This window comes from Streptomyces rishiriensis (assembly GCF_003112535.1).
Classification (GTDB): Bacteria; Actinomycetota; Actinomycetes; order Streptomycetales; family Streptomycetaceae; genus Streptomyces; species Streptomyces rishiriensis.
Window position 1 is genome coordinate 1 of the sequence record NZ_BEWA01000017.1, and the last position, 368152, is coordinate 368152.

The window sequence follows — 368152 nt, forward strand, 5'->3', positions numbered from 1 at the left end:
CCCGTCACCGTCAGTCCCGTGTTGCCCGTGGTCCGGGCGGTCGTGACGGTCACGTTCGCCGACGGCTGGGTCGAGAGCTTCAGCGAGTAGGTGCCCGTCTTGCCCTGCTGCACGGCCAGCTGGCTCGCGGAGGCGACCACGGCGGGTCCGGAGGCGACCGTGATGCCGACCGGGGTCGACGACGCCGACGCGCCCAGGCTGTCGTACGCCTTGGCGACCAGGGAGTGACTGCCCGCGGACAGGCCGGAGGCGGACAGGGAGTACGGCGCGCTCGTGTCCGTGCCGAGCAGGGTCGTGTCGTCGTAGAACTCGACCTTGGTGATCGTCGCGTTGTCGGCGGCCGCGGCGGTCGCCGCGAGCGGCACGGCGTCCCCCTGCGTGTAGACGGCGCCCGCGGTCGGGCTGGTCAGCACGGTGATCGGCGGCTGGTGCGCGCCGACGCAGGCGGTGCCGTTGACCGAGAAGCTCGCGGGAGCGGCGTTCGTGCCGCTGTAGGTGAACTGCGCGCCCGTGCTGACCGCCGCGCCCGCGGCGATCGTCCCGTTGTACGAGGCGTTGTTCACCGTGATCTGCTGACCGGACTGCGCCCAGCTGCCGTTCCAGCCGTTCGACAGCTTCTGGTTGCCCGTGTAGGCGTACGTCAGCGTCCAGCCGTTGATGGCGTCCGTGCCGCGGTTGGTGAGGGTCACGTCCGCGGTGAAGCCGGAGCCCCAGTCGTTCGTCTTGTAGTCCACGCTGCACTGAACTCCCGCTGCCTGTGCGGGGGTTGTGCTCGTACTCAGCATGGCGAAGGGGAGGGCGAGGGCCGCCACGGCGGCGGTCCACAGCCGCCGCGCCCCGCGGCGTCTGCGTGAGGGATCCATGTGCTGGTCCTCCTTGCGGCTCGGAAGAAGTGGGGGAGGAGCAACAAGCCTTGAACCAGTGGGAGCGCTCCCATAGTGGGGATGGGGGTGAACGCGGTCAAGATGCTTGAAGAGTCGAAAAGATTCGACACGTCAACTTGAGGGAAAGTCAGCGACGCCTCTGTTCTTTGCCAGCACTTGGCGCTAGCTTCGAGACACCAGTGGGAGCGATTCCATCAGTCGACGCGTCTGTCACGACGCGCCTGAGCTGCAAGGAGTCGCTCATGCGACACCCCCCGCGTTCAGCACTTCTCGCCGTGGCCGGCACGGTCGCCCTCGTTGCGGGCGCCCTGCTGCCGGTCGTCACGGCGCAGGGAGCGGCGCCTGCCTGCTCCGTGGAGTACTCCGTCACCGGTCAGTGGGACGCCGGCTTCCAGGCTGCCGTGAAAATCACCAACAACGCGGCGGCCATGAGCAGTTGGAGCCTGGCCTTCGACTTCGCGAACGGGCAGAAGGTCACCCAGGGCTGGAGCGCCAAGTGGTCCCAGTCCGGCACGGCGGTCACCGCCGCGAACGAGAGCTGGAACGCTTCCCTGGGCTCCGGTGAGAGCGTCAGCGCGGGGTTCGTCGCCTCCAGGTCGGGAGCGAACGCCGTACCGACGACGTTCAGGCTCAACGGAACGACCTGCAACGTGGACTCCACCCCCACGCCCACCCCCACGCCCACCGCACCGCCCTCGACCGATCCGCCGGGCACCGGTGACGGTCCGCCCGCGTTGCACGTCTCGGGGAACAGGCTCGTGGACGCCGCCGGCAGGAACCGCCGCCTGCTCGGCGTGAACCGCTCGGGCGGCGAGTTCATGTGCGTGCAGGGGCGCGGCATCTGGGACGGCCCGGTCGACGACGCGGCCGTCAAGGCGATCGCGGACTGGAGGGTGAACACCGTCCGGATCCCCCTCAACGAGGAGTGCTGGCTGGGCCTGTCGAACATCGACCCCGCGTACGGCGGCGCGAACTACGTCAACGCCGTGAAGCAACTGGTGGCCCGCGTCGAGGCGCACGGCATGACGCCGATCGTCGAACTGCACTGGACCTACGGCCAGTACACGGGCAACTCGGCCGGCTGCTCCGACGTGCACGCCACCTGCCAGAAGCCGATGCCCGACATGCAGTACTCGCCGTCGTTCTGGACCTCGGTGGCGAACACGTTCAAGAACGACACGGCCGTCGCGTTCGATCTGTTCAACGAGCCCTACCCGGACCGCGCCGCCTCCACGACCGCCCAGGCGTGGCAGTGCTGGCGGGACGGCGGCTCCTGCCCCGGCATCGGCTACCAGGTCGCCGGAATGCAGGATCTCGTCGACTCGGTACGGGCGGCCGGGGCCCGGAACGTGATCCTGGCCGGCGGGCTCGCCTACTCCAACGACCTCGGCCAGTGGCTGACGTACAAGCCCGACGACCCGACCGGCAATCTCGCCGCCGCCTACCACGTCTACAACTTCAACAGCTGCGCCGACGTGGGCTGCTGGAACTCGACGCTCGCCCCCGTGGCCGCCCGCGTGCCGCTCGTCGCCGGGGAGATCGGGGAGAACACCTGCTCGCACGGTTTCGTCGACCAGGTCATGAAGTGGTTCGACGACCACGGCCTGTCCTATCTGGGCTGGACGTGGAACACCTGGGACTGCTCCACGGGGCCGTCCCTGATCTCCGGCTACGACGGTACGCCCACGGCGTACGGCACCGGCTTGCGCGATCATCTGCGCGCACTCCAGGGATAGGCGCCACGAGCCGGCCCCGCGAACACGGGGCCGGTCGAGCGGACACGGGGCCGCCTGAACGGGATCCGCCGACACCGATCCGCCCGACACCGGATCTACCCGACCGGATCCACCCGGCGTCCGTACGTCGGCGGGTCCCAGGGCGGGAACCGCCGACGGACCCGCGGATCGGATGCCTCGCACCGCATACGCACACCGAACAGAAACACCGAAGGAACGGACAAACTCCCGCAACCCGCAACCAAGAAGGAAACCCGCACTCATGAGCCGTAGCAGAACAGCGGTACTCGCCGCGCTGGCGCTGGTCGCCGGCGCCTCCGGGACGGCGCTCGCGGTCGTCCCCGGCGATCCGGGCATCGCCGCCATCCCGTGCAGCGTCGACTACAAGGTGCAGAACGACTGGGGCAGCGGCTTCACCGCCGCCGTCACCGTGACCAACAACTCCGCCGCCAAGTCGAGTTGGGCGGTGAAGTGGACGTACGCCGGCAGTCAGAAGGTCACCAACGCGTGGAACGCGAAGGTCACCCAGTCCGGCACGGCCGTCACCGCCGCCAACGAGACCTACAACGGGACGCTGGCGACCGGCGGTTCGGTCAGCTTCGGGTTCCAGGGCACCTACAGCGGCACCAACGCGGTCCCGGCCACGTTCACCCTCGACGGCGTGACCTGCAACGTCGACGGCGGGACCGGCGGTCCCACCGACCCCGGCCCGACCGACCCCGGCCCGACCGGTCCCGGCACTCCGGGTACCAAGGTCGACAACCCCTACGCCGGCGCCAAGGTCTACGTGAACCCCGAATGGTCGGCGCACGCCGCCGCCGAGCCGGGCGGCAGCCGCGTCTCCAACCAGCCCACCGGCGTCTGGCTCGACCGCATCGCCGCCATCAACGGAGCCAACGGCGGCATGGGCCTGCGCGCCCACCTCGACGCGGCCCTCGCGCAGAAGGGCAGCGGTGAGGAAGTCGTGCAGCTGGTCGTCTACGACCTTCCCGGACGGGACTGCTCGGCCCTCGCCTCCAACGGCGAGCTCGGCCCGACGGAGATCGACAAGTACAAGACGCAGTTCATCGACCCCATCGCGGCCATTCTCGCCGACAGCAAGTACGCGGGCCTGCGGATCGTCACCGCCGTCGAGATCGACTCCCTGCCGAACCTCGTCACCAACACGGGCGGCAAGGCCACCGCCACCCCGGCCTGCGACACCATGAAGGCCAACGGCAACTACGTGAAGGGCGTCGGCTACGCGCTGAAGAAGCTCGGCGCGATCCCCAACGTCTACAACTACATCGACGCCGGTCACCACGGCTGGCTCGGCTGGGACGACAACTTCGTCCCCTCCGCCCAGATCATGTACCAGGCCGCCACCGCCGAAGGCGCGACCGTCGACGACGTGCACGGCTTCATCACCAACACGGCCAACTACAGCGCCCTGAAGGAGGACAACTTCACCATCAACGACACGGTGGCCGGCAAGTCGGTCCGTGAGTCCAAGTGGGTGGACTGGAACCGCTACGTCGACGAGCTGTCGTACGCCCAGGCCTTCCGCAACCAGCTGGTGACCACCGGCTTCAGGCCCGGCATCGGCATGCTGATCGACACCTCCCGCAACGGCTGGGGCGGCGCCGCCCGGCCCACCGGCCCGGGCGCCACGACCAGCGTGGACACCTACGTCAACGGCGGCCGTTACGACCGCCGGATCCACGTCGGCAACTGGTGCAACCAGTCCGGCGCGGGCCTCGGTGAGCGTCCCAAGGCGGCGCCGGCCGCCGGGATCGACGCCTACGTGTGGATGAAGCCGCCGGGCGAGTCGGACGGCGCCAGCTCGGCCATCGCCAACGATGAGGGCAAGGGCTTCGACCGGATGTGCGACCCGACCTACACCGGCAACCCGCGCAACGGCAACAGCATGTCCGGCGCCCTGCCGAACGCCCCGCTGTCCGGACACTGGTTCTCCGCCCAGTTCCAGCAGCTGATGCAGAACGCCTACCCGCCGCTGTAGGCCGCCGCTCCGCCCCTCGGGCGCGGTGCGCCGACGACGGTTCGCGTCCGGGTCCCTTGCCGGGCCGCGTCCGGACCGCGCCCGTCGGGACCACGTCCGAGGTGCGGCGACGGTGATCCGCCGGGGCGCTCAGCCCTCCCGGGCCAGCCCCCGGCGGATCGCGAACTCGACCGCGCAGTAGTCCCCGTCCGGCCGCTCCAGTTCGAAGGGAGCGGCCGGACGCAGCGGTGGCTGGGCCAGGAAGCGGGGGAGCTTCCCGTGGTGCGGCTGCGCCGCGTGCACCAGGAACGGGTGGCAGAGGTAGACGTCGCCGGGACGACCGGTCGCGTAGGCGACCGGACGGTGCGCGGTCGCCTGTTCGAGCCGCGGCGCGATCTCGAGGATCGAGACGCCCTGCTCGCCGTACGGTGCGAGCAGCGGCGGCACGTCCAGATGCGAGCCCACGCGCACCCGGGTCGGGGCGTCGGCCTCGCTCACCTCGCTGAACAGGAACAACATCAGCAGCGCGCGATCCCTGGAGCGCAGGTCGGCCCAGGGCCAGGTCGCGCCGTCCGGGTAGTAGCTGCCCTCGATGTGCCAACCGGCGTCGTCGGGCTCGGCCTCGTGCGGGAAGCGCAGCGGGAACGTGCCCAGCGAGTAGCGCGGCGCCCAGCGGCCCTCGCCCACCAGCAGATCGAACGCCTCGTGCAGCGCGGCGGCGTTGGCCGCGGCGGCGAACGGGCCCTGCGCCATGTCGCCGATCCGGACCACCGGCTCCTTCCAGGTGCCGGGGTCGTCCGGGTCGTACCCCGTCTCCCGCCAGAGCAGCCGGGCGCAGTCCTCGGCGACGCGCGGCGGGACGGCGCCCTCGAGCCGCACGAACCCGTCCTCCAGGAACCGCTCGACCTGTGCATCGTCCATCGGGTCATCCTCGGCGAACCGGCTTGCCGTCCGCATCCGGTTTTTTGCCGCCTCGGCAACAGGAGTGGCCCCGGTCCGGTGCGTCGGCGCACGCTGACGGCACACCGGACGAGAGGCTGACCACCATGGCGCACCCCCCGCACGCATCTCACGGCGACCCGCACACCCCTGACGCCCGGCGCACCCAGGGTCACACCCCCACCCATCACCACACCCACGGCCACGACACCGACATCGACTGGGCCGAGATGGCCCCGCACCTCGAAGCGCAGGCCGAGCTGTTCATGCCCCTGTACGAGCGGGCCCTGGCCTGGCTCGGAAAGGAGGTGACCGAGCCGGGGCTGATCGTGGACGCGGGCAGCGGCCCGGGGGTCGTCTCCTCGCTGTTCGCCGAGACGTTCCCCGGCGCGCGGGTGATGGCCGTCGACGCCTCCGCTCCACTGCTGGAACGGGCACGGCAGCGGGCCGAACGGCTCGGTCACGGCGACCGTTTCGGCACGCTCGCAGGCGAACTTCCCTCAGTACTCCAGGAGTTGGATTACCCGGCCGACCTGCTGTGGGCCGGCCGAAGCCTGCATCACCTCGGTGACCAGCGCGCCGCCCTGACCGCCTTCGCCGAACGGCTCGCTCCCGGCGGGACGTTGGCGATCATGGAGGGCGGCCTGCCGTCCCGGTTCCTGCCGCGCGACCCCGGCTTCGGACGGCCCGGACTGGAGGCGCGGCTCGACGCGCTGCAGGAGGAGTGGTTCGCGCAGATGCGGGCCGACCTGCCCGGTTCCGTGGACGAGGCCGAGGACTGGGCGGCGCTGCTCGGCGCGGCCGGCCTGCGGCACGCCCGCAGCCGGAGCTTCCTGCTGGATCTTCCCGCGCCCGCCTCCGAACGCGCCCGCTCCTACATCGCCGCCACCCTGTCCCGCCTGCGGGACGGCTTCGGCGACGCCCTCGACCCCGACGACCGCGCCGCACTGGACCGGCTGCTCGACCCGGGCGACGAGGCGGGCGTGCATCGCAGGGCGGACGTCTTCGTGCTCGCGGCGCACACGGTGCATACGGCGGTGAAGCCGGTGTAGGGCCGCCATGGGCGCATGTCATGAGCAACTCTTCCGGCCGATCGGCCAGCCCGACTGACGACCGGTGCGACGCGTCGAGGGCGCCCCCGGAGCGGGGGCGCCCTCGACGCGTGCGGGGGAGTTCACCCCCGTCGGTGCTCAGGCGACGTCGAACGTCCCCGGGTCGGGGCCGATGCGACGGTCCTCGTTCAGGGCGCTGATGGCCGCCAGGTCCTCGTCGTCCAGGCTGAAGTCGAACACGTCGATGTTCTCCTCGATCCGCGACGGCGTCACGGACTTGGGGATCACGACGTTGCCGAGCTGGAGGTGCCAGCGCAGCACGACCTGGGCCGCGGTGCGCTCGTGCTTGCGGGCGATCGCCACGATCGCGGGGACCTCCAGGAGGCCCTTGCCCTGTCCGAGCGGGGACCAGGCCTCGGTGGCGATGCCGCGCGCCGCGTGGAACTCGCGTGAGGCCTGCTGCTGCAGGTGCGGGTGCAGCTCGATCTGGTTGACCGCGGGGACGACCGAGGTCTCGCCGGTCAGTCGTTCCAGGTGCTCCGGCAGGAAGTTGGACACGCCGATGGCCCGCACGCGGCCGTCCGCGAGGAGCTTCTCGAACGCCTTGTACGTGTCGACGTACGCGTCACGGGCCGGGAGCGGCCAGTGGATGAGGTACAGGTCCACGTAGTCCAGGCCGAGCTTGGCCAGGGAGGTGTCGAACGCGCGGAGCGTCGAGTCGTACCCCTGGTCGCCGTTCCAGAGCTTGGTGGTGACGAAGATGTCCTTGCGGGGCACGCCGGAGGAGGTGATGGCCTTGCCGGTGCCCTCCTCGTTGCCGTAGATCGCCGCTGTGTCGATGCTGCGGTACCCGGCCTCCAGCGCGGTGGAGACCGCCTGCTCCGCCTCGTCGTCCGGCACCTGCCAGACACCGAAGCCCAGCTGGGGCATCTCCACGCCGTTGTTGAGGGTGATCTGGGGGACCTTGCTGCTCACGAGCTCTTGATCCTTCGGTTGTCCGTCAAAGTGGTACTCCCATCGTCAACGATCACGACGGTCGCCGAATTCCTGCCCCCACTGATCGGTTTCCTCGGGAGCCTGTCGCAGACCCGTCTCGTGCCCGTCGGTAACCCGTTTCACCTCCCTGGGCGAGATCATGTGCGATACAGGGCGTCGACTTCGTTTGCGTAAGCGTTTTCGATCGCCTTGCGCTTCAACTTCAGCGACGGGGTGAGCAGTCCGTGCTCCTCGGTGAAGGGCTGGGCGAGGATGCGGAAGGTGCGGATCGACTCGGCCTGCGACACCAGCGTGTTCGCCGCCACGACGGCCCGGCGCACCTCCGCCTCCAGGTCGGGGTCGCGCACCAGCTCGACGGGTGTCAGCCGCGGTTTGGCGCGCATCTGCAGCCAGTGCTCGACGGCCTCCTGGTCGAGGGTGACCAGCGCGGCCACGAACGGCCGGTCGTTGCCGACCACGATGCACTGGTTGACCAGCGGATGGTCGCGCACCCGCTCCTCCAGCAGCCCGGGCGAGACGCTCTTGCCGCCCGACGTGACGAGGATCTCCTTCTTGCGGCCGGTGATGGTGAGGTAACCGTCTTCGTCGAGCGAACCCAGGTCGCCGGTGGCCAGCCAGCCGTCGTGCAGGGTCTCGTCGGTGGCTTTGGGGTTGTTGAGGTAACCCTGGAAAACGTTCTCACCGCGCAGCCAGATCTCGCCGTCGTCCGCGATGTGCACGGTCATGCCGGGGATGGCCTGGCCGACGGTGCCGTAGCGGGTGCGCCCGGGCGGGTTGGCGGTCGCCGCCGCCGTCGTCTCGGTGAGGCCGTAGCCCTCGTAGATCAGCACGCCCGCGCCGGCGAAGAACAGGCCGAGTCTGCGGTCCATGGCCGAGCCGCCCGACATGGCGTGCCGCACGCGTCCGCCCATCGCCGCGCGCACCTTGGAGTAGACGAGCTTGTCGAACAGCTGGTGCTGCATGCGCAGACCCGCCGAGGGGCCGGGGCCGATGCCCCACGCCTTCGCCTCCAGGGCCTCGGCGTAGCTCACCGCCACGTCGACGGCCTTCTCGAACGGCCCGGACCTGCCCTCCCGCTCCGCCTTGCGGCGGGCCGCGTTGAAGACCTTCTCGAAGATGTACGGCACGGCCAGGAAAAACGTCGGCCGGAAGGAGGCCAGGTCCGGGAGGAGGGCGGCCGCGTGCAGCTGGGGCTGGTGGCCGAAGCGGACCCTGCCGCGGATCGCGGCGATCTGCACCATCCGGCCGAAGACGTGGGCGAGCGGCAGAAACAGCAGAGTCGCCGCCTCGTCGCCCTTTCTGGAGTGGAACACCGGCTCCCACCGCTCGATGACGGTGTCCGCCTCGAACATGAAGTTTCCGTGCGAGATGACACAGCCCTTGGGCCGCCCCGTGGTGCCGGAGGTGTAGATGACCGTCGCGGTGGAATCCGGGGTAACCGCTTCCCGGTGCCGGTGCACCACCTCGTCCTCGATGCCGGCGCCGGCGTCGTACAGCTCCTGCACACAGCCCGAGTCCAGCTGCCACAGCTGACGCAGCTGCGGAAGGCGGTCGATGACGGTGGCGATCGTCATCGCGTGGTCCTCGTGCTCGACGACCGCGGCCGTGCACTCGGCGTCGTAGAGCATCCAGAAGCACTGTTCGGCGGACGAGGTCGGGTAGACCGGCACCACCTGCGCGCCGACGGTCCACAGGGCGAAGTCGAACAGGGTCCACTCGTAGCGGGTGCGGGACATGATGGCGACGCGGTCGCCGAACCGGATGCCCTGGGCCAGCAGACCCTTGGCCAGGGCGAGGACCTCGTCGCGGAACTCACCGGCGGTGACGTCGCGCCATTCGCCCCGTTCGTCCTTGCGGCCGAGGGCGATGTACTGCGGGTCCTCCTGGGCGTGCTGGAAGACGACGTCGGCCAGGCCGCCCACCGGCGGCGCCAACGCCAACCGAGGGTTGGTGAACTCGCGCAAACGCACCCCGCTTCTCATGGCCCCACAGCGCCGTGAAAGCTACCCCAACCGGCGACGGGGCGGGAGAGGGGCGGAAAGCGAGCGATGCCCTCGTCTGCGCGGGTCGGGCGCGGAAAATGGGCGCACATGGGGAAGGGTCGGACACAAAGCTGACGGTTGAGTAAGTTTCGGTACCGTAATCTCCACCGAATCTGCCCGTACCGCTTACGCTGTCCGACCGCTTCCGGAGTCGGCGCCGCCCGCGGCTCGTGGCCAGCCGCCAGCCGCCAGCCGCCAGCCGCCTGCCGCCAGCCGCTCGCTGGCCGCCGCCCGGCGTGGGGAGTGTCTCCCCGGCCCCGGCCCCCTGCCCCGCCTCAGGGACGCCCACCGACCCGCTTCCCCGAGCCCCGCGCCCCGCGCCTCCGGTCAGCGGGCGTGGCCCGGGGCCCGCCGCCCGGCCCCGTGCCCGGCGTCGGGAGCGCCTCCCCGGCCCCGAGCCCGACCTACCTCGGGGGCGCCCACCGGCCCGGTGCCCCCGCGGTGCGGCGGGTCAGGAGCGGGACCGACGGGTGCCTCGCGTCAGGGGCGGGGGACCGCCCGCTCCTCCGACGGCACCGGGGCCGCGGGTCCCGTCGCCCGGGGGCCGGTCTCGCGCGGCGACCGGACCAGCAGGAGGACGAGCGCGGCCGCGGCGACGCCGGTGCAGCCCGCCACCACCAGCGCCGCGTCCAGTCCGGAAGCGAACGCGGACCGCAGCGCGTGTTCGGAGAACGTCCCGCGCAGCGCCTCGGCGCCGCCGCCCGCCAGCGTGTGGGCCGCCTCCTGCGGCAGGGCGCCGGTCATCCGTGAGGTCACCACGGTGCCGAAGACCGCCACCCCGAGGGCGTACCCGAGCTGCCGGACGGTGTTCACCGCGCCGCCCGCCATCCCGGCCCGCGCCGGCTCGACCGCGGCCAGCGCCGCGCCGGCCACGGTAGGCGCGACGAAACCGGTTCCTATCCCCACCAGCACGAATCCGGGCGCCAGCGCCGTCCAGTCCGAGCCCGCCCCGAGCACGGCCTGGCAGAAACAGCCCGCGCCGATGAGCAGCAGGCCGCCGCCCACGGTCAGCCGGGCGGAAACACCGTGGAACCGCTTGCCGACCACGAGGGCAGTGATCATGGCAGCCACCGTCATCGGCAACAGCGTGAGCCCGCCGCGGACCGGGCTCATCCCCAGCAAGGTCTGCATCCAGATCGAGAGGTAAGGCGTCACTCCGAAGGCGACCCCGTTGAAGGCCAGCGCGCCCACCATCACCCCCACGAACGACGGCCGCGCCAGCAGCGCCAGGTCGAGCAGCGGATGCGCCGCCCGCCGCTCCACCAGCACGAAGCACGCCAGCGCCAGCGCGGCGAGACCGAAGGCGACCAGCGTCGCCGTCGCCGTCCAGCCGTCGTCACCGGCACGCACCACGGCATACGTCGTGCCGCCCGCGAAGGCGGCGAAGGCCGCCGTGCCCGCCCAGTCGACGCGCATCCCGCGCGGCCCCCTCGACTCCGGCACCGCCTTCAGCGTCAGCCACACCGCGACCACGCTCACCGGCAGGTTCACATAGAAGATCCACCGCCAGCCGGGCCCCTCGGCCAGCAGTCCGCCCAGCACCGGCCCGACCGCCGCGGCCGCGCCGCTCACCGCGCCCCACACCCCGAGCGCCGCGGAGCGCTGCCGGCCCTGGTAGACCGACCCGAGCAGCGGGAGCGTGGTGGAGAGCATCGCGGCCGCGCCCACGCCCTGCACCGCGCGCGCCGCGACGAGCGTGTCCGGACCGCTCGCCAGCCCGCACAGCAACGACGCCGTCGCGAACAGCACCACTCCCGCCACGTGCACGCGGCGCCGGCCCAGGACGTCCGCGGCGGCCCCCGCGCCCAGCAGCAGCGCGGCCAGCGCCAGCGCGTATCCGTCCACCACCCACTGCAGATCGCTCAGCGAGGCGTGCAGCGCCCGTGTCATGTCCGGCAGCGCCACCACCACGATCGTCACGTCCAGCAACAACATGAACGTGCCCAGGCAAACCGCTGTCAGCGGCCCCCATGTGCGCATGTCCCACTCCTGGTGTTTCCGTGAATCGCCGTTCGATGGAGTCCCATCGCTCCGTACGATGAGGGAAACGCGGATGATCGCCATGGAAACGGGCCGTCTCGCGACGGAATCCGACGGGGAAGAGGGACGACCGGTGGAATTCCACACAGCGGACACGCTGGACATCAGGCTGCTCGCCGCGCTGGAGGTGGACGGCCGGGCCTCCTTCAGCAGGATCGCCGCGGTGCTCGGCGTCTCGGACCAGACCGTCGCGCGCCGCTACCGCAGGCTCCGCGACCGGGTCGGACTGCGAGCCGTCGCCGTCCGCAACGCCGAACGCCTCGGACAGGACCAGTGGATGCTGCGTCTGCGCTGCGCGCCCGCCGGCGCCGCTGTGATCGCCGACGCGCTCGCCAAGCGCCCCGACACGCAGTGGATCGGTCTCGGCTCCGGCGGCACCGAGATCGTCTGCATGACCAGGCCCCGTCACCCCGGCGACCATGACGACCTGCTGCTCGGCAAGCTGCCGCGCACCCCGAGCGTGGTGGAGATCCGTGCCCAGCAGCTTCTGCACCGCTTCTACGGAGGCCCCACCGGCTGGATACGCAAGTTGCGGGCGCTGGACGACGAGCAGATCGCCGCTCTGACCCCGGACCCGGACCCCGAGGCGAGCGCGGGGCCGCCCCGCCTCGAACCCGAGGACGAGCCGCTCCTGGCCGTGCTGGAGCGCGACGGCCGCGCCGCCTACCCCGAACTGCAGCGCGCCACGGGCCGCTCCGAGTCCGCCGTCAGACGCCGCCTCGCCGCCCTGCTCGCGTCCGGCGCCGTCTACATCGACGTCGAGTACCGGTCCGAGCTCCTCGGCCGCCCCGTCGCGGCCGTCCTGTGGATCACCACGGCGCCGTCCGCGCTGCACGCGGTCGGAGAGGCCCTCGCCGCCCACGACGAAGTCGCCTTCGCCTCGGCCACGGCCGGCCCGTCCCACATCGTGGTCACCGCCCTGTTCCGTGACACGGCGGCCCTCTACGCCTACCTCAGCGGGCCTCTGGGACGGCTGGAGGGAGTCCAGCACGTGGAGGCGACGCCGCTCCTGCGCAGCGTGAAGCAGCTGACCTACCGGCCCGGCGGGCGGTAGGAGCGCAGCGGATGTTCAGCCCCCGCCACCGGGACGCCGGTCGCCGTGGCGGGCGGGGCCGCGCGGCGGCCGCCGGTGCAGGCGGTCGCCGCCGGCGAGGATCGCAGCCGCCAGCGCGTCGGCCGCGCCCTGGGCGGAGGGCCGCCGGCGGCCGTGCACCAGCACGAAGTCGACGCGCCCCAGCTCCGGCAGCCCCGCCCGTTCCGGGATCCGCACCAGGCCCGGCGGGATCAGGCCCCGTGAGTGCGCCATCACGCCGAGCCCCGCCCGTGCCGCGGCGATGAGCCCGTTCAGGCTGCCGCTCGTGCAGACGATCCGCCAGGCGCGCCCCTGCCGCTCCAGCGACTCCAGGGCCAGTGCGCGGGTGATGCCGGGCGGCGGGAAGACGATCAGCGGAACCGGACGGTCGGCGTCCAGACGCAGCCGTTCGGCGCCGATCCACACCAGCCCGTCGTGCCACACCAGCTCGCCGCGCGGGTCATCGGGGCGCCGCTTGGCCAGGACCAGGTCCAGCTTTCCGGCGGTCAGCTGCTCGTGCAGGGTGCCCGACAGCTCCACCGTCAGCTCCAGGTCGACCTCGGGATGGTCGTGGCGGAAAGTCTCCAGGATCTCCGGCAACCGGGTCAGCACGAAGTCCTCCGAGGCGCCGAAGCGCAGCCGCCCGCGCAGCCGGGTGCCGGTGAAGAACGCGGTCGCCTGCTCGTGGACGTCCAGGATCCGGCGCGCGAATCCGAGCATCGCCTCGCCGTCCTCCGTCAGCTCCACGGAGTGCGTGTCGCGGGTGAAGAGGGTCCGCCCGGTCGCGTCCTCCAGCCGTCGCACGTGCTGGCTGACGGTGGACTGGCGCAGCCCCAGCCGCCGCGCGGCCTGCGTGAAGCTCAGCGTCTGGGCGACGGCCAGGAAGGTCCGCAGATGAGAGGGGTCGTACACACCTGCCACGGTACCTCCGTCATCGCGATGCGTGATGACAGTGAGAGCGGTATGGCGGATTCCCGATCACGGTGCCGGGGAGGACGATGGAGAAGGGCCTCCCGGGCCCGACGCACGCCCATCGAATCGCACGTGGAGCACCGTGAAACGCCTGCACTGGCCGAGTCGGATGCCGGTCGACCCCTACATCCTGCTGCTGCTCGGGACCGTCGGGCTCGCGGCGCTGTTCCCGGCGCGCGGCTCCGCCGCCGACGTGGCCTCCGGCGCCTCCACGGCCGCGATCGCCTTCCTGTTCTTCCTGTACGGGGCCCGCCTGTCCACCCGCGAGGCATGGGACGGGCTGAAGCACTGGCGGCTGCACGTGACCGTCCTGGTCTGCACGTTCGTGGTCTTCCCACTGCTGGGCCTGGCCGCGCGCGGCCTCGTCCCGGTCCTCCTCACCGACCCCCTCTACCAGGGGCTTCTCTTCCTCACCCTCGTCCCGTCGACGATCCAGTCGTCGATCGCGTTCACCTCCATCGCGCGCGGCAACGTGCCCGCCGCGATCTGTGCGGGATCCTTCTCCTCGCTGGTCGGCATCGTCGTCACCCCGCTGCTGGCCGCCGCCCTGCTCGGGGGCGGCGGCGGCTTCTCCGCGCACTCGGTCGTCGATATCGTGCTGCAACTGCTCGTGCCGTTCGTCGCGGGGCAACTGCTGCGCCGGTGGATCGGCGCGTTCGTCACCCGGCACAAGAAGGTGCTCGGCCTCGTCGACCGCGGTTCGATCCTGCTGGTCGTCTACACCGCGTTCAGCGAGGGCGTGAACCGGGGCATCTGGCACCAGGTCGGCGCCGCACGGCTGGGCGGCCTGCTCGTCGTCGAGGCGGTGCTGCTCGCCGTGATGCTCACCCTGACCTGGTACGGCGGGAAGGCGCTGCGGTTCGACCGCGGGGACCGCGTGGCCATCCAGTTCGCGGGCTCCAAGAAGTCCCTGGCCTCCGGACTGCCCATGGCGAGCGTCCTGTTCGGCGCCCACGCCTCTCTCGCGGTGCTGCCGCTGATGCTCTTCCACCAGATGCAGCTGATGGTCTGCGCGGTCATCGCCAAGCGCCGCGCACGCGACCCCTTGGACCCGGCGGGCGCACAGGCCGGCGACAGGGCTCCCGCGACGGCGTGAAGGGCCCGGGGCCGCAGGGCGGTTCGGCGGTCCGACGGCTCGGCGGCTCGGCGGTCCGACGGCTCGGCGGTCCGACGGCTCGGCGGTCTGTCGTCTCCACGGTCCAGGACCGTAGGGGTCAGGGCACCAGGACCACCTTTCCCAGGTTCCTGCGCGACTCGATCACCGCATGCGCCTCGGTGGCGTCCTCCAGGGCGAACTCGCCGTGCACGGACGGCTTCAGGGCGCCCTGTGCGAAGAGCCGCCACAGCTCCCGCCGCCTGAGCTCGCACAACTGCGGCTCCTCGCGCGCCACGAGGGCCATCTGGAATCCGATCACCGACTTGGCGCCCACCAGCAGGTCGTAGGCCTGGACGGTCCCGCCGCCCGAGCTGTACGCCACGAGCCGGCCACCCGGCGCGAGGGCCGCGACGGCGGGAGTCAGCAGGTCGCCGCCGACCGCGTCCAGGACGTAGTCGGCGGGGACGCCCCAGTCGTCCTGGTCGTAGGCGACGACGTCGTCGGCGCCCAGCGCCCTCACGAAGCCGGACTTCGCGCGGTCGGACACGGCCCCGACGACGCGGTCCGCGCCGCGGGCCCTGGCGAGCTGCACGGCGAGGTGGCCGACCCCGCTCGCCGCGGCGGTGACGAGGGCCGTCTCGCCGGGTTCGGGGCGCGCGGCGGCCAGCGCGCCCAGGGCGACCAGCCCGCTGCGGACGAGGGCGACGGCGTCGACCGCGCTCGCGTCGTCGGGGACGGGTGAGGCCATCGACCGGTGGACGAGTGCGAAGTCGGCGTAGCCGTGGCCGAAGCACAGGCCGGTGACGCGCTCGCCGACCCGGAAACCGTCGACCCCGCTCCCGACGGCCACGACCCGCCCGGCGACCTCGCCCCCGAGTGCGATCGGTTCCGCGGCCCCGGCGACCTTGCGGACGACGGGGAGGGTCACGCCGACCGCCTCGCACCGCAGGAGGAGCTCGCCGGGTCCGGGCCGGGGGACCGGCGCCTCCTCCAGGAACAGCGGGCCACCCGTGGACTCGTACCGGACGCGACGCATCGCACCTCCATGATTCGTTGGGAGTCCCAACGGTATCGCAGTTCGTTGGGAAGTCCAATGAATTTTGGTAGGGTGCGATCATGTCCGAAGCGCCCCTCGCCGCTATCCGCTCCCTGCCCAGCTGGCTCCTCGGCCGGGCGGCCGCGCGGGGCCGCTCACTGGTCGCCGACGCCCTCGCCGCCGAGGGCGTCAAGATGTGGTCCCACGTCGTGCTCTCCGCCGTGCGCGATCTCGCCCCCGTGGCCCAGGCGGACCTGGGACGCGCCGTCGGACTGGACCCGAAGGATCTGGTCGGCGTCCTCAACGACCTGCAGTCCGCGGGCCTGGTCGTGCGCGAGCCGGATCCGAACGACCGACGCAAGAACGCCGTCTCGCTCACCGCATCCGGTGAACGCCTCCTCGACCGCTGCGAGAAGGCCGCCCGGGAGGCGAACGACGCGCTGCTCGCCCCGCTCACGGCAGCCGAACAGGACCGGTTCACGGCCCTGTTGGTCAAGATCTCCGGCACGGAGCGCTGACGGTGGATAACGTTCCGCCATGACCGCACTGCCCGCGCTCGATCCCGCGCGCACCGCCCTCGTCCTCGTCGACCTGATGGACCGCATCGTCGCGCTGCCCCTTGAGCCCCGTAAGGGCTCCGAAGTGCTGGAAGCGGCCCATGGGTTGGCGGCGGCGTTCCGCTCGGCCGGCGCTCCCGTCGTCCTCGTCCGCGTCGAGCGTCCGGGCGTCGCCGAGCAGCCGCCCGGCAGCGGTCTCGTCCCGGGGCTCCACGCGCAGGGCGACTGGGAGATCGTCAAGCGGACCATCGGCGCCTTCCAGGGCACCGGCCTCGACGCCCGGCTGCGTGAACACGGCGTCGGCACGCTCGTGTTCGGCGGCATCGCCACCAACCTCGGAGTCGAGTCCACCGCCCGTGCGGCCGGCGATCTCGGCTACGACCTGGTCTTCGTCGAGGACGCGATGTCCGCCTTGACGGGCGCCGAGCACGAAGCGTCGGTGAGACTCGACTTCCCCCGGCTCGGGACCGTGGCGTGCGCGGCCGAGGTGCGATTCGCGCACGGGTGAGCAGCAGGGGGCGGCCCGGGCCGGCGGTCACGGCTCGGACCGACGGGCGGTTCAGGTGGACCGGTGGCCCTGATCGACGGGTGGTTCGGGTGGACAGGTGGCCCCGGGCGGCGGGTGGTTCGGGTGGATGGGCGGCTCCGGTCGACCGGGGGCTCGGGCCGACGGGCGGTCGTCTGGGCGGATGGTCGGCGGACGGCTCGGGGCGGGCCGGGGGGTGATGGCCCCGGCGGCGCGGGGGGCGCTCCCCGCCGTGCGCGGTCCCGCCGCCGTGCCGCGGGGCGACCGGGTCAGCCGTCGACGGCCGCGGCCCGCGGGGCGATGCGGCTCCCGCCCGCGTACACGTTCATGGAGGTGCCCCGCAGGAAGCCCACCAGCGTCAGTCCGGTCTCCGCCGCCAGGTCGACGGCCAGGGAGGAGGGGGCCGACACCGCCGCGAGCAGCGGGAGGCCCGCCATCACGGCCTTCTGCACCAGCTCGAACGAGGCGCGGCCCGAGACCAGGAGGATCGTCCGCGACAGGGGCAGGTCCGCGTTCTGCAGGGCGCGGCCGACCAGCTTGTCCACCGCGTTGTGCCGGCCCACGTCCTCACGCACGTCCAGCAGCTCGCCGTCCTCGGAGAACAGGGCCGCCGCGTGAAGTCCTCCGGTCCGGTCGAACACCTGCTGGGCCGCGCGGAGCCGGTCGGGCAGGCTCGCCAGCAGCTCGGGCGCTATCCGCAGGGGGGGAGCGTCGGCGATGGGCCAGCGGGCCGTCGTGCGGACCGCGTCCAGACTGGCCTTGCCGCACAGCCCGCAGGACGAGGTGGTGTAGACGTTGCGCTCAAGGGAGATGTCCGGGATCTTCACGCCGGGGGCGGTCCGCACGTCCACCACGTTGTAGGTGTTGACGCCGTCGGCCGTCGCTCCCGCGCAGTAGACGATGTTCAGCAGGTCGGACGCTTCGGCCAGCACGCCCTCGCTGACGAGGAAGCCGGCCGCGAGCGCGAAGTCGTCACCGGGCGTGCGCATGGTGATGGCGAGCGGCTTGCCGTTGAGCCGGATCTCCAGCGGTTCCTCGGCCACGAGGGTGTCCGGCCTGGTGGTGACCGCCCCGTCCCGGATGTGGATCACTTTGCGCCGTGCGGTGACTCGTCCCATGTCGTGATCAGCCCCGGTTCTGTGCGGGCCGGCAGTCGAACGGCCCTTGATGCGGAGATTGCCGTGGGTCACCGGATGGTGCGGTGAGGTGACCTTCACGGACTCATTGTCCTGTACAGGGAGGGCGAGGTCGCAGCCGCCCTCCGCGTCAGGCGCACACCGACGTACCCGGCGGGCGGTTGCGCAAAGCGGCCGGTCCGACCGTTCGGCGCAGCCCGCATACCGTTCACCGCATGCGGTCGACGCGCCGCCTTCTCAACGCCCGCGCGGGTTCCTACCGTTCAGGATTCATGAGTCCCCCCGTCGCCCCGCCCGACTGGAGCCGATGGCTCGTCCCGCCGGCCGCCCTCTCCGTCCATCTCTCCATCGGCCAGGCCTACGCGTGGTCCGTGTTCAAGCCGCCGCTGGAGTCCGCACTCGGCCTCAGCGGCACCCAGAGCGCGCTGCCGTTCCAGCTCGCCATCGTCATGCTCGGGCTCTCCGCGGCTTTCGGCGGCACCCTGGTGGAACGCAACGGGCCTCGGTGGGCGATGACCGTCGCCCTGGTCTGCTTCTCGTCCGGCTTCCTGATCTCCGCGCTCGGCGCCGCCGTCGAGCAGTACTGGCTGATCGTCCTCGGCTACGGCTTCGTCGGGGGAATCGGTCTCGGAATCGGTTACATCTCGCCCGTCTCGACACTGATCAAGTGGTTCCCGGACCGCCCCGGCATGGCGACCGGCATAGCCATCATGGGCTTCGGCGGGGGCGCGCTCATCGCCTCGCCCTGGTCGGCGCAGATGCTGGAGTCGTTCGGCTCCGACAGCTCCGGGATCGCGCTGGCGTTCCTCGTCCACGGGCTCTCGTACGCGGTGTTCATGACGCTCGGCGTGCTGCTGGTGCGGGTCCCGCGCGGTGAGCGGCCCGTCACGGGCGGGCCGAGCGCGGTGGAGGGGGTGCAGGTGTCGGCGCGCAGTGCGGTGCGCACCCCGCAGTTCTGGTGCCTGTGGGTCGTGCTCTGCATGAACGTCACGGCGGGGATCGGCATCCTGGAGAAGGCCGCCCCGATGATCAAGGACTTCTTCGCGGACACCTCCACCCCGGTCTCGGCGTCCGCGGCCGCCGGCTTCGTCGCCCTGCTGTCGGCGGCCAACATGGCCGGCCGGATCGGCTGGTCGTCGACCTCCGACCTGATCGGACGCAAGAACGTCTACCGCGTGTATCTGGGCGTCGGCGCCCTCATGTACGCCCTGATCGCCCTGATCGGCGACTCCTCGAAACCGCTCTTCGTCCTGTGCGCGCTGGTGATCCTCTCTTTCTACGGCGGCGGCTTCGCGACGATCCCCGCCTACCTCAAGGACCTCTTCGGCGCCTACCAGGTCGGCGCCATCCACGGCCGGCTGCTCACCGCCTGGTCCACGGCCGGCGTGCTCGGCCCGCTGATCGTGAACTGGATCGCCGACCGGCAGGAGGAGGCGGGCAGACACGGCTCGTCCCTGTACACCCTGTCCCTGTTCATCATGATCGGGCTGCTCGCCGTCGGCTTCGTCGCCAACGAACTCGTCCGCCCCGTCCACGCCCGACACCACATCCCCGCCCAGAGGGAGGCCGCCGATGCCGAACGACAGCAGCCCGAGTCCGCAGCCTGACCGGCGACCGCTGATCGCCTTCGCCTGGCTGTGGGTGGGGGCGCCGCTCGCCTACGGGCTGTACGAGCTCGTACAGAAGGCGACGCAGCTGTTCACCGGGTAGCGGACGCCGCGGGGCGCGTGTTCGCCGAGTGAGCGTGCGACGGCTGTGTGGACGTCCGAGGCCTATGGGGAAGCCGACAACCCGGGAACCGGTTTCCTGTCGCTTCACGCGCCCCCGTACCCGTGAGTCACTGATCAGACTGGAGGATCCCGCTACCCAAGGCAACGAGGGGGACCCCCCAATGAACGGCTCGCGCATCGCCGCCGTCGGCCACTACCAGCCCGCGAAGGTGCTCACCAACGAGGAACTGGCGGGTCTGGTCGACACGAGTGACGAGTGGATCAGGAGCCGGGTGGGCATCCGCACGCGCCACATCGCCGGCCCCGACGAGCCGGTGGACGAGCTGGCCGCGCACGCCGCCGCCAAGGCCCTCGCGTCGGCGGGCCTCACGCCGGACGACATCGACCTCGTGCTGGTCGCCACGTCCACGGCCGTCGACCGCTCGCCCAACATGGCCGCCCGGGTCGCCGCCCGCCTCGGCGTCCCGCGGCCGGCCGCGATGGACGTCAACGTCGTCTGCGCCGGGTTCACCCATGCGCTGGCCACCGCCGACCACACCGTCCGCGCGGGCGCCGCGACCCGCGCGCTGGTGATCGGCGCCGACAAGATGTCCGAGGTGACCGACTGGAGCGACCGCACCACCTGTGTGCTGGTCGGCGACGGAGCGGGCGCCGCCGTGGTCGAGGCCTGCCCCGACGGCGCCGTGCCCGGCATCGGCCCCGTGCTGTGGGGCTCGGTGCCCGAGATGGGGCACGCGGTGCGCATCGAGGGCCAGCCGGCACGGTTCGCGCAGGAGGGGCAGAGCGTCTACCGCTGGGCCACGACCCAGCTGCCGCCGCTCGCGCGCCAGGCCTGCGAGCGGGCGGGACTGGCTCCCGAGGACCTCGCGGCCGTCGTCCTGCACCAGGCGAACCTGCGGATCATCGAACCCCTCGCGCAGAAGATCGGCGCGGTGAACGCCGTGGTCGCGCGTGACGTCGTCGAGTCGGGCAACACCTCCGCCGCCAGCATCCCGCTCGCCTTCTCCAAGCTCGTCGAGCAGGGCGCCGTCTCCACGGGAGACCCGGTGCTGCTGTTCGGCTTCGGCGGCAATCTGTCCTACGCGGGACAGGTCGTGTACTGCCCGTGATCCGCGGCGGCCACCGCCCGTGATCCGGGGCGGCCCGGACCGGGGTGCGCTCGGGGCGCGGCCGGGGCGCGTCGGCGTGTGACGCGTTCCGCTGCGCCGAGCTCTGGCGCCGGTGGGCCGTGGACTGTAGACGAAGGACCATCGAAGTCCGAGGGGCTTTCGGGATGCAGCCGTCCGGCGCTGTCCAGGAGGGGGACCGACCGATGTCGTCGACAGGACTGCCGCAGGGCACGGCGCCCAAGCTCGACCGGCCCGGTCCGCTGCGCGACCGCGTCTACGAGGCGCTGCTCGAACTCATCACCACCCGCGCCCTGCGGCCCGGCCGGCACCTCGTCGAGAGCGAGCTCGCCGGCCGCCTCGGCGTCTCCCGGCAGCCGGTGCGCGAGGCCCTGCAGCGGCTGAACACCGAGGGGTGGGTGGACCTCAGGCCCGCCCAGGGCGCGTTCGTGCACGAGCCGACCGCGGAGGAGACTGACCAACTCCTCACCGTCCGGACGTTGTTGGAGGCCGAAGGCGCACGGCTCGCCGCCACGCGCGCGGACGAGGCGGGCATCCGGGCCCTGGAGGGGATCCTGGCGCAGGGCCTGCGGGCCGTGGCCGGTGACGACGTGGACGCAGCGGTCGCCCTGAACGCCCGCTTCCACGCGAAGATCATCGAGCTCGCCGGCAACGCGGTCCTCGCCGAACTGGCGGCGCAGGTCGGCCGCAAGGTGCGCTGGTATTACACGCCGGTCGCGCGGCGGCGCGGCCACCGGTCCTGGGCCGAGCACCGCGACCTCATCACCGCCATCGCCGGGCACGACGAGGAGTCGGCCACCCGGCTGATGCGTGAGCACACCGAACTCACCCGGCACTCGTACCACGCCCGCAACGAGTCCTGAGGCTCCCGGCGGGCGCGTCGGCGGTCCGGCCCCGATCGCCGCGCCGCCTCACGACGGCGCCGACGGGGCGGCGGGGTCGACCGCACTCGCCGGCCGGCCGCCGGAGGGAGCTCACCCCGACCGACCGACCGCCCCGACCGACCGCCCCGGCCCACCGCCCCGGCCCACCGCCCCGGCCCACCGGACCGGCCCACCGGACCGGGCCGCGGGCGGCTCGGAACGGCGTCGGTGATGCCGACGTCCCCTGGGAGGCCGGCCGATACCCTCGGGACATGTGCGTGACCGAGCGGCGCCGCCCGCGCCCACGGAGTACCGGCTCGGCTCTCTCCTTCTTCCGGCCCGGGCCAAGCCGGCCAGGGCGTCCGCCGAGGCGCTCGCCCCGTACGGGGTGGACGGCCGTGATCCGGCGGTGCGGGTCGTGCTCGCCGGGGGTGAGACGTCGTCGCAGGCCGAGGAGGCGGAGCCCGGGCGGGCCGGGACCGTCTGGACCAGGCGGACCGCGCGCGCAGGGCCGCCGAGCCTCGTTTTCCCGCCCCGCTGGACGAGTCGACGGCGACCGCGCTGGTGCGGGCCCTGCGGACGCTCGTCATGGAAGAGCCGGCGGCGAAGCGATCGGGCGGTCACCCGCCGTGAGACGGTCGCGGCGGCGGCTCCCGCACCGGCCCGGCCAGCGGATATGCAGGTGAGAGGCACTCCGAAAGCTTGGTATTGTTGTCCCTGTCGCCGCCGGGAACACTCCCCGCAGCGGCAGACACCTGGTCCGGGTGGCGGAATGGCAGACGCGCTAGCTTGAGGTGCTAGTGCCCTTTATCGGGCGTGGGGGTTCAAGTCCCCCCTCGGACACTCTTCACTCTCCGTATCGAGCGGGCTCCGCTCGGTGATTTCATGAATACCCGCATTCGGCGTCGCGCCGGGTGCGGTTTTTTGTTGTTTCCGTCTGCATTGTCGCCTGAATGTCGCGGAAGCCCGTTTATCGCTTGCCCTCTCGCGTCGCCCGCGGCCCCGGTCCCGGCGTCGCTCGCACGTCGCTCCGTGGACGCTCTCCAGTACGACTGACGAACCGTCAATGTTCACCTCTGTAACCAGATTGACGGTCTATGGCTGCTTCTTGTGATGATACGATCACGCTCGCTTGTAGAGCGGGCGGATGGGTGCAAGACGACATCTCCGACTACGGGGACAGTCCGGGCGGTCACCCGATGCGGGCGGTCCGCCGGTCCACCCGCAATTGACGGGAATTCAGCAACTGGCCGTCAGTCGCCTGAAGAGAGTCTTATGACTGATTACATACAGAACCCGGTACTCTGGGCTCTTCTCGTCGCCGTGCTCGTCGCCGTCGCCCTGATTGTTCGTCAGCGCAGGGCGGCGCGGACGTCACGGCAGGAGTTCGCAGATCTCCGGGCTCGTCACGCCGAGCTCGAGAACGGGTACGCGAAATCCGTCGAGGCAGCTCAGGAAAGAGCCGAAGAGGCTACGAAGACGGTCCTCAAGTCCGCCATGCGGACCCTTCAGGGCCTCGCCGCGGAACAGCAGTTGATCGTTTCCCGGCTGCAGAACAAGTACGGCGAGTCGGTGATTCTCCAGGACCTCCTGGAAATCGACCACACGAACTCCCAGTTCGGTCGCCGGGCCCAGTCCATCGCCGTCCTCTGTGACGGCTGGCTGGGACGTCAGCGTGATGTCGCGTCTGTTTACGACGTGGTCCGCAGCGCGCAGGGCAGGGTCCGTCACTACCGGCGGGTGGAGATTCTCTCGCAGGTCGATTTCGGCATCACCAGCCGTGCCGTCGAACCTGTCGCACTGGCCCTCGCGGAACTCCTCGACAACGCCACGAGCTATTCGAGCCCGGACACCGTCGTCGAAATCAACATCCGTACCGTGCCCAAGGGCATCTGCATCGTCGTGGACGACGCCGGTGTCGGCATGAACGACGAGGAACGCGCCCGCGCCGAGAAACTCCTGTCGAGCGAACGGGTATCGGGCGTCTCCGCGCTCGGCAACCCGCCGCAGTTCGGCTTCGCGGTGATCGGCGTGCTCAGCGAGCGCTTCGGCTTCGAGGTGTCCGTGGACTCCACCTCCCCGTACGGAGGCGTCCGGGCGGTCCTCCTCCTGCCGCACGACCTGCTCACCAACGCGCCCGAGCAGAAGGAGCCGGCTCCGGTCGCTCCCGCTGCCCAGGCCGCCCCCGCGGGCGGGGGCCCGGAGACCGGGCTGACCGCGACCACCACCTCCGACGGCCTGCCGAGGCGGCGCCGCAAGCGACCGATGGCCATCGTGCCCGGCAGCGCGTCGAACGCCCCCGGCTCCTCGCGTTCGGGCGCGGAGACGGCGGCGATCATGGGCGCGTTCCAGCGCGGCACCCGATCCGGCCGGGTCGCGCAGACGGACCCCGCGGAACAGTCGAGCAGCACCCGTGGTGCAAGCAGCGAAGGGCATGAGTTCTCGTGAACGACGACCTGTCATGGATGCTTGACAGCGCCCTGGAGATCCCCGGGGCCCTGCATGCCGTCCTGATCTCCGCCGACGGCCTGTTGATGGCACGGACGCAGGACTTCGGCAAGGACGACGCGGACCGCGTGGCCGCGGCGATGAGCGGCGTGCAGTCGCTCAGCCGCTCGCTCGCCTTCTTCTGCGAGGACGCCACCCAGAAGTGGCGGCAGACGCTCGTCGAGTTCGACGGGGGCTGGGTCTTCCTGATCTCCGCGGGCGAGGGCGCCTACCTCGGCGTGTCCGCCTCCCCCGAGGTCGACATGGCGGACATCACCTTCCGGATGCAGCAGCTCGTCGGCCAGCTGGGCAAGGCGCTGACCACGCCCCCGCGCGAGAACCTCGGTGTGCGGTCATGACCGGTTTCGACGAACTGGAGCCTCAGACGCCGGAGTTAGTGCGTCCCTACGTCATCACCAAGGGACGGGGACTGCCCGACGAGGAGCAGCTCTCCCTCATCACCCTGGTCACGGCGGCCGCCGACCACCAGCAGCGGCCCACCCGTCTGTCGCCCGAGGAACAGAACCTGCTGGAGCTGTGCGCGGCCGGATACCTCTCGGTCGCCGAGATCGCGGGGCACACCCAACTGCCTCTGGGCGTGGTGAAGATCCTCCTCGCCGCCCTCACCGAAGGCGGTTACCTCATCACTCGCCCACCGGTGCAGCGGGCGCCCCTCGCCGACCGGGACATCCTGGAGGAGGTGCTGAATGGTCTCAGGGCCAAGTTTGGATGAGCGGGCGTACGTCCGCGGCGGCGCGACGCAGACGGCTGTCAAGATCCTCGTCGTGGGCCACTTCGCGGTCGGCAAGACCACGTTCATCGGAGCGATCTCCGAGATCGAGCCGCTGTCCACCGAGGAGACGATGACCCGGGCGGCCGAGTCGGTCGACGACCTCAAGGGGGTCCAGGGCAAGACCACCACCACGGTCGCCATGGACTTCGGACGGCTGACGATCAGCGATCGCGTCGTGCTCTACCTGTTCGGAACGCCCGGCCAGCAGCGTTTCGTGCAGATGTGGGAGGACATGGCACGCGGAGCGCTCGGCGCGCTGGTGCTCGTCGACCCCGAGCGGCTCGCGGACTCCTTCGCCGTGATCGACCTGATCGAGCAGTACGGGCTCGACTACGCGATCGCCGTCAACCACTTCGACGGCTCTCCGCTGCGAGACGAGCTGGCCCTGCGCGAGGCGCTGGACCTGCTCGACGACACCCCCGTCGTCACGTGCGACGCACGGGACGAGAAGTCGTCGGCCGAGGCCCTCATCACGCTCGTCCGCCACTTGCAGGACCGTGCCCACTAGGGAGCAGAAATGGACCGACCCACCGCACCCGTGCCCCCGCCCGGGTGCCCGGCGCACCAGGCCGGCGGCAGAGTGCCGCTGCACGGACCGGATTTCGCGGCCGACCCCCAGGCCTACTACTCCTACCTGCGCCACTACGGGCCCACCGCGCCCGTGGAACTCGCTCCGGGAGTCGAGGCCACCCTCGTCACCGACTACGCGACCGCACTCCAACTCCTCCAGGACTCGGGCTCCTTCCGCAAGGACGCCCGCCGCTGGCGGGACCTCAACGAGGGCCGCGTGCCCCCGGACAGCCCGGTCGCTCCGCTGCTGGCGTACCGGCCCAACGCCATGTTCAGCGACGGCGCGGATCACCTGAGGCTGCGTCAGGCGATCACGGACAGCATGGCCCGCGTCGACTCGCGCAGGCTCAGCCGGAGCACCGCGCAGGTCTCCGACTACCTGATCTCGCAGTTCGGTTCGCGGGGATCGGCCGATCTGCTCGGCGACTACGCCAAGCAGCTGCCGCTGTTCGTGTTCAACGAGCTCTTCGGCTGCACCGCCGACATCGGCGACCGCGTCGTGTTCGGCATCACCGGCATGTTCGACGGCGTGAACGCCGAGCAGGCGGTCGGGGTGATGTTCGGGGCCATCGGCGAACTGGTGGCGCTCAAGCGCACGCGGCCCGGCGACGACGTCCCCTCGTGGCTGATGGAGCACCAGTCCAAGCTCACGGACGAGGAGTTGGTGCACCAGATCGCCCTGCTGCTGGTGGCCGGCAACGAGCCCCTGCGCAACCTGATCGGCAACACCCTGCACCGGCTGCTCACCCATGACGCGTACGCCCACCAGGGCGGTCTGATCGACGAGGCGATCGACGACACGCTGTGGGAGAACCCGCCCATGCAGAACCTGGCGCCGCACTACCCGACCTCCGACATGGAGTTCGCCGGGCAGAAGCTGCAGGCCGGCGACCTGGTGCTGGTCAGCTTCGCCGCGGCCAACACCGGGCCCGCGCTGACGGCGGCCCGTCAGGCGGGCAGCAACCGCGCACATCTCGCCTGGAGCGCGGGCCCGCACGCCTGCCCGTCCAAGGACCCCGCCCGGCAGATCACCGTGACGGCCATCGAGAACCTGCTCAACAAGCTTCCCGACGTCGAACTCGCGGTGCCGACCGAGAGCCTGACCTGGCGGCCCGGCCCCTTCAACCGCGGACTGACGGTCCTGCCCGCCAAGTTCACCCCGGTCCGGACCGCGCCCCGGCCCGCCCCCGAGACCCGCGCCGAGCCGTCCCCGAACCGGGAGCAGGGCCCGTCGCGTGGCAGGGGGGACCGCGGAGGTGTGTGGAGCCAGTTCCTCAACTGGCTCACGAGGTGATTCACACAACACTCACCAACTCCCCGCGGTTGCATGACATTTCAACCTCATGGGTAGTGAGGAACGCGGTATTCCGTGTTGCTCACGAGACAGAGGAGGTGTCGTGGATCACATATCCACCGGCGCCGTGTTCACGCAACGGCCCATCGTCCTACACCCCCTGATACCCGCCTCCCCAGGCGGGTATCTTCTTGTCGGCCCCCTCGCGCGGGGCGGGGTCAGATGACCGGGCCCCGAGTCGGCACGGCGGGCGCGTCGCAGACGGCCACACTCGGCGGGCTCGCCGCCCGCCAGTTGCTGCGGCTGGGCGAGAACGTGGGCCTGTCCGCCGCCGACCGCGAAAGCTACGCACGCACACTCGTCGAGGCGCTGGGCCCGGTCGCGGGGCGTCCCCTGGAACTGCCCCCGCCCAGCCGGAGTTTCCTCTCCGACGACCACACGCCGGTGGAGTTCTCCGTCTCCTGCGAACCGGGCGGGGCGCCGCGCCTGCGGGTCCTGCTCGAACCCGGCGCCGGCGAGCAGGACCTGACGCACAACGGCCGCACCGGACTGCGGGTGCTGCGGGAGATGGCGCAGCGCTGGGGCTTCACCACCGGCCCCCTCGACGAGCTCGAGGACCTCTTCTTCCCGCCGTCGCCCTGCGGGCCGCTGGCCCTGTGGTGCGCGCTGGAGCTGCGCGCCGGCGGGGTCCCCATGGTCAAGGCCTACCTCAATTCCGCGGCGTCGGGGCCGGGGCGTGCCGACGCAACCGTGCGCGAGGCGCTGAGACGACTCGGTCACCGTGAGGCGTTCGATTCGCTGCCTCAGTACGACCGGCACCTGTTCTTCGCCCTGGATCTGGGCGACTGGGCAGAACCCCGGGTCAAGGTCTACCTCGCGCACGACGAACTGTCGGCCGTGGAGGCCGGGACCCTGTGCCGTATGGACGACGGCCCCGACCCGGCGGAGATCGAGGAGTTCTTCCGTATAGCGGCCGGCCAGGACGGCGACGTCGCGGACGGCGACCTTAAGGACGGTGGGGGGAGCGCCCGGGCCGCGGAGACGGCATCGGGGTCACGGGCCGTCCGCCGGCCCGTCCAGACCTGCCACGCCTTCACGGACACCGGCACCGGCCTGCCGACCGGCTTCACCGTCTACGTTCCGGTGCGGGACTACGCCCGGCACGACGGCGAGGCGCTGGTCCGGGCGGCGACACTGCTCGGCCGCTACGGCGTCGACCCGGCCCCGGTGCTCCGTGCCCCGGCCGCGATCAGCGAGCGGCGGCCGGAGGACGGCGTGGGGCTCGTCGCCTATCTGGGCCTGGCCCACCAGCGGGGCCGTCCGCCGCGGGTGATGACCTACATCTCCTCGGAGGCGTACGAGGTCCGGCCGTCCGTCCCCGACTCCGCCCCGGTCGGGCAGGCCCGGCCCGCGGACCCCTTGGCCGTCGTCGCCCTGTCTCCGGCGCCGCCGCAGGCCGGCCCGTGACCGGACGGCCGCCGGCGGGAACGGCACGACGGCAGGCTCCGCGCCCCGCCGGCGCCTGCTGACACGTCACCGCTGCCGACCAGGGGGCGAGCACCCCCCCCGCACCCCGCGCACCACGGCGCGAGGGGACCGGTGCGCCGAGTGGCCGAACCGCTCCCGCGGTCCCGCTGGGACGCACGAGGACACACGAGGACGCAGAGGACACGAACGTGTGGCCGCCCCGACCGCCCGGGCGGCCTCATCGGCGCACGGCCGGGGCTCGCCGCCGTGCGCGAGGGCGTACGGCTGCCAGGAGGTCACTCCTGGCGCAGTTCCTCCAGATAGGGGGCCACGTCGACCTGGATCGACGCGCCCTGCGTCAGGCCGTACTGATCGGCGATGCCGGCCAGGTAGGCGGCTATCTCCTTGCGCATGACCTCCGGCTCCGGCAGCGTCGCCTTGCCCGCCGCGACCCGGGCCACCCAGCGCGCCTGGGCCTCCACGAGCCGGGTGACGGAACCGTGCGGGCGGACCAGGCCGATGAAGTGCAGCCCGGGATGGTCGGGCGCGACCACCCGCTTGTAGAGCTCGACCGAGCCCCGCGGACCGATCGGGCAGCCCGGCGGGAGGAACGGGTACGCCATGCGGTACCCGGTGCAGTGGACGATCGCGTCGGCGCGGACCGACGTGCCGTCGGTGAACACCACCCGGTCCTCGTCGAGGAAGTCGATCGCCGGTTTGGGCGTGACCCCGCCGTGGCGTATGCGGGTGAGGATCTCGTCCGAAATGGTGACGGCCGAGGCGAAGATCCGGTGGTCCGGCTCGGGCAGACCGTAGTCCGATAGCCTGCCGCGGGCGACGAGCAGGGCCTGCTCGATGAAGCGGCGCTGCTCCTCCAGGGACATGCGCGTCCACCAAGGGGCCTCGGCGACGTCGTCCAGCGGCGTGCCGAAGACCTGCTTGGGCAGGATGTGCAGACCCCGGCGCACCGAGAGGACCGTCCGGGCGGCGTGGCGGGACAGGTCGGACGCGATGTCGACCGCCGAGGCGCCGAGCCCCACGACGACGACGTGTCGTCCGGCGTAGTCACTGCCGTCGCGGTAGTCCAGTGCGTGGAGAATCGTTCCTTTGAAACGGTCGGCACCGGGTGCCGGAGCGGGCAGGACCGGCTCGGTGTTGTGCCCCGAGGCGACGATGACCTGGGTGAAGTCGCGTGCGGTGCGCGCGCCGTGGGCGTCCCGGCTGACCACCGTCCACGATCCGCCGGATGCCCGCCGTACGGACTCGACGGTCGTCCCCAGCTCGATGCGGTCCAGTACGCCGGCCCACTCGGCGAAGGAGCGCAGGTAGGCGGCGACGTCGCTGTGCCGGGGATAGACGGGGTACGAGGCAGGCATGGGGAAATCGGCGTATCCGGTGAGCCGCTTGTTGGTGTTGAGGTGGAGCGACAGATAGCCCGGACCGCGCTCGCCCGCCTGCGGCTGCCGCCAGAGACCGCCGACGTCGGACGCCTGCTCCAGGCACACGAAGTCGAGCCCTTCGGACGTCAGGGCGTGCGCCGCCGCCAGCCCCGACAGACCCGCGCCGATCACGCACCGGCTCACGCGTTTCCCCACAGAAACGACACCATCCTTTCGCATACGAGCAGTTGCATGCCCGATCGGCACTCGCCCCACTCTTCTCGCACCCGCGACAAGGATCACAGGCGTGAACACGGCCCGGAGGTGGCGGAAAAGGAGCGCCGGGGTAGGGGGAGGCGCGCCGAGCAGCCCGCCGTGGAGCGAGCGGCCCGCCCCGGAGCGAGCCGCCCGCCGCGGAACGGATCGTCTCCGCGGAGCGCCGTGGGGGGGGTGCCTCTATGTCTTTCGTCAAGCGAGGCGTGGGGTTCTGGGCTCGTAGAAGGTGCCGTCGCGGAGCATCGCGAACAGCACGTTGATCCGCTGGCGGGCCAGGCGGAGGAGTGCCTGGGTGTGGGTCTTCCCTCGGGCCCGGCAGCGGTCGTAGTAGGTGCGGGAGGCGGGATCGTGCAGGGCAGCGAACGCGGACAGGAACATCGCCCGCTTGAGCTGCCGGTTGCCGCCTCTGGGCGCATGTTCGCCATGGATCGAGGTCCCCGACGACTTCGTCGTCGGCGCCAAGCCGGCGTAGGAAGCCAGGTGGGCGGCGGTGGGGAAACTGGTGCCGTCGCCGACGGTGACCAGCAAAGTGGCGGCGGTCCTGACCGCGACCCCCGGAATCGAGGTCAGGACCGCGGAAAGAGGGTGAGCCTCCAGCAGCTGTCCGATCTGTGTTTCCAGAGCTCGTCGCTGTTCGTGGACGGCCGCGAGCGAGCGGGCCAGCGAGGGGATCACGACGTCGAGCGTGCCGGTCCCGGGGACGACGACAGTCTGCTCGTCGAGCGCGTCGAAGATCTCGTCGATCAGTCGCTGAGCCATGCGCGGGGCCTTGGGCCGGATGACTTCAACGAGCCTGCGACGACCGGCCTTTCGCAGGGCGGCCGGAGATCCGTGGCGTTCCAGCAGCCAGGTCACGGCCGGGTGGTCCAGACGCGGCCCGAGCACCCGTTCCAGGCTGGGGTGGAACTGGGTGAGCAGGCCGCGTATCCGGTTGGAGGTGCGGGTGGCCTCGGCCGCCAGGTCCTGGTCGAAGCCCACCAGCACGGTCAGCTCGGCGGTGATCTCGTCGGTCGGTTCCAGCGAGCGCAGGGTGTGCGGCATCGTCCTCGCGGCGTCAGCGATCACGGCCGCGTCGCGGGCGTCGGTCTTCGCCTCGCCCGGGTAGAGATCGGCGATCCGCCGCATCGAGAGTCCGGGCAGGTAGGCGACCTTGCAGCCGGCGACCCGGGCGACCGTCAGAGGCAGGGCTCCGATCGAGGCGGGCTGGTCCACGATCACCAGCACGGTGCCGAACTTCGCGGCCAGCCTGTCGAAGACGGCCCGCAGCTTCGGCTCGCTGTTGGGCAGCTGCTTGTCGAAGACCTTCTTCCCGGCCGGGGTCAGCCCGTGCCCGTGATGGGCGCTCTTGCCGACGTCCAGGCCGAGAAAGACGCCCACGTCGTCGATGTCGTCCAACCCATCCTCCCGAGCAGGGTTCGTGCGGTGCTGGCCAGGGCGTTGGCGTCGTTTGCGCGCATCCACGTTATGCAGACCTGCCGCCCGCGAGCGGCCGGGCATTGCGCCAGGCCAGGCGGTGGTCAGACCTCTCATCAGCGTCTCCAACGGCGCCTCTCGGGCCCGGTGACACCACCCCCCAGGTCATCTCTTCGACAGGGGGGAACAGTCATGCCGGGCCCGGAGGCCAGCGGTCCCCTTGCGGAACCGCGAAGAAGATAACGGGGGGGGGGGCGGCTACTCGTGAGCGGACGCCCACAGCCCCCGGACATGCCCCAGGTGCCGTGTCATGACCTCGCGCACGGCCCGCTCGTCACGGGCCGACAGGGCGTCCAGCAACTCCAGGTGCTCCTCGGCCGAGGCCAGCAGGCGGCCCGACGCGGAGAGCGCGGTGAGGCCGTACAGGCGGGCCCGGCCGCGCAGTTCGCGGACCACCTCGACGAGGTGCGCGTTCCCGGCCAGCGCGAGCAGGCCCAGGTGGAAGCGTGTGTCGGCCTCCACGTAGGCGATGAGGTCGCCCGCCACCGCGGCGGCGACGATCTCGCGCGCGGCCGGACGCAGGGCCTCCAGGGACACCGGGTCGGCACTCGTGGCCAGCGCCGCCACGGTGGGGATCTCGATGAGCGCGCGCACGTGGGTGTACTCGTCCAGCTGGCGGTCCGAGACGTCGGTGACCCGGAACCCCTTGTTGGGAACGGCGGCGACCACGCCCTCCTTCGCGAGGTCCAGCATCGCCTCGCGCACCGGGGTGGCGGAGACGCCGAAGCGGGCGGCCAGCGTCGGCGCCGAGTACACCTCGCCGGGCAGCAGTTCACCCGCTATCAGAGCCGCGCGCAGGGCGTCGGCGACCCGTTCACGGTAGCTGCTGCGCCTGCCCCCGAGCACGGGCAGCGCCGGCACGGCCGACGTCGCCGACGTGATCGGCGGTGTCGGCGGTGCCGGCGCCGCGGGTGTCTCGCTGCTGGTGCGCCGGGCGGCGGCCATGGTGGGTCTCCTCGTGACGAACGGTGCCGTGCCACTCTGAACCAGTGCACTGTGCCATGTCACGTAGCACTGGTTCACCGCCGGTGGGGTGCGTCCATCTCAGAGCACGAACCCGGCCGGGAACGGATCCGACGGATCCAGCAGGTACTGGGCCGTCCCCGTGATCCAGGCCCGTCCGGTGAAGCTGGGCAGCACCGCCGGGCGGCCGGCCACCTCCGTCGTGCCGAGGAGCCGGCCGGTGAACTCGGTGCCGATGAAGGACTCGTTCACGAACTCGGTGTGCAGGGGCAGTTCGCCGCGCGCGTGCAACTGGGCCATGCGCGCGCTCGTCCCCGTCCCGCAGGGCGAGCGGTCGAACCAGCCGGGGTGGATGGCCATGGCGTGCCGGGAACGTCGGGCCGTGGCGCCGGGCGCGTACAGGTGGACGTGATGGCATCCGCGGATGGACGGGTCCTCGGGATGAACCGGCTCCTCCTCGGCGTTGATCGCCTCCATGAGGGAGAGGCCCGCCCGCAGGATGTCGTCCTTGCGGGCGCGGTCGAAGGGCAGACCGAACTCCTCCAGCGGCAGGATGGCGTAGAAGTTGCCGCCGTACGCCAGGTCGTACGTCACCGTACGGCCGTCCGGCAGCGTCGCCTCGCGGTCCAGCCCGACCGTGAAGGAGGGCACGTTGCGCAGGGTCACCGCCCGGGCCGCGCCGTCCTCGACCGCCACCTCCGCGACGACGAGCCCGGCGGGCGTGTCCAGGCGGATGGTGGTGACCGGTTCGACGACCTCCACCATGCCCGTCTCGACGAGCACGGTGGCCACTCCGATCGTGCCGTGCCCGCACATCGGCAGATAACCGGAGACCTCGATGTAGACGACGCCCCAGTCGCAGTCGGGCCGGGTGGGCGGCTGGAGGATCGCGCCGCTCATGGCGGAGTGTCCGCGCGGCTCGTTCATCAGCAACTGATTCACGTCGTCCCGGTGTTCACGGAAGTACAGTCGCCGCTCGTTCATCGTCGCGCCCGGGACGGCGCCGATGCCGCCGGTGATCACGCGGGTGGGCATTCCCTCGGTGTGCGAGTCGACGGCGTGCAGGACGAGCTTGCTGCGCATGAAGTCCCCTCGTGCAGTGCTCCTGTGCGGTCCCCGGGCGGGTCGCGACGTCAGGCCAGTCCGGCGGCGACGGCCTTCTCGGTGGCCGCGCGGACCGCGGCCTCCTGGTCGGGCGGCAGCGGCGCCCGCGGCGGCCGGCAGCCGCCGCCGTGACGGCCCACGACGTCCATCGACAACTTGATCGCCTGGACGAACTCCACCCGGGAGTCCCAGCGCAGCAGCGGGTGGAGCTGCCGGTACAGGGGGAGCGCGGTCGTCAGATCACCGGCGACGGCCGCCCGGTACAGCTCGACCGACGCCTTCGGCAGCGCGTTGGGGTAGCCGGCCACCCATCCCTTGGCGCCCGCGACGGCCAGTTCCAGCGCGACGTCGTCCGCGCCGATCAACAGATCGAGTTCGGGGGCGAGTTCGGCGATACGGTAGGCGCGCCGGACGTCGCCGGAGAACTCCTTGACGGCCTGGACGAGTCCCTCGCCGTGCAGCCGGGCCAGCAGTTCGGGCACGAGGTCGACCTTGGTGTCGATCGGGTTGTTGTACGCCACGACCGGCAGACCCGCACCGGCGACCTCCGCGTAGTGGGCCGTCACGGCCCGCTCGTCGGCGCGGTAGGCGTTGGGCGGCAGCAGCATCACCGCCGAGCAGCCCGCCTCGGCCGCCTGCTCGGCCCAACGCCGGGCCTCCGCCGAGCCGTAGGCGGCGACTCCCGGCATCACCCGGTCCCCGCCGATCGCGGCGACCGCGGTCTCCACCACCCGGGCCCGCTCCTCGGGCGTGAGCACCTGGTACTCGCCCAGCGACCCGTTGGGGACGACGCCGTCGCAGCCGTTCGCCACCAGCCAGGCGCAGTGCTCGGCGTACCGGTCGTGGTCGACACGGAGACCGTCGTCGAGCGGGAGCGCGGCGGCGACGAGGACACCGTGCCAAGGACGGTGGACGGCTGCGGGAGGTGCGAGGCGGTCGGCGGGAGCTGCGGGGCGGTCGGCGGGGGCGGTGGGGCCGTCGGCGGGGGCTGGCATATGGAAGTCCCTTCGGTGTAGGGGATGTTCAGGTCACCGGGGAGTGGTGGGGTCGGTCGGGGCGGCGAGCACGCCGAGCGGCACGGGCCGTGCGAGCAGCCGTCGTGCGGGGGTGAGGGGGCATCCGGCGACGCCCGCCACCCCGGGTTCGCACATCCGGCCCTGACACCAGCCCATGCCGGCCCGGGTCAGCAGTTTCACGGTGCGCAGATCCCCGGCGCCGAGCGTGCCGACGGCCTCGCGGACGGCGCCGGCGGTGACCTCCTCGCAGCGGCACACGACCGTGTCGTCGCCGACCTGCTCCGGCCACCGTGCGGGCGGGTCGCCGTACGCGCGTTCCAGTGCCGCGAAGAACGCCCGCAGCCGGGTGCGGGCCCGGGCGGCCGGCGCCCACCCCCGCGGGTCGGGGGCCGTGCCGGCCAGCCTCGCGGCCGCCGACCGGCCGGCGATGTGCCCCTCGGCCAGGGACAGGGCCGCGCCGCCGATCCCCGTGGTCTCGCCCGCGGCCCAGACGCCCGGGACGTCGGTGCGCTGTTCGTCGTCGACCCGGACGCCCGTCCCGTCGAGGCGACAGCCGAGGCCCTCCGCGAGGTCGGTGTGCGGCAGCAGGCCGTGGCCGACGGCGAGCACGTCGCAGACGAGGCGCCGCTCGGAGCCGGGCGCCGGTCGGCCGTCGGCGTCCCGCGCGGCCACGGTGACGGACTCCACCCGTTCCTCACCGTGTGCCGCCACCACCATGTGACGGGTCATCACCGTGGTGCGGTTGCCCAGGAGTCGGGCGGCGTACGCGGCTCCCTCGGCGAGCTTCACGGGCACCGTCGCCCAGGTCCGGGCCTGCCGGGCGAAGGCCGCCGGAGCGGCCGTCTCTACCAGGGCGACGACCCGGGCTCCGGACGCCGCGAGCCCGGTCGACGGGCAGCAGCAGCGGGCCGGAGCCGGCGACCACCGCGGTGCTGCCGGGCAGCGAGAGCCCGGCCTTCGCCAGGGCCTGCGCGCCCCCCGCGGTGACCACGCCCGGCAGGGTCCAGCCCGGGAACGGCAGGACCTTCTCGTAGCCGCCGGTGGCCAGCAGCACCCCGTCGGCGTGGACCGTCGTGGACTCCTCCTGCTCCGGGCCGAGCAGCGCATGCACAAGGAAACCACCCGACTCCCGCTCCACACACCACACATGACGGCCCTTCAGGTAAGTGACGCGTCCGGCGGTGAGATGCGCGTCGAGCCCGGTGCGCAGCCGGTCCCAGGTGCGCCGCCGGTGGCGAAGCACCTGCGGCCGGCCTGCTCCTGGCCCCTGGGCCGCCTTCCGGTAGAACTGCCCGCCCATCGCCGAGGCGGAGTCGATCAGCACCACGCGCACGCCGCGGGACGCGGCCGCCAGGGCGGCGGCGAGGCCCGCGGGCCCGGCTCCGACCACCGCCAGCACAGGCCGCCGCTCAGTCATCGTGCCCCGTCCCCCGTTGCGTGCGGACGTCGGCGCCCTGCACGGCCGGCACCAGACAGGCGCGCTGGTTGGGCCGCCCGTCCACCGTCACCAGACAGTCGAAGCACACGCCGATCCCGCAGAACGCCCCGCGCACACCGCCCGCGCCCCGGGTGGTGCGCCAGGCCGTCACACCGGAGGACCACAGGGCGGCGGCGATGCTCTGCCCCGGCACCGCCTGGATCTCCCGGCCGTCGAACGTGACGGTGAACGGCACGCCGGGGCGGGCCCGGTCCGGCTTCAACGGGTCCACGGGGCGGCCTCCTCGGCGCGGCGGTCGGGGTGCTCGGGGTCGTCGAAGCGGTCGGGGCGCAGCGGCGCCAGGTCCAGCTCGGGGCTCCTGCCGGCGAGGGACTGCGCGATGAGAAGGCCCGTGCCGGGCGCGAGCCCGATGCCCGCGCCCTCGTGCCCGCAGGCGTGGAACAGCCCGGGCACTCGCGGGTCGGGGCCGACGGCCGGCAGGTGGTCCGGCAGGTAGGGGCGGAAGCCGAGATAGGTGCGCATCGCCCGGACGTGTTCCAGGAACGGGAACAGCCGGGTCGCGCCCGCCGCCAGGGCGCGCAGCGCCGGCAGGGAGAGGGACCGGTCGAAGCCGACCCGTTCACGGCTCGCGCCGATCAGCACCGGCCCGGCGGCGGTCCCCTCGACGACCGGCGAGGTCTGCAGCGCGGCGGAGTCGCTCGCCACGTCGGCCACGTAGTCGGCGGCGTACACCTTGTGCCGCACGCGGGGCGGCAGCGGCTCGGTGACCAGCACGAAGCCGCGTCGGGGCAGTACGGGCAGCCCGACACCCGCCAGCGCGGCGACGTCACCTCCCCAGGTGCCGGCCGCGTTCACCACGGCCGGCGCGAGGAGGTCGCCCCGGTCGGTGCGCACTCCCCGTACGGCGCCGTCCCGGCCGCGCAGGATGCGCGTCACCGTGCGGCCGCCCTCCAGGCGGGCGCCCGAAGCCCGCACCAGATGGGCGGCGGCGAGGGCGGGCATCACCTGGGCGTCCTGCGGATACAGCACCCCGCCGGCGAGCCCGGGAGCCAAGTGCGGTTCCAGGTCCCGCAGTCGGTGCGCGTCGACGGACACGGTGTCCACCCCGGCCGCGCGCTGCCCGGCGGCCAGGTCCGTCAGCGAGGCGAGGGCATCGGGGGTGGACGCCACGACCAGCCCGCCCTTGGCCTCGTACTCGATGGCCCCCGCAAGGCCTTCCCCCGCCAGCTCCCGCCACAACCGGGCGCTCAGCAGCGCCAGTTGAAGCTCGGGCCCGGGCTCCTTGTCGGAGACGAGGAGGTTGCCCTCGCCGGCGCCGGTCGTCCCGCCGGCCACCGGGCCTCGGTCGACCAGGATCACCTCCAGCCCGGCGCGGGCCGCGTACAGCGCGCAGGCGGCGCCGACCATGCCGGCGCCGACGACCACGACGTCACCGCTGGGTCGATGGGTCACGTCAGTAATATGTCACATGGCGCAGAGGGGAGGAAGAAGGCCGAACGAGCCCTCCCGCTCCGTCGAACCGGCTGGATTCCGGGGCCGGTGTGCGTCCTCCCGGGCATCCTTGAGCCGGGTGGTGCCGCGGCCGACCGCGTCGAACTGGTCGCACTTTGTCGGCAGGGACAACGGAGCGGCGGTCAGCCACGCGCCGGACAGGCCGGGCGCGCCGGACGCGACGGACGGGTCGGACCGGCCGGGCCCGACGGGCGGGGCGGGCTGGACGGACGGGACGACGGGCGAGCGGTGGTCACGGGTGCCTCCTGGGGACGGGGTCGGCTGCCCCTGCCTCCACGGCACCACCGGCCACGCCGCTCGACCAGCGCAAGGAGCCGTACGGGTGAGGCGGCGAGCGGGGCCCCGACCCGCCCCGCCGGTCGCCGCGCACCGGGCGGAGCCGGAAAATACGAGGTCGCGCGGACCGGCGGCGGGGCATCATGGCGGTCCCGGCACACGGCCACGCGGCCGGGAGACCATCGTCGGGGTACGACCGGGGGGCACCTGTGACCGTCACCAACATCCTGCTGTCCGGCATCGTCGGCTCGACCGCCTACGGGCTCGCCCACGAGGGCTCCGACGTCGACCGCCTCGGTATGTTCGCCACCCCCACCGAGGAACTGCACGGCCTGCACCGCCCCCCGGAGTCGCACGTCAGCACCGCGCCCGACCGCACCCTGCACGAGGCGGGCAAGTGGTGCCGGCTCGCTCTGTCCGGCAATCCGACCGTCATGGAACTCGTCTGGCTCCCTGACGAGTTGTACGAGGTCCGCACGCCGCTCGGCGACGAACTCATCGGGCTGCGGCAGACGTTGCTCAGCGCCCGGCGGATCCGCGACGCCTATCTGGGCTACGCCACCCAGCAGTTCCGCAAGCTGCAGAACCGTCAGAACGGCCCTCACACGGACGCCCTTCCCCAGCGGGCCGCCAAGCACGCCCGGCACCTCAAACGACTGTGCACCCAGGGCTACGAGCTCTACGCCACAGGGCGGCTGACGGTCCGCGTCGAGGACCCGGAGAGCTACCACCGCTTCGGCGAGCAGGTCGCCGCCGACCCCGAAGCGGCACAACCGCTGCTGCGCCGCTTCGAGGAGGCGTTCGCCGACACCCGCAGCGTGCTGCCCGAACAACCCGACGAAAGAGCCGCCGACGCCTGGCTGCGCCGGGTGCGCAGGGAGTTCTACGCGACGGCGCCGGTCACGTCCGTGTGAGCGGGGCCGGGCGCGCCTGCGGTGTCCGCTCACCGGTTCGGCCCACCGGTTTCCGTCCACCGGTTCTGTCCACCGGTTCCGCGCACGGGTTCTGTGCACGGGTTCCGCTCGTGGGCTCCGACCGAGTCGTTGACGGTGTCCCGTGCGGCCGTTGGCGTGCCGCGAGTTCGTGCGCGGGGGCACGAGGAGCGCTCCGCGCGCCCTGACGGGGGAGGGACGTATGAGGCAGCGCGTGCTCGCCGCCGCCGTGCTCATGTGCGCCGGGGCGCTGACGCTCGGAGGTTGCGGGGACGACGGTGACCCGGCCGGCGCCGACGCGACCGCCGGCGCGTCGCCCACGGCCACCGACTTCGGCTGCCTGAGCGCCGGGCAGACGGCGAAGTCGATCACCTTCAAGGACGCCGCGGGCAATGACGTCGCCGGTTACGAGACCGGTACCGGCAAGACCGGCGTGGTGCTCTCCCACCAGTCGAACAACAACGTCTGCTCGTGGGTCGCGGGCGCGGACGAACTCGCCGGGAACGGTTACCGGGTCCTTGCCGTCGACAGCAACGGTTCCGAGGTGCCGGAGATTCAGGGCGCCGCCGAGCGACTGCGGAAAGAGGGCGCGCAGAAAGTGTTGCTGATGGGCTCCTCCAAGGGCGGAACCGCCTCGCTGGCCGCCGCCGCGAAGGTGAAACCGCCCGTGGCCGCGGTCGTCTCGCTCTCCGGACCCGGCTTCTACGACGGCATGGACGCCGCCGGGGCGATCGCCGGGCTGACCATGCCGGTTCTCCTGGTGGCCGCGCAGGACGACGGCCAGTTCGCCTCCGACGCACACGAGTTGGACAAGCTGGCACGCAAGTCGAAGGACGAGAAGCTGGTGATCGTCTCCGGCGGTGCGCACGGCAACGACATCCTGCAGCAGCAACCGGCCGTGTGGGACCAGGTGAAGGCCTTCCTCGGGCGCTACCGCTGAGCGAGACGGCACCGCACACTCCGGCGGCCCCCGGCCGGCACGACCCCGACGGGGCCTCGGGGAGGAGGACGGGACCGGTAAATCGCGTGCTGGGCACGATCGTTCGGCCCTACACTCGGCGCACCGAGCGCAGCCCACGATCCGGGCGGCGCGTCGGCCGTGACGAACGAAGGGAGCCCGGCCATGCGTGATGACCGCACCGCTGCCGTCGCTCCCTGCTCCCGCTACGAGGTGATCCTCGTGTCTTCGTCCGACCGGTGCTCGCCGCGCGGCCGGCACCGGTGATCCTGACGGACGCCCGAAAGCGATGACACGTCGTCCCGGCCGCTGCGCCTGACGGCATGTCACGCAGGACCACGGGGCTCTGCCCCACGGGTCTCGTCGGGAAATCGCGCTGCCCGTTCCCGTAGGACCCCGAAAGGCCAAGGGCCATGCGCAACCACCACGACCGTCAGCTCCGCGCCGTGCGCAACCTGGGCATCCTCGCCCATGTGGACGCCGGCAAGACCACCGTCACCGAGCGGATCCTGTACGCCACCGGGACCACGCACAGGCGCGGCGAGGTCCACGACGGCACGACCGTCACCGACTTCGACCCGCAGGAGCGCGACCGCGGCATCACCATCTCCGCGGCGGCCGTCAGCTGCGACTGGGACGGCCATCGCGTCAACCTGATCGACACCCCCGGGCACGTCGACTTCGCCGACGAGGTGGAGCGGGCCCTTCGCGTCCTCGACGGGGCGGTGGCGGTGTTCGACGCCGTCGCGGGCGTGGAGCCGCAGAGCGAGTCCGTGTGGCGGCAGGCCGACCGGCACGGCGTCCCCCGGATCGCGTTCGTCAACAAGCTGGACCGGGCGGGCGCCGACCTGGACGCCGCGGTGGAGTCGATCCGCACCCGGCTGCACCCGGTCCCGCTGGCCGTGCAGCTGCCGATCGGCGCGCAGGACGGCTTCACCGGCGTCGTCGACCTGCTCCGCATGCGGGCGCTGACCTGGAGCGACGACGGCGACACGGCCGTCGAAGCAGACGTGCCGGAGGAACTCGGGGAGGAGGCGCTGCGTCGGCGCCGGCGGCTGGAGGAAGCCGTGGCGGAGCGGCATCCGGCCGCGCTGGAGGAGTTCTGCGACCGGGAGACGCTCTGCGCGCAGACCCTCTCCGAGGCCCTGCGCGACCTGACCCGCACGGGTGACGTGCTGGTCGTGCTGTGCGGTTCCGCCTACCGCAACCGGGGGATCGAGCCGCTGCTCGACGCCGTGGTCGCGTATCTGCCGTCGCCGCTCGACGTGCCGTCGGTGAGTGGTGTCCGTGGCGGCGCCGGAACGCACGACACGGACCACGGCGGGCAGGGGGCCGGCGACCGTGCGCGCGACGGGGCCGGCGAGCAACGCCCCGCCGACCCCGAGGCGCCGTTCGCGGCCCTCGCGTTCAAGGTTGGCGCCACCGCCACGGGGCGGCTCACCTACCTGCGGGTGTACTCGGGCACCATCGAGAAGGGAGACCTGGTGTGGGAGTCGGGCGCCCGGCGCACCGAGCGGATCGGCCGGATCCTGCGCGTGCAGGCGGACCGGCACACCCGGCTGGACCGGGCCGTCGCCGGGGACATCGTCGCTGTGGTCGGGCTGAAGTCGGCCCGGGCGGGCTCGACCCTGTGCGCGCCGGAGGCGCCCGTCGTCCTCGAACCGCCCGGGGTGCCCGACCCGGTCGTGTCGGTGGCGGTGGAACCCCGCACGACCGCCGACGCCGACCGGCTGGCCTCGGCGCTCGCCCGGCTCGCGGAGGAGGATCCGTCGCTGGCCGTCAGGACCGACGCCGAGACCGGGCAGACCCTGCTGTCGGGCATGGGCGAACTGCACCTGGAGGTGGCCGTGGAGAAGATCCGCCGCAGCCTCGGCCTGGAGGTCAACGTGGGGCGGCCGAGGGTGACCTACCGTGAGACGGTCGCCCGCGGGGTGTCTGGCCTGGTCTTCCGGCACGTCAAACAGGACGGCGGCGCAGGGCAGTTCGCGCACGTCGTACTCGACGTCGAACCGCTCGGCGCGGTCGGGTCCGTCGGAGCGGTCAGCGCCGCGACCGCGGTCGGCGATGCCGGCCTGGCCGGTGTGCGCGGCTTGGGCGGACGCGGCGGGGCGGACGGAGGCGCCGGCGCCGACGGTGACGTCGAAACCGGTTTCGAGTTCCGTTCCGCCGTCGTCGGGGGCCGGGTGCCGCAGGAGTACGTGCGCGCCGTCGAGGCGGGCTGCCGGGACGCCCTGGCGGAGGGGCCCCTCGGCGGGCACCCGGTCACCGGGGTGCGGGTCACCCTGGTCGACGGGGCGACCCACGTGAAGGACTCCTCCGAGACGGCCTTCCGCTCGGCGGGCCGGCTCGGGCTCCGGGAAGCCCTGCGCGGTTGCGCGATGGTCCTGCTGGAGCCGGTCGTCGAGGTCACGGTCACCGTGCCCGAGGACGCCGTCGGCGGGGTCCTCGGCGATCTCGCAGGCCGACGCGGGCGGATCACCGACTCGACCGTGCGCGGTGGTTCGGCGCTGGTCACGGCCACCGTGCCGCTGGCCGAGCTGTTCGGCTACGCGACCCGGCTGCGCAGCCGCACCCAGGGCCGCGGCGCCTTCACGGCCAGGCCGACCGGATACGCCCCGGCCCCGGCGTCGGTGTCGTCGGCGGCTGCCGTGCCTATGCGGTGACCGGCGTCGGCGAGGCGGGGGCGTAGGTCCACGGACCTCGGACCGTGGACCTACGCCCCGGCCGGGGTGGTAGGCCACAGGTCGCATTGTCGGTTCGTGCCACGTACGAATACCGTTCGTGGCACGAACTGACGGGGTGTCCGGGGACGCCCCTCCAACGGGGAGAGGGCGGGCCACGCCATGTCGTTCCACCGGTCGTCATCACATAAGTCGTCATCACATCAGTCGTCGGCGGATCCGTCGTCCTCGCACGGGTCGCCCCAGGGGCAGTCGTCGCCGCACCGGCCCCCGTCGCACGGGGCGGCACGGCGGGAGCCGCTGTTCGGCACCGGACTCAGCACCGCCGTCGGCGAGGTCGAGGAGACGCTCCGCCTCGCCGTCCAGGCCGACCGTCAGGGGCTGGACCTCGTCACCGTTTCCGATCACCCTTACTACGGCGGCCGGCTCGACGCGTACGCGATCCTCGGCGTCGTCCTCGGGCGGACCGAGCGCGTCTCCGGCCTGGTGTGCGTGACCAACCTGCCCAGCCGCCCGGCCCCGATGCTGGCCCGCACCGTCACCTCGCTGTCCGCGCTGACGGGGGGCCGGCTGGTGCTCGGCATGGGGGCGGGCGGGCTGTGGGACGACATCGCCCGCCTCGGGCTGCCCAGGCTCGGGCCGGGCGCCGCGGTGCGGGCGCTCGAAGAGGCGATCGTCCTCGTCCGTCTGCTGTGCGGCGGTGCCGGGCCGGTCACCTTCGAGGGGGAGTTCTACCAGGTCCATGACCTCGAACCGGCTCCGGTCGAAGCCCCGCCGGTGTGGACCGGCGCCGTCGGCCCGAAGTCCCTCGCGGTCACCGGACGGGTCGGGGACGGCTGGATCCCCGGACACGCGGCGGACTGGCTCAGCCCGCGTTTCAGGGACTCCCGTCCGGTCATCGACGAGGCCGCGCTGCAGGTGGGCCGCGACCCGGCGGACGTCGCCACCGTCTACAACCTGCCGGGCGTCATCACCTCCGCCCCGGCAGCCGCCCCGCGCGACCGCGAAGGTCGCTGGCGGGGCGGCTCGGTGAGCCAGTGGGTCGAGGAACTCACCGGTGCCGCACTGGAGTTCGGGGCGGCCGGGTTCGTGCACTTCCGCGTCGAGGACGGGACGTCCGCTGCCGTCACGCTCGGCCGGTGGTCCGAGGAGATCGCCCCGGCCGTGCGGGAGGCGGTCGCTGCGGACCGTACCTGACGGATGCTCAGGCGACGTTGCCGCAGAAGAGATTCAGCGGTGCGCGCTCACGGGTACGAGACCACGGTCGACGGCACCGTCGAGGTGCCGGAGGTCGGCGCCCCGGTGTCGTTGACGACGTGCTCGTACTGTCCGTTGCCGCCGAGGGAGACCACCAGCAGGTCGTGGAACTTCACGCCGGGCGTGTTCGGGGCGGCGAAACCGTGGTGCTGGACGATCGTCGGGTCGACGTTGTAATAGCAGTAACTGCCCAGACCCCAGCCCTCGTGCGCGGTGACCTCGTCGCCCACCTTGTAGGCGGCGTAGCCCCGCACCGGACCGTTCTGGATCGCGGCCTGGTTCGGGGCGTCGTACGCCTTCTCGTTCTGGAAGAAGATCGTGCGTCCGCGCTGGCCGTACCACTGCACGTCGTACTTGTTGAAGTGCTCCACGAACAGGCCGGTGGCCAGGACGTCGTGGCCGTTGACGACCACGCCGTAGTCGGCCCGGTTGGTCTCCCAGCCGACGCCCTCGCCGTGGTCCGCGCGCCAGACCCAGGTGTGGTCGACGATCGTGTGCCGGTTGTTGATCACCATGCTGGTCGTGGCCCTGCCGGCGCCGGCGCCCCCGATGCGCACGAACACGTCCTGGACGGTGGTCGGGTTGGCTGAGTGGTCGCGCGAGGCTCCGGGCGGGCCGACTTCCAGCAGGGTCGGGGAGTTGACCGGCCCGGCGTCGATGAGGAAGCCGGCCAGCCGCACCCCGTCCACGTCGGCGACCTTGAGCGCGGTGACGCCGTTGTCCGGGATGAGCGTGGCGTACCCCAGGCCCAGCACCACGGTGTCGGCGCGGGTCACCCTGATCGGCTGGTCGAGGTGGTAGACACCCGGCGTCAGCAGCAGGTCGAGGCCCTGTGCGAGGGCCTGGTTGAGGGTGGCCGCCGAGACGTCGGGCTTGGCGACGTAGAACCGTGACAGGGGCAGCGAGGAGCCGCGCGGCGTGCCGTTGCCCCAGCTGATCCCGCGCGCGTTCGTCCGCTTCGCGGGCAGGAAGACGCGGAAGCCGCCGCCGTCGACGTACAGGAACGGCTTCTCCCGTGAGACGGGCGTGGTGTCGAGCGTGGTGTACGGCGGGGCGGGGAAGCTCTGGGCGGGCGCCCCCTCGACGCCGGAGAACACCATGTTCCACACGCCGTTGAGCCAGCCGCCGATCGCGCTGTCCCGGGTGTACCACTGCTGCTGCGAGTAGGGGCCGATCCCGCCCTCGATGCGGCTGTCGGCGATGTACCCGCCGCTGGCCCAACCGTAGCCGGACGGGGCCAGGTCGAGGCCGCCGTGCACGTGCATCCGGCGGAAGGGGGCGGCCTGGGCGACCGCCCAGCGGTTGGTCCCGCTGACCGGGACGAGCGCGAGGTTCTCCGCCGAACGCCAGAAGTTCTGGGTGGCGTTGCCGCCGAACCAGCCGGCGTCGACCGTCACGTCCCCGTTGATCGTGGTGTCGTCGGGGGAGAGGCCGAGGCCCGCGACGGAGGTGTAGAAGCCGAGTTGGGCGTTGAGGCCGTGGTACACGCCGGGCTTGAACAGCAGCGCGTAGCGCCCGGCGCCGAACTGGGCCGACTCCTGCTGCCGGAACACCTCGTCGAGACGGGCCTGGATGTCCGGCGTCGACGGATCGAAGACGAGGACGTTCGGCCCCAGGTCGCCGCCGCCCCGCAGCGCGCGCGGACGGCTCCCCGGTGCGGCAGCGGCAGGTGCGGCCACGGGGGCGGCGGGGGGCGTCGCGGCGGCAGGCGCGGCGGTCAGCGCGGTGACGGCGGGTGCGGCCGCGGCGGTCGCGGCGGCGGCGAGGACCGATCGGCGGCGGACGGCGGGCGTGTCCGACGGCGGGGTGTGGGGCATGGGCGGCTCTCCTCGGTGCAGGCCGCTCGAAGTGAACGGCTGAGTTGGGGAAGTGAAGGAGGACGTGCCTGAGAGCGCTCTCTCGACGTGAATGCTTCAACTGCCCGAACGTGCGCGTCAAGTGGTGGAGACGGAGTTCCGCGGAGTGTGCCGGGACTCTTGACGCGCACCGCTCACAGGGTTTAACTCACGTCCTAAATTAAGCCCTGATGACACCGGGAGCCCACCCATGCGCACCATCCGAGCCGCGGCCACAGGAGCCGTCGTCATGTCCCTCGCCCTGGCGGCCACGGCGTGCGGCGGAGGGAGCTCGACCGACGGCGAGGGCTCCAACGACTCGCCGAAGACCCTGACCTACTGGGCCTCCAACCAGGGCGCGAGCATCGAGGTGGACAAGAAGGTCCTCCAGCCGGAGCTCGACAAGTTCGAGAAGAAGACCGGGATCAAGGTGAAGCTGGAGGTCGTCCCCTGGTCGGACCTGCTCAACCGGATCCTCACCGCGACCGCCTCCGGCCAGGGCCCCGACGTCCTCAACATCGGCAACACCTGGTCGGCCTCGCTCCAGGCCACCGGCGCGCTGCTGCCCTGGAACGACGTGAACCTCGCGAAGATCGGCGGAAAGGGCCGCTTCGTCGCCTCCGCGCTCGGCTCGACGGGCGCCCAGGGCAAGGACCCGGCCGCGGTGCCGCTCTACTCCATGGCCTACGCCCTGTACTACAACAAGCAGATCTTCGCCGACGCAGGCATCGCACAACCCCCCGCGACCTGGGCGGAGTTGACGGCTGACGGCAAGAAGATCCAGGCCAGGGGCAATCAGGTGCTGGGCGCCGAGGGCGCCAACGTCTCGGAGAACGTCCACCACGTCTTCGTCTTCGCCAAGCAGCACGACGCCGACTTCTTCACCCCCGACGGCAAGCCCGACTTCACCTCCGACGGCGTGGTCACGGCCGTGCAGCAGTACGTCGACCTGATGGCGAAGGACAAGGTCATTCCGCAGGGCAACGCCGAGTACGCCCAGAACCAGTCCGTCAGCGACTTCGCCAAGGGGAAGACGGCGATGCTGCTGTGGCAGTCCGCCTCCGCCAACCTCGCGTCCCAGGGCATGAGCGAGGACCGGTACGGCGTCGCCCCCGTGCCCGTGCAGTCCGGAGCTCCGGGCGCCGGCGCCCAGGTCGACTCGATGGTCGCGGGCATCAACCTGGCCGTCTTCAAGAACACCGACAACCTCGACGGCGCCACCGAGTTCGTGAAGTTCATGACCGGTGACGAGGAGCAGAAAATTCTCAACAAGGCTTACAGCACCATTCCACCGGTTGCGTCGGCGCAGGCCGACCCGGCCTTCGGCACCCCGGCGAACGCGATCCTGAAGGACACCCTCGCCAAGAGCGCCGCCGCCCTCCCGCAGGTCGCCGACGAGTCGCAGTTCGAGACGACGGTCGGCACGGCCGTCAAGGCACTGTTCGCCGAGGCGGCCGCAGGCCACCCGGTGACGACCGAGTCCGTGCGGGCCGAACTCGCCAAGGCCCAGCAGCAGATGCCGGCGAAGTGAGCCGGATGACCATCACGGTCGAGGCCGGGAAGCCTCAAGTCGCCGGCGGCGAGCCGGCCCCGCGATCGCGGCCCGGGCGGCGGAGCCACCGCGTCGGACTGCCCTACCTGCTGCTCCTGCCCGCCCTGATCCTCGAACTCCTGGTGCATCTGGTGCCGATGGTGATCGGCGTCCTGATGAGCCTCAAGGCGCTCACCCAGTTCTCCATCCGCGACTGGGGCGCCGCCCCCTGGTCCGGGCTCGACAACTACCGCGTGTCGGTGCACTTCGACGCCCCCGTCGGTCAGGCGCTCCTGCGCTCCTTCCTCGTCACGGTCGGCTTCACCCTGCTGTCGGTCGGCCGGTGCTGGCTCATCGGCACCGCCGCGGCGATCTTCATGCAGGACGCCTTCCGCGGCCGCGGACTGCTCCGGGCGCTGTTCCTGGTGCCGTACGCGCTGCCCGTGTACGCCGCCGCGATCACCTGGGTCTTCATGTTCCAGCACGACAACGGCCTGGTGAACCACGTTCTGCACGACCAGTTGCACCTCACCGACAAGCCGTCCTTCTGGCTCATCGGCGACAACAGTTTCTACGCGTTGCTCACTGTTTCCGTATGGAAGGGCTGGCCGTTCGCGTTCCTCATCGTCATGGCCGGCCTGCAGAACATCCCGCGCGAGCTGTACGAGGCGGCCGCGCTGGACGGAGCCGGGGTGTGGCAGCAGATCCGCCGCATCACCCTGCCCTCCCTGGCCCCGGTCAACCAGGTCCTGGTCCTGGTGCTGTTCCTGTGGACGTTCAACGACTTCAACACGCCGTTCGTCCTCTTCGGCCGGGCCGCGCCGGAGGCCGCGGACCTGATCTCGGTCCACATCTACCAAGCGTCCTTCGTCACCTGGAACTTCGGCGCCGGATCGGCGATGTCGGTCCTGCTGCTGCTCTTCCTGCTCGCCGTGACGGGCGTCTACCTGGCCCTCACCACCCGGGGAAGGAGGCCCTCCCGTGCGCGATGACTCACCCATGGCGCCGCCGGGTTCGTTCCTGTGGTCCCGGCGGATCTTCCTCGCCCTGCTCACCGGTTTCGTCCTGGTGCCGGTCTACGTGATGGTCTCCAGTTCCCTGAAGCCCCTCGCGGACGTCACCGGCCGGTTCCGCTGGCTGCCCAGCGGACTGACGATCCGCCCCTACATCGACATCTGGTCGACGGTCCCGCTCGCCAGGTACTTCGTGAACTCGCTGATCGTGGCCGGCGCGGCGACGGTCTGCTCGGTGGTGATCGCCGTGTTCAGCGCATACGCAGTAAGGCGTTACGACTTCCGCGGCAAACGCACCTTCACGGTCACCGTGCTGTCGACCCAGATGTTTCCGGGCATCCTCTTCCTCCTCCCGCTGTTCCTGCTCTACGTCAACATCGGCCACGCCACCGGCATCGCGCTGTTCGGCTCGCGCGGCGGTCTGATCCTGACGTACCTCACGTTCTCGCTGCCCTTCTCCATCTGGATGCTGATCGGATACTTCGACTCGGTGCCGCGCGATCTGGACGAGGCCGCACTGGTCGACGGCTGCGGACCGCTCGGCGCGCTCCTGCGGATCGTGGTGCCGGCCGCGGTCCCCGGCATCGTGGCGGTCGCCGTGTACGCCTTCATGACCGCCTGGGGCGAGGTCCTCTTCGCCTCCGTCATGACCAACGACACCACCCGCACGCTCGCCGTCGGACTCCAGGGCTACTCCACCCTCAACGACGTCTACTGGAACCAGATCATGGCCGCCTCGCTCGTCGTCAGCGTGCCCGTGGTGGCCGGCTTCCTGCTGCTCCAGCGCTACCTCGTCGCCGGCCTGACAGCCGGAGCCGTGAAGTGAACCCGAGCCGTGAAGTGAACCCGAGCCGTGAAGTGAACCCGAGCCGTGAAGTGAACCCGAGCCGTGAAGTGAACCCGAGCCGGGACGCGAACCGCAGCCGTGCGGTGACCCGACACCCCGTTCCCGAAAGGACCTCAGTGACCATCGACCTCGCCGCCCTGCCCCGCGACTTCCTGTGGGGAACCGCCACCTCGGCGTACCAGATCGAGGGAGCCGTGGCGGAGGACGGCCGATCGCCGTCGATCTGGGACACGTTCTCGCACACCCCCGGAAAGATCGCGGGCGGCGACCACGGCGACGTGGCCTGCGACCACTACCACCGCTGGCGCGAGGACATCGGCCTGATGAACCGGCTGGGAGTGAACGCCTACCGGATGTCGGTCGCCTGGCCGCGCGTCGTGCCCGGCGGCGACGGCCCGGTGAACCCCAAGGGCCTGGACTTCTACGATCAGTTGGTCGACGGGCTGCTGGAATCGGGCATCACCCCGTCCGTCACTCTCTACCACTGGGACCTGCCCCAGGCTCTCCAGGACCGCGGCGGCTGGCCCGAGCGAGAGACCGCCGAGCACTTCGCCGGCTACGCCTCGGCCGTCGCCGAACGGCTCGGCGACCGCGTCACGCACTGGGCCACCCTCAACGAGCCCCTGTGCTCCGCCTGGATCGGCCATCTCGAAGGGGCGATGGCCCCCGGCCTCACCGATCTGACCGCGGCCGTCCGCGCCTCCTACCACCTCCTCCTCGGCCATGGACTCGCCGTCCGGGCCATCCGCGCGGCGGCGCCCCGCGCGAAGATCGGCATCGTCAACAACCTCTCCACCGTCCGCCCCGCCACCGACCACCCCGAGGACGTCGCCGCCGCCCGCCGCATGGACGGGCACACCAACCGCTGGTGGCTCGACCCGGTGCACGGCCGCGGCTTCCCGGCGGACATGCGGGAGGTGTACGGCGTCGAACTCCCGGAGAAGCACGACGACTCGGCGACGATCGCCGCGCCGCTGGACTGGCTGGGCCTGAACTACTACTTCCCGGCGACGGTGGCCGACGACCCGGACGGACCGGTCCCGCACGCCCGTTCCGTCCGCCGGGACGGCGTCCAGCGCACCGCCATGGACTGGGAGGTCGACCCGAGCGGCATCGAAACGCTGTTGCTGCGCCTGACCGACGAGTACGGCGCCCGCCGGCTGTACGTCACGGAGAACGGTTCCGCCTACCCGGACGTGGTGCGCCCCGACGGCTCCGTCGACGACCCCGAGCGCCAGGCCTACCTGACCGGCCACCTCGCCGCCTGCGCCTCCGCCGCCCGCCAGGGCGCCCCCCTGGCCGGCTACTTCGCCTGGTCGCTGCTGGACAACTTCGAGTGGGCGTACGGCTACGACAAGCGGTTCGGCCTCGTCCACGTCGACTACCGCACCCAGGCCCGCACGATCAAGGGCGCCGGACGCCACTACGCGGAGATCGTCCGCAGGCACCGGGAGGGGGTGGCGCGGGCCGCCTGAGCCGGAGCGGCCCACGGGCCGGGCGGGGGCAGCGGGCTCGGGGCGGGGAGCCGCGGGGCGCGGTCCGCGGCGTGAGGGCTGCGGTCCGCGGTCTGCGGTCTGCGGTCGTCCGCAGCAACGCGGACCGATGGGCACGACAGCGGGTGCGCGCGCCGGGGAACGGCGAGAGCCGGAGACCGGCGGGCACTGGAGACCGGTGGGCGCGGGTGCGGGAGCCCGCGCCCGCCACCCCGTGCGGAAGGCGAGGACCGCGCCGCTCACCGGCCGCTCACGGGCTGCCGGACGAAGGACCGTTGACGCGGTCCCGTATTCGCGACGCATGCCGCACCGCCCGGTCCGCCGGGCACCGTCCGATGGTCCCGAATCGTCCTCGTGCGTTTTCCATCACATGATCTGTCCAGCACCCAACCTCGTCACGTGAAACGCCCTCCTAATGCTCGGCAGAGGAAGGGGTGTTGACTTCATGGACGAAGAGACCGGGGTGTCCCGGCGGTCGGTCTTTCGCACGGCGGCAGCTGCTGTCGGGCTCGGTGCGAGTGCCGCGCCGGCAGCCGCGTTGATGTCCGCCGCGACGAGTCACCAGCAGGCGCACGACACGGGATCCGCGGGCACGGTGCACCCCGCGGCTTCGTTCCCCCCTGCCGATCCCGTGTCCCCGACCGGCCGTCCGTTCATCTGGTTCGAGCCCCACCAGGACGACGGACTGCTGTGGGCGTGGAAGATCCTGACGCATCACGCGCTCACCGGGCGGGACGTGCACGTCGTCCTCGCCACGGACGGATCCGCCTCGAGGATCCGGCGCGTGCTGAACGGCGAGACCTCCAACCGGTACTGGGGCCGTCACTATCCGGACCGCGAGGGCTACGGCCATCTCACCCCCATGAGTCCGAAGGCCTTCGCCAAAGCCCGGGACAGGGAACTGAAGGCGGCCTGCGGGCCCCTCGGCATCGTCCCGGAGAACCTGCACCTGGAACTGGACTGGCGGCAGCCGAAGATCGACGTCCCCCGAGCGCGGGAACTGATCACCCGGTACGCCGATCTGTACCCGGACGCCGGGCTGTGCACCATGTGGTGGAAGGACACGGATCCGTGCCATTCCGCTCTCGGCACGGCGCTGCGGCAGCTCCACCTCGACGATCCGGTCCGGTTCCGCGACTGCCGATGGGTGGTGCGCCGCAAACAGGGCCCCACGGCGCCCGGGGCCGTTCCGTACCGGATCCCTCCGCAGCTCGCGGCGACCGCACACCAGATGGCGAAGAACGCGAGCCTCGCCTACAGCTCCTGGGCGCCGGGCAGGACGGAGGACGACGGCATGTACGCGATCGGGCTCCATTCGGTCGGCTCCGACCTCGCGGCGGTCAGACGCGGCGAACCCAACTGGATCGTGGACAAGGCATGACCCGGCTCGGCGAGACCCCGGCGCGCACCGCACGCGGGAACCGACCGGGTTGTCCCTCGCTGAGCCTCCTGTGAGGATCTCCCCATGCCGATCTTCACCGTCGCCGACGGAACCCGCCTCGCCCACCACGCGGCGGGGGACGGCCCACCCCTGATCTGCCTGCCCGGCGGCCCCATGCAGTCCGCCGCCTATCTCGGCGACCTCGGCGGGCTGACGTCCCACCGGCGGCTCATCGGGCTGGACCCCCGGGGCACCGGCGGGTCGGAGGCCCCCGCGGACACCGCCTCGTACCGCTGCGACCGCCAGGTCGACGACGTCGAGGCGCTGCGCGTGCACCTCGGGCTCGAACGGATCGACGTGCTCGCGCACTCCGCCGGGGCCAACCTGGCACTCCTGTACGCCGCCCGCCACCCGGACCGCGTGGACCGTCTGCTGCTGATCACCCCGAGCGTGTACGCGGCAGGCCTGGAGATCACGGCCGAGGACCGGTTGGCGACCGCACGACTGCGTCGCGAAGAGCCGTGGTTCGCCACCGCCTACGCCGCCCTGGAGGCGATCACCTCCGGCCGGGCCACGGCCGGCTCCTGGCAGCTCGTCGCCCCCTTCTTCCACGCACGGTGGGACGAGGACGCCCGAGCCTTCGACGCGGCCGGCGAGAAGGAGAAGAACCAGGAGGCGGCGGCCGCGTACGCCGCGGACGGCGCCTTCACCCCGGCCGCCACCCGCCGGTCCCTCGCCGACCTTTCGTCACCGGTCCTCCTCCTCGCGGGCGAGGGCGACCTGGGCGCGCCGCCGCGCGTGATGCGGGAGTTCGCCGGGCTCTTCCCGAAGGCCGAGTTCGTCGTGCAGCCCGGCGCGGGGCACTTTCCGTGGCGGGACGATCCCGAGCGCTTCGTGTCGGCGGTGACGGAGTTCCTGGACGGCGGGCGGTGAGCACGGGATTCGTTCACGCGATCGGGTGATGTGCCGGCGAGCGGGCACGGGCCGATCCGGCGGACCGTTGTGCGGGTGACGGGATCTTCCCGCTCACGACGACCACGGGGGAGCCATGAGCCTGCACATCCAGCGCAACGCCGACGGCACGATCACCGGGCACAACACCGAGACCGGCTTCATGGTCACCTCGGCCGACGAGGAAGAGGTGCGGCGGCTGGTGCACGAGGACGCCGGCTGGGAGTACACGCCGCCGCCTCCGCCGACGCCTGCGGGATTCCACCGGTTCGTGCTGGTCCACGACGAGTTCGGCGACGGCGGCTTCGGCGACGAACGGTACGAGCGCCTGCGCACCCATCCGCCCAGCGGCTGTGAACCGGTCGACCGGGGCTGCTTCGCCCTCACCTGTGAGCGTCCCGGAGCCACCCTGCTGGGAGCCGTGTCCGACACGGTCGCGGAGATCCGCCGCGAGCACGGCCTGGTGATGAGCAGCCTCGGCATCGACAAGCCGGACGAATGGTCCGCGGACGACCGGGACGGCTACGGAGCGCAGACCGTCGCGCAGCTGATGCTGACGGCCGCCCATCGAGCCGCACTCCTGGGCTACGGGCGGAAGGACCTGGTGCGTCTCCTCGATGCGAGCGGGCTGAGGTGAGCACAGGGCGGGCGGCCTCGGGTGAGCGCAGCGGGCCGTCGCGCCCGCCCCGCACCGGCAGTCCGTAGCGGGGGTCTTTCGGCGGCATCGTCGACGACCCCGCCCGGCCGCGGCTCGCGGCTGCTGCGCCTGCTGGGCGACGATGGCGACCCCGGGTCCAGGGCCTGTGACGAGTGCTGGTCGATGTCGCCGTCCACGGCCGGCACTTGGCGACGGACCGCGCCGAGTGCCGTGCGAACAGGTCCGACAGGCTCGTCTTGCCGCTGCCGCTGCCGCTGCCGCTGCCGCTGCCGCCCTTCCCCGCGAATGCGACGCGCATCACCGCAGCACCTTGTTGAAAATGAATGTCATGTGGCTAGATTGAGGGGTCCCTCGTGATCTCTGTCAACTCCGGGAGTGGTGATCCAGTGATCGACTTGTCCAGCTTGCTGCATATGATTCGCAAGTGCGTCACTACTGCATCAGGCCTGCGGGCCCCGAGGACCTGGACGGCGCCCGAGCCGTCATGCTCGACACCGTCTACCGCGATTTCGGCAGCGGTTATGTGCCCCGCTGGCACGGCGACATCATCGATCCCTTCGCCGCCTACCTCGCCCCGGAACGCCACACCCTGCTCGTCGCGCTCGACGGAGCGACCTCCGGTGCCGGTGGGAACCCCGGCACCGGAGGGAGCGGCGAGGTCGTCGCCACCGCCGCCCTCGACTCCCGCGGTCCCGCGTACCCGCCGAACCCGCGTCACGTCGCCGAGCGCTATCCCTCCGGGACGACCGCCCAGTTGCGCCGCGTCTACGTCCGGCGCGAACACCGGCGGCGCGGCCTCGCCCGGCGGCTGGTCGCCGAACTCCTCGCCTTCGCGGCCGCGGACGGCGGCTACCGCTCCGTCTATCTGCACACCGACCCGGCCGTCGAGGGCGCCGAGCGGTTCTGGCGGTCGCTCGGCACCGTCGTGCACGACGAACGGGAGGAGGCCGACGGCGGCCAGGGCGTCGTGCACTTCGACGTCCCCCTCGACGCTTTTGGCCCCGCCGCTGCCCCCGCCGTCGCCCCCGCCGACCTCCCCTGCGGGGGTCTCCTCCCCGCTTCTTCTCCCGCCCTCCACCCCCCTCGCACAGGCCGGTAACTCCATGCACGTCCCGCTTGGTCCGCGTAGTCCGCACAGTCTCCGGAGCCCGCGTGGTCTCCGTCGTCCCCGCCGCCTCCCTCGTTCCCGGCTCCTCGCCCTGTTCTGCCTCACACCGCTGCTCGCCGGCTGCTTCGCCTCCTCCGGCTCCGGCGGCGGCCACGGCCAAGGCAGAGATGCCGGGGGCAGCGGTTCGCGGTTGCGGGTCGCGCTCGCCTTCCCGCCCGCCGAGAACCTCTCCCCGTACGGAGCCGACGCGACGATCCTCAGTCGTCTCGGCGTCACCGAAGGGCTGACCGCGCTCGACGGCAACGGCTCCGCCGTTCCCGCGCTGGCCGCGTCCTGGCGGCGTGAGGACGACCGCACCTGGCTGTTCACGCTGCGCGAGGCCGTCTTCCACGACGGCACGGACGTCACGCCCGCCGCCGTCGCCGCCTCCCTCGCCCGGGCCGGCGAGGCCAGGCCCGCCCCGGCCGCCCTGGCCGGTGTCGCCTTCACGGCGAAGGCCGCGGGCGGCGCCGCCGTACGCGTCACCACCGCCGCCCCGGACCCCGTGCTGCCGTTGCGCCTGTCCAGTCCGAGTCTCGCGGTCCTCTCGCCGAAGGCGTACGGGAAGGGGAAGAAGGACGCCGTCGACCCGGTCGGCACCGCCACCGGCCCCTTCGAGATCACCCGGGTGACCGGGGCGAGCGCCGCCGCCCTCGACCGCTTCGACGGCTACTGGGGCGGCCGCGCCCAGTCCTCCGGTGTCGACGTGCGCTTCGTCGCCGACGGCGCCGCCCGCGCCAACGCCCTGCGCACCGGCCAGGTGGACCTCGCCGAGGCGATACCCGTCGCCCAGGCCGCCACCCTCGACCCCGGCACCCGCCGTGAGACCGCCACGACCCGCACCACGAGCCTCCACCTCAACGCGCGGTCGGGCGTCTTCAAGGACCCGGCGCTGCGTGCCGCCGCCCGTGCCGCCGTCGACGCCTCGGTCCTCGCCGAGGGTGTGTACGAGGGACACGCCGACGCGGGCGCCGGGATCTACGGCCCGGCCGTCACCTGGGCGCAGGGCAAGCGCGTCCGGCCGGCCGGACGAGCGAAGGCGGTCGCCCCCGGCGGCGCCTCCCTCACCCTGGCCACCTACGACAACCGGCCCGAACTCCCCGAAGTCGCGCAGGTGTTGAAGCAGCAGTTGGAGAAGGCCGGCTTCAAGGTGACGCTGGAGGTGCGTGAGTACTCACGGCTGGAGAGCGACGCCCTCGCCGGGAGGTTCGACGCGTTCGTCGGCGCCCGCAACAGCCTTCTGGACACCGGTGACCCGGTCTCCGTCCTCGCCGGCGACTTCACCTGCGAGGGCGGCTACAACCTCGCCCGGCTCTGCGACCCGGACGTCGACCGTGCCGTCGGGAAGGCGCAGGCGGCGGCGGACGCCGACGAGCGGCAGGACGCCGCGATGGCCGCCGAGGCCGTGATCCTCGGCACCGACGCCGTGGTCCCGCTGGTCCACCAGCGCATCATCACGGGCGTCGCGGCGAGGGTCGGCGGCGTGACGCCCGACCCCTACGAGCGCACCCTCGTCGGCGCCGGGACCAGGCGCTGACGCATGAGGAGCAGGATGGGCGCGCTGCTGTGGCGGGTGGTGCTGGGCGCGTTGCTGGTGTGCGGGATCGGGCTGCTGCCCTGGCTCTCGCGGACCGACCCGGCGCTCACCGTGCTGAAGGCGCGGTCCGCCGACCGCGACCCCTCCCCGGAGGTGCTCGCCGACATCCGCGACCGGCTCGGCCTGGACGACGGTCCGGCGCGTCTGTTGGGGCGGTGGCTCGCGGGGTTGCCGCGCGGGGACGCCGGGCGGTCCTGGATCTCCGGCGCCGACGTCCTGCCCGGCGTGCTGGACGCGCTGGGCGTGTCCCTGCTGCTGACGGCGGCGGCGCTGGCGGTCGCCGTGGTCGTCGCGGCCGGTGTGTGCGCCCGCACCCTGTTCCTCGGCGCGCGGCGGCGCCTGCAGGGCCGGCCGGCCGGCGGCTCGGGCTCCGCCGTGCTCGCCGCGCTGCCGGAGTTCCTCCTCGCGTCCGTCCTCGCGACGGTGGTGGGCGTGCAGTGGGGGTGGCTGCCCGCCCTCGGCTGGTACGGCCCGCAGTGGACGGTGCTGCCCGCGCTGGCCCTCGGCCTGCCGGCCGGTGCGGTCCTCGGGCGGCTCCTGGACGACCGGTTGCCCTCGGCGTTCGCCGAGCCCTGGGCGTCGGCCGCCGCCGCGCGCGGACTTCCCGGCCGCAGCATCGCCCGTCAGGCGTTGCGCCGTTGCGTGCCCGGACTGCTGCCCAACGTGGGGCTGTTCGCGGTGGGGCTGACCGGGGGGTCGGTCGCCGTGGAGCAGATCTTCGACATCCCCGGCCTCGGCCGGACCGCCCTGCAGGCGGCGATCGCCCAGGACCTGCCCGTTTTGCAGGCCGGAGCCCTCGTGCTCGTCGCCCTCGCGGCCGTCACCACCGGCGTGGCGCGGCTCGCCGCCCGGCTGCTCGTCGGCCCCGCCCTGCGCGACGGGGCCCTGCACACCCTGGACCGGCCGGCGCCGGCCGCCCGCAGGGCGCCGCCGCTCGTCCACGGCGTCCTGCTGCTCGGCGTCGTGGGTCTCGGTCTGCCTCGCGACCCGCTCGCCCTGGACACCGGCGACCGTCTCCGATCCCCTTCCGCGGCGCACCCGTTCGGCACGGACGCGCTCGGCCGGGACGTCCTCGCCCGGGTCGCGCACGGCGCCGTCGACACCCTGCTCCTCGCGTTCACCGTCAGCGCGCTCGCCCTGACCGCCGGGGTGCTGCTCGGACTGCTGCCCCGGCTGTCCGGTCCGCTCGTCGACACCGTCAACGCCGTACCGCCCGTGCTCGCCGCGCTCCTGGTCGCCGCGGTCCGGGGCAACGGCCCGACGACGCCCGCCCTGGCCGTGGCGGTGGTGGCGTGGGCGCCCCTCGCCGCGCACACCTCGGCGCTGCTGCGGCAGGAAGGGGCCACCGTCCACCTCGCCGCCACCCGGGCTCTCGGCGCGGGCCGCTGGTACCTGCTGAGGAGCCGGCTCCTGCCGGCCGTCCTGCCGCCGGTCGTGCGCCACGCGCTGCTTCGGCTGCCCGGGATCGCCCTGGCCCTCGCCTCCCTCGGCTTCCTCGGCCTCGGCGCCCAGCCGCCGTCCCCCGAGTGGGGCCTGCTCCTGGCGGAGAACCAGCCCTATGCCGAACGCGCCCCCTGGGCGGTCCTCGCTCCGGCCGCCGTGGTCGCTCTGCTCGGGGCCCTGGCGGTGACGGCGCCCGGCCTGCTGCGACCGCCGGGGCGCACACCGCGATCACGAGGATCCGTACGCCCTCGACGGCGTGGTGCGGCGGAGCAGCCGACCGCTGAACAGCTCGCGGCCCGAGCCGAGTCGGCGGGGCCGGGACGACCGAGAGGGGGGTCCGTGCCGCCTCCGCGAGCGGGATCCGTGTCACCTCCGCGCCGGGCGTGAACGGCCGAAGGGCCCGGTTCGCCGACGAACCGGGCCCTTTCGATCGGACGACCGACCGCCTGAGCGATCGGCTCCCTGCGCGAGGACGACTACACGAGCTCCAGTACGGCTTCCGTCGGGAGTTCGGTCACCGTCCGCGAGGTCCGCCACAGCCACAGCACGTCCCGGCCGAACGACCACACCAGCGAGCCGAGCGCCAGCAGCACCACGGCGAACGTGGCGGCGTAGGGCAGCAGTTCGGAGCCCGCCAGCAGCAGCAGGACGCCCTGCAGCGCGGCGACCGTCTTGCGGGCGGTGCTCGGCGGGAGCGGGGCGTTGAGCCAGGGGGCGACGCGGGCCGCGGCGACGAAGGCGTAGCGCATGCCGCCGATCAGCAGGACCCAGGGGCCCAGCGCCATCGAGACGTACACGCTGAGCACCAGGATCAGGAACGCGTCGACCTCCATGTCGAAGCGCGCGCCCAGCGCCGTCGAGGTGTTGGTGCGGCGGGCGACCTTGCCGTCGACGCCGTCCAGGATCAGGGCCACGGCCGTCAGACCGACCAGCAGCGTGACCGGGGGTGTGCTCTCGAAGGAGTCCGCGACCAGTGCGGTCACTCCGCCGACCAGCGTCGCGCGGCCGAGGGTGACCCGGTTGGCCGGGCCGAACGTGCGCAGGCTGGAGCGGTGCAGCGCCCGGGAGAGCACCGCCCAGGTGGCGACGGCGAAGACGAGACCGGTCACCCAGCCCGCCGGCCCCATGCCGATCGCCGTGCCGAGCAGGGCCAGCAACAGGATCTGAACGCCCGCTCCCACAGCGGTCTCCTGCTGGACCAGCCTCGCGTCGTAAGTGTTGTTCAGGGCCACCGCACGTTCCTCCGGCCAGATGACAGAGATGATCAGTGCCGCGTACTGTGCGCGGACTGTGCACACCTCGGTACGTGAACAGGTTCCCGATCGTTCAGGAGGATGTGGATGTCGATCGCCGCGCGTGCGTTCTGGGTTGCCTCTCCCGGTGAAGGAGAGATCCGCGAAGTCGTCGTCGCGGACCCGGCCGAGGGCGAGGTCCTGGTGCGTTCGCTGTGGTCCGGCGTCAGCCGCGGCACGGAGACCCTCGTCTTTCGCGGCGGGGTGCCCGCGAGCCAGCACGCGGCCATGCGGGCGCCGTTCCAGGAGGGCGACTTCCCGGCGCCGGTGAAGTACGGCTACCTCAACGTCGGCGTGGTGGAGCGGGGACCGGCGGAGCTGCTCGGCCGCACGGTCTTCTGCCTCTATCCGCACCAGACGCGGTACGTCGTCCCGGCGACGGCGGTGACGGTCGTGCCGGACTCCGTGCCCGCGCGCCGGGCCGTCCTCGCGGGTACCGTGGAGACGGCCGTCAACGCGCTCTGGGACGCCGCGCCGCTGGTCGGCGACCGGATCGCGGTGGTCGGAGGTGGCATGGTCGGCTGCTCGGTGGCCGCGCTGCTGGCCCGTTTTCCCGGAGTCCGCGTGCAGTTGGTGGACGCCGACCCCACGAGGCAGAAGGTCGCCGAGGCGCTCGGCGTGGACTTCGCATCGCCCGCGGACGCTCTCGGCGGCTGCGACCTCGTCGTGCACGCCAGCGCCACCGAGCAGGGCCTGACACGCTCGCTGGAGCTGCTCGCCGACGAGGGGACCGTCCTCGAACTGAGCTGGTACGGCGACCGGAAGGTCTCCCTCCCGCTCGGCGAAGACTTCCATTCCCGGCGGCTGGTCGTGCGCAGCAGTCAGGTGGGCACGGTCTCCCCGGCCCGCCGTTCCAGCCGCACTTACGCCGACCGGCTCGCCCTGGCCCTGGAGCTGCTGGCCGATCCGGCGCTCGATGCCCTCGTCACGGGAGACAGCGCTTTCGACGAGCTGCCGCAGGTGCTGCCGAAGCTCGCGTCGGGCGAGATCCCGGCGCTGTGTCACGGCATCAGGTACGACCAGGAGCGCCTGACCTGAGAAAAGAGTGAGATCAGGGTGAACAGGGGGAACCCAAGAGCCGTACTACACGGCATCCCCCGGCGGTCAACGGCCGGGGGAGCAGAGGCGCCGCACCTGGAGGGTCGTCCGTTGTTCAGTGTCACCGTCCGCGATCACATCATGATCGCCCACAGCTTCAGCGGCGAGGTCTTCGGACCCGCGCAGCGCCTGCACGGAGCGACGTTCCTCGTGGACGCCACCTTCCGCCGCGAGCAGTTGGACGACGACAACATCGTCGTCGACATCGGACTGGCCACGCAGGAGCTGGGAGCGGTGGTCAGCGAGCTGAACTACCGCAACCTCGACAACGAGCCGGACTTCGCGGGGGTCAACACCTCGACGGAGTTCCTGGCCAAGGTCGTGGCGGACCGGCTCGCGGAGCGCATCCACAAGGGCGCCCTCGGCGAGGGCGCGCGGGGCATCGCCGCCGTCGCCGTCACCCTGCACGAGTCGCACGTCGCCTGGGCGAGTTACGAGCGTGCGCTGTGACCGACGTGACGGTGGAGAAGGCCGCCGTGCAGACCGCGCCGGCCGGCAAGCAGGCCCCGCTCGCGTACGTGCCCGTGCAGGCGCCGCTTCCCAAGATCGGTGGGATCATCCCCATGTCCCTGCGCTCCGTGCACTTCGTGATGCCGGGCGGCGTCGACGACGCGGCGAACCCGAGCGGCGGCAACGCCTACGACCGGCGTCTGTGTCTGGACCTGCCCGGTTTCGGCTGGCAGGTCCACAAGCACCTGCTGTCCGGATCCTGGCCCCGCCCGGAGGCGGACGCCCGCGCGGATCTGGCGCGCACGCTGCGGGAGTTCCCCGACGGCACGGTCGTCCTCCTCGACGGGCTGGTCGCCTGCGGGGTCCCGGAGATCATCGCCCCCGAGGCGGAGCGCCTGCGGCTCGTCGTCCTCGTCCATCTGCCGCTGGGCGACGAGCGCGGCCTCGCGCCCGAGGTGGCCGCCGAGCTCGACGCCAAGGAGCGGGCGGTGCTGCGGGCCGTGCCCGCGGTCGTCGCCACCAGCGACTGGGCGGTGCGCCGACTCGTCTCCCATCACGGCCTCGCCCCCGAACGGGTGCACGTCGCCGCCCCCGGCGCCGACATCGCCCCTCTGGCGTCCGGCACCGATGGCGTCTCCCGGCTGCTGTGCGTGGCCTCCGTCACTCCGCGCAAGGGCCAGCACCGGCTGGTGGAGGCGCTGGCCGCGGCCAAGGACCTGCCGTGGAGCTGCGTGTGCGTGGGGGGTCTCGGGCAGGACCCGGAGTACGTCGCCCATCTGCGCGAGCTGATCGGCAGGCACGGTCTGCAGGACAGGCTGGAGCTGGCAGGCCCGAAGGCCGGCGCCGAGCTCGACGCCGCCTACGCCTCGGCCGACCTGATGGTCCTCACCTCGTACGCGGAGACGTACGGCATGGCCGTCACCGAGGCGCTGGCCCGCGGCATCCCGGTCCTGGCGACGGACGTCGGCGGGCTGCCCGAAGCGGTCGGCCGCGCCCCCGACGGCGGGGTCCCCGGCATTCTCGTCCCGCCGGAGGACCCGGCCGCCCTCGCCGCCGAACTGCGCGGCTGGTTCGGCGAGCCGGACGTGCGACGGCGGCTGAAGGCGGCGGCGCGCAGCCGCCGGGCCGCCCTGAACGGCTGGGCGTCCACCGCCCAGAGCCTGGCCGGCGTTCTGGGCAGGCTTCCCAGCGAACCCCGGAGGGTGGCATGAGGAAGACGACGGCGACCCCGGCCGACGTGTCACGACGCGTGGTCGGCGTCCCGGCCCAGCCCGGCCGCATGGAGTCCGTCTCCCTGGCGGAGGGCGCGCTGCCCGCGCCGGGCCCGACCGCGTCGCATCCCGGGCCGGACGCGGACCCCGCGCCGCAGGCGTCGGCTCCCGGCGCCGCGCCCATGGCGCACGCCGAGGGCCCGGGCGCCGAGGCCGACCCGCAGTCCGTCATCGCCGGCGCCGGGCCGGTCGGCCGCTCCGGCGAGCGGCCCACCGTGCGGCTGCGCGACGCCGGGCCGGACGAGCAGCCCCGCTACGCCCCCGAGTGGCTGGAGCTGCGCGAGCCCGCCGACGCCGCCGCCCGGTCGATGGAGCTGCTGGACCCGCTGCGGATCCGGCTCGCCAACCTGCCCGGACGCAGCGGTCTGGCCATCCACGACCTGGGCTGCGGCACCGGCTCCATGGGCCGCTGGCTGGCCCCCCGGCTGGACGGCGCCCAGCACTGGGTCCTGCACGACCGCGACCCCTACCTGCTGCACTTCGCGGCCGTCGCCTCCCCGCGGGCGGCCGCCGACGGCAGCCGGGTCACCGTCGAGACGCGCCGCGGCGACGTCGCCCGCCTCACCCCGGACGCCCTGCTCGGCGCCTCGCTGGTCACCGCCTCCGCGCTGCTGGACGTCCTCACCCGCGAGGAGGTCGAGACGCTCGCCGCGGCCTGCGCCGGCGCGGGCTGCCCCGCGCTGCTGACCCTGTCGGTCGCCGGCCGGGTCGAACTCAGCGCCCCCGACCCGCTGGACGACGAGATAGCCGCCGCCTTCAACGACCACCAGCGGCGCGGCGGTCTCCTCGGCCCCGACGCCGTCTCCGTGGCCTGCGAGGCGTTCGCCGACCAGGGCGCGACCGTCAAGGTGCACCCGAGCGCATGGCAGCTCGGCCCCGAGAACGTGGGCCTGACGGCGCAGTGGCTGCGCGGCTGGGTCGGCGCGGCCGTGGAGGAGCGCCCCGAGCTGGCCGAGCGCGCCGAGCCCTACCTGGCGGCCCGGCTCGCGGCCTGCGCCGCCGGCGAACTGCGCGCCACCGTGCACCACAGCGACCTGCTGGCGCTGGCCCGGCCGACGGGCGGAGCCGGATGAGCGCGGAGACGGTCGGCCCCCGGGTGACCAGCGCGGCGCCCGTGCTGTGGGCCGAGACGGGCTCGCCCGTCGTGCGCCGGCCCCCGCGGGCGGCGGCCGGCGGCGCCGCCGTCTCGGCGGCCCGCATCGGCGTCGTCGTGGCCGAGCCGCACGCGAAGCGGCCTTCCCCGCTGCGCGCCCTGCTCGGCAACCGCGCCCTGCGCACCCATGTCGGGACCGTCGCCGGAGTCGTCATCCTCACCGTGCTGCTGTGGCGGCTGGGCACCGGAGTCTTCCTCGACGGGCTGCGGCGGATCGACGCGCCGACCCTGCTCGCCGCGCTCGCGATCGGCGCGCTCACCACCGTGTTCAGCGCCTGGCGGTGGGCGCTGGTGGCCCGCGGGCTGCGGATCCGGCTGCCGCTCGGCCCGGCCGTCGCCGACTACTACCGTGCCCTGTTCCTCAACGCGGCGCTGCCCGGCGGCGTCCTCGGCGACGTGCACCGCGCGGTGCGGCACGGGCAGAGCGCGGGCGACGTCGGACGCGGTGTGCGGGCCGTGGTCCTGGAGCGCACCGCGGGACAGCTCGTGCTGACCGTGGCGGGCGTGACGATCCTGCTGACCCTGCCGTCCCCGGTCATGCAGGACGTCCGGCAGATCACGCCGCTGGTCCTGCTGGCCGGCGCGGGAGCCTTCGCCGTCGCCCTCGCCGTGCGGATGAGCTCCTCGGGGCCGCGGCGCGCCGGGCGGCTGCGGGCGACGCTGGCGGAGGCCCGCGAGAGCCTGCTGTCGCGGCGCAACGCGCCGGGCGTCGCCGTGTCCTCCGCGATCGTGCTGAGCGGACACCTCGGCATGTTCGTCGTGGCCGCGCGGGTCGCCGGTTCCGGCGCCTCCGTGCTCGCGCTGCTGCCGATCGCCGTCCTCGCGCTGCTCGCCATGGGCCTGCCGCTGAACATCGGCGGCTGGGGCCCGCGCGAGGGCGTCACCGCGTGGGCGTTCGGCGCCGCGGGGCTCGGCGCGAGCACCGGGCTGACGGTCGCCGTCGTCTACGGGGTGCTCAGCTTCGTGGCCGCGCTGCCCGGGGCGGTCGTGCTGGTGGTGCGCTGGTCCGCGGGACTGCGCACCCGGGCCGCCGGCCCGGACCTCGACGAGCGGGGCGAGGACGAGCGGCGCTACGAGGAGGCCTCGTCACCGGCCCCGGTCGCCGAAGCCTCCGAAGCCGCGGAGGTGAGCAAGGCGAAATACGCGCCGAAGGAATCCGCCAGGCTCGCCAGGAGTTCCTTTCCCTTTTCCGCCGAACCCAGGGAAGGACGGCCGATGACGCCCGAATCGGTATAGGCGGACATTCCCAGCGTGAGCAGATGACGGCGGTCGTCCGCGACGAAATCGGCCGACTCATAACCGGGCCGGACGACGTCGGGGTGGGCGTGCAGCAGGATCGAGGTCTCGATCTCCCCGGCGTGCATGTCGGTGAGCAGCGAGGTCGACACCCCGGACCGCTCCAGCGCCGCCTCCCAGTCCTCCGGGGCCGGGAAGAGCGCCATCCGCTCGCCTGCGGCGGAGGACTCCTGGACGACGTTGCCCAGGACGTAGTTCCCGCCGTGTCCGTTGACCAGCACCAGGGCTTCGACGCCCGAGCGGCGCAGCGACGCCGCGATGTCCCGTACCACCGCGTGAAGGGTCACGGAGGAAATGCTGACGGTTCCCGGCCAGGCCGCGTGCTCGTGCGAGCAGGCGATGGTCACCGGCGGGAGGAGGTGCACCGGGTACGCCCCGGCGATCTCCCGCGCGACGGCGCAGGCCACCAGCGTGTCGGTGGCCAGCGGCAGGTACGCGCCGTGCTGTTCGAAGCTGCCGACGGGCAGGACCGCCACCTGCGTCGCGACTCCGGCTCCCCGGGCCCGCACGTCCTCGGTGGTGTCCGTCGGCATCATTCCGTACGCCGCCGACCGTATGTCCGAACCACTCATTTCTTCCCGGCCCTTCGTCTCTGCTTAGGAACCAGATCATGACAGAAAACATTGGCGTACTCGGCACGAAGACCCCGCAGCGCACCGGTGTGGAACGCGTGGTGAATGCCCCCCTGCCCACCGTGTACGGGAAATTCCAGGCGATCGGCTATATGGACCACGACCGCGGTGACGAACAAGTCGCCCTGGTCTACGGCGAGATCGGCGCGGAGGACGTGCTGACCCGGCTGCACTCGGAATGCCTGACCGGCGACGCGTTCGGCTCCCAGCACTGCGAGTGCGGCGATCAGCTGGAGTCCGCGCTGCGGGCGGTGGTCGCGGAGGGCCGTGGCGTCGTCGTCTATCTGCGCGGGCACGAGGGCCGCGGCATCGGACTCCTGGGCAAGCTGCGGGCGATGGCGTTGCAGGCGGAGGGCCTGGACACCGTCGAGGCCAACGTGGCGCTCGGTTTCCCGGTGGACGCCCGCGACTACAAGGTGGCCGCCGACATCCTGCGCGACCTGGGCGTGCGCTCGGTCCGCCTGATGTCGAACAACCCGCGCAAGCGCGAGGCGCTGGTGGACAACGGCATCAGGGTCGCCGAAGAGGTGCCGCTGCTGATCGAACCGTGCGAGAACAACATCACCTACCTGCGCACCAAGCGGGAGCGCCTGGACCACCGGCTGCCCCACCTGGACGCGGTGGCGCACTGGTCCTGAGCGCGCCGCACGCCGCCGCCCCCGCGCGCGGGGACCACGGCACGACGCACGACGGCCCCGGCGCACGACAGGCCTGGTGCACGACAGCCCCGGCCTCGGCAGCGGGCCGGGGCCGTCGCCGGAAGGAGCACCCGCGTGAACACGCATGCCTCGGTCGTGATCATCGGCGGCGGGGTGATGGGCGCCGCCATCGCCTACCACCTGGCCGCCGCCGGCGTCCGCGACGTCCTGCTGCTGGAACGGGACGAGCTCGCCGCGGGATCCACCTCGAAGGCCGCCGGAGGGGTCCGCGCCCAGTTCTCCGACGAGCTGAACATCCAGCTCGGGGCGCGCAGCCTGGAGGCGTTCGGGCGGTTCGGGGAGGAGATCGGTCACGACATCGGGCTGCACCGCGTCGGCTACCTCTTCCTGCTGTCCACCCCGCAGGAGGTCGCCTCCTTCGAGGCCGGCGTGCGGCTGCAGAACGCGCTCGGCGTGCCCAGCCGGATGATCAGCCCGGCCGAGGCCCGCCGTCTCTCCCCGCTGATCCGCACCGACGGGTTACTGGCGGCCGCGTTCTCGCCGGACGACGGTCACTGCACCCCGGAAGCCGTCGTCCACGGGTACGCGGCCGCCGCCCGCCGGTGCGGGGCGCGCGTTCTGCGCCACACCGAGGTCACCGGCATCGAACGGCAGGGCTCCGCGATCACCGGAGTGCGGACCACCCTCGGCCCGATCGCCACGGACACGGTGATCTGCGCGGCCGGCGCCTGGTCCAGGGCCGTCGGCGCGATGGCCGGCGTGGACCTGCCGGTGCAGCCGCTGCGCCGGCAGATCGCGGTCACCGAACCGGTCCCCGGCCTCCCGCCGGACCTCCCCATGACCATCGACTTCACCAGCAGCCTCTACTTCCACGCCGAGGGCCCCGGCCTCCTGGTGGGCATGTCCGACCCGGACGAGCGTCCCGGCTTCGCCACCGACACCCACGACCGGTGGATCCCCCGCCTCGCCGCCGCCATGGAGCGCCGCGCCCCCGCCCTCCTCGACCTGCGCCGCACGGGCGGCTGGGCGGGCCTGTACGAGGTCACCCCGGACCACAACGCCCTGATCGGCGAGGCCTCGACGGTGTCGCGCTTCCTGTACGCGACGGGGTTCTCCGGGCACGGCTTCCTCCAGGGGCCGGCCGTCGGCGAGGTCGTCCGCGACCTGTATCTGGGCCGCGTACCCTTCGTGGACGTCGCCCCCCTGAGCGCCGACCGTTTCGCGGCCGACGCCCCGCGTCCGGAGGTCAACCGCGTATGACCGCACTCCACCTGTGGCTGCGCCACGAGGTCCGCGCCACCGAACGGCGCACCCCGGTCGTCCCCGACGACGCCCGCCGCCTCGTCGAGGCCGGCGTGCGCCTGAGCGTCGAGGACTCCCCGCAGCGCGTCTTCCCGATCCGGGAGTACGAGGCCGTCGGCGCGCGGATCGCCCCCGCCGGCTCATGGACCTCGGCGCCGGCCGACGCCGTCGTCCTCGGCCTCAAGGAACTCCCATACCAGCCAGGTGAACTGACGCACCGGCATGTGTTCTTCGGGCACGCCTACAAGCGGCAGCCCGGGGCCGCCGCCCTGTTGCGCCGGTTCGCCGCGGGAGGCGGCGCGCTGCTCGACCTGGAGTACCTGGTCGACGACGACGGCCGTCGTCTCGCCGCCTTCGGCTACTGGGCGGGCTACCTCGGCGCGGCCCTCGCCGTCCTCCAGCACCGGGGCACGCTGACCGCTCCGCTTCGGCCCACCGGCAAGGACGAGCTGGACGCGACGCTGCGTCAGGCGCCGGACCACGACGAGGAGTTCACCGCCCTCGTCGTCGGGGCCCTCGGGCGCAGCGGCCGGGGCGCGCGGGCCGCGTTCGCCACGGCCGGCGTGGACCCCTCGTGCTGGGACCTGGCGCAGACCCGCGACCTGGACCGGCCCGCCCTGCTCGCGCACGACGTGATGGTCAACTGCGTCCTGGCCACGACCCCCGTGCCGCCGTTCGTCCGCGAACAGGACCTCGACGACCCGGACCGTCGGCTGCGCACCCTGTCCGACGTCACCTGTGACGTGGGCTCGCCGCTCAACGTCCTGCCGGTGTACGACCGCACCACCGAGTGGGCCGACCCCGTGCGCCGTCTGCGCAAGGAGCCCCCGCTGGACCTGATCGCCATCGACAACCTGCCCTCCCTGCTGCCGCGCGAGTCCAGCGTCGATTTCTCGGCGGCCCTCACGCCCCAGCTGCTCGACTTCGGCGCCGGCGGAGCATGGGGCCGCTGCCTGGCCCGGTTCCACGAGGCGAGCCGTGAACACGGCCTGGAGCCCGGGCGGTTCGGGGCGGAAGGGGAGTCCCGCCGTGTCTGACGCCGTGCCCGCCACCGGCGCCGTCCACTGGGTCGGCGCCGGCCTCTCCACGGGCAGCGGCCTGGCCGCCCTGTGTGAGCACAGCGACCGCATACGCCTGTGGCACCGCACGGCGGAACGGGCGGCCGGGGCGCTCGACCGCCTGGGCCTGACCGGACGCGCCGAGCCGCGCGCCTACACCCTGGCCGCGCTCGCCGCCGAGCTGTCCCCGGGGGACGTCGTGGTGTCGATGCTGCCCGCGACCGAGCACGCCCCGCTGCTGGCGGCGTGCGTGGCCGGGCGGGCCCACTTCGCGTGCTCCAGCTATGTCTCCGACTCGGTGCGCGAACAGGCGTCCGCGGCCGCCGCGGCCGGGATCGTCGTCCTCACCGAGGCGGGACTCGACCCGGGCGTGGACCACCTCTTCGCGCACAGTCTCGTCGACCGCGCCCGCAGGGCGGTCGGGGACGACACTCCGGCCTCGTACCGCCTCACGTCGTACTGCGGAGGCGTCCCCGCCGTCCCCGACGACTTCAGGTACCGCTTCAGCTGGGCCCCGCTCGGCGTCCTCAACGCCCTGCGCACGCCCGCGCGTTACGTCGAGGACGGCGTCGAGACCGTCGTCGAACGCCCCTGGGAGGCCACCCGCGGGCACCTCGTCGGCGGCGAGAGGTTCGAGGCGTACCCCAACCGCGACAGCGTCCCCTTCATCGAGCAGTACGCCCTGCCCCGGGCCTGGCGGCCGACCGACTTCGTGCGCGGGACGCTGCGCCTGGACGGCTGGCTGCGGGCCTGGGACGCCGTGTTCGAGGAGCTGAGGACCGGCGACGACGCCCGGATCGCCGCGCTGGCCGGGGAGCTGGCGGCCGCCCACCCGACGACGGCCGCCGATCGCGACCGCGTGGTCCTCGCCGTGTCCCTGGAGGTGCGCGCGGACCGGGGCGGCGACGTCGGCGACGGCGGCTCGTGGTCCGGCCGTTACCTGCTGGACGTGGAGGGCGACGCGGACGAGAGCGCGATGGCCCGCTGCGTCTCCCGCCCGCTGGCGCTCGGCGTCCGGCACATCCTGAACGGCTCCCTGCCGCCGGGGCTGTGCAGGGCGGCCGGGACGGCGGGCCGCTCCGAACGGTGGCTGGACGAACTGCGCGCCGACGGACTGGACTTCGCGGTACGCGTCGGGGACTGACGGAGCACGCGAGGTCCGGCGGCGGCCGGCGGGGCGGCTGCCGCCGGACTCCGGGCGCGGGGACGTCCCGTGCGGGCGGCGCCGCTGCGGCGGTCCCGGGGCGTCAGCCCGTGACCGCCTCGTGGACCAGTCGCTTGAGGTCGGGGTAGAGCTTCAGCGACTTCCGCGGTCGCAGCTGGGTCAGGAACTGGACGGACACGTCATGGGCCGGGTCGACCCAGAAGGTCGTGGTGGCGACGCCGCTCCAGCCGTAGGTGCCGAGCCCGGAAGGGGCCTGGGTGCGGTTCGGGTCGACGACCACGGAGACCCCGAGCCCGAAGCCGACGCCGTCGTTGCCCGGCTCGTCGTGGGCCGGACGGCTGCCGAAGGCCCGCAGGTCGGCGCCGCCGGGGAGGTGGTTGCGGGTCATCAGGTCGACCGTCGCGGGCGCGAGCAGGCGCACGCCGTCGAGCTCGCCGCGCCGCCGCAGCAGCTCGCTGAACCGGTGGACGTCGTAGGCGGTCGCCACCATGCCGCCGCTGCCCGACAGGAACCTGGGGCGGCCGGACAGGGGCAGACCCGGGATCGGCTCGATGCCGCCGCCGTCGGCGTCCCCGTACAACTCCGCCAGGCGGCCCGCCTGTTCGGCGGTGACCTGGAAACCGGCGTCGGGCATCCCCAGCGGGCGGAAGATCCGCTCGGCGAGGAACTCGTCCAGCGGCCGCCCGGAGACCACCTCGATGACCCGGCCCAGGACGTTCGTGGCCACCGAGTAGTTCCACTGGGTGCCCGGCTCGAACTGCAGCGGCAGCCGCGCGTAGGCCTCCACGGTGGCCGCGAGGTCCGAGCCCGGCAGCACCGCCGAGTCCAGTCCGGCCTCGCGGTAGAGGGCGTCGACCGGGTGACAGTGGTAGAACGCGAAGGTCAGGCCCGCGGTGTGGGTCATCAGATGCCGCACCAGCAGGGGCTGCTCGACGGGGCGGGTGGACAGGCCGGAGCCCGAACCGCCGGTGTACACGCGCTGGTCGGCGAAGGCCGGCAGATGGTCGGCGACGGGGTCGTCGAGCCCCAGCCGGCCTTCCTCCATCAGTATCAGCGCGGCGACCGAGGTCACCGGCTTGGTCATGGAGTAGATCCGGTACAGGGTGTCGGCCTCGACGGGCAGCCCGGCGGCGATGTCGCGGTGACCGTGCGTGGCGAGGTGCGCGACCCGGCCGCCGCGCGAGACGGCCAAGAGGAACCCGGGCAGACGCCCTTCGTCGACACGGTGGGCGAGGTGCTGGTCGAGGCGGTCCAGCGCCTTCGCGTCCAGCCCGGCCTCGCTCGGGTCGACCTCTTGTCGCAGCAGTGCCATCGTTCTCCTCCGGTGCGTTCGTTCAAGGCGCGGTCCCGGCCTACCCGCCGGGACGGCCTCCGACCTCATCGTCGCGCAGGGAACGCGCGTGCGGACCCCTTTCGGCACCGTGATCCTTGTGCGTTGCGTCGCTTCCCTCAGCCGGGTGACCAGCGGGGCAGCCGGTCGGGCGGGGGAGGGGGCGCTCGGTGGGAGCGGGGCGTGAACGGCTCGGCAGCGCCCGGCAGAGCGCCGGAGCGGCCGCGGTCGCGCACGCCAGCGCCAGCAAGGGGGAGCGCGGTGCGCCGAGGTCCATGAGCACGGTCGCCGTCGCGACGCCGAGCGCCGGTCCGACGTTCATCGCCGTCTGCTGCAGCCCGCCCGCCACCCCGGCCGACTCTGCGGTCGCCTCGCGTACGACGACATGGGTCGCCGCCACCATCGTGGCCCCGAATCCGCCGCCCACCAGGGCGAATCCGGCGCAGAAGACGGCCGGAGCGGAAGCGCCGGCGAGGACGAGGAGGCCGACGGCCAGGGCGGTCGTCGCCCCCGTGAGCGTGGCGCGCGCGCCGGCCCGGCGCAGCAGGACCGCGGCGGCGGGGGCGGCCCCCACCAGGAACACGGCCAGCGGAAGGCTGAGCAGGGCGCTGTGCAGCGGGGTGAGGCCCAGGCCGTCCTGCAGGAGGTAGACACAGGCGAAGACGGCGCCGTTCAGGGCCGCCGACGCGATGACGAGCACCCCGAGGGCCGCGCCGGCCGCGCGCGAGCCGGCGTTCCCCCGGCCGGAGCGCCCGAGCGCCGTCGGCGGCAGCAGGGGCGCCGGGCTGCGTCGCTCGTGCCGGACGAAGGCGGCGCCGGCGAGCAGCGCGACCGGCGCCGACCACGTCAAGCCGGGGAGGGTGACCAGGGTGTGGACCAGACAGGCGAGCGCCACCGCGAGGAGCAGGGCGCCGGGCAGGTCCAGCGGTCCGTCGGCGGACGGCCGGGTCTCCTCCCGGGAGGCGAGAGCGAGCGCCCCCAACAGCAGTGCGGGCGCGACGGCGACCAGGAACACCGAACGCCAGCCGAACTGCGTGGTCAGCGCCCCGCCGACCACGGGTCCGACGGCCGCCGCGACCCCGATGGCGGCCGTGCGCACGGCGATCGGCGTGCGCAGCCGGTCCGGCGGGAACGAGGCCCGCAGCATGCCCAGCGTGGCCGGCTGCGACAGCGCCCCGAACACGCCCTGCACGACCCGCAGCCCGATCACCCAGCCCACGCCCGGCGCCACGGCGAGGGCCGCCGAGACGACCCCGAAACCGAGCATGCCGACGGCGAAGACGCGGCGGTGTCCGTGCCGGTCGCCGAGCCGCCCGGCGAACACCAGCAGACTCGCGACCGCGACCAGATAGCCGGTGCCGGTCCACTGGGCCTGGGCCAGCGAGGCGTGCAGATCGCGTTGCAGAGCGGGCCGGGCGACGGTGAGCACGGTGCCGTCCAGGGCGACGATCACCGCGCCGGCCACGCTGCTCGCCAGCGTCAGGGAACGGTTCACCGGCCCGCCTCGGGACCCAGGTGCGCGTCCAGAGCCGTGCGCAGAAGCGGTGCGAAGTCGTCGGTCCCGGTGGCGAGTTGGAGGCTGCCCCAGCGCCACAGCTGCGCGATGCCGTGCAGGTTCGCCCACAGCGCGGCCGCGACGGCACGGGCGTCGGCGTCCGGGCGGACGCGGCCGACGAGCTCCACCAGGACGCCGAACAGCGGCAGGCTGGTGTCGCGCAGTCGCAGGTGACCGCTCTCCAGCAGGTCGTGGCGGAACATCAACTCGTACATCCCGGGGTTCTCCAGCGCGAACTGCAGGTAGCCGCCGCTGAGTTCGGCGAGCCGCCCGCGTGGGTCCGCGTCCTCGTCGCCCGGGGCCGGTCTCACGCGCGCGGCGAGGTCGGTGAAGCCGCGGTGCGCGATGGCCGACAGCAGGTCCAGGTGGGTGGGGAAGTAGCGGCGGGGCGCTCCGTGAGAGACGCCCGCCCGCCGCGCGATCTCGCGCAGGGTCAGCGCGCCGGCGCCCTCCCGGGACACCAGGTCCACGCCGACGTCGACCAGTCGGGTGCGCAGACCGGCGTCGGAGGCGGTGCGGCCGGACGCCTCGGGCGTCGGCTCGGGATCGGGCGTGGGCGCCTTCATGGACCCTGTCTACCAGGGTGCGGTAGACAGTGTCTACCTCTCCGGTCGTCGAGCGGCGGAGCGCTGCGGCGGCAAGGCGTCCCGGCGGACCGGGGCGCCTTCGGCACGAGTTCTGCGGCGTTCCCGATGGCGTGCGCGAGGGCCGTCGGGTCCTGCGCCCCCGGTCGCACGAGGGTGGGTCCGCGGGCGCGGGGCCGACGGCCGATGCCACGACGGGCTCCCGCTGTCTAGGCTGCGGGAGCAGTCCGCCGTCCCTGTGAGGAGAAGTCGCCATGCCCGTCAACGGCCGTAGTCACATCCGGGTCGCCCGGCCCTCGCGCGACCTGGCCGCGGCGGAACGGTTCTGGAGGGAGGGCCTCGGGCTGAGCGTGCTGTGGCGGGCGGAGGGGGGCACACGGCCCGGTGAGCACGATCTGCTGATGCTCGGCTGGCCGGACGCCGACTGGCACCTGGAACTCGTCCATGAGCCGAGCCGTCCCGTGGAGCCCCGCCCGACGGAGGAGGACCTCTTGGTGATCTACGTCGACGGCCCGGTCCCCGACGACCTGGTGGCCCGGCTGGAGCGCGGCGGGGGCGTACGGGTGGCGTCGCCCAATCCCTACTGGAACGAGTGGGGCGTGACCGTCGAGGATCCGGACGGATACCGGCTGGTGCTGTGCCGGCGCGGCTGGTCGAACGCCTGACGTAACGCCTGACGCCCCTGGATGACGCGCGGTCCGGCGGGCCCGGGTCTCCCGCACCGCCGTCGGGCACGCCCTGCGGCGGATGCGCCGGGATCCCGGAGCCGCAAGGGCGTCCGGGATCCCGGACGAGGGCGGGCCCGAAGGCCCGCGCGGGCCGGGAGGCTCGCTCGGGCCCGGGGTCCGCGCCTCGGTCGTGCGCTCAGGCCGTCACCGCCTCCGGCCGGGCGGTCTCCCGCAGGTCGCGCTCGCCGAGCTGCTCCGTGGGGATCCTGGCCGTCTCCCGGGCCGACAGGGCCGCGATCACCGGAGGCACGCACAGCGCCGCCGTGAAGAAGGCCACCGAGGACCAGTCGTCGCCGTTTGGGCCCGCGAGCTGTGCGGCGAAGGTGACCGCGAACCCGGCCACCGCGAAGCCGACCTGGGTGCCGATCGCCATGCCGGACAGCCGGACGCGGGTGGCGAACATCTCGCCGTAGAAGGAAGGCCACACGCCGTTGGCGGCGCTGTAGACCACGCCGAAGGCGAGGACGCCCAGGACCAGGATCAGCGGGTAGGAGCCGGTGGAGATCGCCCACAGGTAGGCGAACATCATGACCGCGCTGCCGGCCGCCCCGACCAGGTACACCGGACGGCGGCCGATGCGGTCGGAGAGCGTGGCCCACGCCGGGATGGCCGCCAGCGCGACCAGGTTGGCCAGCGCGCCCACCCAGAGCATGGAGGAGCGGCTCATCCCGACCGAGTCGCCGGTGGCGTAGGCCAGCGCCCACACGGTGAAGATGGTGCTGACCGAGGCGACGAGCGCGCCCGCGATCACCCGCAGCACGTCCGCCCAGTGTTCCCGCAGCAGCACCGCCAGGGGCAGCCTGAGGACCTCGCCGCCGGCCTGCTGTGCCGTGAAGGCGGGGGTCTCCTCCAGTTTGCGGCGGATGACGTAGCCGGCGACGGCGACCGCGATGCTCAGCCAGAAGGGCACCCGCCAGCCCCAGGACAGCAGTTGCTTCTCGGGAAGGGCCGCGATGGGGATGAAGACGAGCGTGGCGAGGAGCTGGCCGCCCTGGGTGCCGCTGAGCGTGAAACTGCTGAAGAACCCGCGCCGGTCGGACGGCGCGTGTTCGAGGGTCATGGAGTTGGCGCTGGCCTGCTCGCCGGCCGCGGAGACTCCCTGCAGGACACGGCACAGCACCAGCAGCACGGGGGCGAGCGAGCCGACCTGGGCGCGGCTGGGCAGGCAGCCGATGAGGAACGTCGACAGGCCCATCAGCAGGAGCGTGAAGACCATGATCTTCTTGCGGCCGACGCGGTCGCCGAAGTGCCCGAGGAAGAGAGCGCCCACGGGACGGGCGGCGTAGGCGACGCCGAACGTCGCCAGGGAGAGCAGCGTCGCGGTGGCCGGGTCGGACTCGTCGAAGAAGACCTTCGGGAAGATCAGGGCCGCGGCGCTGCCGTAGATGAAGAAGTCGTAGTACTCGAGGGCACTGCCGATCCAGGCCGCAGTGGCGGCTTTCTTCGGCTGGCCGGGGGGTGCGGCGGGGACGGACACGGCGTGCTCCTTCGAGGGGACTCCAACGTAGGTGGAGTGGGGCAAGGGGAGAAGGGCCGGTTCCCTGGGGTGCGGGGCGGCTGCGCCGGGTGCGTGCCCGGCTAATTAACCCACTGGGTAGTTAGTAGCGGATGGCTAGGGATGTTGCGCTGATGTTTCTCCGCTGTCAATAGGTCCTGCGGATTCCCACGGGCGCATCCGGGAACCGCCCGCGGCCGGACCGCCGGACAGTCGATCCGCCGGCGGGCGCCGGGCGAGGGGCCGGTCCGCGGACCGGACCGGCCCGGCCCGGAGGGTCAGTCCGTCGCGCGCTCCGCCGTCAGATAGGCGATGACCATGTCGCCGAGCATGGCGCGGTAGCGCTCGCGTTGGGCGGGATCGACCAGGTCGCGGCCGAACAGGGCGCCGAAGGTGTGCCGGTTGGCCACCCGGAAGAAGCAGAACGAGCTGATCATCGCGTGCAGGTCGACGGCGTCCACCTCGGCCGTGAACAGGCCGGACTCCTGCCCGGACGCCAGGATGCGGCGGATCACGTCGAGCGCGGGGGACCCGATCCGCCCGAGCTTCTCCGAGGCGGCGATGTGCTCGGCCTCGTGGATGTTCTCGATGCTCACCAGGCGGATGAAGTCCGGGTGCTGCTCGTGGTGGTCGAAGGTCAGCTCCGCCAGCCGGCGGATGGCCGCGACCGGGTCGAGGTGCTCGACGTCGAGCTGCTGCTCCGCGTCGCGGATCACGCCGTAGGCCCGCTCCAGCACGGCGGTGAACAGCTGGTCCTTGCCGCCGAAGTAGTAGTAGATCATCCGCTTCGTGGTGCTGGTGCGGGCGGCGATGTCGTCCACCCTGGCCCCGGCGTAACCGGCCCGGGCGAACTCCTGGGTCGCCACGTCGAGGATCTCGGCCCTGGTCCGGGCCGCGTCGCGGGTGCGCCCGTTGCCGTGGGGTCGTGCCGGTTCGTCGACGCTGGTCATCGGGTTCCTTCGGGCGGCGCGGGTGCTGTGCCGAGATTCTAGAAGCCCGCCCGGGGCCCCCGGGGTGAGAGGGCTTCCCCTGAGCCGCTCCCCGGTGTTATGACTAACTCACCAGTTCGTACATTAGTCGGTCGATCAGGAGGTCCCTCGTGGCCGTCGTCTCGCAGGACTCGTATCTCGTCGCGCTGATCGGTTCCGGCATCGGCCCGTCGCTCAGCCCGGCCCTGCACGAGCGGGAGGCCGACCGCCAGGGGCTGCGCTGCCTGTACCGCCTCATCGACATCGACGTGCTCGGCGTCGGTCCGCAGTCCGTGGGCGATCTGGTGCGCGCCGCTCGTGACCTCGGCTTCGACGGACTCAACATCACGCACCCCTGCAAGCAGCTGGTCGTCGAGCACCTCGACGCGCTGTCTCCGCAGGCCGAGGCGCTCGGCGCGGTCAACACCGTCGTCTTCGAGGACGGCCGGGCCGTCGGCCACAACACGGACGTGACCGGATTCGCCGCGTCCTTCGCCCGCGGCCTGCCGGACGTCCCGTCGGAGCAGGTGGTGCAGCTGGGCGCGGGCGGCGCCGGGGCGGCCGTCGCGCACGCCATGCTCACCCTGGGCGCCGGGCGGGTCACGGTCGTGGACGCGCTGCCCGAGCGCGCCGCGGAGCTCGCCGGCTCCCTCAACCGCCACTTCGGACCCGGCCGGGCCGCGGCCGCCGCCCCGGACCGACTGGCCGCCCTGCTCGCGTCGGCCGACGGCGTGGTCCACGCCACCCCCACGGGTATGGCCGCCCACCCCGGCCTGCCCTTCCCCGCCGGACTGCTGCGCCCCGGCCTGTGGGTCGCCGAGGTGGTCTACCGTCCCCTGGAGACCGAACTGGTGCGCACCGCCCGCGCGGTGGGCTGTGCCACTCTGGACGGCGGCGGCATGGCCGTCTTCCAGGCCGTGGACGCCTTCCGTCTGTTCACCGGCCGTGAGCCCGACAGCGCCGCCATGCTGGCCGACTTCGCGGAGCTGGCCCGTGGCGCGGAGACGGCCCGTGGCGCGGAGCGCTCGGCGGGCCACGCCGTATGACCGTCGCGGGCCGTACACGGCCGGCCGCGTGCGGGCGGCGCGCCCGCACGATGCCACGCCCCGCGCCCCGCACGGGACGCGGCACAGCCCCCGAAGGAGCATGACCGTGCGTACGTCCATAGCCACCGTCTCGCTCAGCGGAACCCTCACCGAGAAGCTCACGGCCGCCGCCCGGGCCGGTTTCGACGGCGTCGAGATCTTCGAGAACGACCTGCTCGCGAGCCCTCTCGAACCGGCGGAGATCCGCGCGCGCTGCGCCGACCTCGGCCTCACCGTCGACCTGTACCAGCCGATGCGCGACGTCGAGGCCGTGCCCGCGGAGGAGTTCGCCCGGACCCTGCGCCGCGCCCGGCACAAGTTCGCGCTGATGGAGGGACTCGGCGCCGACACCGTCCTCGTCTGCTCCAGCGTCTCCCCCCTCGCCCGCGACGACGACGAGCTCGCCGCCGCGCAGCTGAGCCGGCTGGCCGACCTGGCGCAGGACTTCGGCGTCCGCGTCGCCTACGAGGCGCTCGCCTGGGGACGGCATGTCAGCACCTACGACCATGCCTGGCGCATCGTCGAGACGGCGGCTCACCCCGCGCTCGGCACCTGCCTGGACAGCTTCCACATCCTGTCCCGGACCTCCGGTCCGAAGGACCTCGACGGCATCGGGGACATCCCCGGCGAGAAGATCTTCTTCCTCCAGCTGGCCGACGCCCCGCTGCTCGGCATGGACGTGCTGCAGTGGAGCCGCCACCACCGTTGCTTCCCCGGGCAGGGCGGGTTCGACGTCGCCGGCCTGGTCGGACGCGTGCTGCGCACCGGGTACGACGGCCCGCTCTCCCTGGAGGTCTTCAACGACGTCTTCCGGCAGGCCGAGGCCGGCCCGACCGCCGTGGACGCCCGTCGCTCCCTGCTGCTCCTCCAGGAGGAGGTCGGCGTCGAGGTCCTGCCCCCGCCCGTGACCCCCTCCGCGGTGGCCTTCGCCGAGCTGGTCACCCAGGACGCCGACCCCGTCGCCGCCCTGCTCGGCGCCCTGGGCTTCGCCCGCACCGCCCGCCATCGGGGCAAACCGGTCGACCTGTGGGAGCAGGGCCGGGCCCGGATCCTGGTCAACACCGGTGCGGCCGCCCTCCCGCACTCCCGGCTCCACTCGCGCGGCGGGAGCCCCGCCGACGGCACGGCTCTCGCCGCGATCGGCCTGGAGTCACCGGACCCGGCCGCTGCCGCCCGACGCGCGGAGGCGCTGCTCGCCCCGGTCCTGCCGCGCCGCCGCGCCGAAGGGGACGCCCCGCTGGACGCCGTCGCCGCCCCCGACGGCACGGAACTCTTCCTGTGCGCGACGCGGCGCCCCGGGCTGCCCGACTGGCGGGCCGACTTCGAGGACGCGCCGCACGCGCCCGCCGCGGCCGGCGACTTCCGCATCGACCACGTGGCCCTGACCCAGCCCTGGCACCAGTTCGACGAGGCCGTCCTCTTCCATCGAGGCGTCCTCGGCCTCGACGCCCAGGAGAGCGTCGACGTGGCCGACCCCTACGGGCTGCTGCGCAGCCGCGCCGTCGCCAACGCCGACGGCAGCGTCCGGTTCCCGCTCACCGTCGGAGCAGCCCCCGGCGACGACACCGCGCACGCCCGGCACATAGCGCTGGCCACCGACGACGTGGTCGCCGCGGTCCGCCGTCTCGTCGCGGCCGGCGGCCGCCCGCTGCCCATCCCCGCGAACTACTACGACGACCTCGCCGCCCGCTTCGAGTTCGCCGACGGCGAGCTGGAGACCTACCGCGAGCTGGGCATCCTGTACGACCGGGACGCCCACGGCGTCTTCCGGCACTGCTACACGCGCACCGTCGGCCGCGTCTTCTTCGAACTGGTCCAGCGCGACGGCGGTTACCAGGGCTACGGCGCGGCGAACGCCCCGGTGCGGCTGGCGGCCCAGCACGCCGTCCGCCGTCCTACTGGCGGCTGACCGTCCTGGTGACGCCGGCGACGACCGTGGAGGCCAGGATCCAGCCGGTGACGATGAGGACGTACGACAGGGTCTGGTACCAGCCGGTCGGCGCGAACGCGCTCTCCTGCCCGAAGGAGATCACCGGCAGCAGCAGGTCGAGGGTGTAGAAGACGGGGCTGAAGTGGGGGGCCTCGCCCGCCTTCAACGGCGGCGGGTGGTGCCCTGCGTAGGCGATCGACCCGGCGGCCAGCAGGGACAGCAGCCAGCCGGCCGCGCGCAGCGGGCGGAACCCGTAGCCCACGGCCGCGTCCTGAAGGTGGCCCCACAGCCGCCCGTACCAGGGGAGCGTCCCGCGGTGACGGCGCTGTTTGGCGAGCTGCACCAGCCGGGCGGCCCGGTCGTCGCCGGTGGTGCGATAGGCGGCGGTGAGCTGTTCGTAGGCGTGCGGGTCGAACGCGCCGTCGTCGCGCTCCAGCATCGGCAGCCGGCGCTCGGCGGGCTCGTGCGGGGTGAGGAAGGTGTAGGTGAGATCCAGCAGCCGCACCTGGTCGGGCAGCTTCTCGGGCGCCAGGTGGAGCTGGCCCACCTCGGCGCGCCGCAGATTGAGCCGGCCCTCGATCGGCGGGCCCTCGCGCAGCCAGAGCTCGCCCACGACGCAGCTGCTCAACCGCAGGGCGGTGCCACCCGGGTTGGACAGGGAGGTGTGCAGCAGATCCACCCGGCCGGGGACGCGTGAGCCGCGCAGGTCGATGCGGCCCTCGGCGCGCATCCGCCGGGCCAGCAGATTGGCGCCGACGTCGAGGGCCTCCGCCTGCAGGACGAAGCCGCCGGGGTTGCTCAGTTCGGCGTCGTCCAGATCGATCGAGCCGGCCACGCAGGCGCCGTCGAGCCGGATCGGTCCGCGGGTGCGCAGACCTCGCGCGCACACGTCGTCGTCGACGGAGAGCTGGTGGAGCGCGAGCACCGGCTGTGCGGGGTCGTCAGCGGTGATCTCGGCCCGGTCCACGAACAGGGCTCCGGAGATCTGGGCGCCGCCGAGCTGCACCGGGCCGTCGATCCGGCAGCGCGTCAGCCGCAGGCTGCCGTCGATCCGGCTGCGCGCCGCCGCGAGGCCGGGCAGGGCGCAGTCGCGCAGGTTCAGGTAGTTCAGGTGGGCGCCGGCCAGTCGCGGCACGGCGTCGAAGCGGCAGTGGTTGAGGCGGACGACGCTGCCGACGACCGCGTACCGCAGATCCAACTGCCCGGTGATCCGGGCCCCCATGACCTTGAGGGCCGCCACCTCGCCCGGTTCGCGCGGTCCGTTGAGGAGCAGCGCACGCAACACGGCGGCCCGCACGGCCGGTTCGGGCCCGCGGTCGGGGCCCGGCGTGCCTTCGGAGCCGTCGCGGAAGTCCACGGACGTTCCCGTGGCGAAGGCCCGCCAGACTCGTCGTTCGGCCGGTGTCAGATCGTCGATCTCCATCAGCCGCGACTCTGGCGGGCCTCTCCGAGCGGTGTCAACAGGCTAGGCCCGTACGTTCCATTCGGCGATCACGGGCCGCTCGTGCTCCGTCGACAGCCGGCTGACCGTGCCGGTGGCCAGTTGGAACAACCGGCCCTCGGCGGGGGGCAGTCCGAGCCGACGGGCCGTCAGCACCCGGAGGAAGTGCGAGTGGGCGACGAGGACGACGTCGCCCTCGTCGAGCGCCGGGGCCACCCGGGCCAGCACCCGGTCGGCGCGCCGGCCGATCTGTTCGGGCGACTCGCCGGGACGGCCCTGCGGGCCCGGCGGCACACCGTGTGTCCACAGGTCCCAGTCGGGACGGGTGCGGTGGATGTCGACGGTGGTGACGCCCTCGTAGCCGCCGTAGTCCCACTCGTGCAGGTCGGGTTCGACGGAGATCCCGGCGACGCCGGCGAGTTCGGCGGTGCGTATCGCCCGGTGCAGCGGGCTGGTCAGGGCGAGTGCGAAGGTCCGGCCCGAGAGGAGCGCGGCGAGGGACTTGGCCTGTTCCTCGCCGTGAGCGGTGAGGGGCAGGTCGGTGAAGCTGGTGTGCTGTCCCGACCTGCTCCACTCCGTCTCCCCGTGGCGGACCAGCAGAAGATCCCCCACGGCCGGCGCCTACTTCTTCGCCGATTCGACGGCGTGGCCGCCGAACTGGTTGCGCAGCGCCGCGATCATCTTCATCTGCGGCGAGTCGTCCTGGCGGGAGGCGAACCGCGCGAAGAGGGACGCGGTGATGGCCGGCAGCGGCACGGCGTTGTCGATGGCCGCCTCCACCGTCCACCGTCCCTCGCCGGAGTCCTCGGCGTAGCCGCGCAGCTTGTCCAGGTGGGTGTCCTCGTCGAGGGCGTTGACCGCGAGGTCCAGCAGCCAGGACCGGATGACGGTGCCCTCCTGCCAGGACCGGAAGACCTCGCGGACGTTGTCCACGGAGTCGATCTTCTCCAGCAGCTCCCAGCCCTCGGCGTACGCCTGCATCATGGCGTACTCGATGCCGTTGTGGACCATCTTGGAGAAGTGCCCGGCGCCGACCTTGCCGGCGTGGACGTAGCCGTAGGGGCCCTCCGGCTTGAGCGCGTCGAAGATCGGCTGCAGCCGGTCGACGTGCTCCTTCTCGCCGCCGACCATCAGCGCGTAGCCGTTCTTGAGGCCCCACACGCCGCCGGAGACGCCGGCGTCGACGAAGCCGATTCCCTTGGCGCCCAGTTCCGCGGCGTGCTTCTCGTCGTCCGTCCAGCGGGAGTTGCCGCCGTCCACCACCGTGTCGCCGGCCTCCAGCAGACCGCCGAGCTCGTCGACGACGGACTGCGTCGCCGCGCCGGCGGGGACCATCACCCAGACGGTGCGGGGCGCCTGGAGCTGCTCGACCAGTTCGGCGAGGTCCTTGACGTCGGAGAGTTCGGGGTTGCGGTCGTAGCCGACGACGGTGTGGCCGGCGCGGCGGATGCGCTCGCGCATGTTGCCGCCCATCTTGCCGAGACCGATCAGACCCAGCTGCATCGATGTCATGTCAGTTCACTACTTCCTGAGTTCACGGTAGGCGGCGACGAGTGCGGCGGTGGAGGGATCGAGGCCGGGCACCTCGGCGCCCTCGGCGAGCGCCGGCTCGACGCGCTTGGCGAGGACCTTGCCGAGCTCCACGCCCCACTGGTCGAAGGAGTCGATGTTCCACACCGCGCCCTGCACGAACACCTTGTGCTCGTAGAGGGCGATGAGCTGGCCGAGGACCGAGGGGGTCAGTTCGCGGGCCAGGATCGTGGTGGTGGGGCGGTTGCCCAGGAAGGTACGGTGCGGCACCTGCTCCTCGGGCACGCCTTCCGCGCGCACCTCCTCGGCGGTCTTGCCGAAGGCCAGCGCCTGGCCCTGCGCGAAGAGATTGGCCATCAACAGGTCGTGCTGGGAAGCCAGTTCACCGCTCAGCTCGGCCGCCGGGCGCGCGAACCCGATCAGGTCGGCAGGGATCAGCCGGGTGCCCTGGTGGATCAACTGGTAGTAGGCGTGCTGCCCGTTGGTGCCGGGCGTGCCCCACACCACCGGTCCGGTCGACCACTGGACACGGTCGCCGGCGCGGTCCACCGACTTGCCGTTGGACTCCATGTCCAGCTGCTGCAGGTAAGCGGTGAACTTCGACAGATAGTGGCTGTACGGCAGCACCGCATGCGTCTCGGCGCCGAAGAAGTTGCTGTACCAGATGCCCAGCAGGCCCAGGATCAGCGGGGCGTTGTCCTCGGCCGGGGCGGTGCGGAAGTGCTCGTCGACGACACGGAAGCCGTCGAGCAGCTCCCGGAAGCGGTCCGGGCCGATGGCGATCATCAGGGAGAGGCCGATGGCCGAGTCGAAGGAGTAGCGGCCGCCGACCCAGTCCCAGAACCCGAACATGTTGTCCGGGTCGATGCCGAACTCCTCCACCTTGCCGGCGTTCGTGGACAGCGCCACGAAGTGCCGGGCGACCGCCTTCGCCTCGCCGCCGAGCCCGGCCAGCAGCCAGGAGCGCGCGGAGGTCGCGTTGGTGATGGTCTCGACCGTGGTGAAGGTCTTGGACGCGACGATGAACAGCGTCTCGGCGGGGTCCAGGTCACGCAGGGCCTCGTGCAGATCGGCGCCGTCCACGTTCGACACGAAGCGCAGCGTCAACTCCCGCGCCGCGAAGGTGCGCAGGGCCTCGTACGCCATCGCGGGGCCGAGGTCGGAGCCGCCGATGCCGATGTTGACGACGTTGCGGATGCGCCTGCCGGTGTGGCCGGTCCATTCGCCGGAGCGGACCCGGTCCGCGAAGTCGCTCATCCGGTCCAGCACCGCGTGCACCTCGGGCACGACGTTCTCGCCGTCGACCTCGATCACCGCGTCGCGCGGCGCGCGCAGGGCGGTGTGCAGCACGGCCCGGTCCTCGGTGACGTTGATCTTCTCGCCGCGGAACATGGCGTCGCGCAGCCCGAACACGTCCGTGGCGGAGGCGAGTTCGCGCAGCAGGGCGAGGGTCTCGTCGGTGATCAGGTGCTTGGAGTAGTCGATGCGCAGGTCGCCGACCCGCACGACGTACCGCTCGGCGCGGGAGGGGTCCGCGGCGAACAGCTCACGCAGCTGGGGGCGCTGGAGAGGCGGCGCGGCGCGGTGCTCCTCCAGGGCCGTCCACTCGGGCCGGGCGGTGAGCTTGGGGGTGTCAGACATGAGAGGGGGTCTCCTTGGTGGCCTCGCCCCGCAGGGCGACGGCGTACATCTCGTCCGCGTCGAGGCGCCTGAGCTCCTCGGCGATGAGTTCGGAGGTGGTGCGGACCTTCAGCGCGAGGGTGCGCGGGGGCTGGCCCGGCAGGGAGAGCGTGGCCAGCGGTCCCTCGGGGCGGTCGATGACGATGTCGCCGTCCGCGGTGCCCAGGCGCACGGCCGTGACGACCGGCCCGTCGGTGACGACGCGGTCGATCGTGACCTTCAGCCGCGCCTCCAGCCAGCGGGCCAGCAGCTCGGCGGCGGGGTTGTCGGCCTCGGCCTCCACCGCGCCCGAGACGATCGGCACCCGGGCCTGGTCCAGCGCCGCCGCCAGCATCGAGCGCCACGGGGTCAGCCGGGTCCAGGCGAGGTCGGTGTCGCCGGGGGCGTAGGTGCGGATCCGGGCGTCCAGGGTCGCCAGCGGGTTCTCGACCGCGTACAGGTCGGTGATCCTGCGCTGCGCGAGCGCGCCCAGCGGGTCCTTGGCGGGGTTGGCCGGCGCGTCCACCGGCCACCACACGACGACGGGCGCGTCCGGCAGCAGCAGCGGCAGGACGACGGAGTCGGCGTGGTCGGACACCTCGCCGTACGTCCGCAGGACGACCGTCTCGCCGGTGCCCGCGTCGGCGCCCACCCGCACCTCCGCGTCGAGGTGGGAGTTGGTGCGGTCGCGCGGGCTGCGGGCATGCCGCTTGATGACGACCAGGGTGCGCGAGGGGTGCTCGTGCGAGGCCTCCTCGGCCGCCTTGATCGAGTCGTAGGCGTTCTCCTCGTCCGTGACGATGACCATCGTCAGAACCATGCCCACGGCCGGTGTGCCGATCGCGCGGCGACCCTTCACCAGCGCCTTGTTGATCTTGCTTGCAGTGGTGTCGGTCAGGTCGATCTTCATGGCCTGCGCCAGCTCCGTCCGTCTCGTGCGAGCATCTCGTCGGCTTCCTCGGGTCCCCAGCTGCCCGAGGGGTACTGCGCGGGCCTGCCGTGCCGTGCCCAGTACTCCTCGATCGGGTCGAGGATCCTCCAGGACTCTTCCACTTCCTGGTGGCGCGGGAACAGGTTGGCGTCGCCGAGCAGCACGTCCAGGATGAGCCGCTCGTACGCCTCCGGGCTGGACTCGGTGAAGGACTCGCCGTAGGCGAAGTCCATCGTGACGTCCCGGATCTCCATCGACGTGCCGGGGACCTTGGAGCCGAAGCGGACCGTGATGCCCTCGTCCGGCTGGACGCGGATGACGATCGCGTTGGCGCCGAGCTCCTCGGTGGCGGTGGAGTCGAAGGGGGAGTGCGGCGCCCGCTGGAAGACCACCGCGATCTCGGTGACCCGGCGGCCGAGCCGCTTGCCGGTGCGCAGGTAGAACGGGACGCCCGCCCAGCGGCGGTTGTCCACGCCCAGCTTGACGGCGGCGAACGTGTCCGTCGTGGAGGCCGGGTCGATGCCGTCCTCCTCCAGGTAGCCGCGCACCTTCTCGCCGCCCTGCCAGGCGGCCGCGTACTGGGCCCGCACGGTGTGCCGGCCCAGGTCCTCCGGCAGCTTGACCGCCTTGAGCACCTTGAGCTTCTCGGTGAGCAGCGAGGCCGCGTCGAAGGAGGCGGGCTCCTCCATCGCGGTGAGCGCCATCAGCTGCAGCAGGTGGTTCTGGATGACGTCACGGGCCGAGCCGATGCCGTCGTAGTAGCCGGCCCGCCCGCCGATGCCGATGTCCTCGGCCATCGTGATCTGGATGTGGTCGACGTACGACCGGTTCCAGATCGGTTCGAACATGGTGTTGGCGAAGCGCAGCGCCAGGATGTTCTGGACGGTCTCCTTGCCGAGGTAGTGGTCGATGCGGAAGACCTGGTCCGGTTCGAACACGTCGTGCACGACGGCGTTCAGCTTCTGGGCGCTGGCCAGGTCGTGGCCGAAGGGCTTCTCGATGACCGCCCGCCGCCAGGAACCCTTGCGCGCCTTCGCCAGCCCGTGCTTCTTGAGCTGCTCGACCACCTTGGGGAAGAACTTCGGCGGCACGGACAGGTAGAAGGCGAAGTTGCCGCCCGTGCCGCGGGAGGAGTCCAGCTCCTCCACGGCGGTCTTGAGCTGCTTGAACGCGGTGTCGTCGTCGAAGTCGCCGGGGACGAACCGCATGCCCTCGGCGAGCTGCTGCCAGACCTCCTCGCGGAACGGGGTCCGGGAGTGCTCGCGGACCGCGTCATGGACGACCTGGGCGAAGTCCTGGTCCTCCCAGTCACGGCGGGCGAATCCGACGAGCGAGAAGCCCGGCGGGAGCAGACCGCGGTTGGCCAGGTCGTAGATCGCCGGCATCAGCTTCTTGCGGGACAGGTCGCCCGTCACTCCGAAGATCACGAGGCCCGAGGGGCCCGCGATGCGGGGCAGGCGCCGGTCGCGTGGGTCCCGCAGGGGGTTCTCCCAGGCCGCGCCGAGACTGCTGGTGCTCATTCCGCGTCAACTCCCTTGCTCGTCAGCGACTTCGTGACCGCGTCCAGAAGGTCCTGCCACGCCGCCGCGAACTTGGCGACACCCTCGTCCTCCAACCGGGTGACGACCTCGTCGTAGGAGACGCCGAGCGCCTCCACCGCGGCCAGGTCGGCACGCGCCGCGGCGTAACCGCCGGTGACGGTGTCGCCGGTGACGTCCCCGTGGTCGGCGGCGGCCTCCAGCGTGGCCTCGGGCATGGTGTTGACCGTGCCCGGCGCGACCAGCTCGTCCACGTACAGCGTGTCCTTGTAGGCAGGATCCTTCACACCGGTGGACGCCCACAGCGGACGCTGCCGGTTGGCCCCCGCCCCGGCCAGCGCCGTCCAGCGGGCCCCGGCGCGCTCCGGGGCGCCGACCGGGCCGAAGACCTCCTCGTACGCCTGGTAGGCCAGCCGGGCGTTGGCGAGCGCCGCCCGGCCCTTCAGCGCGAGCGCCGCGTCGGTGCCGAGAGCCGTCAGCCGCTTGTCGGTCTCCGCGTCGACGCGGGAGACGAAGAAGGACGCCACGGACCGGATCAGCGTCAGGTCCAGCCCCCTGGCCTGCGCCTTCTCCAGGCCGGCCAGATAGGCGTCCATGACCTCCCGGTAGCGCTCCAGGGAGAAGATCAGCGTGACGTTGACACTGATGCCGAGCCCGACGACCTCGGTGATCGCCGGCAGACCCGCCTTCGTCGCCGGAATCTTGATCATGACGTTGGGGCGGTCGACCAGCCAGGCGAGCTGCTTGGCCTCGGCGACGGTGGCGGCCGTGTCGTGGGCCAGCCGGGGGTCCACCTCGATGGAGACCCGGCCGTCGAGGCCGTCCGTGGCCGCGAACACGGGACGCAGGACGTCGGCCGCGGCCCGCACGTCGGCGGTCGTCAGCATCCGCACGGCCTCGTCGACCGTGACGCCCCGCACGGCCAGGTCGGCGAGCTGCTCCTCGTAGCCCGCGCCGGAGCCGATGGCCGCCTGGAAGATGGACGGGTTGGTGGTCACGCCGACGACGTTGCGCGTCTCGACGAGCCGGGCGAGGTCGCCGGAGCGGATCCGCTCGCGTGACAGGTCGTCCAGCCAGATGGAGACGCCTTCGTCGGACAGGCGCTTGAGGGCTCCCGCGGTCGCGGTCGCTTCGGTCACTTCGATCATCTTCTTTCCTGCGGTCGGATCAACCGCGCGCGGCGGCCAGCGATTCCCTGGCTGCGGCGGCGACGTTCTCGGCGGTGAAGCCGTAGGCGGCGAACAGCGTCCCGGCGTCGGCGGAGGCGCCGAAGTGCTCCAGGGAGACGATGCGTCCGGCGTCGCCCACGAAGCGGTGCCAGGTCAGGCCGATGCCCGCCTCGACCGCCACCCGGGCCTTCACCGACGGCGGCAGCACGCTCTCGCGGTACTCCCGCGGCTGCTCCTCGAACCACTCCACACACGGCATGGACACCACGCGTGTGCCGACGCCCTCGGCTTCGAGCGCCTCCCGCGCCGCCACCGCGAGCTGCACCTCGGAGCCGGTGGCGACGATCACGACGTCGGGCGTCCCGGACGAGGAGTCCCGCAGGACGTATCCGCCCTTCGCCGCGTCGGGGTCGGGCGCGTAGGTCGGCACTCCCTGCCGGGTGAGGACGAGTCCGTGCGGGGCCGGCCGGGTCGCGTGGCGCTCGAGGATCTCGCGCCAGGCGATGGCGGTCTCGTTGGCGTCGGCCGGGCGGACCACGTTCAGGCCCGGGACGGCGCGCAGCGACGCGAGGTGCTCGACCGGCTGGTGGGTCGGGCCGTCCTCGCCGAGACCGATGGAGTCGTGGGTCCACACGTAGGTCACCGGCAGCTGCATCAGCGCCGACATGCGCACGGCGTTGCGCATGTAGTCGGAGAACACCAGGAACGTGCCGCCGTAGATGCGGGTGTTGCCGTGCAGGGCGATGCCGTTCATCTCGGCGGCCATCGAGAACTCGCGGATGCCGAAGTGCACGGTCCGCCCGTACGGGCTCGCCTCGGGCAGCGGGTTGCCCTCGGGCAGGAACGACGACGTCTTGTCGATCGTCGTGTTGTTGGAGCCCGCCAGGTCGGCGGAGCCGCCCCACAGCTCGGGCAGGACGTCGCCCAGCGCCTGGAGCACCTTGCCGGACGCGGCACGGGTGGCGACGGACTTGCCGGGCTCGAACACCGGGAGCTTCTCCTGCCAGCCCTCGGGCAGCTGACCGGCCACCACCCGGTCGAAGAGCTCGGCGCGCTCGGGGTCCGTGCCGCGCCATGCGTCGAGCCGCTTGTCCCAGGCGGCGTGCGCCTCCGCGCCCCGGTCCAGGGCCGCGCGGGTGTGGGCGAGGACGTCGTCGGAGACCTGGAAGGTGCGCTCCGGGTCGAACCCGAGGACGCGCTTGGTGGCGGCGACCTCGTCCTCGCCGAGGGCGGCGCCGTGCGCGGCCCCGGTGCCCTGCGCGTTGGGCGCGGGCCAGGCGATGATCGTGCGCAGCGAGATGATCGAGGGCCGTCCGGTCTCGGCCTGCGCCGCCGTCAGGGCCGCGTACAGGGCCGGGACGTCGACGTCGCCGTCCTCGGCCGGCTCGACGCGCTGGGTGTGCCAGCCGTAGGCCGCGTAGCGCCCCAGCACGTCCTCGGAGAACGCGGTGGCGGTGTCGCCCTCGATGGAGATGCGGTTGTCGTCGTAGACGAGGACCAGGTTGCCCAGCTTCTGATGGCCCGCCAGGGAGGAGGCCTCCGCGGAGACGCCCTCCTGGAGGTCGCCGTCGGAGACGATCCCCCAGACGGTGTGGTCGAACGGCGACTCGCCGGCGGGGGAGTCCGGGTCGAACAGGCCGCGCTCGAAGCGGGCCGCCATCGCCATGCCCACGGCGTTGGCGACGCCCTGGCCCAGCGGGCCGGTGGTCGTCTCGACGCCGGCGGTGTGCCCGTACTCGGGGTGTCCGGGCGTCTTCGAGCCATGGGTGCGGAAACGCTTGAGGTCGTCGAGCTCCAGCTCGTAGCCGGAGAGGTACAGCTGCGTGTAGAGCGTCAGCGAGGTGTGGCCGGGGGACAGGACGAAACGGTCGCGGCCGGTCCACTCGGGGTCCGCGGGGTCATGCCGCATCACCTTCTGAAAGATCGTGTAGGCGACCGGCGCCAGACTCATCGCCGTCCCGGGGTGGCCGTTGCCCACCTGCTGCACGGCATCCGCAGCCAGAAGACGCGCCGTGTCGACGGCGCGCCGGTCGATGTCGGTCCACTCGAAGCTGTTCGGTGTCTGCGTGCTCATCTTCAAGAAATCCTCGATCGGAGCGGGTCAGCTGCTCTGGTGTGTTCAAACTTAAAAGTCTGACTTTTACGGTGGAAGGTCTCTCTGTGTCAGCCTGTGGTGAAAGTGGGACACCGCCGCACGCCCTACGAGCGGGGGCGGCGGCAAGCGGGCGACACGAGACGGACATGGTGGACACAAGTACCCAGGACGGCGCCGGTGAGGGCATCAGGACCTTTCCTTTCCCCGTCGAGCACAGCGTCGGCGGCGTGGGCATGCAGATCGGGCCGATGGGCGTCGGGCGCACCTGGCACACGGATGCCCCGCTGGACCGGGTCCACCGCATCGACTTCCACGTGGTGATGCTCTTCGACGACGGTCCGGTCCGCCACATGATCGATTTCGCCGAGCACGAGGCCGCGGCCGGGGATCTGCTGTGGATCCGCCCGGGTCAGGTCCACCGCTTCTCGACGACGAGCCAGTACCGCGGAACCGTCCTGACCATGCAGCCCGGCTTCCTGCCCCGCGCCACCGTCGAGGCCGCCGGCCTGTACCGCTACGACCTGCCGCCGCGCCTGCGTCCCGACGCGGCGCAGCTCGCGGGTCTGCGCGCGGCTCTGGCCTACCTGCGCGGGGAGTACGACGACGCGGCGCTGCCCCCGGGCCTGCACACGGCGGTGCTGCGGCACGCCCTGAGCGCGTTCCTGCTGCGGCTGGCGCACCTCGCGGCCAGCGGCGAGGAGGCGGCGCGCAGGCAGGCCGACACCACCTTCACGCTCTTCCGGGACGCCGTGGAGCGGGACTTCGCCGCCAACCACAGCGTCAGCGCCTACGCCGACGCCCTCGGCTACTCCCGCCGCACCCTCGTGCGCGCGGTCCGCGCGGCCACCGGCGAGACGCCGAAGGGGTTCATCGACAAGCGGGTCGTCCTGGAGGCGAAGCGGCTGCTGGCCCACACGGACCTGCCGATCGGCCGGGTCGGCGCCGCGGTGGGCTTCCCCGACGCGGCGAACTTCTCCAAGTTCTTCCACCTGCACACGGGACACACCCCGGTGGCCTTCCGCGCGGAACTGCGCTGAGGCCGGCCGGGGTGCGTCCCGTGTCCGTGTGCGGGAACACGGACGTGTGCGGGTGCGTGTGCGTGGACACGGACGGCGACGTCGAGGCCGACGTCAGGACGGTGCGTTCCGTGCCCTGGTGACGTCCTTCGCCGGGGACCGGTCAGTGTCCGAAGGAGAACCAGTTGACGTTGACGAAGTCCGCGGGCTGTCCGCTGGTGAAGGTCAGATACACGTCGTGGGTGCCGGTGACGGCGCTGATGTTGGCCGGGATGGTCCGCCAGGACTGCCAGCCGCCGGTGTTGCCCACGGCGAAGCTGCCGATCGGCGCGGCGGTACGGCTGTCGAGGCGCACCTCGACCAGTCCGCTGACCCCGCCCGCCGCTCCGCCGGCGACCCGTGCGCTGAACTGGGTGGCGGCCGAGGAGCCGAAGACGACGCCCTTGTAGAGCGCCCAGTCGCCGTTAGCCAGGGCGCCGATGTTCTGGCCTCCGCCGGTGTCGGTCGTCGCCTCGGTGATCGTCCCCGACTGGCTGTCGTAGGACTCCGCCTGGATCGTGCCGTAGGCGTCGCGGCTGCCGGACGGCGGGGGAGTGGTACCGCTCCCGCCGCCCGCGGCCTGGAGCACCTGCACGTAGTCGACCACCATCGGATGGCCGGGCTGGGTGTCGCCGTCCAGGCCGCCGCCGAAGGCGTCCGGGAACCCGCCGCCCATCGCGACGTTCAGGATGACGAAGTAGCCGTGGTTCGTCGCGTTGTTCCACGTCGTCGCGTCGACCTGGTTCGCGGTGACGGTGTGGTAGTTGACGCCGTCGACGTAGAAGCGGATCGCCTCCGGGGACACCGAGCGGTCCCACTCCGTCGCGTAGGTGTGGAAGCCGGACTGGCAGGTGGTGTTCGGGCACGCCACGGAGTTGCCGATGCCGGTGGTCTCGTTGCACGGACCGCCCGGACTGGTGCCGCAGTGCATCGTGGCCCACACCTTGTTCAGGCCCTGGACGTTCTCCATGATGTCCAGCTCGCCGACGCCGGGCCAGTTCTGGTAGTTGCCCCGGTAGGGCGCGCCGAGCGCCCAGAACGCGGGCCAGTAGCCCTCGGCTGCGGTGCCGGTCACGTTCGGCATCTGCAGCCGCGCCTCGACGCGCAGCTTGCCGCCGGCCGGGGGCCGGAAGTCGGTGCGCCTGGTCTCGATGCGGCCCGAGGTCCAGCGGCCGGCGGAGTCGCGCAGCGGCGTGATGCGCAGGTTGCCGTTGCCGTCGAGCGAGACGTTTCCGGTGCTGTCGGTCATCGTCTCGACCTCGCCGGTGCCCCAGTTGGCCGGTCCGCCCGGATACGAAGTCCCGGTGCTGTACTGCCAGTTCGTGGTGTTGACGCCGGTGCCGGCCGGGCCGGTGAAGTCGTCGAGGAAGACCTGCGACCAGCCGGTCGGCGGGGTGGGAGCGGAGGCGTTCGCGGGCAGGGTGACGGCGGCCGCCGCGGCGGCGGCGAGCCCGAGCGTGCTGAGGACGGCGATCAGCGCGCGTCGCCTTCTGGGGATGCCGGAGGTTGCACTCATGGGGGGCCTCTCGGGTACGGGGTGGGGTGCGCGGGTGACTTCGCGAGCACTCTGAGAGCGCTCTCAAAGTGGGCCCAATGTGCTCCCCGTCACTGGGGCCGTCAAGACTTAAAGCAAGGAAAGTGCTTTCGGGGCACGGAAGTTCACGGCTTGAACCGCCCGAACGTGCTGAAGCGGCGGCCTCTTGTGCGCGTGCGTCGCACCTCGGCCGCCCGGGGCGGCGCCGGGAGCCGGTGGCCTGCGGCGCGGTTCCGCATCGGCCCCGGGGGCGGCGTACGGTGCGGGGGCCGGATACGGCTCAGGGGGCCGCATACGGCCCGGGGGCCGCATACGGTTCAAGGGGTCGCATACGGCCCGGGGTGCGCCCCCGCCCCGGGGTGCGTTCCCGCCCCGGGGTGCACCCCCGCCCCGGGGTGCGTTCCCGCCCCCTATCCCAGCGGGTAGTCGTAGCGGACGAACCCGTTGAAGGCCGCCACCCTGTCGTACAGGGCACGGGCGGTGACGTTGTCCTCCCGGGTGGTCCAGTACAGCCGGGCCGCCCCCCGCTCGCGCGCCGCCCCGGCGACCCGTTCGATCAGCGCCCGGGCCGCTCCCCGGCCGCGCGCGGCCTCGTCGACGTAGAGGTCCTGGAGGTAACAGCTGTCGCCCGTCCAGCCCGTGGCGTGGAAGAGGTAGTGCGCGATGCCCACCAGTTCCCCGTCCACCCGGGCTCCCACGGCGTGCACGTCACGGCCCTCGCTCAGACGTCGCCACATCTGCTCGTATCCCTCATCGGGCACGTCCGTGCGGTAGAACCTCTTGTAGCCGCGTGCCAGCACTTCCCAGGCGGCGCGGTCCTGCGGGCTGAGCGAACCGGTCTCGATCATGGTTGCGCATTCTCGCCCGGAGCGCTCCGGGCCGCCGGCCCCGGCCGGGTCATTCTTCCCGGCTCTGCGGTCGCCAGCCCAGCGCCCGTGAGATGCCCCGGGCGGCGAGCCGCACCGCCGGCGTCAGCGTCGGGACCTGTGCGTCGGCGTGCGGGACGACGACCGACACGGCGGCGGCCACCGCGCCGTCGGGTCCGCGCACCGGAGCCGCCACCGACAGGGCGTCGTCGGTGACCTGACGGCTGCTCACCGCCACCCCGCTGCGCCGCACTTCGGCCAGCGCCCGGCGCAGTCGCGCCGGATCGGTGATGGTGTGGGAGGTGTAGGCGGTCAACGGCTGTGCGCAGTAGGCCGCTTGCAGCTCCGGTCCGCAGTGCGCCAGCAGTGCCAGCCCCACGCCGGTGACGTGCAGGGGCCAGCGAGCGCCCACCCGGATGTGCACCCCGACGGCCGAACGCCCGGACAGCCACTCGGTGTAGACGACCTCGGACCCGTCCCGCACCGCCAACTGCACGTTCTCGTGGGTGGCTTCGTACAGGTCCTCCAGGAAGGGCAGCGCCACCTGCCGCAGTGCGAGGCCGCGCGGCGCCAGCGCCGCGACCTCCCACAGCCGCAGCCCGACGTGGTACACGCCGGACGCGTCCCGCTCCAGCGCGCCCCACTCGGTCAGCGCGCCCACCAGACGGTGCGCGGTGGTGAGGGTGAGCCCGGCGCGCCGGCTGATGTCGCTCAGGGACAGCGCGGCATGCGTGTGGTCGAACGCGGCGAGCACCGACAGCAGCCGCTCGGGCGCGGAGCGGGAGGGAGCGGCGAGGACGTCCCGGTCCATCAAGGTCTCCTCACGGCGTCAGGCCATCGTGTCCCCGGCGATGCGCAGCAGCAGCGCGTGCAGCGTCTCGCGGTCGCCGGCGTCGAGGGGGTCCAGCAGCTCGTTCGTCACCCGCAGGCCCGCCTCGTCGGTGCCGCGCAGGAAGGCGCGGCCCTGCTCGGTGAGGGCGACGATCCGGCTGCGCCGGTCGTCCGGGGCGGGCCGGCGTTCGGCGAAGCCCAGCTTCTCCAGGTCGTCGACCAGGCCGACGATCGCGCTGGGGTCGTAGCCGAGCCGCGCGCTGAGCTCGCGCTGGAGGGCGCCCTCGGAGGTGGCCAGGAACCGCAGCACCGCGTAGTGGCGCAGCCGCAGCCCCGACTCCTGGAGGAACGCGTTGAACAGCTGACCCGAGCGCAGTCCCAGGCGGTAGAGCAGATAGCCCGTGTCCGCGTGCAGCCCGCGCATCCACGGCTCGTCCACGTCGATCGGGGCGGCGTTCACTGCGTTGTCCTGGCGGGCGATGGCGGGCTCCCTGGGCTCGGTCCCCTGTCGGGGGCGGTTCTCCGTACAGATTGCAGCATGGCGCACCAGAAGGTCGACAACAACTATTGACGACAACAATTATTGCTCATAGCTTCGATCTCGAAGTCGCGCTCCGAGCGACGTGGAGTCGCACCCGTGCGACAGCCGTGCGACAGCCATGCGCCACCCATGTGAAGGGACACCGTCGTGCCCAGCATCGATCTCACCGGCAAGGTCGCCGTCGTCACCGGCAGCGGCCGGGGCCTCGGCCTCGCCTACGCCCATGCCCTGGCCGCCCGCGGCGCCGCCGTGGTCGTCAACGACGTCGACGAGGCGGTCGCCGAGCAGGCCGTGAAGTCCCTGGTCGAGGCCGGCGGCCGGGCCGTCGCCGAGGTGGTCCCGGTCGGCACGACCGAGGCCGCCGAGCGGCTGGTGAACCGTGCCGTGCAGGAGTTCGGCCGGCTCGACGTCCTGGTCACCAACGCGGGCATCCTGCGGGACAAGGTGCTGTGGAAGATGACCGACGACGACTTCGACGCGGTGATCGCCACCCACCTCAAGGGCACCTTCACCTGCGCCCGCGCCGCCGCCGTGCGGATGCGCGAGCAGGGCGAGGGCGGCACGCTGATCCTCGTCGGCTCACCCGCCGGCCAGCGCGGCAACTTCGGCCAGACGAACTACGCGGCCGCCAAGGCCGGCATCGCCGCCTTCGCCCGCACCTGGTCCATGGAGCTGGGCCGCGCGGGCATCACCGTCAACGCGATCGTCCCCGTGGCCGCCACCGCCATGACCGAGACGATCCCCGCGTTCGCCCCGTACGTCGAGGCGCTGAAGAACGGCGAGCCGTTCCCGGACTTCCTGCGCAAGGGCGAGGGCTTCGGCACCCCCGAGGACTGCGCGGCCCTGGTGCCCTTCCTGGCCTCCGAGGCCGCCCGGGGCATCACCGGCCAGGCCATCGGCATCGGCGGCGACAAGGTGGCACTCTGGTCGCATCCGCAGGAGATCCGCGCGGCCTACGCCGACGGCGGCTGGACGCCGGAGAGCCTGGCCGACGCCTTCCCCACCTCGGTCGGCGCCGAGCTCCAGACGGTCGGCATCCCGGCCCCCAAGTTCCCGGAGGCGTGATGGACCCCGCCACCAACCCCGCCGGCGCCCCTTCCGCGAGTTCCCCGATGAACGTCGCCGAACTGGTCGCGATCGACGTCCACACCCACGCGGAGGTGTCCTCCAAGGGCCACTCCTCGCTCGACGACGACCTGCACGACGCCTCCTCCGCCTACTTCAAGGTCGAGGGAAAACGCAAGCCCACCCTGGAGGAGACGGCCCGGTACTACCGGGAGCGGAGGATGGCCGCCGTGATCTTCACGGTGGACGCCGAATCCGCGACCGGCACCGCGCCGGTCCCCAACGAGGAGGTCGCCGAGGCGGCGGCCGCCAACGCCGACGTCCTCATCCCCTTCGCCTCCGTCGACCCCTTCCGGGGGAAGGCGGGCGTGAAGCAGGCCCGCCGCCTGGTCGAGGAGTACGGGGTGAAGGGCTTCAAGTTCCACCCCAGCATCCAGGGCTTCTTCCCCAACGACCGGTCGGTCGCGTACGGCCTGTACGAGGTGATCGAGGAGACGGGCGCCATCGCCCTGTTCCACACCGGTCAGACCGGCATCGGCGCGGGCGTCCCGGGCGGCGGCGGGATCAGGCTCAAGTACTCCAACCCGCTGCACGTGGACGACGTGGCGGTCGACTTCCCGCACCTCAAGATCATCCTGGCGCATCCGTCGTTCCCCTGGCAGGACGAGGCCCTCGCCGTCGCCACGCACAAGCCGGGCGTGCACATCGACCTGTCCGGCTGGTCGCCGAAGTACTTCCCGCCGCAGCTCGTGCAGTACGCGAACACGCTGCTCAAGGACAAGGTGCTCTTCGGCTCCGACTTCCCCGTCCTCACCCCCGACCGCTGGCTCGCCGACTTCGACAAGCTGACGATCAAGGACGAGGTGAAGCCGAAGATCCTCAAGGAGAACGCCGCCCGGCTGCTCGGGCTGACCACACCGTAAGGGGCGTGGAAGATGCGCAACGAGGGACTGGGGTCCTGGCCCGCACGCCGGGCCCGCAAGACCCCGCACCGCACGGCCCTGGTCCACGGTGAGCAGTCCACGGACTACCGCACGCTGCACACCCGCACCACGCGCCTGGCGCACGCGCTGCGCGACCGGGGCGTACGGCGCGGCGACCGCATCGCCTATCTGGGCCCCAACCACCCCGCCTACCTGGAGACCCTGTTCGCCGCCGGCACGCTCGGCGCGGTGTTCGTCCCCCTCAACACCCGCCTCGCCGGCCCCGAGATCGCCTACCAGCTGGCCGACTCCGGAGCCAAGGCGCTCGTCTACGGCCCCTCCCACGCGGGCCTGGTCGCCGGACTCCCCGGGAGCACCGACGTGCGCACGTACGTCGAGGTCGGCGCCGAGTACGAGGCGGCGCTCGGCGCGGCCTCCGACGAGCCGATCGACACCCCGGTCACTCCGGACGACACCTGCATCATCATGTACACCTCGGGAACGACCGGCCGCCCCAAGGGCGCCATGCTCACGCACGGCAACCTCACCTGGAACGCGGTCAACGTCCTCGTCGACACCGACCTGGTCGCCGACGAGCGCGCCCTGGTCTCCGCGCCGTTGTTCCACACGGCCGGCCTGAACATGCTGACGCTGCCGGTGCTCCTCAAGGGCGGTTGCTGCGTCCTGGTCGAGGCCTTCGACCCGGCGGCCACGCTCGACCTGATCGAACGGCACCGGATCACCTTCATGTTCGGGGTGCCGACGATGTTCGAGCAGGTGGCCCGCCACCCGCGCTGGCCGGACGCGGACCTGTCCTCGCTGCGGATCCTGACCTGCGGCGGCTCCCCGGTGTCGACGCCGCTGATCACCGCCTACCAGGAACGCGGACTCACCTTCCTGCAGGGCTACGGCATGACCGAGGCGTCGCCCGGCACGCTGTTCCTGGACGCCGAGCACGCGGTCAGCAAGGCCGGCTCGGCCGGCGTCCCGCACTTCTTCAGCGACGTACGCGTCCTGCGCCCCGATCTCACCCCGGTCGACGTGGGCGAGACCGGCGAGGTCGTCGTCCGCGGACCGCACGTCATGCCCGGCTACTGGGGGCTGCCCGAGGAGACGGCCGCCTCCTTCGCCGACGGCTGGTTCCGCAGCGGCGACGCGGCCCGGGTCGACGAGGACGGATACGTGCACATCGTCGACCGCATCAAGGACATGATCATCTCCGGTGGGGAGAACATCTACCCCGCCGAGATCGAGGACCTGCTCCTCACCCACCCCGACGTCGTGGAGTGCGCGGTCATCGGCGTGTCCGACGACAAGTGGGGCGAGGTGCCGCGCGCCGTGATCGTGCCCCGCGAGGGCGCTTCGCTGGATCCCGACGAGGTGCTCGCGTCTCTGGCGGGCCGCCTCGCCAAGTACAAGATCCCCAAGTCGGTGGTGGTGGCGGAGGAACTTCCGCGCACGGCCTCCGGAAAGCTCCTGAAGTCCCGGGTGCGTTCCCGGTTCGGCACCACATCCTGACCAACTCCCCTGTGAGGAACGGCATATGAGCATCACCGTCAACGGCGTCGACGAGCTGAAGAAGCTGGCCGGCAGCGACCTGGGCACCAGCGAGTGGATCGAGGTCACCCAGGAGCGCATCGACACGTTCGCCGATGCGACCGGGGACCACCAGTGGATCCACGTCGACCCCGAGCGGGCTGCCGCCGGGCCCTTCGGGGCGCCGATCGCCCACGGTTACCTGACTCTCTCCCTGTTCATCCCGCTCTTCACCGAGCTGCTGGACGTCGAGGGCGTCACGACGAAGGTCAACTACGGGCTGAACAAGGTCCGTTTTCCCTCGCCGGTCAAGGTCGGCTCGCGGATCCGGCTGGTCGGCAAGCTGACCGAGGTCGAGGACGTGCCCGGCGGGGTGCAGATCACCGTCGACGGCGCGATCGAGATCGAGGGCGGCGCGAAGCCTGCGGCGGTGCTGCAGAGCCTGTCGCGCTTCTACGCGTGAGGCTGCGCCGCTTGAGCCGTTCGGCGCCGTAGGGGCTTGTGCCGTGGGGAACTGCGGGGCTGTTCGATGTCGGTCGCGCCCATGCGGCGGAGCCGCACATCGATACAGCCCCGGGCCCCTTTCGGAGCCGCGTCAGCCGGCCACGTCCACGAAGACCGGGTTGGAGTAGAACCAGGTGTCCGCCCACGGGTCGCCGTTGCCCGGCTCGTGCGGGATCGGGGCGTGCGGGTCGACGGACGCGCCCAGGTAACCGGTTCCGTTCCGGTTGCCGTCGCTGCCGCGCAGCCGGACGTAGAAGGACTCGTCTCCCACGGTGACCGGGACGCGCAGGGTGTACGTCCCCTTGCGGCCGCTCACGTCGGTCGTGCGCACGACCCGTGTGTCGGGAGCCCGCCAGGCGTCGCGGTCGGACACCGCACCGCGCACCGCGCCCCGGATCACGTCCACGTGTGCCAACTGCGGCAGGATTCCCTGGGGGTTGGGTCGGGAGGCGCTGGTGACGGTGATCTCCAGGGTGAGCTTCTCGCCCTTGCGCACCCGCAGCCGGCCGCCGAGGGTGACCCCGCGCCCGCCGCCGTGCTCGCGCCGCAGCCGGACCTCCAGGCCGTCGAGCAGATGCCCGTGGTCCAGCCAGACCCGCCCCTCGCGCAGACCCGTCATCACCGCGCGGTAGCCGTAGCGGGTCACGCCGACGTGGGTGCGGCTGAACTGGCCCGGCCAGAAGTCGCTGCCCGGCTGCGGGGTGTCGGTGTTCACCGGGTCGGGCAGCCTGCCGTTGGTGTCGAAGTTCTGCCCGGCCGGCCAGTCGCCGTTCTTCCAGGTGTCGAAGACCGTCCGGTGGTTGTCGGAGTTGGTCGTGATCGAGAACAGCCGTCCCTCGGCCAGCATCGAGTCCCACAGTCCGCCCACGGTCGCGGTCGCCCAGTCGAAGCCGCCGTACGTGAGGTAGGCGTCCGCCGGGTACCCCGCCCAGGACTGGGCCGACGGCTTGTTCTCGTACTCGCCGCGGATGGACGCGGCGCCGCGCCAACCGGGGAGCGCCGCGCCCTGGGCGCCGGGAGCGCCCTCCATGCCGATCATGATCTCGGGGGCCGCGTCGCGCCAGGCGCGCATCTCGTGCGGCGAGTCGATGCCCAGGCGGAGGGGGTGGTTGGCCAGGACGAGGACGTCGTCGACGAAGCCGGTGCGGCGCTGCTCGGCCAGCCACATGATCGCCTTGACGGCGTGCGCCTCGTTGCGGGCGGTGTCGGCCGCGCCGGCGGCGCCCTCGGTGTAGCCGAGCAGCTTTCCGTCGTAGGCGAGTTCGAACTTCGTCAGCAGATCGGCCTCGTGCGGACCGGGGGCGGCGAACACGGTGCAGTGCTCGGCGGCCGGGATGTACCACTCCAGCCCCTGGAAGATCAGCTGACGCGGGTTCTCGGCCCGGGCCTTCAGGATCTCCTCGTGCTCGAGCGCGGCGCCGAAGGAGGCGTGCCCGAAGTTGGCGTGCTCGTTGAACACCATCCAGTCCAGTCCGTACCGGGCGGCGGCCCGGGCCTGCTGGGAGAACGTGTACTTCGCGTCGTGGCTGTACACGGAGTGCACATGGTGGTCGCCGACGAGGTAGGCCAGACGCGGGTCCTCGCCGCCGTGGCCCCGGCCGGTGGCGGCGGCGGCCGGGGCGGCCGCGCCGCCCAGCGCGAACGCCGCGCCGAACAGGCCCGCCCGGCGCATGAGGTGACGTCTCGACACGCCCTGGGCGTCGAGGGCGGCGGGGGAGACCGCCGGATCGGCCCAGACGGGCAGTTGCTGCTCGGGCATGATGATCTCCGTGGCGCGGGTCAGTGGTTCATGAAGGACGTCACGGGCAGCGCCCGTCCGACGATGCGCACGTCGCCGAGGCGGCCGTGCAGGATCTGGTCGATCCGGCCGCCGTACTCGTAGCCGCCGAGCAGCCACGGAAGCCCCACGGAGGCGATGCCGACGGCCGCCGCCTTCGGGTTGCGCACGACCGGGCAGCCCTCGACGTACAGCGTGGTGTGCCGGCCGTCGTTGACGACCGCGAGGTGCCGCCAGGTCTCCAGCGGGGTCTCCTGACCCCAGTTGGTGGCGATGCCCTCCTGGTTCAGCGGGCGCATCGCCCACTGCGGTTCGCGGTCGTCGGACAGGGAGAGGGTGGCGAGCGGTTCGTCCGGGTCGTCGCCGGTCTTGCCCGCGGCGCCGCCCGTGCCGGTCCGGCCGACCAGTGCGGACCAGGCGTGGTGCGCGGGGTCCCAGTCGGCGGGCAGACGGTAGAACGCCTCGATGGTGTAACCGCTGCCGAACGTGGCCGAGTTGAGCGGGGCCTTGTCGACCGTGCGCAGGTACGCGCCCTTCAGCGGGGACTTGTAGCCCCGGAACTCCAGGCTGCCGTGTCCGGGCTGGTCGGGGTGGTGGTCGGACGACCAGCTCAGGGCCCCGCCGCCCACGGCGACGACCGTGAGGTCGTTGCCGCGTCCGGACAGGTCCCGTACGGTGCCGCCGACCGCCGTGCCGTCGCCGTGGCCGTCGAAGCGCCAGTAGGCGACCGTGTCGCGCACCAGGACCTTCGCCACGGGCCGCGGGGCACGCGCGGGGACCGGGTCGAAGCCGGCGAAGCGTGCGGCGAAGTCGACGCCGACCGTGAACCGGTCGGCGTCGCCGCTCAGTTCGATCTCCTGCCGCTCCAGCTCGTTGAGCCCCTGGGCGGCCCGGCCGAGGATCCACGGGGAGACCGTCTCCACGTCGATGACGTTGCGGTCGAGGTCGAAACGGTAGAGGCGGATCATCGCGGCGCCGCCGAAGTAGCGGTTCTGGTAGTTCGTCAGATGCAGATGGACGGCGTGCCCGGCCGCGTTCTTTCGCGTGGCCCGCCCCGCGGGCCAGTAGTGGCCGTTGAGGGTGAGGAAGATCTGGTCGTGGCCGGCGATCAGCCGGTCCCACAGCTGCTGTCCGTACGCCGAGAGGGAGTCGTCCTCGACGACCAGCTCGTGCGTGGTCAGGACGACGGGGGTCCTCGGGTGCCGGGCGAGGACGTCGGCGGCCCACGCGTACCCCTGGTCCGACAGCCGCCAGTCCAGCGCCAGCACCATCCATTCCCGCCCGGCCGCCCGGAACAGGTGAAAGGTGTTGTAGCCGTCGGGGGAGGCCCCGCCGAACGTGGGCTTCCCCCGGAAGCGCCGCGGGCCGAACACGTCCAGGTAGGGGGTCGTGCCCCGCTGGTCGGTCGTCGAGGACTTCACGTCGTGGTTGCCGGCCAGGACGCTGTAGCCGACCCCGCGCCGGTCGAGCAGCGCGAACGCCTCGCCGACGGCGCCGACTTCCTCCTTCGCCCCGTTCTGGGTGAGGTCGCCCAGGTGGGCCAGGAAGACGATGTTCTCGTCCCTGCCGTGCTCCAGCAGGTAGCGCAGGGACGCCTCCACGGGCGCCTTGTCGATGCTCGGCCCGTCGAAGAGGTACTGCGTGTCGGGCATGACGGCGAGCGTGAAGCGGCGGCTGTCGGGGTCGGGGCGCCACGAGGCGTGGGCCGGACCGGAGGCCGCCTCGGCGCCGGCCGGCAACGCGAGGCCGGCCGTGGCGGCGGCTCCGAGCAGGGCGGTGGCCCGCAGGAAACCGCGTCGTCCGGCGCCGGCCTGCGCGGCCTCGCCCTGATCGTGGGCATGCGAAGTACACACGTGTTGCTCCGTTGCGAAGTCCGTTGCCGGAGAAGGAGGTTCAGAGAACGCGCAGGGTCCAGCTCCAGCGGTGGACGCCCGGTGCGACGAGGTAGGAGGGGAAGGTGTCGGGGCCGCACGACGCGGTGCCGAGGCCGCGGTGCGCCGCGTCCAGGTGCACCACGCAGCCGGCGCGCGGGACGAGCTCGTCATGGTGGGCGGCGGCGGTCAGGTCCTCGGCGCGGAACCGTGTGACGGAGACCTGGCGCGGCTCGTCCAGGGTGACGGACAGCCCCGTGGCGTCCGGCGCCGAAAGCGTGAAGCGCCGCACGCCGTGCCGGCCGCCGCTCTCCTGCGGACGCAGGTAGGGGGTGAACAACTCGTCGACGGGGACGCGGTGGTGGCCCACCGGAGCGCCGCCGCTGCGGTCCGGATAGCACTCCCAGGGGCCCTGCCCGAACCACTCCAGCAGATCCAGTCCCGCGACCGTCTCGAAGGCCGTGCCGACGCGTGCGACGTCGTCGAACTCCTCGGGCAGCTCGGCCTGTTCGTCGACGCGCACCCCGCCCTCGACCGGGGTGAACACCTGCCGGTGGCGGACCACGCCCGTCGCGCCGGCGTACTCGGAGAGCACGGTCACCCCGTCGCCCTCCTGGCGGACGGAGAGCAGCTTGCGCACGAGGGCGTCCAGGCCCCATGTGCGCCAGCGCAGCGCCATGCCGCCCAGCTCGTCGTTGTCGGTGGGCGCCCGCCACAGCGACAGCGTGGGCGAGACGGTCAGCAGGGGATGGACGAGGAGGCCCTCGGCGTCGATCTCGACGCGGCCGGCGACCGCCGGGGCCTCGGCCGGCTCGGCCGCCCGCAGACGCACCTGCGGCGCGCACACCTGCGTCCCGCGCGGCGCCCACGGCAGGTCCTGCGCCGTCGTCACCCGCAGCGTCAGCCAGGCCTCGCCGCCGTCCGCCGGCAGCTCGAACGGCAGCGGCACCACGGCCGTCTCGCCCGGCCGCAGGTCGGGCAGGTCGGCGGCCGCGGTGAGCGTCCCGCCGTGGGCGAGCGACAGCTCCCACTCGCCCGCGAGCCATTCCAGGCCGCGGAAGTGCTGGTGGTTGGAGAGGACCAGCCCCTCGTGCCGGAAGCCCTGCAGGCGCAGCGGCGCGGCGAGTTCGCGGTGCTCGTACATCACCGGCTTCGCGGTGCGGTCCGGCAGGACCACGCCGTCCGCGATGAACGCGCCGTCGTGGTCCTTCTCGCCGAAGTCGCCGCCGTAGGCCCAGCGGTAGCCGGGCGCGGCGACACCGTTGTCATAGAGTCCGGCGCCCCCACGCCCGACCGGTCTTCCGTCGTTCACGGACTGAAGGATTCCGTGGTCCCAGAACTCCCAGATGAACCCGCCCTGAAGACCCGGGGTGGCCTCGATGGCGGCCCAGTGGTCGGCCAGCGTGCCGTTGCTGTTGCCCATCGCGTGCGAGTACTCGCACTGGATGAGCGGCTTGGTCTGCCGCCCGGACAGCGCGTGCGCCACGCAGTCCTCCAGGGGCGCGTACATCGGACAGGCGATGTCGGAGGCGACGCCCGGATCCGCCCAGCCGCGCTTGGCCGCGCCCTCGTACTGCAGCGGCCGGGTCGGATCGTGCCGGCGCACCCAGCCCGCGGCGGCGTCGTGGTTGGCGCCGTAGTCGGACTCGTTGCCCAGCGACCAGACGATGACCGACGGGTGGTTCTTGTCCCGCAGCACCATCCGCGAGACGCGGTCGACGAAGGCGTTCAGATAGCGCGGGTCGTCGGCGATCTCATGGGCGTGGTCGTGGGACTCGATGTCCGCCTCGTCGACCACGTAGAAACCGATCTCGTCGGCGAGGTCGTACAGAGCGGGGTCGTTGGGGTAGTGCGCGGTGCGGATCGCGTTGAAGCCGAAACGCTTCAGCAGCACCAGGTCGGCCCGCATGTCCTCGCGCGACACGGTCCGGCCGGTCAGCGGGTGGAAGTCGTGCCGGTTGACCCCCCGGATGAAGATCCGCTCACCGTTGAGCAACAGGTCCCGGCCGACGATCGTCACGTCGCGGAAGCCGATCCGGTGCCGGGAGGTGTCGGCGACGGAGCCGTCGGCGCGGTGCAGGCGCACCGTCAGCCCGTACAGCTCCGGCGTCTCCGCCGTCCAGGTGCGCACGTCGGGCACCCGCGCGTGCAGGCGCGCCTCGCCCAGGAAGGCGGAGACGCGTTCGTCCTCGGCGTTGGCCAGGTCGAACGCGGCGTCCTGCGCCGGCGCCGGTGCGTCCGGCTCGTCCAGCTCACCGGTGACGTACCACCCCTCGGGCAGCGCCCCGCGCGCGTCCCGCACCCGGCAGTCGACCCGCAGCTCGCCCTGCGCCGACGCCCGCACGCTCACGTCGGCCAGGTGCAGCGGGTCGGTCGCGTACAGCAGCACCGAGCGGGTGATCCCGCCGTGCCACCAGTGGTCCTGGTCCTCGATGTGCGAGGCGTCCGACCACTTGACGACCGTCAGCCGCACGACGGAGCGCCGTCCGGGGCGCACGGCGTCGGAGAGGTCGAACTCGGCCGCCAGGTGGGAGTCCTTGGAGACGCCGACGGGCCGCCCGTCGACGTGCACCAGCAGCACGCTCTCGGCGGCCCCCACCTGGAGCACGATCCGGCGTCCGGCCCAGTCGGCGGGGACGTCGACCTCCCGCTCGTACACGCCGGTGGGATCGGCGTCGGGCGACAGCGGCGGGAACTCCGGGAACGGCATGCGGATGTTGAGGTACTGCGGCAGGTCGGCAGTGCCCTGCATGGTCCAGACGCCGGGCACCGCGGCCGAGGACCAGGCACCGCCGACCGGCGCGTCCGGAGCGGGCAGCAACTGAAAACGCCAGTCGCCGTCCAGGGAGTGTGCTCCGGTGCGCCGGTCGACGGCGTTCATGGGCAGCCGGCCCCAGGAGGTCACCTCGGGGGCCTTCCAGGGGCTCAGCGCCAGCAGCGGGTCGCTCACTTGATCGCTCCCTTGGCGAGGTCGCCGATGATCTGGCGGGCGCCGATCGCGAACACGATCAGCAGCGGGACGAGGGCGAGCAGTGCGCCGGTCATGACCATTCCGTAGTCGGTGGTGCCGTGGGTGCCGTTGAGCTGGGACAGGGCGACCTGGAGGGTCACGTTGTCCGGGTTGGTGAGGGCGATGAGGGGCCAGGCGTAGTCGTTCCACTGGCCCATGAAGGTGAAAATGCCGAGGAAGGCCAGGCCCGGCCGGACGACGGGCAGCGCCACGTGCCAGTACTGGCGCAGGAAGTGCGCGCCGTCGATGCGGGAGGCGTCCAGCAGCTCGTCGTGGATCGCGCCCTTCATGTACTGGCGCATCCAGAAGATGCCGAACGCGTTGGCGGCCGCCGGCACGATCAGCGCCGTCATCGAGCCGATCCAGCCGAGCTTCGCCATGATGACGAACTGGGGGATCGCCTGCAGCTGCGCCGGGACCATGAAGATGAACATGAGCACCACGAACAGCAACCGCTTGCCCGGAAATTCGAACTTGGCGAAGACGAAGGCCGCCAGCGAGTCGAAGAACAGGACCAGGAAGGTCACCGAACCCGCCACCAGCAGCGAGTTGACCATCGAGCCGAAGAAGTCGACGGTGTCGAAGAGGCTGCGCACGTTCTCCAGGAAGTGCGTGCCCGGCAGCAGCTTGGGCGGGTAGGAGAAGATCTCCGACGTCGTGTGCGTCGACATGATGACGGCCCAGTAGAACGGGAAGGCCGAGAGCAGGACGCCGAGCAGGAGAACCGCGTGCAGCGCGATCCCTCTTCGGCGCGAACCCTCGATCCCCCGGCTACGCCGAATCCGTGTTCCTTGGATGGATGCCATGGTGTGCGGGCCTCCCTAGTCTTCGCCCCGGCGCTGCACCAGACGCCAGTTGATGATCGAGAAGAGGACGACGACGAGGAAGATGCCCCACGCCACGGCGGCGCCGTAGCCGAAGTCGTTGTTGTCGAAGGTCTGCTGGAAGAAGTAGAGGACCATCGTCCGGCCGGCATGGCCCGGACCGCCCGAGAACGTCGAGTCGTTCGAGGTGTTCTGCAGCAGCACCTGGGGTTCGGAGAAGCTCTGCAGTCCGGTGATCGTCGACACGACGAGCACGAACAGCAGCACCGGACGCATCATCGGCAACGTGATCCGGAAGAAGGTCTGCACCGGGCCCGCGCCGTCCATCCGGGCCGCCTCGTACAGCTCGCTCGGGACGGTCTGCAGCCCCGCCAGGAAGATGATCGCGTTGTAACCGGTCCACTGCCAGGTCATCAGGGCAGCGATGGCGATCTTGATTCCCCACGGCGTGTTCAGCCAGGCGATCTGGTCGAAGCCGATCGCCTGCAGGAAGGCGTTCACGAGACCGAAGTTGGTGGAGAAGACCGAGCCGAAGATGATCGCGACGGCCACGACCGACGTGACGTTCGGCAGGAAGTAGGCGAAGCGGTAGAAGTTCCTGAAGCGGACCGCCGAGTTGAGCATCACGGCCGTCACCATCGCCAGGACGATCATGGGGAAGGTGGCCAGCGCCCAGATGACGATCGTGGTCCCGATCGAGCTCCAGAACGCGGCGTCGCCGAGCAGGTACCGGTACTGCGACAGCCCCGCCCACTCCATCGGGCCGAGGCCGTCCCAGCGGTGGAAGGAGAGGTAGAGGGAGAACCCGACGGGGATCAGTCCGAAGCAGAGGAAGAGCAGATAGAAGGGGGAGATCGCGGCATACAGATGCCAGTGCTTGCGGAAACCCTTTCTGGGACGTGCGACGGGTGTTTCCGTCACGAGCGCCGTGGGCTTCTCCAGAGCGGGGAGCGTGGCCATCAGTAGCTCACCCCCAGGTGCTTCGCGATGCGCCGGCATGTGCTCATGGCGTCACTCCAGGCGTGCTTCGGGTCCTTGCCGAGGACGCCGACGTTCTTGATCTCGTCCTTGACGGGCTGCCCGAGCGCCACGTCGAAGGGGCTGTTGTAGGCGACCACGATCTTCTGCGCGGCGGGCCCGAAGACGTCCATGGTGACCTGGCCGCCGAAGAAGGGGTCGGGTTCACGGACCTGCTTGAGGCCGTACGAGGCCGGGGTGGAGGGGAAGAGCCCCGCGTCGACGAAGCCCTGCGCCTGGTTGTCCGCGTCGAGCATCCAGCTGATGATCCGGAAGGCCTGCTCGGGCTCCCGGCACTCCTTGGTGATCGACAGGAACGAGCCGCCGTTGTTGGCGGGCCGCACCGGCATGTCGGCCACCCGCCAGCGGCCCTTGGTCTTCGGCACGCCGTTCTTGATGTCGCTGGTGGCCCAGGAGGCGTTCAGCTGGCTCGGCAGCCTGCCGTCCTCGACGGCCGAGAGCTGGTCCGGGGTCCCGCTGACCAGGTTCGAGACGATCCCGCGCTGCTTGGCCTCGACGGCGAGCGCCCAGGCGTGGCGCACATGCTCCTGGTCGCCGATGAAGTGGCGGTCCTTGTCGACGTAGCGCTTGCCGCCCTGCTGCACCACGTTCTCGAAGACGCTGTTGATGTCCGTCAGCAGCGAGGCCCCCGGGATCCGCTGTCTGAGCTGCTCGCCCGCGGCGAAGAACTTCTCCCAGGTGTCGAGCTCCCTGGAGACGTCGGCGGGCTCGTAGGGCAGGCCGGCCTTCTGGAAGACGGGGTACTGGTAGAAGTGCGCGACGGGTCCGCAGTCGATCGGGAAGCCGACCATCGTCCCGTCGTCGGCGATGCCCTGGTCCCACTTCCACGGCAGGTAACCGCTCCTGTACCGGTCCGCGCCCAGGGTGCGAAGGTCCACGAACTGGTTGGCGTTGGGCAGATAGGACGCCATGTCCTCGCCCTTGAGTCCCGCGATGTCGGGCACATGGGCGCGGCCCGCCATGGTGGTGATCAGCTTGGAACGGTAGTAACCGCCGATCTTGATGGCCTGCAGGTCGACCGAGCCGTCGTACCGGGCCTTGGCGTTCTTGACGACGGTGTCGCCGAGGCCGCCGTCCCAGTACCACAGGACCATGTTCCGGCCGGTGGAGCCGGCCGGGACGGCACAGCCGGTCGCCAGGCCGCCGAGCGCCGTGGCGGCCGTGCCGGCCAGGCCCGCGCGCAGCAGGCCTCTTCGTGAGAGCCGCACAGCTCCCACCGCCTTTCGGGTCTGTTCGCGTCTTCGCAGACGGTGTGCACTTCGAGGGGCATGCAGGGGTGTCGTCGTGTCGGAGGAGGGGCGGTCAGGACCGCGGGGCGGGCGGGGTGACCGGGGCGTACCGCACGGGCGGCCCCACGTCGGCGGGAAGGCGGTCGGCCAGGAAGCCGTAGGCCCGCCTGAGCCCGGGGTCGCTCAGCGACCCCCACCAGCGCGCGACGCCGTACCAGCCGGGGGCCGCGAGAGCGCCGCCGTGGTGGCCGACCGAGAGCCCGGCGGCGAGGACGGCGAACCGCAGCCGTTCTGCCAGCGGCCACCCGCCGAGCGAGGCCGCGACGAAGCTCGCGCCGAACACGTCGCCGGCACCCGTCGCGTCCAGGACGTCCACGGGGAGCGCCGGGACCTCCGCGTACTCCCCGGTCGTCTGGTCGACGGCGATCGCGCCGTCGGCCCCCCGGGTGACCACGGCCACCGGCACCAGTTCCGCGAGGGTGCCCAGCGCGGCGATCGCGGTGTCGGTGCGGGTGTACGCCATCGCCTCGGTCTCGTTGGGGAGGAAGGCGTGGCACAGGGAGAGCTGTTCCAGCAGGCCGGCGGACCACTCCTGGGTGGGGTCCCAGCCGACGTCGGCGTAGATCCGCGTGCCGTTCGCGGCCGCCTTGGCGAGCCAGCCGGGCGGTTCGGCCTCCAGGTGCGCGAGGGCGGTGAGCGCCTCGGGCGGGTCGCCCATCAGCACGTCCTGGGAGTACGGGGGCGCCTGGCCGTGGGTGACGAGGGCCCGGTCGTCGGCCGGGGTCCCCCCGTTTTCCGAGCCGGGGTGGGGGAGGGCGAGGGCGACGGTGACCGGAGTGGGCCAGCCCGGCGCCGTGCGGGAGAGGGAGAGGTCCACGCCCTCCTGGCCGGCGAGGACCTCGTGGCAGTGGGCGCCGTAGAAGTCGTCGCCGAAGACCGTGGCCAGACTGGTGCGCAGGCCGAAGCGGGAGGCCGCCACCGCGAGGTTGGCGATGCCGCCGGGGCCGCAGCCCATGCCCGAGGTCCAGATCTCCTCGCCGGGCGTCGGCGGCCTGCCGAGCCCCGTGAGGACGAGGTCGTAGAAGAGCAGCCCGGTGAGCAGCACCTCGGGCCGGTCGTCGTCCACCGCGCATCCTCTCGTCGGAAAGAATCGACGGAGCCCGTCACGTCGGAGGAGCTCGTCAAAACTCTTCAATTCGTGACCGGAATCGTGCGCCCCTCGGCGAGTTTGGTCAATACCTCATCAGAAGTGAGCATGGATTTGATTGAAGATGACGAGTAGTGTTCATGGCGTGCTGGCAGAACGACGACATCAACTCATCCTGCGGGCCCTGCGCTCCGGTGGCCCCGCGGCCGTGACCGATCTCTCCGAGCAGCTGGGTGTGAGCCCCGCCACGGTCAGGCGTGACCTGCTCAAACTCGAGGAGGACGGCCTGCTCACCCGGGTGCACGGCGGAGCCGTCGCGGAGGAGGGCGACCAGCCCTTCGCCGAGGTCGCCGAGGTGCGCGTGGCCGAGAAGGACGCGATAGCCGCCCGGGCCGCGGCGATGGTCGCCGACGGCCAGTCGGTGCTCCTCGACATCGGCACCACCGCCTACCGTCTGGCCCGGCAGCTGCACGGCCGCCGGCTCACCGTGATCACCAGCAACCTGGTGGTCTACGAGGAGCTCGCCGACGACGAGGGCATCGAGCTGGTCCTGCTCGGCGGGATGGTCCGCCGCGAGTACCGCTCCCTGGTCGGCTTCCTCACCGAGGACAACCTGCGCCAGCTGCACGCCGACTGGCTCTTCCTCGGCACCAGCGGAGTCCGGCCGGGCGGTCAGGTGATGGACACGACCGTCGTCGAGGTGCCGGTGAAACGGGCCATGATCAAGGCCGGTGACAAGGTCGTCCTGCTCGCCGACTCGGCGAAGTTCCCCGGTACGGGAATGGCGAAGGTCTGCGGTCCCGAGGACCTGGACGTGGTGGTGACGGACACGCCGGTCGACCCGGCGACCCGGTCCTCCTTCGAGGAGGCGGGCGTCGAGGTGGTCGTGGCAGGAAAGGTGCAGGCGTGAAACTGACGATTCTCGGCGGCGGCGGATTCCGGGTGCCGCTCGTGTACGGGGCGCTCCTGGCGGACCGCGGCGAGGGCCGGGTCACCCGGGTCGTCCTGCACGACCTGGACGACAGCCGGCTGAACGCGGTCGCCCGCGTGCTGGACGAGCAGGCGGCCGCCGTCCCCGACGCGCCCGAGGTCACGGCGACCACCGATCTCGACGAGGCCCTGCGCGGCGCCGACTTCGTCTTCTCCGCGATCCGGGTCGGCGGCCTCGAAGGCCGTGCGAACGACGAGCGGGTGGCCCTCGCCGAGGGCGTCCTCGGCCAGGAGACGGTCGGCGCAGGCGGTATCGCCTACGGCCTGCGGACCGTGCCCGTCGCCGTCGACATCGCCCGGCGGGTGGCCCGGCTGGCCCCCGACGCCTGGGTCATCAACTTCACCAACCCGGCCGGTCTCGTCACCGAGGCCATGTCCCGCCACCTGGGCGACCGTGTCATCGGCATCTGCGACTCGCCGGTCGGCCTCGGCCGTCGCATCGCCCGCGTGCTCGGCGCGGACCCGAAGCAGGCGTGGATCGACTACGTCGGCCTCAACCACCTCGGCTGGGTGCGCGGCCTGCGGGTCGCCGGCCGCGACGAGCTGCCGAGGCTGCTCGCCGACCCCGACCTGCTCGGCTCCTTCGAGGAGGGCAAGCTCTTCGGCGTGGACTGGCTGCAGTCCCTCGGCGCGATCCCCAACGAGTACCTGCACTACTACTACTTCAACCGGGAGACCGTACGGGCCTACCAGCAGGTCGAGAAGACCCGCGGCGCCTTCCTGGCCGACCAGCAGGCCCGCTTCTACGAGGAGATGAAGCGCCCCGGCGCGGCGGCCCTGACCGCCTGGGACCGCACCCGCGCCGAACGCGAGGCCACCTACATGGCCGAGAACCGGGAGAGCGCCGGCGCGGGAGAGCGCGACGCCGACGACCTCTCCGGCGGCTACGAGAAGGTCGCCCTCGCCCTGATGCGGGCCGTCGCCCGCGACGAGCGCACGACGCTGATCCTCAACGTGCGCAACCAGGGCACCCTGTCGGTGCTCGACACGGACGCCGTCATCGAGGTGCCCTGCCTGGTGGACGCCAACGGCGCGCATCCGGTCTCCGTCTCCCCGCTGCCCGAGCACGCCACGGGGCTGGTCTGCGCGGTCAAGGGCGTCGAGCGCGAGGTGCTCGCCGCCGCCGAGTCCGGCTCGCGCACGACGGCCGTGAAGGCGTTCGCGCTGCATCCCCTCGTCGACTCGGTGAACGTGGCCCGCAGGCTGGTCGAGGGCTACGCCGCCGTCCATCCCGGGCTGGCGTACCTTAGGTAGACACCGGGAGGGAAAGCGCTTTCCCTCCCGGTCCGCCAGGCACCCGGCCCCGGTCCGCCAGGCACCCGGCCCCCGGGCCTCCCCGCACCTCGTGGTCCCTCACTGGAGATTCCCCATGCATGACGAACGCCGCCGCATCGAGGAGCGCGTCGAGCGCGTCCACCACCAGCGCGTCAAGCCCGCGATCTACGCGGCCACCGTCCCCTTCGAGGTGGAGGCCTGGCAGGCGCCGGGGGAGCCCGTGCCGTTCGCGGAGGCCGCGGCCGCCGCCTACGAACCCTTCGCGATGAACACCCCGTGGGGCCCGCCCTGGGGCACCACCTGGTTCCGGATGCGCGGACAGGTGCCCGCCGAGTGGGCCGGCCGGCGCGTCGAGGCCGTCATCGACCTCGGCTTCGTGGGCGACTGGCCCGGCAACCAGGCCGAGGCCCTCGTCCACCTCACCGACGGGACACCGCTCAAGGCGGTCAACCCGCTCAACCAGTACGTGCCGATCGGCAACCCGGCCAAGGGCGGGGAGAGCATCGACTACCTCGTCGAGGCCGCCTCCAACCCGGACATCCTGGCAGGCGACTTCGCGGCGCCGACCCTGCTGGGCGACGTCCTGACCGCGGGCGACCGTCCGCTCTACACGTTCCGCCGCGCCGACGTCGCCGTCCTCGACGAGGAGGTCTGGCACCTCGATCTCGACCTTCAGGTGCTGCGCGAGCTGATGGTCCACCTCGGCGAGCACGAGCCGCGCCGCCACGAGATCATGCACGCCCTGGACCGGGCCATGGACGCCCTCGACCTGGACGACGTCTCCGGCAGCGCCGCCGCCGTGCGCGAGGTGCTCGCCCCCGTCCTGGCCCGCCCCGCCCACGCCAGCGCCCACACCATCTCCGGCGTCGGCCACGCGCACATCGACTCCGCCTGGCTGTGGCCGATCCGCGAGACCAAGCGCAAGACCTCCCGCACCTTCTCCAACGTCACCGCGCTCGCCGAGGAGTACGACGACTTCATCTTCGCCTGCTCGCAGGCCCAGCAGTACGAGTGGGTGCGCGACAACTACCCGCAGGTGTGGGCGCGGATCCAGGAGTCGGTGAAGAAGGGGCAGTGGGCGCCGGTCGGCGGCATGTGGGTCGAGTCCGACGGCAACCTGCCCGGCGGCGAGGCCATCGCCCGCCAACTGGTGCACGGCAAGAGGTTCTTCATCGAGCACTTCGGCATCGAGACCAAGGGCGTCTGGCTGCCGGACTCCTTCGGCTACAACGCCGCCTACCCGCAGCTCGCCAAGCTCGCCGGCAACGAGTGGTTCCTCACCCAGAAGATCTCCTGGAACCAGACCAACAAGTTCCCCCACCACACGTTCTGGTGGGAGGGCATCGACGGCACCCGCATCTTCACGCACTTCCCGCCCATCGACACCTACAACGCCCGCTTCAGCGGCGAGGAGATGGACCGCGCGGTGCGCAACTACTCGGAGAAGGGCGGCGGCACCCGGTCGCTGGCCCCCTTCGGCTGGGGCGACGGCGGCGGCGGCCCCACCCGCGAGATCATGGAACGGGCGCGCCGGCTGGCCGACCTGGAAGGGTCGCCGAAGGTCGTCGTCGAGCACCCCGACGCGTTCTTCGCCAAGGCCCGCGCCGAGTACCCGGACGCGCCCGTCTGGGTCGGCGAGCTCTATCTGGAGCTGCACCGCGCCACCTACACCACCCAGGCCCGCACCAAGCAGGGCAACCGGCGCAGTGAACACAAGCTGCGCGAGGCCGAGTTGTGGGCGACGACGGCCGCGCTGCACGCGCCGGACTACGCCTACCCGTACGAGAAGCTGGACCGGCTGTGGAAGACGGTGCTGCTGCACCAGTTCCACGACATCCTGCCCGGCTCCTCCATCGCCTGGGTGCACCGCGAGGCCGAGGCCGAATACGCCCGGGTCGCCGAGGAACTGGAGACGCTGACGGCGCAGGCGCTCGCCGCGCTGGGCGCGGGCGGGCCGGGCGAGCGGCGGCCGGACGCGTCGCTGCGGGTGTTCAACACCAGCCCGTACGCCCGTGCCGAGGTGGTCCGCACGCCGCAGGGCCGCCCGGTGTACGTCGAGACGCCCGCGAACGGCAGCGCGCCGCTGACCGGAGCGCAGCCGCCGCAGCCGGTGACGGTCACCGGCCGGGTGCTCGACAACGGGCTGGTCCGGGTGCAGGTCGCCGACGACGGCACCCTGTCCTCCGTGTACGACCTGCGCGCGGACCGCGAGGTCCTCGCCGACGCGGGCAACCTGCTGCGCCTGCACACCGACCTCCCGAACTACTGGGACGCCTGGGACATCGACAAGCACTACCAGAACCGCTACACCGACCTGCTGGAGCCGGACGCGGTGACGGTCGTCGAGGAGGACCCGCTGGTCGGGGCGATCCGGGTCACGCGCTCCTTCGGCAAGGGCTCGACGCTCACCCAGACCATCACCCTGCGGGCGGGCAGCCCGCGCGTCGACTTCGAGACCGACATCGACTGGCACGAGGCGGAGAAGATCCTCAAGGCGGCCTTCCCGGTGGACATCCGGGCGCCGCACTCCTCCGCCGAGATCCAGTTCGGGCACGTCCAGCGCCCCACCCACACCAACACCAGCTGGGAGGCGGCCCGGTTCGAGGTCTCCGGCCACCGCTGGGTGCACATCGGCGAGCCCGGCTACGGCGTCGCCGTCGTCAACGACTCCACCTACGGACACGACGTCTCCCGCACCGTCCGCGAGGACGGCGGCACCACCACCACCGTCCGCCTCAGCCTCGTCCGGGCCCCGCGCATCCCGGACCCCGAGGCCGACCAGGGCCGGCACCGCTTCGCCTACGCGCTGCTGCCCGGCGCGAGCATCGAGGACGCGGTCGCCGAGGGCTACGCCCTCAACCTCCCGCTGCGCGTGGCGGACGCGGCCGACGCACCCGGACCGGTCGTCTCCGTGGAGGGCGACGGCATCACCGTGGAGGCGGTCAAGCTCGCCGACGACACGTCCGGCGACGTCGTCGTACGGCTCTACGAGTCCAGCGGCGGCCGGGCCACGGGCGTCCTGCGCACGGGCTTCCCGCTCGCGGGGGCTCAGATCACCGATCTGCTGGAGCGGCCGCTGGAGCCGGCCACCGTCGCACAGGACGGCGCCGTCGCCGTCCGCCTGCGTCCCTTCCAGATCCTGACGCTCCGTCTGGAACGCGCCGTGGCCGGCCGCTGACGCGGCGCGCGGCGGGGCGGGCGCGACTCGACGTCCCGCCCGCCCCGGATCCGCCCGGCCTTCGCGGCGGCGGGCGGCACGCGCTCGGGCCGGCCGGCCGCCCCCCGTGACAGCGGCCGACCGACCCGATCCCCCGTTCCCCCGGGAACCCCCCGTCGATTCCCGTTCTTCCCCCGTGGATCCCCGTGCTTCCCCCGAGACCCCGGTGTTCCCCCGGCTCCCCCCGCGGGGTCCTGCACTCTTAGGAGCGGGCGCCCCGGCCCCTGATACACCTTTCGCGGAAAAAAATCCCCCGGACCGCGGTCCGGGGGATTCTGGCGGTGCCCGACGGCGTCCGGGGGGGTCAGCCGGTGAAGCCCGCCGTGATGGAGGTGAACTGCCAGGTGCTCTGGCTGATGCCGGAGCAGTTGCTCACCACGCCGCCGCCGGGGCAGGGCCGGTCGCGGTTGACGGCCCAGTAGGCGAGCCGGGCGATGTGGTGGGAGTTGGCCCAGTCGCGGATGGACGTCCAGATCGCCGGGGTGGTGTTCTCCTGCTGGTCGGAGAGGCCGTTCATGCCGGAGATGCCGATGTGGGCGTAGGCGGTGGCGTCGTCCCAGCCGAAGGTGGACTTCAGCTTGTTCTTCAGCCCCTCCGTGGCGTTCACGGTGTTGCCGTACATGTCGGAGCCGCCGCCGAAGTCGAACGGCATGATGGTGAAGACGTCGACGTCGGCGCCGAGCGACTTGGCCTGCTCGATCAGCCGGTTGCCGTAGTAGGTCGGCCCGGTCGTCGACGTCCCGAAGGTGACGATGGTCCTCAGGCCGGGGTTGTTCGCCTTGACGGTCTTCAGCGCGGTGAGGATCCGCGCCTGCACGGCCTCGTTCTCGAACTCGTCCGAGTTCTCGATGTCCATGTCGACCGCCTTGAGCCCGTAGGCGTCGATCACTTTCTGCAGGGCGCCCGCGAGCGCGCTCGCCGAGGAGCAGTTGGCGCCGAGCTTGCTGCCCTGCCAGCCGCCGAAGGAGGGCACGACGTCCCCGCCCGCCGAGCGGACCTGGTTGACGACGCTCTGGTCGACCCCGCCGGTCAGCGGCCGGTTGCCGTCCCACATCGGGTTGCAGCCGCCGCCGTCGAGCACGAACGCCATCGTGAACCACTTGACGCCGGTCGCGTTCATCACCGTGGTCACGTTCGGGGGATCGCCCCAGCCCTCGAAGAGATAGGGAGCGGCCTGCTTGAACCCGGTCCCGCCTCCGCCGCCCGCGCTGGTCGTGACGCTCACGGCGTTCGAGGCCCCGGAGGTGTTCCCGGCGGCGTCGCGCGCCCTCACGGTGAAGGAGTAGGCCGTGCTCGCGGACAGCCCGCCGACCGTGGCGGAGGTCCCGGAGACCGTGAGCACCCTCGTCGACCCGCTGTAGACGTCGTAGGCCGTCACGCCGACGTCGTCGGTCGAGGCGTTCCAGGACAGCGACACGCTGGAGGACGTCTTGCCGGTCGAGGTCAGCCCGCCGGGCGCGGTCGGCGCCTGCGTGTCGGAGCCGCCCCCGCCGCCCGGTCCGTCCAGGCTGATGTCGTCGGCCTGGTAGGCGCCCTGGGCGTACCAGCCGTGGACGTAGATCGTGGCGCTGGTCTGCGAGGCCCCGGTGGTGAACGAGACCGAGAGCCGGCTGTACGCCGACGGCGACGTCGTCCAGGTGGAGGCCCCGCCGTCGACGCCGAGGTAGACGTAGGAACCGCGTACCCAGCCGGTCAGCGCGTACGTGGTGTTCGGCTGGACGGAGACGGTCTGGCTGCACTGGGCGATGTCACTCGAACTCACCGCCCCGGTGAGGGCCTTGGAGCCGCTGTGGACGGGCGAGGAGACGACGGAGCCGAGGTTGCCGGTGCAGGACCAGGGCGCGACGGCGCCCGACTCGAACCCGGGGTTGGTGAGGACGTTGGCCGCCTGAGCCGTGCCCGGCAGGGCCACGGCTCCGGCCAGGGCGAGGCCGGCGGTTCCGGCCAGGGCGAGGAAACGACGCCATGGGCGTCCGAGGGGTGGGGTGCGCACGCGATCTCCCTGGAGGAATGGGGGTGTTCGGGAGTGCAGGGGGAGTGCAGAGCTGTGCAGGGGGTGCGCAACAAAGTTGGTATGGACCAATCCGCCTGTCAAGCAGAGCGACGGAATTGGTCCATACCGGTGAGGTGATTTTCTGTTGTCCACGGGTCGTGGGCCGCGGGCCGTGAGTCGGGCGCTGCGGCCGCGGCCGGGCTACAGCGGCAGCGCCTCCGCCGCGTCGGCGGGCGTCACCGCGACAGACTCGGCCGACGCGACCGACTCGGCGGAGCCGGCGGGCGCCGGCATGGCCGGCAGCAACGGCTCCGGCTCCTCCGGCCGCTGGTGCGGCAGCGCGACCGCGCGCAGCGGCCGGGGGCCGGAGACGACCGTGTAGTCCTGCCCCAGGAACGGCGGCACGATCTCGCCCGGGTCCTCGCCGAGCGCCAACTGCACCGCCGCCCAGGGGGCGTTGACGCCGCACAGTGCCAGCTGGTGCAGGCCGCCGGCCGGACGGGTGTTGACGTCCATCAGGACCGGCCGGTCGCCGAACATCCGGAACTGGATGTTGGACAGGTAGTGCAGCCCGAAGCCCTCGGCGATGAGACGCGCGGGCTCCAGCCACTGCTCGTGCAGGGTGAAGCCGCGGCGGCGGCCGTTCTTGGTCCGGCCGATGGCCATGCGCAGGACGTTGTCGGGGCCGGTGAGGCAGTCCACCGACACCTCCGGCTGCTCGAGGCGCGGCATGACCAGCCAGTCGACCTGGTCCTCGCCCTGCTCCTCGGCCTGCCGCAACGCCTCGACCACCATGTCGAGTTGCACGTACGGGCTGGGGAAGCCGGTGAGGTGCGTGAGCGAGAAGGGCTTGCGGGTGATCACCCGGAAGCCCACCCCGCCGGCGCCGGACGCCGGCTTGAAGCAGGCCCGGTGCCCCGCCTCCTCCAACTCCTCGACGGCGGCGACGAGTTCGCCCGCCGAGCGGACCCGGTACCACGGCGGCACCGGCACCCCGATCGCCTGCACGGCCTCGTACGCGATCACCTTGTCGTGGAAGACGGCGACCGCCTCCGGCGGCGGCGCCAGCAGCGCCGTGCCGACCGCCTCGAAGTCGGCGCGGTGCGCCACGACGGCCGCCTGGTGCAGCCGCGGCACGAACACGTCGATGCCGCGGCGTCGGCACTGGGCGAGCGCGTACTCGACGTAAGCGGCCGGTGACAGGCCTTCCGGCTCCAGCTCGGCGGTGTCGGCGGCGGCCAGTACGGGGGAGTCGGCGTCACCGTGCGTGGCGTGGATCTCGACGGCCCGGTCGCTGGGATTTCGTCGCAGCTGATCCGTGAAGAACACGTTCTCCGCGTACGTGCGGTTGAGCCAGACGCGTACGCGAGAGACCATGCGAGGCCGCCTTTCACGGTGTGCGGGCAGGGCGAAGCAGGCCCGGCCCGGGCAGGGGGAATGGTGGGTCACCAAACCGCCCTGCGTGAAGGGACGTCCATGGCGGTGGTGTTGGGGCGATCATACGGGTTCCCGGGGGTGCCGCGTGCAACACGCGTGTTACGGATTTTCCGATCTTGTTCCCGTACGGGGCCCGGTCCGGTAGGGGAGCGCTGCGTCGCAGGTGGGGGCGGTGCTCAGTCGCAGGTGGCCGGATTCGGCCTTGTTCCGCGAGCTCGGATGTGTTCTCGTGGAAGGGACGTGTGTGTGTTCGCGGGAACGCGGAGCGTGGTCTAGTGAGCGGGAGCTTCGGGTGACGATGACGGCCGGTGGCACCGGACGACTGCTGGCCATCAGTGATCTGCACATCGGCTATCCGGAGAACCGGGCCCTGGTCGAGGCGATGGCCCCGGAGACGGACGAGGACTGGCTGCTGGTCGCGGGCGACGTGTCGGAGAACGTGGCCGACATCCGCTGGGTCCTGAAAACCCTCGCGAGCCGCTTCCGCAAGGTCGTGTGGGCGCCCGGGAACCACGAGCTGTGGTCCCATCCCGGCGACCCGGTCCCGCTGCGCGGGGTCGCCCGCTACGAGCACCTCGTCGAGGTCTGCCGCGACCTGGGCGTGACGACGCCCGAGGACCCCTACCCGGTCTGGGAGGGCCCCGGCGGCCCGGTGGTCGTCGCGCCGCTGTTCCTGCTGTACGACTACTCGTTCCTCCCGGCCGGCTGCACGACCAAGGCGGAGGGGCTGGCCTACGCGGAGAGCACCGGGATCGTCTGCAACGACGAGTACCTGCTGCACCCCGACCCGTATCCGTCCCGCGAGGCCTGGTGCCGGGCCCGGGTCGCCGAGACCGAACGCCGGCTCGCCGAGATCCCGGACGACCTGCCCGTCGTCCCCGTCAACCACTATCCGCTGCACCGGCACCCCATGGACGTGCTGTGGCACCCCGAGTTCGCCATGTGGTGCGGCACCACGCTGACCGCGGACTGGCACCGCCGCTTCCGCGTCGCCGCCATGGTCTACGGCCACCTGCACATCCCACGGACCACCTGGCAGGACGGCGTCCGCTTCGAGGAGGTGTCGGTGGGCTACCCCCGCGAATGGCGCAGACGTTCCCAGCCGCCGGGCCGGCTGCGACGCATCCTGCCCACGGACCCCGGGAAGTCCGGGGAGCACGGCGAGAAGACGGAGACCCGGTGATCGAGGACCTGCTGCCCGGGACGGTGGTGGCGGTGGAGGCCTTCGGCGAGGAGGGCGTGCGCGAGTTCGGGGACGCGCCGCTGTACCCGCAGGAGGAGGCGCTGCTGACGCGGGCGGTGGACAAACGCCGCCGCGAGTTCACCGTCGTACGCGCCTGCGCCCGGCGGGCCATGGAGAAGCTCGGCGTGCCCCCGCAGCCCGTGCTGCCCGGTGAGCGCGGCGCGCCGCAGTGGCCCGACGGCCTGACGGGCAGCATGACCCACTGCGAGGGCTACTGCGCCGCCGCGCTGGTCCGGGCCGACGACCTGGCCTCCCTCGGCATCGACGCCGAACCGCACGCCCCCCTTCCCGAAGGCGTGCTGGCCGCCGTCGCGCTGCCCGCCGAGGCGGCCCGGCACGAACGCCTGGCCGCGGAGCGTCCCGAGGTGCACTGGGACCGGCTGCTGTTCAGCGCCAAGGAATCCGTCTACAAGGCGTGGTTCCCCCTCACCCGTAAGTGGCTGGACTTCAGCGAGGCCGACATCGACCTCACGGCCGCGGCCACCGGCCCCGACGCGGGCTCGCACGGGACCTTCCGGGCCCGGCTGCTCGTGCCCGGGCCGTTGGTGGGAGGCCGGCGGCTCGGGCACTTCGAGGGCCGCTGGACCGTCCGCCGGGGCCTGGTGGCGACGGCCGTGACGGTCCGGCACGACTGAGGCCGCCGGCCCGGCGGTCACCGGCCGGGGCACCAGCTGTGCAGCAGCCGGAAGAACTCCTCCTCGTTGCCCGTGAGCCCGGCGTCGGCCAGCGCGCGCTCCGCCTCGGCCAGCACCCCCGGCGGGACCACGGGAGGCAGCCGGTCGTGGGACCGGCCGGAGCAGCGGGCGCCCTCACCGCCTCCCTCGTCGCCGAAGGCGGCTCTCACCGTGTGCAGCAGCCTCAGGTAGGCCTGCACGGCGGTGCGCTCGCGGTCGGTCAGTACGGCTGTGGGCATCGGTCGGCTCTCCCCGTGTCGGCGTCGTCTCCCACGCGCCCCGACGGCGCGTACGCCTCCGTACGGCGGCGCACTCCCCAGCTTGCCGCCCACCACTGACAATCCGGCCGTGCACCGCCTCGGTTCGCCCGCTTAGCCGAGGCGAAACCCCGGCGAAATCTCCTGCGGGAATCGGGTCCTACGCTGGTGTGAAGGGCTTTCGGCCCCAGCGCCGGCGTACGGCGGGAACAGGAGGCGAGCGGGTGATCGACGTCCCCCGGCGGCGCGCGGCGCGCACCGCCGCGTCGCGTCCGGCGGCCGACGGCGAACCGGAGTTGCGCCACCGGGTCGTGCACGGGCACCGGCGGGCCTTCCGCATGGCCGGCGCGGGGCCGGCGCTGGTCCTCGTCCACGGCATCGGCGACTCCTCGGCGACCTGGGCCGGGCTGATCCCCGCCCTCGCCCGCACCCACACCGTCATCGCCCCCGACCTCCTCGGCCACGGTGACTCCGACAAGCCCCGCGCTGACTACTCGGTGGCCGCCTACGCCAACGGGCTGCGCGATCTGCTCAGCGCCCTCGGCGTCGAGTCGGCGACGCTGGTCGGGCACTCGCTCGGCGGGGGAGTGGCGATGCAGTTCGCCTACCAGTTCCCCGAGCGCACCGAACGGCTGATCCTCGTGAGCTCGGGCGGGGTCGGCCGGGAGGTCAACCCCGCGCTGCGGCTCGCGTCGCTGCCGGGCGCCCAACTGGCGCTGTCCGCCCTGCGCTTGCCCGGCGCCCGTCTCCAGGTCGGCCTCGCCGTACGCCTGCTGCGGTTTCTGGACACCGACCTCGGGCAGGACGCCCCCGAACTGCTCCAGCTCGTCGACGCCCTGCCGGACGCCACCTCGCGCAGCGCCTTCGTCCGCACGCTGCGCGCGGTCGTCGACTGGCGCGGCCAGGTCGTGACCATGCTGGACCGCTGCTATCTGACGGCGGGGATGCCCACCATGCTGCTGTGGGGCGACCGGGACAGCGTCGTCCCCGTACGGCACGCGTACGGCGCCCACGAGGCGATGCCGGGCAGCCGGCTGGAGATCTTCGAGGGCGCCGGGCACTTCCCGTTCCACAGCGATCCGGACCGGTTCCGCACCCTGGTCGAGGAGTTCACCCGGACCACCGCCCCGGCCGACTGGAGCCGGGACCGCTGGCGGGCACTCCTGCGCGCGGGCCGTCCCCGCACCCTCGCCACGGGCCTGGCGGACGCCACGGCGCAGGACCTGCGCGAGGCGAGCGAACGCAGCGGCGCCTGAACGCCTCGCGCCGGGACGCGGTCGGTCAGTTCTGCGGTCCGAGGTATCCGAGCGACGCCTCGATCCGGCCCGCCAGGTGGTCCCGCTGCCCGCGGCCGCGTGGCGCCGACCCCGGCAGCCAGGCACGGCACTTGCTGGCCAGCAGCAGGCCGAACGTCTCGGCCTGCCGTTCGTCGGCGAGATCGAAACGCGTGCGCGCGGCGACGCTGCGCACGGTCGCCTGGAGATCGGCCCCGTCGGTGAGTAAACGGGCCGCGACCGCGGCGCCCTCGACGTGATGGCTGCAGTGGCCCGCCTTCATGTGCCACAGCTCGTGCCCCAGGATCACCAACTGGTGATCGGGGGCGGTGCGTTCCTCGATGACGACCAGGTCCTGGTCGGCCATGTCGAGCCACAGCCCGCTCGCGGTGTCGGCGGGGAAGGAAGCCATGCGGAAGTGGACCGGACGGCCACGTCGTCTGCTCATCCCGTCGCACAGGGCGGTGTAGAGGGCGGCCGGCGCCGAGGGGGCCGGGAGGGTCAGCTCCGAGACCAGCTCGCCGCTGAGGCGGCGCATTTCCTTGGCGATGTTCACGCTTCTCCCCCGGATCACGACTCGGGCCGCTTCACGCTCTCCAGGAGCATGTCCAGCCACTCGGCGACCTTGTCGCGGTGCTGGTCGGTGGGCAGCTGGGCCGCCCGCCACGCGATCCCGCGTACGCCGTGGTCCTGCAGCAGCCGCTCCAGCGGGTCCTCGGCGGCCGCGGCCGCCTCGCGCGCGGCGAGCTTCTGCAGCAGCTCCTGCTCGATGTGCTGCAGGGCGCCCGCGAGCGCCTCCGGGTCCTCGGCCGTGAGGAACCCGGCGTGCACGCGGAAGAACCGCTGGAGGGCGTCGCAGTGCTCCATCGTGGGGCGCCGGTCGCCGTTGATGAGGGCGCCCGCCTGCTGGCGCGACATGCCGGCGCCGTCGGCGATCTCCTGCTGGGTGTACTTGCGGCCGTTGGGCTTGAGCCGCGTACGGCGCAACAGGTCCAGGCGCTGCAGGAAACGGGCCTGGACGTCGGGCTCTCCGGCGGGCCGGCCGCTCAGCAGGGCCTTGACCACGGACTCCGGTACCCCGGAGGCGACGGACAGCCGCCCCGTGGCGAAGACCTGCGCGTGCGGCACGCCCAGCCGGTCGGCGAGCGCGGCGACCCGGGCGACGACGGCCGACAGCAGCACTGTCGCCGCGGCGCCCGCAACCTCGAAGCCATCCTCCGACACCGACAGGTCTCCTAGGTCTCTCACGTCCCTCTCACAGGCACACGATCACCGGCACGGACGGTCGCCGTGAACTTCCCGGAGCGTAGCGGGTCTTTCGAACTCACATCCAGGTCTCGCCACAACTGTGGCCAATTTCAGCCGTCAACGACCATGGAATGCCACGATAGTTGACATGCCTCGCGTCCGGGCAGCAGGATCGGAACGCCGCGTGAAGGCCGCATAGGCAAGAGGGGTGACCTCCCGATGGCATATCAGGCAGGAGGGCAGCGGTCCGTACCGCGGCCCGTCCCCGAGAGTCCCGAGGCCCAGGCGTATCTGCTGGACTACGGCGCGTACCTGGAGGCCGTCCCCTTCCCGTCCGTCGTTCTCGACCACCGCTGGGACGTGGTGCTGTCCAACGCCGCCTTCGCGTCACTCTTCCGCGACGTGAGTCCGCATCCGACGGCTCTGCCGAGCGACAACTTCCTGCGGTTCGTCCTGTTCCATCCCGACGCGCCCTCGGTCCTCGGCGACCACGAGACGGGCTGGTGCCTGCCGATGCTCGCCGGCTTCGCCGCGGCCGTGGAACGTCACGGGCACGACCACGCGCTGCAGGCGATCCGCCGCGAGATCGCCCAGGATCCCATCATGGAGGCCGCCTACCGGCACGGGCTGCCGCACTGGATCCGCGCGGTCGGCGAGGGCGCCGTCGAGCACGACGGGGCGGTCCGCCCGCTCCTGCACCCCGACCCGCGCTGGGGCGCCACGGAGTGCCGCATCATCGGTGAGACCCCCACGACGCTGCGGGACATGGGGTACACGCGGCTGACCATGGTGCTGCGCGAGGCGCGTCCGGCGGCCGCCTCCCGCCGAGCGCGCGGTGCTCGCCGCGGCGCGAGCCACCTCAGCGTGGTCCCGACCCCGGAGGGCTGATCGCCGTCGCGGCCCGTCCCGCCGAGGGCTCCCGTCCCCGCTCCCGGCCGTCGATGCGCCCGCCCTGCGCCCGCCGGAACGTCAGCCGCCGGATGGACAGCCGCAGGACGACCGCCGCCTGAACCGACCGGCGGGAGACGGTCGGTTCGGTAGGACGTCGGTTCGGTAGGAGGTCGGTTCGGGAGGACGTTCTCCAGCCGTCCGTGAGCAAGGCGGCCCTTCCCGGCCGGGCACCGTCGGCGTTCAGGTCGCCGACGGCGCCCTGGTCGGGGCGCAGGTACCGGCCGGGCGGTCCGGGGCGCCCGCCCCCGGGTCACAGATCCAGCACGAGCTTCTTCCCCCGGCACCGCGACACACAGATCATCATCGTCTCCCCGGCCTCCCGCTCCTCGGCGCTGAGCACGGAGTCCCGGTGCTCCGGGGTGCCGTCCAGCACGTCGGTCTCACAGGTGCCGCAGGTCCCCTCGGTGCAGGAGTAGAGCACCTCGACGCCCGCGGCGCGCACGGCGTCCAGCACGGACACGCCCGGTGCGACCGTGAGGGTACGGCCGCTCTGCGCCAGCTCGACCTCGAACGCCCCGTCCCGGGCGGCCGGTTGCTCCTTCGCCTGGAACCGCTCGACCCGGAGCGCGCCGGCCGGGCAGCGCTTCTCCACGGCGTCCAGCAGCGGGCCGGGGCCGCAGCAGTAGACGAGGGCGTCCTCGGGCAGCGCGTCGAGCACCGAACCGAGGTCGAGCAGTCCGGCCTCGTCCTGCGGGGCGACGGTGACGCGGTCGCCGTAGGCCGCCAGTTCGCCGGTGAAGGCCATGGACGCGCGGGTGCGGCCGCCGTAGAGCAGGCTCCAGTCGGCGCCCGCCGCCTCGGCCGCCGCCAGCATCGGCAGGACGGGGGTGATCCCGATGCCGCCCGCGATGAAGCGGTAACGCGGCGCCGGGTGCAGCGCGAAGTGGTTGCGCGGACCGCGCACCCCGATCTTGTCCCCCTGCCTCACCCGCTCGTGCACATGGGCGGATCCGCCCCGCCCGTCCGCCTCGCGCAGCACGGCGATCCGCCAGGCGGCACGGTCGGCCGGATCGCCGCACAGCGAGTACTGCCGTTCCAGGCCGGGTCCGAGGACGACGTCGACATGGGCGCCGGGCTCCCAGGCGGGCAGCGGCTCGCCCAGGGGGTGGCGCAGGGTGAGGGCGAGCACCCCGTCGGCGGCGAACTCGCGTCGCTCGACGACGAGTTCGGCTTGGTACACGTCGCTCATGAGGTGCTTCCCCGTGTCCGGTGTCCGTCGGGGTGGCCGAGCATCCACTCCCACATCTCGATCGGGTCCTGCGCGGCGTGCTCGGCTCCGCAGTGGCAGGTGCCGTGCAGGACGTCCGTGCCCGGCAGCCAGTCGACGCGGTAGATCTCGCCGGTGTCTCCGGTGTCTCCGGTGTCCCCGGTGCTCACGAGACGTTCTCCACCGGCTTGTCGCCCTCCTCCACCAGCCGGGCGAGGATGCGGCGGGCGGCCAGACCACCGGTGTCGATGTTGATGCTCAGCTCCTGGTAGCCGGAACGCTCCGAACCGAGGGTGCGCTGAAGGAGGTTGAGCGCGTCGACGTCCTGCATGACCACCGTGTGGTTGTTGCCCCGCAGGAACTCGGTGACCTCCTCGTCGTCCGTCGCCCAGTCCCGCGAGACCATCCAGAAGTCGTACACCCTGCCGTCGGCGGACGGCGTGATGGCGTAGGTGATCTCGGTGTGGAAGCCGTTCGGGTCGCTGCCGTCGGCCTCGGGCACGACGCCCACGGGCGCGATGCGGCTGTGCAGCAGATACAGGCAGGGGGCGTGGTACTCGATGTCCTGCCAGCGGGTGATCCGCCCCTCGATGCCGGTGGAGCGGGCGTAGAACGGCGGGCACTCGGCGTCGTCCATGTGCCGGCTGACCCGCACGATCCCCGCGCCCTCGTCGACCTCCGTGGTGATCGGCGTCTCGGCGACCTCGGGGGTGCCTATGTACCCGCCGTGCAGATACGTCTCGTGGGAGAGGTCGAGGAGGTTGTCGACGAGCAGCCCGTAGTCGGCGTCGATGGGCTCCATCCCGCGCACGGTCGTCCAGCCCGGGGAGTCGAGGTGCCGGGCCCGCGGGAGGGTCCGCGGATCGGCGAGGGCCGGGTCGCCGATCCACACCCACACCAGGGAGTCCTGCTCCACGACCGGGTAGGCGGTCACCCGCGCGGTGCGGGGGATGCGTTTCTGGCCCGGCACGTACACGCAGGCGCCGGTCGTGTCGTACGTGAAGCCGTGGTATCCGCACACGATGCGGTCGCCGTCGAGCCGGCTCTCGGAGAGCGGGAACCTGCGGTGCACACAGCGGTCGTGCAGCGCTACGGGCGTGCCGTCCTCCTCCGTGCGGTAGAAGACGAGCGGCTCGCCGAGGATCGTCCGGCCGAGCAACTCCTCGCGCCCGACCTCGTGGCTGTAGGCGGCGACGTACCACTGGTTCCTGGCGAAGGCGGTGGTGTGAGGCATGGGGGTTCCCGTCCCTGTCGGCGGGGCTTCGTCGCCCCGCGCCGTGGTGGGAACAGGTTCCTGACGGCTGTGCTCGCCGCGCAAGGCGGCTTCTGCCAGGCGGAAGCATCGCTGCGGAAGCGCCGGTCGCCTCGGTGCGTGGCGGGGGCGGAGCGTTGCCGGCCGGGGCCCGGCGACCGGCGGACGGGGGCCTTTCGGCGATTCCTTGGCCCGTCGCACATCCCGCGTACCGGCGACTTTCACGTGGGCGTCATCCGACCCTTCCCTGACGTTCGGTGCCCTTGCGAAACTCCTTGCGCGCGCATCCCGTCACGAACCGGCCGGCAGAACCCTTCTGTACGAGAGGTGCCTCACCCATGTCCGAAGTCAACCGGCGTCGCTTTCTCCAGCTCGCGGGCGCCACGACGGCGTTCACAGCGCTGTCCGGCAGCGTGGAACGCGCCGCGGCGCTGCCCGCGAACCACCGCACGGGGTCGATCGAGGACGTCGAGCACATCGTCGTCCTGATGCAGGAGAACCGCTCCTTCGACCACTACTTCGGCAAGCTGAGAGGCGTCAGAGGCTTCGGAGACCCGCGCCCGGTCACCCTCGCGAACGGCAGGTCGGTCTGGCACCAGCCGGACGCCGCGGGCAAGGACGTCCTTCCCTTCCGCCCCGACGCCGACGACCTGGGCCTCGCGTTCATCCAGGACCTGCCGCACGGCTGGAACGACGGGCATGCCGCCTTCAACGGCGGCAAGTACGACAAGTGGGTGCCCGCCAAGAGCGCCACGACGATGGCGTACCTGAACCGCGAGGACATCCCCTTCCACTACGCGCTGGCCGACGCCTTCACCGTCTGCGACGCCTACCACTGCTCGTTCATCGGCTCCACCGACCCCAACCGCTACTACCTGTGGACGGGGTACACCGGCAACGACGGCAAGGGCGGCGGGCCGGTCCTCGGCAACGACGAGGCCGGCTACAGCTGGACCACCTACCCCGAACGCCTGGAGCAGGCCGGGGTCTCGTGGAAGGTCTACCAGGACGTCGGCGACGGCCTGGACGCGAAGGGCGGCTGGGGCTGGATCCAGGACGCCTATCGCGGCAACTACGGCGACAACTCGCTCCTCTACTTCAAGCAGTACCAGAACGCCGCGCCCGGCGACCCGCTCTACGACAAGGCCCGCACCGGCACCGACGCCCGCACGGGCGAGGGCTACTTCGACCAGCTGAAGCGGGACGTCAAGGGCGGGAAGCTGCCGCAGGTCTCCTGGATCGTCGCACCCGAGGCCTTCACCGAGCACCCCAACTGGCCCGCCAACTACGGTGCCTGGTACGTCTCGCAGGTCCTGGACGCGCTCACCGCCGACCCCGCGGTGTGGGCGAAGACGGCCCTGTTCGTCACCTACGACGAGAACGACGGCTTCTTCGACCACCTGGTTCCGCCGTTCCCGCCCGCCTCGGCCGCGCAGGGCCGTTCGACCGTCGACGTCGGGCCGGACCTCTTCAAGGGCGACGGCAGCCACCCCGCCGGCCCCTACGGGCTGGGGCAGCGGGTGCCCATGCTGGTCATCTCCCCCTGGAGCAAGGGCGGTTACGTCTGCTCCGAGACGCTCGACCACACCTCCGTCATCCGGTTCATGGAGCGCCGCTTCGGCGTGCACGAGCCGAACATCTCGCCGTGGCGGCGCGCCGTCTGCGGCGACCTGACCTCCGCGTTCGACTTCTCCTGCACGGACGCCCGACCGGTCGCCCTGCCCGGCACGGACGGCTACCGGCCCCCGGACCGGGTGCGCCACCCCGACTACGTGCCCACCCCGCCGGCCAACCCGGTCCTGCCCGGGCAGGAGCGCGGCTCGCGTCCCACCCGGCCGCTCAAGTACGCGCCCCAGGTGGACGGTTCGGTGGATGCGACGGCCGGGACCTTGACCCTCACCTTCGCCTCGGGAGCCCAGGCCGGCGCCGCCTTCCTGGTGACCTCGGGCAACCGCGGCGACGGCCCGTGGAGCTACACCACCGGGGCGGGCGCGACCGTCTCCGACACCTGGAACTCGGCGTACTCGGCCGGTTCGCACGACCTGACCGTGCACGGCCCGAACGGCTTCCTGCGCGTCTTCAAGGGGGCGGGGAAGGCGACGGGCCCCGAGGTGGTCGCACGGCACGTCGGCGACGCCGTCGAGCTGATCTTCACCCACCGGGGCAAGGGGACGGTGGAGTTGGCGGTGGCCGACGGCTACGGCGGCCGGACCACCACCGTGCGGCTGCGGCCCGGCGCCGTGCTCAAGCGCACCGTGGACCTGCACGCGAGCCGGCGCTGGTACGACCTCACGGTCACCTCGGCCGCCGACCGGGCGTTCCTCAGGCGGTTCGCCGGACACGTCGAGAACGGGCGGCCGGGCCTCAGCGACCCGGCCATCGTCACGGAGTGACCGGCACGGGCCGTCCGGACGGTAAATGCCCCGTCGACACGCGGGGTTGGGGGCTGGTCAGCTCCCGGTGGCCTCGGGATAGTGTGCCCCGGTGACCACGCAATCGAACACACCTGCAGGCTGGTACCCGGATCCGCACGGGGCGTCCCGGACCATGCGCTACTGGGACGGCGTCCAGTGGACCGAGCAGACCCGGGCCGACGGCACGGGGCAGGACGCGCCGCAGGTGCCGCAGCAGCCGGGGCCGGACCAGCGGGTCCGGCGCCAGGTGCAGGAGCAGGCCGGGGTCGCGCCGAGCGGCCCCGGCGGCGGCACGCTGTTCAGCGAGCCGGTGCTGGTGGTGAACCAGAAGGCCAAGCTCATCGAGCTGACCAACGAGTACAAGGTCATGGACCAGCAGGGCAACCAGCTCGGCTCGGTGGTCCAGGTCGGCCAGGGTGCGCTCAGGAAGGTCGTGCGCTTCCTCTCCGACTTCGACCAGTACCTCAGTCACAAGCTGGAGATCCGCGACGCCCAGGGGCAGCCGGTGCTGCTGCTGACCCGACCGGCGAAGATCTTCAAGTCCAGGGTGGTCGTCACCCGCCCCGACGGCCAGCCGGTCGGCGAGCTCGTCCAGCAGAACGTCTTCGGCAAGATCAACTTCGCGATCAACGCGGACGGCCGGCAGGTCGGCGCGATCAAGGCGGAGAACTGGCGCGCCTGGAACTTCGCGATCGTCGACCACGCGGACAACGAGGTCGCCCGGATCACCAAGACCTGGGAAGGCCTCGCCAAGACGGTGTTCACCACCGCGGACAACTATGTGCTGCAGATCCACTACCAGCTGCCCGAGCCGCTGCTGAGCCTGGTCGTCGCGACGGCCCTGACCGTGGACACCGCGCTCAAGCAGGACGCGCGCGGTCTGGGCTGACGCGCCGCCGCCGCACCCGTACGGCGCAGGGGCCGCCTTCCTCCGGGAAGACGGCCCCCGCGTGCGCGGCTCTACAGCGGCGTCAGATGCTCCGGTCCGTTCGCCGGCCGCGGCAGCAGCGCGGGTTCGGCCGAGGCGGTCTCCGGCCTCAGCGCCAGCACCGCCGCCACCGGGTGGTCCTCGTCGTCGACGAACGGACGGTCCTCGTCGTCGACGGCCGCCGGGTGCGGAGCGGCCCGCGACAGCAGCACCACGCCCCGGCCCGCCAGTCCGGCCCCCGCCAGCGCGAGGAGCACGCCCGCGGGCCCGCCCTGCAGCCGTTCGCCCAGCAGCGCGAGGCCGATCGCCGCGGCGGCCAGCGGGTTGGCCAGGGTCACCATCGCCAGCGGGGCGCCGAGGCCGTCCCGGTAGGCGGTCTGGGACAGCAGCAGTCCGCCCGTCGCGAAGGCCGCGACCAGCAGGGCCACCCCGATCACCTGCATGCTCAGCAGCGAGCCCGAGCGGTCCGTGGCGGCCACCGTCACCGTCTGGGTGAGCGCCGAGGCGACGCCCGAGGCGAGACCGGACGCGGTCGCGTGCCGCAGCCCGGGCCGGGCGCCGCGCCGGGCCAGGAGCCCGATCAGCGCCGCCGTCGCCCCCGCCACCGCGACCGCCTCCGGCAGGCTCAGGACGTTCTCGGGGGCCGGCCCCGACGCCGTGACCAGGATCGCCGCCAGGCCGGCCAGGGTGAGGGCAGTGCCCCGCCACTCGGCGGCGCTGACCCGGCGCCCGGCGACCCGGGCGCCCATCGGCACCGCCGCGACCAGGGTGAGCGCGCCGAGCGGCTGCACCACCGTGAGCGGGCCGTACTTGAGGGCGACGACGTGCAGCAGCGCGGCGGCGGCGTTCAGCCCCACCGACCACCACCAGGCCCCGTTGCCGATCAGCCGCAGCAGGCCGGCGCCGGGATGCCGGGAGGCCAGCCGCTCCTGGGCGACGGCGGCGGCCGCGTAGGCGACGGCCGAGAAGAGGGAGAGGACTACGGCTACCAGGTCGGCGTTCATCGGCCCGCTCCCGCCAGGACCGGCGGTTCCCCGGCCGGGACCAGGGCGTGCGTTCGGCGTGCGGCGGCGGTGGCCGTGCGCCGGGGGGCGTGGACCAGCGTGAGCGCGAGGCCGAGCAGGAGGCCCGCAACGATCGCGTCGAGCCAGTAGTGGTTCGCGGTGCCCACGATCACCAGGAGGGTCAGCAGCGGATGCAGCAGCCACAGCCAGCGCCATCGTGAGCGGGTGGCGGCGATCAGTCCGATCGCGACCATCAGGGCCCAGCCGAAGTGCAGCGAGGGCATCGCGGCGAACTGGTTGGACAGATGGTCCGTCTGCGGCGGGCCGTACACCGACGGCCCGTAGACCCGCGCGGTGTCGACCAGTCCGGTCGCCGCCAGCATCCGCGGCGGAGCCAGCGGGAACGCCAGATGCAGCACCAGGGCGGCGGCGGTGACCGCGGCCAGCGCCCGGCGCGCCCAGACGTAGTGCGCCGGCCGGCGCAGGTACAGCCAGACCAGGAACGCCAGGGTGGCGGGGAAGTGCACGGTCGCGTAGTACGTGTTCGCCACCTCGGCGAGGCCGTCGCCGTGCAGCAGCAGGGACTGCACCGTGCCTTCGCCGGGCAGCCCCAGCCACCGTTCGAGGCGCCACACGTCATGGGCGTCGCGGAAGGCCTCGCCCGTGTGGCCGGCGACCAGCTGCCGGCCGAACTTGTAGACGAGGAAGAGCCCTGCGACGAGCAGGAGCTCACGGACTATGGGCGGCCTCGCCGGTGTGGCCGGCTCCGCTTCTGCAGGCTCGGTGCGGGCATTCATCCCCCGGCCCCTTCGCTGACGGTGGTGCGGTGAAAGTGGTGCTGCCGTGCTCGTAACTCGTGCATACACCATCGATACGATGTCGTACCGATACGCCAGTGTACCGATACGGATGCGTACCGGTACACTGGCGTATCGATTGATGTGCGCCACACTGGAGACCGGGCCCGCCCGGGCCCCTCGGCGCACAGGCCGGAGCGGAAGCGGACCAGGGAGGAAGAGCAGATGACGTCGCAGGCCGCGGACGGACCCGAGTCGGTCGCCGCCACGCGCCGCTCCAAGCTCACGCCCGAGCGTGAGCAGGAATTCTTCGACGCCGTCCTGAACCAGGTCCGTGAGTGCGGTTACGAGGCCGTCACCATGGAGGGCGTCGCCGCCAGCACCCGCTGCAGCAAGTCCACGCTCTACCGCCAGTGGAAGACCAAGCCCCAGTTCGTGGTCGCCGCCCTGCGCTCACGCCGCCGGGCCCGGCTGTCCGGCATCGACACCGGATCGCTCGCCGAGGACCTGCGCGAGGCCGCGCGGGCCACCGGCCGCTGGTCGACCAACGACTCCAAGCTGCTGCAGGCGCTCGGCCACGCCGTCACGGGCGACGAGGAGCTCGCGAAGGCGCTGCGGGAGGCCCTCATCGACCCCGAGATCGCCGCGCTGCGCGAGATCCTGCGGCGCGGTGTCGAACGCGGCGAGGTCGCCCGGGACCATCCGGCGCTGGAGTACGTCCCGGCGCAGATGTTCGGCGTCATCCGGGCGCGTCCCGTCGTGGACGGGGAGTACGCGGACCAGGAGTACCTGGTGCGCTTCGTGGAGGCCGCCGTGCTGCCGGCGCTCGGCCTCACCTAGGGCTCGACGCGGGCCCGACACAAGGCTCAGGCCGCCGTCCACGGGATGACCGGACGGCGACCTGTCTCGCGCCGCACCGTGGGGACGGGGGCGGCGCGCACCCCCGGCCGGGTGGGGCCCCCTTGAGCGGAGGGGGCCCCACCCGGCCGATCGTGTCACCCGCACCGGGCCCGGCTCAGACGTGCTGTCCGGCGCCGCCGCCCGTGAACACCTTGATGCCCTGGGTGATGGTGTCGATGACGGACGCGCTCTGGTCGGCGTCGAGGCCGAAGCGCAGCACCACCAGACGCTTGGCGTCGGCGGGCGCCGGGAAGGCCAGCGACTCCACGTAGCCGTCCGCGCCCTTGCTGGTGACCGCCTTCCAGCGCACCAGGTAGCCCTTCTGCCCGGCCACCGTCACCGCCTTCGAGGCGAGCACCTGGTGCGAGGTGATCGCGCCGTACGTCGTGCCGCCGTAGGACTCCTCGGCGTTGGCCGCGACGTCCGCCTTCGCGACCTCCTCGGCGGTGGCGCCCTTCGTCTTCAGCACCTCGGCGGGCGCCGAGTACACGCCCCCCTTCGTGCAGGTCTTGGAGGTGTCGCCCGGGCACTTGTAGGAGGAGTCGGAGGTCACCTGTGCGCCCACGTTCATCTCCTGGCCGGCCCAGCCGGCCGGGATGGGGATGCTGATGCCGTTGAGCGCGTCGTTCACCGACCCGCTTCGGATCTTCGGCGCCTCGGACTCCCCGGGCGAGGGAGAGCCTCCCCCCGAGCCGCCGGACCCGCCCGGTCCGCCGAACGGGCCGCCGTTCTGGCCGCCCGCACCGCCGGGCCCGCCCTGGCCGCCCGGCCCCTGGGCGGTGCCGCCGCCGCCCGAGCCGTCGTCCCGGGCCAGCGCGTACACGCCCACCCCGATGCTGGTCAGGACCGCGACGGCCGCGGCCACGGCTATACCCGTGCGCAGCCCGCGCCGCCCGCCCGAGCCCGGCGACGTCGCGGGCTGCCCCGGGTAGCCCATCTGCCCCGGGTAGCCGGGCTGCCCCGGATATCCGGGATACGCCGGATAGCCGGGTGGGGTCGAGTAGGCCGGTTGGCCCGGATGGGCCGGATTCGTTCCGTCGGTCGGGCTCTGCGCCGGCGGACCCCACGCGGTGGCCGAGCCCGCGGGGCGGGTCTGGTCCGTCCACGCCTTGCCGTCCCACCAGCGTTCGGCGGCTGGACCGTCATTCGTCTGCCCCGGGTCGGGGTACCACCCGGGAGGAGTCACCTGCGTCATGCCCCCACCGTATGAGGCATCGGTGAAAGCCGGATGAGAGGGCGGCCCCCGCGTCCGGATCCGCCCGGGGCGTCCTGTCGCCGGGCTGGCGTGATTTCGACGTCAATTCGGCGCGCGTCACACGCGGTTGACGCCCCGGGGCTCTCGTGCAGGCCCGCCTGTGCGCCCCGGGCCGTCGCCCGTCACCCGTCGAGCGTGACCTGCGCGGACCACCCTCCACGCGGACCCGCGGAGGGCTACGCTCGACGTCTGTACGTCGTTCGGGCGACTTGGGGAGGTAGCGGGATGACGGAGGTCAGGCCGACGGCGGCCGCCTCGGCTCCCCTGTGGGAGCGCGACGAGGAAGTCGCCGCCATCGCGCAGGCGGTGGAGAGGCTCTGCGCCGACCGATCCTCCTCGGGCCACCTTCTGGTGCTCCGCGGCGAGGCCGGATTCGGCAAAACCACGTTGCTGGCCGAGACACGTCGCATCGCCGAGGCCCGCGGCTGCTCGGTGTGGTCGGCCCGCGGCGGCGAGACGCTGCGGTCCGTACCCTTCAACGTCGTACGCCAGTTGATGCAGCCCGCGCTGCTGTCGCTGCATCCGGAGGAGGCCCGCGAGTACCTCGGCGACTGGTACGACATCGCCGGCCCCGCCCTCGGCATCGCGGAGCCCGGCGAGGGCAATGCCGACCCGCAGGGCGTGTGCGACGGTCTCGTCGCCGCCGTGACCAGGCTGGCCCGCCGGGACTACCCGCTCGTGCTGCTGATCGACGACGCGCACTGGGTCGACCAGGAGAGCCTGCGCTGGCTCGCCGCGTTCGTCGAACGGCTCCACGAGCTCTGCGTCCTGGTCGTCGTGGCCCGCAGGCCCGGCGAGGTCAAGGGCGACGCCTCCCGCCACCTCGACGCCATCGGCGAGGCCGCGGGCCGCGCCGTCACCAGCCTCAGCGCCCTGACCCCGGCCGCGGTCGCCGGCCTCACCCGCGCCACCCTCGGCGCGCACGCCGACGCCGCGTTCTGCCGCGAGGTGTGGGCGGTCACCGACGGCAACCCGTACGAGACCGTCGAACTCCTCGCCAAGGTCCGCGACAGCGAACTGGCTCCCAGCGAGGCATCGGCGACCGAACTGCGCCCCCTCAACCGCGCGGCCCGCGGCGGCGGGCTCGTCGACCGTCTGGAGAAACTCGGCGTCGACGCCACCAAGTTCGCCATGGCGGCCGCGATCCTCGGCGCCGACATCTCCGTCGCCCAGGCCGCCCGGCTCGCCGGCCTCGGCCGCGACGAAGCGGTGCGCTGCGCCGAACTGCTGCGCAACGCCCGCATCCTCACCGAGCCCGACCCCGGGGCCGTCCCGGCCGACGACGGCGACCTGGAGTTCGTCCACCCGCTGATCGCCACCGCCGTCTACGACTCGATCCCCGGCGGTCTGCGCACCGCGATGCACGGCATCGCCGCCCAGGTCGTCGCCGACGCCGGCAAGGGGCTCGCGGCCGCCTCCCGGCATCTGCTCCAGGTGCACGCGGAGGGCGACGAGGAACTCGTCGAGCAACTGCGCGAAGCCGCCCGCGAACACCTGGCCGTCGGCGCCCCCGACGCGGCCCGCCGCTGCCTGGAACGGGCCCTGCGGGAACCGCCGGTCCCCGACGTCCACGCGCGCGTGCTCTACGAACTGGGCTGCGCCACCCTTCTCACCGCGCCCGCCAAGACCATCGAGCACCTGCGCACGGCCCTGTCCCTGCAGGGCCTCCACGGGGACGAGCGCGTCGACGCCGTCTACCGCCTCTCCCAGGCGCTGCTGCACAACGACCAGCTGGAGGAGGCCGTCCGCACGGTCGAGGCGGAGGCCGCCCGCCTCGCGCCGGGTCCCGCGCGGATGCGGCTCCAGGCCGTGCAGTTCATGTGGGAGGGCGTCAACGCCGGCGAGCCGACCTCGCCGCACGGCTCGGAGAAGCTCGCCGCGCTCGCCGCGACCTGCACCGGCCGGGACAACGCCGAGCGCGCCCTACTCATCCTGCGCGGCTTCGACGCCATGACCCACGGCGAGAACGCCGAGGAGGTCGTCGAGTTCTGCGACCGCGCCCTGGTCAACGGCCGTCTCGCCCCCGGGCTCGGCTGGACCGACCAGGAGTGGGGCATCGAACTGCTGATGATGCTGGCCAGCTCCTACGCCTACACCGACCGGCTCGACCGCGCCGACGCCCTCTTCAACGAGGCCCTGCGCGCCTACGTCTCCGCCGGCTGGAGCGGCGGCCACCTCGCCCTGGCCCACGCCTACCTCGGGCTGGGGCTGCGCCGCCGTGGCCGTCTGAAGGAGGCGGAGGAGTCCCTCCGGGAGTCCCTGCGACTCGCCGAACGCGTCGGCCGCGGCCTGCCCCTGTACTGGTCGGCGATCTGCAACCTGGTCGACACGCTGCTCGTCCGGGGCCATGTCGGACAGGCCTGGGAGGTCGCCGAGCAGTACGGCTTCGCCCCGCCCTACCCGTCGACGATCGTGCTGCCCGACCCCCGCTCGGTGCGCGGCCGGCTGCTGCTCGCCGTGGGCCGCGTCAAGGACGGCGTCAACGAACTGGAGCAGGCCGAGAAGGCGGCCGCCGCGCGCGGCCACCTCAACCCGGTGATGGTCCCGTGGGCCGTCGACCTCGCCCGCGCCCTGGCCGTCGAGGACCCGGCCCGCGCGGCCCGGCTCGCCACCGAGGCGCGCCGACAGGCCGAGCGCTTCGGCACCGACACCGCGATCGGCGAGGCCCTGCGCTGCGCCGCCGCCCTGGAGACGGGCCAGCGCGCGGTCCGGCTCGCCCAGCAGGCGGTCACCTATCTGGAGTCCTCGCCCTGCCAGTACGAACACGCGGCCGCCCGCGTCGAATACGGCATTCTCTCGCGCTCGGTCTCCGAGCTCAGCCGGGGTCTGACGCTGGCGCGTTCCTGCGGCGCGGACGCGCTGACCGACAAGGCGCAGCAGGCCCTGCGGAGCCTGGGCGCACCCCAGGTGGGCCTGGTGCCCGGACAGACCCGGCGGTAGCGCGAAGGCGCCGGGGCGGGCGGCCCCGCGGCGGGGCCGCCCGCCCCCGCGTGTCTCAGCCGGCCGCGTCTCGTTCGGCTGCGTCCGGTCGTGTCTCGTCCGGTCGTGTCTCGTCCGGTCGTGTCTCGGCCGGTCCGGGGCCGTGGCCGTGGCCGTGGCCGCCCTCTCCGGCTCGGCCGGCGCGGTCCCGGGCGGCTTCCGGGGCGGCTTCCGGGGTGTCGGGGCCGGCTTCCTCGGCCAGCACCCGCTGGGCTGTGGCGAACGCCGAGTTCGCGGCCGGGACTCCGCAGTAGACGGCCGTCTGGAGGAGGACGGCGCCGATCTCGTCCGGGGTCAGCCCGTTGCGCCGGGCCGCCCGGACGTGCATGGCCAGTTCCTCGTAGTGGCCGCGCGCCACCAGCGCGGTCAGGGTGACCATGCTGCGCTCCCGGCGGCTGAGCGTCGGGTCGGTCCAGATCTCGCCCCAGGCGTAGCGGGAGATGAAGTCCTGGTAGCGCGCGGTGAACGCCGTCTGCCGCGCCTGGGCCCGGTCCACGTGCGCGTCCCCGAGAACCTCGCGCCGGACCTCCATGCCCCGCTTGGCCCCACCGTCGAGATGGGCCCGCAGCACGGTCAGCACGGCCTCGGGGCACTCGGCGGGCGCGAGATGCGAGGCGCCCGCGAGCTCGACCAGCGTGGCGTCCGGCACCCCGTCCGCGATCTCCCGCAGATGCGCGGGCGGCGTCGCCGGATCCTGCCGGCCGGCGATCAGCAGGGTCCGTACGGCGATCTCCGGGAGCCGCTCGCGCAGATCGAACGCGGCGAGCGCGTCACAGCACGCGGCGTACGCCTCCGGATCGGCGTCGCGATGGTCGGCGATCAGCTCCGGCACGGTGAACCCGGGCGTGAACCAGCGGGCGTTCGCGTTGCGGGCGAGCTCCGCCAGTCCCTCGCGGCGGACCAGCGCGGCCCTCTCCTCCCACGGGCCCGGCCCGTTGAAATGGGCGGACGAGCAGATCACGGCCAGCGACGACACCCGCTCGCGGTGGTGCAGCGCGAGATACAGCCCCACCGCGCCGCCCAGGGAGACGCCCGCATAGGCGAACCTCTCCAGGCCGAGGGAGTCGGCCAGCGCCAGCACCAGCCCGGCCAGATCGCCGACGGTCGCGCCGGGACCGATCAGGTCGGCGGCCGAACCGCCGTGTCCCGGCAGGTCCCAGCGGATCACCCGGTGGGTGAGGGACAGTTCGGGCGCGACCTTGTCCCACAGGGCGTACGAGGCGCCCAGCGAGGGACCGAGCAGCAGCGGGGGCGCGGAAGCCGGCCCTTCGGCACGGTGGTTGAGCAGCTTCTCGGTCAACGTCGCTCCAGCGCACGGTCGGTGAGGGCTCCGGCGGAGCCGGTGTAACGGGCCGGGTCGGTGAGTTCGCCGAGGTCGACGTCCTTCAAGTCGGGCTCCTGGGAGAGGAGTTCGACGAGGGGGCGGTGCTCGGCATAGGCCCGCCGGGCCAGCCCGGTGAGGAGTTCCCGGGCGCGGGCGCGGCCCAGCAGACCCGACAGCTCGGCGGACAGCCGCTCGGAGACGACCAGCCCGTGGGTGAGGCCGAGGTGGGAGCGCATCGCGTCCGCGTTCACCCGCAGGCCCCCGGTCAGCTCCGCCGCGTCCCGCGCGGCCCCGCCGACCAGCCGCAGCAGATCCCTGAGCGGCTCCCATTCGGCGTGCCAGGCCCCGGCCGGGCGCTCGTCCTCCGCGACCAGCGAGCCGTACAGCGTGGCCGCGAGCTGCGGGGCCCGCCGCGCGGCCGCCGCGATCAGCGTCGAGCGCACCGGGTTCGCCTTGTGCGGCATGGCCGAGGAGCCGCCTCCGCCGCCCTCGGCGACCTCGGCGATCTCGGTGCGGGCCAGGACGAGGACGTCCGTGGCGAGCTTGCCCAGCGCCCCCGCCGTGAACGCCAGACACCCGGCGAGGTCGGCGACCGGCGTGCGCAGCGTGTGCCACGGCAACAGCGGTGCGGCCAGGCCGACTTCGCGGGCGTACGCGGCCGTGAGCGCGGTCGTGTCCCGGGCGCCGTACGCCGTGAAGGCGGCCGCCGTCCCGGCCGCGCCGCCGAGCTGGGCGGGCAGCGAGTCCCGTACGGCCGTGATCCGGTCGCGGGCGTCCAGCACCAGGGACCGCCAACCGGCGGCCTTCAGCCCGAAGGTGGTCGGCACGGCGTGCTGGGTGAGGGTCCGTCCGGGCATCGCCGTGTCCCGGTGTCCGGCGGCGAGCCGGGCCAGCGCCGCCTGAGTGCGGTCGAGGTCGGCCAGCACCGGGTGGAGTGCTCGCGCCGCGACCAGCATCGTCGCCGTGTCCATGATGTCCTGGCTGGTCGCGCCCCGGTGCACGTACGGTCCGAACTCGGGGCCGGCCGCCTCGGTGAGGTCGGCGACCAGCGGGATCACCGGGTTGCCGCCGCCGCGGGCGCGCTCGGCGAGGGAGCGCACGTCGAAGTCGCCGCACGCGGCCGCGGTGACCGCCGCTCCCGCGCCCTCCGGGGCCGCGCCCAGCGCCTCCTGGGCGCGGGTCAGCGCGGCCTCCGCGTCCAGCAGCGCCCGCAGGTAGGCGTCGTCGTCCGTCGCACGGGCGGCGGGGGAGCCGGTCCACCCCGGTGCGAGCAGAGCGGACTCGGGTCGGGCAGCTGTCACTGGAACTCCAGGAAGACCGTCTCGCCTTCGCCCTGAAGGCGGATGTCGAAACGGTAGGCTCCCGACCGGTCGCGCGTCGCGATCAGCGTGTCGCGCCGCGCCGGGTCCACCTGCCGCAGCAGGGGGTCGGCGGCGAGCGCCGCCTCGTCGCCGGGCAGGTAGATCCGGGTGAACAGGTGGACCAGCAGCCCGCGCGCGAACACGCAGACGCTCACATAGGGGGCGTTCCGGCCGCGCGCGCCGGGCCGCAGGGTCCGCGCGGACCAGTGCCCGTCGGCGTCGGTCTGGACCCGGCCCCAGCCGGTGAACTCCACACCGTTGCGGCCGAGGAACCCGCCGGACGCCGGGTCGCGTCGCATCGAGCCGTCGGCCTGCGCCAGCTCCCCCTCGGGGTCCGCGCCCCACAGCTCCAGGAACGCGTCCGGCAGCGGGGCGCCCTCGCCGTCGTACACGTACCCCTGAAGGGTTATGGCGTCCGGGTGGCCGAGCGGGGCGATGTCGCCGCCGCCGGGGAACGGCAGCGCATGGCCGTAGAAGGGGCCGACGGTGTGCGACGGGGTGGGGAGCACGGTCTGCGGACGGCTCGTGTCGATCTTCGTCATGGCGGCTCAGCGTCCTTCTTCGATCCAGGTGGCCCGTGGCCCGTCGAGCACGATGTCCCAGTGGTAGCCCATCGAGAACTCGGGCACGGACAGGCTGTGGTCGTAGGTGGCGACCAGCCGCTGCCGGGCCGCGTCGTCCGTCACCGACTGGATGATCGGGTCGTAGGGGAAGAGCGGGTCGCTCGGGAAGTACATCTGCGTCACGAGCCGTTGGGTGAAGGCCGTGCCGAACAGCGAGAAGTGGATGTGGGCCGGCCGCCAGGCGTTGAGGTGCTGACGCCACGGGTAGGGGCCCGGCTGGACGGTGGTGAAGCGGTAGAAGCCGCTGTCGTCGGTCAGGGTGCGGCCGACCCCGGTGAAGTTCGGGTCCAGCGGCGCGTCGTGCTGTTCGCGCCGGTGGGCGTAGCGGCCGGCCGAGTTGGCCTGCCAGATCTCGACCAGCTGACCGCGCACCGGACGCCCGTCGCGGTCCAGGACCCGGCCGGAGACGGTGATCCGTTCGCCGATCGGCTCGCCGTGGTGCTGCCGGGTGAGGTCGTTGTCGATCTCGGTGACGTCCCGCTCGCCGAAGGCGGGGGAGGCCAGCTCCACCAGCTCCGGATCCTTGCTGACGTCGATGGTGACCGGCGGCTGCTTCGGATGGCGCAGGACGGACGAGCGGTACGGCGCGTAGTCGCGGCGCGGCTGGTGCTCGACGGGGGCGCCGTCGGCGCGCCGCTTCTCGTAGGCGGCGTGTTCGGCCGCGATCTCCCGGTCGATGTCGGCTTGCGTGAGAGTCATGGGAGTTCCCGGGGTTCCTATCGTTCGAGGACGAGGGCGAGGCCCTGGCCCACGCCGATGCAGAGGGTGGCGACCCCGACGCCGCCGCCCCGGCGGGCGAGCTGATGGGCGACGCTGCCGGCGAGGCGGGCGCCCGAGGCGCCGAGCGGGTGACCGAGGGCGATCGCGCCGCCCTGCGGGTTGAGGACCGCCGGGTCGAACTCGGGCCACTCGGCGACGCAGCCCAGCACCTGCGCCGCGAACGCCTCGTTGAGTTCGAGCACCGACAGGTCGTCGAAGCCGCGGCCGGCCTTGGCGAGCGCGCGGTGGACGGCCTCGACGGGGGCGAGGCCGAAGTACTGCGGGTCGATCGCGGACACCCCGGTCGCGCAGACCCGGGCGAGCGGCTCGCGACCGGTCGCCCGCAGCCCCTCCTCGTCCACCAGGAGCAGGGCCGCGGCCCCGTCGTTCAGCGGCGACGCGTTGCCCGCCGTCACCGTGCCGTCCTGAACGCGGAACGACGGCTTCAGCCTGCCCATCACCTCCAGCGAGGCGTCCGGCCGTACGCATTCGTCGGCGTCGAACACGACCGGGTCGCCCTTGCGGCGCGGGACCGGCACGGGTGCGAGCTCGGCGTCGAACAGACCCGCCGCCTGGGCCGCGGCGGCCTTGCGGTGGCTGGCGAGGGCGAACTCGTCCTGCTGCTCGCGGCCGATCGCGTGCTTGTCGGCGATCAGTTCGGCGGACTCGCCGAGCGGGATCGTCCACTGCGGCGCCATCCGCGGGTTGACCATCCGCCAGCCCAGGGTGGTCGAGTACAGCTCGGCGTGTCCGGCGGGGAAGGCCCGGTCCGACTTCGGCAGCACGTACGGCGCGCGGGTCATCGACTCCACACCGCCCGCGACGGCGACATGGGCGTCCCCCGTCGCGATCGCGCGGGCCGCCTGGATCACGGCCTCCAGGCCCGAGGCGCACAGCCGGTTGACCGTGACGCCCGGCACCGAGGTGGGCAGGCCCGCCAGGAGCGCGCCCATGCGGCCGACGTTGCGGTTCTCCTCGCCGGCGCCGTTGGCGTTGCCGAAGTAGACGTCCTCGACGCGTGCGGGGTCCAACGCGGGGGTGCGGGCGAGGAGTTCACGGATGGCGTGGGCGGCCAGGTCGTCCGGGCGCACCGAGGCCAGGGCGCCGTCGTAACGGCCGATCGGGGTGCGGACGGCGTCGGCGATGTAGACGGTCCTGAGGCCGGCGCTCATGACGGCACCTCCGTCTCAAGGGCGGTGCGGACCTTCGCGGCGGTCTTCGCCGCGATCTCCTCGACGGTGACCCCCGGCGCGGTCTCCACCAGCAGCAGGCCCTCCTCGGTGACGTCGAGGACGCCGAGGTCGGTGATGATCCGGTCGACGCAGCGCTTCCCGGTCAGCGGCAGCGCGCACTCGGCAAGGATCTTGGGGCTGCCGTCCTTGGCGGTGTGGCTCATGACGACGATGACCGTGCGGGCCCCGTGCACCAGGTCCATCGCCCCGCCGATGCCCGTGACCAGCTTGCCCGGGACGGCCCAGTTCGCCAGGTCGCCGTGTTCGGAGACCTGCATCGCGCCGAGCACGGCGACGTCGATGTGACCGCCGCGGATCATGCCGAAGGACAGCGCCGAGTCGAAGAAGGACGCGCCCGGCAGCACCGTCACGGTCTCCTTGCCCGCGTTGATCAGGTCAGGGTCGACCGCGTCCTCGGCGGGGTAGGGGCCGGTGCCGAGGATGCCGTTCTCGCTCTCCAGCACCACCTCGACGTCCGCGGGGAGGTGGTTGGGGATCAGCGTCGGCAGGCCGATGCCGAGGTTGACGTACTGGCCGTCCCTCAGTTCGCGCGCGGCGCGGGCGGCCATCTGCTCGCGGGTCCAGGCCATCAGCTGCTCACCGTCCGCTGCTCGATCTTCTTGTCGGCGGCCTGCTCCGGGGTCAGGGCGACCACGCGCTGCACGAAGACGCCCGGCAGGTGCACCGCGTCCGGGTCGATCTCGCCGGGCTCCACGAGCTGTTCGACCTCCGCGATCGTGACGCGTCCGGCCATCGCGGCCAGCGGGTTGAAGTTGCGGGCGGACTTGTTGAAGACCAGGTTGCCGTGGCGGTCGCCCCTGGCGGCCCGCACCAGCGCGAAGTCGGTGCGGATGCCGTGCTCCAGCACGTACTCCACCCCGTCGAACTCCCTGACCTCCTTCGGCGGCGAGGCCAGGGCGACGCCGCCCGCGCCGTCGTAACGCCAGGGCAGTCCGCCCTCGGCGACCTGTGTGCCCACCCCGGCAGGCGTGTAGAAGGCGGGGATGCCGGCGCCGCCCGACCGCAGCCGCTCGGCCAGCGTGCCCTGCGGGATCAGCTCGACCTCCAGCTCCCCGGCCAGGTACTGACGGGCGAACTCCTTGTTCGCGCCGATGTAGGAGCCGGTCACGCGGGCGATGCGCCCGGCGGCCAGCAGGACCGCGAGGCCCGACTCCATCGCCCCGCAGTTGTTGGAGACGACCGACAACCCGGTGACGCCCCGCTCGTACAGGGCCGCGATGAGGACGCCGGGCACGCCGCTCAGGCCGAAACCGCCCACTGCCAGCGACGCGCCGTCGGGCACGTCGGCCACCGCCTCCAGGGCTGTGGCGACCACCTTGTCCATCCGTGAAGCCCCATCTCTCGTGTGCGTCCCTGCCCCGTCGCCCGGGACACCGGTGAAGAGGCCCAGATAGTCAGGGCACTGAGCATCTCTTCGAGATCTCCCACACGCTGCCACCGGAGGGAAGGTCAGTCAAGACCCCAGGCGGGAGCGCTGGTGTGCATCACGGGGAGGCGAGACGCGCTCGGCATCAAGCGGTATCGTTCAGTGCACCGATCAATTCCAGCGGAGGAGCGCACATGGCCGCGGTGGACCTCACCAGCCACCCCGGGCACCTGGCCCGGCGGCTGCAGCAGGCGCACTACCTGCTGTGGAACACGATGGTCTCCGAGGAGATCACCTCACCGCAGTTCGCCGTCCTCAACGCGCTCGTCGCCGAGCCGGGCCTCGACCAGCGCACGGTGGGGGAGCGGGTCGGCCTCGATCGCTCCACCGTCGCCGAGGTGATCAGCCGGCTCACCCGCCGGGCCCTTCTCGACAAGGTGCGCGACCCGCAGGACGGGCGCCGTTTCCTGCTGCGGCTCACCGAGGACGGACTGCGCACCCACCGCAGGCTGACCGTGCGCACGGCCCGGATGAACCAGGTCTTCCTGTCCCCGCTGTCGGCCGAGGAGCAGTCCCTGTTCCTCGAACTGATCCAGCGTGTCTCGGACGCCGCCGAGGGACTGCGCAATCCGGCCGAACCCCTGGTCGGCCAGGGCTGACCCAGGCCAGGGCCGACCGAGGCCCCGGCCGCCAGCGCCCGACGGTCGCCCGCCCGGCGCCGGCCGCCTTGACGGCGGACCGGCTCACGGCGCCTTCGCGAACACCACCCACACCTGCCCCTCGGCGAAAGCGACCGGCTCGCCGTCGGCCGTGGAGAACTCCGTGCCGTCCTCGGCCTTCGCCCGCTTCCAGTTCACGTCGTAGGCCCGCCCGCCGCGCAGTACCTCGGCCTTCCCCGAGCCCACCGTCTGGGTGTACGGCGTGTTGTTGCCGAGGAAGTCGTGGAACCCCGAAGCGCGCACCCGCACGTACTGCACGACCACCGTGGCCGGGGCCAGCCGCTGCCCGTCGGTCGCCACGGTCGGCCTGCCGTCCGTCGAGACCAGCCAGCGGCCCCTGCTCGCGGACCAGGTGAAGGTGAAGCCGGCCGCCGGGTAGCGCACGGTCCGCGAGGTCTCGGCCCTCCCTCCCGAAGGTGCGGGGCCGAAGCGGAAGCCCGTGGTCAGCGCGTCCTTGCCCGGCGCGGCGGGCAGCAGACGGCTCGGGCGCAGATACAGATTGTGCGGCGCCGGCCGCTCCCCGCCGCGGACGTAGGCGTCGGACTTCTTCTCGGGCGTCACGGCGTCCAGCGGCGCCCGGTCGATCAGCGGGAGCAGCTTGCCCTGCGCCCCGGAGAACGCCAGCACCGGCCGCTCGAACTGGCGCAGCAGCTCCAGGTCGGACTCGCGGGCGCTGCGCACCGGCCCCACGGCCTTCGGCAGCCTGCTCGCGTACACCGCCATCAGGCGGCTCAGGCCGCCCTCGACCTGCTCGGCGTACACGACGTCCGCCGAGTCGAGGCCCGTCTGCGGACGGGCCTCCGGCGCGTTGTCGATCTTCACGGCGAGCACCGGCCCGACGGCGGCGCCCGTACCGGTGCCGGTCGGGCTGGGGCTGTGCGACGCGCTGCGGCCGTCGTCGGGCGGGGAGGACCCGCCGGACGAGGTGCAGCCCGCGGCCGAGAGCGAGACCGCCAGTGCGGCGGCGGCCGCCGCTACCGCCGTCGCCGCGGTGGGCCGACGCCGGGCGCGCCCTGTGCGCGCCCCGCGTCCCGAACGACTCGTGTCCGTCATGGGCACCCCCGTTCCGTGACTCGATTGTGCGCTCGCCCGTTCGAAAGTGGCCATCTGTGGCCATCGTGGCCGTCAGCGGCCCAGGTCAGCGGCCCAGGTCAGCGGCCCAGGTCAGCGGCCCACGTCAGCGGCTCGGATCGCCGGACCGGGCCGGCGGCCATGCCCGGCGGCGCGGCGGTTCGGGGCGGGGCGCTCGGGTACCCGGGGCGCAGCCACGATCCGGGCCCCCCGGACCTGCCGGGGGACCGCCCGGACGGTGGAAGGAGCGCGGCACGATGAAGGCAGTGACCTGGCAGGGCAAGCGCGACGTGCGGGTGGACACCGTGCCCGATCCGACGATCCAGGAACCGACGGACGCCGTCATCCGCGTCACCTCCAGCGGATTGTGCGGCTCGGACCTGCACCTCTACGAGGTGCTCACCCCGTTCATGACCCCTGGCGACATCCTCGGCCACGAGCCGATGGGCATCGTCGAGGAGGTCGGCGCCGGCGTGCCCGACCTGCGGGCCGGCGACCGGGTGGTGGTGCCGTTCCAGATCGCCTGCGGCAGCTGCTGGATGTGCCTGAACGGGCTGCCCACCCAGTGCGAGACCACCCAGGTCACGAGCGAGGGAATGGGCGCCGCCCTGTTCGGCTACACCCGTCTGTACGGTGCCGTGCCGGGGGCGCAGGCCGAGTACCTGCGGGTGCCCCAGGCCCAGTTCGGCCCCATCAAGGTGCCCGAGGGGCCGCCCGACGACCGGTTCGTCTACCTCTCCGACGTCCTTCCCACCGCTTGGCAGGCGGTCGCCTACGCGGACGTCCCCGAGGGCGGCAGCGTGGCCGTGCTGGGCCTCGGCCCCATCGGCGACATGGCCTGCCGGGTCGCCCAGGTGCGCGGCGCGGGCCGGGTCTTCGGCGTGGACCTCGTGGGCGACCGGCTGCGCAGGGCCCGCGCGCGGGGCGTGGAGGCGTTCGACCTGCGCAACTTCGACAGCGAGAAGGAGCTCGTCGAGGCGATCCGCGACGAGACCGACGGCCGCGGTCCCGACGCCGTGATCGACGCCGTCGGCACCGAGGCGCACGGCAGCGCCGCCGCCCGCATGATCCAGAACGCCTCGGCCCTGCTGCCGCGGGCCATCAGCGGCCCGCTCGCGGAACGGTTCAGCGTCGACCGTCTCGCCGCTCTGCACACCGCCATCGAACTGGTGCGCCGCGGCGGCACCCTCTCGCTGGTCGGCGTCTACGGCGGCATGGCCGACCCGCTGCCGATGCTCACGATGTTCGACAAGCAGATCCAGATCCGCATGGGGCAGGCCAACGTGCGCCGCTGGACCGACGAGATCCTGCCCTACCTCACCGACGAGGACCGCCTCGGCGTCGACGATTTCGCCACGCACCGCGTGCCGCTCTCGGACGCCCCGCACGCGTACGAGATGTTCCAGCGCAAACAGGACGGCGCGGTCAAGGTCCTGATGACCCCCTGAGCCGCCGGACCATCGGGCCGCCGGACCATCGGACCGCCGGACCCCCTGAGCCGCCGGACCATCGGACGGCCGGAGCCCCTGAGCCGCCGGACCGCCGCTCGGTCGCGGCCCCGCCACACCGGGGTCGGACCGCCGCTCCGCCCCCGGCCCGTGAGCCGGCCGCTTCCGCCCGCAGACCGGCCGGCGGGAGTCCGGCCCGCGGCTCGACCCGCGTGCGGCGCGCCGGGTTCAGCCCGCGGGCGGTGCGCCCAGGATCTCCGCCAGGTCGTAGCGGACCGGCTCCTCCAGCTGCGCGTACGTGCAGCTGAGAGGGGTGCGGTCCGGGCGCCAGCGGCGGAAGCGGGCCGTGTGCCGAAAGCGCGCCCCGTTCTCCATGTGGTCGTATGCCACCTCGGCGACGCGCTCGGGCCGCAGCGGCACCCAGGACAGGTCCTTCTTGCCCGACCAGCGGCTCGGCGCGCCCGGCAGCCGTGCCGTCTCATGGGCGGCCTCCTGCGACCAGGCCGCCCACGGGTGTCCGGCCGCGTCCGCCAGACGCAGCGGCTCCAGCTCCTCGACCAGCTCCGCCCGCCGCTTCATCGTGAACGCGGCGGACACGCCGACGTGCTGCAGCACGCCCCGGTCGTCGTACAGGCCCAGCAGCAGCGAGCCCACCACCGGCCCGCTCTTGTGGAGGCGGTACCCGGCGACGACGACGTCGGCGGTGCGCTCGTGCTTCACCTTGAACATGGCGCGCTCGTCCTGGAGGTAGTGCAGGGTGAGCGGTTTGGCGATCACCCCGTCGAGGCCCGCGCCCTCGTACTCCTCGAACCACTGCCGGGCCACCTCCACATCGGTCGTCGCCGGCGCCAGATGCACGGGCGGCGTCACCCCGGCCAGCGCCCGGTTCAGCAGCTCGCGCCGGTCGGTCAGCGGCACGTCCAGCAGGGACGTGTCGGTCAGCGCCAGGATGTCGAAGGCCACGAACGAGGCCGGCGTCCGCTCGGCGAGCGTGCGCACCCGGGAGGCCGCCGGATGGATGCGCTCCGTGAGGGCGTCGAAGTCGAGCCGCCCCTCACGGGCGATCACGATCTCCCCGTCCAGCACGCACCGCACCGGCACCCGCTCCCGCAGCGCCTCCACCAGCTCGGGGAAGTATCTGGTCAGCGGCTTTCCGGTGCGGCTGCCCAGTTCGATCTCGTCCCCGTCGCGGAAGACGATCGCCCGGAAGCCGTCCCACTTCGCCTCGTACTGCATGCCCGGCGGGATGGCCGCCACCGACTTGGCGAGCATCGGCTTCACGGGCGGCATCACCGGCAGATCCATGCTCCGATTCTGCGCGAGGATCGCAGGAATCGCCCGGTATGCGAGGTGATGCGTGCTAATACGTGCTGATGTGAGGTGATGCGAGGTGTCGGCGGTATGTCTACCGTGGCTCGCATGGGCGATGCGGTGGAACTGGAAGTGGCCGGCCGGACGGTACGGCTGTCCAGCCCGGACAAGGTCTTCTTCCCGGAGCGCGGCTTCACCAAGCTGGACCTCGCCCGTTACTACCAGGCGGTCGCCCCGGGCATCCTGCGCGCGCTGCGCGACCGCCCCACCACCCTGGAGCGCTACCCCGACGGAGTGACCGGCGAGTCCTTCTTCCAGAAGCGGGCGCCGAAGAACATGCCCGACTGGATCCCGACCGCGCACATCACCTTCCCCAGCGGACGCAGCGCCGACGAGATGTGCCCGACGGAGGAGGCGGCCGTCCTGTGGGCCGCCCAGTACGGCACCCTCACCTTCCATCCCTGGCCGGTGCGGCGCACCGACGTCGACCGCCCCGACGAACTGCGCATCGACCTCGACCCGCAGCCCGGCACCGACTTCGACGACGCGGTCCGCGCTGCGCACGAACTGCGCGCCGTCCTCGACGAGTTCGGTGGCCTGCGAGGCTGGCCCAAGACCTCCGGCGGCCGCGGCCTGCACGTCTTCGTGCCGATCGAGCCCCGCTGGACCTTCACCCAGGTCCGGCGCGCCGCCATCGCCGTCGGCCGGGAGATGGAGCGCCGGATGCCGCAGCAGGTGACGATCAAGTGGTGGAAGGAGGAGCGTGGCGAGCGCATCTTCCTCGACTACAACCAGACCGCCCGCGACCGCACCATCGCCTCCGCCTACTCCGTGCGCCCCCGCCCGCACGCCCCCGTCTCGGCGCCGCTGCGCTGGGAGGAGGTCGGCGAGGCCCGGCCCCGTGACTTCGACATCGCGACCATGCCGGCCCGGTACGCCGAACTCGGCGACGTGCACGCCGACATGGACGACCACGCCTTCTCCCTCGACGCCCTTCTCGACCTCGCCCGGCGCGACGAACACGAGCACGGTCTGGGCGACCTGCCGTATCCGCCGGAGTACCCGAAGATGCCCGGGGAGCCCAAGCGGGTGCAGCCGAGCCGGGCACGGCACGAGGACGCCCCGGACGGACCCGGGGCGTCCTAGGGGACCCGGGGCGTCCTGAGGAAGCGAGCCCCCTCAGAGCGCGGCGGCGGGAAACCGGTGGGCAACCGGCAGCGCACCGGCGGCCGTCCGTACCCGGCTCGTCCGTACCCGGGCCGTCCGTACCCGGGCCGTCCGTGCCCGGCCGTATGTGCCTGGCTCGTCCGTGCGGGGACGGCGGACTCCTGGTCGCCTGACGGACGGGGCTCCCGCGCCCACGAAGCCGCCCGCCCCCCGAGCGCCTACGGCCGGTCGAGCCCCCGACGCCGCCCGAGCCCCCCGGACGTCGCACCCGTCGCGTGTCCGCCGAGGAGGGCGGTGGCCCCTCGGCGGACGGCGAGAGCGCTCTCATGTGACCCTCACGCGGAGCTATTCTGATCCGCAGCCGGCCAGGAGGAGCCCCGAAGTGAGCGAGACAGCGCCGCGTCCCACGCTGGAGGCCGTGGCAGCCCGGGCCGGAGTCTCCCGGGCGACCGTGTCGCGGGTCGTCAACGGCGGGGACGGCGTCCGGGAACCGCTCGTCGAACGGGTCCGGCAGGCCGTGGACGAGCTCGGATACGTGCCCAACCAGGCCGCGCGCAGCCTCGTCACCAGGCGGCACGACGCGGTCGCCGTCATCATCGCCGAACCCGAGACCCGGGTCTTCGCCGACCCCTTCTTCGCTCTCCAACTGCGCGGCATCAGCAAGGAACTGACGGCTCACGACAACCAGTTGGTGCTGCTGCTCACCGAGGGCCGCGACGACCACGCCCGGGTCGCCCGCTACCTCGCCGGCGGCCATGTCGACGGTGCGCTGGTCTTCTCGCTGCACCTCGACGACCCGCTGCCCGGCCTGATCCAGGGCGCCGGCGTGCCGACCGTGTTCGGCGGCCGTCCCGGCTGGAGCGACGGCACGCCGGACGTCGTCTACGTCGACAGCGACAACCGCGGCGGCGCCCGCGAGGCCGTGCGCCTCCTGGCAGGCCTCGGCCGCACCCGCATCGCCCACATCAGCGGGCCCCTCGACCAGACCTCGGCGGCGGACCGGCTCGACGGATACCGGCAGGTGGTGGGCGACACCGGCCCGCTCCTCGTCGTCGAGAGCGACTTCACCCCCGGCGGCGGCGAGCGAGCCATGCGTGAACTCCTGGACCGCTGCCCCGACGTGGACGCGGTGTTCGCCGCCAACGACCTCACCGCCTCCGGCGTCCTGCGCGTGCTGCGCGAACGCGGGCGGCGCGTGCCCGAGGACGTCGCCGTGGTCGGCTTCGACGACATGCTGCCCGTCGCCGAACAGACCGACCCGCCGCTGACGACGGTCCGTCAGGACATCGAGGAGATGGGCCGGATCATGGCCCGTCTCCTGCTGCGCCGCCTCGACCGGCGCGGCGACGACGGGGAACCGGGCGGCGGGGTCGTGCTGCCCACCACGCTGGTGCGCCGGGCGTCGGCGTAGACCCCGCCCGCCCCGACCGGCCCCAAACCGACCGGCCCCAAACCGACCGGCCCCACGCCGACCGGCAGGGTTCGGGCCCGAGCCGGCTCACTGCTCCCGGGGCGCGCTCTTGATCACGGCGAACCGGGCGCCGTAGGGGTCGGTGAGTCGGGCGATGCGGCCGACGCCCTCGACGTCCGTGGCGGGCATGTGCACGCCGCCGCCCCGTTCCTCGGCTCTGGCGACCACCGCGTCCACGTCGGCGGCCTCGAAGTAGGGCAGCCAGTGCGCCGGCGACCCGGCCCCGGCGGGGTCGTCGGACAGCGGGACGATGCCGCCGAACATCGCGTCCTCGCCGGCGCCGGCCGGATTGACGCACGTGTACGTGCCGCCGGGGAAGGGGACCGCGTAGGTCTCCAGGCCCAGCGTCGCGTGGTAGAAGGCGGCCGCCGCGGCGACGTCCGGCGTGTAGAGCTCGACCCAGCACAGCGAGCCCGGCTCGTTCGCCACGTCGACGCCCTTGGTCCGGCCCGGCTGCCAGAGGCCGAACGGAACGCCCGCCTGGTCGGCGAGGACCGCCATGGTGCCCTCGCCCATCACGTCCATCGGCGCGAGGGGCACTGTGCCGTGCGCCTGCTCGGCGGCCTTGGCGGTGGCCCGGGCGTCCGCGGTCGCGAAGTACACCGTCCATGACGGCGGGCCCTGTTCGGGCGTGGTCTGCATGCCGCCCGCCACGGTCTTCCCGTCCAGCTGGAAGAAGCCGTAGCCGCCGGCGTCGGGTCCCGCCGACCGGAAGGTCCAGCCGAAGAGGGCGCCGTAGAACGCGGTGGCGCCGTCGATGTCGGACGTCCCGACGTCGATCCAGTTCGGAGCGCCGTCGACGAAACGGGTGGTGAGCATGATCGCCCTCCTCGCAGGGGTCTCGTCCTGTGCACTGCCGAGTCTGGCACCGACCACTGACAATCGCTGCCGGAGCGCGACCGCGGGCGGCTGCACGAACACACGAACTGTTCGGCGCGGGCGCGGGCGCGGGCGCCACAGGCTGCGCGCGCCGCCGTGCGTCGCGACGGCCGTCCGGGCCATGATCGGGCGGCGGAGCTTTCCGACAGGGGCGCGTCGGGGCTCCGGGGCTCCGGGCCTCGGCGCGCGAGGCAGCAGGCAGGCGGAAGGACCAGGTCCGGGCCCGCCGGGACGCGCGTATATCCGGCGTTGATCGAACGTTTTGCGCCGCCGGTCACGATTCTCGCCATGTACACCGACACGATTCCCACACCCGACCTCACCTGGCAGCGGGAAGCGCTGTGCGCACAGACGGGGGCGGAGTTCTTCTTCCCCGAGCCCGGCAGCTCGGTGCGGGAGGCCAAGCGCATCTGCGGCATGTGCGAGATGCGCTCCGCCTGTCTGGACTACGCCCTGACCCATGACGAACGCTTCGGCGTCTGGGGCGGTCTCTCCGAGAAGGAGCGTCTGGACATCAGGCGCACGGCGCTCTGACCCGCACGGCGGCGGGCCAGGGGCGGTCGTGCCGCTCCCGCATGCGAACGACCGCGTCGCGGGGGTGCGGTCGAGATCCGGGGGCGCGTTCGGGCGTAGCGCAGCCGCAGCAGCACGGACGCCGGCACGGCGGGCCGCGTCCGGGCGCGGTTCATCGCGCGCTGGACCGTGCTCGGGTCCGTGGGCCGGTGCGGGCGCAGACCGGTGCGGGCCCGCACCGGCCCGGCGGTGTCCTCGCCGGTCAGACCGAGCAGAAGCCGAGGCCCTGCCGGACCGGGTCGCTGTAGTGCACGGCGGCAAGATGCCGTAGACGGCGAACGGCCCGCACCGGGAAATCGGTTCCCTGTGTGAGCCGTCGCGGCGCGGGTCGTGCGGTCAGCCCGCGGCGCGGGCCGCCAGGCGGGCCTTGCGGGCGGCCAGCTTCTCGTCGAACTTCAGCGCCTCGGCGTCCAGCCCGCCCATGTACAGGCCGATCTCCTCCTGCGCCTTCTGGCCCTCCGGGCCGAGGCCGTCGATCTCCATGATCTTCAGGAAGCGCAGCACCGGCTGGATGACGTCGTCGTGGTGGATGCGCAGGTTGTAGACCTCGCCGATGGCCATCTGCGCGGCGAACCGCTCGAAGCCGGGCATGCCGTGGCCGGGCATGCGGAAGTTGACCAGCACGTCGCGCACGGCCTGCATGGTCATGTCGGGGGCGAGATCGAACGCGGCCTTCAGGAGGTTGCGGTAGAAGACCATGTGCAGGTTCTCGTCGGTCGCGATGCGCGCCAGCATGCGGTCGCAGACCGGGTCGCCGGACTGGTGGCCGGTGTTGCGGTGCGAGACGCGGGTGGCCAGCTCCTGGAAGGCGACGTAGGCGACCGAGTGGAGCATCGAGTGCCGGTTGTCGGACTCGAAGCCCTCGCTCATGTGGGACATGCGGAACTGCTCCAGCTTGTCCGGGTCCACCGCGCGCGAGGCGAGCAGGTAGTCACGCATGACGATGCCGTGCCGGCCCTCCTCGGCCGTCCAGCGGTGCACCCAGGTGCCCCAGGCGCCGTCCCGGCCGAAGAGCGAGGCGATCTCGTGGTGGTAGCTGGGCAGGTTGTCCTCGGTGAGGAGGTTCACGACCAGCGCGATCCGGCCGATCTCGGTGACCTTGGACTGCTCCTTGTCCCAGGCCTCGCCGTCCTCGAAGAAGCCGGGGAAGTTGCGGCCGTCGCTCCACGGCACGTACTCGTGCGGCATCCAGTCCTTGGTGACCTTGAGATGCCGGTTGAGTTCCGCCTCGACCACTTCCTCCAGCGCGTACAGCAGCTTGGCGTCGGTCCAGACGGCGGGGCTGCCGAGGTGAGGGGAGGCGATCGTCACGAGAACTCCAGGGGGACGTGAAGCGGAGCGGAACACTCCGGCGAGCGAGGCCGGAACTTACGGAATCGTAGGCTACGTATCCGTAGGTTACGAAGCCGTAGGCTAAGAACTGCGTAAACGTCGCTGATCAGCAGCGTTGCGCCGGGCATTTCGGGCCCGCTTCGTCCACCCCGAACAGCTGCCGGAACCGCAGGTCCCAGGGCCGGCAGGGGGGAGCGGATCACCCGGTCAGGCGTAGAGATCACGCAAACGCACCGAGAGGCACGTCACACATCCCTCCAGCTTCTCGAACTCGCTGATGTCGACCACGACGGGCTCGTGACCGAGATCGGCGAGCAGCTCGGCCGTCTTCGGCGCGCTCGCCGCCATGAGCAGCTTGGGGCCGCCGAGGAGCACCACGTGCGAGCCGGACTCCTCGGGCACCGACAGGAAGCGGGGAAACAGCGACGGGCGGTCCACCTTGGGGATGTGGCCGATCACCGTGCCGTCCGGCAGCGCGGTGACCGCCGACTTCAGGTGCAGCACCTTGCTCACCGGTACGGCCACGACGCGCGCCCCGAGCGGTTCGAAGGCGGCGCGCACCTGCTGGACGCCGGCCGCGTCGGTCCGCCCGCCCCGGCCGACGTAGATCGTGTCGCCCACCTTGAGGACGTCGCCGCCGTCCAGCGTGCCCGGCTCCCAGATCCAGTTCACCGAGCAGCCCAGCCGTGCCACGGCCTCCTCGACCCCGGCGGTCTCGTCGCGCCGGGACTCGGCCCCGGAGCGCGCGATCAGGGCGACGTTCTTGTACATCACCACCGTGTCCTCGACGAACACGGAGTCCGGGCAGTCGTCGGCGGGCTCGACCTCGACGGTCTCCCAGCCGTGCGTGCGCAGCGCCTCGGCGTAGGCCTCCCACTGCTCCCGGGCGAGCTCCACGTCGACCTTCGCCCGCTCGACGTGCGTGACCAGGCCTTCGGCGAGGCGTGGGCTGGGGCGGCGGATGAGGGCCTTCTTGCTGGGCACGTCCGGGTCTCCGAATCGGGTGGCACGACCGGCGCCTCGGGCGCGGCGCCGGTCAGCCATCATGCAGCGCGGGACCACCAGGACAAAACCCCGCGGTAACAATGTGCTTCTCCTGAGATCCCCGCGCGGGGCGCGGCGGCCTACACCGGGCCCGCCACCTCCTCGGCCGTCGTCTCGCGCAGCTCCCCGTCCAGCAGCAGCCAGCGGGTGATGCCGATGGACTCCAGGAACGGCAGGTCGTGACTGGCCACGATCAACGCCCCCTCGTAGGACTCCAGGGCCGTGGTGAGCTGACGCACGCTGGCCATGTCGAGGTTGTTGGTCGGCTCGTCCAGCATCAGCAGCTGCGGCGCGGGCTCGGCCAGCATCAGAGCCGCCAGCGTCGCCCGGAAGCGCTCCCCGCCGGACAGGGTCGCCGCCTTCTGGTCGGCGCGGGCGCCACGGAACAGGAAGCGGGCCAGCCGGGCCCGCACCCGGTTGTTGGTGGCTCCCGGCGCGAACCGGGCCACGTTCTCGGCGACGGTGAGCTCGCCGTCGAGGACGTCGAGACGCTGGGGCAGGAAACGCAGCGGCACGCGCGTGTGCGCCTCGCCCGCCTCCGGCGCCAGTTCTCCGGCGATCGTGCGCAGCAGCGTCGTCTTGCCCGCGCCGTTGCGCCCGACCAGCGCGACCCGCTCGGGACCGCGCAGGTCGAAACCGCCCTCCACGCGCGCGCCGTACGCGAGCCGCAGGTCCATCAGGGTGAGGACCTCGCGCCCCGGCGGCACGGCCGTGTGGGGCAGGTCGACGCGGATCTCGTCGTCGTCGCGCACGGCCTCGGCCGCGTCGTCGAGCCGCTCCTTCGCCTCGGCGAGCTTCTCCTCGTGCATGATGCGGTGCTTGCCCGCGGACTCCTGGGCCGCGCGCTTGCGGGCCCCCATGACGATCTTCGGCTCGCGTTTCTGTTCGTACATCTTCTGTCCGTACCGCCTGCGGCGGGCCAGCTTGACCTGGGCGTCGGCCAGTTCGCGCTTCTGCTTGCGCAGGTCGGCCTCCGCGACGCGCACCATGCGCTCGGCGGCGTCCTGCTCGGTGGCGAGGGCCTCCTCGTACGCCGAGAAGTTGCCGCCGTACCAGCTGACCTCCCCCGAGCGCAGGTCGGCGATCTGGTCGACGAGGTCGAGCAGCTCGCGGTCGTGGCTGACCACGACCAGCACGCCCGGCCAGGCCGAGACGGCCGCGTACAGCCGCCGTCTCGCGTACAGGTCGAGGTTGTTGGTCGGCTCGTCCAGCAGCAGGACGTCCGGCCGGCGCAGCAGCAGGGCGGCCAGCCGCAGCAGGACGGACTCGCCGCCGGACACCTCGCCGATGGTGCGGTCGAGGTCGACGTGGCCGAGCCCGAGCTCGCCGAGGGTGGCCAGGGCACGTTCCTCGACGTCCCAGTCGTCGCCGACGGCCTCGAAGTGCTCCTCGGACACGTCACCGGCCTCGATGGCGTGCAGGGCGGCGCGCTGTGCGGCGATGCCGAGCGCGGCGTCCACCTTCAGGGCGGTGTCCAGGGTGACGTTCTGCGGGAGATGTCCGACCTCGCCCGCGACGCGCACGGTGCCGTCGGCGGGGGCGAGTTCTCCGGCGATCAGCTTCAACAGGGTCGACTTGCCGGAGCCGTTGACGCCGACCAGGCCGGTACGGCCGGGGCCGAAGGCGACGTCGAGCCCCTCGAAGACGGGGGTGCCGTCCGGCCAGGAGAAGGCGAGGGAGGTACAGGTGATGGAATGAGTCAAAGCGGGCCTCGCGGTTGCGTGTGCGGTCAGGGCAACGCGTGTCGAGACACCGGAAAGCGGCGACCACCGCCGGGGCGGGGGAGCGCGGAGACAGCAGAAAGGTCCCGCTCCGCAGGGACGGCTCGCAGGCCGAGGTCGCACGCGGCGCTCACACCCAAGAGGTGCGGCGCGGTGTCTCAGGACCTCAGACGAGCAACGTCCTTCTCCGATCGGCGGCAACAGAACCGTTTACACCGTAAGAGGGCTCGCGAGAGCTGTCAAAGGATTAAAAAAGGGGGGTCAGCAGGCGTCCCGCATCAGCTCCGCCAGGTCGTGGTCGAGGTCGAGCTGGCGGTACTCGGTGCCGGCGGGCACCAGTTCGCCCGCCGCCTGAAGGAAGCGCCGGATGTCGGCCGAGTGCACGTGCACGACGGCGGTGCCCTCGGGCGCGTGGAACTCCAGCACCGTGCGGTCGTACCCGTAGGGGCGCACCCGGACGTCGCCGTGGCCCTCGGCGTCGTGCAGGCCGGCCGAGAGGAGTTCGCGGGCGAAGGTCCAGCAGACCTCGACGCCCTCCAGGGTGGCCGGTGCGGGGAACGTCATCCGGACGGCGAAGGGATCCTGGCGGTCGTAGTGCAAGGTGGCGGGGATGGTCTGCATGCGTGGCGCGGCGGCGACCAGGCGGGCCTCGACGGGCTGCTCGATGACGGTGGACAACGCCTTGCTCCCTCGTGACGGCGGGACGAACTTCCGGGCGGTGCGTCCGGACACTGGAAGAGACGCCGGAACCGGCCGATCCGTGCACACGCATTCCTAGTGACCTCGGTCACCGCCTTCATGCACGGGAGTGACACAGCACTCCTCCCGTGCCCTGCGGGGCGGCTGAGGCGATCACGGCATCTGGACGACGGTGAAAGCCGTGGGCTAGCTTCGCCCGCCATGAGGCGCTTGGGGAAGACGCGACGCACGATTCGGACGGCACGGACGAGCGCGCGGGCGGCGGCCGCGGCCTGTGGGGCGGTGCTCGCGGTCCTGACCGCGCCGCCGGCCCAGGCGCACACCCTGGCCCCCACGCCGCCGCACTGGGTCCTCAAGGACACCGGTGCCGCCGCCGTGCGCTTTCGCGGACTCGCGGCCGTGGACCGCGACACCGCGTGGGCGGCCGGCACCCGGGGCACGGTGCTGCGCACCGTCGACGGCGGCCGGAGCTGGCGCGACGTCTCGCCGCCCGGCGCGGGCGACCTGCAGTTCCGCGACGTCGAGGCGTCCGACGCGCGCCACGCGGTGGTGCTGGCCATCGGCGAGGGCGAGGCCTCGCGCATCTACCGCACCGAGGACGGCGGGACGACCTGGACGGAGTCCTTCCGCAACACCGACGCCCGCGCGTTCTACGACTGCATGACCTTTTTCGACCGCCGCCACGGTCTCGCCGTCAGCGACCCGGTGGACGGGCGGTTCCGCATCCTGTCGACGAGCGACGGCGGCAGTTCCTGGAAGGTGCTGCCCGACCGCGGGATGCCGGCCGCCCAGGACGGCGAGGCGGGTTTCGCGGCGAGCGGCCAGTGTCTGACCGCCTCCGGGCCGAAGGACGTCTGGCTGGCGACCGGCGGCGCCGCCCGCGCGCGGGTGCTGCACTCCTCCGACCGCGGACTGACCTGGAAGGCCGCCGACGCGCCGATCCCGGCGGGAGACCCCGCGCGCGGGGTCTTCGCCGTCGCCTTCCGCGACCGTGCCCACGGCCTCGCCGTCGGCGGCGACTACCGTCCCGACCAGCCGTCCCCGCAGGCCGCGGCCACGACCGGGGACGGCGGCCGCGGGTGGCGGCCCGCCGTGTCGCCCCCGCCGGCCTACCGCTCCGGCGTCGCCTGGATCCCGCGCAGCCGCTCCGCCGCCCTCGCGGTCGGCCCCACCGGCACCGACCTGACCACCGACGCGGGCCGCACCTGGCGCACCGTCGACACCGGCTCGTACGACACCGTGGACTGCGCCTCCGACCGCGGCTGCTGGGCGGCGGGCGAACAGGGACGCGTGGCACGTCTGGAGAGGTGAGCCGTTTCCCGGGTACCCGGAGGGCGCGAACGCGAAAGGAGTGAGCGTCCATGCCACGCGGTTCCAGCCCCAAGCGGGAGCGCCAGTACGAGCACATCAAGGAGAGCGCGCAGGACCGGGGCGAGAGCGCCGGCCGCGCCGAGGAGATCGCCGCCCGGACGGTCAACAAGGAGCGCGCCCGCTCCGGCGAGTCGAAGACCGCCTCGCGCACCTCCACGCAGGACATGTCGTCCGGCAGGCGCGGCGGCCAGCGGTCCGGCAAGGGCTCCCAGGGGCCCACGTACGACCAGCTGTACGAGGAGGCCAAGCGACGAGGGGTCAAGGGCCGCTCGGACATGAACAAGGGCCAGCTGCAGCGGGCGCTCGACAGCAAGAGCTGACACCCGCCTGGGGGACGGGGCCGGGCGCCCCGCACCGGGAAGGCGATCGCGAGCCCGTCCGCGGGAGCCGTACGCTCGTCACCACCATGACGACCGTAAGCATTCCCGCGGGCTGGCCCGCGACCGAGGAGGAGGCCCGCGCCGTCCAGGACGAGTTGCGGGCCCGAGTGGTGCTCGACCAGCCGGGACCGCCCCCGGGGACGGGACACGTGACGGGGGTCGACGTCGCCTACGACGACGAGCGGGACGTCGTCGCGGCGGCCGCCGTCGTCCTGGACGCCGCGAGCCTCGACGTCGTCGCGGAGGCGACCGCCGTCGGAAGGATCTCCTTCCCGTACGTTCCCGGACTGCTCGCGTTCCGCGAGATCCCCACCGTGCTCGCCGCGCTGGAGGCCCTGCCCTGCCCGCCCGGCCTGGTCGTCTGCGACGGGTACGGGCTCGCCCACCCGCGCCGCTTCGGGCTCGCGAGCCACCTCGGGGTCCTCACCGGACTGCCCACCATCGGCGTCGCCAAGAACCCCTTCGTCTTCACCTACGACGATCCGGGCATGCCGCGCGGATCGGCGTCCCCGCTGCTGGCCGGCGAGGAAGAGGTGGGGCGCGCGCTGCGCACCCGGGAGGGCGTGAAGCCGGTCTTCGTGTCCGTGGGCCACCGCGTCGACCTGGACGCCGCCTGCGCCCACACGCTCGCCCTCACCCCGCGGTTCCGCCTTCCGGAGACGACCCGCAGGGCGGACTCACTGTGCCGCGAGGCGCTTCAGGAGGCGACGATCCGCCAGCGGCCCACCTCGGCGTAGGCGGAGTCGTACACGGCCGAGCCGTCCCCGGCCTCCAGGGCGTAGTGCTTCAGGTTGCCGCCCCAGTACCGGAGGATGCGCCCCAGCTCGCCCACCGGGTCCTGGGCCAACGCGCCCTCGTCGACGGTGACTTCGAGAACGAACTTCATACTGCTCCCCTTCTCGTCCGATCGCTGCGGTCTGCTCCTTCAATCGTTTCATTGAACTGCTTGTTGGCACTTCGGAGCACGGTCGCCGGGCAGCGGAGGGAAGAAGTCTCAAACGGGGGCGAGGGGACGCGGGCGCGGTCCGTTCGTTGCGTCCGTCCGCCGTCCGCCGTCCGCCGTCCGCCGTCCGCCGTCCGCCGTCCGCCGTCCGCCGTCCGCCGTCCGCCGTGTGCAGGCGCGGTGCGAGTGCCGCCTGTGCGTACGGCGACGGCGTCTGAGTACGGCGTCTGAGTACGCGTACGGATGTCCGCAAGCCTGTGCGATCGGCAGGCTGGGCCCATGACCACCCACCGTGCTCCGAAGCCCCTCGCCGACCCGGACCGCCCCGTCGAGCGTGCCGTGAACGCCGCGCTGGTCCTCGCCGTCCTGGCCGGGCTCGGCTGGATCGCCGGCATGATCTACACGCTCGTGCAGTGGCAGGTCTGAGGCCGGCGCACAGCGGGCGACGAGGGGAGCGCGGGCGGCTCAGCGGCGCGCCGCGACGCGGAACCGGATGCCCGCCCGGGTCAGCCGTTCGGTCAGCGCGTCCCCCATCGCCACCGCGGTGGTGACCTGCCCCGCCGTCGGCGGGAGGGCGTCGCAGACGAGGGCCAGCGCGGCCTCGGCGAACATCTTCGCCGTCTCGTCGTAGCCGGGGTCGCCGCCCGCCACCTCGGTGTACACCCGGCGGCCGCCGCCCTCGCCGACGAACCGGACCGAGAACCAGCTGCGCGCCCGCTTATGCGCGCTCGGCCCCTCGCCCGGCTTGAGCCGGCCGGACAGCCAGCGCCGGGCCGGCGGCACCTGGGCCGCCGCGGCCAGCGCGCCGACCGCCGCCACGCCGCCCACGGCGACCGGCAGCCGTCGTACCGCCGCGTAGTGCCGGTAGCGGAAGTCGGGTCCGTAGCGCTGCAGCGCCCGCGCCGACCGGAGCACGATCTGCGCGTCGACGGTCGGCAGCGGCAGGGCCCAGGCGCCCACCTCCGGGGCGAACCGGGGCGCGCCCACCGGCGCGGTGGCGCGCCGGCCCATCAGCCGCGGTTCGTGCCGTCCCCGCTCCCGCGCGGCGGCCGCCATCTGCCGGCCGCGCGCGAACTGGCCGAGCGCGGAGGCGAAGGTGCCGCCCGAGAAGGAGGCGTCGGCGGTCACGAAGCCGTCCACGGTCAGCGGCACGCCCTCGGGAAGCTGCCGGACGGTGAAGTACGCGCCCAGGTCGTGCGGGACCGAGTCGAAGCCGCACGCGTGGAGCAGCCGGGACCCCGTCTCCCGCGCGCGTGCGTCGTGCCGCACGTACATCAGGTCCACGAACTCCGGCTCGCCGGTGAGGTCGAGGTAGTCGGCGCCGGTGTCCGCGCAGGCGGCCACGAGCTCCTCGCCGTAGCGCACATACGGGCCCACCGTCGTGGCCACCACGCGCGCGTGTTCCGCGAGGGCGCGCAGCGACGCCGGGTCCGAGACGTCGGCCGACAGCACCCCGACGTCCACGCCGAGCCGTTCGCGCAGCCGTCGCAGTCTCGTCCCGTCGCGTCCGGCGATCGCCCAGCGGACGTCGGCGGGCGCGTGCGCGGCGAGGTACTCCGCGGTGAGCGTCCCGACGAAGCCGGTGGCCCCGAAGAGCACGATGTCGTACGGACGGTCCGACCTTTTCAGCCTGCTCATGACACCCCTTTGCCGTGCAGCCCGCGCCGCTGTCGGTGGCTGAGGCTAGCGTGAGGAGTGCGGAGCCCGACGGCAGGTGTCCCTAAAGTGTCTAAGCGCTTGCTCGTTCAGCTCTTGTGTCCGCTCCACCACGTTCATAGCATCACTGGTGTTACATCGGTTGTGTCACAGCAAGGGGGCTGGATGACGACGGGACGGACGGCCGGGCAGGGCCCGCTGGCAGGCGTGCGGGTGGTGGAGCTCGCCGGGATCGGCCCCGGGCCCTTCGCCGGCATGCTGCTGGCCGACCTCGGGGCCGACGTCGTCCGCGTGGACCGCCCCGGCGGATCCTCCCTCGCCGTCGACCCCTCCTGCGACGTCACCAACCGCAACAAACGCTCGGTGATCGTCGACCTGAAGGCGCCGGACGGACCCGCGCGCGTCCTGGACCTCGCCTCCCGCGCCGACGTCCTCATCGAGGGCAACCGGCCGGGCGTGGCCGAGCGTCTCGGCGTCGGCCCCGCGGACTGCCATGCCCGCAACCCCCGGCTGGTCTACGGCCGGATGACCGGCTGGGGCCAGCAGGGACCCCTCGCCCATCGCGCGGGCCACGACGTGGCCTACATCGCCCTCACCGGCGCCCTCGGCATGATCGGCGCCCCCGACCGGCCGCCGCCGGCCCCCGCCAACCTGCTCGGCGACTACGCGGGCGGCTCCCTGTACCTCGTGGTCGGCGTCCTCGCGGCGCTGCACCACGCGCGCGAGAGCGGCGTCGGCCAGGTCGTCGACGCGGCCATCGTCGACGGTGTCGCCCACCTCTCCGCGATGATCCACGGCATGCTCGCGGCCGGCGGCTGGCAGGACCGGCGCGGCGCCAACCTCCTCGACGGGGGCTGCCCGTACTACGGGACGTACGAGACCGCCGACGGCGGCCACATGGCGGTCGGCGCGCTGGAGCCGCAGTTCTACGACGAGTTCGTGGACCTGCTGGGCCTCGGCGACTTCCGCGACGCCCGCCGGGACTGGGCGCGCTGGGGAGAGCTGCGGGAGGCCGTCGCCGCCCGCTTCAAGGCCCGCACGCGCACCGAGTGGACGGCCGTCTTCGACGGCTCCGACGCCTGCGTCGCGCCCGTGCTGTCGCTGTGCGAGGCCCCGCACCACCCGCACCTCGCAGCCCGGGGCACCTTCACCGACCACGGCGGCATCACCCAGCCGGCCCCCGCGCCCCGGTTCTCCGCGACGCCCACGGCCGTCCGCACCGGGCCGGCCCTGCCCGGCGCCCATCGCCGCGAGGTGGCCCGTGACTGGGACATACCCGAGCTCGCGACGGACCCCGAGCAGCCCTCCCCGAGCACTTCGTCCCGGGGCGCCTGACCCCGCCCGGCCCGGCCCACCCTCCCGAAAGGCTTACCAGTGAGCACCGAAGCGTACGTGTACGACGCGATCCGCACCCCGCGCGGACGCGGCAAGGCGAACGGCGCCCTGCACGGCACGAAGCCCATCGACCTCGTCGTCGGCCTCATCCACGAGCTCCGCGACCGCTTCCCCGGCCTCGACCCGGCCGCCGTCGACGACATCGTGCTCGGCGTGGTCGGCCCGGTCGGCGACCAGGGCTCCGACATCGCGCGCATCGCCGCCCTCGCGGCCGGTCTGCCGGACACCGTGGCGGGCGTACAGGAGAACCGCTTCTGCGCCTCGGGTCTCGAGGCGGTCAACCTGGCCGCCATGAAGGTCCGTTCCGGCTGGGAGGACCTGGTCCTCGCGGGCGGCGTCGAGTCGATGTCCCGGGTGCCGATGGCCTCGGACGGCGGCGCCTGGTTCAACGACCCGATGACCAACCTGGCCGTGAACTTCGTGCCCCAGGGCATCGGCGCCGACCTCATCGCGACCATCGAGGGCTTCTCCCGGCGGGACGTCGACGAGTACGCCGCCCTCTCGCAGGAGCGGGCGGCGACGGCCTGGAAGGAAGGGCGCTTCGACCGCTCGGTCGTCCCGGTGAGGGACCGCGCGGGCCTGGTCGTCCTCGACCACGACGAGCACCCGCGCCCCGGCACCACCGCCGACTCGCTCGGCAGGCTCAAGCCCTCCTTCGCCGACATCGGCGAGCTGGGCGGCTTCGACGCGGTCGCCCTGCAGAAGTACCACTGGGTGGAGAAGATCGACCACGTCCACCACGCGGGCAACTCCTCCGGCATCGTCGACGGCGCCTCCCTGGTCGCGATCGGCACCAAGGAGGTCGGCGAGCGCCACGGACTCACCCCCCGCGCGCGGATCGTCTCCGCGGCCGTCTCCGGCTCCGAGCCGACGATCATGCTCACCGGTCCCGCGCCCGCCACCCGCAAGGCCCTGGCGAAGGCCGGCCTGACCATCGACGACATCGACCTGGTCGAGATCAACGAGGCCTTCGCGGCCGTCGTCCTGCGCTTCGTCAGGGACATGGGCCTGTCCCTGGACAAGGTGAACGTCAACGGCGGCGCGATCGCGCTGGGCCATCCCCTCGGCGCCACCGGAGCGATGATCCTCGGCACGCTCGTCGACGAGCTGGAACGCCAGGACAAGCGCTACGGCCTGGCCACGCTGTGCGTCGGCGGCGGCATGGGCATCGCCACGATCGTCGAGCGCGTCTGACCACCCCAGCGGAACCCAAGACTTCTACGGAGATCCCGTCATGACACAGAGCACCGCCATCCGCTGGGAACAGGACCGCACCGGCCTCGTCACCCTCGTCCTCGACGACCCCGAGCAGTCCGCGAACACCATGAACGCGGCCTTCCGCGCCTCGCTCGCCGCGGTCACCGACCGGCTGGAGGCCGAGAAGGACTCCATCCGGGGCATCGTCTTCACCTCCGCCAAGAAGACCTTCTTCGCCGGCGGCGACCTGCGCGACCTGATCCGCGTCACCCCCGACACGGCCCGTGAGCTCTTCGAGGGCGGGCTGGAGATCAAGCGCAACCTCCGCCGCATCGAGACCCTCGGCAAGCCCGTCGTCGCGGCCCTGAACGGCGCGGCCCTCGGCGGCGGCTTCGAGCTCGCCCTCGCCTGCCACCACCGTGTCGCCCTAGACGCGCCCGGCTCGAAGATCGGCTGCCCCGAGGTCACCCTGGGCCTCCTCCCCGGAGGCGGCGGCGTCGTGCGCACCGTACGCCTGCTGGGCATCACCGACGCCCTGCTCAAGGTCCTCCTCAAGGGCAACCAGTACAGCCCCCGCCAGGCTCTGGAGAACGGCCTCATCCACGAGGTCGCCGCCACTCCCGAGGAACTCCGCGCCAAGGCGCGCGCCTTCGTCGACGCCCACCCCGAGTCCCGGCAGCCCTGGGACGAGCCGGGCCACCGCATCCCCGGCGGCACCCCGTCGAACCCCCGGTTCGCCGCCAACCTGCCCGCCTTCCCGGCCAGCCTGCGCAAGGAGACCAACGGCGCCCCCTACCCGGCGCCGCGCGCGATCCTCGCCGCGGCCGTCGAGGGCGCCCAGGTCGACTTCGAGACCGCCCAGGTCATCGAGGCGCGCTACTTCGTCGAGCTGGCCGCCGGACAGACGTCGAAGAACATGATCCAGGCGTTCTTCTTCGACCTCCAGGCCGTCAACTCCGGCGTCAGCCGCCCCAAGGGCGTCGAGCCCCGCACGGTGCGCAGGGCCGCCGTCCTGGGCGCCGGGATGATGGGCGCGGGCATCGCCTACGCGTGCGCCCGCGCGGGCATCGACGTCGTCCTGAAGGACGTCTCCCTGGAGGCCGCCGTCAAGGGCAAGGGCTACTCCGAGAAGCTCTGCGCCAAGGCCGTCGCCCGGGGCCGCACCACCCAGGAGAAGGCGGACGCGCTGCTGGCCCGCATCACGCCCACCGCGGACCCCGCCGACCTGGCCGGCTGCGACGCCGTTATCGAGGCCGTCTTCGAGGACACCGCCCTCAAGCACAAGGTCTTCCAGGAGATCGAGCACATCGTGGCCCCCGACGCCCTGCTGTGCTCCAACACCTCCACCCTGCCCATCACCGCGCTCGCCGAAGGCGTCGAGCGCCAGGGCGACTTCGTCGGACTGCACTTCTTCTCGCCCGTCGACAAGATGCCCCTCGTCGAGATCATCAAGGGAGGCCGCACGGGCGACGAGGCGCTCGCGCGCGCCTTCGACCTGGTGCGGCAGATCAAGAAGACCCCGATCGTCGTCAACGACTCGCGCGGCTTCTTCACCTCCCGGGTGATCGGCCACTTCATCAACGAGGGCGTCGCCATGGTCGGCGAGGGCATCGAGCCCGCCTCCGTGGAGCAGGCGGCCGCGCAGGCCGGCTACCCGGCCAAGGTGCTCTCCCTGATGGACGAGCTGACCCTCACCCTTCCGCAGAAGATCCGCCGGGAGTCGAGGCGAGCCGTCGAGGAGGCCGGCGGAACCTGGACCGCGCACCCCGCGGAGGCGGTCGTCGACCGCATGGTCGACGAGTTCGGGCGCACCGGGCGCAGCGGGGGAGCGGGCTTCTACGAGTACGCCGAGGACGGCAAGCGGGCCGGACTGTGGCCGGGGCTGCGCGAGCACTTCACGCGCGCGGAGGCCACGATCCCGTTCGAGGACATGCAGGAACGCATGCTGTTCTCCGAGGCCCTCGACACCGTCAGGCTCCTGGAGGAAGGCGTCCTGACCTCGGTCGCCGACGCCAACATCGGCTCCCTCTTCGGCATCGGCTTCCCCGGCTGGACCGGCGGGGTGCTGCAGTACGTCAACGGTTACGAGGGCGGCCTCCCCGGCTTCGTGGCACGCGCGCGTGAACTCGCCGAGCGCTACGGCGACCGCTTCACGCCGCCCGCGCTGCTGGTGGCGAAGGCGGAGAACGGGGAGACCTTCACGGACGCGCGCTGAGCCACCGGGCCTGTCAGGGGGAGCCGTCGGAGGGCGGCTCCCCGAGCCACTCCCGCAGCTCCTCGGTGAGGGAGCGCTGGAAGGCCGTCAGCAGCGCCTGCACGACCAGGGGCTGCATGTGCGCCGACAGCGAGCGCACCGCCCGCGCGTCGCGCTCCGGCACCTCCTCGCGCAGCAGCCGAGACAGCTCGTGGGCCGCGGCGCGCGCGTGGTCGAGGAGGACGGCGCGCGCGGCGCGGATCGACTCCTGCGACAGCGGCACGTCCAGGAGCCGCACGCCGAGGCGCAGCAGGCCGGGGTCGACCCCGTACCCGTCCTGCTCGCGCCGTACGACGCTCATCGCGACGAGCCGGTCCACGTCCTCCTCGCCGAGCGGCCGCCCGGCCCTGCGCCACAGCTCCTCGCGCGTCACCGTCTCCACCGCGTCCGGCGCCCAGGAGGCCACCACGGCCCGGTGCACGGCGAGGTCATGGGCGTCGAGCCCGGGCGGCAGCCGGTCCAGGTACCGCTCGATCGCCGCCAGCGTCAGGCCCTGCTCGCGCAGCTCCTCGATCAGCGCGAGACGGGCGAGATGCCCGGGGCCGTAGTGGCCCACCCGGCGCGGACCGATGACCGGCGGCGGCAGCAGCCCCTTGGTGGAGTAGAAGCGCACGGTGCGCACCGTGACCCCCGCCCGGGCCGCCAGCTCGTCGACCGTGAGGGCCGGCTCCTCGGTCTCGATCGTCATGTGCAGCAGTATCGCTGTGACACCGGTGCTGTGAAACCCGGACGGCGGAGTGCGGAGCCGCGGTGAGGATCGTGTGAGAAGCGACGCCGTGTGACGTCGGCCATCGCATGGTCACGCTGCGCTCTGGGAAGGTGCTGCCTTGGTCTGTGCCCCTACCCGGGAGCCGCGGGCCACGACCGTACGGACACCCGGGCGCATGAGGCCCGGGCGCACCAGAGAGTGGAACCACCCGTGAGCAAGGACAGCGTGCGCACGGCCGAAGTCGCCGCCCACCCCCAGGCGACCGCGACACCCGCGGACGCGGGCGACGCCGGCTACAGCAAGGACCTCAAGCACCGCCACGTCAACATGATCGCCATCGGCGGCGCCATCGGCACCGGCCTCTTCCTGGGCGCGGGAGGACGCCTGCACACCGCGGGCCCGGCTCTCGCGCTCGCCTACCTGGTCTGCGGCGTCTTCGCCTTCTTCGTGGTCCGCGCCCTCGGGGAGCTGGTCCTGTACCGGCCCTCCTCCGGCTCCTTCGTGTCGTACGCGCGCGAGTTCCTCGGCGAGAAGGGCGCCTATGTCGCCGGCTGGATGTACTTCCTGAACTGGTCCACGACCGGCATCGCCGACATCACCGCGATCGCGCTGTACACGCACTACTGGAGCATGTTCACGAGCATCCCCCAGTGGGTGCTCGCGCTCGTCGCCCTCACGGTGGTGCTGGCGGTGAACCTGATCTCGGTGAAGATCTTCGGCGAGATGGAGTTCTGGTTCGCGATCGTCAAGGTCGCCACCCTCGTCGCCTTCATGTGCATCGGCATCTTCCTGCTCGCCACCCGGCACGAGGTGGGCGGCCAGACGCCCGGCCCGAGTGTGATCACGGACCACGGCGGCCTCCTCCCGCACGGCGCCATGCCCGTGGTCCTCGTCATGCAGGGCGTGATCTTCGCCTACGCGGCCCTGGAACTGGTCGGCGTCGCCGCGGGCGAGACCGCGGACCCCGAGAAGATCGTCCCGCGCGCGGTGAACTCCATCATGTGGCGCGTCGGCCTGTTCTACGTGGGCTCGGTCGTCCTGCTCGCCCTGCTGCTGCCCGGCTCGCTGTACTCGGCCGACGAGAGCCCCTTCGTCACCGTCCTGTCGAAGATCGGCGTCTCGGGCGCCGGCGACGTGATGAACCTGGTCGTCCTGACGGCCGCCATGTCCTCCCTGAACTCCGGCCTGTACTCCACCGGCCGCATCCTGCGCTCCATGGCCATGGCGGGCTCGGCTCCGAAGTTCACCGCCCGCATGAACCGCAGCCAGGTCCCCTACGGCGGCATCCTGCTGACCTGCGCGGTGTGCGTCCTCGGCGTCGGCCTGAACTTCCTCATGCCCAGCCAGGCCTTCGAGATCGTGCTGAACATCGCCTCCCTCGGCATCATCAGCACCTGGGTGATCATCATGGTGTGTCACCTGGTCTTCGTCCGCCGCGCCCGGGCGGGGCTCGTGCAGCGGCCCTCCTTCCGGCTGCCGGGCAGCCCGGCCACGGAGATCGTCACGATCGTCTTCCTGATCGCGGTCCTCGGTCTGATGTGGAACGACCCCGAGGTCGGCCGCAAGACGCTCCTGCTGATCCCGGTGGTGGCGGCCGCCCTCGTCGGCGGCTGGTTCGCGGTCCGCGACCGGGTGTCCAGGGCGGCGGACTCGGAGCTCTCACAGCTCACGGAATAACACCACCGGAGCCACTGTCAGTGGCACCGCCTACCGTGGCGTCATGTCGGAGATCGGGTATGTCCGGGGTGACGCCACCGTTCGGGCCCTGGAACCCGGCGCGTCGGTGCACATGCCGCGGATAGGCTGCGGGCCGGCCGGGGTAAGTGGTCCCGTGTCGAGCCGCTCGTCGGGGAGCGGCTGGTGGCGCGGGGCGTCGCGGTGACGGTGTACGACCAGGGGGAGGGATGACGCGTATGCGCGCGCAGATCGACGGGCACGTCGCAAGGGACATCGAAAGGGACGTCGAAAGAGACATCGACGTCCTGGTCCTGGGCGGGGCCGGCGTGGACACGATCGTGTACGTGCCGGAACTGCCGCTCCCGTACGCCGACAGCTACATGATCGACAGCGGCATCCGCGCCCGCGCCGGGCAGACCGGCGACTTCGTCGCGCTGGGCCTCGCCGCCCTCGGCCTGCGCACCCACCACCTGGACTTCCTCGGCGACGACCCCGAGGGCGACCTCGTGCGCGCCCTGCACCGGGACCGGGGCATCGCCCTCACCGAGCTCCCGCAGCCTGCCGGCACCAAGCGCGCGGTCAACATGGTGAGCCCCGACGGGCGACGGCTCTCGCTCTACGACAACAGCCGCAGCCGCCCGGACGACCGTTTCCCGGAGGACACGCTGCGCGCCCTGGCCGCGGCGAGCCGCCACGCGCACGTGTCCATCACCCACCCCTGCGCCGAGGCCCTCCCCGTGCTCCGCGAGGCGGGCGTGGGCATCTCCACCGACCTGCACAACTGGGACGGAGAGAACCCCTACCACGAGGCCTTCGCCTACGAGGCGGACGTCGTGTTCGTCTCCGTCACCGCGCTGCGCGACCCGCACGCGACCATGCGCCGGATCGCCGAGCGCGGCCGCGCCGAGGCGGTCGTCGCCACGGCCGGCGCGGAGGGGGCGTATCTGCTGGCGGACGGCGAGCTGACGCACGTGCCCGCCGTCGCCCCGCCCGCGACGGCGGTCGACTCCAACGGCGCGGGCGACGCCTTCGCGTCCGCCTTCCTCTTCGGCCGCCTCAGCGGCGAACCGCCCCGCCGGTGCGCCGAGTACGGCGCGCTGGCGGGGGCGTACGCCTGCACGGTGCCGGCCACGGAGAGCGCCGCCCTGTCGCGAGCCGGACTGCTCGCCGCGGCGGCCGCCCCCGCCGCGGCACCGGCGGCCGCCGCTCCCGACAGCGGCGCCTGACCCGCGGCGCCCGGCCCACGTCGGCGGCCCGTGACGGCGGCCCCGTGACGGCGGTACCGCCGATCCCTTCCGCGAGGGGACCGGCATCCGCCGCGGGGCCCGCCGGCGTCCGACGTCAGTTCTGCTTGCGTCTGGCCACGGTGAGCCCCACCACCCCGACCAGGGCGACGACCGCGCCCAGCAGCGTCAGCAGCGGCACCCCGCCGATCAGGCCGACGGTCAGGACCACCGCCCCGACGAGCGGCAGCACCCGCCACACACCCAGACCCTCGTTGCCGTTCCGCGCAGTCGCCATGGACCTCTCCCCGTTCTCTTCGCTGTCCGCCTGCACGGCTTGATACCCAGAACCACCGGGAATCAGACAGGAGTTCGCAGAGTTCCGGCCGTGCCAGGGCCGGACGGGGGAGCGCTCGGGCTCAGTGTTCGTGGACGTCGTTCGTCGCGGCGATCTTCTTCCACGACCTCGGCGCCACGGGCGCGGCCGCCGGCCTCGCGATCGACGCGCTGCGCGCCGCGGGGGCCCCGGGCTTGGCCGGCTGGAACAGCCAGGTGTCGAACAGCGCGTCCAGCCGCTTGCCGGAGACCTGCTCGGCGTACTGCCGGAAGTCGGCGACGGCCGCGTTGCCGTACGCGTGCTGCCGGGGCCAGCCCTTGAGAACGGTGAAGAAGGCGTCGTCGCCGATCTCGTTGCGCAGCGCCTGCACGGCCAGCGCGCCCCGGTCGTAGACGGCGATGTCGAACTGGTTCTCCGGGCCCGGGTCGCCCGGCTTCACCGTCCAGAACGCGTCGTCGGCCGGGTGCGAGGCGTACACGTAGTCCGCGAGCTCCTGGGCCGTGCCCTCGTCCTCGTGCTCGGACCACAGCCACTGTGCGTACCGCGCGAAGCCCTCGTTCAGCCAGATGTCCTTCCAGCCGGCCACGGACACGAAGTCGCCGTACCACTGGTGGGCCAGTTCGTGCACCACCACGGAGGTGTTGGAGCCGCCCGCGAACTGCCGCGGGCTGTAGTACGGCCGGGTCTGCGTCTCCAGCGCGTACCCCGTGGTCGTGTTCGGCACGTACCCGCCGAGCGCGTCGAAGGGGTACGGCCCGAAGTAGCCGCTCAGCCAGTCGGCGATCTCCCCGGTCCGCTCGATGCTCGCCCGCGCCGCACCGGCGTTGTCGCCGAGGTCCCGGCTGTAGGCGTTGACGACCGGGATGCCGCTCTCGGTCGTGCCGGTCGTGATGTCGAACCTGCCGACCGCGAGGGTGGCGAGATACGTCGCCTGCGGCTTGTTCGACCGCCAGTTGTAGCGGGTCCAGCCGGCCCGTGAACTCGTGGACTGCAGCGTGCCGTTGGAAAGGGCCTGAGTGCCGTCCGGCACCTGGACCGACACGTCGTAGGTGGCCTTGTCGAGCGGGTGGTCGTTGCTGGGGAACCACCACCAGGCCGACTCGGGCTCGTTCGCGCCGACCCCGCCGTCCGGGGTGCGGTGCCAACTGGTGAAACCGTACGCCTGCTTCGACGACGGGACCCCTCGGTAGCGCACCACGACGGTGATCGCCGCGCCCTTGGGCAGGGCCTTCTTCGGCGTGATCTGCAGCTCGTGCTCGCCCGAGGCGGCGAACGCCGCCTTCACGCCGTCGACCCGCACCTCGCTGACGTCGAGCAGGAAGTCCAGGTCGAAGCGCGACAGATCCTGTGTGGTCGTCGCGAGGATGGTCGCCGTCCCCTCCAGCTCGTCCGTGGCGGGCTGGTACTTCAGCCGCAGGTCGTAGTGGGAGACGTCGTATCCGCCGTTGCCGTAGGCCGGGTAGTAGGGGTCGCCGATGCCCGGGGCGCCGGGGGAGAAGCTCGCGGCCGATGCCGGGATCGCCAGCAGGACGGACGCGGCGGCCAGTGCGCCGGGCGCGAGGATTCTGCGCTGCACGAAAGCTCCAAGTCGTAGAGGCACGAAGTCTGTTGGGAGCCTATTGACTCCCAGTGCCCCAGGACCTGCCCACCGCCACCCCCGTCACACGATCGCCATTCGGCCGTCATGAGCGAACCGCCCGCACGGTCGTGTTCCGGCCACCGCCTTCCCCGCCCCCGGCGGGCACCATGTGCCCTCTTCTGCACGGGAGTTGACGGGAGTACCGTCCCGCGCATGCCGACACGCACGCGCTTCACGACCTGGAGACCGCTCGCGGCCGCCGTCATCACCCTCCTGGTGGCCGCCTTCCTCACCCCGGCAGCGGCCCACGGCGCCCCACGCGAGAGCCGACCCGTGTACTCCTACGCAGACGCCGTCCGCGAAGCCGTCTGGGTCGACACCGGGCTCGACGCCGACGGCGACGGCCGGACGGACCGGGTCGCCGCCGACGTCGTCCGCCCCCGTGAACCCGCCGCGCAGGGCCGCAAGGTGCCCGTCATCATGGACGCGAGCCCTTACTACTCCTGCTGCGGGCGAGGCAACGAGGGGCAGCTCAAGACGTACGACGCGGCCGGGAACGTCGTCCAGATGCCGCTGTTCTACGACAACTACTTCGTTCCGCGCGGCTATGCCGTCGTCGGCGTCGACCTGGCCGGCACCGGCCGCTCCGACGGCTGCGAGGACGTGGGGGGCCGCTTCGAGGTGCAGTCCGCCAAGGCCGTCGTCGACTGGCTGAACGGCCGCGCCAAGGCCTACACCACCCGTACGGGGAGCACGACCACCAGGGCGAGCTGGACCGACGGCACGACCGGCATGATCGGCAAGAGCTGGGACGGCACCATAGCCAACGCCGTCGCCGCCACCGGCGTCCGGGGCCTGAGGACGATCGTGCCGATCAGCGCCATCTCCTCCTGGTACGACTACTACTTCGCCCAGGGCGCGCCCCTGTACGACTCCGGCCCCGACGCCCTCGCCGACTACGTCACCTCCCCCGACGCGCGCGCCCGGTGCGCCGCCGTCCAGCGCCGGCTCGTCGACGACGCCCCGCGCACCGGCGACCGGACACCGCTGTGGACCGAGCGCGACTACGTCAAGGACGCGCGCAAGGTGAGGGCCAGCGTCTTCCTCGTCCACGGCCTGCAGGACCTCAACGTCCGCACCAAGCACCTCGGACAGTGGTGGGACGCCCTCGCGAAGAACGGCGTCGAGCGCAAGATCTGGCTCTCCCAGACCGGTCACGTCGACCCCTTCGACTTCCGGCGCGCCCACTGGGTCGACACCCTGCACCGCTGGTTCGACCACGAACTCCTCGGCTACGACAACGGCATCGACCGCGAGCCCATGGCCGACGTCGAACGCCACCCCGACCAGTGGGTCACCTCGAAGGTCTGGCCGCCGCACGGCACCCGGACCGCGACCCTGCGCCCGACCGCCGGCGACCGGCCCGGCGTCGGCTCCCTCGGCCTGCGCAAGAGCAAGGGCAGCGCGACCTTCACCGACGACCCGCGGCTCGACGAGACCGACTGGGCCGCGCGGATCGACACGCCGACCCCCGACAAGGCCGGCTTCGTCACCGAAGCCCTCACCCGCGACCTGCGGCTGGCCGGGTCCTCGAAGGTCACCGTCACCGCCACGCCCACCACGGCGACGGCCCACCTGAGCGCCGTCCTCGTCGACCTCGGCCCCGACACCGTCCGGGACTACGCGGCCGCAGGCGAGGGCGTCACCACCCTCGCCGACCGCACCTGCTGGGGCGAGAGCACCGCGGGCGACAGCGCCTGCTTCAAGGAGACCAGGGCCAGGACGGTCGACGTCGGCGCCACCGTCGTCAGCCGGGGCTGGGCCGACCTCGGCACCTACGCCGACCCCGGCAAGGGCGTGCCGCTCACCCCGGGCAGGGCGTACACGATCACCCTCGACCTCGCGGCGACCGACCACGTCGTCCCGGCCGGTCACCGCCTCGCGCTGATCGTGGCGGGCACCGACAAGGACCTCATCGACCCGCCCGCCGACACCCCGACGCTCACCGTGGACCTGTCCCGCACCTCGGTCCGGGTCCCCTTCGTGGGAGGGGCGAAGGCGTTCGCCGCCGCGACGACCGGGTCACGACCGCCCGCCACCGCCTCGCAGGCCGCCCCGCCCGCCGGCGCGGGCGCGCCGAGGGGCGACCTCCGGATCCCCTGACCGGTCGCCGGGGCGCCGTGTCACCGGGTCGCCGGGTCGGCCGAGGCCGACCGGGAAACGCACACCGGCTCTCCGGCCGGCGGGGGAACGCACACCGGCTCTCCGGCCGACCGGGAAACGCACACCGGTTCCGTGACCGGTCAGGAGGAGGCGGCCAGCGCGGCCGCCTCCTCCGCGCATCCCCAGGCCACGGTCACCCCGGCTCCGCCGTGCCCGTAGTGGTGGACGACCGCGCGTCCGTCGGGCAGCGCCTGCCGCTCCAGCCGTACGGCCGGCCGGGCCGGTCGCAGGCCCACCCGGTGTTCCAGGATCCGTGCCCCGGCCACCTCCGGCCGCAGGGCGGCGCACCGCCGCACGATCGCCTCCGCCCGGGCCGGGTCCGGTTCCAGCGACTCGACGCCGTCCTCCGACGTGCCGCCCAGCAGCAGCCGTCCCGGCTGCGGGAAGAAATAGGTCAGCTCCCCGGCCGCGGTGGTGGAGACGAGCCAGGTGTCCACGCCGGGGTTCTCCACCACGACCAGCTGCCCGCGCACCGGCCGCACGGAGGCGTCGCCGACCAGGTCACGGGCGCCCAGACCGGTGCAGTTGACCACGACCGGCGCGTTCACCGCCGAAAGGTCGGACACGGTGCGCTCCTCGACCGTGCCGCCGGCCCGCAGCAGCCGCGCCCGCAGCCACGGCAGATGAACGGCCATGTCGATCAGCGGCAGCCGCGCCCACACCGCGCTCCGCGCCGGGTGCTCCCGCGCGGTGGCCCGGCGCAGCCCGGGCAGCCGGCCCGCCGCCCAGCCCTCGACGTCCGCCGGGTCCATCTCCCCCATAGCCCCCTCGACCAGCCGCACCCCGGTCTCGCCGGGCCGCTCGGCCAGCTCCCGGTACACCTCCAGCGACCGCAGCGCCCACGCGCGCGCCGACGCCTTCGGCTCGATGTGGTACGGCCACCACAGCGCGCCCGCCACGGCGGACGTGGTCCGCTCCGCGGCGTCCCGCGTCCACACCCGTACCCGCAGGCCGCGCTCGGCGAGGACGACGGCCGTCGCCAGCCCGACGACCCCGCTCCCGACCACGACGATTCCGCCGTTTCCCTGTATGTCCACGCCGGGACGGTAACCCACCCGGCCCACGGCGTCGGAGCGAAACCCCGGCGACGAGGGGCGGCGCACGCCCACTAGGATCTACCGTCTGATGACTGCCACCCTCGTCGCCAAGAACCTCGCCGCCGGGCACGGCGACCGCTCCCTCTTCTCCGGGCTCGACCTCGTCGTCGCCCCCGGGGACGTGATCGGGCTGGTCGGAGCCAACGGCGCGGGCAAGTCCACCCTGCTCAGGCTGCTCGCCGGGCTGATCGCGCCCGAGCAGGGCGAGCTGCGGCTCTCCCCGCCGACCGCGACCGTCGGCCATCTGCCTCAGGAGCCGGAGCGCCGGCCCGGCGAGAGCGTGCGGGAGTTCCTCGCCCGCCGCACCGGCGTCGCCGAGGCGCAGCGCACGATGGACGAGGCCACCCAGGCGCTGGTCGACGGGGCGCCGGGCGCGGACGACGCCTACGCGACGAGCCTGGAGCGCTGGCTCGGCCTCGGAGGCGCCGACCTCGACGAGCGTGCCGAGGAAGCCGCCGACTCGCTCGGGCTCGGAGTCGACCTCGACCAGCCGATGACCTCGCTGTCCGGCGGCCAGGCCGCCCGCGCGGGCCTCGCCTCCCTCCTGCTCTCCCGCTACGACGTCTTCCTCCTGGACGAGCCGACCAACGACCTCGACCTCGACGGTCTGGAGCGGCTCGAACGCTTCGTGACCGGCCTGCGCGCCGGCACGGTCGTCGTCAGCCACGACCGCGAGTTCCTCGCCCGCACGGTCACCAAGGTCCTCGAACTCGACCTCGCCCAGCAGCAGATCAACCTCTACGGCGGTGGCTACGACGCCTACCTGGAGGAGCGGGACGTGGCCCGCCGGCACGCCCGCGAGGACTACGAGGAGTACGCCGACAAGAAGACCGCCCTGCAGGACCGCGCGCAGACCCAGCGCTCCTGGATGGACAAGGGCGTCAAGAACGCGCGCCGCAAGGCGGCCAACGACAACGACAAGATCGGCCGCAAGTTCCGCAGCGAGGCCAGCGAGAAGCAGGCCGCGAAGGCCCGGCAGACGCAGCGCATGATCGAGCGCCTGGAGGTCGTCGACGAGCCGCGCAAGGAGTGGGAGCTGCGCATGGAGATCGCGGCCGCCCCGCGCTCCGGCGCGGTCGTGGCGTCCCTGCGCGACGCCGAGGTGCGGCGCGGCGACTTCCGTCTCGGGCCGGTGACGCTGCAGATCGACTGGGCCGACCGGGTCGCGCTGACCGGCGCGAACGGCGCGGGCAAGTCGACCCTGCTCGGCGCGCTCCTCGGCCGGATTCCGCTGGACGCCGGACACGCTGCCGTGGGCTCGGGCGTCCTGGTCGGCGAGGTCGACCAGGCGCGGCAGCTGTTCCACGGGGCGCAGTCGCTGCTGGACGCGTTCCGGGCGGCCGTCCCCGACACCGAACCCGCCGAGGTGCGCACCCTGCTGGCCAAGTTCGGCCTGAAGTCGGAGCACGTCATGCGCCCGGCGGTCACGCTGTCGCCCGGCGAACGCACCCGCGCCGCCCTCGCGCTGCTGCAGGGCCGGGGCGTCAACCTCCTCGTCCTCGACGAGCCGACGAACCACCTCGACCTGCCGGCCATCGAACAGCTGGAGTCCGCACTCGACGCCTACGAGGGCACGCTGCTGCTGGTCACCCACGACCGGCGGATGCTGGACGCCGTCCACGTCACGCGGCGGCTGGAGGTCGCGGCCGGCAAGCTGACGGAGCGTTAGGACCTTTCCCCCGGGTTCCGGGGGACGAGCCGGGTGGCGAGTCCGGGGTAGTCGAGGACGTAACCGTCCGGGTCGAAGGCGACGTCGCTGCGGAAGCTCCCCGAGGCGTAGCGGACCACCGCGCCGCCCTGCGGACGCGCGCCGAGATGCGTGTACGTCTGCCAGGACGGCCGCACGGTCAGCGCCGGCACCGACACCCACGCCATCAGGAACCGGCGCTCGCCCGGCCGCCGGTGCAGCCCGTGGCGCAGCACCGGCATGGTGTTGGTGAGCGGGCACAGGCCGAGATCGCAGTCGAGGGCCTCCTCGAAGCCGGGAAGGCGCTCCCCGTCGGCCGTCCAGCCGCCCCGTCCGTCGTGTCGCAGGTCCAGGGAGCGGGTGCGCTCGGCCGTCTCGACGGTGACCCGCAGCCGGCGCGTCACGAAGCCGTCGGCGGTGTCGAGTTCGTAGGACACCCAGTACGGCTGCGGCGTCGTGCCGACCGCCCGCCCCCGGGCCCGCAGCACGCCGTCGTCCGCCTCGGCCCACGCGGTCTCGTAGCCGCCGCTCGCCGACACGCTCCAGGTGAGGACCCGCGAAGCACGCATACGGTCACTGTACGAGCGGCCCGGGCCCACGGCGCGTGCGCCGCGGGCCCGGACGGTCCCGTCACCGTGTGCTCAGCCGCGGCCCTTCTTCGGGTCGAGCAGGCCCGCCTTGCGCAGCGCGTCGGCCATCGCGCTGTTCGCCGGGGGCGCCGCCGCCTGCCGCGGGCCGCCGCCCTGCTGCCCACCGCCCTGCTGCCCGCCGCCCTGCTGCTGCCGCTGGCGCTGCTGGGGCGGACGGCCCCCGCCGCCGCCCCGCTGCTGCCGCCCGCCGCCGGAGGACCGGCCCTGCTCGCCGGGCGCGGCCGCCTCGTCGTCCAGCCGCAGCGTCAGGGAGATCCGTTTGCGCGGGATGTCCACGTCGAGGACCTTCACCTTGACGATGTCACCCGGCTTGACGACCTCCCGCGGGTCCTTGACGAACGTCTTCGACAGCGCGGAGACGTGCGCCAGACCGTCCTGGTGGACGCCGACGTCGATGAACGCCCCGAAGGCCGCCACGTTGGTGACGACGCCCTCCAGGACCATCCCGGGGGCCAGGTCGGAGATCTTCTCCACGCCGTCCTTGAAGACGGCCGTCTTGAAGGCGGGCCGCGGGTCGCGCCCGGGCTTCTCCAGCTCCTTCAGGATGTCGGTGACGGTCGGCAGGCCGAACGTCTCGTCCACGAAGTCCGTCGGCCGCAGCGAACGCAGCACCGCCGTGTTGCCCACCAGCGAGGCCACCGCCTGCCCGGAGGTCTTCACCATGCGCCGCACCACCGGGTAGGCCTCCGGGTGCACGCTGGAGGCGTCCAGCGGGTCGGAGCCGCCGCGGATCCGCAGGAAGCCCGCGCACTGCTCGTAGGCCTTGGGGCCGAGCCGCGACACCTTCTTCAGCTCCGTGCGGGACGTGAACGGCCCGTTGGCGTCCCGGTGCGCCACGATGTTCTCCGCCAGGCCGGAGGTGATGCCGGAGACCCGGGCGAGCAACGGCGCGGAGGCGGTGTTGACGTCGACGCCCACGCCGTTCACACAGTCCTCCACCACCGCGTCCAGCGACCGCGACAGCTTCACCTCGGACAGGTCGTGCTGGTACTGGCCGACGCCGATCGACTTGGGGTCGATCTTCACCAGCTCGGCGAGCGGGTCCTGCAGCCGGCGCGCGATCGAGACGGCGCCGCGCAGCGAGACGTCCATGTCCGGCAGCTCCTGCGAGGCGAACGCGGAGGCCGAGTACACGGAGGCGCCGGCCTCGGACACCATCACCTTGGTGAGCTGCAGCTCCGGGTGCTTGGCGATCAGCTCGGCGGCGAGCCGGTCGGTCTCGCGGGACGCGGTGCCGTTGCCGATGGCGATCAGGTCGACCGCGTGCTCCGCGGACAGCCGCGCCAGCTTGGCGATCGCCTCGTCCCACTTGTTCGCCGGGACGTGCGGGTAGATCACGTCCGTGGCGACGACCTTGCCGGTCGCGTCGACGACGGCGACCTTCACGCCCGTGCGGAAGCCCGGGTCGAGGCCCAGCGTCGCGCGCGTGCCGGCCGGGGCGGCGAGCAGCAGGTCGCGCAGGTTGGCGGCGAAGACGTTCACGGCCTCGTCCTCGGCGGCCGTCCGCAGGCGCAGCCGCAGGTCGATGCCCAGGTGCACGAGGATGCGGGTGCGCCAGGCCCAGCGGACCGTGTCGGTCAGCCACTTGTCGGCCGGGCGGCCGCGGTCGGCGATGCCGAACCGGGCGGCGACGATGCCCTCGTACGAGGAGGGGCCTGGCTGCTCGGAGGGCTCCTCCGGCTCCAGGACGAGGTCGAGGACCTCCTCCTTCTCGCCGCGCAGCATGGCCAGGATCCGGTGCGAGGGCAGCGCCGTGAACGGCTCGGCGAAGTCGAAGTAGTCGGCGAACTTCGCGCCCGCCTCCTCCTTGCCCTCGCGCACCTTCGCGGCAAGCCGGCCGCGTGTCCACATGCGCTCGCGCAGCTCGCCGATCAGGTCGGCGTCCTCCGAGAACCGCTCGGTCAGGATCGCCCGCGCGCCGTCCAGCGCCGCCTGTGGGTCGGCGACGCCCTTGTCGGCGTCGACGAAGGCGGCGGCCGCCGCGAGCGGATCGGACGAGGGATCGCCGAGCAGCCCCTGCGCGAGCGGTTCGAGGCCCGCCTCGCGCGCGATCTGCGCCTTGGTGCGCCGCTTGGGCTTGTACGGCAGGTAGACGTCCTCCAGGCGCGCCTTGGTCTCGGCGCCCCGGATCTGCGCCTCCAGCGCGTCGGTGAGCTTGCCCTGCTCGCGCACCGACTCCAGGATCGCCGTCCGCCGCTCCTCCAGCTCCCGCAGATAGCGCAGCCGCTCCTCGAGCGTGCGCAGCTGCGCGTCGTCGAGCATCTCGGTCGCTTCCTTGCGGTAACGGGCGATGAAGGGCACCGTCGAGCCGCCGTCGAGCAGCTCCACGGCGGCCTTGACCTGCCGTTCCCGTACGCCGAGTTCTTCGGCGATCCTGCCTTCGATGGATCCTGCTTCGATGGACCCGGGTGTCGTCACGATCCCGTACCGCCTTCTCCACTGAGGTTGCGCGGCAATTGTGGCAGGTGGCGCCGACAAGCGGGGATCAGGGCGCGGTCGCCGTGCCGGGGTCCCGCCGCGCGGCGGCCGTCCGCCGTCGCCGGCGGTTCACCCGGACGCGGACCAGGAGAAGCGCGGCTCCCTGCGCTCCAGGAACGCCGCGACGCCCTCCGCCGTGTCGCCGTTGCCCCGGGCCACGGCGCTCCAGTGGGCGTCCCGGTCCGTGCGTCCGTCGGCGAACTCCTTGGCGGCGGCCTGCGTCAGCTGCGAGCGGGACACCAGCACACGCGTGAACTCCCCGACGCGGTCGTCGAGTTCCTCGGCGGGCAGCACCTCGTCGATCAGTCCGGTGCGCAGCGCCCGCTCGGCGCCGATCAACTCACCGGAGAACAAAAGGTACTTGGCGGTGGCCGGCCCCACCAGGGACACCAGCCGCCGGGTGGCGGAGGACGGGTAGACGATCCCGAGCTTCGCCGGCGTCACCCCGAACAGCGCGCCCTCCTCGGCGAACCGCAGGTCGCACGCGGCGGCGAGCTGGGCGCCGCCGCCCACGCAGTGCCCCCGGACCGCCGCCAGCGTCGGCTTGGGGAACGCCGCCAGGGCGTCCTCGGCGCGTACCGCCAGCGTCTGGGCCTCCTGCGGCGACCCCTGGAGCGTGGAGATGTCGGCCCCGGCGCAGAAGGTGCCGCCCGCGCCGGTCAGCACCAGCGCCCGCACGCCGGGATCGGCGGCCAGGGTCTCCAGCAGCGGGGGCAGCGCCGCCCACATCGCCGCCGTCATGGCGTTGCGCTTCGCGGGATGGTGCAGGACGACGGTGGCGACCTGGTCGGTGACGCCGTGCAGCAGTTCGGGCTCCATGCCCGGATGCTAACCATCCGGCTTCCGGCGGCGGCGAGGCGGGGGCGCGAGGAGGGCGGCGCGGGCCGGGCGGCGCGGGCGGCGAAGGCGCCGAAGGGGAGGAGCCGCAGCGTCTAACCCGTACAACCCGAAGAGTGCGCGAAGGCGGCGCAGACACGACAGAAACGGTCCTGCGCTCGACGGTGTCCTCCTGATGGGGTCGGAAACGCTCATTAACCGCTGACTTCTGTTCAGCCATCCGGAAGGGGGTGTCCCGTTCCCACACTTCGACATGTGGTGACAATCGAGCGCGAGGGCGGCGACCGGACGATGGACGATCACGGGCGGGGGCCCGACCCGCGCCCAGCGGGCGGGCCGGCCGCACCTTCCGAACCCCTTGCGGAGGCCGAACCCTTCGCGGAGGCCGAACCCCTTACGCAGGCCGAACCCTTTGCGGAGGCCGAACCGCGACCGCTGCCCTACGAAGGCGTGTGGCGTTTCACCGCGGCCGCCGTGGACGCCTCGGTCCCGCAGGCGCGGCACGCCGTGCGGGACCTGCTGTACCGCCAGGGCGTGCCCATCCCGGACGACCTGGCCCAGGGGCTCCTGCTGATCGTCTCCGAACTGGTGACCAACGCCGTCCGGCACGCGGCGGTGCTGTCGCCCACGCTCGCGGTGGAGATCGCCGTCGGCGCCGAGTGGGTGCGGGTCTCCGTCGAGGACAGCCACCCCTACCGTCCGACCGCCCTGGAGACCGACCACGGCCGCACGGGCGGCCGCGGACTGCTCCTGGTACGGGAGATCACCAGGGAGGCGGGCGGGGCGTGCGACGTCGAGCACACCGCGAGCGGCGGCAAGGTGATCTGGGCCGTCCTGCCGCTCAAGCCGGTGCGGCTGCCCTGAACGTCACCAGCCGGCCGAAGCGCCCGTCAGCTCCCTGACCGCCGGCCGCGCGGCGTCCAGCACCGTCATGAACCAGGAGGAGAACGGGGCCTCGGCATGCCGCTCGGCCAGCTCGGCGGCCGTCACGTAGGCCGTGTCGCCGACCTCCTGCGCGTCCGGCCGCAGCGGCGCCTGGACCAGCCCGACGAAGAGGTGGTTGTACTCCTGCTCCACCAGGCCGGAGTCCGGGTCCGGGTGGTTGTAGCGGACCGTGCCGGCCTCGGCGAGCAGCGACGGGGAGACGCCCAGCTCCTCGAACGTGCGCCGCGCCGCCGCCGCGAACGGCGCCTCGCCGGGATAGGGGTGACCGCAGCAGGTGTTGGACCACACGCCGGGGGAGTGGTACTTGCCGAGCGCCCGCTGCTGCAGGAGCAGCCTGCCTCGCTCGTCGAAGAGGAACACCGAGAACGCGCGGTGCAGCTGCCCCGGCGGCTGATGGGCGGCGAGCTTCTCCGCGGTGCCGATCGTGACGCCGTTCTCGTCGACCAGCTCCAGCAAGATCGCGTCAGCGGTGCAGTTCGACGAGTTGTGTGTCGCGGTGGCAGGTGTGATCGGCATACCCATCCTTAAGCATCGGTCCTCGCGTCCCCAGTCTGCCGTACGTGTCCGGCACTCCCGGCACTTCGCGCGAATGCGCGCATGTCCCGCGCGCGGCAGGAGACCCGGTAACTGATCTTGCCCGGCGCGGCGGGCGGGGAACCGCCCGGAACGTCTGTGCGGTTACCCCGCACGGCGGCACGCGCACGCTCAGTGACAGAGCCGCGCCTCGTGTTCCGCGTGCCCGACGGGCTCCAGCTGGAAGGTGCAGTGCTCCACGTCGAAGTGGTCGCCCAGGCAGCCCTGGAGCTCGTGCAGCATCTTCTCGTGGCCGATCGCGTTGAGCGCGTCCGAGGCCACCACGACATGCGCCGACAGCACCGGCATCCCCGAGGTGATCGTCCAGGCGTGCAGGTCGTGGACGTCCTGCACCCCGTCCAGGGCCAGGATGTGGGACCGCACCTCCGCCATGTCGACGTCCTTGGGGGCCGACTCCAGCAGCACGTCGAGCGTCTCGCGCAGCAGCTTCACGGTCCGCGGCACGATCATCAGGCCGATGACGAGCGACGCGACGGGGTCCGCGGTCTGCCAGCCGGTGGTCAGGATCACCACCGCCGAGACGATCACCGCCACCGAGCCGAGCGCGTCGGCGGCCACCTCCAGGAACGCCCCGCGCACGTTCAGGCTCTCCGCCTGGCCCCGCATCAGCAGGGTGAGCGAGATCATGTTCGCGACCAGACCGATCGCGCCGAACCAGATCATCAGCCCGGCCTCGGTGGGGGCCGGCGTGAGGAACCGCTGGACCGCCTCGTACAGGACGTAGCCGCCCACTCCGAGCAGCAGCAGGCAGTTGGCGAGGGCGGCCAGGATCTCCGCGCGGGCCAGCCCGAAGGTGCGGTGGGCGCTCGGCGGCCGGTTGGCGAAGTGGATCGCGAGCAGCGCCATGCCCAGGCCCAGCGCGTCCGTCGCCATGTGCGCGGCGTCCGCGATCAGCGCGAGGGAGTCGGCGAGCAGTCCGCCGACGATCTCGACCACCATGACGCCGAGCGTGATCGACAGTGCGACCCGCAGCCTGCCGCGGTACACCGCCGCGGCCGTGCCGGTGGTCGGCGCGTGCGCGTGGGTGTGGCCGTGGTCGTGCCCAGCCCCCATGGAAGCCGCCCCTTCGTGATCGGTCGTGTCCCGCCCGGGATCACAGTCAACTACGGGTGGGGGGTATCGGGCAACGCGGCACTGAACACCGTTGTCATGTGCCCTGACCTGCGGAAACGAAGTGCAGGTCAGGACACCCTCACCCTTGGCTTCGACGGTGGTTCAGCTGCCAGCCCCGCCAGGCCGAGTCCACCATCTCGCGCATGCCCCGTCGAGCCGTCCACCCCAGTTCCCGGGCCGCGAGCTCCGCCGAGGCCACCGCGCGCGGCGCGTCGCCGGGCCTGCGGCCCTCGACCACGGCGGGCCGGGTGTCGCCGGTGACCTCGCCGATGAGCGTGACCAGTTCGCGCACGGACACGCCCTGGCTCCGGCCGATGTTCACCGTGAGATCGCCCACCGTGTCCGGCGCCGACAGCCGCCCGGCCGCCGCCAAGTGCGCCTCCGCCAGATCGGCGACGTGGATGTAGTCCCGGACGCAGGTGCCGTCCGGTGTGTCGTAGTCCGCGCCGAAGATCCGCGGGGCCTCGTCCCGGGTGAGCCGGTCGAAGACCATCGGGACGATGTTGAAGACGCCGGTGTCGGCGAGCTCGGGCGCCATGGCCCCGGCCACGTTGAAGTAGCGCAGGCACGTCGTCGCGATGCCGTGCGCCTGCCCGGCCGCCCGCACCAGCCACTCGCCGGCGAGCTTGGTCTCTCCGTACGGGTTCACCGGCGCGCACGGGGTGTCCTCCGTGATGAGGTCCACGTCCGGGTTGCCGTAGACGGCCGCCGAGGAGGAGAACAGGAACCGCCGGACGCCGGCCGCGGCGACCGCGTCGAGCAGGGCCGCCAGACCGCCGACGTTGTCCCGGTAGTAGCGGGTGGGCCGCGCCACCGACTCACCGACCTGCTTGTGCGCGGCCAGGTGCACCACGCCCGTGACGGAGTGCTCGGCGAGAACCCGCTCGACCAGGCCGGCGTCGAGGGCCGAGCCCCGCACGAACGAGACGTCCGCACCGAGCCGCGCGCTCGAGCCCGTGGAGAGATCGTCCAGCACGACGACGCGCTCCCCGGCCCCGGTCATGGCCCGTGCCACATGCGCCCCTATGTATCCGGCTCCGCCGGTGATCAGCCACGTCATGCCTGAGACCCTATGCCGACATGTGGGGAACCCGACGCGGCGGGCGATGTCTGCGATGTCGGCTTTGCGTGGCACGGTTTGTCGGCCGGGCCGCCGATCACCGATGATGATCTCGGCAAAGGCCGGTTCAAGCCGGGTTCGAGCCGGGCCGTTCGGACCGCGTCGACCGGGCCCGAACGGGTGGTGAACACGGCCCTGTCGGCATCCGATAGCCTCTGCCGACATGCCGCCCGCCCGGCGCGGCCACCGGTGAGACCTCCGGTGCGGCCAGGGGGCGCCCCCCATTGTGTACATGACCGGCGTGCCATGCGCCGGACCAGGGAGTGAGTTCGGTTGTCGACCGCCATCCTCACCGGCTCGCCGGTCCCCGGATCGTCGATCGAGGGCGATCTGCGGTCCCTCGGCTTCGACGTCCGGGCCGCCTCCGACGCCGGTGACGCCGAGACCCTCCTCGCCGCCGTCCCCGGCGACGAGCGCGTCGCCGTCGTGGACGCCCGCTTCGTGGGCCACGAGCACGCGCTGCGCCTCGGTCTCACCGACCCCCGGTTCGCGCTCGCCGCCATCCCGGGCGCGGTGACCGCGCAGCCGGCCGGCCGGCAGGCGCTGACCCGCGCGATGGCCCGGGAGAACTCCGCCTCCGGCGGCGGCGCCCCGGCCGGCGCCTCCGCGCGAGCCGCGTCGAGCGTCGAGGACGTCGACAGCCTCGCCGACCGCATCGTCGCCTCGCTCGACGCCGACGGCGCCGACGTGCACCGCCCCGAGCTGGGCAGTCTGGTCGCCGAGGTCCCCGCCGACCCGCAGGCCCGCAACGAGGCACGGCAGGCCGTCGCCGCCGTGGACGACGAGGCCGTCCGCCTGAAGTCGGCCGTCAAGGCACGCGACGGCTTCTTCACCACCCACTTCATCAGCCCGTACTCGCGCTACCTCGCCCGCTGGTGCGCCCGCCGCGGCCTCACCCCGAACCAGGTCACCACCGCCTCGCTGATCACCGCGCTGATCGCGGCGGCCTGCGCGGCCACCGGCACCCGGCCCGGGTTCGTCGCGGCCGGCGTCCTGCTCATCGCGTCCTTCGTGCTGGACTGCACCGACGGCCAGCTCGCCCGCTACTCCCTGCAGTACTCCACGCTCGGCGCCTGGCTCGACGCCACCTTCGACCGGGCCAAGGAGTACGCCTACTACGCCGGCCTCGCGCTCGGCGCGTCCCGCGGCGGCGGCAGCGACGACGTATGGGCGCTCGCCCTGGGCGCGATGATCCTGCAGACCTGCCGGCACGTCGTGGACTTCTCCTTCACCGAGGCCAACCACGACGCCACCGCGAACACCAGCCCCACCGCCGCCCTCTCCGACAAGCTCGACAGCGTCGGCTGGACGGTCTGGGTGCGGCGGATGATAGTGCTGCCCATCGGCGAACGATGGGCCATGATCGCCGTGCTCACCGCCGCGACGACCCCGCGCATCACCTTCTACGCGCTGCTGGTCGGCTGCGCCTTCGCGGCGACGTACACCACCGCCGGGCGGGTGCTGCGCTCGCTGACCCGCAGGGCCCGGCGCACCGACCGGGCGGCGCAGGCGCTGGCCGACCTCGCGGACACCGGCCCGCTGGCCGAACCGCTGATCCGCCTCGCGCCGGGCAGGCCCCGTCGGACCGCTCCCCTCTCCGCCGCCGTCGGCGCCGTCCTGATGACCGGCGGCGCCTGGGCGTGGGGAGCGAGCTGGTGGCTCGTCCTGGCGGCGCTGGTCTACGTCGCGCTGTCCGCCGAGGCCCTCTCCCACCCCCTCAAGGGCGCCCTCGACTGGCTGATCCCGCCGTTCTTCCGGGCCGCCGAATACTGCACGGTCCTCATCCTCGCGGCGAAGAGCGGGGGCGGTGCGGCGCTTCCCGCGGCTTTCGGCCTGGTGGCCGCCGTCGCCTACCATCACTACGACACGGTGTACCGCATCCGCGGCAACGCCGGAGCGCCGCCGGCCTGGCTGGTGCGCGCAGTCGGGGGGCAGGAAGGGCGGACGCTGCTCGTGGCCGTGCTGGCCGCGCTGCTCACCGCTTCGCAGTTCGAGGTCGCGCTCACGGTGCTCGCCGTGGCCGTCGCCCTGGTGGTGCTCGTCGAGAGCATCCGCTTCTGGGTGTCCGCAGGGGCCCCCGCCGTACACGATGAAGGAGAACCCGCATGATCGGCCTCGTGCTGGCGGCCGGCGCCGGACGGCGTCTGCGCCCCTACACCGACAGCCTGCCCAAGGCGCTGGTGCCGGTGGGGCCTGCGGGCATAGAGGGCGAGCCCACGGTCCTGGACCTGACGCTCGGCAACTTCGCCGAGATCGGTCTGACCGAGGTCGCGGTGATCGTCGGCTACCGCAAGGAGGCCGTGTACGAGCGCAAGGCGGCGCTGGAGGCCAAGTACGGCCTCAAGCTCACCCTCATCGACAACGACAAGGCCGAGGAGTGGAACAACGCCTACTCCCTGTGGTGCGGCCGTGACGCCCTCAAGGACGGCGTGATCCTCGCCAACGGCGACACCGTCCACCCCGTCTCCGTGGAGAAGACGCTGCTCGCCGCGCGCGGCGAGGGCAAGAGGATCATCCTCGCGCTCGACACCGTGAAGTCCCTCGCGGACGAGGAGATGAAGGTCGTCGTCGACCCCGGGAAGGGCATGACGAGGATCACCAAGCTGATGGACCCGGCCGAGGCCACCGGCGAGTACATCGGCGTCACCCTCATCGAGGGCGACGCCGCCCCCGAACTGGCCGACGCGCTCAAGACCGTGTGGGAGAGCGACCCGCAGCAGTTCTACGAGCACGGGTACCAGGAACTGGTGAACCGCGGCTTCCGTATCGACGTGGCGCCGATCGGCGACGTCGCGTGGGTCGAGATCGACAACCACGACGACCTCGCCCGCGGACGGGAGATCGCGTGCCAGTACTGACCCGGCTGATCCCCTCACCGGTCGTCGTCGACATCCGCCCGGGTGCCCTCGACGATCTGGTCGGGGTGCTCGCCGACGAGCGCATCTCGCACTCGGGCAAGCTCGCGATCGCCGTCAGCGGCGGCTCGGGCGCCCGGCTGCGCGAACGCCTCACCCCGGCCCTGCCCGGCGCCACCTGGTACGAGGTCGGCGGCGGCACCCTCGACGACGCCGTCCAGCTGGCCGGCGACATAAAGGCCGGCCGCTACGACGCCGTCGTGGGCCTGGGCGGCGGCAAGATCATCGACTGCGCCAAGTTCGCCGCGGCACGGGTGGGCCTCCCGCTGGTCGCCGTGCCGACCAACCTCGCGCACGACGGACTGTGCTCGCCCGTCGCCACGCTCGACAACGACGCGGGGCGCGGCTCCTACGGTGTGCCGAACCCGATCGCCGTCGTGATCGACTTGGACGTCATCCGCGAGGCCCCGGTCCGGTACGTGCGGGCCGGCATCGGCGACGCCGTCTCCAACATCTCCGCCATCGCGGACTGGGAACTCGCCAACCGGATCAAGGGCGAGAAGATCGACGGCCTCGCCGCCGCGATCGCCCGCCAGGCCGGCGAGGCGGTGCTCAGGCACCCGGGCGGCATCCAGGACACCGACTTCCTCCAGGTCCTGGCCGAGGCGCTGGTGCTCAGCGGCATCGCCATGTCGGTGTCGGGCGACTCCCGCCCGTCCTCCGGCGCCTGCCACGAGATCAACCACGCCTTCGACCTGCTCTTCCCCAAGCGGGCCGCCGCCCACGGCGAGCAGTGCGGCCTCGGCGCGACCTTCGCGATGTACCTGCGCGGAGCCCACGAGGAGTCGGCCTACATGGCGCAGGTGCTGCGCCGGCACGGGCTGCCGGTCCTGCCCGAGGACATCGGCTTCACGGTGGACGAGTTCGTCCGGGCCGTGGAGTTCGCCCCCGAGACCCGGCCCGGCCGCTACACGATCCTCGAACACCTCGACCTCAAGACCGAACAGATCAAGGACGTCTACGCCGACTATGTCAAGGCCATCGGTAGCTGAACTCAGACCGGTCGTCCACCCTCCGGGGGTGAAGGACCGGCGCAGCGGTGAGCACTGGATGGGACGCCTCTACATGCGAGAGGTGTCCCTGCGGGTGGACCGCTACCTGGTCGACACCAGGGTCACGCCCAACCAGCTCACGTACCTGATGACCGTCTTCGGCGTGCTCGCGGCCCCGGCCCTGCTGGTGCCGGGGATCACGGGCGCCGTGCTCGGCGTGGTGTGCGTCCAGATGTACCTGCTGCTGGACTGCGTCGACGGCGAGATCGCGCGCTGGAAGAAGCAGTACTCCCTCGCCGGGGTCTACCTGGACCGGGTCGGCGCGTATCTCACCGACGCCGCCGTGCTCGTCGGCTTCGGCCTGCGCGCGGCCGACCTGTGGGGCAGCGGACGGATCGACTGGCTGTGGGCCTTCCTCGGCACGCTGGCCGCGCTCGGCGCGATCCTGATCAAGGCCGAGACCGACCTCGTCGGCGTCGCCCGTCACCAGGGCGGCATGCCGCCGGTCAAGGAGGCGGCGTCCGAGCCGCGTTCCTCCGGCATGGCGCTGGCCCGCCGCGCCGCCTCGGCGCTCAAGTTCCACCGCCTGATCCTCGGCATCGAGGCGTCCCTGCTGATCCTGGTGCTGGCCGTCCTCGACCAGCTGCACGGCGACCTGTTCTACTCCCGGCTCGGCGTCGCCGTGCTCGCCGGCATCGCGCTGCTGCAGACCCTGCTGCACCTGGTGTCCATCCTCGTGTCGAGCAGGCTGAAGTGAGCGCCGGTCTCAAGGTCGGCGCGGTCGTCATCACCATGGGCGACCGCCCCGACGAGCTGCGCGCCCTGCTCGACTCGATAGCCAAGCAGGACGGCGACCACGTCGAGGTGGTGGTCGTCGGGAACGGCTCGCCCGTCCCGGTCGTCCCCGAGGGCGTCCGCACCGTCGAACTGCCCGAGAACCTCGGCATCCCCGGCGGCCGCAACGTGGGCATCGAGGCCTTCGGCCCGAGCGGCCGCGACGTGGACGTCCTGCTGTTCCTGGACGACGACGGCCTCCTCGCCCACCACGACACGGCCGAACTGTGCCGCCGGGCCTTCGACGCCGATCCGGAGCTGGGCATCGTCAGCTTCCGCATCGCCGACCCGGACACCGGCGTCACCCAGCGTCGCCACGTGCCCCGGCTGCGCGCCTCCGACCCGATGCGCTCCTCCCGGGTCACCACGTTCCTCGGCGGCGCCAACGCCGTCCGCACGAAGGTCTTCGCGGAGGTCGGCGGACTCCCGGACGAGTTCTTCTACGCACACGAGGAGACCGACCTGGCCTGGCGGGCCCTCGACGCGGGCTGGATGATCGACTACCGGCCGGACATGGTCCTCCACCACCCGACGACCGCGCCCTCGCGGCACGCGGTCTACCACCGCATGGTGGCCCGCAACCGGGTCTGGCTGGCCCGCCGCAACCTTCCCGCCCCCCTGGTCCCCGTCTATCTCGGGGTCTGGCTGCTGCTCACCCTGGCCCGCCGGCCCTCCGGGGCCGCGCTCAGGGCGTGGTTCGGCGGCTTCCGGGAGGGATGGACCACCGCGTGCGGCCCTCGCCGGCCCATGAAGTGGCGTACGGTCTGGCGGCTCACGCGACTGGGCCGCCCTCCGGTGATCTGACAGGCTCGTCCCCGAGGGCGCCACGGGCCGCAGCGCGGAACCCCGGCTCGTGCCGGCCCCGTCAAGGGTGCGCACCCCGAAGACGTGGTGGTGATCGGCACGGGCAACTACCCGGACCTGTCCCGGGCGCTGATCGTGCCGGTGCTCGCCCTGGCGGGCGGAGGAGAGGTACGGCCGTGGCTGATCCGCTCCCGTCGCGGCCTCCGGGCCCGTGGACGCCGACCGTCGTCGCCGAACAGGACCGCGTCGTCTCGCGCGTCGACGGCTCCGGCCCGATACGCGCCCGGCGCCCGACCGGCATGCAGGCGGTCCCGAACTTCACGGGCGGGGCGGGCGTTTCGGCCAGAGCCCGGCGGAACTGCCCGGCGGGTTTCGGCGTCTGCAAAGGAAGCGTCAACTCGGCGTGCGCTGAGGAATCTTGACGCCAATCGGTGTGTTGTTGTGATGTGCCGGACACCCCCGAGATCCTCACCACGTTGTACAACGTAAGCTGGACCGGTCCCGAAACGCGGCAAGTGGGGCGATACCGCGCAGCGCCCCTGGTGGGGGCCGCCGCGCGGACGGCCGGGCGGCGTGTCCGAAATAGTGCGTATTGGGTCGGCAGTGTAGAACGGGAGATGTGACGGCAATGGCTACGGAAACTCCCCAGCTCGACGCAGGCCGCGCCGTCCCGGCCCCGGGCGGACGACGATGACGGCGCCCGCGGCGCCACGGACCGGCGACCCGGAGCGGAGCACCCTCGGCAAAGCGGCGCACGAGAACTTCCCCGTCGCCCCCTTCTTCCTGCCCAGGGCCTGGCGCGAGGACCTCATGGCCGTGTACGGCTACGCCCGGCTCGTCGACGACATCGGCGACGGCGACCTGGCGCCGGGCGGCGCGGACGCCCGCCTGCTCGGCGTGTCGGCCACCGAGGCCGAGGACCGTCTCGTGCTGCTGGACGCCTTCGAGGCCGACCTGCGCCGCGTCTTCGGCGGGTCCGACGGCCCGCCCCGCCATCCTCTGCTGCGCCGCCTTCAGCCGACCGTGCGCCGGCGCTCGCTCACCCCGGAGCCCTTCCTCGGGCTGATCGCGGCCAACCGCCAGGACCAGCTCGTCGCCCGCTACGAGACGTACGACGACCTCCTCGCCTACTGCGAACTGTCCGCCAACCCCGTCGGCCGTCTCGTCCTCGCCGTCACCGGCGCCGCGACCCCCGAGCGGATCCGCCGGTCCGACGCCGTCTGCACCGCACTGCAGATCGTCGAACACCTGCAGGACGTGGCCGAGGACCTCGGCCGCGACCGCGTCTACCTGCCCACCGCGGACATGAAGCGCTTCCACGTCCAGGAGGCGGACCTCGCCGCGCGGACCTCGGGCGCCTCGGTGCGCGCGCTGGTCGCGTTCGAAGCGCAACGCGCCCAGGATCTCCTGAATGAAGGCGTCCCCCTGGTGGGTAGCGTCCACGGCAGGCTGAGACTGCTGCTCGCGGGGTTCGTGGCGGGGGGAAGGGCGGCGATCCGAGCGATCGCCGCCGCCGAATACGACGTACTTCCCGGCCCGCCCAAGCCCGGCAAGCTCCAGTTGCTGCGCGAGGCGGGCGTGACTCTGCGAGGAGAGGGGTGATCCGGACCGTGGAGTCGTCACCGCACGCGTCCGCACCGGTACTCGCCGCCTACAGCTACTGCGAGACCGTCACCGGGCAGCAGGCCCGGAACTTCGCGTACGGCATCAGGCTGCTGCCCACACCGAAGCGCCGCGCGATGTCCGCGCTGTACGCGTTCTCGCGCCGCGTCGACGACATCGGCGACGGCGCGCTGGACGACGACGTCAAGACCGCCAGGCTGGAGGACACCCGGACGCTGCTGACCCGGGTCCGGGCCGGCGAGGTCGACGAGGACGACACGGATCCCGTCGCCGTCGCCCTCGCGCACACGGCGCGGGCCTTCCCGGTCCCGCTGGGCGGCCTGGACGAGCTGATCGACGGCGTCCTCATGGACGTGCGCGGCGAGACCTACGAGACCTGGGACGACCTGAAGACGTACTGCCGCTGCGTGGCGGGCGCCATCGGGCGGCTCTCGCTCGGCGTGTTCGGCACCGAACCGGGGGCGCGCGGCGCCGAGCGCGCACCGGAGTACGCGGACACCCTGGGGCTCGCGCTCCAGCTCACCAACATCCTCAGAGACGTCCGCGAGGACGCGGAGGGCGGCCGCACCTATCTGCCCGCCGACGACCTCGCCAAGTTCGGCTGCTCGGCCGGGTTCGACGGCCCGAAGCCGCCGGAGGGCTCCGACTTCGCGGGTCTCGTGCACTTCGAGGTGCGCCGGGCCCGCACCCTGTTCGCCGAGGGCTACCGGCTGCTGCCCCTGCTCGACCGGCGCAGCGGCGCCTGCGTCGCCGCCATGGCCGGGATCTACCGTCGCCTCCTGGACCGCATCGAGCGCGACCCCGAGGCCGTGCTGCGCGGCCGTGTCTCCCTGCCCGGCCGGGAGAAGGCCTATGTCGCCGTGCGCGGACTGTCGGGCCTGGACGCCCGGCACGTGTCGCGGCGGACCGTCAGGAGGCACACCTGATGGACGCGGCGGGCGACGAACTGGGCGGAGGCGACACCGCCGGAGAAAAGCGGCGCGCAACCCTCCGATGCGGCGCGGCGTCCCTGACTGCGACGGCCTGCGGTGCAGAGTTCAAGCACCATGGCCGGCCCGCACGGGAGGGTGCACGATGAACGACGAGCAGCTGGCGGACGCCGGGGAGGCGGCCGCTTCCCCGGGGCGCACCGCCGTCGTCGTCGGCGGCGGGCTCGCCGGTGTCACCGCCGCCCTCGCGCTCGCCGACGCGGGCGTGCGCGTCACCCTGCTCGAAGGCCGGCCGCGGCTCGGCGGCCTCGCCTTCTCCTTCCGGCGCGGCGAGTTGACCGTCGACAACGGACAGCACGTGTTCCTGCGCTGCTGCACCGCCTACCGCTGGTTCCTCGACCGCATCGGCGGCAGCGCGCTGGCGCCACTGCAGGAACGTCTCGACGTGCCCGTCGTCGACATCGCCGAGCCCGAGGGACGGCGGCTCGGCAGACTGCGCCGTGACGCGCTGCCCGTGCCCCTGCATCTGGGGCGCAGCCTCGCCGCGTATCCCCATCTCTCCCTCGCCGAACGCCTGCGGGTGGGCCGCGCCGCGCTCGCCCTCAAAGGGCTCGACCTCGCCGATCCCGCCCTGGACGCACAGGACTTCGGCAGCTGGCTGACCGCGCACGGCCAGTCGCGGCGCGCCGTCGAAGCCCTGTGGGACCTGGTCGGCGTCGCCACCCTCAACGCGGTCGCCGGCGACTGTTCGCTCGGGCTCGCCGCGATGGTCTTCAAGACCGGCCTGCTGTCCGACCCGGGCGCGGCCGACATCGGCTGGGCGCACGTGCCGCTGGGCGAACTGCACGACGGGCTCGCCCGCAGGGCGCTCGACTCCGCGGGGGTGCGCACCGAGGTCCGGACCCGCGTCAGCTCCCTCTCCCGTGCGGGGAACGGGACGTGGACCGTCCAGGTTCCGGGCGGGACGCTCCGCGCGGACACGGTCGTCCTCGCCGTCCCCCAGCGCGAGGCGCACCACCTGCTGCCCGAGGGGGCGCTCGACGACGCCGGGCGGCTGCTGGAGATCGGCACCGCGCCGATCCTCAACGTCCATGTCGTCTACGACCGCAAGGTGCTCGACGCGCCCTTCCTCGCGGCGCTCGGCACCCCCGTGCAGTGGGTCTTCGACCGCACCCACGCCTCGGGGCTGCGCAGCGGCCAGTACCTCGCCCTGTCCCAGTCCGCCGCGCAGGACGAGATCGACGAACCCGTCGCCGCCCTGCGCGAGCGCTACCTGCCCGAACTGCGCAGGCTGCTGCCGGGCGCGCGCCGGGCCGAGGTGCGGGACTTCTTCGTGACCCGGGAGCGCACGGCGACGTTCGCCCCCACCCCCGGCGTCGGGCGTCTGCGGCCCGGCGCCCGCACCGAAGCCCCCGGCCTGTACCTGGCCGGAGCGTGGACCGCCACCGGGTGGCCCGCGACCATGGAGAGTGCGGTCCGCAGCGGCGTGAACGCGGCGGACGCCGCGCTGAGCGCCCTCGGCCGGCCCCGACCCCGCCGTCGCTTCGAGTCCGAGGAGACGGCCTACTGCATCGTCGCGGGGGACACCCCCCGAACCTCCGGCCGAGAACCGGAGGGAACCGGCGTTCCCCTGCGAGGGGGAACCCGGTGAAGTTCGATCAGCACGGCTCGGCACACCCCCGCACCCCCTCCGGTACCGCGACAAGAGGAGAAAATGTGCCCACTGTGCCCCAGGCCTCACCGGCCGCTCGGCGGACCGCGGTGGACGTGACCGCGCTCCTGGAGCGCGGCCGCACCCTGGCCACGCCGGTGCTGCGGGCGGCCGTCGACCGGCTCGCCCCGCCCATGGACACGGTCGCCGCCTACCACTTCGGCTGGATCGACGCCCAGGGCAAACCCACCGACGGCGACGGCGGCAAGGCCGTGCGCCCGGCACTCGCGGTGCTCTCCGCCGAGGTCGCGGGGGCCGGCCCCGAGGTCGGCGTCCCCGGCGCGGTCGCCGTGGAACTGGTCCACAACTTCTCCCTCCTGCACGACGACCTGATGGACGGCGACGAGCAGCGCCGCCACCGCGACACCGTCTGGAAGGTGCACGGCCCCGCCCAGGCCATCCTGGTCGGCGACGCGCTGTTCGCCCTCGCCAACGAGGTCCTCCTCGAACTCGGCACGGTGGAGGCCGGACGTGCCACCCGTCGTCTGACGACGGCCAGCCGCGCCCTCATCGACGGCCAGGCCCAGGACATCTCCTACGAGCACCGCGACCGCGTCAGCGTCGAGGAGTGCCTGGAGATGGAGGGCAACAAGACCGGCGCGCTGCTGGCCTGCGCCTCCTCCATCGGCGCGGTGCTCGGCGGCGCGGACGACCGCACCGCCGACACGCTGGAGAAGTACGGATACCACCTCGGCCTGGCCTTCCAGGCCGTCGACGACCTCCTCGGCATCTGGGGCGACCCGGAGGCCACCGGCAAGCAGACCTGGAGCGACCTGCGCCAGCGCAAGAAGTCCCTGCCGGTGGTGGCCGCCCTCGCGGCCGGCGGCGCGGCCTCCGAGCGGCTCGGCGAGATGCTCGCCGCCGACGCCAAGAGCAACGACTTCGAGAACTTCTCCGAGGAGGAGTTCGCGGCTCGCGCGGCCCTGATCGAGGAGGCGGGGGGCCGTGACTGGACCGCCGAGGAGGCACGCCGTCAGCACACCGTCGCCATCGAGGCCCTGAACGCCGTCGACATGCCCGAGCAGGTTCGGGACCGGTTCACGGCGCTCGCGGACTTCGTCGTCGTACGAAAGAGATGATCACTATCGGTCGAATAGCCCTCGCGTAGTCGCCGGCCGGTGTGCGAGGAGAGGACACCGGCCGACGGCGGACCCACAGCAGACGCAACGACATGCACACTGCACGAAGGGGAAGCCATGACAGCGACGACCGACGGAAGCACCGGGGCCCTGCCGCCCCGCGCTGCCGCGGCCAGCGAAACCGACATCAGCATCCCCGTGGCGGCCGGGGTACAAGAAGCCGCCGCACGCGCGATGCAGCGCGCCACCGACTTCCTGCTCGCCCGGCAGGACGCCGAGGGCTGGTGGAAGGGCGACCTGGAGACGAACGTCACCATGGACGCCGAGGACCTGCTGCTCCGCCAGTTCCTGGGCATCCGTGACGAGCCGACCACCCGCGCCGCCGCCCTCTTCGTGCGCGGCGAGCAGCGCGAGGACGGCACCTGGGCCACCTTCTACGGCGGCCCGCCCGACCTGTCCGCCACCGTCGAGGCGTACGTCGCGCTGCGGCTGGCCGGCGACGCCCCCGACGCCCCGCACATGGCCCGGGCCTCCGCCTGGGTCCGCGACCAGGGAGGCATCGCCGCCGCCCGGGTCTTCACCCGGATCTGGCTGGCCCTGTTCGGCTGGTGGAAGTGGGAGGACCTGCCCGAACTCCCGCCCGAGCTCTTGTTCTTCCCTAAATGGTTCCCGCTGAGCATCTACAACTTCGGCTGCTGGGCCCGGCAGACGATCGTGCCCTTGACCGTCGTCTCGGCGAAGCGTCCGGTGCGTCCCGCGCCGTTCCCGCTCGACGAGCTGCACACCGACCCCGCGAACCCCAACCCGCCCAAGCCCCTCGCGCCCGTGAACAGTTGGGACGGACTCTTCCAGCGGCTCGACAAGGTGGTGCGCGGCTACCGTTCGGTGGCGGTGCGCAGGCTGCGCAGGGCGGCCCTGAACTCCGCCGCCCGCTGGATCATCGAACGTCAGGAGAACGACGGCTGCTGGGGCGGGATCCAGCCGCCCGCCGTGTACTCGGTCATCGCCCTGTACCTGCTCGGCTACGACCTCGAACACCCGGTGATGCGGGCCGGGTTGGAGTCCTTCGACCGGTACGCCGTGTGGCGCGAGGACGGCGCCCGGATGATCGAGGCCTGCCAGTCGCCGGTATGGGACACCTGCCTGGCCACCATCGCCCTCGCCGACGCCGGGCTGCCCGCCGATCATCCCCAACTGGTCAAGGCCGCCGACTGGATGCTCGGCGAACAGGTGGTGCGCCCCGGCGACTGGTCGGTCCGCAGACCCCAACTGCCGCCCGGCGGCTGGGCGTTCGAGTTCCACAACGACAACTACCCCGACATCGACGACACCGCCGAGGTCGTTCTCGCACTGCGCAGGGTCCGCCACCACGACCCGGAGCGCATGGACCGGGCCATCGCGCGCGGGGTGCGCTGGAACCTCGGAATGCAGTCCCGCAACGGCGCCTGGGGCGCCTTCGACGTGGACAACACCAGCCCCTTCCCCAACCGGCTGCCGTTCTGCGACTTCGGCGAGGTCATCGACCCGCCGTCCGCGGACGTCACGGCGCACGTCGTCGAGATGCTGGCGATCGAGGGCCTCGCGCACGACCCGCGCACCCGGCGCGGCATCGAGTGGCTGCTCGCCGAACAGGAGCCGGACGGCTCGTGGTTCGGACGCTGGGGCGTCAACTACGTCTACGGCACCGGCTCGGTGGTGCCGGCGCTCACCGCAGCGGGCCTGCCCGCCCGGCACCCGGCGATCCGGGCGGCGGTCGGCTGGCTGGAGCGGGTGCAGAACGACGACGGCGGCTGGGGCGAGGACCTGCGCTCCTACCAGGACCCCGCGCGATGGAGCGCCCGAGGCGCCTCGACGGCCTCCCAGACGGCATGGGCGCTGATGGCCCTGCTGGCGGCGGGCGAGAAGGACTCCAAGGCCGTCGAACGGGGCGTCGCGTGGCTGGCCCGGACCCAGCGGGAGGACGGCTCCTGGGACGAGCCCTACTTCACCGGCACCGGCTTCCCCTGGGACTTCTCGATCAACTACCACCTCTACCGGCAGGTCTTCCCGCTGACCGCGCTCGGCCGTTACGTCCACGGAGAGCCGTTCAGCAAGCAGCCCGCCCCGCACGCGGCGTCCGCCGAGGGCAAGGGGGGCTGATGAGCGCACAGCCCGTCCCGGCGCCGCTGCTGATCGCCTGCGCGCTCGGCATCGAGCACCTCGCCCTGCGCATGGGCGACCGCGGCGGCGCCGACGGGCCGGTCACCGTCCTGCGGACGGGCATGGGCCCGAGGGCGGCCGAGCGTTCCGTCACCCGGGTCCTTACCGACCCGGTGCTGGACGGGGCGGCCGTACTGGCCACGGGCTTCTGCGCCGGGCTCGCCCCCGGCATGCACCCCGGCGACCTGGTCGTCGCCGAGGAGACCCGCGACCCGCGCGGCCGCGTCCCCTGCGTCGGCACCGAACTGCTCGTCAAGGAACTGGTGCGCACCCTGCCCGGACGGACGGTCCACACCGGCCCGCTCACCGGCTCCGACCACGTGGTACGCGGTCACGAGCGGGCCGATCTGCTCGCCACCGGCGCGATCGCGGTCGACATGGAATCGGCGGCCACGCTCCTGAGCGCCGTGCGCGCCGAACCGCGCCCGGTTGCGGCCGTCCGGGTGGTCGTGGACGCTCCAGAACATGAACTCGTCCGGATCGGCACGGTGCGCGGTGGAATATCGGCTTTCCGCGTACTTCGCTCCGTCCTGCCTGCTTTTTTCGAATGGCACCGTAATGTTCTGCTCCCCCGGAGGTGAGCCACATGGCCATGCCGCTGCGCCAGTCCATCAAGGTCGCTACATATCTGGTTGAACAGAAGCTTCGCAAGCGGGACAAGTTCCCGCTCATCGTGGAACTGGAGCCGCTCTTCGCCTGCAACCTCAAGTGCGAGGGCTGCGGCAAGATCCAGCATCCGGCGGGAGTGCTCAAGCAGCGCATGCCGGTCGCCCAGGCCGTGGGCGCCGTGCTGGAGTCCGGTGCGCCGATGGTGTCCATCGCCGGCGGCGAACCCCTGATGCACCCGCAGATCGACGAGATCGTGCGGCAGTTGGTGGCGAAACGGAAGTACGTCTTCCTGTGCACCAACGCCATGCTGCTGCGCAAGAAGATCGACAAGTTCACCCCCTCGCCCTACTTCGCCTTCGCCGTGCACATCGACGGACTGCGCGAGCGCCACGACGAGTCCGTGGCGAAGGAGGGGGTGTTCGACGAGGCCGTGGCAGCCATCAAGGAGGCCAAGCGGCGCGGCTTCCGGGTGACCACCAACTCGACCTTCTTCAACACCGACACCCCGCAGACCGTCGTCGAGGTGCTCAACTACCTCAACGACGACCTCAAGGTCGACGAGATGATGATCTCGCCCGCCTACGCCTACGAGAAGGCCCCCGACCAGGAGCACTTCCTGGGCGTCGAGCAGACCCGCGAGCTGTTCAAGAAGGCCTTCTCGGGCGGCAACCGGCGCCGCTGGCGGCTCAACCACTCGCCCCTCTTCCTGGACTTCCTGGAGGGCAAGGCCGACTTCCCGTGCACGGCGTGGGCGATCCCGAACTACTCGCTCTTCGGCTGGCAGCGCCCCTGCTACCTGATGAGCGACGGGTACGTGCCGACCTACCGCGAGCTGATCGAGGACACCGACTGGGACAAGTACGGCCGGGGCAAGGACCCGCGCTGCGCCAACTGCATGGCGCACTGCGGCTACGAGCCCACCGCCGTCCTCGCGACCATGGGCTCGCTGAAGGAGTCCCTGCGCGCCATGCGGGAGACCGTCAACGGAAACCGGGAGTGACGGCGTGACCGCTGTGTCCCTGGGCGTTCCCGAGATGCCGGTCCGGCCGGTGGCGCCGCGACGCGAGTCGCGGCGGATCCAGGTCGGCCCGGTGGCGGTGGGGGGCGGGGCCCCGGTGTCGGTGCAGTCGATGACGACGACGCGTACGTCGGACGTCGGTGCGACGTTGCAGCAGATCGCGGAGCTGACGGCGTCGGGCTGTCAGATCGTGCGGGTGGCGTGTCCGACGCAGGACGACGCGGACGCGTTGGCGACGATCGCGCGCAAGTCGCAGATCCCGGTGATCGCGGACATCCACTTCCAGCCGAAGTACGTGTTCGCCGCGATCGAGGCGGGCTGTGCGGCGGTGCGGGTGAACCCGGGCAACATCAAGCAGTTCGACGACAAGGTCCGCGAGATCGCCAAGGCGGCGAAGGAGCACGGCACGCCGATCCGTATCGGCGTCAACGCGGGTTCGCTGGATCGCCGGCTGCTGCAGAAGTACGGCAGGGCGACGCCCGAGGCGCTGGTGGAGTCGGCGCTGTGGGAGGCGTCCCTCTTCGAGGAGCACGACTTCCGTGACATCAAGATCTCGGTCAAGCACAACGACCCGGTCGTGATGATCGAGGCCTACCGGCAGCTCGCCGCGCAGTGCGACTACCCGCTGCACCTGGGCGTCACGGAGGCCGGGCCCGCCTTCCAGGGCACGATCAAGTCGGCGGTGGCCTTCGGCGCGCTGCTGTCGGAGGGCATCGGCGACACCATCCGCGTGTCGCTGTCGGCCCCTCCGGTGGAGGAGGTCAAGGTCGGCAACCAGATCCTGGAGTCGCTGAACCTGAGGCAGCGCGGGCTGGAGATCGTCTCGTGCCCGTCCTGCGGCCGTGCCCAGGTCGACGTGTACAAGCTGGCCGAAGAGGTCACCGCCGGTCTCACCGGCATGGAGGTCCCGCTGCGGGTGGCCGTCATGGGCTGCGTCGTCAACGGTCCCGGCGAGGCCCGCGAGGCCGACCTCGGGGTCGCCTCCGGCAACGGCAAGGGCCAGATCTTCGTCAAGGGCGAGGTCATCAAGACCGTCCCCGAGTCGAAGATCGTGGAGACCCTCATCGAGGAAGCCATGAAGCTGGCCGAGCAGATGGAGCGGGAAGGCGCCGCCTCCGGCGCCCCCGCCGTCACGGGGAAACCGGCCGTGACGGTGAGTTGAGGCAAGGCACGGACCGAGAGGGGGCCCGACGTGACGATCCTGGAGACCATCCGGCAACCACGCGACCTGAAGGCGCTGTCCGAGGCGGAACTCGGTGAACTGTCCGAAGAGATCAGGGAGTTCCTGGTGCACGCGGTGGCCAGGACCGGCGGGCACCTCGGTCCCAATCTGGGCGTGGTGGAGCTGACCGTCGCCCTGCACCGGGTCTTCGAGTCGCCGGCCGACCGCATCCTGTGGGACACCGGGCACCAGAGCTATGTGCACAAGCTTCTGACCGGGCGTCAGGACTTCTCCAAGCTGCGCGGCAAGGGCGGCCTGTCCGGCTACCCGTCCCGCGAGGAGTCCGAGCACGACGTCATCGAGAACAGCCACGCCTCCACCGCGCTCGGCTGGGCCGACGGCCTCGCCAAGGCCCGCCAGGTGCGGGGCGAGAAGGGGCACGTGGTCGCGGTCATCGGCGACGGCGCGCTCACCGGCGGCATGGCCTGGGAGGCCCTCAACAACATCGCGGCGGCCAAGGACCGGCCGCTGATCATCGTCGTCAACGACAACGAGCGCTCCTACGCGCCGACCATCGGCGGCCTCGCCAACCACCTGGCGACCCTGCGCACGACCGACGGCTACGAGAAGGTGCTGGCCTGGGGGAAGGACGTCCTGCTGCGCACCCCGCTCGTCGGGAACACGGTCTACGAGTCGCTGCACGGCGCGAAGAAGGGCTTCAAGGACGCCTTCGCCCCGCAGGGCATGTTCGAGGACCTCGGCCTGAAGTACGTCGGCCCGATCGACGGACACGACCTGGGGGCCGTCGAGTCCGCGTTGCGGCGGGCCAAGCGCTTCCACGGTCCGGTGCTGGTGCACTGTCTGACCGAGAAGGGGCGCGGTTACGAGCCGGCCCTGGCGCACGAGGAGGACCGCTTCCACACCGTCGGCGCGATGGACCCCCTCACCTGCGCACCGCTCGCGCCGGCCGGCGGGCCCTCGTGGACGTCCGTCTTCGGCGACGAGATCGTGGCGATCGGCGAGGAGCGCGACGACGTCGTGGCGATCACGGCGGCGATGCTGCACCCGGTGGGCCTCGGCAAGTTCGCCGAACGCTTCCCCGGCCGGGTGTGGGACGTCGGCATAGCCGAGCAGCACGCGGCCGTCAGCGCGGCGGGCCTGGCGACGGGTGGTCTGCACCCGGTCGTCGCCGTCTACGCCACCTTCCTCAACCGGGCCTTCGACCAGCTGCTGATGGATGTGGCCCTGCACCGCTGCGGGGTCACGTTCGTGCTGGACCGGGCCGGGGTCACCGGCGTCGACGGGGCGTCCCACAACGGCATGTGGGACATGTCCGTGCTCCAGGTCGTGCCGGGGCTGCGCATCGCGGCTCCCCGTGACGCCGGTCAACTGCGCGCACAGCTGCGGGAGGCGGTCGCGGTGGACGACGCCCCGACGCTCGTCCGCTTCCCCAAGGAGTCGGTGGGACCGGACGTGCCGGCCGTCGACCGGGTGGGCGGCATGGACGTGCTGCGCCGGGGCGAGCGGCCGGACGTGCTGCTGGTGGCCGTCGGCGTGATGGCGCCGGTGTGTCTGCAGGCCGCCGAGCTGCTCGCGGCGCGGGGCGTCGGCTGCACGGTGGTGGACCCCCGGTGGGTCAAGCCCGTCGACCCGGCCCTGCCCGGCCTCGCCGCCGGGCACCGGCTGGTGGCCGTCGTCGAGGACAACAGCCGGGCCGCCGGCGTCGGATCGGCGGTGGCGCTGGCCCTGGGCGATGCCGACGTCGACGTGCCCGTCCGCAGGTTCGGCATCCCGGAGCGGTTCCTCGCCCACGCCAAGCGGGGCGAGGTGCTCGCCGACATCGGGCTCACGCCCGTCGAGATCGCCGGCCGGATCGGCGCGAGCCTGGCGGTCAAGGACGCCGGGTCCGTCGCCGGCGCGGCGGCCGGCCCGGTCGAGGAGCCAGTCAAGGAGAAGGCTGAATGACCACGGAGTTCGACCTCGGCGCCCTGTTGGCCGAGCGCGGCGCGGAGCGCTACGAGCTGCACGGCAGGTACCTCAACCACCAACTGCCGCGCATGCTGCACACCATCGGCTTCGACAAGGTCTACGAGCGCGGCGAGGGCGCGTACTTCTGGGACGCGGACGGCAACGACTACCTGGACATGCTCGCCGGGTTCGGGGTGATGGGCCTCGGCCGCCACCACCCCGTCGTCCGCAAGGCACTGCACGACGTCCTGGACGCCCAGCTCGCCGACCTCACCCGCTTCGACTGCCAGCCGCTGCCCGGCCTGCTGGCCGAGCGGCTGCTCGCGCACAGCCCGCACCTGGACCGCGTGTTCTTCGGCAACAGCGGCACCGAGGCGGTGGAGACCGCGCTGAAGTTCGCCCGGTACGCGACGGGCCGGCCGAGGGTCCTGTACTGCGACCACGCCTTCCACGGGCTCACCACGGGCTCGCTGTCGGTGAACGGCGAGTCGGGCTTCCGGGACGGGTTCGCGCCCCTGCTGCCCGACACGCCCGTCCCGCTCGGCGATCTCGACGCGCTGGCCGCGGAGCTGGCGAAGGGGGACGTCGCCGCCCTGATCGTCGAGCCGATCCAGGGCAAGGGGGTGCACGAGGCGCCGCCCGGCTATCTGCGTGCCGCCCAGGAACTGCTGCACCGGCACAAGGCGCTGCTGGTCGTGGACGAGGTGCAGACCGGCCTCGGCCGGACCGGCGACTTCTACGCCTACCAGCACGAGGACGGCGTCGAGCCTGACCTGGTGTGCGTGGCCAAGGCGCTGTCGGGCGGGTACGTCCCGGTGGGCGCGACGCTCGGCAAGGACTGGATCTTCAAGAAGGTCTACTCGTCGATGGACCGGGTGCTGGTGCACTCGGCGAGCTTCGGCTCCAACGCGCAGGCGATGGCGGCGGGGCTCGCCGTGCTGGCCGTCATGGAGAGCGAGCAGATCGTCGCGAACGCCCGGCTGACGGGCGAGCTCCTGAAGTCCCGGCTCGCGGCGCTGACGGACAAGTACGAGCTGCTGGCCGACGTCCGCGGCCGGGGGCTGATGATCGGCATCGAGTTCGGCAGGCCCCGTTCGCTGAAGCTGCGCAGCCGCTGGACCATGCTCCAGGCGGCGCGCAAGGGGCTGTTCGCGCAGATGGTGGTCGTGCCACTGCTGCAGCGGCACCGGATCCTCACCCAGGTCTCCGGCGATCACCTGGAGGTGATCAAGCTGATCCCGCCGCTGATCGTCGGCGAGGCGGAGGTGGACCGGTTCGTCGAGGCCTTCACCGCCGTGATGGACGACGCGCACAGCGGCGGCGGGCTGATGTGGGACTTCGGCAAGACGCTGGTGAAGCAGGCGGTGGCCAACCGCTGACCGCCGGGACGGCCGCGAGCGCGGCGGCCGAGCGGTTTGCCTCTGAGGCAAGGAATTTGCCGCAGAGGCAAATCCGGCGTGCAATGGAGACATGCACTCGCCCGAGTCAGAGCCCTCGCCGCCGCAGGCCGAGGCCCTTCCCGCCGTGGCCCCCCAGCTGCGCGCCCTGCGCCGCCGGGCCGCCCTCACCCTGGAGGCCGCGGCCCGCGCCGCCGGACTGTCGTCCGCCCATCTCTCCCGTCTGGAGACCGGACAGCGCCAGCCTTCGCTGCCGATGCTGCTCACGCTCGCGCGCGTCTATGGTACGACCGTCTCGGATCTGCTCGGGGAGACGGTCGCCGACCGCGACGCCGTGGTCCGCGCCGCCGGCATGGAGCCGACCCGCGCGGGCGGCTGGACGTACTGGCAGGCCGGCGCCTCCGGGCGCGGGATGCAGGCGCTGCGCGTCCACGTCCCGCACGGCTCCCAGGGCGACATCGTGCGCGTCCACCCGGGGGAGGAGTGGCTGCACGTCCTGCGGGGCCGGCTGCGGCTGCGCCTCGGGGACACCACGGACCTGCTGGGCCCGGGTGACAGCGCGCACTTCGACTCGCTGACCCCGCACCGCATCGCCGCCCAGGATCCCGACGGCGTCGAGCTCCTTTTCGTCCACACCCTGTTGCAGAGCCCCACCGCCACGCTGTGCCTGGGGCCGAACCCCTCAGAGAGCCGAGTGACGCCATGAGCGACTACGAGGAGAAGTTCCCCCGCACCCTGTGGATCCGGCTGCTCATCTACATCGCCGTCGGGCACCTCTTCGCGGGGTTCCTGTGGCTGCTGTTCGAGGTGGGGGCCAGCCAGTAGGCGCCCGCGCGCACGCCGGCCGGGCGGCGTCAGTCGAGCAGGCGCTCGCGCAGCCGCTCGCGGGTCTCGGGGGAGAGCCCGAGGCCCTGCTCCAGATAGGCGTCGACCCCGCCCCAGGTCTCCTCCACGGTCTCGAAGGCCGCCTCCAGGTACTCCGCGCGGGCGTCGAAGAGGGGGCTCAGCAATTCCATGATCTCGGGGGAGTAGGCCTCACCCGCGGTGGAGCTGCGGTGCACCTTGTAGCGGCGGTGCCGGGCGTTGGACTCCAGGTAGTCGGCGAGGATCGCGTCCCGCTCCACGCCCACGGCCAGCAGCGTCACCGCGACGGACAGACCCGCGCGGTCCTTGCCCGCCGCACAGTGCATCAGCGCCGGAAGGCTGTCCTGCGCGAGCGAGTGCAGCACCCGCCCGTGCTCGGCCGTCCGCTCCTTGACGATCGTGCGGTACGAGGCGATCATCCGGCCCGCGGCCTTGCCGTCGCCGAGAATCCCGCGCAGCTGGTCGACATGGCCGTCGCGGACCATCTTCCAGAACTCGGCGCCGTCCGCCGGGTCCGACAGGGGCAGGTTGACGTTGCGCACGCCCGGCAGCTCGACGTCCGGCCCCTCCAGCCGCTGGTCGGCCGCGTTGCGGAAGTCGAAGATCGTGTGCAGGCCGAGGCCGGACAGGAACGCGGCGTCCTCGTCGGTCGCGTGCGCGAGGTGACCGCTGCGGAACAGCACGCCGGCCCGCACGCGCCGGCCGTCCACGGTCGGCAGACCGCCGACGTCCCGGAAGTTGCGCACGCCGGCCAGCTGGGGCTCGGTCGACGGGATCTGCTGCGTCACTGGGGCTCCCTCCCTGTCGGTCTCCGTCGGCGCGGCTCGTGGTGGCCGACGGGACATCTCCCCGACGATACGACATGGGTTCCCCGGGCAACGGGTTGTCCACAGGGCGTCCGCCCAGGTGAGAGTCCTGTCGCCAGAGAGTTGCCCAGCGGGCCGACCGCACTCGATGATGTTGGCGTTTGATCGCACCTGTTCGAATCAGTGGGGGTTTGATGCCCGAGATCGCCGACAACGGCCGTACGTGGCTCCTTTCGGGGCCGACGAGCAGCTATGCCCTCCATCTCACCGAGGCCGCCGAGCTGCTCCATCTGCACTGGGGCCCGCGCATCGCGCTCGCGGACGCCGAGGCCCTCGCCGCGCTCGCGCCGCCGCAGCGCGGCGCCTCCTTCGAGGCCCCGCTCGACGGGCACGAGGAGTACCCGGTCGAGGGCGGTCCCCGCTTCGTGCGGCCCGCCCTGTCCGTGCGCACCGACGAGCGGCGCGGCACCGAGTGGACCTTCGAGGAGCACGAGGGCGACGGCGACGAGCTCCGGCTGCGTTTCCGCGACGGCGGGCTCGCGCTCACCCTGCACTACCGGATGCGCGGCGACGTCGTCGAGCGGTGGACCACCCTGCGCAACGACGGCGAGCAGCCCCTGGAGCTGCTCCGCGCGGACTCGGCCACCTGGACCCTGCCCCTGCGCGACGAGTGGCGGCTGTCGCAGCTGCACGGCCGCTGGGCCGCCGAGTCGCGGCTGACGCGGTCCCCGCTCACCTATGGCGAGAAGGTCATCGGCAGCCGTCGCGGGCACACCGGACACCAGCACCTGCCCTGGGTCGCCCTCGACACCGACGCGACCGAGGAGCGCGGCGAGGTCTACGGCTGCGCCCTGGGCTGGTCCGGCTCCTGGCGGATCGCCGTCGCCCAACTTCCCGACGCGCGCGTGCAGATCACCGGCGGTGCGGGCTACGACGACTCGGGCCTGCTGCTTCTCACGGCGGGCGAGGAGTTCACCACCCCCGTCTTCGCCGGCCTGTGGAGCGACGCCGGCTTCGGCGGTGCGAGCCGCGCCTGGCACGCCTACCAGCGCGCCCACGTCGTCCCGGACGCCGGACAGGACCGGCCGGTGCTGTTCAACTCCTGGGAGGCCACCTACTTCGACATCTCCGAGGAGCAGCAGGCGACCCTCGCCCGCCGGGCCGCGGCGATCGGCGTCGAGCTCTTCGTCGTCGACGACGGCTGGTTCGGCGCGCGCACCGGCGACCACGCCGGACTGGGGGACTGGCAGCCCAACCCCGACCGCTTCCCCAACGGGCTGAAGCCCCTCGCGGACTACGTGCACGCCCTCGGCATGCAGTTCGGCATCTGGGTCGAGCCCGAGATGGTCAACCCGGACAGCGACCTGTACCGGGCGCATCCCGACTGGGTGCAGTTCCAGCCGGGACGAAAGCGGACGGAGTTCCGCAATCAGCTCATGCTGAACCTGGCGCGCGAGGACGTCCAGGAGTACCTCTGGGGGCAGCTCCACGGGCTGCTGTCCAGTGCGCCGATCGACTACGTCAAGTGGGACTTCAACCGCTGCTTCACCGACGCCGGCTGGCCGGACGACCCCTACCCGCAGCGCCTCTGGGTCGACCACGTGCGGGCTCTGTACCGCCTTCTGGACCGGCTGCGGGCGGCCCACCCGGGCGTCGCCTTCGAGTCCTGCTCGGGCGGCGGCGGACGCATCGACCTCGGCATCATGAGCCGCACCGACCAGGTGTGGACCTCCGACAACACCGACCCCCTCGACCGGCTGGACATCCAGCACGGCTTCAGTCAGATCCACCCCGCGCGGGTCATGGCCGCGTGGGTCACCGACAGCCCCAACGAGCAGCTCAACGGCCGTGTGAGCTCTCTGCGCTTCCGTTTCGTCAGCGCCATGGCAGGGGTGCTCGGTGTGGGAGGCGACCTCTCGGAATGGAGCGAGGAGGAGCTCGCCGAGGCGCGTCGATGGGTGGATCTCTACAAGGACATCCGGCCGCTCGTGCAGCACGGCGACCTGTACCGGCTGCGCCCTCCGGCGGGCGGGCTGAGCGCAGTGCAGTACGTGCGCGGCGATGAGGCCGTCGTCCTCGCCTGGCTCCAGGCCCAGCGGTTCGGCGAGCCCGTCCCCGCGCTGCGGCTGCGCGGGCTCGACCCCACGGCGTCGTACGAATGCCGTGAAACGGGCGAAGTGCACCGGGGTGCGGTATTGCTGCACCACGGATTGCGCGTCGGACTGCGGGGCGACCTCGATGCGACGGTTATCCGCCTGCGTCGTATCTGAGGTATCTGTCCGAATTGAATCCTTCGTTCCAACTCGCCAGGAAATAAAGGGACCTGGAGAGCCGTCACGTGAGCAGCGTCATATTCGTGACCCTGAGTGGCCCGTCATGTTCACGTAATTCGCATGCCTCCACAGGGTGTTCGGCGGTAAAAGAGCCCGCGTTTCACGCAGGGTGACGGGGTATTCCCACCGGGGATCAAGACAAACGCGTGACCAGTGCAACCTCTGCTTGTCTCCGTGCGTCCGCGTCGCTTACGTTCCACCCCAATCCGGACGGACGCCTAATCCTGCCACCGCCCGGATCCCGCACACTCACCCGTGCATGGCAGGAGCGGGGGACCCACAGGCACAACCGCCTGTTCCGGTCTCCGGAACAGGCTCGGGGTCAAGTCGCGTCTCGGCGCGGCCGGGCATCTCCAGCCCGCACCCGACAGCTCACCTCGCAGGCGCCGGAGAGGAATTCGTCATGCCCGCGAAGGGTAAGCACCGCCGTCCCAAGGCCCAGCGTTTCACCCGTTCCATAGCCGTCGCCGGAACGGGCGGCGCCGCACTCGCCCTTCCGCTGATGGGCGCTTCCGGCGCTCACGCGGCCACCCCCGACTCGGTTTCGCAGATTTCCGCACAGTCGGTCGCGAAGACGGTTTCGGAAAAGGCCGCCCAGCCCGCCGGGGCGACCCACAAGGCCGCCGGTGGAAAGACCTACACCGTGCGGTCCGGCGACTACCTCTCGAAGATCGCGGACGAGCAGAACGTCAGCGGCGGCTGGCAGCGGCTCTACCAGGACAACCGGACGGCCATCGGCGACGACCCGTCGCTGATCCACCCCGGCCTCAAGCTGTCGATCGGGAAGAAGGCCGCGTCCGGCGCCCACAAGCCGTCCGACGCGTCCTCGGCCCGTAAGTCCTCGTCCTCCACGGGCTCGTCGAAGGCCTCGGAGTCCAAGGCGTCCGTGAAGTCGTCCGCCGCGAAGGCGACCCAGGCCGCCGAGAGCACCTCCAGCGGATTCGTCCTGCCGGTGGACGGCGCCACCATCGGCACCCCGTACCACCAGGCGGGCAGCATGTGGTCCAGCGGGTACCACACCGGTGTGGACTTCGTCGTCCCGACCGGCACCACGCTGAAGGCCGTGGGCGCGGGCACCGTCGTGTCCGCGGGCTGGGGCGGCGCGTACGGCAACCAGGTCGTCATCAGGCTCGCCGACGGCTACTACGCCCAGTACGCCCACCTCTCCCAGTTGTCCGTCTCGGCCGGTCAGACCGTGACCGCGGGCCAGCAGATCGGCCTGTCCGGCGCGACCGGCAACGTGACCGGCCCGCACCTGCACTTCGAGATCCGCACCACCCCGGACTACGGCTCGGACGTGGACCCGATCGCCTACCTGCGCTCGCACGGCGTCGCCGTCGGCTGACCCCCCGACCGCCTCCGCCTGACACGCCGTCGAAGGCCGGACCCCGATCGAGAGATCCGGGCCCGGCCTTCGACGTGTCCCGGGTCCCACCGGAGCCGACCGCCGGGATCTCCCGGCCTCCCGTCGCTTCGTTGCGGTCCTGTGGCGCCCCGCGCCGTCCCATCGACACGGGGCGCGAGTGCGGCCACAGTGATCTCCGTCAGGGCAAGCGCTTTCTCGCGCTTCGACCTCCCACCGAAGGAGCCGCATCCCCGTGACGACCACGCGCAGAGCGTTCGCAACCCTCACCGCCGGCGCGGCCCTGGGGGCCCTCGCGCCCGCGACCGACGCCGGCGCCGCACCGCGCCGCCGTCCCCGGCTGATCGCCCACGACGACTTCCGCCACGGTCTGCGCCAGTGGGCCGTGGAACTGGAGCAGGGCGGGACGGTCACGGCCTCCCGCGGCGTGCTGGAGGTCGACGTGCCCGCCGGGGCCACGATCTGGTTCAGGCGGCCGTTCCAGGGTCCGTACGTCCTCGAGTACGTCGCCACGCCCGTCGGCGCCGGAGGGGTCAACGACCGGGTGTCCGACCTCAACAACTTCTGGAACGCCGTCGACGTCCGCTCCCCGGACGACCTCTTCGCCACCCGGCGCGACGGCGCCCTCGCCGAGTACGACCAGCTCAAGACCTACTACGTGGGCTACGGTGCGAACGGCAACACGACGACCCGGCTGCGCCGTTACGTAGGCCGGGCGGGGGAACGGCCACTGATCCGCGACTACACCGAGCCGCTGCTCGTGGCCAACGCCCCGCACCACGTCAGGATCGTCTCCGACGGCCCGACCGTGCGGTGGTGGAACAACGGGCGGCTCGTCTTCGACTGGACCGACCCCGAGCCGTACACGGGCGGCCATTTCGCGTTCCGCACCACCTGGAGTCATTTCCGGATCAACGACTTCCGGGCGTGGTCTCTTATTCCCTGATTGGCCAACTCTTTAGGAGTGGCTTATCTCACCGTCCGTCAATCCCTGCCTACGGTCGCGTAAGTCACATTCGAAGGTGAATCATGAACTGCTGTGGCAGACGATTCGAAGAGTGACAACAGATCAGTGATCGGGTCGTACGTGGCGGTGGGGGACAGCTTCACCGAGGGCGTCGGCGACCCCGGCCCGGACGGGGCCTTCGTCGGCTGGGCGGACCGGTTCGCGGTGCTCCTCGCGGACCGGCGGCCCGAAGGCGACTTCGACTACACCAACCTCGCGGTCCGCGGAAAACTGCTCGACCAGATCATGGAGGACCAGCTCCCCAGGGCCGTGGAACTCGCCCCGGACCTGGTCTCCTTCTGCGCGGGCGGCAACGACATCCTCCGTCCCGGCACCGACCCGGACGAGGTCGCCGAGCGCTTCGAGCGCGCGATCTCGGCCCTGACCGCCGCAGCCGGCACCGTCATGGTGACGACCGGCTTCGACACCCGTGGCATTCCCGTGCTCAAGCATCTGCGCGGCAAGATCGCCACCTACAACGGACACGTACGCGCCGTCGCCGACCGCTACGGCTGTCCGGTGCTCGACCTGTGGTCCCTGAAGTCCGTGCAGGACCGCAGGGCCTGGGACGGCGACCGGCTCCATCTCTCCCCGGAGGGGCACACGCGCGTGGCGCTGCGCGCCGGACAGGTCCTCGGCCTGGAGGTGCCGGCCGACCCCGAGCAGCCCTGGCCGCTGCTCCCGCCGCGCGGCACCCTCGAGGTGCGGCGCGACGACGTCCACTGGGCGCGCGAGTACCTGGTGCCGTGGATCGGCCGCCGGCTGCGCGGGGAGTCCTCCGGCGACCATGTGGTCGCCAAGGGCACGCTGTCGCCGGACGACATCAGGATGCGGATCTCCGCCGTCGCCTGAGCGCGCACCGTCGCCTGAGCGCGCACCGTCGCCTGAGCGCGCGCCGACTGATGAGCGGACGCGGACCGATCGGACGCGGCCGGCCGTCGACTTCGGACGGCCGGCCGCTCCACCAGTGAGGTGATCGGACGGGAGTGGCGTCCCGGCACGCGTGGAGGCGGGTGCTGGGATGACCGCACCCGCCCACCGCTGACGTCCGACACCTCCGAGGACCGGTCCCGCATGCACCTTTCCCGTAGGCCCGTGGCCGCGGCCGTCGTCTCCCTGCTCGCACTCGGGGTTCCGGCGCTCGCCGCGGCGCCGGCGCTCGCGCGGCCCGTCCGCCCGGCGCCCCTGGCCCGTCCCGCGCCGACCGCCCCCGCTCCCGCCTCCGACCGGTCTTCTCCTCCGGCTCCGGCTCCGGCCCCGTCTCCGGCCCTGGCTCAGGCTCCGGCCACCGTGACGGTGACCGGTGAGGGCAGCGCTAGCGCACCGCCCGACGTCGCGGTGGTCGACGCAGGTGTCGAGACCTCCGCCAAGACCTCGCAGTCCGCGCTGGACGCGCAGAACCGGGCGGCCGCCGCGTTGCTGGCCGCCGCCCGCGCCCAGGGCGTCGCCGAGCGGGACATCCACACGCGGGGCGTCACCCTCACCCCTCTCCATGACTACACGGGCGGGGCCCCACGGCTGACGGGATATCAGGCCGCCCAGTCGTTCACGGTGAAGGTGCGCGAGGTGGCGAGGACCGGCGCGGTCCTGCAGGCGGTCACCGACGCCGCCGGCGATGCGGCCCGCGTCGACTCGGTCGTCTTCGACGTCTCCGACCCCGCTCCGCTGCAGGCCCGCGCCCGTGAGGCCGCGCACGCCGACGCCCGTGCCAAGGCGGAGCAGTACGCCCGCCTCAGCGGCCGCCGCCTGGGTGCGCTGGTCTCCCTGAGCGAGGACGCCTCCACCTACCCGCGCCCCGCGTCACCGGCCGGGGAGACATCCGGCGCCGGCGCCACGCCCGTCGCCCCTGGCGAGATCCGGGCGGGGGCGACGGTGACGGCGGTCTACGAACTCGATTGACCGGCGGTTCGACCACTCGGCGGTTCGATCACGCGGAGGCTCGATCGCGATCGATCGATCGACAGACCGACCGGCCGACTCGGGGCTTCCCGGCCCTTCAGCGCGCCGAGGCGTCCGGCGTTCCCGGCGCCGGGCCCAGTTCCCGGTCGAGCGCCTCGTCGGCCCACTCCTGCGCCCGGGTCCGGGACACCGCGCCCTCGTAGGACGTCAGCTGTACGGCGAGCCCGTCCAGCAGGGCCGTCAGGCGCAGGGCCGTACCGGCCGGGTCCGGGCAGGCGAACTCGCCCGCCGCCACGCCCTCCGTGATCACCTCGACGAGCGCGGCCTTCCACTCCTGGTCGAGACCCCGGGCCACCTCCCGCAGCGCGGGTTCGCGCAGCGACACGGCCCAGCCCTCGATCCACAGCCGCCAGCCCTTGGCCTGCCCCGTGGGCGCGTACCAGCGCACGGCCGCGCGCAGCCGGCGCAGCGCCGTCGTGCGACGGTCGACCAGCTTGCGCAGGTGCGCCAGGTCGTCCTGGGCGGCACGGGCGAACGCCTCGGCGACCAGCCGCTCCTTGGTCGAGAAGTGGTAGAGCACCAGGGCGTTGCTCACCCCGAGGGCCGCGGCGACGTCGGCGATCCTGACCGCCGCCACGCCCCGCGCCTCGATCTGCTCGATGGCCGCCCGCAGCAGCTCCTCGCGCCGCTCGGCCACACTCAACCGGACCCTCGCCACCCGATCACCCTAATCCGTGGCCCTCGACGACGGGGCGGGAGCCTTGAGGGAGCGCGACGCCGAACGCCGAACGCCGACGCCGATCCCGGGGGCCGGAACCCGGACCGGGTCACGGGCCCTCGCGAAACACGGAACTCGGGACACGGAACATGGAACGCGCAACGCGCAACGTGCAACACGGAACACGGAACACGGGACCGTCTCAGGCCCGGCGGTGCGTGCCGAAACGGTGCGTGATCACCGGCAGGCGTTGTTCGGCGATCGCGTGGGCGGCGGCCCGTGGCGTCGTCCCGTCCGCCTCCGCGCGGGTCAGCACCAGCTCCACCAGGGCGCGCATCGAGCGGCGGGTGTGCGCGAAGGCGTTCTCCGCGTCCGCGCCGATGTCGCCGAACAGCGTCCACCACCACCAGGCGTTGGTGCCGGAGTTGACGACGACGTCCGGCAGGACGCTCACCCCGCGCGCGTGCAGCAGCGCCTCCGCCTCCGGCAGGACGGGCATGTTGGCCGCCTCGGCGATCCATCGGGCGCCGATCCGCCCCTGCTCCTCGACCCCGATCGCGTACGACACGGCGGCCGGGACGAGCACCTCCGCCTCCGTCGACAGCCAGGCGTCGCCCGGCAGCTCGCGGTCGCCGGGGCGCAGCACGGCCCGGTCCACGGTGCCGTGGGCGTCCCGTGCGGCGAGCAGGGCCTCCACGTCGAGCCCGGCCGGGTTGGCGACGGTGCCCTTGACGTCGGCGACGGCCACCACCGTCAGCCCCGCGCGCGTGAGGAAGCGCGCGGTGGCCCCACCCATGGTGCCGAAGCCCTGGAGCGCGACGCGGGTCCCCTGGTGCGCCACCCCGGCCCGGTCCAGGGCCGCCAGCACGGACTCGGCGACCCCGCAGCCGCCGACCAGCTCGTCCAAGCCGATGCCGTCGACCTCGACGGCGAACGCGGCCGCGAGCCGGGCCCGGGCGGCCTCCTCGTCGTCGAGCAGCGGGTGCACCGCCTGTACGGACGACACCAGCCCCACCTCGGCGACCGCCCGGTCCACCAGGTCCTGGGACAGCCCCAGGTCCTCGCCGGTGGTCCAGCAGCTCTCCACGTACGGCCGCATCGCCCGCAGGTAGCGCACCAGCAGCCCGTAGGCGTCCGGGTCCCGGGGATCGCAGTCGATGCCGCCCTTGGCGCCGCCCAGCGGGACGTAGCGGGCCTCGGGGTCGTAGTGCAGCGCCTCCTTGAGGCTCATGCCGCGCGCGAGGCCGGTCACCTCGTCCAGGGTGCAGCCCGCCCGCATGCGCAGGCCGCCGCTGCACACGCCGCGCACCAGCCGGTCGACGACCAGGAAACCCCGGCGGCCGGTGAGGTGGTCGGTCCAGGTGAGCGACAGGAAAGGGGAGGTCACACGGGCTCCTCGACCAGGACGGTTACTGAACAGTGGGTCAGTATCGGGACCCGGGGCGAGGCCTGTCAACGCGTTGTCGGAGGGGGCGACCATAATGGAACGCCTCAGCGACTCCACCTGGAGGTACCGTGTCCGGTTTCCGTTCCCTGAGCTCCGGGCTCCGCGCTCTGCAGCCCGAGGCCTTCGGTGCGGATCCCAGTGGTGAGCGCCTCGCGCGCATCCGCAGATCGCCCCATTACAAGGACGGGGTGTTCGTGAACCCCGGCGGTCCGGCGCGGACCCGCCCCTCGGGCTCGGCGCTCGACTTCGCCAAGGTCTTCTTCGACAAGGAGCAGCGCCCCCGCCGCTCCCCGGCGGGCACCGTGCCGGTGCACGCCACCACCCTCGCCGACCTCGCCAAGCCGCCGGCCACCGGGCTCAGGGTGACCTGGATGGGGCACTCGAGCGTGCTCGCGGAGATCGACGGGCAGCGCGTCCTGTTCGACCCCGTCTGGGGCGAGCGCTGCTCTCCGTTCCCCTTCGCCGGTCCCAAGCGGCTGCACCCGGTCCCGTTGCCGCTGGCCGCGCTGGGCCCGGTCGACGTCGTCGTCATCTCGCACGACCACTACGACCATCTGGACCTGCCCACGATCAAGGCGCTGGCCGGCACGGACACCCTGTTCGCCGTGCCGCTCGGCGTCGGCGCCCACCTGGAGCACTGGGGCGTGTCCGCCGACCGGCTGCGCGAGCTGGACTGGCACGAGGAGACGAAGGTCGGCGGTCTCACCCTGACCGCCACCCCGGCCCGCCATTTCTGCGGCCGCGGCCTGCGCAACACCCAGCACACCCTGTGGGCGTCCTGGGTCGTCGCGGGCGAGCAGCACCGGATCTTCCACAGCGGCGACACCGGTTACTTCGACGGCTTCAAGGAGATCGGGGCCGCCCACGGCCCGTTCGACGCGACGATGATCCAGATCGGGGCGTACTCCGACTTCTGGCCCGATATTCACATGACCCCCGAAGAGGGCGTGCGGGCGCATCTGGACCTCCAGGCCGGCCCCGGCGGGGTGATCCTGCCCATCCACTGGGCCACCTTCAACCTCGCCACGCACGCGTGGACCGACCCGGGCGAGGGCACGCTCGCCGCCGGCCGGGCGGTGGGAGCGCGGGTCGCCCTGCCGCGCCCGGGTGAGCCCTTCGAGCCCGGTGCCGAGACCGTTCCGGGGGAGCCGTGGTGGCGTGGCGCGGCACGCGCCCCCAGTGGTGGGTGGCAGCCTCTGGGCGACACCGCAACCAAGGCCAAAGCCGATACCGAGAGTGACATTCCGAAGGGTGCCGCCGAGGGCGGCGAAGCGCCGGAGGTCGTCCCGGCAGGCTGATCGGGGCAGGCGGACGTTCGGCGGTGCGGACCGTGCGGGCCGGGGAGCGACAGGCTCCCGGCCCGCACGGTCGTTTTATGACCGCCCTTGAGCAGCCACGATCGAACTCTTTCCTCGCTGCGCCTGGGATCGCGTGGGCTTATCGATCTGCCGTACGAAGCCTCATACCAGAGCGGGACGCTGTGTGCGGGACTTTGTCAACTGCCCATCGCACATGATGGGTTGCCGACTACTGTGAGTGGCCGTTGGGCGACACCGGGCCGAATTCCCCGGCTCTCGCGACCGACGGCTCTTCCGACCGACGACCCGGCTCGACGGACCAGTACGAGGACACCGATGTCTCACCTCCGCGCACCCGCCGCACGCGCAGACCGCCGTGAGGGCGGGCGGCACGGGCGGCCGGCCCCCCGCCCCGCACCGGCGCCGGCCGAGACACCCATACGGCCCCAGCTGCTGCGGCTCGCCGTGCTGCCCCCGACCGCGGTCGCCCTCAGCGCCTGCGCGGTCGTCCTGTTCACCGTGCGCTCCTCCGGCGTCCGGCCCGGACCGACCCTGTGGGCGGTCCTGGCCGGCGCGGTCGCGGTGACCGGCGTCGGCCTCGTGATCGCCGCCGTGGCAGCGGACCGCGCCGCCCGCTCCGTCAGCGACCGCGTGGCGGCCCTGCGCCGCAGCAGCGCGCGCGGCGAGGCCGAACTGCTCGGCGTCATCGAGGCGCTGCGCCGTGGCGAGGCCCCGCCGCCGCGCCGGACGCGCGGCGGCCCGCCCGGCGACGCCGACGACTTCGAGCTGCTCGCCGCCGACCTGGCCCGCGCCCACGACGGGGCCGTCACCGCTGTCGTGCGGGCCGCACAGCTGTCCAGTCAGACCGGCAGCGAACAGAAACTGGAGGTGTTCGTCAACCTGGCGCGGCGCCTTCAGTCCCTGGTGCACCGCGAGATCTCGATCCTCGACGAGCTGGAGAACGAGATCGAGGACCCCGATCTGCTCAAGGGCCTCTTCCACGTCGACCATCTCGCCACCCGCATCCGCCGCCACGCGGAGAACCTCGCCGTCCTCGGCGGCGCCGTCTCGCGGCGGCAGTGGAGCAACCCGGTGTCCATGACCGAGGTGCTGCGCTCCGCGATCGCCGAGGTCGAGCAGTACTCGCGGGTCAAGCTCGTGCCGCCCGTGGACGGCGAACTGCGCGGCCATGCCGTCGCCGACGTCATCCATCTGCTCGCCGAACTGGTCGAGAACGCCACGGTGTTCTCCGCCCCGCACACCCAGGTGCTGCTGCGGGCCAACCTCGTCACCTCGGGACTCGCCGTGGAGGTCGAGGACCGCGGCCTCGGCATGCCCGCCGAGGAGACGGGCCGGATGAACGCGCTGCTCGCCGACCCCGACCAGGTCAACGTGGGCCGCCTGCTCGCCGACGGCCGGATCGGCCTGTTCGTCGTCTCCCAGCTGGCCCGGCGGCACGGCATCCGGGTCCGGCTGCAGAGCAACATCTACGGCGGCGTCCAGGCCGTCCTCGTCGTCCCGCAGGCGCTGCTGGGCTCCGCGCCCGGCCTTCCCGGGGCCGCGACCCCGGGATCGGACACCGACGGCGGCGGCCTGCCCCTCGTGCCCGCCCCGAGTGCCCTCGCCGCGCCCCCGGGCCGGCCCACCCTGCCGCCGGCCTCTCGCCCCCCGACGACCGGCGCCGGGTCCCACGCCACGATGGAGAGCGGCCGCACCCCCGACCCCGCCCGTCCCCACCTTCCGCAGCACGGCGGCACGGGCCGCAACCCGGTCCCGGCGCACCGGTACCCGGGCGACCTGCCCGCACCGGCCGGCGGGCAGGAGGCCGGGGACACCGACGGAGCGGGCCTTCCCCCGGCAGCGGCCACCGGCGAGGCGGTGCCGGTGCACGCGCGGGACGGCAGCCACAGCGCCGGTCGCCCGTTCGGCGCCGCGCACGTGCCGCAGACCCCGCCGCCCGGTCCGTCCGGCGGACCACCGCGCGCCTGGAACGCCGCCGACGCGTCGCCTTCGCCCTCGCCCTCGCCCTCTCCCTCGTCCTCTGCCTCGTCCTCTGCCTCGTCCTCGCCCTCCTCCGTCCCCTGGTCCTCTCCCTCGGCCGTTCCCTCGCAGTCGCGCAGCGCACCTGCCGCGGAAGCGCCGCCGCCCCCCTCGCGGACACAGGGCGCTGCGGTCCCTGTCCAGCCCGGCCCGCAGCCGGCGGACGAACCGCGCGCGAACGGCCGCCGACCCGCGCCGCTGCCCGTCCGCGGCGCGCGCGAGACACGGCCCAACCCGGCCGAGGCCGTCCCCGGCATCCGGCAGGGCGACCGGCCCGTCGTCGAGGAGCACGCGGGCCTCGCGCCCACCCCGCGCGTCGGTCCGGTGCGCGGCACCATGGGCAAGCCGCAACTGCCCCGCCGCCGGGCCCAGGAGCACATCGTGCCCCAGCTGCGCGGCGGTCCGGCCCCGCGCCAGGACACCGAACAGCCCGCCGGTCACGACCCCGGCCTGATGGCGGCGTTCCAGCGGGGCATCGGCCTCGCCGAGGCCCAGCAGAGCCTGGAGGCGGACGTCTGGGAACCGTCCGCGCCTCTCCTGCCCGGCGACCCGCAGGGCCCCCCGCACTCGCAGCCCCCTTCGTTCCCGACCCCGACCCCGACTCCGACGTCGATTTCGCCGTCGCCGTCACCGTCGTCCTCGTGGTCCCTGGACCCGGCCTCGTTCTACCCGTCGGCTCCGTCGGACCAGCCCGGCCTTGCGGCACCGGTCGCGCACCCGGAGGCGGCCGCCCCGCAGCGCGGTCTCCCGGGCGGGGACGACGACGCCGCGCACGTCCCGGAAGGCGTACGGCTCCTGCCGCCCCTGTCGTCCCCCGCCGACGCCGGGCCGCCGCACCGGACCGGGATATCCGCCCCGCGTCCCGCGCACGTGGCCGCGCCGCCCGAGGTGTACGGCGCCCGTGAGGGACTGGACCAGCCCGGCCCCGACCGGACCACCGCCCGGCACGACGGGAGCGCACCGGCCGGATGACCACCAGCCCCATCTCCACCCCCACCCCCACCCCCACCCTCAGCGCTCCCTCAGACCTTCGTACCCCAAGGAGTCGATCCACCATGGCGAGCGATGCGCCGACCGGCCATGTATCCGATCTCGACTGGCTGATGAGCGGCCTCGTGCAGCGCGTACCGCACACCACGAGCGCGGTGCTGCTCTCCTGCGACGGGCTCGTGAAATCGGTCCACGGCCTGGACCCCGACAGCGCCGACCACATGGCCGCGCTGGCCTCCGGCCTGTACTCCCTCGGCCGCAGCGCCGGCGTCCGGTTCGGCGACGGCGGGGACGTTCGGCAGGTCGTCGTCGAACTCGACTCGACGCTGCTGTTCGTCACCACCGCCGGATCCGGCACGTGTCTCGCGGTTCTCGCCGGGCGCGAGGCCGACGCGGCCGTGCTCGGGTACGAGATGTCGATGCTGGTCAAGAGCGTCCGGCCGTATCTGATGACCGCGCCCCGGCAGCACGCCGAACCGTCGGTGATGGGGCCTTGAACGTGGCGGCGGCCGGTGACGGGCCCTGGCTCGACGACGCGGCCGGACGGCTGGTGCGCCCCTTCACGGTCAGCAACGGCCGGACCAGGCCCAGCGTCGCCCTCGATCTCATGTCGCAGGTGAGGGCCACCGGGGCGACCCCTCTCGGCTATCTCGGCCCTGAGCACGCGCAGGCGCTGGTCCTGACCCGCGCCCCCGTGTCGGTCGCCGAGATCGCGGCCCATCTGAAGCTGCCGGCGGCGGTCACCAAGGTGCTGCTGTCCGACCTCCTCGACTGCGGGGCGCTGACCACCAAGCCCCCCGAGTTCCACCACACCCCCACCGACCGGGCCCTACTGGAGGCAGTGCTCGATGGACTACGACGACAGCTCTGACCGCGACACATACGACAGGTACGGCGACAGCCGCGCCTATGGAGGACACGACGACCCAGGCCCGGATCCCTTTCCCACCGCCCTGAAGATCCTGGTCGCGGGCGGGTTCGGGGTCGGCAAGACGACCTTCGTCGGCGCCGTGAGCGAGATCGCGCCGCTCAGCACGGAGGAGCTGCTCACCACCGTCAGCGCCGCCACCGACAACCTCGACGGCATCGAGAACAAGGTCGAGACGACCGTCGCCATGGACTTCGGCCGCATCACCCTCGACCCCCGGCACGTGCTCTACCTGTTCGGAACCCCTGGCCAGGAGCGGTTCTGGTTCATGTGGGACGAGCTGTCCGAGGGGGCTCTCGGCGCGGTCATCCTCGCCGACACCCGCCGGCTGGAGGAGTGCTTCGCCGCCGTCGACTTCTTCGAGGAGCGCGGACTCGCCTTCATCATCGCCGTCAACGAGTTCGACGGATCCCACCGCTACGACCCCGAGGAGGTGCGCGCCGCCATCGACCTGGACCCGTCCGTCCCCGTCGTGCGCTGCGACGCGCGGATCTCCGCCTCCGGCGTCCAGACCCTGCTCACCCTCGTCAAGCACCTCATCGCCCATGCGCCGACCGCACCCCAGCCGAGCCGCGGCGCCCACATGTGACGCCCGCACCCGACGCCCCCCGGAGCCGCAAATGACGTACGTCCACAGCGACGGAGCCCGGCCATGAGCTACGACCCGCCGCGTCCGGCCGGTCGTCTGCTGCTCACGCCGGAGGACAAGGAGGCTCCCGCCCGGGCGCGCAGGCTGCGCCGACTCGGCCTCGGGGAATGGCCGGAGGCCGCCCTGGACGCCTTCGCGGACCGCCTCGCCGAGGTGACCGCGGCACCGTACGCCATGGTCAACTTCCTCGACGAGGTACAGCAGTTCTTCGCCGGGCTGCACACCCCGCAGGGCGGTCGGGCCGCCCGGGGAGGCAAGCCCGAGCTGGGCCGCCGGCTGTCCCGCGAGTACGGCTACTGCCCGCACGTGGTGGTGCGGCGCAAGGCGCTGGTGCTGGAGGACGTGGCCGACTACCCGCGCTTCGCGGGCAACCCGGTCGTCGACGAGTACGGCATCCGCAGCTACCTCGGCGCGCCGCTCATCGACTCGACCGGCATGGTGCTGGGCACGGTGTGCGTCGCCGATCTGACGCCCCGGCTCTGGGGCAGGGCCGGTCTGGAGACCATCAAGGCGACGGCCGCCGATCTCGCCGGACAGCTGCAGCGCCGGGAGCGCGAGGGGGCGGCGCCGTGAGCGGGGGAGGCCGCGCCCGGACTGCGGGCGGCCGGACCGGGCCGCGTCAGAGGGCCTGCCACATGTTGTCGAAGCCCGCGTCCTCGATGGACCGTCGTTGCCGCACGGCCTGCAGTTCGGCCAGCGCGTCGCCGGTCGACGCCAGCACCGTCACGACCGCCTCGTCCAGCGGCCCGGGGAACCCCTCGGCCGGCTCCTCGCGCAGACCGAGGGCCGTGGCCAGCGTGGCGAGGACCGGCTCGTCCGACGCCCAGCGCGCGGTGGCGCGCTGACGCGCCGGGGAGTCGACGGGCATCGGCGCGGACCGGGCGGCGAGCAGCCGGCCGCGCGGCCGGGCGACCAGCCCGTCCGCCGCCATCCGGGCGGCGTAGGCGGCCGCCAGCTCGCGGCCCCGGCGCCACAGCCAGTCCTCGACCGACTCGTACGGCTCCGTCCGCACGAACGAGGACTCGGCCGCGGCCAGGAGCGGATCCTGCGGCGTCGTCGGCGGGCCGGGCACGATGAGGTCGCCGTCCAGGACGAACGCCCCCGCCCTGACCAGATCGACCGCCTCCGCGCCCGCGAGGGCGAGCGACAGATCCCCCTGCCCGACATCGCGCAGGGGCGGCACCTCCAACGCGACGATCATCAGATCCCGTGCTGTCGTCATCGGAGGCTCCCCATCGGTCGGTCGCGGCGGCGCCGCTCCGGTGGACCGGCCGGTCAGCCGGTCGGCCCGGTGCGGGTTGCGATCCAGGGTGGCACGCCCCACCGTGGTGTGCGAGAAGCCCGCACCGGGAGCGAAGCCACTCGTGTGAAGCAGAGCTGTGGCGGCGCTTAAGAAAAGCTCGATGGACCCGGCGGGGGCGAGTGCGGCAGATTGCTCGGCGGAATCCACACCTCTTCCCGGATGCGGGGCCCTTCGGCCTGCTCGCGCCCGGGCCCTCACCACAGGAGCCGTTGCGTTGAAGGCGCTGGTCAAGGAGAAGGCGGAACCCGGGCTGTGGCTCGCGGACGTCCCGGAGCCCGCCGTCGGCCCCGGCGATGTGCTGATCAAGGTGCTGCGCACCGGCATCTGCGGCACCGACCTGCACATCCGGTCCTGGGACGGCTGGGCACGGCAGACGATCAGCACGCCCCTGGTGCTGGGGCACGAGTTCGTCGGCGAGGTCGTCGGCACCGGCCGGGACGTGGCCGACATCGTCGTGGGGGACCGGGTGAGCGGCGAGGGACACCTCGTGTGCGGCAAGTGCCGCAACTGTCTCGCCGGGCGCCGCCATCTGTGCCGGGCCACCGTCGGCCTCGGCGTCGGCCGCGACGGGGCCTTCGCGGAGTACGTCGCCCTGCCCGCGTCCAACGTGTGGGTGCACCGGGTCCCGGTGGACCTCGACGTCGCGGCGATCTTCGACCCGTTCGGCAACGCCGTGCACACCGCGCTGTCCTTCCCGCTCGTCGGCGAGGACGTCCTGATCACCGGCGCCGGGCCGATCGGACTGATGGCCGCCGCCGTGGCCCGGCACGCCGGGGCCCGCAACGTCATGGTCACCGACGTCAGCGAGGAGCGGCTGGAGCTGGCCCGCAAGATCGGCGCGACGCTCGCGCTCGACGTGTCGCAGGCATCCATCGGCGACGGGCAGCGGGAGTTGGGGCTGCGCGAGGGCTTCGACATCGGCCTGGAGATGTCCGGCCGGCCGGAGGCGATGCGCGACATGATCGCCAACATGACGCACGGCGGCCGGATCGCCATGCTGGGCCTGCCCGCCGAGGAGTTCCCCGTCGACTGGTCCCGGATCGTCACCTCGATGATCACGATCAAGGGCATCTACGGCCGGGAGATGTTCGAGACCTGGTACGCGATGTCGGTGCTGCTGGAGGGCGGCCTCGACCTCGCCCCCGTGATCACCGGCCGGTACGGCTACCGCGACTTCGAGGCCGCCTTCGCCGACGCGGCGAGCGGCCGCGGCGGCAAGGTCATCCTCGACTGGACCGCGTAAGACACCTCCGGTTCTCGCGTTTCCCGCATTTCTTAGGAGCCTCCTGATGTTCGACTCCGTGCGCGACGATCTGCGCGCCACCCTCGACGAGATCCGCGCCGCCGGTCTGCACAAGCCCGAGCGCGTGATCGGCAGCCCGCAGTCGGCCACCGTCGCCGTCACCGCCGGCGGCCGGCCGGGCGAGGTCCTCAACTTCTGCGCCAACAACTACCTCGGCCTCGCCGACCACCCCGAGGTGATCGCCGCGGCCCACGAGGCCCTGGACCGCTGGGGCTACGGCATGGCGTCGGTGCGCTTCATCTGCGGGACGCAGGAGGTGCACAAGGAGCTGGAGGCGCGGCTGTCGGCCTTCCTCGGCCAGGAGGACACGATCCTGTACTCCTCCTGCTTCGACGCCAACGGAGGGGTCTTCGAGACGCTCCTCGGCCCCGAGGACGCGGTCATCTCCGACGCCCTCAACCACGCCTCCATCATCGACGGCATCCGGCTGTCCAAGGCCCGCCGCTTCCGCTACGCCAACCGCGATCTGGCCGACCTGGAACGGCAGTTGAAGGACGCGTCCGACGCGCGTCGCCGGCTGGTCGTCACCGACGGCGTGTTCTCCATGGACGGCTACGTGGCACCCCTCGCCGAGATCTGCGACCTCGCCGAGCGCTACGACGCGATGGTCATGGTCGACGACTCGCACGCGGTCGGCTTCGTCGGTCCCGGCGGCCGGGGCACGCCCGAACTGCACGGCGTGATGGACCGCGTCGACATCATCACCGGCACCCTGGGCAAGGCGCTCGGCGGCGCGTCCGGCGGCTATGTCGCCGCACGCGCGGAGATCGTCGCCCTGCTGCGCCAGCGCTCGCGCCCGTACCTGTTCTCCAACACCCTCGCCCCGGTCATCGCGGCGGCCTCGCTCAAGGTCATCGACCTGCTGGAGTCCGCCGACGACCTGCGCGTACGGCTCGCCGAGAACACCGCCCTGTTCCGTCGCCGCATGACGGACGAGGGCTTCGACGTCCTGCCCGGCGACCACGCCATCGCCCCCGTGATGATCGGCGACGCGGCGAAGGCGGGCCGGATGGCCGAGCTGCTGCTGGAGCGCGGGGTGTACGTGATCGGGTTCTCGTACCCGGTGGTCCCGCAGGGGCAGGCCCGCATCCGCGTCCAGCTGTCCGCCGCGCACTCCACGGACGACGTGAACCGGGCCGTGGACGCCTTCGTCGCGGCGCGCTCGGTGCTGGGGGAGCCGGAGCCGGCGGCGGTCTGAACCGGCGGCGGTCCGAGCAGCCCGGACATATTGCGATAATCAGTCGCATGATCGAAGCGCGGCGGCTCCACATCCTGCGTGCGGTGGCCGACCACCGCACCGTGACGGCGGCTGCCGCCGCGCTGTACCTCACCCCGTCCGCGGTCTCCCAGCAGCTGACGGCCCTGGAGCAGGAGACCGGCCACCGGCTCGTCGAGCGCGGCGCCAAGGGCGTACGGCTCACCCCGGCCGGCGAGATCCTGCTCGCGCACACCCACGCCGTCCTCGCCCAGCTGGAGCGGGCCGAGGCCGAGCTGGCCGCCTACGGCTCCGGCGCGGCCGGCACGGTCACGGTGGCCGCCTTCGCGACCGGGATCGCGCTGGTCGTGGCCCCCGCGGTCGCCCGGCTCGCCCGCACCGCCCCGGGGATAAGGATCCGCGTCCAGGACGCCGAGGGCGACGCCAGCCTGCCGATGGTGCTCGACCGCCAGGTCGACGCCGCCGTCGCCGTCGAGTACCGCGGCGCCCCGGCCGCCGACGACCCGCGCCTGGTGCACGTGCCGCTCTACGCCGAGCCCTTCGACGCGGTGGTGCCCGTCACGCACCGGCTCGCCGACTCCCCCGAAGTCCCCCTCGCCGAGCTGGCCAAGGACTGCTGGATCGGCCCCTACCCCGGCAACCCCTGTCATGACGTGGTCGTCCTGGCCTGCGAGAGCGCCGGCTTCCAGCCCCGGCTGGAGCACTCCTCGGACGACTTCCGCGCGGTCGTCGCCCTCGCCTCGGCGGACGCGGGCGTGGCGCTCGTGCCGCGCTCGGCGCTGCGCGGCATGGACCTCACGGGCGTGGTCGTGCGCCCTGTCGACGGCGTGGCGCCGACCCGGCGCGTCTTCGCCGCCGTGCGCCGGGGCGCCGAGGGACACCCGCTGATCCGGCCGGTACTCCAGGCGCTGCGCGAGGCGGCCGCGGTGTGAGGCTTCCGTAATCCTCCCGTCTCATATCCGGGATAGCCTCCCGGATATGAGACACGAAGCGGAGTCGGCCGAGCCGCCGGACGACGTCGACGCGCGGCTGGCCGCCCGCCTGGCCGACCTGCGGACCGAACACGGCTGGTCGCTCGGGGAGTTGGCGCAGCGCACCGGGATCAGCCGGTCCACCCTGTCGCGCGCCGAGCGGGCGGAGATCAGTCCGACGGCCTCCCTCCTGAACCGGCTGTGCCACGCCTACGGGCGGACCATGTCCCGGCTGCTCGGCGAGGTCGAGGCGGAGCCCGCGCCGCTGGTGCGCGCCGGCGAGCAGCCCGTCTGGCAGGACCGGGCCTCCGGGTTCGTCCGCCGCTCCGTGTCGCCTCCGCACCCCGCGCTGCGCGGCGAACTGGTCGAGGGACGGCTCGCCGTGGGCGCCGACATCGCCTACGACCGGCCGCCCGTGGCGGGCCTGGAACAGCACATCTGGGTGTTGGAGGGCGCCCTCGACGTGACGGCGGAGAAGGCCGAGCGGCGCCTCGAGGCCGGGGACTGCCTGCGGCTGCGGGTGTGGGGGCCGACCCGCTTCCGGTGCTCGGGCGACGCGCCGACGCGGTACGTGCTGGCGGTGGTGCTGCCATGACGACGGTCCGTCTGGATGCCCCTGGACTCCTCGCGTGCGTCGAGGGGTTGGCCGACCTGCTGCTCGACACGGTGCACGGCGGAGCCTCGGTCGGCTTCCTCGCCTCCCTCGACCGGGCCGGGGCCGTCGACTGGTGGCACGGCCGCGCCGCCGGGGTGGCCGCGGGGCGGCTCGCCGTCTGGGCGGCCCGGGACGGCGACCGGGTCGTGGGAAGCGTCGGCCTGGCCTTCCCCGACAAGCCCAACAGCCGCCATCGCGCCGAACTCGTCAAGCTGATGGTCCACCGGGACGCCCGCGGGCGGGGTCTCGGCCGGGCCCTGCTCACCACGGCCGAGCGGGCCGCCGCGGCCGCGGGCGTCACCCTGCTGCACCTGGACACCGAGACCGACAGCCCCGCCGAACACCTCTACCGCACCGCCGGCTGGACCCGGGCCGGCGTGATCCCCGACTACGCGGCCGACCCCGCCGGGACGCTCCGCCCGACCACCCTGTACTACCGGCGCATCGCCGCCGGGTGACTGTCAGTGGCAGCCGCTACCGTGCGAAGCATGCCGGACGCCGAAGACGTACGCCGTATCGCCCTGTCCCTGCCGGACACCACGGAGAAGACCGCCTGGAGCATGCCCACCTTCCGGGTCGCGGGGAAGATGTTCGCCACCCTGCCAGAGGAGGAGACCTCCCTGGCCGTGCGCTGCCCCAAGGAAGAACGCGACGAGCTGGCGCTCGCCGAGCCCGGCAAGTTCTGGATCGCCGTCCACGAGGCCCCGTTCGCCTGGGTGCGGGCCCGGCTGTCCGCCCTGGAGGACGAGGACGAACTGCGGGACATCCTCGCCGACTCCTGGCGGCAGGCGGCCCCGCCCCACCTGCTGGAGGCGCATCCGGACCTGGGGCGGCCCCCGGGGGAGTGACGGCGTCCCGGCAGCCCGGAGCGGCGAGAAACGGGTGCGCGACCATCGACCCGAGTGCGGTATTGTTTCCCTGCGTGCTCGGCCAGGGGAAACCCCAGGTCAGACAGGCACCGGGACGTGGCGCAGCTTGGTAGCGCACTTGACTGGGGGTCAAGGGGTCGCAGGTTCAAATCCTGTCGTCCCGACCAGCTTCATCGCAGGTCGGAGGGCCGTTTCCACAGTAATGGGGAAACGGCCTTCGTCGTGTTCGCGTCGCCGAGGAGCCGAGCGACGACATGTCGACGAGTCGATGATGCGACGAGCCGTCCGGCAGGCAGTCGCCGCGGTGCGTCGGCCTACCGACCCGGGCGTCCGTCCGAGCGCGGATCCAGCGGGTCGGTCAGCGCAGCCTGCGCAGCTCGCGCAGCTCTTCCACCTTCGTCAGCCGTGCCACGGCGAGGTAGACCAGGCAGAGGGTGAGGACGCCCGCGGCGAGGGAGGCGGAGTCCGGGAGGGTGCCGCCGCCGAGCCGGGCCGCGCAGGCCCGGTCGGCCGCCCATCCCGCGGCCCCGGCCAGGCCCGCCGCGCCGAGCAGCTTGGTGTAGGTGCGGCGCAACGCGCCGTCGTCCAGCCGGCCTCCGGTCCGTCGGCGCAGCACCCGGGCGGTCAGGGCGAGGCCCGCCAGATAGGAGACGGTGTAGGCCCCGGCCATGCCCGTCACCGACCAGCGGTCGGGCAGCAGCAGATGGCACGCGGTGGCCAGGGCGATGTTCACCGCCGCGATCCAGACCGCCATGAAGAACGGGGTGCGGGTGTCCTCGAACGCGTAGAAGCCGCGCAACAGGAGGTATTGCGCGGAGAACGGGATCAGGCCGAGGCCGAACGCCTGGAGCATGTGCCCGAGCGGCTGCGCCGAGGCCGCGTCGGCCGCGCCGTGCGCGAAGAGCAGGGCGGAGATGCGCGGGCCGAGGGCGAGGAAGAGGAACGCGGCCGGGACGATGACGGCCCCGCTCACCCGCAGCCCGCGCGACAGGTCGGCCCGCACGTCCGCGATCCGCCCCTGTGCCACGGCGCGGCTCATTCGGGGCAGCAGCGCGGTCACCAGGGACACGGTGACCACCGACTGCGGCAGCATCCAGATGGTCTGCGCATACGTGTACGCCGTGTAGCCCGCGCCGGCGTCCGGCAGCTTCTGGTCGACCGCGTTGGCGTAGTTGGTGACCACCGTGAGCGAGACGAGGTTGGTCAGCACCAGCAGCAGCGTCCACTTGGCCGCGTGGACGCCGGACCCCAGGCCGGAGCCGCGCCAGTCGAACCGCGGCCGCAGCCGGAACCCGGAGGCCCGCGCGAACGGGACCAGCGCGAGGGCCTGCACCGCGATGCCGGCCGTCGTGCCGACGCCCAGCAGCCGGACCTGGGCGGCGGTGATGTCCTCCACCCGCTCCGGCACGGTCATCAGACCCAGATAGACGCCGAACATGCCCAGCAGGACGGCGTTGTTGAGGACCGGCGTCCACATCATCGCGCCGAACCGCTCACGGGCGTTGAGGACCTGGCCGTAGATGTTGAACAGGCCGTAGAAGAAGATCTGCGGGAGCAGGAACCGGGCGAAGACCACGGTGAGCCGGTACGCCTCGTGGGTCTGCGGGGTGTCGCGCATGTACAGCGAGACGATCAGCGGGGCCGCCCACACCGCCAGCGCGGTCCCGACCGCGAGGACGGACACGACGAGGGTCACGAGCCGCTGCTCGTACGCCCGGCCGCCGTCGGGGTGCGTGGCCCTCGCCCGCACCAACTGCGGTACCAGCACGGCGTTGAGCGCACCGCCGATCAGCAGGGTGTACAGACTGGTGGGCACGGTGTTGGCCGTGTTGTAGGTGGTGGCCAGCAGGCCGGTGCCCAGGGCGGCGGCCTGGAGCACCTGACGGATCAGCCCGGTCGCCCGGGACGCGACCGTGCCCAGCGCCATCAGCGCCGAGGAACGGACCGCCCCGCCCTTGCGTGCCGTGCGTTCCTCGATCTGCGGTCGTGTCGTGGCCCCCATCGGGCCAACCTATGCCATCAAGATCGGATCTTCGAACTCTGCTGCCAGCAACGCTTGTTGGCCGTCGGAGTCGCTCACCGAACCGCATGGGCGTCACCGCCGCGCAGGCGGGCGTCGTCACCGGCGGCGGACGCGGCCCTCTCGGGGCGGGCTGATGAACTGCAGTTCCAGCGTGGCCGGCGGGGCCGCGAGGCCCGGGCCGCCCGCCGTCGCCCAGGCCACGATCTCCTGAGTGCAGTCGTCGTCCATGGCGAAGCCGACCCAGGTGGGCCGGCCGCCGGCCCGGCGTCCTTCGGCGGAGGGCTGCACGACCACCACGTTCGCCTGGTCGCAGGGGCCGAGGCAGTCCGTCGTACGGACCTGGAAGCCGCCGCCCGACGCCGCCGCGGCCGCGCGCAGCCGCTCCAGCTGCCAGGCGTGGTCGAAGCCGGGGTGCTTGCGTGCGACGCCGCAGCAGCAGCCCCGGCACACGACCAGGGTGCAGGGCCGTCGGGCGGCCGCGCCGATCGCCGCCCGCCCGACGGCCGTGCGCTGCGACGGCAACGCGACGCGTTCGCCCCGCCGGCCGGTCTGCCGGTCGCCCATGCCGTTCAGGAGGCCGAGAGGCCCACGTGGGCCAGGGCCTGGCGCAGCAGGAAGCCGTGCCCGCCGGGCATCTCGCTCTGCACCGCGAGCGACGCGGCCTCCTGCGGGCTGAACCACACCAGGTCCAGCGCGTCCTGCCGGGGCCGGCAGTCGCCGGTCACCGGCACGATGTAGGCCAGCGACACCGCGTGCTGGCGGGGATCGTGGTACGGCGTGATGCCCTGCGTGGGGAAGTACTCGGCCACCGTGAACGGCTGGAGCGAGGTCGGCACTCGGGGCAACGCCACCGGTCCGAGGTCCTTCTCCAGGTGGCGCAGCAGGGCGTCCCGGACGCGTTCGTGGTGCAGGACGCGGCCGGAGACGAGGGTCCGGTTGACGTTGCCGTCCGGCCCGATCCGCAACAGCAGGCCGACGCTGGTGACTTCGCCGCTGTCGTCGACGCGCACCGGCACGGCCTCGACGTAGAGGATCGGCATACGGGCGCGCGCCATCTCGAGCTCGTCGGCGCTCAGCCAACCCGGAGTGGTTTCGGTCAAGTCAGACATTGTTCGATCATACTTTCAGTGTCCGTCGGGAAGCCGGTAGACCCGGCGGGCGTTGTCGGCTGCGGCCCAGCTGGCCAGGCGCAGCGCGTCGGGCAGGCTCAGCTCGTCGGCGTCCACCCGGTCCTGGAGCAGCTCGCCCAGTCCCCTGCGGAACGCCAGTGCGCCGAGCCCGTAGAACTCGGCCAGACCATAGGCGTCGGAGCTGTACAGCAGTTTGCGGAACGGTGTGATCTCCAGCGCCTCCTCCAGGACCGCCCGCGCGCGCACGGGACCGACGTGGTGCAGGGTGAGCCCCACGTCCAGATACACCTGCTCGAACACCGCGGCCAGGAAACCGGCCTGCCGTTGGTAGGGCCAGCAGTGCAGGAGCAGCACCGGGATCGTGCCCGCCGTGAGGTGCAGCCAGTCCGTGAGATGCGTGGGGTCCACCCGGTGCAGGCGGATGTCGTGGTCGCCGAAGCCGGTGTGCAGCTGCAGCGGCAGCCCGAGGTCGACGGCGGTCCACAGCAGGTGCCGCACCAGCACCGGCTCGTCCAGCCGTCCGCCGCGCGCCAGCCAGCGCCGTGCGGCCCGGGCGACCTCCTGGTCCGCGGGCCGGGCCGGGTCGAGCTGGAATCCCGTGCGGTACGCGGCCACCGACTTCACCGCGATCACCCCGGGCCGCCGGACCGCGTCCAGCGCGGCCGCCCGGAACGCGTCGGCGTATCCGCCGGCGTCGACGCCCCGCGCGGCGACGGCCTCGGCGACCGACTCCAGCCGGACGACCTCGTGGCCGACCGCCGTGCCCGCGGTCCCGGCGAGCTCCGCCACGGTCGTGACGCGGTGCGGGGCGAACCCGGTGTCGACGCAGAACACCCCGGTGCGGGCGGCCGTGAGGAACCGCCGGTTCACCTCCGCGGGGCCCAGCTCGGCGCGCCGGGCGAGATAGACGTCGGCGGGGGCGTGCCGTTCCAGGTCCAGCAGGGGCGCGCAGTGCCGGCGCACGGCCACACCCACCGGGGTGTCGAAGGTCGACACGCCGGGCCAGGAGTCGCCCTCGGTGAGCAGGGCCTCGAACCCGGGCCGGTCCAGGGGATCGACGACGACGCCGTGGCAGTGGTGGTCCACCAGCTCCAGCCCGGCCAGCGCCTCGTGGACCGATCCGCCGGCCATGTCAGTACTTCCAGCGGTAGGCCGCCGCCACCTGCTCGTCGTCGAGGCCGTCGACGGCGTCGATCTCGCCCTGCCGCACGGCGGTCACCGCGTCGGCGAGGACCGGCCCGAGCGCGGCCCGCAGCACCTCGTCCCCGCGGAAGGCGGCGACCGCCTCGGCCAGGGAGGCCGGCAGCCGCCGCACGCTCCGGGCGGCGGCCTCCTCGGCGTCCAGCCGCACCGGGTCCCCCCGCGTCTCCTCCGGCAGGGCGGCGCCCGACGTCAGGCCGGCCAGCCCCGCGGCGATCAGACAGCCGAGGGCGAGATAGGGGTTGGCGGCCAGGTCGACCGGCTTGACCTCCAGGTTCGCCTGCTCCGTGCGCCGGCCCGCGGTGCCCCGCACCAGACGCAGCGCGCACTCGCGGGTCTCCAGGCCCCAGGCGGTGAACACCCCCGCCCACTGGGAGGGCTTGAGGCGCAGATAGCTCGCCGGGCTGGGCGCGGTGACCGCGGTGAGAGCCGGCAGCCGGGCCAGGACGCCCGCCGCGAAGGCCTCCGCGTCGGCGGTCATGCCGTGCCGTCGCTCGCCGCCCGTGTGCAGGTTCACGCCCTCGCGCCAGGCGGACAGATGGACGTGCCCGCCGTTGCCGACGCCTCGGGCGAGGACCGCGGGGGAGAAGGAGACCCGCAGGCCGTGCCGCAGGGCCACCGCGCGGATCGTCTGGCGGACGAGCACGCTGCGGTCGGCCGCCGCCACCGGGTCGAGGGCGCCCACCGAGATCTCGAACTGGCCGGGCGCGTACTCGGGATGGATCTGCTCGACGCCGACGCCCTGTGCCGCGCACGCGGCCAGCAGCTCGGCGGTGTACTCGCTCAGCTCGATCTGCCGGGCCGCGCCGTACGCCGGGCCCGTGGTGGCCGGGACGAACTCCCCGCCGGGCGCGGAGTCCAGGCCGACCGCCCACTCGATCTCGAAGGCCGCCTTGAAGCGCAGCCCGTGCGCGCGGGCCGCGTCCGCGACGACGTGCCGCAGGAAGGTGCGGGAGCATCCGGGATGCCGTCCGCCGTCCTGGGTGACGCGGTCGACCGGAGCCCAGGCCCAGCCCGGCTGGCCCGCCAGGACCGTCAGCCGGTCCAGGTCGGGGTAGAGGCGCAGGTCGCCGTCGGGGGAGCCCAGCACGTCCGTGGCGACGACGGCGTCGTTCGCGAGGAACGTGTCGAACACCGGCGACATGCCGACGCCCCAGGCCGCCGCCGAGGCCAGGGCGGACGTGGGGACCGTCTTCACCCTGCCGATGCCCGCGGTGTCGACGTAGGCCAGGACGACTCCGTGGACGCCTCTCCCGGTCAGCTCCCCGGACAGCGCGCCCGCCCGCTCGACGTCTCCGGGACGCCCGCCCGGGACGGGATCGGCGAGGGTGGTCATACGTCCTCCACAGCGGTGCGATCAGAGCGCCCCGGAACCCGGCGGGGCCGGGCGGGCGGGAGCGCGTGCCGGACGTGTGTCAGGGTTTCACGGCCACCGCGCCGTACTGCGGCACCACCGCGAGGGAGTCGGCCTCCCCGCGCCAGCGTGAGCACGACACCAGGCCCGGCTCCAGCAGCTCCAGGCCGTCGAAGAACGCGGCGATCTCCGCGCCGCTGCGGGCGGTGATCGGCGGTTTGGCGTTCTCGTTCCAGAACTTCATCGCCGGGATCTGGCCCTCGCCGCCCACCTCACCGTCGTGGGTGGGATGCGTCAGGACCAGGAAGCTCCCGGAGGGGACGTCGGCCATGACCTTGCGGACGATGTCCCGCGCCGCCTCCACGTCCAGGACGAAGTTCAGGATGCCCAGCATCATCACCGCGACCGGGCGGGTGAAGTCCAGGGTGCTGGCGGCGCGTTCGAGGATCGCGGCCGGGTCGTGCACATCGGCGTCGATGTAGTCGGTGACGCCCTCGGGCGTGCCGGTCAGCAGGGTGCGCGCGTGCGCCAGCACGATGGGATCGTTGTCGACGTAGACGATCCGCGCGTCGGGCGCGACGCGCTGCGCGATCTCGTGGGTGTTGTCGGCCGTCGGCAGGCCGGTGCCGATGTCGAGGAACTGCCGCACCCCGCGCTCCTCGGCGAGGTGGCGGACCGCCTGCCCGAGGAACCAGCGGTCCGCGCGGGCGATGTCCCGGATGAGCGGGAACATCCCCGCGACGTGTTCGCCGACCCCGCGGTCGACCTCGTAGTTGTCCTTGCCGCCGATCCAGTAGTTCCACACCCGCGCGTTGTGCGCCACGCTGGTGTCCAGCCGTGCCGGCCCGCTCACGTGACCGCCCCTTCCCACGTCCCGGCCCCTGTCGCGGGCCCCAGGCCGTCATTGTGCCGCCGGATGATCACCGCTGTCCCCGGTAGGGTGAAAAACCGCTGATCCCGTACAGGAAGCACGACATGCCCTACACCCACGTCCCCGGTCCGACCGCTCCCGAGCCGCCGGCCGCCGCCGCCGACATACGCCTGGTCGTCACCGACATGGACGGCACCCTGCTCGACGACGACAAGCGGATCCCGGCGGGGCTGTGGGAGGTGCTGGAGCGGCTGCGCGAGCGCGGCGTGCTGTTCAGCCCGGCGAGCGGACGCCAGTACGCGTCCCTGGCCCGGGAGTTCGCCGAGGTGGCCGAGGGCATGGTGTTCATCGCGGAGAACGGCGCCTACGTGGTGCGCGACGGCGAGGAGCTGAGCTCCGACCCGCTGGACCCGGACGTCGTCGCGCGGGTGGTGGCGCAGGCGCGGCGGCTCACGGCCGACGGCGTCGACATGGGCGTCGTCGTCTGCGGCAAGCGGTCGGCGTACGTCGAGCGGTCCGACGAGCCCTTCCTGGCCGAGGTGGCCAGGTACTACGTCCGCCACCAGGTCGTCGGGGACGTCGCCGCCGTCGACGACGAGATCGTCAAGGTCGCCCTGTTCGACTTCGGGTCCGCCGAGGAGCGCACCGCCCCGGCGCTGGCGTCCTTCGCGCACACCCACCAGGTCGTGGTCTCCGGCGAGCACTGGGTCGACGTCATGAACCGCACCGCCCACAAGGGCGCGGCCCTGCGCCGGCTCCAGCGGGAGCTGGGCATCACGCCCGCGCAGACCATGGTCTTCGGCGACTACCTCAACGACCTGGAGATGCTGGACGCCGCCGAGTGGTCCTTCGCCATGACGGGCGCCCACCCGGAGGTCGTCCGCCGGGCCCGTCATCTGGCCCCGTCCAACAACGACAACGGCGTGCTGCGCACCGTCGTCCGCCTGCTCGGCCTGCCGGTGGCCGGGCTCTGACCCGGACGGCCGCAGACCGCGCCCCGCGCCCCGCACCCCGCCACACCGTCCGTCCGGCCGTCCGGCCCTAGGCTTCAGGCAGTGCAGGAGAGGGGAGCGCCATGCGTCGAGCGGCCGTCGTCGCCCGTCTGACCCGGGAGATCACCCCGGGGCTCGACCCCGGGGAACCGCCCGGTGACCTGGCGGACTTCTACCAGGACCTGCACCGCCATCCGGAGCTGTCCTTCCGGGAGCACCGCACCGCCGCGAAGCTCGCCGGGCGGCTGCGCGCGGCCGGGTACGAGGTGACCGACGGCGTGGCGCGAACGGGCGTCGTCGGGGTCCTCGTGAACGGGGAGGGGCCGGTGGTGTGGCTGCGCGGCGACATGGACGCGCTGCCGGTGCGCGAGGCGACCGGCCTGTCCTACGCCTCGGGCGTCGACGGCGTGATGCACGCCTGCGGCCACGATCTGCACGTGACGTGGCTGGCGGCCGCCGCGGAGGCGCTCGCCGCCGCCCGCGAGACGTGGTCGGGGACGCTCGTCGTGGTCGGCCAGCCCGCCGAGGAGGCCGGGGGCGGCGCGGCGGCGATGGTGGCGGACGGGATCCACGACCGTTTCCCCCGTCCCGACGTGCTGTTCGGCCAGCATGTGGCGCCGGGGCTCGCCGGGTTCTACCCGCACACTCCCGGACTGACCCTGTCCGCCTCGGACGACGTCGACGTCGTCGTGCACGGCGTGGGCGGGCACGGTTCGCGGCCCGAGTCGACCGTCGATCCGGTCGTGACGGCCGCGTACATCGTGACCCGGCTGCAGACCGTCGTCTCGCGCGAGGTCGCGGCGAACGAGGCCGTGGTGCTCACCGTGGGGCGCTTCCACGCCGGCACGACGTCCAACATCATCCCCGCCGAGGCGCGGCTCGGGCTCAACGTGCGCACCCAGGACGTCCGGGTGCGCGAGCGCGTCTTCGCCGCGATCCGGCGGGTGGTGGAGGCGGAGTGCGCGGCCGCCGGCTGTCCGCTGCCGCCGGACGTGACCGTGCTCCCCGGCTGTCCGAACACCGTCAACGACGCTTCGCTGGACGGTGAGATCGCCGCCGTCCACGGTGAACTCTTCGGCCCGGGAACGGTGTTCGACTTCGGCCAGGCGGTGGGCAGCGAGGACTTCTCCCTCCTGGCCCCGCGGGGTGTGCCGTACGACTACTGGTATGTGACCTCGACCCCGGCGGCCGTCTGGGAGACGGCGCCGGGGGAGGATCTGAAGGAGAAGGTGGCCGCGGTGCCGGGAAACCACAGCCCGTTGTTCGCACCGGACCTGTCGGTGCTGGGCCCGGGCGTGCGCACACTGGTGTCGGCGGCGCTGTCCCGGCTCGCCGGCTGAGGCGCCGCGGGGCGGCGCCGGCGGCGGAACCCGGGCCCCGGCCCGGGCGACCACGCCCGAGCGGCGACCGGGCCCGCGGCCCGAGAGGCCGGGACGGACGGCCCGAGCGACCGGGGCTACGGCCTGAGCGGATCGTGCCCGATCGTCATCAGGCGGTGGCGGCGGCGCGTCTCCTGCGCCTCGGGCTCGTTCTCCGTGGCCGCCTGCTCGGCGACGGTGTCCACGACCCGGTACATGACCTGGACGTCCTCGTCGGTCAGGTCGGTGCGCCGCTTCTGCAGGATCGCGAGGACATGCTGCCCGGTCGGGCTGCCCGCCTGCTCGGGCAGCGGCTCCGCGTTCTCGTCGGCGTCGCGCACCCGCAGCCAGGCGGCCAGCTCCTGCGAGGTCATGTTCACGGCGCGGTGGAAGTCCTCCCACAGCGCGTCCAGTTCCAGGGCGTCGGTCATGCAGGCCTCTCTCCCGTTCGGTCCGGGCGCCTCACTTCTCCTGCGGCCAGTTCTCCGCCTCGAACATCCAGCGCTGCTTCTCCAGCTCGGCGGTGATGGCGATCAGCAGGTCCTGGGTGACCGGGTCGGCCTCGTCGGTCGCCGAGATGCGCTCGCGCAGCCGGGAGATGGCCGCCCCCAGGGTCTCCGCGATCACCCGGACGACGTCCTCGTCGCGCAGCCAGCCGTCCTTGGGGGAGGGCAGGGTGAAGGCCGAGGCGATCGTCTCGGGGCGGCCGTCCGGCGGCAGCCCCAGCGCCGCGGCGCGCTCGGCGACCGTGTCCGCGAAGCCACGGGCCGTGGTGACGACCTCGTCCAGCTGGAGGTGGATCGAGCGGAAGCGCGGGCCCACGATGTTCCAGTGCGCCTGCTTCCCGATCAGGGAGAGGCCCAGAAGGTCCACGAGGGTGGTCTGCAACGCGTCGAAGGTGACCTGGCGGGCGGGTTCGGGCAGCGGGCTCTTCACGACAGTCATACGGGACTCCTCCTCTTCGCGTCATGCCTGGCGGCACGGAGCAGTTCCGCGCGATCGTCCTCGCCGGTGCCGCCCCACACCCCCGACGTCTGTGCGGTGTCCAGGGCATAGGACAGACAGGCGGCGCTGACCCGGCACCGGGCGCACACGCGTTTGGCCTCGGCGGCCTCCCGCAGCGCCGGCCCGGTCGTGCCCACGGGGAAGAACATCTCGGGGTCCTCGCCCACGCAGGCGGCAGCGCGCAACCACTCCATGAGGGCGCGGGTGCCCCGGGCGAACCGCTGCAAACAGGGGGTTTGCCCTTTCCGTCTCAGGACGGGACGACACCGTCCAGGAACCGCGTCACGTCCGCGAACACCTCGGCCCTGTTCGTCTCCTGGAAGACCTCGTGCCGGGCGCCCGGGTAGATCCGCTCGGTGTGGGCGCCCGCGGCCAGTCGCTCCACGCCGAGGCGGCTGCCGGCCGGCGGGACCAGTCGGTCGTCCTCGCCGTGCAGCCACAGCACGGGCAGCGGGCCGACGTCCCCCTCCTCGGCGACGGTCGCCAGGGTCCGCACGAAGGCCTCCAGCGTCGGCCGCTTCATCGGCCCGTGCCAGACCAGCGGATCCGCCGCGTAGGCCGCCCCGACCGCCGGGTCGCGGGAGAGGGCGGCCGGGCTGACGGGAACGTCCGGGATCTCCTCGTGCGCGAGCAGCCTGCCGGGCAGCTCCCAGAGGCCGATCACCGGTCCGGACAGCACGAGTGCGGCGAGCCGGTCGCCGTGGCGCTGGGCGTACCGGGCCGCGATCAGGCCGCCCATCGAGTGCCCGATCACGACCAGGGGGAGGCCGGGGCGGGCGGAGCGGGCCAGTTCGGCCGCGCGGTGCACGTCGTCGACCACGTCCTCGAAGTCCTCGACCACCACGCGCTCGCCGGCCGATCTGCCGTGCCCCGCGTGGTCGGGCGCGTACACGGCCGCGCCGTGCCCGGCGAGGACGCCGGCGAGTTCGGCGTAGCGGCCGGAGTGCTCGCCGTAGCCGTGCACCAGGAGGGCGAGGTAGCGCGGGCGCGGGCCGGACCGCTCCAGCACGGCGATCGCGCCGCGGGTCCCGGTGAGGACGTGTCGGGGCATCGCGCCTCCAGCTGGGTCGGCGAACTCTCCGAGGATCTTCCCAGGGGGTCGGGCCGGGGTCTATAGTCCAAAACTAGCAGTGCTAATCAAGGAGTCCGCTCGTGCGTCCCGTCCACTTCGCGGCCGCCCGCCGCACCCCCGTCGGAAGACTGCGCGGAGCCCTGTCCTCCGTCCGGCCCGACGACCTCGCCGCGACCGTCATCCGGGGTCTGGTCGCCGACGTGCCCGCGCTCGACCCGGCCCGCATCGACGACGTCTACTGGGGCGCCGCCAACCAGGCCGGCGAGGACAACCGCAACGTCGCCCGCATGGCCGCCCTCCTCGCGGGCCTGCCCGAGACCGTGCCCGGCGCCACCGTGAACCGGCTGTGCGCCTCCGGACTGGAGGCCGTCACGACCGCGGCCCGCACCATCGCCGCGGGCGAGGCCGACATCGTGCTCGCGGGCGGCTCCGAGTCGATGAGCCGTGCCCCCTTCGTGCTGGCCCGCCCCGACGAGGCCCTCCCGCACCGCGTGGAGACCGTCGACACCCGGCTCGGCTGGCGGCTGGTCAACCCCGCGATGAAGGACCTGCACGGCCTGCTCGCGATGGGGGAGACGGCCGAGGAGGTCGCCGCACGCTACGGCATCGCGCGCGAACGCCAGGACGCGTTCGCCCTGCGCAGTCACCGGCTGGCCGCGCTCGCCCGCAAGGACGGCCACTTCGACGACGAACTGCTGCCCGTGCGGCGTCCCGACGGCGTGGTCGTCGACGCCGACGAGGGCATCCGCGAGGACACCTCCTACGAGAAGCTGGCGGGGCTCAAACCCGTCTTCCGGGAGGGCGGCACGGTCACCGCGGGCAACGCCTCCCCGATGAACGACGGCGCCGCGGGCCTGCTTCTCGTCAGCGAGGAGGCGCTCAACGAGCTGGGACTGGAGTCCCTGGGCCGCTACGTCGCGGGCGCCTCCGCCGGCGTCCACCCCGACGTGATGGGCATCGGGCCGGTTCCCGCCACCCGCAAGGTGCTGGCCCGCGCCGAGTGGAGCGTCGACGACGTCCAGGAGGCCGAGTTCAACGAGGCGTTCGCCGCGCAGGTGCTCGCCTGCGTCGACCAGCTCGGCATCGACCCCGACCGGATCAACCCCAGCGGCGGTGCGATCGCCCTGGGCCATCCGCTGGGCTGCTCGGGCGCCCGCATCCTCACCACCCTGCTGCACCGCATGCGCCGCACCGGAGCGGAACGCGGCCTGGCCACGATGTGCGTGGGCGTCGGCCAGGGCAGCGCCCTCCTGGTCGAACGCCACTGACGGGACCGGCTCCGCCCGGCCGGACACCGACGCCGGCCCGGCCAGGTCATCAGGCGAGACGGGTCTGGGGGCGGCGAGCGGATGTGCGTAGCATCTACCTCCGCATGAACATGATGACGTTGTGGCACATCACCGGCTGGGGGTTCGCCGCGCTCGCCCTCGCGGCCCTGCTGGTCGGCTTCTCCAAGACGGCCGTCAGCGGCGCCAACACGGTCAGCCTCGCGATCTTCGCGGCGGTGCTGCCCGCCAGGGCCTCCACGGGCGTCCTGCTGCCGCTCCTGATCGCGGGCGACGTCCTGGCCGTCCTCACCTACCGGCGGCACGCCCACTGGCCCACGCTGTGGCGGCTGTTCCCGGCGGTCGCGGCCGGCGTGGTCCTCGGCACGGTGTTCCTGGTGTGGGCCGACGACGGCGTCGTGCGCACGTCCATCGGCGCGATCCTGCTGCTCATGGCGGGTGTCACGGTGTGGCGGCGCCGCACCGCCGAAGCGACGGACGAACCGGACGCCGTGGCCACCCGGTCGGGCCGGATCAAGGCCCGCTCCTACGGCGTCCTCGGCGGCTTCACCACGATGGTCGCCAACGCGGGCGGTCCGGTCATGTCGCTGTATCTGCTCTCGGCCGGCTTCCGCAAACTCGGCTTCCTCGGCACCTCCGCCTTCTTCTTCCTGATCGTCAACGTGGCCAAGGTGCCGTTCAGCGCGGGCCTCGGCCTGATCGACGGCCACTCGCTGCTCCTGGACCTCGCACTCGTCGCGTTCGTCGTCCCCGGCGCCCTGCTGGGCAAGTGGGCCGTGCACCGCATCAACCAGCGGCTATTCGAGCAGTTGGTGATCGCGGCGACGGTGGTGGGCGGCCTGCAACTCCTGCTGCGCTGAGGAGCCAAAGACCAGGCGGCTGCTGCTGCGGCGGTATGCGGCGCGAGGTGCGGCCGCCGGCCCGCCGTTCCCGCACGTGACGCGGCCCGCTCGGGTGCTACTCCCGGTCCGGGTGGCGGCGCAGCAGATAGGTGTCCATGATCCAGCCCTTGCGCTCACGGGCCTCGGCGCGCAGCCGCTCGATACGGGGTCCGGCCTCGGCGATCGGACCCGAGACGAGGATCTCGTCCGGGGTGCCGATGTAGGCGCCCCAGTAGATGTCGACGTCGTCCTCGGCGTACTGCCGGAAGGTCTGCTGGGCGTCGAGCATCACCACGACGTCGTCGACCCCCTCCGGGAACCCCTCGGCGAGCCGTCGGCCGGTCGTGATCTGCACCGGCCGCGCGACCCGGTTCAGACCCGTGCGATGCCGGGCGACGAGCGCCGAGACACTGCTGATGCCCGGGACCACGTCGTACTCGAAGGCCACCGCGCCCCGGGCCAGCACCTCCTGGAGGATGCCCAGCGTGCTGTCGTACAGCGCGGGGTCGCCCCACACCAGGAACGCGCCGCGCTGGTCCTCGCCGAGCTCCTCGGCGATCAGGCGTTCGTAGATGTCGGCGCGGGCGCTGCGCCAGTCGCCGACGGCGGGGGAGTAGGCCGCGCCCCCGGCCCGGCGGTCGCGCTCCGGATCCCGTGCCTCGACCACCCGGTAGCCGCCCTGGGGCAGGTGCGTGTCCAGCATGTCGTGGCGCAGTCGCGTCAGGTCGCTCTTCACCTCGCCCTTGTCCAGGACGAAGAACACGTCCGTGTCGCGCAGCGCCCGCACCGCCTGCAGGGTCAGCTGGTCGGGGTCGCCCGCGCCGATACCGATGACATGAATCCTTCGCACCCCACGAGTCTGCCGTACCCCGCTCTCGACGGCGGGGCCGGGTCAGCGCAGCCGCGGCGCCACGGCCCTCGCGTCCACGGCCGTGCCGGTGCGCTCCACCGAATCCGCCAGCTCCCGCGCCCAGCGCGCCAGCCCGGCGAGATCCAGCCCGTACGGCCGGTCCTCGCCGTTTGCCGCGGCCCACTCCCGCACGGCCGCGGCGCCGCGCCGCAGCAGCCGCGCCCCGCCCGCGAGGTTGCCCCGGGCCGCGTGCGTGAGGCCCACCGCGAGCTGGGCGAGCCCGCGCCACAGGGCGCGCTCGCCGTCGGGGCCCGACTTCCAGGCGTCCTCGAAGACCTCGTGCGCGTGGAACGGCTTCCCGGCGTCCAGCAGGGCCTGCGCCTCGGCGACCGTGTCCTGCGGGGTGCGCACGACGCCCTCCGGCTGCCGCTCCACCCCGTCCGCGCCGTACGGCAGGGGCCGTCCGAGCCCGTCCCGCGGCCGGGCGTTGCGCGCCCGCCCCTCGCCGTCGCGGTCCCGCCCGGCGGCGCTCCGGCCGCCGTTCGTGCCTCCTGTGCTGCCCCAACGGTCCATACGGCGATTGTCCCGCGCCCGGGCCGCTTTCGGCGCAGCGCCCGGCGTGGGGTAAAGTGCTGTTCGCGCGATCACACGGCGAACAGCCGTGGACAGCGCACCGGGACGTGGCGCAGCTTGGTAGCGCACTTGACTGGGGGTCAAGGGGTCGCAGGTTCAAATCCTGTCGTCCCGACTGGAGACAGTCGTAGGTCAGGGCCGGTTTCGGAGGCATCCGAAACCGGCCCTGACCCGTTCTCGGGGACCGGTTCAGTAGCTGCGCAGCCGGGGCGTCGGCGGCGAGATCGTCGTCGCGACCAAGCTCGGCGCCCGGCCGCTCGCGCCCGGCACCGACTACGTCGACAACCCCGAGGGTCTGTCCGCGAAGGTGATCCAGGAGGCCGCCGAACGGAGCCGGGAGCGGCTCGGCGTGGAGAGGCTGGATCTGCTCTACGCGCACATCGACGACCACACCGTCCCGCAGCGGGAGACCGTCGAGGCCTTCGCCGAGCTGGTCGCCGAGGGCACGGTCGGGCTGCTCGGGGTGAGCAACCAGGCCGTCTGGCGGGTGGAGCGGGCCCGCGCCCTGGCCGCCGCGGCCGGCCTGCCCGGGTACGAGGTGCTCCAGTACCAGCACAGTCATCTGCGTCCGCGCACCGACATCCCCGACGGACTCTTCCCCGACGGCAGCCTCGGCCATGCCGGCCCGGAGCTGCGCGGCTATCTGCGGGCGGAGCCCGGCCTGACCCTCGTCGCGTACTCGCCGTTGCTCAAAGGCGCGTACGTCCGCACGGACCGGCCGCTGCCGCCGGACTACGACCACCCGGGCACCCCGGCCCGGCTCGCCGTGCTGCGCGAGGTCGCCCGCGAGGCGGGCGCGAGCGTCAACCAGGTCGTGCTGGCCTGGCAGTTGGGCGGGCAGCTGCCGATCGTGCCGCTGGCCGGGGCGTCCTCGGTGGCACAGCTGGAGGAGAACTGGCCGCCGCCGACCTGGAGCTGACCGGGGAACAGCGCGCCCGGCTGGACGCCGCGCACTGAGTCCGGCGGGGTGACCGGGCGGTAACCGGGGAGGCTAGGCTGGGATCATGCCGTCCCCCCGCCGTACCGCCCGACAGTCCGAGCTGCTGGAACGACTTGTCGCGCTGCTGACGGCGGAGGGGTTCTCGGACTTCACGCTGGACGACCTCGCGGAGCGGCTGCGCTGCTCGAAGACGACCCTCTACCAGCTGGCCCGCAGCAAGCAGGGGCTGGTGGTGGAGGCCGTCAAGCACTACTTCCGCGGAGCGACCGAGGCCGTCGAGAAGCGGGTGGGGCAGACCGTCGACCCCTCCGACCGGGTGCGCGTGTACCTGAGCGCCGTCGCCGAGCAGCTGCGCCCGCTCTCGCGCCGGTTCCTGCAGGACGTCGCGGACTTCCCGCCCGCCCGCGAGGTGTACGAGGCGAACACGCGGATGGCCGCCGAGCGGGTGCGCCGGCTGATCGCCGAGGGCGTCTCCGACGGCGCCTTCCGCGAGGTGCACACCGCGTTCGTCGGCGAGGTGGCCGCCGCGACCATGCGCCAGATCCAGCAGGGCGAGCTCAAGGCGCGCACCGGGCTCACCGACGCGGAGGCGTACGAGCAGCTCGCCTCGCTGATCGTGCACGCCGTCTCGTCCTGACGCCGGGCGGCTCGTCCGCCGCGTTTCCCGCGTTTCCCGCGTTTTTCCGTGTTCCCTGAGTTTCCCGCGTCCCCCGCGCGCCCCCCGCGTTTCCCGCCGCGCGGGGTGCCGCGCAGCGCCCTGGTGGCGTACTGTTGATGATACGTTCGTACACACGCCAGTATCATTCTCGGTACTGTCAGCACTTCTACGTGGAGGTCACCATGCCTGCCACTCGCGCCCTGCCGACCGAGGAAGCCGTCGAGCTCATCCAGCTCACGCGCACCCTCGCCGCCAAGGAACTCGCACCCCGGGTCGCCGACGCGGAGGCGGACGGGGCGTTCCCCCGGGACGTCTTCCGCACCCTCGGGCGCAGCGGCCTGCTCGGGCTGCCCTTCGCCGAGGAGTTCGGCGGCGCGGACCAGCCCTACGAGGTCTACCTCCAGGTGCTGGAGGAGGTGGCCGCCGTCTGGTCGAGCGTCGCCGTGGGCATCTCCGTGCACGCCCTGTCCTGCTTCCCGCTGGCCCGCTTCGGCACCGACGAGCAGCGGCGCAACTGGCTGCCGGACATGCTCGGCGGGGAACTTCTCGGCGCGTACTGTCTGTCCGAGCCGCACGCCGGCTCCGATCCGGCGGCCATGCTCACCCGCGCGGTCCGCGACGGCGACTCCTACGTCCTCAACGGCTCCAAGGCCTGGACGACCCACGGCGGTTACGCCGACTTCTACACCGTGATGGCCCGCACCTCCGACGACCGCACCCACGGCATCTCCTGCTTCCTGATCCCGGCGGACGCCCCCGGGCTGAGCGCCGACCCGCCGGAGCGCAAGATGGGCCTGACGGGCTCGGCGACCGCGACCATGCGCCTCGACGACGTCCGGGTGCCCGTGGAGCGCCGGATCGGGGAGGAGGGGCAGGGCCTGAAGATCGCGCTCGCCTCCCTCGACTGCGGCCGGCTCGGCATCTCGGCCGTCGCCACGGGGCTCGCCCAGGGCGCGCTGGACCACGCGGTGCGCTACGCCCGCGAGCGGGAGACGTTCGGCAAGCCGATCATCGAGCACCAGGGCCTGGCGTTCGTGCTCGCCGACATGAGCGCCGCGATCGAGTCGGCGCGGGCCGCCGCGCTGTCCGCCGCCCGCCTGAAGGACATCGGCGTGCCCTTCACACGGGAGGCGTCCATCGCCAAACTCGTGGCCACGGACAACGCCATGAAGGTGACCACGGACGCCGTGCAGGTCCTCGGGGGGTACGGGTACACCCGTGACTTCCCGGTGGAGCGTTACATGCGCGAGGCCAAGGTCATGCAGATCTTCGAAGGAACCAACCAGATCCAGCGCATGATCATCTCCCGTGCGCTGGACCGCGACGAGGGCGGTGTGCTCACCGTCCTCGGCAAGGAGTGATGATGCAGCTCGAGAACACCGCCGCCCTCGTCACCGGCGGTGCGTCCGGCCTCGGCGCGGCCACCGCCGAGGCCCTCGCCGGGCGTGGCGCCCGGGTCTTCGCCCTCGACCTCAAGGACGGCGTCGACAAGGCGCCCGAGGTAGACGGCGTCACCTACGTCCCCGCCGACGTCACCGACCCCGAGCAGGTGCGCGCCGCCGTCGCGACGGCGGCCGGCTCCGGCGTCCCGCTGCGGACGGTGGTCAACTGCGCGGGCATCGGCCCGTCGGCGCGGATCCTCGGCAAGAAGGGCGTCCACGACCTGGGCCTGTACGCCAAGGTCATCCAGATCAACCTGATCGGCACCTTCAACGTGCTCGCCCTGGCCTCCGAGGTCATCGCCGGGACCGAGGCCGACGCGGACGGCCAGCGGGGCGTCATCGTCAACACCGCGTCCATCGCCGCGTACGACGGTCAGATCGGCCAGGCGGCCTACGCGTCCTCCAAGGGCGGGGTCGTCGGGCTGACGCTGCCCGCCGCGCGCGACCTCGCGCAGTACGGCATCCGGGTGTGCACCATCGCCCCGGGCATCGTGGAGACGCCGATGCTGGCCACCGTGTCGGAGGAGTTCCGGGCCGGGCTCGCGGCCGGCGTGCCCTTCCCGCGCCGGCTGGCCCGCCCCGAGGAGTACGCGCAGCTCGTGCTGTCGATCGTCGACCACGACTACCTCAACGGCGAGACCATCAGGATGGACGGCGCGCTGCGGATGGCCCCCAGGTAGTTCCCCGGGGGCGGCCCGTGCCGGCCCCTCGGGCCCCGGGCGGGCCGCCTAGGGTCTGACCAGCAGCTGGAAGTCGAAGGCGTACCGGGACGCGCGGTAGATGTGCGTCCCGTACTCCACCGGCCGTCCGGTGTCGTCGTACGCCGTGCGCTGCATGGTCAGCAGGGCCGCCCCCTCCTTCTCCCTGAGCAGGGCGGCCTCCCCGGCGGTGGCCGAGCGGGCCCCCACGGTCTGGCGGGCGCTGTGCAGGGTGATGCCCGCCGAGCGCAGCAGCCGGTACAGGCCGGTCGACTCCAGGCGTGCGGTGTCGAGGTCCAGCAGGGCGGGGGGAAGGTAGTTGCACAGGAACGCCACCGGCTGCCCGTGCGTGGCGCGCAGCCGCTCCAGCAGGGTGACCTCGCTGCCCTCCGGGATGCCCAGCGCGGCCGCGACGTCCGCGGTCGCCGGCACGCGTTCGTTGCGGACGACGTCCGTGGTGGGCCCCTGCCCGGCCGTCTCCAGATCGTCGTAGAGACTGCTCAGCTCCAGCGGCCGCTTCACCTGGCTGTGCACCACCTGCGTGCCCACTCCGCGGCGGCGCACCAGCAGGCCCTTGTCGACGAGCGACTGGATCGCCTGGCGGACGGTCGGACGGGACAGGCCGAGGCGGGTCGACAGATCGATCTCGTTGCCCAGCAGGTTGCCGGGGGTGAGGGCCCCGTGCTCGATCGCCGCCTCCAGCTGCTGCGCGAGCTGGTAGTAGAGCGGTACCGGGCTGGTGCGGTCCAGCGCGAAGTGCAGCGCGTCGAGCGCCGAGCCGGGCGTCGCACGGGCGCGGTCGCCGGTCTTCGCCATCGGGGCGCCTCCTCGGTTCGGTGGGGTGCGGGCCGGTGGTCGCGTCAGGAGGGCGCGGCGCCGATGGCGGCGGCGGACCGGCCGGGGAACTGTCCGTGCGTGCGCGTTCGCGCGAGGGGTACGTCCCCTCGCAGGGGGTAGAGATCGATCTTGATGCGCCCCCTCGTGATCGAACGCCGTGGCTGGACCGGCTCGGCCATGCGCCACGCTCCTCACGGTGGTCGGGGGGTCCGGCGTCTCCCAGGTGTAGATCCGCGGAGCCTCCGGTGTCAATACTTTGTTCTAACATTCGGACCTGATCGTGAAATGATGTCTTAACAAAGTATTGACAGGCGGCCCGGCACGGGATTGGATCCCGTCCCAGCAGCGCACGAGCCGGGTCCGGGACATCTGAACAGTCGCGGACCCGGCCCCGTGGCCCCAATCTGAGGAGAACGGGGCCCCGGATCCTCGCGATCGCCCTCTCCCTTCCCCCGTCGTTCTCCCGGTAGCACAGTGAGGTGCAGGAAAGATGGACAGCTCTTCTCCCTCCCGCTCGCGCAGAATCGCCCCGGTCGTGGCCATGGCCGCGGCGGTGGCCCTGACCCTCGCAGGCTGCTCCAGCAGCTCCGGCGGAAAGAAGTCCGAGGAGAGCGCGGACGGCGCTTCCGCGGGCAAGGCGAGCACCCCGCAGATGACGGTCGCCCTGGTGACCCATCAGTCGCCCGGCGACACCTTCTGGGACATCGTCCGCAAGGGGGCCCAGGCCGCCGCGGACAAGGACAACGTCAAGCTGGTGTACTCCGCCGACCCGAGCGCGGGCGGCCAGGCCAACCTGATCCAGAACGCGATCGACCAGAAGGTCGACGGCATCGCGGTCACCCTCGCCAAGCCCGACGCCCTCAAGGCCGTCACCGCCAAGGCGACGGCCGCGAAGATACCCGTGGTGGGCCTCAACTCCGGTGTGAGCGAGTGGAAGAAGCTCGGCCTGCTGGAGTTCTTCGGCCAGGACGAGACGGTGGCCGGCGAGGCCCTCGGCAACAAGCTGAACTCGCTGGGCTCGAAGAACGTCGTCTGCGTCATCCAGGAGCAGGGCAACATCGGCCTGACCCAGCGCTGCGACGGCGTGAAGAAGACGTTCTCCGGCTCCGTCGAGAACCTCTACGTCAACGGCACCGACATGCCGTCCGTGAAGTCGACGATCACCGCCAAGCTCAGCCAGGACAAGGCCATCGACCACGTCGTCACGCTCGGCGCCCCCATCGCGCTGACCGCCGCGCAGTCGGTCACCGACGCCGGCAGCAAGGCCAAGATCGCCACCTTCGACCTCAACAAGGACCTGACCGGCGCCATCAGCAAGGGCACCGTCGAGCTGGCGGTCGACCAGCAGCCCTACCTGCAGGGCTACCTGGCGATCGACTCGCTGTGGCTCTACAAGAACAACGGCAACTACATGGGCGGCGGGGAACAGCCGGTGCTGACCGGTCCCGCCTTCGTGGACAAGTCCAACGTCGACGCGGTGGCCGCGTACGCCGCGAAGGGCACCCGGTGATGAGCATGACTCGGCACGCCGAGCCGGCGGTGGGGACACCGCCGGCCCCCGGCCGCAAGGAGAGTGACGGCCGGACCACGCAACGCCCCCTGGCCCTGCGCCTGTTGGCCCGCCCCGAGGTGGGCGTCTTCCTCGGTGCGGTCGCGGTGTACGTCTTCTTCCTGATCTCTGCGCCGCCGGTGCGCGAGGGCAGCGCGATGGCGAACATCCTCTACCAGTCGTCGACCATCGGGATCATGGCGCTGCCCGTCGCGCTGCTGATGATCGGCGGCGAGTTCGACCTGTCCGCCGGTGTCGCGGTGATCGCCTCGGCGCTCACCGCGAGCATGCTCAGCTACCAGCTCACCATGAACGTCTGGGTGGGCGTGGTCGTGGCGCTCCTGGTCTCCCTGGGGATCGGGTTCTTCAACGGGTGGATGGTGGTCAGGACCGGGCTCCCCAGCTTCCTGATCACGCTGGGCACCTTCCTGATCCTGCAGGGCGTGAACCTGGCGGTCACCAAGCTGGTCACCACCAACGTGGCCACCGACGACATCAGCAACATGGACGGCTTCGGCCAGGCGAAGAAGATCTTCGCCTCGTCCTTCGAGGTCGGCGGCGTCCAGGTGAAGATCACGATCGTGTACTGGCTGGTGTTCGCGGCCCTGGCCACCTGGGTGCTGCTGCGCACCAGGTACGGCAACTGGATCTTCGCGGTCGGCGGCAACAAGGAGTCCGCGCGGGCGGTCGGCGTGCCGGTGACCTTCACGAAGATCTCGCTGTTCATGCTGGTCGGCTTCGGCGCCTGGTTCGTCGGCATGCACCAGCTGTTCACCTTCAACACCGTGCAGTCCGGCGAAGGCGTCGGCCAGGAGCTGATCTACATCTCCGCGGCCGTGATCGGCGGCTGTCTGCTGACCGGCGGCGCCGGCTCGGCGATCGGCCCGGTCTTCGGCGCGTTCATGTTCGGCATGGTGCAGCAGGGCATCGTCTACGCGGGCTGGAACCCCGACTGGTTCAAGGCCTTCCTCGGCGTGATGCTCCTCGGCGCCGTTCTGATCAATCTGTGGGTCAGCCGCACGGCGACCCGGAGGTGACCCCCATGACTTCGAGCAACCACAGCGGCGCCCACGGGGCCGTCATCGCGGACACCGTCGCCGAGGGCGCGGACGACGGGGCGATCGTCGAACTGCGAGGCGCGGGCAAGTCCTACGGCAACATCCGTGCCCTGCACGGCGTCAGCCTGACCGTCCGCCCGGGCCGGGTGACCTGCGTCCTGGGCGACAACGGCGCCGGCAAGTCCACCCTCATCAAGATCGTCTCCGGGCTGCACCAGCACACCGAGGGAGAGTTCCTCGTCGACGGCCTGCCGGTGCGCTTCTCCACCCCGCGCGAGGCCCTCGACAAGGGGATCGCCACGGTCTACCAGGACCTGGCCACCGTCCCGCTGATGCCGGTATGGCGGAACTTCTTCCTCGGCTCGGAGATGACCAAGGGCTCCGGGCCGCTGCGCCGCCTCGACATCGGCAGGATGAAGAAGACCGCCGACGAGGAACTGCGCAACATGGGCATCGTCCTCGACGACCTGGAACAGCCCATCGGCACCCTCTCCGGCGGCCAGCGCCAGTGCGTCGCGATCGCCCGCGCCGTCTACTTCGGCGCCCGCGTCCTCATCCTCGACGAGCCCACCGCCGCCCTCGGCGTCAAACAGTCGGGCGTCGTGCTGAAGTACATCGCCGCCGCCCGCGACCGGGGCCTGGGCGTCATCTTCATCACCCACAACCCGCACCACGCCTACATGGTCGGCGACCATTTCAGCGTGCTGCGCCTCGGCACGATGGAGCTCACCGCCTCCCGCGACCGCGTCAGCCTGGAAGAACTCACCAACCACATGGCCGGCGGCGCCGAACTCGCCGCTCTGAAGCACGAGTTGTCCCAGGTCCGCGGGGTGGACGTGGATCTGCTGCCGGAGGAGAAGGACCTCACCGCTCCAGTGGCCGCCCCGGGCGAGGGGAAGTCCTGAGATGGCCGGTGCGCTGGAACGCATCCGGGTGGGATCCGCCCCCGACTCCTGGGGCGTGTGGTTCCCCGACGACCCCCGGCAGGTGCCCTGGGAACGCTTCCTGGACGAGGTCGCCGAAGCCGGCTACTCCTGGATCGAACTCGGCCCCTACGGCTACCTGCCGACCGACCCGGCCCGTCTCGCCGACGAGGTGGACCGGCGGAACCTGAAGGTCTCGGCGGGCACCGTCTTCACCGGGCTGCACCGCGGGCCCTCCGTCTGGGAGGCCACCTGGGCGCATGTGAGTCAAGTGGCCGCGCTCACCCGGGCGATGGGCGCCGGGCACCTCGTCGTCATCCCGTCCTTCTGGCGCGACGACAAGACGGCCGAGATCCTGGAGCCGCCGGAGCTGACCGGCGAGCAGTGGGCGCACCTCACCAAGGGCATGATGGGGGTCCCCCCGGCTCGAGCGAAGCCGAGGGCTGGGGGAGACTCGGACACGAGGTGAAGGAGGCCTACGGACTAAACCTGGTCGTCCACCCGCACGCCGACACCCATCTCGACACCGAGGACCACGTCGAACGGTTCCTGGACTCCACCGACGGCGAACTGGTCGACCTCTGCCTCGACACCGGTCACTACGCCTACTGCGGCGGCGACAGCGTCGAGTTGATCGAGACCTACGGCGAGCGCATCGGCTATCTGCACCTCAAGCAGGTCGACCCGGAGATCCTCGCCGAGGTGGTGCGCGACCAACTGCCGTTCGGCCCCGCCGTGCGACGCGGGGTGATGTGCGAACCGCCCTCCGGGACACCGGAGCTGGAGCCGGTCCTCGTCGCCGCCCAGCGGCTCGGCGTCGAGCTGTTCGCGATCGTCGAGCAGGACATGTACCCGTGCGAGCCGGACGAGCCGCTGCCCATCGCGGTGCGCACCCGCAAGTTCCTGCGTTCCTGCGGGGCATGAGCGGCCGCTGCCCGAAGGCGCGGCGCGCCGTCGCCGACAGGCGGCGGCGCGTTCCCGCTCGTATGGTGGGGGTGATGGGCCGCATGCGGCCCGTGCCCCCTGGTGCGGCTGTGGCCTGCGGCGCGAGAACCTCCTCACGCGGGAGTAAGCCCATGACACACCCGTACACGCGACTGCGCAGCGGCGTCCTCGTCGCCGCCGCGGTGGGCGCACTGGTGGTGCCGACCGCGGCCGGCGCGACGCCGCTGCCCTCCTCGGTCGCCACCGTCGCGGCCGCCGCCGAGCCCCCCTCGCCCACCCCGTCAGGTGACGGCGTCGTCGCCCTCACCCCCGCCGTGCGGCAACAGGTCGACGACGCCGTCCAGCGGGTCATGAAGCAGGCGAACGTGCCCGGCGTGAGCGTCGGCATCTGGACGCCCGGCAACGGCCAGTACGTGAAGTCCTTCGGCGTCCGCGACAAGAGCACCGGTCAGGCCATGGCCCCCGACCTGTTCATGCGGATCGGCAGCGAGACCAAGACGTTCACCGTCACCGCGCTCCTGCAACTCGTCGACCAGGGCAAGGTCGGCCTGAACGACACCATCGGCAGATACATCGACGGCGTGCCGAACGGTGACCGCATCACCCTGCGCCAGCTGGCCGACATGCGCAGCGGACTGTTCAACTACTCCGCCGACGAGGACTTCTTCAAGGCGCTGACCTCCGACCCGAACCGGCCCTTCACCCCGCAGGAACTGCTCGACTACTCCTTCAAGCACCCGGTGCTCTTCCCGCCGGGCAAGGAGTTCTACTACTGCAACACCAACCTGATCCTGCTCGGTCTGGTCGTCGAGAAGATGAGCGGTCAGCATCTCAACGAGTACATCCACGACCACATCCTGAACCCCGCCGGACTCGCCGACACCCTGTTCCCGACCGGCAACGAGTTCCCCACGCCGCACTCCCAGGGCTACACGAACCAGACCGCGACCGGGAAGGTCGAGGACTCGGCCGACTGGGACCCCTCCTGGGGCTGGGCCGCCGGCGCGATGATCTCCACTCTGGACGACCTGCGGATCTGGGCACGCACCGTGGCCACGGGCGTGCTGCCCGACGGCGACCGGATGATCAGCCCCGCCACCCAGAGACAGCGGCTGATCACACCGGCCACGCCCATCCCGGGCGCTGGGTACGGCCTCGGCATCTTCAACGTGCAGGGCTGGATCGGTCACAACGGCTCGCTGCCCGGTTACGAGTCGCTGACCATCTATCTGCCGTCCGCGCAGGCCACCCTCGTCGTCGTGCTGAACACCGACATCAACTACAAGAACCAGGAGCCCAGCACCCTGTTCGGCGACGCGATCACGTCGATCATCTCCCCGGACCACATCTTCAACCTGCCGGCGGAACCCGCGGCGCGGTGAGGACGTTCGACAAGACACAGGGCGAGTGAAGTCATGCACGGGGAGGGTGAGATGCAGGAGACGGAGCAGGCCGGCGTCGCGCAGGAGCGGCGCCGGGCCCGGTTCGGCGCGTTGCCCGAGCGGGTGCGCCCGCAGGACATGGTGGAGGAGCGGCCGGCCACGCCGAGAGACCCGGCGCGGGACGCCTACGACCCGGACGAGTTCGCGGTGCGCTACGGCCTCTGAGCCGATGAGCGCGGCCGGGGAGCACGTTCCCCGGCCGCGGTCGTGGCGGGTCCGCCGGCTCAGGCGCCCCGCACCTCGGCGATCGTCACCGGCCGGTGCTCGTGCAGGGACAGCGTGCACGCCTCCGCGATCCAGCCCGCCTCCAGAGCGTCCTCGATCGTGCAGGGCGAGGGGCGGGAGCCCGCCACGACCTCGGTGAACGCGGTGAGTTCGGCGCGGTAGGCGGCGGTGAAGCGGTCCATGAAGAAGTCGTGCGGGACGCCGGCCGGGAAGGTGACGCCGGGCTCCACCGAGCGCAGCGGCAGCTTGTCCTCCAGGCCCACGGCGATCGAGTCCGTGAAGCCGTGCAGCTCCATGCGGACGTCGTAACCCCGGGCGTTGTGACGGGAGTTGGAGACCACCGCGATCGTGCCGTCGTCGAGGGTGAGCACCGCCCCCGTGGTGTCGGCGTCGCCCGCCTCCCTGATGTAGTCGGCGCCCCGGTTGCCGCCGACCGCGTACACCTCGGTCACCTCGCGGCCCGTCACCCAGCGGATGATGTCGAAGTCGTGCACCGAACAGTCCCGGAAGATGCCGCCGGACGCGGCGACGTACGCCGCCGGCGGCGGGGCCGGGTCCAGCGTGGTGGAGCGGACGGTGTGCAGCTTGCCCAGCTCGCCCGCCCGCACGGCCGCCCGCGCGGCGACGAAACCCGCGTCGAAGCGGCGGTTGTAGCCGATCTGGATGGGCACGCTGCTGCCCTGGACGGCCTTCAGCACCGCGACGCCCTCGGTCATCGTCCTGGCGACGGGCTTCTCGCAGAACACGGGGACGCCCGCCTCGACGGCGGCGAGGATCAGACCCGGGTGGGCATCGGTGGCCGCCGCGATCACGACACCGTCCACCCCGGCGGCCAGCACGGCCTCGGGGGAGTCCGCGACGTCCGCGCCGAACCGCTCGGCGGCGGTCTTGGCGGCCTCCGCGAACGGGTCGGCCACGACGAGCGACTCGACGGCGTCGAGTCCGAAGAGGGTCTCGGCGTGGAAAGCGCCGATGCGGCCGAGGCCGAGGATTCCGATGCGCATGGGACGTGCAGCTCCTTGAGGGTTTTACGGGACGGGGACGGGGGGGACGGGAACACGGACGGGCGGGGGAAGAGGACGAGGGGAAGGGGAAGGGTGACGGTGGGGCCGGTGGGCTCGGCGGGCGCGGGGAGTGCGACGGCATCGACGATCCTGCCGGGCTCCTCGCCTCCCGGCATGTCGGCGACCGCCGCCCGCGGCACGCACAACGGCGTCCGCAGGCGGGAGAGCCGCGCCCCCAGGACCCAGGACGCCTTTCTGCGGGACCTGCCCGGGTTCCCCCGGGCCGGGCCGCACGTCCGTCGCCTCGCCGCCCGTGACGGCCCGCCCGGTCACCGGGGCCTCGTCCGGCTCCGGCCGCCGTCCGGCGGCGACGGCCGCGCCGACGCCCTGGCTGCCGCGGCCGGCACGGACGGCCTCGCCGTCGTGAAGTCGCATGTGCGCGCGGCCCCGTCAGCTGGTGCGGCGCTGGGCGGCCGCCCGCAGCGCGTCCCGCAGCGTCCGTGGGGTCCACTCCTCGTGCAGCGCCCGGCGTACGAGGTCGGCCTGCGAGGGCGGTGCGAGACCGTCGACCGGCGGGTCGGCGTCGAGGTTGGTGGGAAAGGGGTAGCCCTCGGCGCTCGCGGCGATCACCCGCTCCAGCCAGTCCTCGTCCGCACCCTGCGCCCGGCGTCGCCGCAGGACGGGGAAGACCGCGCCCGCCACCGCCTCCCGGTCCACCGTCTCCATCGCCCGTCCGAAGGCCGAGGACACCTGGAGCAGGTTGGCCGTGCGGCGCACGTCGGCGGTGCGGTTGTGGCCCGCCGCGTGCAGCACGGCCGGATTGAAGAAGACCGCGTCGCCCTTGGCCAGCGGGAGCTGCACGTGGTGCGCGCCGAAGTACGCCTGGAACTCCGGCAGCCGCCAGGCCAGATAGCCGGGCTCGTACGTCTGCGAGTACGGCAGGTACAGCGTGGGGCCGGTCTCCACCGGCATGTCGCAGTGCGCGACCGCGCCCTGCAAGGTGAGCACGGGGGAGAGCCGGTGGACGTGCGCCGGGTACCCGGCGGCGGTCTGCGCGGAGAGGAACCCGAGGTGGTAGTCGCGGTGCGGGCGTTGGGCGGCTCCGCCCGGGTTGACCACGTTGACCTGGGCGGTCACCTGGTAGCCGGGGCCCAGCCAGGCCCGCGAGGCGAGGGCGAGGACGTCGTTGGCGTAGTAGTCCGCGAACGTCTCCGGGTCGTACAGGGCGGTCTTCTCCAGGGCGTTCCAGACGCGGTCGTTGGCGCCGGGGGCGGCGAAGTGGTCGCCGGCGGCGGCGCCCGAGGCGCGCTGCTCGGCGATCAGCGACTCGAAGACGGCGGTGGCGCGGTCGACGACCGCCGGGTCGGGGAAGGCGCCCCGGAAGACCACGACGCCGGGGCCGTCGGCGAAGGCCCGCACCAGCTCGGTCCGCAGCGCCCGGTCCGCCAGCGCGCCCGTCGCCCGCAGCCGCTCGCTGTCGTAGACGAGGACGGCGCCCTCGACGGCCGCGGCGTGCGGATAGCCGGCGAGGTCGGTGCCGCGCTCGACGAGGGCGCGCAGCTCGTCGATGTCGCAGAGCTGCTCGGTCGGCCAGGCACGGTCTCGGGTGGAGGTGAAGGACATCGTCGTCCCTTCGGTGACAGCAGCGGCTCGGTGCTGTCATTCTTGTCAGTACAAACCCGTCGAACAACCAGCAGGCGGCCGTCAAAAACCCCTCAAGCCGACCTCTCAGGAGCCTCCGTGGGCCACCCCTTCCCGCTGCGTGAGATCGCACGTCAGGCCGGTCTGAGCGAGGCCACCGTGGACCGGGTGCTCAATGGCAGGGGCGGGGTCCGGGACTCCACCGCGCAGGAGGTGCGGCGGGCCATCGCCGATCTGGACCGGCAGCGCACCCAGGTCAGGCTGGTCGGCCGTACCTTCATGATCGACATCGTGATGCAGGCGCCGGAACGGTTCACCACGGCCGTCCGGTCCGCCCTGGAGGCGGAACTGCCGTCCCTGCACCCGGCGGTGCTGCGCTCCCGCTTCCACTTCCGCGAGACCGGTCCGGTGCGGGAACTGGTCGCGACCCTGGACCGGACCGTCCGGCGCGGCTCGCAGGGCGTGATCCTCAAGGCGCCGGACGTCCCCGAGGTCACCGCGGCCGTGGGCCGCCTGGTGGCCGCCGGCATCCCGGTCGTCACCCTGGTCACGGACCTGCCCGCGAGCGCCCGCCTCGCCTACGTCGGCATCGACGACCGGGCCGCCGGGGCCACCGCCGCCTATCTGATGGGCCAGTGGCTCGGCGATCGCCCCGGGAACGTGCTCACCAGCCTGAGCAGCGGCTTCTTCCGCAACGAGGAGGAGCGCGAGATGGGCTTCCGCAGCCTGATGCGCGCCCGCCATCCGGAGCGCGCGCTCGTCGAGATCGCCGAGGGGCAGGGGCTGGACGCCACGCAGTACGACCTCGTCCGGGCCGCGCTGGAACGCGACCCGGCGATCCGCGCCGTGTACTCCATCGGCGGCGGCAACATCGCCACCCTGCGCGCCTTCGCCGACCTCGGCCGCGACTGCGACGTGTTCGTGGCGCACGACCTCGACCACGACAACACCGGGCTGCTGCGCGAGCACCGACTGTCCGCCGTCCTGCATCACGACCTGCGGCACGACGTGCGCGAGGCCTGCCACACGGTGATGCGGGCGCACGGCGCGCTGCCCCCGGCCGGGCCCCGGCCGCCGTCGGCGATCCAGGTGGTCACCCCGTACAACATGCCGCCCCAGGGGGCGGCCGGCTGACGCGGCCGCCCCTGGGGCATGTGCTCTCGGTGCGGCGTCCCGTCCCGTTGCCGCGTGCCCGCCCGACCGCCTCAGCGGTGCAGCGCCGGCCGCCTCAGCGGTGCAGCGCTGGCCGCCTCAGCGGTGCAGCGCCGGCCGCCTCAGCGGTGCAGCGCCGGCCGCCTCAGCGGTGCAGCGCCGGCCGCCTCAGCGGTGCAGCGCCGGCCGCCTCAGCGGTGCAGCGCCGGCCCGCCTCAGCGGCGCCGCGCCGGCCGCCTCAGCGGTGCAGCGCGGGTGACGCGTCCGCCGGGGCGACCCGGGCCGCGCTGCGGTACAGGGTGATGCCCAGGGCCAGCAGCCAGTAGCTGAGGACGGCCCCCATCAACGCCGTCGTGCCCCAGCCGTTCGCCGCGTAGAAGAACGCGGGGTCGTTGCCGAAGAAGAGCGACGGCACGAACAGGAGGCCGACGCCGGCCAGGACGTACGCGGAACGGCCGGTCCAGCGGGGCAGCACGCCGCTGCGCGTGACCGCGTGGCCGAACGCCGCCAGGGACAGCCCCAGCATGAGCCGCGAGATCGACCCGTACAGGATGTAGGTGCCGCTGACGTCGATCGTCGGGTCGATCGGGTGGTCCACGGCGATGACCGCGCCGGCCTCCAGGCCCATCGAGACCAGGGTGACGGTGGCGTAGACGAGCCCGGTGGAGAAGGCGATCGAGCCGAGCCACCCGTGTTCGGGGGCGACCCGGGCGACGAGTTCGCGGAAGGCCGTGAAGAACACGACCAGACAGGCCAGGGCGACGATCCCGAGCAGCAGCCGGGACAGGACGTTCGCGTCCGGCGGCGGGCCTGAGTAGACGAAGTACAGCGGCACCTCGACGATGAGGGCGATCGCGGCGACGAGGGCCGCGAGGCCGGTCGTGCGGCGGGCGACGGCTTCGGACATGGGGTTCCCCCGAGTTCTCGGTGTGGTGGTCCGGGCGCCGGCGTCCTTGCGTTCGCCGACCCCTGAAGCGTGCCGCCCCACAGGGCCCGCCGTCGCTGGGCCTGGGTACCGGACCCGCGGTGTTGCCACCGCCACCCCTAGTAGGGGTGCACATCCGCCCAGACGCCGCCGCGCGCGGACCGCGTCATCGCGTCCAGCACGCTCGCGCTGTGCACCGCGTCGGCGAGCGTGGCCCCGTGCGGGACGCCCTCGGCGACCGAGCGCAGGAAGCGGTACGCCTCGACGACCTTGAGGTCGTCGTAGCCCATGGCGTTCGCGGCGCCCGGCTGGAAGGCCCCGAACTCGCCGTCGCCCGGGCCGACGTACACCGTGCTCACGGGCTGGTCCTGGTAGGCCGTGCCACGGCTGACGCCCAACTCGTTCATGCGCCTGAAGTCCCAGAACACCGCGCCCTTCGCGCCGTGCACCTCGAAGCCGTAGTTGTTCTGCTCGCCGACCGAGACCCGGCACGCCTCCAGCACCCCGCGGGCGCCGGACGCGAAGCGCAGCAGACAGCTGACGTAGTCCTCGTTCTCGACCGGGCCGAGCGCGCCGCCGGCGGCGCGGGCGTGGCCCGCCGTCGCGCCCGTGGGCCGGGCCCGCTCGGGCACGAACACCGCCGTGTCGGCCGTCAGCGCGGTGATCTCGCCGAGCAGGAAGCGGGCCAGGTCGGCGCCGTGCGACGCCAGGTCGCCCAGCACGCCGCTGCCGCCGCGCTCCCGCTCGTACCGCCAGGTCAGGGCGCCGTCCGGGTGGGCCGCGTAGTCGCTGAAGAGCCGGATGCGGACATGGGTGATCGCCCCCAGCTCGCCGGACGCGATCAGGTCGCGGGCCGCCTCGACGGCCGGGGCGTTGCGGTAGTTGAAGCCGACCGTGCCCTGCACGCCCGCCGCGGCCACCGCGTCGGCCACCGCGCGGGCGTCCTCGACCGTGAGGCCCACGGGCTTCTCGATCCAGATGTGCTTGCCGGCCTCGGCCATCGCGACGCCGATCTCGCGGTGCAGGAAGTTCGGCGCGGTGATGCTGACGGCTCCCACGCGCGGGTCGGCGGCCACCTCCCGCCAGTTGCGGGTGGTGGCGGTGAAGCCGAACCGCTCGGCGGCCTCCTCGGCGCGGCCGGGGACCTCCTCGGCGACGACGACCAGCTCCGGACGCAGGGCGAGCTCCGGGTAGTGGTGCCGGACCCGGGCGTAGGCCTGGGTGTGCACCCTGCCCATCCAGCCGAACCCGACGACGGCGACTCCGAGCGCGTCCACCATGACGGCTCCTCTCAGCCCTGCGCGGCCTCTTTAGACCGGTCCATGTCCTGTCCAGGCCACCCTGAGGGCGCTCCGAACAGGGTGTCAAGGCCCGTACGCCCGTTTGACAACCGGTCGGCCACATGGAACGGTCCAAGTCATGAGACCACCGACCATCCGCGACGTCGCCGACCGCGCGGGCGTGTCCAAATCGCTGGTCTCCCTCGTGCTGCGGGGCTCCGGGCAGGTGCGCGCGGAGAAGCGGGACGCCGTGCTGCGCGCCGTGCGCGAACTCGGCTACCGGCCCAACGCGGCGGCGCGCAGCCTCAGCGAGGCACGCGCGCTGCCCTCCGCCCGGCCGCGCTCCGGCGGGGGGACGCCCCTGGTCGGCGTCCTGCTGCACGACCTGCGCAACCCCTGGTACGTCGACCTCGTGGACGGCCTCAACTCCCTGCTGCACGCGAGCGGCATGCACATGCTGCTCGCCGACGCCCGGCTGAACCGCCGTGTCGGCCAGGACCCGGCCGACTCCTTCCTGGACCTGGGGGCGGACGGACTGGTGGTCGTCGGCACCCTGCCCGACCCGGCGGCGCTGGACGCGGTCGCCGAGCGGATCCCGGTCGTCGTCGCGGGCGCCCGCGAACCCGTCCCGCCGGGCGTCGACGTGGTCGCGGGCGACGACGAACAGGGCGCGCGCCTGGCCACCGAGCACCTTCTCGCGCTCGGCCACCGGCGCGTCGCGCACATCGCGGGCTACGGCGCGGTCGGCGAGCTGCGCCGGCGCAGCTTCGAGGCGGTGATGCGGGCGCACGGGGCGCAGGGGGCCGTGGTCGAGCCCTGCGACATGACCGAGGAGGGCGGACACCGCGCCGCCGTACGGCTGCTGGCCCGCCGGGACCGGCCCACCGCCGTGTTCGCCGTGAACGACATGGCCTGTGTGGGCGCGCTGTCGGCGGCGGAGGAGCTGGGCCTGCGCGTGCCCGGCGACCTCTCCGTGGTGGGCTACGACAACACCAGCACGTCGCGGCTGCGCCACCTGTGGCTGACCACCGTGGACAACGCCGGCCACGAGGTCGGCCGCCGGGCGGCCCGCTGCCTCCTCGACCGGATCGAGGGGCGCGGGGGAGCGGGGCGGGTGCAGCTGGCCCCGCCGCTGCTGGAGATCCGGGGGACGACGGCTCCGGCGGCCGCCCCGCTCACCGGTTGATCGCGTAGGCCTTCCGCAGCGTCTCGTGGACCGTCCACGTCGTGCGGTCGCCCTCGTGCAGCACGGCCATGTCGCCGGGTCCCACGGTCAGGACGGGGCCGCCCTCGACCTCGATCGTCGCCGAACCGCTGATCACCACGAACAGCTCGTCCGCCTCGGTGTCGGTGACCACGCCCGGCGTGATCTGCCAGATCCCCCGGACCTGGCGGCCGTCGGCGGACTCCCAGACCACCTTGCCGGCGGCCTCGGGAGCGCCGGAGACGATCTGGGCCGGATCCAGCGGGTCGGGTTCGAGGTCGACCTCGGGGACGTGCAGAGCGAAGCTGTGAGTCATGCGGCGACCCTAGCGGCGCGGTCCCGCCGTGCGGTGTGGACAGGGTGTGTGCCGCGGGCGGGGGAGGGGCGGCAGTTCGTCGCGGCGGAGGGGCGGAGGGGCATAGGGGCGGAGGGGCATAGGGGCAAATGGGCGGCCCGGTCCGCTCCGGGTGCGGCCGGGCGGGTACCGCGGCACGCTCGAAGCATGGGTGAACGCTGGGAGGTCCGCCGGGCGGGCGCGGCGGACGCCCCGCACCGGGTGCTGATGATCCCGGGCGGGATGTGCACGACGGAGTTCTACGCCGATGTCATGGCCGAGCCCACGGTGGCCGGACTCGGCATGGTCGCGGTCACGCAGCCGGGGTTCGGCCGTACCGAGGCGCCCGCGGACGTGTCCATGGAGCACTACGCGCGGCTGATGGCGGACTTCGCCGCACAGGCCGGCTGCGACACCGTCGTCGGGCACAGCCTGGGCGCGAACGTGGCGCTCGAGATGGCCGCGCTGGGCGTGTTCACCGGACCCCTCGTGCTCCTGTCGCCGACGTTCTCGCGGGGCGACGAGGCGAGGTTCCTGACCGTGCTGAACGCCGTCGGCCGGGTGCCCGTGCTCGGCGCCGCGGCCTGGGCGGCCATGATCAAGCTTGTGCCGCGCGCGGTGAGACGCGAGCTGCCGCCGCACCGCGCCGAGACCCTGGCGGCGGTCATGGGCGGCAACGACCCGGCGACCTGCCGTCGCGTGGTGCGCGCCTACTACGCCTACCTGGACCGGTATCCCTCCCTGGTCCCCAGGCTGTGCGCGGCGACCGTCCCCGCGTGGGCGGTACGCGGCGACCGCGACGAGATCGGCCTGACGGACGGCGAGCGGCGCGGTCTGGAGGCCTGCCCGCACGTGCGCACGGTCACCGTGCCCGACGCGGGCCACCTCCTCCTGGTCGAGCAGCCGGCCGCCGTCGCCCGGATCGTCGCGGAGGCGGCCGCTGCGGCGGTGCGCTGAACGCGGCGTCCGCCGCCGGGCGGTGTGCGGCGGCCGGGCTCGCCTCCGCGGAGGGGGTCGTGCCGTTCAGGACGCGGCCGGCGGCTGCGCGCCGGTGGCCCGTCTGATGTGCCGGGCGATCAGCGCGTAGACGAGGCGTGCCTTCTCGTCGTCCTTGACGTCGTAGCCGTGGTCGGCGCCGGCGACGTCATGGTGCTCGACGAGGGCCCCGGCCGCGTCCAGCCGTTCGGCGTAGCGGATGGCCTCGTTCCTGAGCAGGTCGTGCCCGGCCGTGATCACCAGCGCGGGGGCGATGCCCGTCAGGTCGGCGGTGTCCGCCGCGCCGGCGGGGGAGACGAGGCGGTGGGCGCGCTCGCGGACGTCCGGCACATAGGACGCGTCGAAGATCTCGCCCATCCAGGGGCGCAGCACGGGCTTGGCGACGGCGGCCTGCTTGTCCCTGCCGGGGGTCGCGAGGTCCAGCGGGGGATAGTGCAGCACCTGCAGCGCGATCGGCGGGCCGGACTGTTCATGGGCCTGGCGGGCCACGGCCGCGGCGAGGCCGCCGCCCGCGCTCTGCCCGCCCACCGTGAGCCGCCCGCCGTCCCAGCCGTGCTCGGCGCCGTGCCCGGCGACCCAGCGCACGACGTCGTACGCCTGGGTGGGCGCGGCCGGGAACGGGTGCTGAGGCGCGACGACGTACCTGACGTTGACGACGACCACCCCCGCCTCGACCGCGAGGAACCGGCAGAGCGCGTCGTCGATCTCCGGCATCGACATGACATAGCCGCCGCCGTGGAAGTTGACGTGCACGGGGGGCCGGGTCGCCGTCCCGGTGGGCGGCGCGTACACCGTGACCGGGGCGGGGGCGACGGACGTGGGGACGGTCGCCTCCGTGACGGCGTGCGGGTATTCGGGGAACCTGGCCTGCCAGGCAGCGGTCGAGCCGGGGCCGGCCGCGCGGCGGCTCGCCAGCCGGGTGACGCTCTGCATCGTCTTGGCGGCGAGGGTGGCCACCGCCGGTCTGGCCAGGATGGACATGCGGGTTCCGTTCGTCGGGCTGCACCGTCAATCGCCAGGATTCCTGTCGATGGGACGGGCGAAAGCTAGCACGGCGACACCCGCGTGCGCACCTGTCCGTCAGCCGCGCCGGGCCACGATCCGGTACGCGTTCGACACTCCCAGCCGCCGGGACAGCGGCCGCACCGCGAACCGGTCGAGCAGGGTGCCCGCCACCAGCGCCGGGATCCCGGCGACCAGCAGCGCCGCGCGCAGCGCGCGACGCGGCCGGCTCGGCGGCCCGGGCAGCCAGGGCGCGTCGTCGCGCGGGGCGGCGTGGTCCAGCGCCAGCCAGACGGCGGCCAGCAGGTCCACCGGGTCGTGCGGCTCGGCGTGCTGCTCGGCCACCACGGTGAAGCCCAGGTCCCGCAGCCGTGCGCGCAGGTTGGCCACCGGCACGAAGTGCAGATGCTGCGGCTGCAGCCACGGCAGCCACCAGCGGCCCAGCAGCCTTGCGTAACGGCTCTCGGGGTCCGGCACCTCGATGAGGAGATGCCCGCCGGGTCGTACCGTCTCGCGCGCGGCCCGCAGTTCGCGGTCGGGATCGGTGCTGTGCTCCAGGTAGTGGAACATGCTCACCACGTCGTAGCGGCCGGCCAGTTCGGGCGCGAGCCCGGGGAAGTCGCCCCGGTAGCCGCGCTCCACCCGGCCCTCGCGCTCGGCGAGTTCGACGCCGTCGGTGAAGTCGAGCCCGTCGAACGCGGTGTGGGGCAGCACCTCGCGCGCGGCCGCGCAGAAGTGGCCGTGTCCGGTGCCGACGTCCAGCCAGGTCTTCGGCGCGGGGTCGTGCGGGAGCATCGACTCCGCCCGCCCCCGGTACATCTTCGTCCGGCTCCCGAAGGTCTCGCCGAGCTTCTTCTCGCCCAGCCCGTCGTAGAAGTCCCGGTAGTAGAACTCCAGGCCCTGCTCGCTCAGCCGCGGGTTCTGGAAGGTGTGTCCACAGCCCTCGCAGCGGTCGAGGACGAACCGGCCCGGCTTGTGCTGGAGCAGGTCGGTGGTGCGCAGCCGGGTGGCCAGCTCCGGCGAGCCGCACCAGGGGCAACTGGTCCGCCGAGGCTCGAAGAAGCGGTCCAGGCCGGCGGCGATGTCGGCCTGGTAGACGGGTCGCAGCGCGGCGATCCGCTCGGCGGGCTCGGTCTTGTCGCTCATCGGGACTCCCTGGCCAGTTCGTCGAGTCGGGCCGCGGCGGCCGGGGCGCCGCCCGCGGCGCGGAACGCCGTGCCGATCCGGCCGGCCGCGGCGCGGTGTCCGGGGTCGTCGAGGACGGAGTCGACCGCCTCGCCGAGCTGACGGGCGGTGACCCGGCCGAAGCGCACCCGCACCCCGGCCCCCGCGGCCACGACCTGGCCGGCCACGACCGGCTGGTCGTCCCGGATGGGGGCCACCACCAGCGGCGTCGCGTGCCACAGGGCCTCGCACACGCTGTTGTGCCCGGCGTGGCAGACCACCGCGTCGACTCCCCTCTCCAGCAGGGCGAGTTGGGGGACGGACGGCACGATCAGCACGTCCTTGTCCTCGCCGTGCGCCGGCAGCGTGCCGCCGGGGTCGACGATCACCGCCTGTACCCGGTCGGCCCGCTCCCGCAGCGCGTTCCGGCACACGTCGAGGAACCGGCCGCCGACGTCGGCGTTCGCGGTGCCCAGAGTGACCAGGACGGCGCCGCGGGCGGGGTCGAGCCACTCCCAGGGGAAGCCGGCCGCGGACGGCCGGGACGTGACCGACGGCCCCACCCAGCAGACGCCGTCGTGCCCGGGGCCCGCCAACTCCGGTGTGCTGAAGGCCAGGACGAGATGCGGGGAGAAGCGGGGATCGGCGGTTCCGGTCGGGTCCCCGACGGCCTCGCGCAGTGCGGCCAGCCGCCGCCGCAGCCACTCGGCGACCTTGGGCAGCCCGGCGAGCGGGTCGGTGAACTCCGCCGACGTGGTCGCCGAGGTCGCCCACGGCAGGCCCAGCCGCTCCGCGACCAGCGCGCCCGCGAAGGCCTGCTGGTCGGCGACGACGACGTCCGGCCGGAACGCCTCGACCGCGGCCCGGACGCCCGGGGCCATCGCCTCGGCCAGCGGCAGCAGGTACCACTCCCACAGGAACTTCAGCGCCTCCGGACCGCGCAGCTCGGCCGGCCGCTCGCCCTGCGGCGCCCCGGCGCAGGCCAGGACCGGTCCGGCCGCGGGGCCCGCCAGCCGGGCCACCAGCGCCGGATCGGAACAGGCCCACGCCACCCGGTGGCCGCGTGCGATGAGTTCGGCGGCGACGCCGACGACCGGGTTGATGTGCCCCGTCAACGGCGGTACCACGAACAGGAACCGGCTCACCCGGCCGCCTCCGCCGCCACCCGTCCGGCCGTGCGCTCGACCTCTTCGACGAGCCCGAGAACATGCCCGCCGACCGTTGCGGACGCCTCCACCAGGACCGAGTGCTCATGGCCCGGGACCACTACGGTCCGGCAGTCCGGCAGCGCCGACTCCAGCCGGGGCGCGAGCTCGGCGAGGTCGGAGTCGCCTCCGTACAGGGCGAGCACCGGACAGCGCACCGCCGCGATCTCGGCGTCCGTCAGCACACGGCTGGCGGGGATGTCCCGGCCGAGGGTGGTGTCACGGGCCAGCCGGGCCGCGCCCTTGGCCAGGCGCGCGGTGTTGTGCCCGCGATGGGCCGAGATCCAGCGGATCGCGTCGGGCTCGTTGTGGGCGAGCTCGGTGACGACGCGGTCGAGGATCCCGCCGAGCTTCACCGCCCAGGCCGCGGTCGCCGGTTCGGACTCGACGAGGCTGACGCTCGCCGCCCGCTCGGGGTGCCGGGCCGCGAAACCGAACGCGATCGTGCCGCCGTAGGAGTTGCCGACCAGATGCACGGGACCGGTCACCGCGAGCCGGTCGAGCAGCGCCTCCAGGTCGTCGATGTTGTGGTCGAGCGTGTACCCCTGCGCGGGGCGTTCGCTGCGGCCGTGCCCGCGCAGGTCGTACATGACCACGTCGAGCCCGGCGGCCGCGAACGCGGGCGCGACGGTGAAGTAGTAGCTCGCCAGGCTGTCGGTGAGCAGACCGTGCACCAGCACCACGGTGGCGGTCGCCGGACGGCCCGCCCGGGGGCCGATCCGCTGGACGTGCAACCGGACGGCGCCGGTGTCGACCATCGCCATGACTCAGCTCGCCTCCGTGACCTTCAGGCTGGTCACGACGTACTCGACCAGCCGCCCGACGGTCAGCTCGATGATCTCGTCGAACTCCATGTCCGCCAGGAACTCGGCGAAGTTGACCCGCTCGCCGTAGCGCTCCTGGAGCAGTCCGGCCAGGGTGACCAGGTCGATGCTCTCCAGCTCCAGGTCGCGGTTGAAGGTCGTCGCCATGCCGATCTCGACGTCGTCGAGTCCGTACTCGTCCTCCAGGAGCCGCGCCAGCAGGGCGGTGAGGTCGGCGAGGACGGCCGCCTCGTCGGCGGTGACGGGGGTGCGGGGGGTGGGGGATGTCATGGGGCGTCGTACTCCTCAGCGGTCGGTTGTCCCGTCGTCCATGCCACGGCGTAGGCGCGCTCCGGGAGCCGGGGCGGGTTGGCGGCCGGTGCGCAGTGCACGGTGTAGGCGCGTTCCAGGCGGCCCGCGACGGTCAGCCGGTCACCGGCCGGTGTCGCGTCGAGTACGGCGAAGTCCCGCGGCCGGCCGCCGAAACCGGTGCCCTCCGCCTTGGCGACGGCCTCCTTCGCCGCCCAGAAACGGGTGAACCACAGGGCCTCGCCGTCGCCCGTCCGCGCCGACAGGCGGTGCAGCAGCCGCAGTTCGTCCGCGCCGAGGGCGGCGGCCATCGCCTGCGGGGCGCGGTCGACGACCTCCTCGACGTCGATCCCCGGCCCGGGTCCCGGCCGGTGCGGCCGTACGATCGCCACGGCCGCCTCCGCGCAGTGGGCCAGCGAGACGTCCAGCGGAGGCAGGACCCGGCCGTGCACCCCGGTGACGTACGGGCGACCGGCGTCGTCGTTGTGCACCCGCAGCTCCGCCGGGAAGACCGGGCCCTCGCCCCGCTCCCACAGCCACTGCCGCACCGCGTCCTTGACGGCGATCCGGCCCAGCAGCCACTGCCGGCGCCCGCGCGGCGCGTGCCGCGCGTACTCGGCACGCTCCGCGCCGCCCAGGGAGTTGCGCATGATCAGCTCCCGGGACGCCAGGTCCGGCCACCGCTCGTGCAGCAGCAGCCAGCCGCCCGGCCGCGCCTCGGACAGGGTGTGGCGCTCCGGGAAGCGCTCGACGGGCCGGGTCTGCGGATCGTTGTCGAAGCGGCGGTCCTGCCAGCCGTACAGCTCCGCCCACACCGTCCCGCCCACCGTCAGCTGGACGTCGGCCTCCAGGACCGCGTCGGTGAGCGAGGTGACCCGCACCAGACAGCCCACCTCCGTGCCCGGCGCCGGATGCGGCCCGTAGAAGCGCATCTCCCGCATGCCCACCGGGAACACCACGGTCCGCTCGGCACGGGTCGCCATGATCCAGTAGCCGAGGACCTGGCCGACGTTGTCCAGCAGGGCGCCGGGCGCGGCAGGTGTGGTGAGACGTCCGCGCACATGGCGTTCGCCGATCGCGGTGAGCTCGCTGACCCCCTGGAACGCCGGGCCGTGGAACATCCAGCGTTCGGTGTAGAGCTGGGCGGCGGTGTGGTCCGGGGTGCGCTCGGCGCCCGGGTCGACGGTCCAGGGGGCGGGCGGCGGCGCGGGATGGGCCGCGGCGAGCTGCACGGTGGCGCGGGCGCGCGGGCCGAAGGAGACGGCCAGGCGGCCCGGTTCCTCCTGCGTCACGGTCACGGGCACGTCCACGGCTGGGGTGGCGGTCAGCCACTCCTCGAAGCGCGCGCCGTGCACGGCGACCGGCACCGTGGCGGGGGCCGTCTCCAGTGCCGCGTCCACGATGTGCTGCACGATCGTCGTCGCCGGCACGACCGGCCAGCGGTCGGCCGCCTCGGGCCAGCCGGGCCGCTGGGGGAAGAAGCAGTGGTCCAGCAGGTACGGCATCGTGTCGGGGGAGACGCGGACGGTCGTGCGCCACGGCCCGACCGGCGGGGCCGGGGCCGGGGCGTGGGCGGGAGCCGGTGCGGTCGTCGGCGCGGGCGTCGACGTCCTCGCCGGGGTCGTCGTCCGCGCGGACATGAGAGCGGCGGCCGTGTCCGCGGTCTCGCGCAGCAGGGCGCTCAGTTCGGCGGCCATGGGGGAGCCGTCGACGAGCGCGTCCAGGGGTGAGGGGCCGGCCGGGCCCGGCGCACGGGCGGGCGCACCCGACTCCCCGCGCGGACCGCCCCGCAGCACGGCCCCGAGATCGGCCCGCAGCTCGGTGAGCCGGCCGGGGGCCAGGGACACCAGGGAGCCGCCCAGGTCCAGTCGCACCGGCGGGCGCCGGTCCGGGGCCGCCTCCGCGACGGGGCGCAGGGAGGGCGCCACCGCCGAACCCGCCGTCCACAGGGCGGTGGCCACCCGGCGCAACTGGGCGAGGCCGCTGCGGTGGGGCGAGTTCGCGGCGACCACCAGGTGGTCGTGAGCGCCCAGCGTGTCCCCCACGAGGGAGCCGAGCTGACCCGGGCCGACCTGGACGAACACCCGGTGGCCCGCCGTGTGCAGGGCCTCGGTCAGCTGCCGGAACCGCACGGGCTCCAGCAGGTGCCGGACGAAGAGGGCACGGATCCCCGCCTCGTCGTCGGGAAACGGCGCGGCGGTCGTGCCCGACCAGAGCGGAGTGTGCGGCGGATGCAGCCGGAACCGGCGGGCGGCCTCCTCGATCGGCGCGAGATGGGGGCGCAGCATCGGCGTGTGGAAGCCCGACCGGAACGGCAGGACCTGGCTGAGGACGCCCTGGGCGCGTCGCGCCCGCACGAAGTCCTCCACCGCAGCCTGCGGACCGCACACCATCGACTGACCCGGCGCGTTGTCGTGGGACAGGACCAGACCGGCCCGGTCCCCGCCCTCGTCGCGCAGGGCGGCCAGGACGCTCTCGGCCGACGCGCCGACCGCGCCGAAGGCCAGACCGGGGACCGTGACCGAGTCCGGGTCGAAGGTGGTCATGAACGCGTCGACCTCGTCCCCGGAGTACAGTCCGGCCGCGGCCATCGCCGTCCACTCGCCCACGCTGTGCCCGGCGACCGCGTCCGGCACGATCCCGCTGCGGCGCAGCGCCGCGTCCAGGAGGCGTCCGACGGCGACCACGCCGAAGCCGTGCCGGCCCACGTCACCCGTGCGGGAGTCGTCGACCGGGACGGCGGGCAGCCCGAAGCGGGCGGCCACGTCGTCGACCTGCGGGGCGAAGTCGCCCTCCAGGCCGGGGAAGAGGAACGCCAGCCTGCCGTGGCCGGGGCCCAGCAGGGGGCCGGGCCGGAACCAGACGTCGCTGCGGCCGTTCCAGGGCCGCTCCCGGACGACCGCGCGGCGGGCCAGGGCGAGCCGCTTGGCGGTCGGGTCGACGACGCCGAGGCGGGCGGGCCCCGCCTCCGGGTGCGGACGGTCCGGGTCGAGACCGGCGGCCCGCACGGCGGCGTCGTCGGCGTCGAGGAGGGCGGCCAGGCGGGCCGGGGAGCCGGCGGCGAGCAGCAGCACCTGCTCGGGCTCGGTGATCTGCAGGACCGGGCGGGCCGGGGCGCCCGCGCGGCTCGCGCGGGAGCCCACCGCCTCCTCCAGCACCACGTGCGCGTTGATCCCGCCGAACCCGAACGCGTTCACGGCGGCGCGGCGCACGGGCCGGCGCTCGGTGGTCTCCCAGTCGGCCGCCTTCTCCAGAGTGCGGAACCGGGTGCGGGCCAGGGCGGGGTGCGGGTCGTCGCAGTGCAGGGTCGGAAGGAGCGTGCCGTGGTGGACGGCGAGCGCGGCCTTGACCAGACCGGCGACCCCGGCGGCCGGCATGGCGTGCCCGATCATCGACTTGACCGACCCCAGCACGGCCGCGCCGTCACCGGGGCCGAACACCTCGGCCAGCGTGGTCAGTTCGGCTCCGTCGCCGGCCGGGGTCGCGGTGCCGTGCGCCTCCAGCAGGCCGATCGAGTCCGGTTCGGCGGGGTCGAGCCCGGCCGCCCGCCACGCCTGCCGCACCGCCTGCGCCTGGCCGCCCGGATCGGGGTTCACGAGTCCGGCCGCCCGGCCGTCGCTGGCCACTCCGGTGCCCCGGATCACGGCGTAGATCCGGTCGCCCGCGCGCTCGGCGTCGGCCAGCCTCTTGAGGACGACGACGCCCGTCCCCTCGCCGATCAGGATGCCGTCGGCGTCCCGGTGGAAGGGGCGGATGCGCTGGCTGGGGGAGAGGGCGCGCAGCTGGGAGAAGACGCTCCACAGCGTGATGTCGTGGCAGTGGTGGACGCCCCCCGCGAGCATCATGTCGCAGCGCCCGGAGGCGAGTTCGCCCACCGCCTGGTCCACGGCGACCAGCGACGAGGCGCAGGCGGCGTCCACCGTGTACGCGGGCCCGCGCAGGTCGAGCCGGTTGGCGACCCGGGAGGCGGCGAGGTTGGGCACCAGGCCGATCGCCGACTCGGGGCTGTCCGGACCGAGCCGTTCGGTGAACGCCGTGCGCACCCGGTCGAGTTGGTCGCCCGTCAGGTCGGGCAGCAACTCGCCGAGGGTGCGCACCAGTTGACCGGCGGTCCGGACCCGCTGATCGAGCCGGACGAGGCCGGGCGTGAGATAGCCGCCCCGGCCCAGGACGACGCCGACCCGCCCCCGGTCGGGGAGGCGGTCCGCGCCGCCCGCGTCGTCGAGGGCCGCGGAGGCCACGTGCAGGGCGATCAGCTGGTCGGGCTCGGTGCCGGCCACCGAGTTCGGCATGATCCCGAACCGGGTGACCTCCACCTGCGCGAGCCCGTCCACGAACCCGCCCCGGCGGGCGTAGACCCGGTCCGCGGCGGCCGGGCCGGACGCGGTGCCCGGCCGGTAGAACTCGGCGTCCCAGCGCCCGTCGGGCGCCTCGCCGATCGCGTCCACGCCGTCGCGCAGGTTGCGCCAGTAGGCGTCCAGGTCCGGGGCGCCCGGCAGCAGCACCGCCATCCCGACGATGGCGACCGGCACTTGACGTGCCGTCGTGTTCTCGGTGCCGTCCTGGTGTCGGGGTGATCGCACCGCGCCCGTCACCAGCCCGAGGCGGTGTAGACGACGGCGGTGGCGGACTCCTCGCCCCAGGCGAGTTCCCGCAGCAGCGCGGCCGTCCCCTCCTCGGGGTCGATCAGCCGGATGCCGCGCCGGGCGTACTCGCGGGCGAGTTCCGCCCCGACCATGCCCGCGTGCTCGGCCGAGGGCGCCCAGGGACCCCAGTGCACGGTCACCGCACGCCGGCCCGTGCGGGCGGCGAAGGCCGCGCCGAGGGTCTCCAGGGCGTCGTTGGCGGCCGCGTAGTCGACCTGGCCCCGGTTGCCGACGACGGCCGAGACCGAACCGAACAGCACGGTGAACGCGGGCGGCGTCGGCAGCTCCTCCAACGCGGTGAGCAGGGCGTGGGCCCCCGTCGCCTTCGTGCCGTACACCCGCCCGAACGACTCCGCGCTCTTCTCGGCGATGAGCCGGTCCTCGATCACGCCGGCCGCGTGCACCACGCCGTCGAGCCGCCCGTGCTCGGCATGGATCTCCTTGACCGCCTGAAGCACCGCGTCCGGCTCGCGGAAGTCGACCGAGCGGTAGCGGGCCCGGCTGCCGAGCGCGGTGAGCTCGGCGAGGGTGGCCGCGATCTCCCGCTGGGCCAGCAGCAGTTCGGCGGCGCGGTTGATCTCGGCCGGCCGCAGACCGCCGCGGGCGGCGAGCGCGGCCCGCAGCGCGGCCGGGGTGCGGGCGGACACGGTGTCCGCCGCCTCCGGACCGTCCGGGGCCGGGGTGCGGCCGAGCAGTTCCAGACGGCAGCGGGCGGCGCGGGCGAGCGCGGCGGCGAACTGCGCGGTGATGCCGCGTGCCCCGCCCGCGAGCAGCACCACCGAGTCCCGGTCCAGGCCGAGCGCGGCCGCCTCCGCGGCGCCCTCCCCGGCCGGTCCCGCCCCGGTGTCGCCGAGTGTGCCGAGCGGCGCCGCGACCAGTTCGAACCCGTGCCGGCCGGCCGCCGTCCGCAGCACGACGGGCGTCCGGTCCGGCGCCACGGCCTCGGCGACCACGGCGTCCGCGACGGCGGACGGCGAGGCGTCGGCGAGTTCGACGACCCGGGCCACCGTCTGCGGATACTCGTGCGCCACCGTCCGGAACAGTCCGCGCAGACCCGCGGTGCGGGGGTCGGGCGCTTCGCCGTCGGCGCGCCTGACGGCCAGCAGCGAGCGCGGGCCGTGCGCCAGGGCGGCCTTCAGCACGGGGAACGCGTCGGGCAGCACGGGGGCGTCGTCGGCGGCGTCCGCGAGGGCCCCGAGCCACAGCACGCCGTCCACCGGCCCGTCCGACTCCGTCAGGACGTGATCACGGGCGCGTACGGCGACGTCGGCGCCGTGGGACGCCAGCCGGGCGGCGGTCTCGGGAGCGTCGCCGAGGACGATCCAGCGGGCGCCGGCGAGCGCGGCCGACGGGTCGAGGGGGGCGCCGGGCCGCTCGTCGAGGAGGACGGGGCGCAGGAGGCGCCGTCCGGGGGCCTCGCCGGTGACGGCGTCCGGCCCCGGGCCGGGCTCCGGGACCGGGGGCGCGGGCGGTTCCGTCGGGGCGGCGGCCTGCTCGGCGGGTCCGCCCAGCCGGGCGGTCAGCCAGTCGGTCACCGCGGCTGCCGTCCGCGCCTTCGCCAGCTCCTCCAGCGCGTCGTCGTCCAGGGCCGCGAGGTCGGCGTCCGCCCCCGCGCCCAGGCGGCGGGCCAGTTCCCCGGCGATCTCGGCCCGCTTGATGGAGTCGATGCTGAGATCCGCCTCCAGATCGAGGTCGGGCTCGATCATGTCGACGGGGTAGCCGGTGCGCTCGCTGATGATCTCCAGGACGACCTGCTGGACGTCGACCGCCCCCGAGGGCTCCACGGCGGGTTCCACGGCGTCGGGTCCCCCTGCGGGGGCCGCCGGGGCCGCCGCCTGGGCCGAGGCCGTCGACTCCGTTGATCCGGCGGGGAGTTGACGGACTTCCTGGATCAGCTGGGGGGCCGGGGGCGGGGCGAGCCGCGCGCCCGGGTCGGCGCCGAAGTAGGTGAGCAGGACGTCCCGTTGGGCGGCGATCATCTCCCGGCTGGTGCGCAGGAATTCGGAGATGAGCGCGTCCCGGTCGGACGGGACGCCGTGCGGGGGGTTCGTGGTCACAGCCGTCGCTGTCCTCTCGGTGGGTTCCACGACACGTCGGGCCGGTGCGAGCGCACCGGGGAGGAGGGCGCCGTCGGCGGTGCGCACCAGCTGGCCGTCGACCGTCCAGCCGGGCCGTCGCGGCGCCGGCGCGCGGAGCGCGTCCACCGCTTCGCGCCCGCGCAGCAGCCACCCGGCGCGCACCGGCAGCCCCGCGACGGCGAGTTCGGCCAGGGCGTCGAGCCAGCCGCGCAGACCGCTGTCGGGCCGGGGCTCGCAGGCCACCGCGCGGTGCGGGCGGTCGCCGAGTATCTGGCCCGTCAGCCGGGTCAGCACCGAGCCCGGGCCGGCCTCGACGAAGACGCGCGCCCCGGCGTCGTACATGGCCTCGATCTGCTCCACGAAGGCGACCGGGGCGCCGATCTGGGCGGCCAGCCCGGCCCGTACCGCGTCGCCGTCGGCGGGGTAGGGGGCGGCCGTGCGGTTGGACCACACCGGGAACTCGGGCGCGTGCACCGGCCGCGCCGCGAGCGCCTCGGCGAACTCGTCCGCGGCGCCGGCGACCAGGGGGCTGTGGAACGCGCACGCGACGGGGATGCGCTGGGCGCCGTGGCCCGCCGCCCGCAGCAGCCGGACGGCCTCGGCGACGGCGTCCGTGGGACCGGAGATCACCGTCTGCCCCGGCGCGTTGCGATTGGCGACGACGACGCTGTCCGGAGCGCCCGACGCCCGGAGCGCGCGCGCCACCTCCTCGGCTCCGGCCGACACCGCGGCCATGGTCCCGGGGTCGGCCCCGCCGCTCCCGTCGCCCCGGGCGGCCCCGGCGGACTCCGCCGCCCGCAGGATCGCCGCCGCCCGCTCCGCGCTCAGTTCCAGCAGCGTCTCGGGGGCGAGCGCGCCGGCCGCGCACAGGGCCACCAGCTCGCCGTAGCTGTGTCCCGCGGCCATGTCCGGCTGCACTCCGGCTGCGGTGAGCACGGCGTGCGCGGCGAGTCCCGCGACGCCGAGGGCGGGCTGCGCCACACGGGTGTCGGTCAGCGCGGCCCGCTGCCTCTCCCGCCCGGCGTCGTCGAAGGCGGCCGGCGGATACAGGGCGTCGGCGTGCGCGCGGCCGAGCTCCAGATAGGGGCGTAGCTCGGGGAAGGCGACGAACAGGTCGGCGAGCATGCCGGTGCGCTGGCTGCCCTGACCGGGGAAGAGAAAGGCGACCTTGGCGTCGTGCGCACCGCCGCCGTCGCCCGCGCCGCCGGGACCGGCCCGGTGGATCCCGCGCACCGGACCGCGTCCGGCGGTCCCGGTGTGCTCGGCGTGTCCGGCGGGATCGGCCAGGGCCTGGAGCAGCTTGTCCACCAGGTCGTCCACGTCCGTCGCCACGAGAGCGACCCGGGCCGGGTCCGTGCTCGCGTCCGACCGCCGGGCCGCGCCCAGCGCGAGGTCCCGAAGCCGCCACGGGCGGCCCGGCGCCCGAGCGGCCTTCAGCAGTTCCTCCATCGCCCGGCGGGCCGAGGCCTCGTCCCGCCCGCGGAAGACGAACAGCTCGGCCGGCCAGACGTCGAGTCCTCGCACCGGCGGCACGCCGTCCGCGTAAGCGGCCAGCACCACGTGGAAGTTGGTGCCGCCGAACCCGAACGCGCTGACGCCGGCGATCCGTTCGCGCGCGGGCGCCGCCCAGGGGCGGGCCTCGGCGTGGAAGGCGAAGGGGCTGGTGTCCGCCTCCCAGGCCGGGTTGGGCGACTCGACGTGCAGGGTGGGCGGCCGGACTCCGGTGTGCAGGGCCAGCAGCGTCTTGATGAGCCCGGCGAGACCCGCGGCGCACTTGGTGTGCCCGATCTGCGACTTCACGGAACCGAGCGCACAGCCGCCCGGCCCGGCCCCGGCCTCGGTGAACACCTCGCTGAGGATGCGCAGTTCGGTGCGGTCGCCGACCACCGTCCCGGTGCCGTGCGCCTCGACCAGCCCGACGTCGGCCGGGGAGACGCCCGCGTTGCGGTAGGCGCGCTCCAGGGCCGCGCGCTGGCCCTCGGGCCTGGGCGCGGTCAGTCCGAGGGAGCGGCCGTCGCTGGAGGCGCCCAGGCCCTTGATGACGCCGTAGACACGGTCGCCGTCGCGCTCGGCGTCCGCGAGCCGCTTCAGCACGACGCAGGCGACGCCCTCGCCGAGCGCGATGCCGTCCGCCGAGCCGTCGAAGGCGCGGGAGCGGCCGGTCGGGGACAGCGCGTGCACCGAGGAGAACAGGACGTAGTCGTTGATGCCGTTGTGCAGGTCGGCGCCGCCGCACAGGACCACGTCGGAGGTGCCGCCGACCAGTTCCTTGCAGGCGACGTCCACCGCGGCCAGCGACGAGGCGCAGGCCGCGTCGACGGTGTAGTTGGCGCCGCCGAGGTCGAGCCGGTTGGCGATCCGGCCCGAGATGACGTTCGCGAGCATGCCGGGGAAGGAGTCCTCGGTGAGCCGCGGGAGCTGGCCGTCCAGCCCCTCCGGGACGCGGCCGTAGTAGGAGGGCAGGACCGCACGCAGGGTGGCCGCGTTCGACAGGTCGCTGCCCGCCTCCGCGCCGAACACCACGGAGGTGCGGGAGCGGTCGAACTCCCGCCCCCCGTCGCCGTATCCGGCGTCCTCCAGGGCGCGCCGGGCGGCCTCCAGGGACAGCAGCTGCACCGGTTCGACGTGGCCGAGCGAGGCCGGCGGGATGCCGTAGCGCAGCGGGTCGAAGGGGATGCGGGGAAGGAACCCGCCCCACTTGGAGGTGGTGGACCCGCCGTGGTGGACGGCCGGGTCCCAGCGCTCGGCCGGGACCTCGCCCACCGCGTCCACGCCGCCGACGACGTTCGCCCAGAAGGCGGGCAGATCGGGGGCCTGCGGGAACATGCACGCCATGCCGACGACGGCGACGTCGAGCGGGGCCGGGGCGACCGGCTCCGCGGGCTCCCTCACCGGGGCGGTCTGCGCCGCTCGTCGGGCGAGATGCTCGACGGCGCCCGTGGTCACGGACTCGTGCAGGTCCGCGAGGGTGGTGGCGGCCGAGCGCAGCACGGCCACCTCGCCGGCCATGAACATCCCCTCGGCGAGCTGCCGTGCCTCGTCGACAGGTATGAGGACGCCGTCGCCGTCGCCGTCCCGGGTCACGCCCTTGCTGGCCAGGCGCAGCCGGCCGACGTTGAGCCGCTCCAGCTCCTCCCAGATCCGCCGCTCCGGCACGCCCTCGGCGCGCAGCCGGGCCTCCTGGTCGCGGAAACCCGCGGCGAACGGGCTGGGCACGCACCGGGTCGCGTGCCCCGGCGCCGACTCCAGCAGTGTGGTGGCCTGGGCGTCCATGACCTGTCGCCGGAACAGCGGCCGGATCGCCCCGCAGGCCACGGCCTCGTCGGTGAACAGGTACGCGGTGCCCATCAGCAGACCGACGGCCGCTCCGCGCGCGGTCAGCGGCGCGGCGAGCGCGGCGACCATCGCCGCCGACCGCTCGTCGTGCACTCCGCCGGCGAAGAACACCTCGACGTCGTCGGCCGCTCGGCCCTCGAAGAAGTCCTCCAGGACGCCGAGTTGGGCCTCCCAGAGCGCGAAGCTGCCGCGCGGTCCGACGTGCCCGCCGCACTCCGAGCCCTCGAACACGAACCGGCGTGCCCCGGCGTCGAGGAACTGTCGCAGCAACCCCGGGGAGGGCACGTGCAAAAAGGTGCGGATGCCGTCCTGTTCCAGTGCCCGCGCCTGGGACGGCCGTCCGCCCGCGATGATCGCGTGCGTCGGCCGCATCTGCCGTACGGCCTCCAGCTGGGCCGCGCGCACGTCCTCCGGCGCGAAGCCGAGGACGCCCACGCCCCACGGCCGGCCGGCGGCCGCGTCCCGCGTCCCGGCCAGCATGGTCCGGGTGCGCGCGCCGTTCGCCAGCGCCAGGGCGAGGAAGGGCAGCGCCCCGTCCGCCGCCACCGCCGCGGCGAACGCGGCGCTGTCGCTCACCCTGGTCATCGGCCCCTGGGCGACGGGGAGCCGGGTGCCGAGCGCCAGGCTCATCGGCGAGCCGGGCCTCAGCGCCCGTGCGGCCGAGTCGTCGTGGACGGCGTTCAGCACCGCGTCCCGCAGCGCGCGAACCGTGCGCCGTACGTCGCCCCAGCGCGTCGCGAACCGGGCGGCGAGGAAGCCGTCCTGGCCCACCGGGAGCACCTGGGTGCGCGGGTCCCGCGCGCCGAGCATCGCCGCCACCTCCCGCGGCCCGGCGTCCTCGGCGAGCGCCGGGGCGTCCGGGCCCCGCCGCAGCAGGACACGGTGACCGGCCAGCACGACGGTCTCCGAGCCGTCGAGGGTGCGCAGCGCGGCGGCGGCCGGTTCGGGCAGCGCCGACTCGGCGAGCAACGCGAGCTGGGCGTCCAGGACGACCCCGGCCGCGCCGCCGGCCACCGCTGCGGCGGCCGTGCGGGGGCCGATGCCGCCGCAGGCCCACACCGGCGTCGTCAGCTCGGGCGCGGCGAGGAGCTGCTGGAGCAGGACGAAGGTGTTCAGCGCGCCGATGCGGCCGCCGCACTCGGCGCCGCGGGCGATCAGGCCGTGCGCTCCGGCGCGTGACGCTTCCCGCGCGCCCGCCAGGTCGGTGACCTCGACCAGCACCCGGAAGCGGGCCGCGAGCTCGGGGATCCGCCAGACGGCTCCGGCCGTGCCGGCTGCTCCGGTCGCCGCGTCGACGGCGAGGACCACGGTGTGGGGACCGTCCGGATCCAGGTCGGCGGGGGTGAGCCGGCAGTGCGCGTCGACGCGGACGCCGAACCCGCCCGGCGAGGCGTGCCGCAGCCGCGAGAGGGCCTCGCGCGATCTTCGGTCGCCGGGGCCGAGGTCCAGCACGCCGAGACCGCCGGCCCGTGCGACCGCCAGGGCGAGCCCGGCGTCGGGCTCGCCGAACGGAGTGATGCCGATGATCATGTCCTCGGAACGCACAGCGGACGTCATGATTCTCCGAATCAAGGGTGAGACTGCACGGTGGGGGTTCGGGACAGCAATGGCGGCTCACCGGATTCCGGCGGGGAGAGGTCCACCGCGGAACGCCGTTCTGTAGCGCGTGCTCGAAACGCGTTGAAAGGTAGTGGCCTTGTTACTCACTGGTCAACGTTCGAACGATCGGCCGGTGACCAGCCGTATCGATTCGGTCAGTCGCGTGCGGAGGGTCAGGGGGGAGGAAAACGGATCAATTCCGGTTCCCCGAGGTCGCGTTCACCTCCGACTCACCTCCCGGAAACGTGAATGACCGTCAGAAATGCGTTCCTTTGGACCGCATGTCCCCGAACGAACGCCTGTTCCCGGCGTCGATCCCGTGGCCGGGAAAATTCTGTGTGTCGTCCCCGGAGTGACCGGAAGGGCCCCTGCTCGCTCCGGCGTGCGCCGCTCACCCACCGGGACGGGTCTTGACGGGGGCCGGGCGGCCGCCAAGACTGCGATGACTGCGCGGTCAGGCCGGTCCTCGGGAGGTCGTCGACCGGTTTGACCGCGCGGCCGCGGGCGGCACTCCTCCGTACGGGTTCTGTCCGGTCCCGGGGCGCCGGTGTCCGAGTGTCAGCGCCCGGACCGTTGTGACGATCAGCCCATAGTGCGCGTATGACGCGTACTCGTACGGCGCTGCTGTGCGCCGCCGCTCTCCTCGCCTCGACCCTCCAGACGGCGGTCGCGGCCGCCGGCCCCGACCACCGCGACCCGGCCTGCGCCGCCACCCGCAGCCCCGACGCCCAGGCGCGCAAGGTCCTCGGCATCGTCCGCCGGGCCAAGAAGGAGCTGGACCTCAAGGCCGCCCTCGTCAAGGTCACGGTGGGCGGCCGCGAGCTCGTGACGGGAGCCGTCGGCGAGTCCATGACGGACGTCCCCGCGACCCCCGCCATGCACTTCCGGACCGGCTCGGTCGGCATCGCCTTCATGGGCACCGTGCTGCTCCAGCTCGTCGAGGAGCGCAAGGTCGACCTCGACGCCCCGGTCTCGCGCTGGCTGCCCGACCTGCCGCACGGCGACGAGATCACCCTGCGCATGCTCGGCGACTCCACCTCGGGCCTGCACGACTACGTCACGGACCCGGTCTTCCTGAAGAAGCTGTACGCGGACCCGTGGCAGCACTGGACCCCGAAGGAGCTCGTCGGAATCTCCCTCAGCCACCCCCTCTGGTACAAGCCGGGGACGAACTGGAGCTACTCGCACGCCAACTTCGTCCTGCTCGGCCGTGTCCTGGAGAAGATCTCCGGGACACCGCTCGCGCACCTCCTGCGGCAGCGCGTCCTGCGCCCCCTCGATCTGCGCAACACCCGCAGCAACGACACCGCGGAGATCCCGCAGCCGGTGCTGCACGCCTACGACGAGGAACGCGGCACCTACGAGGAGTCCACGTACTTCAATCCCTCCTGGACCACCGCCCCGGGGGCCGTCATCACCCAGGACATCTGCGACCTGGCCCGTTCCGGCCAGGGCATCGGCTCGGGTGAACTGCTCTCGAAGAGCTCCTTCCGCACCCAGCTGAACCCGGGAACGGTCGGTCTCGGCCACGCCACCGCCACCTGTCCCGCGTCCGTGTGCCTGCCCATGACGCAGAACTTCCACTTCGGCGTGGGCGTCCTCGTCAAGAACGGCTGGGTGCTGCAGAACCCGTCCTTCTTCGGCTACGCGGCCGTGATGGCGTACGAGCCGCACAAGAAGCTGTCCATCGCCGTGTCCACGACGGTGGGCCCGAACGCGCCCGGCGGCAACACCTCGCAGGTGATCACCGAGCGGATCGCCAAGCTGCTGGACCCGCAGCACCCCCTCGTCGGCTGACCGCGGCCGCTCGGTCGGCGCCCGGCGCGCACCCCGTCCAGGGCGATGGCCAGGACGCGGTCGCGCCGGGCGTCGTGCGTGAAAGAGGTCGCCGTGACCCCGGCGACCAGGCGCAGCGGATCGCCGAAGTCCATGTCGTGACTCCGGCAACTCCTCTGCAGGCAGCCACAGTTCGAGGATCGTGCGGCCGCCCGCCTACCGCTGCTCGTACCGTGCGACGACCTCGGTGAGGTACCCGCGCAGCATCGCTTTGGCCTCGTCGAGGAGGTCGTCGTCGCCCTGCGGGGTGCGGCGGAAAGCCTCCTGGGCGAGTGCGTCGGCGGCGAGGATCGCGGCATGGCAGGCCCTCGCGAGCCGCTCGTCGTCGCGGGCCACGCCCAGGGCGAGCAGCACCCGCCGGACGCCGTCGGCCATCCGTCGCTTGTGCTCGCGGTCCGCGGCCCGGGTCCGCTCGGTCAGTCCGCTGCCGAACCACAGGGCTCGAAAGCCGTGTTCGGCACGGTAGACGCCGGCACAGGTGTCGACGAGGACGCCCACCGGATCGTCCCACCGCTCGTCGGCCGCGGCCCGGGTCAGGTCGTCCATGACGCCTTCGAGGCGGGCGAAGTATCCCGAGGCCAGGGCGTCGATGATCGCGCCCCGGTCGGGGAGGTACTGGTACAGGGACCCGACCGACACCTTCGCCTCGGCCGCGACCCGTGTCGTGGTGAGCGCCTCCACGCCCTCGTCGACCAGGATGCGCTCGGCCGCCCGGAGCAGCAGGGCCAGCCGCGCCTTGCTGCGGGCCTGCCGGGGGGTGCGGCGCAGGGGGGCGCCGCCGTCGGGACCCGTGGTCGGCTGGACCAAGGGACTGCCTCCAAACCTGAACGTGACTTTGTTTCATGTTTACGCTACCTTCGCGCCCATGACCGCCTCAAGCTCGACGCTGAGTCAGGAGCGGGCCGCCGTGGCGGACGCCTGCCGGCGTCTGGGGGCCGAAGGCCTCCTCATCGGCACGGCCGGGAACGTGAGCGTACGCGTCGACGACCGGGTCGCGATCACCGCGACCGGAGCGGTCCTCGCACGGCTCACCCCGGACCAGGTGACCGTCGTCGACCTCGACGGGAACGTCGTCTCCGGAGGTCTGCGGCCGACCTCGGAGCTGGAACTGCACCTCGGCGTCTACCGTCGCTACGGCGTCGGCGCGGTCGTCCACACCCATGCCCCGATGGCCACCGCCGTCTCCTGCGTGCTCGACGAACTCCCCTGCATCCACTACCAGTTGCTGGCGCTCGGCGGCACGGTGCGCGTCGCGCCGTACGCCACCTTCGGCACCCCCGAGCTGGCCGGGTCGGTGCTCGCCGCGCTCGACGGCCGCAGCGCCGCCCTGATGGCCAACCACGGCGCGGTCACCCACGGCGCGACCCTCGACGGCGCCGTCGAGAACGCGCTGCTCCTCGAATGGGCCTGTGGCGTCTACCGCGACGCGGCCGCCATGGGCCGGCCGCGCGTCCTCGACGAACAGCAGCGACTCGCCGTCATCGAGGCCGCCGTGGCCCGCGGGTACGGCGTCACCCACCCCGTTCCGCCCGCACCGCCCGCACCACTCGCACAGCAGCAGGAGCCGACGAAGGGGGAGAGCCGATGAAGGTCTTCACGATGGGCGTGCACGTGCTGGACGTACTGGTGCGGCCGGTGCAGGAGATACCCGAGGGCCAGGGGGCGACGCTGGTCGAGGACATCCGGATGACCGCCGCCGGGACCGCCGGCGGCACGGCCCTCACCCTCGCCAAGCTGGGCGCCCGGGTGCGCAGCGCGGGCGCCGTCGGATCGGACCCGACCGGGGACATGCTGGTGCGGTTGCTCGAACAGGCGGGCGTCGAAACCGAGTTCCTCGTGCGCCGCACCGACACCGCCACCTCCGCGAGCGTCCTGCCGATCCGGCCCAACGGCGACCGGCCCTCGCTGCACCTGCTCGGCGCCAACATCACCTACGGCCTCGACGACGTCCCCTGGGACGCCCTCGCCGAGGCCACCCATCTGCACCTCGGCGGACCGGAGTTGATCGGCGTCGACGTCGCCGCCCGCATCCTGTCCTTCGCCAAGGAGCACGGGGTGGTCACCTCCGTGGACCTGCTCGCCCCCGGCGTCCTCGGCGGCTTCGAGCAGATCGAGGCGGCCCTGCCCCACATCGACCATCTGCTGCCCAACGAGGACCAGGTCCTCGGCTTCACCGGCGAGAGCGACCTGCTGACGGCGGCGCGCAAGCTCCTCGCCGCGGGTGCGGGCGTCGTCGCCGTCACCCGCGGCGGGGACGGGGCGCTCGTGGTCACCGCGGACGGCGCGGAACCGGTGCCCGCCTTCGTCGTGGACGTCGTCGACACCACCGGTTGCGGCGACGCCTTCTCGGCGGGCTATCTGCGGGGCGTGAGCCTCGGCCGGACGCCGGGCGACGCCGCGGTCCTCGGCAGCGCCGCCGCCGCGCTCGTCGCGCAGGGGCTCGGCAGCGACCACGGCGACTTCGACCTCGCGGCCGCCGACGAGTTCGCGGCGGCCCACAGGCCCCGCCAGTGAGCCGACGTCCCCTGTCGAGGGGCGGCCCGCCGCAGACTCGCGACAGACCGTCGACGCCCTGAGGCGGGCCGCCTTCGGCCTGGTGCGGGGCGCCGTCGGCCTGGTGCGGGGCACCTTCGGCCTGGGGTGGGCCGCCTTCGGCCTGGGCGGGTGGTCGGCGGCCTGGGGTTGGGCGCCTCCTTCGGCCGGGCGACGCACCGGCCCTCCGCTCGCCCCGGCGCGCACGCGCGGAGCGTGGTCTGCCCCTCGTCTGCCCGTACTCACCTGGTGGACGCCCCCTTGACGGGCGCGGGGCGCGGATCGACACTCGATCCGGGAATCCTAGTGAACGGGTAGGGAAGCGCATGGGGCGACTGGAGCCGGTCATCGGCCGAGCGAGCCGCACGGCGTGCTCGTCGCCCCTTCTCACCTCGCGCCGTCACATCGACCTGCAGCGCGTCTGCAGCGCGATCGGGTCCCAGGACTGAGCCGGGCCTCCTCCCCGCGCCCAGCCGTGACCGCGCTGTACCGCGGGCACGGGCGATCCCGGCGCGCGTGACCAGGTCCGCCCCTTCGACGTCGCATCCGCCGCGCGCACAGGTTTCCTCAGCGCGCCCCGCCCAGGGGAGAGTCATGTCCGTCACACCCGTGGCCGCCGCCCATCCGTCCGCCCGTCCCGCTCCCGCCTTCCGGGGCCGGATCGGCCGGGACGCGCGCAGCGGCCACTACGCCGTGCCGCGCCGCTACCGCCTGCACCTGGCGGCGGCCGACCCCGACTGTCTGCGCATCGCCGTCACCCACAGCCTGCTCGGCCTGGACGCGGTCTGCCCGGTCACCTTCCTGCCGGCCGTCCCCGACTGCCCCGACGGCGGTCACTCCGCACTGCGCCCTCTGTACGACGCCAGCGCGCACCGCTACACCGGCCCCGCCCTCGCCCCGGTGCTCAGCGACGACTGGTCGGGGCGCATCGTCAGCAGCCACGGGCCCGACATCGCCCGCGACCTCGCCCGGAGGTTCGGCGGCGGCCGGCCCGCGCTGTACCCGTGCGGCGCGGAGTCGCAGATCGAGGCCGTCGAGCGGATGTGCGCGCAGGGCATCGAGGCGGCCGCCCAGCGGGCCGGAGCGGCCGACGTCGAGGAGGCCGGGCGCGCAGCAGCCCTCGACACGCTGCTCGCCACGCTCGGCGTGCTGGAGCGAGGGCTGGGCGCCCACCTCAACCTGATCAGCGATCAGATCACGGCGGCAGACGTCGAGTTGTGGGTCGCGCTGGTCCAACTCGACACCGTCCACCGCTATCACCTCGACGCGGACGCCGTGCACCGCATCGCCGACCACCCCGCCCTGTGGGCCTACGCCCGCCGGCTGGCCGCCCACCCCGCCTTCGGCGCACACCTCGACCTGGACGCCATCGCCCGCCGTCACCACGCCCGTTGTCAGGGCCTGGAGGCCGCCGGCGCGGCTGTCCAGATCCTGGACTGGGCCGCCCACTCGGCGGACGGTGCATAGGGCCTGCCGTTTGGATCACCCCGCAGACGCGGGGACCGGCACGCACGTCTGCGGCGTTGTCGCCGGTTGCCGACGCTCCGCGTCGACGCCCTCCTCCGCCGTGCAGCTGCACGCGCCAGCCCCCGCTCACCGGCATCGACAGGCCCCGCCGATGCCCTGCGACCTGATCCGAAAGACAGACCCTGGCCCCGACCGCAGACCGACCGGCCCTGAGACGCCCCGGCCCGACCGGACCGGTTCGCCCCGGCCGGCGTGCACCGGCGGGTTCGGCAGGAAACCGGTGCGGCCGGGGCCGTCGCCGCGGGGTCTGAAGGACACTGTCCCCCGAAGGCGACGGCCCCGGCGCTTCCCCCGGCGCCGGACCGTGGTCTGCACCCGGCCGTACGGCTCACCAGCACATGACCGCCGTCTCGCCCGAACCCCAGCCGCAGTACTGGCGTACGCGGACGAAGTAGCGGCGGCCGCGGACGAGCCGGGCCCTGATCGTCGCGTTGTGCGGGGCGCCCCCGTCGTCCTGGCCGGCGACGAAGCGGGGTGCGCCGTCCCGCTCCTCGAACACCACGGCCACCGAGTCGCTCTCGCCGAAGACGCCGAAGGCGTACTCCCGTGTCTCACGCGGTTCGACGGTGAAGTCGGCCTGTTCGCCCGGCCCGAGCGTCAGCCGCGCCGAACGGAACGGCACCAGGGCGGGCGGCCGCGACGCCTGTGGGGGCGGGTACCAGCCGAGCGCGAACTCCTTGTCCAGCGGCGACAGCGTCCCGGGCGGATGCACACCCCCGCGGAACTGCTCCGGTTCGAGGATCAGCCCCGCCGCGAACGGATACTGCATCACGGACTGCGCGTCCCACACCGGGCCGTTGGCCTCGGCCGGATCCAGCTTGCGCAGGACGTTGAAGCGGATCCGGTCCCGGCTCCAGTGGTGGGGCGGGCCCGACAGTTCGGCGTACACCGCCTCGTCGTCGAAGTGGAGGCCCGCGAAGGGACTCTGGTGCTCGTGCTGCATGCCGAGGGCGTGCCCGATCTCGTGCAGGGCGATCGCGCGTTCCCCGGGCGCGGTCAGGTCCCAGCCGAGATTCATGGTGCGCTGGTTGAGACCGGCCGACAGCGCGTCGCGGCCCACCGCCGACCAGGAGCCGTCGCCCGCCTGGAAACCGATGCGCAGCTCCGCCTCGCAGCGGTCGGCGACCTCGGCGAACGTCACCCCGATCCCCAGGTCCCGCCACTCGCGAAAGCAGTCCCGCACGACCTCCCGCTGCTCCTCGCCGCCGACCCACGACACCCACCGGGTCCCCCCGGACCCCGGCAGCGCGATGACCGACCCGTCGTCCTCGCGGTCGAAGAAGCAGTAGTGCAGCACCGTGCCGTTGACCCACATCCGCCGCCCGCCCCTCAGCGCGCCCAGCCGTTCGACGGCCAGCCCCGGGGCGAACGCGGGGGCCGACTGCTGAGCGAGCGAGCAGTAGCGGGCGGTCATGGGTGTCAGGCTGCCGTGCGGACCCGGCCGGCCGCCTGAGTCGGGGGCTACTCAAGTCGCCCTGTATCAGGCGTGAGTACCCCGGCTCCCATAGACGTGACGAGCATCGAACCCCGGGCCGGGACCCTGCGACCGCCGTGGCCGTTCACGGGCCGCGACGAGGAGCTGGAGCTCGTCCGCCACTGCCTGGCGGCGGGCCGGCCCGGCATCGTGGTCACCGGACCGGCGGGCTGCGGTCGCAGCCGGCTGGCCCTGGAGGCGGTGGGCGGCGCCGAATGCGCCCGGGTGGCCGGCGCGCCCGGCCCCGCCGGAGTGCGCGACCTGCCCTTCGCCGCCTTCGCCCACCTGCTCCCCGAAGACGTCACCCTGCACCGCGCCGTCCGGCTCCTCTCCGCCGTGCGGCTCCTGGTGGTCGACGACGCCCACCTGCTGGACGACGCCTCCGCCGCCCTGCTCCACCAGCTGGCCGTGCAGGGGCGCACCCGGCTGCTGGTCCTCGTCACGGACGGAGCGCCCACGCCCGCGGCCGTGTCCCGGCTGTGGACCGGCGAACTGCTGCCCCGCCTCGCCCTGCGACCCCTGCCCCGGGAGGAGACCGCCCAGCTCCTCACGGGCGGCGCGGGCGGCCCCGTCGAGCCCCTCGCCGCCCACCGGCTGCACCGTCTGTGCCGGGGCGACCTGCGCCTGCTGCGGGACCTGCTGGACGCGGTCCGCGAGCGGCGGCTGCCGGGCCGGGACGCGAACGGCGACGCCTGGGAGTGGCGCGGCCCGCTTCCGCTGACGCCCGCCCTGCGGGAACGCGCGGCGGCCGTCCTCGCCCGTCCCTGCCCCGACGAACGCGACACCCTCGAACGCCTCGCCTTCGCCGAACCCCTGCCGCTGCCGACGGACTCCCTCGACCTGCGGATCCTCGAACGCCTGGAGGCGGACGGCCTCCTCGACGTCGTCGACGGCACCGCCGTCCGTCTGGCGCACCCGCTGCACGGTCCCGCTCTGCGGGCCGCGGCCGGCCCGCTGCGCGCGAGGAGGCTCTCCGGCGCCCGGCCGCCCACCGCCCCCGCCCTCGCGGCCGAGGCGGCCGGGCTGGCCCGCCGCATCGACCGGGTCGACGTGCGCGCGACGCCCACGCCCGTGGGGGAGTGGCTCCTCGCGGAGGGGGAGCCGGTTCCGCCGTGGTACGCCGCCGTCCGCGCGCGCTTCTCACGGCTGCGGGGAGAACTGCGCGAGGCGGCGGCCTGGGCTCGGGAGGGCCTGGCCGCCGACCCGCACGACCCTGCCTGCCGTATCGAACGGGCCCTGGCGGCAGCCCAGTCGGGGGAGACGGGCGAACTGATCGATCCGCTCGCCGCCCACCCCGGCACGGCCCCCTGGCCTCCCGCGGCCCGCGGAGACCTCGGCACCGCCCAGAAAGCGCTGCCGCTGCCCGACGCCCCGACCGCGGCCGTTCCCGATGCCGGGCGGGCGGGTCCTCGGACTGTCCCGAAGGCGCTCGGGTCGCCGGACGCCCCGGCCGCCGCCGCTTCCGTTCCCGGGCGGGCGTGCCCGGACACCGTCTCCGAGGCGGTGGCGTCGGCCGGGGCACGGGCCGGCGCCGCTTCCGCGCGTGGGCACGCGAGCGCGGACACCGCCTCGAAGGCCCGGGAGCCGGTTCACCTTCACTTCACCACCCCTTCCCTGCCCTCGCGTCCGGGTCCCGGCACGGCTCCGCCCCGCGCCGTCCGTCCCGCCGCCGAGGGCGGTGGCCCGCATTCCGCCGGTACCTGCGCCCCGGACGACCCCTACACCGTCTACGACGCCGTGCGCCTCGGCGTGCCCGAGCGGGCCGCACGGGTCCTCCCGCCCGGCGGCGTGCTCGCCCGCCACGCCCATGCGCTCGCGCGGGCCGACGGGCCCGCCCTGGACGCGGTCGCCGCCGAGCTGGAGGAGCGCGGGCTGCTCCTCTTCGCGGCCGAGGCGCACGCGCAGGCCGCCCGCGTCCACCGGGACGCGGGCGCGGCACGCACCGCCCGCACCCGGGCCGCCGCCCTCGCCCGACGCTGCCAGGGGGCCCGCACCCCGGCGCTGGCGGGGCTGGTCCTGGGCGAACTCACCGCCCGTCAGCGGCAGATCGTCACCCTCGCCGCGGCAGGCCTCAGCAACCGGCAGATCGCCGAGCGCCTCACGCTGTCCGTGCGCACGGTCGGCAACCACCTCTACGGCGCCTACACCCGTCTCGGAGCCGGCGACCGCGGTTCCCTCCCGTGGCTGGTCGAGCTGCCGGACGGGCAACCGGCCTGAGCGGGCGGTCCGTTCAGGCCGCGCCGAACGCCGTGAACGCCCAGCCCGTGGCCTGGTGGACGGCGTCCCCCGGAAGCGCGGCCCGCGCGTCGCGCAGCGCCTCGGCCAGGGACAGGCCCGCGCTGACGCCCTTGTGCAGGGCCAGCATCAGCGGAACGACCGCGGCGTCGTTGACGGGCGCGCTGCTGGCCACCACGCCCGCCGTGCCCAGCGGCAGCAACGCCGTGACCAGGCCGAGGAGTTCGTCCGCGCCGACCGACGCGAGCCGGGCCGTGTCGCAGCTGGAGAGGATGATCCGGTACGGACTGCGGGCCAGCCGCTCGAAGTCGTGCACGATCAGCGGCCCGTCCGCCATGCGCAGCGACGAGAACATCGGGCTGTCCGCGCGGAACGCGCCGTGCGCGGCGATGTGCGCCAGCGCGGCCCCGTCCAGCTCCCGCAGCACGCGCGGGACACGGGCCTCCTCCTGCTCCAGCACGACGGGCCTGCCGTAGCGGCCGGCCACCTCCGGCACCTCCGCCCCGCCGGTGTCCAGCCCCGGTCCGCGCACCAGGACCTGGCGGCCGCCCGGCGGCGCCTCCGTGTCCCGCGCCCGCAGCCAGCCGCTCGCCGACGGCGACACGCTCAGCACCCGCTCGCGCAGCGACGGCAGCAGCGCCCACGGCACCCGGTGCAGCCGGGCCGGCGGCACCACCACGACGGGGCCGGAGCCCAGATGCGCGGCCGCCTCGCCCAGCAGCAGCTCCTCCAGCCGCCGGCCCGCCGCCTCCACGACCGGCAGCCGGCCCTCCGCGCCGGGATGCGCCAGCCGGCGCAGCCCCGCCTGGACGTGCTCGGCCTCCCTCTCCGCCTCGGCGAGCAGTCCGCCCGCGAACCGGCGCACCCGCCCGCCCCCGCACACCAGCACCTGGACCCGCCCGGCCAGCACCGCCAGTTCGACGAGGCGCCCCTCGCCGAGCCGCTCCAGCAGCCGGCCCGCGTCGAACCGGTCCCCGCCGAACCGTTCGCCGCCCCGGCCCGGGCCCCCGCGGCTGTGGAGGGTCCTGGAGCGGATCTCCCGTTCCAGACGCCGCTGTTCACGCTCCAGGGCGGGCACCGGCCGCCCTTCCATGCGGGCGGCCTCGGCGCGGGCGGCGATCACCCGGAAGGCGGTCAGCCCGCTCAGCAGCGCGGGATCGGTGGGCGGCCGGGTGGGCGGCGTGGACAGCGCCGTGGCCCGCCAGCGTTCGCTCCACGCCAGCAACCGCCGCGGCCCGCCCCGCTCCAGGCTCACCTCCTGTGCCAGCGCGGCGAGTTCGGCTCCCTGGGCGGTGGCCCGGGCGCGCAGCTCGGAGGCGCCCAGCGTCATGCGGTGGGCGTCGAGGACGTCGAGTCCGCGCCGGCAGGCCTCCAGCACGCCACGGTCCGAGCCCGTCGCCCGCGCCCACAGTGCCTGCGCCGCCCAGCCCGTCATCCGGGCCAGCGGCGGACCGCTGCGCCGGCTGCGCGCGGCGATCTGCAGATACCGTTCGGCGTCCGTGCTCCAGTTCAGGCCCAGCGCGATCCGGCCCGCCAGCAGCCAGGCCTCGGGCGCGGCCGGCGCCTGGAAGGCGGCCAGCCGCTCCGCCAGCCGTGCGGCGTCCGCGACCAGCCGGCCGGAGCCGCGGCCGGTGGCGACGCGCGCCTCGATCAGCACGAGCCGCGCGTGCGCCTCCCACCAGGTGCGCCGCTGGCCCGCGAAGAGCCGCTCGGCCACGGCGGCGCGCGCGATCGCCGTACCGGGGTCGCCCGCCAGCCGTGCCGCCTTCGCGGCGGCCAGCATCAGCTCCGCCTTGCGGGTGGACTGCCCGCCGATGCCGTCGAGGACGCCGATGGCCGCGTCCGCCTCGGCCAGCGCCTCGGGAGCCAGACCGGCCGCCATCAGGACCTCACAGCGCCGGATGTCGAGCATGAAGGTGGGCGTGCCGAGCTTGGCGTACCGCTCCTCCGCCTCGTCGAGGAGCCGCAGCGCGGCCGGGACGTCCCCGGAGCGGAACGCGGCCAGGCCCCGGCTCTCCACCGCGTCGGCCTTGTCGTGCTCCTGGCCGGTGGTGTCCCACAGCGCCTCGGCCGCGGTGAAGTCGGCCTCCGCGCGGTCCACCGCCCCGAGCGCGAGATGCACGGTGGCGCGCAGGGTGAGGGCGCGCGCCGTCCAGATGACGTCGTCCACCTGACGCAGTACGGGGATCGCCCGGCGCACGTCCTCCAGCGCCTCGCGGTGGTGGCCGAGCACCCACTGGGAGTAGGCCCGCCGGTAGAGCACCCGCGCGCGGGTGTGGCCGGAGCCGCGCTCGACGCCCCGCTCGAAAGCCTCCAGCCCCTCCCGGGTGCGGCCCGCGTGCACCAGCGCCACCCCCAGCGTGCCGAGGACGTCCGCCTCCCGCTCGGGCGAGTCCGCGCGCGCCGCGAGATCCCGGGCACGGCGCAGATGGTCCAGGGCGAGACGCATGTCGCCCCAGTCCCGGTGCCAGATGCCGATCACCTGGTGGGCGACCGAGGCGTGCAACGGCGTCGGATCGGTGCCCAGCACTCCTTCCGCCCGCGACAACGCGTCGCCCGGGGCGGCGAACACCATCGGCAGCAGTTCGAGAACCGAGTCGTTTCCCGCGGTCACTCCACGGATGGTAGTGCTCCGCTCTGCGGGCGACACCGGTTGGGAGCCGTATCCACCAGTAACAATCGGACGTCGCGTCAACGGTTTCGGTGAGACGAAGGGGCGCGAAGAGGCGGGAGGGGGCGGGAAGGGGCGTGCAGCGCAACCGCGACGCCCTCATCCGCCGTCGCACCACCTGTATCAGACGGCCGTCCAGCGGGTCTTGCTGACGACCACTGGCCGCAGGGGGAGGACACGCCATGGCACCACAGCGATTCCACGAGCAGTTCGACCAGATCCAACGTTCGCTGCCCGACGTCCCGTTGGCGATGGGACCGGACGACTCCGCCGAGTTCATCTACGAGAAGGGCGTCGTCCTCGCCCGCGACGGCGAGGAGGCCCAGGTAGTCGAGGACGCCGTCCGCTCGCACTTCACCGCGACCGAGGGCCTGGTCCCCGACCACGTGCGCCGCGCGGGACCGCACACCAACCGCTCGGGCATCACCCGCATCCGCGTCGGCGACCCGGGGGAGGGCGGCCGGGCCGGCGACCGCGCCGTGGCGGGGGCACTGCGCGCGCTGCGCGAGACGGAGGGGCGCACCGGCCGCCGACTGGTCAGCCGCAACCACGTGGTGTCCATCGCCGTCAACGCCTGCCCCGGCGACGAGCCGGTGCCCGTCGCGCGCGCCGAACAGCCCAACCCCGCCCCGGCGCGGACGGGCGGCGACCCCGGCGACCGCGTCGGCGTGCTCGTCATCGACACCGGCCTGACCCACGACTACCGCTCCTACCCGCTGCTGGCCCGCACCGAGGGCGACGTCCAGGTCAGGGAGACCGACGACGAGGGCGTCCTCCAGCAGTACGTCGGTCACGGCACGTTCATCGCGGGACTCGTCGCGGCCGTCGCGCCGCACACCGACGTCACCGTGCGCGGCACCCTCAACGACGCCGGCGCGATCCTGGAGTCCGAGTTCGGCGACCGGCTCTTCGACGCCGTCGAGGACGGCTGGCCCGACATCATCAGCCTCTCCGCCGGCACCTCCAACGGCCGGCTGGACGGCCTGCTCGGCGTGGCCGCGTTCATGGAGGAACTCCGCGTCCGCGACACCCTGTTGGTCGCCGCCGCCGGCAACAACGCCAGCGCCGCGCCCTTCTGGCCCGCGGCCTACGCCTCGTCGCCCGATCACGCCGACGCCGTGCTGTCGGTGGGCGCGCTGCGCGGGGACGGCGAGTTCGGCGCCTGTTTCAGCAACCACGGCTCCTGGGTGAAGGTGTTCGCGCCCGGCGAGCGGCTCGTCAGCGCCCTCACCGGCTTCGACACCCCCGTTCCCTACGTCTACCAGCACTCCACCTACGAGACCTGCCGCTACGGCTTCACCTACTCCTGCACCTGCCGGTCGCCGCGTCACACCGGGGTGTTGAGCGAGGCGCAGCAGACCCCGCCGGGCAAGCCCGACCAGGTGATGTTCGAGGGGCTGGCGTCCTGGAGCGGGACGTCCTTCGCGACTCCGGTGGCGGCCGGGCTCGTCGCCGCCCACATGACAGAGAACCGGGTGGGCGACCCACGTGCCGCCGCGCGCGAACTGCTCGCCGTCCACGCCGACTTCGCCGAGGTGCGGGGAGCGCATGTGCCGGCCCTGCTTCCGCCCACCTGGCGTCCGGTCCCGGTGGGCCCGTCGTGAGGCCCGCATGAGGTCCGGGACGAGCCCCGCCACGGCGTACGATGACAGGCCGTACACGAGGGGTGGGACCGTGGACCGTAGTGATGTCGGCGCGCTCGTCCGGTCCGCCGTCGACGGTGACACGGCGGCCTGGAAAGCGCTGGTGGACGGGTTGAGCCCGCTGGTGTGGTCGGTGGTGCGCGCACACCGGCTCTCGGACGCCGACGGGCACGAGGTGTACCAGACCGTCTGGTTCCGGTTCGCCCAGCACCTGGGGCGCATCCGCGAACCGCACAAGGCCGGCTCGTGGCTCGCGAGCACCGCGCGCAACGAGTGCCTGAAAGTGATCAAGGGCCTGAAGCGGTTGACGCCGACCGACGATCCCCAGCTGCTCGACCGGGCCAGCGAGGACCGCACGCCGGAGCAGTCGGTGCTGGACTCGGAGGAGGCGGCCGCGCAGAGCGAGCTCGTCCGCTTCCTCTGGCAGGAGTTCGAGGCGCTCGGCGACCGCTGCCGGCAGTTGCTGCGGGTGCTCATCGCCTCGCCGCCGCCCAGCTATCAGGAGGTGTCGGCCGCCCTGGGCATCGCCGTCGGCAGCATCGGACCGATGCGCCAGCGATGTCTGCGCCGGCTGCGCGCCCGACTCGACGCACGGGGAGCACTGTGACCGACATGAACGACATGAACGACATGAACGGGATCAACGGCGCGAACGGCGGGCACGACGGCGGTCAGGACGACGTCTTCGGTGAAGCGCCCTTCGTCGACGAGGAGTTGGATCACGACCGGCTGGAGGAGGAACTCCGCGAGGCCACCGCCATCCTGGACCCGGTACCGGCCGAGCTGCGGCGCATCGCCATCGAGGCCTACGCGTTGCACGACCTCGACGCGCGCATCGCCGAGCTGACGTTCGACTCGCTGGTGGACGCCATCCCGGTGCGGGGCGCGGTGGACGTGCCGCGGATGCTGACCTTCCACTCCGGCGGGCTGACGGTGGACGTCGAGGTGACCGGGGACGGTCTGCTGGGGCAGCTGCTGCCGCCTCAGTCGGCGGCGATCGAGGTGCTGCACGGTCCACGGGCGACCGCCGTGCTCACCGCCGACGACATGGGCCGCTTCTCCAGCACCGCGCCGCCCACCGGCCCGTTCGCCCTGCGGCTGCGCACGGGCGGCGAGGTGGTCGTCACGGAGTGGCTTCGCGCCTGAGCGCGCGGGCTCGCGCTGCTCCGTGAGCCGTGCTCCAGGAGCCGGCGCCCGCCAGCCGCCCGCCCGCCAGCCGCCCGCCAGCCGCCCCTCGCCCGGCCGCACCGCTCGTGCCCGGGCCGACGGTGATCACCGCACTCGCCGGAGCCCCGCGCGGGAACGGCCGCGGCTGCCGGACCGGGCCCGGCCCGACCGTCCCGCCCTGCGGGCCCGACCGACCGCGCGCCCGTTCGCGACCGGGAGGGTCCTTGCACAGGGGCCCGGGGCGGGGAGGCGGTCAGGCGGTGGCCGCCGTCACCAGGGCCGCCAGTGCCGAGGCGAGCCGGGGGAGACCCGGTCCGGCCGGACCGCCCGGCTCGGTCATGTAGGTGTCCCGGCGGATCTCCACCATCAGCGCGCTCACCCTGGAGTCCCTGCCGTAGTACTCCAGGGGGACGTACGTCCCGGCGAACGGGCTGTCGAGCCCGGTCTCCCCGAGCTCCGCGAAGGCCTCGCGCGCGGCGGCGAGGAGCTCCGGCGGGGTGTGGAAGGCGTCGGTGCCCAGGCACACCGGCGGCCGCGGCCCCTCGCCGTGCAGCTCGTAGGGCAGCGGCGCGGCCGGGTAGGAGTGCACGTCGATGACCACGGCCCGGCCGACGGCCGCCAGCCGCTCGGCGACCGCGTCGGTCATGGCCTGCGCGTACGGCCGGAAGTAGCGGGCGACGAGCGGCCCGGGATCGGTGTCGTCCGCCCGCAGCGGCTCGCGGTGCGTGGTCCGCGTGTAGACGGCGCCCATCCCGACGGCCCGCATCTCCTCCCGTTCGTCCGGGAACCGCTCCGGGTCGACGACCAGCCGCGACAGCCGGTTGACGAACGTCCAGGGCGTCAGCGGCGCCGTCCGCGCGGCCTCCTGGGCGATCCGGGCCGTGTGCGAGTCGGTGATGTGGTCGAGCTCCCGCTCCAGCGCCTCGTCGTCCAGGAGGATGCCCGACCGCACCTCGGCCGGTATCTCCCGCGCCGAGTGCGGCACATGAAGGATCACGGGCGAGCGGGCCGCGCCCGGCAGGAACACGAAGGACGGCGCGTCAGCGGCAGGGGTCATCGGGCGGGCTCCCGGGGCGTTGTCAGTGGTGTGGTGCATGATCGGACACGCCATCACAGCACGACGGGCGACAGGGCGGGGGAGCGGCATGGCGGTGACGAACGGGCAGGTGACAGGACACGTGTTCCTGAAGGCGCTGTACCGGGACGACTATTACCCGGATCATCTGGTGGACCGGGGCAAGGAGATCCTGCTGCGCCTGTGCGAGCGGGTGGAGGCCGAGCGGCCCGACGGCCTCGACGCGCTGTACGTCCTCACACAGGCCGCCACCGAGGAGTTCAACGCCCTGCAGGACGCCTTCTGGGAGGCCGACAGCGACATCGAGACCGTGGCCCGGGAGGAGATGGCCGAGGACTTCCACTTCGTCGCCCGGGCCTACGGCTTCGAGGACGCCGACGTGGAGGAGCTCATCGGCACCCGGGACTGGTGAGCATCCGGCCGGGCGGGCGGGCAGCGCCGTGACACGGGCCGCGTCCCGGCCGGGCGATGCCGGTCGGGGCGCGGTCGGGACGGGGCGCGGCCCGTGGGCCGCTCGCGTCAGCTCAGCGAGGCCAGGACCTCGTTCCAGGTGGCCGAGGGACGCATGACCGCCGCCGCCTTGGCCGGGTCGGGCTGGTAGTAGCCGCCGATGTCGGCCGGCTTGCCCTGCGCGGCGATCAGCTCGTCGACGATGGTCTGCTCGTTCGCGGCGAGCGTCCCGGCGATCTGGGTGAAGGCCTTCGCCAGCTCGGCGTCGTCGGTCTGCCGGGCCAGCTCCTGCGCCCAGTACAGGGACAGGTAGAAGTGGCTGCCGCGGTTGTCGATGCCGCCGACGCGACGGGTCGGGGACTTGTCCTCGTCGAGGAAGGTCGCCGTGGCGCGGTCGAGGGTGTCGGCGAGGACCTTGGCGCGGGTGTTGCCGGTGGCCTCGGCGTACTGCTCGAAGGACGGCACCAGGGCGAAGAACTCGCCCAGGGAGTCCCAGCGCAGGTAGTTCTCCTTGACCAGCTGCTGGACGTGCTTGGGGGCGGAGCCGCCGGCGCCCGTCTCGAACAGGCCGCCGCCCGCCATCAGCGGGACGACCGACAGCATCTTGGCGCTGGTGCCCAGCTCCAGGATGGGGAACAGGTCCGTGAGGTAGTCGCGCAGGACGTTGCCCGTCACCGAGATGGTGTTCTCGCCGCGGCGGATGCGCTCCACCGACAGCTTGGTGGCCTCGACCGGGGCGAGGATGCGGATGTCCAGGCCCTCGGTGTCGTGCTCCGGCAGGTAGGCGTTGACCTTGGTGATCAGCTGCGCGTCGTGCGCGCGCGTCCCGTCCAGCCAGAACACGGCCGGGTCGCCGGTGGCGCGGGCGCGGGTGACGGCCAGCTTGACCCAGTCGCGGATGGGCGCGTCCTTGGTCTGGCAGGCGCGGAAGATGTCGCCCTCGGCGACCTCCTGCTCGATGACCACGTTGCCGGCCCCGTCGACCAGACGGACCGTGCCGGCGGTCTTGATCTCGAAGGTCTTGTCGTGCGAGCCGTACTCCTCGGCCTTCTGCGCCATCAGACCGACGTTCGGGACGGAGCCCATCGTCGAGGGGTCGTAGGCGCCGTTGGCGCGGCAGTCGTCGACCACGGCCTGGTAGACGCCGGAGTAGGAGGAGTCCGGCAGGACCGCGAGGGTGTCGGCCTCCTCGCCGTCCGGGCCCCACATGTGGCCGGAGGTGCGGATCATGGCCGGCATCGAGGCGTCGACGATGACGTCGGACGGCACGTGCAGGTTGGTGATGCCCTTGTCGGAGTCGACCATCGCCAGGGCCGGGCCCTCGGCGAGCTCCGCGTCGAAGGACGCCTTGATCGCGTCGCCCTCGGGCAGGCTCTCCAGGCCCTTGAAGATGCCCCCGAGACCGTCGTTGGGGGACAGGCCGGCCGCGGCCAGCGTCGCGCCGTACTGCTCGAAGGTCTTCGGGAAGAACGCGCGGAGCACGTGGCCGAAGATGATCGGGTCGGAGACCTTCATCATCGTCGCCTTGAGGTGCACCGAGAACAGCACGCCCTCGGCCTTGGCGCGGGCGATCTGCGCGGTGAGGAACTGCCGCAGCGCCGCGACGTGCAGCACGGAGGCGTCGACGACCTCGTCCTTCTGGACCGGTACGGACTCACGCAGGACGGTCGTGGAGCCGTCGGCGGCGACCAGCTCGATGCGCAGCGAGCCCGCCTCGGAGATCACGGCGGACTTCTCGGTGGAGCGGAAGTCGTTCTCGCCCATGGTGGCGACGTTCGTCTTGGAGTCCGACGACCAGGCGCCCATGCGGTGCGGGTGGGTCTTGGCGTAGTTCTTGACCGACGCGGGGGCGCGGCGGTCGGAGTTGCCCTCGCGCAGGACCGGGTTGACGGCGGAGCCCTTGATCTTGTCGTAGCGGGCCTGGATCTCCCGCTCCTCGTCGGTCTTCGGGTCGTCCGGGTAGGCCGGCAGCGCGTATCCCTGGGCCTGCAGCTCGGCGACCGCGGCCTTGAGCTGCGGGATCGACGCCGAGATGTTCGGCAGCTTGATGATGTTGGCCTCGGGCGTCTTGGCCAGCTCGCCCAGCTCGGTCAGCGCGTCCGGGATCCGCTGGTCCTCGGTCAGGTACTCCGGGAAGACGGCGATGATGCGTCCGGCCAGCGAGATGTCCCGCGTCTCCACGGCGACACCCGCCTGCGAGGCGTACGCCTGGACCACCGGCAGGAAGGAATACGTTGCCAGGGCCGGGGCCTCGTCAGTGTGCGTATAGATGATGGTCGAGTCAGTCACCGGGTGCTCCGCTCCACGTCTGCAACATTGCTCGACATCAAGATATCTCGTGCCCGGGGCCGGCTCGACAGGGGTCTCCTCACAGCCGCGGCGACCGGGGGGTCCGCCGGATGCAACCGAAGCGGCCGTTTCCGCGGTCAACCAGGTACAGCCTCGACCTGATCCGGCCGGACCGACCACCCGGCCGCCCAAGCGGAAGCGGACCATGAGATATCGCACCAGAGTGACGGCCCCGGCGGCCGCCCTGATCGGCACGGCAGCAGTACTGGCGGGGGGAAACACGGCCTACGCGGACGGGAAGACCGACGACGCGCCGGCGCCCGAGACGCTCGGCGACCCCGTCTTCCCGAACCTGGGCAACGCGGGCTACCGCGTCGCCGCCTACCACCTCGACCTCTCCTACGACGCGACGACCGCGCTCGTCGACGCCACGGCGACGCTGGAACTGCACACCACGCAGGCCCTCACCCGGCTCTCCCTCGACTCCCTCGGACTCGACATACGCACGGTCCGTGTCGACGGGCGCGACGCCGCCTTCGAGCAGGCGGACGAGAAGCTGCGGATCACGCCCGCCCGGGCGCTGTGCGCACGGGAGCGCGTCACGGTGTGCGTGACGTACTCGGCCGACCCGCGGCGCGCCCTCGCGCACACCGCGTGGGTACCCACCCCGGACGGGTTCGCGATATGCCCCCAGCCGGACTCGGCGCACACCGTGTTCCCCTGCAACGACCACCCCTCGGACAAGGCGCGCTTCACCTTCCGCCTCACCGTCCCCGCCGCCCTGCGCGCCGTCGCGAACGGCTCGCTGGTGTGCACCGAGAACCTGGCCGGCGACCGCACCGCGTACACCTACCGCTCCCGCTCGCCGATGGCCACCGAACTCGTGCAGATCACGGTCGGCGACTACGTCGTGAAGGAGCGCCGGGGGCCGCACGGGCTGCCCCTGCGCGACGTCGTCCCCACCGCGCGGGCCGAGGCCCTGGAGCCCGCGCTCGCCCTCACCCCGGGCCTGGTCGAGTGGCTCGAGGCCCGGCTGGGCGCCTACCCGTTCGAGACGTACGGACTGCTGCCCTGCAACTCCGACGACCCGCACGCCTTCGACTTCACCGGCCTGGAGACCCAGACCCTCACCCTGTACAAGCCGAACTTCCTGCTCCAGGCGGAGCCGAAGATCGGCTCGCACATGATGCACGAGCTGGTCCACTCCTACTTCGGCAACAGCGTCAGCCCCGCCACCTGGGCCGACCTGTGGCTCAACGAGGGCCACGCCGACTTCTACGGGCTGCTCTACCGCTACGAGCGCGGCTGGGCGGACTCCCTGGGCCTGACCACCTTCGAGGCCCGGATGAAGGACACCTACGCGCGCGGCGACCAGTGGCGCAGCACCTCCGGCCCGGTCGCCGCGCCGAACGCGGTCAACCTCTTCGACAGCCAGCGCTACCTGGGCGGCGTCCTCGTCCTGTACGCCCTGCGCCAGCTCATCGGCGAGGACGCCTTCCACACCGTCGAGCGGACCTTCCTGGACCGGTACCGCAACTCCTCGGCCTCCACCGAGGACTACATCGCCGTGGCCTCGAAGGCCGGCGGGCAGGACGTCTCCGGCTTCCTGCGCGACTGGCTGTACGGCACGACGACGCCGAGGATGCCCGGCCATCCGGACTGGACGGTCACCCCGGCGCCCCCGTCCCTCACCGCCCCGCGCCGCCGCACCGACGTCCGCCGGCACGAGAACTCGGCCACTCTCTGACCCCGGGCGCCGCCGTCAGTCGTGCAGGGCGGACCTGTCGCCCTGCACGACCCCGTCCCCGGTGCGCTGCTGCGGGATCACCACCGCGCCCTGCTGCAGCGCCACGGTGCGGGCCGGCGCCGGGATCCGGATGCCCTCCTCGCGGTAACGGCGGTGCAGGCGCTTGATGAACTCGTGCTTGATCCGGTACTGGTCGCTGAACTCGCCGACCCCGAGGATGACGGTGAAGCCGATCCGCGAGTCGCCGAACGTGTGGAAGCGGATGGCCGGTTCGTGGTCCGGCACGGCGCCCTCCACGTCCGCCATGACCTCCGCGATCACCTCCGACGTCACCCGCTCCACCTGCTCCAGATCGCTGTCGTAGGCCACGCCCACCTGCACCAGGACCGTCAACTGCTGCTGGGGACGCATGTAGTTGGTCATGTTCGACTTCGCGAGCTGGCCGTTGGGGATGACGACCAGGTTGTTGGAGAGCGCGCGCACGGTCGTCTGACGCCAGTTGATGTCCTCGACATAGCCCTCCTCGCCGCTGCTCAGCTTGATGTAGTCGCCGGGCTGGACGGTCTTGGAGGCGAGGATGTGGATGCCCGCGAAGAGGTTGGCCAGGGTGTCCTGCAACGCCAGCGCGACGGCCAGACCGCCGACGCCCAGGGCGGTGAGCAGCGGGGCTATGGAGATGCCCAGCGTCTGCAGGACGACCAGGAAGCCGATGGCCAGGACCAGGATCCGGGTGATGTTCACGAAGATCGTGGCCGAGCCGGCGACACCGGAGCGCGAGGTGGTCACCGACTGCACGAGCCCGGCCACGACCCGCGCCGCCGACACCGTCACCACGAAGATCAGCAGCACGGTGAGGGACTGGTTGACGGTGTGCTGCACGGCCTTCGTCAGCGGCAGCACCGCGGCCGCCGCCGCCGCACCGCCGGCGATCGCCGCCCACGGCACCACGGTGCGCAGCGCGTCCACCATGACGTCGTCGCCGCTCCACCTGGTGCGCTTGGCGTGCTTGGCCAGCCAGCGCAGCAGCGTGCGGGAGAGGAAGGCGGCCAACAGGCCCGCGGCCAGGGCGATTCCGGCGATGACGCTGTCGTCCAGGGTGAGGGCGCGGTTCACCGGTCGCCTCCGGGAAGTCGGTGCGCGGCCGCGGGGGCCGTCGACGGCCGGATGGGGAGTCTCGTCACGATGTCACCTGCTCGGTTCCGGGATGTGCGGTCGCCCGTCCCGCTCGCTCGCGGACAGGCGCGACCGCTCATCCTGCCGTATCCGGCACGGGAGTTCGTACCCGGGGAACCGGCCACGAGGGCGCAATCACGCAGCTCAGCCGCGGACTTCGGCCATGGCGCGCGACCGGTTCCGGCCCGCCGGGGCCGGTGCACGGGCCTCCGGGAACGTGCCCGTGCGGGGGGCTTCGCAGCGCGAGCCCGGGGGCGCGGGGCGCGGGGAAACGTTCTCGAGTGGATCCCGGCGCCCGGGCGCACCGGCGACGGGCCGGCTCAGATGACCTTCATCCGTACCAGCGCCCCCAGCGTCAGAGCGCCCGGCACCAGCGGCAGCCACACGGTGATGATGCGGTAGCCGAGGACCACGGCCGTGGCGGCGGCCGCCGGGCCGCCGGCCGCCACCAGCGCCACCACCAGCGCGGCCTCCACCGAACCGATCCCGCCGGGCGTCGGCACCAGCGCGACCGCCGCGGTGGCCGCGAGATACGCGACCGCCATGTACGCCGCCGGCACCGGCAGCCCCAGGGCCCGCCCCACCGCCGCCAGTCCGGCCGCCTGCAGCACCGGGAACGCCAGGGAGCCGCCCCACAGCGCCAGCACCCGGGCCGGACGGCAGTGCACCGAGCGCGCCTCGCCCAGCGCGGTGCGCAGGAAGGAGCACACCGCCGACCGCAGCCGCCGTACCAGGGCGAGCGCGCCCGCCGCGGCCAGCGCGACCGCGCCGAGCGCGGCCAGCAGCGGGCCGAGCGTCCCGTCCGGCAGCAGCGAGCCGAGCCGCAGCGCGTCGGGGAAGACCAGCAGCAGCACCGCCAGCAGACCCACCCGCGCCACGCCCTCCGCCAGCATGTACAGCGCCAGCGCCGCCGAGGAGCGGGCCAGCGGCACCCCGCACACCGTCATGAACCGCAGGTTGACCGCGCTCGCGCCCAGCCCCGTGGGCAGCAGATGGTTGGCCGCGCCCGCCGCGAACTGCGTCGCCAGCAGCCGCCGCCCGGGCAGCCGCTCCACGACCGCGCCCTGCCGCGTCACCGCCGCCGCCACCCAGGTGAGACAGGTCGCCCCGACGGCGGCCAGCAGCCACGGCCACTCGGCCCGCCGCAACTGCGCGACCCCTTCGACGAGGACGGACCGGTGCCGCACCGCCACCACGGTGACGAGCACCAGGGGCAGCAGACACAGGGCCTGGCGCACCGGCAGTCGCCGGGCCGGCCTGAGCGGGGGGAGCGAAACCGTCGTCACACTCGGAGAGGTTCTCCGCGCGCCGCCAACTACGGGTTGCGGAAGCGGGGACGGAACATTACGTACTGTCATCGGGTCCTTCGTGTTCGAGACCTTCGGGTACGGGACCTTCGTGGACGAGGCTTTCGGGTACGGGGCCGCGGTGTCCAAATTCACCGTGTTCGGGGCCCTTGGGGGCAGGGGCGTGGGGAAAACCTTGACCTCAAGGAAGCTGGAGGTTCTACGGTCGCTTCCATGAGCATGGACGCCACGGCCATGACGCAGTTGTACAGCGTCATGCACGCCCAGCAGGAACGCCGCCCCTTCGACCGAGCGACACTTCGCCGCATCGGCGCCTTCGCGCGCCCGCACCGCCGCCGCATCGCGCTGTTCGTGGTGCTGGGGATGCTGACCGCGCTGCTCGCCGTCGCCACTCCCGTCCTCGCGGGACGGGTCGTCGACGCGATCGTGTCGCACGGCGACGCGGACACCGTCGTCCGGCTGGCGCTGCTCATCGCGGGCATCGCGGTGCTGGAGGCGGCGCTCGGCATCCTCGGCAGGAGGCTCTCGTCGACGCTCGGGGAAGGGCTCATCCTCGATCTGCGCACGGCCGTGTTCGATCATGTGCAGCGGATGCCGGTCGCGTTCTTCACACGTACCCGTACGGGAGCGCTGGTCTCCCGACTCAACAACGACGTGATCGGCGCCCAGCGCGCCTTCAGCAACACGCTTTCCGGAGTGGTCTCCAACCTGGTCACCCTGGTCCTCACCCTCGCCGTCATGCTCACCCTGTCCTGGCAGGTCACGCTGCTCGCGCTCGTCCTGCTGCCGGTGTTCGTGATCCCGGCGCGCCGCATGGGCAGCCGGATGGCCGGCATGCAGCGGGAGGCGGCCGCGCTCAACGCGGCGATGGGCACCCGCATGACCGAGCGGTTCTCCGCGCCCGGCGCCACCCTGGTCAAGCTGTTCGGCCGACCCGAGGAGGAGTCGGCCGAGTTCGCGGCCCGCGCGGCCCGCGTCCGCGACATCGGCGTCCGCACGGCCACCGCCCAGTCGGTCTTCATCACCGCCCTGACCCTGGTCTCCGCCCTGGCCCTCGCCCTCGTCTACGGACTCGGCGGCCGCCTCGCCCTGAGCGGCTCCCTGGAACCCGGCGCCGTCGTCGCCCTCGCGCTGCTCCTGACCCGCCTGTACGCCCCGCTCACCGCCCTCGCCGGGGCCCGCGTGGAGGTCATGAGCGCCCTGGTCAGCTTCGAGCGGGTCTTCGAGGTGCTCGATCTGAAGCCGCTCATCGAGGAGAAGCCGGACGCCCGCGAGGCGCCCGAGGGCCCGGTCTCCGTCGAGTTCGACGACGTCCGCTTCGGCTACCCCTCCGCCGACAAGGTCTCGCTCGCCTCCCTGGAGGAGGTCGCCGCCCTGGACACCCGCGGGGGCGACGAGGTCCTGCACGGCGTCTCCTTCCGCGCCGATCCCGGGCAGACCGTCGCCCTCGTCGGCTCCTCCGGCGCCGGCAAGTCGACCATCGCCCAGCTCCTGCCCCGGCTGTACGACGTCGACGAGGGCGCCGTCCGCATCGGCGGCGTCGACGTCCGGGAGCTCAGCGCGGCCTCCCTGCGGGCCACCCTCGGCATGGTGACCCAGGACGGCCATCTCTTCCACGACACCGTCCGCGCCAACCTCCTGCTCGCCCGGCCCGGGGCCGACGACGACGCGCTCTGGGACGCCCTGCGCCGCTCCCGCCTCGACGACCTCGTCCGTTCCCTGCCCGACGGCCTGGACACCGTGGTCGGCGAGCGCGGCTACCGGCTCTCCGGCGGCGAACGCCAGCGCATGACCATCGCCCGGCTGCTGCTGGCCGGTCAGCGCGTCGTCATCCTCGACGAGGCCACCGCGCACCTGGACAACACCTCCGAGGCCGCCGTCCAGGAAGCCCTCGCCGAGGCCCTCGCGGACCGCACCGCGCTCGTCATCGCCCACCGTCTGTCCACCGTGCGCGCCGCCGACCTCATCCTGGTCGTCGAGTCCGGGCGCATCGTGGAACGCGGCACGCACGAGGAACTCCTGGCGGCCGGCGGACGGTACGCGGAGCTGTACCGCACCCAGTTCGAGCAGCCGGAGCCGACCGAGGCGGCCGACGAGACGGAGCCGACCGAGGCGGCGCAGGTGAGCGAAGCGGCCGCCCTCTGAGGCGTTCCGAGCGCCCGTCCGGCATCCGGCGAGGGGTGTCCCGTACAGGAGCCTCACCGCGGGCCGTGGTCCGTACCCGACGCCGCCCTCCGGCACGGCGCCGACGGCGGCCGAGGCCATCAGCTCGGCAGGTCCGCCCGTCCATGCCGTCCGGCCGGGCGGGCCAGCGCGTCGACGCCCGCGCGGAACAGCCACGGCAGCCCCTGCGCCAGAGGCACCAGCGCCGCGCGGGCCGGCGGCGCCCGCGTCGCGCCCAGCAGCGCGAGGGTCAGCCAGCGGTAGCGCCGGGTGAGCCGCCGCCACTCCCGCTCGTAGCCCGCGGGGTCGCCGCCCCTGACCGCCCGGACGGCCGCCTGCGCCTGCGCCAGGGCCAGCGCGATGCCCTCGCCGGTCAGCGCGTCGACATAGCCCGCGGCGTCGCCGACGAGCAGCACCCGGCCGGCGGTGCGCGCACCGGCGTCCTGACGGAGCGGGCCCGCCCCGCGCACCGGCCCGGCGGGCACCGCCCCGGCCAGCCGTTCCCGCAGCTCGGGGAAGGCGGCCAGGTGGTCGTCGAACGCTCCGCGGGCGGCGGTGAGCACCGCGACGCCCACGAGGCCGTCGGCCACCGGGGTCACATAGGCCTCCGCACGGCGGGCCCAGTGCACCTCGACGTGGTCGCTCCAGGGGGCGGTCAGATAGTGGCGCCGCAGCCCGTGCCGCGGGGCGCCCCCGCGCGGCCGGTCCAGTCCCAGGGCCCGGCGGATCGGCGAGTGCAGCCCGTCGGCGGCGACGAGGTGACCGGCGCGCGTCCCGTCGACCCGCACACCGCCCTCGTCCTGCTCGACCCGGCGCGCGGTGCGCCGCTCGACCCGTACGCCCGCGGCCGCCACCGCCTCGCGCAGCGCCGCGTGCAGGGTCGTACGCCGCACCCCGCGGCCCGGGCCCGCGCGGAAGTCGGCGTCGACATGGCGTGCTCCGGCCACGTAACGGATGCCGTGCAGGTCGCGCCCCGGCGGGCGCACGCCGAGCGCCGCCAGTGCGGCCACCGCGCCCGGCATCAGCCCCTCGCCGCAGGCCTTGTCGACGACGCCGGCGCGCTGCTCCCACACGGCGACGTCGAGCCCGGCCCGCGCCGCGTGCAGGGCCGTCGCCAGGCCCGCGGGGCCCGCGCCGACGATGAGCAGGTCCATGTGCGCCCCTTCAGGCCAGCCGTGTCAGAGCCGCGTCCTCGGTCCGGATGCGGGTGGCGAGCAGGAACCCGTTCAGCGTGGTGAAGACGACGGCCGTGATCCACGCCGAGTGCACCAGCGGGAGCGCGACCCCCTCCACCACCACGGCGACGTAGTTGGGATGCGGGAGCAGCCGGTAGGGGCCGCCCGTCACGCGCGCGGCGCCCGGCACGACGATCACGCGGGTGTTCCACTGCGGTCCCAGGGTGGCGATGCACCACCAGCGCAGCGCCTGCGCGGCCACGACGAGCGCGAACATGGCCCAGGCGAGGACGGCCGAGGTGTCCGGCCGGCGCGTCCACACCTCCACGAGCGCGCCGAGGAGCAGTCCCGCGTGCAGGGCCACCATGAACGGGTAGTGCCCCCGCCCGCACTCCTCACCGCCCCGCGCCAGGCTGACGGCGGCGTTGCGGCGGGACACGGCCAGTTCGGCCACCCGCTCCAGACCGACCGCCACGACCAGGACGGTGAACGCGGCCACGCTGTTCACCGCTCACCGTCGGGAGCGCGCAGGAGCACCAGCTCGGAACAGAACCCCGGCCCCATGGCGAGCATGAGGCCGTGGGAGCCGGGCGGGGGCGGACGGTCGGCGAGCGTGTCCGCCATGACGTGCAGGACCGAGGCGGAGGAGAGGTTGCCGATCCGGCGCAGCGAGTCCCAGGTCAGGCCCAGGGCGTCCCGATCGACCTCCAGGGCGTCCTGCAGCGCTTCGAGGACCTTGGGGCCGCCGGGGTGCGCCACGTACCAGCGGACGTCGTCACGGGCCAGCCCGTGGTCGGCGAGGAAGCCGCGGACGTCGTCGCCGACGTGACGGCGCACCAGGTCGGGGACCGAGGCGTCGAGCACGATCCGCAGCCCGCCGGAGCCGACGTCCCAGCCCATCATGCGCTCCGAGTCGGGGTAGAGACGGCTGCGCGACGCGAGCACCTCGGGCCGGGCCGGGTCGTCGGACCGCGCGAGCGGATGCCCGGAGCCGACGGCGACGACCGCTGCGGCGCCGTCCCCGAACAGTCCGCTGGCCACGAGGTTGGCGACCGAGGCGTCGTCGCGCTGCAGGGTGAGCGAGCACAGCTCGACCGACATCAGCACCGCGACCCCGTCCGGTCTGCCGCGCAGCAGGTCGTGCAGGCGGGCGACGCCGGCCGCCCCCGCCACACACCCCAGGCCGACGAGCGGCAGGCGCACCACGTCGGGCCGCAGCCCGATCTCCGCCGCGACGCGCGCCTCCAGCGAGGGCACCGCCAGGCCCGTCACCGTGCAGGACACGATGTAGTCGACGTCGGCCGGCGTGAGCCCGACGTCCTTGAGCGCGTCGACGACCGCGCGGGCGCCGAGCTCGACGCCGGCCCGGATGAAGACGTCGTTCGACCGGCCGAAGTCGCCGAGTCGGGCGTACTCGCGCAGCGGAAGCACGGTGTGCCGGGTCTCGACGCACACATTGCGGTGGAACCGCTCCAGGACGGAGCGGTCGGCCCTGGCCAGCGTGGCGGCCAGGTACTCGGTGATCTCCTCCTGACGGTGTCGGTGCTCGGGCAGGGCGCCGCGGACGCTGAGGACGCGCATGGTCATGCTGGCTCCTGTGGTCGGCTGTTCGGCGGGCCGATGGGACCGGGGGCAGGCGAAGGGACGGCTCGCCGCGCCGCCGGGTCGGCCGATGGGGGGCGGGCCGGTGCGCAGACCGGCGCCGTCAGGCCGGTGCGGCGGACCGCGGGAGCCGTCACCGGACCGCCACGAGCAGCGCGACGTCGACCAGGGCGATGGCCACCGCGGCCCGGAAGGGAGCACGGCCGCGGGTCACCAGCGTGAGCACCGCGAGGACGATCACCAGGGCGAGGGCCGCCCACGCCCAGGCCGGGGGCCTTCCTTCCGGGCCGAGCACGGTGAGCAGCGAGGCGGCGGGCAGCAGCACGGCGGCGAGGACGCGGGAGCCACGCGCGCCGATCCGGTGCGGCAGACCGCGGACGCCGGTGCGTTCGTCGTCGGCGAGGTCGGGCAGCGTGTTGAGCAGATGTGCCCCCACGCCGAGCGCGGCGCCGGCGCCGGTCATCCACAGGGGCGCCCACGCCCGGTCGGGTCCGGCGAGGGTGAGGACCGAGGGCAGCGTCCCGAAGGCGCAGGCGTACGGCGCCCAGGACCACACGGTCGCCTTGAGCCCGAGGTTGTAGGCATGTCCCGCGCCGGTGGCCAGGGTGGCGTTGACCAGCGCGGTGCGCCAGCCGGCGAGCGCGGACAGCACGAGGCAGGCGACCGCGGCGACGGCCAGGGCTCGCGCCGCCCGGCCGACCGGGAGGCTGCCGACGGCCAACGGCTTGTCCGTGCGACCGACGGCGCGGTCGCGGCGCAGGTCCAGCAGGTCGTTGCCCCAGCCGACGGTGAGCTGGCCGGCGAGGACCGCCGCGGTGACGACGACGGCGTCGAGCGGACGCAGCCCGCCGCGGACCGCGAGCAGACCGGCGACGACGGTGACCGCGAGGGCCGGCCCGCCGTGAGCGGCGGCGAGCAGCGCGGGCACGGGAGGCGGTCCGGGCAGGCCCGGGCGCGTGCGGGTCGTCACGGGCACGGGTGCTCCACCTCGCCCCGCGCGTGACGGATCGCGGGGCCGAACGCGCCGCACACCGTGCGCGAGCGCGCCGCGTCCGGGGGGACGGCAGGTGCGGCACACGGGCCTCGTCCGGCAGAGCCGCTGCTTCCTGTCGCGCCGGTGACCATGAGGGGCATGCTGCCACGCCGCCCGCCCGCTCACACGAGGCGCTCCGGCATCCGGTGGACGCGAGCCGCGTCGCCACCCGCTGAAGACGGTGCGCGGTGGCGGGGTGCGGTGGCGGGGTGCGGCTGGGGTCCGGTGGTTGGAGGCGCAGGTTCCGCTGCATCACCGGGCCCCAGCTATGAACCCTCGTGCCCGGGAAGGTGGTTGTTACACCATTTGCCGGAGAGATGTCCTGGTGCGGAACACGGCTGTGGGCCCCGGGTGTTCCCGGGGCCCACAGGACGGCGATCGTGCGGTGGATCTACCAGCGGTACCAGCGGCCCCGCCGGCCGCCGGTGTCCGCGCTGCGCATGACGAAGCCCAGCAGCCAGACGACCAGCACGACGACGGCGATCCACCACAGTGCCTTCAGCGCGAAGCCCGCGCCGAACAGGATCAGGGCCAGAAGCAGAACGAGAAGCAGGGGAACCATAGTTATCGACCTCCGTCGGTCCTGGTGCCCGGCGAATCGAGGAACATACGGCCGAATCACCTGGTTTCTTCACGGTTCCTGCGGGAAGTGCCGTGCCTGCGCCCGGGTGGTCGCCCGTGCCCGTGACCGTGCCATACCGGTGCCGGTGCGTGGAACTACGTATATCGCTACCGAGGTTCGCCTCCCTGCGTGCGGCGAGGCCGGTGGGGTGGTTACCGTGCCGGTCATGTCTGAAGATCTCCGAAGCGATGGTCCGGCCCGCGAGGTCGCGGCGCCGGGCGGCCGGCCGGCCGATCCGGAGTGGCTGGTGCACGGCGACCCGGAGCAGGTCCTGGCGGCGCTGGACGGCGCTGCCGGGCGACGGGAGGCCTCTGCCGCTGCCGTGTACCGGGCGTCGGGGCATGTGCACCGTGACGCCGGCGCGCAGGTGCGGCGGCAGGTGCTGGCGCTGGACGCCGCCCGGTACGGAGACCGGGAGCTGGCGAGGGACATCGCCGAGGTGCCGGTCGGCCGGGAGACCGAGGGCCCGTGGGTCGTGCGGTGGGCGACCGGCAGCGGCCTGGACTCCCGGCTGCGGTACGCGCTGCCCGCGCCGGACGAGGTGGGCGCGGTGGCGACCGCGGTCGTGGAGGACCGTGGACTGGCGGTCGCCGGCTGCAAGGACGGCACGCTGCACTGGTGGGATCTGACCACCGGCCGCGATCTCGGCAAGGCCGTGACCGGACACACCGGCGCGGTGCGTGCGCTGACCACGGTGGTGCTGGACGGCCGTCCCCTCGCTGCGACCAGCGGTTACGAAGGGACGGTCCGGGTGTGGGACCTCGACGAGGGAGAACTCGCCGGTTCGTTCCGGGTCGGCGACGACGAGTGGGTCACCCTGCTCGCGGCCCAATCGGTCGAGGGCCGTCCCGTCGTGGTCGGCGCCGGCACCGACGGTGTGGTGCGGGTGTGGGATCCGGCCGCCCTCACCCGCGGCGACGAGCTCCTGACCATCCGCACGGGCACCGTCTCCGCCCTGGCGACGGCCACACGGCGCGGCCGTCCGATCGCTCTCACCGGCCACTCCGAGGGAGTCGTCCGGACGTGGGACCTGATCACGGGACAGGAGCTCGGCGCCCGGAGCGATCACGCCGAGGAGCCTCCCGCGGTCACGGACGGGGAGATGCGCCTCTGCGTCACCCTGGAGCTCAACGCCACGACGCACGTCCTGGCGACGGACCCGGCGTCCGAGTGCGCGCTGGCCCTGAGCGCCGACTCCTACGAGGTGCGCATCGCGGACCTGGCCACGGGCGAGGAGGTCGGAGAGCCCGTGCCGGCCGGGTCCGTGGAGACGGCGGCCGTGAGAGTGCTCCACGGCCGCCCCGCCGCGCTCGTCGGATACGCCGGCCGTATGCCCGTCCAGGTGTGGGATCTGTCCACCCTCAGGCATCTGTGCCTGCCGCTGGTCGGCCACGAAGCGACCGTGCGAGGAGTGGCGACAGCGGTGGTGAAGGGGCGGTGCCTCGCCGTCACCGGCGGCGACGACGGATCGGTGCGCGTCTGGGACCTGGACGGCGAGAGGGGGACGGGCGACCTGCCGGCCGGCCGGGCACGGCCCGTGCAGAAGTTCGCCGTCGCCGTCGTGGACGGCCGTTCCGTCGTCGTCACCGCGGACCCGGACGGCCTGCGGATCCTGGACCTCGACGACGGGGGACAGATCGGTGAGCCCCTGACGGGGCAGACCGGCGCCGTGGATCTGCTGAGCGTGGGCACGGTGCAGGGACGGCCCACCCTGATCATGCGGGACCGGGCCGAGACGGTGCGCATGTGGGACCTGGCCACCCGGGAACAGCTGCACGGACGGTCGACGACGGAGTACGCCAGCTCGTCCATCCAGTTCTTCGCGGCACGGGAGGACCGTTTCGTCGCGGTGACCCACACAGGACGCGTGTGGGACCTGACCACGAGCGCATGGATCGGCCTGGAGCCGCGGCAGAACGGCGTCCGGGCCCTGGCGTTGGAAACGCTCGCAGGCCGCGACGTCATCGTGACCGGCGACGGATCGCACCACGTCCACCTGTGTGACCTGGCAACGGGCGAACCACTGGGGCCGCCCTTGACGGGACACACCGGCGACGTGCGGGCAGGGGCGGCGGCCGTGCTGGACGGCCGCGTCGTGGTCGCCACCGGAGGCGACGACGCAACCGTGCGGGTGTGGGACGCGACCACGGGACAGCAGACCGGCGCGTACGTCTTCCCGGCCGGGGTCAAGGCGGTGGCGGTGGCGCCGGACGGGCGGCTCGTGGTCGGTTTCGGGTCGGACATCGCGGTCCTGGCCCACCGCTGACCGCCCGGTCCCGCACCCCTCGGCATCGTCACCGGGCCGTCGGAAGACCGCCGAGGAACGAGGTGAGCCGGTCGGCGATGAGACGGTCGTCGTGGGCCGAGTAGTGCCAGTGGCAGCCCAGGAAGTCAAGCCCCGAGTCGTCGAGGAGCCAGTACCGCACCCGGCTGTCGCCAGCGTCGGCGCGTGCCTTGACCACCTGCTGGACATGCCCGGCGAACGCGCCGGCGCCGACGGCCACGATGGTCGTCGCGGCCCCGTAGCGCGTCCGCAGCTTCTTGAGGAACTCGCCGTATGCCGTCCGGTATGCGGCCGCGAGGCTGTCGGGCGTCCACGGCTCACCGGGGTTGAGGGCGGTCGAGAAGTCGTTGGTGCCGAGGTGGACCACCACGATCTGCGGGCGCCAGGTGCCGGGGTTCCGCCAGACGTCGCCGGGCACGTTCAGCAGGGCGCGGTCGTAGAAGGTCCGGTACGTGACGTCCGGCGAGCCTCCGTTGTAGTTGCGCACCATGCCGAGGCCCGAATAGGCGTTGAGCTGGTAGTCGGCGCCCAGCCGCCGGGCGGTGAGAGCCCCGTAGCTCACGTCGGCGTCGGTGTTCCGGCTGACCTGCTCCGAGGTGCAGTCGCGGGAGGTGGAGAGGTTGCCGTAGCCCACGGTGAGGGAGTCGCCGATGAACTCGATCTGGCGGCTGCGGGCGGCCGGCCTGCTCAGCACCGCACCGCCCGGAGCGGCGACGAAGCCTCCGAACGTGCTGGTGGCCCAGGGGCTGTCGTTGCGCTTGACGAGCCGGACGGTGTGCGTGCTGTTCCGCAGGCCGTTGATCCAGTGCGTGGTCCGGCCGGGCGTGACGAGCGTGGCGACCGTGACGCCGTCGACCTGGACGTCGTAGTCGGCGGCCGAGTCGTCGAGCACGACGCCCACGCCGGTGCCCCTGACACGGCCCTCGAAGTAGACGCCGGGCCAGCTGTACCGCACCGTGCTTCCGGCGTCCTCGACCCGCCCCGCGGTGTGCACCTGCGCCAGCACCCCCTTCGCGCGGACCGGTTGCGGCTGGGGGGCCGCGGGCGCCGCCTGCGCCGTGCCGGCGGCGCCCGCGCCGCTCAGGAGCGCGGTCAGAAGGGCGGCCAGAAGGGCGGCCGGCGCGGTGAACACCGGCGCCCGCCTGTGGTGCGTCCGTAAGCTTCCGCGGGCCGTGCGCATCCCGGTCATCCGTGGTGTCTCCTTCGCTGGGTTCGGTCGTTCGTCCGTCGGAGCGGATCAGAGCGGATCAGAGCAGCGCGGTGGGGCGATGGAGCGATGGGCCATGGAGCGATGGGGCGGTGGGACCGACGGCCCGCTGCTGAGCCGCCGCGTCGAGAGGCGGCGATCCCCGTCGTGCGAAATGCCGGACGGCGATCGGCGGGCGGGGGATCCGTGGCGCACGGTAATCACGTGCACCGTGACCGTCAACGGGGCGGGGAGGAACTCACCACGGGGACGCGCCCGTCACCGCCGGGCGACGCCACGCCCGCCGGGCTCGCCCGGCAGTCCTCAGGCGTCCTCGCCGGCTGCTCCCGGACTCCCGGCCGCACGCACGTCACGCGGGCTCGCGCCCAGCTCGCGGCGGCAGGCCTTGTTGAAGGCCTGGAGATCGGCGATGCCCACGGCCGCGGCGACGGCCGTGATGGACAGGGTGGAGGACGACAGAAGGTGCCGGGCGCGTTGCAGGCGGCGACGCCGGATGTACGACACGACCGTGAGGCCGGTCTCGGCACGGAACAGCCGCGTCAGGTGCGTGTGGGAGATTCCGACGGCGCGAGCGATCTCCGGCACGGACAGCGGACCGGCCAGATGTTCCTCGACGTGCGCCTGCGCGGCGGACACATAGGGATGGCGGCGCCCGTCCCCCTCGCCGCTCGGCAGCTCGGCGACGCGCCACAGAGCGGCCCACACCTCGGCGGCGGCTCGCGGGGGAGAGGTCGGCATGGCCGTCACGGCGTGGCGGAGCAGGTCGGCCAGGCGCGTGCTCTCGTCCGCGGCGTCCTGCATCACCGGGACCACCCGCGCGGATCCGCACTCCCGCAGCCGCAGATGGACGTAGAAATGCTCCGACCTGCCCCGGTAGTGGAAGTGCACCTCCGTGTCCGGCGGCACCAGGCTGACGTGGCCGGGGCGAATGGGGTGGACGGACTGCCCGAGGGACAGCGCGCCCTCGTAGTGGTACAGGTGCAGCTGCCACAGGTCGGGCAGGCGGAAGACGTCGTGCGCGGTGGAGACGCCGTGCACCCCGATGCCGGCGCCGACCACCGTGGGCGCCTCGTCGAGCCAGAGCGTGGTGGACTTCACGAGGGTGGAAAAATACCAGCAGTGGACGAATTCGGCCCACGACCCAGGCGTACCGGGCCCGTACGTTCGTCGCATGCCAACCAGCAAGCACCTCCTGACATCGGTTCAGGTGGCACGCTTCGTCGCGCAGGGTTCTCTGCGCCTGGACGGGGTGGTGCCGCGAGAGATCAACGAACGGGCCGTCGCGACCCTGGACGGGGGCCTGCCGCAGGTGTCCTACGGCACTCCGCTGAGCGCGGCCTTCGCACGGGACACCTTCGTCCACGAACTGCTCGCCCTCCCGCTCGTCGCCGGCGCCGTGGAGAGCCTGGTCGGCCCCGAGCCGACCGTCGACCACCACGCCGTGCACATCCGCGAGCCGCATGAGGGACACGCGCAGGACCTCCACGCGGACGCGATCATCGACGTACGGCCGGACGCCTTCGACATCCAGCTCATGTACTACCCGCACGAGGTGACCACCGCGATGGGCGGCACGCTGAGCGTGCCCGGAAGCCACCTGCGCAGGATCAACGAGACGGACGTCGGACGTGTGCAGAACCTCAGGGGGCAGACCCGCCTGACCTGCCCGGCGGGCACGGTCGTCCTCCTGCACCACGGCATCTGGCACAGCGGCCGCCGCAACGACACCGACCGCCGCCGCCACATGTACAAACTCCGCCTCAACCCCACGGTGCCGCAGGTGCGCCTCTGGGACACCTCCGACCTGCACGACCCGGCCGTCGCCGCGGAGCTCGGCGCCGGCTTCCCCTGGTACGAGCAGGCCACCGCCCGACTGGAGATCCACAACCGGGTCCTGCTGTGGCGGGCCCTGACCGGCGACGACACGTTCGACGTCGAGTACTGGGTCACCCGTGTCACCAACAGGCCGACGCAGAGGAGCCAGGCATGAGGCAGCAGGTTCTGGTCCTCTATCTCTCCTCGTCGGCGCTCGACTCCCACGTCGTCGGCTGGTCCCGGTACGACGGGACCGGCCGCACCCGCCCGACGACCGGCGACGGCGACGAGCCGCCCTACGCCACCGGGCTGGCCGCGCTGCACGACGGGTGGCGCCTGTTCCAGGCCTCCCAGCTGCTGCCTCCCCAGCCCGGCCACGAATACGACGTCTCCTTCCTCAAACACGAGTTCTTCTTCGAGAAGGTGGAGGAGGACCCCCGTCCCGGCACGTGAGAGGTCCCCCGTCCCGGCCGGGGGGACGGCCCCCTCCGTCCCGGCGTGCGAGGGGACCGCGTCCCATGACGTGACCGGACCGCGTCTCACGACGTGAGGGGGACGGCGTCCAGCGGCCGGCCGCAGGGGGCCGCCGGGCTCAACGGCCGAACGTCAGGCGGGGCGCCGCGTTGCGCGCCAGTGAGTGGGCCTGGTCGGGCCACCAGGTCCCGGCGGGCGGGTCGACGACGCCGTACTCGGGGTCGATCGTGCCGCCGGTGTTGCGCGTGCAGCTGCCGTCGGACTCGCCGGGGATCTTGATCCACAGATAGGCGTCGACGAGGGGAACGCCCGTGTCGGCGGTCGGGCGCGGGCCGAGACCGCGGCCGGGCGCGTTGCACCAGATCTCGGGGTCCCCGCTGTACTTGCCCGGCTCCGGGGCCCAGGCGCCCAGACCGTTCCGGCTGGTGTCGATCACGAAGTGCCGCAGCCGGCCGGCCGGCGGGTCGCCCACGTTCTGGTCGAACCAGGCGTCGGTCCACCGCCAGGTGGCGGGGTCGGCGGAGTCGACGGCGTCGCCGGGGAGGCCGTCGTTGGGGGCCGCCGACGAGTAGTACTGACTGGCGCACCAGTCGGTGTGGCCGTGCGCCTGCTCGGGTCCCTCGGTGGCGAACCACATGCACTTGGACACCCAGGCGCCGTACCTGGCGTTGTGGGCGGTGGGATGGGTGTTGGACACGTTCAGGGAGAAGCCGTCGCCGTAGCGGACCCCGGCGTCCAGCAAGCGCTGGGCCATGTCGCCGACCGACCGCCACAGGACGTTCCCCGCGTCCAGGTACACCGCGGTACGCGGCCGGGCCTTGAGCGTCTTCACGGCGTATTCGAGGTCGGCGATGCGGGCGGCCGTCAGTGCGCCGGTCGGGTCGGCGGAGGGTCCGCACTCCTTGGGGAGGAGCGCCAGACCGTCGGGCTCGACGACGACCGCCGCCTTGCCGCCGCCGATGCCGGCGGCGAAGGCGTCGATCCACTGCCGGTAGGCGGCCGAGGACGCCGCTCCGCCGCTGGAGTACTGCGTGCAGTCCCGGCCCGGCACGTTGTAGGCGACCAGGACGGGCGTCCGGTCCACGGCCCGGGCCCGGCCGACGAGCTTGCTCACCTTGACGCGCACCTCGTCGGGCGTGCCCTCGGTGAACCATTCGGCCTGGGGCCAGCTCGCGAGCCTGGCCATGTTCGCCGCGTTCTCGAAGTCGCCGTGCCGGAGGTCCACGAGGGCCTGCCGCGCGGCTTTGCCGTGCGGGTCCACGTAGAACCTCGTGGCCGGGGTGATCACGTCCCGCGTCGGTGCCGCCTGCGCCTGCGCCTGCGTCGCGGTGAGAGCGGCGCAGGCGGTGAGCGCCGCGATGACGGCCGCCACGCGGCGCCGTGGGCGGGGTGTTTTCATGGCTGCTCCTGGTCGATGGAGGAGGGGAGGAACGCCCGTCGCCCCGCCTTCCTGCCGCCCTCCCGCCCCTCCCGTCCGCCGTCCGGCGGGCCGCTGAGCGCCCCGCGCCCGCGGACCGGGGTCGGGGCGTGGGGCGTGGGCGCGGCGGCGCGGAGGCGTGAAGTGCGGGAGGCGGGGCCTCGGGCGGGGGGAAGTGGCTGCGAGGCCCCGGATCAGTAGCCGTAGATCATCTTGTAGGCGACCTCGGGGAGGAACTGTCCGGCCGAGGATCCGGCCCCGACACCGCAGTTGCCGTCGGATTCGCCCGGCGTCTTGATCCACAGGAGCATCTCGGCGCCGCCGCCTGTCTGGGTGGGAGTGCCGATACGGCGGCCCGCGGGGTTGCACCACTGGCCGTTGGCGCCGTTGCCGTTACGGCTGCTGTCCACGACGAACGGCTTGGTGTAGCCGTAGCGAGCGCTGAGTTCCCGGTTGACGGCGTTCCCGTACGCGGTGTTCTCGGCGGTGGTGAAGTAGTTGGAGATGTTCAGAGAGAAGCCGTGGGCCTGTCGCAGGCCGGCGTCGTTGAGGCGCTGGGCCATGGTCGCCGCTCCGGCCCAGCCGGGGTTGCCCGCGTCCAGGTAGACCCAGGTGTTGGGGGCCTGGCGGTTGAACTGGGTCAGGGCCCCGCTGAGCATGCCGCGCCGTTCGGTGATCTGAGCCTGCGTCATGCAGCCGTAGTCCCCGAGGGAGTCCGGTTCCAGGAGCACGACGGCCGGACGGTTGGCGATCCCGCCGGCGAACTGTCCGATCCAGTTCGCGTAGGCGGACGCCGAGGACGCTCCGCCCGCGGAGTGCCCGCCGCAGTAGTCGCGGTTGTAGATGTTGTACGCGACGAGGATGGGCAGCTTGTCCCGGCTGTCCGCGGCGCCCGCGTACGCGCCCGTGGCGGTGCCGATCGCGCCGCTCCAGGAGCCGAACCAGCGAGCCGCCGGGGTGTTGGCCAGGGAGGCGTTGATCGCGGAGGCACGGCCGTCGCCGGGGTTGGCGGCGACCCAGCGTTTGGCACTGGAGTCGGGGTCCACGTAGAACCCGCTGGTCATGGTGGTCGGGTCGGCGGCGTGTGCCGACGGCGCGGCGGCGAGCGCCAGCGGCAGAGCGAAGAACGCTGTCACGAGGGCGCGGAGTCTGCGGCGCATGACTGAACCTCGGTTTCCTGGCGTGGATGCGTCGCACGCGCTCGTCCCGAGCGTGCGACGCGCTGAGGAGGTGCGGTGGTGCGACGCCCCCGGGATCCGGCGGCTTCCGGCAGGGGCGGCACATCCGAAGGACCGGCAGCGACTGCTGGGAGCGCTCCCACTGGAAGCGGTCCCAACAGCACGGAGGGCCTTGGGGTGTGGTCGGTATCGTGTGGCGGGGCGTCGGAACTGTCAAGCGTCCATGCGAAATCCGCTGTTCCGGCCTTCTCTGGACCGGCGTGAATCGCCTCCGCGGGCCGGCCTCGCCAGGCCTTCACAGGGCGAGGACGAGGCTCTACAGTTCCTGAACTGGAAGCGCTTCCAGTATTTCGTACCCTTCTGGTCGCGACGGAAAGGCTCATGGTCCATGGCAGAAGCCGCGCCTCGTCGGCAGCCGACGCTCGACGAGGTGGCCGAACTCGCCGGCGTCTCCCGTTCCGTGGCCTCTCGCGCCCTGAACAACGCTCCGCACGTCAGCCGCGTGAAACGCGAGGCGGTCGAACGGGCCGTCCGGCAGCTCGCCTACGTGCCCAATCCGAGCGCCCGTGCCCTGGCCACCCGTCAGACGGGAGCGGCGGCCCTGGTGATCTCGGGCGAGGACCCGTCGATCTTCGCGGATCCGTTCTTCGCCCAGGTGATCGTGGGGGCGTCGGCAGCTCTGGAGGAGGCCGACCTGCACCTCATGCTGTGCCTGGCCGCTTCCGACCGGGGGCGCAAGCGGGTGGAGGAGCTCTTCCGGTCCAAGGGCGCCGACGGCGTCATGCTGATGGCGCTGCGCGAGGACGATCCGCTGGCCCGGATGGCCCAGGAGGCGGAGATACCCGTCGTGTTCGGCGGGCGCCCGGTCGGTCCGGCCCCGCGGTGGTACGTGGACGTCGACAACGTCGGCGGCGCGCGCGAGGCGACCGAGTACCTGCTCTCACGCGGCCGGACGCGGGTCGCCGCGATCTGCGGACGCATGGACACCGAGGCCGGGCGCGCACGGTACCGCGGCTACCGTGACGCCGTGCTGGCGGCCGGCCTCGATCCGTTCCCGCCGCTGGAGGGGGACTTCACCGAGCCCAGCGGAGCCGCCGTCATGACCGCACTGCTGGCGAACCACCCTGATGTGGACGGGGTGTGCGCCGCCAACGACAACATGGCGGCGGGGGCGCTGCGCACCTTGCGCGAGACCGGCCGGCCCGTGCCCGCCGAGGTCGCCGTGGTGGGCTTCGACGACCTGGCGATCGCCCGGATCGCCGATCCGCCGCTCACCACCGTCCATCAGCCCATCACGGAGTTCGGGCGGGAGATGGCGCGCATGCTGGTCGCACTCGTCAACGGGCAGGATCCCACCCCGCTGATCCTTCCCACCAGGCTGGTCACCCGCGCCAGCGCCTGACCTGGGCGGGCCCGCCTACCCGAACAGTCGCCGCTGGATCTCCCGTCGGTAGTCCTCCAGCGTCCTGTCGAGATGGTCCGCCGTGGCCTTGGCCGCCTCCTCGGGGCGGCCGTCACGGATGGCCCGGTAGATCGCCTCGTGCTCCTCGACCGCGGCCGCGGTGCCCTCGCTGAGCACGTCGTGGATCCCGATGGCGCTGGACTGCCGCTGGAGTCGTCGAGCATCGCGGACGGTGCTCACGAGGAAGGTGTTGTGCGAGGCCACGGCGACGCCCACGTGGAAGTCCTCGTCCGCCTGGTTGAAGACGTCGACCTGGCCCTGGGCGAACCCGTGCCGGCAGTTCTGCATGGCCACCTCGATGGTCCGCAGCTCGGCGGGCGTGGCCCGGGTGGCGGCCAGGCTGCTGGCGGCCATCTCCTGGACCCTGCGGAACTCGAACAGCATCAGCACGTGGTCGAGGTCGACGGGGCGGAAGAAGCCTCCCCAGCGACTGGTGGTGAGCATGCCTTCGTCGTCCGCGACGAACAGGCCCCTGCCCTTGTGGGCCCGTACACGGCCGAGCGCCGAGAGGATCTTCACGGCCTCCCGCACCACCGCCCTGCTGGTGTCCAGCCTCTGGGCCAGGTCGATCTCCGTGGGCAGCCGGTCACCCGCAGCCAGCCGGGACTCGGCGATGTATTCGAGGATCCGCTCCGCCACGATCTCGTAACCGGGCCGGTAGTCACGCCGCTCCTCGTCGGGGCCGTTCACCGCTGCGGCCGCGGAGGGGGCTGCGGCCGCGGAGGGGGAGGCATGCTCCGGCGAGGCTGCTTCTGTCGCGGGCGTGTGGTTCATCTGTCCTGCCTCCGGGGTGGCTGCGACGAGAGCGACTGATCGCTGTGGAGCGCGGTTCATCGTACCCCAGTCCGCGATGAGTCGTACTTATATGGCGCCTTCAGGAACCGAGGATCCTGATCTCACACAGCCACATGTCCAGATACGCCCATCCGGGAGCTGCCCTGCCTCGCTCGCTCTCCGGATCGTCGCCGCCGAGTCGTCCGAATGGAGTCGCGCGCACCCCTGGCCGGGCTTTGGATAGGGCGGCTAATCCCTACCGCGAGGAGTTCCTCGGAGCGGGGATGTCCGGGAAGCGGCTCGCTCCACGGCTTCTCGGGGAGCTCGACCGCATGGTGGTAGGGCAGCGGCACATGGATGGTCGCCCGCAACGGGCCCTACGGGAACGCCGCGAACATCGCCTCGTAATCCTCGTTGTCCGAGGAGTTCCAGGCGTTCCTGTCCCGTTCCGTCACGGCCGTGCCGACGGGGACGTGTATCACGCTTCCCAGCGTCTCGTCGTAGTCGGCGGTCTCGGGGAAGGCGAAGAGCAACAGGTGGCCGGCGGGAGGCAGGGGCAGGTCCGTCGCGTCGGCGGGCAGAGCCGCGAGGTCGATGGAGGCGACGAAGGGGTGGGCGGGATCCGGGGTGTCGGGCGGGAGCAGGAGCGGGCCACCGAATCGTCCGACGACGGGCCTGCCCCCGCCGCCACCCCTGTCCTCGTCCCCGCCACCGTCCTGCGTCAGCATCGAACAGGGGCGGGCGGTGGCCATCCATCGCTCCACGTCGTCGGCTGGTAGGCCGCGCGCGATCGCCTTGTCGTGGAAGGGGCTTAACCGGTCCCGCAGCTCAGGAGTCATGGGCAAACCGTAGGGGGAGGGACTGACACGGCGGATTCGACGCCGTGGCGGATCATCTGTTTCCGCGAGCCGACGAAGCCGACGGGACAGTGCGGCGGCCCGCAACGTGCGCATACCCGTACGCAAGTTGCGGTCATGGTGGGGGTTGGCATGCTCGCCTGCGGGAGTGGCACGGCTCTGCGTTGGCTCGGTGGGCCGGTGGTGCCGCCTCAAGGGCATTCCGGCCAGGGCGCGCGAAATGCCTTGCCGCCCATGTGCCCGGTGGACCCATCGAGGGACTTGACCGCCTTGACCGGCATGACTGCCTTGACCGGCGGCGTTCCTTCCATCGAGCCTTCGAAATGTTTCGACATCGATCACGAATATTGCGAGAGGTATTGACGCCGCCGACTGGCCTCCTATCATCCAGTTTGCTCGACACTTCGCCCCTTGTTCGATATCACGTACGCGGGTCGGAACCGCTCCCTTTGTGGAGTGGGGCACGTCCGGGTCACCCCCACTGAAACGGCCGAGTCGCAAGGAGCCCGCCCCGCATGTATGTGTCATGGCCCCATCACCCCCGTCGTCGGGGTCCTGCCCCGGCGGCGGCAATCGGCCGCATCCATGCCTCCGCGGAGCACGTGGGGCTCGCGAGGCGGTGGGCTCGCACCAGGGCGGTCAACGCCCGAGGCGGGCCGGTGCGTTGCGCGGCTGCCCGAAGGTGCCGGTCGCCACCGGGGCGTCAGAAGACGCGTGCGGGAACGGGGAGCCGCAAGGGGCGGGTTCGCCCGCTGCTTCAGAACCGCTGCGAACCGCAGCACACCGACAGTCCGGACCGCCTGTGACGGGGCCGGCCGGGACCGCTCACTCGAGAATCAAGAGGTCGTCATGCGCAGTGGAAGTTTCAGCCGCAAACGTCTGTCTGTGGTGCTCGCCGCCGGGGTCGCGACCCTGGTCTCGTTGGCGGCGTCGCTCGTCGCGAACCCGGCACAGGCGGCCGCCACCAGGGCGTGTTCTCTTCCGTCGTCGTACCGGTGGACGTCGACGGGCGCGTTGGCGCAGCCGGCGAACGGGTGGGTCGCCCTGAAGGACTTCACCAACGTGGTCTACAACGGCAAGCACCTGGTCTACGCGTCGAACGTGTCCGGCTCGTCCTACGGGTCGATGAGGTTCAGTCCCTTCACGAACTGGTCGGACATGGCCTCGGCCGGCCAGGCCGGCATGAGTCAGTCCGCGGTGGCGCCCACGCTGTTCTACTTCGCGCCCAAGAACATCTGGGTGCTTGCGTACCAGTGGGGTGCGTGGCCGTTCATCTACCGCACGTCCAGTGACCCCACCAACCCCAACGGCTGGTCCGCGCCGCAGCCGCTGTTCACCGGCGGCATCCCGGGCGCCGCCCCGATCGACCAGACCCTGATCGCCGACGGCCAGAACATGTACCTGTTCTTCGCCGGCGACAACGGCAAGATCTACCGGGCGAGCATGCCGATCGGGAACTTCCCCGGCAACTTCGGCTCCTCGTACACGACCGTCATGAGCGACTCGGTGAAGAACCTGTTCGAGGCGCCGCAGGTCTACAAGGTCCAGGGCCAGAACCAGTACCTCATGATCGTCGAGGCCCGGGGCGTGAACGAGCAGCGCTACTTCCGCTCGTTCACGGCCTCCAGCCTGAACGGCTCGTGGACCCCGCAGGCCGCCAGCGAGAACAACCCCTTCGCGGGCAAGGCGAACAGCGGCGCCAACTGGACCAACGACATCAGCCACGGTGACCTGGTCCGCAACAACCCCGACCAGACCATGACCATCGACCCCTGCAACCTGCAGTTCCTGTACCAGGGCAAGTCCCCCTCCGCGAGCGGTCCTTACGACCGACTGCCCTGGCGACCGGGTGTCCTGACCCTGCAGCGCTGACCTGCCTGATCCACGATAATCGCGCCCGCGCGGTCGACGGGCGCGGCGATGAGTGGTCTTCGGTGCGGGTGACAGGCGCCCGCTGACCGACACGCGCGGCATCGAGGAATCCCAGCCGCCGGCTGGGATTCCTCTCGTGCGAAGCCGGCGCACGCGGTGACGTGGCCTGCCTTCGGCGTTCGGGACTCACGGCACTCACGGCACTCACGGCGCTCTTGCAAGTGCTTGCGGCACTTGGCTGGATCATCCCCCCCGCGCCGACCGTGTCGTCCCGCGTGGGGACCGGCCGTCAGGCCCGCGAAGTCTTCGGCGGACACACGCCGGACCACCGCGAACGCACCTGTACGGCGGCAGCTGAAGAAACCAGGTTCATCCGGCGCTCACCCCGCCCCCTCGGAAATTCCGTTGGCCTGAACGTCCCTGCCGACTCAAGCCATGGCCCACTAGACTCGGAACGAATGATCACGGGGAGGCCGCAGTTGTTGCATGTCGCTTTAGTGAACATGCCATTCGCCGACTGGAATCGTCCGTCATTCGCCCTGGGACAGTTGTCGACTCTCGTTCACCGGGAGTTCGACGACCGGGCGCGAGCGCGTGTGTGCTATCTCAACCAGGACATGGCCGAGTTCTTCGGGACACGTCTGTACGAGGCCCTCTCCGTGAGCCACGATCACGTGGACACGGGGATCGGGGACTGGCTGTTCCGGCACATCGCCTTTCCCGGTGAAGCCGACACCGCCACGGAATACTTCCAGCGCTACTACCGGGGCGCCCGGTGGGCCGACTTCCGCGAGCAGATCCTGTCGGCGCGGGACGGACTGCGCGAGTTCTGCGAGGAGCTGATCGACCGCTATCGGCTCGACGAGGCCCATGTCGTGGGGTTCAGCTCGATGTTCGCCCAGCATGTGCCGAGTATCGCCCTGGCGCGGCTGATCAAGGAGCGCAGCCCGCGGACGCTCGTCGTGCTCGGCGGGGCGAACTGCGAGGCGCCCATGGGCTCGGTGATCGCCGAGCATGTGCCGGCCGTCGACTTCGTCTTCTCCGGGCCCGCGCTGAACACCTTCGGTGAGTTCCTGCGGTGCGTCCTCGACGGGAACCCGGAGGGCGCCGACGCCGTTCCGGGAATCCTCTCCGAGCGGAACTGCCGGGACCCGCGCTTCCGCAAGGCCATCGGCGCGGAACGCGATATCGACGACTTCTTCCTGCCCGACTACGACAGTTTCTTCAAGGCGTTGGACGGGCATCCGGAACTGCGGCGCACGGGGACCAGCAAACCCATGCTGTTCTTCGAGACGTCCCGCGGCTGCTGGTGGGGGCAGCGTTCGCACTGCACCTTCTGCGGGCTGAACGGCGAAAGCATGGCGTTCCGGTCCATGTCTCCGGACCTGGCCGTCCAGCAGTTCGAGTGGCTATTCGGCTTCGCGCCCGCCTATACCTCGCTCTTCTGCACGGACAATGTCATGCCCCGCAATTACTCGCGCGAGGTCTTCCCTCGCCTCGAGCCGCCGCCGGGGGCCGAGATCTTCTACGAGGTCAAGCTTCCGCTGAGCCGCCAGGACCTGCGCGCCATGACGGACGCCGGCGTCACCGTCGTCCAGCCCGGCATCGAGGCGCTGTCCTCCTCGACGCTCAAACTGATGGGCAAGGGCACGACCGCGTTCCAGAACCTGCAGTTCCTCAAGAACTGCGAGGAGTTCGGGATCAAGCCCGAGTGGAACCTGCTGATCGGCTTCCCCGGCGAGAACCCGACGGTCTACCGCAAGTACGCCGAGGAACTGCGCGACTTCGTCCACCTGGTTCCGCCGCACGGCGTCTACATGGTGCGCTTCGACCGCTTCAGCCCCTACTTCAAGCGGAGCGACGAGTACGGGCTCGTCCTGAAGCCCGTGGACTACTACTCCCTGACGTACCCCTTCGACGAGCCGGCGCTGGCCGATCTCGCGTACTTCTTCGCCGACCAGAACCTGGCCCCGTACATGCTCGACGCGGTCGAGTGGCACGACGAGTTGAGCACTCTGGTCACCCAGTGGCGTACGGCCTGGTACGGGGTGGACGGGGTGGACGGGGCGGACGGGGCGGCCCGTCGCGAGCTGCGAATGGTCGCCGACGACGACGGCCGGCTCACGGTCCGAGACTCCCGGTCCGGGGCCCTTCGGACACACCCGGTCGACGCGGCGACCGGCCGGCTGCTGCGCCGGCTGTCCTCGCCGGCCAAGCCCGAGCAGTTGGCCCGGGACTGGCCGGAAGGACCGGACGACCTGCGGCAACGCCTGGACATGCTCACCGGACACCGGTTCCTCTTCACGGAGAACGGCCGGGTGATGAGCCTGGTGCTGACCGGAGCGGACGGCGAGATCGAGGAACCCGCCCGGGAGGAACCCGCCCGGGACGAGCCCGCCGCCGTCGGCGCCCGGCGGCTGCTGCCGCTCGTGTCGGAGGCGCCGCGATGACGGTCGAGACCACCCCGACGCTCCCGCTGGTCGTCGAGGGCCACGGCGAGTCGGCCGTCGAACGGCTGCGCGCCCGGCGGGAGGACCTGCGGGCGGCGCTGCGCGAACGCGGCGCGCTGCTGCTGCGCGGCTTCGACGTCGGGGGCGCCGACGGCTTCGCGGACATCGTCCGCGCGCTCTCCGGCGAGCCGCTGCCGTACACCGAGCGTTCCTCCCCCCGGAGCGTGATCAAGGGGAACGTCTACACGTCCACCGACTACCCGCCCGGTGAAGAGATCTTCCTGCACAACGAGAACTCCTATCAGGCGAGTTGGCCGCTGACCCTGTACTTCCACTGTGTGTGCCCGCCGCTGACCCGGGGCGCCACCCCGCTTGCCGACACCCGGCGGGTGCTGGCCGCCGTCGACGACGAGGTGCGCCGGGAGTTCACCCGGCGCGGCTGGTCGGTCGTACGCAACTACGGCGAACTGGTCGGTCTGTCGTGGCAGGAGGCGTTCGCCACCGAGGACGGCGCGGAGGTCGAGCGGTACTGCCGGGAGCGGGACATCGAGGCACAGTGGCTGCCCGGCGGAGGGCTGCGCACCCGGGCGGTACGGGAGGTGGTGCACCGCCATCCGTCGACCGGCGAACCGGTGTGGTTCAACCACGCGACGGTCTTCCACGCCACCACGCTGCCGGAGTCGGTCCGGCTCGGGTTGCTGGAGATGCTGGGGGAGGAGAATCTCCCCAGCCAGACCTACTACGGAGACGGCGGAGCGATCCCGGACGACGTCATGGACCATCTCCGGGCCTGCTACCGATCCGCGACGACCCGCTTCGACTACCGTGCGGACGACGTCCTGGTGATCGACAACATGCTGGTCGCGCACGGCCGTGAGCCGTTCACCGGCCCCCGTCGGATCGCGGTCGCCATGGCGGAGCAGTACACCCCCCACCGCTAGCCCCAGGACGGAAGACCCTCGCATGTTCGCGCGTTCGCTCCGGTCCAACCGGGACTTCTCCGTATTCTGGGCGGTCCAGGCCCTGTCCGAGGTCGGCAACGCCTTCTCTCTGGTCGCACTGCCGCTGCTGGTGCTGCACACCACCGGGTCGGCGGCGCAGATGGGGTTGCTCACGGCCGTCGCGGGCGCCACCGCGCTGCTCACCGGTCTGGTGGGCGGCTCCTGGGCCGACCGCTTCGACCGGCGGCGTCTGCTGATGCTCTGCGACGGCGCCCGGCTGGTGCTGTACGGCGCGATCCCGGTCTGCTGGGCCCTGAACCCGCAGATCTGGCTGCTGTACGTGGTCATGGCGCTGGCCTCGGTCTTCGAGACGTTGTTCCGGATCACCTATGTCACCGCCGTGGCGAACCTCGTCGACAAGGAGCAGATCGTCGCGGCGAACGGCCGGCTGGAGGCGACGAACGCGATCGCGTACATCGCCGGCCCTGCCCTGGCCGGAGTGGTGGCCGGATTCTTCGGTCCGACGGCAGCCGTCGCCATCAACGCGGGCAGCTTCGGGATCTCCCTGGTGGGCCTGGCGTTCATCAGGCTCAGGCCCACCGCGCCGCCGCCGGCGGCGGACGAGGCCGGGAGCGGGGCAGCCCGGGCACACGACCCGCGCTCCGGCTTCCGGGTCGGCGCCGCCTTCCTGTGGCACACGCCGGTGCTGCGGGCGCTCACCGTGCTGCTGACCGTCACCACCTTCCTCAGCCTGGGCATGACCGACGTGTTCATCTACCACCTGCGGAACGGTCTGGGGCAGGACGAACGCACCGTGGGCTACGTCCTCGCACTGGCCGGGTTCGGCACCTGCGTCGCCGCCGCCGCGACCGCCAGGCTGCGCCGCTCCTGGGGCTTCGGCCGCTGTTGGCTCGGCGCGATGAGTCTGTGCTCGGTGTCGGTGCTCGTGCTGGGCGGCACCGGACACGTGTCCGTGGCGGCCGTGACCATCTGTCTGTACTCCTTCGGCATGGCACTGGCGGGCGTCTGCTCGATGTCCCTGCGGCAGCAGGTCACGCCGGACCATCTGCTCGGCCGGGTCACCTCCGCGTTCTGGACGATCCACGGCAGCCTCGCGCCCCTCGGCGCGGCCCTGCTCACCGCCCTGGTCGGCCGGCTGGGGACGCGCGGGCCGCTGACCGCGGTGGCCGTCGTCTTCCTGGTCGTGGTCGTGGCCGCCGCCTTCACTTCCATTCGACAGCGCCACCCGGAGCAGACCGCCGGACGGCTCCCGCAGACGCGGCCCACCGACGCGCCGCCACCACGAGAGGAGAGTCACGGGGATGACGCCGAAGCCCGACGATGACGACCGGCTGTACAAAGTCGTGGTCAACCACGAGGAGCAGTACTCCGTCTGGCCCGCCGACCGGGACAACCCGGCCGGATGGTCGGACGCGGGCAAGTCCGGCCCGAAGTCCGACTGCCTCGCTCATATCGAGGACGTGTGGACCGACATGCGTCCGCTCAGCCTCCGCCGCCGCCTGCGGGCGGGCGAACGGGACTCTCAGGACTCACGGGATTCACAGGACTCACGGGACTTACAGGACGGCTGGGGCGGACCGGTGGCCGAGAGCGCCGACCGGGCGGGCTGACTCCCGGTCCGTCACCCACCCGCCGCACCGCGAACCAGGGAAGGCCATCGTGCACGACGACCTGGAAACACGACCGACGGCCCGCTCGGCGGGAGCCCCCCGGCTGCGGCTCTCCGACGGCCAGGAAAGACTCTGGTACCTGGAGCAGATCGCCGTCGCCGCCCCGGTCCACCACGTGTCCGCCGCCACTCTCGTCGAGGGCCCGCTGGACGCCGGTCGGCTGACGTCCGCACTGCGGGCCTGTGTCGCCCGCCACGACCTGCTCCGCAGTACCTTCGAGGATCGCGGGAACGGACCGCGTCGTACCGTCCGCGCCACGGCCGACGTTCCGCTGCGGCGTCTGGACGTCGACGGCGGATCCGCCCCGGGGACGGACGCCGGGGACGGATCCGTGGCCGAGGCGGAACTGCGCCGTGTGCTCGCGGAGGAGAGCGCCCGGCCCTTCGCTCTCGACCGGGCGCCGGCGCTGCGTGCCACCCTGGTGCGCAGCGGCGCGGAGCGGCACGTGCTGCTGCTCACGGCGCACCGCATCGTCGCCGACCGGGCCTCTCTCACCGTGCTCGAGCGTGAACTGGCCTGCGAGTACGCGGCATCGGGCGAGGACCTGGCCCGGATGCCCCCCTCGACCGCGCACCGGCCCGCCTCGGACCCGCTCGCCTCGGACCCGCTCGCCTCGGAGCCGCTCGCCTCGGAGCCGGCAGCCCCGGACGAGGGGCTGCTGTACTGGAAGCGGCGGCTGGCGGGTCTTCCGCCGCTCGACCTGCCGTTCGACCGGACCCGGCCGAGGACACCGACCCACCGGGCGACGGGCCGTGAGCTGCTCCTCGACGACCGACACGCCGAGGCCCTGAAGAGACTCGCCCGCGAGGAGGGCGTACCGGCGTGGACGGTGCCGGCGGTCGCCTTCACCATGCTGCTGGCGCGCTGGACGGGTCGGTACGACGTGGTGTCAGGCATCCCTGTGGACCGTCGTCCGCCGGCCGTCGCGCGGACGGCGTTCGGGCCGTACGAGGATCTGCTCCTGCTGCGGGTCGACCTGACGGGCCGTCCCTCCCTGCGCGAAGCGGTCCGGCGCTTCGCACACGCCCGGGACGAGGCGGAGCGGCACGCCGACGTCCCCTTCGGCCGGCTCGTTCGACTCATGGGCCAGGAGCGGGACTTGAGCCGCCACCCGCTCTGTCAGGCGGTCTTCGCCGTGGCGGGGGCGCGGCGTACCGGCTTCACCGCGGCGGGGCTCAGCACGTCCGCGCTCACCCTCGACGACGCGACCGTCCCCTATGACCTCCAGTGCACGGTGACCGAGGACGATGGGCGCGGCGGCCTCGGGGCCGAGCTGCGCCTCGCGTCCGACCTGTGGCTGCCGGAGTCGGCCGACCGTATGGCGACCGCCTTGCGCGCGCTGCTCATCGCCCTCGCCGAGACCCCCGACCGGCGGATCGCGGAGATTCCGGTGCTGTCGCCCGAGGACCGGGCCCGGATCGACGCCTGGAACGCCACCGACCGTCCCCTGCCCGAACCGGCCACCGTGGACGGCCTGTTCCTCGCATGGGCGGACCGCGTCCCGCAAGCCGTCGCCCTCACCGACCGCACCGGAACCTGGACGTACGCGCGGCTGCGGGTGCGGGCCGAGCGGGTCGGACGGGCCCTGATCGCGGCGGGCGTCACGCCGGACTCCGTCGTCGCCCTGCCCATGCGACGCTCCGCCGACCTGGTCACGGGCATGCTCGGCGTGCTTCTGGCCGGTGGCGCACCCCTCGTCCTCGACCCCGGCCACCCCGTGGAACGACTGCGGTTCATGGCCGAGGACGTCGAGATCTCGGCCGTCCTCGGCAACGCCGAACCCCCCGCCTGGCTGCACGGCCTGGGCGTACCCGTGCTGCGGCTCACCGACGCGGAGCACGACGGCACCGGCGCGGGCGACCCGCAGCGCCAGGAGCCGGCGTCGGCCGACCGGGAACCCGGCACGCGTCCGGCGTCGGCCGACCGGGGAGCCGGCACGCCTGCCGCACCCGAGCCCGCGCTCGCGCCGGCCGTCGCCACCGGCCCGGAGCGGCAGGGGCCCCCGGCAGCGGGTCCCGCACATGACAGGCCTGCGGCGGCCGGCCCGGCGCACGTCGCGCGTTGCCCCGTCGGTCCCCTTCCGTGGTCCCGCTCCCACCCCGTCGGGCTGGCGGCCGTGGTGTACACCTCCGGGTCGACCGGGCGGCCCAAAGCCGTCGGCATACCCCATCGGGCCGTCGTGCGGCTGACCACCGCGACCGACTACGTGTCCGTCGGCCCCGGCGACGTCCTGCTGCACCTCGGCGACCCGGCCTTCGACATCACCGCCTTCGAGGTGTGGGGGGCGCTGTGCAACGGCGCCCGGGTGGACGTGCTGCCCGGCGACGAACCCCTCGGGCCCGACGAGGTGCTGGCCGCGCTGCGTGAGCTGCGGCCGACGATCGTCGCTCTCACCGGCACCCTCTTCAACCGGGTGACCGACATCGACCCGAGGGCCTTCGGCGGACTGCGCCACCTCTTCGTCGTCGGAGAGGTGATGGACCCCCGGCGCACGCGCGCGGTGCTGCGCGGAGGCGCGCCGCCCGGTCACCTGCACAACGGGTACGGCCCGAGCGAGAACGCGACGTTTTCCACGACCCACCGGGTGGACCGGCTGCCCGAGGACGCCCCGAGCGTGCCCATCGGCTCCGCCCTCACCAACACCACGCTGCACGTGCTGGACCAGGAGCTGGGGCCCGTGCCGATCGGGGTGACCGGCGAGTTGTACGTCGGCGGGCTGGGGCTCGCCCGGGGTTATCTGGGCCGCCCGGGCCGCACCGCGGAGCGCTTCCTGCCGGATCCGTTCGCCCCCGGGCCGGGGGCGCTGATGTACCGCACCGGCGACCTGGTGCGAAGGCTCCCGGACGGGGCGCTGGACTTCCTCGGCCGGGCCGATCAGCAGGTGAAGATCCGCGGCTACCGCATCGAGCCGGGGGAGATCGAGGCGGCGCTGCTGGCCCGCGACGACGTGCGCGAATGCGTCGTGCGGGCGGTCGACGTCGCCGGGGACCGGCGGCTGGTCGCCTACGTCGTCCCCGGGCCGGGGCATCGGCCGTCCCCGCCGGAGCTGCTGGGCGGGCTGCGGGACCGGCTCCCCTCGCACATGGTGCCCGGGCACGTCCTCCTGCTCGACGAGCTGCCCACGACGCCCAGCGGCAAGATCGACGGACGGGCGCTGCCCGGCATCGCCGAGGACGCGGCCGGCCCGCCCGACGCCGGAACCGTGCCGCCGAGGACGGCGACGGAGCGGGCGCTGTGGGAGATCTGGGCGGATGCCCTGCGCGTGCGGTCCTTCGGGGTGCACGACAGCTTCTTCCTCGTCGGCGGTCACTCGCTGCTGGCCTCGGTGGTGCGCACCGCGGTCCGCGAACGGCTCGGGGTGGCCCTGCCGTTGCGCACCCTGTTCGACGTGCCGACCCTGGCCGGCCTCGCCGTCGAGGTCGAGGGGGCCGCCGGCGAGGCGGCGGCCGTACCGGCGACCGCGAGAACGGACGACGACCCGGAACAACTCGACGGCCTGGTCGCCGAACTGGAGCGGCTCGCCGAGTCCCGGCGCGCCGAGGGACGAGCGGGGGGAACCGCATGACGCACACCACGAAGACGGCCGACGCGACAGAAGCGGAACTGCGCGCCAGGATCGAACGCCTCCCCGCCGGGCAGCGGGCCCTGCTGCGCCAGCGTCTGTGGGAGAAGGGCGTGCCGACCGGGCTGCCCGCCCTGGACGACGACGGGGAGGCCCCCGCGTCCTTCACCCAGCGCCGGATGGCGTTCCTGTCCGGGCTGGATCCGGACAGCCCGGCCTACCACAGCCCCGTCGTGCACCGTCTCACCGGACCGCTGGACGACACCGCCCTCGAAGCCGCGCTCAACGACCTGCTGCGCCACCATGCCGTCCTGCGCACCGTCCTTCCGGTCCGGGACGGCCGTACCGTGCAGCGGGTCCTGCCGCACCGGCATCGCGCGCTGCCCGTCGTCGACCTGACCGCGCTGCCGGGGCACGACCGGCAGGCGGAGGCCGAGCGACTCGCGCGGGCGGACGCCGAGGAGCGGTTCGACCTGGCCGCGGGACCGCTGGTGCGGTTCCGGCTGCTCCGCCTCGCCGCCGACGACGCGGTCCTGGTGCTCACCTTCCACCACGCGGTCGTCGACGGCTGGTCGCTGGGCGTCCTGCTGAGCGATCTGGGCACCGCGTACGGGGCGCGCCTGGACGGACGGACGCCCGAACCGCCCGACCACACGGTGCAGTACGCCGAGTACGCCCGCTGGCAGCACGAGTGGGCCGAAGGCGCCGAGGCCGCCGGCCAGTTGGACTACTGGGAACGCAGGCTGGCCGGCGCCCCGGACCCGATGCCGCTGCCCGCCGACCGCCCCCGCCCCGAACACCCCGAGGGGCGCGCCGAGTCCACGGTCTTCACCGTTCCCGCGCCCGTGACCGACGCGTTGCGGAAGGTCTCGGCGCGCACCGGCAGCACCCTGTTCATGGTGCTGCTCGCGGCGTTCCAGATCGTCCTCGCCCGGTACGGCGGCCACGACGACGTCGTCGTCGGCACCCCTGTCGCCAACCGGCGCTATCGCGGCTTCCACGATCTGGTCGGCTTCTTCGCCAACTCGGTCCCGCTGCGCTCGCGGGTCGCACCGCAGGCGTCCTTCGAGGACTTCCTCGCCGAGGTCCGCACGACGTGCCTGGAGGCGTACGAGAACCAGGACGTTCCCCTCGACCTGATCGCCCGGCGACTGCACCCGGAGCGCAGCCCCGGCCGGAACCCGGTCTACCAGGTCAACTTCACCCTGCACAACACGCCGCCGCGTCCGGTTCGCGCCCTGCCGGGCGGGATCGGTCTGATTCCCCTGGACCACCTGGACCACGGCGCCGCCCGCTTCGACCTCGACCTGAACGTCTGGGAGACCGACGCCGGACTGGAGGTCCGGCTCATCCACGCCACGGACCTGTTCGACACGGCGACCGGTGAGCGGCTCGCGGGCTCGCTGGGCGTCCTGCTCGACGCCGTGGCCGCCGCCCCCGGCACACGGATCGGTGAACTGCCGCTGCTGACGGCCGTGGAGAGCGAGCGGGTCCTGCGCGAGGGGCACGGCGCAGCCGCCGAACGCCCCGAGGACGCGCGCGTGGACCGGCTCTTCGCCGAGCGGACGCGCATCGCGCCCGACGCGGTGGCCGTGTCGGCGCCGGGCCGCGCCGACCTGACCTTCGGGGAACTCGACCGCCGCGCCAACGGCTTCGCCCACCGGCTGCGCGGCCTCGGCGCCGGTCCCGGCCGCGTGGTCGCGGTGCTGCTGCCCCGCACGCCCGAGGCGCTGGTCGCGCTGCTCGCCGTACTGAAGAGCGGCGCCGCGTACGTCGCGCTCGACCCGGCCTATCCGAAGGCTCGGCGCGACTTCATGCTGCACGACAGCGGGGCCGTGCTGCTGGTCACCGGCGCACGACCGGGGGACCCGGGGGCCCCGGCCGTGTCGGCCGTCCCGGCCGTCCCGGACATTCCGACCGCCGTGGACATCGTGACCGTCGTGGCGGACCCCGACCGGGTGGCCGAGGAGGCGACCGGGGCCCCGCCGGAGAGCGACGGCGGGCCCGACGACCTGATGTACCTGATGTACACCTCCGGCTCCACCGGTGGGCCCAAGGGGGCCATGCTCTCCCACCGCCAGGTCGCCAACTACCTGCTGTGGGCGGTGGAGACGTACCTGCCGCCGGGGGCGGACGGAGCCGTCCCCGTGCACTCCTCGCTCTCCTTCGACCTGACCGTGACGAGCCTCTTCGCCCCCCTGCTGGCCGGCCGGCGCCTGCTGCTCGCCGACGACTCCGGCACACCCGGCGAGGCTCTGCGCGCCTCGGCCGAGGCGGACTCCGGTCTCGCCTTCGTCAAGCTCACCCCCTCGCACCTGAAGATGCTGGAGGGCTCCCCGGCCCCCGCGCGCGCCGGGGCGTGGACCCGCACCCTGGTCGTCGGCGGCGAGGAACTGCACGAGGAGCGGCTCGCGGTCTGGCGCACGGGGGCCGGAGCGCCCCGGATCGTCAACGAGTACGGTCCGACGGAGACCGCCGTGGCCTGCGCCGCCTACGACAGCGCGCGCCCGGTCGGCGGCTTCGGCCGGGTGCCGATCGGCAGGCCCGTGCACCACGTGCGGCTGTACGTGCTCGACGAGGCGATGAACCCGGTGCCGCCGGGCGCGCCCGGAGAGCTGTACGTCGGCGGGGCGGGCGTCTGCCACGGCTACTGGAACCGCTCCGCCCTGACGGCGGAGCGCTTCGTTCCCGACCCCTTCGGCCGCGAGCCGGGCGGACGCCTGTACCGGACCGGTGACCGGGTGCGCCGGACGGCCGGCGGGGACCTCGAATACCTGGGCCGCCTCGACGACCAGGTGAAGATCCGTGGTCACCGGGTAGAGCCGCAGGAGGTGGCCGCCACGCTGGCCCGGGATCCGGCGGTCCGGGAGGCCGCCGTGATCGCGCACGGCCCCACCCCCGAGTCCCGGCGGCTGGTCGCCTTCGTCAGCCCCGACCCCGACGCCGGCGCACCGTCGGACGCAGCGGCCGAGACGGACTGGGTGAGCCGCTGGCGCACGCTGTACGAGGACACTTACGGCCGCGCGGAGCGCCCCGCCGACCCGTCGTTCGACCTGGCCGGCTGGAACAGCAGCTACACCGGCGAGCCGATCGAGGCCGAAGCGATGCGCGAGTGGCTCGACGCCACGGTCGGCCGCATACGCGCGCTGCGGCCGAACAGAGCCCTGGAGATCGGCTGCGGCACCGGCCTGATCCTCGCCCGAGTCGCCCCCGACTGCGACTTCTACCAGGGCGTCGACCTGTCCGAGCAGGTCGTCGAACGCCTGCGGCGTGACATCGGCGGCGCGGACGCCCCCGCCCGGATCGGACTGCGGGCCGGCCCCGCGCATCTCGCGATCCGGCCGGGCGAGACGTACGACACCGTGATCCTGAACTCCGTGATCCAGTACTTCCCGTCCGTGGACTACCTGTTGGCGGTCCTGGAGCGGGCGATCGACGCGCTGCCCGCCGGCGGTCACGTGTTCCTCGGCGACGTACGCAACCTCGCCCTCCTGGAAGCCTTCCACGCCTCCGTCGCCGCCCACCGGGCGAAGCCGGGCACGCCCGACGCCGTCCTGCGCGCCGAGACCGCCTGGCGCGTGGAGACCGAGAACGAACTCTGCCTCGATCCCCGCTTCTTCGGCGCACTGGCCGCACGATGGCCGCGGGTCGGCTCGGCAAGGGTCCTGCCGAAACGGGGAACGGCCGACAACGAACTGACCCGGTACCGCTACGACGTCGTCCTCACCGTCACCGGCGAGCGCACGGCGGACGACGGCGCGGGGACAGGGGCGGGCGGGGCGCCGCCGGAGCGGGACTGGCAGGCGGAGGGCCTGGACTCCGACGGCCTGGACGAGCTGCTCGGCGCACAACGCCCCGACCGGCTCGTGCTGCGCGGCATCCCCGACGCCCGGTTGGCGGGGGACCTGCGGCTGCTGGCCCGGCTCTCCGGCGCGGCGCCGGACGCCGTACGGCCGGGCGTCGCCCCGGACGAGCTGTGCCGCCTGGCCGGACGCCACGGGTACGAAGCCGAACCGAGCTGGGCCGAGGGACGGCCCGACGGCTCCTACGACCTGCTGCTGCACCGCCGGGGAACGCCGCCGGCGGCGCTCCCGCCGGTCGTCACCGCCACGGAGCCGCACCATCTCGCCACCGCACCGCTGTGGCGCCCCGCGGCTCTCGCCGCGCTGCCCGGCATCGAGTCCCGGCTCGCCGAACGCCTGCCCGGCCCCCTTCTGCCGGCCCGCTACGTCGTGCTGCGCCGGATCCCGCTCAACGCCAACGGCAAGGTCGACCGTGCCGCGCTCACGGACCTGTCGCTGACGACCGAGAACGAGGACGGCGAGGACCGCGAGGCGCGGCCGGAGGCCGAACTCACCGCCACGCAACGGCGGATGGCCGCCATCTGGAGCGAACTGCTCGGCCGCGACGGCATCCGTGCCGAGGACGACTTCTTCGACCTCGGCGGGCACTCCCTGCTCACCTTCCGGCTCGTGTTCCGGCTGCGGGAGGAGTTCGAGGTGGAGGTGCCGATCCGCGGCCCGTTCGACGCCTCGACACTCGGCGCGCTGGCCGACCTCGTCGACGGCCTGGTCGCCGCGAAGAACCGGCCCGTGCTGCCCGCGCTGGCCCCCGCCGAACGGGACGCGACGGTGCCGGCCTCCTTCGCCCAGGAACGGCTGTGGTTCCTCCACCAGATGGATTCGGGCACCGCCCAGTACAACTTCCCGGTCCTCGTCCGGCTGACGGGCGAACTCGACGTGGACCTGCTGCGCCGGGCGGTGGGGGAGATCGTACGGCGGCACGAGGTGCTCAGGACCGTGATCACCGCCCGGGAGGGGCAGCCGTTCCAGACCGTACTGCCGGCAGGGCCGCCCGCGCTCCCGCTCACCGACCTGACCTCCCACCCGCCGGAGCAACGGGAAGCGCAGGCGCGGCGGCTGGCCAGGGAGCAGTACGCCGAGCCCTTCGACCTGGCCACCGGGCCCGTACTGCGGGCCGGGCTGCTCCGGCTGGACACGGCGGACCACGTGCTGCTGTTGGCGGCCCATCATGTGACGGTGGACGGCTGGTCGGCCGCCGTCCTGCTGGACGAACTGGCCGAGCTGTACACGGCGGGCCGCGAGCACCGGCCGCCCCGCCTGCCCGAACTGCCGGTGCAGTACGCGGACTACGCGCTCTGGCAGCGGCGGCTCGCCGAGGCCGGCCACTTCGACCGCCTGGTGGAGCACTGGACGGCGCGCCTGAGGGGCATCCTCGACCTGCCCGGGCTGCCCCTGGACCGGCCGCGCCCGGCACACCCAGAGAACCGGGGCGAAAGCCTGCGCTTCCGGATCCCGGCCCCGACGGCGGACGGGATCCGCGCGCTGTGCCGGGTGGAGGACGGCACCCTGTTCATGGCGCTGCTCGCCGCCCTGTACGCGGTGGTGAACCGGAGGACCGGAGAGACCGATCTCGTGGTGGGCTCGGACGTCGCCGGCCGCTCCGACAGCAGGACCGAACCGCTGATCGGCTTCTTCGTCAACCAGATCGTGCTGCGCGCCGACCTCACCGGCGCCCCCACCTGGCGCGAACTGCTGGGCCGCACCAAGGACGTGGCACTGGACGCCTATGCCCACCAGGACCTGCCGTTCGAGGAGGTCGTCAAGGCCCTCAGCCCGCCCCGCACCCGCAACCAGAGCCCGCTGTTCCAGATCAAGCTCGTGCTCAACAGCAACCGGCGGGCGGCCGACGCCATGGCCGGCCTGCGACTGAGCCCGTTCACGGTGGACCTCATCGACACCAGCCGTTTCGACGTCACCCTCGTCCTGGAGGAGGACGACGACGGGGTCGCCGGGTTCCTCAACTACGACCCCGACCTCTTCGACGCGTCGACCATGGCGGAACTGCGCGAGCAGTACCTCGCGCTGGTCGCGGACATGGCCGCCCGGCCGGACGCCTCGATCGCCGAGGCGCCCCTGCCCACGACGGCTCCCACGGCCCGTTCCTCCGGGCCGGGGCGGGCCCGGCGGCGCGGCCCCGGCGCCCTGCGCGGGATCAAGCCCACCAAGGTCACCGTGGCCTCGGACGACGTGGTCGTACGCGAGCCGCTGCGGGAGGGCGCCGACCTGCCGCTCGTGCTGCGCCCGGCAAGCGCCGACGTCGACCTGGTGGCCTGGGCCCGCGAGCACCGTGCCCGGCTCGACACGGAGTTGGAACGGCACGGGGCCCTGCTGTTCCGGGGCTTCGCCGTCACGGACCCGGACGCCCTGGAACGCTTCGCCTCCGTCTTCGTCGACGACCTCTTCGGTGAGAACGGCGAGCACCCGCGCGCCGCACTCGGCGGCAACGTCTACACGCCGGTGTTCTTCCCGCCGGAGGAGAAACTGCTCTGGCACAACGAGAACTCCTTCAACGACGAGGGGCCGACCCGCATCTGGTTCGCCTGCGCCCGCCCGGCCGACTCCGGCGGCGAGACACCCGTGGTCGACAGCCGCGCCGTCCACCGAAGGATGGACCCGGCGCTGCGAGAGGAGTTCACCGCCAAGGGAGTCATGTACGTCCGCAACTACGGCACCGGGCTCGGCCTCGACTGGCGGGACGTCTTCCGGACCGGGGACCGGGCCGAGGCCGAGGCCCGCTGCGCCCGACAAGGGCTGCGCCACGAGTGGCACGGCGACCGGCTGCGCACCACCGCCGTACGGCCCGCCGTGCTGCGCCATCCGCGCACCGGCGAGTGGTCCTGGTTCAACCAGGCACAGCACTGGCACACCGCCTGCCTCTCCGCGGAGGTGCGGGAGTCGCTGCTGTCCACCATGGCCGCGGAGGAACTCCCGCGCAGCTGCCGGTTCGGCGACGGCACCGAGATACCCGACGAGGCGATGCACGAGATCCTGCGGGTCTACCAGGAGCTGGAGGTGTCCTTCCCCTGGGAGCGCGGTGACGTGATGCTGCTGGACAACATCCTCGCCGCGCACGCCCGCAACCCCTTCCGCGGCGAGCGCGAACTCCTCGTCGCCATGGGCGACATGGTGAGGTACCAGTGACGGCGGAGGCGGAGCAGGCGCGGCAGGTGGAGGGGTTCCGGCTGTCGTTCCGGCAGCGACGGCTCTGGGAGCTCGCCGCACGCGGGCCCTCCTGGGCTCAGGTGCTCGTCACACTCGACGGCGAACTGGACACGGACCGGCTCAGGGCCGCGTTGCACGACACGGTGGCCCGGCACGAGATTCTCCGCTCGGCCTACCGGCAGGTGCCGGGCGCCCGCACCGCCCTCCTCGTCGTCCACGACGCGGACGGTCCGGGCCCACGCTGGTCCCAGGAGGAGCTGGGGCATCTCGACGAGACGGCGCGCCGCCGCAGGATCGACGAGGAGGTTCGCGCCCGGCGGCAGCTGCCGCACGGCGGCCCGGACGACCCGGTGCTGCGGGCCGCCCTCTTCGCCCTCGGCCCCGGCCGGCACGCCCTGCTGCTCACCACCACCGCCCTGGCCGCGGACGGCCGCACGCTGCGGCTGCTCGTCGACGAGCTGGCCGAGCGGTACGCGGGCACACCGCCCACCGACGAGGTGCTGCAGTACAGCCAGTTCACCGAGTGGCAGCACCAGGAGTACGGCGAGGAACCACCGCATCCGGCGCCGGGCGGCCCCGCTCCACGGCTGTCCCTGCCGCTGCGCCGGCCTGCGGGCTCCGGCCGGCCGGAGCGCCGTACCGTCACCGCGCCCCTGCCGGACGCCGTCACGCGGGCCGTCCTCGACTACGCGCGGCGGCGGCGCGTGCGGCCGGGCGCTGTGCTGCTCGCCTGCTGGCAGACGCTCCTGTCCAGGATCGGCGGACAGCGTGACATCACCGTCGACGCGCTGATCGGTGGCCGGTATTTCGAGGAGACGGCCACCGCCGTCGGCCACTTCGCCCAGTGGGCGCCGATCACCGCGCGGATCGACGCCGGTCTGGTCCTCGACGCCCTCGCCGCCCGCGCGGAACGCGCCCTGTCCGACGCCGAGGAGGCCCAGCAGGACGACCCGTCCTGCGGCCCCCCGGAGCAGGCGGGCCGCGACATCGGTTTCGTCTGCGTGGACGCCCCGGCCCCGCGGCGCGCTGGCGGCGTCACCTTCGCCGTGGCCTGGGACGACGTCGAGACCGAGTCCCACGCCCTGCGGCTGACCTGCGCCCTGGGCACGACGGAAGGCCGCACGACCTGGCACTACGACGGCCGACAGTTCGACGACGCCTACGTCCGGGCGCTGGCCGACCAGTACGCCGTTCTGCTCGCCGCCCTGCCGGCCGCTCCCGCCACCCCCGTGCGCGAGGCGCGCCTGCCTTCCGCGGCGGGCGCCGGCCAACTGCGGGGCCGCCTCCAGGAACCGGCGGACGGCCGGTGTCTGCACGGCCTCGTCGAGCGGCAGGCCCGACGGTCCCCGGACGCCCTCGCCGTCGTGGCCGGAACCGAACGGCTGACCTTCCGGGAACTCGACACGCAGGCGGACCGGTGGAGCGGCGTGCTGCGCGCCCGGGGCGTCCGCGTCGAAACCCCGGTGGCGGTGCGGGCGGCCCCCTCGGCCGCGCTGGTCGTGGCCCTGCTGGCCGTGCTCAAGGCCGGAGGGACGTATGTGCCGCTCGATCCGCTGCTCCCGCCCCTGCGGACCCGGGAACTGCTGGAGCGGGCCGGATGCCGCACCCTGCTCACCGACCGTCCGGACGAGGCGGTCGCGGCCGAGGGAGTCGCCTGCCTCGACCTGCGCGAACAGCCCCCCGCCGACACGGACCCGGACGCCGGACCCGGAGGGCCGTGCGAGGCGGGCCCGGACCACCTCGCGTACATCATGTTCACCTCCGGCTCCTCCGGGACGCCGAAGGGGGTGATGCTGCCCCACCGGGCCGTGTGCGACTACCTGCTGTGGAGCGCGCGGACCTACGTCGCTTCAGATGACGTTCGCGACGGCGCAGAAGACCGCGACCAGGGCTACGGCGCGGACGGCCGGGGCCGCGACGAGGGCGGCCGGGGCGGCATGGGCGGGGCGATGGCGCATTCCTCGATCGGCTTCGACCTCACCGTGACGAGTCTGTTCCTGCCGCTCGTCACCGGTCGCCCGGTGTTCCTCGACCCCGCCTGGCGGGACGCCCTCGCCCTGTCCGCGGACCTGGCCGACCGGACCGGCCTCGACCTGCTCAAGCTGACCCCGTCGCACCTGAAGGTGGTCAACCGGTGCCTGGAACCAGACGACTTCACCGGGATCACCGGTTCCCTCGTCCTCGGCGGGGAGGCCCTGGACAGGAGCGCGGTCGACCTCTGGACGGCACATGCCCCGGAGACGAGGATCTTCAACGAGTACGGGCCGACCGAGACCGCCGTCGGCGTGTGCGTGCACGAGGTGGGCGCCCACGACGGCCCCGGCCCCGTCCCCATCGGACGGCCCATGGACCACGCCGAGGTCCTCGTCCTGGACGACGACCTCACCCCCGTTCCGGTGGGCGTGCCGGGTGAGATCTACATAGGCGGCACGAGCCTCGCCCGCGGATATCTGGGCGCGCCGGCCGCCACCGCCGAACGGTTCGTACCGCACCCCTTCTCACCGGAGCCCGGCCGGCGTCTCTACCGCTCCGGCGACCTCGCCTGCGTCGGTCCGGACGGCCTGGTCCGATACCTGGGGCGGGTGGACGATCAGATCAAGGTCAACGGGGTACGGGCGGAGCCCGAGGAGATCCGGGCCGCGCTGCTGCGGCACCCCGGTGTGCGGGACGCCGCCGTCGTCCTGGTCGCCGACGCGGAATCCGGCGACCAGCTGGCCGCCTGTGTCGTCGCCGACGACGTCCGCACCACGACGGCGCAGGCCCTGCGCGCCCATCTGGCCGAGCGGCTGCCGGCCCAGCTGGTGCCGACCACGTATGCGAGGACCGAGGCGATACCCCTCACATCGAACGGCAAGGTGGACCAGGCCGCGGTGCGCTCCCTCGCCACGGCCGGCGGATCCGGGTCGCCGCTCCCGTCGGCGGGCGGGGCCGCGACACCGCCGGCCGACCTGGTGGAAGCCGCCGTGGCCCGGGTCTTCGAGAAGCTGCTCGGCGTGGCCCCCGTCGGCGCGGACGACGACTTCTTCGCACTCGGCGGCCATTCCCTGCTCGCCGTACGGCTGATCGCACGCCTCAACGCGGAGTTCCACGCCGAGCTCCCGGTGCCCGTGCTTTTCTCGGAACCGGAGGCGGGGCCGGGTCCAGATGCGGATCATGAGGTGGGGCGGACCGGAAGGGCGGCCACGCCGAAGCACCTGGCCCGCCTGCTCAAGGCGCGCAACGCCGGCCCGCACGCCCTTCCGGACGACATCGTGGCACTGAGGCCCCGGGGCGAGGGCGCCCCGCTGTTCTGCGTCCACCCGGCAGGGGGTGAGGCCACCGGCTTCCGCCATCTCGCTGCCTGCCCCGAGCTGCGCGGCCCGCTGTACGCGCTCCAGACACCGGCGGACGGCGCCGACCACGAGGACCGGCAGGAGGACCTGAGCGTCGAGGCGCTGGCCGCCCGCTATCTGGCGGCCGTACGCGCGGTGGCCCCGACCGGCCCGTACCTGCTGCTCGGCTGGTCCATGGGCGGCCTGGTCGCCTTCGAAATGGCCCGGCTGCTCGAACTGCGGGGTGAGCGCGCGGAGATGGTCTTTCTCGTCGAAAGCTACCTCACCGCGCAGCACCCGGAGTCCGACGGGGACGACGACGACCGGGACGCGGCGGGAACCGCAGCGGCGGCGCAGGACCTGAGCGCCGCCGAGTCGCTCCGGCTGGACCTCCGGCGGCGCACCAACCGCGCCCATCTGCGGGCCGCCCGGGCCTACCGCCCGTCGCGGTACGCCGGCCCGGTCGCCCTCGTTCAGGCCGACGAACAGGACGGGGACCTCCGGCGCGCCGCGATCCGCCGCTGGTCCCGTGTCTGTGCTCCCGCCCGGCTGACCCACCACGTCCTGGAAGGAGACCACCTCACCCTGTTCGAGCCACCGTACGTCTCCGAACTCGCCCGACTGATCGACCGGACGACTCAGCCCACCGGTGGCGGTGGGCGTCGACGAGGACGGGGGCGGGGGTGAAGGTCACGGCAGGTTCCCGGTCGGTTTGTCTGCCGCGGGCCGATTCAGGCGGTGGCGTCTTCGCCGGGCGGGTCCAGGCGCCAGATCTCGCTGAGTTCCGTCCACTGGCGGGATTCGCCCCGGTCGGGCCACGGCTCCTGGCAGGGGTCGGTGAGTTTCCACCACTTCCGGGTCTCGGGGTCGGCTGAGAGCGCCGCCATGTCGGCCTCGAAATCGTCGCCGTGGTACTCGGAGTAGGCGAACAGGACATCGCCGTGGAGGAAGATGCTGTAGTTGCGGATGTTCGCCCGGCGCAGGGCGGCCTGGACGCCGGGCCAGACGGCGGAGTGGAGTTCGAGGTACTCCTCGCGGCGTTCGGGCCGGAGCCTGATGGTCTGGGCGATGCGCTTCATGGGGTCTCTCCCTCGGTGACCGGCGAGAACGTCTCGGCCGGGGCGTCGAACGGCGTGCGGTAGCTGGGTGCGTTGGCGCGCAGCTGGAGGCGCAGGGTGAGCCGGATCCGGGTGGAGGCGGGCAGCAGAACCGTCAGGAAGGCGCTGTCGCAGGGCTGCTCCGCCTCGGTGACGACGGGTTCGGTGTGGCCGTAGTCGTACAGGTCGCCGGTCCAGGTGTCGTCCTGGCAGGTGGTGTGGCGGACGGCGGTGATGGTGTGCTCGGCGAAGGCGCCGGCCTGCACGATCACCGTGCGCTGGGCGTCGGGGGAGAGGTTGACCAGTTCGACGGTCGTCGCTTCGGGAGCGATGGAGGTGACCAGTGCGGCCACGTCCGGCGGCAGGCCGGCGCGGCGCGCGTCGGCGTCGTGGTAGCGCAGCCGGGCCTGTTGGAGGCCGCCCTGGTAGAGCACCTGGGGGCCGCCCCACGTCAGTTGGACGAGGGCCTCGGTGGCCACGGGGTTGCACTGCTGCCACACGTGGATGTCGGCCTCGGGCACGTCGAGGTCGCGGTAGCGCTCGATGCGGCGCAGGCGGTGGCGGACCTGGGCCTGGGCGGTGGCGAGGATCCGCTCGGGATAACCGGTGTCGTCGCCGGCGAGGAAGGCGAACCACGCCTTCTCGTGTCCGGACTCCTCCTTGGCGCGGAAGGGCCGCACGGTGCGCCAGTCGATGCCGTCGACCTCGCGCAGCCGCTCCAGCCGGACGCGGTCCGTGTCGGCGGCGGTGTGATGCCACAGGGCCACCGGCACGGGCGGGGTGACCGGGTTGTAGTCGAACCAGCCCGCGTCGTTGTGGCGGAACGGCAGGTGCGGGGTGGGCGTGTGGATGTCGGGGCCGAGTTCGGCCGCCCACTTGGAGGGGAGGCTGGAGTCCGCCTCGGAGTGGGGCATCAGCTTGCTGTGGCCGATGAGGGTGTCGAGTGAGGTCGCGACCATGGAGAGGTAGTCGTCGTCCCCGGTGACCGTGGCCGCCGCCACCGCCGCCACACAGGCCGCGTGGCCCACGCTGTGCCAGCCGTGCGGCCAGGACCAGCCGTAGTGGCCGCCGTACCAGCGGTCCTCCAGCAGGCTGCCGACGACGCCGTCCGGGCCGGCGTTGTCGGGGAGGAGGCCGCCGTTGGCCTCGGTGCGCTCCCGCCACGCGCCGACGTACTCCACGATCCAGTCGCGGTAGCGGTCCTCGCCGGACAGGATGAAGGCGTTGAGGACCAGTCCCGCCGCGGCGAGATTGACGGCGGTGTCGCCGACGCCCATCCGGTCCCGCATCTGCGCGCCGAGACGCGGGTCCGCCGAAAGCGGGTACGGGCCGCCGCCGGCCTCGGGGATCCAGTCGAGCGGGAAGCCGTATGTCTCGGCTTCCTTCGGCAGCCAGGGGTAGACGTCGCCGTCGAACAGGCCCGTGCGGCCGGGGTCGCTGCCGTTGTGGGGGCGGGTGATGACGCGGCGCTCGGGGTCGTAGTTGCCCTTGTCCCGGTCGACGTACAACTCGGCGAAGCGCAGGGCGCGTCCGGACCAGCGCTCGGGCGCGGCCATGCACAGGAAGTAGAGCAGGAGCAGGCTCTCGCCCTGGTGGAACCAGTCGTAGCCCCGCTCGAACTCGTCGTGCAGCATGCCCAGTTCGGTGAGCTGGCGGGTCACGCCCTCCCAGTGTCGCTCGCTCGCGGGCAGCAGATCGTCCGCGCCGCCGAGGAGATACAGCTGCGGCCAGTTGAAGAACACCTCGTAGAAGTCGTCCACGCCGTCACGGGTCGTGAGCGGGCCGGAGTAGTTCAGCCGTCCGTCCGGGCCCGTGAAGTCGCGGGCGAAGCGGCGCCAGGCGTGGTCGAGCAGGTCGAACAGCGCGCGCTGGGCCACGGCCCAGCCGGGTGGTTCGAGCAGCGGCACCCCGGCCCGGACGCCGGGTGAGGAGGCGGGGGCGTCGCCGCCCGGGGCGCGGCCGGTGGATCTGGCGGTCATGGGAAGGCACTCCGTTCAGGGGGTGACGTCATTCCTTGGTGGCGCCGGCGAGCATCCCGCTGACCAGGAAGCGCTGGGCGAAGAGGAAGACGATCAGCACGGGCGTGATGGCCACGAGCGTCGCGAGAGCCAGCTGCGGGCGCTGGATCGCCAGGTCGCCGACGGTCGGGTTGAAGGACGGCACGCTGCTGAGCAGGGTTCCGACCCCCACCTGGACGGGCATCTGGCTGCTCTCGGGGAGCATGACGTACGGCAGGAAGTAGTTGGTCCAGTCGGCGACGAAGCCGAAGAAGCCCACGAGCGCGATGACCGGGGTCGCCAGCGGCAGCGCGATGTGCCGGAAGACGCGGAACTCCGAGCAGCCGTCCATGCGTGCCGCCGCCAGCAGGTCCTTCGGCACGGCGGTGGTGAAGTAGATGTACGTCAGGTACACGCCGAACGGGTAGAACGAGTACGGCAGGATGATCGACCACATCGTGCCGATCAGGTGCACCGCGTTGATCTCCAGGAACAGCGGCACCACCAGGGTGGCGTTCGGCATGAGCATCACGACCAGCGTCGCGACCAGCAGGGTGTGCCTGCCCCGGAACTCGGTCATGGCCAGGGCGTAGCCCGCGGGAACGGCGACACCGAGTGTGATCACCAGCGAGATCACCGAGTAGAGCGCCGAGTTGCCGAGCCACTGCAGGACGGCGTCGTCCTGGAACGCCGTGAGCGCGTCCCAGTTGGCCTTCAGGGCGTGGAAGGAGCCGAAGGACAGCGGGTTGTCGTGGACCAGCTGCTGGTCGGTCTTGGTCGCCGCGAGGACGAGCCACAGCACCGGCAGCACGAAGAACACGACGAACACGGCCAGCACGGAACCGGTCAGCAGCCGTGACGCCACGCGCCGCCGGGGACGCGGACGCCGCCGCTCCGGAGTCCGCTGCCGCGGCCGGCTCATGGCGCCCGGTTCCCCTTCCGCATGCGGGGTGGCCGCGGCCGGGACGGCGAAGGACTTATTCGGCATCGAAGAACCCCGACCGTGCGACGAAGACTGCGGCGGCCGACACACTGACCACCAGGAGCTCCACCGAGACCGCGGCGGCGCCGTTGACGTTGTTCATCTGAAAGGCGAAGTCGTACGTCAGCTGGTTGAGCGAGTAGTCGCGTCCGGCGACGCCCACGCTGGCGAGGGACAGCAACTGCGGCTCGACGAACAGCTGGGCGCCGCCCGCGAACGCCAGGATCACCATGTACACGATCCACTTGCGCAACATCGGGATCTGCACGTGCCAGGCGGTCTGCCAGGCGCCCGCGCCGTCGATGCGCGCGGCTTCCATCACGTCCGTCGGGATGTTGTCGAGCGCTCCGTACATGACGACGATCCAGCCGCCCGCGCCGGTCCAGAACGCGATGACCGTGAACAGCACGGGTAGGTTGCCGGGCGCGATCACCTCGCCGAAGGTGTGGAACCCCAGCGCGCCCAGCAGCGAACTGACCGGACTCACCGTCGGGTCGAGCATGAACAGCCACACCAGCACACTCGCGGCGCCGGCGAGCGCTCCGGGGATGTAGTAGAGGAAGCGCAGCGCCTTGCCCGCGGAACCCGAGCCCAGGCGGTGCAGCAGCAGCGCCAGGGCCACCACGAACACCACCAGGGACAGCAGCCAGAAGACGAGGTAGACGGCGACATGGCTGACGGCGTCCAGGAAGCGGAAGTCCTGCCCCGCGGTCACGAAGTTGGCGAAGCCGGTGACCTTGCCCCCGGCGTCGGTGAAGGCGAAGTAGACCGCGTAAGCGGTGGGAAGCACGCCGAAGGCCACCAGCAGGACCGCGTAGGCGGCGACGAAGGCCATGCCGGCCCGGCTCTGCCGGGCGGTGCCGCGACGGCGCCGGGTGGCAGAGCCGGCCGGGGAGTGGGTGAGGGTCACTGCGAGACCTTGTATCCGTTGGACTCGGCGTACTTGACGATGGAGTCCTGCCAGGCCGGCAGCATCGACACGACGCTCTTGCCCTGCGTCAGCCCCGGCTTGACGGTGGCCGCCCAGATCGCCTCCTGGCTGAACCGGCCCGAGCCCCAGCCGGGCCATACCTGGGAGGAGGCGGCCTTGAGGGCGCTCAGGTCGCCGGCGAAGTAGCCGGAGGCGTCCTGTCCCTTCAGCCACGTCTCGGCCGCCGGGGCGTACGCGGGGAAGCCCGGCGCCTTCGCGCCCTGGTAGGCGTCGTCGGTGGTGACCCACTTCAGGAAGTCGGTCGCGGCCTTGATGTGCGTCGAGTGCTGTGACAGCAGCCAGGTGCCGCCGCCGACGTTGCCGGTGGACGGCGAGGTCTCCCCCTGCCACTGCGGGACGGGCGCGGCGGCGATCTGCTTGGCAGGCGCCTTGAAGGTGCCCTTGAACAGCGCGCCGCCGTACCAGGCGGGACCGGGCATGAGCAGGACCTTGTCGGCCTCGTTCTTGCCGAAGTCGGTGCTGAAGACACCGCTGGTGGACATGGACTTGTTCTCGATCAGCGCGTCCATGAGCTTGGCCATCCTGGTGCAGGACTCACCGGTGGTGTTCACCGACACGGCCTTCGGGCCGGTGATGTGGTTGGCGCCGCACTTGCTCGCCCACAGGTAGATCTCGGGGGTGAAGGAGTCGCCGGCGTCGCCCACGAGATAACCCGGGTGCTCCTTGGCCACCTTCTCGCCCAGCGCCTGGAACTCCTCCCATGTCGTGGGCACCGTGTAGCCGAACCTCTTCAGCAGCGGAGCGTTGTACCAGAGCACTGCCTGGGAGAGGTCGTTGCGCAGGCAGTAGAGCGTGCCCTTGACCGTGCAGACGTCGTTGGCGCCGCGGGCGAACTGCCCCAGCGTCGACCGGGCGACCAGGCCCTTGTCGAGCGGGGCGGCGAAGCCCGCGTCGACGGCCCAGGAGGCCTCGTTGTTCTGCGAGCTGAACACGACGTCCGGCCAGCCCTTGTGGGTGCGGTTGAACAGCTGGACCTTGGTCTGGAGGTAGTTCGAGCCGTTGGCGTCGCCGTCGTAGCTGACGATGTCCAGCTTCACGTCCGGGTGCTGCCGCTGGTACAGCTTCGCGGCGTCCATGCGGGTCGCGTCCACCCAGACGGTCAACGCGCCGTCCTTCTGCGGCGCCTGGGCGAAGCCGTCCTTGGCGGTCGTACCCGCGGTGCCGCCGCCGCAGGCCGTCATGGTCAGCAACACCGTCGCCGCGCACCCGGCCAGCGACGCCGCACGCTTCTTGCCGAGCGCTCTCTTCGGGCTTGACGCAGGCTTGTTGACGGTCATGAGTGACTCCACTGGGTTCGCAGGTGCCCCGAGCGGTTCCGGGGGGAGGACCGGCGTGGGGCGACGTCGGGCCGTCCCTGGCGGGCGTCGGACATCGAAGGCGGCTCTTCGGTGGTCGACCTGAAAGAAATTAGCCGCCTTAATCAGGGGCCCGTCAAGAGGTGTGTACGGCCTTCCCTCGGTGGATCGAGGGCGGAGAGGCGGTGATCGCCCGTACTTTTGGCCGTTGATCGGCATTTATGTTCTCAGAGGCCAGAGGGCGCACCGTGGATCTTGGCCAAAATGAGTACTACTCATAATCTGTCCGCGTTACGATGCCGTCGGCTCCACAGGGTCAGTCGCGTGGGCCGCGGTCGTCACCCAGGAGGCGGCGCGGATGGGCAACACGCCGGCGATCGGAGCGGCCTTGCCGGCTCACGTGCCTCCACCTGTGCCCGCTGCGCTGAACGGCCCGGACGAGGAGCGGCGTGACTACCGGCCCGGTTACGAGATCGTGGCGGAGCGGATCCTCGAATACATCGCCGAGTCCCGGCTGGCTGCGGGTGACCGGCTGCCCACGGAGATCGACCTGGCCCAGAGGCTGGACACCGGCAGGGCGGTGGTGCGGGAGGCCGTGAAGATCCTCTCGGCGCTCGGCCGTGTACGGGCCCACAAGGGCAGGGGCCTGTTCGTCGCGGACGACGAAGGCATGCTCACCACCAGTCGCTGGGGAGGCTTCTTCCGCCCCGTCGACCTCGACCACGTGCTGATGCTGTTCCAGTTCCGCAGGGTCCAGGAGATGGCCGCCGGCAGCCTGGCGGCAACCCGCGCCACTCCTTCGCAGCTGCGCACCATCGAGTTGGCCATGGAGCAGTGCCGGCACGGGTTCGTCGACGGCCGGGTCGACGTCTTCAACCAGGCGGACGAGGACTTCCACCTGGCCGTGTCCGCGGCCTCGCACAACACCTTCCTCGTCAGCGCCGTGCGGGACGCGCGACGTCTGCAGCGCCGGTCCAGCGCCATCGGCATCCATGACTCGCTCGGCGAGAACACCGAGGCGGCCGTCGAGGAGCACGAGGCGATCTCCCGGGCCATCCGTGACGGCCGCCCCGAGGAGGCGGCCAAGGCCATGGCAGCCCATCTCGACAGGACGCTGGAGGACTACCGGCGCGAGATCCAGCGGCGCCTGTTCAGGCCCACGGGCTCGCACAGGGCGCGCTGACGGGCTGCGCACTCCGTCGAGGTTCCGGTTGCCGGACCGCGTCACGTGGGGAAGTCGGCCGCCCCGTTCGTGGCTCTTCGCCGAAGGCGATCTCTCGTGCCCGGCGGGGACCCATCAGAAGCGCGGCGGGTTCGCGGCGTCAAGGACCGCGATCGGCTTTGTTGATTCTTGACTGATTGGCGCGGGAGCCAAGCTCGGTAGGTGAGAGGGAAAGGAACGCATATCAGCGGGAATTCCGGTCAGGACAAGGAAGTTCGGAGCGGCGATCTCCTCGTCGAGTGGAGCGGCCATGAGCTGCAGCAGCCAGAATCTGTTACTTGCTGGTTGGGTTTGTTCGTGGGTGTGAGTCCACACCGAGACGTGGCGGTGCGCCGCGCCTGCGTCCGCATCGCCGAGAGGCTCGGCCCGCGGCGGATCCCCGGGCCCCCGCGAGCCGCCGTAAGGGTCCCGTCAAAGGCGCGGTGACCGCCGTCAGGGAGTCGTCAACGGCCGGCCGATTCCGGTCAGGTGCGCGTTTCCTCTAACTGTCCGCTTCTCTTCAGCACCTCTTTTCCCGTCCTAGGAGCTCGCGATGGCCGATCTGGCCTTCGTCGTCATCACGATCGCGGTGTTCGCGTCGGTGGCCCTCGTCGCCAAGGGGGTGACCAAGCTGTGACCGCCGAGAACATCGTCGGCCTGCTGGTGGCCGTCGCCCTGCTGGGCTATCTCGTCCTCGCCCTGATCTTCCCGGAGAGGTTCTGAGCGGCATGGATCCCGTCCTCGCCGGCGTGCTCCAGCTGCTCGCGCTCATAGCGGCCCTGGCGCTCGCCCACGTCCCCCTCGGCGCCTGCATGGCCAGGGTCTACTCCTCCGACAAGCACTGGCGCGTCGAGAAGTGGATCTACCGGGGAATCGGCGTCGACCCGGACACCGAGATGCGCTGGCCCGCGTACCTGCGCGGCGTCCTCGCCTTCTCGGCCGTCTCGGTCTTCTTCCTCTACCTGCTCCAGCGGTTCCAGGGCCACCTGCCCGGCTCACTCGGCTTCAAGTCCATCGACCCGGACCAGGCGTTCAACACCGCCGCGTCCTTCGTCACCAACACCAACTGGCAGTCCTACTACGGCGAGCAGACCATGGGCCACGTCGTGCAGACCGCCGGGCTGGCGGTGCAGAACTTCGTGTCGGCCGCGGTCGGTATCGCCGTGGCGGTCGCGCTGGTGCGCGGATTCGCCCGCTCCCGCACGGGCGAGCTGGGCAACTTCTGGTCGGACCTGGTCCGCGGGACCGTCCGTGTCCTGCTGCCGCTTTCCGTCGTCGCCGCGATCGTGCTCGTCGCGTGCGGCGTCATCCAGAACTTCTCCGGCATCCACGAGGTCGGCCGGTTCATGGGCGGGCAGCAGCAGTGGAACGGCGGTGCGGTGGCCTCGCAGGAGGCCATCAAGGAGATCGGGACCAACGGCGGCGGCTACTTCAACGCCAACAGCGCCCACCCCTTCGAGAACCCGACCCCGTTCACGAACCTCTTCGAGATCTTCCTGCTGCTGGTCATCCCGTTCTCGCTGACCCGCACCTTCGGCATCATGGTCGGCTCCCGCAAGCAGGGCTACGCGATCCTCGCGACCATGGTCACCATCTGGGTCGGCTTCATCGCGCTGATGATGTGGACCGAGTTCGCGCACCACGGCCCGGCGCCGCAGATCGCCGGGGGAGCGATGGAGGGCAAGGAGACGCGCATCGGGGTCGGCGCCTCGTCGATCTTCGCGGTGTCGACGACGCTCACCTCGACCGGCGCCGTCGACTCCTTCCACTCCTCCTTCACCGGTCTGGGCGGCGGGATCACCATGCTGGGCATGCAGCTGGGCGAGATCGCGCCCGGCGGCACCGGCTCCGGTCTCTACGGCATGCTGATCATGGCGGTCATCGCCGTGTTCATCGCGGGCCTGATGGTCGGCCGCACGCCCGAGTACCTGGGCAAGAAGATCGGCACCCGCGAGATCAAGTTCGCCGCCTGCTACATCCTCATCACCCCGGCGCTGGTGCTCGTCTTCACCGCCGCCGCGATGGCCCTGCCCACCCCGGCGCACTCCATGACCAACACCGGTGCGCACGGCTTCTCCGAGATCCTCTACGCCTACACCTCGGCCGGTAACAACAACGGCTCCGCCTTCGCCGGGCTGAACGCCGACACCCAGTGGTTCAACAGCACGCTGGGGCTCGCCATGGTGCTGGGCCGCTTCCTGCCGATGGTGTTCGTGCTGGCGCTGGCCGGCTCGCTCGCCGAGCAGAAGCCGGTCCCGGCCACCGCGGGCACCCTGCGCACCGAGAAGCCGCTGTTCACGGGCCTGCTGGTCGGCGCGATCCTCATCATCACCGGGCTCACCTACTTCCCGGCCCTCGCGCTGGGCCCGCTGGCCGAGGGGCTGGCGTCATGACCACGCGCACAGAGAGGCACGAGGACTCGATGCCCACAGCCACCCCCACCCGGGCGCCGCACGTCGACGTACGCACGGGGCACAAGCCCGCCGAGGGCCGCGTGGGAGCGGGCCTCTTCGATCCCAAGCAACTGCTCAAGTCCCTGCCGGACGCGTTCCGCAAGCTCGATCCGCGGGTGATGGTCAAGTCGCCCGTGATGTTCGTGGTGTGGATCGGCTCCCTGCTCACCACCGTCTTCTCCTTCAAGGACCCGGGCGACTGGTTCGGCTGGACCATCAGCGCCTGGCTGTGGCTGACCGTGGTCTTCGCCAACCTGGCCGAGGCGGTAGCCGAGGGCCGCGGCAAGGCACAGGCCGACACCCTGCGCAAGGCCAAGACCGACACCGTGGCGCGCCGGCTCGTGGGGGAGACCGAAGAGCGGGTGCCCGGTACGGAGTTGAGGATCGGCGACCTGGTCGTCTGCGAGGCCGGCGACGTCATCGCGGGCGACGGTGATGTCGTGGAGGGAGTCGCGTCGGTCGACGAGTCGGCGATCACCGGTGAGTCGGCGCCCGTCATCCGTGAGTCCGGCGGCGACCGCAGCGCGGTCACCGGCGGCACGAAGGTTCTCTCCGACCGGATCGTCATCAGGATCACGACGAAGCCGGGCGAGACCTTCATCGATCGGATGATCAATTTGGTCGAGGGCGCGGCCCGGCAGAAGACGCCGAACGAGATCGCGCTGAACATCCTGCTCGCCTCGCTGACGATCGTCTTCCTGCTGGCCGTCGCCACGCTGCCGCCGTTCGCCGACTACGCCGGCACGCATCTGACGACGGTCGTGCTGGTGGCGCTGCTGGTCTGCCTCATCCCGACCACCATCGGCGCCCTCCTCTCGGCGATCGGCATCGCCGGCATGGACCGCCTGGTGCAGCGCAACGTGCTGGCCATGTCCGGCCGGGCCGTCGAGGCCGCCGGTGACGTCTCGACCCTGCTGCTCGACAAGACGGGCACCATCACGCTCGGCAACCGGCAGGCGTCGGAGTTCGTGCCGGTGAGCGGCGCCACCGAAGCCGAACTCGCCGACGCGGCCCAGCTGTCGTCCCTGGCCGACGAGACGCCCGAAGGCCGCTCCGTCGTCGTACTGGCGAAGGAGAAGTACGCCCTGCGCGAGCGCGGCCAGGGTGAGCTCACCGGTGCCGAGTGGATCGCCTTCACCGCCCAGACCCGGATGTCGGGCGTCGACGTCGACGGCCGCAGGATCCGCAAGGGCGCGGCGGGATCGGTGGTCGCCTGGGTCCGCGAGCAGGGCGGCGAGGTGTCCGAGGACGCCGGCGCCCTCACGGACCGGATCTCCGGGGCGGGCGGCACGCCGTTGCTCGTGGCCGTCGAAGACACGGACGGAGCAAGGGTGTTGGGCGTCATCCACCTCAAGGACGTCGTCAAGGACGGCATGCGCGAGCGGTTCGACGAGCTGCGCCGCATGGGCATCAAGACCGTCATGATCACCGGTGACAACCCGCTGACCGCGAAAGCCATCGCGGAAGAGGCGGGCGTCGACGACTTCCTCGCGGAGGCCACCCCCGAGGACAAGATGGCGCTCATCAAACGGGAACAGGCGGGCGGCAAGCTCGTCGCGATGACCGGCGACGGCACCAACGACGCACCCGCGCTCGCCCAGGCGGACGTCGGCGTGGCGATGAACACGGGCACGTCGGCCGCGAAGGAGGCCGGCAACATGGTCGACCTCGACTCCAACCCGACCAAGCTGATCGAGATCGTCGAGATCGGCAAGCAACTCCTCATCACCCGGGGCGCGCTCACGACGTTCTCCATCGCCAACGACGTCGCGAAGTACTTCGCGATCATCCCGGCGCTGTTCGCGGCCGTCTACCCGGGCCTGGACAAGCTCAACGTCATGCGACTGTCCTCACCGGACTCCGCGATCCTGTCCGCCGTCATCTTCAACGCCCTGATCATCATCGCGCTGGTCCCGCTCTCCCTGCGGGGCGTGCAGTACCGGCCGGTGAGTGCGGACAGGATGCTGCGGCGCAACCTGACGATCTACGGCATCGGCGGCCTGATCGCCCCCTTCGTCGGCCTCAAACTCATCGACCTGCTCATCTCTCTCATCCCCGGGATCGGCTGAAGGCCATGAACAACTCCGTGACCAGCACCGTCCGGTTGCTCGGAGCGGGCCTGCGCGCCCTGCTCGTGCTGACCTTGGTGACCGGTGTCATCTACCCGCTGGTCGTCACCGGCATCGCCCAAGCGCTGTTCAGTGACCAGGCGAACGGCTCCGAGATCAAGGCGGACGGCAAGGTCGTCGGCTCGTCCCTGATCGGGCAGTCGTACAACCTGCCGCTCAAGAAGGGCCAGGAGACCCCGGAGCCGGATCTGAGATGGTTCCAGGGCCGCCCGCAGAACGGCCTCGGCTCCAACACCGTCAACACCCGGTACAAGCTGATCCTGTCCGGCGCCACCAACCGGTCCGCCGACAACAAGGACCTCATCGACTGGGTGAGCGCCGCCAAGGCCGCCGTCGTCAAGGACAACTCGACACCCGGCTACAAGGTCAACCCCTCGGACGTGCCCGCCGACGCCGTCACCTCATCGGGCTCCGGGCTGGACCCGGACATCTCCCCCCGGTACGCGGACATCCAGGTCCACCGGATCGCCGAACGGAACGGGCTCTCCGTCGTACAGGTCCAGAAGCTGGTCGACGAACACACCGACGGCCGCACCCTGGGCTTCGTCGGCGAGCCCCGGGTGAACGTCCTGGCGCTCAACATCGCGCTCAAGGACCTTCTGGCGAAGAGCTGACGGCGCCGGGCGAGATCCGCCGCGGGCTCGGACATCGACATGACCGGCGCCGGGGGGGGGTGACGTGTCGTACGGCCGAGGCGCAGCGGTCGTCAGGAGGGAACTCCCTGCGACGAACCACGTCCCGGACGGACGCGAGCATCAGGACCCGCTCGGCGGCACCCCATTACCGCCTGCGGCCGCGTCCTGCCACGCCCGCATGCCCGCCCGGGACGCCTCCTTGGCCTGCCGCCACTTTTCGGCCGCCTGGTCGGTGGGGGGCACTTCCATGCGATGGATTCTCCGCCGGCCGGCGGAGAACACGGCGAAGCCCGCGAGCGCCATGCCCGAACATGCCAGCGCCACGCCGACCGCGGTGAGCGCCGCTCCCGCTCTGACGAGCCGGGTGTCCAGGTCATCCAACAGCTGGGACTGGTGAGGGTGATGGCTCATGAACCCATCATGGGACGTCGCAGGGAGACCCGCCTCCTGGCGGGGACCGAACGTGGTGTCCTGTGCGCCGCTCGTGGTGCGACGGGACCACTGACCACGGGAGGCCGTGATCCGTGGAGCCGAGCCCCGACGGCCAGTGGCTACGGCTTTGGCCCGCCAGGCTGGGTCTTCGGGATCCGTGAGGTGAAGAACAGGGCGACAAGAGCGGCGAGTGCGAGGGCGGCCAGTGAGGCGCGCAGGCCGTCGAGCCGCGCTTCGGTGTTCGTGTCCAGCACTGCCTGGGACGCCTTTTCGCTCACGTGGGCGTCATCGAGGGCTGCTTCGAGCTGAGCGTCCGACAGGAAGGGCGCGCCGCTCTGAAGTTCGACGTTGGCCTGGCTCTTGACCTGGTCCGGGACGTCCGGATTCTCCTCGACGCTGGTGAGGAACGAAGTCGTCAGCGCGGCGATCATGATGGAGCCCGCGAGTGCCGTGCCGATCGAGGCGCCGAGGTTGGTGACGGCGTTCTGGACTCCGCCGACTTCCGCGCTCTGCGCTTCCGGCACCGCGGACACGGTGACCGAACCGAGCTGGGAGGCCAGTGCGCCCATGCCGAGACCGATCAGCAGGAGGGGGATGGTGACGATCTCCCCGCCCGCGTCGGTGTCGAGGGCGGCCATCAGGACCACCGCGCCGGCGAGCAGCGCGAGGACCCCGAGCCGCACCACCCGGCGCGGCGAGGCGTCCGAGCGCAGGCGGGGGATCAGGATCGCGGCGGCCAGCAGGGTCAGCGAGAGGGGCAGGATGCGGACACCGGTCTTGAGGGCGGACAGGCCGAGGGCGACCGACAGATAGAGCGGTACGACGAAGAACACGCCCATCTGTACCAGGTACTGGAAGAAGAACATCGTGAGGCCGCCGGTGAGCTGCTTGTTCTGCAGCAGGGCGGGGTCGACGAGCGGGTCTCTGCGCTGCTTCACCACGCGGGCCTCCCAGTGGAGGAAGAGCCAGATCAGCAGCAGGCCGGCCAGCATCAGCCACACGACCAGCGAGACCCCGAGCCACGAGGGCGCGTCGGGCTTCGGCTGGAACCACCCCCACTCGTCCGAGCGCAGCACCCCGTAGACGAAGGTGCCGAGTCCGGCTGCGGAGAGCACGGTGCCGACGAGATCGACGCGTGCGCGTTCGCCGATCGGCGCGTCGGCGATGCGGCGGGCGAGCAGCAGGATGCCGAGGACCATGACGACCTCGCCGGCGAAGACCCAGCGCCAGGAGAAGTAGGTGGTCGCGAGTCCCCCGATGAGCGGCCCCAGCGCGATCGCCACGGCCCCCGCGGCGGCGACGAGTCCGTAGGCGGCGGGACGGCGTTCGACGGTGAAGTTGCTCGCCACGAGCGTCACGATCGCGGGCAGGATGAGCGAGGCCCCGATCCCTTCGAGGAAGGACCAGCCGATCAGCAGGACGGTCAGGTTCGGTGCGAGTGCCGTGGTCAGGGAACCGCAGCCGTAGATGACGCAGCCGATCATGAACGCGCGCCTGCGGCCGATCAGGGTGCCCACCTTGCCGCCGGGGATCATGAACATCGCCATCACCAGGGTGTAGGCGGTGATGGCTCCCTGGATCCCGGTCACCGTCGTGTCCACGTCCTCGGCCACGGTCGCGATCGACACGTTCATGACCGAGCTGTCGAGGGCCATCAGGAACTGACCTGCCGCGAGGGTCAGCAGGACGAGACGGGCTGTCGCCGACTTTGCCGCAGTGTCTGTAGTTGGTCCCATAGGTGAATAGTGGCGATTGATTCGATATCGACCCTGCGACCCGCCACGCGTGTCAGCCGCCTGGCAGTGACGCGGTGAGGATGGGCGATGGAGCAGCCGCGGCTGCTCGGTCAGCCCGCCCGGCGCCGCTCGAGGACTCCTGCGGCGGATGCCGGTGGGCAGCAGGCCGGCACGGCGCCGATCACGACGGCGTCAGTCACGGCGCCGATGACTGCGTCAGGCCGATCATGACTGCGTCAGTCTCTCCGCCGTCCGCCCCCTGGCGCATGCCGCTGCCACCCGCTCCGGATCGCCGCCGGCCACCCACCGCAGACGGGCCACCAGCATTTCCTCGTCGAGGAGCTCACGCACATACCCGTCGACGACCCCCAGCTCGCCGGGACGCTCACGCAGCACAACGGGCTCCGGAGCGTCCTCCTGCCCGATGCGCACCTGGTCCTCCAGGCCCGGACGCCCGGAGAACCGGTGTACCCAATGCCCCATCACGCACCTCCTGCCGAATCAACGATCTCCTCACTGATCAGGTGCGAGGCAGGAAACAGTCACTTCATCGGACGCCGACGCGGAGCGCCGAGGCCCTGTCCCCGGGCACCCGGCTCCCACCCCCTGCCTCCACCCTCTGACGCCCACCCCCTACCTGTCGCTGTTCTGCTTGCGGCGCAGACCGGTCTGGACCGCGCCGGCCACCACCTTGGCGGCCACGCCGACGAGCAGGATGTTGCCGGTGATCTGGACCATCGTGAGGATGCGTGCCGTCTGCGTGTCGGCGGTGATGTCGCCGAATCCGACCGTGCTGAACACGGTGAGGGTGAAGTACAGGGAGTCGGTCCTCGTGAGGGGCTCGCTGAAGCTGCCGTGCGTGCTGCGCTCGAGCAGGTAGTAGGCCGCCGCGAAGAGCAGCAGGAAGAGCGGGAGAGTGGCGGCGAGGCTCTCGACGGCCCGCAGACGCGGGGAGGGGGAGCGGGTGATCGTGCGGACCTGCCAGGCGAAGAGCGCCAGCATGGCCATCAGGCCCAGGACGATGCCGGCCGCCGAGCCACCTGAGAAGCCCTCGTCCATGGGCAGCAGGTAGTACCCGAAGACGAGCCCGGTCGCGGTCACGACCGTTCGCAGCATCGCGAGCACCGTCTGGCGGCGGGCCGGTCCGGACATCCGCTCCGTCCGGCTTGCCGGGTCGTCGCTGTGGGGAGGATCCGGATCGGTCATGTGCTTCTCCTCGGCTCGCGGGAAGCTGCTGCGCGTCGGCCCGGGCCGGCGGGCGGCGGAGGGAGTGCGAAGCCGCGGCTCGCTCTCGTTCCCGCACGTGGGGGGGCAGCCCCCCTCGCATCGGGGGGTCAGCCGTGGTGATGCCCCACAGCGGTCCGTCCCATCGTCCGTGCCAGCTGTCCCACCCGGCGCCAGTTCATGGGAGGTCGGGCACGGGTGACACCGGGACGGTGGCGGGGCACGCGTACGCGCAGGGCGCGCGGCTCGATCCGGCAGTGGACCGGGGTCGGCAGGACGAGGGCCTCGCCGTCGACGCCCACGGGCACGCTGGGTGCGTCGGCGTCCACGACGACGTCCTGGGCGGTGAGCGAGGCGAGGCCGGGTGAGTGTTTGCCCCGGAGCATCCCCGCTGCCTGTGCGGCATTGTCGACCTTGATGCCGAGTACCCCGAGGACGCCGGAGTCCAGCCGCTCGCGACGGCCCAGCCCCGCCGGGTCGTCCGTCCCGTAGGGGTTGTTGCTCACCAGTACCGCCTGCGGCGCCTCGATGACCGTCGCCGTGCCCCGCGCGCGGACGGTGAGGCGCGGGCCGCTGTGGTGGGTCAGCAGGTCCGGGAGGAGCTGAAGGGCGGTGCGGGCCTTGTCGTCGCGGTACGCGGGACTCTGGACGATGGTCGCGTAGGCGCCGAAGGAGGCGTTGTTGACGAAGATGCGGTCACCGATGCAGCCCAGGTCGATGCGGAGTTCGACGCCGTCGGTGAGCGCGTCCAGGCAGCGGGAGGGGTCGTCGCGGTCCAGGCCGAGGTCGAGGGCGAAGTGGTTGCGGGTGCCGGCGGAGATCACCAGGAAGGGAAGGCCGCGCTCCGCCGCCACTCCCGCGACCAGGGCCTGGGTGCCGTCGCCGCCGGCGACGCCGAGCAGGTCTGCGCCCTCGTCGGCGGCCCGCCGGGCGAGCGCGGCGACGTCCTGGCGATGGTCCGGGTCCAGGACGACGACCTGCGCGCCGAGGGCCTTCGCCTTCTCCTCCAGGTGGAACGCGCCGACCTTCCCGCCGCCCGAGCGCGGGTTCATGATGAGGAACGGCCGCCGGGGAGCGGCGACCGAGCGTTCCCGGGCGGTCGCCGGTCCGCGGACGCCGGCGAGCGCGGCTCTACCGCACGTGACGGCCAGCATCCAGAGAGCGAGCGAGCCGAGCGCGACCCACAGCAGCCCGGCCACCGCGTAAAGGACGACGACAGCGATCGGCGCGGCACAGGCAAGGAGGACGGCCAGCGCCCTGGCCGGGCCGGTGCGCGCCAGCGCCCACCACACGCCCGCAGCCGCGATCACCAGCCCGGCCAGCGCCACCGCCACGAGCAGAAGGCTCCGGAGCCCGGCGAACAACAGCAGAACCGCCACCGCCGCCGCTCCCACGACGAGGGCCAGGCGCGCGGCCCAGCGCGGAGCCAGGCCTCTCCTCGCGCGCGCCGCCGCGTTCGTCATCATGCGACCTCCCATGTGCGGACGTTCCTGCCTCATCGCACCGCAGCCCGCGCGAACCGGCATCACCCGAAACGGGCGATTTACGGGTGACACGGAGAGGGCGACCGATTCCGGATCCCGGAACCCAGGGGCGTTTCCTCCTCGGGCTCGACCCCTCCGGGCCGCAGGTGATCGAAGGACTGCACGGCGTACCGTTCGCCCGGCCGCTGTCCCGGATGCGCGAGACCGTCGAGATCGTGCGACAGGCCGCCTCGGGGGAGAAGGTCTCCCACCTGGGCCGGGAGTTCCAGATCCCGCTGCCCGGGGAGGCGAAGCCGATGCGCCTGTCGATGCGTGCCGAGCACGACATCCCCGTCTACCCGGCGACCCTCTCGCCGAAGATGCTCCAGTTGACCGGGGAGATCGCCGACGGCTGGTGGGGCACCAGCTTCGTGCCCGAGGGCGCCGAGGAGGCGTACTTCGATCACCTGGACGCGGGGCTCGCCGCGGCCGGTCGAAGGCGTGCGGACCTCGACATCTGCCAGGGCGCCGAGGTCGCCTTCGTCGACGACGAGGACGAGCTGCGCGCGGTGGTGGCCGGACGCAAGAAGGAGCTGGCCTTCAGTCTGGGCGGCATGGGCTCCGCGACCACGGACTACTACAACAGCGCCTACGGCCGCCAGGGTTGGGCCGACGTGGCGGCCGAGGTGCGGACACGCTGGCAGGCCGGGGACCGGGACGGCGCGGCCGGTCTGGTCACCGACGAGATGGTGCTGGCGACCACGCTGATCGGAACCGAGGACATGGTGGGCGAGCGGTTGCGCGTGTGGCGCGATGCCGGCGTCGACACCGTTCGCTTCTATCCCGCCGGGGAGACCCTCGATGCCCGGGTCGCCACGCTGGGCCGGGCCGTCCAACCGGTCCGCGACATCGAGGACGAGGCGGCGGCGCGTTGGCGACACGGCAGTCCGCGGAGGAGGGCTGCCACGAGGCGGCGCCACCCACGGGGCCCCGGGTTCAGGCCGGCCGGGGGCGCCGATGCTGTCGGCCGCCCGGCCCGACAACCGCAGGGTGATCGCCCGGAACGTACGGCTCGGCGCGTCCTCTCGATATGCCGCTGCGGCGATGCTCCGGTCGGGCACGCCGCACGGATTCTTCTGCCGGAACAGCCAGGAGCCGCTCGAAGGGCGGCTGAGCGACGGCGTCGTCAGATCTCACTGGGCCGGTTTCACGCGGAACCCGGGGCCGGGGATGCTTTCGACGTCGTCGGCCTGGACGGGGCGGCCTTCCGAGCAGCGGATCTGGGCGTGGACGTGGGCGCCGCATCCGCGGTGTCGTGTCAGCGTGGCCGGTCCTTCCGGGTCCGCACGGTAGCGGTCGCCCCACTGCAGGAGCCCCATCACGGCGGGCACCAGGTCCATGCCCTTGGGTGTGATCACGTACTTGGGCAGCGTCATCACGGCGCACCAACCTCGCCGCGCACCGAACACGGGCGCGACCCCCTCGCAAGGAGCGCCACCATGGCTGGAGAAGTCGCTGACCGTGCTGAAGCCCGGCGGCCTGGCCGTCAGCGTCGTCGGTCCGCCGGACGCCGGGTTCGCCAAGCAGCTCGGCGCCCCTTCGTTCATGGGTCTGATCATGAACACCCTCAGCCGCAAGGTCCGCAAGCAGGCCAAGTCGCTGGGCGTCCGCTACGAGTTCTTCTTCATGCAGGCCAACGGCTCACAGCTGCGCAAGCTCGCCGCCCTCTACGACAGCGGGGAGCTCCGCCCCGTCATTGACCGGACCTTCCCGTTCGACCGGACGCTCGAGGCGATGGCGTACGTCGAGCAGGGCCGCACCAAGGCGGGCAAGGTCGTGGTCTCGATGGCGCCCGACAACGCGTGAGAGCGCCGAGCCGGCCGCTCCCCGGACGGCGACCGAACCGCCTCCTGGTGGTGCGCGTCCGCAGGCGAGCGTGCACACCCCTGTGGTGGCAGCCGGGGTCTTCCCGCTCCAGGCCGAGGGCGTATGTGAAGCCGATGCGGCAGCGCACCGCGACGTCACCGGCTCCCGGCGGTCGAGGCCGCCCGCGCCGGTCCGTCATTTACATAAGCTATGAATATAAAAGTGTTATGCTTTGAGCATGAGTCGTCACGACGCCGCTCCTGGCGCGTCCGCCGCCATCGGGGCAGCCCTCTACGGCCTGGCCACCAGGGCGGCGAGACGCCTGCCCCGGGACATGAGCCTGACGTCCGCCGCCACCCTGGCCACCCTGGACCGGACCGGCCCGCGGCGCATCACCGATCTGGCCGCGGTCGAGGGCGTCACCCAGCCCGCGATGACCGCCCTGGTCCGGGTGATGGAGGGATCCGGCCTGGTCGAGCGGCGGGGCGACGCGTCCGACAAGCGGGTCACGCTGGTGTGCCTGACCGAGGCCGGCGCCTCCTATGTCCGGACGCGGCGCCAGGCGGGCGTCCACGCGTTCGAGCGGTTGATCGGCGAGCTCACCGGCGACGAGGTCGAGGCGCTGGTGGCGGCCCTTCCGGCGCTGAAGCATCTGGCAGAGCTCGAAAGCCAGGAGCGCGAAGGGCCTGAGCGGTGACCGGGCAGCCGGTCGGCGGGGCCGCGGTGAAGGCGTTCCCGGCGGCGCGTTCCGAGGCGCGGCTGCTGGTCCCCGCCCTGATGTTCATCGCTCTGGTCGTGGCGGCGGTCGCCAGCCTCGGCACGCCGCTCATCACCAGCGTGGCGACCTCGTTCCACGTCTCGCTCGGCAGCGCGCAGTGGACGCTGACCGTCGCGCTGCTCAGCGGTGCCGTCGCCACGCCGGTCCTTGGCCGGCTCGGAGCCGGCCCGCACCGGCGGGCCACGATCCTCGCCACGCTGGCGGTCGTCGTCGCCGGCAGCGCGCTCACCGTGCTGCCGCTGCCGCTGCCGTTCGCGTGGCTGCTGGCCGGGAGGGCGGCCCAGGGCGTCGGGCTCGGGCTGACGGCGCTGATGATGGGCGTGGCCCGGGACCACCTCCCCGAGGAGCGCAGCGCGGCCGTGATCGCCCTGATCTCGGTGGTCTCGATCATCGGGGCCGGCGTCGGCTACCCGCTGGCCGCACTGCTCGCCGAGCTCGGCGGGGTACGGGCCGCCTACGGCCTCGGCCTGGTCGTCACCGCCGCCGCCCTCCTGACCGCGTGGCGCTCCATGCCCGAAGCCCCCGAAGGCCGCTCCGCCCACGTGGACGTGGCAGGCGCGGCCGTCCTGGCCGCCGCGCTGCTCCTGGTGCTGTTCCTCGCCGGCGAACGGGATCTGTGGAGCCGGCACCTCGCCGTGGCGGCGGGCCTCGCCGTCGTCGCGGTGCTGCTGCTCTGCGGCTGGGCCGTCATCGAGCTGCGCAGCACGGCGCCCCTGGTCGATGTGCGGGCGGTGCGGCACCCGGCGGTCGCCGGGGCGAACCTCGCCATGTTCGTCGGCGGGATCGGCATGTACCTCCTGCTCACGCTCCTCACCCGGTACGCGCAGACGCCGCACGGCGCCGGCTACGGCTTCGGGCTGACGACCTTCGTCGCCGGGCTGGTCCTCATCCCGTTCTCGGTGCTGGGGTTCGCCGCCGGCAAGCTCACGCCGCGGGTCCGGACGCGGATCGCGAACCCCCTGCTCCTGGCCGGCAGCGCCGTCGTGGTCGGCGGCGGGTTCGCCCTGTTCGCGGGGGCCCGGTCGGACCTGGCGGAGCTGTTCGCCGCGATGGGCGTGCTCGGCTTCGGCGTCGGCGGCTTCTCGGCCGCGATGCCCGGCGTCATCCTGGCCGTCACCCCCAAGAGCGAGACGTCGAGCGCCATGAGCTTCAACTACGTCGTCCGCAGCGTCGGGTACTCCCTGGGCAGCGCCCTCGGCGGCCTGATCCTCGCCGCGGGCACCGGCCCCGGCCACCTCTTCCCCGACGACAGCGCCTACACCACCGCGGCGCTGGTCGGCATCGGCGCCATGGCGATCACGACGCTGACAAGCCTCGCTCTCGCCCGCCGACGCTCGTCCGACACCAACCCGTAAGTCAGATGCACTCATCCCACACTGGAGGTTCCATGCCCAAGGGCTACTGGGTCAGCGTCTACCGCACCATTTCCGACCCTGAGAAGCTGGCTGCTTACAACAAGCTGGCCCCTGCGGCCGTCAAGGCCGGGGGCGGTCGGGTCCTCTCCCGTGGCAGCCGGGTCGTGGCGTATGACGCCGGCATCGCCGAGCGCACCGTCCTGATCGAGTTCGACAGCTTTGAACAGGCCGTCGCGGCGCGCGAGAGTGCGGCCTACCAGGAGGCGCTCGACGCCCTCTCCGACGGCGTCGAGCGCGACTTCCGCATCGTCGAAGGCATCGACTGACCGAGGTCCAGTCGCATCTTCACTGAAGCTCGGAGCCCGGCCGTACCAGCCTTCGGGTCGAGTTCGGCTCGCGGTGATACGGGAGTTGACCCGCCTCGGTCCCCCGTTCGCCACATGGGGTGGGGCGAGGCCGCGTTGGAGGTCAGGACGACGCCGTGAAACCGGCGGCGAGGCAGCGGGCGACGACGAACCCCAGTCCGACCGCCTCGTACAGCGCGCCGAGGACACCGTGGACGCAGACGCACACGCAGACGCACACGCAGACGCACACGCAGACGCAGACACAGACGCAAGGAGCGGCGCTTCGTGAGGAATTCTCCCAGCTCATCGAGGGGAAGGTTGGCGGTCATGCTTCCCAGGATGACACCGACAGCACCTGCGTAAGGAGCAAGGATTTCCTCCCTGGATGTTTCCCTCCCAGGATACTTTTCTCCGCTTTTCGCGCCTGTCCTCGTCGTCGCGTCGCCGCATCTCATCGAGACACCTCCGACTTCAGCCGTGCCGCCACATCTGCCCACCTGAAGGGGTGACACCACGTGAATCCCACGTACGACTTCACCGGCCGGGTCGCTCTCGTCACCGGTGCCGGGGCCGGTATGGGTCTGGCGACCGCCCGCGCGTTCGCCGCGTCCGGGGCCGCCGTCGCCCTCACCGACATCGACGAAGCGGCCCTGAACGCGGCCGCGGGGGAACTCACCGACGCGGGCCGCCAGGTCCTCGCCTCACGTGTGACGTCAGTGACGAGAACCAGGTCGCTGCCACCGTCGACCGCACGGTGGAGACCTTCGGCCGCCTGGACATGGCCTACAACAACGCCGGCATCCAGATCCCGCCCAGTGACGCCGCCGACGAGCCCGCCGAACGGTTCGACCGCGTCAACGCCGTCAACCTCCGCGGCGTGTGGGCCTGCATGAAGCACGAACTGCGGCACATGCGCGCCCAGGGCGGCGGAGCCATCGTCGACTGCTCCTCCCTCTGCGGCCTCGTCGGCCTCCCCGGCCGCGCCTCCTACCACGCCTCCAAACACGGCGTCATCGGCCTGACCACCAGTGCCGCCCTCGAGTACGCCCCGCGCGGCATCCGCGTCAACGCCATCTGCTCCGGCACCATCGACACCCCCATGGTCAGGGACATGATCGCCAAGGGCGAGCTCGACCGCGCCGAGGCCGAGGCCGGCCAGCCCGTCAACCGGCTCGGCACCGCTGAGGAAATCGCCCAGGCCGTCCTGTGGCTGTGCAGCCCGGGGGCGGGCTTCGTCATCGGCGTCGCCCTCCCCGTGGACGGCGGCTACGTCGCCCGCTGAAGACAGCCCAGGCATGAAGGAGAACGGAGAGACACCATGGAATTCATCGAGCAGCAGCCCAGCAGCAAGGCCCCGGCGGACTGGTTCACCGGCGATGTCTGGTGGGACGTCATCGTGGCCGGCCAGGAGCCGTCCCGCATGCGCGCCAACCTGGTCCGCTTCTCGCCGGGCGCCCGCACCAACTGGCATTCCCACGCCGTGGGCCAGACCCTGCACGTCGTTTCCGGCATCGCCCTGATCGGCACCCGGGACGGCACCGTCTTCGAGGCCCACCCCGGTGAGACCGTCGTGTGTCCGCCGGACGAGGAACACTGGCACGGCGCCGCTCCCGACCGGTTCATGGAGCACATCGCCCTGTGGGAGGGCACAGGCGAAGGAACCTCCGAGACCACTTGGGCCGAGCCGGTCACCGACCAGCAGTACAACGGCCACCGCACCCGCAGCCAGTAGCCCGGCCCACCGGTCGAGCGTCCGGGGCTCACTCAGGACGTCACAGCCGTCCGGGGCTCACTCGGGACGTCACGACGTCCTGGGGAGGGCCGTGTCGCCGACTGCTCGGACCAGAGATCGGACCGCCACGGCCGCCGACGTGGTGAGCGACGCGGGCGGCACCTCCTCGGCGACTGGCCCCATCGCTACCTGGAGCGCACGAGCGTGGACGAGCGCACCGCCATCCGCGTCCTCACGCACGACGCCAAGTTCGACATCCCCCTGCTGCGTGGCACTCGACCTGCCCGTCGCCTACGTGGGGGCCATGGACTCCCGCCGCACCCACGACGAGCGCCTTCGCCTCCTGCGCGACGCGGGTGTCAGCCGGAAGCGTTGAGGATGACCCGCGCCCTGCGCTCGACCAGCACGGGGACGAATTCGCGGACAGGTCTATCCGTGAAGGATGAATGGACCCTGGAGACGACTTCTCGGACCTCGGCCGGACTGTGGGTCGTGCTGAAAGAGGTCGTCAGGCGTTCAACGATTCCGCGGATGGCGTCGTCTTCGCGCGCCGTGTCAGCCACTGTGCCACCTGCCTGGAAGGGTGCTTCTCAGATTCAGATTCCGCTGCCCTCGCGCGGATCCGCCGCGCTCTGATGATCATTGCAGGGGGCGGGCGGGCATCACCGGGAACCGGCCACGCTTGATGGGTCTGGAGAGCGAGGCTGACCAGGGTGATCAGCAGGTCGACGTCCGCCGTGGCGTCGATGCGCAGCGTCACCGACTGACCGCACGACCGGTACCGCAGCTCGGCTCGACCCCGGCGAGGTCGGGCCAAGTCCCCATTTGTGTGGGGGGCACGCGCGGCCAACGCCATGTGCCCGTCATACCCCGCTCACCACACGGCCACCAGAAAGCGGCGAGTACATAACCGATCCGCAGCGTGCGATTGTCCGGATGCGGACACGGGGGGTTACGGGGTGAGTGCGGGTACGCAGGTCTCCACGGGCGACCGGACGGCGGTGGGCGGCGGCCCGCACCCTGGCCATGGCACGGCGCTCGCGCCCTTCACCAAGGCCGTGGCACGCGTTCGATCGCCACCATGGCGGCGTCGTCGCCCAGATGGCCGCCGACGTGACGCAGCAGGTCCTTGCGCAGGTGGGCCAGGAGAGCGGCGGGCCCTTTGGCGGCCTTGCCGATCACCCGTTCCGCAAGCGGATAGAACGTACCGCCCTGGTCGCGGGCTTCGATGACACCGTCCGTGTAGAGAAGGGCGATGTCACCGGGCTCGAAGGCGAAGGTCTCTGCGGAGAGGTCTGTTTCCACGAATTCGGTGAGGCCCAGAGGCGGTGCCGGGTGGCGCGTTTCGAGCAGACCGGCGTGGCCGCCGCGCAGCAGCAGGGGCGGGGGGTGACCGCAGTTGATCAGGTGAAGGACCGGCTCGTCGTCCGGGATATCCATCACGGCGGCGGTGATGAACGCCTCGCCGCGATCCTCGGTCTCGATCTCGGGGGCCGCGGGGTCGTCCAGGTCCGAGGAGACGGTTCCCTCCAGGAACGTGACCAGTGCGGGCAGGTCGGCCTGCCGGTGCGCGGCTCCCCGGAACGCGCCGAGAAGCAGAGCGGCGTCCCCGACCGCTTCCAGGCCCTTTCCCCTGACGTCGCCGATGATGATCCGGGTGCCTCGCTCCGTGCGGGCGGCCGCATACAGGTCGCCGCCGATCTGCGCCTCGGATTGGGCGGCCAGGTAGATCGAGGCGATGCGTAACGGACCGATCCGCTGGGGAAGCGGCTTGAGCACCACCTCTTGAGCGGCCGTCGCCACCGAGCGCAGAGCGGTCAGCTGCCTTTCATGACGTTCCCGCCGTGCGGCGAAGGCGGTCGCGAACGCCGACATCAGGATCAGGGTGATCACCTGGAAGGAGTGGTTCAGGTCGACGAGGCTGGTGCGCACCGCCGCGACCACGACCTGGGCCAGGACGGCGAGCGCGCCGACGCATGCGGTCAGCCGGGGGCCTGCGAACGACGCTGTGACAGCGGGCGCGGCGACCAGGAACGGCCCGAGGTGGACACTGGCCGGAGCCAGGATGTCGACCGCCGTGACCAGCGCGATCAGAGCGATCGGCACCGCCAGCAGCACAAGACGTGGCTCCCGCGACCAACGATGAGCGGTGAGGCGTCCAGGACCCATAGGTTCTGGATACACCCCATCGCGGCTCAGCGCTCCTGCTGAGCCGCCCTGGGCCGCATCCGTATGCGCATGATCATCCCGATCCGCGTGATCCGGCGCACGACCTGCCGGCCGCGGCCACATCTTGAGGGTGGGCGCGCGAAGAGGGCCCTTCGAGCCATGACCACACGGAGGCCCTGGCCAGGCGGGCCCGACCGCGACGCCTCGTACCCCTCCTTGAGACCCCACCTGGCACCCTATGGCGTCACGTGACGTCGGATGGTGCCGCTCGGTGCCGTCCGGTGCCACCAGGCGCCATTCTGCGGCTTACGAAGCGCATGCGTGCGCGCAGCACCATGATCACCCAGGTGGACGCCATGAGGTCCTCCCGGTTCGAGTGTCTTGCTGTGAGCGGTCGGGCCTGGGTTTGGCGCCAGTGGTGCCAGGCGGCTTGTGTAGTGAGTCATAATGGTGCCATTATGGCGTCATGGACCTGACTCCGTACGTCGATACCCTCCGCCGCGAACTTGCGGTGGCTGCCGAAGCCGGCGGTGACGAAGCCCGCGAGCTGGCCGAGAGGCTCACCGCTCCCCTGGAGTCGGCGACCCGGCTGACCATGCTCAACGTGCTCTCCGCCGCGATGGACGAGATCACGCGTGAACTCGCCCCCGGTTCGGTCGACGTACGGCTGCGCGGGCTCGACCCCGACTTCGTGGTCACGCCGCCTCCCACCTATGGCGGCGCCCCCGCGGAGCCGACCGCGCCCGTCGAACCGCTCAACGCCCCGGCCCCACCCGAGGTCGACGAAGGCGGCACCGCCCGCGTCAACCTGCGCCTGCCGGCCCACCTCAAGGCCCGCGCCGAGGAGGCCGCGAGCCGCGAGGGCCTGTCGGTCAACGCGTGGCTGGTGCGCGCCGTGTCGGCCGCGGTCGACGGCGGCACCCGGCCGCGTACGACGGAGAAGGCGCAGAGCGTCGGACAGAGCTTCACTGGCTGGGTGCGCTAGCCGCGTCCCGGCCCGCACCCCGAAAGAGATCAAGCACAGCGCCCACACCACGTCCCACCAGCGGGGACGGCCCGAAGACCCAAGAGAACGGGACAGCCATGCCTTCTTTCGAGACTCCCGAACCGATCTCGGTCACCGCCTACGTGTACGCCGGCTCCATCCAGTTCACCGCGGGCGACCGCCTCGACACCGTCGTCGAGGTGCGGCCCCGCGACCCGAAGAAGGACCTGGACGTACGGACGGCCGACCAGACCGAGGTCGCCTATGCGGGCGGCACCCTGACCCTGACCACTCCCAAGGCCAATCTGCTCGGGCGTGGCGGCACCGTCGACGTGACGGTGGAGCTGCCCACGGGCTCGCACATCGACGTGACCGGCGCCGGGGCCAGGGTGCTCGGCGAGGGCCGGCTCGGCGAGGTCCGGGTGACGACCTCGGCCGGCGACGTCCGCCTCGACGCCACCGGACCGCTGCAGCTGAAGGCGTCGCACGGCTCGACCGTCGTCGACCGGGTCGAAGGCAGGGCCGAGATCACCAGCAGCACCGGCGATGTGCGCGTCGGCCTCGTCGACGGTCCCGCCGTCCTGAAGAACTCGCACGGCACCATGACCGTGGGCGCCGTGACCGGCGAGCTGCGGTTGAGGGGTGCCAACGGCGCCATCGACATCAGGCGCGCCGAGGCGTCGGTCACCGGCACCACCACCAACGGCCTCCTTCGCGTCGCCGAAGTCGCCCGCGGCAGCGTCCAGTTGGAAACCTCCAACGGCTCCATCGAGGTAGGCATCCGCGAGGGCGCGGCCGCCTGGCTCGACGTCAGCTCCAACCGCGGGCAGGTACGCAACGCGCTCGCCGCGTCCGAGGCGCCGGAGCAGACCGGAGACGCCGTCAAGGTCCACGCCAGGACCAACTGGGGCAATATCGACATCGTCCGGGCCAAGGCCTGACCGTCGACGGACCCCACCCCCGCACCACCCCACCTCGCGTCCCCCGCCACTTGGCCTTCTCGCAGGAGGGCCACATGACTTCATATGTCATGCCCACATCCAGAAAAATGACGGTCGTGCATCAGCACATTCCGGCCGGGTCGGTGTTCGCGCTGCTCGGGCCCAACGGCGCCGGCAAGACCACTGTCGTGAAGTCCTTTCCACGCTCATCACCGCCGACGGCGGGCAGGCCCGGGTCGCGGACCACGACGTCGCCGCGTCACCGGACGGCGTGCGCGCCGCGGTCGGCGTCACCGGGCAGTTCTCCGCCGTCGACGGGCTGATCACCTGCGAGCTGCTCGAGCATTTCGACTTGACCGAGGCCGCGACGAAGCCCGCCTCCACCTATTCCGGCGGCATGAAGAGCCGCCTCGACATCGCCATGACGCTGGTCGGCGGCCTGCGGATCATCTTAAACCGAAGATCGCCTGGAACGACGAGCAGGCCCGCGCCGAGCTGGTCGACGCGCTGGTCGGTGACGCGCTGCGGCTGCTGGGCCACCTGCCCGACCAGCAACTCGGCGAGAAAGCCGCGAACGCGGTGGGCATCCTGGCCCTGGTCGCAGGACAAGACGTCGAGCCCGCCGAGGACTCCGACGGCCGTGACGGACGCTGGCGTATCACCCGGGGCACCGCCCCGGGCCGCATGGTCTCCACCGTCGATCCGGAAGCCCGGCACGTCCACAAGACCCGCAGCCACCAGCAGGACGGGTTCAAGGCCCATCTGGCCATCGAGCCCGAGACCGGGTTATACACCGCCGTCGCCCTGCGGCCCGGCGCCGGGCCCGAGCACCATGAGGCCGCAGTGGGTCTTGAGCTGCTCGCCGAGGAGGACACCCCGGTGGACGCCTTCGGTGACACCGCCTACTCCACCGGTGACGCCCGCCGGGCCCTGGACCGGGCCGGACACCGGCTGTTCCTCAAGCCCGCACCGCTGCGGCCCGCCGTCCCCGGCGGCTTCACCCTCGACGACTTCGCCATCGACACCACCACCGCGACCGTGACCTGCCCGGCCGGACACACCGTGGCACTGTCCGACCCCGGCGGGCAGCACCACCAACGCAAAGCCTCTTTCGGGGATTCATGCGCCGGATGCCACCTGCGCGAGCGGTGCACCAAAGCCAGGGCCGGACGCATCCTGACCATCCGCCCCCACCACGACCTCCAAGCAGCCGCCCGCCACCAGGCCGCCACCGATCCCGGCTGGCAGGCCGACTACCGCCGCTGGCGACCACCGGTCGAACGCGCCGTCGCCTGGCTCGTCCACCACGGCAACCGGCGCCTGCGCTACCGCGGCACCATCAAGAACGACACCTGGCTCCACACCCGAGCCGCCGGCCTCAACCTCCGCCGACTGATCAACCTCGGACTCACCCACACCAGCGGCACCTGGCACCTCGCACCCGCCGGCACATGACCGAAGGGGCTGCCCGGCCTGACGGCTGGACAGTCCCTCACCAAGATCTTCATCGGCCTTCTAGTAGGACTCCGTTAGGTCTTTCTGTCGGTGGTGTTCGGCGGCATGGTGGGTGTGTGGACGCACATGAAGTGAACCGTGCTCGGGCGAAGTTGGCGTTGTTCGTGGCTGATGTGTTCGCCTCGGTGCCGCGCAAGGACCAGCGGGCCAAGGGCAACTGCTATCTGCGGGGACTGATGACGGACGGTCGCCGCAAGTCCATCCAGGCCATGGCTGCGCGGCTGCCGGACGGCAACGAGCAGAACCTGCAGCAGTTCGTGAACCAGTCCACCTGGGATCCGGTGCCGGTGCGGCGGCGGATCGCGGAACGGATGGTGCCGCTGATCGGCCCGGATGCCTGGGCCATCGACGACGTATCGTTCCCCAAGGACGGGAAGATGTCGGTCGCCGTCGCTCACCAGTACTGCGGTGCACTGGGCAAACAGGCCAACTGCCAGGTGGCGGTGAGCGTGCACGCGGTCACCGACGCCGCGTCCGTCCCGCTGCAGTGGCGGCTGTTCGTGCCCCAGGAGTGGGCGGACGATCCCGTACGCCGGCGCAAGACGGGGATCCCCGAAGAGACCGGGCATCGCGAGAAGTGGCGCCTGGCCCTGGACACCCTCGACGAACTGGCCGGGTGGGGTCTGGTGCCGCCGGTGGTGGTGGCCGACGCCGGCTACGGGCAGAACGCCGACTTCCGCGACGGCCTGACCGGCCGAGGCATCGGCTACGTCGTGGCAGTGCGTTCGGATGTCACCGTCCACTGCTGCGACGCCGAGCCGGTCACGCCGCCGTGGTCGGGCAACGGCCGCAAGCCACAGCCCCGCTACCGGGACAAGCCGTGCTCGGTGGCCGAACTGGCCGCTGGCCAAGGGCGGCCGGCCTTCACCGAGGTGACCTGGCGGGAAGGCTCCCGCGGGCCGATGCACTCACGCTTTCTGGCACTGCGGGTGCGGCCGGCCGGGGTCCGGGCCCGCCGTCTGGCCCAGGCCGCCGCCACCGCGCAGGACGGCTTGTGGAACGGTGTCCTGCCCGAGGTCACGCTGTTGGTCGAATGGCCCGAAGGCGCCGAAACACCCACCGACTACTGGCTGTCGAACCTGCCCGCCGGCACCCCGGTGGCCGAACTGGTCCGCCTGGCGAAGATCCGCTGGCGCATCGAGCACGACTACCGGGAACTCAAACACGGCCTCGGCCTGGACCACTTCGAAGGGCGTTCCTGGGCGGGGTGGCACCACCACGTCACCCTGGTCACCGCCGC

304 protein-coding genes, 3 tRNA genes, 12 pseudogenes and 1 riboswitch are annotated in these 368152 nt (G+C 72.7%); of the genes and pseudogenes, 174 read left to right on the forward strand and 145 right to left on the reverse strand.

What is annotated here, in order from left to right:
• Positions 1–863: cellulose binding domain-containing protein (locus Sri02f_RS27910; RefSeq protein ID WP_174855717.1), on the reverse strand; the 863-nt coding region annotated here is incomplete at its 3' end.
• A 263-nt stretch (positions 864–1126) separates the two neighbouring features.
• Here Sri02f_RS27910 and Sri02f_RS27915 point away from each other — a divergent pair.
• The gene (locus Sri02f_RS27915) at positions 1127–2620 is read left to right on the forward strand and encodes a cellulase family glycosylhydrolase (protein WP_109004094.1); all 1494 of its coding nucleotides are present in this window, start codon (positions 1127–1129) and stop codon (positions 2618–2620) included.
• A 262-nt stretch (positions 2621–2882) separates the two neighbouring features.
• Positions 2883–4619, forward strand: coding sequence for a glycoside hydrolase family 6 protein (locus Sri02f_RS27920; RefSeq protein WP_109004095.1), 1737 nt, complete (start codon positions 2883–2885; stop codon positions 4617–4619).
• A 129-nt stretch (positions 4620–4748) separates the two neighbouring features.
• On the opposite strand, the gene Sri02f_RS27925 is transcribed toward Sri02f_RS27920, so the two are convergent.
• Entirely contained in the window at positions 4749–5519 is a 771-nt protein-coding gene (locus Sri02f_RS27925) for a phytanoyl-CoA dioxygenase family protein (protein WP_109004096.1), read from the reverse strand.
• Between the two features lie 125 nt (positions 5520–5644).
• On the opposite strand from Sri02f_RS27925, the gene Sri02f_RS27930 reads away from it, so the two are divergent.
• The gene (locus Sri02f_RS27930) at positions 5645–6589 is read left to right on the forward strand and encodes a class I SAM-dependent methyltransferase (RefSeq protein ID WP_109004097.1); all 945 of its coding nucleotides are present in this window, start codon (positions 5645–5647) and stop codon (positions 6587–6589) included.
• Between the two features lie 138 nt (positions 6590–6727).
• Here the strand turns inward: Sri02f_RS27930 and Sri02f_RS27935 are convergent, their stop codons facing one another.
• The 3 genes from Sri02f_RS27935 to Sri02f_RS27945 form a co-directional block, all read right to left on the reverse strand.
• On the reverse strand, positions 6728–7564 hold the full coding sequence (locus Sri02f_RS27935; RefSeq protein WP_109004098.1) for an aldo/keto reductase: 837 nt from the start codon (positions 7562–7564) through the stop codon (positions 6728–6730).
• Positions 7565–7722: 158 nt separating this feature from the next.
• Entirely contained in the window at positions 7723–9549 is a 1827-nt protein-coding gene (locus Sri02f_RS27940) for an AMP-dependent synthetase/ligase (RefSeq protein ID WP_109004355.1), read from the reverse strand.
• A gap of 558 nt (positions 9550–10107) precedes the next feature.
• Positions 10108–11607, reverse strand: coding sequence for an MFS transporter (locus Sri02f_RS27945; protein WP_109004099.1), 1500 nt, complete (start codon positions 11605–11607; stop codon positions 10108–10110).
• 133 nt (positions 11608–11740) lie between these two features.
• Here Sri02f_RS27945 and Sri02f_RS27950 point away from each other — a divergent pair, with 133 nt between their 5' ends.
• On the forward strand, positions 11741–12721 hold the full coding sequence (locus Sri02f_RS27950) for an Lrp/AsnC family transcriptional regulator (RefSeq protein WP_245970844.1): 981 nt from the start codon (positions 11741–11743) through the stop codon (positions 12719–12721).
• Positions 12722–12736: 15 nt separating this feature from the next.
• On the opposite strand, the gene Sri02f_RS27955 is transcribed toward Sri02f_RS27950, so the two are convergent.
• Positions 12737–13651, reverse strand: coding sequence for a LysR substrate-binding domain-containing protein (locus Sri02f_RS27955; RefSeq protein ID WP_109004100.1), 915 nt, complete (start codon positions 13649–13651; stop codon positions 12737–12739).
• A 142-nt stretch (positions 13652–13793) separates the two neighbouring features.
• On the opposite strand from Sri02f_RS27955, the gene Sri02f_RS27960 reads away from it, so the two are divergent.
• Complete coding sequence (locus Sri02f_RS27960; protein ID WP_109004101.1) at positions 13794–14807, forward strand: bile acid:sodium symporter family protein; 1014 nt, start codon at positions 13794–13796, stop codon at positions 14805–14807.
• 118 nt (positions 14808–14925) lie between these two features.
• On the opposite strand, the gene Sri02f_RS27965 is transcribed toward Sri02f_RS27960, so the two are convergent.
• Entirely contained in the window at positions 14926–15843 is a 918-nt protein-coding gene (locus tag Sri02f_RS27965) for a quinone oxidoreductase family protein (RefSeq protein WP_109004102.1), read from the reverse strand.
• A gap of 80 nt (positions 15844–15923) precedes the next feature.
• Here Sri02f_RS27965 and Sri02f_RS27970 point away from each other — a divergent pair, with 80 nt between their 5' ends.
• Positions 15924–16361 carry a MarR family winged helix-turn-helix transcriptional regulator gene (locus tag Sri02f_RS27970; protein WP_109004103.1) on the forward strand — a complete coding sequence of 146 codons (438 nt, stop codon included), beginning with the start codon at positions 15924–15926 and terminating at the stop codon, positions 16359–16361.
• A 19-nt stretch (positions 16362–16380) separates the two neighbouring features.
• Positions 16381–16908: an isochorismatase family protein gene (locus Sri02f_RS27975; protein WP_109004104.1), complete on the forward strand. Its 528-nt coding sequence runs from the start codon at positions 16381–16383 to the stop codon at positions 16906–16908.
• A gap of 287 nt (positions 16909–17195) precedes the next feature.
• On the opposite strand, the gene fdhD is transcribed toward Sri02f_RS27975, so the two are convergent.
• The gene (gene fdhD, locus Sri02f_RS27980) at positions 17196–18044 is read right to left on the reverse strand and encodes a formate dehydrogenase accessory sulfurtransferase FdhD (RefSeq protein ID WP_109004357.1); all 849 of its coding nucleotides are present in this window, start codon (positions 18042–18044) and stop codon (positions 17196–17198) included.
• A gap of 290 nt (positions 18045–18334) precedes the next feature.
• Between fdhD and Sri02f_RS27985 the strand changes: the two genes are divergently transcribed.
• From Sri02f_RS27985 to Sri02f_RS28035, 11 genes are all read left to right on the forward strand, one after another.
• Positions 18335–19669, forward strand: coding sequence for an OFA family MFS transporter (locus Sri02f_RS27985; RefSeq protein ID WP_109004105.1), 1335 nt, complete (start codon positions 18335–18337; stop codon positions 19667–19669).
• Positions 19635–19772: an MFS transporter small subunit gene (locus Sri02f_RS41845; RefSeq protein WP_167467634.1), complete on the forward strand. Its 138-nt coding sequence runs from the start codon at positions 19635–19637 to the stop codon at positions 19770–19772. Before Sri02f_RS27985 ends, Sri02f_RS41845 begins: the two co-directional genes overlap by 35 nt.
• Positions 19773–19953: 181 nt before the next feature.
• The gene (locus Sri02f_RS27990) at positions 19954–20901 is read left to right on the forward strand and encodes a beta-ketoacyl-ACP synthase III (RefSeq protein ID WP_109004106.1); all 948 of its coding nucleotides are present in this window, start codon (positions 19954–19956) and stop codon (positions 20899–20901) included.
• 203 nt (positions 20902–21104) lie between these two features.
• A complete protein-coding gene (locus Sri02f_RS27995; RefSeq protein WP_109004107.1) occupies positions 21105–21782 on the forward strand; it encodes a GntR family transcriptional regulator in 678 nt (225 codons plus the stop codon).
• 758 nt (positions 21783–22540) lie between these two features.
• Positions 22541–22625 (forward strand) — tRNA-Leu (locus tag Sri02f_RS28005).
• Positions 22626–23057: 432 nt separating this feature from the next.
• Positions 23058–24230, forward strand: a complete 1173-nt coding sequence (locus tag Sri02f_RS28010) for an ATP-binding protein (RefSeq protein WP_109004108.1) — start codon at positions 23058–23060, stop codon at positions 24228–24230.
• Positions 24227–24628, forward strand: coding sequence for a roadblock/LC7 domain-containing protein (locus tag Sri02f_RS28015; RefSeq protein ID WP_069772890.1), 402 nt, complete (start codon positions 24227–24229; stop codon positions 24626–24628). The genes Sri02f_RS28010 and Sri02f_RS28015 overlap by 4 nt, the downstream gene beginning before the upstream one ends.
• A complete protein-coding gene (locus tag Sri02f_RS28020; RefSeq protein ID WP_069772889.1) occupies positions 24625–25002 on the forward strand; it encodes a DUF742 domain-containing protein in 378 nt (125 codons plus the stop codon). The genes Sri02f_RS28015 and Sri02f_RS28020 overlap by 4 nt, the downstream gene beginning before the upstream one ends.
• Complete coding sequence (locus Sri02f_RS28025) at positions 24977–25570, forward strand: GTP-binding protein (protein WP_109004109.1); 594 nt, start codon at positions 24977–24979, stop codon at positions 25568–25570. Before Sri02f_RS28020 ends, Sri02f_RS28025 begins: the two co-directional genes overlap by 26 nt.
• Positions 25571–25579: 9 nt before the next feature.
• Positions 25580–26926, forward strand: coding sequence for a cytochrome P450 (locus Sri02f_RS28030; RefSeq protein WP_109004110.1), 1347 nt, complete (start codon positions 25580–25582; stop codon positions 26924–26926).
• A 222-nt stretch (positions 26927–27148) separates the two neighbouring features.
• On the forward strand, positions 27149–28393 hold the full coding sequence (locus Sri02f_RS28035) for a tryptophan dimethylallyltransferase family protein (RefSeq protein WP_109004111.1): 1245 nt from the start codon (positions 27149–27151) through the stop codon (positions 28391–28393).
• A 296-nt stretch (positions 28394–28689) separates the two neighbouring features.
• On the opposite strand, the gene Sri02f_RS28040 is transcribed toward Sri02f_RS28035, so the two are convergent.
• From Sri02f_RS28040 to Sri02f_RS28075, 8 genes and pseudogenes are all read right to left on the reverse strand, one after another.
• Positions 28690–29976, reverse strand: a complete 1287-nt coding sequence (locus Sri02f_RS28040; RefSeq protein WP_109004112.1) for a flavin-containing monooxygenase — start codon at positions 29974–29976, stop codon at positions 28690–28692.
• A gap of 264 nt (positions 29977–30240) precedes the next feature.
• Positions 30241–31443, reverse strand: a complete 1203-nt coding sequence (locus Sri02f_RS28045; protein WP_109004113.1) for an IS110 family RNA-guided transposase — start codon at positions 31441–31443, stop codon at positions 30241–30243.
• Positions 31444–31719: 276 nt separating this feature from the next.
• Positions 31720–32466 (reverse strand): GntR family transcriptional regulator, encoded by a 747-nt coding sequence (locus Sri02f_RS28050; protein WP_109004114.1) that lies wholly within the window; start codon positions 32464–32466, stop codon positions 31720–31722.
• Between the two features lie 99 nt (positions 32467–32565).
• Positions 32566–33567, reverse strand: a complete 1002-nt coding sequence (locus Sri02f_RS28055) for a proline racemase family protein (RefSeq protein ID WP_109004115.1) — start codon at positions 33565–33567, stop codon at positions 32566–32568.
• A gap of 50 nt (positions 33568–33617) precedes the next feature.
• Positions 33618–34583 carry a dihydrodipicolinate synthase family protein gene (locus Sri02f_RS28060; RefSeq protein ID WP_109004116.1) on the reverse strand — a complete coding sequence of 322 codons (966 nt, stop codon included), beginning with the start codon at positions 34581–34583 and terminating at the stop codon, positions 33618–33620.
• Between the two features lie 33 nt (positions 34584–34616).
• Positions 34617–36021 (reverse strand): annotated as a pseudogene (locus Sri02f_RS43110) (FAD-dependent oxidoreductase).
• Positions 36014–36313 carry a (2Fe-2S)-binding protein gene (locus Sri02f_RS28070; RefSeq protein ID WP_109004117.1) on the reverse strand — a complete coding sequence of 100 codons (300 nt, stop codon included), beginning with the start codon at positions 36311–36313 and terminating at the stop codon, positions 36014–36016. The pseudogene Sri02f_RS43110 and the gene Sri02f_RS28070 overlap by 8 nt, the downstream one beginning before the upstream one ends.
• Positions 36301–37494 (reverse strand): NAD(P)/FAD-dependent oxidoreductase, encoded by a 1194-nt coding sequence (locus tag Sri02f_RS28075; RefSeq protein ID WP_109004118.1) that lies wholly within the window; start codon positions 37492–37494, stop codon positions 36301–36303. The genes Sri02f_RS28070 and Sri02f_RS28075 overlap by 13 nt, the downstream gene beginning before the upstream one ends.
• A 545-nt stretch (positions 37495–38039) precedes the next feature.
• On the opposite strand from Sri02f_RS28075, the gene Sri02f_RS28085 reads away from it, so the two are divergent.
• From Sri02f_RS28085 to Sri02f_RS28100, 4 genes are all read left to right on the forward strand, one after another.
• Positions 38040–38744: a nucleotidyltransferase domain-containing protein gene (locus tag Sri02f_RS28085; RefSeq protein WP_109004120.1), complete on the forward strand. Its 705-nt coding sequence runs from the start codon at positions 38040–38042 to the stop codon at positions 38742–38744.
• A 220-nt stretch (positions 38745–38964) separates the two neighbouring features.
• On the forward strand, positions 38965–39702 hold the full coding sequence (locus Sri02f_RS28090) for an alpha/beta hydrolase (protein WP_109004121.1): 738 nt from the start codon (positions 38965–38967) through the stop codon (positions 39700–39702).
• A 431-nt stretch (positions 39703–40133) separates the two neighbouring features.
• The gene (locus tag Sri02f_RS28095) at positions 40134–42383 is read left to right on the forward strand and encodes an elongation factor G (protein WP_109004122.1); all 2250 of its coding nucleotides are present in this window, start codon (positions 40134–40136) and stop codon (positions 42381–42383) included.
• Between the two features lie 180 nt (positions 42384–42563).
• Positions 42564–43598 (forward strand): LLM class flavin-dependent oxidoreductase, encoded by a 1035-nt coding sequence (locus Sri02f_RS28100; RefSeq protein WP_109004123.1) that lies wholly within the window; start codon positions 42564–42566, stop codon positions 43596–43598.
• A 47-nt stretch (positions 43599–43645) separates the two neighbouring features.
• On the opposite strand, the gene Sri02f_RS28105 is transcribed toward Sri02f_RS28100, so the two are convergent.
• On the reverse strand, positions 43646–45475 hold the full coding sequence (locus Sri02f_RS28105; protein WP_174855718.1) for a pectate lyase-like domain-containing protein: 1830 nt from the start codon (positions 45473–45475) through the stop codon (positions 43646–43648).
• A gap of 229 nt (positions 45476–45704) precedes the next feature.
• Between Sri02f_RS28105 and Sri02f_RS28115 the strand changes: the two genes are divergently transcribed.
• From Sri02f_RS28115 to Sri02f_RS28160, 10 genes are all read left to right on the forward strand, one after another.
• Entirely contained in the window at positions 45705–47024 is a 1320-nt protein-coding gene (locus Sri02f_RS28115) for an ABC transporter substrate-binding protein (RefSeq protein WP_109004125.1), read from the forward strand.
• 5 nt (positions 47025–47029) lie between these two features.
• Positions 47030–48016, forward strand: a complete 987-nt coding sequence (locus Sri02f_RS28120; RefSeq protein ID WP_109004126.1) for a carbohydrate ABC transporter permease — start codon at positions 47030–47032, stop codon at positions 48014–48016.
• A gap of 7 nt (positions 48017–48023) precedes the next feature.
• Positions 48024–48863 carry a carbohydrate ABC transporter permease gene (locus Sri02f_RS28125; RefSeq protein WP_109004127.1) on the forward strand — a complete coding sequence of 280 codons (840 nt, stop codon included), beginning with the start codon at positions 48024–48026 and terminating at the stop codon, positions 48861–48863.
• Between the two features lie 137 nt (positions 48864–49000).
• Positions 49001–50359, forward strand: a complete 1359-nt coding sequence (locus Sri02f_RS28130) for a GH1 family beta-glucosidase (RefSeq protein WP_109004128.1) — start codon at positions 49001–49003, stop codon at positions 50357–50359.
• 463 nt (positions 50360–50822) lie between these two features.
• Entirely contained in the window at positions 50823–51758 is a 936-nt protein-coding gene (locus Sri02f_RS28135; protein ID WP_159106792.1) for a PIG-L family deacetylase, read from the forward strand.
• An 84-nt stretch (positions 51759–51842) separates the two neighbouring features.
• Positions 51843–52691, forward strand: a complete 849-nt coding sequence (locus Sri02f_RS28140; RefSeq protein WP_109004130.1) for an alpha/beta fold hydrolase — start codon at positions 51843–51845, stop codon at positions 52689–52691.
• Positions 52692–52806: 115 nt separating this feature from the next.
• The gene (locus Sri02f_RS28145) at positions 52807–53346 is read left to right on the forward strand and encodes a hypothetical protein (RefSeq protein WP_109004131.1); all 540 of its coding nucleotides are present in this window, start codon (positions 52807–52809) and stop codon (positions 53344–53346) included.
• 445 nt (positions 53347–53791) lie between these two features.
• Positions 53792–54466, forward strand: a complete 675-nt coding sequence (locus Sri02f_RS28150) for a GNAT family N-acetyltransferase (RefSeq protein ID WP_109004132.1) — start codon at positions 53792–53794, stop codon at positions 54464–54466.
• A gap of 4 nt (positions 54467–54470) precedes the next feature.
• The gene (locus Sri02f_RS28155; protein WP_109004133.1) at positions 54471–56051 is read left to right on the forward strand and encodes an ABC transporter substrate-binding protein; all 1581 of its coding nucleotides are present in this window, start codon (positions 54471–54473) and stop codon (positions 56049–56051) included.
• Positions 56052–56054: 3 nt separating this feature from the next.
• Positions 56055–57941: an ABC transporter permease subunit gene (locus tag Sri02f_RS28160; RefSeq protein ID WP_109004134.1), complete on the forward strand. Its 1887-nt coding sequence runs from the start codon at positions 56055–56057 to the stop codon at positions 57939–57941.
• Positions 57942–58030: 89 nt separating this feature from the next.
• Here the strand turns inward: Sri02f_RS28160 and Sri02f_RS28165 are convergent, their stop codons facing one another.
• On the reverse strand, positions 58031–58786 hold the full coding sequence (locus Sri02f_RS28165) for a CDP-alcohol phosphatidyltransferase family protein (RefSeq protein WP_109004358.1): 756 nt from the start codon (positions 58784–58786) through the stop codon (positions 58031–58033).
• Positions 58787–58894: 108 nt separating this feature from the next.
• Between Sri02f_RS28165 and Sri02f_RS28170 the strand changes: the two genes are divergently transcribed.
• The 5 genes and pseudogenes from Sri02f_RS28170 to Sri02f_RS43115 all read left to right on the forward strand — a co-directional run.
• Positions 58895–59884: a zinc-dependent alcohol dehydrogenase gene (locus Sri02f_RS28170; RefSeq protein ID WP_109004135.1), complete on the forward strand. Its 990-nt coding sequence runs from the start codon at positions 58895–58897 to the stop codon at positions 59882–59884.
• A gap of 111 nt (positions 59885–59995) precedes the next feature.
• A complete protein-coding gene (locus tag Sri02f_RS28175; RefSeq protein ID WP_069772866.1) occupies positions 59996–60394 on the forward strand; it encodes a 6-pyruvoyl trahydropterin synthase family protein in 399 nt (132 codons plus the stop codon).
• On the forward strand, positions 60391–61605 hold the full coding sequence (locus Sri02f_RS28180) for a glycosyltransferase family 4 protein (protein WP_109004136.1): 1215 nt from the start codon (positions 60391–60393) through the stop codon (positions 61603–61605). Before Sri02f_RS28175 ends, Sri02f_RS28180 begins: the two co-directional genes overlap by 4 nt.
• A gap of 182 nt (positions 61606–61787) precedes the next feature.
• On the forward strand, positions 61788–62738 hold the full coding sequence (locus tag Sri02f_RS28185; protein WP_245970859.1) for an SAM-dependent methyltransferase: 951 nt from the start codon (positions 61788–61790) through the stop codon (positions 62736–62738).
• Positions 62735–63736: pseudogene (locus tag Sri02f_RS43115) on the forward strand (lysylphosphatidylglycerol synthase transmembrane domain-containing protein); the annotation flags it as partial. The gene Sri02f_RS28185 and the pseudogene Sri02f_RS43115, both read left to right, overlap by 4 nt.
• Before the next feature lie 152 nt (positions 63737–63888).
• Here the strand turns inward: Sri02f_RS43115 and Sri02f_RS28195 are convergent.
• Entirely contained in the window at positions 63889–64686 is a 798-nt protein-coding gene (locus tag Sri02f_RS28195) for a creatininase family protein (RefSeq protein WP_109004138.1), read from the reverse strand.
• 38 nt (positions 64687–64724) lie between these two features.
• On the opposite strand from Sri02f_RS28195, the gene ribA reads away from it, so the two are divergent.
• From ribA to Sri02f_RS28215, 4 genes are all read left to right on the forward strand, one after another.
• Positions 64725–65384 (forward strand): GTP cyclohydrolase II, encoded by a 660-nt coding sequence (gene ribA, locus Sri02f_RS28200; protein ID WP_109004139.1) that lies wholly within the window; start codon positions 64725–64727, stop codon positions 65382–65384.
• 135 nt (positions 65385–65519) lie between these two features.
• On the forward strand, positions 65520–66665 hold the full coding sequence (locus tag Sri02f_RS28205) for an NAD(P)/FAD-dependent oxidoreductase (RefSeq protein WP_109004140.1): 1146 nt from the start codon (positions 65520–65522) through the stop codon (positions 66663–66665).
• A complete protein-coding gene (locus Sri02f_RS28210) occupies positions 66662–67744 on the forward strand; it encodes a saccharopine dehydrogenase (protein WP_109004141.1) in 1083 nt (360 codons plus the stop codon). Before Sri02f_RS28205 ends, Sri02f_RS28210 begins: the two co-directional genes overlap by 4 nt.
• A complete protein-coding gene (locus Sri02f_RS28215; protein ID WP_109004359.1) occupies positions 67737–68909 on the forward strand; it encodes a saccharopine dehydrogenase family protein in 1173 nt (390 codons plus the stop codon). The genes Sri02f_RS28210 and Sri02f_RS28215 overlap by 8 nt, the downstream gene beginning before the upstream one ends.
• A 103-nt stretch (positions 68910–69012) precedes the next feature.
• Here Sri02f_RS28215 and Sri02f_RS28220 read toward each other — a convergent pair whose 3' ends face one another.
• The 3 genes from Sri02f_RS28220 to Sri02f_RS28230 are packed head-to-tail and all read right to left on the reverse strand — an operon-like array spanning position 69013 to position 72381.
• Positions 69013–70242, reverse strand: coding sequence for a serine hydrolase domain-containing protein (locus Sri02f_RS28220; protein WP_109004142.1), 1230 nt, complete (start codon positions 70240–70242; stop codon positions 69013–69015).
• Positions 70243–70282: 40 nt separating this feature from the next.
• A complete protein-coding gene (locus Sri02f_RS28225; RefSeq protein ID WP_109004143.1) occupies positions 70283–71755 on the reverse strand; it encodes an MFS transporter in 1473 nt (490 codons plus the stop codon).
• Positions 71752–72381, reverse strand: coding sequence for a TetR/AcrR family transcriptional regulator (locus tag Sri02f_RS28230; protein WP_109004144.1), 630 nt, complete (start codon positions 72379–72381; stop codon positions 71752–71754). The genes Sri02f_RS28225 and Sri02f_RS28230 overlap by 4 nt, the downstream gene beginning before the upstream one ends.
• 272 nt (positions 72382–72653) lie before the next feature.
• On the opposite strand from Sri02f_RS28230, the gene Sri02f_RS28235 reads away from it, so the two are divergent.
• Positions 72654–73064, forward strand: coding sequence for a VOC family protein (locus Sri02f_RS28235; protein ID WP_109004145.1), 411 nt, complete (start codon positions 72654–72656; stop codon positions 73062–73064).
• 199 nt (positions 73065–73263) lie between these two features.
• Here the strand turns inward: Sri02f_RS28235 and Sri02f_RS28240 are convergent, their stop codons facing one another.
• Complete coding sequence (locus Sri02f_RS28240) at positions 73264–74604, reverse strand: MFS transporter (RefSeq protein WP_109004146.1); 1341 nt, start codon at positions 74602–74604, stop codon at positions 73264–73266.
• Between the two features lie 296 nt (positions 74605–74900).
• Complete coding sequence (locus tag Sri02f_RS28245) at positions 74901–75572, reverse strand: TetR/AcrR family transcriptional regulator (protein WP_109004147.1); 672 nt, start codon at positions 75570–75572, stop codon at positions 74901–74903.
• Positions 75573–75721: 149 nt separating this feature from the next.
• Between Sri02f_RS28245 and Sri02f_RS28250 the strand changes: the two genes are divergently transcribed.
• The gene (locus Sri02f_RS28250) at positions 75722–76636 is read left to right on the forward strand and encodes a shikimate dehydrogenase (protein ID WP_109004148.1); all 915 of its coding nucleotides are present in this window, start codon (positions 75722–75724) and stop codon (positions 76634–76636) included.
• 106 nt (positions 76637–76742) lie between these two features.
• Entirely contained in the window at positions 76743–78584 is a 1842-nt protein-coding gene (locus Sri02f_RS28255; RefSeq protein WP_109004360.1) for a bifunctional sugar phosphate isomerase/epimerase/4-hydroxyphenylpyruvate dioxygenase family protein, read from the forward strand.
• Here Sri02f_RS28255 and Sri02f_RS28260 read toward each other — a convergent pair.
• Genes Sri02f_RS28260 through tkt form a run of 8 tightly spaced genes read right to left on the reverse strand, consistent with a single transcriptional unit; the run spans position 78571 to position 88947 of the window.
• On the reverse strand, positions 78571–80028 hold the full coding sequence (locus Sri02f_RS28260) for a membrane-associated oxidoreductase (RefSeq protein WP_109004149.1): 1458 nt from the start codon (positions 80026–80028) through the stop codon (positions 78571–78573). The two genes, Sri02f_RS28255 and Sri02f_RS28260, sit on opposite strands and share 14 nt — an antisense overlap.
• A 42-nt stretch (positions 80029–80070) precedes the next feature.
• Positions 80071–80658 (reverse strand): histidine phosphatase family protein, encoded by a 588-nt coding sequence (locus Sri02f_RS28265; protein ID WP_109004150.1) that lies wholly within the window; start codon positions 80656–80658, stop codon positions 80071–80073.
• Positions 80659–80667: 9 nt separating this feature from the next.
• A complete protein-coding gene (gene gnd, locus Sri02f_RS28270) occupies positions 80668–81549 on the reverse strand; it encodes a phosphogluconate dehydrogenase (NAD(+)-dependent, decarboxylating) (RefSeq protein WP_109004151.1) in 882 nt (293 codons plus the stop codon).
• Between the two features lie 18 nt (positions 81550–81567).
• The gene (gene pgi / locus Sri02f_RS28275; RefSeq protein ID WP_109004152.1) at positions 81568–83217 is read right to left on the reverse strand and encodes a glucose-6-phosphate isomerase; all 1650 of its coding nucleotides are present in this window, start codon (positions 83215–83217) and stop codon (positions 81568–81570) included.
• Entirely contained in the window at positions 83210–84145 is a 936-nt protein-coding gene (gene opcA / locus Sri02f_RS28280; protein WP_109004153.1) for a glucose-6-phosphate dehydrogenase assembly protein OpcA, read from the reverse strand. Before opcA ends, pgi begins: the two co-directional genes overlap by 8 nt.
• Entirely contained in the window at positions 84142–85686 is a 1545-nt protein-coding gene (gene zwf, locus Sri02f_RS28285; protein WP_109004154.1) for a glucose-6-phosphate dehydrogenase, read from the reverse strand. The genes opcA and zwf overlap by 4 nt, the downstream gene beginning before the upstream one ends.
• Positions 85683–86852 (reverse strand): transaldolase, encoded by a 1170-nt coding sequence (tal, locus tag Sri02f_RS28290; RefSeq protein WP_109004155.1) that lies wholly within the window; start codon positions 86850–86852, stop codon positions 85683–85685. Before tal ends, zwf begins: the two co-directional genes overlap by 4 nt.
• 19 nt (positions 86853–86871) lie before the next feature.
• Positions 86872–88947 carry a transketolase gene (gene tkt, locus Sri02f_RS28295; protein WP_109004156.1) on the reverse strand — a complete coding sequence of 692 codons (2076 nt, stop codon included), beginning with the start codon at positions 88945–88947 and terminating at the stop codon, positions 86872–86874.
• A 167-nt stretch (positions 88948–89114) separates the two neighbouring features.
• Between tkt and Sri02f_RS28300 the strand changes: the two genes are divergently transcribed.
• Positions 89115–90005, forward strand: coding sequence for a helix-turn-helix domain-containing protein (locus Sri02f_RS28300; protein WP_109004157.1), 891 nt, complete (start codon positions 89115–89117; stop codon positions 90003–90005).
• A gap of 142 nt (positions 90006–90147) precedes the next feature.
• Here the strand turns inward: Sri02f_RS28300 and Sri02f_RS28305 are convergent, their stop codons facing one another.
• The 4 genes from Sri02f_RS28305 to Sri02f_RS28325 form a co-directional block, all read right to left on the reverse strand.
• A complete protein-coding gene (locus Sri02f_RS28305) occupies positions 90148–91539 on the reverse strand; it encodes a glycoside hydrolase family 16 protein (protein WP_109004158.1) in 1392 nt (463 codons plus the stop codon).
• A gap of 428 nt (positions 91540–91967) precedes the next feature.
• On the reverse strand, positions 91968–92405 hold the full coding sequence (locus tag Sri02f_RS28315) for a GNAT family N-acetyltransferase (protein WP_109004159.1): 438 nt from the start codon (positions 92403–92405) through the stop codon (positions 91968–91970).
• A gap of 49 nt (positions 92406–92454) precedes the next feature.
• Positions 92455–93234, reverse strand: coding sequence for an IclR family transcriptional regulator (locus tag Sri02f_RS28320; protein WP_109004160.1), 780 nt, complete (start codon positions 93232–93234; stop codon positions 92455–92457).
• Positions 93235–93252: 18 nt separating this feature from the next.
• The gene (locus Sri02f_RS28325; protein WP_109004361.1) at positions 93253–93678 is read right to left on the reverse strand and encodes a MarR family winged helix-turn-helix transcriptional regulator; all 426 of its coding nucleotides are present in this window, start codon (positions 93676–93678) and stop codon (positions 93253–93255) included.
• Positions 93679–93942: 264 nt separating this feature from the next.
• On the opposite strand from Sri02f_RS28325, the gene Sri02f_RS28330 reads away from it, so the two are divergent.
• From Sri02f_RS28330 to Sri02f_RS28345, 4 genes are read left to right on the forward strand one after another with little or no spacing between them, the layout of a single operon-like run.
• The gene (locus tag Sri02f_RS28330; protein ID WP_109004161.1) at positions 93943–94860 is read left to right on the forward strand and encodes an SDR family NAD(P)-dependent oxidoreductase; all 918 of its coding nucleotides are present in this window, start codon (positions 93943–93945) and stop codon (positions 94858–94860) included.
• A gap of 47 nt (positions 94861–94907) precedes the next feature.
• Positions 94908–95783 (forward strand): amidohydrolase family protein, encoded by an 876-nt coding sequence (locus Sri02f_RS28335; protein WP_109004362.1) that lies wholly within the window; start codon positions 94908–94910, stop codon positions 95781–95783.
• Positions 95784–95795: 12 nt separating this feature from the next.
• Entirely contained in the window at positions 95796–97301 is a 1506-nt protein-coding gene (locus Sri02f_RS28340; protein ID WP_109004162.1) for an acyl-CoA synthetase, read from the forward strand.
• Positions 97302–97326: 25 nt separating this feature from the next.
• Entirely contained in the window at positions 97327–97782 is a 456-nt protein-coding gene (locus Sri02f_RS28345) for a MaoC family dehydratase (RefSeq protein ID WP_109004163.1), read from the forward strand.
• A gap of 132 nt (positions 97783–97914) precedes the next feature.
• Here the strand turns inward: Sri02f_RS28345 and Sri02f_RS28350 are convergent, their stop codons facing one another.
• The 7 genes from Sri02f_RS28350 to Sri02f_RS28380 all read right to left on the reverse strand — a co-directional run bounded on the left by Sri02f_RS28350 (position 97915) and on the right by Sri02f_RS28380 (position 108698).
• Entirely contained in the window at positions 97915–99582 is a 1668-nt protein-coding gene (locus Sri02f_RS28350; protein ID WP_109004164.1) for a PHP domain-containing protein, read from the reverse strand.
• A 20-nt stretch (positions 99583–99602) separates the two neighbouring features.
• Positions 99603–101453, reverse strand: a complete 1851-nt coding sequence (locus tag Sri02f_RS28355; protein WP_109004165.1) for a LamG-like jellyroll fold domain-containing protein — start codon at positions 101451–101453, stop codon at positions 99603–99605.
• Between the two features lie 40 nt (positions 101454–101493).
• Positions 101494–104421, reverse strand: coding sequence for a glycoside hydrolase family 2 TIM barrel-domain containing protein (locus Sri02f_RS28360; RefSeq protein ID WP_109004166.1), 2928 nt, complete (start codon positions 104419–104421; stop codon positions 101494–101496).
• Complete coding sequence (locus Sri02f_RS28365; RefSeq protein WP_109004167.1) at positions 104418–105287, reverse strand: carbohydrate ABC transporter permease; 870 nt, start codon at positions 105285–105287, stop codon at positions 104418–104420. The genes Sri02f_RS28360 and Sri02f_RS28365 overlap by 4 nt, the downstream gene beginning before the upstream one ends.
• Before the next feature lie 15 nt (positions 105288–105302).
• Positions 105303–106265 (reverse strand): carbohydrate ABC transporter permease, encoded by a 963-nt coding sequence (locus Sri02f_RS28370; protein ID WP_109004168.1) that lies wholly within the window; start codon positions 106263–106265, stop codon positions 105303–105305.
• Entirely contained in the window at positions 106265–107551 is a 1287-nt protein-coding gene (locus Sri02f_RS28375) for an ABC transporter substrate-binding protein (protein WP_109004169.1), read from the reverse strand. The genes Sri02f_RS28370 and Sri02f_RS28375 overlap by 1 nt, the downstream gene beginning before the upstream one ends.
• 94 nt (positions 107552–107645) lie before the next feature.
• Complete coding sequence (locus Sri02f_RS28380; RefSeq protein WP_109004170.1) at positions 107646–108698, reverse strand: carbohydrate kinase family protein; 1053 nt, start codon at positions 108696–108698, stop codon at positions 107646–107648.
• A 166-nt stretch (positions 108699–108864) separates the two neighbouring features.
• On the opposite strand from Sri02f_RS28380, the gene Sri02f_RS28385 reads away from it, so the two are divergent.
• From Sri02f_RS28385 to Sri02f_RS28395, 3 genes are all read left to right on the forward strand, one after another.
• Positions 108865–109629, forward strand: coding sequence for a DeoR/GlpR family DNA-binding transcription regulator (locus Sri02f_RS28385; RefSeq protein WP_109004171.1), 765 nt, complete (start codon positions 108865–108867; stop codon positions 109627–109629).
• Complete coding sequence (locus tag Sri02f_RS28390) at positions 109626–110963, forward strand: 6-phospho-beta-glucosidase (protein WP_109004172.1); 1338 nt, start codon at positions 109626–109628, stop codon at positions 110961–110963. Before Sri02f_RS28385 ends, Sri02f_RS28390 begins: the two co-directional genes overlap by 4 nt.
• A gap of 115 nt (positions 110964–111078) precedes the next feature.
• Positions 111079–114162, forward strand: coding sequence for an alpha-mannosidase (locus tag Sri02f_RS28395; RefSeq protein WP_109004173.1), 3084 nt, complete (start codon positions 111079–111081; stop codon positions 114160–114162).
• Between the two features lie 343 nt (positions 114163–114505).
• Here Sri02f_RS28395 and Sri02f_RS28400 read toward each other — a convergent pair whose 3' ends face one another.
• Together Sri02f_RS28400 and Sri02f_RS28405 are read right to left on the reverse strand one after the other, a co-directional pair.
• Positions 114506–116194 carry a carbohydrate binding domain-containing protein gene (locus tag Sri02f_RS28400; RefSeq protein WP_109004174.1) on the reverse strand — a complete coding sequence of 563 codons (1689 nt, stop codon included), beginning with the start codon at positions 116192–116194 and terminating at the stop codon, positions 114506–114508.
• Between the two features lie 201 nt (positions 116195–116395).
• A complete protein-coding gene (locus tag Sri02f_RS28405) occupies positions 116396–117571 on the reverse strand; it encodes an ATP-grasp domain-containing protein (protein ID WP_109004175.1) in 1176 nt (391 codons plus the stop codon).
• 352 nt (positions 117572–117923) lie between these two features.
• On the opposite strand from Sri02f_RS28405, the gene Sri02f_RS28410 reads away from it, so the two are divergent.
• Both Sri02f_RS28410 and Sri02f_RS28415 read left to right on the forward strand, forming a co-directional pair.
• Entirely contained in the window at positions 117924–118814 is an 891-nt protein-coding gene (locus tag Sri02f_RS28410; RefSeq protein ID WP_109004176.1) for a metallophosphoesterase family protein, read from the forward strand.
• Entirely contained in the window at positions 118811–119509 is a 699-nt protein-coding gene (locus Sri02f_RS28415) for a 4'-phosphopantetheinyl transferase family protein (protein ID WP_109004177.1), read from the forward strand. The genes Sri02f_RS28410 and Sri02f_RS28415 overlap by 4 nt, the downstream gene beginning before the upstream one ends.
• Positions 119510–119526: 17 nt before the next feature.
• On the opposite strand, the gene Sri02f_RS28420 is transcribed toward Sri02f_RS28415, so the two are convergent.
• Positions 119527–119787, reverse strand: coding sequence for a hypothetical protein (locus Sri02f_RS28420; protein ID WP_109004178.1), 261 nt, complete (start codon positions 119785–119787; stop codon positions 119527–119529).
• A gap of 242 nt (positions 119788–120029) precedes the next feature.
• Between Sri02f_RS28420 and Sri02f_RS28425 the strand changes: the two genes are divergently transcribed.
• A complete protein-coding gene (locus Sri02f_RS28425; protein WP_109004179.1) occupies positions 120030–121061 on the forward strand; it encodes an alpha/beta fold hydrolase in 1032 nt (343 codons plus the stop codon).
• Positions 121062–121086: 25 nt separating this feature from the next.
• On the opposite strand, the gene Sri02f_RS28430 is transcribed toward Sri02f_RS28425, so the two are convergent.
• Both Sri02f_RS28430 and Sri02f_RS28435 read right to left on the reverse strand, forming a co-directional pair.
• Entirely contained in the window at positions 121087–121617 is a 531-nt protein-coding gene (locus Sri02f_RS28430; protein WP_109004363.1) for a toxin-antitoxin system, toxin component, read from the reverse strand.
• A gap of 32 nt (positions 121618–121649) precedes the next feature.
• Entirely contained in the window at positions 121650–122303 is a 654-nt protein-coding gene (locus Sri02f_RS28435; RefSeq protein WP_109004180.1) for a helix-turn-helix domain-containing protein, read from the reverse strand.
• A 243-nt stretch (positions 122304–122546) separates the two neighbouring features.
• Between Sri02f_RS28435 and Sri02f_RS28440 the strand changes: the two genes are divergently transcribed.
• Positions 122547–123215 (forward strand): MmyB family transcriptional regulator, encoded by a 669-nt coding sequence (locus Sri02f_RS28440; protein ID WP_109004181.1) that lies wholly within the window; start codon positions 122547–122549, stop codon positions 123213–123215.
• 313 nt (positions 123216–123528) lie between these two features.
• Here the strand turns inward: Sri02f_RS28440 and Sri02f_RS28445 are convergent, their stop codons facing one another.
• From Sri02f_RS28445 to Sri02f_RS28455, 3 genes are read right to left on the reverse strand one after another with little or no spacing between them, the layout of a single operon-like run.
• Positions 123529–124467, reverse strand: a complete 939-nt coding sequence (locus Sri02f_RS28445; RefSeq protein WP_109004182.1) for a PDR/VanB family oxidoreductase — start codon at positions 124465–124467, stop codon at positions 123529–123531.
• Complete coding sequence (locus Sri02f_RS28450; RefSeq protein WP_109004183.1) at positions 124464–124655, reverse strand: hypothetical protein; 192 nt, start codon at positions 124653–124655, stop codon at positions 124464–124466. The genes Sri02f_RS28445 and Sri02f_RS28450 overlap by 4 nt, the downstream gene beginning before the upstream one ends.
• Positions 124652–125719 (reverse strand): aromatic ring-hydroxylating dioxygenase subunit alpha, encoded by a 1068-nt coding sequence (locus Sri02f_RS28455; protein WP_109004184.1) that lies wholly within the window; start codon positions 125717–125719, stop codon positions 124652–124654. The genes Sri02f_RS28450 and Sri02f_RS28455 overlap by 4 nt, the downstream gene beginning before the upstream one ends.
• Before the next feature lie 356 nt (positions 125720–126075).
• On the opposite strand from Sri02f_RS28455, the gene Sri02f_RS28460 reads away from it, so the two are divergent.
• Positions 126076–128130, forward strand: a complete 2055-nt coding sequence (locus tag Sri02f_RS28460; protein ID WP_109004185.1) for a phosphocholine-specific phospholipase C — start codon at positions 126076–126078, stop codon at positions 128128–128130.
• 91 nt (positions 128131–128221) lie between these two features.
• Positions 128222–129040 carry an LURP-one-related family protein gene (locus Sri02f_RS28465; RefSeq protein WP_109004186.1) on the forward strand — a complete coding sequence of 273 codons (819 nt, stop codon included), beginning with the start codon at positions 128222–128224 and terminating at the stop codon, positions 129038–129040.
• A 71-nt stretch (positions 129041–129111) separates the two neighbouring features.
• Here the strand turns inward: Sri02f_RS28465 and Sri02f_RS28470 are convergent, their stop codons facing one another.
• Positions 129112–130083, reverse strand: a complete 972-nt coding sequence (locus tag Sri02f_RS28470) for a DMT family protein (protein ID WP_109004187.1) — start codon at positions 130081–130083, stop codon at positions 129112–129114.
• Entirely contained in the window at positions 130080–130880 is an 801-nt protein-coding gene (locus Sri02f_RS28475) for a phosphatase PAP2 family protein (RefSeq protein WP_109004188.1), read from the reverse strand. The genes Sri02f_RS28470 and Sri02f_RS28475 overlap by 4 nt, the downstream gene beginning before the upstream one ends.
• 225 nt (positions 130881–131105) lie before the next feature.
• Here Sri02f_RS28475 and Sri02f_RS28480 point away from each other — a divergent pair, with 225 nt between their 5' ends.
• Positions 131106–131720, forward strand: a complete 615-nt coding sequence (locus Sri02f_RS28480) for a TetR-like C-terminal domain-containing protein (protein ID WP_109004189.1) — start codon at positions 131106–131108, stop codon at positions 131718–131720.
• A gap of 175 nt (positions 131721–131895) precedes the next feature.
• Here the strand turns inward: Sri02f_RS28480 and Sri02f_RS28485 are convergent, their stop codons facing one another.
• A complete protein-coding gene (locus tag Sri02f_RS28485) occupies positions 131896–132975 on the reverse strand; it encodes a DUF2510 domain-containing protein (protein WP_109004190.1) in 1080 nt (359 codons plus the stop codon).
• A gap of 285 nt (positions 132976–133260) precedes the next feature.
• Here Sri02f_RS28485 and Sri02f_RS28490 point away from each other — a divergent pair, with 285 nt between their 5' ends.
• Positions 133261–135975, forward strand: coding sequence for an ATP-binding protein (locus Sri02f_RS28490; RefSeq protein ID WP_109004191.1), 2715 nt, complete (start codon positions 133261–133263; stop codon positions 135973–135975).
• A 55-nt stretch (positions 135976–136030) separates the two neighbouring features.
• Here the strand turns inward: Sri02f_RS28490 and pcaDC are convergent, their stop codons facing one another.
• The 7 genes from pcaDC to Sri02f_RS28525 are packed head-to-tail and all read right to left on the reverse strand — an operon-like array spanning position 136031 to position 142658.
• Complete coding sequence (gene pcaDC, locus Sri02f_RS28495) at positions 136031–137314, reverse strand: bifunctional 3-oxoadipate enol-lactonase/4-carboxymuconolactone decarboxylase PcaDC (protein ID WP_245970845.1); 1284 nt, start codon at positions 137312–137314, stop codon at positions 136031–136033.
• Entirely contained in the window at positions 137311–138639 is a 1329-nt protein-coding gene (gene pcaB / locus Sri02f_RS28500) for a 3-carboxy-cis,cis-muconate cycloisomerase (RefSeq protein WP_109004192.1), read from the reverse strand. Before pcaB ends, pcaDC begins: the two co-directional genes overlap by 4 nt.
• Positions 138636–139241, reverse strand: a complete 606-nt coding sequence (pcaG, locus tag Sri02f_RS28505) for a protocatechuate 3,4-dioxygenase subunit alpha (protein WP_109004193.1) — start codon at positions 139239–139241, stop codon at positions 138636–138638. Before pcaG ends, pcaB begins: the two co-directional genes overlap by 4 nt.
• A 6-nt stretch (positions 139242–139247) precedes the next feature.
• Positions 139248–140021, reverse strand: a complete 774-nt coding sequence (gene pcaH, locus Sri02f_RS28510; protein WP_109004194.1) for a protocatechuate 3,4-dioxygenase subunit beta — start codon at positions 140019–140021, stop codon at positions 139248–139250.
• Between the two features lie 17 nt (positions 140022–140038).
• Positions 140039–141253, reverse strand: coding sequence for a thiolase family protein (locus Sri02f_RS28515; protein WP_109004195.1), 1215 nt, complete (start codon positions 141251–141253; stop codon positions 140039–140041).
• Positions 141250–141903: a CoA transferase subunit B gene (locus tag Sri02f_RS28520; RefSeq protein ID WP_109004196.1), complete on the reverse strand. Its 654-nt coding sequence runs from the start codon at positions 141901–141903 to the stop codon at positions 141250–141252. The genes Sri02f_RS28515 and Sri02f_RS28520 overlap by 4 nt, the downstream gene beginning before the upstream one ends.
• Positions 141903–142658, reverse strand: a complete 756-nt coding sequence (locus Sri02f_RS28525) for a CoA transferase subunit A (RefSeq protein ID WP_109004197.1) — start codon at positions 142656–142658, stop codon at positions 141903–141905. Before Sri02f_RS28525 ends, Sri02f_RS28520 begins: the two co-directional genes overlap by 1 nt.
• Before the next feature lie 236 nt (positions 142659–142894).
• Between Sri02f_RS28525 and Sri02f_RS28530 the strand changes: the two genes are divergently transcribed.
• Positions 142895–143359 carry a MarR family winged helix-turn-helix transcriptional regulator gene (locus Sri02f_RS28530; protein ID WP_109004198.1) on the forward strand — a complete coding sequence of 155 codons (465 nt, stop codon included), beginning with the start codon at positions 142895–142897 and terminating at the stop codon, positions 143357–143359.
• Positions 143360–143443: 84 nt separating this feature from the next.
• Here the strand turns inward: Sri02f_RS28530 and Sri02f_RS28535 are convergent, their stop codons facing one another.
• Complete coding sequence (locus tag Sri02f_RS28535) at positions 143444–144472, reverse strand: DUF3048 domain-containing protein (RefSeq protein ID WP_109004199.1); 1029 nt, start codon at positions 144470–144472, stop codon at positions 143444–143446.
• Positions 144473–144747: 275 nt separating this feature from the next.
• Between Sri02f_RS28535 and Sri02f_RS28540 the strand changes: the two genes are divergently transcribed.
• Positions 144748–145938 (forward strand): zinc-dependent alcohol dehydrogenase, encoded by a 1191-nt coding sequence (locus tag Sri02f_RS28540; protein WP_109004200.1) that lies wholly within the window; start codon positions 144748–144750, stop codon positions 145936–145938.
• Positions 145939–146166: 228 nt separating this feature from the next.
• Here the strand turns inward: Sri02f_RS28540 and Sri02f_RS28545 are convergent, their stop codons facing one another.
• Positions 146167–147243 (reverse strand): ATP-dependent DNA ligase, encoded by a 1077-nt coding sequence (locus Sri02f_RS28545; RefSeq protein ID WP_109004201.1) that lies wholly within the window; start codon positions 147241–147243, stop codon positions 146167–146169.
• Between the two features lie 114 nt (positions 147244–147357).
• Here Sri02f_RS28545 and ligD point away from each other — a divergent pair, with 114 nt between their 5' ends.
• On the forward strand, positions 147358–148395 hold the full coding sequence (ligD, locus tag Sri02f_RS28550; protein ID WP_109004202.1) for a non-homologous end-joining DNA ligase: 1038 nt from the start codon (positions 147358–147360) through the stop codon (positions 148393–148395).
• Positions 148396–148798: 403 nt separating this feature from the next.
• Positions 148799–149827, forward strand: a complete 1029-nt coding sequence (locus tag Sri02f_RS28555; RefSeq protein ID WP_109004203.1) for a LacI family DNA-binding transcriptional regulator — start codon at positions 148799–148801, stop codon at positions 149825–149827.
• An 87-nt stretch (positions 149828–149914) separates the two neighbouring features.
• On the opposite strand, the gene Sri02f_RS28560 is transcribed toward Sri02f_RS28555, so the two are convergent.
• On the reverse strand, positions 149915–150706 hold the full coding sequence (locus Sri02f_RS28560; RefSeq protein WP_109004204.1) for a VOC family protein: 792 nt from the start codon (positions 150704–150706) through the stop codon (positions 149915–149917).
• A 348-nt stretch (positions 150707–151054) separates the two neighbouring features.
• Between Sri02f_RS28560 and Sri02f_RS28565 the strand changes: the two genes are divergently transcribed.
• Positions 151055–151300, forward strand: a complete 246-nt coding sequence (locus Sri02f_RS28565; protein WP_167467636.1) for a WhiB family transcriptional regulator — start codon at positions 151055–151057, stop codon at positions 151298–151300.
• Between the two features lie 375 nt (positions 151301–151675).
• Here the strand turns inward: Sri02f_RS28565 and Sri02f_RS28570 are convergent, their stop codons facing one another.
• The 4 genes from Sri02f_RS28570 to ssgD all read right to left on the reverse strand — a co-directional run bounded on the left by Sri02f_RS28570 (position 151676) and on the right by ssgD (position 156114).
• Positions 151676–152650, reverse strand: coding sequence for an acyl-ACP desaturase (locus Sri02f_RS28570; RefSeq protein ID WP_109004206.1), 975 nt, complete (start codon positions 152648–152650; stop codon positions 151676–151678).
• A 228-nt stretch (positions 152651–152878) separates the two neighbouring features.
• A complete protein-coding gene (gene ddaH / locus Sri02f_RS28575) occupies positions 152879–153655 on the reverse strand; it encodes a dimethylargininase (RefSeq protein ID WP_109004364.1) in 777 nt (258 codons plus the stop codon).
• 140 nt (positions 153656–153795) lie between these two features.
• Complete coding sequence (locus Sri02f_RS28580; protein ID WP_109004207.1) at positions 153796–155418, reverse strand: ABC-F family ATP-binding cassette domain-containing protein; 1623 nt, start codon at positions 155416–155418, stop codon at positions 153796–153798.
• A 279-nt stretch (positions 155419–155697) separates the two neighbouring features.
• A complete protein-coding gene (ssgD, locus tag Sri02f_RS28585) occupies positions 155698–156114 on the reverse strand; it encodes a spore wall synthesis regulator SsgD (RefSeq protein ID WP_109004208.1) in 417 nt (138 codons plus the stop codon).
• A gap of 222 nt (positions 156115–156336) precedes the next feature.
• Between ssgD and Sri02f_RS28590 the strand changes: the two genes are divergently transcribed.
• The 3 genes from Sri02f_RS28590 (at position 156337) to Sri02f_RS28600 (ending at position 158623) form a co-directional block, all read left to right on the forward strand.
• Positions 156337–157446, forward strand: coding sequence for a WD40/YVTN/BNR-like repeat-containing protein (locus tag Sri02f_RS28590; RefSeq protein WP_109004209.1), 1110 nt, complete (start codon positions 156337–156339; stop codon positions 157444–157446).
• Between the two features lie 50 nt (positions 157447–157496).
• Complete coding sequence (locus tag Sri02f_RS28595; protein WP_109004210.1) at positions 157497–157826, forward strand: plasmid stabilization protein; 330 nt, start codon at positions 157497–157499, stop codon at positions 157824–157826.
• An 86-nt stretch (positions 157827–157912) separates the two neighbouring features.
• Positions 157913–158623: an endonuclease V gene (locus Sri02f_RS28600; protein ID WP_109004211.1), complete on the forward strand. Its 711-nt coding sequence runs from the start codon at positions 157913–157915 to the stop codon at positions 158621–158623.
• On the opposite strand, the gene Sri02f_RS28605 is transcribed toward Sri02f_RS28600, so the two are convergent.
• A complete protein-coding gene (locus Sri02f_RS28605) occupies positions 158584–158772 on the reverse strand; it encodes a hypothetical protein (protein ID WP_069772555.1) in 189 nt (62 codons plus the stop codon). The genes Sri02f_RS28600 and Sri02f_RS28605 overlap by 40 nt on opposite strands.
• Before the next feature lie 336 nt (positions 158773–159108).
• On the opposite strand from Sri02f_RS28605, the gene mmpA reads away from it, so the two are divergent.
• Entirely contained in the window at positions 159109–159255 is a 147-nt protein-coding gene (gene mmpA / locus Sri02f_RS41850; protein WP_167467637.1) for a morphogenic membrane protein MmpA, read from the forward strand.
• 39 nt (positions 159256–159294) lie between these two features.
• On the opposite strand, the gene Sri02f_RS28610 is transcribed toward mmpA, so the two are convergent.
• Positions 159295–160467, reverse strand: coding sequence for a saccharopine dehydrogenase family protein (locus tag Sri02f_RS28610; RefSeq protein ID WP_109004212.1), 1173 nt, complete (start codon positions 160465–160467; stop codon positions 159295–159297).
• 183 nt (positions 160468–160650) lie between these two features.
• On the opposite strand from Sri02f_RS28610, the gene Sri02f_RS28615 reads away from it, so the two are divergent.
• From Sri02f_RS28615 to Sri02f_RS28625, 3 genes are read left to right on the forward strand one after another with little or no spacing between them, the layout of a single operon-like run.
• Positions 160651–161820, forward strand: a complete 1170-nt coding sequence (locus Sri02f_RS28615; protein ID WP_167467638.1) for a CaiB/BaiF CoA transferase family protein — start codon at positions 160651–160653, stop codon at positions 161818–161820.
• Positions 161821–161859: 39 nt separating this feature from the next.
• Positions 161860–163074 (forward strand): acetyl-CoA C-acetyltransferase, encoded by a 1215-nt coding sequence (locus Sri02f_RS28620; RefSeq protein ID WP_109004213.1) that lies wholly within the window; start codon positions 161860–161862, stop codon positions 163072–163074.
• Between the two features lie 40 nt (positions 163075–163114).
• A complete protein-coding gene (locus Sri02f_RS28625; protein ID WP_109004214.1) occupies positions 163115–165292 on the forward strand; it encodes a 3-hydroxyacyl-CoA dehydrogenase NAD-binding domain-containing protein in 2178 nt (725 codons plus the stop codon).
• Positions 165293–165305: 13 nt separating this feature from the next.
• Here Sri02f_RS28625 and Sri02f_RS28630 read toward each other — a convergent pair whose 3' ends face one another.
• A complete protein-coding gene (locus Sri02f_RS28630) occupies positions 165306–166019 on the reverse strand; it encodes a MerR family transcriptional regulator (protein WP_109004215.1) in 714 nt (237 codons plus the stop codon).
• Between the two features lie 231 nt (positions 166020–166250).
• On the opposite strand from Sri02f_RS28630, the gene Sri02f_RS28635 reads away from it, so the two are divergent.
• The 3 genes and pseudogenes from Sri02f_RS28635 (at position 166251) to Sri02f_RS28645 (ending at position 168943) form a co-directional block, all read left to right on the forward strand.
• Complete coding sequence (locus tag Sri02f_RS28635; RefSeq protein WP_109004216.1) at positions 166251–167717, forward strand: amino acid permease; 1467 nt, start codon at positions 166251–166253, stop codon at positions 167715–167717.
• An 82-nt stretch (positions 167718–167799) separates the two neighbouring features.
• Positions 167800–167948: pseudogene (locus Sri02f_RS43120) on the forward strand (Appr-1-p processing protein); the annotation flags it as partial.
• 5 nt (positions 167949–167953) lie between these two features.
• On the forward strand, positions 167954–168943 hold the full coding sequence (locus Sri02f_RS28645) for an adenosine kinase (protein WP_109004217.1): 990 nt from the start codon (positions 167954–167956) through the stop codon (positions 168941–168943).
• 115 nt (positions 168944–169058) lie between these two features.
• Here Sri02f_RS28645 and Sri02f_RS28650 read toward each other — a convergent pair whose 3' ends face one another.
• Positions 169059–169238, reverse strand: coding sequence for a hypothetical protein (locus Sri02f_RS28650; RefSeq protein WP_109004218.1), 180 nt, complete (start codon positions 169236–169238; stop codon positions 169059–169061).
• Positions 169239–169359: 121 nt separating this feature from the next.
• On the reverse strand, positions 169360–170853 hold the full coding sequence (locus Sri02f_RS28655) for a M1 family metallopeptidase (protein WP_167467639.1): 1494 nt from the start codon (positions 170851–170853) through the stop codon (positions 169360–169362).
• Between the two features lie 216 nt (positions 170854–171069).
• On the opposite strand from Sri02f_RS28655, the gene Sri02f_RS28660 reads away from it, so the two are divergent.
• Positions 171070–173019, forward strand: a complete 1950-nt coding sequence (locus Sri02f_RS28660; protein ID WP_109004220.1) for a Xaa-Pro dipeptidyl-peptidase — start codon at positions 171070–171072, stop codon at positions 173017–173019.
• Positions 173020–173159: 140 nt separating this feature from the next.
• Here Sri02f_RS28660 and Sri02f_RS28665 read toward each other — a convergent pair whose 3' ends face one another.
• The gene (locus Sri02f_RS28665; protein ID WP_109004366.1) at positions 173160–174116 is read right to left on the reverse strand and encodes an FAD-dependent oxidoreductase; all 957 of its coding nucleotides are present in this window, start codon (positions 174114–174116) and stop codon (positions 173160–173162) included.
• A gap of 88 nt (positions 174117–174204) precedes the next feature.
• On the opposite strand from Sri02f_RS28665, the gene Sri02f_RS28670 reads away from it, so the two are divergent.
• The gene (locus Sri02f_RS28670; RefSeq protein WP_109004221.1) at positions 174205–175845 is read left to right on the forward strand and encodes an ABC-F family ATP-binding cassette domain-containing protein; all 1641 of its coding nucleotides are present in this window, start codon (positions 174205–174207) and stop codon (positions 175843–175845) included.
• Here the strand turns inward: Sri02f_RS28670 and Sri02f_RS28675 are convergent.
• From Sri02f_RS28675 to Sri02f_RS28685, 3 genes are all read right to left on the reverse strand, one after another.
• On the reverse strand, positions 175842–176432 hold the full coding sequence (locus Sri02f_RS28675) for a putative glycolipid-binding domain-containing protein (RefSeq protein WP_109004222.1): 591 nt from the start codon (positions 176430–176432) through the stop codon (positions 175842–175844). The genes Sri02f_RS28670 and Sri02f_RS28675 overlap by 4 nt on opposite strands.
• Positions 176433–176504: 72 nt before the next feature.
• Positions 176505–178931 (reverse strand): Tex family protein, encoded by a 2427-nt coding sequence (locus Sri02f_RS28680; protein ID WP_109004223.1) that lies wholly within the window; start codon positions 178929–178931, stop codon positions 176505–176507.
• Between the two features lie 129 nt (positions 178932–179060).
• A complete protein-coding gene (locus Sri02f_RS28685; protein WP_109004224.1) occupies positions 179061–179810 on the reverse strand; it encodes an enoyl-CoA hydratase/isomerase family protein in 750 nt (249 codons plus the stop codon).
• Between the two features lie 273 nt (positions 179811–180083).
• Here Sri02f_RS28685 and Sri02f_RS28690 point away from each other — a divergent pair, with 273 nt between their 5' ends.
• Positions 180084–180692 (forward strand): ATP-binding protein, encoded by a 609-nt coding sequence (locus Sri02f_RS28690; protein WP_373865134.1) that lies wholly within the window; start codon positions 180084–180086, stop codon positions 180690–180692.
• A gap of 3 nt (positions 180693–180695) precedes the next feature.
• Here the strand turns inward: Sri02f_RS28690 and idi are convergent, their stop codons facing one another.
• From idi to galE, 3 genes are all read right to left on the reverse strand, one after another.
• On the reverse strand, positions 180696–181289 hold the full coding sequence (gene idi, locus Sri02f_RS28695; protein ID WP_109004225.1) for an isopentenyl-diphosphate Delta-isomerase: 594 nt from the start codon (positions 181287–181289) through the stop codon (positions 180696–180698).
• A 189-nt stretch (positions 181290–181478) separates the two neighbouring features.
• Complete coding sequence (locus Sri02f_RS28700) at positions 181479–182420, reverse strand: cation diffusion facilitator family transporter (protein ID WP_109004226.1); 942 nt, start codon at positions 182418–182420, stop codon at positions 181479–181481.
• Positions 182421–182559: 139 nt separating this feature from the next.
• The gene (galE, locus tag Sri02f_RS28705; protein ID WP_109004227.1) at positions 182560–183540 is read right to left on the reverse strand and encodes a UDP-glucose 4-epimerase GalE; all 981 of its coding nucleotides are present in this window, start codon (positions 183538–183540) and stop codon (positions 182560–182562) included.
• A gap of 333 nt (positions 183541–183873) precedes the next feature.
• Between galE and Sri02f_RS28710 the strand changes: the two genes are divergently transcribed.
• The 18 genes from Sri02f_RS28710 to Sri02f_RS28790 all read left to right on the forward strand — a co-directional run bounded on the left by Sri02f_RS28710 (position 183874) and on the right by Sri02f_RS28790 (position 203665).
• Positions 183874–185709: a DUF5941 domain-containing protein gene (locus tag Sri02f_RS28710; RefSeq protein WP_109004228.1), complete on the forward strand. Its 1836-nt coding sequence runs from the start codon at positions 183874–183876 to the stop codon at positions 185707–185709.
• Entirely contained in the window at positions 185706–186458 is a 753-nt protein-coding gene (locus Sri02f_RS28715; protein ID WP_109004229.1) for a phosphocholine cytidylyltransferase family protein, read from the forward strand. Before Sri02f_RS28710 ends, Sri02f_RS28715 begins: the two co-directional genes overlap by 4 nt.
• A complete protein-coding gene (locus Sri02f_RS28720) occupies positions 186446–187507 on the forward strand; it encodes an iron-containing alcohol dehydrogenase family protein (RefSeq protein ID WP_109004230.1) in 1062 nt (353 codons plus the stop codon). Before Sri02f_RS28715 ends, Sri02f_RS28720 begins: the two co-directional genes overlap by 13 nt.
• A complete protein-coding gene (locus Sri02f_RS28725; protein ID WP_109004368.1) occupies positions 187485–188264 on the forward strand; it encodes a CDP-alcohol phosphatidyltransferase family protein in 780 nt (259 codons plus the stop codon). Before Sri02f_RS28720 ends, Sri02f_RS28725 begins: the two co-directional genes overlap by 23 nt.
• Positions 188261–189145 (forward strand): glycosyltransferase family 2 protein, encoded by an 885-nt coding sequence (locus Sri02f_RS28730; RefSeq protein ID WP_109004231.1) that lies wholly within the window; start codon positions 188261–188263, stop codon positions 189143–189145. The genes Sri02f_RS28725 and Sri02f_RS28730 overlap by 4 nt, the downstream gene beginning before the upstream one ends.
• A 690-nt stretch (positions 189146–189835) precedes the next feature.
• Complete coding sequence (gene hpnC, locus Sri02f_RS28735; RefSeq protein ID WP_109004232.1) at positions 189836–190747, forward strand: squalene synthase HpnC; 912 nt, start codon at positions 189836–189838, stop codon at positions 190745–190747.
• On the forward strand, positions 190744–191694 hold the full coding sequence (gene hpnD / locus Sri02f_RS28740; protein WP_109004233.1) for a presqualene diphosphate synthase HpnD: 951 nt from the start codon (positions 190744–190746) through the stop codon (positions 191692–191694). Before hpnC ends, hpnD begins: the two co-directional genes overlap by 4 nt.
• Positions 191694–191846, forward strand: coding sequence for a DUF6380 family protein (locus Sri02f_RS44150; protein ID WP_359442786.1), 153 nt, complete (start codon positions 191694–191696; stop codon positions 191844–191846). The genes hpnD and Sri02f_RS44150 overlap by 1 nt, the downstream gene beginning before the upstream one ends.
• Positions 191843–193348 carry a hydroxysqualene dehydroxylase HpnE gene (gene hpnE, locus Sri02f_RS28745; protein WP_109004234.1) on the forward strand — a complete coding sequence of 502 codons (1506 nt, stop codon included), beginning with the start codon at positions 191843–191845 and terminating at the stop codon, positions 193346–193348. Before Sri02f_RS44150 ends, hpnE begins: the two co-directional genes overlap by 4 nt.
• Positions 193349–193422: 74 nt before the next feature.
• Entirely contained in the window at positions 193423–194487 is a 1065-nt protein-coding gene (locus Sri02f_RS28750) for a polyprenyl synthetase family protein (protein ID WP_167467641.1), read from the forward strand.
• A gap of 117 nt (positions 194488–194604) precedes the next feature.
• Positions 194605–196626: a squalene--hopene cyclase gene (shc, locus tag Sri02f_RS28755; protein ID WP_109004236.1), complete on the forward strand. Its 2022-nt coding sequence runs from the start codon at positions 194605–194607 to the stop codon at positions 196624–196626.
• On the forward strand, positions 196626–197267 hold the full coding sequence (locus Sri02f_RS28760) for a phosphorylase family protein (RefSeq protein ID WP_109004237.1): 642 nt from the start codon (positions 196626–196628) through the stop codon (positions 197265–197267). Before shc ends, Sri02f_RS28760 begins: the two co-directional genes overlap by 1 nt.
• 5 nt (positions 197268–197272) lie before the next feature.
• Positions 197273–198295, forward strand: a complete 1023-nt coding sequence (hpnH, locus tag Sri02f_RS28765; RefSeq protein WP_109004238.1) for an adenosyl-hopene transferase HpnH — start codon at positions 197273–197275, stop codon at positions 198293–198295.
• A 4-nt stretch (positions 198296–198299) separates the two neighbouring features.
• The gene (gene ispG / locus Sri02f_RS28770) at positions 198300–199475 is read left to right on the forward strand and encodes a flavodoxin-dependent (E)-4-hydroxy-3-methylbut-2-enyl-diphosphate synthase (RefSeq protein ID WP_109004239.1); all 1176 of its coding nucleotides are present in this window, start codon (positions 198300–198302) and stop codon (positions 199473–199475) included.
• Between the two features lie 30 nt (positions 199476–199505).
• Entirely contained in the window at positions 199506–201440 is a 1935-nt protein-coding gene (gene dxs, locus Sri02f_RS28775) for a 1-deoxy-D-xylulose-5-phosphate synthase (protein WP_109004240.1), read from the forward strand.
• Positions 201437–202822 (forward strand): aspartate aminotransferase family protein, encoded by a 1386-nt coding sequence (locus Sri02f_RS28780; RefSeq protein WP_109004241.1) that lies wholly within the window; start codon positions 201437–201439, stop codon positions 202820–202822. The genes dxs and Sri02f_RS28780 overlap by 4 nt, the downstream gene beginning before the upstream one ends.
• 91 nt (positions 202823–202913) lie before the next feature.
• Positions 202914–203546 (forward strand): helix-turn-helix domain-containing protein, encoded by a 633-nt coding sequence (locus Sri02f_RS28785; RefSeq protein WP_109004242.1) that lies wholly within the window; start codon positions 202914–202916, stop codon positions 203544–203546.
• Positions 203543–203665, forward strand: coding sequence for a DUF6126 family protein (locus Sri02f_RS28790; protein WP_109004243.1), 123 nt, complete (start codon positions 203543–203545; stop codon positions 203663–203665). The genes Sri02f_RS28785 and Sri02f_RS28790 overlap by 4 nt, the downstream gene beginning before the upstream one ends.
• 29 nt (positions 203666–203694) lie before the next feature.
• On the opposite strand, the gene Sri02f_RS28795 is transcribed toward Sri02f_RS28790, so the two are convergent.
• Positions 203695–204492, reverse strand: a complete 798-nt coding sequence (locus tag Sri02f_RS28795; RefSeq protein WP_109004244.1) for a tyrosine-protein phosphatase — start codon at positions 204490–204492, stop codon at positions 203695–203697.
• Between the two features lie 212 nt (positions 204493–204704).
• On the opposite strand from Sri02f_RS28795, the gene Sri02f_RS28800 reads away from it, so the two are divergent.
• From Sri02f_RS28800 to Sri02f_RS28820, 5 genes are all read left to right on the forward strand, one after another.
• A complete protein-coding gene (locus Sri02f_RS28800) occupies positions 204705–206780 on the forward strand; it encodes an alpha-galactosidase (protein WP_109004245.1) in 2076 nt (691 codons plus the stop codon).
• A 284-nt stretch (positions 206781–207064) separates the two neighbouring features.
• A riboswitch (cyclic di-AMP (ydaO/yuaA leader) is annotated at positions 207065–207242 on the forward strand.
• A gap of 4 nt (positions 207243–207246) precedes the next feature.
• A complete protein-coding gene (locus tag Sri02f_RS28805) occupies positions 207247–208188 on the forward strand; it encodes a M23 family metallopeptidase (protein WP_109004246.1) in 942 nt (313 codons plus the stop codon).
• 253 nt (positions 208189–208441) lie between these two features.
• Positions 208442–209152, forward strand: a complete 711-nt coding sequence (locus Sri02f_RS28810) for a DUF6250 domain-containing protein (protein ID WP_109004247.1) — start codon at positions 208442–208444, stop codon at positions 209150–209152.
• A gap of 126 nt (positions 209153–209278) precedes the next feature.
• Positions 209279–210064 carry an SGNH/GDSL hydrolase family protein gene (locus Sri02f_RS28815; RefSeq protein ID WP_109004248.1) on the forward strand — a complete coding sequence of 262 codons (786 nt, stop codon included), beginning with the start codon at positions 209279–209281 and terminating at the stop codon, positions 210062–210064.
• Positions 210065–210286: 222 nt separating this feature from the next.
• Complete coding sequence (locus Sri02f_RS28820) at positions 210287–211111, forward strand: SIMPL domain-containing protein (protein ID WP_109004249.1); 825 nt, start codon at positions 210287–210289, stop codon at positions 211109–211111.
• Positions 211112–211208: 97 nt separating this feature from the next.
• On the opposite strand, the gene Sri02f_RS28825 is transcribed toward Sri02f_RS28820, so the two are convergent.
• Complete coding sequence (locus tag Sri02f_RS28825; protein ID WP_109004250.1) at positions 211209–211829, reverse strand: TetR/AcrR family transcriptional regulator; 621 nt, start codon at positions 211827–211829, stop codon at positions 211209–211211.
• Between the two features lie 202 nt (positions 211830–212031).
• Positions 212032–213216: a glutamate dehydrogenase gene (locus Sri02f_RS28830; protein WP_109004251.1), complete on the reverse strand. Its 1185-nt coding sequence runs from the start codon at positions 213214–213216 to the stop codon at positions 212032–212034.
• A 128-nt stretch (positions 213217–213344) separates the two neighbouring features.
• Between Sri02f_RS28830 and Sri02f_RS28835 the strand changes: the two genes are divergently transcribed.
• The 6 genes from Sri02f_RS28835 (at position 213345) to Sri02f_RS28860 (ending at position 219754) form a co-directional block, all read left to right on the forward strand.
• A complete protein-coding gene (locus Sri02f_RS28835; RefSeq protein WP_109004252.1) occupies positions 213345–214574 on the forward strand; it encodes an MBL fold metallo-hydrolase in 1230 nt (409 codons plus the stop codon).
• A gap of 336 nt (positions 214575–214910) precedes the next feature.
• On the forward strand, positions 214911–217586 hold the full coding sequence (locus Sri02f_RS28840; protein WP_109004253.1) for a sensor histidine kinase: 2676 nt from the start codon (positions 214911–214913) through the stop codon (positions 217584–217586).
• Between the two features lie 83 nt (positions 217587–217669).
• Positions 217670–218101, forward strand: coding sequence for a roadblock/LC7 domain-containing protein (locus Sri02f_RS28845; protein WP_109004254.1), 432 nt, complete (start codon positions 217670–217672; stop codon positions 218099–218101).
• A 2-nt stretch (positions 218102–218103) separates the two neighbouring features.
• Entirely contained in the window at positions 218104–218475 is a 372-nt protein-coding gene (locus Sri02f_RS28850; RefSeq protein ID WP_109004255.1) for a DUF742 domain-containing protein, read from the forward strand.
• Complete coding sequence (locus tag Sri02f_RS28855; RefSeq protein WP_245970846.1) at positions 218453–219121, forward strand: GTP-binding protein; 669 nt, start codon at positions 218453–218455, stop codon at positions 219119–219121. The genes Sri02f_RS28850 and Sri02f_RS28855 overlap by 23 nt, the downstream gene beginning before the upstream one ends.
• A gap of 63 nt (positions 219122–219184) precedes the next feature.
• Positions 219185–219754 carry a GAF domain-containing protein gene (locus tag Sri02f_RS28860; RefSeq protein WP_109004256.1) on the forward strand — a complete coding sequence of 190 codons (570 nt, stop codon included), beginning with the start codon at positions 219185–219187 and terminating at the stop codon, positions 219752–219754.
• Positions 219755–219800: 46 nt separating this feature from the next.
• On the opposite strand, the gene Sri02f_RS28865 is transcribed toward Sri02f_RS28860, so the two are convergent.
• Complete coding sequence (locus Sri02f_RS28865; RefSeq protein WP_109004257.1) at positions 219801–220403, reverse strand: GPP34 family phosphoprotein; 603 nt, start codon at positions 220401–220403, stop codon at positions 219801–219803.
• Positions 220404–220698: 295 nt separating this feature from the next.
• Here Sri02f_RS28865 and tdh point away from each other — a divergent pair, with 295 nt between their 5' ends.
• The 7 genes from tdh to Sri02f_RS28900 all read left to right on the forward strand — a co-directional run bounded on the left by tdh (position 220699) and on the right by Sri02f_RS28900 (position 225665).
• Positions 220699–221727, forward strand: coding sequence for an L-threonine 3-dehydrogenase (gene tdh, locus Sri02f_RS28870; RefSeq protein ID WP_109004258.1), 1029 nt, complete (start codon positions 220699–220701; stop codon positions 221725–221727).
• Between the two features lie 46 nt (positions 221728–221773).
• Positions 221774–222985 carry a glycine C-acetyltransferase gene (locus Sri02f_RS28875; protein ID WP_109004259.1) on the forward strand — a complete coding sequence of 404 codons (1212 nt, stop codon included), beginning with the start codon at positions 221774–221776 and terminating at the stop codon, positions 222983–222985.
• 47 nt (positions 222986–223032) lie between these two features.
• The gene (locus Sri02f_RS28880; RefSeq protein ID WP_109004260.1) at positions 223033–223935 is read left to right on the forward strand and encodes a LysR family transcriptional regulator; all 903 of its coding nucleotides are present in this window, start codon (positions 223033–223035) and stop codon (positions 223933–223935) included.
• A gap of 46 nt (positions 223936–223981) precedes the next feature.
• The gene (locus tag Sri02f_RS28885; RefSeq protein WP_109004261.1) at positions 223982–224569 is read left to right on the forward strand and encodes a helix-turn-helix domain-containing protein; all 588 of its coding nucleotides are present in this window, start codon (positions 223982–223984) and stop codon (positions 224567–224569) included.
• A complete protein-coding gene (locus tag Sri02f_RS28890) occupies positions 224566–225087 on the forward strand; it encodes a GNAT family N-acetyltransferase (protein WP_109004262.1) in 522 nt (173 codons plus the stop codon). Before Sri02f_RS28885 ends, Sri02f_RS28890 begins: the two co-directional genes overlap by 4 nt.
• Before the next feature lie 30 nt (positions 225088–225117).
• Positions 225118–225477 (forward strand): MmcQ/YjbR family DNA-binding protein, encoded by a 360-nt coding sequence (locus Sri02f_RS28895; RefSeq protein WP_174855719.1) that lies wholly within the window; start codon positions 225118–225120, stop codon positions 225475–225477.
• A gap of 111 nt (positions 225478–225588) precedes the next feature.
• Positions 225589–225665 (forward strand) — tRNA-Pro (locus Sri02f_RS28900).
• Positions 225666–225856: 191 nt separating this feature from the next.
• On the opposite strand, the gene murJ is transcribed toward Sri02f_RS28900, so the two are convergent.
• From murJ to Sri02f_RS28930, 6 genes are all read right to left on the reverse strand, one after another.
• The gene (murJ, locus tag Sri02f_RS28905) at positions 225857–227500 is read right to left on the reverse strand and encodes a murein biosynthesis integral membrane protein MurJ (RefSeq protein ID WP_109004264.1); all 1644 of its coding nucleotides are present in this window, start codon (positions 227498–227500) and stop codon (positions 225857–225859) included.
• Between the two features lie 117 nt (positions 227501–227617).
• Positions 227618–228085 carry a (2Fe-2S) ferredoxin domain-containing protein gene (locus tag Sri02f_RS28910; protein WP_245970847.1) on the reverse strand — a complete coding sequence of 156 codons (468 nt, stop codon included), beginning with the start codon at positions 228083–228085 and terminating at the stop codon, positions 227618–227620.
• Positions 228086–228090: 5 nt separating this feature from the next.
• Positions 228091–228630, reverse strand: a complete 540-nt coding sequence (locus tag Sri02f_RS28915; protein WP_107450828.1) for an NUDIX hydrolase family protein — start codon at positions 228628–228630, stop codon at positions 228091–228093.
• A gap of 15 nt (positions 228631–228645) precedes the next feature.
• A complete protein-coding gene (locus Sri02f_RS28920) occupies positions 228646–229782 on the reverse strand; it encodes an amidohydrolase family protein (RefSeq protein WP_109004265.1) in 1137 nt (378 codons plus the stop codon).
• 1 nt (position 229783) lies between these two features.
• On the reverse strand, positions 229784–231187 hold the full coding sequence (locus Sri02f_RS28925) for a type I glutamate--ammonia ligase (protein WP_109004266.1): 1404 nt from the start codon (positions 231185–231187) through the stop codon (positions 229784–229786).
• A 79-nt stretch (positions 231188–231266) separates the two neighbouring features.
• Complete coding sequence (locus Sri02f_RS28930) at positions 231267–232058, reverse strand: SAM-dependent methyltransferase (RefSeq protein ID WP_174855720.1); 792 nt, start codon at positions 232056–232058, stop codon at positions 231267–231269.
• Positions 232059–232180: 122 nt separating this feature from the next.
• Here Sri02f_RS28930 and Sri02f_RS28935 point away from each other — a divergent pair, with 122 nt between their 5' ends.
• Positions 232181–233050: a Cof-type HAD-IIB family hydrolase gene (locus Sri02f_RS28935; protein ID WP_109004268.1), complete on the forward strand. Its 870-nt coding sequence runs from the start codon at positions 232181–232183 to the stop codon at positions 233048–233050.
• Positions 233051–233151: 101 nt separating this feature from the next.
• Positions 233152–234408: an amidohydrolase gene (locus tag Sri02f_RS28940; protein WP_109004269.1), complete on the forward strand. Its 1257-nt coding sequence runs from the start codon at positions 233152–233154 to the stop codon at positions 234406–234408.
• A gap of 116 nt (positions 234409–234524) precedes the next feature.
• Here the strand turns inward: Sri02f_RS28940 and Sri02f_RS28945 are convergent, their stop codons facing one another.
• The 4 genes from Sri02f_RS28945 to Sri02f_RS28960 are packed head-to-tail and all read right to left on the reverse strand — an operon-like array spanning position 234525 to position 236482.
• Positions 234525–234857, reverse strand: coding sequence for a DUF3140 domain-containing protein (locus Sri02f_RS28945; protein ID WP_109004270.1), 333 nt, complete (start codon positions 234855–234857; stop codon positions 234525–234527).
• Between the two features lie 31 nt (positions 234858–234888).
• Positions 234889–235371, reverse strand: a complete 483-nt coding sequence (locus tag Sri02f_RS28950; protein ID WP_109004271.1) for a Dps family protein — start codon at positions 235369–235371, stop codon at positions 234889–234891.
• Positions 235368–235625: a WhiB family transcriptional regulator gene (locus Sri02f_RS28955; protein WP_109004371.1), complete on the reverse strand. Its 258-nt coding sequence runs from the start codon at positions 235623–235625 to the stop codon at positions 235368–235370. Before Sri02f_RS28955 ends, Sri02f_RS28950 begins: the two co-directional genes overlap by 4 nt.
• Positions 235626–235681: 56 nt before the next feature.
• Positions 235682–236482, reverse strand: coding sequence for an alpha/beta hydrolase (locus tag Sri02f_RS28960; protein WP_109004272.1), 801 nt, complete (start codon positions 236480–236482; stop codon positions 235682–235684).
• A 101-nt stretch (positions 236483–236583) separates the two neighbouring features.
• Here Sri02f_RS28960 and Sri02f_RS28965 point away from each other — a divergent pair, with 101 nt between their 5' ends.
• Together Sri02f_RS28965 and Sri02f_RS28970 are read left to right on the forward strand one after the other, a co-directional pair.
• Positions 236584–237771: a thiolase family protein gene (locus Sri02f_RS28965; RefSeq protein WP_109004273.1), complete on the forward strand. Its 1188-nt coding sequence runs from the start codon at positions 236584–236586 to the stop codon at positions 237769–237771.
• Between the two features lie 104 nt (positions 237772–237875).
• The gene (locus Sri02f_RS28970) at positions 237876–238649 is read left to right on the forward strand and encodes a sulfite exporter TauE/SafE family protein (RefSeq protein ID WP_109004274.1); all 774 of its coding nucleotides are present in this window, start codon (positions 237876–237878) and stop codon (positions 238647–238649) included.
• Between the two features lie 97 nt (positions 238650–238746).
• On the opposite strand, the gene cobF is transcribed toward Sri02f_RS28970, so the two are convergent.
• Complete coding sequence (gene cobF / locus Sri02f_RS28975) at positions 238747–239520, reverse strand: precorrin-6A synthase (deacetylating) (protein WP_109004275.1); 774 nt, start codon at positions 239518–239520, stop codon at positions 238747–238749.
• Positions 239521–239562: 42 nt separating this feature from the next.
• A complete protein-coding gene (locus Sri02f_RS28980; RefSeq protein WP_109004276.1) occupies positions 239563–240093 on the reverse strand; it encodes a DUF309 domain-containing protein in 531 nt (176 codons plus the stop codon).
• A 101-nt stretch (positions 240094–240194) separates the two neighbouring features.
• On the opposite strand from Sri02f_RS28980, the gene Sri02f_RS28985 reads away from it, so the two are divergent.
• The 5 genes and pseudogenes from Sri02f_RS28985 (at position 240195) to Sri02f_RS29005 (ending at position 243873) form a co-directional block, all read left to right on the forward strand.
• A tRNA-Pro gene (locus Sri02f_RS28985) sits at positions 240195–240268 on the forward strand.
• 84 nt (positions 240269–240352) lie between these two features.
• Positions 240353–241110, forward strand: a pseudogene (locus tag Sri02f_RS28990) (aldo/keto reductase); the annotation flags it as partial.
• 47 nt (positions 241111–241157) lie between these two features.
• Positions 241158–241730 (forward strand): TetR/AcrR family transcriptional regulator, encoded by a 573-nt coding sequence (locus Sri02f_RS28995; protein ID WP_069772659.1) that lies wholly within the window; start codon positions 241158–241160, stop codon positions 241728–241730.
• A 203-nt stretch (positions 241731–241933) separates the two neighbouring features.
• The gene (locus Sri02f_RS29000) at positions 241934–243112 is read left to right on the forward strand and encodes an acyl-CoA dehydrogenase family protein (protein ID WP_109004277.1); all 1179 of its coding nucleotides are present in this window, start codon (positions 241934–241936) and stop codon (positions 243110–243112) included.
• Positions 243113–243114: 2 nt separating this feature from the next.
• Complete coding sequence (locus Sri02f_RS29005; RefSeq protein WP_109004278.1) at positions 243115–243873, forward strand: SDR family NAD(P)-dependent oxidoreductase; 759 nt, start codon at positions 243115–243117, stop codon at positions 243871–243873.
• A gap of 48 nt (positions 243874–243921) precedes the next feature.
• Here Sri02f_RS29005 and Sri02f_RS29010 read toward each other — a convergent pair whose 3' ends face one another.
• The gene (locus Sri02f_RS29010; protein WP_109004279.1) at positions 243922–244707 is read right to left on the reverse strand and encodes a GntR family transcriptional regulator; all 786 of its coding nucleotides are present in this window, start codon (positions 244705–244707) and stop codon (positions 243922–243924) included.
• A 44-nt stretch (positions 244708–244751) separates the two neighbouring features.
• On the reverse strand, positions 244752–244907 hold the full coding sequence (locus Sri02f_RS41380; RefSeq protein WP_159106794.1) for a hypothetical protein: 156 nt from the start codon (positions 244905–244907) through the stop codon (positions 244752–244754).
• 311 nt (positions 244908–245218) lie between these two features.
• Between Sri02f_RS41380 and Sri02f_RS29015 the strand changes: the two genes are divergently transcribed.
• The 6 genes and pseudogenes from Sri02f_RS29015 to Sri02f_RS29040 all read left to right on the forward strand — a co-directional run bounded on the left by Sri02f_RS29015 (position 245219) and on the right by Sri02f_RS29040 (position 250810).
• A complete protein-coding gene (locus tag Sri02f_RS29015) occupies positions 245219–246238 on the forward strand; it encodes a substrate-binding domain-containing protein (protein ID WP_109004280.1) in 1020 nt (339 codons plus the stop codon).
• The gene (locus Sri02f_RS29020; RefSeq protein WP_109004281.1) at positions 246238–247314 is read left to right on the forward strand and encodes an ABC transporter permease; all 1077 of its coding nucleotides are present in this window, start codon (positions 246238–246240) and stop codon (positions 247312–247314) included. The genes Sri02f_RS29015 and Sri02f_RS29020 overlap by 1 nt, the downstream gene beginning before the upstream one ends.
• A gap of 5 nt (positions 247315–247319) precedes the next feature.
• Entirely contained in the window at positions 247320–248240 is a 921-nt protein-coding gene (locus Sri02f_RS29025; protein ID WP_109004372.1) for an ATP-binding cassette domain-containing protein, read from the forward strand.
• Position 248241: 1 nt separating this feature from the next.
• Positions 248242–249182: pseudogene (locus Sri02f_RS29030) on the forward strand (sugar phosphate isomerase/epimerase family protein).
• A 152-nt stretch (positions 249183–249334) separates the two neighbouring features.
• On the forward strand, positions 249335–250585 hold the full coding sequence (locus tag Sri02f_RS29035) for a serine hydrolase domain-containing protein (protein ID WP_109004282.1): 1251 nt from the start codon (positions 249335–249337) through the stop codon (positions 250583–250585).
• A gap of 51 nt (positions 250586–250636) precedes the next feature.
• On the forward strand, positions 250637–250810 hold the full coding sequence (locus Sri02f_RS29040; RefSeq protein ID WP_245970848.1) for a hypothetical protein: 174 nt from the start codon (positions 250637–250639) through the stop codon (positions 250808–250810).
• A 59-nt stretch (positions 250811–250869) separates the two neighbouring features.
• On the opposite strand, the gene Sri02f_RS29045 is transcribed toward Sri02f_RS29040, so the two are convergent.
• Together Sri02f_RS29045 and Sri02f_RS29050 are read right to left on the reverse strand one after the other, a co-directional pair.
• Complete coding sequence (locus Sri02f_RS29045; RefSeq protein ID WP_109004284.1) at positions 250870–251874, reverse strand: Gfo/Idh/MocA family protein; 1005 nt, start codon at positions 251872–251874, stop codon at positions 250870–250872.
• A 450-nt stretch (positions 251875–252324) separates the two neighbouring features.
• Positions 252325–253497: a phytanoyl-CoA dioxygenase family protein gene (locus Sri02f_RS29050; RefSeq protein ID WP_109004285.1), complete on the reverse strand. Its 1173-nt coding sequence runs from the start codon at positions 253495–253497 to the stop codon at positions 252325–252327.
• Positions 253498–253614: 117 nt separating this feature from the next.
• Here Sri02f_RS29050 and Sri02f_RS29055 point away from each other — a divergent pair, with 117 nt between their 5' ends.
• Positions 253615–254649, forward strand: coding sequence for a LacI family DNA-binding transcriptional regulator (locus Sri02f_RS29055; RefSeq protein WP_109004286.1), 1035 nt, complete (start codon positions 253615–253617; stop codon positions 254647–254649).
• 256 nt (positions 254650–254905) lie between these two features.
• Here Sri02f_RS29055 and Sri02f_RS29060 read toward each other — a convergent pair whose 3' ends face one another.
• Both Sri02f_RS29060 and Sri02f_RS29065 read right to left on the reverse strand, forming a co-directional pair.
• On the reverse strand, positions 254906–255574 hold the full coding sequence (locus Sri02f_RS29060; RefSeq protein WP_109004287.1) for a hypothetical protein: 669 nt from the start codon (positions 255572–255574) through the stop codon (positions 254906–254908).
• 137 nt (positions 255575–255711) lie between these two features.
• Positions 255712–256872, reverse strand: coding sequence for a Gfo/Idh/MocA family protein (locus tag Sri02f_RS29065; protein WP_109004288.1), 1161 nt, complete (start codon positions 256870–256872; stop codon positions 255712–255714).
• A gap of 139 nt (positions 256873–257011) precedes the next feature.
• Between Sri02f_RS29065 and Sri02f_RS29070 the strand changes: the two genes are divergently transcribed.
• Positions 257012–258058, forward strand: a complete 1047-nt coding sequence (locus Sri02f_RS29070; RefSeq protein WP_109004289.1) for a LacI family DNA-binding transcriptional regulator — start codon at positions 257012–257014, stop codon at positions 258056–258058.
• On the opposite strand, the gene Sri02f_RS29075 is transcribed toward Sri02f_RS29070, so the two are convergent.
• A complete protein-coding gene (locus tag Sri02f_RS29075) occupies positions 258048–258392 on the reverse strand; it encodes a cupin domain-containing protein (RefSeq protein ID WP_109004290.1) in 345 nt (114 codons plus the stop codon). The two genes, Sri02f_RS29070 and Sri02f_RS29075, sit on opposite strands and share 11 nt — an antisense overlap.
• A 186-nt stretch (positions 258393–258578) precedes the next feature.
• On the opposite strand from Sri02f_RS29075, the gene Sri02f_RS29080 reads away from it, so the two are divergent.
• On the forward strand, positions 258579–259367 hold the full coding sequence (locus Sri02f_RS29080) for an alpha/beta fold hydrolase (RefSeq protein WP_109004291.1): 789 nt from the start codon (positions 258579–258581) through the stop codon (positions 259365–259367).
• 66 nt (positions 259368–259433) lie between these two features.
• Here Sri02f_RS29080 and Sri02f_RS29085 read toward each other — a convergent pair whose 3' ends face one another.
• The 7 genes from Sri02f_RS29085 to Sri02f_RS29115 form a co-directional block, all read right to left on the reverse strand.
• Positions 259434–260387, reverse strand: coding sequence for an alpha/beta hydrolase fold domain-containing protein (locus Sri02f_RS29085; RefSeq protein WP_109004292.1), 954 nt, complete (start codon positions 260385–260387; stop codon positions 259434–259436).
• Between the two features lie 99 nt (positions 260388–260486).
• Positions 260487–261554 carry a class I SAM-dependent methyltransferase gene (locus Sri02f_RS29090; protein ID WP_174855721.1) on the reverse strand — a complete coding sequence of 356 codons (1068 nt, stop codon included), beginning with the start codon at positions 261552–261554 and terminating at the stop codon, positions 260487–260489.
• A complete protein-coding gene (locus Sri02f_RS29095; RefSeq protein WP_109004293.1) occupies positions 261551–262717 on the reverse strand; it encodes a glycosyltransferase in 1167 nt (388 codons plus the stop codon). The genes Sri02f_RS29090 and Sri02f_RS29095 overlap by 4 nt, the downstream gene beginning before the upstream one ends.
• Positions 262714–263541 (reverse strand): alpha/beta fold hydrolase, encoded by an 828-nt coding sequence (locus Sri02f_RS29100; protein ID WP_109004294.1) that lies wholly within the window; start codon positions 263539–263541, stop codon positions 262714–262716. The genes Sri02f_RS29095 and Sri02f_RS29100 overlap by 4 nt, the downstream gene beginning before the upstream one ends.
• Positions 263542–263544: 3 nt before the next feature.
• Positions 263545–263871 (reverse strand): acyl carrier protein, encoded by a 327-nt coding sequence (locus Sri02f_RS29105; RefSeq protein WP_109004295.1) that lies wholly within the window; start codon positions 263869–263871, stop codon positions 263545–263547.
• Positions 263868–268400 carry a type I polyketide synthase gene (locus Sri02f_RS29110; protein WP_245970862.1) on the reverse strand — a complete coding sequence of 1511 codons (4533 nt, stop codon included), beginning with the start codon at positions 268398–268400 and terminating at the stop codon, positions 263868–263870. Before Sri02f_RS29110 ends, Sri02f_RS29105 begins: the two co-directional genes overlap by 4 nt.
• A gap of 80 nt (positions 268401–268480) precedes the next feature.
• A complete protein-coding gene (locus tag Sri02f_RS29115) occupies positions 268481–275506 on the reverse strand; it encodes a type I polyketide synthase (RefSeq protein WP_109004297.1) in 7026 nt (2341 codons plus the stop codon).
• Between the two features lie 642 nt (positions 275507–276148).
• On the opposite strand from Sri02f_RS29115, the gene Sri02f_RS29120 reads away from it, so the two are divergent.
• Positions 276149–277345 (forward strand): serine hydrolase domain-containing protein, encoded by a 1197-nt coding sequence (locus Sri02f_RS29120; RefSeq protein WP_109004298.1) that lies wholly within the window; start codon positions 276149–276151, stop codon positions 277343–277345.
• A 17-nt stretch (positions 277346–277362) separates the two neighbouring features.
• Here Sri02f_RS29120 and Sri02f_RS43125 read toward each other — a convergent pair.
• Both Sri02f_RS43125 and Sri02f_RS29130 read right to left on the reverse strand, forming a co-directional pair.
• Positions 277363–277482: pseudogene (locus Sri02f_RS43125) on the reverse strand (TetR/AcrR family transcriptional regulator); the annotation flags it as partial.
• Between the two features lie 58 nt (positions 277483–277540).
• Entirely contained in the window at positions 277541–278191 is a 651-nt protein-coding gene (locus Sri02f_RS29130; protein ID WP_109004299.1) for a TetR family transcriptional regulator, read from the reverse strand.
• A 58-nt stretch (positions 278192–278249) separates the two neighbouring features.
• Here Sri02f_RS29130 and Sri02f_RS29135 point away from each other — a divergent pair, with 58 nt between their 5' ends.
• The 4 genes from Sri02f_RS29135 (at position 278250) to Sri02f_RS29145 (ending at position 281383) form a co-directional block, all read left to right on the forward strand.
• Positions 278250–278972 (forward strand): class II aldolase/adducin family protein, encoded by a 723-nt coding sequence (locus Sri02f_RS29135; RefSeq protein WP_109004300.1) that lies wholly within the window; start codon positions 278250–278252, stop codon positions 278970–278972.
• Positions 278969–279898: a carbohydrate kinase family protein gene (locus tag Sri02f_RS29140; protein ID WP_109004301.1), complete on the forward strand. Its 930-nt coding sequence runs from the start codon at positions 278969–278971 to the stop codon at positions 279896–279898. The genes Sri02f_RS29135 and Sri02f_RS29140 overlap by 4 nt, the downstream gene beginning before the upstream one ends.
• Positions 279899–280242: 344 nt before the next feature.
• Complete coding sequence (locus Sri02f_RS44155; protein WP_359439334.1) at positions 280243–280365, forward strand: putative leader peptide; 123 nt, start codon at positions 280243–280245, stop codon at positions 280363–280365.
• Between the two features lie 145 nt (positions 280366–280510).
• The gene (locus tag Sri02f_RS29145) at positions 280511–281383 is read left to right on the forward strand and encodes a glutathione S-transferase C-terminal domain-containing protein (RefSeq protein ID WP_109004302.1); all 873 of its coding nucleotides are present in this window, start codon (positions 280511–280513) and stop codon (positions 281381–281383) included.
• Positions 281384–281771: 388 nt separating this feature from the next.
• On the opposite strand, the gene absR1 is transcribed toward Sri02f_RS29145, so the two are convergent.
• Positions 281772–282857, reverse strand: a complete 1086-nt coding sequence (gene absR1, locus Sri02f_RS29150) for a beta-glucuronidase AbsR1 (protein WP_109004303.1) — start codon at positions 282855–282857, stop codon at positions 281772–281774.
• A 96-nt stretch (positions 282858–282953) separates the two neighbouring features.
• Here absR1 and Sri02f_RS29155 point away from each other — a divergent pair, with 96 nt between their 5' ends.
• Positions 282954–285134, forward strand: a complete 2181-nt coding sequence (locus Sri02f_RS29155; protein WP_109004304.1) for a LuxR C-terminal-related transcriptional regulator — start codon at positions 282954–282956, stop codon at positions 285132–285134.
• Between the two features lie 13 nt (positions 285135–285147).
• On the opposite strand, the gene Sri02f_RS29160 is transcribed toward Sri02f_RS29155, so the two are convergent.
• Positions 285148–287727, reverse strand: coding sequence for a CHAT domain-containing protein (locus Sri02f_RS29160; protein WP_167467642.1), 2580 nt, complete (start codon positions 287725–287727; stop codon positions 285148–285150).
• Positions 287728–288005: 278 nt separating this feature from the next.
• Between Sri02f_RS29160 and Sri02f_RS29165 the strand changes: the two genes are divergently transcribed.
• The 3 genes from Sri02f_RS29165 to Sri02f_RS29175 are packed head-to-tail and all read left to right on the forward strand — an operon-like array spanning position 288006 to position 290612.
• Entirely contained in the window at positions 288006–289427 is a 1422-nt protein-coding gene (locus Sri02f_RS29165) for a S8/S53 family peptidase (RefSeq protein WP_109004306.1), read from the forward strand.
• Positions 289428–289434: 7 nt separating this feature from the next.
• The gene (locus Sri02f_RS29170; RefSeq protein WP_174855722.1) at positions 289435–290073 is read left to right on the forward strand and encodes an RNA polymerase sigma factor; all 639 of its coding nucleotides are present in this window, start codon (positions 289435–289437) and stop codon (positions 290071–290073) included.
• 14 nt (positions 290074–290087) lie between these two features.
• A complete protein-coding gene (locus tag Sri02f_RS29175) occupies positions 290088–290612 on the forward strand; it encodes a hypothetical protein (protein WP_373865137.1) in 525 nt (174 codons plus the stop codon).
• A gap of 274 nt (positions 290613–290886) precedes the next feature.
• On the opposite strand, the gene Sri02f_RS29180 is transcribed toward Sri02f_RS29175, so the two are convergent.
• Positions 290887–291690 (reverse strand): N-formylglutamate amidohydrolase, encoded by an 804-nt coding sequence (locus tag Sri02f_RS29180; protein ID WP_109004308.1) that lies wholly within the window; start codon positions 291688–291690, stop codon positions 290887–290889.
• Positions 291691–291778: 88 nt separating this feature from the next.
• Here Sri02f_RS29180 and Sri02f_RS29185 point away from each other — a divergent pair, with 88 nt between their 5' ends.
• Positions 291779–292120 carry a DUF5713 family protein gene (locus Sri02f_RS29185; protein ID WP_109004309.1) on the forward strand — a complete coding sequence of 114 codons (342 nt, stop codon included), beginning with the start codon at positions 291779–291781 and terminating at the stop codon, positions 292118–292120.
• Positions 292121–292227: 107 nt separating this feature from the next.
• Here the strand turns inward: Sri02f_RS29185 and Sri02f_RS29190 are convergent, their stop codons facing one another.
• Complete coding sequence (locus Sri02f_RS29190; RefSeq protein WP_109004310.1) at positions 292228–294447, reverse strand: NADP-dependent isocitrate dehydrogenase; 2220 nt, start codon at positions 294445–294447, stop codon at positions 292228–292230.
• Between the two features lie 205 nt (positions 294448–294652).
• Between Sri02f_RS29190 and Sri02f_RS29195 the strand changes: the two genes are divergently transcribed.
• A complete protein-coding gene (locus Sri02f_RS29195) occupies positions 294653–296194 on the forward strand; it encodes a M1 family metallopeptidase (protein ID WP_109004311.1) in 1542 nt (513 codons plus the stop codon).
• A 15-nt stretch (positions 296195–296209) separates the two neighbouring features.
• Here the strand turns inward: Sri02f_RS29195 and Sri02f_RS29200 are convergent, their stop codons facing one another.
• The gene (locus tag Sri02f_RS29200; RefSeq protein WP_167467640.1) at positions 296210–297307 is read right to left on the reverse strand and encodes a mechanosensitive ion channel family protein; all 1098 of its coding nucleotides are present in this window, start codon (positions 297305–297307) and stop codon (positions 296210–296212) included.
• 380 nt (positions 297308–297687) lie between these two features.
• Positions 297688–298653, reverse strand: a complete 966-nt coding sequence (locus Sri02f_RS29205; RefSeq protein ID WP_245970850.1) for a lysylphosphatidylglycerol synthase transmembrane domain-containing protein — start codon at positions 298651–298653, stop codon at positions 297688–297690.
• A gap of 240 nt (positions 298654–298893) precedes the next feature.
• On the opposite strand from Sri02f_RS29205, the gene Sri02f_RS29210 reads away from it, so the two are divergent.
• Complete coding sequence (locus Sri02f_RS29210; RefSeq protein WP_109004313.1) at positions 298894–300819, forward strand: ABC transporter ATP-binding protein; 1926 nt, start codon at positions 298894–298896, stop codon at positions 300817–300819.
• A gap of 119 nt (positions 300820–300938) precedes the next feature.
• On the opposite strand, the gene Sri02f_RS29215 is transcribed toward Sri02f_RS29210, so the two are convergent.
• The 5 genes from Sri02f_RS29215 to Sri02f_RS29235 all read right to left on the reverse strand — a co-directional run bounded on the left by Sri02f_RS29215 (position 300939) and on the right by Sri02f_RS29235 (position 305209).
• Entirely contained in the window at positions 300939–301991 is a 1053-nt protein-coding gene (locus Sri02f_RS29215) for an FAD-dependent oxidoreductase (protein WP_109004314.1), read from the reverse strand.
• A gap of 10 nt (positions 301992–302001) precedes the next feature.
• A complete protein-coding gene (locus Sri02f_RS29220; protein ID WP_218029903.1) occupies positions 302002–302511 on the reverse strand; it encodes an isoprenylcysteine carboxyl methyltransferase family protein in 510 nt (169 codons plus the stop codon).
• 5 nt (positions 302512–302516) lie between these two features.
• Positions 302517–303599: a type III polyketide synthase gene (locus Sri02f_RS29225; protein ID WP_109004316.1), complete on the reverse strand. Its 1083-nt coding sequence runs from the start codon at positions 303597–303599 to the stop codon at positions 302517–302519.
• A gap of 148 nt (positions 303600–303747) precedes the next feature.
• On the reverse strand, positions 303748–304584 hold the full coding sequence (locus Sri02f_RS29230; protein ID WP_245970851.1) for a UbiA family prenyltransferase: 837 nt from the start codon (positions 304582–304584) through the stop codon (positions 303748–303750).
• A 454-nt stretch (positions 304585–305038) separates the two neighbouring features.
• On the reverse strand, positions 305039–305209 hold the full coding sequence (locus Sri02f_RS29235; RefSeq protein ID WP_069767885.1) for a DUF5670 family protein: 171 nt from the start codon (positions 305207–305209) through the stop codon (positions 305039–305041).
• A gap of 226 nt (positions 305210–305435) precedes the next feature.
• On the opposite strand from Sri02f_RS29235, the gene Sri02f_RS29240 reads away from it, so the two are divergent.
• Positions 305436–307535, forward strand: a complete 2100-nt coding sequence (locus tag Sri02f_RS29240) for a WD40 repeat domain-containing protein (RefSeq protein ID WP_109004318.1) — start codon at positions 305436–305438, stop codon at positions 307533–307535.
• Positions 307536–307563: 28 nt separating this feature from the next.
• Here the strand turns inward: Sri02f_RS29240 and Sri02f_RS29245 are convergent, their stop codons facing one another.
• Positions 307564–308685 carry an SGNH/GDSL hydrolase family protein gene (locus Sri02f_RS29245; RefSeq protein WP_373865135.1) on the reverse strand — a complete coding sequence of 374 codons (1122 nt, stop codon included), beginning with the start codon at positions 308683–308685 and terminating at the stop codon, positions 307564–307566.
• 378 nt (positions 308686–309063) lie between these two features.
• A complete protein-coding gene (locus tag Sri02f_RS29250) occupies positions 309064–309858 on the reverse strand; it encodes an AraC family transcriptional regulator (protein ID WP_109004319.1) in 795 nt (264 codons plus the stop codon).
• A gap of 73 nt (positions 309859–309931) precedes the next feature.
• On the opposite strand from Sri02f_RS29250, the gene Sri02f_RS29255 reads away from it, so the two are divergent.
• On the forward strand, positions 309932–310750 hold the full coding sequence (locus Sri02f_RS29255; protein ID WP_174855723.1) for a phytanoyl-CoA dioxygenase family protein: 819 nt from the start codon (positions 309932–309934) through the stop codon (positions 310748–310750).
• Positions 310747–311028 (forward strand): hypothetical protein, encoded by a 282-nt coding sequence (locus Sri02f_RS29260; protein ID WP_109004321.1) that lies wholly within the window; start codon positions 310747–310749, stop codon positions 311026–311028. Before Sri02f_RS29255 ends, Sri02f_RS29260 begins: the two co-directional genes overlap by 4 nt.
• A 139-nt stretch (positions 311029–311167) precedes the next feature.
• Here the strand turns inward: Sri02f_RS29260 and Sri02f_RS29265 are convergent, their stop codons facing one another.
• Both Sri02f_RS29265 and Sri02f_RS29270 read right to left on the reverse strand, forming a co-directional pair.
• Positions 311168–312448 (reverse strand): glycoside hydrolase family 6 protein, encoded by a 1281-nt coding sequence (locus tag Sri02f_RS29265; RefSeq protein WP_109004322.1) that lies wholly within the window; start codon positions 312446–312448, stop codon positions 311168–311170.
• Between the two features lie 212 nt (positions 312449–312660).
• Positions 312661–313626: a glycoside hydrolase family 6 protein gene (locus Sri02f_RS29270; protein WP_109004323.1), complete on the reverse strand. Its 966-nt coding sequence runs from the start codon at positions 313624–313626 to the stop codon at positions 312661–312663.
• Positions 313627–314032: 406 nt separating this feature from the next.
• Here Sri02f_RS29270 and Sri02f_RS29275 point away from each other — a divergent pair, with 406 nt between their 5' ends.
• Complete coding sequence (locus Sri02f_RS29275) at positions 314033–315046, forward strand: LacI family DNA-binding transcriptional regulator (protein WP_109004324.1); 1014 nt, start codon at positions 314033–314035, stop codon at positions 315044–315046.
• 15 nt (positions 315047–315061) lie between these two features.
• Here Sri02f_RS29275 and Sri02f_RS29280 read toward each other — a convergent pair whose 3' ends face one another.
• The 3 genes from Sri02f_RS29280 to Sri02f_RS42285 form a co-directional block, all read right to left on the reverse strand.
• Positions 315062–315880, reverse strand: coding sequence for a FadR/GntR family transcriptional regulator (locus Sri02f_RS29280; RefSeq protein ID WP_109004325.1), 819 nt, complete (start codon positions 315878–315880; stop codon positions 315062–315064).
• A 377-nt stretch (positions 315881–316257) separates the two neighbouring features.
• Positions 316258–316719, reverse strand: a complete 462-nt coding sequence (locus tag Sri02f_RS29285; RefSeq protein ID WP_159106795.1) for a hypothetical protein — start codon at positions 316717–316719, stop codon at positions 316258–316260.
• Positions 316720–316928: 209 nt separating this feature from the next.
• Positions 316929–317072, reverse strand: coding sequence for a hypothetical protein (locus Sri02f_RS42285; RefSeq protein WP_218029902.1), 144 nt, complete (start codon positions 317070–317072; stop codon positions 316929–316931).
• Between the two features lie 637 nt (positions 317073–317709).
• On the opposite strand from Sri02f_RS42285, the pseudogene Sri02f_RS29290 reads away from it, so the two are divergent.
• From Sri02f_RS29290 to Sri02f_RS29320, 8 genes and pseudogenes are all read left to right on the forward strand, one after another.
• Positions 317710–318609 (forward strand): annotated as a pseudogene (locus tag Sri02f_RS29290) (non-reducing end alpha-L-arabinofuranosidase family hydrolase); the annotation flags it as partial.
• 458 nt (positions 318610–319067) lie between these two features.
• Positions 319068–321059 (forward strand): RiPP maturation radical SAM C-methyltransferase, encoded by a 1992-nt coding sequence (locus Sri02f_RS29295; RefSeq protein ID WP_281261907.1) that lies wholly within the window; start codon positions 319068–319070, stop codon positions 321057–321059.
• Complete coding sequence (locus Sri02f_RS29300; protein WP_109004328.1) at positions 321056–322000, forward strand: TauD/TfdA family dioxygenase; 945 nt, start codon at positions 321056–321058, stop codon at positions 321998–322000. The genes Sri02f_RS29295 and Sri02f_RS29300 overlap by 4 nt, the downstream gene beginning before the upstream one ends.
• A gap of 22 nt (positions 322001–322022) precedes the next feature.
• A complete protein-coding gene (locus tag Sri02f_RS29305; protein WP_109004329.1) occupies positions 322023–323345 on the forward strand; it encodes an MFS transporter in 1323 nt (440 codons plus the stop codon).
• Entirely contained in the window at positions 323323–323631 is a 309-nt protein-coding gene (locus Sri02f_RS41385) for an MbtH family protein (protein WP_159106796.1), read from the forward strand. Before Sri02f_RS29305 ends, Sri02f_RS41385 begins: the two co-directional genes overlap by 23 nt.
• Positions 323632–323680: 49 nt before the next feature.
• Positions 323681–327256 (forward strand): non-ribosomal peptide synthetase, encoded by a 3576-nt coding sequence (locus tag Sri02f_RS29310; protein WP_159106797.1) that lies wholly within the window; start codon positions 323681–323683, stop codon positions 327254–327256.
• Entirely contained in the window at positions 327253–334257 is a 7005-nt protein-coding gene (locus tag Sri02f_RS29315; protein ID WP_109004331.1) for a non-ribosomal peptide synthetase, read from the forward strand. Before Sri02f_RS29310 ends, Sri02f_RS29315 begins: the two co-directional genes overlap by 4 nt.
• A complete protein-coding gene (locus Sri02f_RS29320; protein ID WP_109004332.1) occupies positions 334254–338276 on the forward strand; it encodes a non-ribosomal peptide synthetase in 4023 nt (1340 codons plus the stop codon). Before Sri02f_RS29315 ends, Sri02f_RS29320 begins: the two co-directional genes overlap by 4 nt.
• Before the next feature lie 44 nt (positions 338277–338320).
• On the opposite strand, the gene Sri02f_RS29325 is transcribed toward Sri02f_RS29320, so the two are convergent.
• Genes Sri02f_RS29325 through Sri02f_RS29345 form a run of 5 tightly spaced genes read right to left on the reverse strand, consistent with a single transcriptional unit; the run spans position 338321 to position 343933 of the window.
• A complete protein-coding gene (locus Sri02f_RS29325) occupies positions 338321–338668 on the reverse strand; it encodes an L-rhamnose mutarotase (RefSeq protein WP_109004333.1) in 348 nt (115 codons plus the stop codon).
• Positions 338665–340665: a DUF8034 domain-containing protein gene (locus tag Sri02f_RS29330; RefSeq protein ID WP_109004334.1), complete on the reverse strand. Its 2001-nt coding sequence runs from the start codon at positions 340663–340665 to the stop codon at positions 338665–338667. The genes Sri02f_RS29325 and Sri02f_RS29330 overlap by 4 nt, the downstream gene beginning before the upstream one ends.
• A gap of 28 nt (positions 340666–340693) precedes the next feature.
• The gene (locus Sri02f_RS29335; RefSeq protein WP_245970854.1) at positions 340694–341605 is read right to left on the reverse strand and encodes a carbohydrate ABC transporter permease; all 912 of its coding nucleotides are present in this window, start codon (positions 341603–341605) and stop codon (positions 340694–340696) included.
• 55 nt (positions 341606–341660) lie between these two features.
• The gene (locus Sri02f_RS29340) at positions 341661–342575 is read right to left on the reverse strand and encodes a carbohydrate ABC transporter permease (protein WP_109004336.1); all 915 of its coding nucleotides are present in this window, start codon (positions 342573–342575) and stop codon (positions 341661–341663) included.
• On the reverse strand, positions 342572–343933 hold the full coding sequence (locus tag Sri02f_RS29345) for an ABC transporter substrate-binding protein (protein ID WP_109004337.1): 1362 nt from the start codon (positions 343931–343933) through the stop codon (positions 342572–342574). Before Sri02f_RS29345 ends, Sri02f_RS29340 begins: the two co-directional genes overlap by 4 nt.
• Before the next feature lie 376 nt (positions 343934–344309).
• Here Sri02f_RS29345 and Sri02f_RS29350 point away from each other — a divergent pair, with 376 nt between their 5' ends.
• From Sri02f_RS29350 to Sri02f_RS29370, 5 genes are all read left to right on the forward strand, one after another.
• On the forward strand, positions 344310–345134 hold the full coding sequence (locus Sri02f_RS29350) for a FadR/GntR family transcriptional regulator (protein ID WP_109004338.1): 825 nt from the start codon (positions 344310–344312) through the stop codon (positions 345132–345134).
• Between the two features lie 651 nt (positions 345135–345785).
• On the forward strand, positions 345786–345875 hold the full coding sequence (gene kdpF, locus Sri02f_RS29355) for a K(+)-transporting ATPase subunit F (RefSeq protein ID WP_109004339.1): 90 nt from the start codon (positions 345786–345788) through the stop codon (positions 345873–345875).
• 5 nt (positions 345876–345880) lie between these two features.
• Complete coding sequence (gene kdpA / locus Sri02f_RS29360; RefSeq protein WP_109004340.1) at positions 345881–347545, forward strand: potassium-transporting ATPase subunit KdpA; 1665 nt, start codon at positions 345881–345883, stop codon at positions 347543–347545.
• Positions 347542–349674, forward strand: a complete 2133-nt coding sequence (kdpB, locus tag Sri02f_RS29365) for a potassium-transporting ATPase subunit KdpB (RefSeq protein ID WP_174855724.1) — start codon at positions 347542–347544, stop codon at positions 349672–349674. Before kdpA ends, kdpB begins: the two co-directional genes overlap by 4 nt.
• Before the next feature lie 5 nt (positions 349675–349679).
• Positions 349680–350348, forward strand: a complete 669-nt coding sequence (locus Sri02f_RS29370) for a potassium-transporting ATPase subunit C (RefSeq protein WP_109004342.1) — start codon at positions 349680–349682, stop codon at positions 350346–350348.
• A gap of 141 nt (positions 350349–350489) precedes the next feature.
• On the opposite strand, the gene Sri02f_RS29375 is transcribed toward Sri02f_RS29370, so the two are convergent.
• The 5 genes from Sri02f_RS29375 to Sri02f_RS29395 all read right to left on the reverse strand — a co-directional run bounded on the left by Sri02f_RS29375 (position 350490) and on the right by Sri02f_RS29395 (position 355227).
• Positions 350490–350780 carry a hypothetical protein gene (locus Sri02f_RS29375; protein WP_109004343.1) on the reverse strand — a complete coding sequence of 97 codons (291 nt, stop codon included), beginning with the start codon at positions 350778–350780 and terminating at the stop codon, positions 350490–350492.
• A gap of 140 nt (positions 350781–350920) precedes the next feature.
• Positions 350921–352537 carry an MFS transporter gene (locus Sri02f_RS29380; RefSeq protein ID WP_109004344.1) on the reverse strand — a complete coding sequence of 539 codons (1617 nt, stop codon included), beginning with the start codon at positions 352535–352537 and terminating at the stop codon, positions 350921–350923.
• 225 nt (positions 352538–352762) lie between these two features.
• Positions 352763–353020 carry a hypothetical protein gene (locus Sri02f_RS29385; RefSeq protein WP_109004345.1) on the reverse strand — a complete coding sequence of 86 codons (258 nt, stop codon included), beginning with the start codon at positions 353018–353020 and terminating at the stop codon, positions 352763–352765.
• A gap of 150 nt (positions 353021–353170) precedes the next feature.
• Entirely contained in the window at positions 353171–353743 is a 573-nt protein-coding gene (locus tag Sri02f_RS29390) for a potassium channel family protein (RefSeq protein WP_109004346.1), read from the reverse strand.
• A gap of 128 nt (positions 353744–353871) precedes the next feature.
• A complete protein-coding gene (locus Sri02f_RS29395) occupies positions 353872–355227 on the reverse strand; it encodes a diacylglycerol/lipid kinase family protein (RefSeq protein WP_109004347.1) in 1356 nt (451 codons plus the stop codon).
• 125 nt (positions 355228–355352) lie between these two features.
• Here Sri02f_RS29395 and Sri02f_RS29400 point away from each other — a divergent pair.
• Positions 355353–356144: pseudogene (locus Sri02f_RS29400) on the forward strand (LLM class flavin-dependent oxidoreductase); the annotation flags it as partial.
• Between the two features lie 273 nt (positions 356145–356417).
• On the opposite strand, the gene Sri02f_RS29405 reads toward Sri02f_RS29400, so the two are convergent.
• Positions 356418–356660 carry a hypothetical protein gene (locus Sri02f_RS29405; RefSeq protein ID WP_245970855.1) on the reverse strand — a complete coding sequence of 81 codons (243 nt, stop codon included), beginning with the start codon at positions 356658–356660 and terminating at the stop codon, positions 356418–356420.
• A 67-nt stretch (positions 356661–356727) separates the two neighbouring features.
• Here Sri02f_RS29405 and Sri02f_RS29410 point away from each other — a divergent pair.
• The 4 genes and pseudogenes from Sri02f_RS29410 to Sri02f_RS29425 form a co-directional block, all read left to right on the forward strand.
• A pseudogene (locus Sri02f_RS29410) lies at positions 356728–357090 on the forward strand (zinc-binding dehydrogenase); the annotation flags it as partial.
• Positions 357091–357424: 334 nt separating this feature from the next.
• Entirely contained in the window at positions 357425–357787 is a 363-nt protein-coding gene (locus Sri02f_RS29415) for a MarR family winged helix-turn-helix transcriptional regulator (protein ID WP_109004348.1), read from the forward strand.
• On the forward strand, positions 357784–359223 hold the full coding sequence (locus Sri02f_RS29420; protein WP_109004349.1) for an MFS transporter: 1440 nt from the start codon (positions 357784–357786) through the stop codon (positions 359221–359223). The genes Sri02f_RS29415 and Sri02f_RS29420 overlap by 4 nt, the downstream gene beginning before the upstream one ends.
• Before the next feature lie 32 nt (positions 359224–359255).
• On the forward strand, positions 359256–359549 hold the full coding sequence (locus Sri02f_RS29425; protein WP_109004350.1) for a DUF1330 domain-containing protein: 294 nt from the start codon (positions 359256–359258) through the stop codon (positions 359547–359549).
• 142 nt (positions 359550–359691) lie between these two features.
• On the opposite strand, the gene Sri02f_RS41390 is transcribed toward Sri02f_RS29425, so the two are convergent.
• On the reverse strand, positions 359692–359877 hold the full coding sequence (locus Sri02f_RS41390; protein WP_159106798.1) for a hypothetical protein: 186 nt from the start codon (positions 359875–359877) through the stop codon (positions 359692–359694).
• A gap of 208 nt (positions 359878–360085) precedes the next feature.
• Here Sri02f_RS41390 and Sri02f_RS29430 point away from each other — a divergent pair.
• From Sri02f_RS29430 to Sri02f_RS29440, 3 genes and pseudogenes are all read left to right on the forward strand, one after another.
• Positions 360086–360852: pseudogene (locus tag Sri02f_RS29430) on the forward strand (glucose 1-dehydrogenase).
• Positions 360853–360888: 36 nt separating this feature from the next.
• Complete coding sequence (locus tag Sri02f_RS29435) at positions 360889–361302, forward strand: (R)-mandelonitrile lyase (RefSeq protein WP_109004351.1); 414 nt, start codon at positions 360889–360891, stop codon at positions 361300–361302.
• 171 nt (positions 361303–361473) lie between these two features.
• Positions 361474–361663 (forward strand): annotated as a pseudogene (locus Sri02f_RS29440) (XdhC family protein); the annotation flags it as partial.
• Here Sri02f_RS29440 and Sri02f_RS44160 read toward each other — a convergent pair.
• The 3 genes from Sri02f_RS44160 to Sri02f_RS29445 all read right to left on the reverse strand — a co-directional run bounded on the left by Sri02f_RS44160 (position 361662) and on the right by Sri02f_RS29445 (position 363471).
• The gene (locus tag Sri02f_RS44160; protein ID WP_359443172.1) at positions 361662–361865 is read right to left on the reverse strand and encodes a three-helix bundle dimerization domain-containing protein; all 204 of its coding nucleotides are present in this window, start codon (positions 361863–361865) and stop codon (positions 361662–361664) included. The pseudogene Sri02f_RS29440 and the gene Sri02f_RS44160 overlap by 2 nt on opposite strands.
• Complete coding sequence (locus tag Sri02f_RS43130) at positions 361811–362062, reverse strand: hypothetical protein (RefSeq protein ID WP_245970858.1); 252 nt, start codon at positions 362060–362062, stop codon at positions 361811–361813. The genes Sri02f_RS44160 and Sri02f_RS43130 overlap by 55 nt, the downstream gene beginning before the upstream one ends.
• A gap of 287 nt (positions 362063–362349) precedes the next feature.
• Entirely contained in the window at positions 362350–363471 is a 1122-nt protein-coding gene (locus Sri02f_RS29445) for a PP2C family protein-serine/threonine phosphatase (protein ID WP_109004352.1), read from the reverse strand.
• 466 nt (positions 363472–363937) lie between these two features.
• Here Sri02f_RS29445 and Sri02f_RS29450 point away from each other — a divergent pair, with 466 nt between their 5' ends.
• The 5 genes and pseudogenes from Sri02f_RS29450 to Sri02f_RS29470 form a co-directional block, all read left to right on the forward strand.
• Complete coding sequence (locus Sri02f_RS29450; protein WP_109004353.1) at positions 363938–364456, forward strand: toxin-antitoxin system HicB family antitoxin; 519 nt, start codon at positions 363938–363940, stop codon at positions 364454–364456.
• Between the two features lie 98 nt (positions 364457–364554).
• Positions 364555–365397, forward strand: coding sequence for a DUF4097 family beta strand repeat-containing protein (locus Sri02f_RS29455; protein WP_109004354.1), 843 nt, complete (start codon positions 364555–364557; stop codon positions 365395–365397).
• A gap of 74 nt (positions 365398–365471) precedes the next feature.
• Positions 365472–365920, forward strand: a pseudogene (locus Sri02f_RS29460) (ATP-binding cassette domain-containing protein); the annotation flags it as partial.
• 56 nt (positions 365921–365976) lie between these two features.
• A complete protein-coding gene (locus tag Sri02f_RS44365; protein ID WP_445009692.1) occupies positions 365977–366852 on the forward strand; it encodes a transposase in 876 nt (291 codons plus the stop codon).
• Between the two features lie 116 nt (positions 366853–366968).
• Positions 366969–368152 (forward strand): IS701 family transposase (locus Sri02f_RS29470; RefSeq protein WP_109004377.1); only part of this gene is annotated, 1184 nt, incomplete at its 3' end.

Bases quoted from the DNA above. Each gene is read 5' to 3' on its own strand.
- Sri02f_RS27915 (WP_109004094.1), top strand. From the start codon at position 1,127: ATGCGACACCCCCCGCGTTCAGCACTTCTCGCCGTGGCCGGCACGGTC.
- Sri02f_RS27920 (WP_109004095.1), top strand. From the start codon at position 2,883: ATGAGCCGTAGCAGAACAGCGGTACTCGCCGCGCTGGCGCTGGTCGCC.
- Sri02f_RS27925 (WP_109004096.1), bottom strand. From the start codon at position 5,519: ATGGACGATGCACAGGTCGAGCGGTTCCTGGAGGACGGGTTCGTGCGG.
- Sri02f_RS27930 (WP_109004097.1), top strand. From the start codon at position 5,645: ATGGCGCACCCCCCGCACGCATCTCACGGCGACCCGCACACCCCTGAC.
- Sri02f_RS27945 (WP_109004099.1), bottom strand. From the start codon at position 11,607: ATGCGCACATGGGGGCCGCTGACAGCGGTTTGCCTGGGCACGTTCATG.
- Sri02f_RS27965 (WP_109004102.1), bottom strand. From the start codon at position 15,843: ATGCGTCGCGTCCGGTACGAGTCCACGGGTGGCCCGCTGTTCCTGGAG.
- Sri02f_RS27970 (WP_109004103.1), top strand. From the start codon at position 15,924: ATGTCCGAAGCGCCCCTCGCCGCTATCCGCTCCCTGCCCAGCTGGCTC.
- Sri02f_RS27975 (WP_109004104.1), top strand. From the start codon at position 16,381: ATGACCGCACTGCCCGCGCTCGATCCCGCGCGCACCGCCCTCGTCCTC.
- fdhD (WP_109004357.1), bottom strand. From the start codon at position 18,044: ATGGGACGAGTCACCGCACGGCGCAAAGTGATCCACATCCGGGACGGG.
- Sri02f_RS27985 (WP_109004105.1), top strand. From the start codon at position 18,335: ATGAGTCCCCCCGTCGCCCCGCCCGACTGGAGCCGATGGCTCGTCCCG.
- Sri02f_RS41845 (WP_167467634.1), top strand. From the start codon at position 19,635: ATGCCGAACGACAGCAGCCCGAGTCCGCAGCCTGACCGGCGACCGCTG.
- Sri02f_RS27990 (WP_109004106.1), top strand. From the start codon at position 19,954: ATGAACGGCTCGCGCATCGCCGCCGTCGGCCACTACCAGCCCGCGAAG.
- Sri02f_RS27995 (WP_109004107.1), top strand. From the start codon at position 21,105: ATGTCGTCGACAGGACTGCCGCAGGGCACGGCGCCCAAGCTCGACCGG.
- Sri02f_RS28010 (WP_109004108.1), top strand. From the start codon at position 23,058: ATGACTGATTACATACAGAACCCGGTACTCTGGGCTCTTCTCGTCGCC.
- Sri02f_RS28020 (WP_069772889.1), top strand. From the start codon at position 24,625: ATGACCGGTTTCGACGAACTGGAGCCTCAGACGCCGGAGTTAGTGCGT.
- Sri02f_RS28025 (WP_109004109.1), top strand. From the start codon at position 24,977: ATGGTCTCAGGGCCAAGTTTGGATGAGCGGGCGTACGTCCGCGGCGGC.
- Sri02f_RS28030 (WP_109004110.1), top strand. From the start codon at position 25,580: ATGGACCGACCCACCGCACCCGTGCCCCCGCCCGGGTGCCCGGCGCAC.
- Sri02f_RS28035 (WP_109004111.1), top strand. From the start codon at position 27,149: ATGACCGGGCCCCGAGTCGGCACGGCGGGCGCGTCGCAGACGGCCACA.
- Sri02f_RS28050 (WP_109004114.1), bottom strand. From the start codon at position 32,466: ATGGCCGCCGCCCGGCGCACCAGCAGCGAGACACCCGCGGCGCCGGCA.
- Sri02f_RS28055 (WP_109004115.1), bottom strand. From the start codon at position 33,567: ATGCGCAGCAAGCTCGTCCTGCACGCCGTCGACTCGCACACCGAGGGA.
- Sri02f_RS28060 (WP_109004116.1), bottom strand. From the start codon at position 34,583: ATGCCAGCCCCCGCCGACGGCCCCACCGCCCCCGCCGACCGCCCCGCA.
- Sri02f_RS28090 (WP_109004121.1), top strand. From the start codon at position 38,965: ATGAGGCAGCGCGTGCTCGCCGCCGCCGTGCTCATGTGCGCCGGGGCG.
- Sri02f_RS28095 (WP_109004122.1), top strand. From the start codon at position 40,134: ATGCGCAACCACCACGACCGTCAGCTCCGCGCCGTGCGCAACCTGGGC.
- Sri02f_RS28100 (WP_109004123.1), top strand. From the start codon at position 42,564: ATGTCGTTCCACCGGTCGTCATCACATAAGTCGTCATCACATCAGTCG.
- Sri02f_RS28105 (WP_174855718.1), bottom strand. From the start codon at position 45,475: ATGCCCCACACCCCGCCGTCGGACACGCCCGCCGTCCGCCGCCGATCG.
- Sri02f_RS28115 (WP_109004125.1), top strand. From the start codon at position 45,705: ATGCGCACCATCCGAGCCGCGGCCACAGGAGCCGTCGTCATGTCCCTC.
- Sri02f_RS28120 (WP_109004126.1), top strand. From the start codon at position 47,030: ATGACCATCACGGTCGAGGCCGGGAAGCCTCAAGTCGCCGGCGGCGAG.
- Sri02f_RS28125 (WP_109004127.1), top strand. From the start codon at position 48,024: ATGGCGCCGCCGGGTTCGTTCCTGTGGTCCCGGCGGATCTTCCTCGCC.
- Sri02f_RS28135 (WP_159106792.1), top strand. From the start codon at position 50,823: ATGGACGAAGAGACCGGGGTGTCCCGGCGGTCGGTCTTTCGCACGGCG.
- Sri02f_RS28140 (WP_109004130.1), top strand. From the start codon at position 51,843: ATGCCGATCTTCACCGTCGCCGACGGAACCCGCCTCGCCCACCACGCG.
- Sri02f_RS28145 (WP_109004131.1), top strand. From the start codon at position 52,807: ATGAGCCTGCACATCCAGCGCAACGCCGACGGCACGATCACCGGGCAC.
- Sri02f_RS28155 (WP_109004133.1), top strand. From the start codon at position 54,471: ATGCACGTCCCGCTTGGTCCGCGTAGTCCGCACAGTCTCCGGAGCCCG.
- Sri02f_RS28160 (WP_109004134.1), top strand. From the start codon at position 56,055: ATGAGGAGCAGGATGGGCGCGCTGCTGTGGCGGGTGGTGCTGGGCGCG.
- Sri02f_RS28170 (WP_109004135.1), top strand. From the start codon at position 58,895: ATGTCGATCGCCGCGCGTGCGTTCTGGGTTGCCTCTCCCGGTGAAGGA.
- Sri02f_RS28185 (WP_245970859.1), top strand. From the start codon at position 61,788: ATGGCGCACGCCGAGGGCCCGGGCGCCGAGGCCGACCCGCAGTCCGTC.
- Sri02f_RS28195 (WP_109004138.1), bottom strand. From the start codon at position 64,686: ATGAGTGGTTCGGACATACGGTCGGCGGCGTACGGAATGATGCCGACG.
- ribA (WP_109004139.1), top strand. From the start codon at position 64,725: ATGACAGAAAACATTGGCGTACTCGGCACGAAGACCCCGCAGCGCACC.
- Sri02f_RS28210 (WP_109004141.1), top strand. From the start codon at position 66,662: ATGACCGCACTCCACCTGTGGCTGCGCCACGAGGTCCGCGCCACCGAA.
- Sri02f_RS28220 (WP_109004142.1), bottom strand. From the start codon at position 70,242: ATGGCACTGCTGCGACAAGAGGTCGACCCGAGCGAGGCCGGGCTGGAC.
- Sri02f_RS28230 (WP_109004144.1), bottom strand. From the start codon at position 72,381: ATGAAGGCGCCCACGCCCGATCCCGAGCCGACGCCCGAGGCGTCCGGC.
- Sri02f_RS28235 (WP_109004145.1), top strand. From the start codon at position 72,654: ATGCCCGTCAACGGCCGTAGTCACATCCGGGTCGCCCGGCCCTCGCGC.
- Sri02f_RS28245 (WP_109004147.1), bottom strand. From the start codon at position 75,572: ATGACCAGCGTCGACGAACCGGCACGACCCCACGGCAACGGGCGCACC.
- Sri02f_RS28260 (WP_109004149.1), bottom strand. From the start codon at position 80,028: ATGGAGATCGACGATCTGACACCGGCCGAACGACGAGTCTGGCGGGCC.
- gnd (WP_109004151.1), bottom strand. From the start codon at position 81,549: ATGCAGCTGGGTCTGATCGGTCTCGGCAAGATGGGCGGCAACATGCGC.
- pgi (WP_109004152.1), bottom strand. From the start codon at position 83,217: ATGTCTGACACCCCCAAGCTCACCGCCCGGCCCGAGTGGACGGCCCTG.
- opcA (WP_109004153.1), bottom strand. From the start codon at position 84,145: ATGAAGATCGACCTGACCGACACCACTGCAAGCAAGATCAACAAGGCG.
- zwf (WP_109004154.1), bottom strand. From the start codon at position 85,686: ATGAGCACCAGCAGTCTCGGCGCGGCCTGGGAGAACCCCCTGCGGGAC.
- tal (WP_109004155.1), bottom strand. From the start codon at position 86,852: ATGATCGAAGTGACCGAAGCGACCGCGACCGCGGGAGCCCTCAAGCGC.
- tkt (WP_109004156.1), bottom strand. From the start codon at position 88,947: ATGAGCACGCAGACACCGAACAGCTTCGAGTGGACCGACATCGACCGG.
- Sri02f_RS28300 (WP_109004157.1), top strand. From the start codon at position 89,115: ATGGTGGACACAAGTACCCAGGACGGCGCCGGTGAGGGCATCAGGACC.
- Sri02f_RS28305 (WP_109004158.1), bottom strand. From the start codon at position 91,539: ATGAGTGCAACCTCCGGCATCCCCAGAAGGCGACGCGCGCTGATCGCC.
- Sri02f_RS28315 (WP_109004159.1), bottom strand. From the start codon at position 92,405: ATGATCGAGACCGGTTCGCTCAGCCCGCAGGACCGCGCCGCCTGGGAA.
- Sri02f_RS28320 (WP_109004160.1), bottom strand. From the start codon at position 93,234: ATGGACCGGGACGTCCTCGCCGCTCCCTCCCGCTCCGCGCCCGAGCGG.
- Sri02f_RS28325 (WP_109004361.1), bottom strand. From the start codon at position 93,678: ATGCGCGGGCTGCACGCGGACACGGGCTATCTGCTCTACCGCCTGGGA.
- Sri02f_RS28335 (WP_109004362.1), top strand. From the start codon at position 94,908: ATGAACGTCGCCGAACTGGTCGCGATCGACGTCCACACCCACGCGGAG.
- Sri02f_RS28340 (WP_109004162.1), top strand. From the start codon at position 95,796: ATGCGCAACGAGGGACTGGGGTCCTGGCCCGCACGCCGGGCCCGCAAG.
- Sri02f_RS28345 (WP_109004163.1), top strand. From the start codon at position 97,327: ATGAGCATCACCGTCAACGGCGTCGACGAGCTGAAGAAGCTGGCCGGC.
- Sri02f_RS28350 (WP_109004164.1), bottom strand. From the start codon at position 99,582: ATGCCCGAGCAGCAACTGCCCGTCTGGGCCGATCCGGCGGTCTCCCCC.
- Sri02f_RS28365 (WP_109004167.1), bottom strand. From the start codon at position 105,287: ATGGCATCCATCCAAGGAACACGGATTCGGCGTAGCCGGGGGATCGAG.
- Sri02f_RS28370 (WP_109004168.1), bottom strand. From the start codon at position 106,265: ATGGCCACGCTCCCCGCTCTGGAGAAGCCCACGGCGCTCGTGACGGAA.
- Sri02f_RS28395 (WP_109004173.1), top strand. From the start codon at position 111,079: ATGCATGACGAACGCCGCCGCATCGAGGAGCGCGTCGAGCGCGTCCAC.
- Sri02f_RS28405 (WP_109004175.1), bottom strand. From the start codon at position 117,571: ATGGTCTCTCGCGTACGCGTCTGGCTCAACCGCACGTACGCGGAGAAC.
- Sri02f_RS28420 (WP_109004178.1), bottom strand. From the start codon at position 119,787: ATGCCCACAGCCGTACTGACCGACCGCGAGCGCACCGCCGTGCAGGCC.
- Sri02f_RS28430 (WP_109004363.1), bottom strand. From the start codon at position 121,617: ATGCGCCGCCTCAGCGGCGAGCTGGTCTCGGAGCTGACCCTCCCGGCC.
- Sri02f_RS28440 (WP_109004181.1), top strand. From the start codon at position 122,547: ATGGCATATCAGGCAGGAGGGCAGCGGTCCGTACCGCGGCCCGTCCCC.
- Sri02f_RS28445 (WP_109004182.1), bottom strand. From the start codon at position 124,467: ATGAGCGACGTGTACCAAGCCGAACTCGTCGTCGAGCGACGCGAGTTC.
- Sri02f_RS28455 (WP_109004184.1), bottom strand. From the start codon at position 125,719: ATGCCTCACACCACCGCCTTCGCCAGGAACCAGTGGTACGTCGCCGCC.
- Sri02f_RS28460 (WP_109004185.1), top strand. From the start codon at position 126,076: ATGTCCGAAGTCAACCGGCGTCGCTTTCTCCAGCTCGCGGGCGCCACG.
- Sri02f_RS28470 (WP_109004187.1), bottom strand. From the start codon at position 130,083: ATGAACGCCGACCTGGTAGCCGTAGTCCTCTCCCTCTTCTCGGCCGTC.
- Sri02f_RS28475 (WP_109004188.1), bottom strand. From the start codon at position 130,880: ATGAATGCCCGCACCGAGCCTGCAGAAGCGGAGCCGGCCACACCGGCG.
- Sri02f_RS28480 (WP_109004189.1), top strand. From the start codon at position 131,106: ATGACGTCGCAGGCCGCGGACGGACCCGAGTCGGTCGCCGCCACGCGC.
- Sri02f_RS28485 (WP_109004190.1), bottom strand. From the start codon at position 132,975: ATGACGCAGGTGACTCCTCCCGGGTGGTACCCCGACCCGGGGCAGACG.
- Sri02f_RS28490 (WP_109004191.1), top strand. From the start codon at position 133,261: ATGACGGAGGTCAGGCCGACGGCGGCCGCCTCGGCTCCCCTGTGGGAG.
- pcaG (WP_109004193.1), bottom strand. From the start codon at position 139,241: ATGACGAAGATCGACACGAGCCGTCCGCAGACCGTGCTCCCCACCCCG.
- pcaH (WP_109004194.1), bottom strand. From the start codon at position 140,021: ATGACTCTCACGCAAGCCGACATCGACCGGGAGATCGCGGCCGAACAC.
- Sri02f_RS28515 (WP_109004195.1), bottom strand. From the start codon at position 141,253: ATGAGCGCCGGCCTCAGGACCGTCTACATCGCCGACGCCGTCCGCACC.
- Sri02f_RS28520 (WP_109004196.1), bottom strand. From the start codon at position 141,903: ATGGCCTGGACCCGCGAGCAGATGGCCGCCCGCGCCGCGCGCGAACTG.
- Sri02f_RS28525 (WP_109004197.1), bottom strand. From the start codon at position 142,658: ATGGACAAGGTGGTCGCCACAGCCCTGGAGGCGGTGGCCGACGTGCCC.
- Sri02f_RS28530 (WP_109004198.1), top strand. From the start codon at position 142,895: ATGGCCGCGGTGGACCTCACCAGCCACCCCGGGCACCTGGCCCGGCGG.
- Sri02f_RS28535 (WP_109004199.1), bottom strand. From the start codon at position 144,472: ATGACGGACACGAGTCGTTCGGGACGCGGGGCGCGCACAGGGCGCGCC.
- Sri02f_RS28540 (WP_109004200.1), top strand. From the start codon at position 144,748: ATGAAGGCAGTGACCTGGCAGGGCAAGCGCGACGTGCGGGTGGACACC.
- Sri02f_RS28545 (WP_109004201.1), bottom strand. From the start codon at position 147,243: ATGGATCTGCCGGTGATGCCGCCCGTGAAGCCGATGCTCGCCAAGTCG.
- ligD (WP_109004202.1), top strand. From the start codon at position 147,358: ATGGGCGATGCGGTGGAACTGGAAGTGGCCGGCCGGACGGTACGGCTG.
- Sri02f_RS28560 (WP_109004204.1), bottom strand. From the start codon at position 150,706: ATGCTCACCACCCGTTTCGTCGACGGCGCTCCGAACTGGATCGACGTC.
- Sri02f_RS28565 (WP_167467636.1), top strand. From the start codon at position 151,055: ATGTACACCGACACGATTCCCACACCCGACCTCACCTGGCAGCGGGAA.
- Sri02f_RS28590 (WP_109004209.1), top strand. From the start codon at position 156,337: ATGAGGCGCTTGGGGAAGACGCGACGCACGATTCGGACGGCACGGACG.
- Sri02f_RS28595 (WP_109004210.1), top strand. From the start codon at position 157,497: ATGCCACGCGGTTCCAGCCCCAAGCGGGAGCGCCAGTACGAGCACATC.
- Sri02f_RS28600 (WP_109004211.1), top strand. From the start codon at position 157,913: ATGACGACCGTAAGCATTCCCGCGGGCTGGCCCGCGACCGAGGAGGAG.
- Sri02f_RS28605 (WP_069772555.1), bottom strand. From the start codon at position 158,772: ATGAAGTTCGTTCTCGAAGTCACCGTCGACGAGGGCGCGTTGGCCCAG.
- mmpA (WP_167467637.1), top strand. From the start codon at position 159,109: ATGACCACCCACCGTGCTCCGAAGCCCCTCGCCGACCCGGACCGCCCC.
- Sri02f_RS28610 (WP_109004212.1), bottom strand. From the start codon at position 160,467: ATGAGCAGGCTGAAAAGGTCGGACCGTCCGTACGACATCGTGCTCTTC.
- Sri02f_RS28615 (WP_167467638.1), top strand. From the start codon at position 160,651: ATGACGACGGGACGGACGGCCGGGCAGGGCCCGCTGGCAGGCGTGCGG.
- Sri02f_RS28625 (WP_109004214.1), top strand. From the start codon at position 163,115: ATGACACAGAGCACCGCCATCCGCTGGGAACAGGACCGCACCGGCCTC.
- Sri02f_RS28630 (WP_109004215.1), bottom strand. From the start codon at position 166,019: ATGACGATCGAGACCGAGGAGCCGGCCCTCACGGTCGACGAGCTGGCG.
- Sri02f_RS28645 (WP_109004217.1), top strand. From the start codon at position 167,954: ATGCGCGCGCAGATCGACGGGCACGTCGCAAGGGACATCGAAAGGGAC.
- Sri02f_RS28650 (WP_109004218.1), bottom strand. From the start codon at position 169,238: ATGGCGACTGCGCGGAACGGCAACGAGGGTCTGGGTGTGTGGCGGGTG.
- Sri02f_RS28660 (WP_109004220.1), top strand. From the start codon at position 171,070: ATGCCGACACGCACGCGCTTCACGACCTGGAGACCGCTCGCGGCCGCC.
- Sri02f_RS28670 (WP_109004221.1), top strand. From the start codon at position 174,205: ATGACTGCCACCCTCGTCGCCAAGAACCTCGCCGCCGGGCACGGCGAC.
- Sri02f_RS28675 (WP_109004222.1), bottom strand. From the start codon at position 176,432: ATGCGTGCTTCGCGGGTCCTCACCTGGAGCGTGTCGGCGAGCGGCGGC.
- Sri02f_RS28685 (WP_109004224.1), bottom strand. From the start codon at position 179,810: ATGGAGCCCGAACTGCTGCACGGCGTCACCGACCAGGTCGCCACCGTC.
- idi (WP_109004225.1), bottom strand. From the start codon at position 181,289: ATGCCGATCACACCTGCCACCGCGACACACAACTCGTCGAACTGCACC.
- Sri02f_RS28700 (WP_109004226.1), bottom strand. From the start codon at position 182,420: ATGGGGGCTGGGCACGACCACGGCCACACCCACGCGCACGCGCCGACC.
- galE (WP_109004227.1), bottom strand. From the start codon at position 183,540: ATGACGTGGCTGATCACCGGCGGAGCCGGATACATAGGGGCGCATGTG.
- Sri02f_RS28715 (WP_109004229.1), top strand. From the start codon at position 185,706: ATGATCGGCCTCGTGCTGGCGGCCGGCGCCGGACGGCGTCTGCGCCCC.
- Sri02f_RS28725 (WP_109004368.1), top strand. From the start codon at position 187,485: ATGTCAAGGCCATCGGTAGCTGAACTCAGACCGGTCGTCCACCCTCCG.
- hpnC (WP_109004232.1), top strand. From the start codon at position 189,836: ATGACGGCGCCCGCGGCGCCACGGACCGGCGACCCGGAGCGGAGCACC.
- Sri02f_RS44150 (WP_359442786.1), top strand. From the start codon at position 191,694: ATGGACGCGGCGGGCGACGAACTGGGCGGAGGCGACACCGCCGGAGAA.
- hpnE (WP_109004234.1), top strand. From the start codon at position 191,843: ATGAACGACGAGCAGCTGGCGGACGCCGGGGAGGCGGCCGCTTCCCCG.
- shc (WP_109004236.1), top strand. From the start codon at position 194,605: ATGACAGCGACGACCGACGGAAGCACCGGGGCCCTGCCGCCCCGCGCT.
- Sri02f_RS28760 (WP_109004237.1), top strand. From the start codon at position 196,626: ATGAGCGCACAGCCCGTCCCGGCGCCGCTGCTGATCGCCTGCGCGCTC.
- hpnH (WP_109004238.1), top strand. From the start codon at position 197,273: ATGGCCATGCCGCTGCGCCAGTCCATCAAGGTCGCTACATATCTGGTT.
- Sri02f_RS28780 (WP_109004241.1), top strand. From the start codon at position 201,437: ATGACCACGGAGTTCGACCTCGGCGCCCTGTTGGCCGAGCGCGGCGCG.
- Sri02f_RS28785 (WP_109004242.1), top strand. From the start codon at position 202,914: ATGCACTCGCCCGAGTCAGAGCCCTCGCCGCCGCAGGCCGAGGCCCTT.
- Sri02f_RS28790 (WP_109004243.1), top strand. From the start codon at position 203,543: ATGAGCGACTACGAGGAGAAGTTCCCCCGCACCCTGTGGATCCGGCTG.
- Sri02f_RS28800 (WP_109004245.1), top strand. From the start codon at position 204,705: ATGCCCGAGATCGCCGACAACGGCCGTACGTGGCTCCTTTCGGGGCCG.
- Sri02f_RS28805 (WP_109004246.1), top strand. From the start codon at position 207,247: ATGCCCGCGAAGGGTAAGCACCGCCGTCCCAAGGCCCAGCGTTTCACC.
- Sri02f_RS28820 (WP_109004249.1), top strand. From the start codon at position 210,287: ATGCACCTTTCCCGTAGGCCCGTGGCCGCGGCCGTCGTCTCCCTGCTC.
- Sri02f_RS28840 (WP_109004253.1), top strand. From the start codon at position 214,911: ATGTCTCACCTCCGCGCACCCGCCGCACGCGCAGACCGCCGTGAGGGC.
- Sri02f_RS28845 (WP_109004254.1), top strand. From the start codon at position 217,670: ATGGCGAGCGATGCGCCGACCGGCCATGTATCCGATCTCGACTGGCTG.
- Sri02f_RS28855 (WP_245970846.1), top strand. From the start codon at position 218,453: ATGGACTACGACGACAGCTCTGACCGCGACACATACGACAGGTACGGC.
- Sri02f_RS28860 (WP_109004256.1), top strand. From the start codon at position 219,185: ATGAGCTACGACCCGCCGCGTCCGGCCGGTCGTCTGCTGCTCACGCCG.
- Sri02f_RS28865 (WP_109004257.1), bottom strand. From the start codon at position 220,403: ATGACGACAGCACGGGATCTGATGATCGTCGCGTTGGAGGTGCCGCCC.
- Sri02f_RS28875 (WP_109004259.1), top strand. From the start codon at position 221,774: ATGTTCGACTCCGTGCGCGACGATCTGCGCGCCACCCTCGACGAGATC.
- Sri02f_RS28880 (WP_109004260.1), top strand. From the start codon at position 223,033: ATGATCGAAGCGCGGCGGCTCCACATCCTGCGTGCGGTGGCCGACCAC.
- Sri02f_RS28885 (WP_109004261.1), top strand. From the start codon at position 223,982: ATGAGACACGAAGCGGAGTCGGCCGAGCCGCCGGACGACGTCGACGCG.
- Sri02f_RS28890 (WP_109004262.1), top strand. From the start codon at position 224,566: ATGACGACGGTCCGTCTGGATGCCCCTGGACTCCTCGCGTGCGTCGAG.
- Sri02f_RS28895 (WP_174855719.1), top strand. From the start codon at position 225,118: ATGCCGGACGCCGAAGACGTACGCCGTATCGCCCTGTCCCTGCCGGAC.
- murJ (WP_109004264.1), bottom strand. From the start codon at position 227,500: ATGGGGGCCACGACACGACCGCAGATCGAGGAACGCACGGCACGCAAG.
- Sri02f_RS28910 (WP_245970847.1), bottom strand. From the start codon at position 228,085: ATGGGCGACCGGCAGACCGGCCGGCGGGGCGAACGCGTCGCGTTGCCG.
- Sri02f_RS28915 (WP_107450828.1), bottom strand. From the start codon at position 228,630: ATGTCTGACTTGACCGAAACCACTCCGGGTTGGCTGAGCGCCGACGAG.
- Sri02f_RS28920 (WP_109004265.1), bottom strand. From the start codon at position 229,782: ATGGCCGGCGGATCGGTCCACGAGGCGCTGGCCGGGCTGGAGCTGGTG.
- Sri02f_RS28925 (WP_109004266.1), bottom strand. From the start codon at position 231,187: ATGACCACCCTCGCCGATCCCGTCCCGGGCGGGCGTCCCGGAGACGTC.
- Sri02f_RS28935 (WP_109004268.1), top strand. From the start codon at position 232,181: ATGCCCTACACCCACGTCCCCGGTCCGACCGCTCCCGAGCCGCCGGCC.
- Sri02f_RS28940 (WP_109004269.1), top strand. From the start codon at position 233,152: ATGCGTCGAGCGGCCGTCGTCGCCCGTCTGACCCGGGAGATCACCCCG.
- Sri02f_RS28945 (WP_109004270.1), bottom strand. From the start codon at position 234,857: ATGACCGACGCCCTGGAACTGGACGCGCTGTGGGAGGACTTCCACCGC.
- Sri02f_RS28950 (WP_109004271.1), bottom strand. From the start codon at position 235,371: ATGACTGTCGTGAAGAGCCCGCTGCCCGAACCCGCCCGCCAGGTCACC.
- Sri02f_RS28955 (WP_109004371.1), bottom strand. From the start codon at position 235,625: ATGGAGTGGTTGCGCGCTGCCGCCTGCGTGGGCGAGGACCCCGAGATG.
- Sri02f_RS28960 (WP_109004272.1), bottom strand. From the start codon at position 236,482: ATGCCCCGACACGTCCTCACCGGGACCCGCGGCGCGATCGCCGTGCTG.
- Sri02f_RS28970 (WP_109004274.1), top strand. From the start codon at position 237,876: ATGAACATGATGACGTTGTGGCACATCACCGGCTGGGGGTTCGCCGCG.
- Sri02f_RS28980 (WP_109004276.1), bottom strand. From the start codon at position 240,093: ATGGACCGTTGGGGCAGCACAGGAGGCACGAACGGCGGCCGGAGCGCC.
- Sri02f_RS28995 (WP_069772659.1), top strand. From the start codon at position 241,158: ATGCCGTCCCCCCGCCGTACCGCCCGACAGTCCGAGCTGCTGGAACGA.
- Sri02f_RS29000 (WP_109004277.1), top strand. From the start codon at position 241,934: ATGCCTGCCACTCGCGCCCTGCCGACCGAGGAAGCCGTCGAGCTCATC.
- Sri02f_RS29005 (WP_109004278.1), top strand. From the start codon at position 243,115: ATGCAGCTCGAGAACACCGCCGCCCTCGTCACCGGCGGTGCGTCCGGC.
- Sri02f_RS29010 (WP_109004279.1), bottom strand. From the start codon at position 244,707: ATGGCGAAGACCGGCGACCGCGCCCGTGCGACGCCCGGCTCGGCGCTC.
- Sri02f_RS41380 (WP_159106794.1), bottom strand. From the start codon at position 244,907: ATGGCCGAGCCGGTCCAGCCACGGCGTTCGATCACGAGGGGGCGCATC.
- Sri02f_RS29015 (WP_109004280.1), top strand. From the start codon at position 245,219: ATGGACAGCTCTTCTCCCTCCCGCTCGCGCAGAATCGCCCCGGTCGTG.
- Sri02f_RS29020 (WP_109004281.1), top strand. From the start codon at position 246,238: ATGAGCATGACTCGGCACGCCGAGCCGGCGGTGGGGACACCGCCGGCC.
- Sri02f_RS29025 (WP_109004372.1), top strand. From the start codon at position 247,320: ATGACTTCGAGCAACCACAGCGGCGCCCACGGGGCCGTCATCGCGGAC.
- Sri02f_RS29035 (WP_109004282.1), top strand. From the start codon at position 249,335: ATGACACACCCGTACACGCGACTGCGCAGCGGCGTCCTCGTCGCCGCC.
- Sri02f_RS29040 (WP_245970848.1), top strand. From the start codon at position 250,637: ATGCAGGAGACGGAGCAGGCCGGCGTCGCGCAGGAGCGGCGCCGGGCC.
- Sri02f_RS29045 (WP_109004284.1), bottom strand. From the start codon at position 251,874: ATGCGCATCGGAATCCTCGGCCTCGGCCGCATCGGCGCTTTCCACGCC.
- Sri02f_RS29050 (WP_109004285.1), bottom strand. From the start codon at position 253,497: ATGTCCTTCACCTCCACCCGAGACCGTGCCTGGCCGACCGAGCAGCTC.
- Sri02f_RS29060 (WP_109004287.1), bottom strand. From the start codon at position 255,574: ATGTCCGAAGCCGTCGCCCGCCGCACGACCGGCCTCGCGGCCCTCGTC.
- Sri02f_RS29065 (WP_109004288.1), bottom strand. From the start codon at position 256,872: ATGGTGGACGCGCTCGGAGTCGCCGTCGTCGGGTTCGGCTGGATGGGC.
- Sri02f_RS29070 (WP_109004289.1), top strand. From the start codon at position 257,012: ATGAGACCACCGACCATCCGCGACGTCGCCGACCGCGCGGGCGTGTCC.
- Sri02f_RS29075 (WP_109004290.1), bottom strand. From the start codon at position 258,392: ATGACTCACAGCTTCGCTCTGCACGTCCCCGAGGTCGACCTCGAACCC.
- Sri02f_RS29080 (WP_109004291.1), top strand. From the start codon at position 258,579: ATGGGTGAACGCTGGGAGGTCCGCCGGGCGGGCGCGGCGGACGCCCCG.
- Sri02f_RS29085 (WP_109004292.1), bottom strand. From the start codon at position 260,387: ATGTCCATCCTGGCCAGACCGGCGGTGGCCACCCTCGCCGCCAAGACG.
- Sri02f_RS29090 (WP_174855721.1), bottom strand. From the start codon at position 261,554: ATGAGCGACAAGACCGAGCCCGCCGAGCGGATCGCCGCGCTGCGACCC.
- Sri02f_RS29100 (WP_109004294.1), bottom strand. From the start codon at position 263,541: ATGGCGATGGTCGACACCGGCGCCGTCCGGTTGCACGTCCAGCGGATC.
- Sri02f_RS29105 (WP_109004295.1), bottom strand. From the start codon at position 263,871: ATGACATCCCCCACCCCCCGCACCCCCGTCACCGCCGACGAGGCGGCC.
- Sri02f_RS29110 (WP_245970862.1), bottom strand. From the start codon at position 268,400: ATGGCGGTGCTGCTGCCGGGCGCCCCGGACCTGGACGCCTACTGGCGC.
- Sri02f_RS29115 (WP_109004297.1), bottom strand. From the start codon at position 275,506: ATGACGTCCGCTGTGCGTTCCGAGGACATGATCATCGGCATCACTCCG.
- Sri02f_RS29120 (WP_109004298.1), top strand. From the start codon at position 276,149: ATGACGCGTACTCGTACGGCGCTGCTGTGCGCCGCCGCTCTCCTCGCC.
- Sri02f_RS29135 (WP_109004300.1), top strand. From the start codon at position 278,250: ATGACCGCCTCAAGCTCGACGCTGAGTCAGGAGCGGGCCGCCGTGGCG.
- Sri02f_RS29140 (WP_109004301.1), top strand. From the start codon at position 278,969: ATGAAGGTCTTCACGATGGGCGTGCACGTGCTGGACGTACTGGTGCGG.
- Sri02f_RS44155 (WP_359439334.1), top strand. From the start codon at position 280,243: ATGGGGCGACTGGAGCCGGTCATCGGCCGAGCGAGCCGCACGGCGTGC.
- Sri02f_RS29145 (WP_109004302.1), top strand. From the start codon at position 280,511: ATGTCCGTCACACCCGTGGCCGCCGCCCATCCGTCCGCCCGTCCCGCT.
- absR1 (WP_109004303.1), bottom strand. From the start codon at position 282,857: ATGACCGCCCGCTACTGCTCGCTCGCTCAGCAGTCGGCCCCCGCGTTC.
- Sri02f_RS29160 (WP_167467642.1), bottom strand. From the start codon at position 287,727: ATGGTGTTCGCCGCCCCGGGCGACGCGTTGTCGCGGGCGGAAGGAGTG.
- Sri02f_RS29165 (WP_109004306.1), top strand. From the start codon at position 288,006: ATGGCACCACAGCGATTCCACGAGCAGTTCGACCAGATCCAACGTTCG.
- Sri02f_RS29170 (WP_174855722.1), top strand. From the start codon at position 289,435: ATGAGGTCCGGGACGAGCCCCGCCACGGCGTACGATGACAGGCCGTAC.
- Sri02f_RS29175 (WP_373865137.1), top strand. From the start codon at position 290,088: ATGAACGACATGAACGGGATCAACGGCGCGAACGGCGGGCACGACGGC.
- Sri02f_RS29180 (WP_109004308.1), bottom strand. From the start codon at position 291,690: ATGACCCCTGCCGCTGACGCGCCGTCCTTCGTGTTCCTGCCGGGCGCG.
- Sri02f_RS29185 (WP_109004309.1), top strand. From the start codon at position 291,779: ATGGCGGTGACGAACGGGCAGGTGACAGGACACGTGTTCCTGAAGGCG.
- Sri02f_RS29195 (WP_109004311.1), top strand. From the start codon at position 294,653: ATGAGATATCGCACCAGAGTGACGGCCCCGGCGGCCGCCCTGATCGGC.
- Sri02f_RS29210 (WP_109004313.1), top strand. From the start codon at position 298,894: ATGGACGCCACGGCCATGACGCAGTTGTACAGCGTCATGCACGCCCAG.
- Sri02f_RS29215 (WP_109004314.1), bottom strand. From the start codon at position 301,991: ATGGACCTGCTCATCGTCGGCGCGGGCCCCGCGGGCCTGGCGACGGCC.
- Sri02f_RS29225 (WP_109004316.1), bottom strand. From the start codon at position 303,599: ATGACCATGCGCGTCCTCAGCGTCCGCGGCGCCCTGCCCGAGCACCGA.
- Sri02f_RS29235 (WP_069767885.1), bottom strand. From the start codon at position 305,209: ATGGTTCCCCTGCTTCTCGTTCTGCTTCTGGCCCTGATCCTGTTCGGC.
- Sri02f_RS29240 (WP_109004318.1), top strand. From the start codon at position 305,436: ATGTCTGAAGATCTCCGAAGCGATGGTCCGGCCCGCGAGGTCGCGGCG.
- Sri02f_RS29255 (WP_174855723.1), top strand. From the start codon at position 309,932: ATGCCAACCAGCAAGCACCTCCTGACATCGGTTCAGGTGGCACGCTTC.
- Sri02f_RS29260 (WP_109004321.1), top strand. From the start codon at position 310,747: ATGAGGCAGCAGGTTCTGGTCCTCTATCTCTCCTCGTCGGCGCTCGAC.
- Sri02f_RS29265 (WP_109004322.1), bottom strand. From the start codon at position 312,448: ATGAAAACACCCCGCCCACGGCGCCGCGTGGCGGCCGTCATCGCGGCG.
- Sri02f_RS29270 (WP_109004323.1), bottom strand. From the start codon at position 313,626: ATGCGCCGCAGACTCCGCGCCCTCGTGACAGCGTTCTTCGCTCTGCCG.
- Sri02f_RS29275 (WP_109004324.1), top strand. From the start codon at position 314,033: ATGGCAGAAGCCGCGCCTCGTCGGCAGCCGACGCTCGACGAGGTGGCC.
- Sri02f_RS29280 (WP_109004325.1), bottom strand. From the start codon at position 315,880: ATGAACCACACGCCCGCGACAGAAGCAGCCTCGCCGGAGCATGCCTCC.
- Sri02f_RS29285 (WP_159106795.1), bottom strand. From the start codon at position 316,719: ATGACTCCTGAGCTGCGGGACCGGTTAAGCCCCTTCCACGACAAGGCG.
- Sri02f_RS42285 (WP_218029902.1), bottom strand. From the start codon at position 317,072: ATGTCGAAACATTTCGAAGGCTCGATGGAAGGAACGCCGCCGGTCAAG.
- Sri02f_RS29295 (WP_281261907.1), top strand. From the start codon at position 319,068: ATGATCACGGGGAGGCCGCAGTTGTTGCATGTCGCTTTAGTGAACATG.
- Sri02f_RS29300 (WP_109004328.1), top strand. From the start codon at position 321,056: ATGACGGTCGAGACCACCCCGACGCTCCCGCTGGTCGTCGAGGGCCAC.
- Sri02f_RS29305 (WP_109004329.1), top strand. From the start codon at position 322,023: ATGTTCGCGCGTTCGCTCCGGTCCAACCGGGACTTCTCCGTATTCTGG.
- Sri02f_RS41385 (WP_159106796.1), top strand. From the start codon at position 323,323: ATGACGCCGAAGCCCGACGATGACGACCGGCTGTACAAAGTCGTGGTC.
- Sri02f_RS29315 (WP_109004331.1), top strand. From the start codon at position 327,253: ATGACGCACACCACGAAGACGGCCGACGCGACAGAAGCGGAACTGCGC.
- Sri02f_RS29325 (WP_109004333.1), bottom strand. From the start codon at position 338,668: ATGAAGCGCATCGCCCAGACCATCAGGCTCCGGCCCGAACGCCGCGAG.
- Sri02f_RS29330 (WP_109004334.1), bottom strand. From the start codon at position 340,665: ATGACCGCCAGATCCACCGGCCGCGCCCCGGGCGGCGACGCCCCCGCC.
- Sri02f_RS29335 (WP_245970854.1), bottom strand. From the start codon at position 341,605: ATGAGCCGGCCGCGGCAGCGGACTCCGGAGCGGCGGCGTCCGCGTCCC.
- Sri02f_RS29345 (WP_109004337.1), bottom strand. From the start codon at position 343,933: ATGACCGTCAACAAGCCTGCGTCAAGCCCGAAGAGAGCGCTCGGCAAG.
- Sri02f_RS29350 (WP_109004338.1), top strand. From the start codon at position 344,310: ATGGGCAACACGCCGGCGATCGGAGCGGCCTTGCCGGCTCACGTGCCT.
- kdpA (WP_109004340.1), top strand. From the start codon at position 345,881: ATGGATCCCGTCCTCGCCGGCGTGCTCCAGCTGCTCGCGCTCATAGCG.
- kdpB (WP_174855724.1), top strand. From the start codon at position 347,542: ATGACCACGCGCACAGAGAGGCACGAGGACTCGATGCCCACAGCCACC.
- Sri02f_RS29370 (WP_109004342.1), top strand. From the start codon at position 349,680: ATGAACAACTCCGTGACCAGCACCGTCCGGTTGCTCGGAGCGGGCCTG.
- Sri02f_RS29375 (WP_109004343.1), bottom strand. From the start codon at position 350,780: ATGAGCCATCACCCTCACCAGTCCCAGCTGTTGGATGACCTGGACACC.
- Sri02f_RS29380 (WP_109004344.1), bottom strand. From the start codon at position 352,537: ATGGGACCAACTACAGACACTGCGGCAAAGTCGGCGACAGCCCGTCTC.
- Sri02f_RS29385 (WP_109004345.1), bottom strand. From the start codon at position 353,020: ATGGGGCATTGGGTACACCGGTTCTCCGGGCGTCCGGGCCTGGAGGAC.
- Sri02f_RS29390 (WP_109004346.1), bottom strand. From the start codon at position 353,743: ATGACCGATCCGGATCCTCCCCACAGCGACGACCCGGCAAGCCGGACG.
- Sri02f_RS29395 (WP_109004347.1), bottom strand. From the start codon at position 355,227: ATGATGACGAACGCGGCGGCGCGCGCGAGGAGAGGCCTGGCTCCGCGC.
- Sri02f_RS29405 (WP_245970855.1), bottom strand. From the start codon at position 356,660: ATGACGCTGCCCAAGTACGTGATCACACCCAAGGGCATGGACCTGGTG.
- Sri02f_RS29415 (WP_109004348.1), top strand. From the start codon at position 357,425: ATGAGCCTGACGTCCGCCGCCACCCTGGCCACCCTGGACCGGACCGGC.
- Sri02f_RS29425 (WP_109004350.1), top strand. From the start codon at position 359,256: ATGCCCAAGGGCTACTGGGTCAGCGTCTACCGCACCATTTCCGACCCT.
- Sri02f_RS41390 (WP_159106798.1), bottom strand. From the start codon at position 359,877: ATGAGCTGGGAGAATTCCTCACGAAGCGCCGCTCCTTGCGTCTGTGTC.
- Sri02f_RS29435 (WP_109004351.1), top strand. From the start codon at position 360,889: ATGGAATTCATCGAGCAGCAGCCCAGCAGCAAGGCCCCGGCGGACTGG.
- Sri02f_RS29445 (WP_109004352.1), bottom strand. From the start codon at position 363,471: ATGGGTCCTGGACGCCTCACCGCTCATCGTTGGTCGCGGGAGCCACGT.
- Sri02f_RS29450 (WP_109004353.1), top strand. From the start codon at position 363,938: ATGGACCTGACTCCGTACGTCGATACCCTCCGCCGCGAACTTGCGGTG.
- Sri02f_RS29455 (WP_109004354.1), top strand. From the start codon at position 364,555: ATGCCTTCTTTCGAGACTCCCGAACCGATCTCGGTCACCGCCTACGTG.